At 70.4% G+C, this 349,331-nt stretch carries 310 protein-coding genes, 6 tRNA genes, 1 other RNA gene, 2 pseudogenes and 1 riboswitch (1 of these 320 only partly in view); of the genes and pseudogenes, 188 read left to right on the forward strand and 131 right to left on the reverse strand.

Annotated features, from left to right (window positions below):
* The 7 genes from CQ044_RS00570 to CQ044_RS00600 form a co-directional block, all read right to left on the reverse strand.
* Positions 1–865, reverse strand: the 5' portion of a protein-coding gene (locus CQ044_RS00570; RefSeq protein ID WP_181158133.1) for a DUF4082 domain-containing protein. 722 nt of this gene lie to the left of the window's left edge; only the first 865 of its 1,587 coding nucleotides appear in the window; its start codon is at positions 863–865; its stop codon lies beyond the left edge, outside the window.
* 375 nt (positions 866–1,240) lie between these two features.
* Complete coding sequence (locus CQ044_RS00575; protein WP_105686125.1) at positions 1,241–1,894, reverse strand: polysaccharide deacetylase family protein; 654 nt, start codon at positions 1,892–1,894, stop codon at positions 1,241–1,243.
* On the reverse strand, positions 1,891–2,775 hold the full coding sequence (locus CQ044_RS00580) for a glycosyltransferase family 2 protein (protein ID WP_105686126.1): 885 nt from the start codon (positions 2,773–2,775) through the stop codon (positions 1,891–1,893). Before CQ044_RS00580 ends, CQ044_RS00575 begins: the two co-directional genes overlap by 4 nt.
* Positions 2,772–3,797, reverse strand: coding sequence for a PD40 domain-containing protein (locus CQ044_RS00585; protein ID WP_105686128.1), 1,026 nt, complete (start codon positions 3,795–3,797; stop codon positions 2,772–2,774). The genes CQ044_RS00580 and CQ044_RS00585 overlap by 4 nt, the downstream gene beginning before the upstream one ends.
* Positions 3,794–5,167, reverse strand: coding sequence for an MFS transporter (locus CQ044_RS00590; RefSeq protein ID WP_308736916.1), 1,374 nt, complete (start codon positions 5,165–5,167; stop codon positions 3,794–3,796). The genes CQ044_RS00585 and CQ044_RS00590 overlap by 4 nt, the downstream gene beginning before the upstream one ends.
* A 7-nt stretch (positions 5,168–5,174) precedes the next feature.
* Positions 5,175–5,762: a hypothetical protein gene (locus tag CQ044_RS00595; protein ID WP_105686129.1), complete on the reverse strand. Its 588-nt coding sequence runs from the start codon at positions 5,760–5,762 to the stop codon at positions 5,175–5,177.
* A 243-nt stretch (positions 5,763–6,005) separates the two neighbouring features.
* The gene (locus tag CQ044_RS00600) at positions 6,006–7,541 is read right to left on the reverse strand and encodes a sugar transferase (protein WP_105686131.1); all 1,536 of its coding nucleotides are present in this window, start codon (positions 7,539–7,541) and stop codon (positions 6,006–6,008) included.
* A 407-nt stretch (positions 7,542–7,948) separates the two neighbouring features.
* Here CQ044_RS00600 and CQ044_RS00605 point away from each other — a divergent pair, with 407 nt between their 5' ends.
* The 3 genes from CQ044_RS00605 (at position 7,949) to CQ044_RS00615 (ending at position 11,057) form a co-directional block, all read left to right on the forward strand.
* Positions 7,949–9,445, forward strand: a complete 1,497-nt coding sequence (locus CQ044_RS00605) for a LuxR family transcriptional regulator (RefSeq protein WP_105686132.1) — start codon at positions 7,949–7,951, stop codon at positions 9,443–9,445.
* A gap of 207 nt (positions 9,446–9,652) precedes the next feature.
* Complete coding sequence (locus CQ044_RS00610) at positions 9,653–9,967, forward strand: hypothetical protein (protein ID WP_105686133.1); 315 nt, start codon at positions 9,653–9,655, stop codon at positions 9,965–9,967.
* A 37-nt stretch (positions 9,968–10,004) separates the two neighbouring features.
* Entirely contained in the window at positions 10,005–11,057 is a 1,053-nt protein-coding gene (locus CQ044_RS00615; protein ID WP_105686135.1) for a DUF418 domain-containing protein, read from the forward strand.
* Here CQ044_RS00615 and lepB read toward each other — a convergent pair.
* On the reverse strand, positions 11,035–11,748 hold the full coding sequence (gene lepB / locus CQ044_RS00620) for a signal peptidase I (protein ID WP_181158134.1): 714 nt from the start codon (positions 11,746–11,748) through the stop codon (positions 11,035–11,037). The two genes, CQ044_RS00615 and lepB, sit on opposite strands and share 23 nt — an antisense overlap.
* Positions 11,749–11,902: 154 nt before the next feature.
* Between lepB and CQ044_RS00625 the strand changes: the two genes are divergently transcribed.
* Entirely contained in the window at positions 11,903–13,381 is a 1,479-nt protein-coding gene (locus CQ044_RS00625) for a polysaccharide biosynthesis tyrosine autokinase (RefSeq protein ID WP_105686136.1), read from the forward strand.
* Complete coding sequence (locus CQ044_RS00630; RefSeq protein ID WP_105686138.1) at positions 13,378–14,466, forward strand: PqqD family protein; 1,089 nt, start codon at positions 13,378–13,380, stop codon at positions 14,464–14,466. Before CQ044_RS00625 ends, CQ044_RS00630 begins: the two co-directional genes overlap by 4 nt.
* Positions 14,467–14,484: 18 nt before the next feature.
* On the opposite strand, the gene CQ044_RS00635 is transcribed toward CQ044_RS00630, so the two are convergent.
* The 4 genes from CQ044_RS00635 to CQ044_RS00650 form a co-directional block, all read right to left on the reverse strand.
* Positions 14,485–15,321 (reverse strand): AraC family transcriptional regulator, encoded by an 837-nt coding sequence (locus CQ044_RS00635; protein WP_105686139.1) that lies wholly within the window; start codon positions 15,319–15,321, stop codon positions 14,485–14,487.
* A gap of 138 nt (positions 15,322–15,459) precedes the next feature.
* Entirely contained in the window at positions 15,460–16,320 is an 861-nt protein-coding gene (locus CQ044_RS00640; RefSeq protein WP_105686141.1) for a hypothetical protein, read from the reverse strand.
* A 44-nt stretch (positions 16,321–16,364) separates the two neighbouring features.
* Positions 16,365–17,306 carry a Ppx/GppA phosphatase family protein gene (locus tag CQ044_RS00645; protein ID WP_105686143.1) on the reverse strand — a complete coding sequence of 314 codons (942 nt, stop codon included), beginning with the start codon at positions 17,304–17,306 and terminating at the stop codon, positions 16,365–16,367.
* 117 nt (positions 17,307–17,423) lie between these two features.
* A complete protein-coding gene (locus CQ044_RS00650; RefSeq protein WP_146116715.1) occupies positions 17,424–17,933 on the reverse strand; it encodes a hypothetical protein in 510 nt (169 codons plus the stop codon).
* Between the two features lie 243 nt (positions 17,934–18,176).
* On the opposite strand from CQ044_RS00650, the gene coaA reads away from it, so the two are divergent.
* The 8 genes and pseudogenes from coaA to CQ044_RS00690 all read left to right on the forward strand — a co-directional run bounded on the left by coaA (position 18,177) and on the right by CQ044_RS00690 (position 26,575).
* Positions 18,177–19,127: a type I pantothenate kinase gene (gene coaA, locus CQ044_RS00655; protein WP_045273352.1), complete on the forward strand. Its 951-nt coding sequence runs from the start codon at positions 18,177–18,179 to the stop codon at positions 19,125–19,127.
* Positions 19,128–19,174: 47 nt separating this feature from the next.
* Positions 19,175–20,212: a MauE/DoxX family redox-associated membrane protein gene (locus CQ044_RS00660; RefSeq protein ID WP_105686145.1), complete on the forward strand. Its 1,038-nt coding sequence runs from the start codon at positions 19,175–19,177 to the stop codon at positions 20,210–20,212.
* Between the two features lie 196 nt (positions 20,213–20,408).
* On the forward strand, positions 20,409–21,233 hold the full coding sequence (locus tag CQ044_RS00665; RefSeq protein ID WP_181158136.1) for a helix-turn-helix domain-containing protein: 825 nt from the start codon (positions 20,409–20,411) through the stop codon (positions 21,231–21,233).
* 95 nt (positions 21,234–21,328) lie between these two features.
* Entirely contained in the window at positions 21,329–23,179 is a 1,851-nt protein-coding gene (gene glmS / locus CQ044_RS00670; RefSeq protein WP_105686148.1) for a glutamine--fructose-6-phosphate transaminase (isomerizing), read from the forward strand.
* A gap of 232 nt (positions 23,180–23,411) precedes the next feature.
* A pseudogene (locus CQ044_RS00675) lies at positions 23,412–23,759 on the forward strand (holo-ACP synthase); the annotation flags it as partial.
* Positions 23,760–23,950: 191 nt separating this feature from the next.
* Entirely contained in the window at positions 23,951–25,060 is a 1,110-nt protein-coding gene (gene alr, locus CQ044_RS00680) for an alanine racemase (RefSeq protein ID WP_105686150.1), read from the forward strand.
* Positions 25,057–25,545 carry a tRNA (adenosine(37)-N6)-threonylcarbamoyltransferase complex ATPase subunit type 1 TsaE gene (gene tsaE, locus CQ044_RS00685; protein WP_105686151.1) on the forward strand — a complete coding sequence of 163 codons (489 nt, stop codon included), beginning with the start codon at positions 25,057–25,059 and terminating at the stop codon, positions 25,543–25,545. The genes alr and tsaE overlap by 4 nt, the downstream gene beginning before the upstream one ends.
* 118 nt (positions 25,546–25,663) lie before the next feature.
* A complete protein-coding gene (locus tag CQ044_RS00690; RefSeq protein WP_105686153.1) occupies positions 25,664–26,575 on the forward strand; it encodes a response regulator transcription factor in 912 nt (303 codons plus the stop codon).
* 252 nt (positions 26,576–26,827) lie between these two features.
* Here CQ044_RS00690 and CQ044_RS00695 read toward each other — a convergent pair whose 3' ends face one another.
* Positions 26,828–28,045 (reverse strand): chitinase, encoded by a 1,218-nt coding sequence (locus tag CQ044_RS00695; protein ID WP_105686155.1) that lies wholly within the window; start codon positions 28,043–28,045, stop codon positions 26,828–26,830.
* A 235-nt stretch (positions 28,046–28,280) separates the two neighbouring features.
* Between CQ044_RS00695 and CQ044_RS00700 the strand changes: the two genes are divergently transcribed.
* The 7 genes from CQ044_RS00700 (at position 28,281) to CQ044_RS00730 (ending at position 35,116) form a co-directional block, all read left to right on the forward strand.
* Positions 28,281–29,876, forward strand: coding sequence for an ATP-binding protein (locus tag CQ044_RS00700; RefSeq protein ID WP_105686156.1), 1,596 nt, complete (start codon positions 28,281–28,283; stop codon positions 29,874–29,876).
* Positions 29,873–31,027 carry a hypothetical protein gene (locus CQ044_RS00705; RefSeq protein WP_105686158.1) on the forward strand — a complete coding sequence of 385 codons (1,155 nt, stop codon included), beginning with the start codon at positions 29,873–29,875 and terminating at the stop codon, positions 31,025–31,027. The genes CQ044_RS00700 and CQ044_RS00705 overlap by 4 nt, the downstream gene beginning before the upstream one ends.
* Before the next feature lie 66 nt (positions 31,028–31,093).
* Positions 31,094–31,765, forward strand: a complete 672-nt coding sequence (gene tsaB / locus CQ044_RS00710) for a tRNA (adenosine(37)-N6)-threonylcarbamoyltransferase complex dimerization subunit type 1 TsaB (RefSeq protein WP_105686159.1) — start codon at positions 31,094–31,096, stop codon at positions 31,763–31,765.
* On the forward strand, positions 31,762–32,373 hold the full coding sequence (gene rimI, locus CQ044_RS00715) for a ribosomal protein S18-alanine N-acetyltransferase (protein WP_258133077.1): 612 nt from the start codon (positions 31,762–31,764) through the stop codon (positions 32,371–32,373). Before tsaB ends, rimI begins: the two co-directional genes overlap by 4 nt.
* Entirely contained in the window at positions 32,366–33,475 is a 1,110-nt protein-coding gene (gene tsaD, locus CQ044_RS00720) for a tRNA (adenosine(37)-N6)-threonylcarbamoyltransferase complex transferase subunit TsaD (protein WP_105686160.1), read from the forward strand. Before rimI ends, tsaD begins: the two co-directional genes overlap by 8 nt.
* On the forward strand, positions 33,475–33,915 hold the full coding sequence (locus CQ044_RS00725; RefSeq protein WP_105686162.1) for a hypothetical protein: 441 nt from the start codon (positions 33,475–33,477) through the stop codon (positions 33,913–33,915). Before tsaD ends, CQ044_RS00725 begins: the two co-directional genes overlap by 1 nt.
* A gap of 4 nt (positions 33,916–33,919) precedes the next feature.
* Positions 33,920–35,116 (forward strand): hypothetical protein, encoded by a 1,197-nt coding sequence (locus tag CQ044_RS00730; protein ID WP_105686163.1) that lies wholly within the window; start codon positions 33,920–33,922, stop codon positions 35,114–35,116.
* Between the two features lie 6 nt (positions 35,117–35,122).
* Here the strand turns inward: CQ044_RS00730 and CQ044_RS00735 are convergent, their stop codons facing one another.
* Positions 35,123–36,331 (reverse strand): class I SAM-dependent methyltransferase, encoded by a 1,209-nt coding sequence (locus tag CQ044_RS00735; RefSeq protein ID WP_105686511.1) that lies wholly within the window; start codon positions 36,329–36,331, stop codon positions 35,123–35,125.
* Positions 36,332–36,638: 307 nt separating this feature from the next.
* On the opposite strand from CQ044_RS00735, the gene groES reads away from it, so the two are divergent.
* The 5 genes from groES to guaB all read left to right on the forward strand — a co-directional run bounded on the left by groES (position 36,639) and on the right by guaB (position 41,551).
* Complete coding sequence (gene groES, locus CQ044_RS00740; protein ID WP_045273364.1) at positions 36,639–36,935, forward strand: co-chaperone GroES; 297 nt, start codon at positions 36,639–36,641, stop codon at positions 36,933–36,935.
* A gap of 205 nt (positions 36,936–37,140) precedes the next feature.
* A complete protein-coding gene (gene rarD / locus CQ044_RS00745) occupies positions 37,141–38,100 on the forward strand; it encodes an EamA family transporter RarD (RefSeq protein ID WP_105686165.1) in 960 nt (319 codons plus the stop codon).
* Between the two features lie 232 nt (positions 38,101–38,332).
* Positions 38,333–39,250 (forward strand): AraC family transcriptional regulator, encoded by a 918-nt coding sequence (locus CQ044_RS00750; protein ID WP_105686167.1) that lies wholly within the window; start codon positions 38,333–38,335, stop codon positions 39,248–39,250.
* A gap of 154 nt (positions 39,251–39,404) precedes the next feature.
* Positions 39,405–39,884, forward strand: a complete 480-nt coding sequence (locus CQ044_RS00755) for a hypothetical protein (RefSeq protein WP_105686168.1) — start codon at positions 39,405–39,407, stop codon at positions 39,882–39,884.
* Between the two features lie 164 nt (positions 39,885–40,048).
* The gene (gene guaB, locus CQ044_RS00760; RefSeq protein ID WP_105686170.1) at positions 40,049–41,551 is read left to right on the forward strand and encodes an IMP dehydrogenase; all 1,503 of its coding nucleotides are present in this window, start codon (positions 40,049–40,051) and stop codon (positions 41,549–41,551) included.
* A 171-nt stretch (positions 41,552–41,722) separates the two neighbouring features.
* On the opposite strand, the gene CQ044_RS00765 is transcribed toward guaB, so the two are convergent.
* Positions 41,723–43,207, reverse strand: coding sequence for a DHA2 family efflux MFS transporter permease subunit (locus CQ044_RS00765; protein WP_258133079.1), 1,485 nt, complete (start codon positions 43,205–43,207; stop codon positions 41,723–41,725).
* 97 nt (positions 43,208–43,304) lie between these two features.
* Between CQ044_RS00765 and CQ044_RS00770 the strand changes: the two genes are divergently transcribed.
* From CQ044_RS00770 to guaA, 7 genes are all read left to right on the forward strand, one after another.
* The gene (locus CQ044_RS00770; RefSeq protein ID WP_105686173.1) at positions 43,305–43,949 is read left to right on the forward strand and encodes a TetR/AcrR family transcriptional regulator; all 645 of its coding nucleotides are present in this window, start codon (positions 43,305–43,307) and stop codon (positions 43,947–43,949) included.
* A 194-nt stretch (positions 43,950–44,143) separates the two neighbouring features.
* The gene (locus CQ044_RS00775) at positions 44,144–45,832 is read left to right on the forward strand and encodes an ABC-F family ATP-binding cassette domain-containing protein (protein ID WP_105686175.1); all 1,689 of its coding nucleotides are present in this window, start codon (positions 44,144–44,146) and stop codon (positions 45,830–45,832) included.
* A gap of 200 nt (positions 45,833–46,032) precedes the next feature.
* A complete protein-coding gene (locus CQ044_RS00780; RefSeq protein ID WP_105686176.1) occupies positions 46,033–47,154 on the forward strand; it encodes a GuaB3 family IMP dehydrogenase-related protein in 1,122 nt (373 codons plus the stop codon).
* An 88-nt stretch (positions 47,155–47,242) separates the two neighbouring features.
* Positions 47,243–48,007, forward strand: a complete 765-nt coding sequence (locus CQ044_RS00785; RefSeq protein ID WP_105686513.1) for an SURF1 family protein — start codon at positions 47,243–47,245, stop codon at positions 48,005–48,007.
* Between the two features lie 276 nt (positions 48,008–48,283).
* Entirely contained in the window at positions 48,284–53,305 is a 5,022-nt protein-coding gene (locus tag CQ044_RS00790; protein WP_105686178.1) for an ExeM/NucH family extracellular endonuclease, read from the forward strand.
* Between the two features lie 128 nt (positions 53,306–53,433).
* Positions 53,434–53,934, forward strand: coding sequence for a DUF3817 domain-containing protein (locus CQ044_RS00795; protein WP_105686179.1), 501 nt, complete (start codon positions 53,434–53,436; stop codon positions 53,932–53,934).
* Entirely contained in the window at positions 53,931–55,517 is a 1,587-nt protein-coding gene (gene guaA, locus CQ044_RS00800) for a glutamine-hydrolyzing GMP synthase (RefSeq protein ID WP_045273374.1), read from the forward strand. The genes CQ044_RS00795 and guaA overlap by 4 nt, the downstream gene beginning before the upstream one ends.
* A 115-nt stretch (positions 55,518–55,632) precedes the next feature.
* Here the strand turns inward: guaA and CQ044_RS00805 are convergent, their stop codons facing one another.
* A complete protein-coding gene (locus CQ044_RS00805) occupies positions 55,633–56,307 on the reverse strand; it encodes a DNA alkylation repair protein (RefSeq protein ID WP_105686181.1) in 675 nt (224 codons plus the stop codon).
* Positions 56,308–56,424: 117 nt separating this feature from the next.
* On the opposite strand from CQ044_RS00805, the gene CQ044_RS00810 reads away from it, so the two are divergent.
* Both CQ044_RS00810 and CQ044_RS00815 read left to right on the forward strand, forming a co-directional pair.
* Positions 56,425–56,850 (forward strand): YciI family protein, encoded by a 426-nt coding sequence (locus CQ044_RS00810; protein WP_045273376.1) that lies wholly within the window; start codon positions 56,425–56,427, stop codon positions 56,848–56,850.
* A 5-nt stretch (positions 56,851–56,855) separates the two neighbouring features.
* Positions 56,856–58,130, forward strand: a complete 1,275-nt coding sequence (locus CQ044_RS00815; protein ID WP_105686182.1) for an RNA polymerase sigma factor — start codon at positions 56,856–56,858, stop codon at positions 58,128–58,130.
* A 69-nt stretch (positions 58,131–58,199) separates the two neighbouring features.
* Here CQ044_RS00815 and CQ044_RS00820 read toward each other — a convergent pair whose 3' ends face one another.
* On the reverse strand, positions 58,200–59,153 hold the full coding sequence (locus CQ044_RS00820; protein WP_105686184.1) for a Bax inhibitor-1/YccA family protein: 954 nt from the start codon (positions 59,151–59,153) through the stop codon (positions 58,200–58,202).
* Between the two features lie 87 nt (positions 59,154–59,240).
* Between CQ044_RS00820 and CQ044_RS00825 the strand changes: the two genes are divergently transcribed.
* The 8 genes from CQ044_RS00825 (at position 59,241) to CQ044_RS00860 (ending at position 67,263) form a co-directional block, all read left to right on the forward strand.
* Entirely contained in the window at positions 59,241–60,239 is a 999-nt protein-coding gene (locus tag CQ044_RS00825) for a glycerophosphodiester phosphodiesterase family protein (RefSeq protein ID WP_258133085.1), read from the forward strand.
* A 55-nt stretch (positions 60,240–60,294) separates the two neighbouring features.
* Positions 60,295–62,796 (forward strand): ATP-dependent helicase, encoded by a 2,502-nt coding sequence (locus CQ044_RS00830; RefSeq protein ID WP_105686186.1) that lies wholly within the window; start codon positions 60,295–60,297, stop codon positions 62,794–62,796.
* A 66-nt stretch (positions 62,797–62,862) separates the two neighbouring features.
* Positions 62,863–64,014, forward strand: a complete 1,152-nt coding sequence (locus CQ044_RS00835) for an SseB family protein (protein ID WP_105686187.1) — start codon at positions 62,863–62,865, stop codon at positions 64,012–64,014.
* A gap of 136 nt (positions 64,015–64,150) precedes the next feature.
* Positions 64,151–64,774, forward strand: a complete 624-nt coding sequence (locus CQ044_RS00840) for a SipW-dependent-type signal peptide-containing protein (RefSeq protein WP_105686188.1) — start codon at positions 64,151–64,153, stop codon at positions 64,772–64,774.
* 3 nt (positions 64,775–64,777) lie between these two features.
* Entirely contained in the window at positions 64,778–65,440 is a 663-nt protein-coding gene (locus tag CQ044_RS00845) for a SipW-dependent-type signal peptide-containing protein (protein ID WP_258133086.1), read from the forward strand.
* A gap of 31 nt (positions 65,441–65,471) precedes the next feature.
* A complete protein-coding gene (locus tag CQ044_RS00850; protein WP_105686190.1) occupies positions 65,472–66,083 on the forward strand; it encodes a signal peptidase I in 612 nt (203 codons plus the stop codon).
* Entirely contained in the window at positions 66,080–66,724 is a 645-nt protein-coding gene (locus CQ044_RS00855; RefSeq protein ID WP_146116716.1) for an LPXTG cell wall anchor domain-containing protein, read from the forward strand. Before CQ044_RS00850 ends, CQ044_RS00855 begins: the two co-directional genes overlap by 4 nt.
* The gene (locus tag CQ044_RS00860) at positions 66,721–67,263 is read left to right on the forward strand and encodes a hypothetical protein (RefSeq protein WP_105686192.1); all 543 of its coding nucleotides are present in this window, start codon (positions 66,721–66,723) and stop codon (positions 67,261–67,263) included. Before CQ044_RS00855 ends, CQ044_RS00860 begins: the two co-directional genes overlap by 4 nt.
* A 16-nt stretch (positions 67,264–67,279) precedes the next feature.
* On the opposite strand, the gene CQ044_RS00865 is transcribed toward CQ044_RS00860, so the two are convergent.
* Complete coding sequence (locus CQ044_RS00865) at positions 67,280–67,957, reverse strand: YqaJ viral recombinase family protein (protein ID WP_105686194.1); 678 nt, start codon at positions 67,955–67,957, stop codon at positions 67,280–67,282.
* Between the two features lie 304 nt (positions 67,958–68,261).
* Here CQ044_RS00865 and CQ044_RS00870 point away from each other — a divergent pair, with 304 nt between their 5' ends.
* From CQ044_RS00870 to rplL, 3 genes are all read left to right on the forward strand, one after another.
* On the forward strand, positions 68,262–69,260 hold the full coding sequence (locus CQ044_RS00870; RefSeq protein WP_105686196.1) for a hypothetical protein: 999 nt from the start codon (positions 68,262–68,264) through the stop codon (positions 69,258–69,260).
* A 447-nt stretch (positions 69,261–69,707) separates the two neighbouring features.
* The gene (gene rplJ, locus CQ044_RS00875; protein WP_105686198.1) at positions 69,708–70,196 is read left to right on the forward strand and encodes a 50S ribosomal protein L10; all 489 of its coding nucleotides are present in this window, start codon (positions 69,708–69,710) and stop codon (positions 70,194–70,196) included.
* A gap of 48 nt (positions 70,197–70,244) precedes the next feature.
* Positions 70,245–70,628, forward strand: a complete 384-nt coding sequence (rplL, locus tag CQ044_RS00880; protein WP_045250549.1) for a 50S ribosomal protein L7/L12 — start codon at positions 70,245–70,247, stop codon at positions 70,626–70,628.
* A 68-nt stretch (positions 70,629–70,696) separates the two neighbouring features.
* Here rplL and CQ044_RS00885 read toward each other — a convergent pair whose 3' ends face one another.
* Complete coding sequence (locus CQ044_RS00885; RefSeq protein WP_105686199.1) at positions 70,697–71,716, reverse strand: LacI family DNA-binding transcriptional regulator; 1,020 nt, start codon at positions 71,714–71,716, stop codon at positions 70,697–70,699.
* 236 nt (positions 71,717–71,952) lie between these two features.
* On the opposite strand from CQ044_RS00885, the gene CQ044_RS00890 reads away from it, so the two are divergent.
* The 5 genes from CQ044_RS00890 (at position 71,953) to CQ044_RS00910 (ending at position 77,136) form a co-directional block, all read left to right on the forward strand.
* Positions 71,953–73,284, forward strand: coding sequence for an ABC transporter substrate-binding protein (locus tag CQ044_RS00890; RefSeq protein WP_105686200.1), 1,332 nt, complete (start codon positions 71,953–71,955; stop codon positions 73,282–73,284).
* A gap of 114 nt (positions 73,285–73,398) precedes the next feature.
* Positions 73,399–74,730 carry a carbohydrate ABC transporter permease gene (locus CQ044_RS00895; protein ID WP_105686201.1) on the forward strand — a complete coding sequence of 444 codons (1,332 nt, stop codon included), beginning with the start codon at positions 73,399–73,401 and terminating at the stop codon, positions 74,728–74,730.
* Positions 74,730–75,698 carry a carbohydrate ABC transporter permease gene (locus CQ044_RS00900; protein WP_105686203.1) on the forward strand — a complete coding sequence of 323 codons (969 nt, stop codon included), beginning with the start codon at positions 74,730–74,732 and terminating at the stop codon, positions 75,696–75,698. Before CQ044_RS00895 ends, CQ044_RS00900 begins: the two co-directional genes overlap by 1 nt.
* Before the next feature lie 109 nt (positions 75,699–75,807).
* Positions 75,808–76,461, forward strand: coding sequence for a phosphatase PAP2 family protein (locus CQ044_RS00905; RefSeq protein ID WP_105686204.1), 654 nt, complete (start codon positions 75,808–75,810; stop codon positions 76,459–76,461).
* Positions 76,462–76,527: 66 nt separating this feature from the next.
* Positions 76,528–77,136, forward strand: a complete 609-nt coding sequence (locus tag CQ044_RS00910) for a GNAT family N-acetyltransferase (protein ID WP_045273393.1) — start codon at positions 76,528–76,530, stop codon at positions 77,134–77,136.
* Between the two features lie 144 nt (positions 77,137–77,280).
* Here the strand turns inward: CQ044_RS00910 and CQ044_RS00915 are convergent, their stop codons facing one another.
* Together CQ044_RS00915 and CQ044_RS00920 are read right to left on the reverse strand one after the other, a co-directional pair.
* Positions 77,281–78,081 (reverse strand): tyrosine-protein phosphatase, encoded by an 801-nt coding sequence (locus CQ044_RS00915; protein ID WP_105686205.1) that lies wholly within the window; start codon positions 78,079–78,081, stop codon positions 77,281–77,283.
* Entirely contained in the window at positions 78,078–79,433 is a 1,356-nt protein-coding gene (locus CQ044_RS00920) for an MFS transporter (protein WP_105686207.1), read from the reverse strand. Before CQ044_RS00920 ends, CQ044_RS00915 begins: the two co-directional genes overlap by 4 nt.
* A 215-nt stretch (positions 79,434–79,648) precedes the next feature.
* On the opposite strand from CQ044_RS00920, the gene CQ044_RS00925 reads away from it, so the two are divergent.
* Together CQ044_RS00925 and CQ044_RS00930 are read left to right on the forward strand one after the other, a co-directional pair.
* A complete protein-coding gene (locus CQ044_RS00925; protein ID WP_181158137.1) occupies positions 79,649–81,400 on the forward strand; it encodes a glycoside hydrolase family 3 protein in 1,752 nt (583 codons plus the stop codon).
* Positions 81,397–82,077, forward strand: a complete 681-nt coding sequence (locus CQ044_RS00930) for a TetR/AcrR family transcriptional regulator (RefSeq protein WP_219844894.1) — start codon at positions 81,397–81,399, stop codon at positions 82,075–82,077. Before CQ044_RS00925 ends, CQ044_RS00930 begins: the two co-directional genes overlap by 4 nt.
* 156 nt (positions 82,078–82,233) lie before the next feature.
* On the opposite strand, the gene CQ044_RS00935 is transcribed toward CQ044_RS00930, so the two are convergent.
* Positions 82,234–82,321: transfer RNA gene (locus CQ044_RS00935), tRNA-Ser, on the reverse strand.
* Between the two features lie 128 nt (positions 82,322–82,449).
* Here CQ044_RS00935 and CQ044_RS00940 point away from each other — a divergent pair.
* The 3 genes from CQ044_RS00940 (at position 82,450) to CQ044_RS00950 (ending at position 85,557) form a co-directional block, all read left to right on the forward strand.
* Positions 82,450–83,832, forward strand: a complete 1,383-nt coding sequence (locus CQ044_RS00940) for an LssY C-terminal domain-containing protein (protein ID WP_258133089.1) — start codon at positions 82,450–82,452, stop codon at positions 83,830–83,832.
* 9 nt (positions 83,833–83,841) lie between these two features.
* On the forward strand, positions 83,842–84,738 hold the full coding sequence (locus tag CQ044_RS00945; RefSeq protein ID WP_105686212.1) for a rhodanese-related sulfurtransferase: 897 nt from the start codon (positions 83,842–83,844) through the stop codon (positions 84,736–84,738).
* 108 nt (positions 84,739–84,846) lie between these two features.
* The gene (locus tag CQ044_RS00950; RefSeq protein WP_105686214.1) at positions 84,847–85,557 is read left to right on the forward strand and encodes a DedA family protein; all 711 of its coding nucleotides are present in this window, start codon (positions 84,847–84,849) and stop codon (positions 85,555–85,557) included.
* 26 nt (positions 85,558–85,583) lie between these two features.
* Here the strand turns inward: CQ044_RS00950 and CQ044_RS00955 are convergent, their stop codons facing one another.
* The 4 genes from CQ044_RS00955 to CQ044_RS00970 form a co-directional block, all read right to left on the reverse strand.
* A complete protein-coding gene (locus CQ044_RS00955; RefSeq protein ID WP_105686215.1) occupies positions 85,584–88,553 on the reverse strand; it encodes a DEAD/DEAH box helicase family protein in 2,970 nt (989 codons plus the stop codon).
* A 168-nt stretch (positions 88,554–88,721) separates the two neighbouring features.
* Positions 88,722–91,037, reverse strand: coding sequence for a DUF3488 and transglutaminase-like domain-containing protein (locus tag CQ044_RS00960; RefSeq protein ID WP_181158138.1), 2,316 nt, complete (start codon positions 91,035–91,037; stop codon positions 88,722–88,724).
* Positions 91,027–92,262 (reverse strand): DUF58 domain-containing protein, encoded by a 1,236-nt coding sequence (locus CQ044_RS00965; protein WP_258133090.1) that lies wholly within the window; start codon positions 92,260–92,262, stop codon positions 91,027–91,029. Before CQ044_RS00965 ends, CQ044_RS00960 begins: the two co-directional genes overlap by 11 nt.
* A 62-nt stretch (positions 92,263–92,324) precedes the next feature.
* Complete coding sequence (locus CQ044_RS00970; protein ID WP_105686220.1) at positions 92,325–93,353, reverse strand: MoxR family ATPase; 1,029 nt, start codon at positions 93,351–93,353, stop codon at positions 92,325–92,327.
* Between the two features lie 161 nt (positions 93,354–93,514).
* Here CQ044_RS00970 and CQ044_RS00975 point away from each other — a divergent pair, with 161 nt between their 5' ends.
* The 7 genes from CQ044_RS00975 to CQ044_RS01005 all read left to right on the forward strand — a co-directional run bounded on the left by CQ044_RS00975 (position 93,515) and on the right by CQ044_RS01005 (position 100,063).
* Positions 93,515–93,781: a type II toxin-antitoxin system Phd/YefM family antitoxin gene (locus CQ044_RS00975; protein WP_105686221.1), complete on the forward strand. Its 267-nt coding sequence runs from the start codon at positions 93,515–93,517 to the stop codon at positions 93,779–93,781.
* Positions 93,778–94,041, forward strand: coding sequence for a type II toxin-antitoxin system RelE/ParE family toxin (locus tag CQ044_RS00980; protein ID WP_105686223.1), 264 nt, complete (start codon positions 93,778–93,780; stop codon positions 94,039–94,041). The genes CQ044_RS00975 and CQ044_RS00980 overlap by 4 nt, the downstream gene beginning before the upstream one ends.
* Positions 94,042–94,093: 52 nt before the next feature.
* Positions 94,094–94,190: signal recognition particle sRNA small type (gene ffs, locus CQ044_RS00985), an RNA gene on the forward strand.
* A gap of 155 nt (positions 94,191–94,345) precedes the next feature.
* Complete coding sequence (locus tag CQ044_RS00990; protein ID WP_105686225.1) at positions 94,346–95,914, forward strand: HNH endonuclease signature motif containing protein; 1,569 nt, start codon at positions 94,346–94,348, stop codon at positions 95,912–95,914.
* A 55-nt stretch (positions 95,915–95,969) separates the two neighbouring features.
* Entirely contained in the window at positions 95,970–96,680 is a 711-nt protein-coding gene (locus tag CQ044_RS00995) for a hypothetical protein (RefSeq protein WP_105686226.1), read from the forward strand.
* 114 nt (positions 96,681–96,794) lie between these two features.
* A complete protein-coding gene (locus CQ044_RS01000) occupies positions 96,795–97,532 on the forward strand; it encodes a beta-phosphoglucomutase family hydrolase (RefSeq protein ID WP_105686227.1) in 738 nt (245 codons plus the stop codon).
* A gap of 26 nt (positions 97,533–97,558) precedes the next feature.
* Positions 97,559–100,063: a glycoside hydrolase family 65 protein gene (locus tag CQ044_RS01005; protein ID WP_105686229.1), complete on the forward strand. Its 2,505-nt coding sequence runs from the start codon at positions 97,559–97,561 to the stop codon at positions 100,061–100,063.
* A gap of 79 nt (positions 100,064–100,142) precedes the next feature.
* On the opposite strand, the gene CQ044_RS01010 is transcribed toward CQ044_RS01005, so the two are convergent.
* The gene (locus tag CQ044_RS01010) at positions 100,143–100,322 is read right to left on the reverse strand and encodes a DUF1918 domain-containing protein (RefSeq protein WP_045273406.1); all 180 of its coding nucleotides are present in this window, start codon (positions 100,320–100,322) and stop codon (positions 100,143–100,145) included.
* 164 nt (positions 100,323–100,486) lie between these two features.
* Here CQ044_RS01010 and CQ044_RS01015 point away from each other — a divergent pair, with 164 nt between their 5' ends.
* Genes CQ044_RS01015 through CQ044_RS01025 form a run of 3 tightly spaced genes read left to right on the forward strand, consistent with a single transcriptional unit; the run spans position 100,487 to position 104,564 of the window.
* Positions 100,487–102,907 (forward strand): DNA polymerase III subunit gamma and tau, encoded by a 2,421-nt coding sequence (locus CQ044_RS01015; RefSeq protein ID WP_105686231.1) that lies wholly within the window; start codon positions 100,487–100,489, stop codon positions 102,905–102,907.
* A gap of 56 nt (positions 102,908–102,963) precedes the next feature.
* Positions 102,964–103,557 (forward strand): recombination mediator RecR, encoded by a 594-nt coding sequence (gene recR / locus CQ044_RS01020; RefSeq protein WP_105686233.1) that lies wholly within the window; start codon positions 102,964–102,966, stop codon positions 103,555–103,557.
* Complete coding sequence (locus CQ044_RS01025; protein WP_258133092.1) at positions 103,554–104,564, forward strand: DMT family transporter; 1,011 nt, start codon at positions 103,554–103,556, stop codon at positions 104,562–104,564. The genes recR and CQ044_RS01025 overlap by 4 nt, the downstream gene beginning before the upstream one ends.
* On the opposite strand, the gene CQ044_RS01030 is transcribed toward CQ044_RS01025, so the two are convergent.
* Entirely contained in the window at positions 104,530–105,003 is a 474-nt protein-coding gene (locus tag CQ044_RS01030) for a DUF2871 domain-containing protein (RefSeq protein ID WP_308736917.1), read from the reverse strand. The two genes, CQ044_RS01025 and CQ044_RS01030, sit on opposite strands and share 35 nt — an antisense overlap.
* Before the next feature lie 96 nt (positions 105,004–105,099).
* On the opposite strand from CQ044_RS01030, the gene CQ044_RS01035 reads away from it, so the two are divergent.
* The 8 genes from CQ044_RS01035 to CQ044_RS01070 all read left to right on the forward strand — a co-directional run bounded on the left by CQ044_RS01035 (position 105,100) and on the right by CQ044_RS01070 (position 114,379).
* Positions 105,100–106,392 (forward strand): sensor histidine kinase, encoded by a 1,293-nt coding sequence (locus tag CQ044_RS01035; RefSeq protein ID WP_105686235.1) that lies wholly within the window; start codon positions 105,100–105,102, stop codon positions 106,390–106,392.
* Entirely contained in the window at positions 106,389–107,006 is a 618-nt protein-coding gene (locus CQ044_RS01040; protein ID WP_105686237.1) for a response regulator transcription factor, read from the forward strand. The genes CQ044_RS01035 and CQ044_RS01040 overlap by 4 nt, the downstream gene beginning before the upstream one ends.
* A gap of 544 nt (positions 107,007–107,550) precedes the next feature.
* A complete protein-coding gene (locus CQ044_RS01045; protein WP_105686238.1) occupies positions 107,551–108,837 on the forward strand; it encodes an aspartate kinase in 1,287 nt (428 codons plus the stop codon).
* 170 nt (positions 108,838–109,007) lie between these two features.
* A complete protein-coding gene (locus CQ044_RS01050; protein ID WP_105686240.1) occupies positions 109,008–110,072 on the forward strand; it encodes an aspartate-semialdehyde dehydrogenase in 1,065 nt (354 codons plus the stop codon).
* Between the two features lie 80 nt (positions 110,073–110,152).
* The gene (gene mqo, locus CQ044_RS01055) at positions 110,153–111,613 is read left to right on the forward strand and encodes a malate dehydrogenase (quinone) (protein WP_105686241.1); all 1,461 of its coding nucleotides are present in this window, start codon (positions 110,153–110,155) and stop codon (positions 111,611–111,613) included.
* 9 nt (positions 111,614–111,622) lie between these two features.
* Positions 111,623–112,243 carry a thymidine kinase gene (locus CQ044_RS01060; protein ID WP_105686243.1) on the forward strand — a complete coding sequence of 207 codons (621 nt, stop codon included), beginning with the start codon at positions 111,623–111,625 and terminating at the stop codon, positions 112,241–112,243.
* A gap of 131 nt (positions 112,244–112,374) precedes the next feature.
* The gene (locus CQ044_RS01065; RefSeq protein ID WP_105686244.1) at positions 112,375–113,100 is read left to right on the forward strand and encodes a FadR/GntR family transcriptional regulator; all 726 of its coding nucleotides are present in this window, start codon (positions 112,375–112,377) and stop codon (positions 113,098–113,100) included.
* Positions 113,101–113,116: 16 nt separating this feature from the next.
* Positions 113,117–114,379, forward strand: coding sequence for an alpha-hydroxy acid oxidase (locus CQ044_RS01070; protein WP_105686246.1), 1,263 nt, complete (start codon positions 113,117–113,119; stop codon positions 114,377–114,379).
* A gap of 101 nt (positions 114,380–114,480) precedes the next feature.
* On the opposite strand, the gene CQ044_RS01075 is transcribed toward CQ044_RS01070, so the two are convergent.
* The 4 genes from CQ044_RS01075 to CQ044_RS01090 all read right to left on the reverse strand — a co-directional run bounded on the left by CQ044_RS01075 (position 114,481) and on the right by CQ044_RS01090 (position 119,065).
* Positions 114,481–115,266, reverse strand: a complete 786-nt coding sequence (locus CQ044_RS01075) for an HAD-IIB family hydrolase (RefSeq protein ID WP_105686248.1) — start codon at positions 115,264–115,266, stop codon at positions 114,481–114,483.
* Between the two features lie 108 nt (positions 115,267–115,374).
* Positions 115,375–115,451 (reverse strand) — tRNA-Pro (locus CQ044_RS01080).
* A gap of 84 nt (positions 115,452–115,535) precedes the next feature.
* Entirely contained in the window at positions 115,536–116,471 is a 936-nt protein-coding gene (locus CQ044_RS01085; RefSeq protein WP_105686249.1) for a metallophosphoesterase, read from the reverse strand.
* Complete coding sequence (locus tag CQ044_RS01090; protein WP_105686251.1) at positions 116,468–119,065, reverse strand: transglycosylase domain-containing protein; 2,598 nt, start codon at positions 119,063–119,065, stop codon at positions 116,468–116,470. Before CQ044_RS01090 ends, CQ044_RS01085 begins: the two co-directional genes overlap by 4 nt.
* A gap of 74 nt (positions 119,066–119,139) precedes the next feature.
* On the opposite strand from CQ044_RS01090, the gene CQ044_RS01095 reads away from it, so the two are divergent.
* Positions 119,140–119,364 carry a hypothetical protein gene (locus tag CQ044_RS01095; protein ID WP_045273420.1) on the forward strand — a complete coding sequence of 75 codons (225 nt, stop codon included), beginning with the start codon at positions 119,140–119,142 and terminating at the stop codon, positions 119,362–119,364.
* Complete coding sequence (locus tag CQ044_RS01100; RefSeq protein ID WP_105686253.1) at positions 119,361–119,819, forward strand: RidA family protein; 459 nt, start codon at positions 119,361–119,363, stop codon at positions 119,817–119,819. Before CQ044_RS01095 ends, CQ044_RS01100 begins: the two co-directional genes overlap by 4 nt.
* Positions 119,820–119,902: 83 nt before the next feature.
* On the opposite strand, the gene acs is transcribed toward CQ044_RS01100, so the two are convergent.
* A complete protein-coding gene (gene acs, locus CQ044_RS01105) occupies positions 119,903–121,867 on the reverse strand; it encodes an acetate--CoA ligase (RefSeq protein ID WP_105686254.1) in 1,965 nt (654 codons plus the stop codon).
* A gap of 520 nt (positions 121,868–122,387) precedes the next feature.
* On the opposite strand from acs, the gene CQ044_RS01110 reads away from it, so the two are divergent.
* The 12 genes from CQ044_RS01110 to CQ044_RS01165 all read left to right on the forward strand — a co-directional run bounded on the left by CQ044_RS01110 (position 122,388) and on the right by CQ044_RS01165 (position 133,124).
* Positions 122,388–123,377, forward strand: coding sequence for a TadA family conjugal transfer-associated ATPase (locus tag CQ044_RS01110; protein ID WP_105686256.1), 990 nt, complete (start codon positions 122,388–122,390; stop codon positions 123,375–123,377).
* The gene (locus tag CQ044_RS01115; protein ID WP_105686258.1) at positions 123,371–124,324 is read left to right on the forward strand and encodes a type II secretion system F family protein; all 954 of its coding nucleotides are present in this window, start codon (positions 123,371–123,373) and stop codon (positions 124,322–124,324) included. Before CQ044_RS01110 ends, CQ044_RS01115 begins: the two co-directional genes overlap by 7 nt.
* Before the next feature lie 131 nt (positions 124,325–124,455).
* The gene (locus tag CQ044_RS01120; RefSeq protein ID WP_045273627.1) at positions 124,456–124,665 is read left to right on the forward strand and encodes a DUF4244 domain-containing protein; all 210 of its coding nucleotides are present in this window, start codon (positions 124,456–124,458) and stop codon (positions 124,663–124,665) included.
* Positions 124,662–125,060, forward strand: coding sequence for a hypothetical protein (locus tag CQ044_RS01125; RefSeq protein ID WP_258133093.1), 399 nt, complete (start codon positions 124,662–124,664; stop codon positions 125,058–125,060). Before CQ044_RS01120 ends, CQ044_RS01125 begins: the two co-directional genes overlap by 4 nt.
* A complete protein-coding gene (locus CQ044_RS01130) occupies positions 125,060–125,401 on the forward strand; it encodes an Rv3654c family TadE-like protein (RefSeq protein ID WP_105686259.1) in 342 nt (113 codons plus the stop codon). Before CQ044_RS01125 ends, CQ044_RS01130 begins: the two co-directional genes overlap by 1 nt.
* A 62-nt stretch (positions 125,402–125,463) precedes the next feature.
* A complete protein-coding gene (topA, locus tag CQ044_RS01135; protein ID WP_105686261.1) occupies positions 125,464–128,301 on the forward strand; it encodes a type I DNA topoisomerase in 2,838 nt (945 codons plus the stop codon).
* A complete protein-coding gene (gene tmk / locus CQ044_RS01140) occupies positions 128,298–128,927 on the forward strand; it encodes a dTMP kinase (RefSeq protein WP_105686262.1) in 630 nt (209 codons plus the stop codon). Before topA ends, tmk begins: the two co-directional genes overlap by 4 nt.
* 68 nt (positions 128,928–128,995) lie before the next feature.
* Positions 128,996–130,153 (forward strand): DNA polymerase III subunit delta', encoded by a 1,158-nt coding sequence (locus tag CQ044_RS01145; protein WP_105686264.1) that lies wholly within the window; start codon positions 128,996–128,998, stop codon positions 130,151–130,153.
* On the forward strand, positions 130,150–131,706 hold the full coding sequence (locus CQ044_RS01150; protein ID WP_105686265.1) for an alpha/beta hydrolase: 1,557 nt from the start codon (positions 130,150–130,152) through the stop codon (positions 131,704–131,706). The genes CQ044_RS01145 and CQ044_RS01150 overlap by 4 nt, the downstream gene beginning before the upstream one ends.
* Positions 131,707–131,841: 135 nt before the next feature.
* A tRNA-Thr gene (locus CQ044_RS01155) sits at positions 131,842–131,914 on the forward strand.
* A gap of 56 nt (positions 131,915–131,970) precedes the next feature.
* Complete coding sequence (locus CQ044_RS01160; protein WP_105686266.1) at positions 131,971–132,582, forward strand: isochorismatase family protein; 612 nt, start codon at positions 131,971–131,973, stop codon at positions 132,580–132,582.
* Positions 132,579–133,124: a DUF1697 domain-containing protein gene (locus CQ044_RS01165; protein ID WP_105686268.1), complete on the forward strand. Its 546-nt coding sequence runs from the start codon at positions 132,579–132,581 to the stop codon at positions 133,122–133,124. The genes CQ044_RS01160 and CQ044_RS01165 overlap by 4 nt, the downstream gene beginning before the upstream one ends.
* Here CQ044_RS01165 and CQ044_RS19495 read toward each other — a convergent pair.
* On the reverse strand, positions 133,111–133,287 hold the full coding sequence (locus CQ044_RS19495; RefSeq protein WP_181158152.1) for a hypothetical protein: 177 nt from the start codon (positions 133,285–133,287) through the stop codon (positions 133,111–133,113). The genes CQ044_RS01165 and CQ044_RS19495 overlap by 14 nt on opposite strands.
* A gap of 115 nt (positions 133,288–133,402) precedes the next feature.
* Between CQ044_RS19495 and CQ044_RS01175 the strand changes: the two genes are divergently transcribed.
* Positions 133,403–133,921, forward strand: a complete 519-nt coding sequence (locus CQ044_RS01175) for a CGNR zinc finger domain-containing protein (RefSeq protein WP_105686271.1) — start codon at positions 133,403–133,405, stop codon at positions 133,919–133,921.
* A gap of 88 nt (positions 133,922–134,009) precedes the next feature.
* On the opposite strand, the gene CQ044_RS01180 is transcribed toward CQ044_RS01175, so the two are convergent.
* The 5 genes from CQ044_RS01180 to CQ044_RS01200 form a co-directional block, all read right to left on the reverse strand.
* Positions 134,010–134,957: a histidine phosphatase family protein gene (locus tag CQ044_RS01180; RefSeq protein WP_105686273.1), complete on the reverse strand. Its 948-nt coding sequence runs from the start codon at positions 134,955–134,957 to the stop codon at positions 134,010–134,012.
* A 256-nt stretch (positions 134,958–135,213) separates the two neighbouring features.
* Complete coding sequence (locus tag CQ044_RS01185; protein ID WP_105686275.1) at positions 135,214–135,804, reverse strand: TetR/AcrR family transcriptional regulator; 591 nt, start codon at positions 135,802–135,804, stop codon at positions 135,214–135,216.
* Between the two features lie 154 nt (positions 135,805–135,958).
* Complete coding sequence (locus CQ044_RS01190) at positions 135,959–137,299, reverse strand: MFS transporter (protein ID WP_105686277.1); 1,341 nt, start codon at positions 137,297–137,299, stop codon at positions 135,959–135,961.
* 170 nt (positions 137,300–137,469) lie between these two features.
* Positions 137,470–138,882, reverse strand: a complete 1,413-nt coding sequence (locus tag CQ044_RS01195) for an APC family permease (RefSeq protein WP_105686278.1) — start codon at positions 138,880–138,882, stop codon at positions 137,470–137,472.
* A gap of 14 nt (positions 138,883–138,896) precedes the next feature.
* Complete coding sequence (locus CQ044_RS01200; protein WP_105686280.1) at positions 138,897–140,618, reverse strand: amidohydrolase; 1,722 nt, start codon at positions 140,616–140,618, stop codon at positions 138,897–138,899.
* 142 nt (positions 140,619–140,760) lie between these two features.
* On the opposite strand from CQ044_RS01200, the gene CQ044_RS01205 reads away from it, so the two are divergent.
* The gene (locus tag CQ044_RS01205; RefSeq protein ID WP_105686282.1) at positions 140,761–141,375 is read left to right on the forward strand and encodes a TetR/AcrR family transcriptional regulator; all 615 of its coding nucleotides are present in this window, start codon (positions 140,761–140,763) and stop codon (positions 141,373–141,375) included.
* Positions 141,376–141,378: 3 nt separating this feature from the next.
* On the opposite strand, the gene CQ044_RS01210 is transcribed toward CQ044_RS01205, so the two are convergent.
* The gene (locus CQ044_RS01210; RefSeq protein WP_105686283.1) at positions 141,379–141,645 is read right to left on the reverse strand and encodes a Txe/YoeB family addiction module toxin; all 267 of its coding nucleotides are present in this window, start codon (positions 141,643–141,645) and stop codon (positions 141,379–141,381) included.
* Positions 141,642–141,884 carry a type II toxin-antitoxin system Phd/YefM family antitoxin gene (locus CQ044_RS01215; RefSeq protein ID WP_105686284.1) on the reverse strand — a complete coding sequence of 81 codons (243 nt, stop codon included), beginning with the start codon at positions 141,882–141,884 and terminating at the stop codon, positions 141,642–141,644. Before CQ044_RS01215 ends, CQ044_RS01210 begins: the two co-directional genes overlap by 4 nt.
* A 464-nt stretch (positions 141,885–142,348) precedes the next feature.
* Between CQ044_RS01215 and CQ044_RS01220 the strand changes: the two genes are divergently transcribed.
* The 5 genes from CQ044_RS01220 (at position 142,349) to CQ044_RS01240 (ending at position 146,330) form a co-directional block, all read left to right on the forward strand.
* Positions 142,349–142,978, forward strand: coding sequence for a DNA-directed RNA polymerase subunit beta (locus CQ044_RS01220; protein ID WP_105686286.1), 630 nt, complete (start codon positions 142,349–142,351; stop codon positions 142,976–142,978).
* A 157-nt stretch (positions 142,979–143,135) separates the two neighbouring features.
* Positions 143,136–143,510, forward strand: a complete 375-nt coding sequence (locus CQ044_RS01225) for a VOC family protein (protein ID WP_105686287.1) — start codon at positions 143,136–143,138, stop codon at positions 143,508–143,510.
* A gap of 194 nt (positions 143,511–143,704) precedes the next feature.
* Entirely contained in the window at positions 143,705–144,595 is an 891-nt protein-coding gene (locus tag CQ044_RS01230) for an aminodeoxychorismate lyase (RefSeq protein WP_105686289.1), read from the forward strand.
* A 70-nt stretch (positions 144,596–144,665) separates the two neighbouring features.
* Positions 144,666–145,457, forward strand: coding sequence for a DUF6612 family protein (locus CQ044_RS01235; protein WP_105686290.1), 792 nt, complete (start codon positions 144,666–144,668; stop codon positions 145,455–145,457).
* Positions 145,458–145,598: 141 nt separating this feature from the next.
* The gene (locus tag CQ044_RS01240; RefSeq protein WP_105686292.1) at positions 145,599–146,330 is read left to right on the forward strand and encodes a flavodoxin family protein; all 732 of its coding nucleotides are present in this window, start codon (positions 145,599–145,601) and stop codon (positions 146,328–146,330) included.
* 72 nt (positions 146,331–146,402) lie between these two features.
* On the opposite strand, the gene pstB is transcribed toward CQ044_RS01240, so the two are convergent.
* The 7 genes from pstB to CQ044_RS01275 all read right to left on the reverse strand — a co-directional run bounded on the left by pstB (position 146,403) and on the right by CQ044_RS01275 (position 154,685).
* Positions 146,403–147,182, reverse strand: a complete 780-nt coding sequence (gene pstB / locus CQ044_RS01245; protein ID WP_105686293.1) for a phosphate ABC transporter ATP-binding protein PstB — start codon at positions 147,180–147,182, stop codon at positions 146,403–146,405.
* Positions 147,183–147,200: 18 nt separating this feature from the next.
* Positions 147,201–148,295 carry a phosphate ABC transporter permease PstA gene (gene pstA / locus CQ044_RS01250; RefSeq protein ID WP_105686294.1) on the reverse strand — a complete coding sequence of 365 codons (1,095 nt, stop codon included), beginning with the start codon at positions 148,293–148,295 and terminating at the stop codon, positions 147,201–147,203.
* Positions 148,292–149,305: a phosphate ABC transporter permease subunit PstC gene (pstC, locus tag CQ044_RS01255; RefSeq protein WP_105686296.1), complete on the reverse strand. Its 1,014-nt coding sequence runs from the start codon at positions 149,303–149,305 to the stop codon at positions 148,292–148,294. Before pstC ends, pstA begins: the two co-directional genes overlap by 4 nt.
* Positions 149,306–149,472: 167 nt before the next feature.
* A complete protein-coding gene (locus CQ044_RS01260; RefSeq protein ID WP_105686297.1) occupies positions 149,473–150,600 on the reverse strand; it encodes a PstS family phosphate ABC transporter substrate-binding protein in 1,128 nt (375 codons plus the stop codon).
* Between the two features lie 122 nt (positions 150,601–150,722).
* Positions 150,723–151,730, reverse strand: a complete 1,008-nt coding sequence (locus CQ044_RS01265; RefSeq protein WP_082076858.1) for an NUDIX domain-containing protein — start codon at positions 151,728–151,730, stop codon at positions 150,723–150,725.
* Positions 151,727–153,892, reverse strand: a complete 2,166-nt coding sequence (locus CQ044_RS01270; RefSeq protein ID WP_045273448.1) for an RNA degradosome polyphosphate kinase — start codon at positions 153,890–153,892, stop codon at positions 151,727–151,729. Before CQ044_RS01270 ends, CQ044_RS01265 begins: the two co-directional genes overlap by 4 nt.
* 100 nt (positions 153,893–153,992) lie before the next feature.
* A complete protein-coding gene (locus tag CQ044_RS01275) occupies positions 153,993–154,685 on the reverse strand; it encodes a response regulator transcription factor (protein ID WP_105686299.1) in 693 nt (230 codons plus the stop codon).
* Between the two features lie 68 nt (positions 154,686–154,753).
* Between CQ044_RS01275 and CQ044_RS01280 the strand changes: the two genes are divergently transcribed.
* From CQ044_RS01280 to pabB, 4 genes are all read left to right on the forward strand, one after another.
* On the forward strand, positions 154,754–155,044 hold the full coding sequence (locus tag CQ044_RS01280; protein WP_105686301.1) for a hypothetical protein: 291 nt from the start codon (positions 154,754–154,756) through the stop codon (positions 155,042–155,044).
* Between the two features lie 259 nt (positions 155,045–155,303).
* A complete protein-coding gene (locus tag CQ044_RS01285) occupies positions 155,304–155,927 on the forward strand; it encodes an FABP family protein (RefSeq protein WP_105686302.1) in 624 nt (207 codons plus the stop codon).
* Positions 155,928–155,929: 2 nt separating this feature from the next.
* Positions 155,930–157,060, forward strand: a complete 1,131-nt coding sequence (locus CQ044_RS01290; RefSeq protein WP_105686304.1) for a folate-binding protein YgfZ — start codon at positions 155,930–155,932, stop codon at positions 157,058–157,060.
* 13 nt (positions 157,061–157,073) lie between these two features.
* Positions 157,074–159,194, forward strand: coding sequence for an aminodeoxychorismate synthase component I (gene pabB / locus CQ044_RS01295; protein ID WP_219844895.1), 2,121 nt, complete (start codon positions 157,074–157,076; stop codon positions 159,192–159,194).
* 12 nt (positions 159,195–159,206) lie between these two features.
* On the opposite strand, the gene CQ044_RS01300 is transcribed toward pabB, so the two are convergent.
* Both CQ044_RS01300 and CQ044_RS01305 read right to left on the reverse strand, forming a co-directional pair.
* Positions 159,207–159,500: a hypothetical protein gene (locus CQ044_RS01300; protein WP_258133094.1), complete on the reverse strand. Its 294-nt coding sequence runs from the start codon at positions 159,498–159,500 to the stop codon at positions 159,207–159,209.
* Positions 159,501–159,617: 117 nt separating this feature from the next.
* Positions 159,618–160,439 (reverse strand): class I SAM-dependent methyltransferase, encoded by an 822-nt coding sequence (locus CQ044_RS01305; protein ID WP_105686305.1) that lies wholly within the window; start codon positions 160,437–160,439, stop codon positions 159,618–159,620.
* A 59-nt stretch (positions 160,440–160,498) separates the two neighbouring features.
* Between CQ044_RS01305 and CQ044_RS01310 the strand changes: the two genes are divergently transcribed.
* On the forward strand, positions 160,499–161,002 hold the full coding sequence (locus CQ044_RS01310) for a GNAT family N-acetyltransferase (RefSeq protein WP_105686307.1): 504 nt from the start codon (positions 160,499–160,501) through the stop codon (positions 161,000–161,002).
* A gap of 9 nt (positions 161,003–161,011) precedes the next feature.
* Here CQ044_RS01310 and CQ044_RS01315 read toward each other — a convergent pair whose 3' ends face one another.
* Positions 161,012–161,977: an intradiol ring-cleavage dioxygenase gene (locus tag CQ044_RS01315; protein ID WP_105686308.1), complete on the reverse strand. Its 966-nt coding sequence runs from the start codon at positions 161,975–161,977 to the stop codon at positions 161,012–161,014.
* A gap of 147 nt (positions 161,978–162,124) precedes the next feature.
* On the opposite strand from CQ044_RS01315, the gene CQ044_RS01320 reads away from it, so the two are divergent.
* Complete coding sequence (locus tag CQ044_RS01320; RefSeq protein ID WP_045273457.1) at positions 162,125–162,868, forward strand: phosphoglyceromutase; 744 nt, start codon at positions 162,125–162,127, stop codon at positions 162,866–162,868.
* A gap of 167 nt (positions 162,869–163,035) precedes the next feature.
* Here CQ044_RS01320 and phoU read toward each other — a convergent pair whose 3' ends face one another.
* Positions 163,036–163,746 (reverse strand): phosphate signaling complex protein PhoU, encoded by a 711-nt coding sequence (gene phoU / locus CQ044_RS01325; protein ID WP_105686310.1) that lies wholly within the window; start codon positions 163,744–163,746, stop codon positions 163,036–163,038.
* Positions 163,747–163,975: 229 nt separating this feature from the next.
* Between phoU and CQ044_RS01330 the strand changes: the two genes are divergently transcribed.
* On the forward strand, positions 163,976–165,244 hold the full coding sequence (locus CQ044_RS01330; RefSeq protein WP_105686311.1) for a cell wall metabolism sensor histidine kinase WalK: 1,269 nt from the start codon (positions 163,976–163,978) through the stop codon (positions 165,242–165,244).
* Entirely contained in the window at positions 165,241–165,924 is a 684-nt protein-coding gene (locus CQ044_RS01335) for a response regulator transcription factor (RefSeq protein WP_045273460.1), read from the forward strand. The genes CQ044_RS01330 and CQ044_RS01335 overlap by 4 nt, the downstream gene beginning before the upstream one ends.
* A gap of 90 nt (positions 165,925–166,014) precedes the next feature.
* On the opposite strand, the gene CQ044_RS01340 is transcribed toward CQ044_RS01335, so the two are convergent.
* Positions 166,015–166,560: a DNA modification methylase gene (locus CQ044_RS01340; protein ID WP_105686313.1), complete on the reverse strand. Its 546-nt coding sequence runs from the start codon at positions 166,558–166,560 to the stop codon at positions 166,015–166,017.
* 167 nt (positions 166,561–166,727) lie between these two features.
* Between CQ044_RS01340 and CQ044_RS01345 the strand changes: the two genes are divergently transcribed.
* A complete protein-coding gene (locus CQ044_RS01345; protein WP_045273462.1) occupies positions 166,728–167,210 on the forward strand; it encodes a CarD family transcriptional regulator in 483 nt (160 codons plus the stop codon).
* Between the two features lie 71 nt (positions 167,211–167,281).
* On the opposite strand, the gene CQ044_RS01350 is transcribed toward CQ044_RS01345, so the two are convergent.
* The 4 genes from CQ044_RS01350 to CQ044_RS01365 form a co-directional block, all read right to left on the reverse strand.
* Complete coding sequence (locus tag CQ044_RS01350; RefSeq protein ID WP_105686314.1) at positions 167,282–168,100, reverse strand: ABC transporter permease; 819 nt, start codon at positions 168,098–168,100, stop codon at positions 167,282–167,284.
* Entirely contained in the window at positions 168,097–169,125 is a 1,029-nt protein-coding gene (locus CQ044_RS01355) for an ABC transporter ATP-binding protein (protein WP_105686527.1), read from the reverse strand. The genes CQ044_RS01350 and CQ044_RS01355 overlap by 4 nt, the downstream gene beginning before the upstream one ends.
* A 94-nt stretch (positions 169,126–169,219) precedes the next feature.
* Positions 169,220–170,113: a permease prefix domain 1-containing protein gene (locus CQ044_RS01360; protein WP_105686316.1), complete on the reverse strand. Its 894-nt coding sequence runs from the start codon at positions 170,111–170,113 to the stop codon at positions 169,220–169,222.
* A gap of 4 nt (positions 170,114–170,117) precedes the next feature.
* Positions 170,118–170,459 carry a PadR family transcriptional regulator gene (locus tag CQ044_RS01365; RefSeq protein ID WP_045273464.1) on the reverse strand — a complete coding sequence of 114 codons (342 nt, stop codon included), beginning with the start codon at positions 170,457–170,459 and terminating at the stop codon, positions 170,118–170,120.
* Positions 170,460–170,558: 99 nt separating this feature from the next.
* Here CQ044_RS01365 and ispD point away from each other — a divergent pair, with 99 nt between their 5' ends.
* The 5 genes from ispD (at position 170,559) to CQ044_RS01390 (ending at position 176,258) form a co-directional block, all read left to right on the forward strand.
* The gene (gene ispD / locus CQ044_RS01370) at positions 170,559–171,752 is read left to right on the forward strand and encodes a 2-C-methyl-D-erythritol 4-phosphate cytidylyltransferase (RefSeq protein ID WP_105686317.1); all 1,194 of its coding nucleotides are present in this window, start codon (positions 170,559–170,561) and stop codon (positions 171,750–171,752) included.
* 113 nt (positions 171,753–171,865) lie between these two features.
* A complete protein-coding gene (locus CQ044_RS01375; RefSeq protein ID WP_105686318.1) occupies positions 171,866–172,843 on the forward strand; it encodes a zinc-binding dehydrogenase in 978 nt (325 codons plus the stop codon).
* Positions 172,844–172,940: 97 nt separating this feature from the next.
* Positions 172,941–174,368 carry a cysteine--tRNA ligase gene (cysS, locus tag CQ044_RS01380; RefSeq protein ID WP_105686320.1) on the forward strand — a complete coding sequence of 476 codons (1,428 nt, stop codon included), beginning with the start codon at positions 172,941–172,943 and terminating at the stop codon, positions 174,366–174,368.
* Positions 174,361–175,386, forward strand: coding sequence for a 23S rRNA (guanosine(2251)-2'-O)-methyltransferase RlmB (gene rlmB / locus CQ044_RS01385; protein ID WP_105686321.1), 1,026 nt, complete (start codon positions 174,361–174,363; stop codon positions 175,384–175,386). Before cysS ends, rlmB begins: the two co-directional genes overlap by 8 nt.
* Positions 175,387–175,616: 230 nt before the next feature.
* A complete protein-coding gene (locus CQ044_RS01390; RefSeq protein WP_105686323.1) occupies positions 175,617–176,258 on the forward strand; it encodes an NAD(P)-dependent oxidoreductase in 642 nt (213 codons plus the stop codon).
* Positions 176,259–176,383: 125 nt separating this feature from the next.
* Here the strand turns inward: CQ044_RS01390 and CQ044_RS01395 are convergent, their stop codons facing one another.
* A complete protein-coding gene (locus CQ044_RS01395) occupies positions 176,384–177,685 on the reverse strand; it encodes a DUF4032 domain-containing protein (protein ID WP_105686325.1) in 1,302 nt (433 codons plus the stop codon).
* Between the two features lie 82 nt (positions 177,686–177,767).
* Positions 177,768–178,871 (reverse strand): ABC transporter ATP-binding protein, encoded by a 1,104-nt coding sequence (locus CQ044_RS01400; RefSeq protein WP_105686326.1) that lies wholly within the window; start codon positions 178,869–178,871, stop codon positions 177,768–177,770.
* Between the two features lie 284 nt (positions 178,872–179,155).
* On the opposite strand from CQ044_RS01400, the gene CQ044_RS01405 reads away from it, so the two are divergent.
* Together CQ044_RS01405 and CQ044_RS01410 are read left to right on the forward strand one after the other, a co-directional pair.
* Positions 179,156–180,124 carry a thioredoxin domain-containing protein gene (locus CQ044_RS01405; RefSeq protein WP_105686328.1) on the forward strand — a complete coding sequence of 323 codons (969 nt, stop codon included), beginning with the start codon at positions 179,156–179,158 and terminating at the stop codon, positions 180,122–180,124.
* Between the two features lie 77 nt (positions 180,125–180,201).
* Positions 180,202–180,274, forward strand: a tRNA-Thr gene (locus CQ044_RS01410).
* Positions 180,275–180,284: 10 nt separating this feature from the next.
* Here CQ044_RS01410 and CQ044_RS01415 read toward each other — a convergent pair.
* Positions 180,285–180,920 carry an SOS response-associated peptidase family protein gene (locus CQ044_RS01415; RefSeq protein WP_105686329.1) on the reverse strand — a complete coding sequence of 212 codons (636 nt, stop codon included), beginning with the start codon at positions 180,918–180,920 and terminating at the stop codon, positions 180,285–180,287.
* A 72-nt stretch (positions 180,921–180,992) separates the two neighbouring features.
* On the opposite strand from CQ044_RS01415, the gene CQ044_RS01420 reads away from it, so the two are divergent.
* Entirely contained in the window at positions 180,993–181,985 is a 993-nt protein-coding gene (locus CQ044_RS01420) for a DMT family transporter (protein ID WP_258133095.1), read from the forward strand.
* Here the strand turns inward: CQ044_RS01420 and CQ044_RS01425 are convergent.
* A complete protein-coding gene (locus CQ044_RS01425) occupies positions 181,960–182,667 on the reverse strand; it encodes a nitroreductase family protein (protein WP_105686330.1) in 708 nt (235 codons plus the stop codon). The two genes, CQ044_RS01420 and CQ044_RS01425, sit on opposite strands and share 26 nt — an antisense overlap.
* Positions 182,664–183,080 carry a peptide-methionine (R)-S-oxide reductase MsrB gene (gene msrB / locus CQ044_RS01430; protein WP_045273474.1) on the reverse strand — a complete coding sequence of 139 codons (417 nt, stop codon included), beginning with the start codon at positions 183,078–183,080 and terminating at the stop codon, positions 182,664–182,666. Before msrB ends, CQ044_RS01425 begins: the two co-directional genes overlap by 4 nt.
* A 105-nt stretch (positions 183,081–183,185) precedes the next feature.
* Between msrB and CQ044_RS01435 the strand changes: the two genes are divergently transcribed.
* The 3 genes from CQ044_RS01435 to groL all read left to right on the forward strand — a co-directional run bounded on the left by CQ044_RS01435 (position 183,186) and on the right by groL (position 185,860).
* A complete protein-coding gene (locus CQ044_RS01435; protein WP_105686332.1) occupies positions 183,186–183,443 on the forward strand; it encodes a DUF3263 domain-containing protein in 258 nt (85 codons plus the stop codon).
* Between the two features lie 73 nt (positions 183,444–183,516).
* Positions 183,517–184,122: a LytR C-terminal domain-containing protein gene (locus CQ044_RS01440; RefSeq protein WP_105686334.1), complete on the forward strand. Its 606-nt coding sequence runs from the start codon at positions 183,517–183,519 to the stop codon at positions 184,120–184,122.
* Between the two features lie 118 nt (positions 184,123–184,240).
* A complete protein-coding gene (groL, locus tag CQ044_RS01445; RefSeq protein WP_105686336.1) occupies positions 184,241–185,860 on the forward strand; it encodes a chaperonin GroEL in 1,620 nt (539 codons plus the stop codon).
* Between the two features lie 133 nt (positions 185,861–185,993).
* Here the strand turns inward: groL and CQ044_RS01450 are convergent, their stop codons facing one another.
* From CQ044_RS01450 to CQ044_RS01460, 3 genes are all read right to left on the reverse strand, one after another.
* Complete coding sequence (locus CQ044_RS01450; protein ID WP_105686338.1) at positions 185,994–186,281, reverse strand: WXG100 family type VII secretion target; 288 nt, start codon at positions 186,279–186,281, stop codon at positions 185,994–185,996.
* Between the two features lie 145 nt (positions 186,282–186,426).
* Positions 186,427–188,133 carry a cell wall metabolism sensor histidine kinase WalK gene (locus CQ044_RS01455; RefSeq protein WP_045273478.1) on the reverse strand — a complete coding sequence of 569 codons (1,707 nt, stop codon included), beginning with the start codon at positions 188,131–188,133 and terminating at the stop codon, positions 186,427–186,429.
* Positions 188,134–188,136: 3 nt separating this feature from the next.
* Complete coding sequence (locus CQ044_RS01460; protein ID WP_045273479.1) at positions 188,137–188,829, reverse strand: response regulator transcription factor; 693 nt, start codon at positions 188,827–188,829, stop codon at positions 188,137–188,139.
* A gap of 123 nt (positions 188,830–188,952) precedes the next feature.
* Between CQ044_RS01460 and CQ044_RS01465 the strand changes: the two genes are divergently transcribed.
* On the forward strand, positions 188,953–189,546 hold the full coding sequence (locus tag CQ044_RS01465; RefSeq protein ID WP_105686339.1) for an NADPH-dependent FMN reductase: 594 nt from the start codon (positions 188,953–188,955) through the stop codon (positions 189,544–189,546).
* A 307-nt stretch (positions 189,547–189,853) separates the two neighbouring features.
* On the opposite strand, the gene CQ044_RS01470 is transcribed toward CQ044_RS01465, so the two are convergent.
* Complete coding sequence (locus tag CQ044_RS01470; RefSeq protein ID WP_105686341.1) at positions 189,854–190,390, reverse strand: TetR/AcrR family transcriptional regulator; 537 nt, start codon at positions 190,388–190,390, stop codon at positions 189,854–189,856.
* A gap of 109 nt (positions 190,391–190,499) precedes the next feature.
* Between CQ044_RS01470 and CQ044_RS01475 the strand changes: the two genes are divergently transcribed.
* Complete coding sequence (locus CQ044_RS01475) at positions 190,500–191,402, forward strand: alpha/beta fold hydrolase (RefSeq protein WP_105686342.1); 903 nt, start codon at positions 190,500–190,502, stop codon at positions 191,400–191,402.
* A gap of 127 nt (positions 191,403–191,529) precedes the next feature.
* Here the strand turns inward: CQ044_RS01475 and CQ044_RS01480 are convergent, their stop codons facing one another.
* The 3 genes from CQ044_RS01480 to CQ044_RS01490 form a co-directional block, all read right to left on the reverse strand.
* Positions 191,530–193,173: a DNA repair helicase XPB gene (locus CQ044_RS01480; protein WP_105686344.1), complete on the reverse strand. Its 1,644-nt coding sequence runs from the start codon at positions 193,171–193,173 to the stop codon at positions 191,530–191,532.
* Positions 193,174–193,272: 99 nt separating this feature from the next.
* Positions 193,273–195,048 carry a helicase-associated domain-containing protein gene (locus tag CQ044_RS01485; RefSeq protein WP_105686346.1) on the reverse strand — a complete coding sequence of 592 codons (1,776 nt, stop codon included), beginning with the start codon at positions 195,046–195,048 and terminating at the stop codon, positions 193,273–193,275.
* A gap of 23 nt (positions 195,049–195,071) precedes the next feature.
* Positions 195,072–195,347 (reverse strand): multidrug ABC transporter ATPase, encoded by a 276-nt coding sequence (locus CQ044_RS01490; protein ID WP_105686348.1) that lies wholly within the window; start codon positions 195,345–195,347, stop codon positions 195,072–195,074.
* 115 nt (positions 195,348–195,462) lie between these two features.
* Between CQ044_RS01490 and CQ044_RS01495 the strand changes: the two genes are divergently transcribed.
* Entirely contained in the window at positions 195,463–195,843 is a 381-nt protein-coding gene (locus CQ044_RS01495) for a cold-shock protein (RefSeq protein ID WP_045273485.1), read from the forward strand.
* Positions 195,836–196,579 (forward strand): DUF3027 domain-containing protein, encoded by a 744-nt coding sequence (locus CQ044_RS01500; RefSeq protein WP_105686349.1) that lies wholly within the window; start codon positions 195,836–195,838, stop codon positions 196,577–196,579. Before CQ044_RS01495 ends, CQ044_RS01500 begins: the two co-directional genes overlap by 8 nt.
* Before the next feature lie 93 nt (positions 196,580–196,672).
* Here CQ044_RS01500 and serC read toward each other — a convergent pair whose 3' ends face one another.
* The gene (serC, locus tag CQ044_RS01505) at positions 196,673–197,785 is read right to left on the reverse strand and encodes a phosphoserine transaminase (RefSeq protein ID WP_105686351.1); all 1,113 of its coding nucleotides are present in this window, start codon (positions 197,783–197,785) and stop codon (positions 196,673–196,675) included.
* Between the two features lie 195 nt (positions 197,786–197,980).
* Here serC and CQ044_RS01510 point away from each other — a divergent pair, with 195 nt between their 5' ends.
* The 5 genes from CQ044_RS01510 to CQ044_RS01530 all read left to right on the forward strand — a co-directional run bounded on the left by CQ044_RS01510 (position 197,981) and on the right by CQ044_RS01530 (position 201,757).
* Positions 197,981–198,673 carry a metal-dependent transcriptional regulator gene (locus CQ044_RS01510; RefSeq protein ID WP_045273487.1) on the forward strand — a complete coding sequence of 231 codons (693 nt, stop codon included), beginning with the start codon at positions 197,981–197,983 and terminating at the stop codon, positions 198,671–198,673.
* Between the two features lie 284 nt (positions 198,674–198,957).
* Positions 198,958–199,791 carry a M23 family metallopeptidase gene (locus tag CQ044_RS01515; protein ID WP_258133096.1) on the forward strand — a complete coding sequence of 278 codons (834 nt, stop codon included), beginning with the start codon at positions 198,958–198,960 and terminating at the stop codon, positions 199,789–199,791.
* Between the two features lie 236 nt (positions 199,792–200,027).
* A complete protein-coding gene (locus CQ044_RS01520) occupies positions 200,028–200,864 on the forward strand; it encodes a M23 family metallopeptidase (RefSeq protein ID WP_105686352.1) in 837 nt (278 codons plus the stop codon).
* 291 nt (positions 200,865–201,155) lie between these two features.
* Complete coding sequence (locus CQ044_RS01525) at positions 201,156–201,653, forward strand: HNH endonuclease (protein WP_105686354.1); 498 nt, start codon at positions 201,156–201,158, stop codon at positions 201,651–201,653.
* A 30-nt stretch (positions 201,654–201,683) separates the two neighbouring features.
* Positions 201,684–201,757: transfer RNA gene (locus CQ044_RS01530), tRNA-Arg, on the forward strand.
* Positions 201,758–201,892: 135 nt separating this feature from the next.
* Here the strand turns inward: CQ044_RS01530 and CQ044_RS01535 are convergent.
* From CQ044_RS01535 to CQ044_RS01550, 4 genes are all read right to left on the reverse strand, one after another.
* Positions 201,893–202,237, reverse strand: coding sequence for an Lsr2 family protein (locus tag CQ044_RS01535; RefSeq protein WP_105686356.1), 345 nt, complete (start codon positions 202,235–202,237; stop codon positions 201,893–201,895).
* Between the two features lie 54 nt (positions 202,238–202,291).
* Entirely contained in the window at positions 202,292–202,618 is a 327-nt protein-coding gene (locus tag CQ044_RS01540) for a multidrug efflux SMR transporter (protein WP_045273490.1), read from the reverse strand.
* Between the two features lie 11 nt (positions 202,619–202,629).
* Positions 202,630–202,694, reverse strand: a riboswitch (guanidine-III (ykkC-III) riboswitch).
* A 43-nt stretch (positions 202,695–202,737) separates the two neighbouring features.
* A complete protein-coding gene (locus CQ044_RS01545) occupies positions 202,738–203,592 on the reverse strand; it encodes a LuxR C-terminal-related transcriptional regulator (protein ID WP_258133098.1) in 855 nt (284 codons plus the stop codon).
* Between the two features lie 214 nt (positions 203,593–203,806).
* Positions 203,807–204,364, reverse strand: coding sequence for a methylated-DNA--[protein]-cysteine S-methyltransferase (locus tag CQ044_RS01550; RefSeq protein WP_105686359.1), 558 nt, complete (start codon positions 204,362–204,364; stop codon positions 203,807–203,809).
* 160 nt (positions 204,365–204,524) lie between these two features.
* On the opposite strand from CQ044_RS01550, the gene CQ044_RS01555 reads away from it, so the two are divergent.
* Together CQ044_RS01555 and CQ044_RS01560 are read left to right on the forward strand one after the other, a co-directional pair.
* Entirely contained in the window at positions 204,525–208,223 is a 3,699-nt protein-coding gene (locus tag CQ044_RS01555; RefSeq protein ID WP_105686361.1) for an ATP-binding protein, read from the forward strand.
* Positions 208,216–208,449, forward strand: coding sequence for a hypothetical protein (locus tag CQ044_RS01560; RefSeq protein WP_258133101.1), 234 nt, complete (start codon positions 208,216–208,218; stop codon positions 208,447–208,449). The genes CQ044_RS01555 and CQ044_RS01560 overlap by 8 nt, the downstream gene beginning before the upstream one ends.
* 103 nt (positions 208,450–208,552) lie before the next feature.
* Here the strand turns inward: CQ044_RS01560 and mscL are convergent, their stop codons facing one another.
* Genes mscL through CQ044_RS01575 form a run of 3 tightly spaced genes read right to left on the reverse strand, consistent with a single transcriptional unit; the run spans position 208,553 to position 209,889 of the window.
* Entirely contained in the window at positions 208,553–208,966 is a 414-nt protein-coding gene (gene mscL, locus CQ044_RS01565; RefSeq protein ID WP_105686362.1) for a large conductance mechanosensitive channel protein MscL, read from the reverse strand.
* 28 nt (positions 208,967–208,994) lie between these two features.
* Entirely contained in the window at positions 208,995–209,270 is a 276-nt protein-coding gene (locus CQ044_RS01570; protein ID WP_105686364.1) for an FmdB family zinc ribbon protein, read from the reverse strand.
* 28 nt (positions 209,271–209,298) lie between these two features.
* Positions 209,299–209,889 carry a 5-formyltetrahydrofolate cyclo-ligase gene (locus CQ044_RS01575; protein WP_105686365.1) on the reverse strand — a complete coding sequence of 197 codons (591 nt, stop codon included), beginning with the start codon at positions 209,887–209,889 and terminating at the stop codon, positions 209,299–209,301.
* Between the two features lie 72 nt (positions 209,890–209,961).
* On the opposite strand from CQ044_RS01575, the gene galU reads away from it, so the two are divergent.
* Together galU and CQ044_RS01585 are read left to right on the forward strand one after the other, a co-directional pair.
* Positions 209,962–210,858: a UTP--glucose-1-phosphate uridylyltransferase GalU gene (gene galU, locus CQ044_RS01580; RefSeq protein WP_105686367.1), complete on the forward strand. Its 897-nt coding sequence runs from the start codon at positions 209,962–209,964 to the stop codon at positions 210,856–210,858.
* Between the two features lie 25 nt (positions 210,859–210,883).
* A pseudogene (locus tag CQ044_RS01585) lies at positions 210,884–211,480 on the forward strand (GNAT family N-acetyltransferase); the annotation flags it as partial.
* Positions 211,481–211,931: 451 nt separating this feature from the next.
* Here CQ044_RS01585 and CQ044_RS01590 read toward each other — a convergent pair.
* Positions 211,932–213,308 (reverse strand): MFS transporter, encoded by a 1,377-nt coding sequence (locus CQ044_RS01590; protein WP_105686368.1) that lies wholly within the window; start codon positions 213,306–213,308, stop codon positions 211,932–211,934.
* A 135-nt stretch (positions 213,309–213,443) separates the two neighbouring features.
* Between CQ044_RS01590 and CQ044_RS01595 the strand changes: the two genes are divergently transcribed.
* From CQ044_RS01595 to CQ044_RS01615, 5 genes are all read left to right on the forward strand, one after another.
* Positions 213,444–214,313 (forward strand): hypothetical protein, encoded by an 870-nt coding sequence (locus tag CQ044_RS01595; RefSeq protein ID WP_045273499.1) that lies wholly within the window; start codon positions 213,444–213,446, stop codon positions 214,311–214,313.
* 85 nt (positions 214,314–214,398) lie between these two features.
* Positions 214,399–214,471: transfer RNA gene (locus CQ044_RS01600), tRNA-Ala, on the forward strand.
* A gap of 165 nt (positions 214,472–214,636) precedes the next feature.
* On the forward strand, positions 214,637–215,620 hold the full coding sequence (locus tag CQ044_RS01605) for a biliverdin-producing heme oxygenase (protein WP_181158140.1): 984 nt from the start codon (positions 214,637–214,639) through the stop codon (positions 215,618–215,620).
* Positions 215,621–215,787: 167 nt separating this feature from the next.
* Positions 215,788–218,223, forward strand: a complete 2,436-nt coding sequence (locus CQ044_RS01610) for an HtaA domain-containing protein (protein WP_105686370.1) — start codon at positions 215,788–215,790, stop codon at positions 218,221–218,223.
* A gap of 64 nt (positions 218,224–218,287) precedes the next feature.
* The gene (locus tag CQ044_RS01615; RefSeq protein WP_105686371.1) at positions 218,288–219,088 is read left to right on the forward strand and encodes an HtaA domain-containing protein; all 801 of its coding nucleotides are present in this window, start codon (positions 218,288–218,290) and stop codon (positions 219,086–219,088) included.
* A gap of 38 nt (positions 219,089–219,126) precedes the next feature.
* Here CQ044_RS01615 and CQ044_RS01620 read toward each other — a convergent pair whose 3' ends face one another.
* Entirely contained in the window at positions 219,127–219,909 is a 783-nt protein-coding gene (locus tag CQ044_RS01620; RefSeq protein WP_105686372.1) for a heme ABC transporter ATP-binding protein, read from the reverse strand.
* On the reverse strand, positions 219,906–221,000 hold the full coding sequence (locus CQ044_RS01625; RefSeq protein ID WP_105686374.1) for an iron ABC transporter permease: 1,095 nt from the start codon (positions 220,998–221,000) through the stop codon (positions 219,906–219,908). The genes CQ044_RS01620 and CQ044_RS01625 overlap by 4 nt, the downstream gene beginning before the upstream one ends.
* A gap of 50 nt (positions 221,001–221,050) precedes the next feature.
* Between CQ044_RS01625 and CQ044_RS01630 the strand changes: the two genes are divergently transcribed.
* From CQ044_RS01630 to CQ044_RS01680, 11 genes are all read left to right on the forward strand, one after another.
* Positions 221,051–222,166, forward strand: coding sequence for a hemin ABC transporter substrate-binding protein (locus CQ044_RS01630; RefSeq protein ID WP_258133103.1), 1,116 nt, complete (start codon positions 221,051–221,053; stop codon positions 222,164–222,166).
* Positions 222,167–222,221: 55 nt separating this feature from the next.
* A complete protein-coding gene (locus tag CQ044_RS01635) occupies positions 222,222–223,304 on the forward strand; it encodes an ATP-binding protein (protein WP_105686535.1) in 1,083 nt (360 codons plus the stop codon).
* Between the two features lie 21 nt (positions 223,305–223,325).
* Positions 223,326–223,913, forward strand: a complete 588-nt coding sequence (locus tag CQ044_RS01640; RefSeq protein WP_105686377.1) for a histidine phosphatase family protein — start codon at positions 223,326–223,328, stop codon at positions 223,911–223,913.
* A 53-nt stretch (positions 223,914–223,966) separates the two neighbouring features.
* Positions 223,967–224,797 carry a CPBP family intramembrane glutamic endopeptidase gene (locus CQ044_RS01645; protein ID WP_105686378.1) on the forward strand — a complete coding sequence of 277 codons (831 nt, stop codon included), beginning with the start codon at positions 223,967–223,969 and terminating at the stop codon, positions 224,795–224,797.
* Between the two features lie 54 nt (positions 224,798–224,851).
* Positions 224,852–225,850, forward strand: coding sequence for a formylglycine-generating enzyme family protein (locus tag CQ044_RS01650; RefSeq protein WP_258133104.1), 999 nt, complete (start codon positions 224,852–224,854; stop codon positions 225,848–225,850).
* Positions 225,847–226,209, forward strand: a complete 363-nt coding sequence (locus tag CQ044_RS01655; RefSeq protein ID WP_045273506.1) for a YidH family protein — start codon at positions 225,847–225,849, stop codon at positions 226,207–226,209. Before CQ044_RS01650 ends, CQ044_RS01655 begins: the two co-directional genes overlap by 4 nt.
* Complete coding sequence (locus CQ044_RS01660) at positions 226,206–226,547, forward strand: YidH family protein (RefSeq protein ID WP_105686380.1); 342 nt, start codon at positions 226,206–226,208, stop codon at positions 226,545–226,547. Before CQ044_RS01655 ends, CQ044_RS01660 begins: the two co-directional genes overlap by 4 nt.
* Positions 226,548–226,681: 134 nt before the next feature.
* A complete protein-coding gene (locus CQ044_RS01665) occupies positions 226,682–227,815 on the forward strand; it encodes an ROK family transcriptional regulator (RefSeq protein WP_105686381.1) in 1,134 nt (377 codons plus the stop codon).
* A 105-nt stretch (positions 227,816–227,920) separates the two neighbouring features.
* On the forward strand, positions 227,921–229,336 hold the full coding sequence (locus CQ044_RS01670) for an MFS transporter (RefSeq protein WP_181158141.1): 1,416 nt from the start codon (positions 227,921–227,923) through the stop codon (positions 229,334–229,336).
* A gap of 33 nt (positions 229,337–229,369) precedes the next feature.
* Complete coding sequence (locus CQ044_RS01675) at positions 229,370–231,958, forward strand: beta-glucosidase (protein WP_105686384.1); 2,589 nt, start codon at positions 229,370–229,372, stop codon at positions 231,956–231,958.
* Positions 231,955–233,427, forward strand: a complete 1,473-nt coding sequence (locus tag CQ044_RS01680) for a sulfatase (protein ID WP_105686385.1) — start codon at positions 231,955–231,957, stop codon at positions 233,425–233,427. Before CQ044_RS01675 ends, CQ044_RS01680 begins: the two co-directional genes overlap by 4 nt.
* A gap of 64 nt (positions 233,428–233,491) precedes the next feature.
* Here CQ044_RS01680 and CQ044_RS01685 read toward each other — a convergent pair whose 3' ends face one another.
* Genes CQ044_RS01685 through CQ044_RS01700 form a run of 4 tightly spaced genes read right to left on the reverse strand, consistent with a single transcriptional unit; the run spans position 233,492 to position 240,346 of the window.
* On the reverse strand, positions 233,492–234,931 hold the full coding sequence (locus tag CQ044_RS01685; protein WP_105686387.1) for a glycoside hydrolase family 1 protein: 1,440 nt from the start codon (positions 234,929–234,931) through the stop codon (positions 233,492–233,494).
* A gap of 19 nt (positions 234,932–234,950) precedes the next feature.
* Complete coding sequence (locus CQ044_RS01690; protein WP_105686389.1) at positions 234,951–237,377, reverse strand: glycoside hydrolase family 3 protein; 2,427 nt, start codon at positions 237,375–237,377, stop codon at positions 234,951–234,953.
* A 37-nt stretch (positions 237,378–237,414) separates the two neighbouring features.
* On the reverse strand, positions 237,415–239,046 hold the full coding sequence (locus CQ044_RS01695) for a family 20 glycosylhydrolase (RefSeq protein ID WP_105686390.1): 1,632 nt from the start codon (positions 239,044–239,046) through the stop codon (positions 237,415–237,417).
* A gap of 25 nt (positions 239,047–239,071) precedes the next feature.
* Entirely contained in the window at positions 239,072–240,346 is a 1,275-nt protein-coding gene (locus CQ044_RS01700; protein ID WP_105686395.1) for an MFS transporter, read from the reverse strand.
* A gap of 114 nt (positions 240,347–240,460) precedes the next feature.
* Between CQ044_RS01700 and CQ044_RS01705 the strand changes: the two genes are divergently transcribed.
* Entirely contained in the window at positions 240,461–241,582 is a 1,122-nt protein-coding gene (locus CQ044_RS01705; RefSeq protein ID WP_105686396.1) for a TetR/AcrR family transcriptional regulator, read from the forward strand.
* Positions 241,583–241,610: 28 nt separating this feature from the next.
* Here the strand turns inward: CQ044_RS01705 and CQ044_RS01710 are convergent, their stop codons facing one another.
* Positions 241,611–243,461 carry a sulfatase-like hydrolase/transferase gene (locus tag CQ044_RS01710; RefSeq protein WP_105686398.1) on the reverse strand — a complete coding sequence of 617 codons (1,851 nt, stop codon included), beginning with the start codon at positions 243,459–243,461 and terminating at the stop codon, positions 241,611–241,613.
* Positions 243,462–243,552: 91 nt separating this feature from the next.
* Positions 243,553–244,158, reverse strand: coding sequence for a TetR/AcrR family transcriptional regulator (locus CQ044_RS01715; RefSeq protein WP_105686400.1), 606 nt, complete (start codon positions 244,156–244,158; stop codon positions 243,553–243,555).
* Positions 244,159–244,217: 59 nt separating this feature from the next.
* On the opposite strand from CQ044_RS01715, the gene CQ044_RS01720 reads away from it, so the two are divergent.
* Entirely contained in the window at positions 244,218–245,564 is a 1,347-nt protein-coding gene (locus tag CQ044_RS01720; protein WP_105686401.1) for an MFS transporter, read from the forward strand.
* Between the two features lie 69 nt (positions 245,565–245,633).
* On the opposite strand, the gene CQ044_RS01725 is transcribed toward CQ044_RS01720, so the two are convergent.
* The 3 genes from CQ044_RS01725 to CQ044_RS01735 form a co-directional block, all read right to left on the reverse strand.
* Positions 245,634–247,001, reverse strand: coding sequence for an MFS transporter (locus CQ044_RS01725; protein WP_105686539.1), 1,368 nt, complete (start codon positions 246,999–247,001; stop codon positions 245,634–245,636).
* Between the two features lie 64 nt (positions 247,002–247,065).
* Positions 247,066–248,823, reverse strand: a complete 1,758-nt coding sequence (locus CQ044_RS01730) for a sulfatase (protein WP_258133107.1) — start codon at positions 248,821–248,823, stop codon at positions 247,066–247,068.
* A gap of 11 nt (positions 248,824–248,834) precedes the next feature.
* Positions 248,835–249,491 carry a PadR family transcriptional regulator gene (locus CQ044_RS01735; protein WP_105686404.1) on the reverse strand — a complete coding sequence of 219 codons (657 nt, stop codon included), beginning with the start codon at positions 249,489–249,491 and terminating at the stop codon, positions 248,835–248,837.
* Between the two features lie 124 nt (positions 249,492–249,615).
* Here CQ044_RS01735 and CQ044_RS01740 point away from each other — a divergent pair, with 124 nt between their 5' ends.
* Positions 249,616–250,272, forward strand: a complete 657-nt coding sequence (locus CQ044_RS01740) for a histidine phosphatase family protein (protein WP_052680355.1) — start codon at positions 249,616–249,618, stop codon at positions 250,270–250,272.
* 234 nt (positions 250,273–250,506) lie between these two features.
* On the opposite strand, the gene CQ044_RS01745 is transcribed toward CQ044_RS01740, so the two are convergent.
* The 12 genes from CQ044_RS01745 to CQ044_RS01800 form a co-directional block, all read right to left on the reverse strand.
* Positions 250,507–252,147: an MFS transporter gene (locus CQ044_RS01745; protein ID WP_105686405.1), complete on the reverse strand. Its 1,641-nt coding sequence runs from the start codon at positions 252,145–252,147 to the stop codon at positions 250,507–250,509.
* Positions 252,144–253,190 carry a glutaminase A gene (glsA, locus tag CQ044_RS01750; protein WP_105686407.1) on the reverse strand — a complete coding sequence of 349 codons (1,047 nt, stop codon included), beginning with the start codon at positions 253,188–253,190 and terminating at the stop codon, positions 252,144–252,146. Before glsA ends, CQ044_RS01745 begins: the two co-directional genes overlap by 4 nt.
* Positions 253,191–253,305: 115 nt before the next feature.
* Positions 253,306–253,815 (reverse strand): FHA domain-containing protein, encoded by a 510-nt coding sequence (locus CQ044_RS01755; RefSeq protein ID WP_181158142.1) that lies wholly within the window; start codon positions 253,813–253,815, stop codon positions 253,306–253,308.
* Between the two features lie 218 nt (positions 253,816–254,033).
* Positions 254,034–256,052: a primary-amine oxidase gene (locus CQ044_RS01760; RefSeq protein WP_105686408.1), complete on the reverse strand. Its 2,019-nt coding sequence runs from the start codon at positions 256,050–256,052 to the stop codon at positions 254,034–254,036.
* 94 nt (positions 256,053–256,146) lie between these two features.
* Entirely contained in the window at positions 256,147–257,346 is a 1,200-nt protein-coding gene (locus CQ044_RS01765) for a hypothetical protein (RefSeq protein ID WP_146116717.1), read from the reverse strand.
* An 82-nt stretch (positions 257,347–257,428) separates the two neighbouring features.
* Positions 257,429–257,884, reverse strand: coding sequence for a hypothetical protein (locus CQ044_RS01770; protein WP_105686411.1), 456 nt, complete (start codon positions 257,882–257,884; stop codon positions 257,429–257,431).
* Positions 257,885–257,891: 7 nt separating this feature from the next.
* Positions 257,892–258,353 (reverse strand): hypothetical protein, encoded by a 462-nt coding sequence (locus CQ044_RS01775; RefSeq protein ID WP_105686412.1) that lies wholly within the window; start codon positions 258,351–258,353, stop codon positions 257,892–257,894.
* Positions 258,354–258,433: 80 nt separating this feature from the next.
* Complete coding sequence (locus CQ044_RS01780; RefSeq protein ID WP_105686413.1) at positions 258,434–259,690, reverse strand: CHAT domain-containing protein; 1,257 nt, start codon at positions 259,688–259,690, stop codon at positions 258,434–258,436.
* Complete coding sequence (locus CQ044_RS01785) at positions 259,680–261,314, reverse strand: lipopolysaccharide assembly protein LapB (RefSeq protein WP_105686415.1); 1,635 nt, start codon at positions 261,312–261,314, stop codon at positions 259,680–259,682. The genes CQ044_RS01780 and CQ044_RS01785 overlap by 11 nt, the downstream gene beginning before the upstream one ends.
* A complete protein-coding gene (locus tag CQ044_RS01790) occupies positions 261,311–262,393 on the reverse strand; it encodes a hypothetical protein (RefSeq protein WP_105686416.1) in 1,083 nt (360 codons plus the stop codon). The genes CQ044_RS01785 and CQ044_RS01790 overlap by 4 nt, the downstream gene beginning before the upstream one ends.
* Positions 262,390–263,688, reverse strand: coding sequence for a hypothetical protein (locus CQ044_RS01795; RefSeq protein WP_105686418.1), 1,299 nt, complete (start codon positions 263,686–263,688; stop codon positions 262,390–262,392). The genes CQ044_RS01790 and CQ044_RS01795 overlap by 4 nt, the downstream gene beginning before the upstream one ends.
* A gap of 25 nt (positions 263,689–263,713) precedes the next feature.
* Positions 263,714–266,266 (reverse strand): glycosyltransferase, encoded by a 2,553-nt coding sequence (locus CQ044_RS01800; protein ID WP_258133110.1) that lies wholly within the window; start codon positions 266,264–266,266, stop codon positions 263,714–263,716.
* A gap of 150 nt (positions 266,267–266,416) precedes the next feature.
* Here CQ044_RS01800 and CQ044_RS01805 point away from each other — a divergent pair, with 150 nt between their 5' ends.
* Positions 266,417–267,967, forward strand: coding sequence for a glycosyltransferase family 39 protein (locus CQ044_RS01805; protein ID WP_146116718.1), 1,551 nt, complete (start codon positions 266,417–266,419; stop codon positions 267,965–267,967).
* A gap of 112 nt (positions 267,968–268,079) precedes the next feature.
* Here CQ044_RS01805 and CQ044_RS01810 read toward each other — a convergent pair whose 3' ends face one another.
* Together CQ044_RS01810 and CQ044_RS01815 are read right to left on the reverse strand one after the other, a co-directional pair.
* Entirely contained in the window at positions 268,080–269,732 is a 1,653-nt protein-coding gene (locus CQ044_RS01810; protein ID WP_105686420.1) for an amidohydrolase, read from the reverse strand.
* 31 nt (positions 269,733–269,763) lie between these two features.
* On the reverse strand, positions 269,764–271,209 hold the full coding sequence (locus tag CQ044_RS01815; protein ID WP_105686422.1) for a cytosine permease: 1,446 nt from the start codon (positions 271,207–271,209) through the stop codon (positions 269,764–269,766).
* A gap of 112 nt (positions 271,210–271,321) precedes the next feature.
* Here CQ044_RS01815 and CQ044_RS01820 point away from each other — a divergent pair, with 112 nt between their 5' ends.
* The gene (locus CQ044_RS01820; RefSeq protein ID WP_105686423.1) at positions 271,322–272,332 is read left to right on the forward strand and encodes a LacI family DNA-binding transcriptional regulator; all 1,011 of its coding nucleotides are present in this window, start codon (positions 271,322–271,324) and stop codon (positions 272,330–272,332) included.
* Between the two features lie 167 nt (positions 272,333–272,499).
* Here the strand turns inward: CQ044_RS01820 and pepE are convergent, their stop codons facing one another.
* The gene (gene pepE / locus CQ044_RS01825) at positions 272,500–273,213 is read right to left on the reverse strand and encodes a dipeptidase PepE (RefSeq protein WP_045273527.1); all 714 of its coding nucleotides are present in this window, start codon (positions 273,211–273,213) and stop codon (positions 272,500–272,502) included.
* On the reverse strand, positions 273,210–274,025 hold the full coding sequence (locus tag CQ044_RS01830) for an IclR family transcriptional regulator (RefSeq protein ID WP_105686425.1): 816 nt from the start codon (positions 274,023–274,025) through the stop codon (positions 273,210–273,212). The genes pepE and CQ044_RS01830 overlap by 4 nt, the downstream gene beginning before the upstream one ends.
* A gap of 186 nt (positions 274,026–274,211) precedes the next feature.
* Between CQ044_RS01830 and CQ044_RS01835 the strand changes: the two genes are divergently transcribed.
* The 8 genes from CQ044_RS01835 (at position 274,212) to CQ044_RS01870 (ending at position 282,515) form a co-directional block, all read left to right on the forward strand.
* Positions 274,212–275,219: an ABC transporter permease gene (locus CQ044_RS01835; protein WP_105686427.1), complete on the forward strand. Its 1,008-nt coding sequence runs from the start codon at positions 274,212–274,214 to the stop codon at positions 275,217–275,219.
* Entirely contained in the window at positions 275,212–276,087 is an 876-nt protein-coding gene (locus tag CQ044_RS01840) for an ABC transporter permease (RefSeq protein ID WP_105686428.1), read from the forward strand. Before CQ044_RS01835 ends, CQ044_RS01840 begins: the two co-directional genes overlap by 8 nt.
* Positions 276,088–276,169: 82 nt before the next feature.
* Positions 276,170–277,759 (forward strand): ABC transporter substrate-binding protein, encoded by a 1,590-nt coding sequence (locus CQ044_RS01845; protein ID WP_105686430.1) that lies wholly within the window; start codon positions 276,170–276,172, stop codon positions 277,757–277,759.
* A gap of 39 nt (positions 277,760–277,798) precedes the next feature.
* The gene (locus tag CQ044_RS01850; RefSeq protein WP_219844896.1) at positions 277,799–279,097 is read left to right on the forward strand and encodes a M20 family metallopeptidase; all 1,299 of its coding nucleotides are present in this window, start codon (positions 277,799–277,801) and stop codon (positions 279,095–279,097) included.
* A 14-nt stretch (positions 279,098–279,111) separates the two neighbouring features.
* Positions 279,112–280,056, forward strand: a complete 945-nt coding sequence (locus tag CQ044_RS01855) for a DUF1177 domain-containing protein (RefSeq protein WP_045273532.1) — start codon at positions 279,112–279,114, stop codon at positions 280,054–280,056.
* Position 280,057: 1 nt separating this feature from the next.
* The gene (locus CQ044_RS01860) at positions 280,058–280,894 is read left to right on the forward strand and encodes an ABC transporter ATP-binding protein (RefSeq protein WP_105686431.1); all 837 of its coding nucleotides are present in this window, start codon (positions 280,058–280,060) and stop codon (positions 280,892–280,894) included.
* Positions 280,891–281,760 carry an ABC transporter ATP-binding protein gene (locus CQ044_RS01865; protein ID WP_105686433.1) on the forward strand — a complete coding sequence of 290 codons (870 nt, stop codon included), beginning with the start codon at positions 280,891–280,893 and terminating at the stop codon, positions 281,758–281,760. Before CQ044_RS01860 ends, CQ044_RS01865 begins: the two co-directional genes overlap by 4 nt.
* Complete coding sequence (locus tag CQ044_RS01870; protein WP_105686435.1) at positions 281,757–282,515, forward strand: AroM family protein; 759 nt, start codon at positions 281,757–281,759, stop codon at positions 282,513–282,515. The genes CQ044_RS01865 and CQ044_RS01870 overlap by 4 nt, the downstream gene beginning before the upstream one ends.
* 137 nt (positions 282,516–282,652) lie before the next feature.
* Here the strand turns inward: CQ044_RS01870 and CQ044_RS01875 are convergent, their stop codons facing one another.
* A complete protein-coding gene (locus tag CQ044_RS01875) occupies positions 282,653–284,437 on the reverse strand; it encodes a 2-isopropylmalate synthase (RefSeq protein WP_105686436.1) in 1,785 nt (594 codons plus the stop codon).
* A 165-nt stretch (positions 284,438–284,602) separates the two neighbouring features.
* Between CQ044_RS01875 and CQ044_RS01880 the strand changes: the two genes are divergently transcribed.
* On the forward strand, positions 284,603–285,280 hold the full coding sequence (locus CQ044_RS01880) for a FadR/GntR family transcriptional regulator (RefSeq protein WP_219844897.1): 678 nt from the start codon (positions 284,603–284,605) through the stop codon (positions 285,278–285,280).
* Positions 285,277–286,086: an ABC transporter ATP-binding protein gene (locus CQ044_RS01885; RefSeq protein ID WP_105686438.1), complete on the forward strand. Its 810-nt coding sequence runs from the start codon at positions 285,277–285,279 to the stop codon at positions 286,084–286,086. Before CQ044_RS01880 ends, CQ044_RS01885 begins: the two co-directional genes overlap by 4 nt.
* Before the next feature lie 90 nt (positions 286,087–286,176).
* Here the strand turns inward: CQ044_RS01885 and ilvD are convergent, their stop codons facing one another.
* The gene (gene ilvD, locus CQ044_RS01890; protein ID WP_105686544.1) at positions 286,177–288,033 is read right to left on the reverse strand and encodes a dihydroxy-acid dehydratase; all 1,857 of its coding nucleotides are present in this window, start codon (positions 288,031–288,033) and stop codon (positions 286,177–286,179) included.
* A 234-nt stretch (positions 288,034–288,267) separates the two neighbouring features.
* Here ilvD and CQ044_RS01895 point away from each other — a divergent pair, with 234 nt between their 5' ends.
* Positions 288,268–289,053: a helix-turn-helix transcriptional regulator gene (locus CQ044_RS01895; protein WP_181158143.1), complete on the forward strand. Its 786-nt coding sequence runs from the start codon at positions 288,268–288,270 to the stop codon at positions 289,051–289,053.
* A 40-nt stretch (positions 289,054–289,093) separates the two neighbouring features.
* Here the strand turns inward: CQ044_RS01895 and CQ044_RS01900 are convergent, their stop codons facing one another.
* From CQ044_RS01900 to CQ044_RS01935, 8 genes are all read right to left on the reverse strand, one after another.
* A complete protein-coding gene (locus CQ044_RS01900) occupies positions 289,094–290,566 on the reverse strand; it encodes a glycosyltransferase family 39 protein (protein WP_181158144.1) in 1,473 nt (490 codons plus the stop codon).
* A 417-nt stretch (positions 290,567–290,983) separates the two neighbouring features.
* A complete protein-coding gene (locus tag CQ044_RS01905; protein ID WP_045273668.1) occupies positions 290,984–291,742 on the reverse strand; it encodes an IclR family transcriptional regulator in 759 nt (252 codons plus the stop codon).
* A gap of 68 nt (positions 291,743–291,810) precedes the next feature.
* Positions 291,811–293,376 (reverse strand): CdaR family transcriptional regulator, encoded by a 1,566-nt coding sequence (locus tag CQ044_RS01910; protein ID WP_105686442.1) that lies wholly within the window; start codon positions 293,374–293,376, stop codon positions 291,811–291,813.
* Positions 293,373–294,407, reverse strand: coding sequence for a DUF917 domain-containing protein (locus tag CQ044_RS01915; RefSeq protein WP_105686443.1), 1,035 nt, complete (start codon positions 294,405–294,407; stop codon positions 293,373–293,375). Before CQ044_RS01915 ends, CQ044_RS01910 begins: the two co-directional genes overlap by 4 nt.
* 136 nt (positions 294,408–294,543) lie before the next feature.
* Positions 294,544–295,638, reverse strand: a complete 1,095-nt coding sequence (locus tag CQ044_RS01920; RefSeq protein WP_105686444.1) for a DUF917 domain-containing protein — start codon at positions 295,636–295,638, stop codon at positions 294,544–294,546.
* A complete protein-coding gene (locus tag CQ044_RS01925; protein ID WP_105686445.1) occupies positions 295,635–296,771 on the reverse strand; it encodes a DUF917 domain-containing protein in 1,137 nt (378 codons plus the stop codon). Before CQ044_RS01925 ends, CQ044_RS01920 begins: the two co-directional genes overlap by 4 nt.
* 1 nt (position 296,772) lies before the next feature.
* The gene (locus CQ044_RS01930; protein WP_105686446.1) at positions 296,773–298,320 is read right to left on the reverse strand and encodes a hydantoinase/oxoprolinase N-terminal domain-containing protein; all 1,548 of its coding nucleotides are present in this window, start codon (positions 298,318–298,320) and stop codon (positions 296,773–296,775) included.
* Positions 298,321–298,405: 85 nt separating this feature from the next.
* The gene (locus tag CQ044_RS01935) at positions 298,406–299,740 is read right to left on the reverse strand and encodes a cytosine permease (RefSeq protein ID WP_105686447.1); all 1,335 of its coding nucleotides are present in this window, start codon (positions 299,738–299,740) and stop codon (positions 298,406–298,408) included.
* A gap of 360 nt (positions 299,741–300,100) precedes the next feature.
* Here CQ044_RS01935 and hutH point away from each other — a divergent pair, with 360 nt between their 5' ends.
* The 3 genes from hutH (at position 300,101) to hutI (ending at position 304,717) form a co-directional block, all read left to right on the forward strand.
* A complete protein-coding gene (gene hutH, locus CQ044_RS01940) occupies positions 300,101–301,642 on the forward strand; it encodes a histidine ammonia-lyase (protein WP_105686449.1) in 1,542 nt (513 codons plus the stop codon).
* Positions 301,635–303,341 (forward strand): urocanate hydratase, encoded by a 1,707-nt coding sequence (hutU, locus tag CQ044_RS01945; RefSeq protein ID WP_374954842.1) that lies wholly within the window; start codon positions 301,635–301,637, stop codon positions 303,339–303,341. Before hutH ends, hutU begins: the two co-directional genes overlap by 8 nt.
* 194 nt (positions 303,342–303,535) lie before the next feature.
* The gene (gene hutI / locus CQ044_RS01950; RefSeq protein ID WP_105686451.1) at positions 303,536–304,717 is read left to right on the forward strand and encodes an imidazolonepropionase; all 1,182 of its coding nucleotides are present in this window, start codon (positions 303,536–303,538) and stop codon (positions 304,715–304,717) included.
* A 34-nt stretch (positions 304,718–304,751) separates the two neighbouring features.
* Here hutI and CQ044_RS01955 read toward each other — a convergent pair whose 3' ends face one another.
* Genes CQ044_RS01955 through CQ044_RS01975 form a run of 5 tightly spaced genes read right to left on the reverse strand, consistent with a single transcriptional unit; the run spans position 304,752 to position 310,689 of the window.
* On the reverse strand, positions 304,752–306,614 hold the full coding sequence (locus CQ044_RS01955) for a glycogen debranching N-terminal domain-containing protein (RefSeq protein ID WP_105686452.1): 1,863 nt from the start codon (positions 306,612–306,614) through the stop codon (positions 304,752–304,754).
* A 52-nt stretch (positions 306,615–306,666) separates the two neighbouring features.
* A complete protein-coding gene (locus CQ044_RS01960; protein ID WP_105686454.1) occupies positions 306,667–307,416 on the reverse strand; it encodes a peptidase E in 750 nt (249 codons plus the stop codon).
* A complete protein-coding gene (locus CQ044_RS01965; RefSeq protein ID WP_105686455.1) occupies positions 307,413–308,291 on the reverse strand; it encodes a carbohydrate ABC transporter permease in 879 nt (292 codons plus the stop codon). Before CQ044_RS01965 ends, CQ044_RS01960 begins: the two co-directional genes overlap by 4 nt.
* Positions 308,288–309,427 carry a carbohydrate ABC transporter permease gene (locus CQ044_RS01970; RefSeq protein ID WP_105686457.1) on the reverse strand — a complete coding sequence of 380 codons (1,140 nt, stop codon included), beginning with the start codon at positions 309,425–309,427 and terminating at the stop codon, positions 308,288–308,290. Before CQ044_RS01970 ends, CQ044_RS01965 begins: the two co-directional genes overlap by 4 nt.
* A gap of 2 nt (positions 309,428–309,429) precedes the next feature.
* On the reverse strand, positions 309,430–310,689 hold the full coding sequence (locus CQ044_RS01975) for an ABC transporter substrate-binding protein (RefSeq protein WP_045273550.1): 1,260 nt from the start codon (positions 310,687–310,689) through the stop codon (positions 309,430–309,432).
* A 176-nt stretch (positions 310,690–310,865) separates the two neighbouring features.
* Between CQ044_RS01975 and CQ044_RS01980 the strand changes: the two genes are divergently transcribed.
* Both CQ044_RS01980 and CQ044_RS01985 read left to right on the forward strand, forming a co-directional pair.
* Positions 310,866–311,861, forward strand: coding sequence for a LacI family DNA-binding transcriptional regulator (locus tag CQ044_RS01980; protein ID WP_105686458.1), 996 nt, complete (start codon positions 310,866–310,868; stop codon positions 311,859–311,861).
* Positions 311,862–311,945: 84 nt separating this feature from the next.
* A complete protein-coding gene (locus tag CQ044_RS01985) occupies positions 311,946–312,593 on the forward strand; it encodes an SDR family oxidoreductase (protein ID WP_105686460.1) in 648 nt (215 codons plus the stop codon).
* Between the two features lie 13 nt (positions 312,594–312,606).
* Here the strand turns inward: CQ044_RS01985 and CQ044_RS01990 are convergent, their stop codons facing one another.
* The 4 genes from CQ044_RS01990 to CQ044_RS02005 form a co-directional block, all read right to left on the reverse strand.
* Complete coding sequence (locus CQ044_RS01990; RefSeq protein ID WP_105686462.1) at positions 312,607–312,981, reverse strand: DUF2568 domain-containing protein; 375 nt, start codon at positions 312,979–312,981, stop codon at positions 312,607–312,609.
* A 7-nt stretch (positions 312,982–312,988) separates the two neighbouring features.
* Entirely contained in the window at positions 312,989–313,891 is a 903-nt protein-coding gene (locus CQ044_RS01995) for an agmatinase family protein (protein ID WP_105686463.1), read from the reverse strand.
* A 225-nt stretch (positions 313,892–314,116) separates the two neighbouring features.
* Positions 314,117–314,938 carry a type IV toxin-antitoxin system AbiEi family antitoxin domain-containing protein gene (locus tag CQ044_RS02000; protein WP_105686465.1) on the reverse strand — a complete coding sequence of 274 codons (822 nt, stop codon included), beginning with the start codon at positions 314,936–314,938 and terminating at the stop codon, positions 314,117–314,119.
* Between the two features lie 211 nt (positions 314,939–315,149).
* Positions 315,150–316,424 carry a DUF445 domain-containing protein gene (locus CQ044_RS02005; protein ID WP_105686466.1) on the reverse strand — a complete coding sequence of 425 codons (1,275 nt, stop codon included), beginning with the start codon at positions 316,422–316,424 and terminating at the stop codon, positions 315,150–315,152.
* A gap of 53 nt (positions 316,425–316,477) precedes the next feature.
* Between CQ044_RS02005 and CQ044_RS02010 the strand changes: the two genes are divergently transcribed.
* A complete protein-coding gene (locus CQ044_RS02010; RefSeq protein WP_045273555.1) occupies positions 316,478–316,750 on the forward strand; it encodes a metal-sensitive transcriptional regulator in 273 nt (90 codons plus the stop codon).
* Positions 316,751–316,798: 48 nt separating this feature from the next.
* Here the strand turns inward: CQ044_RS02010 and CQ044_RS02015 are convergent, their stop codons facing one another.
* On the reverse strand, positions 316,799–318,136 hold the full coding sequence (locus CQ044_RS02015; RefSeq protein WP_105686468.1) for an MFS transporter: 1,338 nt from the start codon (positions 318,134–318,136) through the stop codon (positions 316,799–316,801).
* Between the two features lie 58 nt (positions 318,137–318,194).
* A complete protein-coding gene (locus CQ044_RS02020; RefSeq protein ID WP_105686469.1) occupies positions 318,195–319,214 on the reverse strand; it encodes an MBL fold metallo-hydrolase in 1,020 nt (339 codons plus the stop codon).
* 100 nt (positions 319,215–319,314) lie between these two features.
* Here CQ044_RS02020 and CQ044_RS02025 point away from each other — a divergent pair, with 100 nt between their 5' ends.
* From CQ044_RS02025 to CQ044_RS02055, 7 genes are all read left to right on the forward strand, one after another.
* Positions 319,315–320,226 carry a LysR family transcriptional regulator gene (locus CQ044_RS02025; protein WP_105686471.1) on the forward strand — a complete coding sequence of 304 codons (912 nt, stop codon included), beginning with the start codon at positions 319,315–319,317 and terminating at the stop codon, positions 320,224–320,226.
* 145 nt (positions 320,227–320,371) lie between these two features.
* On the forward strand, positions 320,372–321,532 hold the full coding sequence (locus CQ044_RS02030) for an ABC transporter ATP-binding protein (RefSeq protein ID WP_105686472.1): 1,161 nt from the start codon (positions 320,372–320,374) through the stop codon (positions 321,530–321,532).
* Entirely contained in the window at positions 321,532–322,725 is a 1,194-nt protein-coding gene (locus tag CQ044_RS02035; protein ID WP_105686473.1) for a spermidine/putrescine ABC transporter substrate-binding protein, read from the forward strand. The genes CQ044_RS02030 and CQ044_RS02035 overlap by 1 nt, the downstream gene beginning before the upstream one ends.
* On the forward strand, positions 322,718–323,608 hold the full coding sequence (locus CQ044_RS02040) for an ABC transporter permease (protein WP_105686475.1): 891 nt from the start codon (positions 322,718–322,720) through the stop codon (positions 323,606–323,608). The genes CQ044_RS02035 and CQ044_RS02040 overlap by 8 nt, the downstream gene beginning before the upstream one ends.
* Complete coding sequence (locus CQ044_RS02045) at positions 323,605–324,528, forward strand: ABC transporter permease (protein ID WP_082076872.1); 924 nt, start codon at positions 323,605–323,607, stop codon at positions 324,526–324,528. The genes CQ044_RS02040 and CQ044_RS02045 overlap by 4 nt, the downstream gene beginning before the upstream one ends.
* A 212-nt stretch (positions 324,529–324,740) precedes the next feature.
* Positions 324,741–325,673, forward strand: coding sequence for an RNA polymerase subunit sigma-70 (locus CQ044_RS02050; RefSeq protein WP_105686476.1), 933 nt, complete (start codon positions 324,741–324,743; stop codon positions 325,671–325,673).
* Positions 325,674–325,785: 112 nt separating this feature from the next.
* Entirely contained in the window at positions 325,786–326,355 is a 570-nt protein-coding gene (locus CQ044_RS02055) for a dihydrofolate reductase family protein (RefSeq protein WP_105686478.1), read from the forward strand.
* A gap of 122 nt (positions 326,356–326,477) precedes the next feature.
* Here the strand turns inward: CQ044_RS02055 and CQ044_RS02060 are convergent, their stop codons facing one another.
* The 3 genes from CQ044_RS02060 to CQ044_RS02070 all read right to left on the reverse strand — a co-directional run bounded on the left by CQ044_RS02060 (position 326,478) and on the right by CQ044_RS02070 (position 328,575).
* Positions 326,478–327,845, reverse strand: a complete 1,368-nt coding sequence (locus CQ044_RS02060) for an aspartate aminotransferase family protein (RefSeq protein WP_105686480.1) — start codon at positions 327,843–327,845, stop codon at positions 326,478–326,480.
* Between the two features lie 89 nt (positions 327,846–327,934).
* A complete protein-coding gene (locus CQ044_RS02065; protein ID WP_181158145.1) occupies positions 327,935–328,324 on the reverse strand; it encodes a type II toxin-antitoxin system VapC family toxin in 390 nt (129 codons plus the stop codon).
* Positions 328,321–328,575 (reverse strand): type II toxin-antitoxin system Phd/YefM family antitoxin, encoded by a 255-nt coding sequence (locus CQ044_RS02070; protein ID WP_105686547.1) that lies wholly within the window; start codon positions 328,573–328,575, stop codon positions 328,321–328,323. The genes CQ044_RS02065 and CQ044_RS02070 overlap by 4 nt, the downstream gene beginning before the upstream one ends.
* Before the next feature lie 89 nt (positions 328,576–328,664).
* On the opposite strand from CQ044_RS02070, the gene CQ044_RS02075 reads away from it, so the two are divergent.
* Positions 328,665–328,898, forward strand: coding sequence for a hypothetical protein (locus CQ044_RS02075; RefSeq protein ID WP_105686483.1), 234 nt, complete (start codon positions 328,665–328,667; stop codon positions 328,896–328,898).
* Complete coding sequence (locus CQ044_RS02080; protein WP_105686485.1) at positions 328,885–329,307, forward strand: type II toxin-antitoxin system VapC family toxin; 423 nt, start codon at positions 328,885–328,887, stop codon at positions 329,305–329,307. Before CQ044_RS02075 ends, CQ044_RS02080 begins: the two co-directional genes overlap by 14 nt.
* 3 nt (positions 329,308–329,310) lie before the next feature.
* Here CQ044_RS02080 and CQ044_RS02085 read toward each other — a convergent pair whose 3' ends face one another.
* The gene (locus tag CQ044_RS02085) at positions 329,311–330,525 is read right to left on the reverse strand and encodes an MFS transporter (RefSeq protein ID WP_258133112.1); all 1,215 of its coding nucleotides are present in this window, start codon (positions 330,523–330,525) and stop codon (positions 329,311–329,313) included.
* 406 nt (positions 330,526–330,931) lie between these two features.
* Between CQ044_RS02085 and nrdH the strand changes: the two genes are divergently transcribed.
* The 5 genes from nrdH to CQ044_RS02110 all read left to right on the forward strand — a co-directional run bounded on the left by nrdH (position 330,932) and on the right by CQ044_RS02110 (position 335,786).
* Entirely contained in the window at positions 330,932–331,165 is a 234-nt protein-coding gene (gene nrdH, locus CQ044_RS02090; RefSeq protein ID WP_045273567.1) for a glutaredoxin-like protein NrdH, read from the forward strand.
* A 34-nt stretch (positions 331,166–331,199) separates the two neighbouring features.
* On the forward strand, positions 331,200–331,637 hold the full coding sequence (nrdI, locus tag CQ044_RS02095) for a class Ib ribonucleoside-diphosphate reductase assembly flavoprotein NrdI (RefSeq protein ID WP_105686486.1): 438 nt from the start codon (positions 331,200–331,202) through the stop codon (positions 331,635–331,637).
* Positions 331,619–333,796: a class 1b ribonucleoside-diphosphate reductase subunit alpha gene (gene nrdE, locus CQ044_RS02100; RefSeq protein ID WP_105686488.1), complete on the forward strand. Its 2,178-nt coding sequence runs from the start codon at positions 331,619–331,621 to the stop codon at positions 333,794–333,796. The genes nrdI and nrdE overlap by 19 nt, the downstream gene beginning before the upstream one ends.
* 43 nt (positions 333,797–333,839) lie before the next feature.
* Positions 333,840–334,817: a class 1b ribonucleoside-diphosphate reductase subunit beta gene (nrdF, locus tag CQ044_RS02105; protein ID WP_105686489.1), complete on the forward strand. Its 978-nt coding sequence runs from the start codon at positions 333,840–333,842 to the stop codon at positions 334,815–334,817.
* A gap of 135 nt (positions 334,818–334,952) precedes the next feature.
* Positions 334,953–335,786: a S9 family peptidase gene (locus tag CQ044_RS02110; RefSeq protein ID WP_258133114.1), complete on the forward strand. Its 834-nt coding sequence runs from the start codon at positions 334,953–334,955 to the stop codon at positions 335,784–335,786.
* A 165-nt stretch (positions 335,787–335,951) separates the two neighbouring features.
* Here CQ044_RS02110 and CQ044_RS02120 read toward each other — a convergent pair whose 3' ends face one another.
* Positions 335,952–337,742 carry a cellulase family glycosylhydrolase gene (locus CQ044_RS02120; RefSeq protein WP_105686492.1) on the reverse strand — a complete coding sequence of 597 codons (1,791 nt, stop codon included), beginning with the start codon at positions 337,740–337,742 and terminating at the stop codon, positions 335,952–335,954.
* A 347-nt stretch (positions 337,743–338,089) separates the two neighbouring features.
* Here CQ044_RS02120 and CQ044_RS02125 point away from each other — a divergent pair, with 347 nt between their 5' ends.
* The 9 genes from CQ044_RS02125 to CQ044_RS02165 form a co-directional block, all read left to right on the forward strand.
* A complete protein-coding gene (locus CQ044_RS02125) occupies positions 338,090–339,628 on the forward strand; it encodes an amidohydrolase family protein (RefSeq protein WP_105686493.1) in 1,539 nt (512 codons plus the stop codon).
* Positions 339,629–339,721: 93 nt separating this feature from the next.
* Positions 339,722–341,221, forward strand: coding sequence for a CdaR family transcriptional regulator (locus CQ044_RS02130; RefSeq protein WP_181158146.1), 1,500 nt, complete (start codon positions 339,722–339,724; stop codon positions 341,219–341,221).
* A gap of 253 nt (positions 341,222–341,474) precedes the next feature.
* Positions 341,475–343,403: an ABC transporter substrate-binding protein gene (locus CQ044_RS02135; protein ID WP_105686496.1), complete on the forward strand. Its 1,929-nt coding sequence runs from the start codon at positions 341,475–341,477 to the stop codon at positions 343,401–343,403.
* Positions 343,400–344,464, forward strand: coding sequence for an ABC transporter permease (locus CQ044_RS02140; protein ID WP_219844898.1), 1,065 nt, complete (start codon positions 343,400–343,402; stop codon positions 344,462–344,464). The genes CQ044_RS02135 and CQ044_RS02140 overlap by 4 nt, the downstream gene beginning before the upstream one ends.
* Complete coding sequence (locus tag CQ044_RS02145) at positions 344,461–345,375, forward strand: ABC transporter permease (protein WP_105686497.1); 915 nt, start codon at positions 344,461–344,463, stop codon at positions 345,373–345,375. Before CQ044_RS02140 ends, CQ044_RS02145 begins: the two co-directional genes overlap by 4 nt.
* Entirely contained in the window at positions 345,372–346,373 is a 1,002-nt protein-coding gene (locus CQ044_RS02150) for an ABC transporter ATP-binding protein (protein ID WP_105686498.1), read from the forward strand. Before CQ044_RS02145 ends, CQ044_RS02150 begins: the two co-directional genes overlap by 4 nt.
* Entirely contained in the window at positions 346,370–347,332 is a 963-nt protein-coding gene (locus CQ044_RS02155) for an ABC transporter ATP-binding protein (RefSeq protein ID WP_105686500.1), read from the forward strand. The genes CQ044_RS02150 and CQ044_RS02155 overlap by 4 nt, the downstream gene beginning before the upstream one ends.
* Before the next feature lie 20 nt (positions 347,333–347,352).
* Positions 347,353–348,909 (forward strand): serine hydrolase, encoded by a 1,557-nt coding sequence (locus tag CQ044_RS02160; protein WP_105686501.1) that lies wholly within the window; start codon positions 347,353–347,355, stop codon positions 348,907–348,909.
* Between the two features lie 75 nt (positions 348,910–348,984).
* Positions 348,985–349,331: DUF6421 family protein (locus CQ044_RS02165; protein ID WP_258133117.1), on the forward strand; the 347-nt coding region annotated here is incomplete at its 3' end.

The following is a 349,331-nucleotide window of genomic DNA, read 5'->3' on the forward strand; positions in this document are numbered from 1 at the left end:
GCACGATGATCGTCTCGTTCACGATCTTCGAGTCGATCACCACGCCGCAGCTGGTGATCGTCGTGGGCCCGGTGTACGGCGTCAGAGTGACAGGCGTGCGGGTGTCGCCCGGCAGACCGTGCGGATAGCCCGTGTTCTGGGGCCCGGGCCAGCAGCCGCCCCACGGGTCTGCGCCGCCCGGAGTGTTCGGGGCGCCGACACAGCTCCCGTTCGGCACCGGTGGAGTCGTCGGAGGCGTCGTGACCGGAGGCGTGGTGGGAGTGGAGGTCGGCTTCGGGGTAGGCGTCGTGGTCGGCTTCGGTGTCGTCGTGGGCTTCGGTGTCGTCGTGGGCTTCGGTGTCGGCGACGTCGTGGGCTTCGGAGTCGTGCTCGGCGTCGGTGCGGGGGTCGTCGAGGGCGAGCCGCCGGTGCGGGTGAAGACGACATCGACGAGGTAGTTGGATCCGCGGTACGTCGACTTCGGAACCGTCGTCGTGTGGCCGTAGCGATACACGCCGGCGCCCTCGCCGAGCGAGAAGCCGTTCACCTGCGTCGCCGAGGAGAGTGCGTTCTCGGTGACGGCGTAGCCGCCGTTCGGGGCGTTGTAGGAGGCCACGTAGGTGCGACCGCCGATGAGCTGGACGGGGGAGTCCAGCGGAACAGTGCGCCAGCCCACGGTTGAGGACGCCGGGAACGACTGGTGTGCGAGGGCGGTGCCATCCGATGACCAGAGCGTCGCGTCGGTGACGCCACGGGTCTGACGGCCCTGGTAATACTGCAGAGCGGTGACTTGCCCGGTGCTGCTCGGCGTGAACCGGATCCCGAGCTCGACCGGGACCCGGTCGGCGTCGGCGGCGATCGCTGGAGCGAGGGAATCGGAGAACATGCCCACGGTCGTGCCGACCGGAGGGGCTGACGGTGCAGCGGTGGCGCTGGCGACGGTCGCGACAGTGCCGGCGGCTGTGAGCAGGGCGGCGGCTGCGGCGATGAAGGCGAAACGTGTACGACGGGATCGGTTGCGACGAAGGGATGTGCGGGTGGGGGAGGGGAACATAACCGGCATTTCGGGGGAAAGGTCATGCAGATGGGGGATCTGCAACATAACGAACGGGTTAAGACAGTATCTGTTCGGTTCCGCGGAATCCCGCGGAATTATCAGGACTCTCCCGGTATCCCGGTATGCATTCTTCGCAGTATTTCGATATTTCCTGGATGCATCTCGAGTGCGCATCGTGGCGCCTTTCGGCATTCTCCCCGGTCCTCAGCGCAGGCGTTTGAGCAGGCTTCTTCCGAGCCGCACGGCATCGCCGAGATCCGGTCTGCGGGCGAGGAGCTGCTGCACTGAGGCTGCGGTGTCCCGTTCCGTGACGCTGTAGCGCGGGCTCAGCCAGGCGCGGTCGCGAGCGGGCAAGCGGTCGCTCGTGAACACCGTGTCATAGCCTGAGGCGCGCAGCCGGTGCAGCAGCCGGCGGTCGTAGCGTCCGAGCGGAAGAGCGACCTGACGAATCATCGTCCCGCCGGCCTCTTCGAGGGCGGTGCGCGCGTCGACGAGTTCGCGGCGGGCCTCGGCATCGGTGAGATCGCGCCAGGGGACGTGCGCCCATCCGTGGGAGCCGATGCGCATCCCGGCCGTCCGCAACCGCACCAGTGCTTCGGGATCCAGGCTGTCCGGGTCCTGAAGGCGTCCGGCGAGGGCGAAGAACGTCGCTGTGAGCCTGCGTTCGGTGAGCGCCGGCAGGGCGATCTCGACATCGGAGCGGTTGCCGTCGTCGAAGCTCAGGTCGACGTCGTCCCGGTCGGTCAGCAGATCGAGGATGTCCAGGAACGGCTTCTCGGCGACCCAGTAGCGCGCCTCGCCGGGTTCGCGCTCGAGGCGCGGTGCGCCGATTCCGTGGAAGCAGAGATGGATCCTCATGACGAACTCACCTCCTCGGGATGCGGCGGCGCCGGTGTCCGGGTGCTCTCGTCGCGGCCCCAGCCGCCCGAGCCGCGGCGGGCGCGGACGCCGGCCAGCATCGTGATCGCGAGGTACGCGATCGCGTCCGGCGCCAGGCGGAGATCGTGCCGCACGACGTCGCGGAACCAGGACCAGCGGTCGGCGGACCGCACCGCCACGCCCGCCGCCGCGCGCCGCATCTCGGTGTTTCCGCGTCGCACCCGGACAAGACGGCGGACAAGGGCGGCCGTGGTGCGCGGGGACTCGACCTCGACCACGATCTCCGTGACCTCGCTCTTCTCCGCATCGGCGAACTGCGCGTCCAGGAAGAGGTCGTCCGCCGTGAGCGCGGGGAACTCGCCGAAACGAGCGCGCCCCGTCTCCGAGACGGCGATGAGGCCGCGGCCGAACAATCCGCGGCGGAACACGGGAAGACGCTGGTTGATGCGGAAGTAGGCGCGCACCGGCCAGGGGCGTCCCGTGATGACGACACGGCGTGCGGGCATGGCAGCGAGCACGCCCTGGCGCGTCAGAAGAGCGTCCGCGAGCGCGAGGATCGCTCGCGGCGGGGCCACGATGTCCGCATCGAGGTAGACGCGAGGGAAGCCCGTTGCGATGCGCTCCGCGGCGTTGAGGGCGCCGGGCTTGCCGGGCTCGGCGCGCTCCACGACTGTGGCCCCGCGTGCGCGGGCGATCTCGGCCGTCGCGTCGGTGCAGCCGTTGGCGCTGACGATCACCTGCAACGGCACCCCTTGCACCGCGGGCGACAGCGCGTCGAGGCAGCGGCCGATGACCGCCGCCTCGTCGTGCGCGGCGATGATCACGCTGATGAGCGGGAGACCCTCGACGCCGGTGGTCACGGAGCCACCACCGTCGGAGACCAGGCATGCGGGATCAGCACGGCCGGCGCGCCGTCGCCGGCGGCCGCCAGCTTCCAGACGTCGGTGTCGCCCGGGGTCGTGTTCGGCATGCCGTAGATCAGGGTGCCGTCGTCGAGCCAGACGATCTGGTCGTCGACGCTGCGTTTCTCGGCGGTCAGCACGGTCACCGAGCCAGACGCGATGTCATAGACCGCCGGCGTCCAGTGCACGGTCGGCCCCGACCCGCTGGTCACCCGCTTGAACGCGATACGGGTGCCGTCGGGGGAGAGGGAGGGGCACTCGACCGTTTCCAGCACCGTTGTCATGGTCCGGGTCGCGATGTCTCCCTTGACCAGGTACGTGCGCCCGATGGTCGTCATGCCGACGGTCGCGTAGAAGGTGTTGTCGTCGACGAAGGTCACGCCCCAGTAGTTGCGGTCCACGGGTGCACTCGGCTGACCGTCGATGAGCAGCGTCCAGGTCTCGAGCGCGGGCGCCGCGGCCGCGTCGGACACCCGGCGGATCTCCGTGTCGGTGGAGAAGCCGATCGCAGCATAGGCGTGCCCGCTCACGAATGAGGTGGTGGCGACGGTCGTGCCGTCCGGGGAGAAGCGCGTACGGCTGGGGATGCCCGGCAGCGACCACTGAGCGCGCTGCGCGGTTCCTGAGGCGTTGTAGATGCGCGCCGAGTACGTGGGAGTGATGCTGCGCTCGGAGGAGAGGCAGGACAGGGCGTCCGCGGTGGCCGCGACCCGATCGCAGGTCGGGTCCAGGATGCTGCGAGCCCCCGAGGGATCCGAAAGCGGCACGACCGCGACATGGCCGTATCCCTGTCCGCTCGCGGTGTTGCGGAAGACGATCCTGGCAGCGGCCGGGTCGACGCCTGGCGCGGTGTCGACAGTGGAGGGCGCGTCCTGCTGCCGGTGGTATTCGGACCAGGCCGACACTCCCACCGCTGTGGTGGCCCCCAGGGCGAGCACCGAGATGACGATGATGAGCAGCCACTTGGCTCGCGTGCTCATGACGAATCTCTTCCGCGCTCTGCCGCCTGCCCCGATGCCGAGGCGGGCACGGGGCCGGGATCCGCGTTCTTCCCGCGTGGCGCGGAGAGGTAGGGCCGCAGCAGCAGCGCGATCGCGGGGATCGCCACGATCAGCGCACCGGCGACGAGGAGCAGCGAGGCCTCCCTGCCGAGGGCGTACCAGAGCAGGCCGAAGCCCGATGCCGAGAGGAAGCGGCTGATCGCGACGACCGTCTGCGCTGCCGCGATGCCCGTGCCATGGGTCTCCGGTGTCGTCAGCTGGGCCGCGAGTGCGGCGAGCACGCCGTCGGTCGCCGCGTAGAACGCGCCGAGGAAGAGCAGGCACAGCACCGTCGCAGCGACGTCCTGCATCGGCAGGACCGCGACGACGTAGGCGGCGAGCAGCCCCGCATGGCCGAACACGAAGACGCGGGCGCGGCCGACCCGATCCGAAAGCCGGCCGAGCGGGATCGCCAAAGCGAAGAATGCGACGTTCGTGCCGACGTACATCAACGGGAACCACTGGGCCGCGAAGTCGCTGCGTGCCTGCAGCACGAGGTACACGAAGCCGTCCCCGATGGTGAGCATCCCGAGGATCCCCGCGGCGGCGAGCACACGCCGCATCGGTCCCGACGTGACCGTCGGCCAATCGAACCTCGGGCGCGGAGCGGCACGATCCGCCCCTCCGGTCGCCGTGTCAACCGCCGCCGTGCCGCGGTGGGAAGCCGTTGCCGTGCGCACGTTCGGAACGAACAGCCCGAGGACCATCACGCCGATCACGGCGAAGGCCAGGGAAGCGAGGAAGATCGTGCCGTACCCGTTCGGGATCAGCAGCAGGATGAGGAATGCCAGCAGCGGCCCGACGGCCGCGCCGATGTTGTCCAGGGTACGGTGCACGCCGAACGACGTGCCGAGACTGTCGGGGTGCGATGAGGCCGTGATGACCGCGTCGCGCGGTGCGGTGCGGATGCCCTTGCCGATGCGGTCGGCCGAGATCACCACCGTCAGCGCGGCGAAGCCGGACGCGAACAGCAACCCCACCCGGGCGATGGCGGCGACCGCATAGCCGGTGAACGCCACCCATTTGGGTCTGCCGACCCGGTCGGAGGTGTATCCGCCGGCGATGCGCACCAGCGCGCTGACGCCCTGGTAGAGCCCATCGAGGAAGCCGAACGCGATGGTCGACAGGCCCAGATACGCCGTCACATAGAGCGGCAGGACCGCGGCGACCGACTCCGAGGAGATGTCGGTGAGCATCGAGACGATGCCGAACGCGACAACCGTCGACGAGACGGTGCGCATGCCGTGCCTGGTCGGCGCGGTGCCCTCGTCGGTGGCCGGCTTGGGCCTGTTCGTGAACGAGATGTACACGGCGACCTCACTGCGTCCGGAAGACGCCGAAGACGGTGTACAGCGTGCCGGTTCCTGAGGAGCCGAAAGTCAGGGAGAGTGACTCGTAGGCGCCTGCGAAGGTCATCGTGCCGTCCGCGGTCTGCTGTTCCCGCAGGCCCGCCGCAGCCCAGCGCGTGCGGTACTCGGCGCGGACATCGTCCTGCGAGGCCGAGGACAGCGCGGAGAGGGCGGTCTGCATGACCGTGTCCTGGGTGGCGATCGAGCTCGAGCGCACGGTCGACTCCGCGGCCGGCCCGGCGATCTCGGCGGGGAACCCTTCGACCAGGCCGCCGTCCTGCGATCCTGATGCGGGGAGGGGAGCGCTGACCAGGGGCTCCGCTGCACCCGCGCTCGCCGGGGGCATCGCGCTCAGCGGGGTTGCCGGCGGCGCCGGCACTTCGGAGCCGGAGGCTGGTGTCGCACCGGGCAGCGGGCCCGACGTGCTCGGCGGAGTGGCCGTCGCCGTGGTCTGCACCGCGTCATCGGATCCGGCGCCACCCATGCCCGTCAGCGCGATCGCCGCCACGACACCCGCCACGACCAGCACCCCGGCCACGCCGATCGTGATCCTCATCGCCGGCGTGATCCCTGATCCCCGCCCCTCATCTGACATCGCGTCGCCTCCCAAAGGCCGCTGCGGACGTTCTCCCCTCGCCCCGCGAGCTCCCGAATCGCGGGCTGCTGCTCAGATGCTCTCATGCCCAAGGACCCGCGACCAGGGGTGCGCCGTGCTCTGGGGGAGGAAGAGCACTCGACAGCGACGGGAGGCCCTGGCCGCGGGCCCGCTCAGGCGGGCGCCGGCGGTGCCCGCAGCTCCTCAGTACGCTCCATGCGGCTGAACCATCACTTTCGCCGTGCGCCACATGATGTGCAGATCATCGGTGACGGACCAGTTCTCCACGTAGCGCAGATCGAGGCGCACGCTCTCCTCCCACGACAGGTCGCTCCGGCCCGAGACCTGCCACAGGCCGGTGATACCGGGCTTGACGTACAGGCGCCGGAACACGTGATCCGCGTAGTCGATCACCTCACGGGGCAGCGAAGGCCGCGGCCCCACGACGCTCATGTCGCCCGCGAGGACGTTCCAGAACTGCGGCAGTTCGTCGAGCGAGAGCTTGCGCAGGATCCGGCCGACCCGGGTGACTCGAGGATCGTCCTTCATCTTGAAGAGCGGTCCGGATCCCTCATTCTGATCCTGCAGCGCGACGAGCTGCCGCTCGGCGTCCGTGCGCATGGACCGGAACTTGATCATCCGAAAAGTGCGCCCGTCCCGACCGACCCGCTCTTGGAAGAAGAGCACGGGGCCGGGCGAGTCGAGCTTGACCAAGAGCGCGATCACGGGTGCGATCAGCAGCATCGGGATGAGTGCCAGCGACGCCGCGCTGATGTCCACGATCCGCTTGAGAGCTCGATATCGCCGGTCGTACTGCGTGATCCGAACGCGGATGAGCGGAAGACCCTCGACGCTGGAGAAGGCCAGGCGGCCGACCGCGACGTCAGGGAGAGGATTGGAGAGCACGAGCTCCGCAGCCGTGCCCTCCAATCCCCAGATCAGTCGCTTGACGAAGTCCGGATCCCCAGCCGGACGGGTCGCCAGGACGACTGTGTCGGTGTTCAGCTGCGCGGCCACGGTCCCCACCGTGATCGCGTTTCCGAACACCGGGATCCGCGCATCTCCGACGAGGAGATCCCGAGCGTTGCCATCCAGCAGGGTCGCCCCAACGACCGTGAAGCCGGATCTCTCCGCCGGGAGAAGCGCGCGGATCGCACACTCGACGTCGACCCGGTTTCCGACGACGAGCGTGCGAGACGCGAACCTGCCGGTCCGGCGGAGTGCCTGCAGGCGACCGCGCCACGCGATCCGACCGAGCAGGAGTCCGGCCAGACCGATGGGCAGCCCCGCAAGGATGGTGGGCCGCATGGCCGCCTGCCCTCCGAGAGCAACGGCTGCCATGGCGACGATGCCGAACGACATTCCGGTGGCGATCGCCAGTGCCCTCACCTCTTCGGCGCCCTTGCGGAACAGTGCGGCGTCCCGCGTGCGCAGCATGCCCAGCAGCACCGCCCAGACCACCGCCAACAAGATGCCGCGAAGGACGGCGTCGGATGCCGCCGCGCCTCCGCTCACCTCTATGACGGCGCTCACGGCGACGGCGCTGAGCACCGTCACGGTATCGCTGAGCAGCAGATGCTCGCGGAAGCGGCGCTCCCATTCCCGCCGACGCGTGAGCGTGGCGGACGTGCGTGGAGCTGTCGCTGCGTCGGCCATGACGGTGTGACCCGTCTGTGGCGTCGGCAGCGGCATGAACATGCCAGGGCTTGCGAGGCCCAGTGCCCCCTTCACGGAGGTCATGCCGTGGCTCCATGCGCCACGGCAATACGCAGTCCCCAGTGCGCCATTGTCCTTCCCCAGTGCTTCCCCAGTGCCGTTCGTGGACAACGAACGGAGCATTCGCGCGCCCGACCCCTCGGTGCCGTCTTCTCCCGGAATCCCACATCCCGACGTCCCCCGCTGTTCCCAGCAACGGAGGTGCGCAGACGACCTGCGTGAATGATGCGACTCTAGCTGATCACCCCGGGCGAGGAAAGATCATTCTGCGCCATCCATCGGCGGTTTTCCGTCGACCGGAGAGCGACGATGACGAATGAACGGCAGGTGCAATGACCGGCGCCACAGCCGTGGCCTTGGGCGACAGATCAGGAAGCGCTGGGTATGCTCGGCGTCACGGCCCCCGCGGGCCGTGAACGGGGTGAGGGGCAGTGCGAGACATCGCCGGGCGAGCCACGGCGGCCTGGCTCGCCGGGGATGCGGATGAGCTGATCCGCCTCATGGCCACGCGCTCGATCGAGCTGTGGTTCACCGTGCCGCCCGAGGATCTCTCGCGGATGATCTCGGATCTTCCGCCCGATCGCCTGCGGCTCAGCCCTGAGGCCGCCCTCGCCTCGCGACTGCTCGCGCCGGGACTGCTGCAGGACCCGTCCGGCTTCTCGGTCGGGCGGCGGGACGACCTGCCTCCGCACCTGCGCCGGTGGATGGCCCTGGTGGAGGGGTGGCAGGCGCGGCTCGGCGGAGATCTCGAGACCGCGTACGAGGTGCTGATCGGGCTGCCCGAGATCACCGAGGCGGATCCGACGCTCGTGGATCCCACTCGCGGCGTGCGCAGCCTGTTCCTGAACCAGGCCGCGCTCACCGCCGCCCTGTCCGGGCGCTTCCGCGAGGCGCTCGCGCTGTACCAGCGCGCGCTCTGCGTGCAGCCGGTCACGGATCTGGCGTTCCTCTCCCGCGAGGCCCACCTCCGCTCCGCCCTGATCCACGGAATCTACGGAACGCCGGACGCCGCCGTCGCGCACCTCACCGAGGCGCGGCGCCTCGTGCGATCGCCGAGCTGGGTCGAGCCGCAGCTCGACGCGGAGCAGCGCTTCGTCGAGGCCTTCCTCCGGGAAGGGGAGCCGGAGCGCTCCTTCGCCGAGATCCTTCAGCTCACCTACGGGCGGATGGGCGAGATCTGGCCTCTTCAGCTGCTCGCCCTGCACCGGGCCGGGGTGCTCGCGGAGCGTCGTGTCGACAGTCGGGAGCGCATCGAGGCCCTGCTCTTCGCGGGCCTCGGCGCGGGATCATCCGGTCTGCCCGGATCCGTCCCGCAGTCGCTGCTCGCCCTCGATTCGCTGCTGAGCGGCAACATCCCGAGGGCGAGGGAGGAGGCGCGTGCGGTCACGGACGGCAGCTGGCCGTCCCGCGTCGTCCTCGACCTCATCCGCATCGCCTCTGGCGCGACCAAGACCGCGATCGCCGACCTGAACGCCGCTGCCCCGCAGACGGCGGGCCTCCGGCAGGCCGATCGTCAGCGCACGATGCTCCTCGCCCTGGCGCAGCACCTCAGCGGGAACGCGCTCGCCGCCTCGGCGGCGGTCGAGCGCATGAGCCTGCTCAACCTCGAGTCGGGGCAGCACGAGGTCGCGGTGCTCCGCATGCTCTCCCCGCGTCTGCTCGGCACGCTCGGCGAGTTCGTCCCCGGTCTGCTCGCCCACGGCGCGGTGGGCCCGCATCCCGGAGTTCTGGACGATCCCCGTCTCACGACGCACGAGCTCGACGTGCTGGCCGGGCTCGCCCGCGGGGAGACCAGGGGACAGATCGCGTCGTCGTTGTTCCGCTCCGTGAACACGGTGAAGACGCACCAGCGATCCCTGTACCGCAAGCTCGGGGTCGCGTCGGGGCGCGAGGCCGTGCTGCGCGCGACGGCGCTCGGCTACCTCTGACCGCGCCGCCCTCTCGTGCAGGCCGTGCCGAGGGGTGACGCCGGGGGTGATTTCGACGCGGGTGAAGACGGTTCCCAGCTTTTCACCGTTGAATGAGGATGCCGCGGCCACCCGAAGCCGTCGGCGATCATGATCCGTCGCGGGCTCCCGAGCCCTGCGACGGAGCCCCTGGGGAGGGGATCTGCAGAGGGGAAGTGCGCGTTGCTGATGAACGCGAAGGGCGGTGGTCGACGTGCGATCCTGCCGGGCGGCGGTGTCGAAGGCGGGGGGACGCCGGAGGACCCGGGAGCCGAGGCCGCGGCTCCGGCATCCGACGCCGAGGACGAGCCGGGGCCTGTCGCGCCGGAAGGACCCGAGTCCGGATGGCCGTCCGATGACGAGGCCCTCGAAAGTGTAAGGCCCGTCATGCTGGGCGCCGCATGGCGGCTGCCCGTCGTCCTCCTGGCGATGGACGATCACGACGAGACGGGCCTCGACCTGCGGTTCGATCCCGAGACGGGAGAGGCGCTCACCGAGGAGTAAGAGGATGCGATAGCTTTCTGGCGACGAGAGGAACGGGATGGCTGTCGCGCGCACGGAGAGGCTGATCGTCCCTGATGTGCTGAGGGGCATCGCGATCCTCGCGATGCTGATCGCGCATGCGAACCCCCTCCTTCCGCAGCTGCCGGGAGCGGTGCGGTTCGTGATCGCCAACGTCAACGACCTCGCCTCCCCGCTGTTCGCTCTGGTCATGGGCATCTCGGCGCAGCTCGTGTGGAACACGTCCCGGCGGGTGAGCGCGACGCTGCTGCAGCAGTCGCTCCGGGGGATCGTGCTCATCGCCCTGGGGCTGTGGATGCTGACCTGGGGATCGTGGGTCGTGATCGTCCTGCCCGCCCTCGGAGTGCTCCTGATCGTCGGAGCGCCGTTGCTCCTGCTCGGATCGCGCGCGCTCGCGGTGGTGCTCGCGATCGTCGTCGTGGTCGGCGCCCCGCTCAACGAGCTGGCCCGCGGGCAGATCGCGCAGATCCTCTCCTCGAACATTGTCGTGCAGCAGCTGGCCGACTGGACCGTGCTGGGACATTCCTACCGGCTCACGAACCTGCTGCCGTTCTTCCTGCTCGGCGCACTCCTGCTGCGGAGCGGACTGCGCCGCGATCGCACGATGTGGATCATGCTCGCCGTCGCCCCGTTCGCCTACGCGGTGCGTCCGGTGCTCGAGAAGGGCCTGCATCAGCCCGCTGCCGTCTCGGGCAGCTACCCCGACACGCTGCACGACGTCGGTCTCGTCTTCGTCGCCTACGCGGCGATCGTGCTTCTCGCGGAGCTTCCCCGCCGGGGGGCTGTGCTGGACGGGGTGTTCGCGCCCCTGCGCATCTGGGGGCAGCTGGCGCTCAGTCTCTATCTGCTCCACGTCTGGATCGTGTCGCTCTGGGCCAGGTCGATCGGCTGGCCCGCCGTGAACATGCCCCTCGCCTGGGCGAGCGTGGTGCTCCTGCCCCTCGTGGTCGCCTGGCTCTGGTGGCGTTTCGTCGGCACCGGTCCGGTCGAGTGGCTGATGGGCGCGGTCTCGGGTCGCCCCAAGCCGCTGATCGTGCGCCGTCAGCTGGTTACAGCCCGGACCACCGGTTGACCGGCCACAGGATCACCACGGCCTTCCCGACGATCTCCCCGGAGTGCGCCCATCGCCAGCAGCCCGGATCGGGGTCGGTGCGCCCTCGGCATTGCGCCGCGCCGTCCGAGGAGTTCGAGCGGTGGTCGCCCATCACCAGGTAGGAGTCCGCGGGCACGGTCACCTCGGGCAGGCAGCGCGGCGACACCGGCGTCGTGGTGCAGTCGAGCGTCCCCGGCTGGAACGCGAAGTCCTGGAACACGTAGGGCTCGTCGAGCGGCTTGCCGTCGACGATGAGCCTGCCGTCCGCCGAGCAGCATCTCACCGTCTGCCCAGGGCCGGCGATCACGCGCTTGATGAGGGTGTGCGGTCCGGACGGCCCGAAGCCGGTGACCTCTCCGATCCAGCGCAGCGCGGCGGTGAGCGGATTCGAGGGCGTGCGCGCTCCGCCGTCCCACGCCTCGTCCGCGTCGAAGACCACGATGTCGCCGGTGTGCGGCGTCGCGCCGCCCGCAAAGGCGAGGCGGTTCACCAGCACGCGGTCGCCCACCTGCAGCGTCTGCTCCATGGATCCGGACGGCACCCAGTAGGGCTTGGCGACGAAGGACAGGATGAGCCCGAACACCACGAAGGCCGCGCACAGCTGGAACAGGAAGCTGCCCGTGATCCGGCGCCAGAGCGGGCGGCGGGAGACGGGAGCGTCATCGGTCATGGGTCCATCATGCCCGGTCGCGGCCAGCGAGTCGCACGCGCGCCCAGAGGGTCGTTCGATGCCCTGTCGCGGCCGGGATCGCGCGTCCGGTAGCATCGAGACGCCGTTGACTGTCGCCCTCGCAGGGTGAGCCGAGCGAGGGGGAACCAGCCGTATGGATCTGCGTGAGTATCTTCGGGTGTTCCGTGCGCACTGGCTCGGGATGGTCCTCATCACGCTCCTCGGCGTCGCGGTCGCCTTCGGGTGGACCCTTCTGCAGCCGAAGGTCTACACCGCCGACGCCTCCGCGATCGTGCAGGCGAACACCGCGGGAGACGCGGGGGACAGCAACCTCAGCTCCGCGATGCTCGGGAATTCGCTGACCTCGGGTCGCGTCAAGACCTACGTCGCGCTGGGTCAGTCGCGCGCCGTGGCGGACGGCGTGATCAAGGATCTCGGTCTCGACGTCTCCGCCGACCAGCTCGTCAAGCAGGTCACGGTCACCAACACCGTCGACACCACGACGCTCAAGGTCACGGCCGACGCGGCGACGCCCGAGAAGGCGCGCGATGTCGCCGAGGCATGGGTCCGCTCCATGGGCGCGGAGGTCAACCGCCTCGAGACGAGCGATCCGGCGAAGAAGGGTGCGGTCTTCCTCAGCCCGATCGACTCCGCACGGCTTCCGGACTCCCCGTCGTCGCCGAACACGCGGCTCGCGCTCGCTCTCGGCGGCCTTGTCGGCCTCGCGATCGCCGTCGGTTACGGACTGTTGCGCTACACGCTCGACCGCCGGATCCGCTCGGTCGAGCAGGTCGAGCGCGAGACCGGCAAGCCGGTCGTCGGCACGATCCCCGAAGAGAAGACGTTCACCGCGGACAACCGGCTGCTGCCCTTCGACGGCGGCACCAGCAGCTCGAGCGAGAGCGCCCATCTGTTCGGCATCGGCGAGGCCATGCGCGAGCTGCGCACGAACCTGCAGTACATGGACGTCGACAACCCGCCGCGCATCATCGTGGTCACGAGCCCGTTGCCCGGTGACGGCAAGTCGACGATCTCCTCGAACCTCGCCGTCACGCTCGCCTCCAGCGGCCAGCCGGTCGTGCTCATCGACGGCGACCTGCGCCGTCCGATGATCGACACGGTCTTCGGCCTGCCCCGCGGGGCCGGCATCTCCGACGTGCTGGCCGGCCGTGCCACGATCGCGGAGGTGGCGCAGCGCTTCGGGAACGGGCAGCTGCTCGTCGTCACCGCCGGCAAAGTTCCGCCGAACCCGAGCGAGGTCCTCGGATCCGCCCGCATGCGCGAGCTGCTGAAGTCGATCGCGCGCGAGGCCATCGTCATCATCGACGCACCCCCGCTCATCCCGGTCACCGACGCCGCCGTGCTGGCGCACAGCGCCGACGGCGCGGTCATCGTGGGCACGATCGGCAAGACCACGTTCGAGGTGCTGGGGAAGGCCATCGGCAACCTGGAGCGCGCCGGAGCGCGTGCGCTCGGCCTTGTGCTGAACCGCGTGCCGAAGCGCGGCAGCGGCGCCGCGTACTACGGCTACCAGTACCACGGCGAGTACTACCGCGGCGACGACCAGGAGCTGCCGACGGGCGCTGTGCGCGGCGACAAGCCCCGGCGTCGAGGAGACGCGGAGGCGGCGTGACCGCCCCCGAAGAGGATGCGCCGTCCGCAGACAGGCGCACGCCTCTGGATGTGAGCGCCCTCGGCGCCCGTATCCGGCTGACCTTCGCCGACGACCTGGACGACACGACTGTCGAGGCCATCCGCGCATCCTGGGAGGGCGCGGAGCTGCCGTACGAGGAGACGGCGGAGCCGGACGACCAGGTGCGCGTCGACGCGGACCTCGAGCCCGAGGCGCTCGCGGAGTCCCTCACGGTGCGGGTCACCCTTGCCGCGCTGGAGCAGCGCAGCGGCGACCTGCTCATGTTCCATGCCTGCGGCGTCGCGGACCCGGCCGGACGGGTCGCGGCGTTCGTCGGACCGTCGGGACGCGGCAAGACGACGCTCAGCCGCGCTCTCGGAGCGCAGCACGGCTACATCTCGGATGAGACGATCGCCGTGGAGCCAGGGCTCGCCGTGCACCCGTACCGCAAGCCGCTCTCGGTGGTGCGGACGGGCAGGCCGAAGCAGCAGGTCTCCCCGGACTCCGCAGGTCTGAAGCCGGCGCCGGAAGCGCCCCCGTGGCTCGCCGCCTTGGTGCTCATCTCCCGCGATGCGGAGCACCCGGCGCCGAGCATCGAGCAGGTGGCCTTCCCGGAGGCGATCGCGGAGCTCGCGCCGCAGATGAGCTATCTCGCCGAGCTGCCTCGCCCGTTGCAGACGCTCGCCGCGGTGTGCGACCGCATCGGCGGTGTCGTGCGGCTGACGTATCCGGACGCGTCCACCGTGCCGCCGATCGTGCCGGAGTTGCTCGATCACGCCCGCGTGCATGAGGACTGGGAGCCCGCGACCGTCCACGGCGACCACCCCGAGTTCGACCTCTCGCCCGTCTCCGACGCGATCCGATGCGACGACCGCGTGGTCGTGCTCGCCCACCGGTGGGTGCACGTGCTCGACGGCATCGCGCCCGTGATCTGGGACGCGCTGCGCGAGGGCCGCGGCCTCGAGCAGATCGTGGACGACGTCGTGGCCGCGTTCGGACGGCCTGCGTCGGGCGATCCGCGGGAACTCGTCGTGGCCGCCATCGACCAGCTGGTCGAGTCCGGGATCATGACCCGGAAGTCCTGAGTCCGCCTCCGCCGGACCTCAGTGCGCGGGGCGGATCATGGTCGGCGACGGCAGACCCTCGGCGCGCAGGGCGCGACGCAGCTGCAGCGCACTGGAGAAGCCGGAGTGCGCCGCGATCTCCTCGATCGTGAGCACCGCGTAGTCGGGATTGCGCAGCAGCGACTCGGCGAACTCGACGCGCAGATGACGCAGGGCGTCGCCGGGCGTGGTGCCGATCTTGGCGAACGCGCGCTGCAGGTGCCGCAGCGACACGTGCAGCTCGGTCGCGAGCTCCGCGATCGTGAACCGGGGGTCCTCCCGGTGCACCAGCATCGCCGAGCGCGCGCGGTCCACGAGCGGCGCGTGTCCGCGTTCGGGCAGATCGGAGGAGTAGAGCTCGAGCAGCGCTCCGAACACCATCTCGGCGAGCAACCGCTCGATCGCGTAGCGCGAGATCGACGAGGTGTCCTCCACGTTGCGGGCGAGGGCGAGCGTGAACGCCCGGAAGGCCAGGACCATCGGCGTCGGATCGAGCGCGAGGGGTCGCAACGGCGCATCGTGGACGAAGTCCCGGAGCGTCTCGACGGGCACCCAGACGCCGACCACCTCGTTCGCAAGGCCCCATTCGATGCTCGTGCCCGTCTGCGGGGGCATGAACTGCCCGATCGGCAGCGGGGATCCGTCCGGTCCTTCGCCGCTGGGGAAGAGCACCACGGCATAGGGCTCGCCGATCTCGGTGTCGTCCCACGTCCAGTGCCGGCGGTGCGGGCGATGGACCGTGACGAAGATCGATCGGAAGGTGCGCGCGCTGATCAGGCCGGCATGATGCGAGGTGAGACCCAGGTGGGACTCGAGCAGACGTGTTGGGGATGACACTGGCGAGATATGCCCTTTCGGACGTGCGGATGCCGACAAGAAAGTCCCGCCCCCGCAAACAGTATGACGCTTAGGTATACACCAGGTCGAATGTTGACGCTTCGTGTCGCGCAGCGCCGTGATGCAGAGGGAGCCGTACTACGCGAGGGCGGCGCGGATCACGCGCTCCACCTCGGCGAGGGCCGGCACCAGCTGGGCGGCCGACTGCTCGTAGACCTCGTCCGATCGCCGGTAGGGGTCGATGACGTCCTCGCCCTTCGGCGCGGAGCCTCCCCGGCGTTCCGCGACGGTCTCGACGACCGCCACGAGGCGTCGGCGCGGATCGGATCCGGCGCCGTCGGCGATCGCGCGCACCTGTGCGTCGGTGACCCCCTGGACGAGCCGGGCGAACTCCCGGACCGGGAAGATCCGGTGCAGGCGCCGTGGCAGCATCTGCACGGCGTAGTCGCGCTGCTCGGCGGTCATGGTCAGGATCAGGTCGGCATCGTCGAGCAGCGGCTCGGTGAGAAGCCGTGCCCGGTGCGCGGCCGTGACGGCCTCGGCCGCCCCGCGCTGCGCGGCGATCCTCTGGGCGGGCTCGGTCATCCCGTGGCCCACGAGCGCCTGCGTGCCGGCGCTGTGCACGCGCAGGTCGAGCTCCGCGAGACGGGATCGCAGCAGCGACTCCGCGAGCGGCGATCGGCAGATGTTCCCTGTGCACACGGTCAGCACGGTGGGACGCGGGGAGGTCTCCTCCGCGGGCGCCGCGAACATGCCCGCGAGCGAGCCGAACGAGACGCCGCCGGGCGGTCGCACGGACTCCTCGGAGGCCGGCGCTGCCGGATGCCGCTCCGCGGACGGATCCCGCGTCGGCGTCGGCGCCGTCTCCGATCGCGGATCGATCCGCTCTCCTGACACCTCGGCGATCGCCGCCGCCTCGCGGCGCTGTCTCAGTTCTCGTCGGGTGAGTCCCTTCGGCGCTTCGCCGCGCGGCGTCCCCCGGTCCCTCGCGTCGTTCATGACACCAGGGTAGGGGATCCGGATCCGCTCGCGAGCGCCGTCTGTCAGGCGTCGTCGTCGCGCGCGCGATCCTCGATGTAGCGCAGCAGCACGCCCTCGCGGAGGGCCCAGGGGGAGACCTCGAGCTCGTCCACCCCCATCGCGGTCATGGCGGTGTGCAGCACGACCGCGGCCGCCACGATCTGGAACGTGCGATCCGGGGTGATGCCGGGCAGCTCCTGCCGGGCGGAGGCGGGCAGGCGCGCGAGACGCGGGATCCAGGATCCGAGCGATGCGCGCGGGAGCAGCATCCGCTCCGATCCCGACCAGCCCGGCGCCTGATAGCCGACGAGCCGGGCGAGCGATCGGATCGCCTTGGACGAGCCGACCACATGTTCGGGGCGGGGAAGCGTCGAGAACCGCGCCGCGACAGGTGCGAACACGTCGGCCGCATGCTCCCGAAGGCGCTCCACGGCCTCCTCGCCCGGTGGATCGTCGGGAAGGAACATCAGGGTCGAGCGCCCGGCGCCGAGCGGCACGGAGGCGGCGATGTCCGGGAGCTCCTCGGATCCCGCCGCCATCTCGAAGGATCCGCCGCCGATGTCGAACAGCAGGATCTGCCCCGCGGCCCAGCCGAACCAGCGGCGCACCGCGAGGAAGGTCAGCCGCGCCTCGGTCTCGCCGTCGAGCACCTGCAGCGGCTGTCCGAGCGCGGCCTCGACGCGGGCGATCACCTCGGCGCCGTTCGCCGCCTCGCGCACGGCGCTCGTCGCCGTCGCGAGCAGGGCGTCGACGCGCTGCTGGGCCGCCACCGCGCGCGCCTGCCGCACCGAGGCCTCGAGCGCCTGCACGCCCTCTTCGCTGATCGCGCCGGACGGCGTGAGGAAGCGCATGAGACGCAGTACGGTGCGGTCGCTCGTGGTCGCGAGCGGCCTGCCGCCGGGATGCACGTCGGCGGCGAGCAGATGGACGGTGTTGGATCCGATGTCGAGCACTCCGAGACGCACGGAGGAAGACTACTCGCTGCGCGTGAACCGGCCGTGGAACGATGTCACGGAACCACGAAGGGGCCGGGTACGAGACCCGGCCCCCTTCGCCGGCCGAAGCCGACAGCATGGATCCGCTCAGCTGGCGCTGCAGAGGATGAGCGTGGCGTTGACGCCACCGCTCTGCTTGGCGCCGCCGCCGGCGACGAAGCCGGTGGGGAGCGTCGTGGAGGCGGTCAGCTGGAACGCGACCGAGATCGACAGCGTGGTGCGGAAGTCCATCGTGGCGCCCGCGGCGAGGGGAGCGGTCAGGGTGATCTGACGCGCGGTGCCGGAGAGGACGTTGACGGTCGCGGTGCCACCGGTGACCGAGAAGACGCCGACGTTCGCGACGCCCGAGCCGGTGATGTTGATGATCGTGCCCGAGGGGAGCGGCGCGGAACCGGCCGTCAGCGTGAAGCCGGGGCCGAGGACGCCGAGGACACCACAGGTGCCGTTGATCGCGAAGTCGCCGACGTTGGTGGCGGTCGAGGCCGCGGCGAGCGGGGTCGCGGCGGCGACGGCGATCACGGGGACCGACCAGGCGGCGCCCTTCACGAGTGCGCGGCGGCTGACGCTACGGGCGGGGGACGAGGTGATGTCTTCCATGCATAACTCCGGTGTCTTGTTGCGGAACTTCTCCGGGGAGAGGGCCCCTCCCCAGGGAGCAGACCGAACGCGCCTGGGGATGGCGCGTCAGGTCGGTCGTTGCTAGCGTCAGACTGGCCGCGCGCAGGCGTACGGATGACGCCGGAGTCGCCAAATGATCCACGGCGGTCGTGATCCGATCAGCGGCTCGTCCCGGCCCGGGAATCGCGGGCGTCGCCGACTGCCGGGCGGCACGCCGATACGATGGAGCGCGTGAGCTCCGACACTCTCGCGCCGCTGTCGCCGTACCGTCGCATCGACCGTGCGGACTGGGCGCGCCTCGCCGCCGACCTCGACCAGCCGCTCAGCGAGACCGAGGTCGTCGAGATCCGCGGCATCGGCGACCGGCTGGACCCCACAGAGGTCAAGGAGGTCTACCTGCCGCTGAGCCGGCTGCTCAGTCTGTACGCGACCTCGACCAAGCGCCTCGGCGAGGCCACCAACCAGTTCCTCGGCGAGGCCGATGACACCACGCCGTTCGTCGTCGGCGTGGCCGGATCCGTCGCGGTCGGCAAGTCGACCATCGCCCGCCTGCTGCGCGAGCTCATGAGCCGCTGGCCGGGCACCCCGCGCGTCGAGCTGGTCACCACGGACGGCTTCCTGTATCCCAACGCCGAGCTCGAGCGGCGCGGGATCATGGACCGCAAGGGCTTCCCCGAGTCGTACGACCGCCGTGCGCTGATCGAGTTCCTCACGAAGGTGAAGAGCGGCGCCGCCGAGGTGCGCGCCCCGTTCTACTCGCACATCCGCTACGACATCGTGCCCGATGCGCATGTCGTGGTGCGCCGCCCGGACGTCGTGATCGTCGAGGGGCTGAACGTGCTGCAGCCGCCGCCCGCCCCGAACGACGTCGCCGTGAGCGACCTCTTCGACTTCTCGATCTTCGTCGACGCCGAGCTCGACCACATCGCCCAGTGGTACGTGGACCGCTTCCTCGCCCTGCGGCAGGGCGCGTTCACGAACCCGTCCTCCTACTTCAACGTGTTCGCGCACCTCACCGACGAGGAGGCGGTCACGACGGCGATGGGGTACTGGAACGAGATCAACCTGCCGAACCTCATCGAGAACGTGATGCCGACGAAGCACCGCGCGACGCTCGTGCTGAACAAGGGCGCCTCGCACGCCGTGGAGTCCGTGCTGCTGCGCAAGCTCTGACACTCCGAACGCGCCCCGGCGTCGCGCTCGGCTGGGATACTGACTCCATGGGGACCGCTCCTTTCGCCTTCCTGCTCCCGGCCGCGGCCGGGACATCGACCCTCATCCTCGTCGGCGTGCTCGTCGTCAGCGGCGTGGCAAAGCTCCGCACCCCGGATGACGCCGCGGGCTGGGAGGCGATGGGCGTTCCCGCCGGGCTGCGCCGGGAGTGGCTGATCCGCTTCCACCCGATCGGTGAGCTCGCCCTCGCGGCGGCACTGCTGCTGCTCGGCGGAGCGCTCGGGATCGCCGCGGCCGTCGTGGCGGTGCTCCTCTTCGCGGCCTACCTGGCGATGGTGTGGCGCGCGCGGCGGCAGATGCCCGACGCCTCGTGCGCGTGCTTCGGCGAGCGGCGCCCGATCACCGGACGCACCCTGCTGCGCAACGCCTGGCTCGTGCTGCTGGCCCTCGTCTCGGCGGTCACGATCGGCGCGCAGCCGCTGTGGGGCGGCGTCGCCCTGCTCGCCGTCGCGCTGTGGCCGTGGACGCTCGCGCTCGCCGCGGTCGCCGTGACGTTCCTGCTCGTGCAGGAGAAGGGATCCGAATCCGCCGAGACGGTGAGCGGTCCCGGCGCCCTGGCGCCGACGGCGAGCGGATCCGACGACGAACCGGAGGACTACCTCCGCAGCCGAACCCCGGCCGTCCCGGTGCAGCTCGGCGACGGCACGACCGTGACGCTCAGGGAGCTCTCCGCGCGCGAGCCCGTCCTGCTCCTCGCGGTCTCGGAGGGCTGCGGATCCTGCACGCCCGTGATCGAGAGCGTCGAACGCTATAGGGAGCTGCTGCCGGAGGTCTCCGTGCGGTTCCTGCTGCGCAGCGATCCCGAGGGCAGCACGCTCACCTCGGCGGAGGAGCCGCAGACGCTTCACGACGCGAGCAGATACGTGAGTGCGACCTTCGCCGATGCCTGGATGACGCCGAGCGCGATCCTGCTCGGGGCCGACGGCCTGCTGGCGGGCGGCCCCGTGTCCGGCGCACCGCAGGTCGCCGAGTTCGTCGAGGACATCTACGAGAGCCTGCACGGGGAGCGGCCGCCTGCGCCGTGAGCAGCACCCGGGACGCCTCTGTGGGTTCGCGGAAAACAGTCCGCGTCCGCAATCTTGATTTCCCGAGAAGCACGACAGGCGTAGAGTAACGGTCACGCGGGTTCCTGCGGCTGGGGAGCCGCACCCGCGGGACCTTGTGGGGAGGTCTCAGATGGAGATCGTCTTGGATACTCGAGCGACGATGTTGCCGCGGGGCGTGACGCAGGAGCAGCTCGACGTCGCTCGACGCTTTCACGGTGTGCTGGCGACCGGGCACACCCTGCAGGCGGGGGCGGAATGGTGGTGGCCGGTGCGCCCGGCCGACGGCGAGGAGAGCGCCGTGATCCTGATCGCCGAGATTCCGCTCACGATCTCGAGCGATGAGAGCCCGCGGCAGCAGGCCCCGCCGGGATCCCTGTGCTTCCTCCGCCCGCACCATGACACGAGGGTGATCGCGGTCGGCTCTGGCACCGTGATGTGCCTGTGGGTGCCGTGGTCCGCGCTGTCCGAGATCGAGCAGGTGCTGCCGAGCAGGGGGGAGGTGATCGCGCCGAGCCCTCTGGGGAGGGGACTGGAGGCGTTCCTGTCCTCGCTGCTCACGCAGGACGCCGAGTCGACCGCGGTCACGGATCGCCTCGTGGAACGCCTGCTCGCTGAGATGGTGTTCGGAGTGCTGGTCGAGGCCGCTCCGCATGTGCTTCACGACGGCGAGGCGGCGCGCCTCGAGCGTGCGCGCTCGCTCATGCTGACGCGGCGAGCGGAGCGGGACTTCGGCGTTGTGGCGCTCGCGCGCGACATGCACATGTCGGTGCGGCAGCTGCAGCGGTTGTTCGCGGCCGAGGGCAGCGCGCCCGCGGAGGAGCTGCGCCGGATCCGCGTGGAGCTGGCCCGTGAGCTCATGAGCGACGCCGACTGCGCGCCGCTCGGCATCGCCGAGATCGCGTCGCACTCGGGCTTCCCGGACGCGGCAGGACTGCGCCGAGCCTTCGCCCGGTCGGGGCTGCCGTCTCCGCGCGTCGTGCGCCGGGCCGGACGCGCCTGAGTTCGGGCCGATCGACTCCGGATCCGATCCTGTGATCGCGCGCGACCTCGATTCGTACGGAACCCGCGCAAAATCACGGCCGTACCCTGGAATCCATGTGTGGAATCGTCGGATACGTGGGGCCGCGCCCCAGCCAGGACATCCTGCTCGCGGGCCTCGCCCGCCTCGAGTACCGCGGGTACGACTCGGCCGGCATCGCCGTCATCGATGACGCCGGATCCCTCAGCATGCGCAAGAAGGCCGGCAAACTGCAGATGCTGCGCGACTCGCTCGCCGACGCCGCGCTCGCCGACGGCAGCACCGGGATCGGGCACACCCGCTGGGCAACGCACGGCGGCCCGACCGATGCGAACGCGCACCCGCATCTCGCCGACGACGACAAGCTCGCGCTCATCCACAACGGCATCATCGAGAACTTCGCCGCTCTCCGCGCCGAGCTCGAGGCCGAGGGCGTGACGTTCCGCAGCGAGACCGACACCGAGGTCGCCGCGGCCCTCGTCGGCCGCGAGTACCGCCGCACGGGCGACCTCAAGGAGGCGTTCCGCGCCGTCGTGAACCGCCTCGAGGGCGCCTTCACCCTGCTCGCCGTGCACCAGGACGAGCCGGGTCTCGTCGTCGCCGCACGTCGCAACTCGCCGCTCGTGATCGGCCTCGGCGACGGGGAGAACTTCCTCGGATCGGACGTCGCCGCCTTCGTCGAGCACACCCGCCGTGCGCTCGCGATCGGCCAGGACCAGATCGTCGCCATCACGCCCTCCGAGGTCACCGTCACGGACTTCGCCGGCGCGGCCGTCACGCCGGAGCCGTTCGAGGTCTCGTGGGACGCCACATCCGCCGAGAAGGGCGGCTGGCCGAGCTTCATGGCCAAGGAGGTCGCCGAGGAGCCCGACGCCGTCGCGAACACGATCCGCGGCCGCGTGCGGGACGGCGCCGTCGTCATCCCGGAGCTGGACGGATCCGACGATCTGTTCCGCGGTGTGGACCGCATCATCATCACCGCCTGCGGAACCGCCTCGTACGCGGGCATGGTCGGCAAGTACGCGCTCGAGCAGTGGGCGCGCGTGCCGGTGGACGTCGAGCTCGCGCACGAGTTCCGCTACCGCGACCCGGTGATCGGCGAGAACACCCTCGTCGTGTCGATCAGCCAGTCCGGCGAGACCATGGACACGCTCATGGCGGTCAAGTACGCCCGCGAGCGCGGCGCGCGCACCCTGTCGATCTGCAACACCCAGGGCGCCACGATCCCGCGCGAGTCCGACGCGGTGGTCTACACGCACGCCGGCCCCGAGGTCGCGGTCGCGTCGACCAAGGCGTTCGTCGCGCAGATCACGGCGCTGCTGCTGCTCGGCCTGCACGCGGGCCGGGTGCGCGAGACGCTCTCCGCCGCCGACGGCGCGGCCGCCGTGGCCGAGCTCGACGCGCTGCCCGCGAAGATCGCCGAGGTGCTCTCGGAGGAGCAGGCGCACGTCACGCAGCTCGCGGGCTGGATGGCGGACACCCGCTCCGTGCTGTTCCTCGGACGCCACGTGGGCTACCCGATCGCGCTCGAGGGCGCGCTCAAGCTCAAGGAGATCTCCTACATCCACGCGGAGGGCTTCGCCGCCGGCGAGCTCAAGCACGGCCCGATCGCCCTGATCGAGCCCGGCCAGCCGGTGTTCGTGCTCGTTCCCTCGCCGCGGCACTCCGCACTGCTGCACGCGAAGGTCGTCTCCAACATCCAGGAGATCCGTGCGCGCGGCGCCCGTGTGATCGTGATCGCCGAGGAGGGCGACGCGGCCGTGCTGCCGTTCGCCGACGAGGTCATCCGCATCCCGCTCGCCGGCGCCCTGTTCGAGCCGCTCCTCGCGGTCGTGCCGCTGCAGATCTTCGCCATGGCGCTCGCCACCGCGAAGGGCCTCGACGTGGACCAGCCCCGCAACCTGGCCAAGTCCGTCACGGTGGAGTGACGCCGGGTTCCCGGGTTTCGCTTCGGCTCGGTCCCTCCGCGCCGGGTGCACGGGTACTTGTCGAGCGCACGGATCGTTGACGTGGAGAGGCGGTGCACTCGGCAGGATCCGGTGAGTTCGCGGATCCTGCCGGTGGGTGCATCGGGGTGTGACGGGCGGACCGGTCCACGCGCGCCGGGGTGGACCGCCGCTGGATCCAGGTGGCGCGGATCCTGCCCGGTAGGCTGAATCGGTGATCATCGGCACCGGCATCGACCTCGTGGACATCCCGCGATTCGAGCGGACCGTCGCCCGTACGCCGCGGCTCATGCAGCGGCTGTTCGCGCCGTCGGAGCAGGGGCTGAGGCTCCCGTCGCTCGCCGCGCGGTACGCGGCGAAGGAGGCGCTGATCAAGGCGCTGGGCGGATCCGACGGGGTGCACTGGACCGAGATCGAGATCGCGTCCGAGCCTTCGGGCCGGCCGTACTTCGTGCTGAGCGGCAGCACAGCCGCCGCCGTCGCCGAGCGCGGCATCACCACGCTGCACCTCTCCCTCACCCACGACGCGGGCCTCGCCTCCGCGTACGTCGTGGCGGAGTCCCGCGAGTCGGAGGTCGCGCCCGGCGGGGCCGGATCCGTCGGGGCCGGATCCGTCGGGGCCGGATCCGTCGGCGCCCCCTCTGAGCACCGGGACCCCCTCGCAAGTGCGCACCTCAGCGGGGGCGCGGACGCTGCAGGGGGGCCTCGACAGGATCCGGCGAGCCGGGACCGCGTCGCGGGGGAGGGGCAGGCATGACCGCGCCCTTCCGCGAGGCGACGATCGACCTCGACGCGATCAGCGACAACACCCGGCACCTGCGCCGGCTCACCGGCGTCGACGTGATCGGCGTCGTGAAGGCGAACGCGTACGGGCACGGCGCCGCCGCGGCGGCCGTCGCCGCGCTCGCGGGCGGGGCGACCAGCCTCGGCGTGGCCACGGTGGAGGAGGGTCTCGACCTGCGCCGCGCGGGCATCAACGCGCGGATCCTGGCCTGGCTGCACGCCCCCGGCCGCCGTTTCGACGACGCTGCCGAGGCCGGCATCGATCTCGGGATCTCGAGCTTCGAGCAGCTTCTCGCCGCGTCCGAGGCGAGCCGCGGGTCGGATCCGGTCCGGGTGCACCTCAAGTTCGAGACGGGACTGAGCCGCAACGGCATCGCCCCGGACGACCGCTCCCGGTTGCTGGCGGAGGCGGCGCGCCTGGAAAGGATCGGGCGCCTGCGCATCGCGGGCCTGTTCAGTCACGTGTCCAACACGTCGCCCGAGGACGACCTGGCCGCGCTCGCCGCCTTCGAGACGGCGTGCGCCGAGGCGGCCGCGCTCGGCATCGTCCCGGAGGTGCGCCACATCGCCGCGACCGCCGCGGCCATCGACCTGCCGCAGACCCGGCTCGATGCGGTCCGGATCGGGATCGGGCTGTACGGGCTCAGCCCGTTCGAGGACCGCAGCTCGGCCGATCTCGGGCTGCGCCCCGCGATGACCCTGCGCGGCGCCGTCGCTGCGGTGCGGCGGGTGCCCGCCGGCACCGGCGTGTCCTACGGCTACACGCACCGCACGGAGGCCGAGACCACGCTCGCGCTCATCCCGCTCGGCTACGCCGACGGCGTGCCTCGCAGCGCATCGGGCCGCGGTCCGGTGCAGATCGGCGGGCGCCGCTACACGGTCGCCGGGCGCATCGCGATGGACCAGTTCCTCGTCGACGTCGGCGACGACCCCGTCTCCGTGGGCGATGAGGCCGTGCTGTTCGGCGATCCGACGCTCGGGCCGCCCTCCGCGGCGGACTGGGGCGACGCCGCCGGCACCATCAACTACGAGATCGTGACGAGGATCGGTCAGCGCGTGCCGCGCCGGAGCGTGTCGTGACCGCGCTCGACGACCTGGCGGGGCGGCACGAGATCCGCACCTCCGAAGCCATGGAGGAGCTCGGCCGCAGGATCGGATCCGACCTGGTCGCCGGTGACGTCCTGATCCTCACCGGCCCGCTCGGCGCGGGGAAGACGACGTTCACGCGCGGACTCGCCGAAGGCCTCGGCGTGCGCGGACCCGTGCAGAGCCCGACGTTCGTGATCGCCCGCACGCACCCGTCGCTGGGCGGGGGAGCCCCCCTCGTGCACATGGACGCGTACCGGCTCGGATCCGCCGCGGAGCTGGACGACCTCGACGTCGACGTGCCGGGATCCGTCGTCGTGATCGAGTGGGGGCGAGGCATGGCCGAGGAGCTCGCCGACGCCTGGTGGGACATCGAGCTCGAGCGCCCGGTCGGCGCGGGTGCCGACGACCTCTCACCCGAGGAGCTCGACGCCGACGCCCCGCGCATGGTCACGATCACCCGCGCGACCGCCCGCTGAAGCGACTGCCGCGGAGACGCCCGCTGCCGCCGGGGTGACCCCGCGGCCGAGGGATCCGCGTGGCACCGCGTCGCGGGCATATCGGTATGATGCAGACGACCGAAGCGCAGGGAAGAGTATGAGCGAAGACGACACGAAGACCGCGGTCATCATCGAGGACGATCCGGATGTCCGCTCACTGCTCGACGAGGTGTTCCGTGCCGCCGGCTTCCGCACCGTGCTCGCCGGAACGGGCCTCGAGGGCGTGGCGGCGGTCGCGGCGCACGCGCCGATCATCACGACCCTCGACATCAACCTGCCCGGGATCGACGGTTTCGAAGCCGCCCGGCGGATCCGCGCCGTGAGCGCGACCTTCATCATCATGCTGTCCGCCCTGGGCGAGGAGTCCGACGTCGTGCTGGGCCTCACGTCCGGCGCCGACGAGTACCTGGTCAAGCCGTTCCGCCCCCGCGAGCTCCGCGCCCGCATCGAGGCGCTGCTGCGCCGCCCGCGCAATGCCGATCCCGTCGGCACGGGGCCGGTCGGCAACGGGCCTGCGGCCACAAGCGCGGCCGCAGGCGCGGCCGAGCCGCCGCGCGCCGCGAGCACCGCCCCGGAGTCCGGCGCCCCTGTCGATGGACAGCCGGCGCCCGCCCGCAACCCGTCCGCCACGGCCGCGGTCCCGACGACCGGCGGCGCGGGGCACTGGCATTCGCACCGCGACATCAGCCTGGATCCGGTCACGCACACCGTGCTCGTGGCGCAGCGGGAGGTCGAGCTGACCCCGACCGAGTTCGACCTGCTCGCGACCCTGCTCGAATCGAAGCGCCGCGTGCGCAGCAAGGCGGATCTGGCGCTCGTGCTGCGCGGGGAGGCCTTCGGATCCGCGTCGTACGTGGGCGAGCCCGACAAGCGCGCGATCGAGGCGCACATGGCGAACCTCCGTCGCAAGATCGGCGACAGCACCGCCGAGCCACGGTACATCGAGACCGTGCGCGGCGTGGGCTACCGCCTCACCGCGCATTCGGACGGCGCGCCGGCGCTGAGCTGATCGGCCCTTCGCCGCGGCGCACGGGCAGGGCGCCGAACCCCCGCTCGGCGCCCCGTCGGCGATCCGTTTCATCGCCCCGTGTGCACGGGCCGTCCCCGTGCATCCCGCGGGAGTTCCGGGCGCCGATCCCGATCGGCACCCGGCCTCCGCATACCGGCATCGATTCCCCAATCGGTGTCCGGTCCCGCTCCCGGGCAGGGTCCCGGGAGCGGGGTGGCGCCTTGTCCCGAGGCGCCGCCCGCTCCGTCCCGGTTACGGGTCCCTGGTCGGAGCGGGGGTCGATGCCGGCGGCGGCGCCGGCGAGCCTGTGAACGGCGCGGTCGCCTCGCCCGCCGCGGACGCGGTCGGTGCGGGGTTCCGGGCGAGCGCCGGGTCGACCGCGAACCCGCGGCCCAGCACGGCGGCGAAGTCCGCCTCGCCCTGTGCGATGCCGCTGCAGGAATCGGAGGCGGTGCGCGCGTCGGGGTGGTCGGCGCCGCAGGCGCGGTCGCGGTTGAGCGACCACATCGAGACGCGGGCGAGGCGCTGCTTCTGGGCGAAGGCGTTCAGCGTCGCCGCATCGTCGAGGGCGAACACCTCGTCGTGCACGTCGTTCTGCCCGATCATCGGCGTCGCGCCCATGATCGCCCACGCGCCGCCCGCGGGCAGGGCGAGATGCAGATCGTCGTAGAGCCGGCCGAGCTGATCGTGCACCGCCGTGAGCGCCGTGATCGCGGCCCCTGCCATCGACCGGTCTGCGAGCGGTGCGCCGTAGTCCATCGTCATCGCGTTGATGCCGGCGAGACGCACGCCCGCCTGCAGCAATTGGCGGATCGCCCGCAGCCCGTCGGTGCCGAGCCCCTCCTGGTCCGAGGGGAGCGTGAGCCAGACGGAGAGATCCGAGCCTTTCGCGTGCGCTCGCCCCTGCAGTCCCGCGATGGCCGCCGCGCGACGGTCCCCGGCCACGACATCGCCGAGCGCCGCGTTCTCCAGGTCGAGGTCGATCGTCGTGATCGTGTAGCGCTCGAGCACGTTCGCGTAGGCGCCGATCAGGTCGCCGACCGTTCCGCAGGCGCTGGCGAGCTCGGTGCCCCTCGCACCGCCGAACGACACCGTGACGGCGGCGCCCGCCTCGCGCTTCTGGGCGATCCGGCGATCCATGTCGAGTGCCCGGCTCGCCTCGGCGAGCGAGTAGACGCCGCCCCAGGTCGGGCTGCACGCACCGCCGGGCCCGGCGGTGACGAACGCGAGCACCACCGCATCGGAGCCGGCGCCGGGCAGGGAGGCCGTGTCGGGGTGCGCCGCCGTGACGTCGTAGTAGCCGCCGAACCATCGGGGGCCCGCGGTGGCGCCGGGAGCCCCCTCGTCGCGGAGGAGGAACCACGGGACCACGATGATGCCGGTCGCGACGGTGAGGGCGACGAGCAGACCCACCAGCACGCGCCACACGGACGAGCGCCCGCCGGACGAGGGTGCAGAGGGGCCGGTCATCGCAGCACGCTCGCTTTCTGCCCGTCGTGGCGTCGAGGGATCCGCCGTGGAAAGTGGGGATCCGGTCTGGTGGGGGACCTTCGTTGCTGCGATGCTAGGCGGCGCGATATATCCGTTGAAGGGCCTTCGGCGCTTCTTTGGATAACCTTGCGGAAGCGTTGAGCGACCCGGTCGGGCCCGGCGCCGCCGATGCATCCCGCATCAGGCTCCGCGTCGCGCAGGAGAGAGGATCGGCATGTCCCGCAGGGCGTCGATCTGGCGTTGGCAGTTCATCTTCGTCAGCACCACGGTCGCGATCGCGGTGCTCGTGGCAGCCCTCAAGCCGACCATCTTCGCCACGCCGCTCTTCACCGCCGGGCTCGCGCTGTCGGTGCTGACCACGGCCGTGGTGCTGGTGCTGCCGTGGGACCGCATCCCGCCCGCGGGAATCCTCGCGGTCCCGATGATCGACATCTGCGCGATCGGCCTCACGACGCAGGCTCCCGACATCCGCCTCGGGTTCCTCTGGGTGATCCCCATCACGTGGATCGCCACCTACTACTCGATGATCGCCGTGTTCGGCGGCATCGCCCTCATCACGGCGTTCCTGTTCACCGTCGCGAACCAGACCGGACTGATCTCGGACGTGGTGCTGCGGGTGCTCATCACGGCCTTCGCGCTGGGGTTCCTCGGCACCACGATCCGGATCGGGATGCGGCGCTCGCGCGCCTCCCGCCGCCTGCTGCGGCGCCGATCCGAGCAGATCGACCGCGTGGCGCGGCGGGCCGAGACGCACGAGCGCAGGGTCACCCAGATCATCGACGCGCTGGACACGGCGCTCGCCGCGGTCGGCGAGGACGGCGCGATCCTGAAGGCGAACGACGCCTACCGGCGGTTGTACGGCCTGGACGCCGACGGTCTCGCGCTGCCCGCGCTCGCGGTGGAGTACGACGACCGGGAGGGGGAGCCGATCCCGGTCGAGGGGACCGTGCTGGCCCGGGCCGCGCGCGGCGAGCACCTCGCGGGCGAGCGGGTGTGGCTCTACGGCGCCGACGGCGAGTGGCGGGCGCTCGAGGTCGACACGCAGCCGATCGCGAGCGACGCCGATCAGGGCGCGGTCGTGCTGGTCAAGATCGACGACGTCACGGCCCGGCTCGCCGCGGCCGAGGAGCGCCGGCTGATGTCGGCGATCCTCACGCACGAGCTGCGCAACCCGCTCACCGCGATCGTCGGGCACGTCGACCTGCTGCTCGAGCGCGACGATCTGCCGGCCCGCGCCGCCGACCAGCTGGGCGTCGTCGCGGGCGCCGCCGAACGCATGCAGGATCTGGTCACGACGGCCCTGGACGTGTCCCGGCCCCGCCCGCGCGTGCTGTCCGAGCCGGTCGATCTGCACGCCCTGGTGCAGGCGTCGGTGTCGTCGTTCCTGCCCACGGCGACGGCGAACCGGCTGCGGGTCGACCTGGCGGGGGAGACGACGCTGCTCATCTACGGGGACGCGTTCCGCCTGCGGCAGGTGATCGACAACCTGCTCAGCAACGCCGTCAAGTACACCGCCGCCGGCGGATCCATCCTCATCTCGCTCGGCGTCGCCGACGACGCCAGGGCGGAGGTCGTCGTGGAGGACACCGGATCCGGCATGGCGCCCGCCGACGTGGAGCAGCTCTTCCAGCCGTACTTCCGCGGCGAGCGGGCCGAGCGCAGCGGCGTGCCGGGAACCGGCCTCGGCCTCGTGGCGGTGCGGGACATCGTGACCGCCCATCACGGCGACATCGACGTCAGCAGCAGGCTCGGCGAGGGCACGCGCATGCGCGTCCTCCTGCCGCGGCGCCCGGAGAGGAACGACGCATGACCCCGCTCACCGCCCCCGTGGGCATCACCGTGAACACGTCCGTGACGCTCGTCGCGCTGGTGACCCTGTCCGCCGCGCTGGTGTTCGGTCTGGCGCTCATGCCGCGACCCAGCAGGGCGACCATCACATGGTCGGTCGGGTTCGGCGTCGCGATGCTCGCGACCTACGTGTGGGTGGCCGCGAACCAGTTCGACAGTGCCCCGCTGCGCGCGCTGTCGTCGGGCCTGATCGTGAGCTTCGAACCGCTGCTGTGGCTCGGCATCCGCTACTACGCCGGGAAGCGCCCGCTCTGGCCCGCCGCGGTGGCGTTCGTCGTGATCGGCCCCGCGCTGCTCACGGCGTCCAGCACCTCCGACGCGTATCCGACCGTGTTCCGCATCGTGTTCTCCGCCGCGGCCGTGTTCGCAGGGCTCTCCGCGTGGGAGCTGTTCCGGCTCCGGATCAGCGCCCGGGACGTCGTGCTGCCGCTGGCGCTGATCTCGTCCGCGTTCGTCGTGGTGGCTGCGTTCGGCATCGTCGCCGGCCTCACGGGCGTCGGATCCGCTCCCGGCGATGAGCTGCGCATGCTCCGCGACATCAACGGCGTCGGCATCCTGCTGACCAGTCAGTGCGCCGCCATCACGATCGTGCTGCTCGCCCGCGGCGAGGTGCTGCTGCGCGGCGGAGGCAGGGGAGGCCGCGCCGAGGGCGACGGCACGACGCTGCGGGCGCGTCTCGCCCGCGCACAGCGCGCGCAGGATCCGTCCTGGTCGCTGCTGGACATCCGGCTGGACGATCCCACCGACCTGCAGGAGGCCTCCGGCACCGCTGCGTTCGCCAGCATCGTCGACGCGTTCCACGCGCACGTGCTCGACGCGCTGCCCGCGACGGCCGACGTCGAGCGGGTCTCCGACGTGCAGGCGCTGGCGCTTCTGCCCGGGTCCGAGGAGGCCGTGCGCCGCGAGCTCCGGGTGCTACTGCAGCAGGTCTCCACGATCGAGGACTCCGGGCCCCGCGCCTCGGTGCGCGTGTCGGCGAGCGTCGGCTGGGCAGGAGCTGCGGCCGCCGACTACGACCTCGACGCGCTGTCGGCCGCCGCCGCCGACGCCGCGACCCTCGCCCAGGACCGCGGCGGCGATCGCTGGGAGCGGGCAGGGGCGTTGGCCCGCTGACGCACGGGATCCGCGGCGGGCCGCGCGCAGGGACCGGTCGAGGACGGCGGCGGCTAACCTGGAGGGGTGATTCTCGGCGTGGACACCTCACTCGGCTCGGCCGTCGGCTTGATCGGCCGGGACGGACGCACCCTCGCCGACGTGTCGCAGACGGGTCGCCTCGGACACGCGGAGGCGATCGGCTCCCTGCTGGAGCAGGTCCTGGCCGCCGCGCCGTCCGCCGAGTCCGATGACGAGCCGGATCCGGATCCGCTCACGCATGTCGCGGCCGGCATGGGACCAGGCCCGTTCACGGGACTGCGGATCGGGATCGCCGCCGCGCGCGCTTTCGCCCTCGGCCGCGGGGTCCCCGTCGTCGCCGTTCCCAGCCACCACGCCGCGGCACTCGAGGTCATCGAGACCGATGCTCCCGCCGAGCCGTTCGCGATCCTCACCGACGCCCGCCGCCGCGAGACCGCGGTGACGGTATACGAGGGGATCGATGTCGACGGCATCCCGCACGCGGTGGTCGACACCGTGCTCGTGCCGCAGGCCGACGTCGACCGCAAGCTCGGCGCGCTGCGCCGCATCGAGGTCACTGCGATCTCTGGCGCCGCTGTCGCGCGCATCGCCCGCCGCGCCGTCGCAGCCGGTCGCACCCTCACCGGATCCGAGCCGCTCTACCTGCGCCCTCCGGACGCGCGCGTCCCGGAGGCCGTGAAGCCCCGGTTCCTGAGCCCGTCGAAGGACGGCTCGTGATCCGCGCGGCGACCGCCGCCGACCTCGACGCGATCATGCTCATCGAACGGCGCTCGTTCCCGACCGACGCGTGGAGCGCGGAGCTGATGGCGGCCGAGCTCTCGAGTCCGCACGGCCGCTACCTCGTCGACGTGGAGCCGGCGACAGGTTCCTCGGTGCACGGTGCGGGCGAGGTCGTCGTCGGCTACGGGGGCGTGCGCGCGCTGCGCGGATCCGCCGACAGCGACATCCAGACCATCGCGCTCGATGCCGCGCATCGCGGATCCGGCCGGGGCAGGGCGCTGCTGCGCGCGCTGCTCGCCGAGGCCGCAGAGCGCGGCGCTCACGAGGTGTTCCTCGAGGTGCGCGCGGACAACCCGGTGGCCCAGGGGCTGTACCTCTCGGAGGGGTTCGCCGAGATCGGCCGCCGCGCCGGCTACTACCAGCCCGATGACGTGGACGCCGTGATCATGAAGCTCGACCTCCGCGCGTGGACGCCCCAGCGCCCTGCGCCGGCGGACGCGAACGTGCAAGACGGCAGGACGGATGCCGGTTCTGAGGACGATCCGGCCGGATCCGTCCTGCAGAATGACAGGAATCCTGCAGACGTGAAGGGATCCGATGACTGACCAGCCTCTCGTGCTCGGGATCGAGACGAGCTGCGACGAGACCGGGATCGGGATCGTCCGCGGGCGCACCCTGCTGTCCAACACGATCGCGTCGAGCATGGACGAGCACGCGCGCTACGGCGGCGTGGTGCCGGAGGTCGCCGCCCGTGCGCACCTGGAGGAGATGCAGCCGGCCATCGAGCGGGCGCTCGCCGAAGCGCAGGTGCGGCTCGAGGATCTCGACGCCGTCGCCGTGACGAGCGGGCCCGGCCTCGCGGGGGCGCTCATGGTCGGCATCGGCGCCGCGAAGGGGCTGGCGGTGTCGCTCGGCAAGCCGCTGTACGCCGTGAACCACCTCGTCGGGCACATCGCGGCCGACATCCTCACGCCCGATTCCGTGCCCCTGGAATACCCCACGATCGCGCTGCTCGTCTCCGGCGGGCACACCTCGCTGCTGCACGTGCGCGACCTCACGACCGATGTCGAGCTGCTCGGCGAGACGGTCGACGACGCCGCCGGCGAGGCCTTCGACAAGGTCGCCCGGATCCTCGGCCTGCCCTATCCCGGCGGGCCGGAGATCGACAGGGCCGCCGCGGGCGGCGATCCGGCGGCGATCCGCTTCCCGCGCGGGCTGTCCCGTGCATCTGATCTGGAGAAGCACCGCTACGACTTCTCGTTCTCCGGGCTGAAGACCGCCGTCGCGCGCTGGATCGAGCGCGAGCAGGCCGCGGGTTCCGAGATCCCCGTGGCGGATGTCGCGGCGAGCTTCCGCGAGGCCGTGGTCGATGTGCTCGTGACCAAGGCGCTCGCCGCCTGCGCCGACCGGGGAGTTCCCCGGCTGCTGCTCGGCGGCGGCGTGATCGCGAACCGCCGACTGCGCGAGGTCGCGCTCGCCCGTGCGGCCGAGGCGGGGGTCACGGTGCGGATCCCGCCGCTGTCGCTGTGCACCGACAACGGCGCGATGATCGCGGGGCTCGCGGCCGAGCTCATCGCTTCCGGTCGACAGCCCTCGACGCTCGCGTTCAGCGCCGACTCGACGCTGCCGGTCACCGAGATCCAGGTCGCCGAGGACCGGGCCTCCGCCGAGGACGCCCCCGTCCGCGCCGGCCTCGAGGTCGGATGATGTCGACCGAGGACGGGAAGGACCCGAAACGCTACACGCGGCTGCCGACGGCGCCCGTGCCTGTGGGCATGGAGAGCGGCCCGCAGCTGGACGGCGGGGTGGAGCCCGAGGATCTGGAACTCGACCGCGACGGCGCGGCGGTGGTGCATGAGGAGTGGCACCCCACGGACGGCACCGAGACCCCGGCGCGCTCCTCCGCCGAGCCCAGGCTCGCGCCATGGGCGCTGCTGTCGGCGATCGTCGCCCTGTTCGCCTCACTGTTCGTCGGCTGGGGGATTCCGGTCGCGATCGTCTCGGTGATCGCCGCGATCATGTCGCTGCGCCGGCCGGGGGAGAGTCGCGCGGTCGCCGTCTGGGCGCTCGCGCTCGGGATCGTGGCGACGCTCTACAGTGCAGGGTGGCTCGTCTGGGCCGGATACCGGTTCGGCTGGTTCGGGTAGCGGCATGACGGATCCGGGTCACGGTGAGGAGCGGCGCGAACTGGAGCGCCGTGCCTTCGGGAAGGACGGATCCGGACTGAGCGAGGCCGAGGCCGCGCGTCTGGCGGAGCTGCGCCGCGAGGACGCCGCCCGCCGCGATCCGATCCCCGAGACGGGCCTGATCCCTGAGCCCGCCCTGATCCCTGAGCCCGCCCTGATCACCGGAGCTCTCGACGGGACCCGGCCCATGACGCCCGCCGTCGCCGTCGCGGCCTCGACGCCCGGACTCGCCCCGTCCGCCGTCGCCGACTCGGCATCCGAGGGACCGGCGGCTCCCGAGAAGACACCGCGCACGCCGATCGGCCGCCTCCGTGCCGAGGTCTCGGCCTGGCTCGCGACCGGTCGCTGGAAGCGCCCGCGCTACCTCATCGGCGGCCTGATCGCTCTGCTCCTGGTCGGAGTCCTGATCGGCGTCGCGATCCCGCGACCGCCGGATGTCGGACTCGCGCTGCGGGCGGGCGAAGGCGAACGACGGGACAAGGTCGCGGAGCGCGCCGACTTCGACCCCGGATCCCTCGCCCTGCTGGCCCGCTCCGACCACGCGCTGCTCTGGTACGCGACGCAGTCCCGCGGCGATCTCCTCTGCGCGATCATCGACGTCAAGGGGTCCCCGCCGCAGCACAACTGCCTGCCGCGACGCGCGATTCGCGAGCAACCGCTCGACGTGACGAGCCAGAGCAAGCCCGGTGCGGACGGCAACGTGGCCGGCGACCAGGGCGCCGTCACGCTGAGCGGGACGGGGGCGCCCATGGGGTCTCTCCAGCACTGGTCCTTCGCGGCGAATCCCGACCCGGGGCTGAGCCCCGAGGAGACCGCGATCTGGAAGCGCGTCACGTCCGAGAACGGATTCAAGGCGACGATGATCGCCGGGCGCATGAGCGGGATCCCCATCTGGGTCGGCTATCGGGACCAGGGCGATCTCTGCCTCATCGTCGAGGACGGGCAGACCTACAAGGACTGCGGACAGCGGTCCGGAGTCGCTTCACCGTCCCGCTTCGGGACGGATGAGGCTCCGCCCACCCTCGTCCTGGATCTGCCGGCGACCGACCAGCACGTCGCCTACCGGATCGAGTACTGGACCGGATTCTCGTCGTACCTGGTGGTCACCGCGAACCCGGATCCGCAGCCGACGCCGCCGTTCGGCCTCAAGCCCGTGGCCTGAACGCTCTCAGACCCGGTCCGCCAGGATCGCGTGCCGCTTGTCGCCCACGCGCACGAGGATCAGGGTTGCCTCGGCCGACCCGCGCAGGGTCAGCTTCTTGCGGAATGCGGCCGGATCCACGTCCACGCCGCGCTTCTTGATCTCAAGGCGGCCGACCCCGGCCTTCTTCAGCGCCGCCGAGATCGCCTTCTGGTTCATCGGCAGCACCTCGCGCACACGGAACGAGGCTGCGAACGGACTGTCGGCGGGGGAATCCGACGTCAGGTAGGCGATGTGCGGATCCAGCATGCCGGCGTCGAGTCGCCGGGCCAGGTCGCCGATCAACCGGGCGCGGATCACGGCGCCGTCGGGCTCGTGCACGTAGGCGCCGAGCTCGCGCACCTCCGCGTCGTCGGTGTCGGCGGCGGCGGTGAGCTCGTGCGCCCTGTCGCCGCGGATCACGAGCGCCGCGCGCCGCACGCCCTCGCGCGCGAGGGCTCCCGACCACAGCACGAGTTCGACCACGTCGCCGTCGGCGCTCACCCACTGCGCCTCGACGTCGGCGGGGATCGCGTCGCGGTCGTGCGCGGGGCCGAGCTTGATGCCGGTGGGGATCCGCTCCGCGAGCGCGAATGCCCAGTCCAGCGAGGGGGAGTAGTCGTCGGCGGCGACGCGGCGGGTCTCGGAATGCCCCGCCGTGCGCCGGGCCGGATCCAGCCACACGGCCGCGGTCCCGGGGTGCGAGGCCGTCGACGGGGCGGGAGCGTGGTCCTCCGCGAACCCGTGCCGCACCTCCGCGTCGGATCCGAACGGGGCGAGGTTGTACGCGGCCAGTGCCGCTGTCACCTCGTCGGCGTCGACCGCCGTCACCCCGAGGCCCGCGCCGGCGAAGGCGAGCGCGTCGCCGCCGATCCCGCAGCCGAGGTCCGACACGTGCGCGATCCCTGCCGCGCGCATCCGGCCGGCATGCCGTGCGGCGACGCCGAGCCGCGTGGCCTGCTCGAGGCCGGCGCGGGTGAAGAGCATCCGGTCCGCGAACTCCCCGAACTTCGCGGTCGCCCTGGTGCGCAGCCGCGCCTGGCCGACCACGGCCGAGACGAACTCGGGCGAGTGCCCCTCGGCGCGCAGCCGCATGACCGCGCGGGCGGCGGCATCCGTGGACGCGATGGGCCCGAGGGCGTCGAGCATCCGCAGCGCCTCGGGCGTCAGCAGCGTTCGCAGTTCGCTCATTTCCACGCGGTCCAGGCTATCGACGTCGTGGCTCGCCCCGGCACCTGCCGCGAGTGCGGGGGATCCTGCCGAATGCACGGGATCCCCGCGAATGCACGGGATCCTGCCGAGTACACGGGATCTTCGCGCGAACAACCCGTGCGCTCGGTGACAACCCATACGCACGCAGGGCGGGACGGCGACAACCCGTGCGATCGGCGGCGCACGGGCTGGCACTCTGATTGCGGGAGTGCCAGCGATGTGCCTAGACTGTGGTTAGCACTCTCAGGCTGAGGGTGCTAATCAGTCTTGAACCGTCAGAAAGAGGTAGACCGTGTCGGTTTCCATCAAGCCGCTCGAGGACCGCATCGTCATCAAGCAGGTCGAGGCCGAGCAGACCACCGCGAGTGGCCTGGTCATCCCCGACACCGCCAAGGAGAAGCCCCAGGAGGGCGAGGTCGTGGCCGTGGGCCCCGGCCGCATCGATGACAACGGCAACCGCGTCCCGCTCGACGTCACCGTCGGCGACCGCGTGCTCTACAGCAAGTACGGCGGCACCGAGGTGAAGTTCGGCGCCGAGGAGTTCCTCGTGCTGTCGGCGCGCGACGTGCTCGCCGTCGTGGTGCGCTGAGCACCCTTCGAGTTCTCCAGGGAGTACCCCGCCGCGTGCGGGCCGGTTCCTGACGAAGGCCCGGATGCCTCGCATCCGGGCCTTCGTCGTCCCTCCACCTCCGAGTCGTCCCCCTGAGCGGACGCCAGGGCCTCCGCTCGCGGGGACGACTCGGAGATAGCCGGCGGCAGGCCGACATGGCCTTGCGCGGCAATAAGGTTGACCGGTGACCACCACACCGCGCAGCGCCCAGACCGTGGGCGTCGCCTCCGCGATCGGGGCGTACCTGCTGTGGGGCGTGCTGCCGCTGTACTTCCTGCTGCTCCGGCCCACCGAGGGGTGGGAGCTGGTCGCTTGGCGGGTCGGGCTCTCGTTCGTGTTCTGCCTCGTCCTGCTGGCGATCACCCGCGGGTGGAAGCCGCTGATGGCGATCGTGCGGCAGCCTCGGCTGCTCGCCCTCACCGCGCTCGCCGGAGTGCTGATCTACATCAACTGGCAGGTTTTCGTCCTCGCGACCCTGAACGGCGAGATCGTCGAGACCAGCCTCGGCTACTTCATCAACCCGATCGGCACGATGCTGCTCGGCGTGTTCGTGCTGAAGGAGAAGCTGCGCCGGCTGCAGTGGGTCGCGATCGGGATCGCGACCATCGCGGTGCTGGTGATCGTCTTCGCCCACGGCACCTTCCCGTGGATCGCGCTGTCGCTGACCGCATCCTTCGGCATCTACGGACTGGTGAAGAAGAAGATCGGCCCCTCGGTCGACGCCCTGAGCGGCCTCACCCTCGAGTCGTTCTGGCTGCTGCCGGTCGCCGTCGTGCAGCTGATCGCCGTCGGGCTCACCACCGGCATCACGATGGGAGCCAACGGTCCGCTGCACGCGGGTCTGCTCGCCTTCGCCGGCGTGGCCACGGCCGTGCCGCTGCTGCTGTTCGCCGCGGGCACCCGCCGGATCGGGCTGACCGTGATCGGCATGATCCAGTTCATCACCCCGATCATGCAGTTCCTCGTGGGCGTGCTCGTGATGCACGAGCCGATGCCGGTCGAGCGCTGGATCGGGTTCGGGATCGTCTGGATCGCGATCGCCGTGTTCCTGATCGACCTCGCGCTCGCCACCCGCCGGATGCGCGCGAACCGCGGTGCGATCGCGGAGCCGAACCCCGGCACCGACACGATCCCCGTCCCCTGATCCCCGACCCGCGCTGCGTCCGCCGACGGCCCCCGTCCGAGACGCACGTCACTTCTCCGTGATCGGCTGCTCCTTCTAGAAGGGAGTGCGTCGACCTGCCTTCAGCAGTCGTCCACGGAAGAGGGCCTGTCCGCGTCGCTGCGCGTGATGCGACGGGAAACGGCTCTGATCCCGAACCGGAGGGGCGCGGACGCGACGTCCGCACCGGTTCGGGCTGGATGCGGGGGAAGCCATGGGGACGCGCGGAGAGCTGGTTCAGCGACTGCCGCCCGCCGACGAGACCCTTCGGCGCCGGGACGCCGGTGAGGGCGGGGAGCGCCCGGGTCCCGCCGCCCCCTCGACGCGCATGATCCTCGGCGCCAACACGATCGCGGTGCACGGCCTCCGCGCCGGCGGCGATCGCACGTCGGGGGTCGCCTCCGGCCGGATCAAGCTGCTCATGGTGCGCGGAGGATCCGTGCGGATCCCGTCCGGGGGAGGATTCGTCGACCTCCATGACGGTCAGGGCCTCCTGGTGATCGGCACCGCTTCGGTCCGGATGATGCCGTCGAGCGATGGTGAGATCATCGCGGTCGGCATGCCCGTCGATGCGCTTCCCGGGCTGTCGCTGACGAGGAACTCCGCGATCGCCATCGAGGATGCGGCGCTGATGCGTCCGATCGGTGCGTTCGCGCATACTGTCCACGGGGGAGATCCGCTCGATGCGCTCTCGCGCGAGCGTTTCGCGGGGATCCTCCGCGACCTGGTCCTGGTCGCCGTCCGGCGAGCGATCACCGGCATCGCGTCCCCTGCCCCCTCGCTCCGTCAGCGCGCCACCGCGATCCTGCAGCGGCGCTTCGCGGATACCGGTCTCACTCCTGCGCGCGTGGCCGCGGAGCTGCACGTGTCGCTGCGCCAGCTCGAGCGCGAGTTCCAGCCGTCGGGCAGGACCATCCGCCAGGAGATCCGCAGGATCCGGGTCCTGGCCGCGGTCGCCCTGCTGCAAGGCGACCGGAGCGCGGAGCTCACGATCGATGCGATCGCGGTGCGGGTCGGTCTCAGCAACGGTTCGAGCCTCGCCAGGGCGACCGCGGCGGAGGGCCTGCCCTCACCGTCGCGCGTGCGCGCCCGCGGCTCGGGCGGCGGTGTTCCGAGCCGCGCTCACACCTGACACGACCGGCTCGGCACACGGAGCGACCAGGTCCGAAGACCCGGGACGAGACGGGCGGATCGCCGGATTGGATACCGGAGGGCCACCGCTCCAGCACCCGAGGGGCGGTAACAGCGCCGCCGTACGCGGACGCCGACAGAACTGGAGCAGAAACATGACCGAGAACCTTCCTGCACGCGACGTGTCGCGCCGTGCGATCGTCAAAGGCGCCGCGTGGTCGGTGCCGGTGATCGCCGTCGCGGCGGCGACGCCGCTCGCGGCCGCCAGCGAGACGGCGCCGGAGGCGAACTACGCGGAGGTGACCGCCACCGCGAACCCGAAGGTCGGCACCAACCCGAACTTCAAGATCCAGGGGCAGTACACCGATGGCGCGAACTACGTGGACGGCGCCCTCAAGGCGGGCACTCTCGTCACCTTCACGTTCGCGAACGGTGCGACAGCGGCCTCCTACTCGGGGCTGTCCGGGCTGTCGTTCGTGAGCGGCGATCCTGCGACCGGCGGTCCGGTGATCTTCCAGGTCACGTCCACCACGACCAGCCAGGTCAAGGTCACGTTCAACAATGTGGCGCCCGTGGGCGGCGCCATCATCGCCGAGGTGCTCGGCGGCACGGGCACGGCCACCATCACCGCGTGAGGTCGCCGAGGGCTGCGGTCCTCCCACCCGGCCGCCGTTCTCAGGGACGGCGGCCGCGTCGGTTTCCCGGGGGTCCGCTCCGCGAGCTCCATTCCTGGGAATACCGCACCTCTGGCGGCGCTTAGAATCGATACACGCGCGCGAGAAGAGGAGCCCCGCAACCCATGGAGCAGCACGACCCGTTCGGTTTTGTCGGATTGACCTACGATGACGTTCTGCTTCTGCCGGGGCATACGGATGTGATCCCGAGCGAGGCGGACACCTCGTCGCGCGTGACGCGCCGCATCTCCGTCGCGACGCCCCTGCTCTCCAGCGCCATGGACACCGTGACCGAGGCGCGCATGGCCATCGCCATGGCGCGCGAGGGCGGCCTGGGCATCCTGCACCGCAACCTGTCGATCGCCGATCAGGCCGCGCAGGTGGACCGTGTCAAGCGCAGCGAGTCCGGCATGATCACGGATCCGATCACGACGACCCCTGACGCGACGATCGCCGAGGTCGACGCGATGTGCGCGAAGTACCGCATCTCCGGCCTGCCGGTGGTGGATCCCGACGGGCGCCTGCTCGGCATCGTGACGAACCGCGACATGCGGTTCGTCTCCGGGTCCGCGAAGCAGACCACGCTCGCCCGCGACGTGATGACGAGCGAGAACCTCGTGACCGCGCCCGTCGGCGTGGCCGCAGAGCAGGTCATCGCGCTCTTCGCGAAGCACCGCGTGGAGAAGCTCCCGCTCATCGACGACGGCGGCAAGCTCGCAGGCCTCATCACCATCAAGGACTTCGACAAGAGCGAGAAGTACCCGCTCGCCACGAAGGACGACCAGGGCCGCCTTCGGGTGGGCGCCGCGATCGGCTTCTTCGGCGATGCCTGGGAGCGCGCCGAGGCTCTGCGCGACAAGGGCGTGGACGTGCTCGTCGTCGACACCGCCAACGGTCAGTCCCAGGGCGTGATCGACCTCGTCAAGCGGCTCAAGGCGGATCCGTCCTTCGCGCACATCGACATCATCGGCGGCAACGTCGCGACCCGCGAGGGCGCTCAGGCGCTCGTGGACGCCGGCGTGGACGCCGTCAAGGTCGGGGTCGGCCCCGGTTCCATCTGCACCACGCGCATCGTCGCGGGTGTCGGCGTTCCTCAGGTCACGGCCGTGTACGAGGCGTCGCTCGCCGCTCGCCCCGCCGGCATCCCGGTCATCGCGGACGGCGGCCTGCAGTACTCGGGCGACATCGCCAAGGCGCTCGTCGCCGGTGCCGACGCCGTGATGCTCGGCTCCCTGCTCGCCGGCACCGAGGAGTCCCCGGGCGAGATCGTCTTCCAGGGCGGCAAGCAGTTCAAGCTGTACCGCGGGATGGGCTCGCTCGGCGCGATGCAGACCCGCGGCAAGCAGACGTCCTACTCGAAGGACCGCTACTTCCAGGCGGACGTGCCCAGCGACGACAAGCTCATTCCCGAGGGCATCGAGGGCCAGGTGCCCTACCGCGGCCCGCTGGCCGCTGTCGCGTACCAGCTCGTCGGCGGTCTTCGCCAGTCGATGTTCTACGTCGGTGCGCGCACGATCGAGGAGCTCAAGACCCGGGGCAAGTTCGTCCGCATCACCGCGGCCGGGCTCAAGGAGTCGCACCCGCACGACGTGCAGATCGTGGTCGAGGCGCCGAACTACAAGCGTTGAGTCCAGATCGGGTCGATGCCGCGCAGCGGCGTTGACGCGGCTGGACTCAAGGTGGAGCGCCCTTCGTCTCGCTCCGCTCGCTCAGGAACCGGACGCGCGAAGCGCGACCGCGCCGAAACCTCCGATGACGAAGGCCCCGGATCCTCACGGATCCGGGGCCTTCGTCGTCCCTCAGGCAGAGACGGGCTCCGCCTCGGCAGACTCCGTCTCGGCCACGACCTCTCCGTCCGTGTGGCCGCCCTTCCCGGCAGGCAGCCAGAACGCGATGACGGCGGCGACGAGCAGCACCGCGGCTCCCGTGAACACGGCAGGGCGGGCGGCGTCGACGTAGTGATCGGGCAGCAGCTGTCCGCCGGCGCCGACGAAGATCGCCGTCATCACGGCGGTGCCGAGGGCGACGCCCAGCTCGCGGAGCGTGGAGTTCACGCCGGAGGCCTTGGCGTGGTCGACGAGGCCGAGCGTGGCGAGCAATGCCGTCGCGGAGGGGGCGAACACGAGCCCCATGCCGATGCCGGCGAGGATGAAGGGTGCGACGAGGTCGGCGTAGGGCACGTCCGTGGCGAGGAGCGCGGCCAGCCAGCCCAGCGCGACGCCCTGCAGCAGCAGGCCCGTGACGAGCAGCACCCGTGTGCCGACGCGAGGGGCGATCAGGCCCGCGAGCGGCGCCACGAACATCGGTGCGAGCGTCCAGGGCGTGGTCTGCACGGCGGCCTCGAGCGGGGTGGCCCCCTGCACCACCTGCAGGAACTGGATGAGGATGAAGACGGATCCGAACGTTCCGAAGCTGAACGCGAAGCCGACGACGTTCGTGATCGAGAACGACCGGTCCCGGAAGAGCCGCAACGGCATCAGCGGCGCGGCCGAGCGCAGCTGCCAGATGAGGAAGGCGATCATGAGCGCGCCGCCCAGGGCGAGCTCGGCGATCACGCCGACCGTGTCCCAGCCGTCGTCGTTGCCGCGCACGATCGCGTGCACCAGCGCGAGCACGCCGCCGGCCGCGAGCACCGCGCCCGGCACGTCGATGCGCACCCGCGCGCCGAAGTCGTTGCTGAGCACGATCAGGGCGAGGGGGATCGCGATCACGGCGATGGGCACGTTGATCCAGAAGATCGCCTGCCAGTTCCAGCCCTCCATGATCGCGCCGCCGATGAGCGGTCCGACGGCGACGCCGAGTCCGGAGACGCCGCCCCAGATGCCGATCGCGAGCGGGCGTCGTGGGGCCGGCACTGCTCCGGTGAGCAGGGCGAGGGAGAGCGGCATGACGGCGGCCGCGCCCAGTCCCTGCACGGCGCGGGCGGCGATGAGCTGGCCCGGATCTGAGCTGAGTGCGGCGAACAGCGAACCCGCCCCGAACAGGGCGATGCCGAGTGCAAAAACGGTGCGGCGGCCGAACCGGTCGCCGAGTGCGGAGGCGATGAGGATCGCCCCGGCGAACGCCAGCGTGTAGGCGTTCACGAACCACTGCAGCTGCTCGATCGTGGCGCCCATCTCGCGGTGCAGCACCGGGAGGGCGTTGGTCATGACGAGGTTGTCGAGGGTCGCCATGAACATCGGCAGAGAGGCTGCGGCGATGATGAGCGCGACCGGGCGCGAACGCCGTGGCATCAGGGCGGACCGGCTCCGGCGAGCGGCCGGTGCGGGCGAGGGAACGGTCATGGGAAGCTCCAGTTGTAATTGGATGATTACTAGCGCTGGAGTCAATGTAGTAATCGAATGATTACAAAGTCAAGTCATTCGCTGATAACCTTTCGCCATGACCTCAGCAGCCTCCACGGATCCCGACGTCGGCGAGGAGCCCGGCCGCCGCCTCTCCTCCCAGGAGCGCCGCGCGCAGATCATCCTCGCCGCGCTCACGGTCTTCGGTTCGCGCGGCTACGAGGGCGCCACGACCGATCAGGTGGCCAAGGCCGCCGGCGTCAGCCAGCCGTATGTGGTGCGTCTGTTCGGATCCAAGGAGAACCTCTTCCTGGCGACGATCGAGTTCTCCCTCGACCGCCTGCTCTCGGTCTTCCGGGAGGCCCTCGCGGCGTCGGACGAAGAAGGGGAGCGTCCGGTCGGCAAGCGCATCGGAGAGGCCTATGTCGATCTCATCGAGGTGCGCGGGCTCCACCAGACCCTCGCGCACGCCTACCTGCTCGGCAGCAACCCGGCCATCGGCGCCGCCGCGCGTCAGGGATTCGTCCGGGTCTGGCGCTTCTTCCGCGACGAGGTCGGCCTCGACGCCGACGAGGCCCGCACCTTCCTCGCCGAGGGCATGCTGATCAGCACCATGATCGGCCTGCGGATCGTCGACGACTACGGATCCGATCCGCAGATCACCGAGTTGTTCCGCGCGTGCTTCCCGAACAAGCTGCCGCATGTGCTCGAGGTGCTGCCGCGCAACGAGCACCGTCTCTAGCCGGCGGAGCAGCGACCCCGCGGGGCTGCGACGGATGCACGATGCTGCGACACATGCCGGACGGATCCGGTGATTCAGCCCTGCAGGCGTCGAGCGATCCTGCAGGTGTCGCGCATACCGCGCGACGCCGTCGATCCTGATAGCCTGGTCGGCTCGCTATCGCGCACACGCGCGCGGGCGGAAGGACCACCACCGTGGGATACATCGATGTCGCCGGCGTCTCGCTCACCCTGCCCGACGGCCGCCCCCTGCTCGACGAGGCCTCGTTCCGCGTCGGCGCCGGATCCACAAGCGCCCTGATCGGCCCGAACGGTGCCGGAAAGTCCACGATCCTGCGGATCATCCGCGGCGAACAGGCGACCGACGCCGGTGTCGTGACGATCGACGGATCCCTCGGCGTGATGGACCAGTTCGTCGGCCACGGCAGCGAAGGGCAGACCGTGCACGAGCTGCTCATCGCCGTCTCGCCCGCACGCATCCGGGCGACTGCGGAGGCGCTCGAGGCTGCGGAGAACGCCCTCATCGAGGACGACACCGAGCCCACGCAGATGCGGTACGCGACGGCGATCGCCGAATACGCGGATGCCGGCGGATACGAGCACGAGACGGTCTGGGACCAGTGCACGGTCGCCGCCCTCGGCATCCCGTTCGAGCGGGCGCGGTTCCGCGATCTCGCGACGCTCTCCGGCGGTGAGCAGAAGCGGCTCGCGCTCGAGGCGCTGCTGCTCGGCCCCGATGACGTGCTGCTGCTCGACGAGCCGGACAACTATCTCGATGTGCCGGGCAAGCGCTGGCTCGAGGAGCGACTGCGCGAGACGCCGAAGACCGTGCTGCTCGTGTCGCACGACCGCGAGCTGCTCGCCAGGGCGGCCGACCGCATCGTCACGCTCGAGCCGGGCGGTGCGGGGGCGACCGCGTGGGTGCACGGCGGCGGGTTCGCCACTTATCATCAGGCACGGATCGACCGGATGGACCGGCTCGACGAGCTGCGCCGGCGCTGGGACGAGCAGCACGAGAAGCTGAAGACCCTGGTCGCGAACCTCAAGGTCAAGGCGTCCGCGAACGACGGCTTCGCCTCGCGCTACCAGGCGGCGCAGACGAGGCTGCGGAAGTTCGAAGAGGCGGGTCCGCCTGAGGAGCGCCCGCCCGCGCAGGACTTCGACATGCGGCTGCGGGGTGCCCGCACGGGCAAGCGCGCGATCGTCTGCACCGATCTCGAGCTGACCGGACTCATGCGGCCGTTCGACGCCGAGCTCTGGTTCGGCGACCGTGTGGCCGTGCTGGGCTCGAACGGATCCGGCAAGTCGCACTTCCTGCGGCTGCTGGCCCGCGGCGGCAGCGACCCCGATCCGACTCTCGGACATCTCACGGGTGAGGGCGAGCGGCTCGACGAGGTCGCCCACGCCGGCACGGCGGTGCTGGGCGCGCGCGTCGTGCCGGGGCTGTTCGCGCAGACGCACGCGCACCCGGAGTTCGCCGGACGCACGCTGCTCGAGATCCTGCACCGCGGCGACGACCGCAGGGCGGGGATGCCCCGGGAGGCCGCCAGCTCGGCGCTCGACCGCTATGGGCTGGTGCGCCAGGCGCAGCAGGAGTTCTCGCAGCTCTCCGGCGGGCAGCAGGCCCGGTTCCAGGTGCTGCTGCTCGAGCTGTCCGGCGCGACCCTGCTCCTCCTCGACGAGCCGACCGACAACCTCGACCTCGAGTCGGCCGAGGCGCTCGAGGACGCGATCGCGAGGTTCGAGGGCACGGTCGTGGCGGTCACTCACGATCGCTGGTTCGCGCGTTCGTTCGACCGTTTCCTCGTGTTCGGCGAGGACGGCGGCGTCTACGAGTCGGACGCCCCGGTGTGGGACGAGCGCCGCGTCGCCCGCGCCCGCTGAGACCCGTGCCGCGCGCCCGCTCTCGAACGCGGCGACGGATGCACGACGATGCGACGGATGCACGACGGATCCGCGCATCCGGTCGTGCATCCGTCGCGCGATCCTGCATCCGTCGCACCGGCGCTGGCGCAGGCGCGGGCCCGCACCGGCGGGAGCTCCGGCCCGCTGAGCCACAGGGGCAACCCGGGTAGGCTGGGTTCGTGACCCAGGAGATCGAGCTCGGCCGAGGCAAGCGCGCGCGCCGCGCATACACGTTCGACGACATCGCGGTGGTGCCGTCGCGGCGCACCCGCAACCCGGAGGACGTGTCCACCGCGTGGACGATCGACGCGTTCCCGTTCGAGATCCCCGTGCTCGGCGCCCCGATGGACTCGGTGATCAGCCCCCGCACGGCGATCATGCTGGGTCAGCTCGGCGGCTTGGGTGTGCTCGACCTCGAGGGCCTGTGGACCCGGTACGAGGATCCGGAACCGCTGCTCGCAGAGATCGCGGGCCTCGACGAGGCCAGCGCGACCTCGCGCATGCAGGAGCTCTACGCCGAGCCGATCAAGCCCGAGCTGATCAAGGCGCGGTTGGCGGAGATCCGCGACGCCGGTGTCACGGTCGCCGGATCCCTCACGCCGCAGCGCACCCAGGAGCTGTACCAGACCGTGGTCGAGGCGGGCGTCGACCTCTTCGTCATCCGCGGCACGACCGTCTCGGCCGAGCACGTGTCGAGCGTCGCCGAGCCCCTGAACCTGAAGAAGTTCATCTACGACCTCGACGTCCCCGTGATCGTCGGCGGCGCCGCCACCTACACCGCGGCCCTGCACCTCATGCGCACGGGCGCTGCGGGCGTGCTCGTCGGCTTCGGCGGGGGAGCGGCCTCCACCACGCGCGCCACGCTGGGCATCCACGCTCCGATGGCCACCGCGGTCTCCGACGTCGCCGCGGCGCGCCGCGACTACCTCGACGAGTCGGGCGGACGCTACGTGCACGTGATCGCCGACGGGGGTGTGGGCACCTCGGGCGACATCGTCAAGGCGCTCGCGATGGGCGCCGACGCGGTCATGCTCGGCGTCGCCCTCGCCCGTGCCACGGACGCGCCGGGTCAGGGCTTCCACTGGGGTCCCGAAGCGCACCACCCGAAGCTGCCGCGCGGCCGTCGTGTGGCGGTCGACGGCGTCGCGACGCTCGAGGAGATCCTGTACGGCCCGGCCCCCGTGGCCGACGGCACCGCCAACCTCATCGGCGCCCTCCGCAAGTCGATGGCGACCACGGGCTACTCCGATCTCAAGGAGTTCCAGCGCGTCGAGGTCGTGCTGTCTCCCTACGAGTCCTGAACGCCCGCCGTTCTTGAACCCTCCCGTGTCATCTCCGCAGCGCCCCGTCGCCTCAGCAGCCGAGTTCCCGCCGACCCTGCGCGAGGTGATGCTGCGCGGCCGCTGGATCGGCATGCTGCTGCTGTGCCTGGTGGTCGCCGGGGTGTTCGCCTGGCTCGGCCAGTGGCAGCTCGGCCGCGCGATCGACACGAACCCGCCCGCGCCCGGAGCCACCGAGAAGGTGCTGCCGATCGACCAGGTGGTGAAGCCGGGAGCCTACCTCGACGGGCCCCTTGTCGGGCAGCGCGCCGAGACCAGCGGATCCTGGGTCCCTGGCGACTTCCTCGTCGTCTCGTCGCGCTTCAACGACGGGGCTGAGGGGTACTGGGTGACCGGTCAGCTGCGGATCGCCGGCACGGCGAAGCCCACCTCTCTCGCCGTGGCGATCGGATGGGCCCCCGACGAGAAGGCCGCTGAGGCCGCGGTGCAGCGACTGGAGAAGACGGCGGACGGATCCGTCCTCACGGTCACTGGGCGTCTCATCTCGGACGAGGGCCCCGTCGCGCCGCCGCAGGACCAGCCCGCGCGCATGGACCGGATGTCTCCCGCGGCGCTGCTCGGCTTCTGGCACGACACCGCCGAACTGGACGTCTACCGGCCGTACCTGGCCTCGGGCACCCCGCTCGGCGGTCTCGACACGATCTCCTCGCCGGCGCCCGAGGAGCATTCCTCGGTCAACTGGCTGAACATCTTCTACGCCGTGGAGTGGGCGATCTTCGCCGGCTTCGCGTTCTACCTCTGGTACCGCCTGGCCAAGGACGCCTGGGAGCGCGAGGTCGAGGAGTTCGAAGAGCGCAACAGCGCCGCGGACTGAGGCGGACCGAGTCCTTTCTGCGCTCTTCTGCGCACTCCAGAGGTGCACTTCTGAGCGCGGAAATCGGCACGGGTGCGCGTTCGCGCGGACGCCCTGCCGCGACCCCAGTCCCCCGTTGGTGACGAGCCGGTGAACAGCTTTCAGCCAGTGCATATCTTCCTTGAAGAGGGTCCATAGCCTCGCCTATCGTCGGTGGGGTGTGCGGCCGCCCGAATGCGCTGCGCACCGACGATCCCGACCGGGAGCCGTCGCATCCGTTCCGTGGAGGCAGCGCTGATGAAGTCCGTCCCCGATGGAGAGAACCGCATGGTTCCCTCGTCGTTCCGCAGAAGAGGGGCGCGACTCGGCGCCCTCGCCGCGACCACCGTCGCGGCGCTGAGCTTCGGCTGCCTCGCGGCCGTTCCGGCGTTCGCCGACACGACCGGTACCGGTGTCGTGATCAACGAGGCCTACCTCTCCGGCGGCAGCGCCGGCGCGGCCTACAAGAACAAGTTCGTCGAGCTCTACAACCCGACGCACGACGCGGTCGCGCTCGACGGGCTGTCCCTGCAGTACCGGTCTGCGGGCGGCACCGGCAGCTCGACCGGCGCCTTCGCGCTCTCCGGCACGATCGCCGCGGGCGGCTACTACCTCATCCAGGGCGGCACCAACGGAACGAACGGCGAGGCCCTGCCGACGCCCGACCTGACCAGCGGCCTGAACCCGAGCGGCAGCGCCGGCACGATCGCGCTGGTCAAGGGCGCCTCGGCCATCACACTCCCGACCGGATCCGTCACCGGCAACGGCGATGTGATCGACCTGCTCGGCTACGGCACGTCCAACACCTTCGAGGGCGCAGCCGCCACGGCCCCCGCAGGCAACACCGACGTCAAGTCCCTCAACCGGACGAACGGGGCCGATACCGACTCGAACAGCGCCGACTTCACGCTGTCCGCCACGCTCACCCCGAAGAACACGTCCGCGGCGGCCGAGTTCCCGACCGACCCCGGTACCGGTCCGGAGCCGACCCCGACCCCGACGCCGACCGACACCCAGGCTCCCGGCGAGACCAAGACCATCGCCGAGGTGCAGGGCACCACCGACACGTCGCCGCTCGTCGACCAGACCGTCACCGTGCAGGGCATCGTGACCGGCGACTACCGCACCGGTGGATACAAGGGCATCACGATCCAGACCGAGGGCACCGGCGGGGACGTCAAGACCGACGGCGCCTCGGACGGCATCTTCGTCTATCTGAACGCACTCGCCCCGTCCGTGGCGCGCGGCGACCTCGTCACCGTGACCGGCAAGGTCTCGGAGTACTTCGGTCAGACCCAGATCAACCCGGCCGCGGTCGGGGACGTCTCGGTCGTGACGGCCGGCGCAGGCGTGCCGCAGCCGGTCGCACTGCCCGACAGCGTGCGCGGCGCCGACCGCGAGGCGTACGAGAACATGCTCGTCGCGCCCACCGGCACCTACAAGCTCGCCTCCAGCCACCAGCTCTACAACTACGGCGCGCTGTGGCTCAACGCGGGCGACAAGCTCAACGTCAAGGCCACAGAGCTCGCGCGCCCCGGCGCCGACGCCGACGCGATCACAGCCGCGAACCGCGCGAACCGGATCCTGCTCGACGACGGCTGGTCCTCGCAGATCGGCAAGGGCGGCCACACCGGCGGCCAGCCGTACTTCACGAAGGACACGGTCGTCCGCAACGGTGACACCGTGAACTTCCCCGCCGAGGGCGAGGTCCTGCAGTACGGCTTCGACGACTGGCGCCTGCAGCCGGTGGTGCCGATCTCCGGCACCAGCGATGCGTCGCACAAGCCGACCTTCGGCAGCGAGAACCCGCGCCCGGCCGCACCTCCGGCCGTCGGGGGAGACGTGAAGGTGGCGTCGTTCAACGTCTACAACTTCTTCACGACGCTCTCGAGCCAGGACGCGAACGCCCGCGGCGCCAAGACCGACGCGCAGTTCCAGATCCAGCGCTCCAAGATCGTTTCGGCGATCAACGGCCTGGGCGCCGACGTCGTCGGTCTCATGGAGGTCGAGAACGGACCGAAGTTCGGCCTCGCGCTCGACGCTCCGCTGCAGAACCTCGTGCAGGGGCTCAACGACGCGGCCGGATCCGAGGTGTGGGACTACGTCCGCACGCCCGCGGCGCTGAACGACCCGTCGATCACCGACGCGATCACGACCGCGATCATCTACAAGAAGGCGTCCGTCACGCTCAAGGGCGACGCGTCGACCATCGTCGACGAGACCGTCTTCGGCAACGCCCGCGAGCCGATCGCGCAGTCGTTCCAGACCGCCCAGGGGCGCGTGCTGTCCGTCGTCACGACGCACCTCAAGTCGAAGTCCCCGCCGCAGAACGCGGGCCCGGAGCCGGCCGACGGCCAGGGCTTCTTCAACGCCGACCGCGTCGCGCAGGCCAAGGCCGAGCTCGCGTTCGCGCAGCAGGTGCAGAAGGACTCCGGCAGCGATGACGTCTTCCTCGTCGGAGACTTCAACGCCTACGGCAAGGAGGACCCGATCGACGTCTTCACCCAGGCCGGGTGGACCGACGTCGAGCCGACGCACGCCGCAGGACAGTACACCTACTCGTTCGACGGCGAGCTCGGATCCCTCGACCACGTGATCGCTTCGCCGTCCGCGGCGAAGGCCATCACCGGCGCCGGGGTCTGGAACATCAACTCCCCGGAGTGGAGCGACCGCGGTTACGCGTTCGCCGCCACCGAGTCCGGTACGCCGTACCGCTCCAGCGACCATGACCCGATCCTGGTCGGCGTCAAGGGCGCGGCGGATCCGATCGACATCAACGTCGCGACGATCAACGACTTCCACGGTCGCATCGAGGCCGACGGCGCCGCCGCCGGAGCCGCGGTGCTGGCCGGCGCGGTCGAGCAGATCCGGGCGCAGAACCCGAACACGATCTTCGCGGCCGCGGGCGACCTCATCGGCGCCTCCACGTTCACGTCCTTCATCCAGCAGGACAACCCGACGATCGACGCGCTCAACGCGGCCGGTCTCGATGTGAGCGCGGCGGGCAACCACGAGTTCGACCAGGGCTACGCCGACCTCCGCGATCGTGTGGAGAAGCGCGCGGACTGGACCTACCTCAGCTCGAACGTGTTCCTCACCGCCACCGGCGAGCCCGCGCTCACCCCGGCCTGGGTCAAGGACATCAAGGGCGTCAAGGTGGGCTTCATCGGAGCCGTCACCGAGGATCTGCCGACCCTCGTCTCGCCGGACGGGATGAAGGGCCTCGAGGTCCGCAGCATCCCCGAGTCGGTGAACAAGGTCGCGAAGCAGCTGCGCGACGGCGACGCTTCCAACGGCGAGGCCGACGTGATCATCCTGCTCGTGCACGAGGGCGCGACCACGACCGACGTGGCCAGCATCACCCCCGAGTCGCGTCTGGGCGAGATCGTGAACGGCGTCGACAAGAGTGTGAACGCGATCGTCTCGGCGCACACTCACCTCGCGTACAACCACGTGATCGACGGACGTCCGGTGGTCTCCGCCGGCCAGTACGGCGAGAACCTGGGCCTGATGGACATCAAGGTCGACCCGACCACGAAGAAGCTGCTCTCGATCACCAACGAGATCAAGCCGCTCACGGTGGGCGGCAAGCCCGCCTTCCCGGCCGATCCCGAGGTTCAGGCGATCGTGGACGCGGCGAAGGCGAAGGCCGCCGAGCTGGGCTCCGTCAAGCTCGGCGACATCACCGCCGACTTCAACCGGGCTCGACAGAGCGACGGCAAGACGGAGAACCGCGGTGGCGAGTCCACCCTGGGCAACTTCGTCGCCGACGTGCAGAAGTGGTCCACGGGTGCGGACTTCGCGGTCATGAACCCGGGTGGTCTGCGCGCCAACCTCACCTACGCGTCGAGCGGCGCGGGGGATGCGGACGGCAGCGTGAGCTACAAGGAGGCCGCGACCGTGCAGCCCTTCGCCAATACGCTCATGACGGTGAAGCTCACCGGAGCGCAGGTGAAGCAGGTGCTCGAGCAGCAGTGGCAGCCCACGGGTTCGGCACGTCCGTTCCTCAAGCTCGGCGTCTCCAAGGAGCTGACCTACACGTACGACCCGGCCGCCGCGGCGGGGTCGCACATCACGGGCATCTTCGTGAACGGCGCACCGATCGATGCGGCCGCGACCTACACGGTGGGGGCGAACGCCTTCCTCGCAGCGGGCGGCGACGCGTTCACCGCGTTCCAGCAGGGCACCGACAAGAAGGACACCGGCAAGGTGGACCTGCAGTCGATGGTCGACTGGTTCGCGGCGAACAAGACGGCGTCCCCGGACCTCGCCCAGCGCGCGGTCGGCACGGTGCTCTCGGCTCCCGCCGATGCGGCCGGCTACAAGGCAGGGGAGAGCGTCACGCTGAACCTCAGCTCGCTCGCGTTCACCGCGGGGGAGAAGGCCCCCGGTGACGTGACGGTCTCGCTCGGCGGCAAGGATCTGGTCACGGCTCCGGTGAACCCGGCCATGACGGTGGACGCCTTCGACGAGGCCGGCACGGCCACGCTCACGTTCACGATCCCCGAGGGCGTGACCGGCGCGCAGGCTCTGCACGTCTCGGTCGCCGGCACCGGAACCTCGGTGCAGCTGCCGATCACGGTCGCCGGATCCGACACCGGATCCTTCAACGGCACCGTCTCGGTCGGGGCGGCTAAGGTCCTCGCGGGCGAGAAGCTGACGCTGACCGGCCAGGCCTTCGAGCCCGGCGAGACGCTGACGCTGCAGCTGCGCGAGCAGGGCAAGAAGGGCACGGTCATCGACCTCGGCACCGTCAAGGTCGGCGATGACGGCAGGTTCTCCGTGTCGCCGGTGGTGCCGCGCTCGACCAAGGGCGGCGACTACCTCGTCGCCGCGACCCAGGCCGACGGCGACGAGGCGACCGCTGCCGTCACCGTCGTCCGAGGCAAGGGCCAGCTCAAGCTCGGCTCCTCCACGGTCGCCGCGGGCGGCAGTGTCACGATCGCGGGAGCAGGTCTCGATGAGAACCAGGCCATCGCGCTCGAGCTGCACTCCACTCCGGTCTCGCTGGGTTCCGTGACGACCGACGGGGACGGCGCGTTCTCGGCGACCATCACGATCCCCGCTGGCACCACCCCCGGTGAGCACCACGTGGTCGCGATCCTGGCGGACGGCTCCCAGATCACCGCGGCGATCACGGTCGCCGCGGCGGGATCCGCCGGCGGAGGCGGTCTTGCACTGACCGGTGCGGACTCGGGCTCGTTCCTGCTCCTCGCCGCGGTGCTGCTCGCACTCGGCCTGGGCCTGATCGTCGCCCGCCGTCGCCTGCGCGCGGAGTGATCCTCCCGCGCTGACCTGCGAAGGCCGTCGGATCCTCGGATCCGGCGGCCCTCGTCGTTCTCCCTGCCCCCGGCCGTCGTTCCAGGGGCCCGGGAATCGTGCACAGGTCCGGCGTTTAGACTGGAACCATGCCCGAACCGAAAGCCGCGAGCTTCCCGGCCATCCGCGGGGCGCTGAAGTTCTACCAGATCGCTTCTGTGATCACCGGCGTCATGCTCCTGCTCCTGGTCACGGAGATGGTCCTCAAGTACACCCCGATCCACCTCGAGCTCTTCGCGGGCGGATCCGGCGGCTTCCTCTGGTTCGCCCCGGTCGTCGAGGGCCTGCACGGCGGCCTCGAATCCACGGGCAACGGCCTGAACCTCTCGATGGGGATCCTGGTCGCGCACGGCTGGTTCTACGTCGTCTACCTCTTCGCCTGCTTCCGGGTGTGGAGCCTGATGCGCTGGCCGTTCCTCCGCTTCATCATGCTCGCCCTCGGCGGCGTCGTGCCGTTCCTCTCCTTCATCATGGAGACCCGCGTCGCTCGTGAGGTGAAGGCGTATCTCGCCGCCCGCGACCCTTCGACAGGCTCAGGGACCGAGCCTGAGCAGACCTCGACCACTCCCGCCACGGAAGGTGCCCGTTGACCGACAACACTCCCGACACCGAGCAGCGCCCCGCCCTCGTCGTCGACTTCGGTGCGCAGTACGCGCAGCTGATCGCCCGCCGCGTCCGCGAGGCCGGCGTCTACAGCGAGATCGTGCCGCACACCGCGACCGCCGCCGACATCGCGGCGAAGAACCCGGTCGCCCTGATCCTCTCCGGCGGTCCGTCCTCGGTCTACGAGGAGGGCGCGCCGCAGCTGGACCCGGCCGTGTTCGAGCTCGGGGTCCCGACCCTGGGCATCTGCTACGGCTTCCAGTACATGGCTCGCACGCTCGGCGGCGAGGTCGCGAACACGGGCCTGCGCGAGTACGGCGCCACCGACGCGATGATCCCGGTCAACGACTCCACCCTGCTGGGCGGCCAGCCCGCCGAGCAGAACGTGTGGATGAGCCACGGCGACCAGGTCGCCCGCGCCCCCGAGGGCTTCGAGGTGCTCGCCTCGACCGGCTCGACGAAGGTCGCCGCGTTCGCGGACGAGGAGCGCAAGCTCTACGGCGTGCAGTGGCACCCCGAGGTCAAGCACTCCGACCACGGTCAGGAGATCATCGAGAACTTCCTGCACAAGGGTGCGGGACTCCCTGCCGACTGGAACAGCGGCAACGTCATCGCCGAGCAGGTCGAGCGCATCCGCGCCCAGGTCGGCGACGCCCGCGTGATCTCCGCGATGTCCGGCGGCGTCGACTCCGCCGTCTCCACGGCGCTCGTGCACAAGGCGATCGGCGACCAGCTCACCGCGGTCTTCGTCGACCACGGCCTGCTCCGCAAGGGCGAGCGCGAGCAGGTCGAGCGCGACTACGTCGCCTCGACCGGCGTGCGCCTGATCACGGTCGACGCGGAGGACACGTTCCTCGGGCACCTCGCCGGTGTCACGGATCCGGAGACCAAGCGCAAGATCATCGGCCGCGAGTTCATCCGCGCCTTCGAGCAGGTGCAGCGCGACCTCGTCGAGGAGGCCAGGGCCTCCGGGGAGAAGGTCAAGTTCCTCGTGCAGGGCACGCTGTACCCGGACGTCGTCGAGTCCGGCGGCGGCGCGGGCACCGCGAACATCAAGTCGCACCACAACGTGGGCGGCCTGCCCGATGACCTCGACTTCGACCTCATCGAGCCGCTGCGCACCCTGTTCAAGGACGAGGTGCGCGCGATCGGCCGCGAGCTCGGGATCCCCGACGCGATCGTCGGACGACAGCCGTTCCCCGGGCCGGGCCTCGGGATCCGCATCATCGGCGAGGTCACGCGAGAGCGCCTCGAGATCCTGCGCGAGGCCGACGCGATCGCCCGTGAAGAGCTGACGCTCGCCGGTCTCGACCAGACCATCTGGCAGTGCCCTGTCGTGCTGCTCGCCGACGTGCGCTCCGTGGGCGTGCAGGGCGACGGCCGCACTTATGGCCACCCTGTCGTGCTGCGCCCCGTCTCCTCCGAGGACGCGATGACCGCCGACTGGACCCGCCTGCCGTACGACGTGCTCGCGAAGATCTCGAACCGCATCACGAACGAGGTGCGCGAGGTCAACCGCGTCGTGCTCGACGTGACCTCGAAGCCGCCGGCAACCATCGAGTGGGAGTGACCCCGAAGCCCCCTCTCCGCTGACGGCGAGACTCCAACTGGGCGACGAGAATGCGGTTCGCAAGCGCATTCTCGTCGCCCAGTTGCAGTCTCGCGGACAAGAAGGGTGCTCCGGGTCAGGCGAGGTGCTTGAGCGCCTCGCGTCGGCTCAACGGGGAGAGGGCGGGGTGGGCGTCGACGAACGCGCGCACCCACTCGGGATCCGTGCGAGCGAAGTCCCGCAGCGCCCAGCCGATCGCCTTGCGGATGAAGAACTCCGGATCCGCGATGTTCGGCTCGATCGCGTCGGTGAGCAGCGCGCGGTCGGTCGCGTCCTTGCGCTGCAGCTGCGCGATGATCGCGACCCGGCGGATCCAGAAGTCCTCGTCGTCGGCCCAGACCCGCAGCTCCACGGCCAGCTCGGCGGGATGCGCGTCGAGGAGATCGGCGAGGCGGTGCGCGACCTCGTCGACGTGGTCCCACCAGGCGCCGGTGCGGACCATCTCCTCGTGCACGTCCAGCATGTCCAGCCGCCCGCGCAGCGGCCGCAGGGCCATCAGCGCCTGCGCGGCATAGCGCTCCTCGCGGTGGCCGGCGCTGCGCCACAGCTCGAGCGCGGCATCGCGCAGCTCGTCCGCATCCGCGATGCCGCGCGCGGCCTCCCTGGTGAGCCGCCTGGCCTCGGGCACCCGCACGCCGAGGAACGGCATGGCCGACTTCATGTAGGCCTGCTGGCCGGGGGCGAGGGCAGGATCCGCGGCGTTGCGCAGGGCCTCTCGGACGGTGGCGGCGAGGGGCGAGGAGGAGGTCACATCAGCAGTGTAGAAATCTTTCGGAGAATCTTCGACGGACTGTCGATCCGGCGTCTTCTCGTTCGACGTCTTCAGTGAGAGGGTCGAGACACGACCTGAGACGAGGAGACAGAGACCATGAAGTTCATGCTGATCATGCGCGCGGACGAGCAGGGTGTGCGGGCGTACGAGGACATGCCGTTCGAAGAGGTCATCGCGGCGATGGGTCGTTACAACGAGTCGATGATCAAGGCGGGCGTGCTGATCGCCGGCGAGGGACTCACCGACGCGGCCGAGGGCTTCGTCGTCGACTTCTCCGCCGAGGCGCCGCTGGTCACCGACGGCCCCTACGGCGAGACCAAGGAGCTGTTCAACGGCTTCTGGATCATCGAGGTGTCCACGCGCGAGGAGGCGGCGGAGTGGGCCAAGCGCGCTCCGCTCAGCGCCGGCGCCTACCTCGAGGTGCGTCGCGTCACCGAGATGGAGGACTTCCCGGCCGATAACGAGTGGATCCAGAAGGAGGCCGGCTGGCGCGAGGAGGCGGCCGCCCGCGCGGCCGAGTGAGGACCATGCCGGGATCCGATTCCACGGCGACGGCGGGCTCCCCGGTGGAGCGCGCCGTCGCCGCGGTGTGGCGCATCGAGTCGGCGCGCATCGTCGCGACCCTGACCCGCTACACCGGCGACTTCGGGCTCGCGGAGGACCTCGCCCAGGATGCGCTTCTGGAAGCGCTCGCGCAGTGGCCGCAGGATGGCATCCCCGCGAACCCCGCCGCGTGGCTGACGGCGGTCGCCAAGCGCCGCGCGATCGACGGCTGGCGGCGCAGAGAGCGCTACGACGACCGGCTCGCGGTGATCGCGCATGATCTCGCGCGGGAGCAGGACGACGCCCTCGATGCGCCGCCGTGGGATCCGGACGCGATCGACGACGACGTCCTGAGGCTCGTCTTCATCGCCTGTCACCCCGTGCTGTCGCGTGAGGCCCGTGTGGCGCTCACGCTGCGCGTGGTCGGCGGTCTCAGCACCGAGCAGATCGCCCGCGCCTTCCTCGTGCCGACCGCGACCGTGCAGCAGCGGATCGTGCGCGCCAAGAAGACGCTCGCCGCGGCGAAGGCCCCGTTCGAGGTGCCGTCGAGGGAGGATCTCCCGGCGCGGCTCGGCGCCGTGCTCGGCGTGCTGTACCTGGTGTTCAACGAGGCGCACGCGGCGACTGCCGGGGAGGACCTGCTGCGTCCGGATCTGGGCCGCGAGGCGATCCGGCTCGCCAGGGTGCTCGCCGCGCTCCTGCCCGGAGAGCCCGATGCGCACGCGCTGCTGGCGCTCATGGAGCTCACCGCCGCCCGCTTCCCGGCGCGGGTCGATGCGCACGGGGATCCGGTGCTCCTCGCGGATCAGGACCGCCGGCTGTGGGATCGGGGCAGAATCGCGCGCGGACGCGCCGCCCTGGCCCGTGCGGACGCGTTCGGCCGTGGGCGCGGCGCCTATGCGCTGCAGGCCGCGATCGCGGAATGCCATGCGGTGGCGCCCACAGTCGAGGAGACCGACTGGGCAACGATCGTGCTGCTGTACGAGGCGCTCGGCCGGATCGCGCCGTCGCCGGTCGTGGAGCTCAACCGCGCCGCCGCGGTCGCGATGGCCACGGGACCCGCCTCGGCGCTGCGCATCATCGACGCCCTCGCCGAAGGCGGTGCACTGCGCGGGTACCACCTGCTGCCCGCCACCCGCGGCGAGCTGCTGCTGCGGCTCGGGCGCGAGGAGGAGGCGCGGTCGGAGTTCGCGGTCGCCGCAGCGCTCGCGGGTAACGACCGCGAGCGCGCGCTGCTCGAGCAGAAGGCGCGCGGCTGAGCAAGGCCATCCGCACCCACGACGAAGGCCGCCCTCCGAGGAGAGCGGCCTTCGTCGTGGAACCGTGCGCTAGTTGGATCTGGCGATCGCGATCATGCGCAGGATCTCGACGTACAGCCAGACCACGGTGACCATGATGCCGAAGCCGCCGAGCCAGCCGTACACGCGCGGGGCGCCGTTGCGGACGCCCTGCTGGATCTGGTCGAAGTCCATCACGAGAGAGTAGGCGGCCATGAAGACCACGAGCACGCCGATGATGAGGCCGAGCGGGACCGGTCCGATCTTGACCTGGCTGAGGAGGCCGAACATCTGGTTCTGCGGCAGCACGCCGAAGAGCATCAGTCCGACGTTCAGCAGCGAGAAGACGAGGTAGCCGAGCATCGCGATCATCACGATCTTGGTCATCTTCGCCGAAGCGCGCACCTTGCCGCTGGCGAACAGCGCGAGGGTCACCGCGACGACCGCGACGGTCGCGAGGCTGGCCTGCAGCACGATTCCGGGGTACAGCACCTCGAAGTACGCGGAGATGCCACCGATGAACAGGCCCTGGAACGCCGCGTAGGCGACGATCAGTGCAGGGCGCACCTTCTTGCGCGAGGTGAAGCTCACGATCATCGCGAGTGCGAAGCCGCCGATCGCGCCGACGATCCACGGCCACATCTGGATCGTGGCCAGCACCGCTTTCTTGACGTCCGCATTGTTGGTATCGGGAACGACCCCGCCCGGGAGCGTGAAGAACCAGCCGATCACGGCGAAGACCAGCAGGATGGCGAACAGGCCCGCGGTCTTCCACACGGTGTCCTCGACGGTCATCCGGTTGGTCTCGATCGCGCCCGCCGGGGGAGAGGCGTACATCCCCTCGAGGTTGGCGTTCACGGCGGCCTGCTGCGCCGCGAACTGCCCGGCGGGCGGCGGCGCGTACTGCCCGTTCTGGGCACCCGCCTGCGGGCCTCCCGGATAGGTCGCGACGGCGCGCGGATCCTTCTCCTTGAACGCCGGGTTGTTGAAGGCGAAGTTGCTCATGGTCGGCCTCACTCCTCAGAAGTGGTGGTCATCTTCCTTCTACGATAGCGGCGGATCCTCTGAGCGGCACTGACGTACGCTGAGAGCGTGACCCGACGGATCCCGCTCGACGTCCCCCTGATCATCGGCCATCGCGGCGCTCCCGGCTATCGTCCGGAGCACACCGCCTCCTCGTACCGCCTCGCGTTCGCGATGGGCGCGGATGCCGTCGAACCCGACGTCGTGGCGACGAGCGACGGCGTGCTGGTGATCCGGCACGAGAACGAGATCTCCGGGACGACCGATGTCGCCGATCACCCCGAGTTCGCCGATCGGCGCACGACGAAGCGCATCGACGGGGTGGCACTCACCGGCTGGTTCACCGAGGACTTCACCTGGGCCGAGCTGGCCACGCTGCGCTGCCGTGAGCGCGTGCCGGCACTGAGGCCAGGATCCGCGGGGTTCGACGACACCGAGCCGATCCTGCGCCTGTCCGATCTGCTGGCGCTCGTTGCGGAGGCCTCGATCGAGCACGGCAGGGAACTCGGCGTCGTGCTGGAGATCAAGCACGCCACGTTCTTCGCCGGGATCGGGCACGACCTCGCGGCACTGGTCGAGCGCGACCTGCGAGCCGCGGACTGGGCCTCGGGGGAGCACCCGCTGTGGATCGAGTCCTTCGAGCTGACCGTGCTGGGCGATCTGCGCGCGCGCGGAGTGCCGGCCGTCTACGTCTACCTACTCGAGGCCGAGGGGGCTCCCGCGGATCTCGTCGCCCGCGAAGGCACCGCTGCGCCGGACTACGCCCAGACCCTGACCCCGGCGGGGCTGGACGCCCTGAACGGCGGCGTCGACGGCATCAGCGTGGACAAGCAGATCCTGCTGCGGCGTTCGGGACGCGAGCTGGTCGCCGAGGCGCATGCACGCGGCCTCGTCGTGTTCACGTGGACCTGCCGCCCGGAGAACGCCTTCCTCGACCGCAGGTTCCGCCGCGGCGCCCAGGGCGCCTTCGGGGACTACCGGGCGGAATGGGCGGCGATCGCCGGCACCGGCGTCGACGGCGTCTTCGTGGATCATCCCGATCTCGGACAGGTCGCGTTCCGGGGCTGAGTGGCCGCGCCCGGCAGGGTTCGATGTCGGCGGGCGGACCTAGACTTGTGAGGTCATGAGCGAAGCCCCTTCCCCCGTCATCCTCCCGCCCGGATCCTCCCACCGAGGGCCGGCGGGGCCGGCCTCCGGCGCCTCCGCCGACGACCTGCTCACGGGGCTCAACCCGCAGCAGCTCGACGCGGTCACCTACCGCGGGCAGGCGCTGCTGATCGTCGCCGGCGCGGGGTCGGGCAAGACCAGCGTGCTCACGCGCCGCATCGCCCTGCTGCTGCGTCAGCGGGAGGCCTGGCCCAGCCAGATCCTGGCGATCACGTTCACCAACAAGGCCGCAGGAGAGATGCGCGAGCGCGTGGAGCAGCTCGTGGGCGATTCCGCGCGCGGCATGTGGATCTCGACGTTCCACTCCGCGTGCGTGCGGATCCTGCGTCGCGAGGCCGAGCAATTCGGCTTCACGAAGTCGTTCACGATCTACGATTCCGGCGACTCGCGTGCACTCATCAAGCGCCTCGTGAAGGACCACGAGGCCGATGCGTTCGGCTTCACCCCCGCGGCGATGCAGTCGCGGATCTCGAAGCTCAAGAACGAGCTGCAGGACGCCGAGTCATACGCCCGGCAGGCGAACATGTCGGATCCGGCGGAGCGCGTCTTCGTCGAGGTCTTCGCCGACTACCAGCGCCAGCTGCAGAAGGCCAACGCCTTCGACTTCGACGATCTCATCGGGCAGACCGTGTACCTCTTCCGCGCGTTCCCGCAGGTCGCCGACGTCTATCGCCGTCGCTTCCGGCACATCCTCGTGGACGAGTACCAGGACACCAACGCCGCCCAGTACGCCCTGATCCACGAGCTCACCCGTCCGGTTCAAGGTGATGCGCCCGAGCCGCATGCCTCCAACGGAATGATGATCTTCGAGCCTGACCCGCACGAGTCGGCCGGGGCCGAGCCCGGAGCCTCGCTCACGGTCGTCGGCGACTCCGATCAGTCGATCTACGCCTTCCGCGGCGCGGACATCCGCAACATCAGCGAGTTCGAACGCGACTTCCCCGGCGCCAAGGTCGTGCTGCTGGAGCAGAACTACCGCTCCACGCAGAACATCCTGTCGGCGGCGAACGCCGTGATCAGCAACAACTTCGATCGCAAGGACAAGAAGCTCTGGAGCGACAAGGGCTCCGGCCACGCGATCGTCGGATTCACCGGCTACTCGCAGCACGACGAGGCGCAGTTCGTCGCCGATGAGGTCGAGTCGCTGCGCCGTGCCGGCATGCCCTACGGCGAGATGGCGGTCTTCTACCGCACCAACTCGCAGTCCCGCGCGCTGGAGGAGATCTTCATCCGCTCCGCCGTGCCGTACAAGATCATGGGCGGCACCAAGTTCTACGAGCGCGCCGAGATCAAGGACGCGCTCGCCTATCTCGTCGCGATCGCGAACCCGGCCGATGAGATGGCGGTGCGCCGGATCCTGAACAAGCCGCGCCGCGGCATCGGCGACGTCACGGAGACGTCGATCGCGCGCTTCGCGGAAGAGCACGGACTGAGCTTCCGCGACGCGCTCGCGCACCCGACCCAGCTCGGCGTCGGCCCCAAGATCCAGGCCGCGATCGCGCTGCTGGACGCGGTGCTGCGCGAGGCGACGGAGATCATGCTGCCGGCCTCCGGCGAGGTGGCGCCGCCCACCGCGGTCGCCGAGGGGCTCACCCTGCTGCTGCAGAAGAGCGGCTACATGGACGCGCTGCGCGCGAGCCGTGACCCGCAGGACGAGGCGCGGCTGGAGAACCTCGACGAGCTCATCGCGGTGACCCGCGACTTCGCGCGGAACAACCCGGAGGGCACGATCGCCGACTTCCTCACCGAGGTCGCGCTCGTCTCCGACGCCGACGACCTCGACGACGAGTCCGGGGTGGTCTCCCTCATGACGATGCATACGGCGAAGGGCCTCGAATTCGACGCCGTGTTCGTGACCGGCGTGGAGGAGGACCTCATCCCGCACCGGATCTCGGCGAACGAGCCCGGTGGTCCGCAGGAGGAGCGGCGCCTCTTCTACGTGGGGATCACGCGCGCCCGCAAGCGTCTGCACATCTCGCTCGCGATGACCCGTGCGCAGTTCGGCGAGGTCTCGGTCGCGATGCCGAGCCGGTTCCTGCAGGAGATCCCGGCCGAGCTCATCGACTGGCGGCAGTCCCCGGGGGATGTGAACTCGCGCGGCGGCATGCAGTCCCGTGCCTTGAACGCCCGTCGGCCCGGCGGATCCGGAGGATACGGATCGGGCGGTTCGGGCGGCGGATCCGGCGACAGGTTCGCTCCGCGGGCGCTGCCGAAGCGGGACGGGCTCAAGCCGCTGTCGACCGCGATGGACAAGTTCCCGAACCGGGTCACGGCGAAGGTGCGCGACAACGGCGACCTCGAGCTCGCCGCGGGCGATCGCATCAGGCACGACGACTTCGGTGAGGGCACCGTCGACGCGATCACCGGCGAGGGGGCGAAGCGGATCGCGCACGTGCGCTTCGACGCCGCAGGTCAGAAGAAGCTGCTCGTCAAGATCGCGCCGATCGAGAAGCTCTGACCGCCGCTCGACGATCGTGGACACGCGGGGGCGTGGCGGAGGGCGGTCCCGGTTTAGGCTGGGGCAATGGGCCTTTTCTCGCGCCGTAAGAAGCAGGACGACGACGTCACGCCGGAGTCCGCTCCCGCCGCCGCAGAGGTCGGTTCGGACGCCGAGACGGTCGTGAGCACGCCCGGCATCGCGTCGGCATCCGAGCCCTCGGGCGACGCCGCCGCGCCCGTGGTCAACGTCTCCGTGCAGGCCTTCCGCGGCCTGGGGTCTCCCTCCGGCCCTGCGGTCGCCCCTCCCGCCGAAACCCCGGAGGCGGGGCACGACCTGATCGACCCCGTCGAGGACGAGACGCCGATCGCGCCCGGGCAGGCGCAGGCGCCGTCGGGCCGTCCTCCTCTTCCTCTCGCCCCGGTGGATCCGCCAGAGCAGACCGAGTCGATCCCCGGCATGCCCGACAACGCGCTGCTGCGCGATGCGCTGGCGCAGCTCGGCGACGACGCGAGCCAGGCCGAGCTGCTGGGCGTGCTGCGTCAGTCGTTGCAGGGACACCTCTTCCTGCGCGTGAGCGGCGATGCCGGAGAGCAGATCAAGGAGGGCAAGCCTCTGGCCATCGCGGTCGTCAACGACGGCGAGAGCTCCTTCATGCTGGCGTTCAGCTCCGCCGCTGCGGTGCGCGACTCCGTGCAGCAGGGCGATGAAGACCCGGCGGAGACCTCGGCCGTGGTGCAGCCCGTGCAAGCGGTCTATCAGAACGTCATCGACGGACCGTTCGCGGGCCTCATCATCGACAACGCCTCCGAGCCGCATCGCGTGGTGTTCCCCTCGGAGATCCTGCAGAAGGCGCTCGAGGAGGCGGATCCGACGTTCGCCGTCAAGACCCTGCTCGCTGCCCCCCGGGAGGCGGACTCCGAGGCGCGCGTCGCCGAGGCGCTCACCACAGCCCGGCTCTGGGTCGCGGTCAGCGACGTGGAGGGCGACGGCCAGTACGGCGTGGCGGAGGCGCACACCGCCGACGGCTCGCGCTACCTGCAGCTGTTCAGCCACCCTCTCGAGGTCATCGCGCTCGGCCGCGGCGATCAGCCGCTGCCCTTCACGGCCGAGCAGATCGGCGGCGTGCTGGTGCAGCAGCCCGGGATGAGCGGCGTGCTCGTCGACGCCGCGGGGCCCGCGATCGCCGTGAGCCGCGAGGCTCTCGCACCCGTGATCGCGCTCGCGCCGGCGGAATAGGAGGGCGTTTCAGGGCCGCGTTCCACTGCTCCTCAAGGTTCCCTGAAGGAAGCCTGAAGAACGCGTCCAGTTCCTTGCATACCAGTATTACGGCTCTCAGGATGGGGTTCATCAGCCCCTGACCGCAAGGAACAACATGAACGCCGAGGCATCCTCCACACGCAACCGTCGCAAGATCCTCGCCGTGCTCGCCGGAGGCCTCGTCCTCGGCGTGGGTGCGGCCATCACGCTCGCCGCGTGGAACGACTCCGAGTTCGCGACCGGCACCTTCACCGCCGGCTCCTTCAACCTCGAGGGATCCACGACCTCCGCGACGGCCGGGTTCAGCAACCACAACGTGACCAAGGGCGACACGGCCGCCGCTCTGAGCATCAGCGCGCCGTTCAGCAACCTCACTCCCGGTGACGTCGTCTACGCGCCGTTCTGGGTGCGCCTGGACAGCACGACGACCAACAACGCGACTCTCGTGGCGTCGACGGGCACGGGCACGGGCGCCAACGCGAGCAACATCTCCTACTCCGTGTACTCGATCGCGCCCGCCGCGACGTGCGACGCGACCGCCACCACCGGGACGCTCGTCGCTTCCGGCACCGACCTCACGACCTTCACGGCCGGATCCAGCGTCGCCCTCAGCAAGGGCGCGACCGCGGGAACGGCGGGCACCGCCACGCAGCTGTGCTTCGTCGCGACCGCGAAGTCGTCCCTCGCCCAGGGAGGGGCTGCGACCGGGACCTGGTCGTTCACGGCCACCTCGAGCTGACCCATGCCTTCCGGGGAGACCACGACCGTCGTGCCGACGCGTCGCCGCCTCCGCACGCGCCGGCGCGGGCTCGCCCTGAAACGGATCAGGGCGGTGCTCGCCGGCGGGCTCGTGCTCGGCGTCGGCGCCACCGTGACGCTCGCGAGCTGGAACGACGGCGAATACGCCACCGGCACGTTCACCGCCGGGAGGTTCGATGTCGTCGGCAGCATCAACGGCACGACCTTCGCGAGCCACGCGACCGCGGGCACGGCGATCGCGATGACCTTCGCCGCGGCAGCGGACGCGGCGGCGCTGGCGCCGGGCAAGACGGTCTACGCGCTGTTCAGTGTGAAGACCGCCAACCCGTCCGTCGCAGGAACGGTCAAACTCACCGCGGGCACCTATGCGCCGGGCACGCTCGCCGACTACCTCACGTACGGGGTGAAGACCGTCACGGCCGCGCAATGCGCGTCGGCCGCCGACTACGCGGCGGCGGGATCCGCGGTCGTCATCGCCGACGGGGCGGCGCTGAGCACGACGGCGGCCGGATCCCAGACCCTCGCCGCGAACGGCGGGAACCAGGTGAACTACTGCTTCGCGATCACCATGCCGTCCACGGCCGGCAATGGTGCACAGGGCCTGGCACTGACGCAGACATGGCAGTTCGTCGCGACGTCGAGCTGACATCGCACACCGCACGAGAAGGAGAAGGAACGTGACCCAGGCGACGACCCCGGCACCGCTGACCCGCCGTGCCCAGCGCGAGTCCGACTCGACCGCCCCACGACGTCGGTCGACGGCGCGTGGGGTGCTGAGCGAGGTGCTGCTGTGGGTCGCGGCACTCGCCGGTCTGATCTGCATCGTGCTGGTGGTGCTGGCCTTCACGGCGCACATCACCCTGATCATGTTCCGCACCGGATCCATGTCCCCGACGATCCCCGCGGGATCCGTCGCGATCGTGCAGCAGATCCAGGCCGGCCAGGTGCACGTCGGCGATGTGGTGACCGTGGATCGTCCCGGCCAGCTGCCCGTCACCCACCGGGTGCGCGCGGTGGAGGACGGTGCGTCGTCGGCCCAGCGCCTCATCACGCTGCGTGGAGACGCCAACGCGCAGGACGACCCCGCGCCCTATCCGGTGAGCACGGTGCGCATCGTGCGCTTCGCGATCCCCGGTCTCGCGCCCGTCATCGTCGCGTTCGGGAACCCTTTCGTGCTCGGCGGGCTCACGCTCGGCGCGACGGCGCTGGTGATCTGGGCGTTCTGGCCCCGGACGGGCGGTCACGACCGAAAGGTCGACGAGGTGACCGAGGGCGCGCCGGGTTCATGATGAGACGGATCCGGTGTGCGGCGGCCGTCCTACTGGCAGGGCTGGTCGTGGCGCTGACCGCGGCGCCGGCGCAGGCCGCAGTCGTGACCGAGACCGTGCAGGGGCGGTATGTGCGGATCGTGTCGAGCGCGGACTGGTCCGCTGCGGCGGCGATGACGGACGGCATGAGCGTGCGCTGGGACCTGACGGTCAGCGCGCATGCCCCGGATCCCGGATCCGTGCGGGTCAGCGTCAGCGCTAACGGCGCCGTGCCGCTCGCGGTCGACGTCCGCACGTGTGCGGAGCCGTGGCGGGGCTCGGACTGCTCGTCGGGGGAGCGCATGTTGCGCGCGGACTGGGCGGTGCCGCGCGGCGGGCAGCCGGTCGAGATCGAGGCGATGCCCGCGGACGCCGTCGCATACCTGCGCCTCGACGTGCGGGTCGGTGACGACGCGCAGCGCGGCGCGTCAACGCAGATCAGGGTGCACGCCGACGGACTCGGGGACGCCGTGCAGATCGGGCCGGGACCGGAGCATGCCCTTCCCGCGACGGGTGGTGGCATACCGGTGCCCGTGATCGTCGTGGGTGGCGTGCTCGTCGTCGCCGCCGCGGTGATCCTCGTCGTCGCGGCACGACGGCGGCGTGACGGCGGTGAGCGATGAGCCGCCGCGCCGCGGCACGGAGGACGTTCACCGGGGTCCTCGCGCTCTTCAGCGTCCTGTTCCTCGGGCTGATGCTGTGGGCTCCGCCCCTGCAGAAGACCGACGCGTCCTACACCGACGCCGAGTTCGCGGGAGGGAGCGGGGTCAATGCGGTTCGACTGGTGCCGCCGCAGATCACCGGGGTCTCGACGTGCCGCAGTGCGCTGCTGGGCGGCAACATCATGGTGGTCACGTGGAAGTGGACGGCGCAGACCGCGCCCTACTCCGGTTTCACCGCGGCCGCCGATACGGAGTGGCAGATCGCGGGAACGGCCTGGCAGGCGGTGCCCACCACCGGTCCGGACGCGAACGGAACCTACACCACGACCTTCACCAGCAGTCTGCTGTCGGGGCTGCTGGGCGGGCTGCTCGGCGAGACGTTCAGCTCCAATGTGCGCACCAAGGCATGGACCGGCTGGGTCTCCCCGACCGTCTCGACGCTCACCTATACCAAGCCGATCCTGAGCACTCCCACCTGCACGTTCGCGAACGGGAGCTGATCGCGCTCGCGTCCGGTCACTCCGCCAGGGCGAGCGCGCGGAACATGTCGCGCTCGCGCAGCGCGTCCCGGCTGCTGGACGCGGCGGGCGCAGGTCGGGGAGGTGTCTGGCCCGTCGTGCGGTGATAGAGCTCGTCGATCAGGCGGGTGGCGAGGCCGACCAGCTGGCCGATCTCGCGATCGTCGCGATCGATCCACACCGACTTGGGCTCGTCGTGGATGGGCTGGAAGTCGTCGTGCTCCTCCCATACGAACAGGGTGCGCTCGGCGCCGAGCACATGCTGCTGCCACCACACCTGACGCAGGTAGGTGCGGGGGATGGATCGCCACGACTTGTTGGTGGTCTTGATCTCCGCCAGGAGGACGCGCCCGTCGGCCTCCTGCACGATGCCGTCAGGGGTGGCCAGGTGCCGCTTCTCGACCTCGGCGCAGAACAGCGCGGACGAGGGCAGGATGCCGTGCGTGGCCGCGACCCAGGCGGCGATCTCCGGCTCGCGCCGCCGGCCGTGGTCCGTGTAGGCGTTGCCGCCGAAGCGGGGTCCGGCGCCGAGTTTCGCGTCCGCCGCGCGGGCGATGGACCCGGCGCTGGTGAGCCCTGCGACGTCGGTCGCGGTGATGCCGCGCGCCCTGGCTCGTAGCCACGCCACCCGATCGCGGGAATCCGCGATGATGCGCGCTTCGAGCTCCGGGGTCACCTGTCGAGGCTACCTCCGCCCGCCGACGCTCACGACCTGGCGCGCCGCGCTCCGCGGGTTGCCGAGTGCGCGGGACGTTGACTGCGGACGTGGGTGCTGTTGCCGAGTGCACGGGATGTTGTCGGGTGCGCGGGTTGTTGGCGTCGAGTTCCGGTGCGTTCGGTGGGATCCGGTGTTCTCGGCGGGATCCGATATCGAGCCAGACTGCGGCGCGATCGTCCTGCACGGAAGGCCGCGCGGGGGAGCTCCGCACCGGTTCTGTGATCGCTGCTCGGCCGCCCTGCGCGGGTGTTCAGGATGAGGCATGGCACTGATCTCCGAGGCGGTCGTCCCGCACCATGAGCCGATCCTTGAGCATCTCGTGCGCTCGCGGGAGGACCTGATCCTGAACGGCTGGACCGACCGGCGGATCGCCGCAGCCGTGCGGGCAGGCGTGCTGTTCCACATCCGTCGCGGCTGGTACATCGACGCGGACGAACGCTCCGGTCTCTGGCCGGAGGAGCAGCACAGGGCGCACGTGATCGCCGTGGCGCGGGACGGTCGGGGCGGCGCTATCGCGTCTCACACGTCGGCGGCGGTGCTGTGGCGACTTCCGCTGTATCGCATCCGATGCGCCCGCGTGCATCTCACGACGAGTCTGGCGCGACGGATCTCGAGCGCCCCGGACGTCATGAGGCACGCGACGCCCATCGACGCCGAGGACGTGGTCGACATCGACGGGATCCGGTGCACATCGCTTGCTCGGACGGTCTTCGACCTCATCGGCACCCTGCCGCTCGAGGCCGCGGTGGCGCTCGCCGACGCCGCGGAACGACAGATGGCGCTGCGGCTGAGGGAGTGGGACGTCGAAGCCGTGACTTCCTGGCGACTCGGTCTGTCTCGACGGTTCGGCGAGGCCGGCGGGATGCGCGGGATCCGGCAGGCGCGATGGGTCTTCGCATTCGCCGATGGGCGGGCGGAGTCGCCGGGGGAGAGCGTCAGCAGACTGCAGCTGCGACGGCTGGGATATGCGCCCCCTGCACTGCAGGTCCCGATCCCCGGTCCGGATGGCCGCATGTACTACGTCGATTTCGGGATGGATGACGTCGGCTCGCTCGGTGAGTTCGACGGGAAGGGCAAGTATCTCGATGAGGCGATGCGCTCCGGCCGCTCGATCGAACAGGTGATCCACGACGAGAAGCGGCGCGAGGACTGGATCCGTGGCAGGACGCAGAAGCGATTCGCCCGATGGGGGTCGGAGCACATCAGCACGCCGCATGCGCTCGGGAGGCGGCTCGAATCCTTCGGGATCAGCCCACCGTGATGAGATGCGCGGGGAGTCGCGGATCCGTTGACTGCACGGGTCGTTGCCGAGCGCACCGGTTGTTGACGCGAAGTTCCCGTGCGCTCGGCAGGATCCCGTGCGCTCGGGAAACTCGGCGTGCCAGGATCCGATGACCTCGGCGAGATCCTGCGAGCCAGGCGCGAAGCCCGGACCGCGCCGATTTGGGGGAGCAGTCGGGATGCCGTAGTCTTGTCGTAACCGAAGACCGCTGGTCATCGTCGTGTGCGCGAGCATGAGGCGATCGAAGCACTGCCGGATCATGGATCCGCATGGCAGAGGCCCGCGCAGGTGTCACGAACGATCTCCAGGATTCTGGATCACGCTCCGTGCGCTTGCGCCGGAGCGTTTTTGTTTGCCTGCAGAGCGCGGCGGTCCAGGTCGGTGCTCCACTGCCGTGGAGCATCCCGTACCCATCAAGGAGTGACCATGGCGCAGAAGGATGCATCGGTCGCCGAGCTCACGAAGAATTTCGAGGACTCGAACGCCGTCCTGCTGACCGAGTACCGCGGTCTGACGGTTGCCCAGCTCAAGCAGCTGCGCAACAGCATCCGTCAGGACGCGAGCTACGCCGTGGTGAAGAACACGCTGACCAAGATCGCCGCGAACAACGCGGGGATCACGGCGCTGGACGACGACCTCAAGGGTCCGTCGGCCGTCGCTTTCGTGCACGGTGACTTCGTCGCCACCGCCAAGGCTCTGCGTGACTTCGCCAAGGCGAACCCGCTTCTCGTGATCAAGGGCGGCATCTTCGAGGGCAACGCCCTGAGTGCCGACGAGGTCAACAAGTACGCCTCGCTGGAGAGCCGTGAGGTTCTGCTGGCCAAGGCCGCGGGCATGATGAAGGCGACGATGGGCAAGGCTGCGGCCACCATCGATGCTCTTCGCGAGAAGCTGGAGACCGCTGAGGCTGCCTGAGCCTCCCCGGTCTTTTCCCCACAAACCCCATCTATTAGGAGAAACATCATGGCGAAGCTCACCACTGAGGAGCTGCTCGACCAGTTCGCTGGTCTGACCCTTGTCGAGCTCAGCGAGTTCGTGAAGGCGTTCGAGGAGAAGTTCGACGTCACCGCTGCTGCTCCCGTCGCCGTCGCCGGCGCTGCGGGTGGCGCTGGTGCCGCTGAGGCCGAGGAGGAGAAGGACTCGTTCGACGTCATCCTCGAGGCTGCCGGCGACAAGAAGATCCAGGTCATCAAGGTCGTCCGCGAGCTCACCTCGCTCGGCCTCGGCGAGGCCAAGGCTGTCGTCGACGGTGCTCCGAAGGCCGTCCTCGAGGGCGCCAACAAGGAGGCCGCCGAGAAGGCCAAGGCTTCCCTGGAGGAGGCCGGCGCTACGGTCACCCTCAAGTAATCTCGCGTTTCGACGCTGCGAAGGCCCCGGGTTCTCCCGGGGCCTTCGTGCGTCTCCGGGTGGATCCGTCAGCGTGCGGCGTCGAGACGGGGGACGGCTGTCGACTGGCGGGCCACCAGCGTCGCCGGGGAGATCACATGCTCGAGCGGCGCCTCGGCGTCCTGCATCCGTGCCTGCAGCAGGCGGACAGCCTCGACGCCCTGCTCCCGCGGATTCTGCCGGATCGTGGTGAGGCTGAACATCTCGGCGTAGCGATGGTCGTCGATCCCGATCACGCTCAGCTCGCTGGGCACGCCGATGCCGAGGCGCTGCGCGGCGATGATCGCCCCCACGGCCGCCTCATCGCAGACCGCCGCGATCGCCGTGGGGCGCTTCCGCCGGTCCGCGAGCAATGCCGCCGCGGTCGCGAACGCCTCGGGGATCGTGGACTGCGTGGGAACCGCGCGGATGCGATCCTCCAGCCCGGCGGCGATCATCGCCTGGCGGTAGCCGTCCAGACGCTTGCGCTCGCCGAAGCTGAACCGGTCGGCGTCCTCCGCGTCGCCGAGGAACGCGATGTCCTCATGGCCGAGGTCGATCAGATGCTCCGTGGCGACGCGTGCGGCCACGACGTCATCGATCGTGACGGTGTCCGCATGCTCGGCGAACGGGCCCACCGAGACGAGGGGCAGGCCGGTGCCGGCCAGACGCTCGAGCTCGTGCGCCCCCGGCTGCAGGCAGACGGCGATGATCCCGTCGAACCGCCGCCCGGCCAGGGCGTGGTCCAGCATGCGGGCGCGCTCGTCGCTGCCCTCCGCGGCGCCGTACAGGGCGAGGTCGAGGCCGTCGTCGATGAGGGCCTGCTGGAGTCCTGCGAGCAGTTCGGCGAAGTACCAGCGGTCCGCCATCGGCATGATGACGCCGATCGTGGAGGTGCGCCCCGTCGCGAGGCTGGATGCGCTCGAGTGCGCCGAGTAGGCGAGCTCCCGCGCGGCGCGTTCGACGCGCTCCCTGGTCTCGGCCGAGACGTAGCCGTTCCCGCTGAGGGCGCGACTGGCCGTCGACTTCGCCACGCCGGCACGCAGCGCCACATCGATGATCCCGGTCACGGCGACCCCTCCTCGAAAAACGGATTCCCTCACCATAGCGATATCTCAGAAAGGATGGAACCGGTTCCCTGAGAGCGGTCCCATATATTCCGCGGCTCGACGCGCCCGGTTATGCAGTTGTGATCCAAAGCCGTTGCGCAATGGGCAGGAGGGTCACTAGTGTCGCCTGGAAGCGGTTCCTGAAGGAGCCCCCAGCGCTGGGGAAATCGCCCCCGCGAATTCGAAGGAGAAAACGTATGGGAATGTCTCAGCGACGTCGCCTGATCGCGCCTCTGGCACTGCTCGCGGTGTCCGGCCTCGCTCTCGCGGGCTGCGCCGAGGGCGGCAGCTCGAGCGGCGGAGACTCGTCCGGCAAGGGGGAGACCGTCAAGATCTCCGGCGGCATCACGGGGTCCGAGGCGGACCTGCTGAACAAGTCCTTCGACCAGTTCACCAAGGACACCGGCATCAAGGTCGTCTACACCGGCGACAAGAGCTTCGAGGGCAACATCGTCACCAAGGTGCAGGGCGGCAGCGCCCCCGACATCGCGATCGTGCCGCAGCCGGGTCTGCTCAAGAGCCTCGTGGACACGGGCGATGTCAAGACCGCCCCCAAGGAGGTCGAGGCCAACGTCGACAAGAACTGGTCCAAGGACTGGAAGAAGTACGGCACGTTCGACAGCAAGTTCTACGCCGCCCCGATGCTGGCCAACGTCAAGGGCTACGTCTGGTACTCGCCGGCGAAGTTCAAGGAGCTCGGCGTCGAGGTTCCCAAGACCTGGGACGAGCTGCTGACCCTCACCAAGACGCTTCAGGAGAAGTCGGGCGCCGCCCCGTGGTGCGCGGGCTTCGCCTCGGGTGACGCCTCCGGCTGGCCGGGCACCGACTGGATCGAGGACCTCGTGCTGCGTCAGAGCGGGCCGGACGTCTACGACCAGTGGGTCGACAACAAGGTGAAGTTCACCGACCCGCAGATCAAGCAGGCCTTCGACGCCGTGGGCACGATCCTGCTCGACCCGAAGTACGTCAACGCAGGCTTCGGCGACGTGAAGAGCATCAACTCGACCGCCTTCGCCGACGTCGCGGCCAAGGTCGCCGACGGCACCTGCCTGATGACGCACCAGGCCTCGTTCCTCTCGTCGAACTTCCTCGACGTGAAGACCAAGGCCGGCGCGGCGCCGAAGGTCGCCCCCGACGGCGACGTGTACGCCTTCGTCCTTCCCGGTATGAAGGAGGGCGAGAACGCCATCGAGGGCGGTGGCGAGTTCGTCGCCGGCTTCAGCGACACCGCCGCCACCAAGAAGGTGCTCGAGTTCATGTCCTCCGCGGACTTCGCGAACGCCCGTGTCAAGCTCGGCGGCGTGATCTCGGCGAACAAGAACGCCGACGCGTCGCTGGCCTCCAGCCCGTTCCTGCAGGACGCCATGAAGACGCTGCAGGACGACAAGACGGTTCTGCGTTTCGACGCCTCCGACCTGATGCCGGCGACGGTGGGATCGGGCTCGTTCTGGAAGGGCATGGTCAGCTGGATCGACGGAAAGCCGACCGACCAGGTGCTGAGCGACATCCAGGCGGGCTACAAGAACTAGTCTGAGCATCACCTGCGAGGGCTGCGGGGCTCGTCCGCATCGGCGGGCGGCCCCGCAGTCGTCAGCAGGTCAGATCCTGACAGAGTTCGACGGCGAACCCAGAAGGGGGTCCACATGTCGCAAACCACGATGTCGCCACCCACGTCGACCGCGTCTCCGCGATCCGGTCGCACGACCGCCTCCCGATCCGTCACGATCGGCGCCATGATCGTCGGCGCGATCGCGATCATCGGAGTCTTCCTCGCCCTGCTGGTGAGCCCGGAGCCCGAGACCCCGGTGCCGACCAGCCTCGGCTTCTCACTGAAGAGCTTCTTCGTCTGGATCGGCGGACTCAACCCGCTGCTGCAGATCCCGATCGTGCTCGTCGTCTTCGCGGTCGTGGCGGCGATCCTGCTGCTGCTGATCGAGTACGCGCCGCGGCACGGCAAGGGCTACTTCTGGCTGCGCCTGGTCGCCTGCTTCGTGATCCCGGTGCTGGCCTTCATGCTGCTGCGCCCGTACCAGAACTCGCTGATCTACGTCATGATCATCGCGCTGCTCGCCGGCGGCATGCTGTTCTTCGCCGACTACCGCGCGCGGGAGGGGGCCGGATACACCCTGCAGCTTCTGCTGTTCATGGCGCCGGCGGGACTCCTGTTGATCATCGGCCTGATCTACCCGGCTGTGAGCACCGTGATCCAGTCCTTCTTCGACAAGACGGGCAAGGACTTCGTCGCGCTGGAGAACTACCAGTGGGTGTTCACCAACCCGGAGGGCTTCTGGTCGGTGATCAACACGCTGATCTGGGCGCTCATCGCGCCGATCGTGTCGACCGTCTTCGGTCTGGCCTACGCCGTGTTCATCGACCGGGCGCGCGGCGAGAAGCTCCTCAAGGTGTTCGTCTTCATGCCGTTCGCGATCTCGTTCGTCGGCGCCGGCATCATCTGGAAGTTCATCTACGACTACCGTCAGGGCGACCAGATCGGTCTGCTCAACGCGATCGTGACGATGTTCGGCGGCAAGCCGATCGGCTGGCTGGACACGACGCCGCTCGTGAACACGATCTGCCTGCTCATCGTGTTCATCTGGACGCAGACCGGATTCGCCATGGTGATCCTCTCCGCGGCGATCAAGGCGGTGCCGACCGAGCAGATCGAGGCGGCGTCGCTCGATGGCGCCAACGCGTGGGAGAGGTTCCGCAACGTGACGGTGCCGGGGATCCGCTCCTCGCTCATCGTCGTGCTGACGACGATCACGATCGCCTCGCTGAAGGTCTACGACATCGTTGCCGTGATGACCGGTGGTCGTGCCAACAGCACCGTGCTGGGCTTCGAGATGGTCAACCAGCAGCAGCGCTTCCAGAGCTACGGTCACTCCTCGGCGCTGGCCGTGGTGCTGTTCCTGTTCGTGCTGCCGCTGATCATCTACAACGCCCGGCAGATCCGCAAGCAGAGGGAGATCCGCTGATGAGCGCGACGCAGGCAGTCGTCACCGACAACCGCACGAAGCGCCAGGTCGAGCGCGACACCCGCCGCCACGAGGCGACGGCGCAGAAGCGGCTCACCTCGAGGGGCGCCACGATCGCGGCAGTGATCATCGCGATCTTCTGGACGATCCCGACCTTCGGCCTGTTCGTCACGTCGTTCCGCCCCGGTGCCGACTCGAACAGCACCGGCTGGTGGACCGTGTTCGTGAATCCGGGTTTCACGCTCAGCAACTACGCGGATGCACTGACCTCCGGAGGCACGGCGCTGACGCTGGGCGCGTCGTTCCTGAACTCGCTGGCGATCGCGATCCCAGCAACCGTGGTGCCGATCTTCATCGCGTCGCTCGCGGCGTACGGGTTCGCCTGGATGAACTTCAAGGGCAAGAACATCGTGTTCGTGTTCGTGTTCGCCCTGCAGATCGTGCCGATCCAGATGGCCCTCGTGCCGCTGCTCTCGCTGTTCTCGCGGGGACTCACGCTGTTCGGCACGCAGATCTTCCCCGGCCTCGAGTTGCGCGATGTGGATCACAGCTTCGCGACGGTGTGGATCGCGCACGCGATCTTCGCCATGCCGCTGGCGATCTTCATGCTGCACAACTTCATCGCGGAGATCCCGAGCGAGGTCGTCGAGGCGGCACGCGTGGACGGGGCGAGCCATGGACAGATGTTCTTCCGGATCATCCTTCCGCTGGCGATGCCGGCCATCGCCTCGTTCGCGATCTTCCAGTTCATCTGGGTCTGGAACGATCTGCTCGTGGCGACGATCTTCGCCCCGGAGTCCTCGCTGCCGTTGACGCAGACGTTGAACTCGCTGTCAGGGACCTGGGGCAACCAGTGGTTCCTGCAGTCGGCGGGAGCGTTCATCTCGATCATCGTTCCGCTGATCGTGTTCTTCGCCCTGCAGCGGTTCTTCGTGCGCGGCCTGCTGGCCGGCGCGACGAAGGGCTGATCCGCTCGGCGCCCCGGAGGCCGGGACCCGCTCCTCGCGGGCCCCGGCCTCCGTCGGGCCACCGGCCCGGCTCCAGGGCGAGGCGCCGCGCGCAGGGGAGAATGGCCGGATGACACGTCGGCTCGCTCTCGTCCTCGGGATCGTCGGGGTGGCGATCGCGGTCGCCACGGCGGTGGTGCTGGCGACCTCTCCCGCGGTGATCGTGTCGCTCGACGACGCGTGGAACCTGGAGATGCTGGAATGGCGCGGGACGGTGCTCGTCGGCTGGGCGCTGGTCATGAACGTGCTCGGCGGGGGATGGGTTGCGACCATCCTCACCCCGCTCCTGATCGCGGCCCTCGCCTGGCTCGTGCGGGGCTGGCGCGGCGCCCTGTTCGCGTTGATCGCCTTCGCGGTGAGCGCGGGGATCGTGCAGCTCGTGAAGAAGGCCCTGGGTCGTGCCCGTCCGCAGGACCTGCTGATCGCCTCAGATTTCGGATCCTTCCCATCCGGGCACACGGCGAACGCCGCAACTCTCGCGGTGGTGCTGTGGTTCCTGTTCCCGACACTGTGGGTCGCGATCGGGGGAGCCGTGTGGACGGTGGCGATGGGATTCTCCCGCACCGTGCTCAGCGTGCACTGGTTCAGCGACACGGTCGGCGGCGCGCTGATCGGCGCCGGCGCCGCGTTCCTCGCGGCCGCCGTGCTGTGGCGCTGGGTGCGGCTGCCTCAGGTCCTCGACGGCGTCGAGGTGCGGGATCCCCGCGCGGATCCGCCTCGCTAGGCTGAGAGGATCCGCAGGTCCCTGAGCGAGCGTAGCGAGACGAAGGGCGCGATCGAAAGGCACCCCGTGGCACGCATCCGACCGTTCCGCTCCGAAGACGTCGACGCGCTCTCCGACGTGTGCGTGAAGACCGCCGACGTCGGCAAGGACGCCACGGGGATGCTCGAGGACGACGCGCTGTGGGGCGACCTGTTCGCGGTGCCCTATGCGCTGCGCGACCCGGCGCTCTGCTGGGTCGTCGAGGCGGACGACGCGCGGGTGATCGGCTACATCGTCGCCACGGATGACACGAATGCGTTCGCCACCTGGTTCCGCGACGAGTGGTGGCCCTCGCGCCGCGATCGCTACCGTGCGTCCGGTGCGGCCGTGCCGACCCCGCAGGACCGCTTCATCGCCTACGGCGACCGCCAGGCGCCGGGTGACGACCCGATCGTGCAGGAGTACCCGGCGCACCTGCACATCGACCTGCTGCCCGAGACGCAGGGCCAGGGACTCGGGCGCCGCCTCATCGACACGCTGCTGGCCGAGCTCGGACGGCGCGGCGTGCCGGCGCTGCACCTCGGGATGAACGCCGACAACCTCTCCGCGGGTGCGTTCTACGAGCGCCTCGGCTTCACCGAGCTCGCCTCGGGCGAGGGCAGCACCACCTACGGGATCCGGATCCCCGCGGCCTGACGCGCCTCTGGCCGGCAGGGGCTCCGCTCTGACATCGCAACTCCGCAGGACGCCTGCAACTCCGCAGGAGGATCCGGGCGGATCCGTCCTGCAGAGTTGCAGATGTCCTCGAAAACGGCGGCCGGCGCGCGGGCGGCTCAGACCTCAGCCGGCGATGCGCTCGCGCAGACGGTCCAGCTCGGCCGGCGCCAGGCCCCCGTCGAGGAGATAGGACGCGGATCCGCCGCGGTCATCGATCCAGGAGAGTGCGGTCTCCATCGCGGACGGCGGGGTCGCGGTGACCAGATCGGTGATCGCGGGAACCAGCGGAACCCCCCAGGTCCGGGCGCGTGCGAGCATCCGCTCGGCCCATTCGCCGGCGAGATTGCGCTCGCTGGCGGCGTAGTCGGCGACGATCGCAGCCCGGTCCGCTCCGGCGGCGTCGAGCAGCAGAGCAGTCGCCACGCCGGTGCGGTCCTTGCCCGCCGTGCAGTGCACGAGCACTCCTGGACGGTCCGGATCCTCGGGGGAGACGAGCACGCGCGCCACCTCCGCGAAGGCGGTCGCCGCGCTCTCCAGCATCGCCGTGTACAGGACAGGGAGCGTCGGGATCCGCGCGAGCATCGCCCGCATCGTCTCCTCGTCGGGCGCACCCGTGCCGCCGGCGGTGCTCGACGGTCCGGCCGCCGGAGCGCCGGTCATCGCACCTTCGAGAAGAGAGAGCTCGCGCACCCGGAACGAGTGCTGCGAGGGCAGGCGGTTGGGGGCTTCTGCCCTCTCGCTCTCCGTGCGGAAGTCGACGATCGTGCCGATCGGGCTGGCGGCGATCGCGTCCAACCCGGCGTCCGTCGTGGTGCTGAGCGCGTCAGAGCGGTAGAGCACGCCGTGCCGCGTGAACCCGCCGCCGGTGAGCGGCATCCCTCCCGTGTCTCGCGAGTTGTACGTGCCGTCGATGAGGGTGGTCATACGATCTCCTGTCGGTTGGCCGGCATTGCGGCGGCCTGGATGCGGACGAGTTCGGTGCGCGTGCGCTCATATGCGTCGCGGCGCAGCACACCGCGCAGCCCTGGCAGGGTCAGCAGCGATGCGAGCACGACCGCCGTCCCCACGAGATAGAGAGCAGCGTAGTTCTTGTCGCCTCCCGAGATCGGGTCCGCGCCTCCGATCAGCACGATGAGAGGGGCCAGGGCGGGGGCGATGGACTGGGGCAGCGTCTTGGCGATGTTGAAGATGCCGAGGTACTTGCCCTCCTCGCCGAGCGGCAGCGTGCGCATCGCCAGGGCGAGGTCGACCGCGTAGTACGCGCCGAGCGCGAGCCCGGCGAGCAGGGAGCTGATCCAGAACACCGCGGTGCTGTCGGTGAACGCCTTGAGCAGCAGCGATACGGCCATGAGCGTGACCGAGGCGACCACGAACGGGGTGTAGTTGCCGCGCCGGGACGCGAAGTAGCCGCACGCGAAGGCCGCGATGAAGTTGAGTGCGGCACCGGCCAGCGTGGCGACCGAGGTGAGCGATGCGGCCGAGGTCTGCTCCAGGTTCAAACGCACCATCAGATAGAACAGCCCGAACGTGGACACGACGGAGTATCCGAACTGCATGGTGGCGCGCTGGATCCACACGAGGGTGAAGGCCCGCGTCCGGAACGGATTGAACACGAACGCAGCGAAGACCTGCCGGATCGAACGCTGCTCACCTGCGGTGTGCGAGGCGGGGGGATCGGGAAGCCGGAGGCACACGATCACGATGATGATCACGGCGACCAGGGGCATCGCCAGGATGACCACGGGCAGGTTGGATGCGAACAGGGTCGCCACCAGCATCGCCGGCACCAGGCCGAGGAATCCGAAGGCGCCGAAGATCCCCGAGGCCTTGGCGCGCTGCTCCTCCGGGATCTGATCGGCCAGCAGTGCCGACAGCGAGGCCAGGGTGGCGTTGTAGGCGACCTGGGAGAGCACCCATCCGAGGACCAGGACGGGCACGTTCGGGGCGACCGTGAGGATCACCGCCGAGAGGAGTCCGCCGACGGCGCCGGCCAGGAGCCAGGGGCGCCGTCGGCCGAAGCGGGAGCGGGTGCGGTCGGAGAGATGGCCGAAGACCGGATTCGCCAGCAGCGCCGCCAGCGCGCCGAGAGCCGTGACGAGGCCCAGCGCTCCCTCCTTCTGCGTGGCGGGAACGATCTGCAGCACCTTCAGCGACAGGGAGACCACGAGCGGCGTGACGAGGGCGCCGAGCGTGACCAGTTCGATGAGGGCGAGCAGATAGACGCGGGACATCGGCACGCGCAGCGGTGCGGATGCGTCGGTGACGGGCGTGGTCATGGTGATCCTTCCTCGGAATCGTGCGGGTCCCTCATTGGACCAGCGCCTCACGTCCGGACCGTAAAGCCTTAGTGACGACTAGGTTAACTCGTTCAGGAGCGTAGCTCGCCGGATCCGAGAGGCGCAATCGCTTCTGACAGACTCGCCTAGTAGCCACTAGGTTTATGGTCCTGACGCGGGGAGCGGTTCCCCGCGCGAGAGCTGAGGGAGCGGTCATGCACGCAGAGCCCACGACGATCGACGACCAGCGAGTGGACGATCTGCTGCGTCTGATGACCCTTGAGGAGAAGGTGGGGAGCCTGCTCGTCGCCCGCGTCGTGTGCGGGGCCGACGGAACGCTGTGGGAGGGCGCCGATGGTGAATCCCCGTTCGGCTTCCACCCGACGACCGAGCTGGTGCGCGATCGGCACGTGACCCACCTCACCCTGATGAACCCGGCGCCGGTCGCTGACCTCGCCCGCTGGGGTTCCGCCGTCCGCGCGCTCGCCGCGGACACCCGCCTCGGCATCCCGGTGTCGGTCGCGGCCGACCCCGTGCACGGTCGCGTCCGTAACGCGCAGGTCGCGATGAGCGGCGGCGGATTCACGGTGCTGCCGGAGCCGATCGGCCTCGCCGCCACTCGCGATCCGGAGCTCGTGCGCGAGATCGCCGGGATGATCGGATCCGAGCTGCGCGCCGCGGGACTGCACATCGCCCTGCATCCCATGGCCGATCTCGCCACGGAGCCGCGCTGGGCGCGCGTCGCCGGCACGTTCGGGGAGGATCCGCAGCTCGCCGGCGAGCTCGTCGCGGCCTACGTCGCGGGGCTTCAGGATTCCGGCGTCGCCGCCACCGTCAAGCACTTCCCCGGGGGCGGACCGCAGCGCGGCGGCGAGGACGCCCACTTCGAGCGAGGGGCGCACACCGTGTATCCCGGAGGACGGTTCGAAGACCACCTCGCCCCCTTCGCCGCAGCGGTGCACGCCGGCGTCGTCCGCGTGATGCCGGGCTATGCGGCGCCGCTCGGACTCGACTACGCGGAGGTCGGCTTCGCCTTCGAACGGCGGATCATCACGGGGCTCCTGCGCGAGCGCCTCGGCTTCGACGGGGTCGTCGTGACCGACTTCAACATCGTGCACGGCATGCGCCTGCCCCGGCTCGGCCTGGAGCTGCCGGTGCGCGCCTGGGGCATGCTCGACGCGGATCCGGTCGAGCGCGTCGCCCGGCTCTTCGACGCCGGCGTGGACCAGCTGGGCGGCGAGGACGATCCCGAGCCCGTGCTCGCCGCGATCGAGCGAGGGCTCGTGCCGGTCGAGAGGATCGACGAGTCGGTGCGACGTGTGCTGCGGGAGAAGGAGCGCCTCGGGCTGCTCGCGGACGCAGCAGACCGGGTCGCGGCTGTCGGGGATGTGGCCGAGCGCATCGCGGTGCCCGCCCATCGCGCCCTCGCCCGGAGGGCTCAGAGTGCGTCCATCGTCGCGCTGCAGGGCGCGGCGATGGAGATCACGCCGACGACCAGGGTGTACGTCGAGGGCATCGACGCGCGGGTGCTCGAAGGTCGCGCCCTCGTGGTCGACGCCCCGGAGGAAGCCGATGTCGCGGTCCTGCGGATCGCGGCGCCGTACGAGGCGGCGGAGGGACTTCTCGAGCAGGGCTTCCACGGCGGGAGCCTGGAGTTCCCCTCCGCGGAAGTCGCGCGCATCGCGGCGATCGCCGAGACGGTGCCGACCGTGGTGGACGTCTTCCTCGAACGCGCGGCGGTGCTCACCCCGCTCGCCGCGCTGCCGATCGTGCTCGTGGGAACTTTCGGGGTGGACGACGACGTCCTCTGGGACGCCGTCTCCGGGGGCGCCGCCGTCACGGGGCGCCTGCCCTTCGACCTGCCGCGTTCGATGTCGGCCGTGATCGACTCCAGGGAGGACGTGCCGTTCGACACCGCCGACCCGTTGTTCCGGTGCGGTGCGGGTCTCGTATGGTCGTCAGTGTGACCCGTGCCACCACGCCCGAGACCGACAAGTCCGCCGAGACCGACAAGCGCATCGCCCGCGGTGAGACCCGCCGTGCGGCGATCCTCGCCGCCGCGACCCGCGAGTTCGGGCGCAAGGGATACGAGTCCGCGCGGGTGGCGGACATCGCCCGCGAGGCGGGCGTGACCGATGCCGGCCTCCTGCACCATTTCGCGACCAAGACCGATCTCTTCATGGCCGTCGTGGAGCGCCGCGAGGAGGCCTACCAGTCGATCAGGGTGCCCGCGCCGTCGGTGCGCGCGCTCTTCGACGACTTCATCTCCGCGGTCGCCACCGCGGCGGAGGAACCGGATCTGCTGCGCTTCCGGGTCATGCTCACCGGCGCCTCCCGGATCGCGGGGCATCCCGTCGAGGGGCGCGCGCAGCGGACCCTCGAGGCGGCTCTGGACACGCTCGTGCCGTTCGTGACCGATCGGATCGCCGCCGGCGAGATCAGGGCGGATCAGGATCCTCAGCAGCTCGTCCTCGAGCTTCTGGCGCTGAACGAGGGGATCCGCGACCAGTGGTCGACGCTGCCGGACAGGATCGACTACGCCGCGACGTTCCGAACGGCGGCGGACGCGCTCTATGACCGTGCGTGCGCGCTGAACTCGGCCGGCGAAGCCCAGCCGGGGGCGCCCATGGAGCCGCAACTCTGAAGGACTTCTGCAACTCCGCGGGACGGATCCGAACGGATCCGTCCTGCGGAGTTGCATTCGTCCTTGAAACGGCGAGGCCGAACGCCCCGGCGAGGCCCCACGGGCCGGGAGACGAGTGAAGCGCCACCCCGTGGATCTCGGGGCGGCGCTTCAATCTGGCGGTGACGGCGGGATTCGAACCCGCGGTTGCTTGCACAACACACGCTTTCCAAGCGTGCTCCTTCGGCCGCTCGGACACGTCACCAGGAATACAACCTGACCATCCTATCCGATGCGACGGGATGGTCCTGACCGGTCCGGATGCACGTGCCCGCCGGACGCGTGCCCGGCCCTCGTGCCAGGATTGAGGACGACCGCGAAGGAGAGGCAGCCGTGAGCGACGCAGAGCATCCGTCGAGGCGCCGCTGGGCGCTGCAGATGCAGCAGCCGCTGCCCTCGTCGACGGTGTTCGACCGGATCGCGTTCCTCATCGGCACCGTCGCCGCGGTCTGGCTGGCGGCGATCATCTCTATCGAGGGCGTCCGCTCGCCGTGGGCGCTGCTGCTGTTCATCCCGGTGTGGGCGATCATGGCGTATCTCGTGCTGCCGCGCCTGCACCGGCTGCTGAGCGACCTCTACGTGCCCGACTACTTCTTCGGGCGCACGCGCACGGGCGACGGCCTGCTGGGGGATCCGGTCAATCTCGGGGTCGACGGCACGGCGGCGCAGCTCGACGACGTCATGACGCGGGCGGGCTGGCATCGGGCCGACGAGATCACCGCCGCCTCGACCTGGGGGATCATCGTCTCGACGCTCACCCGGCGCAGCTATCCGACGGCGCCGGTGTCGCCGCTCATGCTGTTCGGACGCCGGCACGACGTGGCCTACCAGCAGGAGGTCGCCGGCAACCCCAAGCAGCGCCACCACGTGCGCTTCTGGCACTGCCCTCCCGGCTGGCTGCTGCCCGGCGGCGCGAAGGCGGACTGGCTCGGCGCGGGCACCTACGACACCGACGTGGGCCTCAGCCTGTTCACGCTGCAGGTCACCCACCGGATCGACGAGAACACCGACGTCGAGCGCGACTTCGTGGTGCAGAGCGCGCGCGAGGCCGACCCCGCGGTGCGCGTGCGGGACCTCCGCGACTTCACCACCGGCTACCACTCCCGCAACGGAGGGGGCGACCGGTTCATCACCGACGGCCACCTGCCGATCATCGACGTGACCGGAGTGCGCACCGCCCCGCACGAGGAGACGGACGGATCCGACGACGAGTTTGATGCGGATCCCGCCGTGGACCGCCCAGGAGAAGGGCACGGCGAATCGCTGCGGGTCACGGCCGAGCGGTCGATGCGGCGCGCGCCGCTGTCGACCTTCTTCGCCGCATGCGTGGCCGTCCTCGGCGCCCTGAGCGACATCCTCGGCCTGACCCTCGGCGCCGCCGCCGATCCCGGCGTGCAATCGGTCTTCGTGTCCGCACCGCCCGAGGTGGTGGCGGTGATGCTCGGGGTGCTCGGCTTCGGGGTGCTCATCGCGGTCGCGCAGCTCGTCGTGGTCTGGTTCGTGCTGCGTCGCGGACGGCGATCCAGGGCGATCCTGATGGTGCTGCTCACGATCGGCGTGCTCTCGACCGCGATCGACTACCTCGACGGCACCGCGACGCTCGGACTCAACGGGACGCTGCTGTCCGCCTCGCTGCAGTGCCTGGCGCTGCTCGCCCTGTCGAGCGAGTCGGCAGGCGCCTGGGCCCGGCGAAGGGCGCAGCCGGCGCGCGACTAGGATCGCTGGGTGCCCACCCCGAAGATCGTGCTGTTCTACGCCTTCGCGCCCCTGCCGGATCCGGAGGCGATCCGCCTCTGGCAGCGGGACCTCGGCGAGGCGCTGCACCTGCGGGGACGGATCCTGATCTCGCCGCACGGCATCAACGGAACCCTCGGCGGAGACCTGCCGGCCGTGAAGAAGTGGCTGCGCTCGTTCCGCGCCTATGCGCCGTTCCGCGACGCCGACGTCAAGTGGAGCGAGGGAACGGCGGTCGACGCCGACGGATACAGCGCCGACTTCCCCAAGCTCAGCGTGAAGGTGCGCGACGAGATCGTCTCGTTCGGCGCCCCGGGGGAGCTGCAGGTCGACGAGCGCGGGGTGGTCGGCGGCGGCACCCGGCTGAGCCCCGACGCGCTGCATGAGCTCGTCGCCGAACGCGGGGACGACGTCGTGTTCTTCGACGGGCGCAACGCCCTGGAAGCCGGGATCGGCCGGTTCCGCGGAGCGATCGTGCCGGACGTCGAGACGACGCGCGACTTCGTCGGACTGCTCGACTCCGGCGCGTACGACAACCTCAAAGGCCGCCCCGTCGTCACCTACTGCACCGGCGGGATCCGCTGCGAGGTGCTGTCGAGTCTCATGGCGGCGCGCGGGTTCGGCGAGGTCTACCAGCTCGAGGGCGGGATCGTCCGCTACGGCGAGCGGTTCGGCGACGACGGACTGTGGGATGGATCCCTGTACGTGTTCGACGGGCGCGGATCCGTCGACTTCTCCGATCACGCGGCCGTCGTCGGCGTGTGCGCGGGCTGCGGCGCAGCCACGAACCGCACCGCGAACTGCCCGGACCCCTCGTGCCGGCATCAGGCGGTGGTCTGCGCGACGTGCGTGGCGGTGCCGTGCGCGGAGCACGCGACCACGGTCTGAGGCGCGGGCGCGCAGCGGCGTCCCGGGGCATCCGCCTACGGTGAACAGTACGGAACATCACTCTCAGGTATGACGACGGGCGTTCCCGTGCGCCGTAGCGTGGATGGCATGGACCTGCTGAACGCCTGGCTGCTGCATGCTGCGGGGCAGCTCTGGCTGTTCCCCGTGCTGCTGGTGTTCTTCTTCATCGACGGCTTCGCGACCATCCTGCCCAGCGAGACGGCGCTCGTCGCGCTGGCCGCGCTGTCGCTGCACAACGGCCAGCCGAACCTCGTGGTGCTCGGGCTGGTCGCCCTGGTCGGCGCGGTCGCGGGGGACAACATGGCGTACCTGCTCGGCCGCACGATCGGCACCGAACGCTGGGCGTGGATGCGGCGGCCGCGGGTGCACAAGATGTTCGAATGGGCCCGCTACGAGCTCGACAAGCGCGGCGCAGCGCTGATCTTCACCGCGCGGTACATCCCGTGGGGACGGGTCGCCGTGAACTACATGGCGGGCCAGACGGGCTTCCCGCACCGCAAGTTCTTCCTCTACGACCTCTTCGCGTGCATCACGTGGGTCGCCTACGCCCTGGGCATCGGACTGCTGGCCGGCCAGTGGGTGCACGAGAACCCGCTGCTCGGGGTCGGCATCGCCGTGGTGTTCGCCGTCATCCTGGGGTTCGGCATCGACCATCTGCTGCGCTGGTGGCACGGACGCCGCGGGGATGCGGAGCCGGCGCGACCAAGTTCTCCCGCCGCCGCGTCGACGGCCGGGGCCGGGCCGGAGCCGGCCTCCGCGGCCGGACTCCCGGCGAGCGGGTCCTCCGAAGGATCCTGAGCCGCCCCGGCGGCGACAGGGGACGGTCAGCCCCAGAGCGTCGTGCGCGGTTCCGCGGCGTCGAGCACCCGCGGGGTGCGACGGGCGAGCGCGAGCAGCGCGAGGCCCTGTTCGCCCTGGAGCTCGATGAGCTCCGCCGCGCCGACGTTCTCGCGCCAGTGCCGCGCGAACGCCTCGGCGTCGGCGCGACGCCGGGCGAGCACTCGGGGGACCGCCAGGAACGCCGCCCCGCGCAGATCCTCGCGGCGCATCGCGGCGACCATGCCGACGAGCGAGGTCCCGCCGCCGACGTCGTCGCGGTCGGTCCGCAGCAGGAAGCGCGGGGCGGACGGCGGGGCGAAGAGCTCCTGCACCGCATCCGCGACGATGCGCTGGTCGGGGCCGGAGAGCTCGATCCTCATCCGGTCGCCCTCGTCGCGGACGACGATCGCGGCCTCATCCGTCGGGCGGATCCGTCCGGTCTCGGCCAGGGTGCGTGTGAGCGCCACCGCCGCACCCCTGATGGACGCCGCGGGGTCGCGCCGCCGGCGGCGCTCGCGCACCAGCGGTCCGACCGCGCCGCTCAGCGAAAGTGCCGCCCCGATCGCGACGGCGATGCCGACCCCCGCGGCCGGCGTGATCGGGACGGCGCTCGCGACGAGGGCGGTGACGCCCGCGCTCCCCGTCATGCCGAGCAGCACGGCCCAGGGGAGCGCCGAGCGGACCGCACGCGTCGCGGGGACGAGCGCGGAGACCGAGGCCCTCCGCACCGTGAGCGCCTCGCGCTCCTCCGCCACGTAGGCTTCCCCGATCCGCCAGGCGGTGCGGGTCTCGGTGCGCGGGATCACCTCGGTGCGCACCAGCTCGCCGAGCGCGCTCACGGACGTCTCGGGATCCTTGCCGAGCACGCGGTTCAGCGCCTCGCGCGCGCCGTGCGACAGCGCGTTGCCGAGACCGCGGACGATCCGCCCGTCGTCGTCCGCGCTGAGTCCGAGCAGATGGCCGTGTCGCCGGGCGAGCCGGCGATGCTCCGTGGCGTCGTCCAGGGCCACGTCGGCCGGGATCAGGCAGGTCACCGACCAGTTGTGCGCGACCTTCTCCGGCCAGGCCGGATCCAGCCTCAGGGTGCGGCCGCGCAGCTGCGGGGCTCCCGTCGAGGTGGTCACGGTGGTGAGGTCGATCAGCGTGTTCACGGCGGGGCAGTCCCAGCCCTCGCCGAGCAGCCCGCGGGTGCCGACGAGGAGGCGCACGGATCCCGCCGACATCAGGGCCGAGACCGCGGCGACGATGCGCCCTGCGCCGGCACCGGGGGCGTCGAGGTCGCGCCACGGTCCGACGCCGCCCGGACGCACTTGGACGGCCGATCCCACGTGTGCGGTGAGCGCGGCCGCGAGCTCGTCTGCGCGGGCCGCCGGCACGCGGATGCGGTCCGCGGTCAGCAGCACGGGGTTCAGGGCCGCGGTCAGCGGATCGTTCACGACGAAGTCGTAGGCGCGCAGCGCCCCGGCCGCGGTCTCGCCGACGAGGCCGCGGCTGTTGCCGTGCTCCACGAAGTCGGTCACGATGACGGCTTTGACCCTCGCGCCGTCCGCTCCGCTCAGCTCGAGGCGGAGGATGTCCACAGCCGCGCGGTCCTTGGCCTCCGAGAAGGCGAGGGTGGTCTCCACCGGATCCCTGCCGCGGCGGAGTCCGCGATCGGTGAGCAGCAGGCCGAAGTCGGCGAGGGCCTTCTTGACGTAGCGCCACTGCTGCTTCGCGCGCGGATCCGGCAGCAGCCGGGTGAGTGCGAAGCGCGCCAGGACGGCGAGCAGATCGTCGGTCGTGCAGCGCTCGAACAGCACGGGCGGCAGGATCGCGCAGAGCGGATGCTGCGGGGCGAGCGTGCGCAGCACCACGCCGCAGGAGCGCGTGAGGGGGAGGTCGTCCGCGAGCGCGCGCTCGAGCGCCGCGGGGGAGGGCGGCACGATGACGGTCGCGTCGAGGGGCCCGGCGGCCGGGGCGCGCTCGGGCACCGGTGGTTCCGGCGGATCCGGATCCGCGGGCTGCAGACGCTCCTCGAGGTAGCGCATGCCATCGGGGGTGGACAGCACCTGAGCGAGCAGGGCGTCCAGGTGCTCGCCGTGCCGGCGGATGAAGGCGGCCTCGGCCGGCACCGGCTCGGTGAACCACACATGGTCGCGGTAGGGCGCGAGATGGCCCTCCTTCACCACCGCCGGGGTCGGCACCTCGAAGTCGACCTCGCCGAGCAGCTGCGTGTAGTTGTCGAACTCGGTGCCGTCTGCGACGTCCGGCAGGGTGGCCGTGAGCCCGATCACGAGGCCGCGCCCGCCGCGCTCGCGGATCGCGCCGACGAGGTAGGCGACGACGAGCGCCCAATGATCCAGTAGATGATGGCACTCGTCGAGGACGATGGTGTCGACCCCGGCGTCCACGATCCGCTCCAGGAGCGAGACCGCGTTCGGATGCAGCACGCGGGCGATCGCCTGTGGCCGCTCCCGCGTGAACCGGCGCCGGATCCGTTTCACCCGCCCGCGCAGGCCGGTGCGGTACTGCGCCGGGTTGTCGACCGCGAGCTCCGCGAGCCACGTCTCCGCCGCGGCCTGCGTGCGGCCGCTGTCCACGAGTTCGTCCGCCCACCTCGCGCGGGCGAGCGCCTCGAACGGAGACCCGTCGCCCGTGACGCTGAGCGCCTGGTAGGTCAGCGCGGTCAGGTCGCCGATGCGCAGCGGATCCGTCGACACCGCCGCGGTATCGGGAGCGAGCGCGGACGCGGTGCGCGCCCACTGCTCGCGGATCGTCGTGTTCGGGGCGAGCACGAGCGTGCGTCCGCCCTCGCGAGCGGCGAGCAGCAGTCCGAGCAGCGTCTTGCCGGAGCCGGGCGGCGCGACGATGTGCAGCTCGGATTGGGATCCGGGGGCCAACTGCGCCAGCACCTGCGCCTGGTACGTGCGCAGGGTGCCCGTGAAGCGCCAGTCCCCGAGGGGCGGATCTCCGAGGGGCGCGGTCGACTCCGCCATGCGTCCCCCTCCGTGCCGGCGCCGTCCCCGCCGTGCGGCGCCGCCGGATCGGCACCGGACTCCGAGCGTAGCCGCCGCGGGGGCGGGGTCAGGCGCGTCGGAGGCTCCGGCGTCGACTCCGCGCGTCCCCGGCGTCGAACCGGCGCGTCGCTGACGTGCGTCCGGGAATCAGGACGTCGAGGTCGCCAATAGCCGGGAGCCGAGCAGCGAGCGCGGGGTCAGCGCCGCGGCGATCCTGTCGCGACGGGAGACGTGCGCGCGCAGTCGCGCCCGGATGGCGTCGAGCGGCGGGCGCAGATCGGAGCCCTCCGGCGGGGAGCCAGATGCCAGCCGCGCATAGCTGGCGTGCTCGATCGCGCGCACGAGCGCTTCCATGGCAGCGGGATCCACCCCGCGCTCCTGCACCAGGCGCGCGCCGCGTGCGCGCGGCGACTCCGCGGACGAGGCCGGCAGGCCCAGATCCTGCAGCGTCGCGCGCAGCTCGGTCCACGCAGCCACGGCATCCCCATGGCCCGCGGCGGCGCGTCGGCGCATCGTCTGCAGACGCCGGATCAGGGCGGGGATCAGCAGCACCGCGAGCACGCCCAGGACCGTCCAGACCACCGGCATCGCCTGCAGCGCGGTCGGCGTCGACGCGCCGGCAGCACCCGCATTCGGAACATCGAGATTCTTCGGATCCTTGGCGGCGCCGGTCGACGTGGGCGCGGGCGTCGCGCCGGCGGAGGGCGCTGTGCTGCCGCCGGCGCCGGAGCTGTCCTCGGTGAACGCGGTCGGGACGCCGCGCGTCGCGGTCGGCTCGAACGGCACCCAGCCGATGCCGGCGAAGTACACCTCGGGCCAGGAGTGCAGCTGGTCCGTGGAGACCTCGTAAACGACCTTGCCGTCGTCGGAGCGGCGGTCGGTGGCCGTGCCGGGCAGGTAGCCGACGACGATCCGCGTCGGCATGCCCAGCGAACGGGCCATGAGGGCGAACGCCCCGGCGAAGTGCACGCAGTACCCTTCGCGCACGGTGAGGAACCTCGCGACCGCATCGACGTTGGTGCCGTCGAAGCCGTCGTCGACCGGCGTCTGCAGCGAATAGCGGAACCCGGCGCGGAACCACGTCTGCAGGGCGATCAGCTTGTCGTAGTCGGTGGTGGCGCCGCCGACGACCTCGCGTGCGCTGTCGGTGATGATCGCCGGCATCTTCGCGGGCAGGGCGCGCAGGTCGGCGGGGACGTCGGCCCCGGACGAGGTGGATGCGCGGATCTGATCGAGCGTCGGCTGGAGCGCAGCCGTGTCGATCGAGTAGTTCTGGTCGGCCGCGTCGGCGTTCGCCGCGATCACGGTGCGGTTGTCTGCGGCCGCGTTCCAGCTGCCGTTCTCTCCGCGCACGGCCGTGGCCTGGTACGGCACGGGCAGCCAGGATCCGGAGATCCCGGCCGTGCGGATCGTGGTCTTGGTCTTGTGCACCGCGACGCCCTCCGGAGCCGCGACGTCCCCGAACCCTTGCGACAACGGCACCGTGCTGGGCCGGTCCGGCTGCCAGGTGGATCCGTCGAATCGGGTGAGCGTCGCGATGCGCAGGTACGGCGGAGTGCCGTCCTGGGTGATCAGCGTGAGCGCGGTCACGGGGGTGGGGCGGCGCAGATCCTGCCCCAGGTTGAGGGTCGCGCTCAGTGTGGTGCTGCCGCCGCCGACGTTGAGCCCCGAGGCGGACAAGGGCAGCAACGGCGACACGATCAGCGCCGCGAGCACGGCGAGGAAGCCCAGGACGACGGCCGGCAGGCGTCGCGTGCGCAGGGGCGCGTCCGGGGCTTCTCGGCGGACCGCTGCCGTCTCCTCGCGCGCCGCCGCCCGGCGCTCGGATCCGGGGGGTGCGAACCGCACGTGCAGGAAGAACAGGATCGCGAGGGCGAGCCCGATGAACCACACCGGATTCGCGCCCTGGTGGACGACGACCCCCGGCGCCGCACCGAGCGCGGTGATCAGCACGGCGGCGATGAGCGGTGCGCGCAGTGTCACGAGCACGAGGTCGAGCACGACGGCGATGAGGCCCGCCACGGTCGCGACGCTCACGGCGATCGCGGAGGAGGACGCGAGGGGGGCGACGCCGCCGCGGATCTCGCCGAGCGCGGCGGTGAAGAACGCATCGATCGCGCGCCACACCTCGGGCGACGGCAGCAGCCACCCACGACCGGCCTGCTGCGCCGTGAAGACCGTGAGGGCGATGACGCCCGCGCCGAGCTGCACGACCGGGACGGCCGGGATCGCGAGCCACATCGGAGCCCGGCGGGTGAGGAAGCGCACGAGGGCGCCCGCGACGACCACCGTGCCCGCGGTCGCCATGGCGCCCGCGCCCCAGGCGCCGGGCTGGACGACGGCACTGAGGGGCCACACCGCCACGACCAGACCCAGCGCGGTCAGCAGCGCGGCTGCCACGGGCCCGCCGTCCATCCGGCGCTGCCGCGGGGGACCCCCGTATGCGCTGATGTCAGCGGACATGCGCCGCCTCCTGCGCACCGTGCGCGGAGCCGGCGTCCGCCGTCGCGGATCCGGGCTCGCCCGCGCCGGTGTCGGCCCAGGCATCAGCGGGATCGTCGCCGAGCTCCGCGGTCCGCCAGCCCTGCGTCTCGGCGGCGGACAGCGCGTCCGGCCCGGGGGCGGTGGCGATCAGGATCGGGGTTCCCGCCCCGCCGTGCGGGAGCGCGCCGGCGTCGGCCGCGTCGATCGCGCCCGTGATCACGACGAGCGGACCGACCGTGTGCCCTTCGCTCGCCGCCGGGAGCCCGTGGTCGCGCTCGCCGGAGCGCGGCGCCGTGCCGGCGAGGCTCACCAGCAGGCCGTCGCGCTCGTCCTCCGCGCCGCGCAGCCGGCCGATCAGCACGCCGGTCGCGTCGACCACGTCGACCGCGAAGCCGTTGTCCACGAGATGCACGGCGATCGAGGCGCAGGCCGTGACGGCGCGGTCGAAGGCTTCGAAGTCCGTGTCCCCGCCCGCCGTGACCCAGCGTGCACCGGCGCGGTCGAGCACCACCAGGGCGTCGGGGCTCGACTCCTGCTCCTCCTGGCGCACCATCAGATCGCCGCGGTGCGCCGTCGCGCGCCAGTGGATGCGCCGCATCGAGTCCCCGGGGACGTACCGGCGGGGGGAGAGGTTGTCCGCGCCCTGACCGAGCCGGTGCGACGAGGTCTGCGCCGTGCCTCCGGCGCGCCCCGTGCGGTCGGTCAGCCGCGGAAGCGGCACGACCTGCGGCACGATCGTGATCGGCGTCACATCGCCGAGCTCATCGGTGCGGACGAACAGTCCGAACGGATCCGCGGTGCTGAGCCGCAGCGGGCCGAGGGAGGCGAGTCCGCGGCGCACCCCCGAGATCGGGTAGCTCATCGTCATGGTGGCCCCGCCGGGGATCCGCTCGACGTCATCGGGAGGGAAGGGGCCGGTGGCGGAGCCGTGCACGGCGGCGGGCAGCCCATCGCGCCAGCGCCCCGTCGGCTCCCTCATGACCGTGCGGAGATCCACGCGCACCCGCACCGAGGTGTCGTCGCCGACCGTGAGCAGGTCCGCGGCGACCGTCCGGCCGACCTGGGCACGGCGGCGCGGGACGAACACGAACAGCGCCGCCAGGACCAGCAGTGCGAACAACAGTGCGGCCACGTACAGCAGCACAGGCGTGGCGAGCACGTTCGCGCCGATCACGAGGAGTATTCCGGTAAGGAGCGCGCTCACGCCGCGCCCGGTCATCCTCCGGCCGGGCGGATCCGCTTCGCGGTGTGCGCGCTCTCGCCGGTTCACCGCGGAAGGCCCACCGGCACCGGGATCCGCCTCACGATGCCCTCGAGCGCGGCCTCGATCGGGCGTGCGCCGGCCCGGTGCAGCCCGCGAGCGGGGATCAGCCGGTGTGCGAACACGGCGGGGAGCAGCGAGGTGAGATCGTCCGGGACGACGTAGTCGCGCCCGTCGAGCGCGGCCTGCACCTTCGCCGCGCGCACGAGCTGCAGCGTCGCCCGGGGGCTCGCCCCGAGATGCAGGTTCGGGTCGCTCCGGGTGGCCTGCGACAGGGCCACGGCGTACTCCTCGAGCGTCGGCGCGACGTGCACTGACCGCGCCCAGGTGATGAGCGCGCGGACGTCGGTCGCGGTCAGCACGGGGCGGATGCCGTCGAGCGGGTTGGCCGTGTCGCGCTGGCGCAGCATGAGCGTCTCGGCCGCCGCATCCGGGTAGCCCATCGAGATCCGCATCATGAACCGGTCGCGCTGCGCCTCCGGCAGGGCGTAGGTGCCCTCCATCTCGAGGGGGTTCTGGGTGGCGACCACGAGGAACGGATCCGGGAGCGGCCGGGAGTTCCCGTCCACGGTGACCTGGTGCTCCTCCATCGCCTCCAGCAGCGCGGACTGGGTCTTGGGCGAGGAGCGGTTGATCTCGTCGGCGATGACGATGTGCGCGAACACGGCGCCCGGCTTGAACTCGAACTCCTGCGCGACCGGGTTGTAGACGCTCACGCCGGTGACGTCGCCGGGCAGCAGATCCGGGGTGAACTGGATGCGGCGCACGGTCGCATCGATGCTCGCCGCGAGAGCGCGCGCGAGCATGGTCTTCCCGACGCCCGGCACGTCTTCCACGAGCAGATGCCCCTCCGCGAGCAGGCAGATCAGCGCGCTGCGGACGGCGTCGGCCTTGCCGTCGATCACCTCGGTGATGGAGGACAGGATCGCGGCGGTCTGGCGGGCGAAGCCGGTCGCGTCGATCCCGGCGGCGTCGCGAGAGGTCGCGTCCAGGGCGGTGCTCGTGGTGACGTCGGCGGTGTTCGTGGCGTGCATGCGTCCCTCTCACCGGGCGCCGCGGTGCGCCCGCGTCTTGATCGTAACCCGGGGCGGGGACGATGAGACGGGATGCAGGATCCCGATCGATGCGGACCCTTTCCTCATCGAGAGGGAAAAGGGTCTATTGGCACTATTGGGGACTTTGGTATCATTGGGTCATGTCCGATGTGATGCTGTCCGACGCCAAGCGTCAGCTGGGTGCGCTCGTGGAGCGTGCGCATGTGGCGCATGAGCCCGTTTTCCTGTCTCGTCGGGGCCGTCGTGTCGTGGCGATCGTCGACGCCGCCGACTTCGAGCGGATGCGGGAGCTCGCGGAGGACGCGGAGGATGCGGCTGCCGCCGTCGCCGCGCGACGCGAGATGGCGGAGACCTCCGAGCTGCCTGTGCCATGGGATGAGGTCAAGGCCGAGCTCGGGCTCGCATGAGCTTCGCGATCGAGTTCGCGCCGTCCGCCCTCCGGCAATTGAGGAAGCTGGATCCCGTCGCACGGCGGCGTATCCAGGCCGCGGTGGAGTTGCTGGCGGACGAGCCGCGCCCGCCGGCCGCGAAACCACTCGTGAACAGCGATGGGGCCTGGCGCGTGCGCATCGGCGACTATCGCGTGATCTACGACATCCAGGACGGCCGGCTGATCGTGCTGGTACTCGCGGTCGGGCACCGCAGGGAGATCTACCGCGAGAAGTGAGGCAGGTCCTCCGCCCGGTCGTCGGCCGCCCGCGAGCTCGGGTAGACTGGACGACGGCTCTCCGCGTGGCGGCACCCAGGCCAATTCCCCCAGGGCGGAAACGCAGCAAGGGTAACCAGGCTCTGCCGGGTGCGCGGAGGGTCTTTTCTTTTGCCCTGCGGCGTGCGCCGTGCGTATCGCCTGTGCCGCTGGCATGCGCGAAATCCGTCCTGCACAGCAGGCGGATCCGGGAAGTTCTGCACAGATCGGAAATATCCCCTGATCTGGGCGTTCGAATGTCTGTGGCCCTGGGTTGAATAGGGGTATGACATCGACGACGCGCGAGGCTCTGGAACAGGTCGAGCACCTGCTCCAGCAGGTGTGCGCGTCGGCTGAGGTGACGACGCAGTTCGAGGGCGTCGCGGATCCGGAGACGATTCGCATCCTGCAGTCGCTCGGGCGCGTGCAGCGGCTGCTCGACGCGGGCATCACAGCCGCGGCCGCACATGCGAAGGAGCGGGAGGCCGGGGCCGCGTCATCGACGATCAGCGCTACCGCTGGGTGCGCTGACCTGACCGAGCTGCTGCGCCGTGCACTGCGGGCGGATGTGGGCACGGCCCGCAAGTACGTGCGCGCTGCGGACGCGGTCGGGTGCGACTTCCTGCTGTCTGCGGGAGAGCACGCGCCGGCGCGGTTCGAGGCGCTCGGGCAGGCCCTGCGTGACGGGGAGATCTCCGTGACGGGGTTGCTCGCCGCGATCGGTCCCGTCGAGCGGGCCCGCGCGCGGATCACCGACGATGAGCGTGAGGCTCTCGACGCTCTGCTCGCGAACACGGCCCGAGGACTGGATCTGCCCGACGAGCACGGCAACCCCGGCCCCGCGCCGTCCACCGACGAACTCGCCGACTTCGCCCGCGCCCTGATGCTCCGGATCGACCCTGATGGCGCCGAGCCCGACGACCGGCGAGCAGAGCACAACCGGGGGTTCACGATCGGCCGCCTTCGCGACGGCGTGCGTCCGGTGCAGGGCGGACTGCTGCCGGAGGTCGCCGGGGTGCTGGAGCGCCTGTTCGACGCGCTCAACAACCCCGCCGCCGCCGGCTCTCCCGACCTGAGCAGGCGCGCCGGAAGCGATTCGGATCCTGCTTCCGGAGGATCCGGCGCGTCGGCCGGGTCCGATGATTCTGGTGGCGGACGCGGGGACGTGCGCTTCTGCGAGCCCGTCGACGACCCGCTCGATCCGGCCCTCGAAGGCGGCCCGGCCGCCCCGGTCGACACCCGCGCGCGGGCGCAGCGCAACCACGACAACCTCGCCGCGATCCTGAACGTCGCCGCCGCCCACGCGGACATGCCCACGCTCGGCGGCGCGGCCCCGACACTGGTCGTCTCCGTGTCCGCGGCGGACTACGCCCGCGGCACCGGACGAGCGTTCATCGAGGGCATGAACGACGACGTTCCCCTGTCGGTCGCCCACCACACCGCCTGCGCCGGCGGGATCCAGCGGGTGCTGTACGACGAACACGGCCAGATCGTCTCCCTCGGCACCTCGGCGCGGATCTTCAACGCCCTGCAACGCCGCGCGATCCTGCATCGCGATCGGGAGTGCGTGATCCCCGGCTGCCATGTGCCCGCGACGTGGTGCGAGATCCATCACGTCCGAGAGCATGCCGACGGCGGCCCGACCCACACCAGCAACGGCGTCGCCCTCTGCTGGCATCACCACCGCACCCTCGACACCTCGGGATGGCGGATCCGCATGAGCCACGGCGCCCCCGAGATCCGCGGACCGCACTGGTGGGACCCGCACGGCGCCTGGCGCCGCCCACGCAACCGCGGCGGCAGCCCCAGCTCCGTCCGTCGGCCCCTCGCCGATGCCTTCGGCCCATCCGGGTGAACCAGCCCAGAACCAGGTTCGAAGGATCGGCCCGCAGACGCGCTAGTGTCCGAGCATGGGACGCGACGAGCGCAGGCCCACCGTGTACTCCGCGGTGCCAAAGAACCTCACGGCCCCGTACGTGATCCCGCCGCTCGAACACGATCGGGACGGCCGCCCTCGTCCCGCCGGCGCCCCGGCGCCCGAGACGCCTCCGCAGCGACGGTCGTGGACGCCCCTCATCTTCATCGGCATCGCGGCGCTCATCCTGATCCCCGCCGCGCTCGGGCTCGTCGCCGGACTGTCGGAGCAGTCCTCGTCCGAGGGGTCCGCGCCCGACGGCGTCCATCCGGTCGTCGAGACAGGCGCGCCCGCGTCACCCGCCCCACCCGTCCCGGCCGCCCCGGTCGTCGACCCGGCGTATCCCGCGCTGGATCCCGCACAGCTGGAGGCCCTTCTCCGCGACCCGGCCGGCCATGAGGGGGAGCAGCACACGGCCTATGTCGAGATCCAGGTCGGCACCGAGACCATTCCGCAGAGCCTGCGCGACACCACGGGGCTCATCGGGTTCATCGGCGTGGCCCCGCCGGAGGACACGCTGCAGGACGCCGCGAATCCGATCGCCCTGACGGCGGATCCGGGGGTGCTCGATGCCGCGGTGAGCGGCGACGTGCTGCGGATCGAGTTCGTGGTGCCCTCGGCGGCGGGTCGGACCACGGTGTACAACGGCTCCGGGATCCCCGAGCTGCGGGTCGTCACCGCCGAGAAGGTCGCGACCCTGCCCTGAGTTTCGACGTCCGCACGCCTTCCCGCGGCACCCCGTGCGCACTACCCTGGACAGGGTGGCACCCAGACGTGCCGATCCGAAAGATCCCGTTCTCAGCCACCCGGAGGCTCCGCCGTGCCCGACACCCCCGCAGCGCTTCCCGATCTGCATCGCTCGGCCGCCGTGCTGTTCGATCTCGACGGCGTGCTGACGCCGACCGCCGAGGTGCACATGCGCGCCTGGCAGGCGGTGTTCGACGAGGTGTTCCTGCTCTGGGACATCGCGCCCGCGTACACCGACGAGGACTACTTCGCGTACGTCGACGGGAAGAAGCGCTACGACGGCGTCGCGAGCCTGCTCCGCAGCCGCAACGTGGAGATCCCGTGGGGATCCGTCGACGACGACCCGGAGGCCGACACCATCTGCGGGATCGGCAACCGCAAGAACGTCGCCTTCTCCGAGGCGCTGCGCCGTGACGGCATCGCGCCGTATCCCGGATCCCTCGCCCTGCTGCAGGAGCTGCGCGCCGCGGAGGTTCCGATGGCAGTGGTGTCCAGCTCCAAGAACGCGGAGGAGGTGCTGGCCACGGCCGGCATCCGCGACTTCTTCACGGTGATCGTCGACGGCGTCGTCGCCGAGCGCGAGCACCTCGCGTCCAAGCCCGCGCCCGACGTGTTCCGCGTCGGCGCCGAGCGCATCGGCGTCGACCCGGCATCCGCGGTCGCCGTCGAGGACGCGACCAGCGGCGTCGCCTCGGCTGCCGCGGCCGGCTACGGCACGGTCGTCGGCGTCGACCGCGGAGCCGGATCCGACACCCTCCTCGCCCATGGCGCGACCGTCGTCGTGGACGACCTCGACCGCTTCCTGTCCTGAACCGATCCCCTCACGGAGAGCACTGCATGATCGATCGCGACCTCTTCCCCGTCGACCCGTGGCGTCTGGTCGAGACGTCCTATCCGCACGTAAACCCTGGCGTCTCGGAGACGCTCATGGGTCTCGGCAACGGATATCTCGGCCTGCGCGGCAATCACATCGAGGGCCGCAACGCGCTCGAGCACGGCACCTTCATCAACGGGCTGCATGAGACCTGGAAGATCCGCCATGCCGAACAGGCGTTCGGCTTCGCCGAGGTCGGCCAGACGATCGTGAACGCCCCGGACGCCAAGGTCATGCGGGTGTACGTCGACGACGAGCCGCTGAGCTTCGACGAGGCGGATGTGCGCGAGTACCGCCGTGAGCTCGACTTCCGCACGGGTGTCCTCAGCCGAGAGGTGCTGTGGGAGACGCCCTCGGGCAAGCGGGTGCGCATCCGCGACGAGCGCATCGTGTCCTTCGTCGAGCGCCACCTCGCGGTGCTGCGCCTCGAGGTCACGGTCGAGAACTCCGACGCCCCCGTGACGATCTCGTGCCAGCTGCTGAACCGGCAGGACGGCGAGGACGTGTACGGCGGCGTGCCGTCGATGGCGGCGGGATCCCCGGGGGAGAAGGCCGGCTTCGATCCGCGCAAGGCGGAGCGGATCGGCGACCGCGTGCTGCAGCCCGCCGAGTACTGGCAGGACGGCGGGCGTTCCGCCCTCGCCTATCGCGTCGCGGACTCCGGCATGACCCTCGCCGTGGTCGCCGACCACCTGGTCGAGACCGAGAACGAGTACACCGCACGGCAGCTCGTCGAGCCCGACATCGCGAAGAACGTGTTCCGGGTGCAGGCGAAGGCCGGCGTCCCCACGCGCGTGACGAAGCTCGTGAGCTACCACACGTCCCGCGGGGTGCCGGCGCGCGAGCTCATCGACCGCTGCCGGCGCACGCTCGACCGTGCCGCGGTGGAGGGCGTCGAGGCGCAGTTCGCCAAGCAGGCCGAGTGGCTGACCGCGTTCTGGGAGCGCAGCGACGTGCGCATCGCGGGACACGACGACCTGCAGCAGGCGACCCGCTGGTGCCTGTTCCAGATTGCGCAGGCCTCCGCGCGCGCCGACGGCGCCGGCGTCTCGGCGAAGGGCGTGAGCGGATCCGGCTACGGCGGGCACTACTTCTGGGACACCGAGGTGTACGTGCTGCCGTTCCTCACCTACACGTCCCCGCAGTTCGCGCGCAACGCGCTGCGCTGCCGCGTGCACATGCTGCCCGCCGCGCGCCGCCGTGCAGGCCAGCTGAACGAGGGCGGGGCGCTCTTCCCCTGGCGCACGATCAACGGCGAGGAGGCCAGCGCGTACTACGCCGCGGGCACCGCGCAGTATCACATCAACGCCGACGTCAGCTATGCGCTCGGGAAGTACGTGCGCGCGACCGGCGACGACGACTTCCTCTACCGACAGGGCGTGGACATCGCCGTCGAGACCGCGCGGATGTGGGCGACGCTGGGCTTCTGGCGCTCCGCCGCGGGGGTCGACACGTTCCACATCCACGGTGTCACCGGCCCGGACGAGTACACCACCGTCGTCAACGACAACCTCTTCACGAACGTCATGGCCCGGTACAACCTGCGCTTCGCGGCGCGCGTGGTGCGGGAGATGGCCGCGGACGCGCCGGAGGCGTACGACGCGGCGGTGGAGCGGCTCGGCATCGAGCCCGCCGAGGTCGAGCGCTGGGAGCGCGCGGCCGACGCGATGCACATCCCGTTCAGCCCCGCGCTGGGGATCCACCCGCAGGATTCGCTGTTCCTCGAGCGCGAGGTGTGGGATCTGCCGGCCACCCCGCCCGAGCAGCGCCCCCTGCTGCTGCACTTCCACCCGCTCGTGATCTACCGGTTCCAGGTGCTGAAGCAGGCGGACGTGGTGCTCGCGCTGTTCCTGCAGGGCAACCACTTCACCGAGGCGGAGAAACTCGCCGACTTCGAGTACTACGACCCGCTCACCACGGGCGACTCGACCCTGTCGGCGGTCGTGCAGTCGATCCTCGCCGCGGAGGTCGGGTACCAGGATCTCGCGCACGAGTACTTCGAGCATGCGATCTACGTCGACCTGGGCGACCTGCACCGCAACGCCTCGGACGGCGTGCACGTGGCGTCCGCGGGTGGCGTGTGGACGGCGCTCGTGTGCGGATTCGGCGGCATGCGCGACCACGACGGCGAGCTCAGCTTCGATCCCCGTCTGCCGACCGACTGGCCGGAGCTGTCGTATCCGCTGCAGTGGCACGGCTCCCAGCTGCAGATCACGCTGACCGCGGACCAGTTGCTGGTCGAGGTCCGCTCGGGAGATCCGGTCTCGTTCTCGGTGCGCGGAGCCGCGCACACGGCGTCGATCGACGCTCCTGCCGCCGTGCATCTCGCGGACCAGGGCCCTGTCCTGCGCGGGCGTCCGGAGTTCGGTTCGCAGGCACGCCGCGAGGACGGCACGATCCTGTCGCCGACCGTTCCGACGACCTCGGCCATCCCGATCGTCGGTTACGCCGGAGAATCGGGGGAGTAGTCCCGTCCGTGGCGCCGGTCCCCGAGACTCTCGAGGGGATCGGCGCCCGCCGCAGGGGCCGGTGCTTCGCGGCCCCTGCCTATTCGCCGTGCCTGATCTCGCAGTCACTGCCCGGTGAGAGCACCGCCTCGTGCCCGTCGTCGTAGCGCACGACGAGGAGTTCGCCGCGCACCTCGAGGACCACGCCGGATCGCTCCGCGCCGCCCACCACCCGGCCGTGGATGCGGATCCGGTCGCCTGCTGCCACCTGCGTCATCATCCACCTCCTCCTTCAGGGTACGTCCGTTCGAGGGGCTGCGGCAGGGGTTCGCCGTGGCTTCTCCCGCACCGTCCGGCGGGGCATCGGCGCCGACGCCGCAGACGCCCAGGCGCCGGCGCCGGATGGCCCGCGCCGATGTCCGACGCACACCGTAGTCTTGTCGGGTGAGCACAGCCCTGTACCGCCGTTACCGGCCCGAGAACTTCGGGGAGATGATCGGGCAGTCGCAGGTGACCGATCCGCTCATGACCGCGCTGCGCGGCGACAGGGTGGGCCACGCCTATCTGTTCTCCGGCCCGCGAGGCTGCGGGAAGACCACGTCCGCACGGATCCTGGCGCGCTGTCTGAACTGCGCCGAAGGCCCCACCGACACCCCGTGCGGCGTGTGCCCGAGCTGTGTCGAGCTGTCGCGCAACGGCGGCGGATCCCTCGACGTCGTCGAGATCGACGCGGCCAGCCACAACGGCGTCGACGACGCCAGGGATCTGCGCGAGCGCGCGACGTTCGCGCCCAGCCGGGACCGGTTCAAGATCTTCATCCTCGACGAGGCGCACATGGTGACGCCGCAGGGCTTCAACGCGCTGCTGAAGCTCGTCGAGGAGCCGCCGCCGCACATCAAGTTCATCTTCGCGACGACCGAGCCCGAGAAGGTGCTCGGCACGATCCGCTCCCGGACGCACCACTACCCGTTCCGGCTGGTGCCGCCGGCGGCGATGCTCGAGTACGTCGAGAAGCTCTGCGCCGAAGAAGGCGTGACCGTCGCCCAGGGCGTGCTGCCGCTCGTCGTGCGCGCCGGCGGCGGATCCCCGCGCGACACGCTGTCGTTGCTCGACCAGCTCATCGCGGGCTCCGAGAACGGCGACGTCGGCTACGAGCGTGCGGTCGCGCTGCTCGGCTACACGCACTCCGCGCTGCTCGACGAGATCGTCGACGCCCTCGCCGCGGGCGACGCGGCCGCCGCCTTCCCCGCGATCGACCGGGTGGTGCAGACAGGACAGGATCCGCGCCGCTTCGTCGACGACCTGCTGGAGCGGCTGCGCGACCTCATCGTGATCGCCGCGGTCGGGGATGCGGCCTCTGCCGTGCTGCGCGGGGTTCCGGAGGACGAACTGACCCGCATGCGCGGCCAGGCCGTGGCGTTCGGCGGTCCGCGCCTTTCGCGCGCGGCCGACCTGGTCAGCTCGGCGCTCGACGACATGTCGGGCGCGACGTCGCCGCGTCTGCATCTCGAGCTGCTCGTCGCCCGCGTGCTCACCGCTCTCGCCGGCGGCGGGGAGACGGCGCCCGTGGCGAATCCCGCCTCGGCACCGGCTGCGAAGCCCGTTTCGGCACTCCCGGTCGTTGAGCAAGGACGCGAAGCGACCGAGACGAAACGCGGCGATTCCGTTGCCGCCGCCGTCGCCCCGGCTGCATCACCGACTCCGGCAGCTGAGCCCAGCCCGGTCCCTGAGCGAGCGCAGCGAGACGAAGGGCGCCAGTCCGCCGCATCTCCTGTCGGCGAGCCGGATCCAGTCGCCGAAACCGCTGCTTCCGCGCCGTCCGGTCCCGTCGATTTCGACCGGGTCCGGGCTTCCTGGACCGCGGTGCTCGGACGACTCGAGAAGATCAGCCGCGGGTCCTGGCTCGTGGTCACCGCGGTGCAGCCGCTCGCCTACGACACCGAGACCGAGGTGCTCACACTCGGGTTCCCCGGACCGAACGACGTCGCGCGGTTCAAGGGCACGAAGCCCGGTGACGGTCCGTCCGACCACCTGCGCACGGCGATCGAGGGCGAACTCGCCGTCAAGGTCAAATATCTGCCGGCCCCGCTGCCCGCGGCGGCGCCCGAACGGAAGTTAGCAGAGGGCGGGAAGGCCCCGCGCCCCTCCGACCAGACCTCGTCCGAGTCCGCGGAGCGGGGCCCCGACTCGGCATCGCCCGCGACGCCCCCGTCGCCGTCGTCGAGCACGGCCCGGGCGCCGCAGCGCCCGGTTGCGACGGCCTCCGCCCCCGTCACCGAGTGGGCGGTCGCCTCGATTCCGCAGGGCGAGTCGGAGTCCGCTCCGCCGGCGGACGCAGCCGCTTCCCTGCCCGCTGCGACAGAACCTCCCGCGCCTGAAGCCGAACCCGCCGCGTCCGCACCGCGGGTGGCGCAGTTCCCGGTCGACGAGGAACCCGCCGACATCGAAGCGATGCCGGCGTCCGGCTGGTACGAGCCCGGGCACGACGGGGACGTCCTCGACGACGAACCTCCGTTCCCCGACGACGCCGACGATCCGGGCCCGGATGCCGGCCCCGGTCGCTACAGCGCCGCCCCAGAGCCCGCTTTGGCTCCGGTCGGACAGGCCATGTCCGAGGTCGGCGGAGCGGATCCGAGTCCTGCACCCGCCGCCGCACGACCGGATCCGAGTCCTGCACCCGCAGCCGCCGCTGCACGACCGGATCCGGCGCCGCGCGTTGCGCCTCCCGCGCCTGCGGTCATCGACCGTGCTCCGCGCTCCGGCGCTCCCGGCGTGCAGCGCTACGGCGAGGCGGTGGTGCGCCAGGTGCTCGGCGCGAGGTTCCTCCGCGAGGAGCCGTACGAGCCGCAGACCCGGTTCCAGTGAGGAACCGCGACAGCGGCGACCAGGTGAAGTGAACGAGCGATCATGAGGATCACGAGATGTACGACGGCATCGTCCAGGAACTGATCGACGAGTTCGGTCGTCTGCCGGGTATCGGCCCGAAATCCGCGCAGCGCATCACGTTCCACATCCTGCAGACGCCCTCCTTCGACGTGAAGCGGCTCTCCGAGCTTCTCTCCGAGGTGCGCGAGCGGGTGCGGTTCTGCGAGATCTGCGGCAACGTCGCGGAGCAGGAGCGCTGCGCGATCTGCCGCGACCCGCGCCGCAACCCCGAGTTCATCTGCGTGGTCGAGGATGCCAAGGACGTCGCGGCGATCGAGCGCACGCGTGAATTCCGGGGGCTCTACCACGTGCTGGGCGGCGCGATCAGCCCGATCGCCGGCGTCGGGCCGGATGACCTGCGCATCACCCAGCTGATGACGCGGCTCGCCGACGGCACGGTGCAGGAGGTCATCCTCGCGACGAACCCGAACCTCGAGGGCGAGGCGACGGCGAGCTATCTCAGCAGGCTGCTCACCACCATGCAGATCACCGTCTCGCGTCTCGCCTCCGGGCTGCCGGTGGGCGGCGACCTGGAGTATGCGGACGAGGTCACTCTCGGACGCGCCTTCGAGGGGCGGCGCGTGCTGTGACCGGTACGGGCTTCAGCCGTCGCGGCTGGCTGCTCTTCGGCGCGATGTGCCTGCTCTGGGGCGTGCCCTACCTGCTCATCAGCGTGGTCGTGGAGTCGTTCTCCCCGGCGGCGATGGTCGCGGGACGAACCCTCATCGCCGCGCTCCTGCTGCTCCCGTTCGCGATCCGCAGCGGTGCGATCAAAGCCGCGTGGAAGCACTGGCCCTGGGTGCTCGCGTTCGGCCTCGTCGAGATGGCGGGTCCGTTCTTCCTCCTCGGCCACGCCGAGCAGTCCCTGCCTTCGGGGCTGACGGGTCTGCTCGTCGCGACGGTTCCCCTGTTCGCGGCGCTCATCGCACTGGGTGGCGGAGACCGCGGCGTGCTGGGCCCGGCGCGACTGATCGGTCTTCTGGTCGGGTTCGTCGGCGTCGGCGTCGTGGTCGCGGGCCCCGGTCTCGCGGGCGGCAAGGTCGACTTCCTCGCGGCGGGGGAGGTGCTGCTCGTCGCCGTGCTCTATGCGACCGCGCCGTTCATCGTCGCCCGCAAGCTCGGCCATGTGCCGTCGATCGGCACGATCACACTCGCGCTGCTCTTCATCGGGATCCTCTACCTGCCGATCGCGCTGCTCACCCAGCACACGGTGCCGACCATGCCGTCGATCGCCGCGCTGATCGCCCTCGGCGTCATCTGCACGGCGATCGCGTTCCTTGCCTTCTTCGCCCTCATCAAGGAGGTCGGCCCGGTCCGCGCGCCGCTGTTCACCTACGTCAACCCGGTGATCGCGATCGTCCTGGGGGCGATCGTGCTCGCTGAGCCGTTCACACCTGGCCTCATCATCGGCTTCCCGCTGGTGCTCGTCGGGTGCTGGTTCGCGGGTACCGGCGGTCGGCTGCGACCCAGGGGCGCCGTCGACGAGACCGCGGTGGAGCTGACGGCCGAGCCGGTGCCGCCGGCGGCGCCGATCCCGCGGGACCCGGCCGTCCGCTCGGAGGTCAGAACGCGCGACGGATCCCCTTCCACAGAGTGATCAGCAGCAGCACGAAGGCCGCTCCGATCAGGATGTGACCGGCACCGGCGATCCCAGAGATCGCCTTCGACGCCTCGACCTTCAGCACGTCGAGAGTCCCGTGCCAGGCCATCATCGCGCCCGTCACGAGCACGCCGGCGTTGTAGATCCAGAAGAACCAGGAGAACAGGCGGCTCGCGGACAGCGTGAACGTCTTCTCGAGGGCGAGCACGATGAGCGTCACGAGTGCGCCGAGCGCGAGCAGGTGGGTGTGCACCAGCGCGAGCTGCCCGCTCACGCCGTTCGGAAAGCCCTGCGCCTTCGTGAACTCTCGGTAGAACAGCCCCGCAAGGAGGCCGAGCGCGATCCAGACGACGGCGGCGACGAAGAGCTGGGTCAGAGCGCGTCGCTGCGCGGGCGCGGAGGAGGACGGTGCGGTGATGTCGGCAGAAGAGGTCATGATGCCAGCCTGCGCGCATCCCTTCCCCGGCGCATCCATCGAACGAACGAGGCTCCGCGCTGGGCAGAAGCCCCGCCCGCGCGGGAGAATCGGAGCATGAGCAGCGCATCCGGATCCGCCCGTCAGCGGATGCTGCGCGGTGCGCGGTTCGCCCTGCACCTCATCACGGTGGTTCTGGTCGTCGTTACCACGGCGCGCGCGGGCATCGAGGGCGAGCTGCTCCCGGTTCTGCTCGCCGCCGCCGTGTACCTCGCCTGGTACGGCGCCGGTGCCGGGTTCGCGCACAAGCGCGCCGCCGTCTGGTGGATGCTGGGGCTGCTCGCGATCTGGATCGGGATGCTCGCCCTGTCCGCGGAGTTCGTCTGGCTCGCGTTCCCGCTGCTGCTGCTCGCCGGGCACGTGCTGCGCCTGCCGTGGTCCTTCGCGTTCATGGTCGTGGTGCTCGCGGCCTCGATCGTCGCACCGATGCTGCATCCTGGCGCGGTGCAGCCGGGGACGCTGCTCGCGCACCTGATCGGACCCCTCGTCGGTGGTGGCTTCGCCTTCGCGGTGTCGCTGGGATACGACGCGATGCTGCGCGACGCGGCCGAGCGGGAGCGCCTCATCGACTCGATGCTGCGTGCCCAGCATGAAGCGGAGCGCCTGCACGACGAACTCGCCGCGAGCCAGCGCGAGGCCGGCGCGACACGTGAGCGCACCCGGCTCGCCCGGGACCTGCACGACACGATCGCCCAGGAGCTCAGCACGATCGTCATGCTCGCCCGCCTGGAGCCGCCGGCCGGCGCGGACGGCGTCGCGGCGGCTCCGGCGGCGCCTGTGGCTGGGGTGCGCCAGGATCGCACCGCGCAGATCGAGCAGCTCGCCCAGCACTCGCTCACCGAGCTGCGCCGCATCGTCGCGGCCCTCGCTCCCGCCGACCTCGACGAGTCCGCCCTCGCGGCGGCTCTCGCCCGCATGCTCGACGCCCTGCGCGACGAGTCCGGCATCACCGGCACGCTGCAGGTGGATCCGGACCTCCCCGCCCTGTCGACGCCGGTGGAGGTCGCCCTGCTGCGGGTCGCACAGTCCGCTCTCGCCAATGTGCGCCAGCACGCGAAGGCGCAGACGGTCCAGGTCGCGCTGACGTCCGGCGCCGGATCCGTGCGCCTGCGGCTCGAGGACGACGGCGTCGGGTTCGACCAGGCCGTGCGCCCCTCCGATGCGTCCTATGGCCTCGCTGCGATGCGCTCGCGATTGCGGGAGGGCGGCGGTGAGCTTACGATCCGATCCGCGCCGGGCGCCGGGACCACGATCGAGGCGACACTGCCGCTCGGGGCGGGCGCCGGTGCGGGAGCGGGTGCGGGGCTTGGCGCGGGCGGCGGCACCGACGCGGATGGGGGAGCGGCATGAGCATCCGGCTGATCATCGTCGACGACCACCCGATCGTGCGCGCAGGGATCCGTGCGGTCGTCGAGGCGCGTGGCTTCGACGTCCTCGCCGAGGTCGGCACCGGCGAGGAGGCCGTCGAGGCGGCCCGCGAGCTGCGCCCGGACGTGGTGCTCTGCGACCTGCGTCTCGGGGAGGGCATGGACGGCGTCGCCACGACCGCGGCGCTGCGAGCGCTTCCTGCGCCGCCCGCGGTGCTGATCCTCACCACCTTCGACCACGATGCGCAGATCGTCCGCGCCGTGGAGGCGGGCGCCGCCGGATACCTGCTCAAGGAGGTCGGCGTCGAGGTCATCTCCCGCGCGATCGTCGACGCGGCCGCGGGATCCGCCGTTCCCACCCCGGGCGGGGACGAACGCCTCGTGGCCGCGCTGCGCGCGCCAAGGGTCGATCTCACCGCGCGTGAGCAGGAGGTGCTGACACTCGTGGCGGAGGGGCTCAGCAACCGCGAGATCGCGGTGCGCCTTTTCGTCACGGAGGCCACGGTCAAGACGCACATCGTGCACCTGCTCGACAAGCTCGGAGCAGAGAGTCGCACGGGCGCCGTCTCCGAGGCCCGCCGCCGCGGCCTGCTCTGACCGCGCGAGGCGGCCCACCCGGCCCACTCCGGGGATCCACCCCCCCCGTTTGGGGCGCACCGCGCCGTTTAGGGGCGCGCTACCCCCAGTCACAGTGTCGTGGCGCGCCCCAAACGGCAGGGCTGCGCCCCAAACCGGCCCCAACCTCTGGACCGAGGATCCGCGCCCCTCCGAACAGGGTCCGACACCCCACTCCGGATCAACTCCCACGCCGGATCCGTTTCCCGCACCGGATCCGCTTCCCGCACCGGGTCCGACTCCCCGCACTGGATCCGGCCTCCGCCGCGGGCCTGGCCCGCGCCGCCCCAGGTTTGGGGCGCACTGCGCCGTTTTGGGGCGCACCATCCCCGGTCGTGGTGTCGTGGCGCGCCCCAAACGGCCAAGACGCGCCCCAAAACGGCCCGGTCGTGCCCAAGCCCGGCGAGCCGCGAACGGCGTCAGCACCCTGCCGCCGCCGTCACATACCGGATCCGGCATGGAGTGCGCTCGTAGAATGTGCGGTGGTGCGCCGCCTCCGGCGCCCGGCATCCCCCAGGAGTGATCCGTGGCCCTCATCGTGCAGAAGTACGGCGGCTCGTCCGTCGCCGACGCAGAGAGCATCAAGCGCGTCGCGAAGCGCATCGTCGACACGCGCCGCGCCGGGCACGACGTCGTCGTGGCCGTGAGCGCGATGGGCGACACCACGGACGAGCTGCTCGACCTCGCGGCCCAGGTCGCGCCGATCCCCGCGCCGCGCGAGCTCGACATGCTGCTCTCCAGCGGAGAGCGGATCTCGATGGCGCTGCTCGCGATGGCGATCCACTCCATGGGCTTCGACGCGCGTTCCTTCACCGGTCCGCAGGCCGGGATGCGCACCGACAGCCGGCACGGATCCGCGCGCATCGTCGAGGTCACCCCGACGCGGCTGCGCGAGGCGCTCGACGAGGGCGCGATCGTCATCGTCGCCGGCTTCCAGGGCATCAACGACGACACGCAGGACATCACGACCCTCGGCCGCGGCGGATCCGACACCACCGCGGTGGCCCTCGCCGCCGCCCTCGACGCCGACGTCTGCGAGATCTACAGTGACGTCGACGGCATCTTCACGGCGGATCCGCGCGTCGTCCCGCTCGCGCACAAGCTCTCGCATGTGTCGAGCGAGGAGATGCTCGAACTCGCCGCGAACGGTGCCAAGGTGCTGTACATCCGCGCCGTCGAATACGCGCGCCGGCACGGCGTCCTGATCCACGCCCGGTCGAGCTTCACGTCGACCGAGGGCACCTACGTTCTGGGCGAGGGCATGAAGAACCCCCGCGAATCCGAGGGAGCAGTCATGGAAGAGCCGATCGTCGCCGGTGTCGCCACCGACCTCAGCCAGGCCAAGGTCACCGTCGCGGGCGTTCCTGACGTGCCGGGGAAGGCCGCGGAGATCTTCAAGATCGTCGCCAAGTCCGGCGCGAACGTCGACATGATCGTGCAGAACGTCTCGGCCGCGTCCACCGGGCGCACCGACATCTCCTTCACGCTGCCGAAGTCCGACGCCTCCGCCGCGCTCAAGGCGCTCGCCGCAGAGCAGGCCGATGTGGGCTTCGAGAGCCTCCTGCACGACGACCAGATCGGGAAGCTCTCGGTCGTGGGCGCCGGCATGCGCACGCATTCGGGCGTCTCCGCGATCCTCTTCGAGGCGCTGTCGACCTCGGGCGTGAACCTGGAGATGATCTCGACCTCCGAGATCCGGATCTCCGTCGTCGTGCGCGGCGACGAGCTCGCCGAGGCCGCGCGCGTCGTGCACGCCGCGTACGGCCTGGACGGCGAGGTCGAGGCCGTCGTCGCCGCCGGCACCGGTCGCTGACCCGTCCCGCGCGATCGCCTCTGCGCCGGGCTCCCCTCCGAACCCGGTAGAATCGCCCAAACCCTGACACCGGCGCCAGGCGCGGACTGATCCGCCACACCCGGCGACCGCGCCTCCGCCTCGTCCGCCGTCCGGCACCCGCCACGGCACGAAGCCAAGGAAGCATCCCCATGACCCGCATCTCCGACTCAGGATTCTCCGTCGCGATCGTCGGCGCCACCGGCCAGGTCGGCACCGTCATGCGCGACATCCTCGCGGAGCGCTCGTTCCCGATCCGCGAGCTGCGCCTGTTCGCCTCGGCCCGCTCGGCCGGCACGGCGATCGACTTCGGCGGCACGCCGGTGATCGTGGAGGACGTCGAGACCGCGGATCCCGCCGGCGTCGAGATCGCACTCTTCTCCGCGGGCGCCACCGCGAGCCGCGCCTACGCGCCCCGCTTCGCCGCGGCCGGCGCTGTCGTGGTCGACAACTCCAGCGCCTGGCGGATGGACCCCGAGGTGCCCCTCGTGGTGAGCGAGGTCAACCCCGAGGCGATCGCGGACACACCCAAGGGCATCATCGCGAACCCCAACTGCACCACGATGGCCGCGATGCCCGTGCTCAAGGCGCTGCACGCCGAAGCAGGGCTCGAGCGCCTGATCGTGAGCACGTACCAGGCCGTGAGCGGATCCGGTCTCGCCGGCGCGCAGGAGCTGCTCGGTCAGGTCGAGGGCGTGCTGGCACAGGGCGACACACTGCAGCTCGTGCACGACGGATCCGCGCTCGACTTCCCCCAGCCGGAGAAGTACGTGGCGCCGATCGCCTTCGACGTCATCCCGCTCGCCGGGTCCCTGGTCGACGACGGTCTCAACGAGACCGACGAGGAGAAGAAGCTCCGCAACGAGAGCCGCAAGATCCTCGGCCTGCCGGACCTCCGCGTCGCGGGGACGTGCGTGCGCGTGCCGGTCTTCACCGGGCACTCGCTGTCGATCAACGTCGAGTTCGCGAACGACATCACCCCTGCGCGCGCGTACGACGTGCTCGCCGCCGCACCCGGCGTCGTGGTCGAAGAGGTGCCGACGCCGCTGTACGCCGCGGGCAAGGACCCGAGCTACGTCGGGCGGATCCGTGCCGATCAGTCCGCGCCGGAGGGCAAGGGGCTCGTGCTGTTCATCAGCAACGACAACCTGCGCAAGGGCGCCGCGCTGAACGCGGTCCAGGTCGCGGAGCTCGTCGCCGCACGCCTCGGCGACTGACCTCCGTCCGGGCGAATTCCGGTCGCCGGATGGCCGCCACGGCGAATATCGGCGGCCTCGCGGCGAACTAGACTGATCGGGTGACTGAATCCGTCGACGTCGTCCTCATCGGCGGTGGCATCATGAGCGCCACCCTCGGAACCCTGCTCCGCGAACTCCAGCCCGACTGGAAGGTCGTGGCCTTCGAGCGACTCGGAGACGTCGCGGAGGAGAGCTCCAACGCGTGGAACAACGCGGGCACGGGGCACGCCGCCCTGTGCGAGCTGAACTACATGCCAGAGGGCAAGGACGGCGTGCTCGATCCGGCGAAGGCGATCGGCATCAACGAGCAGTTCCAGCTCAGCCGCCAGCTGTGGTCGACGCTCGTCGACCGCGGGGTGCTCGACGCCCCCACGACGTTCATCAACTCCACCCCGCACATGACGTTCGTGCGTGGGCAGAAGGACGTGGACTACCTGCGCCACCGCTACGAAGTGCTCAAGAAGCAGCCGCTGTTCGCGGGGATCGAGTTCAGCGAGGACTCCCGCGTCATCAACACCTGGGCGCCGCTGCTCATGGAGCAGCGCCGCAAGGGCGAGCCCTTCGCCGCCACCCGGGTGCCGAGCGGCACGGACGTGGACTTCGGATCCCTCACCCGTCAGCTGTTCGACCACCTCACCGAGGACGACCGCTTCAGCCTGCGGCGCAACCACGAGGTCCGCAAGCTCTCGCAGCGCAAGGACGGCACCTGGGACGTCAAGTACCGCAACGTGATCGGGCGGACTCCGGGAGAGATCAACGCGCGCTTCGTGTTCGTCGGCGCGGGCGGCTGGGCGCTCAAGCTGCTGCAGGGCTCCGGCATCTCCGAGATCAAGGGCTACGGCTGCTTCCCAATCGGCGGGCAGTGGCTGAGGACCTCGAACCCGGCGATCGTCGCCAAGCACCAGGCCAAGGTCTACTCGCAGGCCCCTGTCGGCGCTCCGCCGATGTCGGTGCCGCACCTGGACACCCGCGTCGTGGACGGTGAGACCAGCCTGCTGTTCGGCCCGTTCGCGACCTTCAGCCCGAAGTTCCTCAAGCAGGGCGGGATGCTCGACATCGTGACCCAGGTGCGCCCGCACAACCTGGGCAGCATGCTCAAGGTCGCGTTCACGAACTTCGACCTGATCAAGTACCTGGTCAGCGAGCTGCTGAAGACGCACCACAAGAAGGTGTCGACGCTGCGCGAGTTCATGCCCACTGCGGCGGACGGCGACTGGGAGCTGCTGCAGGCCGGTCAGCGCGCGCAGGTCATGAAGGGCGGCAAGCTTCAGTTCGGCACCGAGGTGGTCGCGGCCGCCGACGGCACGATCGCGGGCCTGCTGGGCGCCTCTCCTGGCGCATCCACGGCCGTGCCCGTCATGCTCGACGTGCTGCAGCGCTGCTTCCCTGAGCAGTACGGGGAGTGGGAGCCGAAGCTGCAGAAGCTGATCCCGACTCTCGGCGAGAAGCTCAACGATTCCGCCGCCGATGCGCGCGCGTCGATGGGCGCCACGGCGAAGACGCTCGATCTGACGGCCTGATCCCGCGCCGTGGCCAAGCTGTACTTCCGCTACGGGGCGATGAACTCCGGCAAGTCCACGGCGCTGCTGCAGGCCGCCTACAACTATGAGGAGCGCGGCCAGCAGGTGCTGCTCGCGAAGCCCGCGATCGACACCAAGGGCGCCTCGCAGATCGAGAGCCGCCTCGGCATGACCCGCGAGGTGGACTTCCTCATCGCCGCGGGGGAGAGCGCGAGGGAGCTGTTCCGGAGCGAGCGCTCCCGGGCGCAGCAGGGCGGATCCGACGTCGCCTGCCTCCTCGTGGACGAGGCGCAGTTCCTGGAGCCGGACCAGGTCGACGACCTGTTCCGGATCGCGGTGGAGGACGACATCCCCGTGCTCGCCTACGGGATCCGCAACGACTTCCTCACGCATGCCTTCCCGGGATCCGGTCGGCTGCTCGCGATCGCGCACACGCTCGAGGAGCTCAAGACGATCTGCCGCTGCGGGCGCAAGGCGGTCTTCAACGGCCGTCGGATCGGCGACCGCTTCGTGTTCGATGGCGACCAGGTCGCGATCGACGGCGCCCTGAGGCAGGCCCAGGGGCCGGTCGCCTACGAGTCCCTCTGCGGCCACTGCTACCTCGAGGAGTCCCACGGCCGCCTGGGCTGACCCCTATCTTCCGAGTCGTCCCCCTCAGCGCACCCCATGGCGTGCGCTGAGGGGGACGACTCTGTTGTGGAGGGGGTGTTGCGTGGTCTGACCACAGGGGAGTATCGTGTGGTCTGACCACAGGAGGACGGATGGCTGAACGTGCGGATGCGCCGGCGCGCACCTGGCGCACGGTGCTGCAGCACCTCGAGCAGCGTCTGCTCGACGGCGAGCTCGGCCCGGGGGACCGGCTGCCGAGCGAACGCGACCTCGCGGCGGAACTGGGCGTGGGGCGCTCCAGCGTGCGCGAGGCGATCCGCGTGCTCGAGGTGATGGGGCTCATCCGCACCTCGACCGGTTCCGGCCCGCAGGCGGGCGCGATCGTCATCGCGGCGCCCGGAGGGGGCCTGTCCGCGCTCCTGCGACTGCAGGTCGCCGCGCAGGGCTTCCCGATCGCGGATGTCGTCGGCACCCGGCTCATCCTCGAGCAGGCCGTCGTCACGGCGCTCGCACGGGGAGACGGCGACACCGCCGAGGTGCACTTTCTCCTCGACGCGATGGACGCCGATCTCAGCGCCGCGGACTTCCTCGCGCTCGACGCGCAGCTGCACCTCGCGCTGGCCGAGGCCAGCGGCAACGCCGTCGTCGCCGCGATGATGACGGGGCTGCGGGACAGCATCGAATCCTACGTGCGGACCGGATCCGCGGGGATCGAGGACTGGGCCGGCATGGCGGCGCGGCTCCGCGCCGAGCACCGCGACATCGTCCGCGCGATCGACGAGGGCCGCGCCGACGTGGCCGCTGCGCTCGTCCACGACCACATCACCGGCTATTACGCCGCGACCGGCCTGGCCGGCGCCGGCGGCACGACTCCCTGATCGGAAGGACCCACCCATGGTGCAGCGACAGCTCCCCAACCCCGCCGAGATCTTCGACCTGATGAAGTTCAAGGCCCCTGAGCTCGACGGCACGAAGCGCCGCCTCGAAGGCGCACTGACGATCTCGGATCTGCGCACGATCGCGAAGCGTCGCACGCCCAAGGCCGCCTTCGACTACACCGACGGCGCGGCTGAGGGCGAGCTGTCGCTGGCGCGCGCCCGCCAGGCGTTCGAGGACGTCGAGTTCCACCCCGGGATCCTCGCGCCGGCTCCCGAGCTCGACACCTCCACCACGATCCTCGGCGGACAGAGTGCGCTGCCGTTCGGGATCGCGCCGACGGGATTCACGCGTCTCATGCAGACCGAGGGCGAGTTCGCCGGCGCCGGCGCCGCAGCCGCCGCGGGGATCCCCTTCACGCTGTCCACGCTCGGCACGACCTCGATCGAGGACGTGAAGAAGACCAACCCCGCGGGGCGCAACTGGTTCCAGCTGTACGTCATGCGCGACCGGGAGATCTCCTACGGCCTCACCCGCCGTGCGGCCGAGGCCGGCTTCGACACGCTCATGTTCACGGTCGACACCCCGGTCGCCGGCGCCCGCCTGCGCGACAAGCGCAACGGCTTCTCGATCCCGCCGCAGCTCACGCTCGGCACGATCATCAACGCGATTCCGCGGCCGTGGTGGTGGATCGACTTCCTGACCACCCCGAAGCTCGAGTTCGCGTCGCTGTCGACGACGGGCGGCACGGTCGGGGAGCTGCTCGACGCGGCGATGGATCCCACGATCAGCTACGACGACCTCGAGGTGATCCGGGGCATCTGGCCGGGCAAGCTGCTTGTCAAGGGCGTGCAGACGGTCGAGGACGCGCTGCGGCTGAAGGACACGCACGGCGTGGACGGCGTGGTGCTCTCCAACCACGGCGGCCGTCAGCTCGACCGCGCGCCCATCCCGTTCCACCTGCTCCCGCAGGTGCGCAAGGCCGTGGGCGACGACTTCACCGTCATGGTCGACACGGGCATCATGAACGGGGCCGACATCGTGGCCGCTGTCGCCCTCGGCGCCGACTTCACCCTCATCGGCCGCGCCTACCTCTACGGGCTCATGGCCGGCGGGCGTCGCGGCGTCGACCGCACGATCGCGATCCTGCGCAGCGAGATCGAGCGCACCATGCGCCTGCTCGGCGTCTCCTCGCTCGCCGAACTGGAGCCCCGCCACGTCACCCAGCTCACCCGCATGGTGCCCGTGGCGCCTGGAGCGGCGGCGGTCGCGGCGCGATGACTCCTGGCGCCTCGGGCGCGCTCCTGTCGCCGTCCTGAGGCGCCAGGGGCGTCCGAGGCGTCGGAGGTCAGGCGGAGCGCGTCAGTGCGCTTGCGGCGGGCTCAGAGCGCGTGCGGGGTCGCCGGAGCGGCCGCCAGCGCCGGGAGCAGGGCGTCCAGGTGGTCCGCGGTGTCCTCCCAGCCCGCCACGGCGACGCAGGGTACGCCGAGGGCCTTGACGGGGTAGTCGTTGCCGCCCTCGTCCAGGCGGTCGCCGTAGAAGAGCATCTCCTCGAAGGGGATGCCCGTGCGCTCGGCGAGCTCGGTCATGCCGTAGGCCTTGTCGATGCCGGCGCGCGTGATGTCGATCGAGGTGGATCCGCCGGAGCGGACCTCCAGATCGGGCACGCGCGGAACTACCGCGTCACGGAGAGCGGCGCGTCGGGATCCGTCGGGGTCCCAGGCCTTCTTCGCGTCGTGGGGCGCCTTCTGGCCGAGGGCGGAGAAGGTGATCTGCGAGCCGCGGTCCTCGAGGATCGGTCCCCAGGTCTCGCTCTCCCAGAGTCCGAGGCGGCGTGCCTCCTCTTCGAGGGCGCTGAGGGCGGCGGTCTTCTGCCGATCGCTGAGGTCGCGGGCGTAGACGAGGGAGAAGCCGGATCCGTCGTGTCGCAGGTAGCGCGTGCCGCAGGTCGGCAGCAGGTGGATGCGCTGGAGGAGCTCCGCATCGGCGTCGCCGAGCCGGGCGATGACCTGTGTGCGGAACTGCTCTTCGTTGCCGCCGGAGATGATGGCGACCTCGACGCGGCGCGCGAGGGAGAGGAGGAGCTCGGCGATGCGGGGATCGATCGCGGCCTTGGAGGGGGCGAGGGTGTCGTCGAGGTCGAAGGCGACCAGGCGGGGCGTCGTCATAGCGATTCCAGCGTAGAGGATCGGGGTGTGAAGGGTCCTGGAGACGCATCGGCAGTACCGCGGCAACGTGAAAGGGACCGACCTGATTGGTCGGTCCCTTTCACGTGCTGGTCGGGGTGACAGGATTTGAACCTGCGGCCTCTTCGTCCCGAACGAAGCGCGCTACCAAGCTGCGCCACACCCCGTGGCAACCGTTCAAGTCTATACGGAGACGAGCCGAGGGGCGAATCGAGGCGGAACCCGCGCGTGGCGCGCAGGCGGCGAGACCGTCACGCCCGGGGCAGCAGCGTCAGCAGGGTCGCCTCGGGGCGGCACGCGAAGCGGACCGGCGCGTAGATCGAGTGGCCGCAGCCGGCGCTCACGTTGAGGGGCACCGTGCGGCCGGCGTGGGACCAGGTGCTGAGACCCTTCGCCTGCTTCAGGGGGATGTCGCAGTTGGCGACGATCGCGCCGAAGCCCGGGATGCACACCTGGCCGCCGTGCGTGTGGCCGCCCAGGATCGCGTCCGCGCCCAGATCGGTGAACGAGTTCAGCACGCGCTGGTACGGCGCGTGCGTGACCCCCAGGACGGGCACGTCGGCGGGGCGTGCTCCCAGAGCATCGATCGCGGCGGGCAGCTCGTCGAGTCGATCCCAGTGGCGATGCGCATCGTCGACGCCGAACAGATCCACCCGGGATCCGGCGATCTGAAGCGTGGCCGCGGTGTTGTCCAGATCGACCCAGCCGAGGTCGTCGGTGAAGAAGCCGTCCAGCGCCTCGGTATCGAGCTTCGGGGCTGTGATGGAGCGCGCCGAAGGGCCCATGAAGTAGCGGAACGGATTGCGGGGCGATGGCCCGAACTTGTCGTTGGACCCGTGCACGAAGACGCCCGGCGTTCCGGCGAACGGAGCGAACGCCGCACGGACGCCCTCGAGGCCGTCCTCATGGCCGAGGTTGTCACCCGTGTTCACGACGAGGTCGGGGCGCAGCTCCGCCAGGGATGCAAGCCAGCGCTGCTTGCGATGCTGCCAGGGTGCCATGTGCGCGTCGGAGACGTGCAGGATCCGCAGGGGACGGGATCCCGCGGGCAGCGACCGCGCCGTGGCATGCCGCAATGTGAAGAGGTAGCGCTCGATGCCGATGCCCCAGGTGGCGGCCGCGACACCGGCGGCCCCCACCGCACCGAGTGCGATGAGGGCCGAACGGGCGGTGCGAGAGGACGTCATCCCTGGCAGTTCTTCTTCACGTAGTTGAGCGTGACGGAGGAGCCCTTCGGTGCGGCCGTTCCAGCAGCGGGGGACGTGGCCGACACGGTGCCGGAGTCATCGCCGTTGCCGGGCGTACAGGTTCCCTTCACTGCCTGGAAACCCGCCTGCTGGAGCGCGGTCGCAGCATCGCCCATGGTCTTGCCGACCACGTTCGGCACCGAAACGCCCTGCCCGTTGCTCGGCGAGATCGTGATCGTGCTGCCTGTGACGGCCTGACCGGGGCCTGGATCCTGCTGGGCGACCTGGTCGGCCGGCAGGTTGCTCTGCACGGGGGCGCCCACGGAGACCGAGAAGCCTGCGCCCTCGAGCGTCTGCGTGGCCTGGTCGACGGTCATGCCGACCACGCTCGGCAGGTTGGTGTACGACTGCTTGAGCAGGCTCTGCGACGGGTCGGGGAAGGCGCCGCCCGGGAAGAACGTATTCGCCGCAGCGGTGATCTGGCGGCTGAGCCCGTAGCGGATGTCGGGGACGTTGACATCGTGCGAGTAGTAGTTGTAGATGTCGGCGTCGCCGTTGGCCTGGCCGACCCACACGGCGGTGGTCGCCGCGGTCGACGAATCCACCAGCATCGTCTGCGCGCTCTCGTGCGTACCCGTCTTGCCGATCAGCGGGGTGCCGTCGTCGGGGTTCGCGCGCGATCCGGTGCCGCCCGAGTTCATGACGCCCTGCAGTGCGTACGCCGCAGTGGCCGCGATCTCGGGCTTGATGACCTCGGTGCAGGCCGGCGGCGGAAGCGGGATGTCGGTGCCGTCGGGGCCGGTGATCTTGTCGATCGCATACGGCGCGCAGCGGGTGCCGTTGTTGGCGACCGCGGCGTAGGCGGAGGCCATGTCGAGTGCGGCGATGTTCTTAGAGCCGAGCACGTCGAACGGCACGTTCTGATCCGTGACGCTGCCGCCGTCGCCCAGATGCACGCCCATGCGCTGCGCGACCTGGTTGATCTCGCAGAGATCCAGCTTGGAAGCCATCGAGAGGAAGCCCGAGTTCAGCGAGTCGCGGGTGAACTGCATCGGCGTTCCGGTGTAGCCGCTCTGGTTGTTGAAGTTCTTGATCGGCGTGTCCGTTGTCATCGTGGAGTTGCCGCACTTCATGGTGTAGTTCTTCACCGGAGCTGCCAGGGTCTCACGGACCGAATGGCCCTTCTCCAGCCAGTCGATGAGCGTGAAGATCTTGTACGTCGAACCCACGGAGAAGCCGATTCCTCCGCCATGAGCGGAGTCCGCGGCGTACACGTACTGAGTCAGCCCGCTTGTGGCTGTATCCGACTGTTCCTCGGTGAAGCCGGTGTTCTGCGCGATGGCAAGGATCCGGCCCGTCTTGGGGTCGATGGTGGTGGCAGCCGCACCGAAGTCCATCCCCTCGATGGTCGGGGTGGTGTGGTCGGCCATCGCCTGCAGCGCGGCGCTCTGCATCGGAGCGGAGAGCGTGGTGTAGACGTTGAGGCCGCCGCGCAGAAGCTTGTCGGAGCGGTCCTTCACCGGGCCCAGCACCGAGTCGAGCGACGTGTCGTTCTCGAGAGTCGCCTTGACGTACTGGCAGAAGAAAGCGTTGCCGCCCGCGTCCCCGCAGCCCGAGGAGGGGGTCTTGATCGCCGGGGTGATCGGCTGCACCTTGTCGGCCTCGTATTCGGCCTTGGTGATCTTGCCGAGCACCTCCATGCGGCTCAGTACGTAGTTCCGGCGCGTGAGGGTGTCCTTGTAGCCGTCGGCCTGCGAGTTCTTGCAGTTGTTGCCGTCCTTGTCGCAGTCGTACGTGCCACCGGGCATGTCGATACGGAAGGCGTTGGGGTTCTGCACCATGCCGACCAGGGTCGCGGCCTGCACGGCGTTGAGCTGCGAGGCGGAGACACTGAAGTAGCGCTGCGCCGCGGCCTCGATGCCGTAGGTGGTGCCACCGAAGTTCACCAGGTTCAGATACCCGATGAGGATGTCGTTCTTGGAGTACTGCTTCTCGATCGCCGTGGCGTAGCGGATCTCCTGCAGCTTGCGGGCGATGCCCTTGGAGCCGACGGCCGAGGCGGCGTCGACCCAGCACTGGTTCAGTTTGTCGTCGCGCTTCGCATCGTTGAGCGGAACGCCCTTCTCGCATTCCTGCAGCAGCACGTTCTTGACGTACTGCTGGCTGATCGAGGATCCGCCGTTGGTCGAGGACCCACTGACGTTGCCCACGACCGCCTTGATCGTTCCGGCGATGTCGATGCCGCCGTGCGTGTAGAAGTTCTTGTCCTCGCTCGCCAGCAGGGCGTCGATCAGCACGGGGGCGACCTGGTCGTACTTCACAGGGATGCGGTTCTGATCGTAGAAGCGCGCCATGACCTGATCGGCGCCGTTGGCGTCCTTGGAGTAGATCGTGGTCGGCTGCATCGGCCGGTCGACCTTCAGATTCGAGGGAAGGCCCTCGAACAGGTCGATCGACTGAGCGGCGGCAGCACCGGTGACGGCGAACACCGGAGTGACGGTGGCCGTGACGAGCACACCGGCGACGACGCTGAGACCGACAAGGCCGGCCAGGCCGCTGAGCACACCGGTGAGCGTGCGTTTGGTCTGAGGCATACGCTTGATCGTAGGGGAGTTCCCTGAACGCAAACTTTGACGCGCCAGAGCGCGTCCGTCCCTCCAGGAGAGCCATGACCACGTGGGAATACCTCACCACACCGCTACTGATCCACAACACCGCCGCCATCCTGAACAACTGGGGAAAGCAGGGCTGGGAGCTGGTGCAGGTGGTGACGGGGCCCGAGGGCGGGCTCGTCGCGTACCTCAAGCGTCCGGTCGGCGGCGAAGCGGCCGCCAACACCGGTCTTTCCGCGGCGGCAGAGGCCGCGCGTCAGTTCGAAGGAGAATCCGCATGACCATCAGCGCCCGTCTCGCCGAGCTCGGCATCGAGCTCCCGTCCGTCGCCGCCCCGGTCGCCGCCTACGTGCCGGCCCGTGTGCACGCGGGACTCGTGCACACCTCCGGCCAGCTGCCGTTCGTGGCAGGGTCCCTGCCCGCGACCGGCAAGGTCGGTGCGGAGATCCCCGCGGAGGACGCCAAGGGCCTCGCCCGCCTGTGCGCGCTCAACGCGATCGCCGCGGCGGCCGATGCGGCCGGTGGCGTGGATCGTCTCGGCGGCGTGCTCCGGGTCGGCGGCTTCGTCGCCTCCGACCCGTCGTTCTCCGGCCAGCCCGGCGTGATCAACGGGGCGAGCGAGGTGCTCGGAGAGATCTTCGGCGACGCCGGCAAGCACGCCCGCGCAGCGGTGGGCGTGGCCGTGCTGCCGCTGGACAGCCCGGTCGAGGTCGAGGTCGTCTTCACCCTCGCCTGAGTCCTCATGACAGAAGGGGCGCTCTCCGCGGAGAGCGCCCCTTCTGTCGTCCGGGGATCCGGATCCTCGACGGGTTCGGAGGCCTACTTCACCTGCGCCGAGATCGTCGACATCACCATCGTGTCCGCGAGCGTCGTGGTGTCGCCGACCTCACGGCCTTCGGCGACATCGCGCAGCAGGCGGCGCATGATCTTGCCGGAGCGGGTCTTGGGCAGCTCGGCGACGATGTAGACGTCGCGCGGGCGGGCGATCGGGCCGATCTGCTCGCCGACCCAGCCGCGCAGCAGCTGCGCGAGGCCCTCGGGTGCATGCGCCTTGAGGTAGCTCTCCTTGATGATCACGAAGGCGACGACCGCCTGGCCCGTGGTCTCGTCGGAGGCTCCGACCACGGCGGCCTCGGCAGTGGCCTCGTGCGCGACGAGCGCCGATTCGATCTCGGCGGTGGAGAGGCGGTGCCCGGAGACGTTCATCACGTCATCGACCCGGCCGAGCAGCCACAGGTCCCCGTCCTCGTCGAAGCGCGCGCCGTCGCCGGCGAAGTAGTAGCCCTGCTTCTCGAACTTCTCCCAGTACGTCTCCTTGAACCGCTCGGGGTCGCCCCAGATGCCGCGGAGCATGCTCGGCCACGGCTCGGTGATCGCCAGGAGTCCGCCGCCGCCCGCGCCCTGAGGCCTGCCGTCGTCGTCGACCACATCGATCGACACCCCCGGCAGCGCCACCTGTGCCGAACCCGGCTTGGTCGCGGTGATGCCGGGAAGCGGGGAGACCATGATCGCCCCGGTCTCCGTCTGCCACCAGGTGTCCACGATCGGCGTGCGGCTGCCGCCGATGACGTCGCGGTACCAGATCCAGGCTTCGGGGTTGATCGGCTCGCCGACCGAGCCGAGCAGGCGCAGGGAGGTCAGGTCGTACTGGTTCGGGATCTCGCGGCCGAGCTTCATGAACGAGCGGATCGCGGTGGGGGCGGTGTAGAGCGTGGTCACGCCGTACTTCTGGATGATGTCCCACCAGCGTCCCTGCTGCGGAGTCTCGGGCGTTCCCTCGTACATGACCTGGGTGGCGCCGTTCGCGAGCGGTCCGTACGTCACGTACGAGTGTCCGGTGACCCAGCCGATGTCGGCGGTGCACCAGTAGACATCCGTCTCAGGCTTCAGGTCGAAGACGACACGGTGCGTGTAGGACGCCTGGGTGAGGTACCCGCCGGAGGTGTGCAGGATGCCCTTGGGCTTTCCGGTGGTCCCGGAGGTGTAGAGGATGAACAGCGGGTTCTCGGCCGGGAACGCCTGCGCCTCATGCGCGTTCGATGCCGCACCGACGACGTCGCCGTACCAGAGGTCGCGCTCGTCGTTCCAGTCGATCTCGTTCTCGCAGCGCTTGACCACGATCACGTGCTCGACCGTGTTCTGCTCGCCCTCGCCACGATCGGCGAGCGCCTGGTCGACCGTGGGCTTGAGGGCGGACGCCTTGCCCTTGCGGTAGCCGCCGTCGGCGGTGATGACGAGCTTCGCGCCGGCGTCATCGATCCGCGAGCGCAGGCTGTCGGCGCTGAACCCGCCGAACACGACCGAATGGATCGCGCCGATGCGCGCGACGGCGAGCATCGAGGCCACCGCTTCGGGGATCATCGGCAGGTAGATGGCGACGCGGTCGCCGTGACCGACGCCGAGGCCCTCGAGCACGTTCGCGAGGCGCTTGACCTCGTCGGTGAGCTCGGCGTAGGTGATGCGCCGCTCGTCGCCGGGCTCGCCCTCCCAGAGCAGGGCGACGCGGTCGCCGTTACCGGCCTCCACGTGGCGGTCGAGGCAGTTGTAGGCCACGTTGATCTCGCCGTCGGCGAACCACTTCGCGAACGGCGGGGTCGACCAGTCCAGCACCTCGGTGAACGGCGTGTGCCAGTTCAGCTCGCGGGCCTGCTTCGCCCAGAACGCCTCGCGATCGGTGGCCGCCTCGGTGTAGATCTCCGGCTGAGCGACGGCCGCCGCGGCGAATTCGGGGGAGGGCGGGAACACCCGGGTCTCGTCGAAGACGTGATCGATCTGGCTGCTCATGGTGAGAGGGCGCTCCTTTGCGGCGGGGGGATCGCGGCGTGAGCCGGGACATCGGCGAATCTAGCTGTGCCCATCGTCTCCCACTACCGACGGAAGTCGGTAGTGGGATCCGTTTTGTACGGTGCCCTTTCGGACGTACACTGTCCGACGGCCGATCAATCGAATCCGGCTTTCCTGCGGCTCCGACGGTCCCCCTCCGTCGGCCGCAGACGGGCGGCATCCCATTCCCCCCGTGGGGTGCCGCCCACTCCTCTTCCTCCGTCGCGTCTGGTCGCGTCCACGCCGGATCCGGTCCGCGGGCCTGCAGATCTGCAGGACGTTGGCATGTCTGCAGGAGGATTCGGCCGGAACCGTCCTTCGGACTGGCAATTCTCCTGTGGAGTCGCTGCCCGGAGTCGCTGCCACGGCTGCACGCTCCGCACGCGCGTGCTCGTTCTGCACAGGCTCGCGGCGCAGCGGGTTGTGCACGGATTGCGCGGACCGCGTCCCGAGCCGCAACGCGGGTGCCTAGCGTCGGGACATGGCCTCGCCCTTCGTGATCGTCCCGCGTGGATCCGCAGCCGCCGCCGAGCGGCTGGCGTTGGATCCGGCCTTCGGCGACCTCGCGGTGCATGCTGCCGATCCGCAGGTGACCGATCTGTTCCTGAACGGCGCCGCCGGGCTCTTCCTCGATCGCGGTGCCGGCGCCGAGGCGGTGCCCGGATGGACGGCTTCCGAGCGCGAGGTGCGGGAGCTCGCCGTGCGCCTGGTGGCCCTCGGGGGCAGGCATCTCGACGACCAGGCGCCCTGCGTGGACGTGCGGCTCGCGTCGGGGGTGCGCGTGCATGCCGTGCTCGCCCCGGTCTCGACCGGCGGCACGGCCGTGTCGGTGCGGATCCCCCGGGTGCATGCGGCGGATCTGGATGACCTCGTCCGGCTCGGGGCCATCGACCTGGCGCAGCGGGCCTGGCTCGAGCAGACGGTGCGCGGTCGGAAGAACGTCCTGATCACGGGCGGCACCGGCACCGGCAAGACCACGATGCTGGCGGCTCTGCTCGCGCACGTCCCGCCGCACGAGCGGATCGTGACCATCGAGGACGTCGCAGAACTGCGTCCCCGGCACCCGCACCATGTCTCGCTCGAGGCGCGGCAGCCGAACCTGGAAGGCGTCGGCGCGATCAGCGTCGCGCGGCTCGTGCGCGAGTCGCTGCGGATGCGGCCCGACCGGCTGATCGTGGGGGAGTGCCGGGGCGAGGAGATCCGCGAGCTGCTGACCGCCCTGAACACGGGCCACGACGGCGGCGCGGGCACGCTGCACGCGAGCGGGCTCGCCGACGTGCCGGCACGGCTGGAGGCGCTCGGCGCGCTGGCGGGGATGGATCCGCCGGCGCTCGCGCGCCAGGCCGTGAGCGCGTTCGCATACGTGCTGCATCTCGTGCGCGCCGCGGGCGGCCTGCGCCGGCTCACCCAGGTGGGCGTGCTGCGACGGGATGGCGAGCATCTCGGCATCGAGGAGGTCCGGCCATGGTGAAGGGCGGGCGGGGGCCTGTCGCGCTCCGAAGCTGCCGCGAGCAGCGTGTGCGTCGGCGCGGAGCGGAGCCCTCCGAGGCCGAGGTCGCCGAGGTGGTGCGGACGCTGGCGGTCCTGCTGCAGGCCGGTGCCGCCCCGCTGACGGTCTGGCGGCACCTGGCGGAGAGCGGTTCGCCCGAGGCCGTCGAGGTGCTCGCCGACGTGGAGCGGGGGCGTGCTCTGGCCGACGCCATCCGCACCAGGGGCGGGACGTGGCGCATGGTCGGCGCGGCGTGGGGGATCGCCTCGACCGTCGGCGCGCCCCTGGGCGAGGTGCTGCGAGCGATCGCGGCGGCCCTCGAGGGCGCCGGTGAGATCAGAGCCGAGATCTCGGTCGCGCTCGCCGAACCCGCTGGTACCGCGCGTCTCATGCTGTGGTTGCCGCTCGTGGGGCTGCTGCTCGGAACCGCGCTCGGATTCGACACCGTGACGATGCTGCTCACGCAGCCCGCAGGGTGGATCTGCCTGGCCACGGGACTCGGGCTGCTGCTGGGCGCGCGGGCGTGGACGAGGTCGCTCGTGCGCCGTGCAGCGCCCGCAGCCGGCATCCCCGGATTCCGCGCGGAACTGCTCGTCGTCGCACTCACCGGCGGAACCGCGATTCCCCGTGCCCGTGCCCTCGTCGAGCAGGAGACCGGCGTGGGCGATGACTCCGCGGCAGCGGAGGAGGCGATCGAGCGCGTGCTGCGCCTCTCCGCCGCCGCCGGGGTGCCCGCCGTCGAGCTCCTTCGGGCGGAGGCCGATCGCGCGCGCCGCGACGCCCGCACCGTCGGCCGCACCGGGGCTGCACGGCTGAGCTCGCGCCTGCTCCTCCCGCTCGGGGCATGCACGCTGCCTGCGTTCATGCTGCTCGGCGTCGCGCCCCTGATCCTCAGCGTGCTGTCCACGACCCCGCTGCCGTTCGCCTGAGTCCGATGGCGCTCGATCGGGCGCCGTCATTCCGGAAGAAGAAGAAAGAAAGAAGGAACATCATGAACGATCAGATCCGTCCCGCCGCGACCGCGACGCGGTCATCGGCACCGCAGAAGCCCGTCGCCCCGATGACGCCGGTCGCGCGGGCGCTGCCGCCGCTCACACGAGGGCGCGCAGCTCTGCTGTTCGGCGACGACACCGGCGCCGCGACCGCGGAGTACGCCATCGCGACGATGGCCGCGGTGGCCTTCGCGGGCCTGCTCGTCGTCATCATGCGCTCGGATGAGGTGCGCGGGATCCTGACGGACCTGGTGCGCCGGGCGCTGACGGTGGCATGAGCCGGCCGACGCGCCCGGCGCCGCCGATCCGCGCCGGTGGCGACCGGGTGATCCCGGCACGCGCCGACCGGGAGCGCGGCTCCGTGACGGCGGAGATCGCGGTGGCACTGCCGATCGTCGTGCTGACGCTGCTTCTCGGCGTCGGCGGGCTCGGGGCTGGCATGCGCATGGTGGTGCTGCAGGATGCGGTGGCCGACGCGGCGCGCATCCTCGGGCGCGGCGACGATGCGGGCGGTGCAGGAGCTGCGGTGGCGCGCGCGGATCGGGTCGCGGGGATTGCGGTGGCCAGGTCCGAGTCGCTCGTCTGCGTGACGGCGTCGGCCGAGGCCCGCCTCCTCGGCGGCATCGTCGTGCCGATCCGGGCGACCGGCTGCGCGCTGGACGGAGGCCGGTGATGGCGGGTTCCGTCCTCGCGGTCGGCGGGATCGCCGTGTTCGCGGCCTTCGGGCTCGGCGCGGTCATGGTCGGTGGAGCCGGAGCGACGTCGCAGCGCTTGGCGGCCGGGGCCGATGCCGCAGCGCTCGCGGGCGCCGATGCTCTCTCCGGTGCGATCCCCGTCTCGGAGGAGCCGTGCGCCCTTGCAGCCAGGGTCGCCGAGGCGAACGCCGTGACCCTGCAGGACTGCCGCATCGACGGCGCCGTGGTCATCGTGCATGTCTCGGCGGCGTACGCTGGATTCCCGGCTGTCGCCGGATCCCGTGCAGGACCACCCGAACTTCCTGCCGGCGACGGATGACCGCGCTGAGTCCCCGGCTCCGGTGCGGTGTGTATGGTGTGCTTCGACGAAAGGACGCACCCGTGGCGCAAGGCAAGAAGCTTGTCATCGTCGAGTCTCCGACCAAGATGAGGTCCATTCAGGGCTATCTCGGCGACGGCTTCGAGGTGCTCAGCTCGGTGGGTCACATCCGTGACCTCGCCGACAAGAAGGACATCCCCGCCGCTGACAAGCAGGCATACGGCAAGTACTCGATCGACGTCGACAACGACTTCGACCCCTACTACGTCGTCTCCGATCGCAAGACCAAGACCGTCGCCGAGCTCAAGCGCGCGCTCAAGACCGCCGACGAACTCCTGCTCGCCACCGATGAGGACCGCGAAGGCGAGGCCATCGCGTGGCACCTGCTGGAGACGCTGAAGCCGAAGGTCCCGGTCAAGCGGATGGTGTTCCACGAGATCACCAAGGACGCGATCCAGGCCGCTGTCGGCAACACCCGCGAGCTCGACCTCGCGCTCGTCGACGCGCAGGAGACCCGCCGGATCCTGGACCGCCTGTACGGCTGGGACGTCTCGCCGGTCCTCTGGTACAAGGTGAAGTCCGGGCTCTCCGCCGGTCGCGTGCAGTCCGCCGCGACCCGCATGATCGTGGACCGGGAGCGCGAGCGCATGGCGTTCGTGTCCGCCGAGTACTGGGACGTCGACGCCAAGGCCGCGGCCTCTGGCACCTCGTTCAGCGTGCGCCTGGTGCGCCTCGACGGCGGCGCGATCGCCCGCGGCACCGACTTCGACGACAACGGCGCACTGAAGAAGGCCGTCGTCGTCCTCGATGAGAAGGCCGCCGCCGCGCTCGCCGCGGCCGTCGAGGCGGTCGGATCCGGCACCGTCTCCAAGGTCGAGGCGAAGCCCGGAACGCGCAGCCCCTACGCGCCGTTCACCACCTCCACGCTGCAGCAGGAGGCGGGACGCAAGCTCTCGATGAGCGCGAAGCAGGCGATGAGCGTCGCCCAGCGCCTCTACGAGAAGGGCTTCATCACTTATATGCGCACCGACTCGACCGCGCTCAGCACCCAGGCGGTGCAGGCGGCCCGGTCGCAGGCGGTCGCGCTCTACGGCGACGCCGCCGTGCCGCTCAAGCCCCGCGTCTACAAGTCCAAGAGCAAGAACGCGCAGGAGGCGCACGAGGCGATCCGTCCGTCGGGCGAGCAGTTCCGCACGCCCTCGTCGGTGTCCTCGCAGCTGGACCGCGAGGAGCAGCGCCTCTACGACCTCATCTGGAAGCGCACGGTCGCGAGCCAGATGTCCGACGCGAAGTACGAGACCACCACCGTCACGATCGCCGTGGAAGCGGAAGGCCGCACCGCGGAGTTCACCGCATCCGGCACCGTGTACACCTTCAAGGGCTTCCTGGAGGCGTACGAGGAGGGCAAGGACGAGCGCCGCAACGCCGCCGATGCCGCCGAGAACCAGTCGCTGCCCGCGGTCGCCGTGGGTGACGTGCTCGGGGTCGCGGATGCCGAGGCCAAGCCGCACCGCACCACGCCGAAGCCCCGCTACACGGAGGCGTCGCTGGTCAAGGCGCTCGAGGAGCACGGGATCGGCCGCCCGTCGACGTTCGCGAGCACGATCGGCACGATCATCGACCGCGGCTACGCGACCAAGCGCGGTCAGGCGCTCGTGCCGACGTGGATGGCGTTCAGCGTCGTGCGGCTGCTCGAGCAGCACTTCGCCGACCTCATCGACTACGACTTCACCGCGGCGCTCGAGGACGACCTCGACGCGATCGCCCGTGGCGAGCAGAAGCGCATCGAGTGGCTGCACTCCTTCTACTTCGGATCCGACGCGCACGTGGGCCTGCGTCAGGTGGTCGAAAACCTCGGTGAGATCGATGCGCGGGCACTGAACGCGACGCGGATCACCGAGAACGCGACCCTCCGCTTCGGCAAGTACGGCCCCTACCTCGAGGTCGCCGATCCCGCGCAGCCCGACGCGAAGCCGCGCATCGTCAACGTGCCGGAGGATCTCGCCCCTGATGAGCTGACGGCGGTCAAGGCGCAGGAGCTCATCGACGCGCCCGTCGCCGGCGACCGCGTGCTCGGCGAGAACCCGGACAATGGCAAGGTCATCGTCGTCAAGGACGGCCGCTTCGGTCCGTATATCCAGGAGAACGATCCGGTCTCGGACGATGACCAGGTCGATGAGGCCACCGGCGAGGTCGTCGAGGCTCCCAAGCCGAAGCGCGGCGCCAAGAAGGAGGCGGCCCCCAAGCCGCGTACCGCGTCGCTGTTCCGCTCGATGTCGGTCGACACCATCGACCTGGACACGGCGCTCAAGCTCCTCGAACTCCCGCGCGTCGTGGGCGTCGACCCGGCGACCGAGGAGGAGATCACCGCGCAGAACGGCCGCTTCGGGCCGTACCTGAAGAAGGGTGCGGACTCGCGCTCGCTCGAAAGCGAGCAGCAGATCTTCGACATCGATCTCGAGCAGGCGCTGGCGGTCTACGCCCAGCCCAAGTACGGTGCCCGGCGTGCGTCGAGCGCGCTCGCCGAGTTCGAGGCGGATCCCGTGAGCGGCAAGCCGATCCGGATCCGCGACGGCCGATTCGGCGCGTACGTCACCGACGGCGAGACCAACGTGACGATCCCGCGCGGACAGCAGGTGCAGGACGTCACGTTCGAGATCGCCGTGCAGATGCTGGCGGACAAGCGCGCGAAGGGACCGGCGCCCAAGCGCGGATCCCGTGCGACCGCCGCGAAGAAGGCGCCCGCAAAGAAGGCGCCGGCCAAGACCGCGGTGAAGAAGGCGCCGGCCAAGAAGGCGGCGACGACCGACGCCGAGAAGGCTGCTGCCCGCTCCGCCGCGGCGAAGAAGGCCGCAGCCACGAGGGCCGCCAACGCGGCGAAGAAGCAGGCCGGCGCGTGAGCGCGGGCCGCGGCCTCTGGATCACGCTCGAGGGCGGCGACGGGACGGGAAAGACCACCCAGGCCGCGCTGCTGGAGGAGTGGCTGCGCGGCCAGGGCTGGAAGGCCCTGCGCACGCGCGAGCCCGGCGGATCCGAGGTCGGCGTGCTCATCCGCGACATCGTGCTGCATCACCGCGGCGACATCGCGCCCCGTGCCGAGGCACTGCTGTACGCCGCCGATCGCGCGCACCACGTCGCGACGGTCGTGCGTCCCGCGCTCGATCGCGGCGAGGTCGTGATCCAGGACCGCTACCTCGACTCCTCGGTCGCCTACCAGGGCGCGGGCCGGGTGCTGGATGCGGACGAGGTGCGCGGACTGTCGCTGTGGGGCGCCGAAGGCGCTCTGCCCGATCTGACCGTGCTGCTCGACCTGGATCCCGTCATCGCGCGCCGTCGCCTGGACTCGGCGGAGAAGCCGTTCGACCGGCTCGAGGCCGAGCGCGAGGAGTTCCACCGGCGCGTGCGCGAGTCGTTCCTCGCGCTGGCGGCGGCCGAACCGGAGCGCTTCCTGGTCGTCGACGCCGCCCAGGATCCTGACGAGATCGCCGCAGCGGTGCGCGCCAGGGTGGCGACGCTGCTGGCCTGAGGCCGGTCCGAGCCGCTCGCTCCTGGACGGAGCGTGCGATGTCGCTCTCCCCGGTTAGGCTTGACCGCATGCCGGCCACCGTTCTCGCTCCCTTTCCGTGGACGGACGTGTGGGGGCAGGACGCCGCCGTCGAGACGCTGCGCACCGCCGTCGCCGATCCCGCCGCGATGTCGCACGCGTGGCTCATCACCGGCCCGCCCGGATCCGGTCGTTCGACGCTCGCCACCGCATTCGCCGCGTCGTTGATCGCCGAGCACCCCGATGACGAGCAGACCATGCGCCAGGTGCTCGCCGGCACCCACCCCGACGTGACGGTGCTGCGCACGGAGAAGGTGATCATCTCGATCGCCGAGGCGCGCGCGCTCGTCGAGCGGTCTTACTTCGGCCCGTCCAGCGGGCGGTATCGCGTCATCGTCGTCGAGGATGCCGATCGCATGACCGAGCGCACCTCGAACGTCCTGCTGAAGGCGCTCGAGGAGCCGCCCGAGCAGACGGTGTGGATCCTGTGCGCACCGAGCGAGGCTGATCTGCTTCCCACGATCCGGTCCCGCGTGCGGTCGCTGCGGCTGCGCGAGCCCGACGTGTCCGCGGTGGCGGAGCTCATCGTGCGCCGTACCGGCGCCGATCCCGTCGTCGCCGAGCAGGCCTCGCGGCATGCACAGCGGCACATCGGCATGGCGCAGCGGCTCGCGACCGACCCCGCCGCCCGCGCGCGCCGCGAGCAGACGTTGCGTGCGGTGCTGGGCGCCCGCGGCGTCAACGACGCCGTCGAGGTCGCCGGGCAGATCGTGCAGGCGGCGACGGACGATGCGAAGGCGCTCACCGCGGAGCGGGACGAGTCAGAACGGCGCGCGCTGCTGCACACGGTGGGGATCGCCGAGGGGCAGGCCGTGCCGCCCGCCGTGCGCTCGCAGATCAACGCGCTCGAGGACGAGCAGAAGCAGCGCGCCAAGCGCAGCGTGCGCGACGGTCTCGACCGCGTGCTCACCGATCTGCAGTCGCTGTTCCGGGATGTGGTGATGCTGCAGTTCGGCCGCGACGACGTGCTGATCAACGCCGAGCTCGCGCCAGAGCTCGCCGCCCTCGCGGCCGCCTGGCGGCCGGAGCGCACGCTCGTCGTGCTCGACCATCTCGCCGAGACCAGGGAAGCACTGGAGCGCAACGTCGCCCCCGCGCTCGCCCTCGAGAGCTTGCTCGTGACCGTCACGAGCGGGAGGAGACCATGAACACGCGTTCCCCCTCGCGCCTGCGCCGTATCTCGGTGGTGGTGGCGGGTCTCGTCGTCGCCGCGATCGCGCTGTCGGGCTGCCTGTATTCGATGATCCCCGCGCAGTCCACGTCGGCGGGGCCGACGGCGAGCCCCGACACGTCGGGCATCGCCGAAGACCTCAAGCCCTTCTACGGGCAGAAGCTGAACTGGTCGGCCTGCGGCAGCGGCATGGACTGCACCACCGTGAAGACGCCGCTGGACTGGGAGGACCCGGGGAAGGGATCCCTCGACCTCGCCGTCGTGCGCCACAGGGCCACCGGCGCCGCCAAGGGCTCGCTCCTGACGAATCCGGGCGGTCCCGGCGCGAGCGGCCTCGACCTGATCAAGTCGAGCCTCGACTACGCGGTCAGCCCCACGCTCATCAAGAACTACGACGTGATCGGCTTCGACCCGCGCGGCGTCGGATCCTCCACTGCCGTGAAGTGCCTCGATGCCTCGCAGATGGACGACTACCTGTACGGGATCCGCCCCGGCTCTCGCGGCGGCGATGAGTGGACGGCCGCGCAGAAGACCGCCAACAAGGGCTTCGCCGACGCCTGCGTGCAGAACAGCGACGGCATTCTGCCGTACATCACGACGGTGAACTCCGCACGCGACATGGACCTGTTGCGCGGCGTCCTCGGCGACAAGAAGCTGAACTACCTCGGCTATTCCTACGGCACCTTCCTCGGCGCGACCTACGCCCAGCTGTACCCCGAGCGGGTCGGGCACCTGGTGCTGGACGGCGCCCTGGATCCCGCCGTCTCCAGCCTCGACGTCAGCACCACGCAGGCGGTCGGATTCGAATCCGCTCTGCGTGCGTACATGGCCGATTGCCTGAAAGACAAGAAGTGCCCGTTCCAGGGCACCGTCGATGAGGCCATGAAGGACCTCAGCGCCCTCCTGGCCAGTGTCGACCGCTCGCCGCAGAAGAACGCAGACGGTCGCATGCTCGGCGCGGACACCCTGATGACCTCGATCGTCGCGGCGCTCTACTCGCAGGACAGCTGGCCGTACCTGACGCAGTCGCTGACCGCGGTGCTGAAGGGCGACCCGTCGGTGGCCTTCCAGCTCGCGGATTTCTACAACAACCGTGAGAACGGCAAGTACACCGACAACTCGACAGAGGCGTTCCGTGCCTACAACTGCATGGACTACCCGCTGGAGGACGACGCGGCGGCCAAGGCCGCGTCCGACGCCAAGATCAAGGCCGAAGCGCCGACCATCGCCCCGTACTGGGACGGCCCCGACCCCTGCGAGCAGTGGCCGTACCCGCCCACCGGCAAGCGCGGGGAGATCACGGCGGCGGGCTCCGGTCCCATCCTCGTGGTCGGCACGACCAACGATCCCGCGACCCCGTACGCCTGGGCCGAGTCGCTCGCGAAGCAGCTCGAGGGCGGGATCCTCATCACCCGCGTCGGTGAGGGCCACACCGGATACAACAAGGGCAACTCGTGCGTGGACGACGCCGTTGACGCGTACTTCGTCGACGGCACCGTGCCGGACAAGGCGGGGATCCGCTGCGAGTAGTGCCCTCTGCGGCCCGGAAGCGGTCATCGCCGTGACCGGGCCGCGCCCGGGGTGCGCGTGGTTCGCAGCACACCCGCGGACAGGGTAAGATCGTTGATCGTGCGGTTCACCGCATGCGCACCTCTCGGGGTGTGCGCCGCCCTAGCTCAGTCGGCAGAGCATTTCACTCGTAATGAAAAGGTCAAGGGTTCGATTCCCTTGGGCGGCTCGACCGGAAACCCCCTCCTCGGAGGGGGTTTCGTCGTTTCGGCGTACGCTCGGAGCATGTCCCGCGCGCTGCTGATCGTCGACGTCCAGAACGACTTCACCGAGGGCGGCGCCCTCGCGGTGGCCGGAGGCGACGACGTCGCCCGCGGTATCACCGCGCTGCTCCGCGACCACGCGTCCGACTACGACGTCATCGTCGCCTCCCGGGACTGGCACGACGCGACGGGGGACAACGGAGGGCACTTCTCCGACGCGCCGGACTATGTCGACAGCTGGCCCGCGCACTGCGTCGCCGGCACAGAGGGCGCCGATTACGACCCGCTGCTGGAGACGGCGGCCGTCACGCACCACGTGCGCAAGGGGCAGGGACGCCCCGCCTACTCGATGTTCGAGGGGGTGACAGAGGCGGATGAGACGGTCGCGGGGATCCTCTCCGCGCACAGCGTGCTCACTGCCGACGTGGTCGGCATCGCGACCGACCACTGCGTGCGCGCCTCGGCATCCGACGCGATCGCGCACGGCGTGCACGTGCGGATCCTGACGCGCCTCGTCGCCGGTGTCGGCGCGGAGTCGAGCGCGGCTGCACTGGCCGAGCTCGCGCACGCCGGGGCGGAGCTCGTGCCTCCTGCCGATGGCCCGACCGCGCCGGCGGATGGCCCCGCGGAGTGACCGTCGAACGCTGCGCCCTGCTCCTGCGCGCCGTGAACGTGAGCGGCGCGAACAGGGTGCCGATGGCCGAGCTGCGCACGCTCATGAACGACCGCGGGGGATTCGGCGCGGTGACCACCTACATCGCGAGTGGCAACGTCATCTGCGATGCTCCCGCGGATCCGGCGGCGGTGTGCGCGGAGGTGCGGGCGCTGATCCACGACGCGTTCGGCGTGGACACCCCGGTGATCCTGCGCACGCATGACGATCTGGTCTTCGCGATCGAGGAGAACCCGTTCCCCGACGCCGCCGCCGACAAGATGCTGCACGCGATGTTCCTCGAGGGGGAGCCGCGGGCCGACGCGGTCGAGGCGCTCACCGCACGACTGCAGCCCGGCGAGCGGATCGCCCTGCGCGGAAACGACCTCTGGATCGACTTCGGCGCCGGGGGAGTGCACTCCAGCAAGCTCACGCGCCCGGTTCTGGATCGCGCCCTGGGCGTGGCCGGCACGGCGCGCAATCTGCGGACGGTGCGGAAGCTCGTCGAGCTCACGGCCGGCTGACGGCCTCGGCGGACCCGGTGGTCTCGCCGGCTCCGAGCGCGCGGCTGAGCGCGGTCGGGGCTGCGGCGCCGGCGGCATGCAGGTCCACGCGCTGCGCGCCGCACCCGACGCAGTGCACGTACAGCAGCGTGCCGTCGATCGTGCGGTGACGGGATCGCGTCACCCAGGCGTGCTCATGTGGCGGGGCGGGGCGAGACGCATCCGGAGGCGCGAGCGGAATCGATGCGGTGTCGGCAGAGAATGTGGCGGTCATGTCTCCACGATGATGTAATGCCATTATGCATCTCAACCCTTACGGCGAGTACGCGGTGCTGATGGCGGCATCGCTCGCCAACGACTGGCCGTCCGATCGTGCCGGGATCGAGGAGCGCACTCGCGATTTCGGGATGACGATGGTCTTCCCCGCGGGCCCCGGGGACCACGCCGACACGCGAAGGGTGATCGACGACTGGCTCCGCGTCGTCGATGCATCGTCGCCGGATGAGCGCACGGTGCTGCTGAATGCGGAGATGGCGGCCGCGGCGGCGTATCCGCGGCTCACGGATCACGACGGCGAGGGCTGGCACCTGCACTACCGCGGCGAGGAGGATTCGCTGCCGCGCGTGCTGCGCGCCGTGATCATGGTCGGCACATCCTTGCACCTGGTCACGCGGGGGATGTCCCGGCTCGGGCGCTGCGCGGCAGCGCCGTGCACGAACGTCGTGGCCGATGTGACCCGCAACGGGCGGCAGCGCTACTGCTCCGTGCGCTGCGCCAATCGCGACGCCGTGCGGAGGCACCGCGCTCGACGGGCGTAGAGCTCGAACTCCGGCGCGCCGCCGAAAGCGGGGGTCAGGAAGGAGGACGGAGTCCTGACCCCCGCTCATGACGATCAGGGTGCGCTGGTCACGGCTGCGGGTAGTAGTCCTTGCTTCCGACGGCCCCGTCGATCCTGAAGCCGCCGTCCTTGAAGATGACCTTCGTCACGCCGAGGTTCGGGACGCCTGCCGGGGGCATTCCTGGTGTTCCGCCATCGACCGTGCGCATGTCGGGTCCGTTCGCGAAGCACATGATCGAGATGCCGCTGGAGACCACGAGGACCGCACTGTCCTTCTTCTTGGCCTTCGTGGCGATCTCGGTCAACGCCGCGGTCATCCGGGAGTTCACGTCTGCGCAGTCCTCGGCCGGAAGGCCCAGCTGCGGTGCATCGGCCACGGCCTTGATCGCTGCCATCATGCCGTACAGGCCCTGCTGCGTGATCGCGATTCCCTGCATCGTCTGCCAGCCGCCGTTCTGTCCCGTCGCGTCGGCGGGGGCCGTCGGTGCGGCGTCGTGATCGATCGTGTAGCCGAGGTGCTCGACCGCGGCCGACCACATCTCCTTGTTCTCCTTGCCCTCGTACCGGCCGAAGTTCATCTCGCGCAGGCGCCAGTCCTGGGTGACCGCGAGCCGGGTCTGGTCTGCGCCCTGCAGGAGGTAGGTCGCGGTCTCGAAATGACGCTTCCCGTCTCCGGAGTACGCCGCGTCGAATTTGCCCACCGTCGCCTTGAGGCGCGCGCCGACCGCAGCCGCCAGCGGGCGGCCCTCATCGAGCTTCGCGACAGGTGCGGTCGCCACAGGTCGGGTGCCGACGAGCAGCGGCGAGTCCGCCCAGCCCTGCACGGTGTCGGTCTGATTCAGGATGGTGCGTCCATGACGGGTCAGATAGATGACGACCGCCTTCTTGTCGGACTTGTCGTTGCCCGCGCGGACAGCGTCGCTCGTCGGGGCCGCGGTGGCCGACAGTCCGGTGAGCGTGGTCGCCGCGACGATGGCCGCGGTGGCCACGGCGACGCGGATGAGGCTTCTTCTCATGAATGCTTCTCTCAATCTGCGGGGATCTTGTCACGGCTCTGTGACGAGATCGGGGTCCGCATCTCAAAACCTGCCATGCTCAGGTATTCGGTGGCAAGCGTGTTTCGGAAACGACGAGTCGTCTCGCTCCGGCTGCCGCGGCGGAGCCTGGAGCGGCGTTGTTATCGTCGCGCCTACTTCCGAGTCGTCCCCGTCAGCGCACCCTATGGCGTGCGCTGACGGGGACGACTCGGAAGTGGAGGGGGAATCGAGGGGGCTAGTTCTCGCCGGGGAGCTTCGACAGGATGGCGATCCCGTTCCACAGCGTCTGGAGCCTCGCCACCATGTCGATCGAGCGGTCCAGCAGCCACTGCTGCTGGAGGCCGTCGGCGGTGGCGACGACGAGGTCGGCGACGATGTCGGCATCGACGTTCGGCCCGAACTCACCGCTGTCCTGTGCGACCCGCACCGCTTGCTTCGTCGACTGCCGGACCCACTCGTAGCGCTCGACGAAGAACTCGTGCGCCGGGTGTTTGCCGATGCTCGCCTCCGCGGAGAACTCGACGTACAACTGCACCAGTCCCGGAACCGTCGTGTTGTGCTCGATCACGCGGAGGAAGCCGGCGAAGTTCGGCTCGTTGATCCAATGGGCCTCGGTGTCCCGCTCGTCGCGAGCACGGAGCACAGCCATGTACAGCTCCTCGCGGGATCCGAAGTGGTGCATGAGCCCCGCCTGGGTCAGCCCGACCCGACGAGCGATCTCGACGTTGGGTGCGTTGCGGCACCCCATCTCCGCGACCACATCGAGCGCGACCTCGAGGATCTCCGCCCGCTTGGCGATGCCCTTGGCATATGAGCCGCGAACCATTGGCCCTCCACAACAACCGTCATCCGTGCGGCAGCGCACCTGATGCAGAACTGCCTCGGTCGGAGTCTAGGCGATGTGCATCCCGGGCCGACGGCGAGTGGGGTGGCGGGCCCCGACGCTGGCGACCGCCACCCCCGAATACCTGATCCTGCGCCTACCGGACCTTCTTGATGGGGAAGATCACCAGCGCGCCGATCAACGCGGCCACGCCCAGCACCGAGAACCACAGGGTGTAGTTGTTACCCGTCGGGTCGCCGACGTACACGAGGATGCCGCCCACCATCGGGGCGATCGTCTGAGGGAGCGCGTTCGCGATGTTGAACACGCCCAGGTCCTTCCCGGAGTCGTCGGGGTTGGGGAGCACGTCGACGACCAGCGCCAGGTCGACTCCGACGTAGATGCCGTACGCGATGCCCATCAGCGCCTCGAGGATGTAGAACGACGGCACGTCCTTGATCAGGATCAACGACACCGTGCCGATCGCGAACAGGGCCGTGGAACTCCACACGAAGATCTTGCGGCGATTGAGTCTGTCGGACAGCTTTCCCGCCGCGTAGGCGGCGACGACGAGGGTGCCGGTGAAGATCAGCGTGCTGAGCGAGATGACTCCCACGATGTCCGCGGGATTCTTGATGCCGATGTGATTCTGCAGGTAGAAGAAGCGGAACGCGGTGAAGCCGAAGCTGGCGAACGTGATGAGGAATCGCGACCACCAGGCCAGCGCATAGTCGGGGTACTTCCGCGGGCTCACCCAGAAGGTCTCCCACCAGTCCCGGAACGTCGCGGCCGGCGGCTTGACGGGAAGCACCTTGTCGGGGAGGACGAAGGCGAAGAGCGCCATGGCGACGATCGCAAGCAGCGCCGGACCGACGAACATGATCACGAGATTGTTCAGGAACCACTGCGCGACATAGACGCCGCCGACGACACCGGCGTTCTGAGCGATGCCCAGCCAGGCGGCCACCGACCCGCGCTGCACGCGGGGAACCTGGTCGGCGAGGGTCGCGATGAAGGGGGCCAGTGTCATGTTCGCACCGAGCTGCGCGATGGACCAGCCGACAGTCGCCCACAGCAAGTCCGGTCCGACCGCCATCACGCCGAGGCCCACCGTCATGATGAGCGTCCCGCCCACGATCCAGATGCGCCGGCGACCCCAGCGGCTCGTCGTGCGGTCGGACAATCGTCCGAAGATCACGTTCGCGGCCGTGGCGAACAGCGCGCCGAATCCGCCGAGGACGGCGGCAGCGCCGGTGGCGCCGTTCTCGGGGATGGCGCCGGACGCCACGAGTGACGAGATCTTGATGCCGACACCCACGATCGCCGGCCCCAGCAGCGCGACGAAGAACACGAACTGCGCGATGAACAACCACGCGACGTACTTCTTCGGGGCCGGTTCTGTGGGCTCCTTGAACCAGTGATGTTCGTGCGAAACGACCGTGCTCGCCGCCGTCATCCCTGAGGGATTGCCTGCGGCTGATCCGCTGACTGAACTCATCGCTCTGCCTCCTTCGGCTGGAACGGTGTCCGCTCGTGCTCACCGTTGAGCACAAGTCGGGCGACACCAGTTCGCCTGAAAACCTAGATGACTCAGGTTTTCCATGCAAGAGGTGTTACAGAGGCTTCAGCCGCCGGCCGGAGCAGGCCGGCGGCCTTTCAGTCCAGCCGTCAGTCGTACATGCCGACGTTGATCGGACCCGTCAGGTCGGGCGGAGCAGCCCGGAAGCCGCGCGTCTTGACGAGCAGGTAGACGACCCCGATCGCGGTCCAGGCGCCGCCGATGATCATCGAGATCCCGTCCAGGCTCAGCCACAGCGCCACGTTGATCACGACGCCGATCGCGGGGATGACGACGAAGCCGATCCAGGATCCGATCGTGCGCTTCGAGATGAACCGGAAGAACACGAAGATGACCGAGAGGTTCACGAACGTGAAGGCGATGAACGCGCCGAAGTTGATCATCGACGACGCCTGCGCGAGGTTCACGAACAGCGCGGTCAGGGCGATCGCGGCGACGATGAGGACGTTCGCGACCGGGACTCCGGTGCGCGGGTTCACACGGCTGAACAGGCGCTTGGGCAAAGCGCCGTCGCGGCCCATCGCATACAGCAGGCGCGCCGCGCTCATCTGCTGCGTGATGCCGCAGCCCAGCACCGCCATCATGTAGCCGCCGACGAAGATCGCCTGGAACGCGGCGCCGCCGATGTACTTGGCGATCTCGGGGGAGGCCCCGACGATGTTCTCCAGCTTCGTGACGTCGGGGAACAGGGTCTGCATCACGTAGGTCACGGTGAGGAAGAACGCCCCGGCTGCGGCGACGATGATGAAGATGGCCCGGGGGATGTCCTTGGTGGGACGCTTCGCCTCTTCCGCGAGGGTGGAGACGGCGTCGAAGCCGAGGAACGACAGGGCGAGGATGGCGGCGCCGCCGGCGAGGGCCGCGGCCTGGACGTCGTCGGAGAAGAACGGTCGCATCGTGAACGCCGCGCCGTTGGCACCGTTCGAGATGTTCACGACCGCGAGCACCACGAAGAGCACGGCGACGACGAGCTGGATCCCGACGAGGATGACGTTCATGCTGGCCGCGAGTCGCACGCCGACGAGGTTGAGCGCCGTGCAGATGCCGACGGTGAGCAGCACCCATACCCAGAACGGCACACCGGGGGCGATCGCGCCCATGTAGATCCCGGAGAGGATCGCGTTGATCATGGGCAGCAGCAGGTAGTCGAGAGTCGCTGCCCAGCCCACCAGGAAGCCCACGGACGGATGGATGCTCTCCTTGGCATAGGTGTACGCGGATCCGGCGATCGGGAAGAAGCGGACCATGCGCGAGTAGCTGAACGCGGTGAAGAGGACCGCGACCAGTACCACCAGATAGGCGAGCGGCACGTGGCCGCTGGTCTGGTCGGCCACGATCCCGAACATGTCGAACACCGCGAGCGGCGCCATGTACGCGAGGCCGATGAAGACGAGGTGGCGCAGTTTCAGGGTGCGCTTGAGCGGTCCCTGCTCGTGCGTGACGACGTGGGCGAGCTGATCGTCGCCGGCGGCGACAGCGGAATGGGATGGCAGCGTTGACATCGTGGGGATCGTCCTCAGTGAGTGTGCGAGTGGCAGTGGTGGTCGGCGGAGGGCTCGGTGCAGCTCTGCCCTGCTCCGCCCGGGTCCTGGACAGGCGTCGCGGCCGCGGCGCCGCCGAGCTCGCCGCGGGCGTCATGCACCGCGGTGCCGCCGACGACGGTGAGGTCGGCGCGCTGGGCGAGGATCTCCGCGGGCTCCATGGCGTAGAGATCGCCTGACCACACGACGAGGTCGGCGAGGTATCCGGTGCGGAGCATCCCGAGGCTGTTCTCATGGTGGAACGCCCCTGCCCCGCCCTTCGTGTAGGCCTCGAGCGTGCGGTCGAGATCGAGGCGCTCATCGGCGGTCCAGGCGTCGCCGCCGTCGAGACGCGCGCGGGTCATCGCGCTGTAGACGCCGACGAGCGGATCCATCTCGCCCACCTGCCAGTCGCTCGAGAACGTGACGCGCGCGCCGGAGTCGACCATGGAGCGGAACCGCCAGGCACGATCCCAGCGTGCTTCGCCGACGTTCTCCATCCAGGTGCCTGCGACGAGGTCGGGGGAGGCGTGGCGGGGCTGCATCGCCGCGACGACGCCCAGGTCGCGGAAGCGGGGGAGGTCCTCCGGGGCCAGGCACTCCACGTGCACGATGCCGTGCCGGGCGTCTCGCGTGCCGTTGGCACGCTGGGCGGCCTCGATCGCGTCGAGGGTGAGCCTGATTCCCCAGTCCCCGGTCGCGTGGGTGTGGACCTGGTAGCCCAGGCGGTCGAGCTCGACGAACAGCTGGGTGAACTCGAGCGGCTCGAGGCTCGTGTGCCCGCGATGACCGGGACGGTTCGCGTAGTCCTCCAGCATCGCCGCGGTGTGCGGCTCGATCACATCGTCGGCGTACAGCTTCACCATGCCCAGACGGAAGCGGTCGTGCTGCGGGGTCTCCTTGATCGCCTCGGTGATGCGGGAGCGGAAGTCGCCGTCGGATCCCACCGGGTGGTAGATCGCCGCGATCGTCCGCGAGGTGAGCTTGCCCTCGCGCTCGGCCCGGTCGAACAGCGGCAGCTCGGCGAGCGGAACCTGCGGCTCGACCACGGTCGTGATGCCGAAGCGCCGGGCGATGTCGAGGCTGTTCACGATCTTGCGGTAGCGCCGGTCGGGGGAGTACATCGGGATGTCCCGCTGCAGCTCGGCGAGGCCGTCGGTCGTCATGGCGCTCGTGTAGAAGTCGGTGACCCAGCCCGTCGGCTCGCCCGTGCGGTGGTCGATCTCGGGGTTGCCCCAGGCGATGTCGCCGCCGCCCAGGATGCCGAGTTTCGCGAGCGCCGGCCGGTTCAGCCACACCGAATGCTGGTCGTAGGTGGTGATGAAGACAGGCCGGTCGGTGACGCCGGCGAGGTCATCGGCGCGCGGACGGCGCCCTTCGACGACCGAGTAGAGGGCGTTCTCGGCGCAGATCCACTCCAGGTCGGGGTGCGCCTCGGCGAACTTCGCGATGCGCGAGCGCACGACGTCGAGGCTCTGGACCTGGTCGAGGCTCACCGCGAGGTCGTCGTAGCCGAGCAGCAGGTGGTTGTGGGTGTCGGCGACGCCGGGGGTGACCAGGCGGCCCTCGAGGGCGACCGTGCGAAGGCTCGCCGGTGCCTCCGCAGCGGAGCCCACGTAGGTGATCCGGTCGCCTGTGATGCCGATGGCCTCGGCCCACGGCTGCTCGGGATCGAAGGTGCGGACGCGTCCGCCGGTGTAGAGGGTGTCGACCGCCATGTCGGTGCTCCAACGTCTCGGGGCGGCGCTGCTCAGGGAGCCGCCGCAGTTCTTTGACTCAAGAGTAAATTAATTCACTTAGATGTCAAGAAACTCTTCCGATCGGATCCGGATCCCTCGACGGGACTGCGATACTGGCTTCATGGCACGCCCGAGCACCCAGGAGCAGCGCCGTCGCGAAGTGGTCGACGCGGCGCTCGACGCCGCCGCCGAGCACGGGCTGCGCAACCTCTCGCTGACGGATGTCGCGAATCAGGCCGGGGTCACCCGGGGCGCGCTGCTGTATTACTACGAGGATCTCGACGCGATCCTCGTCGAGGCCCACGCCGCGGGCATGCGCCGGGTCGGCGAGGAGCGCGAGGCTCTCGTGGTCCAGGCGGAGCGTCCGGCCGAGCAGCTCGCGATCGCGATCCGCGCCGGCCTGCCGAGCGGTCCGGACGACGCGCTCATGCGGCTGCTCTACGAGTTCGACGTGCTCGCGGGCAAGTCGCCGCTGCACGACGAGCTCGTGCAGCGCCTCTACGGGGAGCAGCTCGGGCTGTACCGGCGGATCCTGCAGGCCGGTGCGGACAATGGGGACTTCGCGCTGACCGGCCCGATCGAGGACATCGCGATGAACTTCGTCGCCCTGGAGGACGCCTACGGCCTGCACATCGTGGCCGGCGGCAGCATCTCGGTCGCCGACGCGGAGCGGGCCATCGCCCTGTTCGCGCGGCAAGCGGGTGCGCCGCTGCCCGGAGGCACGACGCAGGAGTAGCCGTCAGTAGTGGTAGCGCGCCTGCAGGATGACCACGTACGCGTCGTCGACCAGGTACACGAGCCTGTTTGCTTCGTCGATGCGTCGCGACCATGCCCCCGCCAGCGCGTGCTTCAGCGGCTCCGGCTTGCCGATGCCCTCGAACGGATCGTCGCGCAGGATGTCATCGATCAGGAGGTTGATCCGCTTGAGCGTGCGTCGGTCCTGGCCCTGCCAGTAGAGGTAGTCCTCCCAGCCGCCGGCGGTCCAGGCGAGATTGCGGTCACTCACTGCAGTTCGTGCTCGGTGATGTCTCCCGAGCGGGCGCTCTCGATGGCGTCGATCAGGCGGCGCGCATTCTTGGGCGAGCGCAGCAGGTAAGTGGTCTCGAGAAGCGAGTCGTACTCGTCCTTCGACATCAGTACAGCGGAACCGCGTTTGGACGTGATCTCGACTTCGGTCTGGTCGAGGTTGACGCGTTCGATGAGGCCGAACAAGTCGCTGCGAGCCTCGCTTGCGGTGATGGCCATGATTCCTCCAAGTGGTACAGGATATCGTACCACTCTCCTGTTGGGGGCAGCCAGCAGTTGAGTGACAAGAGGGGCCCGGTCATTCGATGACCGGGCCCCTCTTCACGGTGGGCCCCGTGGGGCTCGAACCCACGACCCGCGGATTAACCTGCCACTTCGGCTTTCGCCGCCGCCCGGTGGGCGTTCGTGGTCTGGACTGTCCCTTCACCCTGGCTTTCGCTGTAGGTGCCACCCGTCCAGTCTCTACACCTTCCGGACTCGCGTCCGGCTTGGCTCGGGATTGCCAACTGGTCTCCCAGGAAGGGTTCCCCGACTTTGAGTGGTGTCATCCCCGGGGTTTCCCCCGAGGCGCTCCTATTGTGTTGAAGTCCGATGCTCTGCCAACTGAGCTAGAGGCCCGTACTCCCGAGTCTATCGGTCGCGACTGGGTGCCCTGCGTCGGGCAGCGCGCGTAGCCTGGGTCGGTGCCCGCACCCTTCCACCGCCCCGTCCGCCTCTCGCCGGAGACGTTCGACTACCTGCTCGGATCCCACGATCCGGCGGAGCAGACGCGGATGGCGCACGCCACGGCGTCGGCGCTCCTGGCGCGGGTGAGGGCGGACGACAGCGGAGTCAGTGCGGAGCGTCTCGTCGCGTACGCGACCGAGCACGGCATCGACGAGGTCGCCGAGCTCTGGGCCAAGAGCCCCGCCGTATCCCTGCCCGGGGCGCTCTGGCGGCTGTACCTGCTGCAGGCGTCGATCCACGCCGACGCCTCCCTGGCGGCGCTCCTGCACGAGCGGGGGCGCATCGAGCTGCCCTCGGTCGACGCGCTGGTCGCGGGGGCGCCGGTGCCGGCCGGCCCGGAGGAGCTCGTCGGGCTGATCGACACGATCCTGCACGGCGCGTTCTCCGGCGACTTCGCGATCGCGCTCGAGCGGGCGGCCGCGTTCTGCCGGGTGCAGGCCTCGGGTGCGACCCACGTCGCCGACGACTACGAGCACACCGAACCGGCCCGCGCGAGTGAGCTCACCACCCGCGCGTCGCGCCTCAGCGTCTATGCGCAGGACCTCACCGCCTCCGCCGCAGCCTGGCGCGACGGATCGCTGAACTGAGCGGATCCCGGCCGGCTCCCGGGTTAGGCTGGAACCGATGATGACCAGTCAGGCCCGCGCGGGCCGTTCCCGGATCGGCGATCTGGTCGTCGACTGAGCCGCGCCCCTCCTCGCTCTGCCCGTCCCCGACAGCGCAGAACAGACACAGAGGAGAGACATGACAGCGCATTTCAACCACACGATCATCGCGTCCACCGACGCCGCGGAGATGGCGGAGTTCTACCGCGACCTGCTCGAAGCCGATGAGGCCCCGTCCTGGGGCCCGTTCACGAACGTGCAGATCGGAGGCGGGATCCTGCTGCAGTTCGCGGCCCCGCCGATCGAGTTCCCGCCGCAGCACTACGCCTATCTCGTCGACGACGAGCACTTCGATCGCGCCTACGCGACGATCACCGAGCGGGGGATCGCGCACTGGGCGGATCCGCAGCGCGCCAGGCCGGGCGAGATCAATCACGAGCACGACGGCCGAGGGGTGTACCTGCTGGATCCGTCAGGGCACTATCTCGAGCTGATCACGCGCCCGTACCTGTGAGATCCGGGGCCGCAGCGGCCGGGGCATGAAGAAGCCGGGCCGCAAGAACGCCTCTCGGCGGAAGGCCGCTCGCAGCGGCGAAAAATGGAGCCCGGGGTTATGCGGCCCGGCCGATCAAGTGTAACGCGTCGGGGGCGGCGGTATTCCCGTCGTCCCCGACGCCGGGCGGGTCGTCCACGCCCTAGGCTCGGACCATGGCCGCAGCCCGATTCGCCCTGCTGATCACTCCCGCCGAGTCCACGGACGAGGAGCGGGCGGATTTCAGCGACAGCTTCCGCCGGATCGATCCGAGCGCTCCGGCGCTCAGCGTGGGCGAGCTGAGCACTCAGCGCGGCGACGGCATCTTCGAGTCGATCGGCGTCGTCGACGGCCACGCCCAGGAGATCGAGCCGCACGTGCAGAGGCTGGCTCATTCGGCCGCTCTGTGCGACCTGCCTGAGCCGCACCGTGAGCAATGGCGGCAGGCTGTGGCGCTCGCGGCCGCGGAGTGCGGCCCCGGCGAATGGGTGATCAAGCTCATCCTCAGCCGCGGCGTCGATCACGGACCGGCGCCCACCGCCTGGGTCACCGCCGCGCCCGCCGCAGACTTCGCCGCCGCGCGCACGGAGGGCATCCGCGTCGTCACGCTCGACCGCGGCTACGACAGCGGCGCCGCCGAGCGCTCGCCGTGGCTGCTGCTCGGCGCGAAGACGCTCTCGTACGCGGTGAACATGGCGGCTCTCCGCGAGGCGCACCTGCGCGGAGCCGACGACGCGATTTTCGTCACCACGGACGGCATCGTGCTCGAGGCGCCCACCGCATCGCTCATCCTGCGCTTCGGCGACCGCTTCGTCACTCCTGCCCCTCACGGCGGGATCCTTCAGGGCACCACCCAGATCAGCCTGTTCGCGCATCTGGAGGCGCAGGGGTATGCCACGGAATACGCGACCGTGCCCACCGCCGACCTCGCGACCGCCGATCAGGCCTGGCTCCTCTCCAGCGTGCGCCTCGCCGCACCGATCACAGCGATCGACGGCGTGGGCCTCGCGCTCGACCACGCCTTCACCGACGGCTTGAACGCCTACCTCCTCTCCGCACGCGACTGAGCTGCTTCGTCGCGCGGGTCGGGCGCGTCGCTGGCCGGGAGCGGTCTCAGCGCACCCATAGAATTCCCCCATGAGCTCACTCTGGAAACGCGCCGTCGCGACGACGACCATCGCTCTTGTCGCAGGATTCGGCATCACCGCCTGCAGTTCCGGGGGAGGCACCGCGACCGAGAGCACCAAGAGCTCCGTCGAACAGCAGCAGACCGGCAAGAAGTCGATGACGGCAGGCGATTTCGCTCAGCGGGTGAGTGACGCCATGTCGGCGGCGAAGACCGCGCACATCACCCAGACCATGTCGACGCAGGGGAAGGACGTGTCCTCCACCGGCGAGTTGATGATGGACCCGGATCCGCAGAAGCTGCGCATGCATCTGAACATGTCCGTCGGTGGGCAGGAGGTCAAGGTGTTCCTGGTCGACGGCACCTTCTACATGAACATGGGGGCGATGACCCAGGACAAGTACGTCAAGATCTCGACCGATGGCAGCAACCCCCTCGCCGCTCAGATGCAGGCCATGCTCGGGCAGAGCAACGCGGCGAATCAGATGAAGAACGCCGCTGCGGCAGTGAAGGAATTCACGGTCGCAGGCACCGAGAAGGTCGATGGGGCCGAAACCACGCACTACGCCCTGACTCTCGACACCAAGAAGCTGCTTGCCGCACAGGGGGTGCAGGCCGCTCAGGCAGCCCAGATCGGCGACACGCTCACTTACGATCTGTACATCGACGGCAAGGATCTGATCCGTCGCGCGGTGATGAACATGGGCGCTGCGAAGACGACGATCGAGTACTCCCAGTGGGGTGAGCCGGTGACGATCGAGGCCCCGGCAGCCGATCAGCTCATCGAGATGCCCGGTATCTGACCCGACATACGAGAAAGAAGGCCTCCGGACGAGGGAAGGTCCGGAGGCCTTCGGCGTCGCTCGCACGGATCCTCGCCCCCGGTGCCGGAGGGCTTCGCGAGGGGGCTGGTCCGCCGAGGGGGATGGTCGTAGTCTGCCCCCATGGCAGAGCAACCGTCCGCTCCGGCGGCCTACGACGATCTCCGCGCCGTGTTCGTCAACTGCACGCTGAAACGCAGCCCCGAACTCAGCCACACTCAGGGCCTGATGGATCGCAGCATCGCGCTCATGCGGTCACAGGGCGTCACCGTCGACAACATCCGCTTCATCGATCACGATGTCACCACCGGCGTCTATCCCGACATGCGCGAGCACGGCTGGGCGAGCGATGAGTGGCCGGACGGGATCTGGCCGCTGATCGACGCCGCGGACATCCTCGTGGTGGGCGGACCGCTGTGGCTCGGGGACAACGCCTCGATCACCCGCAAGCTCATAGAGCGGCTCTACGCGATGAGCGGGCTGTTCAACGACAAGGGCCAGTACGTCTACTACGGCAAGACCGGCGGCGCGATCATCACCGGCAACGAGGACGGCGTGAAGCATGCCGCGATGTCGATCCTGTACAGCCTGCAGCACATCGGATTCACGATCCCGCCCGCGGCGGATGCGGGCTGGATCGGCGCCATCGGACCCGGCCCGAGCTATCTGGACCCGGGTTCGGGCGGCCCGGAGAACGACTTCACGAACCGCAACACCACGTTCATGACCTGGAACCTGCTGCACACCGCGCGCCGGCTCAAGGACGCCGGGGGCATCCCCGCCTACGGGAACCTCCGCAAAGCCTGGAACGAGGGGGAACGCTGGGGTTACGAGGCCAATCCCGAGTACCGCTGATCGCGGCGTCCCGCGACGCACGAGGGGCCCGGCGCCGCAGCGCCGAGCCCCTCGTGACGGATCAGGCCGGAATCATCCGAAGCGGCCGGAGACGTAGTCCTCGGTCGCCTGCTCCTTCGGTGACGTGAAGATCGTCGCGGTGTCGGAGAACTCGATGAGCTTGCCGGGCTTGCCCGTGCCGGCGATGTTGAAGAAGGCCGTCTTGTCGCTCACGCGCGAGGCCTGCTGCATGTTGTGCGTCACGATCACGATCGTGAACTCGTTCTTGAGCTCGGTGATGAGCTCCTCGATCGCGAAGGTCGAGATCGGGTCGAGGGCCGAGCAGGGCTCGTCCATCAGCACGACCTGCGGGGAGACGGCGATGGTGCGCGCGATGCAGAGGCGCTGCTGCTGACCACCGGAGAGGCCCGCTCCCGGCCTGTCGAGACGGTCCTTGACCTCGTTCCACAGGTTGGCGCCGCGCAGCGACTTCTCCACGAGGTCGTTCGCGTCGGAGGTGGAGATCCGCTTGTTGTTGAGGCGGACCCCGGCCAGCACGTTCTCCTTGATCGACATCGTCGGGAACGGGTTCGGCCGCTGGAACACCATGCCCACCTGGCGGCGCACGAGCACCGGGTCAACACCGGGCGCGTACAGGTCCTCGCCGTCGATGTACACGTTCCCCTTGACGGTCGCGCCGGGGATGACCTCGTGCATCCGGTTGAGGGTGCGCAGGAACGTCGACTTCCCGCAGCCCGACGGGCCGATGAAAGCGGTCACCGTGCGGGGCTCGATGTTCATGGACACACCCTCGACGGCGAGGAAGTCGCTGTAGAAGACGTTCAGATCGTTGACTTCGATGCTCTTGGACACGCTGCGTGCCTTCCTGAGTTAGCGGCTCTTCGGCGCGAATGCCTTCGCGACGATCCGAGCGATGAGGTTGAAGATGACGACGACGATGACCAGCAGCAGGGCAGCGCCCCAGGCCTGCGCCTGAGAGGCCGCGATGTCCTTGCCCGGGAAGCTGTAGGCCGTGTAGGCCATCACCGGAAGGGTCTGCATGGGCCCGCTGAAGGGATTCGCGTTGAAGTTGTCGGTGAAGCTCGCGGCGATGAAGATCGGGGCGGTCTCGCCGATGACACGGGCCACCGCGAGGACGACGCCCGTCACGATGCCGCTCGCGGCCGTGCGGAGCACCACCTTGATGATGGTCGTCGCTCGCGGCACGCCGAGCGCCAGCGAGGCCTCCCGCAGCTCGTTCGGCACCAGCCGGATCATCTCCTCGGTGGAGCGGATCACGATCGGGATCATCAGCACGCAGAGGGCGATCGAGGCGGAGAAGCCGCTGAATGCCTTCGGCCCGACGATGAGCGCGAACAGCGAGAACGCGAACAGACCGGCCACGATCGAGGGGATGCCCGTCATGACGTCGACGAGGAACGTGATCGTCCGGCGCAGCGGGTTGCTCGGCTGCGCGTATTCGGTCAGGTACACGGCGGCGAGGATGCCGATCGGCACCGAGATCAGTGCGGCGATCCCGGTGATGATCAGCGTTCCGACGACCGCCTGCAGCGCGCCGGGGGTGTTCGTCACGGCGAGCGTGTTCGGATCGAACACGCTTCCGCCGACCTTGGTCACGAAGTCCCAGGTCAGCACCTTGAGGCCCTGCGCCACCACGGTCCAGAGCGTGGAGATCAGCGGAGCCACGGCGAGGACGAAGGCGCACACCACGAGGCCGCGGACGATGCGGTCGACGGCCTTGCGGCGGCCCTCGACGATGCCGGATCCGATGCCGACGGCGATGAGGTAGATCACGGCGGTGAGCACGAGCCACACCGCCGGGTTGAACAGCTGGATCACCAGGAGCACGGCTGCCACGACGACGGCGGTGCCGATCGCGAGCACGGGTTCGATCCAGCGGGGCAGCTGCCCGCTGGTGAGGCTCAGCGGCTGCGCCGCGGCCGGCGCAGGACTGACGGCGGTCATACGCGCTTTCCAATCTTCGGCGACGTGCGTGCCTTGCGGTCGGATCGGCCGAGGATGCCGCGAGCGATCATGTTGACGGCGAGCGACACCACGAAGAGCATGAGGCCGGTGCCGATCAGCGCGGAGCGCTGCAGGTCGGTGGCGATCGGGAAGTTGTTCGCGATGTTCGCGGCGATCGTCTGCGAGTTGTATCCGTCGGTGAGCACGGCGACCGAGAACAGCAGCGACGGCGAGATGATCAGCGCGATCGCCATCGTCTCGCCGAGCGCCCGCCCGAGTCCCAGAAGGATGGCGGAGACCATGCCGCTGCGCGCATAGGGGAAGACGGCCAGCCGGATCATCTCCCAGCGCGTCGCGCCGAGCGCGAGGGCGGCCTCCTCGTTCAGCCGCGGCGTCTGCAGGAAGATTTCGCGGGTCAGCGCGGTGACGATCGGCAGGATCATCACCGCGAGGACGACGCCTCCGGCGAGCATGGTCGAGCCCGTGCTCGACACCGGCCCCTGGAAGAGCGGGATCCAGCCGAAGTACTGGTTGAGGAACTCCGCGAGCGGCAGCAGGAAGGGGCGCATCACGATGACGCCCCACAGGCCGAACACGATGGACGGCACGGCGGCGAGCAGGTCGACCACATACGCGAGGCCGCTGGCGAGCCGGCGGGGCGCATAGTGCGAGATGAACAACGCGATGCCGATCGCGACGGGGGCGCCCAGGACGAGAGCGATCAGCGCCGACCAGATGCTGCCCCAGAGCAGCGGGGCGACGTAGTTCCAGAAGCTGCCCCAGTTCTTGTTCTGGTAGCCGGCGAGGTCGGAGTTCGTCTCCCAGTTCGCCGTGATGGCGGGCAGTCCCTTGAGGATCAGGAAGATCGCGACACCGGCGAGGATCACCATGATGGACACGGCGGCCGTCGTCGACAGACCGAGGAAGAACCTGTCGCCGGCGCGACGCTTGCCGATGAGCTTCTCGGAGGCGACCGGGGTCGCCTGTTCACGCTGCGCGACGTCAGTCACGGTGCCACTCTAGATCTCGCATGTGTGTGCGCGTCTTTCTTTGTGCTCCGGCCAAGGGCAGGAGAGGGATCGGGCCAGCACGAAAACTTGGCAGGGCCTCCGAGCGGGTCGGCTGCCCTGCCCAGCCCGGGTCGGCTCCGAAGAGCCGACCCGGGCCGGCCTGATGCTTACTTGATGGTCGCGAGCGACTCCTGGGCCGCCTTCAGGACGGAGTCCGGGAGGGGCGCGGCGCCGGCGTTCTTCACGGCGACCTGCTGGCCGATCGTGCTGTCGATGAAGCCGATGTAGCTCTTCACGAGCGCGGCCTGGGCCGGGGTCTTGAACGTGGTGCACGCGATCGCGTAGGAGACCAGCGGGATCGGGTAGGTCTCGGCGGTCAGCTTCGAGTAGTCGAACTTCTTCGACAGGTCACCCTTGACGCCGTTGGAGGCGTCGACCGCGGCGACGTCGAACGTCTTCGAGACGGCCTCGGGGCTGAACGCGATGGCCTTGCCGTCCTGCAGGATCGACGCGCTGGAGAGCTTGCCGATCGCGGAGTGGTCGGCGTAGCCGATGGTGCCGGTGCCGGCCTCGACGGCCTGAACGACGCCCGAGCCGCCCTTCTGCTTGGAGACGTCGCCCTCGACCGGCCAGTCCTTGCCCGCGGGGAAGGTCCAGACGGAGGACTGGGTGCCGGCGAGGTAGTTGGTGAAGTTCGCCGTGGTGCCAGAGCCGTCCGAGCGCGCCACCGTGGTGATCTTGCCGGCGGGGAGCGCCGTGCCGTTGTCCTTGGTGATCGCCGCGTCGGACCAGTCGGTGATCTTCAGGGAGAAGATCTTCGCGATGGTCTCGCCGCTGAGCTTGAGGTCCGTCACGCCCGGGATGTTGAAGACGATGGCGACGCCGTCGAGGTAGACGGGGATGTTGATGCCGCCCTCGGTGCACAGGGCCTTCGACTGCGTGGTCTGGTCCGCGTTCAGAGGCGAGTCGGAACCGGCGAAGTCGTACGCGCCGCTGAGGAAGTTGGTGACGCCGCCGCCCGAGCCCTGGGACTTGTCGTAGTTGATGGTGACGCCCTTGACCTGAGCGTTGTACGCAGCGGTCCACGCAGCCTGCGCGTTCGCCTGAGCGCTCGAGCCACCCGAGGTGATCGTGCCGGTCAGCGATGCGTCGACCTTCGAGGTGACGGCGCTCGAGGACGGCGCGGCAGAGGGGGAGTCGCTGCTCGTGCTGCTGGGCGTCGAGGAGCAGCCCGCGAGCGCGATCGCGGCGAGCACGCCGGCTGCGCCGATCGTGGTGATGCGGTTGAGCTTCACTATGTAAGTCCTTCGCTGTGTCGAGTGTGCCCTGGTGCAGGGCCACGCCAGACGATATGCGTCGTCTGTTACGCGATCAAAGATCGAAGGTAAACGGGGGGTGAACGACGATCTGCGCCCGTTCAGATCTTGGGCAGGTGCGTCTCGATCGAGATGATGCCGGATCCGGGGTTGGTCGCGCTGAGATGCACGACGCTGAACGCCCCGACCTCGAGGGCGGAGGCGCTGCCGAGATAGGAGCCGTGCATGGTGCCCGTGGCCAGCGCGATCTCGCGCATGATGTCGGGCAGCACCGGTCCGTGGCTGCACAGGACCGCGGGCTTGCCCGAGCGCACGCGCTTCCCGATCACGGTGCGCGGATCCGACAGGCCCTCCTCCCAGAGGTCCTGGCTGAGCAGATCGGTCTTGCGGACCTTGTGCCCGATGGCCTTGGACAAGGGCATCACGGTCTCCACGCAGCGACGGGCGTCGCTGGACACGATCCGTTCGACGCCGAACGCCCGCAGGGGCCCCACGATCGCCTTCGACTGGGCATGGCCGCGCGGGGTCAGCGGGCGCGACGCGTCGGATCCGAGCCACACCCCGCGGTTGGCGGCCTTCGCATGCCGCAGCACGACGAGCGGGAAGGTGCGCAGGGCGCCGTCGTCGACGAGCTTGGCGAACGCGTCCAGGATCTCGACGTCGACCGGGTAGCTGAGCCGCGCCCGCGCCTTCTTCAGGCTCACCCATTCGAGGGCGGCGATCTCGCGGTTGGGTACGAACGCGGACGCCCGCACGGCCTCGTCGGTGGCCTCCGCAGCCCAGTAGTGCACGACCTTCTGCTTGCGATTGGCCATCGTGTACCGGGAGACGCCCACCGGAGCACCGAGCGAGACCCGGATCCCGGTCTCCTCGAAGATCTCGCGCACCGCGGTCTCCGCGAGCATCTCGCCCGGGTCGACCTTTCCCTTGGGCAGGGTCACGTCCCGGTACTTCGTGCGATGGATCAGCAGGATCCGCAGCTTGTCCTCCACGACACGCCACACCAGGCCGCCGGCCGCGTACACGGCGCGGTCGGGGCGGTCTGCGACGACGGTGACACCCGTGGTGTCCGCGGTGGCGGCGGAGGGTCCGAGGGGGCTGGGGGTCATCGCACCGCCCTGGCCCTGCGACGCTGCTGGATCTGTGACATGGTCCTATCCTGCAGGTCGACGAGCGGAGCGCCAACCTCGGAGAACGCGCGCCGGGTCCATACCCCGTCTGCTCCCAGGTGCCAGGATGACGTCTCGGGGGAGAGGGCGAGGTCGAAGAACCCCAGCAGCTCGTCGATGTGGGCCGGATCGGTGACCCGCACGAGCGCTTCCACCCGGCGGTCGAGGTTGCGGTGCATCATGTCGGCGCTGCCGATGAAGACCTGCGGATCGCCGTCGTTGTGGAACGCGAAGATGCGCGAGTGCTCGAGGTAGCGCCCGAGGATCGAGCGGACGGTGATGTTGTCCGTGATGCCGGGCAGATCCGTGCGCAGGCTGCAGATGCCCCGCACCCACACGTCCACGGGCACGCCCGCCGCGCTCGCCCGGTACAGGGCGTCGATGATCTGCTCGTCCACCATCGAGTTCACCTTGATCCGGATGTGCGCCGGCTTGCCGTCGAGAGCGTTCTCGCGCTCCTTCTCGATGTGCCGGAGCAGACCCTTCCTCAGGTGCAGCGGGGCGACGAGGAGACGCTTGAACTTCTTCTCGATGGCATAGCCGCTGAGCTCGTTGAACAGGCGGGTGAGGTCCTTGCCGACCTGAGGGTCAGCCGTGAACAGCCCGAAGTCCTCGTAGATGCGGCTGGTCTTCGGGTTGTAGTTGCCCGTCCCGATGTGGCTGTAACTGCGCAGCACGCCGTCCTCCTCGCGGATGACGTTGACGAGCTTGCAGTGCGTCTTCAGCCCGACCAGGCCGTACACGACGTGCACGCCGGCCTTCTCGAGCTTGCGCGCCCAGACGATGTTGTTCGCCTCGTCGAAGCGGGCCTTCACCTCGACGAGCGCGAGCACCTGCTTGCCGGACTCTGCGGCGTCGATGAGCGCCTGCACGATCGGGCTGTCTCCCGAGGTGCGGTACAGCGTCTGCTTGATCGCGAGCACGTGCGGATCCCGCGCCGCCTGCTCGAGGAACGCCACGACGCTCGTCGTGAACGACTCGTAGGGGTGGTGCACGAGCACGTCCGCCTTGCGGATCGCCTTGAAGATGTCGATGCGCTCGTTCGCGCCCGGCTTGAACGCGAGCGCGGTCGTGGGCACGTGCGGCGTGTACCGCAGGTCGGGGCGATCGATGCGGCCCAGGCCGAACAGGCCGCGCAGGTCGAGGGGCCCGGGGAGCCGGTAGACCTCCTGGTCGGTGATGTCGAGCTCGTTGATGAGCAGATCGAGCGTCACGTCGTCCATGTCGTCGGTGATCTCGAGGCGGATCGGGGGGCCGAAGCGGCGGCGCAGCAGCTCGGCCTCGAGCGCCTGGATGAGGTTCTCCGACTCGTCCTCCTCGATCTCCACGTCCTCGTTGCGCGTGAGCCGGAACGCGTGGTGGTCGAGCACCTCCATCCCGGGGAAGAGGTCGTCGAGGTGGTTCGCGATGAGCTCCTCCAGGCGGATGAAACGCAGCTCGCCGTCCACCGAGGGCACCTCGACGAAGCGCGGCAGCATGGGCGGCACCTTGAGACGCGCGAACTCCTGGCGGCCGGTGCGGGCGTTGCGGATCCGGATCGCGAGGTTCAGCGACAGGCCCGAGATGTACGGGAACGGATGCGCGGGGTCGACGGCGAGCGGCATCAGCACCGGGAAGACATTGGCCTGGAAGTAGTCGGTGAGCTCGGCCTTGGCCTCGCCGTCCAGGTCGTCCCAGTCCACGATCGTGATGCCCTCGGCCGCCAGCGCCGGGCGGATCATCCCGGTCCACGCGGCGGCATGGCGCCGCTGCAGCGTGTGCGCGTCCGCGGAGATGTCGGCCAGCACGTCGGCGGGGGCGCGGCCGACGTTGGTGGGCACCGCGAGGCCCGTGACGATGCGGCGCTTGAGGCCGGCGACGCGCACCATGAAGAACTCGTCCAGGTTGCTCGCGAAGATCGCGAGGAAGTTCGCCCGCTCGAGCACGGGGAGCGTCTCGTCCTCGGCGAGCTCCAGCACGCGCTGATTGAACGCCAGCCAGCTCAGCTCGCGGTCGAGGTAGCGGGACTCCGGGAGGAGTGAGTCGTCCGGCGCGATGAGCTCGTCGAAGTCATCGTCCTCGGCGTCGCCGAGTCCGGAGTCTGCCAGTGCGGGATCGATCATGCGCCCATCATTGCAGGATGACGTTGCCTGGAGGTGAACGGGTCCGAATCCGGATCCGAGATCCGTGCCCAGGGCGGGATCGTGCCGTCGCGGGGCCCGCTCAGCGGGTGCCGGGGGCGACGGGGCGGACCTCGTCCTCGTCGACGTTGAAGCGGTAGCCGACGTTGCGCACCGTGCCGATGATGTGCTCCTGGTCGCCGAGCTTGGCCCGCAGTCGCCGCACGTGCACGTCGACCGTGCGGGTGCCGCCGAAGTAGTCGTAGCCCCAGACCTCGCTGAGCAGCTGCTCGCGCGTGAACACGCGGGAGGGGTGGGTGGCGAGGAAATGCAGCAGCTGGAATTCCTTGTACGTGAGATCCAGCGGGGTGCCGCGCAGCTTGGCGGAGTAGGACTGCTCGTCGATCGTCAGCCCCGATGTCTGCACCTTGACGGGCTCGGCGGACGGCGCCTCCCTGGACAGGGCGAGCCGGATGCGGGCGTCGATCTCGGCGGGACCCGCATCGGTGAGCAGCACGTCGTCGATGCGCCATTCGCCGTTCACCGCGGTCATCCCGCCCTCGGTCACGACCAGCAGCAGAGGTCCGCGCAGTCCCGTGGTGCGGATCAGCGTGCACAGCGACTTGGCCGCCACGAGGTCGGTGCGCGCATCCACGATCACGGCATCCGCGTCGGGCGCGGTCACGAGCTCCGCGGGCTGCGCCGGGATCGTGCGGACACGATGTCCGAGCAGCTCCAGGGCGGGCAGAACCGGCGCCTCGGCAGGAGACGACGTCAGAACCAGCAGTTGCGCCACGCGGATCCTTTCCTGCTGACACCTTACTCAGGACCGCATGCACAGCGCGGATGGGTGACAATGGGCGCATGGCCGATCCCGTCCTCGCTCCGCGCAGTCCCTTCGTCGGGCTCGTCGTCACCTGGGCCTTCGCCGCGGTGGGGGCGATCCTGATCGGGGTCGTCGCACCCGACGACCGCCTGATGACCTGGTACGCGATCGGGTTCGGCATCTGCGTGCTGCTGTCCTTCGCCGTCCAGCTCTTCCGCGGCGAGACCCGCGGGTTCATCCTGCGCGTCTCCGCCGGGAGCCTCGGCGCGCTCCTGGTGATGGGGATCGTCTCCGCGGGCTTCGGCATCGCGGCGCTGTTCGGCGCCTGAACCCTGGTGCGTCACAGGAGGCCCCGCCCGGCGCCTGAACCTTCGTACGTCATAGGAGGCCCTGCCCGGCGCGGCATGGGCTTCGGACGGCATAGAGTAGTCGCATGGACATCGTCGCGCTCGAACTCTTCTTCGTCGGCCTGCTGGTCCTCGCGGGGCTCGCGATCGCCTTCTGCGCAGGGGCCGTTCTGGTCAACCTGTTCCGCGGTCAGCGCTGATCAGCGCCCGCCTCGCGACAACTGCTGAGAGAAGGCTCCTCGTGCTCGATCTCCCCTCCGACCTGCCCGCCGACATCGTGCCGCTGTCCTGGCTGCTCGGAGTCTGGGAGGGCAGCGGCGTCATCGACTACGAGGTCCCAGGACCCGACGGCGACGATGACGCGCACCGCTATCAGGGCGAGTTCGCGCACCGCGTGAGCTTCAGCCACGACGGCGGGCCGTTCTTGAACTACGCGGCGACCGCGACCTTCACTCCGGAGGACGGCGAGCCGGTGGCGCTCGTCGCCGAATCAGGGTTCTGGCGCCTGGCGCGCCCCGCGGAGGCGCAGGACTCGGGACCGGGGCTGCTCCCGCCGCGCGAGGTCCGGACCGCCGAGCGCACCGTGGACGACGTGGAAGCGCTGCGACGGCCCGAGGGCGGCTTCGCGATCGAGGTGTCGATCGCCCACTCGGACGGCATGCTCGAGCTCTATCTCGGCCGCATCGACGGGCCGCGCATCGACATCGCCACCGATGCCGTCGTCCGTGCGGAAGGCGCCAAGGAGTACGGTGCCGCGACCCGGATGTACGGCCTGGTCGACGGCCACCTGCTCTGGGCCTGGGACATCGCCGCGCTCGGAGCGGGGCTGCGCTCGCACGCATCCGCCCGGCTGGCGAAGGTCTGATCGTGGCCGGCTTCCCGCCCCTCTCCGGGGCGATCGCGGAGGGCGGGATCGTCCTGCACTTCGGTGATCCCTCCCGTGAACAGCGCGCACTCGAGCGCGGTGAGGCGCTGGTGCCGCTCGGCGACCGCACCGTGATCGAGCTCACCGGATCCGAGCGGCTCACCTGGCTCGACTCGATCACCACGCAGGCCGTCGCCCGCTTGCGGGCCGGGCAGAGCACCGAGCTGCTCGTGCTGGATCCGCAGGGGCGCGTCGAGCACGTCGCCGCGGTCTTCGACGACGGCTCCTCGACCTGGCTCATCGCCGACACCGCCGACGCCGCGCCGTTGGCGACCTGGCTGCAGCGCATGGTGTTCCGTGCCGACGTGAAGGTCGCGGTGCGACCGGAACTTCTCGTCGTCGGCTTCTTCGCGGGCGGGAGTGCGGAGCAGCGCGCGGAGAGCGTCGCGCTCGCCCTCCAGCGGCAGGCCGTCGTCTGGACGGATCCGTGGCCGACCGTGCAGCCCGGCGGGCATCAGTACCACGTCGGCGAGCACCCCGGCTCCGGCTACCACTGGCGTACCGCGGTGCTCGACGAAGCCGCGGCGGCCGTGCTCGCCGCGGATTCCGAGACGATCTGGGCCGGCGCGCTCGCCGCGGAGGCCCTGCGGATCGCCGCCTGGCGCCCCCGCTGGGCCGCCGAAGTGGACGAGCGCTCGCTCCCGCACGAGACGGACTGGATCCGCAGCGCCGTGCATCTGAACAAGGGCTGCTACCGGGGCCAGGAGACCGTGGCGAAGGTGCACAACCTCGGGCACCCGCCCCGCCGCATCGCGGCACTGCACCTGGACGGCAGCGAGAGCCTGCTCCCGGATGCGGGCGCTCCGGTGCTGGTCGTCGGGGCGGATGGCGCCGAGGACGAGGTCGGGCGCATCACCTCGGCCGCCCGGCACCACGAGCTCGGCCCGATCGCACTGGCGATCCTGTCGCGTCGCGCGCCGGCCGGAGACCTCGTGGTGCGCACGCCGGACGGCGACATCGCGGCCGCGCAGGAGGTCATCGTTCCCGGCGACGCCGGAGCGACGGCCGAGATCCCGCGGCTGACGCGGCTGTCGCGCCGCCCGTCGGCGCCGGATCCGCGCGACGCGCACTGACGCGGTGCGACCGGTGGGCTCGGAGATCGAGAGCGCGGGGACCGACGCCGCCCGGGGGACGGAGCGCGAGGAGCCCCGGCCGCTGCGCATCCTGTTGATCGACAACTACGACTCGTTCACGTACAACCTCGTGCACCAGATCGCGGCGACCGCGGGCCGGGCGCCCGATGTCGTGCACAACGACTGGGCCGAGTGGGATCCGTCCGTCCTGGACCGGTACGACGCGGTCGTGCTCTCGCCGGGACCGGGGGATCCCCGCGTGCCCGAGGACTTCGGAATCTGCGCCGATGCGATCCGGATCGCGGCCGAGCGGCGCATCCCGTTGCTCGGGGTGTGCCTCGGACATCAGGGGATCGGACACGCCTTCGGCGCCACGGTGCGGCGCGCCCCCGAACCGCGGCACGGCAGGCCGTCCCCGGTCGCGCACAACGGCACCGGTCCGTTCGAAGGCCTCCCGTCGCCCGTCGAGGTGGTGCGCTATCACTCGCTCATGATCGACGACGCCCCGGACGAGCTGGTCGTCACCGCGCGCGCGGACGACGGCGTGATCATGGGGATCCGGCACCGCGAGCTGCCGTTGTGGGGCGTGCAGTTCCACCCCGAGTCGATCGGGACGCTCGACGGCACCCGCATGATGGCGAACTTCGTCGCGTTCGCGCGGGCGACGGCGGCGCCGCGGACCCGGCCTGCTCCCATGGATGCGTCCTCGGCGCCCGTATCTCACGCTCCGGTCGCGCGACGCGCCCTGCGGCGGCGTGCGCTGCCCCTGCGCGTCACGACCGAGAGGATGTTCACCGGTCTGTTCGACGAGGCGGCGCAGGCCGTGTGGTTGGACGGGAACCGCCCAGGGGATCCCCGGGCGCGGTACTCGATCCTCGGCGGCGGGGAGGACCTGCCGACCGCGATCGCGGACGTGCAGGCGGGCACGGTGACCGTGCGCGACGGCGCGCAGGAGCGCGAGCTGCGAACCGGATTCTTCGACTGGCTCGACGCCGAACTCGCGGCCACCGCGACCGAGCAGGGCGACCTGCCCTTCGCGCTGGGCTGGGTCGGAGCGCTCGGCTACGAGCTCCGCGCGGAGTGCGGATCCCCGCATCAGCGTCGCGCGGCCACGCCCGATGCGGTGCTGGTCCGCCTCGATCGCGCGGTCGTCGTCGACCACGAGGAGGAGCGGATCCATCTGCTCTCCCTCGACGACGAGGCCTGGCTCATCAGCACCGCGGCCAGGATCGCCGCGCTCGAGACGGCGCCGACCGACGGTGCAGGACCGGATCAGGATCCCTTCGACGCACCGCCGCTCGCTCTCACCGCCCGGCACTCCCGCGCCGAGTATCTGCGACTGATCGCCGAGGCGCAGGAGGAGATCGCGGCGGGCGAGACCTACGAGGCCTGCCTGACCAACCTGCTGCACGCCGCAGCGCCCGGCGCGGGGGATCCGCTCGCCGCCTACCTCGCGCTGCGCGCGCAGAACCCGGCGCCGTTCGGTGCGTTCCTGCGCATCGGCGGGGTGAGCGTGCTGAGCACGTCGCCCGAGCGGTTCCTGCGGATCACGGCGGACGGCGCCGTCGAGTCCCGTCCGATCAAGGGCACCCGTCCGCGCGGCGGCAACCCGGAGGAGGACGAGCGGATCCGTGCGGAGCTCGCCGCGTCGGAGAAGGACCGCGCGGAGAACCTCATGATCGTGGATCTCGTCCGCCACGACCTCGGGCGCACGGCGGAGCTCGGATCCGTGCACGTCGACGGCCTGTTCCGGGTGGAGAGCTATGCCACGGTGCATCAGCTCGTCAGCACCGTGCGCTCCCGGCTCGCCGACAGCCCTGTGGCGTGCGTGCGCGCCGCGTTCCCTCCCGGTTCCATGACCGGCGCGCCGAAGCTGCGCACGATGACGATCCTGGACCGCCTCGAGGGCGGCGCGCGTGGACTGTACAGCGGTGCCCTCGGCTACTTCTCGTTCGATGGCTCGGTGGACCTCAGCGTCGTGATCCGCACCCTGGTCGCGCACGACGGCGGCTTCGACTACGGCGTCGGCGGGGCGATCGTTTCGCTCTCGGACCCCGACGAGGAGTACGCCGAGACCGTTGTCAAGGCCCGGCCGCTCCTGCGGCTGACCGGCGCGGCGTTCCCCGAGGTCTGAGGAGGCCCGGCGCTAACGCCCGACGATGAGGCGGGGGCGGGGGCCCTCGATGCGCGCGATCGCGACCTTGACCTCGGTGAACTCGTGCTCGACGGTCGTCCGGAAATCGGACAGGTTCCGCTCGACTGCGTCGATCCTCGCGTCGAGTTTCTGCTCGACCGTCTCGATCTTCTTGTCGAGTTTCTGCTCGACCGTGTCGATCCGGCGGATCACCCAGGCGAAGCCCGCGAACATCGCGACGCCGAGGGTCAGCAGGCCGCCGAGGCCGCTGCCGATCAGCGCGAGAGTGTCCGTGGACATGTACATGCCTCCATTCTGTGCATCCGCCGCGATGAGGGCCAGCATAGACGGGCACTTGTACCCACGGGGGTGTCGTGCGAGATCTGTGCAGAGACGGCTCTTCCGCCTCGCTGTGCAGGACGATCAGGCGGGTGCGACCGCGCTCCACGGCACCGTCAGCTCGCCGAGGCGCCAGCGGGAGCGCGTGCCGAGCACCGGGTGCCCGGCGTCGCGGAGGGCTCCGATGGCGGCGAGGAAGCGCTGGGTGGCCCCGAACGTGGACAGGGGAGCGGCGCGCTCCCACTCCCGGTCCAGATCCGTGAGCAGGGTGTGGATCCGCTCACCAGGGATGTTGTGGTGGATGAGGGCCTTGGGCAGGCGCTCGGCGACGATCGACGGCCGCTCCAGATCCGCGAGCCGGAGCGACAGCGTGAAGCGCTGCGCGACGCCGTCGGGATCCACGTCGATGAAGCTCGCGATGCGGCCGATCTCGTCGCACGTGCCCTCCACGAGCAGCCCGCCCGGTGCGAGGCGCGACGCCATCCGCGCCCACGCGTCCGGCACGTCGGCCTCGTCGTACTGCCGCAGCACGTTCATGGCGCGGATCATCGCGGGGCGTCGTCCGTCGGGCAGCGGCACCTCGAAGCCGCCGCGTGCGAAGGACACCGGCAGGTCGGCGGCGAAGTGCCCCGCGCCGCCGCGGAGCTCGGCGAGCTGCGCCCGTGCGGTGGCGACACGTGCCGGATCCAGCTCGAGCCCGAGCACCTCGGCGTCCGCGCGCACCCGGACGAGCCGGGCGGCGAGTTCGAACGCGGTCACCCCGCTCGCCCCGAAGCCGAGATCGATCACGAGCGGATCCGCCGCGCGGCGGAAGGCGGGCGACGCGGCGATCCAGCGGTCGTTGCGCCGCAGCCTGTTGGTGCCGGTCGTGCCGCGGGTGGGCCGGCCGAGCGGAGAGGACGCCATGCATCCATCCTGCCCGGTCCCGGTGTCCGGCACGGTGCCGTCGTCCTAGGCTTGTCCCCGTGCAGACGATCGAGATCGGGGTCCCCGGGACGGCGGATGCGGACGGGATCGTGCGCACCTACCTGACCGAGGTGGTCTCGAGGTACCACGGCAGGCCCGCCACGGACGGCGAACTCGCCGTGGCACTCGCGGACGAGCCGTACGACGACCTCCAGGGCGACACCGGGATCCTGCTCCTGGCCCGGGACGGCGGAGCGGCGGTCGCGTGCGCCGGGGCGCGTTTCGTGGAGGGCGACGCCGAGCTCACCAAGGTCTTCACCCTGCCGTCGGCGCGGGGGAGGGGGATCGCGCGTCGCCTGATCCTCGCGCTCGAGGAAGCGGCTCGCGACCGCGGCGCGCGCTCGCTGCGGCTGAACACCCGCTCCGATCTCGTCGAGGCGTGTGCGATGTACGAGGGCCTCGGCTTCCGCTCGGTCGAGGCGTTCAACGCCGAGCCGTACGCCGATCGCTGGTACCGGAAGGACCTGACATCGGCGGCAGAGCAGACGCCGACGGGGCCGTAGCCCGGAGAGTCAGCGCGGGGCGCCGCCCATCGATCCGCCGGTCGGGGCCGTCCTGGTGTCCACGCGCACCGTGAGCGTGGCCGTGTACCCGCTCGTGGCATCGCCGGTCATCGCGGCGATCTGCAGTGCGCCGCCGTCGTCTCCGAAGACGTTGTCGGACGAGAGCGAGGTCTGTGCGAGGTTCTGCGCCGATCCGTCGTAGCCCCCGGTCGCGTACACGGTCTCGCAGGCGGACTGCGGCAGGGCGATCTGGGAGGTCGCGATCGCGTTCGCCGCGTCCGTCACGGCGGCCGCGTTCGGATACACCTCGAAGTGGATGTGCGGCCACCGGCCCGAGTAGCAGCCGGGGAAGATCGAGGTGAACGACACCCGCCCGTCCGCGTCGGCGACCTGCGCCCCGCGCAGATACGTCTCGTCCTGGATGCCCGACGAGTACATCGAGTAGCCGCCTGCGGCGTTGCAGTGCCAGGCGTAGACGGCCACGCCCGCGAACGGCGCATCCCCGTTCGCCATGTCGAGGACGTTCAGCGAGAACGTCAGCGGCACACCGGGTGCGGTGGCGCCGCCGCCGATCGACGAGCGGATGTCCTGACGCACGATGCCGGAGTCGGCGAGGGCATCCGGACCGTTCGAGCCGTCGCCGGGGTATGGACCTGCCGTCTCGTCGGGGACCTCCGCGGCCGGCACCGCCGTGGTCGCGGTCGATGTCGCGGAAGGGATGGGCGTGCTGGTGACCGTGGGGACCGCCGTCGAGGACGCCGTCGATGCGGCGCCCGACGCGAGCGGCGCGCACGCCGCCAGCACGGCGCCGCCTGCGCCGAGCCCGACGAGGCTCAGCACCACGCGGCGGGACATCAGGGTGCGGATGTCGAACGGCGCGCCCTGATCCACGACCTCCTCGTCCGGGCGGTCGAGCAGACGGCCCTCGTACGCGGGGCCATCCGGGGTGCGGGTCGGGTCGGGGAAGGTGCTCATGTCCGGATCCTCTCGTGGCTGACAGAAGGATCCTCTCGGGGCGACCGGGTCCCGGCCTGTGCGCCTGCTATGCGCCGCCTAAGCGATCTCCGTCATGCGGGGACCCCCGGCTTCGGAGCGGCGCGGTGCACGCCGTAGGCTGGAACCATGACGCGCACCCTCATCCTGCTCCGTCATGGGCAGAGCGAATGGAACGAACTGAACCTGTTCACCGGCTGGGTGGACGTCCGCCTGACCGAGCAGGGCAAGAACGAGGCCCGCCGCGGCGGAGAGCTGCTGGCCGAGTCGGGAATTCTGCCCGATGTGCTGCACACCTCGCTGCTCAGCCGTGCGATCCAGACCGCGGACATCGCGCTCGACGCCGCCGACCGGCTGTGGATCCCCGTGACCCGCTCCTGGCGGCTCAACGAGCGCCACTACGGCGCTCTGCAGGGCAAGGACAAGGCGCAGACGCTCGAGGAGTTCGGTCCCGAGCAGTTCCAGCTGTGGCGTCGCTCCTTCGACGTGCCGCCGCCCCCGCTCGACGACGCGAGCGAGTACAGCCAGGTGAACGACCCGCGCTACGCGGGCATCGACGGCGAGGTCCCGCGCACCGAGTCTCTCAAGCTCGTCATCGACCGGCTGCTGCCGTACTGGTCCTCCGCGATCGTGCCCGATCTCGAGGCGGGCAAGACCGTGCTCGTGACGGCTCACGGCAACTCGCTGCGCGGACTCGTGAAGCACCTCGAGGGCATCAGCGACGACGACATCGCCGAGCTGAACATCCCCACCGGTATCCCGCTGGTCTACGAGCTCGACGAGAACAACGTCCCCACCGGGCCCGGCCGCTACCTCGACCCGGAGGCCGCCGCCGCCGGAGCCGCCGCCGTGGCGAACCAGGGCAAGAAGTAACCACGCAGACGTCGATCCCGTCCCGACCGGTTCTCTGAGCCGGTTCGGGGCGGGATCCGTCGTTTCGGGGCGCGCCCTCCCGGAATTCCCGGCCGTGGTGCGCCCCGAAACGAGAAGATCCGCCCCGAACCGAAGGGAACGGCGGGGCGGATCTTCGAAGCCGGGGATCAGGCGTGGCCGGATCCGGACTCCGCCTCGTGCTGCGCCTCGACGGCGAGGGCGATGTCCTCCTCGTCGACGGCCCAGTCGCCGGTGGCCAGGTAGACGACCTTCTTCGCGACGGCGACCGCGTGGTCGGCGAAGCGCTCGTGGTAGCGGCTGGCCAGGGTGGCGTCGACCGTCGCACCCGCCTCGCCCTTCCAGTTGTCGCTGAGCACCTTCTCGAAGACGCTCGCGTGCAGCTCGTCCACGTCGTCGTCGGCGTTGCGGATGGTGTCCGCGAAGCGCAGGTCCTGCGTGCGGAGCAGGGAGGCGAGCGTGCGCGCGATCTCCACGTCCAGCTCGCCCATGCGGGTGAAGGTGCCCTTCAGCCCCTTCGGGATGGCTCGCTCGGGGAAGCGCAGCCGCGCGAGCTGGGCGATGTGCTCCGACATGTCGCCCATGCGCTCGAGCGAGGCGCTCACGCGCAGCGCGGTGACGACGATGCGCAGATCGCGGGCGACCGGCTGCTGGCGGGCGAGGATCTCGATGGCCTGCTCGTCGAGCGCGACCGCGAGCTCGTCGATCCGGGCGTCGTCGGCGATGACCTCTTCGGCCAGGGCGACATCGCTGGTCGCGAACGAGCGGGTGGCCTTCTCGATCGACACGGCCACGAGGTCGGCGATCTCGACGAGCTGCGACTGCAGGTCCTCGAGGGACTGGTGGAAGACTTCGCGCATGGCTGCGCACCTTTCGTTCTGTGACCCGGGGCACCGGATGGTCTGAGTCGCACGGCGGCCCGCAGAGCGGGCACGGGACGGTGCCCGTCACGGGTCGTGACACGCACGTGGCGATTCTCTTCGGCGAAGGTTAACGATTGGTGCCGTCCTCGTGAACACTAGCGCGCCAGGGGGTGCGAGAGGCGGGAACTCGCAGATCCGGGGGGTGAACGACCTCTACGCTGGACCCATGGACAGCACTCTGCTCGCCCTCCTCGCCCTCGGGCTGGGAGTGGCGATCGGCGCAGGCATCACCGCGATGATCGTGGCCGCGATGCGGGCGCGGACCGCCGCCGAGCAGCAGGCGTCCAGCGAGCTTCCGGACGGCCTCACCGACGTGCTGGCGGCCATGGACGACGCGGCCTGCGCGGTCGACCCCTCGGGTCTCGTCACGGCCGCGAGCACGGCGGCCGCCCGCTTCGGCATCGGTGTCGGGGCCACGCTGGAGAATCCGGAGCTGCGCCAGCTCGTGCGCTCCGTGCGCGAGGGCGGATCCCAGACGAGCACGCTGCGCCTGACGCGCGGCGGACGCAACCTGGATCCGCGCCTGGTCGCGGCGCGGGCGAGCCGCATCGGACCCCGGCTGAGCCTGCTCATCATCCGCGACGTCACGGAGCAGGAGCGTCTCGAGCAGATGCGCACCGACTTCGTGGCCAACACGAGTCACGAGCTGAAGACCCCGGTCGGAGCGGTGAGCCTGCTGGCCGAGGCGATCGAGTCGGCCGCGGAGGATCCCGCCCAGGTGCGCGCGTTCGCCACCAGGATCCAGGCCGAAGCGGGGCGACTCGGACAGCTCACCGGGCGGATCATGAGCCTCTCCCGGCTGCAGTCCTCCGACGGGCTCGGCGCGTTCGGCCCTGTCGCGATCGACGAGGTCATCGCCACGAGCGTCGAGGGCCATGCGGTGCAGGCGGCCTCCGCCGGCGTCGAACTCACCCGAGGCGGCGACCGCGGCGCGTGGGTGCAGGGCGACGTGCAGATCCTCATCGAGGCCGTCGGCAACCTCATCGCCAACGCGATCGTCTACTCGCCGCGCGGATCGCGCGTGGGCGTCGGCGTGCGCGTCGACGACGGCGTGGTCGAGATCTCGGTCTCGGACCAGGGGATCGGCATCGACGAGGCCGACCGCGACCGCATCTTCGAGCGGTTCTACCGCGCCGACGAAGCCCGCTCGCGGCGCACCGGAGGCACCGGTCTCGGGCTGTCGATCGTGAAGCACGCCACGCAGCGCCACGGCGGCGAGGTGCGGCTGTGGTCGCGCCCCGGCCGCGGATCCACCTTCACCATGCGCCTGCCGCAGATCGCGGCGCCCGATGTCGATGACGACGGGGGCAAGCGCAAGAAGCCGCCCAAGGACAAGAGCAAGAAGAAGCGCCAGGCGCGCAAGGCCGCGCGCCTCGCCGCGTCGCCCGCGACGACCACGGACCCGATCCGCACCGATACCGGAGAACTCGTATGACCCGCATCCTCCTCGTCGAAGACGAACCCGATCTCGCCGACCCGCTCGCGTACCTGCTGCGCCGCGAGGGCTACGAGGTCGAGATCGCCGAGGACGGTCCCACCGCTCTCGCCCTGTTCCGCGAGAGCGGGGCCGACATCGTCCTGCTCGACCTGATGCTGCCGGGGATGCCCGGCACCGAGGTGTGCCGGCAGATCCGCACCGGATCCGCCGTGCCGATCATCATGCTCACCGCGAAGGACTCCGAGGTGGACATCGTCGTGGGGCTCGAGCTCGGCGCCGACGACTACATCACGAAGCCCTACTCCTCGCGCGAGCTGCTCGCCCGTATGCGCGCCGTGCTGCGGCGGGTCGTGCAGGCCGAGGAGGATGTCGATGAGCGGATCCTCGAGGGCGGTCGCGTCACCGTCGATCTCGATCGGCACACCGTCGCCGTCGACGGCGAGGTGATCAACATGCCCCTGAAGGAGTTCGAGCTGCTCGAGGTGCTCATGCGCAACTCCGGCAGGGTGCTCACCCGTGGCCAGCTGATCGACCGGGTATGGGGCAGCGACTACTTCGGCGACACCAAGACGCTCGACGTGCACATCAAGCGGATCCGCTCGCGCATCGAGCAGAACCCGTCCGAGCCGGTGATGCTCGTCACCGTGCGCGGGCTCGGCTACCGCTTCGAAGGCTGAATCCGCCGCTCGCGGCGGATCGCCGACACGCACGAGAGAGCCCCCGCATCCTCACGGATGCGGGGGCTCTCTGCGGGGAACGGGAAGGGCTCAGCCGACCGGGGTCTCGCTGGCCGTCGGGGTCGGCTCGACCGCCGGCGCGACCGGCTTCGTGGTCGGGCTCGGCTGCGCGGTCGGCACCAGCTGCGCGTAGTACGGGAGGGTGCCGTCGAGCACGGGGATCGCGTACTTGATCCCCTCGGCGTCGCCGGACTGGAAGTAGACGTCGATGGTCTCCCCGGCCTTGGTCTCGAGGTTCTCGAAGGTCATCGGCTTCGCGTCGTCGCCTCCGAGGCTGACCGACTTCTGGCCCGCGATGCGCACGCTCTGGCTCGGGCCGTCGCCGATCGAGATGTGGATCGTCTGGGCGTCCGAGGTGGTGTTGACCAGGCCGGCGACGAGGTTGCCGAGCGTGCCGGCCTCATCCGCGACGACGAAGGCGTTGCGGACCTCGATCGGGCCGCTCTTCGGCACGTTCGCGCCGTCGGAGGCGGAGTACTCGATGGTGGTCGCCTGCGGAGTGATCCCGGCGCACCCGGTGGCGCCGACGATGACGAGGGCGCTGAGGGCGATGGACGCAGCAAGGCGCGATTTCACGGGTCCTCCAGAAAATTCACGTGATGATCCAGCACCATTCTAGGGGCACGCGCTCGCGCCGCACGGCTCGCCCCGCTCGCGCGCGGGACGGTCGGCCGGTGCGGGGGCGCGAACCTTAGCGCATTCCCGCTGTGGTATCCTGGAGGTTGCCGAAAGGACACGACTTTATGCTTTTTGAGGTTGGTGAGACCGTGGTCTATCCGCACCACGGCGCCGCGACGATCATCGAGGTCAAGGACCGTGTGATCAAGGGGGAGACCAAGAAGTACCTGAAGCTGAACGTCACGCAGGGAGACCTCATCATCGAGGTGCCTGCGGAGAACGTCGACCTGGTCGGCGTTCGCGACGTGATCGGACAAGAGGGGCTGGATCGGGTGTTCGAGGTGCTGCGCGCCCCGTTCACCGAGGAGCCGACCAACTGGTCGCGCCGCTACAAGGCGAACCTCGAGAAACTCGCCTCGGGCGATGTGATCAAGGTCAGCGAGGTCGTCCGCGACCTGTGGCGCCGTGACCAGGACCGCGGGCTGTCCGCGGGTGAGAAGCGCATGCTTGCCAAGGCCCGTCAGATCCTCACCTCCGAGCTCGCGCTCGCGGAGAAGACCGACGAGGAGAAGGCCGGTGCGCTGCTCGACGAGGTCCTCGCCTCCTGAGTTCTGCGTGAGAAGGGGTGGATGCGATGGCATCCACCCCTTCTTCGCGCCCGCGGCAGGACCGGCGGGCGTCAGATCGAACGCTGGTAGCTGCGGATCGCGCTCAGCGCCCAGGTGAACGCGAGCACGGCCAGCAGGACGAGGCCGCCGGCCTGCCACCAGCCCTGGGCCGGATACGAGCCGGTGAGGCCGCCGCGACCGAGTTCGACCGCCCAGGTCATCGGGTTCCACCGGGACACGTTCTGCACCCATTCCGGCATGGCCGTCGCGGGCATCATCGTCGTCGACAGGAACGTCGCAGGCAGCACGATCAGCTGCGACAGGCTGATGAGCGCGATCTGACTGCGCGAGATGAGCGCGACCGCCGTGGAGGCGCAGCAGAAGATCGTCGCGAGCAGCGTCGCGACGCCCAGCGCGACGAGCATGCCGCCGATGCCGCCGGGGTAGCGGGCGCCGCCGAGCCAGCCGATGCCGAGGACCACGAGCGACTGCAGGACGTTGATCACGAGCTGCTGCAGGAGCTGGCCCGCGATGATCGACGAGCGCCGCAGCGGCGAGGTCAGGTACTGGTCCATGACTCCGGAGTCGATGTCGTCGATGTAGCCGGTGCCGGCCCATGCGCCCGAGTACAGCACCGTCATCATCAGGATCCCTGGAACCAGGTAGTCGATGTAGCCGTGTCCGCCGAACTGCGGCAGGGCGCCCAGCGTCCGGAACACCTGCCCGAACAGCAGGATCCAGATGACCGGCTGGATGAGGCTCATGACGGGGCCCCAAGCCTGACGGATCGAGACGATCGACCAGCGGCGCAGCACCTGACCTGTCTGCGTGAACCAGTCGGGCCGCGCAGGGGCGCCGACGAAGGCGGGGGAGAGGGTGATCGCGCTCATGCGGCGACTTCTTCCGTGAGGGCGGACGCGGGAGCGTCGCCGAAGGTGTGGCCGACGAAGTGCAGGTACACGTCGTCGAGGGTGGGGTGGGATGCCGCGACCTGGCCGTAGCGGATCCCGGCGCCGTCGAGGGCGGCGATGACCGCGCCGACCGCGGAGGCGGCGTCGTCGGTGCGGGCGACGAGCAGGCCGTCCACACCGGCTGCTTCCACGAGCACGTCGCGCAGCCCGGGGACGCGTGAGACCGCGGCGCGGACGGCGACCGGATCCGGTTCGATGAGCGTCACGCGGACCGCGTCGCCGTGCAGCGCGGCCTTGAGCTCGTCCGGTGTGCCCTGGGCGACGGCGCGCCCGCGGTTCACCAGCAGCAGCTCGTCGGCGAGCCGGTCCGCCTCTTCCATGTAGTGCGTGGTGAGCACCACGGTGAGGGCCTCCTCGCCGGACAGGCGCCGGATCTCGGCCCACATGGCCGCACGGGCCTCGGGGTCGAGGCCCGTGGTGGGCTCGTCGAGGAAGAGCACCTGCGGGCGGTGCACGAGGGCCGCAGCGACGTCGAGGCGCCGCCGCATCCCGCCCGAGAACGTGCGCACGGGCCGGCGGGTCGCGTCGTCGAGTCCGAACTCGGTCAGCAGTCGCGCGGTGCGCGCCCTGGCGTCGGAGCCGCCCAGGCCGCGCATGCGTCCGGCGATCTCGAGGTTCTCCGTCGCCGTGAGATTCGGATCCGTTCCGGTCCCCTGCGAGACGTAGCCGATCGCCGCACGCACGTCGCCGGGGGTGTCGGTCACGTCGTGGCCGGCCACGCGGGCGCGGCCGGCGGTCGCCCGCGACAGGGTGGTGAGGATCTTGGTGGTGGTGGATTTGCCCGCGCCGTTCGGGCCGAGCAGTCCGAAGACGCGTCCGGCCGGAACCGCGAAGCTCAGGCCGTCCAGGGCGCGGACGGCGGGGCGGCGACCGCGGCCGCGGTACTCCTTGACGAGGTCTTCGGCGACGATCGCGTCGCCGTCGATGCGCTGGTGTGCGGGCATGACGAACATCCCTTCCGTGCTGAGGGTTTCTCTGTGTTGTGGGGAGGGCGGATCCGGTCTCACCGCAGTGAGGGGACCGGATCCGCCGGACCGGTCAGCGGCGGTCGCCGCTGCGCGGTGCGAAGAGCATGCGTGCCAGGAGCAGCATCATGGCGGCGAGGCCTCCGATGAAGGCGACGGGCGCCCACCACCAGCCGACGGTGAAGACGAGCACGACGATCGCGGCGAGGGTGAGGAACCAGATCACCGCCGTGTAGATCCCGAAGCGGGCGGCGGACTCCGGGTCCGTCTCGAAGCGGTTCGGCGGCATCTGCCTCATGGCGCCGCGGGTCCAGGCCTTGTGCCGATTGGTCTGCGTCGCCCCGAGGTAGGAGAACAGCGCGATGGATCCGACCAGGAGCACGGCCGCGAGGATCACGAGCCAGAGCTGGTCGAGGGCCAGCGCGAAGCCGCCGCCGAGGCCGAGCGCGAGCAGGGTGCCGCCGGTGGACAGGCCGAAGCCGACCGCCCGGGAAGCCGGCAGCGGGTGGTTCGTCGTGGTCTCCTGCAGCAGCGCGTCCGCCGTGACGATGCCGAGCGCGACCGCGACGATGGCGCCGAGCCCGGCGACGGCGAGCGGTGCGGCAGGCTGCACGAGCAGCACCACGAGGAGGATCCCGACGAGGGCGGCCGCCGCGATGAGGCTCAGCAGCACGGTGCGCACCACGAACCCTGGCTTCGGCCGCACCCTGTTGCGGGCGGTGAGCGCCTCCCAGCCCGGCGCCTCGGATGCGCCCGCGGAAGGCTCGTCCTCGAGCAGCGCGCGCACGTCGCCGAGCTCGGCGATCGCGCTCTGCGCGGCTTCGGCGGGCGAGGCGCCTGCGGCGACCCGCTCGTCGACCTGTGCTGCGAGGTTCGCGCGGATCTCCTCCTTCAGGTCCTGTGCGGCCGGAGTCATCTCGATCCCGGCGAAGGCCTCGTCCAGGAGGCGGTGGATGTCGGTGTTCATGTGCTCAGTCCTTCGCGTCCAGAAGCGTGTCGATCACGCGGCGGGTGGCGACCCAGGCCGCGACGTTGCGTCGGTACACCGCGCGGCCCGCGTCGGTGATCCGGTAGTACTTGCGACGGCCGCCCTGCGTCTCGTCGCCCCAGTAGGACTCGACCAGCCCGTCCTTCTCCAGACGGCGGTAGGTCGCGTACAGGGTGGCCTCCTTGATCTCGTGGTCCCCTCCAGTGGCGTCCCGGATGGTCTTGTAGATCTCGAAGCCGTAGCGGTCGCCGCCGCGGAGCATGCCGAGCACGATCGTGTCGGTGTGCCCGCGCAGAAGGTCCGCGGAGAAGGCGTCATCGTTCATGTCAAGTACTGTATCAGATCAAGTATTCGTTCACGCAAGGTTTTCTTGCGAATGGATCCGGACGCGGGGGAGCGGAGGATCCGGCGCTAACGTGAGAGCGTGAACGACCTCCCTTCGCCGCTCGCACGCGCCGCCGTGATCATCGTGGCCGCCGGCTCCGGCACCCGGCTCGCGGCGGGCGCGCCCAAGGCGTTCGTGCCGCTCGGCGCCCGCACGATCCTGGAGCACGCGCTCGACGGCGTCCTCGCCGCGGCGCCGTCCCAGGTGATCCTCGTCGTGCCCGCAGGGCGCGAGGCCGAGGTCTCGGCGATGGCGGGCGGCCGGCCCGTTCGGATCGTCCCCGGCGGCGACACCCGGCAGCACTCGGTGGCCGCGGGGCTCGCCGTACTCGCCGACGGCATCGACGCGGTGCTCGTGCACGACGCCGCCCGCGCGCTCACCCCGCCCGCGCAGTTCGGCGCGGTGGCGACGGCTGTCCGTCCCGGCGTCGGCGTGATCCCCGCGCTGCCGGTCGTCGACACGCTCAAGCGCGTGCATGGCGAGGACGCGGTCGCCCCGGTCGACCGTGCAGAGCTCGCCGCGGCGCAGACGCCGCAGGGCTTCCCTCGGGCGGAGCTCGTGGCCGCGTACGCGCGGGCCGCGGACGAGGGCGTCGAGTACACCGACGATGCGGCGCTCTTCGCGGCCGCCGGGGGAGCGGTGCGTCACGTCCTCGGATCCGAGGAGGCCTTCAAGATCACCACCCCGCACGACCTGGAGCGCGCCCGCATGATCCTCTCGTCCTCGGCACAGCACCCGGTCTCGGGGCCCGTGGTCCCTCGGATCGGCATCGGCACCGATGTGCACGCCTTCGCCTCGGAGGGCACCCTGCGCCTCGCCGGCCTGGACTGGCCGGGCGAGCCCGCACTCGAAGGGCACTCGGACGGCGATGCGGTCGCCCACGCGATCGTGGATGCACTGCTGGGTGCGGCAGGGCTCGGCGACATCGGGCAGCACTTCGGCACGGCGCACCCCGAATATGCGGGCGCGCACGGCGATGTGTTCCTCGCCCGCACCGCCGAGATCCTCGCCGAGGCGGGTTTTGCGATCGGCAACGTCTCCGTGCAGTTCCAGGGCAATCGGCCGCGGTTCAGCGCGCGTCGCGCCGAGGCGGAGCAGGCCCTGTCGGCGGCGCTCGGCGGGGTGCCCGTCGCGGTCTCCGCCACGACCACGGACGGGCTCGGCTTCCCGGGGCGCGGCGAAGGCATCGCGGTCACGGCTGTGGCTCTCGTGCATCCGATCGCCCAGAGCTGAATCCATAACCGTAGGGATCCTCCGGATTCGGATCCGATCCGGTGCGCACGTGCTTACGCTGGATGCCGCGGCCACCCGCCGCATTCAGCAGACGTCGCAGAGAGGTCATCGTCATGCGCGCACTCGTCCACTCCTCCTTCGGGGATCCCGCCGAAGTCCTGTCCGTGCAGGACGTGCCGTCACCCGAGCCCGGGCCGGGGCAGGTGCGACTGCGGGTGCTGCTGGCCACCGTGCACAACCACGACCTGCTGACCGTGCGCGGCCTCTACGGCTACAAGCCCGAGCTGCCGGCCCGCTCCGGCACGGAGGCGGTCGGGGTCGTCGACGCGGTCGGCGAGGGCGTCGACGCCGCGCTTCTCGGTCGCAGGGTCACCGTCGGCGGCGCCTTCGGCGCCTGGGCGGAATTCGTGCTGGCCCCCGCCGCAGGGGTCATCCCGGTGCCGGACGACATCCCGGACGAGCAGGCCGCGCAGCTCGGATCCATGCCGTTCAGCGCGATCAGCGTGCTGGACTCGCTGGGCCTCGCGGCAGGCGACTGGATGATCCAGAATGCGGCCAACGGCGCCGTCGGGCGCATGGTCGCCCAGCTGGGCGCCGCCCGCGGCGTGCACGTGGTCAGCCTGGTCCGCCGCGCGGAGGGGATCGTCGAGCTCGAGGCGCAGGGAGTGCAGAACGTCGTCGCGACGGACGCGGAGGACTGGCAGGACCGGGTGCGCGCGCTCACCGCCGGCGCGGCGATCCGCGCCGGCATCGACTCCGTCGGCGGCGAAGCGAGCGGTCAGGTCGCCGCGATGCTGGGCGAGGGCGGTCTGCTCGTCGTGTTCGGCGCGATGGCGTCGCCGACCATGCGGATCTCCTCGGGCGACGTGATCTTCAAGCAACTGACCGTGCGCGGCTTCTGGGGCTCGAAGGTCGCCGCGGCGATGCCCGCGGACCAGCGCGGCGCGCTCTTCGGCGAGCTGCTGCAGCGCATCCGCGAGGGCGTGCTCACCCTCCCGGTCTCCGCCGTGCTCCCGTTCGACCGGGTCGCGGAGGCCTCGGAGGACAACCTCCGCGCCGGGCGCGAGGGCAAGATCCTGCTGCGTCCCTGATCGCGGACGGAGCCCCGGGGTGATCGCGCGAGCCGCTCGCGCGATCGCCCCGGAAACCCGCCGCGGTCTCGCAGGGGCGCCCCGGTAGGCTTGTGCGGTGACGATCCGCCTCCATGACACGCGCGCGCAGGAACTGCGCGACTTCGTTCCGCTCGATCCCTCGAACGTGACGATGTACGTGTGCGGACCCACGGTGCAGTCCGGCCCGCACATCGGGCACGTGCGCGCGGCGCTGAGCTTCGACCTGCTGCGGCGCTGGCTGCAGCTGCGCTACGGACGCGTCACGTTCGTCCGCAACGTCACCGACATCGACGACAAGGTGCTCGCGAACGCGACCGACGCCGAGCCGTGGTGGGGCCTGGCCTACCGGATGGAGCAGGAGTTCTCGGCGGCGTACGCGGCCGTCGGGATCCAGCCGCCCACGTACGAGCCGCGGGCGACGGCCTCGATCCCGCAGATGCAGGAGCTCATCGAGCGCCTCATCGAGCGCGGTCACGCCTACCCGGCCGCCGACGGATCGGGCGACGTCTACTTCGACGTGCGCAGCTGGTCCGCCTACGGCGAGCTCACGCATCAGTCCGTCGACGCGATGGAGGTCCAGGAACCGGTCCCTGAGCCCGTCGAAGGGCCTCGCGGCAAGCGCAACCCGCAGGACTTCGCCCTCTGGAAGGGCACGAAGCCCGGCGAGCCGGCCGATGCGACCTGGGCGTCCCCCTGGGGCGCCGGGCGTCCCGGCTGGCACATCGAGTGCTCCGCCATGGCGCGGCGCTACCTCGGCGACGAGTTCGACATCCACGGCGGCGGTCTCGACCTCCGCTTCCCGCACCACGAGAACGAGCTGGCGCAGTCGACCGCGGCGGGCGACGCGTTCGCCCGGTACTGGGTGCACAACGGCCTCGTGACCGTCGACGGGCAGAAGATGTCGAAGTCGCTCGGCAACTTCACCCTCGCCGCCGATGTGCTCGGGCAGCACGATCCGCTCGTCGTGCGCTACGCGCTGGCCGCGGCGCACTACCGCTCGAGCCTCGATCTCTCCGACTCGTCGTGGAGCGAGGCCGAGGCGGCGCTGGGGCGGATCCGCACCTTCCTGGAGCGGGCGCAGCGGATCGTCGGCGGAGACGGCGGGATGGCGACGGGATCGCTTCCTGCCTCGTTCGCGTCCGCGATGGACGATGATCTCGGCGTGCCGCAGGCGCTCGCCGTGCTGCACGAGACCGTGCGCGCGGGCAACGCAGCGCTGGACCGCGGCGACGCCGACGAGGTTCGTGCTTCGCTGAGCGCCGTGCGGGCGATGACCGGCGCGCTCGGCATCGATCCGTTCTCGCCCGAATGGCGGGCGTCCGGATCCGACACGAAGACCACCACCGCGCTGGACGCGCTCGTGCAGGCGATGATCGCCCAGCGCGCGCAGGCCCGTGCGGACAAGGACTGGCCCGCCGCCGACCGCATCCGCGATGCGATCGGTGCGGCGGGCATCACCCTGGAGGACACTCCAGACGGAACTCATTGGAGTATCGATGGCTAAGCCGAGCAGGCCCGGAGCGGGCAACAGCAAGAAGAAGGGCGCCACCAAGGGCAGCGGCGGCAACGGCCGCAAGGCTCTCGAGGGCCGCGGCAACACCCCGAAGGCCGAAGACCGCGCCTGGCACGTCGCCGGCAAGCGCAAGGCGGCGCAGGAGCGCTACGCCGCCGCGGGCGGCAAGGGTCGCCCCGGCGCACGATCGGGCGCAGGCCAGAAGCCGCAGGGCGGATCCAACCCGAACCGCCGCGTGTCCTCGTCGTCGGCCTCGAACGACACCGAGACCGTCACCGGGCGCAACTCGGTGCTCGAGGCGCTGCGCACCAAGATCCCCGCGACCACGATGTACATCGCGCAGCGCGTGGAGATGGACGACCGCGTCAAGGAGATGCTCGCGATCGCCCGGCACCGCGAGATCCCCGTGCTCGAGGTCACCCGTCAGGAGCTGGACCGCATGGCGGGCTTCGACGGCGTGCACCAGGGCGTCGCGCTCAAGGTCCCGCCGTACGAGTACGCGCACCCGCAGGACCTGCTCGAGGAGATCATCGACCGCGGCCAGACGCCGCTGTTCGTGGCGCTGGACGGGATCACCGACCCCCGCAACCTCGGCGCGATCATCCGCTCGACGGCCGCGTTCGGCGGACACGGCGTGATCCTGCCGCAGCGCCGCTCGGCGAGCGTGAACTCCGCCGCGTGGAAGACCAGCGCCGGAGCCGCGGCCCGCATCCCCGTCGCGCTCGCCGCGAACCTCACGTCCATGCTCAAGGAGTTCAAGAAGCAGGGCGTGTTCGTGCTGGGCCTCGACGGCGGCGGCGACGTCTCGCTGCCGGCGATCGAGCTCGCGGATCGACCCGTCGTGATCGTGGTCGGATCCGAGGGCAAGGGCCTCTCGCGCCTCGTCACGGAGACCTGCGACCAGATCGTCTCGATCCCGATCTCGGCGGCCACCGAGTCGCTCAACGCCGGCATCGCCGCCTCGGTCGCGCTGTACCAGGTCTCGACCGTCCGCGCCGCGAAGGGCTGACCTCCGCGAGCCCGCACGGCGCCGTGGGTGCGCCGTGCGGGGCTCGGGCACGCCGCGCGGCCGCGGCCCAGGGTGCGCGCCGCGGGACGCATGACCGACAGCGCATCGCGTTGACCGCACGTGCACATCCGTGCAGGATCCGCGCGACCCGGAATAGCGCGCGGCCGCGGATCCTTGCATCTCCCGAACCCGGTGCAGAAACAACCGGGACGGGAACGGAAGGAACGCGCATGGCTCGCATCGTCGTCATCGGAGGAACCGGCTACGCCGGTCGTCACATCGTCCAGGAAGCCGCGTCGCGCGGGCACGAAGTCGTCTCGATCTCGCGCTCCGAGCCGTCCGCTCCCGTCGACGGCGTCACGAACGTGCAGGGCTCGGTGACCGACCTCGACACCCTCGGCGACGTGTTCGAGAACGCCGACGTCGTGGTGTCGGCGCTGTCCCCGCGCGGCGACATGGAGCAGGCCGTCATCCCCGCCCTGTCCGCGCTGGTCGACAAGCTCAGCGGCACGGGGACGCGCGTGAGCGTCGTCGGCGGCGCCGGCGGCAGCCTCTCGGCGCCCGGCGGCCCGCGCCTGATCGACCTCGACTTCCCCGACGAGTACAGGCACGAGGCGCAGGTCGGCGTCGACTCCCTCGCGCTGCTGCAGAACGCCGACGCGTCGCTGGACTGGTTCTTCGTGCACCCCGCCGAGGTCTTCGGACCCTGGGCCGAGGGCGAGCGCACCGGCTCCTACCGCGACGGCGGCGACGTGGTTGTGCGCGACGCCGACGGCAACTCGACCATCTCCGGCGCCGACTTCGCACTCGCCGTCGTGGACGAGATCGAGAACGGCAAGCACAGCCGCGAGCGCTTCACCGTCGGCTACTGACCCCGCCCGACACCGCCGATCTGACCGCGAGACTCCATCTCCGCGACGAGAATGCGCTCCAGCAGCGCAGTCTCGTCGCCCAGATGGAGTCTCGCGGTCGATAGGGGCGGGGGAGACCCGGGGGCTCAGACGAGGTCGCGCCAGTCGATGTCGGGGTCGTCGTCGACGGGGACGGATCCGGTGATGACCGGGAGCGACATCGTCTCGGTCGGCGGGCCCATGATCGTCGCCTCGTCGCGGCGATGCCGCAGTACATCGTTGATGTAGGAGGTCAGCACCTCGGCCAGGGGCACCGACCGCCCCCGCGCCTGCGACATGTACCAGCGGTGCTCGAGCACCTGGTGGAACACCTCGGCAGGCTCGAGCTTGGCGCGCAGGTCGTAGGGGATCGCGCGCACCACCGGCTCGAACACGCGCGTGAGCCATTCGTGCGCGTACATCTCCTCGTCCGCCCACTGCTTGGTGGAGCGGGCACGGAACTCGTCCAGATCGTTCAGCAGTCGCCGGGCCTGGTTCTCCTCGACATCGAGGCCGGTCAGGCGGATGAGGCGGCGCTGATGGTGGCCGGCATCCACGACCTTCGGCTCGATCTCCACCCTGGTGCCGTCCGCGGTGGTCTGGATCGACATCTCGCCGATGTCGAAGCCGAGCGCGTTCAGCCGTTCCACGCGCTCGGTGATCCGCCACGCCTCGCCCGCGGCGAAAGACTCGTGCGCGGTCAGCGCGGCCCATAGCGAGCGGTACGACGACACGATGCCGTCCGCGATCGCGACCGCGTCCACGCCCCGCTCGAGCCGTCCGCCGGCGGCGAGATCCAGGATTTCCCCGGCGATGTTGGTGCGGGCCAGATCCAGGTCATAGGCGCGCTGGCCGTCGGTCAGCCCCTCCTCGTGCAGCTCGCCGGTCTCTGCATCGACGAGGTAGGCGGCGAACGCCCCGGCGTCGCGGCGGAACAGCGCGTTCGAGAGCGACACGTCGCCCCAGTAGAAGCCGACGTTGTGCAGACGCACGAGCAGCAGTGCGAGCGCGTCGACGAGGCGCGTGGCGGTGTCCGGCCGCAGCACCCGGGTGAACAGCGCCCGGTACGGCATCGAGAAGCGCAGGTGCGAGGTCACCAGGGCCGCCGGCAGAGCTTCGCCCTTACTGTCCGTGCGACCGGCGATCACCGCGACGCGGGACACGCAGGGCACGTCGAGGCGGGCGAGGTTGCCCAGCATCTCGTACTCGCGGCGCGCCATCTCCTCCGTGGTCTCCTTCACCGCGACGACGGATCCGGACAGATCCGCGAAGCGCACCAGGTGACGGGAGAGACCCTTCGGGAGCGAGACGATCACCTCGGACGGCCATTTCGACAGCGGCTGCGACCAGGGCAGTGACAGCAGGCCGGGATCCACGGCGCTCGCGGTGATGGTCAGCGCGTCCTTCAACGGTGCTCCTCGGGGGGATCGGCGGGGGAGACGACGACGCGGCGCGGGGGATATCCCCCGCGCCGCGTCGATCAGACGGTGATCAGGAAGCGGCGATCGGCTTCTTGTTCAGGCGCTCGCCCGACTCGAGGTCGAAGGCGTGCGCGTGGCCCGGGTTGGCCGCGAGCGTGACGGTCTCGCCCGCGTTCGGGTGGTTGCGACCGTCGACGCGCGCGACCAGGTCGGTGCGCTTGCCGTTGATCTCGGTGTGGCCGTAGAGGTAGCCGTCCGCGCCGAGCTCCTCGACGAGGTCGACGACGACCGAGAGGCCCTTGCCGTCGGCAGGTCCCACGGTGATGTCCTCGGGGCGCACGCCGATCGTGACCTGCGAACCCGTGGCGCCGCTGACCGTCTCACGGTCGAGCGGGACGACCTCGGAGCCGAACTGCACGCCGCCGTCGGCGAGGTCGGAGGTGAACAGGTTCATCGCGGGGGAGCCGATGAAGCCGGCGACGAAGACGTTGCTCGGGTTCTCGTACAGATCGCGCGGCGAGCCGACCTGCTGCAGCAGACCGTCCTTGAGCACGGCGATCCGGTCGCCCATGGTGAGCGCCTCGGTCTGGTCGTGCGTGACGTAGACCGTGGTGACGCCGAGGCGGCGCTGCAGCGAGGCGATCTGGGTGCGGGTCTGCACGCGGAGCTTGGCGTCGAGGTTGGACAGCGGCTCGTCCATGAGGAACACCTGGGGCTGGCGCACGATCGCACGGCCCATCGCGACGCGCTGACGCTGGCCACCGGAGAGGGCCTTCGGCTTGCGGGTCAGGTAGGGCTCGAGGTCGAGCAGCTTGGCGGCCTCGAGGACGCGGGCGGCGCGCTCCTCCTTGCCGACGCCGGCGATCTTGAGCGCGAAGCCCATGTTCTCGGCGACGGTCATGTGCGGGTACAGCGCGTAGTTCTGGAACACCATCGCGATGTCGCGGTCCTTCGGCGGGACGTCGGTCACGTCGCGGTCGCCGATGAGGATGCGGCCCGCGTTGACCTCTTCGAGGCCGGCGAGCATACGCAGGGAGGTGGACTTTCCGCAGCCGGAGGGGCCGACCAGAACCAGGAACTCGCCGTCGGCGATCTCGATGTTCAGCTTGTCGACCGCGGGGCGGGTGCCGCCGGGGTAGAGCCGGGTGGCCTCGTCGAAGGTCACAGTTGCCATTGTCTTCTCCTTCACCGGCAGGTACGTGCCGGACGATCCGTAGTGAAAAAGCGACGAGGGTGAACCCGCCGTGGCCCGCCATCGGACCGGGATCAGTATGACATGAGAGCTCCCGACCGGTCCAGCGTCACCGGCGAAGCGCTTTCCGAACGGAATCTCGCAGGGTCCGACCAGGGGCCGTCTGGTCATTTCTCAGCCTCCCTGGCTAGCATCGAACCCGTGCCGTGCCGCTCCCGTCGGCGCTGGCGAACGGGGATGCCCATCCCGAGGAATCAAGAGGAACGATGTCGAGCGACGAAACGCCGAACGTCCCCACGCCCTCGCACTCTCGTGCGGCCGTGCGGGAGAAGGCCCAGCAGGTGAACGCCAAGCAGTCCCGCGCCCGGATCATGCGACGAGTGATCATCGCCGTGGTCGCGATCGTCGTGGTCGGCGCCGCGGGCGGCGCCGTGGCCTGGGCCGTGGGCTCCGCCGTGTCGAAGCCGTCGCTCACCCCGTCGAACCTCCAGGACGACGGCGTCGTCGTGACCAAGGAGGATCTCGCCGCGGCGCGTGCCGGGTCCGCGAGCACGCCCACTCCCTCTCCGACCACCGCCGGCACGCCTGCGGCGACCGAAACCGCTTCGCCGACGCCCGATCCGACGGCCACCGCGGGCACGGTCGACATCCACGTCTACGTCGACTACCTCTCGCCGGGCGCCAGCGACTTCGAGCGCGCGAACGCGAAGCAGCTCGCCACCTGGGTCGATCAGGATGCGGCCACCGTGACCTACCACCCCGTCGCGCTGCTGACCGCGAACTCCAACGGCACCAAGTACTCGCTGCGCGCCGCGTCCGCCGCGGCCTGCGTCGCCTCGATGCAGCCCGACGTCTTCTACGCGTTCAACCACGCGCTCCTCATCGATCAGCCGAAGCAGGACACCGACGGCAAGAGCGACAAGGAGCTCATCGACCTCGCCGTCTCGAGCGGCGTCAAGGACGCCAAGGGCCTGCAGAACTGCGTCGACGAGAGCACCTACGACTCCTGGGTGAAGGACGTCACGCAGCGGGCCGTGGACGGCCCGCTGCCCGGGTCGAAGAAGGGCGCCCTGAGCGGCGCGCCGACGATCGTCGTGAACGGCCAGGTCTACGCCGGATCCCTCACGGACGCCGCCGAGTTCAGCCAGTTCGTGCTGTCCGTCGCGAGCGACTCGTACTACGGCACGAGCGCCCCGACGGTCTCGCCCACGCCGTCGCCCTCGACCGCGAAGTAGCGCGCGGATCCGCCCCGGTGCGTGCGTGCCGGGGCGTCGCGCATTGCTACGCTGGGAGCGGCTCTCGGGCCACTCTCGCCTCCTTAGCTCATCTGGTAGAGCAGCGGCCTTGTAAACCGCAGGTGGCCGGTTCGAGTCCGGCAGGAGGCTCCCATCCCGCTCAGGGCGACGCGGTCATGGATGCGGTCTGCACCCGCTGCGTCGCGTCTGCCGAGGCCAGCAGTGCGTCGTCCATGAGCTCGCGCGTGGGTGCGCCGTCCAGCCAGTCCTGTGCGAACGCCGCCGGCAGCAGAACGGGCATGCGGTCGTGGATCCCGGCCAGGCGCGCCGGCGCGGGCTGCATCACGATCGAGTAGCACGTGAACCAGGATCCGTCTTCGGCGCGCCCGCGCTGCGTCACCGCCGCCATGCCGAACAGGGCGCCGTCCAGGCCGAATTCGTGCCAGGACTTCGACGGCTTCTGCATCTCGAACCACCGCGTGGCGGGCACGATCGCCCGACCGCGCAGGCTTCCCGGACGCTCCTGCAGGCGTTCGGAGCGCGTGTTGATGGACGGGAAGCGCGAGGGTCTGCCATCGACGAGGAAGCCCCACCATGCCTCCTCGAGCTGCGGCGTCCGCGACTCCGAGGGCACGAGGATCGGGTTGAGGTTGCGCAGCAGCCGTCCGGTGGGGCGCAGGGTCTCATCCGCGTTGCGCCGCGCCCAGGCGCGGATGCCCTCCATGAGTTCGTCGTCGGCCTCCTCGATCAGCTGCTGATAGCTGAACCGGGGATCCAGACCGTAGCTCGCGCACATGGAGGGAGCGTACCTCCGCCCTCGGACATCGGCGAGGGCAGAGCACCGATGCGCGGCGGTAGGCTCGGGACAGTGACAGTGCACACCCCGACGCCGAGGCGCGGCCGCACCGCGCTGGCGCTCGGCGGAGCAGTCGCGATCGGCGCGATGACGGCGATCCAGGCGCGCGTGAACGGGCAGCTCGGAGTGCACCTCGACAACGGGATCCTCGCCGGCTGGGTGTCCTTCGCCGTGGGCCTGGTGCTGCTGAGCTTCCCCGTGCTGCTCACGCGCTCCGGACGCCTGGCGCTCGGGCGCCTGTGGCGAGGGATCCGCACCGGAGACGTGCCATGGTGGATGCTGCTCGGCGGCGCCTGCGGCGCGCTGACCGTGTCGACGCAGGGACTCGTCGCGGGCGTGCTCGGGGTCGCCCTGTTCAGCGTCGGCGTGGTGGCTGGTCAGACGCTGCACGGCCTGCTGCTGGACCGGTTCGGCTTCGGACCCGCCGGCGTGGTGGCCATCACCCCCGGAAGGCTCATCGGCGGCGCGTGCGCCCTCATCGCGGTCGGCGTCTCCCTCGGCGGAGACGTGCTCGGCCGGGCGCCGTGGTGGATGCTGGTGCTGCCGTTCCTCACCGGTGCGGGCATCGCGTTCCAGTCCGCCGTGAACGGCAGACTCGGACAGCGCATCGCCTCGCCCCTCGGCGCGACGTACATGAGCTTCGTCGGGGGAGTGCTCGTGCTCTCCGTGTCGGCGGGCGCGAGCCTGCTCGTCACGGGAGCGCCAGAGCCGTTGCCGGCGGCCTTTCCCGGCGATCTGTGGCTCTACCTGGGCGGGCTGCTCGGCGCGTCCTACATCCTGCTGGGCGTGGTCATCGTGGCCCGCACGGGAGTGCTGCTGATGGGGCTCGGCGCCGTGCTCGGTCAGCTCGCGGTGTCGGTGCTGATCGATCTGATCTGGCCGCCTGCTGCGGGACCCGCCGCATGGCAGGTCGTCGTCATGGTGCTCGCCGCGGTGCTGTCGGTGCTGGCCGCGCTGCCGTGGCGGAGCCGCCGGCGGCTCAGCTCCGCTTCTCGGCCTTCCTGAGCTTTCGCTCCGCCTTCTCGGCCTTCTTCCGCTTCTCGGCCTTCTTGGCGGCCTTCTTCGCCCTCTTCTTCGCCTTCTTCTTCGCCTTCTTCCCGCAGGCGTCGGGCTTTCCGGGATCCTGCGCCGGCACGCCGTCGTGGTCCGCGCGCTCGGCCGGCATGCGGGAGAGCACGGCCTCGGCGTCGACGGGTGAGCGCCGGCCCGGTTCCTTCCCCGGCTTGCCGCCCACGTAGAGCCATCCGAGCAGCTCCTCGTCGGGTCCGAGCCCGTGCGTGCGCGCCACGGCCGCGGCGCGGGTGTAACCGCCTGTGCGCCAGATGACGCCCCAGCCGGCCTCGTCGAGCAGCAGGCTGAGCACGTGCGCGACGCCCGAGGCGACCGCCTCCTGCTCCCAGCGCGGCACCTTGTCGCTGCGCCGGTAGCTGGCGACGACGGCGATCAGGAGGGAGGCGCGCAACGGCTTGGACGACGGAGAGGAGTCGCCCGTCGCCTCCGCGATCGCGGATCCCAGCCGCTCCCGGTCCTCCCCGCGCAGCTCGATCAGGCGCCACGGCCGGAGCGAGGAGTGATCGGCGACCCGGCCGGCGGCGGCGATCAGCGGCAGCAATTGTTCGCGCGTCGGCGCCTCGGGCGTGACCTTGGACCAGGACTGCCGGCGTCGGACGGCCTCGAGCGCGCTCATGCCTCGGTGGCGGATTCGTCGGGCTGGAAGGACAGCGCGATCGAGTTCATGCAGTAGCGGTCGCCGGTCGGCGTGCCGAACCCGTCCGGGAAGACGTGGCCAAGGTGCGAACCGCAGTTCGCGCAGCGCACCTCGGTGCGGGTCATCCCGAGGCTGGTGTCCTCGATGAGCTGCACGGCCTCGGGGCGGACGGATTCGTAGAAGCTCGGCCAGCCGCAGCCGGAGTCGAACTTCGTGCCGCTGCGGAACAGCTCGGAACCGCACGCGCCGCAGGTGTAGAGGCCTGCGCGGTGCTCGTCGAGCAGCTCGCCGGTCCACGCCCGTTCGGTCGCGGCCTCGCGCAGCACGGCGTACTGCTGCGGGTCGAGCTCGGCCCGCCATTCGGCGTCGGTCTTGGTCACGCGATGCGACATGGATCCTCCCAGGGTCGGATCCATTCTCCCGCGTTCCGCGCGCCGAGGGGCCACGGGCAGGCGCGCCGTCCTCGAACGGCACCCCTCGGGACGTAGCCTGGAACGGTGACCGACCTCCTGAGCGACCGCGAGCGCGTCATCCTCGCGTTCGAGGCGCGGCGCCCCGGGCACTCCAGTGCCAAAGAAGAGGCGATCCGGGCCGAGCTGGAGCTCACTCCGGCGCGGTACTACCAGCTTCTGGACCGGGTCATCGATTCCGAGCAGGCGCTGGTCGAGGATCCGATGCTGGTGCGTCGTCTTCGCCGGATCCGCGAGGATGCGGCCGCGCGTCGGGCCGGTCGCACCGCGCTCTCCGCCCGCTGAGCCGAGGACTCGCCTCGTACTCCCGGCCTGTCGTTCACGGAAACCGCAGGAGCACCCCGGATAACATCATGGAATGCCTGAATCCGCCCGCGACCGATTCGACGTGATCCCGCACGCCCAGGGCCGGGTCGGCGCCCACCGCGCCGAGAACCCCGGGATGCGCGGCTGGTTCGTGCTGCTCTGGGCCGCCGTGGCGACCGCGGTGCTCATCGCCATCGGCATCTTCGCCGCGATGCTCGCGATGGGCAGGATCAGCTTCGACACCAGCACGCCGATGCCCAGCGTGTCACGGACGGCGACCGCCTCCGCTCCGGCGCTGGACACGTCGTACGCCGTGCTGGTGCTGAATGCGACCACGGCGAACGGCCTCGCCGCGAGCACACGCGACACGATCGTCGCCGCCGGGTTCGCCGGGAACGCGGTGGCCGCGAGCGACGCCAGCACGCAGGACTTCCCGGCGACGACGGTCTACTACAAGACCGAGGCGGACAAGTCCGCGGCGCAGGCGCTCGCGAACCTCATCGGGGCGACGAAGATCGCCCTGAGCGATCAGTACGGCGACGACGTCGTGGCCGGTCAGAAGCAGCTGACGGTGGTGCTCGGGCAGGATCTCGCGAAGAACGCTCCGACGACCGAGCCGACCCCCGCCGACACCTCGGGCGACGGTTCGACGGGCTGAGTTCGGACGCTCCCTCCGCGGCTTGCACTCACAGGGGTCGAGTGCCAGACTGGGTTTAGCACTCGACTGATCTGAGTGCTAAACCCAATGTCTACGTCCAGGAGGGACGACAGAACTCATGGCAAAGATCATCGCTTTCGATGAGGAGGCCCGTCGCGGTCTCGAGCGCGGCCTGAACATCCTGGCCGACGCGGTCAAGGTGACCCTCGGCCCGCGTGGCCGCAACGTCGTGCTCGAGAAGAAGTGGGGCGCCCCCACGATCACGAACGACGGCGTCTCCATCGCCAAGGAGATCGAGCTCGACGACCCGTACGAGAAGATCGGCGCGGAGCTCGTCAAGGAGGTCGCGAAGAAGACCGACGACGTCGCCGGAGACGGCACCACGACCGCCACCGTGCTCGCACAGGCGCTCGTCCGCGAGGGCCTGCGCAACGTGGCCGCCGGTGCCGACCCGATCAGCCTGAAGAAGGGCATCGAGAAGGCCGTCGCCGCCATCACCGCCGAGCTGCTCGCCTCCGCCAAGGAGATCGAGTCGAAGGAGCAGATCGCCGCCACCGCGTCGATCTCGGCCGCCGACCCGGAGATCGGCGAGCTCATCGCCGAGGCCATCGACAAGGTCGGCAAGGAGGGCGTGGTCACGGTCGAGGAGTCCCAGACCTTCGGCACCGAGCTCGAGCTCACCGAGGGCATGCGCTTCGACAAGGGCTACCTGAACCCGTACTTCGTCACGGACCCGGACCGCCAGGAGGCCGTCTTCGAGGACGCGTACATCCTCATCGCGAACCAGAAGATCTCGAACATCAAGGACCTTCTGCCCGTCGTCGACAAGGTGATCCAGGACGGCAAGGAGCTCGTCATCATCGCCGAGGACGTCGAGGGCGAAGCCCTCGCGACCCTGGTGCTGAACAAGATCCGCGGCATCTTCAAGTCCGTCGCCGTCAAGGCTCCGGGCTTCGGCGACCGTCGCAAGGCGCAGCTGCAGGACATCGCCATCCTCACCGGTGGCACCGTGATCACCGAGGAGGTCGGTCTCAAGCTCGAGAACGCGACCCTCGACCTGCTGGGCCGTGCGCGCAAGGTCATCGTCACCAAGGACGAGACCACGATCGTCGAGGGTGCCGGCGACGCCGAGCAGATCGCCGGTCGCGTGACCCAGATCCGTCGCGAGATCGAGAACACCGACAGCGACTACGACCGCGAGAAGCTGCAGGAGCGCCTCGCCAAGCTCGCCGGCGGCGTGGCCGTCATCAAGGCGGGCGCGGCCACCGAGGTCGAGCTCAAGGAGCGCAAGCACCGCATCGAGGACGCCGTCCGCAACGCGAAGGCCGCCGTCGAGGAGGGCATCGTCGCCGGTGGTGGCGTCGCGCTGATCCAGTCCGGCACGAAGGCCCTCAACGGCCTCGAGCTCGCGGGCGACGAGGCGACCGGCGCGAACATCGTTCGCGTCGCGATCGAGGCGCCGCTCAAGCAGATCGCCCTCAACGCCGGTCTCGAGCCGGGTGTCGTCGCGCACAAGGTCTCCGAGCTCTCCACGGGTCACGGCCTCAACGCCGCGACCGGCGAGTACGGCGACATGTTCGCACAGGGCATCATCGACCCGGCCAAGGTCACCCGCTCGGCGCTGCAGAACGCCGCGTCGATCGCCGGCCTGTTCCTCACCACCGAGGCCGTCGTCGCCGACAAGCCGGAGAAGGCGCCGGCCATGCCGGCCGACCCGTCCGGCGGCATGGACTTCTGAGTCCATCCCCCTTTCGAGAAGGCCCCCGGGATCCGTCCCGGGGGCCTTCTCCGTGTTCGGAGCGAGCGCGCGCGGCGGCGCGGCGGCGCGGGCCCGTGGTGCCCCGTGGCCGGTCGGCGCGCCCGGCGCCTGGTCAGCGGAACAGCGCGGCGGTCTCGATCTCTGCCTGCGCATAGAACTGCTCGGCGGATCCGAGGGCCTGCGCGATCGCGGCGAGGGCCTGCTCCACGTGGGCCTGCGCGCCGCGCCACTGCTCCGTGGCGTTCTGGCAGGCGAGGGCGGCGGGTCCGCGCCAGGACGACTGCAGCAGGGTCATCTGCGAGAGCATGGTCGCCGAGTCGCTCTGCAGCCGGTCGGCGGTGGCCTGGGCGGAGAGCCTGGTGGCGGAGACCGCGTCGGTGTCGACGCTGAAGACGGTCATGGGGGGATCCTTTCGTCGAGGTGCATCGGATGCGTTCGACGATAAGGATCGGGGTGGCACCGTTTCGGGCTCATCGCGCAATCCGTGCGGAGCCCCGTGGGAGCCCGAGATGTGCGGACCTATCCGGGCGCGGCGAGGAGCGCGCTCAGCGCGAGAGATCGAGCGGCTCGATGGGCTGCGTGTCCTGCAGCAGGTGCTCGGGTGTCGCCCGCGGCGGAGCGAGCGGCAGCGACACCGTGAACGTCGCGCCGCCGCCCGGCGTCTCGGTCACCTGCACCGAACCGTTCAGCGCCCGCACGATGGACGCCACGATCGCGAGGCCGAGGCCCGCGCCGCCGGTGTCCCTGGTGCGCGAGGAGTCGGCGCGCCAGAAGCGCTGGAAGATCTGATCCCTGATCTGCTCAGGCACGCCCTCGCCGTGATCCACGATCGAGAACCAGCCCACGTCCCTGCGCCGATCCGCGCCGACGACGACCTCGATCGGGGAATCGCCGGGGGAGAAGCGGCGGGCGTTGCCCAGCAGGTTCGCGATCACCTGGCGCACCTTGTTCTCCTCGCCGAGCACGATCGGCGGGGTGGAGACGGGGGCGACGATCGCTTCGGAGAAGTCGATCTCGGGAACCGGGTCGCCGTCCCTCGGACGACGGCGCAGGATCGCCGGTATGCGGCCGCGCGTGGGCGTGCTGCGGGTCACGGGAGCGGGTCGCGTGATCGCGGTGGCGGAACGAACGGGCGGATCCGTGGGATGCGCCTCGGCGGTCATGTCGACGACCGTGACGGGGCGCTCCGGTGCGGCGGCGCGAAGGTCGAGCGCGGCGTCCTGCGCGAGCGGACGCAGGTCGAGCGGTTCGATGGTCAGCTCGCGCTGCTCGTCCAGGCGGGCGAGGGCGAGCAGATCCTCGACGAGCACGCCCATCCGCAGCGCCTCCTTCTCGATCCGGTCCATCGCGCGCGCGGTGTCCTCACCGGGCTTGATCGCGCCCATCCGGTAGAGCTCGGCATAGCCGCGAACGCTCACGAGCGGCGTGCGTAGCTCATGGCTGGCGTCGCCGACGAAGCGGCGCATCTGCTGCACGGAGCGGTCGCGCTGGGAGATCGCCGCGTCGAGGCGGTCGAGCATGGTGTTGATGGCGCCGTTCAGCCGTCCCACCTCGGTGGTCGGTTCGAGGTCCGTGAGCCGCTGGCTGAAGTCGCCCGCGGCGATTGCCATCGCGGTGGACTCCACGCGCCCCAATCGGCGGAACGCCAGTGTCACCAGTCCTCGGGTCGCCAGCGCGGCGATGATGATCGTCACGAGCGCCACGGTGGTGAACACGCCGAAGAACGTCGCGAGGATGCGGTCCGGCTCGTCCAGCGAGACCGCGACCATCTGCGTGTACGTGATGTTGGTGCTGGGATCCTCGCGCACCGCGACCGCCGCGCGGAACTCGGATCCGTCCGCGCCGCGCAGGACCATCGGCTCCGTGCGTCCGGCGTCGAGCGTCGCGCGGGCCAGGGGATAGGAGGTCGGGAACTCGGGCTTGACGGCCTTCGGCGCGCCGCCGCCCGCGTACACGAGCGCACCCCCCGTGTCGTAGACGGCGACGAAGTAGTCGGCGAGGCCGAGGGTCTCGTCCTTGAGGGTGACGCTGAACGCGCCGTATCCGTCAGGGGTGATCGTGGCGAGGTCGCTCGTCACGAGGGTCGGCAGCTGGGACTCGACGTTGTCGATGAGCAGGTTGCGCAGGATCGGCATGGTGCCGATCCCGGTGACGACCAGGCCGAGCGCGAGCACGCCGACGGTGACGCCGGTCACCTTCGCGCGAAGGCTGATCCGGCGCCACCATCGCGTGATCGCGTCGGGCTCTGCCATCCGTTACGCGGACTTCCCCACCTTGAGCATGTAGCCGAAGCCGCGCTTGGTCTGGATGACCGGCTCCTCGGTGTGCGGATCGATCTTGCGGCGGAGGTACGAGATGTAGCTCTCCACGATGCCCGCGTCGCCGTTGAAGTCGTACTCCCAGACATGGTCGAGGATCTGCGCCTTCGACAGCACGCGGTTGGGGTTGAGCATGAGGTACCGGAGGAGCTTGAACTCCGTCGGACTGAGCTCGATCGGGCTGGATCCGACGAACACGTCGTGCGTGTCCTGATCCATCGACAGCTCGCCGGCGCGGATCACGGACTCCTCATCCGCCTGCATCGTGCGACGCAGGATCGCCTGTGCGCGAGCGACGATCTCGTCGAGCGCGAAGGGCTTGGTGACGTAGTCGTCGCCCCCGGCGTTCAGGCCCTCGATCTTGTCCTCGGTGTCGTCCTTCGCCGTGAGGAACAGGATCGGCGCCGTGAATCCGGCGCCCCGCAGTCGCTTGGTGACGCTGAACCCGTTCATGTCGGGGAGCATCACGTCGAGGATGATGAGGTCGGGCTCCTCCTCCAGCACGGCCGAGATCGTGGCGGCGCCGTTGGCGACCGTCTTCACCGAGAAACCGGCGAAGCTCAGGCCCGTGGAGAGGACATCGCGGATGTTGGGTTCGTCGTCGACGACCAGGATGCGCGCTTCAGTCATGCCCCCATTATGGTGACCCGATCCGTGTTCGCGCTGATTGCGGGCGGAACTTCCCTAGGGAATGGCTATGCGACGGCTCAGGATGCGTGACGATCCGGCCCCTCCGGGTGCAGAGTGAGACCCATGAAGATCGACATCATCGAGCACGAAGGTCCGTACCGTGTCGGCGTCGTCATCGGCAGCCTCTCCCGGGAATCCATCAACCGCCGACTCGCGAACGCGCTGACGCATCTGGCTCCAGAGGGCTTCGAGTTCTTCGAGATCTCCTACGCCGACCTGCCGCTGTACAACCGCGACTTCGACGCCGACTATCCGCAGGTCGCCCTCGACTTCAAGGCAGCGGTGGCGAGCGCGGACGCGGTGCTGTTCGTCACGCCGGAGTACAACCGTTCGCTGCCGGGGCCCCTGAAGAACGCGATCGACTGGGGCAGTAGGCCGTGGGGGCAGAACGTGTGGGCGCACAAGCCGACCGGCGTCGTCGGCGCGTCCATGGGCGCGATCGGCACCGCGGTCGGTCAGCAGTCGCTGCGTGCGACGCTGGGCTTCCTCAACGCCCGGCAGATGACCGCGCCCGAGGCCTACATCCACTACTCGCCGGGCCTCATCGACGACGACGGCCGTGTCACGACGCCCGGGACCGAGGAGTTCCTGCGCCAGTTCATGGCCGCCTTCGCGGAGTTCACCGCCCGCGTGCTGACGGTCATCCCGCAGACCTGACCCCGCGGCCGACCCCGCCGTGCCCCCACCGTGACCGCGAGACTCCAAATGGGCGACGAGACTGCGCCTGTGGACCGCAGTCTCGTCGCGGAGTTGCAGTCTCGCGGTCATGGCGCGGTCATGGCCGGGGGAGGAAGGAAGGAGCGCAGGGACCGTGGATGACGAGCGCGGAGGGGACGCGGCGTGCTGGCTCTCGAAGGTGTGCCCGGAGTGCGGCGCGCTGTTGGACGACCCGGCCGCACCCTGCTGGCGCTGCGGGCTGGGGCCGGGAGAGGATCCGTCCGGCTGAGCCGGTGCGTGACGGGGCTCAGCTCCGCAGCGCCGCGTCCACCGCGCGAGCGATCACGTCGTCGATCGGCACCTCAGGGTCCACCGTGAGGCGGTGCAGGAGAAGGCCGTCGCACGCGGCCATCAGGAACGTCGTGTTGGGTGCCGCGCTCTTGCCTCCGAGCTCCGTCAGCACGCCGCGGATCCACTCCTCCATGCCCCGGCGCTGATCCCGCAGCGGCCGGATCGCGTCGTCATCAGCTTCGAGGAACAGCGCGTATCTCGCGCGGGTGCGCGCGGCCAGCGGGCCAGTCTGCGCGGCGCCCATGCGCGAGAGCAGGGTCACGAGCTCATCCCGGCTATGGACCTCGGGAAGACCCCCGTCCTGGCGCTCCTGCTGGGCGAGCCACTCGACCACGCCCGCGACGAGGGCGGCCCTGGTGCGGAAGTGATTCGACGTGGAGCCTGCGGGCAGCGCGGCCGCGGCGTCCACCTTCCCGTGCGTGAGCGACCGGATGCCCTCGGTCCCGATCAGGGTCACGGCGGCTTCGAGGGCACGACGGCGGGTACTGCTCATGGGACGAGCGTAGCTACTACGTCCCTAGTGACACGACACTATAAACGTAGTAACATTCAGGAACGCGGGTCGGTGGATCCGCGTCGTGCGATGACAGGGAGGTCTCGCCATGGATACGCAGGCGTCTTCGACGGGAGCCGTGGGACGCGCGTGGTCGCCGCCGCTTCCCGAAGTGCAGGGCTTCGAGCACCTCATGATCGAGACTCCGGGCCTCCGCACGCACGTCGCGGTCATCGGTGAGGGCGATCCGGTCCTCGCTCTGCACGGGTTCCCGATGCACTGGTGGCAGTGGCGTCTCATCGCGCCTGCGATCGCCGCGCAGGGATACCGGGTGGTCTGCCCCGACCTGCGAGGATCCGGCTGGACCGAGAGCGAGGATCCGAGCTTCCATGCCGAATCGCAGGTGGATGACGTCGAGGCAGTGCTCGACGCGCTGGGCATCGAGCGCGCGTTCCTCCTGTGCCACGACATGGGGGCGATCTCCGGGATGCAGCTCGCCTACCGGAGTCCGGAGCGTGTGCGCGCGATCGTCCAGGTCTCCGTGCCCCCTGGCTTCATGGAGTTCACTCCCCGGGTCATGCCGGCGTTCGCGCACATGCCGGCTCTGCTCACCCACCGTCCCGGGCGTTCGCTGCGGTACCTGTTCGGGCCGCGCTACGCCGCGCAGCCGATGACCGACAGCACGATCGACACGTACCTGAGCGTCCACGGGGGGCCCGAGATCGAGCGCGCCGTCACCGCGCTGTACCGAGGCATGGTGATTCCGGTCTCGATGCGGCTCATGCGCGGGGTCTACAAGCGAATGCGGCTGCATCCGCCGATGCTGTGCGTGTTCGGTCAGCAGGACGGACCGTTCGCCGAGCCGACCGCGCGCCGCATCTGCCGCAATCACGCCGATCATGCCGACCGGTTCGAGCTGGCGTTCGTCGAGGGCGGCGCGCATTTCCTCACCGACGACCGGCCCGACGATGTCGCGCGGTTGACCCTGGACTGGTTCGCGCGCGCTGCGTGAGGCGTCACCAAGACCGCGAGACTCCCACTCCGCGACGAGACTGCGCCTGAGGCCTGCAGTCTCGTCGCGGAGTTGGAGTCTCGCGGAAGAGGGAAGCGCGGAAGAGGGAAGGGCAAGAAGCGAGAGGTCAGGCGGCCTCGAGCTCGTGGGCATCCAGGATCGTGTAGCTGTAGCCCTGCTCCGCGAGGAAGCGCTGGCGGTTCTGCGCGTAGTCCTGATCGACCGTGTCGCGGGCGATCAGCGTGTAGAAGCTCGCCGTGTGCCCGGACTGCTTGGGGCGCAGCAGGCGCCCGAGCCGCTGCGCCTCCTCCTGTCGGGAGCCGAAGGACCCGGAGACCTGGATCGCGACCGAGGCCTCCGGCAGGTCGATCGAGAAGTTCGCGACCTTCGACACCACGAGCAGCTCGATCTCGCCCTCGCGGAACTGGCGGTACAGCTCCTCGCGCTCGTCGACGGGGGTGGCCCCGGTGATCGACGGCGCGTTGAGCGCCTGGGACAGCTCCTCGAGCTGGTCGAGGTACTGCCCGATCACGAGGATGCGCTCCCCGGGGTGCTTCGCGATGAGCTCGCGCACGGCGGTGATCTTGGCCGGCGCCGAGGCGGCGAGGCGGTAGCGCTCGTCGTCCGTTGCGGCGGCGTACTCCAGCCGGTCGTCCGGCGGCAGGTCCACGCGCACCTCGTAACAGGCGGCGGGGGAGATGAAGCCCTGCGCCTCGATCTGCTTCCACGGCGCGTCGAAGCGCTTCGGACCGATGAGGCTGAACACGTCGCCCTCACGGCCGTCCTCGCGCACGAGCGTGGCGGTGAGGCCGATCCGACGCCGTGCCTGCAGGTCGGCGGTGAGCTTGAACACCGGCGCGGGCAGCAGGTGCACCTCGTCGTAGACCACGAGGCCCCAGTCCATCTCGTCCAGCAGCGACAGGTGCGCGTACTGGCCTTTCCGCTTCGCGGTGAGGATCTGGTAGGTCGCGATCGTGACCGGCTTGACCTCCTTCACCTGCCCGGAGTACTCGCCGATCTCCTCGGCGGTCAGGCTGGTGCGCTTGATGAGCTCGTCGCGCCACTGCCGCGCCGAGACGGCGTTCGTGACGAGGATGAGCGTGGTGGTCTTGGTCGCGGCCATCGCGCCGGCACCCACGATCGTCTTGCCGGCGCCGCAGGGGAGCACGACGACGCCGGATCCGTCCTTCGCGAACGCGTCGACCGCATCCTGCTGATAGGGGCGCATCGTCCAGCCGTCCTCGGCCAGGGTGATCTCGTGCGGGGTGCCCGGTGTGTAGCCGGCGAGGTCCTCGGCGGGCCAGCCGATCTTCAGCAGCTCCTGCTTGATCTGCCCGCGGGCCCAGGCGTCGATGACGTAGGTGTCGGGGGAGGGGTGCCCCACGAGCAGCGGCTGGATCCGCTTGTTCCCGGCGACCTGGGTGAGCACGGCGGGGTCGGTGGAGCGCAGGATGAGGAGGCCCTCGTCGTCCCGCTCGATCACGAGCCTGCCGTAGCGGTTCACGGTCTCGCGGATGTCGACCGACACGGACGGCGGCACCGGGAACCGCGACCAGCGGTCCAGGGTCTCCAGCATGTCCTCGGCCGTGTGCCCGGCCGCGCGCGCGTTCCACAGTCCCAGCCGGGTCACCCGGTAGGTGTGGATGTGCTCGGGCGCGCGCTCCAACTCGGCGAAGATCGCGAGCTCGTGCCGGGCGCTCTCGGCGTCGGGGTGCGCGACCTCGAGCAGTACGGTGCGGTCGCTCTGGACGATCAGCGGGCCATCAGACATAGCGGATCAGTCTACCGGTCGTCCCGGGGAGCGGGCGCCCGCCACCGGGCGCGGCCGTCGTGGGGCGCCCCCTCGGACCGTGCGGCCGACGGGGCCGCATCAGGATCCGGTGTCCTCGATCGCGCGGGTGGAGAGGATCGAGCGGATGGGCAAGGTGCGCTCGACGTCGCTCGCGCGATCGCGGCCGCGCAGGCGTCCGCCGCCGAAACCGGTCACCTCGAGCACGAGCTCCCGCGCCGTGCCATCGGGCATCGCCACCTCGACGGCGAGCACGGCGCGCTGCTTCGCGGCGTGCTCGAGCTCGCGCTCCAGCCAGGCGGCGTCCGCGTCGTCTTCACGGGCCTCGCGCAGATGCGCGATGAGCGCCTCGTAGCGCTGCGTGTCGGAGGGCGGCGCGGGTGCGCTCTCCGCGGTGGTGCGCACCGGACGCTCGACGGCCCCTTCCGCATCCACGAGGGCGGCGGGGTAGTGCTCGTCGGTGAGCGCCCAGAACACGGTGTCGCGGTTGACGCGCGTGGTCAGCACCATGCCGTCCTCCGCGCTGTCCTCGGGGACGAGGCCGAGCGGGCGCAGGGCCTGATCCACGCCGATCGCCTGCAGCAGGTGCGGGTCGCGGCTGCGCACGCGGGTGCGCCCGGTCTCCGCGTCTGTGCCCACCTGCACCTGGCCGTGCCTGCTCGCGCTCTGCGCCAGCAGGTAGCGCAGCGGCTGGGGCACGCCGGTGAGCGAGATCTCCTCGAGGAACGCCAGGACGCCGCCCTCCGTCTCGCCGGCGGACAGCGCCGTGCTGAGCGAGTCGGCCGTGAAACGGTAGGAGGAGGCCTGGCTGGCCGACTCCCGCGCGGCCATGCCACGGAGCCGCAGGTCGAGTGCGGGCAGCAGGGGCCCCGGTGCGATCGCGGTGAGGTCGTTCTGCAGGAAGATCCGGTCGACCTCTGCGGGAACGTAGGCGGCGAGGGCGGCCGGATCCGGATCCGCTCCGCGCCGCGGCGCCTCGGCCCACGGGGTCTCGAGAGGCTCGGGGCTCGCGCGCTCGTCCATCACGAGGCCGAGCAGCCGTGCCTGCCGGAGCAGGGCGCCGGTACGAGCGGGCCAGGCGGAGTCCCAGGGGTGCTCGTCCGCCCATTCCCGCAGCGGGATCCAGCCGCCGTCCGCGGTCCGCAGCACATCGGGGAGCGCGTCGCGGAAGCCGGAGACCAGCTGCGACCACCGCTCCGGGCCGGGGAGCCGGAGCCATGCCGCGCCGGCGGCGGAGAGGAGCAGGGTGCGATCGATCGGCCGGAGCAGACCGGCGGCCGTGCCCACCGCCAGCACGTCGTCGAGGAGCGCCGGGTCGTCGGGGAGACCGCGTTCGCTCAGCCGGCGCTTCTCGGAGAGGCCGACCGTGCCTCCGGCGAGCAGCGCGAGCGGCCCCTCTTCGGCGAGGAGCAGAGCGTCGGCGAGGGTGGCGACCGTCGTGAACGCTCGTTCGGCCGCCCGCGCCGCCGAGGGCTCCTCGGTGCTCCCGGCGAGGACGCCGGATGCCGGAGCGGCCTCGACCGCGGCGGCCGGTGCATCGCGTCCGGCGACCGCGGCCGCCACCGATGGCGGCAGCGTCGCACCCGAGGGCGAGAGGAGCGCGAGCGAGCGAAGGGCCTCCGCGACGGGACCGGGATCCGTGCCGGTTGCCGCTGCCACGAGTCCGCGGGCCTCGGCTCGGGTCAGCCTCGGGAGGATGCGCATCAGCGATGACGGATCGAGCAGCGCCTCCGCGGCGTCGAAGAAGTCGTTCCAGCCGGCTTCGGGGCGCACCTCTCGACGACCGAAGAGCGCGGCGAGTTCCTCGTCGGTGCGCGCGGACAGCGCCTCGGCGAGAAGGCGCGCATGGGTGCTCATGGGGAGAACAGCTCGCGGCGGCGTCAGGAGCGCCGCGCCGCGCGGCCTCTCCGCACGAAGCTCATGATGAGCAGCACGACGATCATCACGAAGGCGATCGGCAGACCCCAGAACGGGAACACTCCGACGACCGGCCACGCGCCGTGCGTGAAGTCGGCCTGCTTCATCCCCACCGCGGTCGCGATGATGATCACGAAGAAGCAGATCACGGAGAGTGCGGCCAGCGTCAGCGCGCCGAACGTCAGGAACCGATCGATCCGGCGGATCTCGGGCTCGGGGGCAGGCTGCCGAGTGCTCATCCGTCCCAGCCTACCCGCTCCGTGACCGGTAGGCTGGTGGGGTGCGGGGCTTCCGCACGCGTCCCGATCGGATCCGCACGGATCCGGCGCCCGAGTAATGCAGCGAGGTTCTCCCATGCCCACCGGCAAGGTCAGGTTCTACGACGACGAGAAGGGGTTCGGCTTCATCACCACCGATGACGGCCAGGACGTCTTCCTGCACGCCACGTCCCTCCCCGCCGGGTCCGCGGTCAAGGCCGGCACCCGAGTCGAATTCGGTGTCGCCGACGGCAAGCGCGGGCTGCAGGCGCTGTCCGTACGCGTGCTCGAGGCTCCCGTGAGCCTCGCGAAGACCAAGCGCAAGTCCGCGGACGACATGGCCGTGATCGTCGAAGACCTCGTGAAGCTGCTCGACGGCATCGGCGGGGACCTCCGCCGGGGCCGCTATCCGTCGTCCAGTCACGGCCGCAAGATCGCCGCCGTGCTGCGAAACGTGGCCGAGGACTTCGATGCCTGAGAGCGACGGCACCGGCGCCCAGCCGGTCGAGCCGGGGCAGACCGCGGCCGAGACGATCGCGCCCGCGGTCGAGGAGCGCTTCTCGATCGATGAGCCCGTCGCCGCCCCGTTCGTGAGCGAGCGCCTGCTGGGCGCGCGCGATCTCGCGCTCGCCGCGCTGCACGAGATCACCCCCGCGGCGTCTGTGGGGCCGGCCGCCGGCTACCTCCCCGAGGTCGACGGCGTGGTCTCGCTGCGCTTCGAGAACAGGCTCGGCGGCTATCCGGGCTGGTACTGGACCGTGTCCGTCGCCCAGGTCGGCGACGAGGAGCCGACCGTGCTGGAGGCCGAACTGCTGCCGGGAGACGGCGCCCTGCTCGCGCCGGAGTGGGTGCCGTGGGCCGAGCGTCTCGCCGACTACCGCGCGCACCAGGCCGAGCTCGCCGCTTCGGCCCAGCACGACGCGGACGCGAGCGGATCCGATGAGCTTCCCGGCGATGACCTCGAGGAGGGATCCGACGTCGATGACATCGACGACGACGATCTCGACGAGGATGAGCTCGACGAGGACGAGCTGGACGACGACGAGGACGAGGCGGCGCCGCGTCTGCACGCCGGCGACCTCGACGGCGTGGACATCGATGAGCTCGACGACTCGTCGGACGACGACGATGACTCGGACGACGACGAGGACGACTCGGACGACGAGGCTGACGACTCCGACGACGATGAGGACGACGACTCCGAAGAGGAGTGAGCATCCGTCCCCTCGGGCAGCGCCCGGGTGAGACGCGATACGAGAGAAGGCGCCCCCTGCCGGGGGCGCCTTCTCTCGTATCTCAGCCGGGGCTCAGGAGCCCTGGTGCTCCAGCACGTAGTCGATCGAGCGGATGAGCTGGCGCACATCGTCCGGCTCGATCGAGACGAACGTCGCGATGCGCAGCTGGTTGCGGCCGAGCTTGCGGTACGGCTCGGTGTCGACGATGCCGTTCGCGCGCAGCGTCTTGGCGACGGCCGCCGCGTCGACCGCATCGTCGAAGTCGATCGTGGCGACGACGGGGGAGCGGTCCGCGGGGTCCGCGACGAACGGCGTCGCCACGGCGCTCTCCTCCGCCCAGCGGTACAGCTCCTGGGAGGACTCGTTCGTGCGTGCGGCGGCCCAGGCGAGTCCGCCGTTGCCGTTGATCCACTGCAGCTGCGAGTCGAGAAGGTGCAGGGTGGTCAGGGCAGGGGTGTTGAGCGTCTGCTCGAGACGGGAGTTGTCGACCGCGTTCTTCAGGCTGAGGAACTCGGGGATGTAGCGTCCGGACGCGGCGATCCGCTCGATCCGCTCGACGGCGGCGGGCGACACCGCGGCGAACCAGAGGCCCCCGTCGGATCCGAGGTTCTTCTGCGGGGCGAAGTAGTAGACGTCGGTCTCGGTCACGTCGAAGTCGATCCCGCCCGCGGCGCTGGTCGCGTCGATCACGGTGAGCGCGCCGTCCGCGGCGACCCGGCGGATCGGGGAGGCGACACCGGTCGACGTCTCGTTGTGCGGCCAGGCGTAGACGTCGACGCCCTCGACGATCTCGGCCGCCGCGCGTGATCCGGGCTCGGCATTGCGCACATCGGGCGCCTGCAGCCACGGTGCCGCCGCCGCTTTCGCGAACTTTCCGCCGAACTCGCCCGAGACGAGGTTCTGCGCGCGGTTCTCGATGAGACCGAACGCGGCCGCATCCCAGAACGCGGTGGATCCGCCGTTGCCGACGATGATCTCGTAGCCCTCGGGGAGGCGGAACAGAGCGGAGAGCTGCTCGCGGACGCTGCGGACGAGGTTCTTCACCGGCGCCTGGCGGTGCGAGGTGCCCAGCAGGCTCGACCCGACGGCGGCGAGTGCGCTCACCTGCTCGGGACGGATCTTGGACGGGCCGCATCCGAAGCGGCCGTCGACGGGCAGAAGTTCGCGGGGAATCTCGATCGCCATGCACAGATTCTAGGTGCCGTCGAGAGGGCGACCCTGCCCGTGTGACACCGTACGACGGGCTCTGCGTCGTCGCACGGCGATCCTGCGCTGCCGGGCATGCGATGCCGCGTCGCGGTGCAGAGCCGGAGCATATCCGCAGAAGGTAGGCTTGCCTAACAGCAGGCGACCGCATCCGCGGCACGACAAGGGGGATCGATGGCAGATCTGATCGACACCACGGAGATGTACCTCCGCACCATCCTCGAACTCGAGGAGGAGAACATCGTCCCCCTGCGCGCGCGGATCTCCGAGCGCCTCGGGCACTCCGGTCCCACGGTGTCGCAGACGGTCGGCCGGATGGAGCGCGACGGCCTCGTCGTCGTCTCCGAGGATCGTCGCCTCGAGCTGACCGAGGCCGGGCGTCGCAAGGCGGTGGACGTGATGCGCAAGCACCGTCTCGCCGAGCGCCTGCTCTCCGACGTGATCGGCCTCGACTGGGCCTACGTGCACGAGGAGGCCTGCCGCTGGGAGCACGTCATGAGCGAGCAGGTGGAGCGCCGTCTGGTCGAGCTGCTGGGGCACCCCACCGAGTCGCCGTACGGCAACCCGATCCCCGGTCTGGACCAGCTCGGCGGCGCCCCGGCGCGCACCTTCGACGAGGGCGTGATCGGCCTCGTCGAGCACATGAACACCGTCGGCACGCCCACGGAGGGCACGGTGCGCCGTCTCGCCGAGCCGGCGCAGGTGGATCCCGAACTGCTGGAGCAGCTGCGCGATGCGGGCGTCGTCCCGGGTGCGCGTGGCCGGTTCCGCTTCAACGAGGGCTACGTGCTCATCGAGGTGGACGGGCAGGACGAGGGTCTCGAGCTCCCGGTCGAGCTCGCCTCGCACATCTTCCTGGTCGCCTGAGGGGCTCTGCGGCCGTCTAAGGGGCTCGCCGGCTGGACATCGCCTGTGTACGCACCGCGGGACCCGCAGGAAACAGGCGTTCAGCGGATCCTTGGGGCAGCGTGACACGTTCGTGACTTTCCGGTAGCGTCGAGAGGGCCGTCGGCAGAAGCCCGTCGACGGACTCCACGGCGCTCGCCTCATCGGCCCGTCGCCGCCGTGGGAGACATGCGTCCGAACCCTGTGCGGACCGACCCGATCGACGACGGACCGGCGCCCGATGCGCAGAGGCCGGAGGACAGACTTTGCCTGAGACCACGATCGAGACCACGAGCCAGACGAGCGCCGACGCCACCACGCGCCAGAAGGCCGCGACCCGGTCCAGTGCATTCGTGCGCCCGGTGCGGACCGTCGCCATCCTCGGTGCGGTCGGCGCCCTGGTCGCCGCGATCGCCCTCCCGGCGTTCGTCTCGACGAGCGGTGCGGCGGATGCCGCTCCGGTGACCACCGAGCAGCTGGCAGCCGGCAACGCGCAGTCGATCGTGGTCGCGTCCGAGGCCACACAGGCCCCGAGCACGCGCGGGCAGTTCACCGCGACCACTCCTGACGAGATCGAGAAGCGCAAGGCCGAAGAAGCCGCTGCAGCGCGGGCCGCCGCGGCGGCTGCCGCCGCCGCCGCATCGACCGCGTCGACCAGCAGCTCCCGTCCGTCCCTCGCCGGCATGGCACTTGTCGCCCCGGGTTCCGGTGCGGTGCGCTACCCGGTCACCAGCTTCACCCCCGGCGAAGGCCCCGGCTCCGGTCGCGGCCACGAGGGCTGGGACATGATCGCCCCCGAGGGCACGCCGATCTATGCCGCCGCCGCCGGTACGGTGACGGCCTCGGCCGAGAGCATCGGCGGATACGGCGTCTCGATGATGATCATGAGCAACCTCAACGGCACCATGGTGGAGACCCGCTACGGTCACATGGTCTACGGCAGCCGCATGGTGGAGGCAGGCGACCAGGTCTCCGCCGGCCAGCTCATCGGTCTCGTCGGCAATACCGGCAACTCCTACGGATCCCACCTGCACTTCGAGGTGCGCATCGGCGGCTCGGTCATCGACCCCGAGCCCTGGCTCGCCGCGAACGCGGGCTGACCGGCTTCCGCCGTCTCCGCCGGTCGCTCGGATCGGTCATCCCGGATCAGGGGGTGACAGATTCATCACGATCGGGTAACGTCGGGGAGGTCGTCGACGAGAAGCCCGTCGGCGATAACCTCGGCGGCCGCCTCCCGGCTCGTCACCGCCGTGGTCATCCTGATGTGCGTCGAAATCCCGACGTGCACGCGAATACGGACGAGCCGACGCACGGCGCCGAGGCCTGGAGGAAGCCCTTGGCTGCAGAAATCGAACAGACCGAAACGTCCGTCGACACGCGAACCCCGAAGCGTGCGAAGAACCCGGTCTCCCGATCCGTCGTGCGCCCGATCCGCACCTTCGCGGTCCTCGCCGCGGTGGGAGCGCTGGTGACTGCGATCGCCCTGCCCGCCCTCGCGACCGGCGCCGCACCTGCGACCGCCTCACCGGCGACCGCTCAGCAGATCGCCGCCGGCCACGCGCAGTCGATCGTTGTCGCATCCGAGGCGACGGCCGTCGCCGGCACGCGCGGTTCCTTCACCGCGACGACTCCGCAGGAGATCGAGCAGAAGAAGGCGGAAGCGGCCGCTGTCGCCGCCGCCAAGGCCGCGGCGGAAGCCGCCGCCGCCAAGCCGACCGTCGCGTCGGTCCGCAGCAGCATGGCGCCGATCGCGAACCCCGGGCAGGTCATCTACCCGATGGCGGCCGGCTCCTACACGCTGAGCGACGGCTTCGGCGCGGCCCGCAGCGGTCGCAGCCACATGGGCCAGGACTTCGCCGCGCCGATCGGCACTCCGATCTACGCCGCCGCCGACGGCTGCGTCACGATCTCCGAGAGCAGCTACGGCGGCTACGGCGAGACGATCGAGCTCGCTCACCCGGCGCTGAGCGGATCCGCCGCGATCTCCACGCTGTACGGGCACATGAACTACGGCAGCCGGGCCGTCGGGGTCGGTCAGTGCGTGACCGCCGGTCAGTACCTGGGCGAGGTCGGCAACACGGGCTGGGTGTCCGGATCCTGCCTGCACTTCGAGGTGCTCGTGAACAACACCGAGATCGACCCGCTCGCGTGGCTCGAGGTCAACGTCCGCTGATCCGACACGGCGTTCACCGGAAGTTCTCCGCGTCGTCGTCGGGGCATGGGTTAGCCTGATTCCGTCGTCGCAAGGGCGGAGGAACACGATGGGACGAATACCGAGCATCCGAACCACGGATGCACTCGGTCGACTCGTTCTTCGGCATTGCCCGCAGGATCTGCACGGATCACCCGTGCGTTCACGGCGCTGTCTCTCGTAGACAGCGCCGTTTTCGTATCCTGCGGACCCTCCGTCTGCGCACGGTCGAGAGACCGGGAAGCCGTCCCGGTCGGATCGAAGGGATGCAGGATGCGCACACTGGTGCTCAACGCTGGGTACGAACCGCTCGCGGTCGTGTCGTTCAGACGCGCGATCGTGCTGGTCATGAACAAGAAGGCCTCCGTCGTCGAGTGCGCCGTCGACGATCCCGTCTGGGCGGCGAGCGGACGTTTCGACCGGCCCGCCGTGATCGTGCTGAGCCGGTACGTGCGGATGCCGAGAGCCCGGTACACGCCCGTCACGAGACGCGGAGTGCTGCGTCGTGACGGCAATCGCTGCGGCTACTGCGGGAAGTCGGCCTCCACCATCGATCACGTGCTGCCTCGCTCGCGCGGCGGCAAGAACTCCTGGGAGAACCTCGTCGCCTGCTGCCTGCGCTGCAACAACGTCAAGAGCGACCGCACCCCGCAAGAGATGGGCTGGGAGCTGCGGTTGACGCCCGCCCCGCCGCGGGGGACCGGTTGGACGGTGCGCGGATCCGAACGGGGCGACCCCCGCTGGGAGCCTTACCTGGCGATGGCGGCATAGAGCCGCGTGCGCTCGTTAGACTGGGAGGGCGCCTTCGTAGCTCAGTCGGATAGAGCGGCCCTCTCCTAAAGGGCAGGTCGCAGGTTCGAATCCTGTCGGGGGCACAAGCAGAAGAAGACCGCCCCGGAGGGGTGGTCTTCTTCTGCTTTGTCGACCGCGCCAGGCGAATGGAGATGCGGGGCGCCGGCAAACGAGAAGGGACCGTCCCGCAGGACGGTCCCTTCTGTCGTGCTTCGCGATCAGTGCGCGGCGCGGTACGCCTCGATCACATCGGCCGGAATGCGGCCGCGCTCGGAGAGCTTGTAGCCGTTGTCTCCGGCCCAGGAGCGGATCGCCGCGGTCTCCGGGTTGCGGTTCGGGCGCTTGGCCGCCGCGGACGGACGGCCGGCCGCCGCGCGCTGTGTGCGCCGACCCGAAGCGACGAACGGAGCGAGCGCAGCACGCAGGTCTGCGGCGTGCGCGCTGGTCAGGTCGATTTCATAGGCGGAGCCGTCGAGCGAGAAATGCACGGTCTCGCCCTCGCCCACCTCAAGAACGGAACCGTCGATATCGTCGACGAGCTGATGAACGATTTTGCGTGCCATGGCGACAAATCTACGTGCAGGAATTGTCTATGGCAATGATTGGAATGCGGAATGTCATGAATGTCCCGGATCGATCAACTTCAATCCGACAATGCATCCCACCAGACCGAGGATCAACAGGATCCGGATCCAGGACACATCGGAATCGCCGGTGATCATGGCCCAGATGACGGTGAGGGAGGCTCCGATGCCGACCCACACCGCATAGGCGGTGGCGGTCGGGATCTCCCGCATCGCCCAGGCCAGCCCGAACATCGATGCGGCCAGGCCGATCACGAAGACGATGCTGGGCCAGAGTCGGGTGAACCCCTCGGCCTTGCCGAGGGCCGTCGCCCAGACGGCCTCGAGGACTCCGGAGATGATGAGCACGATCCACGCCATGGCGGGCCTCCTGAGAGCCAGTCTTTTCGCTGTCCGGGTACTGGCCCGCCTCGTCCGGGTGCGCAGTGCGCTGTGTAGAGACTACCGCGGCCGCCTGGGCAGGAGCAGGGCATCCCGGCTCACGGGATCAGCCCGTCCCTCCGCGCCCGCGCAACGGCGGCATGCCGGGTCGGGGCATCGAGCTTCGCCATCGCCGTGCCCAGATACGCCTTCACCGTCGATTCGCGCAGCCCCAGCTCGGCGGCGACCTGTGCGTTGGTCTGTCCGAGGGCCGCGCAGCTCAGCACGTCCAGCTCTCGCGGGGACAGGCGCACCTCGGAAAGGCGAGGGAGCGGTGATGGCGTCGACAGGGCCAGCAGGCGGCGCTCGAGGTCTCCGAGGCGTTCGCGTACGGTCTCATCCGGCACGAGAGCGGCGATCGATCGCAGCTCGGCGAAACTCTCCCGCAGCTCCTCGCGGTGCGCGGGACTCAGCGCCGGCGGGGGAGTGGGTGCGCTCGCCGAGCGCAGGCGTCTCTCCACCTCCTCGCGGACGCGCAGTTCACCGGCGAGCGCGTCGGCGATCTGCATCGCCGGGGCGGTGGTGATCCCACCCGCCGGAGGCTCCTCCCACGCTCCCGCGTACAGCACACCGCGCGGCCGCCCCGACACGATCACCGGGATCGCGAGCAGGGTGCGCAGCCCCTCACCCAGGACGAAGCCGTCGTAGTCGTGCGTGATCTGCTGCGAGGCGCCGTAGTCGTGCGTCATGCGCGGGCGCAGTTCGATCATCGCGCGCCCGCCGAGCCCGCGCTGCGGCTGTACGCGGAGCCCCTCGAGGCTCCGCGTACGGGAGCCGACGATCGCGGTGACGGGTACCTCGCCGCTGTCGAGCAGCCCGCCGAATGCGACAGGGAAACGGGTGCGGCGGATGAGCTCGCGCACCGCCTGCGCGACCAGATCCGCGTCGGATCCGACGGTCTCGAACGAGTTCACCCGACTACCAGCTTCCGGGGTGTCCGCCCCGTCGTTTTGTAGCGTCGACGCTATCACTCCGGCGCGTGCGAGAGGCTGTCGGAGAATGCCGATGGGGCTGAGGGAGCCCGTGCCGGATCCGTCATTTCCTCTGCGTCCGGAACGCGCGAGTGTCGGCGCAATACCGGCACAGCGACCGTGCTTCTCCGGAAAGGGGCGCGTCCGCCCCAGCGGCCTACACGCCGGGGCGGACGTCGTGCACGGGACGGGCTCGGGCAGCCGCATCCGCCTCCAGGTCGAGGAGGTATCGCTTGCGTTCGGGATGCGCGCCGTACTCGCCGGGCGAGCCGTCCGCGCGCACCACGCGGTGCACGGGCACCACGATCGAGAAGGGCGTGTTCCTGCACGCGGTCCCCACCGCCCTGGCGGCACCCGGACTGCCCGCCATCGCCGCGATCTCGCCGTAGCTCGCGCTCTCGCCCCAGGGGATCTCGCATACGGACTGCAGCGCGGCGCGGGTGAACCCGTTCGCGAGCCGCCAGTCCAGGGCGAACTCCCGATCGAAGCGGATCGGCTCTCCGGAGAAGTACGCGTGCAGAAGCTCGTCGATCTCCGCGCTCGCGCCGGGATCGGGTTCCGGCACGGCCCGCAGCATCCGCGCGGTCGCCTCGAGCGCCCAGGGGGAGCCGCGGTGCATCCCCTCCGGCAGGTCGAACGCCACCAGCCCCTCGTCGGAGAACACGCACAGCGCGTCCCCGAACGGAGTGTCGGCGAAGTCGTAGCGGTAGGTCATGCACCCATCCTCGGTCACCGCGTGCACACACGACGGCCGGAGCCGCAATCGGTGCGAATAATCCGGAAAAGGCCCGCTGTGGAGGGGGAAAGCACCTGAATCCGGCGAAACCCAGTGGATCTGACGGTTCTGCCCATCCACCACGCCTAGTCTTTGTCGTGTGTGGCGACGTGACGGGAAGAACGCGGAGGAGAAGTCCGTGACGCCCGGCGACGTCGATGTGGCAGAGCCGGGCGTGCAGGCGGTGCACGCGGCGACGGCGGAACGGGCCCGTCTCAGGGCGGAAGCAGCAGAGCTCGGGGGCCCCTCGCCGCTGACCGCCTATCGCGACGTCGTCGCGGGCGGGATCGACATCTCGCGGGCTCACCCCGGCAGCCTGCCGCAGTTCATCACGGGCCGTTCCACGCTGCTGTCCAACCTGTTCCGCGACGAGGTGGGACTCCGCGGTGCTCGCCTTGCCGCCGACCGGATCACGGCGAAGAACACCGAGCTGCGCACCGTGCGCGGCATCGATGCCGTGCACCTCGCGGTCGGGCTGTGCACCTGGCGGATCGGCGGCGTCGACTACGCCGCCCCGATGCTGCTGCGTCCGCTCGCGATCCGCCGGCACTATGCGGACTACGAGCTGAAGCTGCACGGGCAGTTCTTCCTCAACCCCGAGCTCGTGCGCATCGCGCGCGATCACTTCGGGATCACGATCGACGACACCCGCCTCGCAGCCCTCGCGTATCAGAACGGCGTGTTCGCGCCGCAGCCGGCGATCGACATGCTGCGCGCGGCCACCTCATCCGTCGACACGTTCTCGGTGCAGCCGCGCATGATGGTGTCCACGTTCGCCGACGTCGGCACCGCGATGGCCCGCGACGCGCACGACCTCGACCACCCGATGCTCAACGCCCTGGCCGGCCACGCGGCCGACCGCGAGCGCGTCTCCGCGCCGGGACCGCAGCCGTCCACGGCCGGACCCGATGACCGTGCCCCGGCCTCGGACAACCTCCTGCTGGATGCCGATAACGAGCAGGAGCAGGTGCTCGCCCGGATCGCAGCAGGGCATTCCCTCACGGTCTCGACGCTCCCCGGAACCGGCGGGACGCAGACCGTGATCAACGCGATCGGCGAACTGGTGCGCGCAGGCAAGCGCGTGCTCGTCGTCTCTCCCCGCCGCTCGACGCTCGACGGCGTGCGGCACCGCCTGAGCGGGATCGGGCTGGACGGGTTCGCCGTCTCTCCGGCCTCTGTGCGCCGGGATCTGGTGCGCGCGATCGGGCGCAACGAGAAGGCCGCGGCGCCCAAGCTCGCCGAGATCGACGACGCCCTGCTGCGGCTGCGCACGGTGCTGCGCGACTACCGCCGCGCGCTGACCGAGACGGATCCTGCGCTGGGTGCGAGCGTGCTCGACGCGACCCGCATGCTCACCCGGCTGGCTCTGCTCCCGACGCCGCCGACCACGACGGCGCGGCTCGGACGCCCCGCGCTGCAGAACCTCGCCGAGGACCGCACGCACGCCGCCGAGGCGCTGGCGCAGGCCGCGCGGCTGGGGGAGTTCCGGTTCGGGCCCGACGACTCGCCCTGGTACGGGGTCGTCTTCTCCTCGTCGGACGAGGCGCACCGCGTGCACGCGCTCGCCGAGACCCTGCACGCGCGCACCGTGCCGGAGCTGCTCGAGCTGGGCTACGAACTCGTGGCCCAGACGCACATGCGCCCGTTCGCGACGATCACGGAGCTCGGCGAGTACCTGCGCCTGCTCCGGGGGATCCGGGACTCGCTCGACCACTTCACCCCTGCCGTGTTCGAGCGGCCGCTCGGAGAGCTCATCAAGGCGCATGGCAGCCGCCGGGACAGCGCGACGATGACCGGCGCGAATCGTCGCCGGCTGCGCCAGCTCGCCAAGGAGTACGTGCGCCCCGGTGCGCACGTGGGGGACATGCACGACGCGCTCACGCGCATCCAGTCCCAGCGCACCGAATGGCAGCGCTACGTCGATGCCGGCGTCGCACCAGAGGTGCCGCTCGGACTCGCCGACGTGTCCGTCGCCTGGCGCGACGTCGATGCGCAGCTCGCCGAGCTCGACACGGCTCTGGGACGCCGCGAGCCGCTCGCGACGCTGCCGGTCGCGCGCCTGCTGCGCACGCTCGCGGGACTCGCGGCCAAGTCGGACGTCTTCGACAACCTCATCGAGCGCGCCCGCATCCGTGACGAGCTGGCTGGGCTCGGGCTCGAGCCGCTCCTCATCGACCTGTCCACCCGGCACCTCTCCGAGGACCGGGTGGGCGCGGAGCTGGAGTACGCCTGGTGGCAGTCCCTGCTTGAGCAGGCGCTGAGGCAGAACCGCTCCCTGCTGGGGGCCAACACCTCGGTCGTCGACCAGCTCGAGCGCGACTTCCGCCTCGTGGACGAGGCGCACGCGGGGGCTGCCGGCCCGCTGCTCGCCTGGCAGCTGAGCGGCCAGTGGCGGATCTCGATCGTGGACGAGGCCGCGGAGGCGCAGAACCTCCGGCACGGGCTCACGCAGCACCGCACCACGGTCGCCGAGCTCGTGGCCGCGGCTCCCACGCTCATGCGCGTGCTCGCGCCGGTGTGGATCGCCTCGCCGTATCAGGTGCCGGACCTGCCGGACTCCGTGGAGTTCGACGCCGTGATCCTCGTCGACGCCGCGGCGATCAACCTCGCGGAGGCGACGCCGGCGATCCGCCGCGCCCGTCAGATCGTCGCATTCGGCGACCCCGTGCTGCAGAAGCCGACCGCGTTCCAGGTCGCCACGATGCCCGCGGAGGACCGCGACGAGGAGGAGCCGTTCGACGAGGTCTCGGTGTTCGAGCGCCTCTCCGAACTGCTGCCCGTGGTCACGCTGACGCGCAGCTACCGCGCCGGCGGCGAGGATCTGGCCTCGCTCATCAACGACGCCTTCTACGGCGGCGAGATCGTCTCGCTGCCGTGGGCGGGGTCCTACCTCGGCCGCGGATCGCTGACGGTGGACTACGTCGAGGGCGGAGTGGGCATCCCGCACCCCGAGACGGGGGCCATGGAGAGCCCAGAGGCCGAGGTCGCGCGCATCGTGACGCTCGTGGTCGAGCATGCGGTGCACCGCCCCACGGAGTCGCTCATGGTCGTCACGGCCAGCCGCACGCACGCCGAGCGGGTCTTCGCCGCGGTGTCGATCGCTTTCGCGGGCCGCAGCGACGTGGCAGAGTTCGTCGGCAGGGACACGCAGGAGCCCTTCATCGTGCTGACGCTCGAGGAGGCCGCGGCCGAGAGCCGCGACCGCGTCATCTTCTCGCTCGGCTACGGCGTCACCAAGCACGGCCGCGTGCTCAGCGATTTCGGCGACCTGTCTTCTCCCGACGGCGATCGCCTGCTCACGATCGGCATGACCAGGGCGCGTCGGTCGATGGTGATCGTGTCGTCGATCCGCCCGTCCTCGTTCGACGAGGGACGCCTGGATCACGGTGCGGCCACGCTCATGTCGATCCTCGGCGATCTCGCCGGGCACGCCCGCGAGGAGCGCGCCGAGGACCAGGCGGATCCGCTGACCCTCGCGCTCGCCCGTGAGCTGCGCCGTATCGGGGTCTCGGTCGACGTGGACTACCGCGGTCTGCTGCCTCTCGTGGCGCAGCACGCCGGCAAGGCGGTCGTGATCGAGCCGGATCCGGAGTCGCGCGCCGAATCGCTCCGCGAGACCCTGCGGCTGCGCCCCCAGGTGCTGCGGCGGCTGGGGTGGCACTACATCCGCGTGCACGCCTTCGATCTGTACAGCGATCCCGCCGGGGTCGCGCGCCGGATCGGCGAGGTGCTCGGGGTGCCCCTCGACGCACCGCGCGTGGACGGCGACACCCAGCCGCTCGATGTGGACGATGCCTGACGACGAACCGTCCGTGTCGCCGGAGCAGGCTGAGACGGATTCCGCCGACTCCGGATCCCGGCAGCGCGTCGTGCGCGTGCGAGGGTCGCGTCGTGCGCGCCTGACACCCGCCCCTGGGACGCACGCCGAACCCGACGAGCGCGACCGCGAGTCCGGCGCGGAGGCCAAGGGCACCTCCGGCCCGAACGACGCGGCGCTGCGCCGCGAGGTCCCGCCGCACTACTGAGGCGCCGGACGGGCGCAGACGACGACGCCCCGGTCGCCACGAGGGCGCCGGGGCGTCGGTGCTTCGTCCTGTCGCTGCGCTCCGCGCTCAGCAACCAGTCGGATCAGACCGACTTCTGCTTCTCGAGCAGGTCGCGGATCTGGATCAGGAGCTCCTGCTCGGAGGGCAGGGCCTCGGGCTCATCGGTGACCCCGGCCTTCGCGGCACGGCGCTGGTTGAAGTGGTTCATCGGCATCACGAACGCGAAGTAGACGACGAGCGCGACGGCCAGGAAGTTGATGATGGCGCCGATGATCGCGCCGAACGCGAAGGTGCCGGTTCCGCCGAAGGGGCCGTGGACGGTCCACTTCAACGCCTCATTCAGACTGTCCGCCTTGAAGAACACGCTGATGAGCGGGTTGACGAGCGACTCGACAACCACGTTGACGATCGCCGAGAACGCCGCGCCGATGACGACCGCGACGGCCAGGTCGATGACATTGCCGCGGAGGATGAACTCCCTGAAGCCCTTGATCATGCTTTTTCTCTCCCCTGAATGGTCGGCCTCAGGATCCAGAGGCCGGTGCGGAGGCGGGCGCAGGTTTGGCGCTCGCCGTCGATTCCGACTTCGATGATGCCCCCACGGAGGAGGAAACCCCAGATCCCGCACGCGAGTCGGTGCGATAGAAGCCCGAGCCGTTGAAGGTCACGCCGATCGATCCGTACTCCTTGCGCAGCCGGCCCTGGCATTCGGGGCACTCGGTGAGGGCGCTGTCGGAGAAGGACTGCACGGCGTCGAAGCGGTGCCCGCAGGCGGTGCAGGCGTAGGAGTAGGTGGGCATGGGGCCTCGCAGGTCTCGGTTCGGAAGGTCAGGTCAGGGGGAAGACGACGGTGCGCAGAGGCGTGACGGCGCCGGTGACCGGCTGGTCGTGCACGTCGTGGGGAACATCGTCGAGGATCTCGGAGTCGAAGACGACGGCGTACACGGGAGGGCACTTCTGCATCGAGCCGAGCGTGCGGTCGAAGTAGCCGCGTCCCCAGCCCATCCGCATCCCGGTGCGGTCGACGGCGGCTGCGGGGATCAGCAGCAGATCCACCTCGTCCAGCGCCATCGGGTTGAGGATCTCGCCGGTGGGCTCCGCCAGCCCGTGCAGACCCGTCGTGATCTCCTCGTCGGATCCGGCCACCGCCCAGTCGAGCAGGCCGTCCTCGCGGGTGATCGGAAGCAGCACCCGGATGCCCCGGGCGAGAGCCGCGCGGATGAAGGCGCGTGTCCCGGGCTCGGTCGTGGTGGAGAGGAAGCAGGAGATCGAACGAGCGCCGGTCGCGGCGATCAGCTCGTCGAGTCGCGCCGTGAGGGCGGTCTCGGCGGCGGCGCGCTGTTGGTCCGACAGCAGGTTGCGGCGCTCGCGCAGGTCGGCGCGCAGCGCGCGCTTCGCATGGTCGATATCGCCCGGCATGGCCTCGATTCTACCGGGGAGCCGCTGAGCCCGCTCCAGCCCGAAGCCGCCCCGCGCCCGTAAGCTGAGCAGATGACGAAGGCACGCATCAAGGCGGTCATCCCCGCGGCCGGCCTGGGCACGCGCTTCCTGCCCGCGACGAAGGCGATGCCCAAGGAGATGCTCCCCGTCGTCGATAAGCCCGCGATCCAGTACGTGGTCGAGGAGGCCGTGGCGGCGGGCATCGACGACATCCTCGTCATCATCGGCCGCAACAAGAACGCGATCTCCGATCACTTCGACCAGATGCCGGAGCTCGAGGGCAAGCTGACCCAGAAGGGCGATCACCGCCGGCTCGCCCGCGTCGTCGCGTCCAGCGACATGGCCGACATCCACTACCTGCGCCAGGGCGAGCCCAAGGGTCTCGGGCATGCGGTGCTCCGCGCCCGCACGCATGTCGGAGACAGCTCCTTCGTCGTCCTGCTCGGCGACGACCTCATGGATGAGCGCGACCCGCTGCTGACCGCGATGATCGCCGAGCATGAGCGGAGCGGAGCCGCGGTGATCGCGCTCATGGAGGTGGATCCCGACCAGATCCACCTGTACGGCACGGCTGATCCCGACGGCATCCCGGAGGGGGCTTCGGACGACGTCCGCCGCGTCACCGGGCTGGTCGAGAAGCCCACACGCGAGGAGGCGCCGTCGAACCTCGCGGTCATCGGCCGCTATGTGCTGCCGCCCTCGATCTTCGAGATCCTCGAGCGCACGCCGCCGGGCAAGGGTGGGGAGATCCAGCTCACCGACGCGCTGCAGGAGTTCGCGGCGGATCCCGACGGTCCCGGCGTGCACGGCGTGATCTTCCGCGGACGGCGGTATGACACCGGCGACCGGCTGGAGTACATCAAGGCGATCGTGCAGCTCGCTGCGGACCGCGACGACCTCGGGCCGGACCTGCGGGTCTGGCTCAAGGAGTACGCGGAGAGGATCTGAGCGGAACGTGGACGTCTCGGCACCGATGCGGCACGGACCGGTCGAGCTGCGGCTCATCCGGGCCAAGGACGCGCGCTCGCTGCAGCACGAGCTGATCACCAACCGGCGCTGGCTGCAGCCGTGGGAGGCCACGCTGCCCGGTCTGCAGACGGGCATCGACATGCGGGTGAGCATCCGGCGCCTGCTGCAGCAGTACCGTGACGGCACCGGCTATCCGTTCGTGATGGAGTACGACGGCAAGATCGCGGGTCAGCTCAACATCTGGGGCGTCATGCGCGGATCCCTGTGCTCCGCGACGATCGGCTACTGGGTGAGCGAGCGCTTCGCGGGGCACGGGATCACTCCCGCCGCCGTCGCGATGGCGACCGACCTCGCGTTCAACGAGCTGGGGTTGCACCGGATCGAGATCTGCCTGCGGCCGGAGAACCGGCCGAGCCTGCGGGTCGTGCAGAAGCTCGGCTTCCGCTACGAGGGGATGCGCCGTCGGTTCATCCACATCGACGGCGACTGGCGCGACCACCTCGCGTTCTCGCTCGTGCGCGAGGACGTGCCGGAGGGCGTGCTGAGCCGCTGGGCGTCGGGGCGCGTCCCCGCGGACTGGGGAGCGGTGCCGGCGTCGGATCTGCCCTCGACCGCAGCGCCGGGCGATGCCGGCCTGCCGGGCGATGCCGCAGCACCGGGCGATGCGGGGCTGCCCGGCGATGCCGGGCTGCATCGCGAGCACGGGATGCAGGGCTGACCTCGGCCCGCACGATCCTGGGATGCGTCGACGCCCCCTCGGAGAGTCGGCGCCCCTCCGTAGGTACGTGCATGCGAGGGGGCGTGGGTGCTGCGTGGGGGCGTCGGCGACAGTAGGCGCGCATGCGCGCCACGCGCGGCGCACGCCGGGCTCGCCACCGGGTCCAGGCTGACGGCGGTCCGTGGTCCACTGCCCGCACGAGCCTGGGATGCGTCGACGCCCCCTCGGAGCGTCGGTGCCCCTCCGTAGGTACGTGCGTGCGAGGGGGCGTGGGTGGTGCGAGGGGGCGTCGACGACAGTAGGCGTCAGTGGGCGCGGCGTGCCGGGCGGGCGCTCAGCCCTCGGCGGGCTCGGGCACGGCCTCGGGGACGGGGCGGCGGATCCCGATCCACGACACGATCCCGCCGATCGTGAACAGGGCGGCGGTGACCCAGGTGGCGCTGTGGAAGCCGGCGAGGTTCAGGGTTCCGCCGACGATCGTGGAGAGCATCGCGACCACGAGCAGTCCGGCCACGCGGGAGACGGCGTTGTTGACGGCGGAAGCGATGCCGGACCGGCTCTCCTCGATGGATCCGAGGATCGCCGACGTGAGAGGTGCGACGGTTAGCGACAGGCCGATGCCGAGGACGATCATCGCCGGCAGCACCTGCCACCAGTAGTCGAAGTGCTCCGAGACGAGGAGCAGCAGGAGCGCACCCGCCGCCATGACCAGGGGGCCGGCCGCCATGAACAGCCGTGGGCCCAGCTTGCCCGCCAGCCGGCCGACGCGCGAGCTGAGCAGGATCATCAGGATCGTGATCGGCAGGCTCGCGAGGCCCGCCTCCGTGGCCTTGAGCCCGGCGCCCTGCTGCAGGTACACGCCGATCACGAAGCCGTTCAGCGACAGTGCGGCGTAGACGAAGAGCGTCGACAGGTTGCCCCACGCGAAGTTGCGCACGCGGAACAGCGACAACGGCATGAGCGGGTGCGGGCGGCGCTGGCGCAGCAGGAAGAAGATCAGCAGCACGGCGCCGCCGATCGCGGTGATGAGGATCACGGGGGAGCCCCAGCCCTGGTGCGGCTGCTCGATGAGCGCGTAAACGACACCGCCGAGGCCGATGGCGCAGAGCGCTCCGCTGAGCCAGTCCACCTGCGTGGTGCGCTCGTGCTCCGGCAGGCGGAGTCGGCCGAGGAGCACGAGGGTGACGCCGATCGGGAGCACGTTGATCAGGAACACGAAGCGCCAGGAGAGCAGATCCACGAACAGCCCGCCGAGCAGTGGCCCGACCAGCTGCGCGGCCGTGGTGAAGGCCGTCCACACCCCGATCGCCCTCGACTGCACCTCGCCGCGCATGACGGCGGTGATCAGCGCGAGCGAGCTCGGCACGAGCAGCGCACCCGCGGCCCCCTGCGCGGCGCGCGCGATGATCAGCACCAGGGGAGTGGGGGCGACCGCGACGGCGACCGATGCGATCCCGAACGCGATGAGCCCGATCCGCATCACCAGCACCCGTCCGTAGGCGTCGGAGACGGATCCGGCGAGCAGGATCAGGGCGCTGAGGGTGATGAGATAGGCGTCGACCGCCCACTGCTGCGTGGTGATGCCACCGCCCAGCTCGCGGCTGATCGCCGGCAGGGCGACCGTGACCACGGTGCCGTCGAGGAACGTGACGAACGATGCGAGCACGGCGACCGAGATGACGAGCCGCTGCAGAGGGGTGAACGAGGCCACGAGCCCGACCCTACTCGCCGGTGGGGACATCTGGGCCGATGCAGGGGTTGGCGGGAGGCCTGCATCCGGCCTGCGTGGGGTCGGCGTGCGCGTGTCGACACGGTCGCGGGCGGCCTGTCGCATACCGTGGAGGGCATGAACGGGCCGGTGCTGAGCGGGGGCGTGATCGTCCTGGTCGCGGCGCTGCTGTGGCTGCTCTATTTCCTGCCTTCGTGGCGGGGGCAGCACCAGTACGACGCCGCCGAGCGCAATGCGTTGCGCCTGAACCGCGCCCTGCGCGTGCTCGCGGAGACCAGCGAGGCGCCCCGCGAGGTGGAGCTCGAGCTGAACGCCCGCACCGCGCTCGCGCAGCAGAAGCTGGCCAGGCGACTGCAGACGGACCGCGAGCAGGCGGATCTTCAGCGGTTGCGCGAGCAGCTCGCCGCCACGCACGCCGATCCTGCCTTCCGTCGCGCGCGCGCCCGTCGTCGGACCCGGCTCACCGCCACGGTGCTCTTCGTCCTCGCGCTGGGTGCGGTGGGCGTCGGCGTCTGGCAGCTGATGGCCGCCGGATCCTCCTTCCTGCTCTGGGCCGGTGGCGCGGTCGCGCTGCTCGCCCTGCTCATGCTGCAGCGGATGGCGGCGGTCGCCCGTCGCACCGCTCGCCGTGCGGCGCGCCTGGTGGCGCAGCCCGAGGCGAAGGACATGCCGGCCCGGGAGGCGGAGCTGCACGACCAGGGGCCGCGCACCTGGACGCCGCGCACGCTGCCGGAACCCCTCGTCTCGGTCGCCGGTTCCCGCGCGCACGCGGCCCGCGCCACGATCGACGCCCAGACCCTCGCCCGCGAGGCGGCCCGTGCCGCGGAGCTGCAGCGCAAGGCCGATGAGCTCGCTCCGCCGGCGCCCGCAGAGCTGCCCGCTCCGGCCGTCGCGCAGGACTCGCCGTATGCGCGGATGGGCTACGTCGACGACGCCGAGATCGAGGCGCACGTGCGCCAGCTGCTCGCCCAGCGCGCCGCGGGCTGAGCGGATCCGACACGCCCGGCGGGCGCCGTGACGGCCGCCGATGCCGAGTGCGCCCGCATGCCCGTGCTAGGCTGATCTGGTTCACGGGCCCATGGCGCAGTTGGTAGCGCGCTTCGTTCGCAATGAAGAGGTCGGGGGTTCGAATCCCCCTGGGTCCACCGGAACAGAAGGCCCCGAGCAGTCGCTCGGGGCCTTCGTCGTGTGGTCTGCACCTCCGCCGGCGTCGAGGTGAGGCGAGCGGATGGCGATCCGAGATCCTGCGCTGTGCTCGACTCTCGTCTCGTGATTGAATTGGTTAGCCTTACCTAACCAAGGAGATCGCCATGTCTTTCGATGATGCCGTCGTCACCGCGGTGACCGCCCACATGAACGGCGACCACGCCGACGACAACGTTCTGATCGCGCGCGCCTTCGGGCACCCCGCCGCCGCATCGGCGTCGATGATCGGGCTCGACGCCGATGCGGGGCGCTGGCGGGTCGCGGATTCCGACGGCGAGCATGAGCTGGTCGTGCCATGGCCGGGTGCTCCGCTCACCGAGCGATCCCAGATCCGCCGTGCCGCGGTGATGCTCTATCGCGCGGCCTGCGAGCGACTCGGCGTACCCGCGCGCGAAGAGCATGCGCCGGCGCCGCACGGGCACGGCGGCGCGGAGGGTGCTCCGGACGGTTTCGCCCGCCGGCTCCGCGAGGCGACGTGGAGCGATCATGGGGACAGCGAGGGTGCCACGTTCATGAGCGACATCATGCGCGGCCGGAGCGGCCTGCGCGAGTATGCGGAGCTGGCCGCTCAGCACTGGTTCCTCTACGAGGCGCTCGACGACGCCGCGCGCCTGCTCGCCGCCGATCCGCTCCTCGCGGCGCTGCACCCGGAGGGGCTCGGGCGCGTGGCCGCGCTCGAGCGCGACCTCGCCCACCTGTTCGGATCGGACTGGCGCGCCGGCATCAGGCCGGTTCCGGCGACCGCGGCCTACGCCGGGCGGATCCGCGAGCTTGCGAGCGAAGGCTGGCTTGCGGGCGTCGTCGCCCATCACTACACCCGCTATCTCGGAGACCTGTCCGGCGGTCAGGCGATCGCGCGTCGCGTGGCCGGACGGTTCGATCTCGACGGCGACGGGATCGCGTTCTACGACTTCACCGCGGTGGGGGATCCTGCCGTGTTCAAGGACTCGTACCGGCGCGTGCTGGACGAGCTGGGGGAGTGCCTCGACGCCGACGAGCAGGGGCGGATGCTCGACGAGGTGCGGGCGGCGTACCGATTCAACACGGACGTGTTCCTCGATCTCGGAGCGGCGCAGCTGTCCGCTTGACGAGGATCCGACGCGCACGACTCTCCGAAGCCCCCGGCCCTGCGGTCGGGGGCTTCGTGGTTTGCGCGGCGTGATTAGGTGAGGCTAACCTAAGTAAAGGTTGAGAATCTGCTGAACCTCCATCCGTCCACTCTGAGATCGACCTCCTGTGAGGAGAACAGTCCGTCGTGAACACCATCAGTCCCGTGCGAAGGCCGAGAGCCTTGCTCACCCTCGTCACCTCTGCGGCTCTTGCCGTCGGTGCGCTGCTGGCCCCCGTGGCCGCCGTTGCGGCGCCCACCGACAGCACCGTGTCCGAAGCCACTCTGGACTGGGGGGTGAAGTCCTCGTTCGTCGGCTACGTGAAGAGCCCGATCGCTCACGGCCAGGTGCAGACCGTCGGGTCCACCGGCGCCGGTTTCCACTGGTCGGGCGGCAGCGGCAGCGCGTCCGCCGACCTGGCCGATGCCTCCGTCGAGTTCGGCGCGGGGGACGGCGTGCACTTCACCGGGCACGCGATGAACGGCGTGAACGCGCTGGATCTGACCTTCACGCACCCGCAGATCGTCGTGTCCGGCGGTGGGGCCACGCTGCTGCTCGACGTGACCGGACGCGAGTTCAAGAGCACCACCGAGCCCGGCGAGCTGTTCACCCGCAACGCCGTCGAGTTCGCCACGGTCGCCCTGGGATCCCCGCAGGTCTCGGGGGCGACCTACACCTGGGCGAACGCGGCGGTCACGCTCACCGCGGACGGCGCCGCGGCCTTCGGCGGCTTCTACGCGGCCGGAACGGCGCTGGATCCGCTCACCCTGACCGCGACCGTGAGTGCGCCGGCCGCGCCGACCGCCACCGTGCTCACCGCCGCGCCCGATACGTTCGACGAGGGCGGCAGCACCCTGCTGACCGCCGCCGTGTCGCCGGCTGCCGCGGGGACGGTGACCTTCCGCGACGGCGACGGCATCATCGGAACCGCGGCGGTCGCGAGCGGATCCGCGTCGATCACCGCGTCCGGCCTGACGGCGGGCGCGCACGCCGTCAGCGCGAGCTTCGCTCCGGACGACCGGGCAGCGTTCCAGTCCTCCGCCTCGAACGCCGTCACGGTGACGGTGAAGGGGCGCACGACCGAGCCTGAGCCCGGCACATTCACCCCTGCCGTCCAGGTCTTCCTCGCCGACGGCGTCACGCCTGCGGGTGGGACGCCGCTCTACACGGGTGACGAGATCGTGGTGAAGGGCGTCGGCTTCGATCCGGCGGCCAACGTCGGCGGGCGCGGTGTGCCCGTGCCCGCGACCCTTCCGCAGGGCGACTACGTCGTGTTCGGCAGCTTCGGCGCCGACTGGCGCCCCTCGCAGGGAGCGGCGTCCAGCACGCGCAAGGTCGCCACCCAGGGGTGGGCGCTGACCGCCGCGACGCTGGACGCGATCCCGGCGCAGTACCGCGAGACGGTGCGCGCGCAGTGGGTGGAGCTCGCCTCCGACGGATCCTTCACCTGGCGGACGACGCTCAAGCCCGCCGACGGCGCGGCCGGCACCTACGGCGTCTACACCTACGCGGCGGGCGGACAGAAGAACGCCGCCCAGGAGATCGGCGTGACGCTCGACTTCCGCGGCGATCGTCCGGTGCAGCCCGAGCCTCAGCCCACGGTCGAGATCATCCTCCCCGTCGGTGTGCAGGCGCGCCCCGGCGACACCGTCACGTTCCGGGTCTCGGACCTGAAGCAGGGCGACGCGGTGCGCTTCGAGGTGCACTCCGACCCGATCGACGCCGGCCGTGCCGTCGCGGACGCCTCCGGCGTCGCGCGCACGACGTGGACGGTCCCGGCCGACTTCCCCGCCGGCGCGCACGAGCTGCAGGTGTTCCGCGATGTCCAGCCCGCACCGGAGGCCGCGTTCGTGACCCGGGCCTTCACCGTCGGCGAGGCGCCGAGTCCGAAGCCTCCGGTGGTCACGCCCTCGACTCCCGCGGAGACCGGCCCGACGATCCCCGCCTGCGTCGCACGGGTCGTCGACGGCGGCAGCCTCGACTGGGGCCTCAAGCAGAGCTTCCGCTCGTACGTCGAGGGCCCCATCGCGAAGGGCGCCTTCTCCGGGGGCTCCTTCTCCGCGAGCAGCGGCGCGCTGAACACGGACTCGGGCGTGCGAGGACGGATCGTCTTCTCCGGCGCGATCACCGCGACAGGGCACAACGGCCTGCTGGACTTCCGGCTCGCCTCGCCGACGATCGTGCTCAACGGGTCCGGATCCGCGGCGCTCTACGCGCAGGTGACCTCGACCGACACCACCGGCAAGCCGGCGACGAGCGGCACTGTGCACTTCGCCGACCTGTCGTTCGGGTCCGCCGCGATCTCCGGATCGAGCGTGTCGGTGCAGGGCGCTCGCGCCACCCTCACCAGCGCGGGTGCGACGGCGTTCGCCGGGTTCTACGGCGCCGGCACGGCGCTCGACCCGGTCTCGTTCCGTGTCGAGCTCGGCGCGCAGACGCCCTGCGACGAGACGACGGATGCGGCGAGCGGATCGCTCGCGATGACCGGCGGCGACTCGCCGGCCTTCCCGATCGCGATGAGCGTCCTGATGCTTCTCGCCGGTCTGACCCTGGTCGCCATCCGCCGCCGTCGCGCGGCCTGATCGAACCGATGACGGATGCCCGCCCGACGGATGACGGGCGGGCATCCTCGCGCATGGAGGCTTCATGAACATCACACGCCTGTCCGCCCTCGCCGCCGTTCTTCTCGGCGGCGCATTCATCGCCGCGCCCACGGCGACCGCCGCGACGCCGGAGCCGACCACGGCCTCGTCGGCGCCCGCCTGCACAGTCCAGGGCGGCGTGCTCACCTGGGGTGTCAAGGAGTCCTTCCGCTCCTACATCTCGGGCAGCATCGCCAAGGGGAGCTGGGAGACGAGCGCCGGCGCGACCTACGCCACGCCCTCGTTCGCCTTCACCGGGGCGACCGGTGAGATCGATCCCGCCGGCGGATCGGGACACGTGACCTTCCCCGGCTCCGTGCATTTCACGGGGCACGGAGGGATCCTCGATCTCACCATCTCGTCGCCGACGCTGCAGATAAGCAGCGACGGACGAGCGGTGCTGCTGCTCGACGTCCGCGGCACCGACACCTCCGGCGCCCCCGCCGTGGATCAGAAGCAGGCCGAGATCGGGATGCTGGCTGCTGCCCCCGCGGTCGACGCGACCGCGGGAACGCTGACTCTCACCGCGGCGCCGGTGACGCTCAGCGCCGCGGGGGCGCCCGCCTTCGGCGGCTTCTACGCCGAGGGGGAGGAGCTGGATCCGGTCACCGCGACCGTCCAGCTCTCGTGCGCCGCCCCGGAGCCGACTCCGGCGTCGACCCCGTCGCCGTCGCACGCGGGGGCGCACGCGGCCACGGTCGAGGCCGAGCCGGCCACCGTGCCGTGGATCCCGATCGCGCTCGGCGCCGTCGTCGTCGCCGGAGGTGCCGTCGCCACCGCGGTCGCGATCCGCCGGCGTCGCTGAGGGCGCGACTCGACCGCAGTCTCCTGCCGCGGCGCCCCTCAGGCCGGGCGTCGCGGCAGGATGATGCCGTGGCCGGTGACCGGGTGCGTGATCACCTCGACCGGCGTGCGATAGACGGCGGACACCGTCGCCTCGGTCAGCACCTCGGCGGGCGTCCCACAGGCGGCGACCCGGCCCTCCTGCAGCAGCAGGATCCGGTCCGCGAACGCGGCGGCCAGATTCAGGTCATGCAGGATGATCAGCACGGCGTCCCCGGCCTGCGCGTGCGCTCGAGCGAGCGAGAGCAGCGCCTCCTGGTGCCCGAGGTCGAGGGCGGCCGTCGGCTCGTCGAGCAGCAGCATGCCCGTGCGCCCGGCGATCACCCGCGCGAACGCGGTGCGCGCCCTCTCGCCGCCCGACAGGGTCGGCACGGCGCGTTCTGCGAGATGGGCGATGTCCGCGGCGGAGATCGCCTCGGCGACGGCCTCGTCGTCCTCCGCGGATCTCGGGGTGCGACGCCACGGAGCTCGTCCCATCCGCACCACCTCGTGCACCGCGAACGGGAACGCCGTGCCGTTCTCCTGCAGCAGCACTCCGCGTCGCCGAGACAGATCGCCCAGGCTCCACGCCGTCAGCGGTCGATCGTCGACGAGCACATCCCCGGCGTCGGGGCGCATGTCTCCGGCGAGCACGCCCAGCAGGGTCGATTTGCCGGCCCCGTTGGGTCCGAGCACGGCCAGCACCTCCCCGGCGTGCAGGGCGAGATCCACGCCGTCGAGCAGCGCCCTCCCGCCGCGCACGACCTGCACCGCGCGCAGTTCGCAGACGGTCGTCGCGCTCATGCCCAGCCTCCCGCGGATCGCCGGGTGCGGCGCAGCAGCCAGAAGAAGAACGGACCGCCGATCAGCGAAGTCAGGATGCCCAGGGGCAGATCGGCCATCGGCACGATCGTGCGCGCTCCGAGGTCCGCAAGAGTGAGCAGAAGCGCACCGCCCAGAGCGCTCGCCACGATCAGCGAACGGTGCGAGGGCCCGAGGAGCATCCGCATGAGGTGCGGCACGACCAGGCCCACGAACGCGATGATCCCGGCGAAGGCGACCGCCGCGCCCACCAGCAGCGCGACGAGCACGATCGTTCCGAGGCGAAGACGCTCCACGTGCACGCCGAGATGCCCGGCGGTGCGCTCCCCGAGCGAGAGCAGATCGAGCCGGTGCGCGATGAGCAGTGCGATCAGGATGCCGACGAGAAGGAGCGGCAGGATCACGGCCGCCTGCGGCCATCGGCTGCCCGCGAGGCTGCCGAGCTGCCAGAACACGATCTGCTCCCGCGACTGGGTGTCGCCGAGGAAGGTGAGCAGCGCGATCGCCGCGCCGGCGACGGCGTTGACGGCGATGCCGGTCAGGATCAGCGTGACCACCTCGGTGCGTCCGCCGGCGCGGCTGAGCGCGTAGACGGCGAGGCTGACGCCGAGACCGGCGACGAAGGCGAAGACCGGCACGGTCCACGGGCCCAGTGCGTTCAGCCCGAAGACGATGCAGACCCCTGCGCCGACCGCGGCCCCCGAGGACACGCCGACGACTCCCGGCTCGGCGAGAGGGTTGCCGAAGACCGCCTGCATCAGCAGGCCCGCGACGGCCAGCGCCGCACCGACCAGCATCGCCATCGCGACGCGCGGGAACCGGATCGACCACAGCGTCGCCGTCGCGATCTCGTCCGGCTGCCGCAACGCGGTCGCGCCGAGCGGGCGCAGCAGCGCGCCGAGCACCTCGTCCGGAGGCACGGGGAGCTGGCCGATCCCTGCGGACACGACCACCGCGACGACGAGCGCGAGGCCGAGACCGCCGGGGACGAGAACCCGTGCGCTCCGGGTGCGCGGCTTCGACGGGCGCGGCGGGGAGACCGCCTCCGGAGGCGCCGGGGGAGAGGAGGGCATGGAGCTATCTTAGGATAGGCTTACTTAACTTGATGCCGGAGGGTGGACGCGTGGGACGAAGAGTCACGAGGATCGCCGCGGCGATCGGATCAGCCCTCCTCGTGCTCGCCCTGGCGGCCTGCGATGCCGGAGCCGCGCAGGTCGCGGCCCCGGCGTCGACCTCGCCCGCTCTGCCGGCCCTCAGCTCACTGACCCCGGTCGATGATCCGCGCGCGGTCGAAGGCCCGTCCACGGTCGTGATCGGCGGACCGGCACTGCCGCCGATCGTCGCCCCTGCGCCGCAGCTGCCCGTCACCGTGCGTTCCGCCGATGGCGGAGGGCGCGAGGTGACCGTGCGCGACACCTCCCGCATCGTGGCGCTCTCGCTCAGCGGTACCGTCGCCGAACTCGTGCACGCACTGGGGCTCGGCGACCATCTGGTCGGACGCGACGTCTCCACGAATCTGCCGGAGACGGCGACGCTTCCGGTGGTCACCAAGAAAGGCCACACGATCGATGCCGAGGCCGTTCTCGCGCTGAAGCCCACGCTGATCCTCACCGACGGCTCGATCGGCCCGACCGACGTCGTGCTCCAGCTCGGCGACGCCGGGATCCCCGTCGTCACGATCGATCGAGCGACCGACGCCGAGAGCACCTACCGCGCGATCGGCCAGGTGGCGGCGGCGCTCGGCATCGCCCCGGCCGCGGAGACGGTGAACACCGCCCTGCGCGCGGCGATGGAGAGCAAGACCGCAGAGATCGCGCGGCTGCTGCCCGCCGACCCGTCCAGAAGGCCGCGCGTGGTCTTCCTCTACGTGCGCGGCGCGGCCGGCGTGTACTACCTGTTCGGCAAGGGCAGCGGAGCGGACAGCCTCATCTCGTCGGTCGGCGCCGTCGACGCGGCATCCGAAGCCGGGTGGGTCGGAGAACGGCCGCTGACACCGGAAGCCCTCGTGAAGATCGACCCCGATGTGATCCTCGTCATGACGAAGGGACTGGAGAGCGCGGGCGGCATCGACGGTCTGCTCGCCGCGCAGCCCAGCATCGCGCTGACCACCGCGGGCGAGCACCGACGGATCATCGATGCGGAGGACACCCGGATCTTCGCGGCGGGCACCCTTCTCCCCGACATCATGGACGGCCTCGCCCGAGCGCTCTACGCACCCGACCCCGGCGCTCAGGGCTGAACCTGAGGGACAGCCGGGGCCGCGGCCGCACGGCGGCTTCCCTAAGATGTCGAGCATGCCCGCTGAACTGCCCATCGGCACGCTCCTGGACTCCGACGCCCCCGCCTTCCTGCAGGCGTCGCGGCTCAACCGCCACACTTTCTGGTGCGGGCAGAGCGGGTCGGGGAAGACCTACGCGCTCGGCGTGCTGCTCGAGCAGCTGCTGCTGCACACCCGGCTGCCACTGGTCGTGTTCGATCCGAACTCGGACTTCGTCTCGCTCGGGACGGTGCGCGACGACGCGCCCGCTGCGGAGGCGGACCTCCTGCGGGACCGCGACGTGCGCGTGCTGCACTCCGCTCCGGGCCACGCGCAGCGGCTGCTCGTGCGCTTCGTCGACATGGACGTCCGCTCACGCGCGACGATGCTCCAGCTGGATCCGATCCGCGACGCCGAGGACTACAACCTCATGCTGCGGATCGACACCCAGTACCTCATCGACGAGGACCAGCCCGTCGTCGAGTGGCTGCGCTCGACCGGGGACCCCGGCTACGCCCGCATCGCGACGCGGATCGAGAACCTCGGCCTCCCGGAATGGGACATGTGGGCATGGGACCGCAGGGACGTCACCGACATCGTGGGGGACCGCGCCGACGCCACGGTGGTCGACCTCGGCCATTTCGCGACCCCGGCGCAGATGCAGACCGCAGCGCTCGCCGTGCTCGATGAGCTCTGGGCGCGGCGGCACGAGCGCGTCGGCCGGCTCATCGTGATCGATGAGGCGCACAACCTCTGCGGACCTGAGGCGTCGACGCCGCTGCAGCGGATGCTCACCGAGCGCATCGTGCAGATCGCGGCGGAGGGCCGCAAGTACGGACTCTGGCTGCTGCTGTCGACGCAGCGCCCCTCGAAGGTGCACCCGAACGTGATCTCCCAGTGCGACAACCTCGCGCTCATGAGGATGAGCGCCGAGCGCGACCTCGCCGAGCTCGGCCAGGTGTTCGGCTTCGCCCCGCGTGAGATCCTGGAGCGCTCGCCGCGGTTCGCCCAGGGTCAGGCGCTCTTCGCGGGAGGCTTCGCAGCCGAGCCGCAGCTCGTGCAGATGGGATCCCGGCTCACGCACGAGGGCGGATCCGACGTGCCGATCGCACTGCGCTGAGACGAGAGAACCCCCGGACCCATGAGCACGACCACCCTCTACCTCATCCGGCACGCGGAGGCGGCGCACGCGGACGAGGGTGCCGATCCTGGCCTGTCCGAGCGCGGCGAGCAACAGGCGGCCCTCGTCGCGACGCGGCTGCGCGCCGCGCTCCCTGGCGGCGAGGCGGGGGAGATCCTGCACGGATCACGGCGTCGCGCGAGGCAGACCGCGCAGATCCTCGCCGACGCTCTCCCGGGGTGGCGGGCGCGACACAGCGCGGACGCGGAGGACAGGACCCCGGTCCCGAGCGACCTGTCCACCATGCCGGCGCGGTATCACGCGCTGCTCCGCGGGGTGCCGTCGGCGGAGAGGGATCCCGAGGGGCGACGCCTGGACGCCGCCCTCGAATCCCTGGGAGAGGTGGCGGACCATGACCGAGCGCTCATCATGGTCACCCATGCGTTCGTCGTGGCATGGTTCGTCCGCGCGGTTCTCGAGGCCCCCACCTGGCGGTGGGTGAGCCTGCCGATCAGCAACGCGTCCTTGACCGTGCTGCGCTGGGAGACCGGGGTGGAGCCTCGGGTGCTCGGGCTCAACGACACCGGGCATCTGCGCGCGCCGTCCTGAGGCCGCTGCGCTGAGCCAGTACGGATACCCACCCAGGATCGGACAGGAGCGAGATGAACGACGTGGTGGCCCTCGGCACCAACGGCTGGCAGCGATTCTGGAACCGCGGCGGGTGGTGGAAGGCGTTGATCGCCGTGGTCGCCTACTACCTGCTCTATCAGTACGTGCCCCTCTGGACCCTCGGGCCGTTCGTCGGCGGTCTCACGGATCCTGCGGCGAAGATCCTGGTCACGACAGGCGTGCCGATCGCGTTCGGCTGCGTGGTGCTGATCGTGTTCGCGTGGTCGATCGGCTGGCTGCGCGAACTGTTCGGCCGGCAGCCGATCCGGGGCCGCGGATGGATGTGGATCGCCGTCGCGATCACGCTGCTGTTCAACGTGCTGCACTTCGCGACGATCGACTACGCGACCGCCGGGGCGGGGATCGTCCTCGCCTGGATCATCACCGGCCTGTTCATCGGGTTCGCCGAGGAGGTGCTCACACGGGGCCTGGTGGTGAACCTCATGCGCAAGGCGGGGCATCGCGAGCTCACCGTCGCACTCGTCTCCGCGGCGCTGTTCGCGGCGATGCATGCCGGCAACATGTTCAGCGGGCAGGCGCTCCTGCCCACGCTGGTGCAGCTCGTCTACACCTTCGCCTTCGGCATCTGCATGTATCTGGCCCTGCGGGTCACCGGCGCCCTGATCTGGCCGATCCTGCTGCATGCGACCACCGACCCTTCGATCTTCCTGCAGTCGGCCTACCCCGCCGCGGGTCCGCTCACGGGCTTCGCGGCGTCGGGCAACATCGTGGTGATCATTGCCGGTCTCGTCCTCCTGATCTTCATCCGCGGTCGGGTCGCCGTCCCGGAAGCCCCGCGGGACGGCGCCCTTCCTCGATCCTGAGGCCGAGCCGCGCCGGTTTCGTCCGCGGGCGTGACAGCGAGGAAGATGGAACCCATGGGTGAAACGACCTCCTGCGGGCCGGACTGCGCGTGCGGCGCTCCGCCGCGCGACGTGCTGTCCGGCGGGCGCATGGCGCTTCCGCTGCTCGGCGCGCGTGAGACAGGCGGGGGAGACGCGGTCGGACGACACGCGATCGCGCAGGTGCGGGTCCCCGCCGGATCCTTCGTCATGGGCGATTCCTCGGGCGATGAGAACCGGGGCGACGGCGAGACGCCCCGGCATCGGGTCGCGCTCGAGGGCTTCGAGATCGACGCGACCACCGTCACGAACGCCGACTTCGCCCGCTTCGTCGAGGCCACCGGCTACCGTACGGAGGCGGAGACCTTCGGCTTCTCCGCCGTGTTCCACCTGGCCGTGAGTGCACCAGACGCCGACGTCATGGGCCCGGCCGCCGGCACCCCGTGGTGGTACGGCGTGCGCGGCGCGGACTGGGCGCACCCCGGCGGATCCCGCTCGGATGTGGACGGACTCGCCGACCACCCCGTCGTGCATGTGAGCTGGAACGACGCCGCGGCCTACAGTGCATGGGCGGGCCGCCGGCTGCCCACCGAAGCCGAGTGGGAGTACGCCGCCCGCGGCGGGCTGGACGGGGCGAAGTACCCGTGGGGCGACGAGGAGCCGGACGACGGCGGGTGGCGCACGAACATCTGGCAGGGCGCCTTCCCGCGCGAGAACACCCTCGACGACGGCTGGCTGACGACGGCTCCGGTGCGCGCCTTCGCCGCCAACGGCTACGGACTGTTCCAGCCCGTCGGCAACGTGTGGGAGTGGTGCGCGGACTGGTTCGATCCGCGCGCCTACGAGCGCTCGGCCGAGGCGGATCCGCGTGGCCCCTCGCTGGGCATGGCGCGCGTGCTGCGCGGCGGCAGCTACCTGTGCCACATCTCCTACTGCAATCGCTACCGGAACTCCGCGCGCAGCTCGAACACGCCCGACTCGTCGATGGGCAACGCCGGATTCCGCACCGTCTCGCTCCGAACGGAGAACGTATGAGCACCAGCCGCTTCCCCCGGCGCGTCTACGACCGCGGCGAGGAGCCGGACGCCCGGTTCACGCTCGCGAACGAGCGCACGTTCCTGGCGTGGATCCGTACCTCCCTCGCGCTGCTCGCGGGTGGTGTCGCGCTCGAGGCGCTGGGCCTGGGCATGCACCCCGGATTCCGGCACGCGGCGTCGATCCTGCTCATCGTGGCGGGTCTGCTGACCCCCGTGCAGGCGTGGCTGGGCTGGATGCGCACCGAGCGCTCGCTGCGGGAGTCGACCCCGCTGGGCCCGCCGTGGATCGCGATCCCGCTCGCCGTCGTGGTCGTGGCGACCGGGATCCTGGTGCTGCTCGGGGTGCTGCTGGCGTGACCGGCGAACCGGAGCGGGTCTTCGACCCCGGCCTGCAGCCCGAGCGCACCGCCCTGGCGTGGCGGCGGACCGCGCTCGCGCTCGCCGGAGGATCCGTGGTCATCATGCGTATCCTGCCGTCCGTGATCGGCGGGGCGGCGCTCGCGCTCGGGTTCGCCGGCCTCGCTCTCGCACTGATCGTGCTGGTCGGCTCGCACCGGCGCTACCGGCGCCAGCACAGGGCGCTCACCTCGACCGAACCGGTCGTGCTGCGCTCGGGCTGGCCGGTCGCCGCGCTGACCGGCGCGACGCTGCTCGTCGGCGTGCTCTGCCTGCTGTTCGTGCTCGGCCGGGCGTGAGCCCCTGTCGGGAGGGCCGCCGGTGGCGATGCCGCGGCAAGGTATGTTTCGAGGGACGAGAAGACCATGATCGGTGAGATCGTCCTCAGGCCGGGACGGCGACGAGCTCCGACATCGAGGTGATCAGAGGCAGGATGAGCGACGCACGCGTACCTTCGGGCGGGAGTCCACTGCGCAGATTCCGGATCGCACACGAACGAGAGCTGATCCGGGTGCTCCGGGTCAGGGGACCGCTCACGCGTCAGGAGCTGATCGATGAGACGGGGCTCTCCCGCACCACGCTCTACGCGATCATCGGCGAGCTTCTGGAAGCGGGGGCGATCGTCGAGTCGCCGTCGCGCGAAGCTCCCCGCCGTGGCAGACCCGTCTCCGTGATCTCGCTGGATCCGCGGTCCTCCTCGGTCGTCGGTGTGGAGATCGGGCGGACGCACATCGGGGTCGTCGTCGCGAATCTCGCGCACGAGGTCATCGCCAGCGTCTCCCAGGCCTTCGAGCTGGAGAGGACCGCCGACGAGATAGCGAGAGGCGCCATCGACGCCGTTCATGACGCCTTCACGGAGAACGGACTGTCCTTCGGCCGCCTCGATGCGATCGTGATCGGCATTCCCCTCTTCTTCGGGGGGACATCCGAGGGAGGGGAAGAGCTGCAAGCCGACCTCGGCGAGCGCATAGGGCAGGCATTCGGGGTGCAGCCCGTGTTCGAGAACAACGCACGCCTGGTAGCTCTTGCGGAGATGCAGTTCGGATCGGCCGCGGGCGTGGACGATCTCCTCTACGTGCATCTGGACGAGGGCGTCGGGGGAGGAATCGTCCTCGGGCGACGCCTGATCGTCGGGCCGCACGGACGCGCCGGAGAGCTCGGCCATGTCAGCGTGAGTGCGGAGGGCCCCGTGTGCTGGTGCGGGGGAAGGGGGTGCCTTGAACGGTACCTGGCACTTTCCGAGCTCTCCGAGAGGACCGGATTCCCCATCGCGGACCTTCTCGGCGCGCCGGACCTCGCTGATCGGATCGATGAACAGATCGGACTTCTCGCGCGCGTGGTCGCGGGCCAGCTGAGTGCGCTCGATCTGAGGGTCGTCATCCTCGGAGGCGTGCTCGGGAACGTCGATGGCGTGGCCGCTCGGGTGGCCGACCATCTCGCGTCGATCGTGCCCGCGTACATCCGCGAATCCGTCGAGGTGCGGGCAGCTTCTCTGGGCGCTTTGGGCTCGGCGCGCGGCGGAATCGTCCTGAGCCTCGCGGGGGGAGCATCGGCCGTCACGGATTAATTCCGAAAACTTGACATTAATCACTGCGCGTTCGTATCCTCGGGTGACGGCGCGGGATTTCCGGCCGGATCCCGCGCAACGACAACGATGTCAGGAGCACCTGCGATGCGTGAACGACCCCTGCGACCGGCCAGAGCCGATCGTCCCTTCGGATGGCGAGACAAGGTCGGATACCTGCTCGGCGATTTCGGCAACGACTTCGTCTTCATCTTCGCCTCGTCATTCTTGATGGTGTTCTACACCAACGTCGCAGGATTGGATCCGGCTGCGGTGGGACTCATCTTCCTGATCGTTCGGGTGATCGACGCGTTCGTCGATGTCGCATGGGGGCGGTTCCTCGACACGCATCGGGCCTCCCCGCGCGGACGGTTCCGTGTGTGGATCGGCCGGATGGCGCTGCCGCTCGCGGTGGTGAGCGCATTGCTCTACGTGCCGATGATCGGAGACTGGGCGTACGGCGTCCGTCTCGCCTATGCGGGCATCACGTATCTGCTGTGGGGCTCGTGCTTCTACATGATGGTCAACATCTCGTACGGCTCGATGGCCTCGGTCATGACCGAGGACCCGGCGCAACGCTCGGCTCTGTCCGTCTGGCGGTCGACGGGCGCTTCCGCCGCAGGACTCTTCGTCGGAGTGGTGCCTCCGCTTTTCATCTACGCGACGGTGGACGGCGTGTCACAGGTCCATCCCATGAACCTCTTCCTCACGGCGACCGCGTTCGCGGGCGGGGCGCTGGTCTTCCTGCTTCTTTGCTACAGGATGACCAACGAGCGGGTCGTCGTCGCGCCGTCTGCGCAGAGAAGGGGACTCGGCACCGTACTGGGGGCTCTCTCCAGGGACAAGGCGCTGCTGACCCTGGTCCTCGCCAACCTCGTGATGATGATCGGCCAATTCCTCTCGCAGTCGATGGCGCCGTACCTCTGGCTCAACTACTTCAACAACGGCCAGCTGTCATCGATCGCGGCCGTTCTCGGCATCGCGCCAGTGCTGCTCATCGCCCCCTTCGCCACCCGGCTCGGGCGCAGGTTCGGGAAGAAGGAGATCGCCATCGTCGCGGGTGCCGTCGCGACAGGAATGCATCTGCTGACCTTTCTCCTGCACGTCACGAACCCGTGGGCGTTTCTCGGGCTCACCTTCCTCGGAAACCTCGGCATGTCCTTGTTCATGCTTCTGGTGTGGGCGTTCATCACGGACGTCATCGACGCCATCGACGTCAAGACCGGCAGCCGCGAGGACGGCACGGTCTACGCGATCGTCGTCTGGGCGCGCAAGCTCGGGCTCGCCGCGGTCGGCGGCCTCAGCGGCTTCGCCTTGGCAGCGATCGGCTTCCATGCGGGGCAGGCGACGCAGAGCCACGAGACGGTCGCCGGGATCTACGCCATCGCGACGCTGGGGCCGGCGATCCTGTTCGCGCTCTTCACGCTGGTCATGTGGTTGCTCTATCCGCTCACGCGTGCCCGAGTCGAAGCCAATGCCGCAGCGCTCGCTTCCCGCCGCGCCGCGCCGGTCGTCGTCGACTGACCACTTCCTTCAGATACAGAAAGCAGCACACTCATGGATGAAATCCTCGCCGCCCTGTTCGCCACCAGTGAGACGCGGTCGGCGTCGCCTGCCCCCGTACCGACCGGCGCTCGTTGGGGAGACCGGTCTCTGCCGCACGCCGAGCGCGCATCCGCGCTTCTGGAGGCGCTGACGCTCGAGGAGAAGTCCGCGCTGCTCTACGGGCGGGGCCTCAAACTGTCACCGGAGCGCAACGTCTGGCAGGCATGGGTGAAGGGCAACGACCGGCTGGGCATCCCCGACGTCACCCAGGGGGACAGCCCCGCGAGCGCGCTGGTCGGACCGCCTCATGTCACGCAGATCCCGTCCGAGCACTCTCTCGGTGCCTCGTTCGACCAGGGCAGCACCCGGAGGGCCGCGCGCGTGCTCGCAGCGCAGGTCCGGCGCCTCGGATACGGGGTGTGGCACGCTCCGACTCTGGACATCACCCGGGATCCTCGCCACGGGCGCGTACACGAGAATTTCGGAGAGGACGGTTATCTCGTGTCGCTTGCGGGTGAGGCGTACGCTCGCGGATTCGATGATGAGCGTGTCGTACCCGACCTGAAGCACTTCGGAATGAATGCGGTGGAGACAGATCGCCTCACGACCGACTACGTCATCGACACGGACAGGCTGATCGGCCACTACCTGGCACCCTTCCGATCGGTGCTGGCCAACACGCGGATCTCGATGATCATGACCGCCTACGCGAAGGTCAACGGCGTGCATGTGAATGATCTCCCCGACTACTTCGACCTCCTGCGCAAGGACTGGGGGTTCGAGGGCATCGTCCGCAACGACGCGATGGCGGTGCACTCCCTCGCGTCGCTGAGTCACGGGATGGACCAGGAGTTCCGCGACGAGGAGTTCTTCGGCTCGGTACTGCTGTCGGAGATCGCCGCGGGCCGATTCGACGAGGCGGACGTCGACGCTGCGGTTCTCCGCATCCTCACCACGATGCTCCGGACCGGTCTCTTCGACGACGCGCCTGTCCCGACCGAGTGGACAGGGCCGACAGAGGAGGAGACCGCTGCCGTCCGCGATGCCGCGGCACGCGGAGTCGTCCTGCTGGAGAATCGCGGGGCCCTTCTTCCCCTCGACCCCTCGGCCGCACCACGGATCGCGGTCTTCGGCCCGGCCGCCATCGACGATGCGATCGCGGGCGGACCCACCCGGCCGATCCTCGACCGGGACACGTTCCTCGATGCATTGCGCTCGGGAATGCCGGGCGCCGTGATCGAGCATGCGCCGGCTCTGGGACCCGTCGCGCTCACCGACGCGTTCCCCGGATTCGCCGAGCTCCCCATCGGCGCTTTCACGCACGACGGCGTGGAAGGCCTCCGCGTGACGTTCTTCGACGACGCCGGTGAAGAGCTCGAGACACGGGGAGGGGCAGGCCTGTCCCTTCAGACCGCGAACTGGGCCTTCGGCGGCGTGAGTCCTGGCATCTCGCCCGTCCGGGGAACGGTGCGGGCGCGCTGGGTCGGCACGTGGGCCTCCGAGGCGGGCGACCACGTGTTCGACGTCGTCACCGGCGGAACGCTCACGTTGCGGATCGATGGCGATGTCGTGCTCCAGCACGACGGGCGCGGCTACCAGTCGGAGCGGTCAGAGGCCGCCGTGACGATGGCGGCGGGGGAGCACCTCGTCGAGGCAGAGTACCTTTTGCCGGATCCGCGTCAGGGCGCATTCGTCGAAAGCTCCGCGGGGGCTGTGAAGATCGGCGTGATGGACCCGTCGGGGGCGATTCCGACAGCGCTCCGCGAGGTCGCTTCGCGGGCCGCGGCGGCGGACCTCGCGATCGTCGTCGTCCGCGACATCGCGAGTGAGGGATTCGATCGGCTGACGCTGCGTTTGCCCGGTCGCCAGGACGAGCTCATCAGCGCCGTCGCGGCAGCCAACCCGCGTACCGTCGTGGTGCTCGAGACGGCGAGCGCCGTGCTCACCCCGTGGCGGGAGAGCATCGGTGCTCTCGTGCAGGGCTGGTATGGCGGAAGCCGTGGCAATGCCGCGATCGTCGACGTGCTCACGGGCGAGAAGGATGCCTCGGGACGACTCCCGGTGACCTTCCCCGCCCGGGATGAGGACCTTCCGACCTTCGCCGCGATCCGTTTCCCCGGTGTCGACAAGGTGATCCGCATGGATGAGGACGAGACCGGGTACCGCTTCTTCTCGCGCTCCGCATCACCTGATGTCGCCTACCCGTTCGGATACGGCTTGTCCTACGCATCCGTCGAGATCGGGGATCTGTCGGCGCCGGCCAGCGTCATCATCCCTGTTGGTGCTGCGGACAGCGGCGCACGAACAGATCGAGTCCCCGTCACCGTGACCGTCCGCAACACCGGCGGCAGAGCGGGCACCGTCGTTCCGCAGCTGTACGTGACATCGCCCGGGTCGGAGACGGCTCAGCTCAAGGCGTTCGCTTCCGTGGATCTGGAGCCCGGTGAACAGCGGGTCGTCGACCTGTCCATCGCCTGGGCCGACCTCGCGGTCTTCCGCGGCGGCGCATGGAGCATCCCGGAGGGGACTCACCTGTTCCGCGTCGGAGCGCACGCCGAGGACGATCTGATGCGCGCCGAGGTGGAGGTGGTCGTCCGATGAGCGCGGAGCGTCGTCCCAACGTCGTCATGATCCTCACCGATGACCATGCCTCGCGCACGATCGGGGCCTACGGATCCGAGATCAACGCGACGCCGCGGATCGATGAGATCGGCAAGGCGGGCTGGCGGTTCGACCACTGCATGGTGGGCAACGCGCTCTGCTCACCGAGCCGGGCGTCCATTCTGACGGGCACGCACAGCCATGTGAACGGCGTCACCACCCTGGTCACGCCGATCGACGCCAGTCAGCCCACGTTCGTCTCCCAGCTGAAGGCCGCCGGCTATCGGACTGCGATGATCGGCAAATGGCACATGGGCCACGGCGAAGGCCATGACCCCCAGGGATTCGACTACTGGGACGTGCTCATCGGAGCCGACGGGCAGGGCGAGTACTGGAATCCACTGTTCCTCTCCGCCGAGGGGGAGCACGTGGTCGAGGGCTATGCGACGGATGTCATCACCGACATGGCCCTGAACTGGGTGGACTCGCTCCAGGGCGATGACCCCTGGTGCGTGCTGATCTACCACAAGGCCCCCCATCGACCTTGGCAGCCGAAGCCCGAGCACGCGGCGCTGTACCGCAACGCGATCCCGCTCCCGGACACCTTCGATGACGACTACGAGTCGCGATCGAGCTCGGTACGTCGTGCGCTGATGCGCGTCGCCGACAGCCTCAACGTGGATGACCTCAAGCAGGACGTGCCAGAGGGACTCGACTACGACGCGGCTGCGCGCTGGAAGTATCAGCGACTCATGGAGGACTACCTGGCGTGCGTGCACAGCGTCGACGAGAACGTCGGCCGCGTCATCGACTGGCTGCGCGCGCGCGGCGACTTCGATGACACCCTGTTGATGTACGCCTCGGACCAGGGCTTCTTCCTCGGCGAACACGGGTGGTTCGACAAGCGGCTGATGTTCGAGGACTCGCTGCGCATGCCGATGCTGATGAGCTATCCGAGGAAGGCGCCGGGCGGCGGGGTGCACGAGGGGCTCGTCATGAACGTCGACTTCGCGCAGTCGATCCTCGAAGCTGCGAACGTTCCTTCGCATCCGCGTATGCACGGGCGCAGTTTCTGGCGGGATCTCACCGGGGAAGACCCGGAACCGGCGGCGGAAGGCGTGTACTACCGCTACTGGGAGCATGACGATGTCTTCCACCATGCGCCCGCCCACTACGGCTACCGCACGGACCGCTACAAACTCATCTACTACTACAACGACGGACTCGGCATTCCCGGAACGGGGCCCTTCGCCTACCCGCCCGAGTGGGAGCTCTACGACCTTCGTGAGGATCCGGAGGAAGTGCACAACGTCGCCGCGGATCCGGCGTACCGAGAGGTGCGCGAGATGCTGGAAGCAGCGATGTGGAGAGAGCAGGAGCGCCTCGGCGATGCCCCGCACCCGAGTCAGCCCCTTCCCCGCCTTCTCGTGCAGCGGGACGACCTCGTCCAAGGGGCAGCGGGACGCTGACGGCGAAACACCCCGTGCCGCCCTCGGTGAGAGGGCGGCACGGGGTTCCTGCGGGCGGAGCGGATCAGACGATCGCGCGGAGGCGCTCGTCGAGGGCGTCGAGCGCCTCCGCCGAGAGCACATCCTTCGCCATGCCGGCGACGGCGGCGAGCGGGAAGGCCCTCGCCATGCCGATCATCGGGTGCGCGCCGATTCCGGGTGCCGCAGCCTCGAGCAGCGTCCTGCTGCGCTCGTCGTCCAGGAGGTCTCCCAAGGGGGAGTCCCGGGAGAACAGCGCCGAGGATCCGGGGGCCGCGGCGGGATCCGGTGCGAACGTCGCGGTCCCGGCGGGGATCCCGGCGGCCCCCGTGCGGGCGACCTCGCCCAACCAGGCGAGACTCGGCTTGGGCGTGCGGACGAAGGTCTCCCGATCGACGGCGATCAGCCCGAACGTCGGCGCCCAGTGCCCCCACTCGTAGTTGTCCAGCGCCGACCAGTGCAGATAGCCGCGGACGTCGATCCCGTCCTCGATCGCCGCGGCGAGATGCCGGAGCGCCTCGGTCGTGTAGTCGATGCGGCGGGCGTCGTCGCCGGTCGCGATGCCGTTCTCCGTCACGAGCAGGGGGAGGCCGGTCACCTCGCGCGCGTGCCGCAGGGCAAGGCCGACGGCATCGGGACGGTACGCCCATCCACTGAGCGTGTTGTCCGGGTGCGCCGGATGCGGCACGGGGCCGTGCTCGTTCACCGGCTGGGTCGTGTACGACTGCACACCGACGAAGTCGTCGTCGCGCGAGGCCTCCAGATAGAGGTCCTCCCACGCCCAGGTGACGTCGCGGAACATCTCCTCGTTGCCCGGCGTCGGAGTGAATGCCTGCTGCGCGATGGTCCAGCCGACCTTCGCCGTGGTGCGCTCGCGCAGCACGGCGGTCGCGATCCGATGCGCGTCGACCATCCGCTCCCCGAGCGCGGGATCCGGGCTCAGCGGGCCGTCGTGAGCGAGGGTGAACCCCTCGCCCTGCTCCACGCCGGCGAGGAACTTCTGCATGAGGGCGACCATGTTGGGCTCGTTGATCGTGCACACCCAGTCGACGCCGTCGAGGATCGTCGACACCTTCTCGACGTAGCGGCGCCAGCGATCGAGCGCTTCGTCGCCCATCCAGCCGCCGGCCTCGGCGAACCAGTACGGCGAGGTGAAGTGGTGGAGGGTGACGACCGGCTCGAGTCCGAGCTCGTGCGCGGTGTCGATCATGCGGCGGTAGTGGGCGAGCTCGGCGAGGGACCAGCGGTCCCGCTCCGGCTCGATCCGCGCCCACTCGATGCTGAACCGGTAGGCGTTCAGGCCCGCATCCGCCAGGAGGCGCATGTCCTCGGGGTAGCGGTGGTAGCTGTCGTCGGCATCGCCGGAGTATTCGGCCAGGAAGCCGCCGCCCTCCCAGCGCCAGATATCGCTCGAGGTGTTGTTGCCCTCCACCTGGTGCGCGGCGGTGGAGGCACCCCAGAGGAATCCTTCGGGTACTCGTGACATCGTCCTTCTCCTCGTCTCGTCAGTCGATCGTGATGATGTGCTCGTCGCCGAGGGCGTCGATGCCGGCGCCGATCCGCACGGCGTAGCGCCCGGGCTCCGCGATCCAGGCGTGCTCCTGGACCGACCAGTGCTGGAACGCGCGTCGCGGGATCTCGATGGCGATCGGGGTCGCGGCCCCCGCCTCGGCGCGGACCGTGGCGAATCCGGCGAGCCAGAGCGCGGGGCGCTCGACGGCCGACTCGTCCACCCGGGACACGAAGGCCTGGACGACCTGCTTGCCGCTGCGGCCTCCGACGTTGGTCACGGTCGCGGAGATCTGTGCGCCGCCGTCGTCGGACGGAACCGCCTTCACGTCGGCGATGCGCCACTGCGTGTAGCCGAGACCCGCACCGAAGGCGGCGACCGGTCCCGGACCGTCCTGGCGCGCCGTCCAGGCGCGGTAGCCGATGTTCAGGCCCTCGTCGTAGGCCAGCGTGCCGTCCTGCGGCGTCGTGTTCCACACGGGCACGTCTTCCTGGTGACGCGCCCACGTCGTGGTCATCCGGCCACCGGGCTCGACAGCTCCGCTGAGCACGTCGGCGAGGGCCGTGCCGAACTCCTGCCCGGGGAACCAGCTCAGCAGCACCGCCGCCACGTCGTCGGCCCACGGCATGAGCACGGGCGCTCCGGAGTTCACGACCACGATGGTGCGATCGTTGACGGCGGCGATCCGGCGCACCAGATCGTCCTGCCCCTCGGGGAGAGCGAGGGACGGGCGGTCGAAGCCCTCGGATTCGATGCTCTCGCTGGTGCCGACCACGACGATGGCGACGTCTGCATCCCTGGCGGCGTCGATCGCGCGCTGCAGCTCGACCTCCGGATCGCCGAACACGCTCTCCGTGCCGAGGAGGATCATCGCGAACGGGAAGCCCCCGGGGAGGAACGGCACGAGGTCGAGCTCGATCCGCACCTGCTGCCCGGCCTCGAGGTCGACCTCGGCGGAGCGGACGGGAGGGTGAAGGACACCGGAGACCAGTTCGGCACTGGCCGGGGCGATCTCCTCGTCGACCACGGTCACGCCGTCGACCCGGAGCGTCACCTGACCCAGCCCGGCGAAGCCGATCCGCTGCGGACCGGACTGCTCCGCGGTGTAGACGGTGCGGAACTCCAGCCGCTTCGACCGCGCCAGCTCCGGGGCGAAGAGCCAGCCGAAGCGGCCGGACGGGAACGTCTCGGCACCGAACTCCGCACCGGATTCGTCGATGTAGTGCACCCGGGTCCCTGCCGCGCCATCGGGTGCGGTGAGCGCGCCCCGGGGGAACGGGCGCAGCTCGGAGACCGGAGGCAGCCCCGGCGCCGACACCGCGCCGGGGAAGGCAGCGGCGATGCCGTCCCAGGGGGAGTGCTCGACCGCGGGGAACACCATGGCGGATCCACCTCCCTGACCGCGCCCGTGCAGCGCGTGCTGACCGATCACCGCGACCTTCGGTGCGCCGTGGAGCGGCAGCACGCCGTCGTTGCGGACGAGCACCATGCCGTCCGCGGCCGCTTCGCGCAGCAGCTCTGCGATCTCGGGCGCGGTCCACGCCGGGACGTGCTTCGCCGCGGGCGCCCCTTCCAAGGCGCCGATCCTCGCCGCCAGGCGGAGCAGGCGCTCGACCTTCTCGTCCACCGCGGATTCGGGCACCTCGCCCGCCTGCACGGCGGCAACGAGCGCGGCGCCCCAGGGGCCGTCAGGACCGGGCATCACCAGGTCCTGGGCGGCGTTGGCGCTCGGCACGGTGTCCTTCACGCCGTGCCAGTCGGAGACCACGACGCCGTCGAAGCCCCACTCGCTCTTCAGCGGGGTGCGCAGCAGATCGTTCGACGCGGCGTACGCGCCGTTGACCTTGTTGTAGGAGGACATGACCATCCAGGCGCCGGCCTGCACGGCCCGCTCGAACGGGGCGAGATAGAGCTCCCGCAGCGTGCGCTCGTCGACGATCACGTCGACGCTCTCCCGGTCGGTCTCGCTGTCGTTCGCGATGTAGTGCTTGGGCGTCGCCGCGACGCCCTCCGCCTGCAGCGACTCGATGTAGGCCGCGGCGATCTCGCCGGTCAGCCACGGGTCCTCGCTGTACGCCTCGAAGTGCCTGCCGCCGCGCGGCGAGCGGTGCAGGTTGATCGTCGGGCCCAGCACGACGCCGACGCCCTTCGCGCGGGCCTCGGCTGCGATGAGCTTCCCGAGCTTTCGCACGCGGTCGAGATCCCAGCTCGCCGCGATCGACGTGGCGGAGGGGAGGCTCGCAGACGGATCCCGGTCGTCCAGCGCGGGCCCGCGGACTCCGGTGGGTCCATCGGAGACCATGATCGACGACAGGCCGACGGCCGGTTCGGCGGCGAGCGTCCACGTCGACGCCCCGGTCAGGAGGGTCACCTTCTGCTCCAGGGAGAGCCGGGATACGAGTGCGGGCAGATCGGGGGTCATGCGGTCATCCTTTGCGGGGTGGGTGCGGTCGGGGTCGTCATCGTCCGCCGACGGAGGGGGCGGCGAAGAAGGTGAGGCCGCCTCGGCGCCACAACGGCTCCTGTGCGGCGAGGCGAGGACGGAGGTCCTCCCAGGTGCGGGCGGGGCCCGCGTCCCAGGCGCGCTGGGCGAGCAAGGGCAGGCGCGGGAGGAGCAGGAAGGTGAGGTCGTCGAAGCTCTGCACCGTCTCGCACCAGATGGCAGCTTCGAAGCCGACGACGTCGAGCTGGTCGTCGGTGTCGAATCCGGGGATCGGTGCGGTCGCCGCATGCTCGATCGTCACCGCCGGATAGGTGGGCAGGCCGAGCCGGGATCGCCTGGCCTCGACCTCCGGATCCGTGGAGGCTTCGGCGTAGGGCGCGTCGAGGTAGGCGACGTCCGAGCGGGACATGATGACCCTCGCGTGCTGCGCGATCATGCGCCGGGGGTCGCTCGCCGCCGCCGCGAACGTGGTCGTGAGCATCTCGATGAGCCGGGGCGGAAGCATGCGGAAGAAGGGGTTCTCGTCGGCGTCGGGCAGAGGATCCTCGCCGATCCAGAGCTGCACCAGCTCGCCGGGTTCGGCGTCCGCGCGGGCCGTCTCCTGCCAGCCGACGGGCTCCTTGCCGTGGGCCCGGACGATCTCCCTGGCGCGGACGACGAACGCATCGTGCAGATCCTGAGGCATCCCGAACGCCTCGTCGCCGCCGATGTGCAGGTACGGGCCCGGCGTGCGGGCGGCGACGGCGCCGATCACCTCGTCCACGAATGTCCAGACCTCGTCCTTGCGGGGGTCGAGGAACTGCGGGGCGAAGTCCTCGGAGGCCATCCGTGCGATCGCCTCCACGGGATCCACGATCACGGGCTGGGCGGTGCCGGTGGGCGACAGCTCGGGGTAGGCGGCGATCGCGGCCCCGCTGTGACCCGGCATGTCGATCTCGGGGACGACGGTGATGTGCCGGGCGGCCGCATGCGCGACGATCGCGGCGAAGTCCTCCTCCGTGAAGCACGAGGATCCCGGCGGCGTGAGCGCGGGCCGCGACGGGATCTCGAGGCGCCAGCCCTGCTCGTCGGTCAGGTGCAGGTGCAGCACGTTCATCCGGTACCGCTCGAGCAGGTCGATCACCCGCAGCACCTCCGCGCGCGAGAACGTGTGCCGGACGACATCGAAGGAGAGTCCTCGCCAGGCGAGCGCGGGGCCGTCGAGGATCCGCACGGCGGGGAGCGCGAGCGCGCCTTCCGAGCGTCGCGCCTGCTCCGCGAGCGCACGGAGCACGGTCGTCGCGTGGTGCAGTCCGGCCGCTGCGCTGCCGACGAGACGTACGCCCTCCGGGGCGACCAGGAGCGAGAACCGTTCGGTGTCGAGGGAGCACCCGCTCGGCGTCACGCCGCGCGCCGGTGCGATCGCGGTGAGCGCGTCGTCCGAGGGATCGACGAGGAGGTGGATCCCTCCCGGCGCCGCCGCTCCTGTGCGCGGCGCGCTCAGCCGCACGCCGGTCTCCGCGAACAGACGGTCCACAAGGAGCTCCGCGACCGGAATCAGCTCGGGAGAGGCGACCGTCACGGTGGCGCCGTGGTGCAGGGCGAGGGTCCCCTCGCGCTCCTCGGCGAGGCGCGGTGCGGGCAGGAGCAGGGCAGCGGGGCGGTTCATGGCGGCGTCCTCTGGTCTGGCGGGTTCAGCGCACGGTGCGGATGGGGAGGACGGCGAGAGCTCCGGCGAGGCCGATCGCGCCGACCACCAGGAACAGCGGGCCGTAGCCGAGCGACATGACGATGAAGCCGGCCGCGGCAGGGGCGATCGTGCCGGGGAGGGTCGCCGCGAGGTTCAACACGCCCAGATCCTTGCCATAGGCCTCGGGGTCGGGCAGCACGGTCGCCATGAGGGCCTGGTCGACGGCGACGAAGGCGCCGAAGCCGATCGTCACGACGACGGACTGCAGGATCAGGCCGGTGACGGTCGGGACGAGGAACGGGATCGCGGCGCCGAGGGCGATGAGCAGGCCCGCGGCCAGGACGATGGGCTTCCGGCGTCCGATGCGGTCCGAGAGGGGGCCGGAGACGGCGGTCGCGATGAGCAGACCGGGAAGGGCGATCAGGCTCAGCAGTGGGACGAGGGACGTCGCCTCCTTCAGGGTGAGACCGATGTAGTCCTGCGCGATGTAGAGCGAGTAGGTCGAGGTCATGTAGTAGCCGCCGAAGAGCAGGATCCTGCCCATGAAGCCCCAGAAGAAGTCCGGGTGGCGGACCGGGTTGACCCAGAAGGCCGACAGGAACGCGCCGACGGAGAACGGGCGGCGCGGTTCGCCCCGGTTGTCGCGGCCGCGCACCAGGAGAGTGAACAGCAGGATGAGCACGACGACGAGTCCGGTGACGGCGGCATATCCGAGCGGGATCCGGTCGACGAAGAACGAGCCGAGGATCGGTCCGAGGACGGCGCCGAGCAGCACCCCGAGCCCGACGAACGTCGAGTAGCGGCCGCGGAAGCGCTCCGGCACCCGGTCGGGCAGCAGGGCGGAGAACGGGCCCTGCCACGCGTTGAACCCGAACTGCACGATGAGCATGCAGACGGTGAGGGCCGCCATGTTCGGCGCGAGGCCCGCGGTGAGCAGGCCGACCGTGCCGATCGCCGCTCCGGTCAGCATCCAGGGGTGCCGGGATCCCCACCGTGAACGGGTGCGATCGGACAGCACTCCGAAGATGGGCTGCGCGAGCATCGCCGCGATCGCGGACAGGGAGTGGATCAGGGCGAGGTGCTGGACCTTGGCGGCGGGGTCGAACTCCTGCACCTGGATCGCCATGAAGAAGCCGGCGGCGCCGTAGGCGATCGGGGCGGCCGCTGCGGCGAAAGGCGCGAGTCGGAACAGTCGGCGCAGGTCGACGGGCAGCCGGCTCGACGGCATGCCGGGGTCGCGCTCGAGCGTGGGGAAGGGGGCGTCAGCGTTGGTGGACATCGATGTCTCCAGGGCGAGAGGACTCGGGGGATCCTGATTCCGGGAGCATCTTCACTCTCGGACAGTGTCACCACCGTAGTGGTAAGTATTCGGATCTGCAAGACTCGATCGATCATGGAGAACGAGACGAAGGCGCGCGGCAGCTACCGCACGGGGCGCGAGCGGGTCGAGCGGATCCTCGATGCGGCGCACGAGCTGTTCATCGCGCAGGGCTACCGGGCGACCTCGCTGCGGGACATCGCGCGCTCGGCCGGAGTCTCGCACCCCGCCGTGCTGCGCTACTTCTCGTCCCGCGGCGAGATCCTCACCGCCCTGATCGCCCGTCTGGACGCCGAGAGCGCCGCGCGCTGGGAGCGTCGCGGCGAAGAGGGCGGGGAGCCCGTCTCGGCCTCGGCGATCGCGCGGGCGGGGCGGGCCGTGCCCGGGTGGATCGAGCTCTTCACCGCGCTGCTCGGAGAGGGCACGAGTCCCGAGCACCCCGGTCACGCGCTGATGCTGGAGCGCCGTCGCGCCGGCATCGCGCTCGCCATCGACTCCTACATGCGTCTGGGATCGACGGCGGCTCAGCGCGAGCGCGAGCTGCGGCTGCTCGTGGCGGGGTGGGAGGGGCTGCAGATCCTGTGGCTCTACTTCCCCGGCGAGATCGATCTCGTGGGTCAGCTCGCGCGGCACGAGAGCGATCTCGCCGGCGGATCCGCCCCGGAGCCCGCCGTCGCCGCGGAGGTCGCCCCGGAGTCCGCGGACTACGGCGTGGTGATCGCCGCGGCCGCGCGCCAGTACGCCGCGCACGGCTACTACGAGACGTCGATGCAGGCCGTCGCCGACGATGCGGGGATCACCCGCGCAGCGCTCATCCACACGGCGCCGACGAAGCGCGCCCTCCTCGACGCCGTGCTCTCCGGACTCTTCGGGGCGCCCGCGGATCACGCCGAGGTGCTCGGACTCACCGCGCGGCCGCGGTGGGTCACCGCGGCCGAGGTGGTCCTGATCTGCGAGGCGACCGTGCCGTCGCACCCGGCGCACGTGTTCTTCCGCGAGCGCCTCGCAGATGCCAGGACGTCGGTCGAGGGCATGCTCGCGGACGAGGGCGTGAAGGATCCCGCGATCGAGGCGGACTGGGTCGTCGGATCCTGTCTCGGGATCCTCATCGCCTGGCTCTACGAGCCGGAGCTCGTGGATCCGTCGGCGCTGCTGCAGGGGATCCTCAGCCGTGTGCGCTCGCGCGCGCAGCGCTGATCCGCTCTCGCCCCGATGCGCCTGCGGGTCAGCGCGCCGAGAGGATCGCCCTCGCGTCGAACACCACGGATTCCGGCGTGTAGGTCCCGTCGAGCTGGAAGAGCAGGTAGCGGGCGGCGCTCCCCAGGTACTCGTGTCCGCACCCGGCCGCGGTCTCGACGGCGTCGCGGTAGGGGCGGACGCGGTCGAGCTCGAGGAAGGTCAGGGCGTTCGCCGCCTCGAGCCGTGACCACACGCTGTCGTGGTCGCGGAGGATCCCGGAGAGCGCGCGATAGGCCGCCTCGTCGCCCGTGATCCGGGCGAGCGCCTCGGCGGCGGGGGTCGCGACCGAGGCGTCCTGATCCTCGATCGCGCGTCGCAGGCCCTCGGCGGCGGGCGCGACGACGTGGTTCGGGGAGAGCGCGAGCAGGCCGATCGCGCCCCATCTGCGCACCGTCGGGTCCGGATCCTGCAGGGCGGCGAGGAAGTCCTCGACGGCCGAGGCATCCCGATCGGCACCGCGGTCCGCGAGGGCGAGCACGCGCTCGAGCGGATAGGCGCCTGGCGCGCGGCTCTCGTCCCAGCCCTGCGCGGGGGAGTCCTCGGCGAGGAAGCCGTTGTCGTGCACGGCGAGGATGTGCGTGCGCAGAGCGGAGCTCAGCTCCGACTCGATGTCCGCGTGCGCTGTGGATCCGGCGAGGTTGACGACCTCGTGGGGATCGCTCTCGAGGTCGTACAGCTCGGCCCCGGGGGCCGGCTGCCACCAGCGCTCCTGGGCGGCGTCGAGCCGACCGTCGAGATGAGCCCGCTCCCACGCGCGGTAGCCCGCGGCGTTCCACGCGAACGCCTGATGCTGCAGATGCGGGCGGTGCGGCGTGTAGTTGCGGATGTAGCGGTAGCGCCCGCTGCGCACCGTGCGCGCCAGCTGATAGCGCTCGTCCATGCGGTTGCGCGCGCTGTAGGCATGAGCGGGCAGAGCGCGCGTCAACGGCTCCGCCCCCATGCGGGCGGGGACGTCGAGACCGGCGAGGTCCAGCAGGGTGGGGGCGATCGCAAGCGTCGAGACCGGCGAGGCGATGCGCGCGCCGGGGGCGCCCAGCGGCGAGCCGAGTCGTTCGGGGGTGGCGATGACGAGGGGGACATGCACGCCCTCCTCGTAGAGGAAACGCTTGCTGCGCGGCATCACCCCGCCGTGGTCGGAGGTCAGCAGGACGATCGTGTCGTCGGCGAGGCCGTCCTCCGCGAGCTGGGCCAGGAGGTCGGCGACGAAAGCGTCGTACGCGGCGACGGCGGAGTAGTAGACGGAGAAGTCACGGCGCACGGCGGGGTCGTCGGGCAGATAGGGCGGGACCTCGATGGCGTCGAGAGGGACCGCGGGCGGGAACGGCTTCCGGTCCATCTGGGCGAGGAACGGCGCGAGCGCCGTCATGAACGGCGAGTCCTCGTCGAACACCGAGGACTCGTGCGAGGCGTCGAAGTTGAACACCGCGACGAACGGTGCACCGTCGGGACGATTGCGCCAGTGCGCGGTCGCCGAGCTCTCCGCCCAGATCTCATCGGGATCGAAGGCCGCGTTGTAGTCGGTCTTGGCGTTGTTGGTGCAGTAGTAGCCGGCGTCCCGGAAGAGCTCCGGATAGGTGGTCATCCAGTCCGGCACGGGTGCCGCCGCCCTCATCCGATCGGCGGGGGAGTGGCTCTCCGGAGCGATGCCGGTGAGCAGGCCGAACCGCGAAGGGGCGCACACCGGTGCGGGCGAGCTCGCCGCCGTGAACACGACCCCGCGATCCGCGAGGGCGTCGATCGCGGGTGTGACGGCGAGGCGGTCGCCGTAGCAGCCGAACCACGGCGGGCAGTCCTCCGAGACGATCCAGAGCACATTGGGGCGCTTATCCGAGTCCACGTCGACCTCTTTCTAACTACCGAGTATTCAGTAGTTATAACAGAGCGGGTGAGATCGGCCAACCGCGGTCTCCGGGTCGTGTCGTCGAAGGTCAGGCGCGGGCGAGGGGAGCGACGGCCGCATCGAACGCGGCGATGAGGTCGAAGCCGGGCCGCAGCAGGTACTGGAGCTGCAGCCCGTCCATGAGCGCGATGATCTGCGATGCGGCGTCGTCTGCATCGAGGTCGGGGGCGAGTCGCCCGGCGCGGACGTCGCGGCGCAGGTAGTCCCTGAATTGCACTACCGCTCCGCGGTACCGACGCAGGAAGTAGTCGTGGGCGGGGTGCTCCGGATCCGTCGCCTCCGCGGCGAGCGTCACGAACAGCCGCATGAATCCGGGGCGCTCCAAGTTTCGACGCAGGATGTGGCGGCAGGACTCCAGGGTGCCGCCGCTCGCGTATGCGGCGTCCAGCGCCTCCTGATCCGCCTCGTTGCGGCGCTCGAGCGCCGCCAGCAGCAGGTCCTCCTTGGTGGGGAAGTAGTGCAGCAGGCCCTGGATGGTGAGCCCGATCTCATCGGCGACGGTCTTCAGGGATCCCTGCCGGTAGCCCTGGCGCCCGAACACGGCGACGGCGGCGTCCAGGATCTGCGCGCGGCGCTCCTCGGGGTTGAGCCGGGCTGCCCTGGTGCGCCGGGTCGGCGTCGACTGATCCGTCATGCCCTGATCGTATCGATTTCGGCGGAGGTCTTGCGTTATCTACTGAGTACTCGGTAAATATGGATCACCCGCCAGAGAAAGGCCACACCGCCGTGGACGAATACCGCACCGATGCAGCACCCCTCGATCCGATGGCCGCGACGGCCTCCGTGACGGCGGAGGAGTCCGTGCCGCCTGCCGCGCCCGAACGGCTCGTCACGGCCGGCTTCCAGACCTCCCTGTTCTTCGCCTTCCTCGGCACCTGGACCGCTCTGCTGCCCGCGACGGGGATCACCCTGGCGCTCAAGGTGAATCAGATCGATCCGTCCGGCAAGGCGACGAGCCTCTCCCTCGTGCTGGGGGTCGGCGCCTTCGTGGCCCTCGTCGCGCAGAACATCTTCGGAGCGCTGAGCGATCGCACGTCGAGCCGGTTCGGCATGCGCCGCCCCTGGATCCTGGGCGGGATGGTGACCGGAGCCGCAAGCCTCCTCGGCCTCGCGTTCGCCTCGAACATCCCGATGCTGGTCGGCACGTGGGCGCTCACCCAGCTGACCTTCAACATCCTGCTCGCCGGGCTCAACCCCGTCATCCCCGATCAGGTGCCGCGGCGCCAGCTCGGCAGGGTGTCCGGCCTGATCGGGATCACCCAGGTCATCGCCGGCGTCGCGGGCGCCTTCCTCGCGCAGGCGTTCCTGCCCGATCTGACCGCCGCGATCCTGATCCCCGGCGTCGCGCTGCTCGTGCTCGTGACCGTGTTCCTGTTCGTGCTCAAGGATCGCCGGCTCCGCCGCGAGGACGTCGCGCCCTTCGACCTGCTGCTGTTCCTGAAGGCGTTCTGGACCAGCCCGCGCAAGGCCCCCGACTTCGCCCTCGCCTGGGTCTCCCGTCTGCTCGTCACGTTCGGCAACATGACGCTCGCGAACTACCAGCTCTACTTCCTGCTCGATCGCTTCGGCTTCACGCAGGCGAACGTCGGGCAGGCGGTGCTCCTGCTCACGCTCATCGGCGCCGCGACGACCATCCCCACGAGCATCCTGCTCGGGCGGCTGTCCGATCGGCTCGGGCGGCGCAAGATGTTCGTGCTGCTCTCGGCGATCATCGTCGCGGTGGCGCATATCGTCGCGGCGATGGCCCCCTCGTTCGCGGTGTTCGTGATCGCGGCCGTCGTCGCCGGACTCGCGCTCGGCGCCTATCTCGCGGTGGATCAGGCGCTCATCGCCGAGGTGCTCCCCTCCCGCGGCGATGTCGCGAAGGACATGGGCGTGCTGCACCTCGCGAACGTGCTGCCGCAGACGCTCGTCCCGGTCACGGCGCCGCTGTTCCTGATGATCGGCGGCGGCGACAACTACGCGGCGCTCTTCATCGGCGGCGCGATCGTCGCGATCATCGGCGCGATCGTCAACCAGTTCATCCGCTCCGTGCGCTGACGACCGCGACGAAGCGGCCCGCCTCCGAGGAGACGGGCCGCTTCGTCGTGCGGGCGAGGCGATGCAGAGTCAGGAGGTGAGTTCGAGTCGACGCGTCTCGAGCTCGTCGGCGACCCTCCTCACGTCGCGCGGGTAGGTGCGGTAGAGGATCCCGAGCACGGCCGCGTTCACGAGCATGAGGATCACGAGCACCCAGAGGAACACGGTCTGCAGGCCGAGCGCGTTGGCGAGGAAGCCGGCGCCGATCGAGAACAGGGCCCAGCCGATCGCCTCGAAGATCGTGATCATGATCGCGAAGGCCTGGCCGCGCAGCTCGGGCAGGGTGATCGCCATGATGATCGGCCGGTTCACGCCCGGGTTCATGCCCTGCGCGATGCCCATGAGTCCCCAGATCAGCGCGTAGGCGCCGATGCCGGCATAGGCGAACTGGGTGCCGAAGAACGCGACGACCGCGAAGAGCACCTGCGCGGCCTGGATGTAGGCGACGCGACCGCGCTGCGGGGCGCGACGGTCGAGGACGCCGACGAGGAAACCTCCGCCGAGCGTGCCGAGGAAGTAGCCGATGCCGAAGGGGAGCGCGGCGATCGCGGCGGTGGCGTTGTCGAAGCCGCGCACCGTGACGAGGAACTGGATGCCGAACACGCCGATCAGCAGGTGCCCGGAGAGCAGGCGGGAGACCATCATCACGACGTAGGAGGGGATCCGGAACAGCGACATCACGCTGCGGAAGGTGGGTTTCACCTCGGCGCGCTTCGCGGCGTCGAGGCCGGCCAGCTGCTTCTCCGCGGCGCCGACGCCCGGATCTTTGAAGAGCGCGAGGATCGCGACGCCGGCGAGGATGCAGACGCCGCCGAGCGCCCACATGCCCCAGCGCCAGCCGTCGGCGAAGTGCGAGAGCTGCGCGATGAGCGGACTGAGGACCGCTCCGATGCCCGCGGCGGCGCCGTAGAAGATGCCGACGGCGCGGGCGCGGTTCTTGTCGTCGAAGAGATCCGACACCACGGCGTTGGCGATCGGCTGCGCGCCGATGAGCGCGGCGGCCATCAGGGTGTTGAAGATCAGGAGGGCCAGGAAGTCGCCCGAGAAGCCTGCGGCGATGCCGAAGACCCCGGCCAGGGCCGTGCTGAGCGCGAGCGCCGTGCGACGCGACGTCCTGCTCGAGATCCAGACCCAGGCGGGCCCGAACGGCACCGAGATGATCTTCCCCGCGGCCGCGAGCAGGCCCAGATGGCCGTTGTCGAGGCCGAGGGCCTTCGCGATCGTCGGGAACAGCGTCGTGGTCAGGCCGCCCTCCGTGCCGTCGACCACGAGCATGCCGGTCAGGGTGAAGAGGTTGCGCCACCGGTGCGGCACGTGCGCCGCCTTCTCGGCACGGATCACCGACGTGGGCGTGCCCGCCGGCGGTGCGAGGGGAGGGGCGGATTCGGGTGCGGACATGGGGGTCTCCTGGATCATCGTCGATCGTCGAGCGGGGTGGGTGAGGGGTGGAGCGGGATGGAGGTCAGAGAGCGGCGAGGTCCTCGGCGACGCCGCGCAGCAGCGCCGGGGGCAGGGCGATCATCGCCGCGAGCTGGTAGAGCGACGTGCTGCCGAGCATGCCGAGGGTCTCGGTGTGCACGAGCTGCGGCACCGCGCCCCGCAGCACCTCGAGCGCGAGCGGATGAGACAGCAGCTCGGGCAGCGGCGTGCCGAGGCCGAACCGTCCGGCCGGGAAGTCGTCGAGCGGGGGGAGCGGCTGTGCGGCGGCCGTCGCGAGCGCGGCCTGCGCGGCGACGAGCAGGTGCTCCTCGCCGGGCTCCGCGTCCGCGGGGATCCCGAGCCGCGCGTACTGGCTCTCGGGGGCGTCGTTCTCGTGCAGGAGCCGGGCGAGGAGGCGCAGCATCCGCAGCTCGAGCGCGGGATCGTCGAGAGGGTGCAGCTGCTGCGGATCCTCTTCCAGATCGAACAGCAGTGTGCCGTGCAGGTACGGGCTCACCATCGCAGAGCCGCGCAGGCGCAGCGGGCGCACGCCCTTCATGAACGGGAACGGCTCGGCGAGCTCGGCGCCGGCGAACTCCGCCGGCGCGAACCGTCCGCGCATGTGCGTGGGCATGAGGGTGTACTCCTCGAGCGGCGCGTTCTGCGGCGTCGCGCACGCGCGCATGTAGACGTGGCGCCCGTCGGTGACGTTGACGTGCCCTCCGTGGATGCCGAACAGCGCGCCCTCGTGGACCGGCGCGTCCGCTCCGTCTCGGGGCTCGGATCCGCCGGGGCGGAGCGCGATCCCGAGCATGTCGTCGGTGGGTGCGACGTCGAAGAGGTCGAGCAGGGTCGGGGCGATGTCGATGGTCTGCACCAGATCGTCGTTGCGGGTGCCGGCCTGGCCCGTGCGCGGGTCCCAGAGGAAGGCGGGCAGGTGCACGAGCTCCTCGAACCAGGGCTGCACGCTCTTCGCCCACCAGCCGTGCTCACCGAGGAGGAACCCGTGATCGGTGTTCACCAGCAGCAGGGTGTCGTCCCACATGTCGTGCTCGTCCATGAAGTCCAGCACCCGTCCCAGCGACCGGTCGCACATCGAGACGAGCGCCTTGTACTCGTAGCGGGCGTGCTCGACCTGGTCCTCGGGCTCGGTGACCTTCGCGTAGGGCGGCCAGTCGAACTCGGGGCCCTCGTAGCGATGCGGGTAGAGCCGGCGGTACTCCTCGTACGTGAAGAACGGCTCGTGCGGGTCGAAGCACTCGATCTGCAGGAACCACTTGTCCGCGTCCGCGTTCGTGGCGAGGAATTCCAGCCCGGCGTCGAACGTGCGGGTCTGCGGATGCTCGGTCTCGCGCGTGAGGTATCCGCGGTTGATGGCGTCCTGCCGATGCAGGCGATCCTTGAAGCCGGTCAGCGGTCCCGTCGCCGCGACGTCGGCCTTCCACGCGTCGCCCTCCTGACCGCGGAAGAACTCCCAGGTCGTGTACCGCGTGTGGTACGTCGCGCCGCCGTCCTCCCAGTAGTGCGGGTGGTCGCTCGCGAGGTGCGTGTGCACGCCGGCCTTGCCGAGCATCTCCGGCATCGAGTCGTCCCAGGGCTCGAGCGGGCCCCAGGAGCGGTGCAGGAAGTTGTGCCGTCCGGTGTGCAGCTCGCGACGGGCGGGCATGCACGGCATGGATCCGGCGTAGAACCGGTCGAAGGTCACGGTCCGCTCGGCGAGACGGCGGAAGTTCGGGGCGTGGATCTCGTCCGAGCCGTACGGCGGCAGCAGATGCCGGTTCAGGCTGTCGAACATGACCATGATCGCGCGCATCAGCGGGTCGCTCCGCTCTCGGACGCCTCGGCGGCGCCGGGTCGGTCCGAAGCAGCCCTGGTCGATGCGGCGGGGTTCGAGGCCGCCGGAGCCGATCTGATCACGCCGTCGAGCAGATCGCGGCGCAGCTCGCGCAGCATGTCCATGTAGCCGTCGATCGCGGCCATGCCGTAGATGTGGCCGCGCTCGTTGAGCGCCGCAGCGAGCTCGTAGTCGAACTCGACGTCCGGATCGACCTGCAGGGTGCGGTCGCGGAGGCGGAAGCGCACGACCTGGTCCTCGCGCGCGGTGAGCTCGGTCTCGATGAGGTCGATGAGCTGTTCCCGGGTCATGAACCCCGCGAAGCTGAGGCGCGCGCCGAACTCCGGATCCTGGAACCGGCTCGGCGGGCTGTAGGGGCCGGTCAGCCAGTCGAGCAGGACGGTCATGCCCTCGGGGGTGACCCGGTAGATCTTCGCGTCCTGGGCCCCTGGGCGGTCGTCGACCGTGAAGAGGACCCAGCCGCGCTCGACCATGCCGGCGAGCGAGCGGTACACCTGGCTCATCGTCGTGTTCGAGCGCAGGAAGCGCCCGTGCGTGTCGAGGTAGCGCTTGATCTCGTAGCCGGTGGACGGCTTCTCGCCGATCAGGCCGAGGAGGAGGTGCTCGAGCTTCATTGATCCAACCTATGACTCTTGTGTCATCCTCACGATGACAGACCGAGGATGACACAAGAGTCATGGGTGCGTCAAGGGGCGGCATCTGCGATGGGCGCCGAGGTCCAGGGCGTACGGTGGCGAGGTGGAGACTCTCGACCCGCTGCCCGACCATCCCGCCCCCGACAACCCGCAGGGCAAGCTCGTGCTGCTGCGGCACGGCGAGACCGAGTGGTCGCGGAGCGGCCGGCACACGGGGCGCACCGACATCCCGCTCACTCCGCGCGGCGAGGAGCTGGCCCGGCTGGCCGGGGCGCTCGTGACCGGATACGACTTCCGCCTCGTGCTGTCCTCTCCGCTGCAGCGCGCCCGCCGCACGGCGGAGCTCGCGGGGCTGGACGCCGATGTCGATCCGCTGCTCGTGGAGTGGGACTACGGCGGGTTCGAGGGGCGCACGACCAAGGACATCCGCGCCGAGCTCGGCTACAACTGGAGCGCGTTCACGCACGGCGTGATCCGCGGCGAGACCCCGGGGGAGACCGTCGAGGAGGTCGCCGCGCGCGCGTCGCGCGTGCTCACCAGGGTGCTGCCGGCGATGGTCGACGGCGACGTCGCGCTCATCGCGCACGGTCACTACCTGCGGATCCTGACCGCGGTCTTCCTGCGTCAGGCGCCGCGGTTCGGGGCCGCGATCACCCTGGACGCCGGATCCGTCTCGGTGCTCGGCTTCACCCGCGAGCAGCCCGCGATCCTGGCCTGGAACCACGGCCCGCAGCTGCCTCTGGTGCCGTCCGAGTCCTGACCACGCGCCGCAGGCGGGGACCCCCCGGCGCGATCTGCGCCGAATGCAGGAGCCCGTCCCCGAATGCAGGAGCACGGGCGCCCGTGGTCGTGCGTGTCCTGTGATCACGCGGGCTTCGACGCGTGTTCGGCCGCAGCGGAGGTCTCGCTCCTGCAGATGGAGTCGCCATCCTGCAATCGGCGGTCGACGGCGCACGCACCGCGCCCGCCGGGAGGGGCTACCGGGCGCGGCGGGTCAGGATCCTTCCGGCAGGTTCTCCGGCGCGGGGATCTCCTCGGGACGGTAGCGCGGCAGGCGCGAGGCGGGGAGGGCCGCGATCGCGCTGATGCCGGCGAGCACGAGGAAGCCGAGTCTCAGCGTGCGCAGGCGCTGCTCCTCGTTGATCGCCACGGCCGCGTCGATCTGCGCGGGGGTCGCGTCGGTCTCCTCGAACTTCGCCTTCAGGGCGTCGTTGCTGAGGAAGTTCACCTGATCCAGGTCGACCTGCGTCATGATCTCCGGCGGCAGATCCTTGTGCGCGGTGACAGCCTGCGTGAAGCCCATGCTGAGCAGGGTCACCAGGAGCGCCCCCATCACGGCCGTGCCGACGGCGCTCGCCAGGTTCTGCGTCGTGCCGCGGATGGATCCGACATCGCCGGCGAGCGTCTTCGGCGCGGCCGTGACGAGCACGTTGAAAACGAGCGTGACGAGCGATCCCTGGCCGATGCCGAAGACCACGAGGCCGAGGATCGTCGGGAACGTCTCCCAGTTGTTCGTGACGACGATGGACAACCAGATCAGGGCGAGGGTGGTCAGGATGAACGAGAACAGCGCGATGGTCCGCGGCGCGAAGCGTTTGTAGAACCGCACGATGAGGGTCGCGGTCACGAACACGGTGAGGTTGAACGGCATCATCGCGAGGGACGTGTCGAACGGCGTCCGTCCCTGCACGACCTGGATGTAGGTCGGCACGGTGAAGTTCACCGCGGCCTCCATCGCGACGATGATGAACATCGCGTAGACCGCGGCGCGCTCCGAGCGCTTGCCGAGAACGCTCAGATCCACGAGCGGCACCTTGCCGAGACGCATGCGTCGTCGGGTCCACAGGAAGAAGGCCTGGCCGAACACCACCCCGACCACGACGAACAGCGGCGCGGGGGAGAGGCCGAGCACGGAGAACGGCGCTCCGGGCTCGGCGAGCAGGATGCCCCACGCGTTGAGGTTGTTGAAGCCCAGGGTGAGCAGCACGACCGCGGCGCCGATCAGCGCCGATGCCACGAGGTCGATCCGGATCGCGGGGTTGCCGCGATCGCCGCGCAGCCCGAAGCTCAGCGCGAACACCGCGATCGCGAGCGCGAGCGTGATGAAGAAGACCGGCCGCCAGCCGACGAGGGTGCCCAGGGTGCCGCCGATGAGGAACGCGCTGATGCCGGAGAACGCGCGGGCGGAGCCGAGCGAGCCGACCGCCGTCGCCTGCTGTGCGCCGCGGTAGTTCTCCGCGATGAGCGCGACGAGCGAGGGCACGATGATCGCGGCGGACGCGCCCGCGAGCACCTGGCCGCCGATCGCCCAGCCGATCGAGGTCGCCGTGATCATCAGGACGCTGCTGAGGGCGAACACGGCCACCACGATGCGGAAGATGAGCACCCAGCCGATCCTCTGGCCGAGCTTGGCGCCGGTCATCACCAGCGCGGCCACGGCCAGCCCGTACACGACGATGGTCGAACTGGCCGTGGTAGGCGGCACGCCGAAGTCCTCGACCATCCCGCCCAGCGAGATCGGCAACGCCGCGACGTTGAACGACATCAGCACCTGGGCGAGGAAGAGCCCGATCATGGGCGCCCAGGAGCGTCGCTCCTCGACGGGCGGGGTGACGGGGGAGGTGACATCGGTCATGAGGACTCCTTCACAGCGGTCGGATCCGTTCCGGCGCCGGGGGCGCGGTTGCCACGGGGTGCGGAGGCGAAGAGGTTGAGGCCGAGGGCGCGGGAGAGGAAGGCGCACGCGCGCTGTCCCCGCACGCTGTTGCCCGCCTCGTCAAGGCGGGGGGAGAAGGTGCCGATGGCACCCTTGCCGGGGGCGATCGCGACGATGCCTCCGGAGACGCCGGACTTCGCCGGGAGGCCGATCTCGAACAGCCACTCGCCGCTGCGCTCGTACATGCCGCACGAGGCGAGCAGGGCGAGCGTGTCGCGCGCGGTCTGCGCGGAGACGACGCGCTCGCCGGTGAGCGGGTTCACGCCGCCGTCGGCGAGGGTCGCGCCCATCGTCGCGAGATCCTGGGCGGTCACGGCGAGCGAGCACTGCCGCGTGTAGATGTCGACGGCCTCGTCCGGCGCGATCGCGAGGCGGTCGTAGCTCTGCAGCAGACGAGCGAGGGCATGGTTGCGGTGATTCGTGAACGACTCCGACCGGTACACCTCGCCGTCGAGGGCGAGCGGGCGCCCGGCGAAGCGGCTGAGCCCGTCGCGGATCCGCTGCCAGCGCTCGTCGGCATGGGCGCCGGGGACGAGCGCGGTCGTCGCGATCGCGCCGGCGTTCACCATCGGGTTCATCGGGCTGCCGTCGTTGAGCTCGACCGCCACCACGGAGTTGAACGCGAGCCCCGTGTTGTTCACGCCGACGGTCTCGCGGATCGTGTCGTGCCCGATCCCGTCCGCGGCCAGCGCGAACACGAACGCCTTCGAGATCGACTGGATCGAGAAGGCGACGCCGACATCGCCCACGGCATGCGCGCCACCGTCGACGTCGACCACCGAGAGTCCGAACCAGGCCGGATCCGCTTCCGCGAGGATCGGGATGTAGTCGGCCACGACGCCGTCGTCGTGGCCGGCGTAGCGCGCGTGCGCCTCGGCGACCAGCTGATCGATCCGCGCGTCCTGCGGCAGCGCGCCGGTGAAGCTGAGTTGCGGGACATCGTTCACATCGGCCTGGAACACGGCGTCTCCTCTGACGGCACCAGTATTCCGCAGAGTGCCCTCCGGCGACAGGGGGTCTCATCTCCCGGCCGATGCGTGGGAAACGCCCGGTGGGAGGGCCCTTCGGTATCGCGGCTCAGTCGCCGAACGCGTCAGGGGCGGTCTGCGGCGGTGACGGCGGCAACGGGATGGCGCCGGTGTGCCCCTCGCCCTCGTAGTCGGGGCGCGGCGGCTGCCGGCGCTGGTGCGCGCCCTCGCCGCCGAGGCGCCCGCCGTAGGGACGGCCATGGTCGGCGAACTCGTCGCGCACGAACACGAAGCGCCAGTCGCCCGCGGTGAAACGCGCGCCGGTGTGCAGGGTCTCGACGGGACGTCCCTCCTCCTCGGCCGCCTTCGCGATGTTCGCGCTGGTCTGCCCAGGGCCGACCATCTCGAGGTCGTAGTCGTCGTGGCCGTCGTGGCGGATGATCGCATGCACCGGGTCGATGCCCTCGAGGCGGATCTGGCAGTCCGAGCCGGATCCGATCCGTGTCTCGTCCTCGGTGATCTCGTGCACCAGGTGGGTGTCTTCGAGGGTGATCAGCAGATGAGGATGCCCCGCGCCCCAGTCGGCGTGAGTGGTGGTGCCGCGCCCCTGCGTGTTCATGTCGGACCTCCTTCGTGGAGGCCGGGCGGCGCGGATCATCCGTCCAGGACGCTCAGCGGGGTGTCGCCCTGGTCTCTCGCATACCGCGATCGTAACCCCGCCCGCGACCACGGGCGCCGGATCGGGCGAAGCCGTGCGGATACTCGTTTCCGGGGTCGTCGAGCGAGCTCGGGCGAAGCCGTGCTCGCTCAACGACCCCGAGGGGCCTTTGCCGCCCCTCAGCCGTGGTGGTCGTGCTCGTGCCCCTCGTCGTGGGCGTGCGCACCGCCGTGCCCGTGACCCTCGCCGTGGTCGCAGCGGCATTCGCCGCCGCCGCACGCGCAGGCCGCGCCCTTGATCGTGCGGGGGGCGTCGAGCGAGGGGTTGCGGTCGAAGAACCCGAACGGCTTGAGCCAGAACGAGATGGTGTCGGCCGGCATGATCGGCCAGTCCTCGGCACGCGTGATGTGGTGGATCCCGAAGTTGTACCAGAGCACGACGTCCTCGTCGACGAGGTTCTCGTCGTCCGCGATCCACGCCGTCATGCCGTTGCCGAGGTCGTCGACGGCCTGGGTCGGGTAGTCGCCCGCGGGCCAGAACTGGTCGTCGTGGTGCCGTGTCACCCAGAGTGTCTTCCCGATGACGGGGTTGCGCTTGAGGATCGGCGAGGACTCGTCGAACATCGCAGGGAAGGACGCCGAGGGGACGAGCTTGTACGCCACCGGGGCGCCCCACGCGTTGAGGCGGTTCGGGTTCTGCACCTTCCAGCCGCGCTGACGCTCCCAGTCGTAGCGGCGCCCCGCCTCCGCCTCGGAGCGGATGACGGTGGCCTGCGTGTGCAGGTCGAGCCCGAACGGATTGGCCTCCGAGATCGGCGCCGGCATCGAATCGGACTCGACGACGGTGTTGCCGTCCCCGTCGACGTCGAGGTCGAGCCGGGCGATGAGGAAGTGCTGGTGGAAGGGCGCATAGGTGCGCTCGTCGATCGTGGTCCCTGTCGCCTTGCCCTGCTCGCCCTCCGCCATGGGCGTCGTCACCATGATGCCGGTGGCGCGCACCTCGCACTCGATGTTGCCGTCCTGGTAGAAGCGCCAGTACACGAGGTACTCGTAGTTGGCGACCGTGGCGTGCACCGACACCACGAACCGGCGCTGGCGGCGCACCTCGGTGCCGGAGTCGGGGTCGACGTGCTTCCACAGCACGGCGTTGTCCTCCTCGTGCAGGCAGATCGCGTTCGTGATCGTCCAGGGCTGACCGGCAGTGTCCGGCAGCACGGCATCGAGGTAGGTGATCTCGCCGAGGCAGTCGCAGCCGAGCTCGAGCGAGGTGCACATGTACCCCAGACCCCACTCGCCGATGTCGAACGCGGTGCGCCGGTAGTGGTCGAAGCTGGAGTCCCGGTAGGGCACGATCATCTCGGCGAACGAGAGCCGGTAGGCGACCTCGCGCCTGGTGCCCTGGTCGTCGAAGCCGACCTGGTAGATGACCGGTCCCTCCCTGTAATTGAACCCGAGCCGGAAGTCCCAGTTCTGCCAGCGGATCCGAGAGCCCTCGACGGTGAACGAGACGCCCTCCGGCTGCACGATCTGCAGCGGCTTCAGATCCTCCCGCGGAGTGATGCCGGCGAGTTCCGGCACGTACTCGCCGTGCACCTCGGGGAAGCCGAAGTCGTGGTGATCCTCGATCTCGAGCACCTCGAGAGTGTTCATGTCGACGATGATCTTCAGCCCGCTCACCGGGTGCGCGTAGGGGTTGCCGTCGGGCGTCGCGCGCATCCACAGGTCCACCCAGCCGAGGCGGCGGTCGCGCCACTTCTCGGGGATCACGGCCCCGCCGTAGGTCCAGACGTCGAACAGCACGAGGTCGAGGTCCTCGATCCCGCGGCCCGCGAGCGCCGCGCGGACCTCGGGGTTCTCCTTCATCGCGTGGTCGCAGTCGTGGTACTCGTCGATCGTGAAGTTCGGGGTGACGCCCGGCACGTGCGTCCACGACTCCACGGCGTCGTCGGTGAGGTTCACGACCGCCTCGTAGACCTCGTTGGTGTGCTTGCGCCACAGCACCGAGAGCGAGCGGCGCACGACCGGATCCCCGTCCCGCCACGCCTTGACCTCGGCTTTCGGCGGCTCCTTGAGGATGATCGAGGCGTAGCGCCAGCCGGCGTCGATGCCGTGCTCGCGGGTGAGCACGGCGGCGGTGGCGGAGAACTCCTCGCCCGTGAGCGAGTCCAGGGGGTGCGATGGCGTGGGCTGCGACGACATGTGAGTCCCGTTCGTTCGATCCCGGGTGCGCCACGATGCGCGCCCCGGCGGACTTCGAGTCTGCCAGTCCGGCGCGGAGTTCGCACCGCCGGGATCAGCCGACCGGGATCTCCGCGCCGGTCCCTGCGTCGAAGCGCCGGGTCGTCGTCTTGTACACGCCTTCGCTGTCGACGTCGATGACGAGCGGACCCTGCAGCCGCCGGATCATCACGTTCGAGATCACGATGCCGGGAGCGTCCGCGTGGACGGTCGCGACCGCGCGGCGCACCACGTCGGGGTCCACCTCGGCGATCGAGAATCCGCCCTGGGTCGAGGTGAGCTCGCTGGTCCAGGACAGGCTGAGGGATCCGTTCCGGTAGGCGTAGCTGTCCTCGCCCTCCGGATCCGTCGCGCTCATGGCGTCGATCGACCAGTACGTGTCGAAGATCACCACCGACTCCAGACTGCGGCCATGCAGTTGATGGCGAAGGTCGGTGAGATCGAGATCGAGGACGGCGGAGTCCCAGATCCCCTGGACCTGTCCGCCGAGGCGCTGCGGCATCTCCCCGATGAGTGCGGCCGCGCGCTCAGGCGTGGAGAACACCCAGACCGTGCCGAGCGCGAATCCGCTGAGGACGCAGACGACGATGATCACGGTGTTCGCCAGGATCCGTCCGACGCGGCCCGCGCCCGACCCTGGCTCGGCGGACGACGGTTCCGCGACTCCGGCACGGGGAGCGGTCTTCGCCGCGCCGGTCGCAGGGGCCACCGCGTCGTAGCGCGACGGCGCGGCGCGCAGCTCGGCCGCCCAGTGCGCGTCGGGTGCCGGGTCCAGCACGGGGCGCGCCTCCGGGGCCGGCGTCGCCACGACGACATAGCGTCCGGTGAAGAAGCCCGGCAGCTCGCCCATCGTGATGAACTGCGAGAACACCTCCTGCCGCGGAGAACCGGCCCGCGGGAACACCGTGACCGTGAACTCGTACAGGTGGTGGAAGTTGCGCACGGTCAGGCCCGCCTCGCGCAGGGACTCGATGCGGGCGATCTCGCGGGGCGCCGTGGGCGCGAGCACGGGGGGAGCGCCGAGTCGTGCGCCGCGTCGCGCCCCCGAACCCGAACCCGAACTCGCGCCGAGCTTCGACACGATGCCGAAGACCAGCACCGCCGGCACGACGGTCGTGGCGACGATGAGGGCGATGACGAACGCGATCGTCGCGGTCTCGGTGCTGCCGAGCGTGAACCCGAGGACCGAGGCGAGGATGGTGCCGATCGCCATCCAGAAGAGGACGAGGATCCCTCGTCGCACCCAGCGGTTCATGTCGTTCTCCTCGTTCTCGGGTCTCTGGACCATAGCGGTTCGGGAAAGGCGGCGGGGGGTCGGGAAGGGGGCGTGCCCGGCGTCATCCGAGCAGAAGGGCCTGCGGATCGTCCGGCGAGACCCGGAACGGCAGCACCGCGCCCTGGCGCCAGTTGTGCCGAGCGGCCTCGGCGATGACCGTGCGGTAGGTCGCCCGATAGGGCTCGCGTCCCTCGATCCGCACCTCGAGGAGTACGGCGTACACCGCGAGGCCGTCGGCGGATTGCGCTTCGGGCGTGCACGCGATCACCGTGCCCGATGCGGGCAGGCCGTTCTGGTGGAACGCGAGATTCGCGAAGGGATCCGCCGTCGCCGCGCCGTACGGCCCGCCGGGCCCCGACGGGGCCGCCGCGGTCGTCTGGTACGCGAAAGCATCGGCGACGCGGCCCCACTGCTCTGCGATGTCGGCGGACTGGCGGATCGCCTCCCGCGCGGTCGGATGCGGCGGCAGCTCGCGCGTCGCGCGCATCAGACGCCGCAGATCTCGGATCAGGCCCATGCTGCGCTCAGCTCGTCAGGGCGATGTTCTGCGGGTCGGCCGGGTCGACGGCGATGCCGTGCGCGGATCCGATCGCGTAATTGCCGATGAACTGCGCGGCGACCATCTCGCGCTTGGCGACCGTGTACGGCGCGCCGCCCGGGATCGTCACCTCGATGTCGATCAGGTACCAGGCGTTGCCCGCGGTGCGCTCTCCCGTGTCGACGGCACCCGTGATGATGCCGGTCGCCGGCGTCCCGACCGCGATCACCCGGTTGAGCTCCTGGCCGTAGGCGTTCAGCACATCGTGATCGGCCTGCATCCGCTCCCGCAGATCAGCGCCTTCCGCGGCCGTGGGCAGGGCGCCGTCGGAGTACCCCGCCTGGGCGAGCTGCTGCGCGGCCAGTTGCTGCGCGGCCTGCGCCTGCGCCGCCATCGACTGCGGGTCCATGCCCGCGAATGCGTTCTTCGCGCGATCGAAGAGTCCCATGATCCGTACCTCCTGTGTGTCCGTGTGGATGCACTCAGGCTGGCGGAGGGCGAGCGCTCCCGATCACAGGTTTCCGGCGATCAGGGTTCGTGACGCGGCGGCGGAGACCAGGTCGTGGAGATCGCCGCCCACATCAGCGGCGAGTGCTCGACGGCGCCGGAGCGCGCCCAGGTCTCGGCACAGGCGCGCTGCCAGGCGTTGAGCGCCGCGACCGGATCCGCGCTCTCCTGGGCCGCGTCCACTGCGTCGATGGCCGCACTGAAAGCCGGGGCGTGCTCACCGGCGGCTCGTGCGAACCCCGCATCGGTGGGCAGAGTCCACCGTGCGGCGGTGACGTGCTCCGCGCCGCCGCGGACCAGCGCCGCGACGAGCGCCGTGGGCTCCGCGAAACCGGCGTCTCCACCGGACTCGCAGGCCATCAGCGCGACGCGGGCCGGAATCAGCCAGCCGCCGTCGGTGTCGTCCTCCGACGCTCCGAAGGCGATGTCGGCGGCGGTGAGCGGGCGATGGGCGCCGAGCAGTGCGGCACGGCCGGGTTGGGCCGGGCCGTCCGAGAGATGCATGCGCACGTCCAGACCGTGGTCGGACGACGACACGTGCCCGACGTAGAGGAGGCGGGACGCATCGGCGAGCAGCGCGCGAAGGCGCACCCGGTCGATCGCGCCGCCGAGGAGGGGCTCGGCGCCGCGGGCCCGGGATCCGAGCCGCTCCCGCAGCGCGTCGAGTCCCGCCCCGGCGCCCGCCGGCCCGAGCACCGGGGCGAGCATCCCTCCCGGCACGGGAGGATCCAGCACCGCGACGACCGGACCGCGCGGATCCCACCCTGAGACGCGACGCGACGGGGCGTTGCGCACGCCGGCCGGCACGAGCAGGGACACCTCGGCCTCGTGCACCATCCGCCGGTCCGCGTCGACGAGCAGCGCTTCCCAGGGGACCCGGCCGAGCGAGGGGGAGCCCTGGATGCGCAGATGCGGGCGCCGGCCGCGCTCGAGCAGTGCGTTCAGCTCCGCGGCGAGCGGGGCGGGCAGCAGCGCCCCTGCCAGCTCCGCGGACAGTCCACGTTCGCGGTCCGGATCGGAGAGTAGTCCGCGGAAGGCTCGGTCGAGAGCGGCGGTGACGCTCTCGCCGGGCAGGGGCGAGGGCACCGACTCGTCCAGCCGGTCGAGCACGGGCTGCACAGCGGCACGGGGGATCGCGTAGGCGCGCGGCCGCTCCGGCGCATGCTCCCACCGCCACGTGACGTAGAGATCGCCGACGTCGGCGTACTTGAGCTGCACGCGCGGGCGGTCCGGCGCGCCCTCGGCGACATCTCCCGCGCTCCCGCGTTCACCAGGCATCGACGGCCTCCGCGGAGCGGATGGCGACCCCGTAGCGACGTTCGGATTCGGCGATCCAGACCCGGAACGACTCGTCGCCGGGCATCGCCCGCACGAACGGCGGCGGTGCTCCTCCGCCCGTGGCGGTCGGGGAAGCGCGACCGGCCTCCCCGGATGCGGCCAGGGCGTACGGCGCTTCGAGGACGGCGAAGCGGACGCGGTCGTTCTCCGGTGCGCGATCCGAGGCCGACGAGGAGGGCGCGAAGGCGTCGAGAGAAGGCGAGGAGCAGAGGAACTCGATCACCTCCACGGCGAGGCGGGTCTCGGCGAGCGCGCTGATGCTCTGCAGAGCGACCTCGAAGGCGACCGTCGAGACCGTGCGGATCCACCGCTCCCGCATCGGTCCTGCCGCGAATCGCCCGCGCAGCGCGTCCGTCGCGAGCGCGGCGGGCAGCGCGAGATCGAGTGCGGCGCGCCGCATGCGCCGCTTCTCCGCGGGGAACAGCGAGCGCTCGGCGGCTGTGAGCGCGGCGACAGCCCGGCGCACGTCGACCCGTGCGGCCTCGTGCAGGGCGCCGGTCGACGCGCAGACCGCGCGCGCCCTCCGGTAGGCGGCATCGGCGGCGGGGAAGCGCCATTGCGCGACGAGGGTGTCGCCGAGCAGCAGTTCCGCCTGGAACTGCGCCCACACGTCACCCTGCGCGAGGACCTCCGCACGCACCTGCTCGACGAGCCGGCGTGCGGCGGCGAGCTTGCCCCGGGCGAGCAGCACGGCGGCGCGCCCGAGCCGGGACACCGCGGCGGAACGAGGGTCGCCGCCGTGCCGGTAGCCCTCCTCCGCCGCGAGGAAGCGCTCCTCGGCGGCATCGACCTCGCCGCGGTCGAGCAGCAGCCGCGCGAGGTTCTCCTCCGTGCGCGCCGCGGCGATCGGACCGGTCGCCTGGAGCTGCCGCGAGATCTGCAGCTGCTCGGCGGCGAGACGCGGGTCCCCGGTCCGGTGGGCGAGCGCGGCGAGGCCGGAGTACGCGTACGAGGCGAGACGCGGTTCGTGCGTCAGCGCCGCGCTCAGGGCAGCCCGGAAGGCGACCTCGGCGTCGGCGAAGCGCTCCCGATCGAGCAGGATCCCTCCGAGCGTGTTGTGACGTCCGAAGACCAGCAGCGGCGGCGTCGCGTGGTCGAACTCCGCGCCGAGCGCCTCGAGGTCCTGCAGCGCCTCGGTCGAGCGGCCGACCAGTGCGAGCGTCTGCGCGCGGTTGATCACGGCCCCGAAACGCACCTCAGGGGTGCGACGGGCGGATCCGATCGCCGCCTCGGCGGCCGTGCAGGCGGCGATCGCCCTCGTGGCGAAGTCGATCGCCGCAGGGGCATCCCCGCGTGCTTCCGCGATCGCGGACAGATTGGACAGGGCCCGGCCGCGCAGGTCGAGGCCGACCCCGTCGACGTCCTCGACCTCCGTGGCCGCGAGGAGGCGGCGGGTGGCCGACTCGGCCGCGATCGGGCCGCCGGACGCGTACGCGGTGCTCAGCTCGGCGAAGAGCGGCTCGACGTGCTGCCATCGGGCCGGAAGGTTCCCGGATCCGGGCAGGCCGAGGACCAGGGCGTCGAAGGACCCGCCTTCTCCTCCTGTCGGCTCGGTCCCCGTCATCGCCTCGCGGCCTCCTGCTCGGCGAGCAGCACGGCCTGATCCGGGATCCCCGTCTCGCCGATCTCGGCCTCCCGTGCGCGGTCGAGGCGCTCGCGGGCGAGGGCGAGGAGCGCTCCCGCGTCCACGTCGCGGCGGCCGCGATATCCGCGCGAGGCGAGAGCGAGCGTGCGCGCGGCGGGAGGCGTGAGCAGGATCGTCGCGGGAGCGGCGACGCTGCCCGCGAATCGTCCGGGCTCTGGTCTGAGGGCCAGCGCGACGCCCGCGAACACGGCGTCGAGCGGTGCCGGATCCGCGGCGGAGATCGACGGCGCACGCGGGACGGAGATCTCCAGCACGACGTCGGATTCCGCGGAGCGCACCTGCCAGTGCGCCGATCCCGCGGCGTCGACCGTGCCGGGCGCGAACGCCGAGAGATCCAGCGGCTCCGTGCCCTCCGCGAGCACGTCCGCGGGGGAGCGCGCGGTCGCGGAGGCGGCGAGAGCGAGGTCCTCGCGTGCCGGCATCGCCGCGGCGCTGCCCGCGGTGATTCCGCGGTCCGCAGCCGCCTCCTCGACCCGGGCCTCGAGCGCGGCCAGCGCGGGAAGCACTGCGGCGTCGATCTCCGGCGCGAGCCGGAGCGCACGCGCGGCGGCCAGGCCGTCGGCGAGTGCCACGAGCAGCAGCTCATCGCCGTCGAGCACGTGCTCCACCGCGATGAGCGCATCCGCCCGCTCCACGGCGAGGATCCGCGGATCGAGCGGCGGGATGCCCGCGAGCGACGAGGCCGGCCACCACGTCGCCGCCCAGGTCGCCAGCGCCGCGCGCCGAGCGTGGTCGAGCGCAGGAGCGGGAGCGGGAGCGGGCGCGAAGGATCCCGTCCGTTCCAGGAGCACCGGAACCGCGCCGGGGCCGTAGATCTGCCAGGCGACGTCGAGGGCGAGGGCGGGATCCCACACGGTCGCCGTCGGCGGTCCGGCGGGATCGGCCGCGTCCCAGACCAGGAGCGCGCCCGCCGTCTCGAGCAGCGCCGCATGCGCGTGCGCGGGCGGCACAGGGCCGATCCGCAGACCCTCCGAGGTGCGGGTCGTGTGCAGGATCATGCCGCCTCCTCGAGCGCGTCGCGGCCGATCGACGCCTTCACGATCCCGCGCCGGTCCAGGATCACGGAACGCAGCGCGCCGTCGAGCAGCGCCCAGACATCCTCCGCCTGCACTGCGTCGCCGCGCAGCTCGCGTCCGTGCAGCCGCACCCAGAGGCGACGCAGCACGGCCTCGCGCACACCGCGCGCCGCGGCCGGGTCCTCCTTGAGGCGCAGCGCATGGTGCACGAACGGCTCGCGACGCCATCGTCCGTGCAGTCGCCGGGCGGCATCGGTCGTCGCGCCCGCCCCAGGGTCGGCGAGTGCGGCGGGGGAGGGCGCGGATCCCGTCTCCGACGCGGGATCCGCGAGCGCGGCGGATGCTTCGGCCGCGGCGAGCAGCACGACTCTGCTCCGCTCCTCGGCGAGCTGCCACGCGCCCGCGGTACGACGGATCTCGTCGTGCACGACGTCGTCGAGGACCTCGCCGCTGTCCGCGACGGCCGCGAACGACGCGAACAGCCGCTCGAACAGCGATCTGTCGAACGGCGGCGGCATCGCGGTCTTCGTGGCGCTCGTCCCCGGCTCTGGGGGCACCGGGATTTCCTTGGCTGTCAGCCCCAGCGCCCTGGCGGCTCCCGGACGATCCGCCGGCGGTGCGCCGGCGGATCCGCTGCGGGACGCGACGAGGGCGGCGAAATCCCCGGCCCCGGAACCGTTCGCGCAGGAGTCCAGCAGCCGGCGCAGGGCGTCGTGCGCGACGTCGTCCTCCGGCACCGTCCTGCGCGCCCATGCTTCCGCGATCTCCTGCCCCGCTCGTGCGGCGACCGCGGGATCGTTCAGATGCGCGCGCAGGTCTGCGATGCCGGGGCGGATGTCGTCGTGCACCTCAGCCAGCGTGGCGGCGGCGATGACGTCGGCGTCGTGCGCCGGGGAACCATGGCGGCGGGCCAGTTCGAACGCGCGCTGGAAGTAGAGGTCCTGGGGGTTGCCACGGGTGATCCCGGCACGGCGGCGCGCGCGCTTCAGAGCGGTGAACCAGGCGGCCGTCGCCGCGAGATCCGACCGCGCGGCGAGGAGAAGCGCCTCCAGCTCGCCGGCGGACTCGTCCGAGAGCAGGGCATGCGCGAGATGCGGGCGTGCGGACGGCCGGATCACCAGCGGGTCGATCAGGAGCTTGGTCGTGCGGGCCAGCGGAACGCCGGTGGGACCCGTGAGAGGACCGACTCCGGCGAGCCGTCCCCACGCACGCGCGATCACGAGACTGCGCGGCAGACCGCGCACCGGCGGACCGGGCGGTCGGGCGTCGGCGGTCATGCGGGGATCCTATCGAGCGCGCTGCTCAGTCGGTCAGCAGCGCCTCGAACTCGGCCTTCACGTCGGCGCGATAGGCATCCGTGTCGAGGGAGGCCGGAGGCACCTCGCCGTCGAGGACCGCCCTCATCCCCGCCGCGAGCGCATCGTCGTCCTGCTCCACGATGCGGATCGCGCCCTGGGGCAGCGCGCCGTAGACGGATCCGAACGAGGTGGACACGATCGGCAGTCCGCAGATCGCCGCCTCGATGAGCACCATCGGCTGCCCCTCGTAGAGGCTGGACAGCACGAAGCAGTCGGAGGCGGCGAGCAGCGCATAGGGGTTCCGCTGCGCGCCGGTGAGGAAGGCCGCGTCGTCCAGGCCCGCGTCGTCGATCTGCCGCTGCAGCTCGTCCTGCAGCGGACCTCCGCCGACGATGAGCAGCCGCGCCTCGGGATGCGCGCGGTGCACGGCGAGGAACGACCGGATCAGGCGCGCGTGGTTCTTCTCGGGGGAGAGGCGGCCCACCGTGACGAACCAGCGCAGCTCGCCCTCATCGGCCTGGAGCGCCTCGTACCACGCCGGGCGGGGCGGGATCTCCCTGTCGGCGGCCTCGTACTGGGCGTCGGACTCGGAGAAGAACTCGCTCAGCGGTCGGCGGGCGCCGCGCACGACGTGCTCGACGTCGGGGAAATTGCGCACCGTGCGGAAGCGGTCGGCGGGCGCGTACTCGGCGAGCTCGATGCGGTTCAGCTCGGTGAGCTGGTGCGACACGGAGACCAGCTGGTCGTACTCGGAGTACATCGAGAAGACGGCGCCGAGACCGCGCTTCATGCTGGCCTTGCCGTTCACCGTGCGCTCGCGGTCGGACGCCATCTCGTTGTGCATCCAGATCGCGCGCACGGGATCCGGCCCGCCCTCGCTCACGGCGGGGGCGTGCAGCAGCAGCGTGGTCCAGACGGGACCATAACCGCTGAAGTCGGCGACCCAGTCGAAGCGGGCGTCGCCGAAGACGCGCATCCATTCCGCCGTCCACAGCTCCTCGTGCCAGGGCTCCGCGCCCGGAGTGCGCGGGGCACCGCGCCATTCGTCGATGCGACGGCGCAGGTGCACGGCCTTCGACCCGTTCATCCCCCCGATCCGGAACACCTGCCGCACCTCGGCGGGGATCCGCGCCTGCGTGAGCGGATCGGTGCTGAGCCGCCTCCTCGGCAGCAGCGCGGTGACGTCGTAGCGGGTGTGATCGATCGCGCCGAGGAGGTTGAGCGCGCTCGTGGTGATGCCGTTCGGCTTCATGCCGCCGAGGTAGACGAGCAGGCGCTTGCGGCCGTCGTGCACGGTCGGGCGGGCGCGGTAGCCCTCCCTGGCGCCGCCGAAGACGATGTCGACGACACGGGCGGTCGCGCCGCCGTCCTCGAACGGGGCGAAACGCTCGGCCCAGGAGGCGTACTGCGGATGCGGATCCGCACCGTCCAGGAGCGCCCCGAGGGCGCGGCCGGTCTCTGCGGCGTCGTCCGCCACCGGCCCCGGCAGCGTGTCGAGCGGCATATAGGTGCCGCGGCCCGAGGAGTACAGGTCGGCGTCGGGCGTGAAGAACGCGATGGGGCGGCCCGTCGCCAGGTAGTCGAAGAAGATCGACGAGTAGTCGGTGACGAGCCCCGCCGAGGCGCCCAGCAGCACGTTCGAGGGGATCGAGTTCGGTGCGAGCGAGCGCGCGAGCTCCGGCCGCGCCGAGGCGTGCGCGTGCACGATCTGGTGGGTCTTCAGCACGACGACGCGGTCGTCCCCGACGCCGGCCTGCAGCGCCGCGAGCTGGGCGGCCAGCTCGTCGATGTTGTCCTCAGGGTCGTCGAACGAGGTGCCGCGCCAGGTGGGGGCGAACAGCACGATCGGCTTGTCGCCGAGCACGACGCCGCTGCCCTCCAGCTCCGCTCGCACGGCCGCTTCGGCGGTGGCGTCGAGGCGCTGCCGGTCGATGCGGGGGTAGCCCTCCTCGATGAGCGTGCCGGGGTAGACGTTGGTGAGCCGGTAGGCGCCCTCGTACATGGTCTCGGCCATGAACGGGTTCGCCGCGAGGAGGTAGTCCGACATCAGGAAGTTGCGCAGCGTGTTGGCCGACTGCACGGCGCCCGACGGCATGTCGAAGCCCATGAGCTTGAGCGGCGTGCCGTGCCAGGTGTTCAGGTACACCTGGCCCTCCCGCTTGCTGAACCAGGTCGGGAACGTCGCGTTGTTGATCAGCCAGCCGCTCACCGCGAGCGCCTGGCGGTAGGAGGCGGATCCGCGGCGCACGAATGAGACCCGCCGGTCTCCGGCGAACTCGGCCCGGAAGCGCTCGATCGCGTCGTCGTCGGCGAGTGCCCAGACGTGCGTCAGACGGGCGTACGCGGGGTCGGTCAGCAGGTGGCGGAAGATCGCCTCCGGGTTGCACAGCATGCCGTTTCCGGCGAAGGACTCGTAGAGCACCTGATCGGGCCGCACGGGTCGGGAGCGCCAGAAGGCGATGCGCTCCGCGTCGACGGCGCGCTTCAGGCGTCGGGCGGTGGAGCGGAGGCGCCGCGCGGAGGATCCGAGGCGCCGCGCGGAGGAGGAGAGAGACACGCTTCAAGGATATTGGGCGCATGCCGGGCGAACACTCGGAGAACGGTGGGTGACGGCCCGGTGACGGGCGCGACCGTCGCAGGGAGGCGCGGCTCGCCCGGCGATGGCCTCGGAGGGGATGCCAAGACGCACACGCTACGCTCGGGCGTCGTGACCAGTCAGGCCCTGCACCGTGCGGCGGCCCAGGAGACCCCTGACGCGGAGGAGCGGCTCGCCGATCCTCGCCGTCTCGGGCTGTGGGCGGCTCTCGTCGGGTTGTTCGCGGTCGCCGCGAGCGCGGCCGGATCCTGGATCCCTTCGCTGTGGGGGGATGAGGCGGCGACGCTCATGTCCGCGACGCGGCCGCTGCCGTCGCTCGTGCACATGCTGAGCTACGTCGACGCGGTGCACGGGCTGTACTACTTCGGGCTGCACGCGTGGATCGACGTGTTCGGGCCCAGCGCCTTCTCCATCCGCTTCCCCTCTGCCCTCGCGATGGGCGTGTGCGCCGCCGCGGTCGTGTGGATGTGCGGCCGCTTCGGGTCGCTGCGCTTCGCGGTGCTCGCCGGCGTCTTCGCTGCGATCCTGCCGCGGCTGATCTTCGCGGGCGAGGAGGCCCGCTCCTACGCGATGACGGCGGCGCTCGCCGCGGTGCTGTGCGCGATCCTCATGGAGATCGCCCGCCGCGAATCCCGTGCTCTCGGCGGCTGGGTCGCGTACACGGCTGTGCTCGCGGTCGGGATCTGGCTCTTCCTCTACGTCGCCCTCATGGTGCCGGCCATCGTCGTGATCGTGCTGTGCTGCCCGCCCCTGCGGAGGCGCTGGCGGGCGGCAGCGGTGAGCACGGCCGTGGCGCTCGTGCTCGCCTCTCCGCTGGCCTGGTTCGGGTACATGCAGCGGCGGCAGATCGCGTTCCTCGCCGTGCGCGAGTCGATCACGCCCGAGGTCCTGCTGCGCAACATGTGGTTCCAGGAGTGGTGGTTCGCCGTCATCGCCTGGGCGCTGATCCTCGTCGCCGTGGTCTTCTTCGCCGTGGAAGCGGCGCGTGTCCGCCGCTCCGGCACCCGACTGGGCCTGCGGCTGGAGACCGTCGCGCTGAGCTGGATGCTCGTGCCGATGGGGATCCTGATCGCCGCGAGCCCGTTCGTGTCCGGCTACACCGCCCGCTACGGCACGTTCTCGGCCCCTGCGGTGGCGATCGTGATGGCGCTCGGCGTGCGCCGGCTCGCCCGTCTCCCGCGCCGGCGGCTGGGCAAGGCACTCGCGATCGTCTCGGTCGCCGCGGTCCTGATCGCGGCGGTACCCGTGGCGGCGCTGCAGCGCGGGCCGTACGCGAAGAACCAGTCGGACTGGAACGACATCGCCGCCTTCATCAGTGCGAACGCCGTCCCGGGTGACGGCATCGTCTTCGACGACGGTGCCAGGCCGTCCCAGCGCACCAGGCTCGCCAAGGCGACGGATCCGACGGCGTTCCGCAACGTCACGGACCTGCTGCTGAAGACCCCGTTCCAGAAGTCCTACACCTGGTACGACCAGACCTACGGGATCCCGCGTGCGTCCGGGATGGGGCGCTTCGAGGGCGTCGACCGCGTCTGGGTCGTCGAGCTGAAGTTCGACGGCGTCGAGGACACCTGGGGCCTCGGGCAGCTGCAGTCGCTCGGCTACCACGAGACCCACCGTGTCGACGGCGCGGGGAGCGTGATCCTGCTCTACGAGCGGTGATCGGCGGGTCCGCCCCTGGTGGTCGAGCGCCCTTCGTCTCGTCGCTGCGCTCCTCGCTCAGGGACCGATCCGTGGAGCGGTCCCTGAGCGAGCGAAGCGAGACGAAGGGCGCTCAACGACCCCGGGGGAGGGAGGCGAGGGCCGTGGCGTGGTCGACCCCTCGGACGACCGTCGTGCGCACCCGCGCGGTGAGGAACGCCTCCGGCCCGTCGCGGAACGGATCCCCGTCCAGGACCACGAAGTCGGCCGCCGCCCCTGCGCGGAGCACGCCGAGCTCGCCCTCCCAGCCGCACGCGTAGGCGGCGTCGCGGGTGGCGCGGCGCACCGCGTCGGCGATCGCCATCGCGTTGCCGGGGACGTTCGCCGTCAGCGCAGGATCGAACGCCGAGCGCCGGGTCGTGGCGATGAACAGGTTCGGCAGCGGGTCGAACGGCGCGGTCGGGGCGTCCGTTCCGAGCGCGAGCGTCGCGCCCGCCTCGGCGAACTCGGCCCAGGGGTAGCCGCGCTCGACGCGGTCGTCGCCGAGCATCGCCCGCCAGTTGTCCTGGATCGCGGGATCGGAGTGCACGGGCTGCATCGACGCGATGACCCCGAGCCGCGCCAGGCGCAGCGGGGTCGCGTGGTCCACCGTCTCCAGGTGCTCGATGCGGTGGCGGCGCTCGGCGCGCGGGCCGTTCGCGGCGACCGCGGCCTCGAGCGCGTCCAGGGCGAGCGCGGAGGCGGCATCGCCGATCGCGTGCATGGCGATCTGCAGCCCCGCCGCGTCGGCGCGGGTGACCACGGCCGTGAGCGAGGGCAGATCCCAGAGCGCCTCCGGCTGGGATCCGTCGGCGAAGGGGGCGTGCATCGCGGCCGTGCAGCTGTCGATCACGCCGTCGACGAAGAGCTTGATGCCGGAGATCCGCAACCCGGGTCCGGTGTGCGCGCGGTGCAGCGCGATCGCCCGGTCCACGGCGGTGGCATCGCCCTCCGCGGTCCCGGTGCGGTACACCGCCCAGTGCGCGGCCACGTGCATCGGCAGTCTGCCGCCGTGCCGCTCCTGCACGGCGAGCATCGCGCGCAGGTCGGGTTCGGTGAGGGCCATGTCGACTGCGGCGGTGACGCCCGCGTCGAGGTAGGTGCGCAGCGCGGCCTCGAAGTGCGCCTCCCTGTCGTCGTCGCTCGTGAGGGCGTCGAGCCGCTCGCGCAAGAAGGCGAACACCGCGTTCTCGAGCAGCATGCCGGTGGCGTGCCCGTCGGCGTCGCGCTGGATCGTGCCGCCGAGGGGATCCGGCGTCCCGTCGTCGATGCCGAGCTCGGCGAGGGCGGCGGAGTTCACCCATGCGGAGTGGTTGTCGTTCGCGTGCAGGTACACGGGCCGGTCGGCGACCGCGGCATCGATCATCTCGCGGTGCGGGGCCTTCCCGCCGAGACTCGAGAACAGCCAGCTGCGGCCCTGGATGCGCGGGGCGGCGGGATCGGCCGCGGCCGCGGCGGAGACCCGATTCTGGATCTCGGCGAGATCGGGTGCGTCGTGCAGATCCACCTGCTCGAGCGATTCGCCGAGACCGACCAGGTGCGTGTGGGCATCCACGATGCCGGGGATCACGAGAGCGCCGTCGAGCTCGATCACGGCGTCCGCCGCGAGGGCGTCGGCGGTGGCCGTGTCCCCGACGAAGACGAGACGTCCGTCCTGGACGAGGAGCGACTGCGCCCACGGATCCGTGTCGGAGGTGAAGATCGCGCCGCCGCGGTAGTGGGTGGTGTGCGTGTCAGGGGAGGTCATGCGTTCTGGTCCTTCTTTCCGGATCCGTGGGTCACAGCGAGGCCTGGGAGCGGGCGGAGCTCCGCACCAGGGCGAGGTAGAGGACGAACGGCACGATCAGTCCGACGGGGACCGACAGGTCGATCCCGCCGAGGAGCGCGGCGACCGGGCCGACGTAGACGAGCGTCGCGCTGCAGAGCAACGCCGCGCCGATGCCGGCGAGCACCGCGACCGCGCCGGCGACGTGCACGCCCCCGGTGAACCAGAACCGGCTGCCCCGGCTGTCGTCCGCCAGCGCGGATCCGTCGTAGCGGTTGCGCCGCCACAGCATGTCGGCGAGGTAGACGCCCATGACGGGCGCGAGGACCGTGACCGCGAGCTGCAGGGCGCTCGAGACGCTGTCGAGGAAGTTCCACACCAGGAGCGCGAACAGGGTCATCAGCACGCCGACCGTGCCGTCCAGCAGCACGGTGCGCGAGCGCGGAAGGCGGATCCCGACGGCCTGCAGGGCGAGGCCGGAGCTGTACGCGGTCATGGCGTTGTTGGCGATGGTGCCGACGATCACCGAGATGAGGAAGATCGGCGCGAACCAGCCGGGCAGGAACTTCTCGAGGCCGGCCTCCGGATCCGACATGTCCACCGCGCTCGCGGCCAGGGCGCCGACGAACGTGGCGAGCACGCCGGGGATGACCATGCCGAGCGTGGTCCACAGGGCGACGTCGCGCACGCGCGTGCTCGCCGGGAGGTACCGCGCGAAGTCGGCGCTGTTCGTGTAGGACAGCGGCCCCGACGCGACCAGCGCGACGCCCGCGGCCATCATCGCGACGAGTCCCAGGCCGTGCAGCGGTTCGGCCGGCGTGTAGCTCCAGCGCGCGCCGCCCACGACGAACACGGCCATCACGGCGAAGATCACCGCGAGCAGGATCGCGAGCGGCTGGTACAGGCGCATGATCAGGCCGTGCCCGTAGACGCTGATCACCATGGTGGCGGCGGCGATCACGATCGCGCTGATCGCGATCGTCCAGCCGTTCGAGGGGACGCCGAGCCGGCCGAGCAGCCCGACCGCGACGGTCGTGGCCGCGGCCCAGTTGATCGCGAGGTAGCAGACGCTGATCAGCCAGCCCGCGATCGCGACGTTGAACCGGTTCCCGGTGATGCCGTACATGGCGCGCGTGATCACCTCGCTGGGCGTGCCGGCGGCGGGGCCGGATGCGGCCACGATCCCCGTGATGATCGAGAACAGGTTGCCGATCACGATCACGATCAGCGCCTGCCACAGGGTGAGTCCCAGCAGCATGAGGGTGACGCCGATGACGACGGCGAGGAAGTTCACATTGGGCGCCGCCCACACCGCGAACAGGTCGCGGGCGCGGCCGTGGCGCTCGGCATCGGGGATGTAGTCGATGCCGTGGGTCTCCACGCGCACGGCGCTGTCGGTGGGCACGGGGTGGGTCAGGGCGGGAGCGGAATCGGTCACGGGGGGTGTCGTCTGCGACATGGATCCTCCAGGGCGAAAGGTCGGGTGCGCGACGTCCTTGTTCGCGCTCGACACGCAACGCTAAAGATCCAAAACGATTTGGACAAGCGGATTCCACGATTATCATCGCGGCATGCGCAGACAGCGATCCACGATCCGCGATGTGGCCCGACGGGCGGGCGTGTCGGTGACCACCGTGTCGCACACGTTCTCCGGGAACGGCGTGGTCAACCCGGCGACCCAGGCGCGTGTGCGCGCGGCGGCGACCGCGCTGGGGTACCACCCCGACGTCGTCGCGAGCGGGCTGCGCCGCAGCCGGCTCGGAGTGATCGGGCTGGTGCTGCGTCCCGCCGTCGGAGTGGAGCCGCAGCACATCCAGGACGTGGACTACTTCCCCCGCTTCGCCGGCGCCGCGGCGCTCACCTCGCTCGGCCAGGGGTACGCGCTCATGCTCGTCGCGGATCCGGCCGTGCCGCACGCCCCGACCACGGCCTGGGCGTGCGACGGCATCATCGTGACCGATCCGGTCGAGCGGGACCCGCTCATCGCCGCGCTGCGCGCAGGAGGCATGCCGTACACGCTGGTCGGCGCGGATCCGGCGGATCCGGACGACCCGCACGTCATCGACATCGCCACCGCGCTCATCACGGATCGGGTGCTCGACCACCTCGCGGCGTCGGGGGCGACGCGCATCGCGCTGGTCGTGGGTACGGATGCGATCGAGTGGAACGAGGCGACGGTGCGGCGCTATCGGGAGCGGACGCCGCCCGCCGCCCAGCACGTGCGGCACGTGCCGGAGCGCTCGGAGCACGAGGAGGGGGCGGTCGCCGCCGATGAGCTGCTCGCCCTTCCCGAGCCGCCCGACGGGGTGTATTGCCTGACCAGCGATCACGCCAGGGCGCTCGTGGACCGGCTCGTCGAGCGCGGGGTGCGGGTGCCGGAGGACGTGCGCGTGGTGTGCGGATCCGATGCCGACAGTCTGCGGAGCGTCGCACCGGCGATCACCGCGGTCGACCTGCAGCCGCAGGCGCTGGGGCGCCAGGCCGCGGCCGCCCTGCTGACCCAGCTCGAACCGGACCTCGCGCTCGCCGTGCCTCCGCCCGAGCACGGCGCCCTGATCGTGCGGACGTCGACCGGGGGCTGAGGCCCCTCAGGCCGGCGAGCGCCCCTGATTCCGGGTCACGACCTGAGGACGTTTGCCGATCTGCAGGACATTCCCGGCGGATCCGTCCTGCAAGATGGCAACCGTCCTGCAGACTTCCCGCGCTCGTCGGCATCTCGATGCGTCGGACGGGGAGGCCCGCCGTCGGCTCAGCCCGCGAGGAGCGCCGTGACGTCGCCCTCGACCTCGACCGGGGCGGCTCCCCGGCGGAACAGCAGCGCGGGGCCCCGCCCGGGCGTCACGGCCTGGCCGCCGATCGTCCGGCGTTCCCCGAGCACCCGCAGCCAGGCGCCTTCGCGCAGCGCGAGCACCGGGGTGTCGTTCTCCTCGTGGAACTCGGCGAGGCGCTGGGCACGGGTCTCGCCGGCGTGCGTCGAGCTCGGGTCGGCGTCGAGATAGTGCGCATTGATCTGGAACGGCACGAGGCCGAGCGCGTCGAAGCCCCCGGGCTCGACGATGGGCATGTCGTTCGTGGTGCGGATCGTGAGGGCGGCGAGATTCGTCCCCGCACTCGCGCCGAGATACGGCCGACCTGCCGCCGCGTGGGCGCGCAGCGGCTCGCTCAGGCCGAGGTCGCGCACCCGCTTCAGGAGGCGGAAGGTGTTGCCGCCGCCGACGAAGACCGCCTCGGCGCCGCGGATCGTCGCCGCGGGGTCGCCCTCCTCGTGCGCACCGGCGACCGCGATTCCTTGAGCGGCGAACGCCTCGCGGGCCTTCGCCGTGTAGGCGTCGAGATCGGCCAGCGCATACGGCACGAAGACGAGGCGCGCAGCCTCGCCGAGCGCCTCCCGGACGGCGTCCCACGCATGGGCGAGGTAGCCGGATCCGGCGTTGGAGGAGTTCGACATCAGCAACAGGTTCATCGGGTCCTTTCGGGGGCGGGGCTCGACAGGGCGGCCGGGGCGCGGGGGGACAGGAGCTGGGCGATCGCGTTCGCCGTGCGCAGCACCGCGTCCTTGTGCGCGCGGATGTCGCCGAGCCGCTCGCTCTTGTGCTCGCCGATGCTGACGGATCCGATCGGTCGGCCCGCGACGAACACGGGCGCGGCGACCGCGCGGGTGTCGAAGTCGTACTCGCCGTCCGAGTAGGCCCAGCCGGCCGTGGCCGCCTCCGACATCGCCTGCTCGATGAGCGTGGCGTCGTGGATCGTGAGGTCGTTGAAGCGGGCGAGCGGCAGCGAGTACATCAGCGCCTGGCGCTGCCCCGCGGAGAGGAACGCGAAGTAGGCGCGGGAGGTCGCCCCGGCGTGCGCCGGGTACAGCTCGCCGACCAGGGGATGGTTGCGCATCGGCACCCCGCCGCCCTCGACCGCGGCCACGGCGCGCACATGGGCGCCGTCCGCGATCGCGAAAACGGCTGTGCGCGAGGCCTCCTCCGCGAGCTCCGCGAGCACCGGCTCGACGAGTGCGGCCATCCCGCCCTGTCGTTCCCAGGCGGAGGCGATCCGCCACAGGGCAGGACCCAGCCGGTATCGGCGGGTGTAGGCGTCGGTCGACAGGAAGCCGCGCGCGGCGAGCGTCGCGAGCAGGCGCTGCGCGGTGGACTTGTCGAGGTCGAACTCCTCGGCCAGCTCCATCACGCCCCACTCGGCGCGCCGCCCGGTGAACGACAGCAGCACCGACAGTGCGCGATCCACTGTCTGCAGCGGGGGGCGGGAGCCCGAGCCCTTGTCCATGGAGTGCTCCTTCTGAGCCGTTCTGCGCGAGGTTTCCTCGGCATTCTGCCTGACGAGTTCCCCCGCGTGCACCTGCCGGATCAAATAGTGAGATCGAGTTGCACAACCATCTCACATCGCAGATAGTTGTCGCTACGCGCCGCTCGGACGCGGAACATCCCCCCAAACAGCGAAGTGAGGAGAGCCATGTCGACTGTCGTCCGCCGTGTGCTCGCGATGATTCCCACGCTGCTCGGCGTCGTCGTCTGCATCTTCCTGATCACCCGGGTGCTGCCCGGGGATCCGGCACGGACCCTGGCCGGCGAGAACGCCGATCAGAGCGTGGTCGACAAGCTCCGGGAGCAGATGGGCCTGGACCAGCCGATCTGGCAGCAGTTCGGCGACTACGTCGTCGGCCTGCTGCACGGCAACCTCGGCTACGCCTGGCACACCGGACATCCGGTGGCCCAGGACTTCGCCACGCGGTTCCCGGCGACCGTGGAACTGGCCCTTGCCGCACTGATCATCGGCGTTCTGATCGGGGTGCCGCTCGGCATCCTCAGCGCGATGCAGCGCGGACGCCTCGCCGATCACCTCACCCGTGTGGTCTCGCTGCTCGGTGTCTCCATGCCGCTGTTCTGGCTGGGCCTGCTCGTCATCTCCTTCTTCTACGGGACGCTCGGCTGGGCGCCCGCCCCGATCGGACGCATCGCCGACGACGTCAACCCGCCCACGCACGTGACAGGGCTGTATCTCGTCGACAGCCTCCTCACCGGCGACGGCGTCGCGTTCGCCAGCTCGTTCTCGCACCTCATCTGGCCGGCCATGGTCCTGTCGGTCGGCGGGATCGCGATCATCTCCCGGATGACCCGCTCGGCGATGCTCGAGGTGATGGGCCAGGACTACATCCGCACGGCCGAGGCGAAGGGCATGGGCCCGGCGCGCGTCATCGGCGGGCACGCGCTGAAGAACGCGGCTCCGTCGATCGTCACCATCATCGGCCTCGAGCTCGGGCAGCTCCTCGGCGGGGCGGTCATCACCGAGACGATCTTCAGCTGGCCAGGCGTCGGCGGCTACGTGACCGAGTCGATCAAGGCCAACGACTACGCCCCCGTGCAGGCGATGACCTTGATCGCCGCGATCATCTACCTCGTCGTGAACCTGATCGTCGACCTTTCGCAGGCGATCTTCGACCCGAAGGTGCGCAATGCTTGAGACTCGGATCCGCCCGCGCCGCACGGCCACCGGCACGCTCTCGCTCCTGCTGCGGAACCCGTCCGCGATGGTCGGGGCGGCGATCATCCTGTTCTGGACGCTCGGCGGCCTGGTCGCGCTGTTCGCGTCGCCCTACGACCCCAACCAGACCGGCGTCGGTCCGCTGCTGTCGCCGCCGTCGGGAGCGCATCTGTTCGGCACCGACAACTTCGGCCGCGACATCTTCTCCCGGGTGCTCGCCGGGGCCAGGGTCTCGCTGTGGACCGGCCTGATCGCCGTCGCGGTGTCGCTGGTCGTCGGTCTTCCGATCGGCGCCATCGCAGGATACGTGCGCGGCACCACGGGGATGGTGCTCATGCGCATCATGGACATGCTGCTCGCCTTCCCGTCGCTGCTGCTCGCGATGGCGCTCGCCGTCGCACTCGGACCAGGGCTGGGATCCGCCATGATCGCCGTCGGCGTCGTCGGCATCCCCGAGTTCGCCCGCATCATGTACGGACAGACCGTGGCGCTGCGCGAGCGCGAATTCGTGGAGGCGTCCAGGGCGATCGGCCTCGGCGACGGCGTCATCCTGTTCCGCCACATCCTGCCCAACGGCATGGCGCCGATCATGGTGCGCTCCGCCCTGGGCATGGGATACGCGATCCTCACCGCCGCGGCGCTGAGCTTCATCGGCCTCGGCGCCCAGCCGCCGCTCGCCGAATGGGGCGTCATGATCTCCGACGGGCGCGGCTACATCATCTCCGGCGAGTGGTGGATGACGTTCTTCCCCGGCCTGGCGATCGCGACGTCGATCCTGGCCTTCAACCTCCTCGGCGACGGACTGCGCGACACCCTCGACCCCCGGCTGCGCACCTCCGCCCGATGACGGCGGCCGGCGCCCACGAGGCGACCGCTCCGTCGTCCGGTCCCGCACCGAATACCCGCACAGCAAGAAGAAAGGCCCCACGATGAAGAGAACGAGGTTGATCGGCGCGCTCGCCCTGACGACCGCCGTCATGCTCGGCACCGCCGGCTGCGTCGCGAATGCGAATGCGAACAAGGGCGATGGCGCCTCCGGTTCGTCCGCGAACCAGTCGCTGACCGTCGCCTACTCCGAGGGAGGGACGACCCTCGACCCCGCAGAGGCCAACGACGGCACGAGCGACACCCTGGTCCTGGCCTCCTACGACCAGCTCGTCACATACGGAACCAAGACCGTGGACGGCAAGCAGGTCTCCGACACCGCGACCATCAAGCCGATGATCGCGGAGAAGTGGGAGGCGGACGCCGCCCACACGACGTACACCTTCACCCTGCGCAAGGACGTCACGTTCCAGGACGGCAAGAAGCTGACCGCGAGCGACGTCGTGCGCAGCTACGAGCACATCAAGGCCTCCGCCTCGGCGAGCTTCCTCTACAAGATGGCCGGGATCGACACGGTCACCGCGAAGGACGACCACACCGTCGTCATCACGCTCACCGCGCCGAACCACCTGTTCCTGCAGATCATCCCGATGTACTCCTTCTCGATCATCGACATGGACCAGGTGGACAAGAACGGCGGCGCGAAGTGGCTCGCCACGAACACCGCCGGATCCGGACCGTACAAGATCGACAGCTACGACCCGGCCACCGCCGCCAAGCTGACCTCCTCGCCGTCGTACTGGGGCGCCAAGCCCGCGATCGGCACCGTGAACATCAAGTTCATCGGCGACGCCTCCAACCGCCTGCAGCTGGTCCAGAAGGGCTCGGTCGACATGGCGCTGGAGATCGCACCGAAGGATCTCAAGGGCCTGAACGGCAAGGACGGGCTCGTCGTCGACTCCCGCCCGAGCAACAAGATCCTGTTCTTCGCGATGAACAACAAGATCGCGCCCTTCGACAACCCGAAGGTCCGTGAGGCGATCACCTATGCGATCCCCTACGACAAGCTCATCTCCGACGTCATGCAGGGGCAGGCGAGCCCGATGCGCTCGGCCGTGGCGAGCTCGACGCCCGGATTCACCGACAAGGGCTACGACGCGAAGCACGACCTGGACAAGGCCAAGCAGCTGCTGGCGGACGCGGGCTACCCGAACGGGTTCTCGTTCGACTTCACGCTCGGATCCGGCTTCCCGGACTGGAACGACGACGCCGTGCTGATCCAGGCGGAGCTCGCCAAGATCGGCGTGACCATGAACATCCACAACATGGCACGCGCCCAGTTCCTCGAAGCGCTGGCCGGCAAGAACGTGCAGTCGTACATCAGCCGCTGGACCTCGTTCGTGAACGACCCCGGCTACCACCTGGGCCTGCTCATGACGACGTCGGGGTCGAGCAACTACATGAACTACGACAACCCGACCGTCGACAGCCTGTGGAAGCAGGCCTCGACCGAGTCGGACGCGGCCCAGCGGAATGAGCTCTACGGGCAGATGCAGCAGCAGATCGACGCCGACGCGCCCTGGGGCTACCTGTACGAGTACAACATCGCGGTCACCGAGCGCAAGGAAGTCAAGGGCTACACCTCCTACCCGGACGGCCTGATCCGGTTCTTCCAGCTCAGCAAGACGTCCTGACCGCAGCCCGAACCGGCATCGAAGAGAGAGAAGTCATCCATGTCCACGATCGCAGAGTGGGAGCAGCGGCTCCTCGCCGCCGTCGACGAGTCGCAGGAGGAGCTGCTGGCGCTTGCCGGGCTGCTCATCCGGACGCCGAGCGAGAACCCTCCCGGTGACTGCACCGAGATCGCCGAGGTGATCGCGGGGCGCCTGCGCGACGAGGGCATGGATCCCGAGCTCTTCGATGCCGGAGAGGGCCGGGTGAGCGTCGTCGCCCACCGCGGCGAGAAGGGCGAGGACCGGCATCTGGTCTTCGCCGGCCACAGCGATGTCGTCCCGATCGGGGACGTCTCCCGGTGGACCTTCCCGCCCCTGGCCGGAGACGTCGTCGACGGCTGGCTCCGCGGGCGCGGCGCGAGCGACATGAAGGCGGGCCTGGCCGGACTCCTGCACGTCTACACGCTGCTGCACCGCCTCGACGTGCCCCTGCGCGGGCGGATCTCGCTCGCCGCGGTGCCCGACGAGGAGACCGGCGGCCGCCTGGGAGCCGACTGGCTGCTCGGCCAGGGCGTGCTGGACGGCGCGACGGGCGGTGTGATCGCCGAGCCCGCAGAGCGCGACCATCCCACGATCGGGCAGAAGGGCAGCAACTGGTTCCGCCTCACCGTCCGCGGCATCCCAGGACACGGCAGCCTCCAGCCCGTGCACGGAGTGAGCGCGAACCTGCTCGGTGCCAGGGCGATCCTGGCCCTGCAGCGGCTCTGGGACATGGTGCCGGAGGCGCCGGAGGAGCTGCGTCAGCTCATCGCCGACTCGCAGCACTTCGCCGTGCAGCGCGAGGGATACGAACCGGAGGTCGCGCAGGTCTTCGAGCGCGTGACGATCAACGTCGGCACGATCCGCGGCGGCACCTCGACGAACGTCGTGGCCGACACCTGCGTGATCGAGTTCGACACCCGGGTGCCGATCGGTCTCAGCCGCGCCGAGGTGCTCGACCGCGCGCGGGAGATCCTCGCCGAGGAGGGCATCGACGCCGAGATCGATCCCATCGGCTTCATGAGCGAGCCGAACTGGACCGCGCCGACCGATCCGATCGTCGAGACCCTCGTGGGTGCGCTGCGGGAGCTCTCCGACCCCGAGGCGCAGGGCGTGCTGCAGTGGGCGTCGTCCGACGCCCGCACCTTCCGCAGCCACGGCATCCCCGTGCTGCAGTACGGCCCTGCCGACCTCAAGACCATCCACAGCTTCGACGAGCGCGCCCGCGCCGACGACGTGGTGCTCGCCGCCAAGGTGTACGCGCTCACGGCCCTGCGCTACCTCGGTGTGCGCGACGCCGACGACCTTCCCGCCCTCTGAGAGAGACCGAACCCATGCTGAACCATGTCCTGACCGTCGTCGACCTGCTCGATTCCCCCGGAACCTCCGGCGAGGCCCTCGCCGAGCACCTGCGCTCCTACCGTGCGCCGGGCGCCGAGATCACCGTCACCGTCGTGGAGGGCGACAAGGGCAGCACCGATTTCGTGCGGGTGTTCCTGCCCGGAACCGCGGGCCGCGCCTCCGGCGGATCCGCGCGCACCCTCGGCATCATCGGCCGGCTCGGCGGGGTAGGCGCCCGTCCGGAGCTGATCGGCTACGTCTCGGACGGCGACGGCGCGGCCGCGGCCCTCTCCGCCGCTGCGAAGCTGCTGCAGATGGCGGCGCGCGGCGATGTGCTGCCCGGCGATGTCGTGATCACGACCCACGTCACGGGGTGGGCCCCCACCCAGCCCCACGACCCGGTGCCCTTCATGGACTCGCCCGTCGACATCCTCACCATGAACCTGCACGAGGTGGACGAGGCGATGGAGGCGGTGCTGTCGATCGACACCACGAAGGGCAACCGCACGATCAACCACCGCGGCATCGCGATCTCCCCGACGGTCAAGTCCGGCTACATCCTGCGCCCGAGCGAGGACCTCGTGGGCGTCGCGGAGACCGTGACCGGACGCAGCGCGGTGATCTTCCCGCTCGCGACGCAGGACATCACCCCCTACGGCAACGACCTGCACCACCTGAACTCGATCCTGCAGCCCGCGGTCGCCACCGAGGCTCCTGTCGTGGGCGTCGCGATCACGACGGCCGTGCCTGTCGCCGGCTGCGCCACCGGAGCCAGCCATGAGGTCGACATCGAGCTCGCCGCGCGGTTCGCGGTCGAGACGGCGAAGTACTTCGGAGCGGGCAGTCTGTCGTTCTTCGACGAGGACCAGTTCGCCCACCTGACCTCGCTGTACGGCAGCGCCGCGCACCTGCAGACCCTCGGGAACGTCGAGGTCTGACATGTCCGTCCTCCTTCGCGTCGAAGACCTCCGTGTGCGGGTGGACGCCCGCCGCGGCACCTCGTTCCCGGTCGACGGCATCAGCTTCGAGATCAGCCGGGGCGAGACGCTCGGCCTCGTCGGCGAGTCCGGATCCGGCAAGAGCCTGACCGCGATGTCGATCATCCGCCTCCTGCCCACGCGCGCCGTGCGCATGGCCGGTGGCCGGATCCTGTTCGGCGATCAGGACATGTCCGGCATCGGCGCGAAGGGGATGCGCGGCATCCGGGGGAACCGGATCGGCACGATCTTCCAGGAGCCCATGACCGCCCTGAACCCCGCGTTCACGGTCGGGTTCCAGCTCCGCGAGCCGCTGCGGCGGCATCGCGGACTGGGACGCAAGGCCGCCGACGACCGGGCGAGAGAGCTCCTCGAGATGGTCGGCATCGAGCGCTCTGCGCAGGTCGCGGCGTCCTACCCGCACCACCTCTCCGGAGGCATGCGTCAGCGCGTGATGATCGCGATGGCCATGTCGTGCGAACCGGACCTGCTCATCGCGGACGAGCCGACCACGGCGCTCGACGTGACCACCCAGGCGCAGATCCTCGATCTGATCCTGCAGCTGCAGCAGACCCACGGCACCGCGGTGCTGCTCGTGACGCACGACCTGGGGGTCGTGGCCGAGTCGTGCGAGCGGGTCGTCGTCATGCGGCACGGCAAGGTCCTGGAGACCGGGAGAGTGCGCGAGATCTTCCACGCGCCACAGCACGCGTACACGCGGGCACTTCTCGACTCGATGCCGTCGCGCAACATCGGGAAGCGCCGGCTTCCCACGCTTCCCGAGGAGGTGTTCGGATGAGTGCACTGCTGAGTGTGCGCGGTCTGGTCAAGGAGTACCCGCAGCGCGGGGGGAAGCGCGGCGAGGTCTTCCGCGCGATCGACGGCATCGACTTCGATCTGCGCGAGGGATCGACGCTCGCGATCGTCGGCGAATCCGGATCCGGCAAGTCCACGACAGGGCGCTGCGTGCTGCGTCTCACCGAGCCGACGTCGGGCAGCATCACATACGACGGCGTGGATCTGCTCGGACTCGACGCCGAGCGGATGCGGGCGCAGCGGGCGCACATGCAGATCGTGTTCCAGGACACCTATGCCTCCCTCGACCCGCGGTGGACCGTCGGCCGGCTGCTCGCCGAGCCCCTCCGGCTGCGCGAGCGCCTCACGCCGGGGCAGCAGCGCACGAGGGTCGGCGAGATGCTCGAACTGGTCGGACTCGAGGCGGAGCACGCCGACCGGTATCCGCACGAGTTCTCCGGCGGGCAGCGGCAGCGCATCGGGATCGCCAGAGCGCTCATGCTCAAGCCCCGTCTGGTGGTGTGCGACGAACCGGTCTCGGCCCTCGACGTCTCGGTGCAGGCGCAGGTGCTCAACCTCATGAAGGACCTCCAGGACGAGCTCGGCCTCAGCTACCTCTTCATCTCGCACGACATCGCCGTGGTCGAGTTCATGGCCGACGACGTCATCGTCATGAACAAGGGCCGTGTCGTGGAGTCCGGCGTCTGCGCGCAGGTGCTCGCGGACCCGAAGGATCCCTACACGCGCGCACTGCTGGCGGCCGTCCCCGTCCCCGATCCCGATGCGCTCGAGGACCGCGCGATGCGTCGCGCCGTGATCGAGGCGGGGCTCGCCGCACCCGTCGGCGGCGACGCCGAGCGCGCGCGATGAGCGCGCTCGGGCTGGTGACGATCGGCCAGGCGCCGCGGATCGATGTGACGCCCGACATCGCGCCGCTGCTCGCCGACGTCACGCTCATGGAGCGTGGGGCGCTGGACGAGCTCGACGCCGCGGGCATCGCCGCGCTCGCGCCGGTCGAGGGCGAGCGCGTCCTCGTGTCGCGCCTGCGGGACGGCGGGATGGCCAGGCTCAGCGAGCCGCGGATGCTTCCGCTCGTCCAGGCCGCGATCGAGCGCGTCGTCGCGGACGGCGCGGGGGCGGTGCTGCTGCTGTGCACGGGGAACCTGCCAGGCCTCACCGCGGCCGTGCCGCTCTACACCGCCGAGCAGCTCGGCCGCGGCGCCGCCGCGGCGCTCATCGGCGACGGGCGCCTCGGCGTCGTGGTGCCGGAGCCCGAGCAGGCGGCTCCCATCGCGGAGCGCTGGCGGGCGGACCACGGCCTCCGCGCCGTGGTCGCCGTGGCTGATCCGTACACCGCGCCGGACGCGGCCTTCGTCGCGGCCGGCGAGCAGCTGCGCGCCGAGGGCGTCGAGTGGATCTTCCTGGACTGCATCGGCTACTCCGAGCGCATGCGCGCCCTCGTCGCCGGATCCGGATCCGGCACCGTGGCCACCGCCGGACCCGGATCCACCGGACCCGGATCCACCGGACCCGGATCCGCCGGACCCGGATCCGCGAAGCCCGGATCCGCGAAGGTGCTGCTGGCCCGCACGCTCGCCGCCCGTCTGGTGGCCGAGACGGTCTGAGACGGCTCCTGCGGGCTCGGCCGAGGCCGATCCTGCCCGCCCATATCCGAGTCGTCCCCCTCAGCGGAGCCCATGGGGTGCGCTGAGGGGGACGACCCACGGGTAGGGGGAGCGCAAGAGCGGCGGATCCGGTCCCGTCAGGACGCGCGCAGGGCGGCGTCGGCGGCCGCGAGGACCGCGTTCAGGGTCGCGGTGAGCACCGAGCGGTCGCGCCCGGCGACCCACCCCGTGCCGTGTGCGCTCCTGTGCTCGAGGAGGGTCAGCGCCTCGACGGCGTTGCCGGATCCGATGCTCGTCTGGTGCAGGTCCAGGACCTCGATGGCCAGGCCGCGCCGCGCGAACTCGGCCGTGACCGCCTCGACCGGGCCGACGCCGATCCGCTCCGCGCGGGTCTCGACGTCGTCGATGCGGAGCCGGAATGCGACGCGCGACTCCGCGGCGGTCTCCTCGATGCGGACCTCGGAGAGCGCGATGCGAGGGTCGTCCCCGGCTCCGAGGTAGGTCTCGTCGAAGATGCGCCAGAGCGCCTGCGCGTCGAGTTCTGCCCCGCTCTCGTCGGCACGCCGCTGCACGTGACCGGCGAGATCGATCTGGAGCCGGCGCGGCAGCTGCACCCCGAACCCGGTCTCGAGCAGGTAGGCGATCCCGCCCTTGCCGGACTGCGAGTTCACCCGGATCACCGCGTCGTACGAGCGGCCGAGATCCGCCGGATCCACCGGGAGGTAGGGGACCCGCCAGGCGATCTCGCGCTCGGTCCTGCCCTCGCGCGCCGCGCGCGCCCTGTGCTCGGCGAATCCCTTGCGGATCGCGTCCTGATGCGTGCCGCTGAACGCGGTGTGCACGAGGTCGCCGACATAGGGGTGGCGCGGGTGCACCTCGATCCTGTTGCTGTGCTCGACCGTGCGCCGGATCTCGTCGATGTCGGAGAAGTCGATCATCGGGTCGATGCCCTGGGCGTGCAGGTTCAGGGCGAGCGTCACGAGGTCGACGTTGCCGGTGCGCTCGCCGTTGCCGAAGAGGCACCCCTCGATGCGCTCGGCGCCGGCGAGCAGCGCCAGCTCCGCGCAGGCGATCCCCGTGCCGCGGTCGTTGTGCGGATGCACGGAGAGGATCACCCCCTCGCGGCGCTCCAGGTTGCGATGCATGTACTCGATCTGATCGGCGTAGACGTTGGGCGTCGCGATCTCCACCGTGGCGGGCAGGTTCAGGATCACCGGGCGCTCCGGCGTCGCCTCCCAGAGCGCGGTCATCGCATTGCAGACCTCGAGCGCGTAGTCGGGCTCGGTGAGCATGAACACCTCGGGCGAGAACTCGAAGCGCACGCGCGGCAGATCTCCGGCGAGGGCGCGCACATCGCGTCCCGCGTCCAGGATCAGTGCGCGCAGCTCGTCGCGGTCGCGGCCGAGCACGGTCTCCCGCCAGATCGGCGCCGTCGCGGTGTACAGGTGGATCACGACGGGGTTGCGGATGCCGCGGACCGCCTCGACCGTCCTGGCGATGAGATCGCGCCGTGCGGCGGTGAACACGACGACCGTCACGTCCTCGGGGGCGATGCCCTGCTCGGCGATCAGCCGGACGAAGTCGAAGTCGGTCTGCGAGGCGGAGGGATAGCCGACCTCGATCTCCTTGTAGCCCATCGCGACCATGAGGTCGAAGAAGCGCCGCTTGCGCGCGGGATCCATGGGCTCCGCGAGTGCCTGGTTGCCGTCGCGGAGATCGACGGGGACCCACAGCGGTGCGGCCGTGAGGCGTCGTGTCGGCCAGGTCCGCTCGGCGTCGGAGAGGGGGATCGAGACCCGGTCGTAGGGGTCGGCGTAGCGGTGGGACGGCATCTGCGAGTGCCGCTGGCGATTCCACCCCGGGGCGTTGACGGGGAGGGGTCCGGCCGGCGTGGAGATGCCGGGGAAGGCGGTGCTGGTCATGGTTCTCTGTTCCTTCGACTGTGGTTCGGCGACCGGCGCGGCGCATCAGCCACGACGGGGGAGCCGGTCCGGTCAGGCCCCGTCGTGGCGGCGAAGAAGAAGGAGGGCGCGCACGAGCATGGAGGCAGTGTAGCGTTAACTCCTCAGACAAGTTGAGGAGTTGAGATGTCGGGAAGCAGTGCAGTGCAGCGCACGTCGATGGCGGATCAGGCGGCGGACGTGCTCCTCGGCCGGATCCGGGCCGAGGAATGGGGGCTGGGTGCGCGACTGCCGGGCGAGACGACGCTCGCCGCCCAGCTCGGCGTGGGCCGCTCGACCGTGCGCGAGGCGATCCGGCAGCTCTCCGGGCGCGGGGTCCTCTCCGCGCGGCAGGGCGCCGGCGTGTTCGTCGCGGCGCTCGACGTGCGCGACGACTGGGACGCCGTGCTGCAGCGCGCCGACATCGTGAGCGTGATCGAAGCGCGGACCGCGATCGAGAGCGAGGCCGCCGCGCTCGCCGCGGAGCGGCGCACCGCGAACGACCTCCGGGCGATCCGGCGCGCCCTGACGGTCAGGGAGCAGCGTCGCTCGGATCTCGAGGAGCACGTCGACGCCGATCTCACGTTCCACCGGGCGATCGTGGTCGCCGCGGCGAACCCGATCCTCACCGAGCTGTTCGACGGGTTCACCCCGCGGCTTCGGCAGACGATGATCGCGATGCTGCGGATCCGCTCCGCCTTCGGCGGCGCCGAGGACCATGCCGCGCATGAGCGTCTCGCCGACGCAGTGCGCGCGGGCGATGCCGCGCTGGCCGCAGGGCTCAGCCGCGAGCACCTCGCGTCGCTCAAGGACGGCCTGCGATGAACGCCGAGGTCGTGCGCCTCGACGCCGTGACGCTGCGCCGCGAGGGCAAGGACATCCTGCACGAGGTCGGACTGGTCGTGCGGGCGGGGGAGCACTGGGCGCTGCTGGGACCGAACGGCGCGGGCAAGAGCACGATCCTCGGGATCTGCGGCGCACGCACGCATCCCTCGAGCGGCACCGCCGAGGTCCTCGGCCACCGGATCGGCCGGGTCGACCTGCAGGAGCTGCGCCGGCTGATCGGGCACGTGGATCCGCGGCACCCGCTGCGCTCGCCCCTGACGGTGACCGAGGTGGTGCTGACCGGCCTCACCGGCACGATCGAGACGCCGATGCGCTGGACGCCGGAACCCGAGCAGATCGCCCTCGCGCATGAGCTGATCGCGGATGTCGGCCTGTCGCACCGGCGGGAGGCGCTGTGGCCGACGCTCTCGCAGGGGGAGCGCGGCAGGGCACTCATCGCGCGGGCGCTCGCGTGCCGGCCGCGACTCCTCCTGCTCGACGAGCCGATGACCGGGCTCGACGTCGCCGCGCGGGAGCAGCTGCTGGAGACGATCGACGCGCTCGCGCACCGGGATGCGCAGCTCGCGTCGATCCTGGTCACGCATCACCTGGAGGATCTGCCGGAGACGACCACGCACGCGCTCGTGATCTCGCAGGGAGAGATCGCCGCGCAGGGCGCGGTCGAGAGTGCGGTCACGACCGAGACGATCTCCCGGGCGTTCGCGCACCCGATCGAGGTCACCAGGACAGGCGCCCGCTGGGCGGCGCGGACCCGCCGCTCCCGGAGGGCGGCGGTCCCCGCCTGACCCTCCCGGTGGCGCAGAAACCGAGTCGTCCCCGTCAGTGCACCCTATGGGCGCCGCTGACGGGGACGACTCGGAGAGATCGGGCCGGGCTCAGAGCTCCGGGACGATGCGGATCGCGCCCTTGTCGGCCGACTGGGCGAAATGCGCGTAGGCGCGCAGCGCGGGGCTGACCTCGCGCACGCGGTTCTTCGGGCGGTAGCCTCCGTTGGCCTCGAGGTGCTCGCGGCGGCGCTCCAGGACCTCCCAGGGCACCTCGAGCTCGAGCTTGCGGGTCGGGATGTCGATCGAGACGATATCGCCGTCCTCGACGAGAGCGATCATGCCGCCCGCGGCCGCCTCGGGCGAGACGTGCCCGATGGACAGGCCGGAGGTGCCGCCGGAGAAGCGCCCGTCGGTGATCAGCGCGCAGGCCTTGCCGAGGCCGCGGCCCTTGAGGAACGACGTCGGGTACAGCATCTCCTGCATGCCGGGGCCGCCCTTGGGGCCCTCGTAGCGGATGACGACGACGTCGCCCTCCTTGACCTGCTTGTTCAGGATCTTCTCGACCGCCTCGTCCTGCGACTCGCAGACCACGGCGGGACCGGAGAACGTCCAGATCGACTCGTCCACGCCCGCGGTCTTCACCACGGCGCCGTTCTCGGCGATGTTGCCGTGCAGCACGCCGAGGCCGCCGTCCTTCGAGTAGGCGTGCGCGACGTCGCGGATGCAGCCTCCCTCGGCGTCGGTGTCGAGCGAGGCCCAGCGCTCGGACTGCGAGAACGCGGTCGACGAGCGGCGGCCGCCCGGGGCGGCGTGCCACAGGTCCTGCGACACCTCCGACGCGGATCCGCCGCGGATGTCCCACTCGTCCAGCCACTCGCCGAGCGTCGCCGCGTGCACGGTGTGCACCTGGTCGTCGAGCAGGCCTCCGCGGCGCAGCTCGCCGAGGAGGGCGGGGATGCCGCCGGCGCGGTGCACGTCCTCCATGTAGTAGATCCGCCCGCCGGCCGAGTTCGGCGCGACCTTCGCGAGGCACGGCACGCGGCGCGAGATCGCGTCGATCTCGGCGAGGCCGAAGTCGACCCCTGCCTCGTGCGCCGCGGCGAGCAGGTGCAGGATCGTGTTGGTGGATCCGCCCATCGCGATGTCGAGCGCCATCGCGTTGCCGAACGCGGCGGGTGTGGCGATGCTCTTCGGCAGCACGCTCTCGTCGTCGCCCTCGTAGTAGCGCTGGGCGATGTCGACGACGAGGGATCCGGCCTTCTCGTACAGTGCGCGGCGGGCCGTGTGGGTCGCGAGCACCGAGCCGTTGCCCGGGAGGGAGAGTCCGATCGCCTCGGTGAGGCAGTTCATCGAGTTCGCGGTGAACATGCCGGAGCAGGATCCGCAGGTCGGGCAGGCCGACTCCTCGATGCGCAGGATGTCGGCGTCCGAGATGTTCTCGTTCACCGCGTCGCTGATCGCGTCCACGAGGTCCAGGGAGCGCACGGTGCCGTCGACGAGCGTCGCACGTCCCGCCTCCATCGGGCCGCCGGAGACGAACACGGTGGGGATATTCAGGCGGAGGGCAGCGAGCAGCATGCCGGGGGTGATCTTGTCGCAGTTCGAGATGCAGACGAGGGCGTCGGCGCAGTGCGCGTTGACCATGTACTCGACGGAGTCGGCGATGAGGTCGCGCGACGGGAGCGAGTAGAGCATGCCGCCGTGGCCCATCGCAATGCCGTCGTCGACGGCGATCGTGTTGAACTCGCGCGGGATCCCGCCGGCCTCCGAGATCGCGTCCGACACGATGCGCCCGACCGGGGCGAGGTGCGTGTGGCCGGGGACGAACTCGGTGAAGGAGTTCGCGACGGCGATGATGGGCTTGCGGCCGAGATCCTTGCCGTCGACGCCGGCGGCGCGGAAGAGGGCGCGGGCGCCGGCCATGTTGCGTCCGTGGGTGACCGTGCGAGAGCGATAAGCGACCATGGTGACCATTGTGGACCTGTCGCGTGCTTCTGCCGAGCCCGGCCGCGAGGAGGGTTTGTACTAGTACTCGGAGTACTGTTTCGACATGGACTGTCGCGCGAAGCGGAAAGGCGATCCGGATCCGATGGGGTCTGGATCCTTCCCGTCGCAAAGGATGCCGCCATGCGGTGTTCAGAGCGGCAACTTCTGCGACGGGAATGACAGACCGGCAGCGCTTGCATGGGGGTGCCGGCCATGATCCGTCCGCGCACGCCCCGCCGCGAGCAGCTGGGGGAGTTCCTCGCCTCGCGCCGCCGGGCGGCGAGCCGGTCCGCGCTGGGCCTGCCGCGGGCATCGCGCCGCGGTGACACCGGCCTCAGCCGCGAGGAGGTCGCGGCGCTCGCCGGGGTCAGCGCGAGCTGGTTCACCTGGCTCGAGCAGGGGCGGGACATCGGCGTCTCCCGCCAGGTGCTCGGCGCGGTCGCGCGCGTGCTGCAGCTGAGCCCTGCCGAGTTCGACTACGTGGTGCGGCTCGCGGGGCCCGCGGAGGACGCCCCGGCCGAGGAGACGGAGCGGATCCCGGATCATTTGCAGCGGCTCGTCGACGCGCTCGCCTTCCCTGCATTCGTCGTGGCGAGCGACTGGGCGATCCTGGGCTGGAACGCCCCCTACGCGCGCCTCTACGAGCCGATCGGAACCGTGGACCCCGGGGATCGCAACCTGCTCTGGCTGATCTACACGGATCCGCGGCTGCGCCGCATGCTGCCGGACTGGGATCAGGAGAGCAGGCGCTTCCTGGCCGAGTTCCGGGCGGAATCGGGGGTGCGGCTCAGCTCGTATCGGCACCGGGCGCTGATCGAGCGTCTGCTCGAGGTCAGCGACGACTTCCGGATCCAGTGGGCCGAGCACGCGGTGGAGCGCTTCGCCTCCCGGCAGCGGGTGTTCGAGCATCCGAAGGACGGCCGGCGCGTGTTCGAGCACCACAGTCTCGTGCCTGCGGATGCACCGGGGCTGACGGTCGTCATGTACGTGCCGGCCTGAGAGTCGGCGGGGGTCCTGGCACGCAGTCGCCGAGGAGCGTTCACCGTTCCAGGTGCAGCACGGTCGTGACGTTGATCCGGTGCGACGAGAGGATCCGGTAGCCGAGCGATTCCAGATGCCGGACATCGGGGGAGTGCTCCGGATCGGGGCCGCGTTCGAGCGCCCAGACCTCGGGGGTGAGGTCGGCGGCCGTGAGCGCGTCGTTGGGACGGGTCCGGTCCCACAGACCCGGCTGGGTGCGGAACGAGGCGAGCAGGGCGGGGTCGCCCAGTCCCGCGACGTCGGCGCGGTGGATCGCCGTGATGAGGCGCGGCTTCTCCGAGTCCTTCGGGCGGTCGTCGTACACGACGGCGTCGCCCCGCTTGGCGTGGGCGTGCAGGTAGCCGGCGGCCGCGCGCCAGTCGCTGCCGTCCTTCGCATAGGGACCGCGCAGCACGAGCAGGTTCGGGACGAACGCGGCGAGGACGACGGCGAGCAGGATCCCGGTCGCCGTCGCGGCGGCCAGCGGCGTGCAGCGGGCGATCCATCCGGCCGCGGTCAGCATCCCCATCGCCACGAGGATCGCGGCCGCCGGAGTGCAGAACGACAGATAGCGCACGGTGTACATGGGGGCGATGAGCGTGCTCTCGATGAGCACGGCGGCGGTAGGGAGCACGAGCCAGAGCAGCGCCAGCGCGCTCAGCCGGAATCCGCCGGGGTCCCGTCTGCGAGCGCGGAGCGCGGCGATAGCGCCCAGCGCGATGAGCGCGAGACACGGCCAGGCGGTCGCGGGGTCGAACCACTGCAGCGCGAGCACGTTCAGCGGAGTGATGTAGTCGCGGTAGGCGAGGAAGCCGATCTGGTTCCGCTCAGCGGCCGCGACCAGCACGATCGGCAGCGCCAGCAGCACGCCGGCCGCGGCCCCCGCCAGCCACCGCCAGAGGACCCGGCGGTGGAAGACCAGCACGAAGACCCCGTGCACCACGAGCAGCAGCGCGAGGTACAGGAAGACGTAGATCGCAGCGGCCGTGCCCGCCGCGTAAGCCGCCCAGAGCCACCACGGGCGTCGGCGCTGCAGCAGCGCGAGCAGGAGCACCGTGAGCCAGACGGCGATCGCGGATCCGATCGCGTACGAGCGCGCCTCCGCCGCCATCACCGCGGTCCGCGGGAGCAGCGCCGCGACGAGTCCCGAGGCCAGGGCGAGCCGGGGCCCGCCGAACCGGCCGGCGAGCACGGCCGTTCCCGCGGCCAGGAACCCGGCCGCGATCGCGCTCGGCAGGCGCACCGAGAACTCGCTCGCGCCGAACAGCCCGATCCAGACGTGCAGGAACGCGTAGTACGCGCCGTGCACGCCGTCGACCGTCTGCAGCATGCGCCAGAGCTCCGGCCACGTGCGGGAGGCGGACATGATGCTCGCCGCCTCGTCGCCCCAGAACGACGGGATCCAGGATCCGGCGATGCCGGCGAGCATGCCGACGACGCCCGCGATCACGGCGACGCGTCGCAGCCGCGCAGGATCCGCCGATGTGCGCACGGATCGATCCTCCCGCCCAGGCCTGTGCGGGAGCCGTGCACCCGTGGACCCCGCTCCTGTCGCACCCCGCTCCCGTCGCAAGAACCGTCGCTGAGCCGACGGGAAAGCGGCGGTTTCCGCGACGGGAGCGATCGGATCCGGCAATCCGTGCGACGGGAGCCCGCGGATACGCCGGGCCGGCGCCGGGCCGTGCGCCGGCCCCGAGCCGGGCCATTCGCCGGGCCCTGTGCCGGCGTATCCGTCGGGGCTGATCCGGGCACGCCCGGCACGGAGCACACCGTCCCCCCCCCGTTCCCGTCGCATGAACTGCCGCTGAGAAGACGGGAAAGCGGCAGTTTCCGCGACGGGAGCGATCAGGATCCGGCGTTCCCCGCGACGGGAGCGATCAGGATCCGGCAGTTTCCGCGACGGGAGCGATCAGGAACCGGCGCGTGCTCCGTAGCCCAGCCGACGCTGCAGCTGCCGGGCCGTCTCCGTCACCGCGTCGACGATCGCGGACTCGTCGACCGACGCCTCCTCGCCCCAGGTCACGGCCACAGCGGCGACGGGCCAGTCGACGTGGTCGCGCACCGCGACGCCCACCGACCGGAAACCCGCGGTGACCTCGCCGTCCTCCCGGGCGATGCCGTCGCGGCGCACTTCGCGCAGCAGCTCGTTCAGCTCGCGCGGCCGGGCAGGGCCGCCGCCGCTGCGCTGTGCGAACGCGGCGGCGTCGGGGTACAGGGCGCGCACCTGCTCGCGGGGGAGCGCGGCGAGCATGGCCCGGCCGGTCGCGGTGAGGTGCGCAGGGAGGCGCACGCCGACATCGGTGATGAGGGCCGGGCGCCGCAGGGCGCGCTCCTCGACGATGTAGAGCACGTCGCGGCCGGTCATCACGGCGAGGTGCGCGCTCTCGCCCAGCCGGTCGGCGAGCCCGGCCAGCAGTGGTCGTCCGAGCCGGGCCAGCGGCTCCTGCCGCGCGTATCCGCCGGCGAGCTCGAAGGCGCTCGTGCCGAGCCCCCAGCGGCGCTCCTGCGGAAGGTGCACGACGAAGCCGTGGGCCTCGAGGGTCGCGAGCAGGTGGTAGACGGTGGAACGCGGGATGTCGAGCTCGCGGGCCAGGGCGGACGCCGCGACCGGGCCCGCACGCCGGGCCAGGAACCGCAGGATCCGCAGGGTGTGCTCGGCGGCGGGCACCTGAGGCCGGTCGTCGGGGGCGTTCGCGGGCGAGCCCGTCCCGGCGCCGTTGTCCGTGCGATCGGCGTTCACGCTCCCAGGATCCCATGCTCGCGTCGTGCCGTGACGCCGTCGCCGGACGCGGGGGCCAGCACGGCGCGACAGGCGAGGTGCATCGCGAGACGCGTCTCGGGATCCGTCAGATCGACGCCGAGGAGCTCCTGCACCCGCCGGATCCGCACCGCGACCGTGTTGCGATGCAGGTTCAGCGCTTCGGCGGTGGCGACCAGGCTCGACTCCTGGTCGAGATAGGCGGAAAGCGTGCGCAGCAGATCCCCGGTCGCGCCCCGCAGCGGCGCGAGGAGCGATTCGGCCGCCGGCACGAACGTGTCGTTGCCGGTCCAGGCCAGCAGCAACTGCTCGAGCCCGAGGCTGTCGACGCGGACGAACCAGCCCGTTGCCGAGCGCGACGCCGCGATCCGGGCCGCGTCCGCGGCTTCGTCCAGCGTCGCGGCGAGACCCGCGGGGCCGCGCTGCAGCGAGCCGACGCCCGTCGCGACCGCGAAGGAGCGGCCCACTTCGCGGTGCAGGGCGCGCAGCCCGCGCGCGAGCCGTTCGACGGTCGCGGGATCCGGCGCCTCCGAGAACGCGAGCCACCCGCTCAGCCCGCGCCCGGCCGTGGTGACGTGCGCCTCCGCCGCGATCCCGCCGAGGGCCGCGCGCACGGCGCGGAGCAGCGGCAGCGGATCCAGCCGGCCCCGCCCGACCATCCGGAAGCCGAGATGATGTCCGCTCGTGCGCCAGCCGCGCTCGCCCATGCGGCGCTCGATGTCGTCGTCGGCGAGGCCCCGGGCGTCGACGAAGTCGCGGAGCAGCGCGGACGAGGCGGAGACGTCGTTCACCTCGGCGACCTCGTCGATGAGGATCCGCGCCGCGACGGCCGGCATCGCGACCTCGGCGGCGACCGAGAGCGCGGCGAGCTGGTTCTCGCTCAGACCCTCTCCGAAGACGACCAGGCGCAGACCGGGCCGGCTCGGGCTGTCCACGCGGACGGAGGCCGCAGCATGGCTCCCCGCGTGGGCGATGTCGATCCAGGGACGGAAGTCGATCGCGGCGTGCAGCGCGGGATCGAGCTCGCCGCCCGAGGAATGCAGCACGTCGGTGCCGTCCACGAGGGCGAGCGGATGGCCGAGCGTCGCGGAGACCTGGCGCAGCAGATCCGGCAGATCCCGGGCCGGATATTCGAAGGAGCGCGCCACTTTGCGCACGTGCGAGAGGGTGAGCGCGTCCTGCGCCTGCACGAGCATCCAACAGGCCTGGGCGAGCACGATGGGCCGCTCCACGTCGAGCAGGCAGATCCCCAGCCGATCCGCGAGGCGCTGCGCACCCTGGTCGAACCCGGCGGCGCCCGGCAGCGCGACGCCGCGGAAGCCGCGCTCGCGGATCCGGCGCAGCATCGCGTCCTGCTGCCAGGGCGTCTCTGGTGCGGGGTCGAGCAGCACCGCGAGGCCGCCGTCGGGCAGAACCGGCAGATCCGCCTCCGCCGACTCCACGGCGACCGCGTCCCACGCGGCGTCCTCTGGTCCTGCGATCCGGCGCAGGCCCCCGTTCTCGGGGTGCGCGCGGAGGCCCGCGAGGGACAGCCGGGCGGTCATGCGGCGTCCAGTTCGGCGAGACCGTACGTCGACGGCAGCACACGGCGCAGGCGCTCGGGACGCTCCAGCCACCAGTCGGGCGCCGGCAGCGAGAGCACGACCACGCGCCGTCCCGGAACGAGGTCGGTGACCTGCAGGATCTCGCGCGACGCGGCGTCGAGGACCACGATGATCGCCGGCGCGGAGGCGAGCAGTGCGCCGTCGCTGAGCACGGCGAGGGACTCCGATCGGGTCACCACGCGGTCGACCGCGCCGCCGGGGCCGGCGATCTCGACGGACTGCACGTGCGGATCGGCGTGGTGGGGGGAGATCCGGTCGATCCGTCCCTCGGTCAGCAGGCGTGCCCCGAGCCCCGCGGCGAGCTCGGCCGGGGACGTGAAGCGCGCCGCGAGGAAGGCGCGCCCCAGCGCGAGCGCGCGCCGCTGGTGTCCTGGCATCGCGTGCTCGCGGAGATCGCCGACCGTGAACCCGGCGAGCACGGCCGCGCCGCTCCCTCCCGCCTGGATGATGGCCGAGCGGACGATGCGCTCCGCGTCCACGGCACGATCCGTCTCGACGAGAGCGACTCCGCCGGCGCCGCTCTCGCAGGTGAACACGAGGCCCGGCACCCGGTCGACGAAGAGCGACATCTGATCGAGCTCCGGCACGGCGCGGCCGGTGCAGTCGGCGTCCACGATCGTGCGCTCGCCGGAGAACAGGAACGGGACGAGGCTGTTCAGGCCGCCGCCCTCGATCGAGCAGACAGCGGGGATCCGCGTGCCCAGCCAGCGCTCCGCCGCGGCCACCAGGCGCCCGAACGGCGCGAGGCCCGGCATGCGCTCGCCGAGCAGGATCGTGGAGCCCACGAACGCGGCGCCGAAGCAGGGCGTCGAGGGATCCAGCTCGTCCACGTCCACGAGCGGACGCGGACCGGAGTCGACGCCGGCGAGCATGAGCTCGAGCATGGTGGTCGTGCCGCCGCCGCCCGAGCCGAGCAGCGCGCAGCCCAGCGCGAGCGCGGTCACGTCCTCGGGTCGCAGTCGCCACGCCATCGTCCCAGAGTAGCTTTCCGGTCTTGTTCGCCGAGACCCCCTCAGGCGACCCAGACCCCCCGTCAGTTGCGTCCCTGCGGAGGGGTTCGGATGCGCAGAGGGGGCCTCGGCGTGTCGGCTGCGGAGAGGGCCGGTCTCAGGCGCCGAGCCGCTCGACAGGGAGGAACGGCTCGGCGAGTCGGAAGGCGGAGGGTCCGAAGGCTGCGAGTGCGCCCTCGGTGCGCATCATGTCCGGCGTCGAGATGCCGAGCACGCGCACGCGCTGGCCGTAGCGCAGCCCCTCGGTCGTGATCGGCTCGGCCATCTCGTGATCCACGACGCAGATGAGATCGGGCACGATCGCGACGACCTCGCCGTCGCGTCGCGCGATGAGGTTCTCGTTCTGGAAGAGGATCTCGAACGTGCCTTCGCCCTCGAGCGGCGCGATCACGGCGCGTCCCTTCGCGAACCCCTCGGTGGTGCGCCGCTCGACGTCGACGACCTTGCCCACGGTGAGCTCGCGCAGGTGGGAGTACAGGGTGCGGGAGAGCGTGTCGGCGATCGCCTCGAAGGGGGAGCGGTGCTGCTCGCGGGCCTCGCGGATCGCACGCCCGAGGGCGAGCGCCATCGAGATCGTGCGGGGGACAGCGGTGCGGCGCACGTCCGCGCCGGTCATCGCGTACTCGGCGATGTGGCCCACGCCGCCGAGCCGGATGGTGATCGCCCGGGCGAGCCACTCCATCTGGCGGTCGTCGTCGCCGGTGTCGATGATGACCGTCTCCCCGCGCTCGCCGGCGAGGGCGAGGGGCGAGCCGTGCACGCCGTACACCGCGAACGTCTCCATGGACAGCTCGGGGAACGCGCGGCCCATGCCGTCCGCGTCGACCACCGGAAGCCCGGTCTCGGCGGCGACGACGAGCGGGATCATCGAGTTGATCCCGCCGCACTCGATCGGCATGGTGGCGTCGGCGGTGCGGCCAAGGTGCGCCTCGAGCGCCCGCAGCGCGAGCGTGGGCTCGGTGCCCGCCGGGATCTTCTCGATCATCACGGTCGGTGCGCCCATCTGCGCCGTCGGGATCACGAACAGGTCGTCCGCGAGCTCCTCCGGATCCAGGATCGTGATCGCGCCGTCGCCGAGCACCCGTTCGACGAGCTTGCTGCCGATGTAGGGATCGCCGCCGCCGCCCGTGCCGAGCAGCGTGGCGCCGCGGGCGAGGTCGGGGAGGTCCGCCGCGGTGAGCAGCCAGCTCATCGCGCCTCGATCCGCTCGCGCGACGCCTCGTGAGCCGGCTCCGCCCCGCTCGATCCGGCGCCGTGCGAGACGGTCCCGTCGAAGCGGTGCGCGGGCATGTCGTAGCCGAAGTAGCCGGGACCCACCATCGCGAGCGCCTCGGCGGAGTGCCAGCGCTCGTCGGCCGGGGCCGCGAGCACGCGCACGCGCTGGCCGTAGCGGAGGGACTCGGTCGTGATCGGCTCCCCGGACTCGCCCTCGACGACCATGATGAGGTCGGGGGTGGTCGCGAGGATCCGCCCGTCGGCCTCGGCGACGAGGTGCTCGTTCTGGAACTGCAGGGTGAGCGCGGCGCCGCCCTCGCCCTCGATCCGGGCGCGGCCACGGGCGAATCCGGTCGTCGTGGCGCGCTGCACGTCGACGACCTTCCCGTCGAAGAGCTCGCGGCCGGAGAGCTCGCGGACCGCGGCCTCGACGGGATCCGTCTTCGCCGCGCGGGCCTCCGCGATCGCCCGCCCCACCGTGATGCACCGCGAGAGCGAGCCGCCGACGAGACCTGCACGGGCCTGCGCGCCGGTCATCGAGAATCCGGCGATCATCGTGGAGCAGCCCATCTCGACCGTCGCGACGCGCGCGATCCGCTCGGTCCAGGTGTTGTCGACGGTCTGCAGCACCGCGATATTGCCCTTCTCATCGCTGAGAGCGAGCGGAGAGGCCGTGACGCCGAGCAGCGTGGGCAGCACCATCTGGAGCTCGGGGAAGGCGCGGCCCATGCCGTCGGCGTCCACGAGCGGCAGCCCGAGCGCCGCGGCGGCCGCGACCGGGATCGTCGAGTTCACGCCGCCGACCTCGGCGCACGCGATGTGGGTGACCGGCCGGCCGAGGTGCGAGCCGAGCGCGCGCACGGGTTCGACGACCTCGTCCAGGCTCGGGAGCTTCTCGACCATGACGGTCGGGGCGCCCATCATCGCGACGAACAGCACGTGCGCGTCGTCCGGGACCTCCGCGAGGTCGAGGACGGGGACGGGCCCGCCCGAGAGCGCCTGCCGGGCGAGGAGGGATCCGATGTAGGGATCGCCGCCGCCTCCGGTGCCGAACACGGCGGCACCGCGGGCGAGGTCCTCGATCTGCGCGGTGTCGATCTGCCAGCCCACCTCAGGCCCCCATGTCCAGGTCGCCGACGGCCTTGGCGCGGATGCGCGTCGCGTTGCCGGGCAGGTACGGGATCGGGACCTCGTCGAAGTCGATGATCGCCACCGTGGACGGCTTCGCTCCGGCCGCGATCGCCTTGTCGACGGCCTCGGCGCGGACCGCGGCGATGGTCTCGTCGCGCGCGCCGGGGGCGATCGCGTAGACCTTGTCGATCTCGCCGCCGACCTGGGCGATCGAGGCGCCGATCGCGTTCGCGACCGCGTAGTTCTCCGGGCGGTGCACGGGGCCGAACGGCTCCAGCACGTCCGGCAGCAGGATGGATCCGCCGCCGACCGCCACGACCGCGATGGGGTCGGGGGAGGTGCGCATGCGGTCGACCGCCTCCGCGACGCGCTCGGCGATGCGCGCGAGCACGCGTGCCACGAAGGCGGGATCGAGGTGCGCGACCTTCGCCGGGTCGCCGACCTCGGCGCGTCCCGCCGCGACCGCGATGTCGGTCGCGGTGAGCGTCGAGCCGCCGAAGACGAGCGCCTCGGTGCCCAGGCGGTAGCCGACCGAGGAGGGGCCGACCTCGGCCGTCTCCGTGTCGACGATGCTTCCGCCGCCGATCCCGAGCGAGAGCACGTCGGGCATCCGGAAGTTGGTGCGGATGCCGGCGACCTTGACCTCGTTCGCGGTCTCGCGGGGGAAGCCGTTCACGAGCAGGCCGATGTCCGCGGTCGTGCCGCCCACGTCGATCACGGCGCAGTCCTGCAGGCCGCTCGTGGCGGCGGCTCCGCGCATCGAGTTCGTCGGGCCGGAGGCGAAGGTCGCCACCGGATAGCGGCGCACGTACTCGTCGTCCATGAGCGTGCCGTCGTTCTGGCTGAGGAAGATCGGCGCCTCGATGCCGTGGGCGCGGACGGCGGCGGTGAGGCCGTCGACGATCTCCGAGGCGAGCTCGCGCAGCGCGGCGTTGATGATCGTGGCGTTCTCCCGCTCGAGGATGCCGATCCGGCCGATCTCGTGCGAGAGCGAGATCGCGACGTCGGCGCCGAGGACCTCGCCGAGGATCTCCGCGGCGCGCACCTCGAGGTCGTGGTTGACCGGGCTGAACACGGCGGAGATCGCGACAGAGCGGATCCCGTGGGTCTTCATGTCCTCCGCGATCCCGCGCAGCTCCTCCGGGTCGAGCGGCGAGATCGGGCGGCCGTCGAACTCGTAGCCGCCGTGCGCGAGGTAGCTGCGCGCCTGGGCGGCCTCGACCAGCTCGCCGGGCCAGTCGATGAGCGGGGGCAGGGCGCGGGTCGCGGGCAGGCCGAGCCGCAGGGCGGCGGTCGGCGCGAGGCGGCTGGCCTGCACGAGCGCGTTGATGAAGTGCGTCGTGCCGATCATGACGGCCTCGATGTCGGAGCCCTCGAACGGGTGGTGCGCGCGCAGATCCTCGATCGCCTGCACGATCCCGTCGGTCACGTCGGGGGTGGTCGAGTGCTTCACCCCGGCGAGGGTCTGGGCGCCGTCCATGAGGACGGCATCCGTGTTGGTGCCGCCGACGTCGATGCCGATGTGCATGGTTCTCGCTTTCTCGGTGGTTCTGGAACGAATGGTCCCGTCGCGGGGCGTCGGAAGGCGCCGCACCCCGCGACGGAGTCTGAGGTCAGGCGGCCGCAGCCTCGGCGGGATCGGCCTGACGGGTGGGGACGGCGCCGACGCCGCGGACGAGGCCCAGCTTGCCCGCTGCGATGTACAGGACCATCGAGAGGAACAGGCTGATGAGGGATGGGATCCCCCAGGTCACGAAGTAGCCGACGAGCGAGGAGATCAGCCAGACCACGATCGTGGCCGGCACGATGCGCGGCGCGGAGGCGGGCAGCACGCCCTCCTCGCGACTGGCGTCGAGCTCGCCGCGCCAGCGGCGGACGACGAAGTACTCGGCGACCATGATGCCCGCGATCGGCGGGAACGCGACGCTCAGCACGATGAGGAACTGGGTGAACTGCCCGAGGATCCCCGCGGCCGCGAGGACGGATCCGACGACGCCGAGGACGATCGTCGTCGTCACGCGGTGCAGGTTCTTGCCGAAGGTCGTGGAGACGAAGTTCACGAGGCCCAGGGCCGAGGAGTAGAGGTTCCAGTCGTTGATCTTGAGTGTTCCGGTGATGACGATGATGAGGCCGACCAGCCCCACCGAGCTCGTGACGATCGCGACGATGTCGCCCGACCGTGCGGCGTGGGCGAGCAGCACGCCGGCGAGGCCGATGACGAACTCGCCGAGGGTCACGCCCACGACCGTCTGCTTGACCACGTCGGCGCGGGAGCGGTTGAAGCGCGTCATGTCGCCCGTGATGATGGCGCCCACGATGAGGCCGCCCGCGACGATGCCGGTGCCTGCCCAGACGCTGATGTGCGGGCCCGGCGCGGGGCTGGTAAGCAGCGTGCCGAGGTCGTGCCGGCTGAGCTCGGAGATCACGGACCAGCCCACGAGCACGAGGAACAGGGGCACGGTGATGTTCGCGAGCCACTGCATGCCGAGGAAGCCGAAGGCGACGATGGCCGTGACGGCGAGGCCGAACAGCAGGCTCCACAGCCAGGTCGGCAGCACGCCGGGCATGAGCGCGTCGAGCGACTGCGCGGAGATCGCGGACTGGATGCCGAACCAGCCGATGAGGCTGATGCCGATCGCGAGGCCCACGAGCGCGGCGCCGATCTCGCCGAAGCCGGTCCACCGGGCGAGGAGGGCCGTGTTCAGGCCCTCGCGCTGCCCGATGAAGCCGACGATGCACATGATGACCTCGAGGATGACGGATCCGAGCAGGAACGCGAGGGCGGCGTCGCCGAAGGTCATCCCGTAGCCGAGAGTGGCGCCGAGCAGGAACTGCGACAGTGCGGAGACCTGGCCGAAGCGCTGCACGGCGATGCCGAACCAGGGCTTTCGCGCTTCGGGAGTCACGCGGGAGAGGGCGAAGTCGTCGTGCGGCGCGATGCGGGCCATGGTGGTTTCCTTCGGGCGGAAGAGGATGGTTCCGCTCACGCTAGTGACGCACCGCTCCACCCACCATGTGCGATCTGCACTGATCTCGCCATCCGTTCGACAGTGCGCACATTGGATCCCGTCTGCGTCATGTGCCGTTGGGGGCCGCGCTCGTGCGGCTCCCGCGCCCGCCGAATGAACGGGTTGCTGCCGGGGGCACGGGTCGTTGACGCGAGGCTCCCGTGCAATCGGCAGGGTCCGGTGCACTCGAGCTGCGCCCCGATTCGAGCGATGCGCGGCTCCGGGTAGTTGTCTGGAATACCAGACAGGACGTCGTTCTACGCCCTGTCCGAGCGGTAGACGAGGGTGTGGAATCGTCTCATGCCCCACACTTCCCCCGTCACCATCGGTGCGGCGCCGCTGCGCCCCGAGGATGTCGTCGCCGTCGCCCGCCACCACGCCCCCGTCGCGATCGACGCCGGAGCGCTGGACCGCGTCGCGGCCGCCCGCGGCGTGATCGACGGCCTGGCCGCGGATCCGCACCCGCACTACGGCGTCTCGACTGGCTTCGGCGCCCTCGCCACCACGTTCATCGCGCCCGAGCGCCGTCGTCAGCTGCAGCAGAGCCTCATCCGCTCGCACGCCGCCGGCACCGGCGCCGAGGTCGAGACCGAGGTCATCCGCGCGCTGCAGCTGCTGCGCCTGCAGACCCTCGCCTCCGGCCACACGGGCGTGCGCCCCCAGGTCGTCGAGACCTACGCAGCGATGCTCAACGCCGGCATCACCCCCATCGTCCGCGAGTACGGCTCGCTGGGCTGCTCTGGCGACCTCGCCCCGCTCGCGCACATCGCGCTCGCCAGCATGGGCGAGGGCGACGTGCGCAACGCCGCGGGCGACCTCGTCCCCGCCGCCGATGCGCTCGCCATGGCGGGCATCGCCCCGCTCGAGCTCGTGGAGAAGGAGGGCCTCGCCCTCATCAACGGCACCGACGGCATGCTCGGCATGCTCGTGCTCGCCCTGCACGACCTCGAGGACCTCCTCATCACGGCCGACATCTCCGCCGCGATGTCGATCGAGTCGCAGCTCGGCACCGACGCGGTCTTCGCCGCGGATCTCATGGCGCTGCGCCCGCAGATCGGCCAGGCCGTCTCCGCCTCGCACCTGCGCGCGTTCCTCGGATCCTCCCCGATGGTCGCGAGCCACAAGGGCCCCGACGACGGCCGCGTGCAGGACGCCTACTCGCTGCGCTGCTCGCCGCAGGTGCACGGCGCCGCCCGCGACACCGCCTCCTACGCGACCACGATCGCCGAGCGCGAGCTCTCGAGCGTCGTGGACAACCCCGTGGTGACCAGCGACGGCCGCATCGAGTCGAACGGCAACTTCCACGGCGCCCCCGTGGCCGCCGTGCTGGACTTCCTCGCGATCTCCGTCGCCGACGTGGCCTCGGTCGCCGAGCGCCGCACCGACCGCGCCCTCGACCCCGCCCGCAGCCACGGCCTCCCGCCGTTCCTCGCGGACGAGGTGGGCGTCGACTCCGGCCTCATGATCGCGCAGTACGCCGCGGCCGGCATCGTCTCCGAGCTCAAGCGCCTCGCGGTGCCCGCGTCGGTCGACTCCATCCCGTCCTCCGCGATGCAGGAGGATCACGTCTCGATGGGCTGGGCCGCGGCCCGCAAGCTCCGCCGCGCGATCGACGGCCTCGGCCGCGTCCTCGCGATCGAGATCCTCACCGGCGCCCGCGCACTCGACCTGCGCGCGCCGCTCGAGGCCGGCCCCGCCACCGGCGCGGTCCGCGACCTCGTCCGCACCGTGGCCGGAGGCCCCGGCCCCGACCGATTCCTCAGCCCTGACATGGAGGCCGTCGCTGCGCTCGTGCAGTCCGGCCGCATCGCTGCGATTGCGAAGGAGCACGCCAATGACTGACACCACCACCACCTCGGTCCCTGAGCCTGTCGAAGGGCCGACCATGTCGGACCCGACCCGCTCGATCCGTGCGATTCGCGGCAACGAGCGCACTGCGAAGAGCTGGGGCGCCGAGGCGGCCAAGCGGATGCTCATGAACAACCTCGACCCCGAGGTCGCCGAGCATCCTGAGGACCTCGTCGTCTACGGCGGTACCGGCCGCGCGGCGCGCAGCTGGGAGGCGTACGACGCGATCGTGCGCACCCTCGACGAACTCGAGCCCGATGAGACCCTGCTCGTGCAGTCCGGCAAGCCGGTCGGCGTGTTCCGCACGCACGAGTGGGCGCCGCGCGTGCTCATCGCCAACTCCAACCTCGTCGGCGACTGGGCGACGTGGCCGGAGTTCCGCAAGCTCGAGGCCGAGGGCCTGATGATGTACGGCCAGATGACGGCCGGATCCTGGATCTACATCGGATCCCAGGGCATCCTGCAGGGCACCTACGAGACGTTCGCCGCCGTGGCCCGCTCGCTCGGCAAGGACTCCCTCAAGGGCACGCTGTCGCTCACCGGTGGCGCGGGCGGCATGGGTGGCGCGCAGCCGCTCGCCGTCACCCTCAACGACGGCGCCTGCCTCATCGTGGACGTCGACGAGTCGCGCCTCGCGCGCCGGGTGGACCACGGTTACCTGGACGTCTACTACACCGACCTCGACGAGGCCATCACGCGCGCCGTCGCCGCGAAGGAGGCAGGCGAGGCCCTGTCCGTCGGCATCGTCGGCAACGCGGCCGAGGTCTTCCCGGAGCTGTTCCGCCGCGGTGTCCCGATCGATATCGTGACGGACCAGACCAGCGCGCACGACCCGCTGGCGTACCTCCCGCTCGGCATCTCGGTGGCGGACTGGAAGGCCGAGGCCGAGCGCGACCCCGAGGAGTTCACCCGCCGCTCCCGTGAGTCCATGGCCGCGCACGTCGCCGCCATGGTCGCGTTCCAGGACGCGGGCGCCGCGGTGTTCGACTACGGCAACTCGATCCGCGCAGAGGCGGTCCTGGGCGGCTTCGACCGCGCGTTCGAGTTCCCCGGCTTCGTCCCGGCGTACATCCGCCCGCAGTTCGAAGAGGGCCGCGGCCCGTTCCGCTGGGCAGCGCTCTCGGGCGACCCCGAGGACATCTACAAGACCGACCGCGCGATCGCGGAGCTCTTCCCGGAGGACGCCGCCCTGCACCGCTGGCTGGAGAAGGCCGGTGAGAAGGTCCACTTCGAAGGCTTGCCCGCCCGCATCTGCTGGCTGGGTTACAAGGAGCGCCACCTCGCTGGCCTCAAGTTCAACGAGATGGTCGCCTCCGGCGAGCTCTCCGCCCCCATCGTGATCGGCCGTGATCACCTCGACTCCGGCTCGGTCGCCAGCCCGTACCGCGAGACCGAGGCCATGAAGGACGGATCCGACGCGATCGCCGACTGGCCGCTGCTCAACGCGCTGCTGAACACGGCCTCCGGTGCGAGCTGGGTCTCGCTGCACCACGGCGGCGGCGTCGGCATCGGCCGCTCGATCCACGCCGGACAGGTGACCGTGGCGGACGGATCCGCGCTGGCCGCCGAGAAGCTCGAGCGCGTGCTCACGAACGACCCCGGCACCGGCGTCATGCGTCACGTCGACGCGGGCTACGACCACGCGAAGGACATCGCGCGCGAGCGCGGCCTCAAGGTCCCGATGGGGCTCTGAGCCGGGCTCGGACACAGACGGCGTCCCGCTCTGCGCACCTCGTCGGGGGATGGGGGAGCGCAGGGCGGGACGCGACCACCCACCGTGTCCCACTTTGGGTCGGCCCATGGCCCGGTGCTGGCTCCTCAGAAGCCGGGTCCGGAGCCGAAAGTGGGACATGATCGAGCAGTGGCGACACCAATCGCGGAGGACACATGCGGACCCTGATCACGAACATCGGCGAGCTCACGACGAACGCCCCGGTCCCGGAGCATGTCGCAGCGGGCGACGACCTCTGCGGCACCCTGCACGACGCCGCGGTGCTCATCGACGGGGACCGGATCGCGTGGGTCGGCCCGGCAGCGGACGCGCCGGACGCCGAGGAGACGATCGACGCCGAGGGGCGTGCGGTGATCCCCGGCTTCGTGGACAGCCACAGCCACCTCGTCTTCGGCGGCGACCGCGCCGCGGAGTTCGAGGCGCGGATGCAGGGGCAGAAGTATGCCGCCGGCGGCATCCGTTCCACGGTCGCCGCGACCAGGGCCGCGACCGACGACGAACTGCGGATCCGCCTGCGCGGATTCCTCGACGAGATGCTCGCGCAGGGCACCACGACCGTGGAGATCAAGAGCGGTTACGGTCTCGACGTCGCGACCGAGGAGCGCCTGGTGCGCCTCGCCGCCGAGGTCACCCCCGAGGTCACCTTCCTGGGCGCGCACGTCGTGCCGGCCGAGTACGCCGATCGCGGTGACGACTACGTCGCGCTCGTGACAGGCGAGATGCTCGACGCCTGCGCTCCGCATGCCAAGTGGATCGACGTGTTCTGCGAGACCGGCGCGTTCACCGTGCCCCAGTCGCGCCGCGTGCTCGAGGCCGGCATCGCCCGCGGGCTGCAGCCCCGCGTGCACGCGAGCCAGCTCGGCCCCGGCGAGGGCGTGCAGCTGGCCGTCGAACTCGGTGCCGCCTCGATCGATCACGGCACCTACCTCACCGACGACGACGTGACCGCGCTCGCCGGATCCGAGACTGTGCTCACGCTGCTGCCCGGCGTCGAGTTCTCCACCCGGCAGCCCTATCCCGACGCCCGCCGGCTCATCGACGCCGGCGTGACCGTGGCGATCGCGTGCGACACGAACCCGGGTTCGAGCTTCACCTCGTCGATGCCGTTCTGCATCGCGGTCGCCGTGCGCGACATGCGGATGACGGTCGCCGAGGCGATCCACGCGGCGACGGCCGGGGGAGCGGCGGCCCTGCGCCGCACCGACATCGGCCGCATCGCCCCCGGCCTGCGCGCCGACGTGGTGCTGCTGAAGAGCCCGAGCCGCGTGCACCTGGCCTACCGCCCCGGCGTGCCGCTCGTGGACGCCGTGTGGAAGGACGGCGTGCGCGCGGTCTGAGGAGGGCCGCCGGAGACGCGCCCTGCCCCGGGACTCAGCCCAGCGCGTCAGCGCAGACCACGGCGGCCGCCGCCGACCAGGCCTGCGGGCGGCACGAGGCCGGATACGGCACGGGGGCGACGCCGGGGATGCGGGCGTCGCCGGCGTGCAGCTCCGGCATCCGGTAGTCGAAGCCCTCGGCGGCGTCCACGAGCTGACGGGCGACCGCGGCCGCCTCGTCGCGGAGACCGGCGCGGAGCATCCCGTGCACGGCGACCGCGGTGTCGTGCGCCCAGACGCTGCCGCCGTGGTAGCTGAGCGGCCAGAACCCCGCCGCCCCCGACGACATCGTGCGGATCCCGAAGCCGCTCGACATCGAGTCACCGAGCAGGAGCTCCGCGCACGCGCGCTCCTCCTCGGGATCCAGCAGCCCCGTGCCGATCAGGTGGCCGATGTTGCTCGTGAGGGTGTCGACCGCGGCACCGTGTGCGTCCAGTGCGATCGCCGGGTAGCGGCCCTCGGGCGTCGTCACCCAGTAGGAGGCGCGGAACCGGGCGCGCAGGTCCGCGGCCCAGGTGCGCAGCGCGTCGCCGCCGTCCTCGCCCAGGGCGTCGAGCAGATCGGCGCCCCGCACCGCGGCCTCGTAGGCGTAGGCCTGCACCTCGCTGAGCGCGATCGGGCCCTCGGCGAGCCGGCCGTTGCGCCACTGGATCGAGTCGCCGGAGTCCTTCCAGCCCTGGTTCGCGAGGCCGTGTCCGGTCTCGTCGACGTAGTCGATGAATCCGGATCCGCTCGCGTCGCCGTGCTCGGTCATCCAGCCCAGCGCCGCGCGCAGGCTCGGCAGCAGTTCGCGCACCGCGGCCTCGGGCATGCCCGCGTCGCGCGCGTCGGCGAGCAGGCACACCCAGAGCGGGGTGGCATCGACCGTGCCAAAGTACAGCGGGGGGAGGTGCACGCCCTCGTTCGGCAGCGACAGCGCGCCGCTGCGCAGCTCGTGCGGGATCTTGCCGGGGGCCTCGGCGGTGGCCGGATCCTTCTTCGTGCCCTGCAGACGGGCGAGGACCCGCAGTGTGGACGCGGCGATCGCCGGATCCTGGCGCAGCGCGAGACGCGCGGCCCAGATCGAGTCGCGTCCGAACAGAGTGAAGAACCAGGGTGCACCCGCGGCGTAGAACGCGTCGTCCGGGTGCGCCGGCAGGGCGAGGCGCAGCGCGGCGAGGTCGCCGGCGGCGCGGTCCAGCCAGCGGTGCAGGCGCGGATCGCTCGTCGAGGGAACCGCGGCCCTGGCCTCCGCCGCCGGCGCCGTCACCACGAGGGTGGCGTCCTCGAGCGACAGAGCGAAGGAGAACTCGACCGCCGTACGCGGCGCGAGCACGGTCGTCCAGCGGATCGCGATCGCCGCCCCCTCGACCCCGATCGCTGCGTCCGGAGCGGTCAGCGCGAACGATGCCGAGCCCGAAGACGCACGTTCCCCGTCCCAGCTCCAGGCCCCGTCGTCGGGGAGCCCCGCCTTCACGCGCTGCAGCGGCTCGAAGTCGGGCACGAGCGTCACGGTCAGCGTGACGGGAACGGGCACCTCGCGGTGCGACGAGACCACGATCCGCTCGACGACCTCGCCGGCGCGCACCGTGCGCGTGCGGTCGAGCCGCACCTTCGGGTCGGGCTGGTCGTCGTCGATGCCGCGCAGCACGGCCGCGAAGACGGCCTGCTGAGGGGCGGGGGAGGAGCCGGCGATCGTCTCGATCGCCGTGCCCTCGACGGCGACGGTCAGCGCGCGCACGTGCCGCACGTCGCCGTGATAGACGCCGTGGATCGGCGCTGACCCCATGTCTCCGGTCTCGTCCGACCACACCTGGGTCGGCGCCTGGAGGGCGATCACGGCGTCGTTCAGGAGGGGCTGCAGCGGGGTGTCGGTCATGGGGCTCCTTCGTGAGGGGCGATGCGCGGGCGGTCGGCCCGACGGGCGGTGTTCAGGACAGTGAGAGGGAGGGAAGGGCGCGGGAGGGAAGGACACGGGCGGGCAGGCGCTCCTCGATGCCGTCGGCCGAGACGGACCACGCGACCGCGCCGGGGCGCTCGGCCACGACCTCGACGAGCTCACTGCCGCGGTAGAGCAGACCGACGCCTTCCTCGACCCCGTACCCGGGCGGGATCCGACCCGCCGCGATGGCGTCGCGGAAGGCCGGCCGCCGGGTCGGCTGCGAGTCGTGGTGCGGGCTGAAGGATCCGGGCAGGAGGCCCAGGCCGTCGGCGACCACCTGCGCGTCGGGGCCGAACGACGTGGTCGTGCCGCCGCTGTGCCAGCACAGTCCGCCGGCGGATCCGCCCGCGAGCACGACGCCGGCCTCCCACGCCTGCCGCAGCAGATCGTCGAGCCCGTGCGCGCGCCAGAGGGCGAGCAGGTTCACGACGCTGCCGCCGCTCACCCAGATCACGTCGCGGCTGAGCACATGCTCGGCGAGGCGCTCATGGTTCGGGTGCGGGAACAGCCGGATGTGGCTGCCCTCGACGCCGGCCGCGCGGGCCGCCTCGAGCTCCGCGCCCTCGACGAACCGCGGATCGCCTCCGGCGGTGTTCACGTGCGCGACCCGGGGTGCGCGCCCGTCGACGTCGGCGAGCTCGATCGCGAAGTGCAGCAGGGGCCCGTAGGCGGTGTCCTGCCACCCTCCGTCGACCATGCCTCCGCAGGTGGCGAGGATCGTGGGCTCCTGGGCCGTCATTCCTTCACGGCCCCGTCGCTCGAGTTCATGATCCGCTTCTGGAAGAGGAAGAACATCACGGCCACCGGGATCGTCATGATGATCGCCGCGGCGAGCTTGAGCGGGTACTGACGGCCCTGACTGAGCTGTCCGTTCGCGAGCTGCGCGACGCCCTTCGTGAGGGTCGTGAGCTCGGGCGACTGCGTCGACACGATGAAGTGGGCCAGCTCGTTCCAGGATCCCTGGAACGACAGGATCACGATCGTGATCAGCGCCGGCCGCGCCATCGGCAGCACGACGGACCAGAACACCCGGAAGGTGCCGGCTCCGTCGATCCGCGCCTGCTCCTCGACCGATGCCGGGATCGATTCGAAGAAGTTCTTCATGATGAACACCCCGGCGGCGTCGACGAGGAGCGGCAGGATCATCCCCGCGTAGGAGTCGTACATGCCGAGGGTGTTGATCACCAGGAACTTCGGGATCAGCAGCACGACGGCAGGAACGCTCATCACGGCGATGAGTCCGGCGAACACGACGTTGCGTCCGCGGAAGCGGAGACGCGCGAGCGCGTAGCCCGCGAGCGAGTTGAAGAACACCCGGCCCGCCGTGACCACGATCGTCACGATCACCGAGTTCTTGAACCAGGTGGGGAAGTCGCTGCGCAGGAACAGCTGCGTGTACGCCTCCGTCGTGAACGTCTGCGGCACCAACGTGAGCGGGCTCGCCGCCGCGTCCGGATCCGTCTTGAAGCTCGTGGCGACCTGGATCAGGAACGGGTAGATGTACACGAGCGCGAGAGCGATGAGCAGCGCGTACAGGATGGAGGTGGAGGCGATCCGCACCGTGCTGCGGCGCTTGCGGCGCGCGACGAACGGGGCGGGAGCGGTGGCGGTCATCGCGGGGCTCCTTCGCTCGTGGCGGGCGCCCTGTCGGCGGACGCCGCGCGGGCGGCGGCGCGCTCGGCCGCCTCCACGTAGGGCCGGTTGCGCCGGCGCGAGACGGGGCGCTCGCGCAGCACCCAGCGCTGCACCAGCGTGAACACCATGATGATCACGAACAGGATGAACGCGATCGCGGCGCCCTGGCCCCATTCCTGGTTGAGGAACGAGGACTGGTACGACTGGTACGCGGGCGTGATGGTGGTCTTGGCGGGCTGGCCCCTCGTGCCGGTGTAGATCTGGTCGAAGATCTGCCAGCAGCCGATGAGGCCCAGCGTGAGCACGGTGAACAGGGTCGGCCGCAGCTGCGGCAGGGTGACCCGCCAGAACCGCTGCCAGCCGTTCGCGCCGTCCATCATCGCCGCCTCCTGCACCTCGCCCGAGATGTTCTGCAGCGCGGCGAGGAAGAGCAGCATGAACGTGCCGCTCGTGGTGAAGATCGCCATGATGATGTAGACGCACATCGCGACGCTGGGACCGCCGATCCAGTCCCAGAACGAGACGCCGAGGAAGCTGCCCTGCGTGAGCGCCGCAGGCCCGCTCGTGACACCGAAGTGCAGGATCCCGGACGGATCGTTGAGCCAGTTCGGCCCGTTGATCCCGAGCCATCCGAGCGCCGCGTTGACCGCGCCGGTCGTGGAGAACAGGAACAGGAACAGGACGGTGATCGCGACGGAGCTGGTCACCGAGGGGAAGTAGAAGGCCGTGCGGAAGAAGCCGCGGCCCTTGAGGATCTGCCGGTTCACGAGCACCGCGAGGAACAGGCTCAGCGCGGTCTGGCTGGGGACCACGAGGATCACGTACCAGGCGTTGTTCTTCAGGCTCATGCCGAAGTCGGCCTCGGCGAGTCCGCCGCCGAGCAGCAGTGCGGCGTAGTTCTTCAGGCCGACGAACGAGACGCCGCCGGAGAAGGGCGAGCCCCGCCCGCCCCAGTCGCTCACGCTCACCCAGAGCGCCATGAGGACCGGGACGACCAGGAACAGGCCGAGCAGGATCAGCATCGGGGCGGTGAAGAGCCACCCCGACGCGGTCTCACCGCGCCGCAGACCCTGGTGGCCTGCGGGACGGCGAGACCGCACGGTGGAGGAGGCCATGATTACTTGGTCAGGGCTTCCAGGTTCTTCTGCGCGGCGTCGAGGATCGCCTTCGGGTCGCCGGTCGCGAGCGAGCCGAGCTTTCCGTTGAAGTCGGTCACGACGTCGCTCGCGCCCTTGGCCGTGGGCACGCCCTGGGCGTAGTCCGCGCCGTTCAGGAACGGGACGAGCGGGGCGTTGTCCTTCTTCCACTGGTCCGCGGCCGACTTGATCGACGGCATCGGGCCGAACGCCTTCGAGAAGGCGAGCTGGCTGTCGGCGCTGGTCAGGTGCTCGACGAGGTCGAGAGCGGCCTTCTGGTTCTTGCTGTCGGCGGAGATGCCCCAGCAGTTCGTGAACTGCAGCGTGCCCTTCTTGCCGTCGGGTCCGGCGGGCAGTTCGACCGCCTTGTACTTCACGGTCGGGTAGTCGCTGGTCATGGCGCCGGTGATCCAGTTGCCCTCCACGACCATCGCGGCCTTCTGGGTGCCGAGGGCCTCGCCGCCCCAGCCGGATCCGAGATCGGCCGCGAACTTCATCGAGCCGTCGTTGAGCAGGCCCTTGAGGTAGTCGAGTGCCTTCACATTGCCCTCGGCGTCGGCGGTGGCCTTGGTCGAGTCGGCGTTCATGAGGCCGCCGCCGGCGGCGACCATGAAGGCGCCGACACGGGCGTACTCGCCGCTCATCGAGAGGCCGACGTGTCCATCCGCGGTGAGCTTCTTCGAGACGGCCGCGAGCTCGTCCCAGGTCTTGGGGATGTCGGCGTCGGTGAGTCCGGCCTGCGTCCACATGTCGGTGTTGATGACCAGCTGCAGCGTGGAGAAGTCCTTCGGCGCGCAGTAGAGCTTGCCGTCGTAGGTGAAGGACTTGAGCAGGCTCGGGTAGAAGTCGTCCTTGTTCTTGAGCTGGTCGCCGTAGGCGAGCAGGGATCCGTTCGACGCGTACCCGGCGAGGGCGTCGGTGGACTGGTAGAACACGTCAGCGGGGGAGCCGGAGGCGAATCCCTGCGAGAGCTGCTGGTTGAGGTCGCTCGCCGCGGTCACGGTCGCCTTGACGCCCGAGGTCTTCGACCACGCGGAGACCGCGTCGTTGACGGCCTTGGTCTCGGCGTCGCCGGACGATCCGATGAGGATGCTCAGCGGCTTGTCGGACGAGGTGAGCGTCGAGTCTCCGGTGGCGCTCCCGCCGCCGGAGAACCCGGAACCGCATCCGGTGAGGGCGATCGCGCCCGCGAGGACGAGCGCCCCGGCCCCGATCGCGGCGCGTGTGCTGTGCCGTGTCATGTCTCTTCTCCCTTGATGAGCATCGGTGAGGATGTGTGCTTCTGGTGACGACAGGACGTCGCCGTAGAAATTTGAACGATCAAACTCTGTGTCGAATACGCTAGGCGGCAGGAGCCCGGGGTGTCAAGGTGGGAAGGTGGTCCCGGGTCCGGGACCGGATCCGCGGAGGGAGAGACATGGTCAGGACGCCGACCGTCGAAGACGTGGCGCTGCGCGCCGGTGTGTCGCGGCAGACCGTGTCGAACGTGCTGAACACGCCGACCATCGTGAAGCCCGCCACGCGCGAGCGCGTGCAGCAGGCCATCGTCGAGCTCGGCTACCGGCGTCATGCCGCAGCCCGTCAGCTGCGCACCCGTCGCAGTTCCACGATAGGGATCCATCTGGATCCCTATGTCGGCGGCGTCTCCGGCGTCGTGCTGGACCGCTTCGTGCACGCTCTCACGGAACGCGCGAGCGAGCGCGGCATGCGCATGCTCGTGTACGCCGCGCGCACGGCCGGCGACGAGATCGCGCGGCTCGCCGAGCTCTGGGAGGGCTCCGAGATCGACGCCGCGATCATCACCGGCACGTTCCATGGCGACCCGCGCACGCGCTGGCTGGGCGAGTCCCGGCTGCCCTTCGTCGCGTTCGGTCGTCCCTGGGGGGAGGACGACCTCGCGGCCCCCGAGCATCTGTGGGTCGACGTCGACGGCGCCGCCGGCACGCGCGCCGCCACGGAGCATGCGCTGGGCTTCGGACCGAGGGTCGCGTTCCTCGGCTGGCCGACGGGGTCGGGCACCGGCGACGATCGCGAACGCGGCTGGCGCGAGGCGATGGCCGCGGCCGGAGTCATGGGCCCGCGGTGGACCACCGAGGAGGACGTCGCGAGGGCGCGGGCCGTGGTGGCGGGAGCGGACCCGGACGTCGATGCGGTGGTCTGCGCGAGCGACTCCCTCGCGATCGGTGCGCTCCTCGCGCAGGCGGGGGGATCCGCAAGGGTGCCCGTGATCGGCTTCGACAACACTCCGACCGCGGAGGCGCTCGGCTTCTCGAGCGTGGAGCAGCGCCCCGAGGATGTCGCGGCGGCGACGCTGGAGCTGCTCATGGGGCCGACCGGCGAGGCGGTGACCCCGCGGGACGTGCGGGCGGGCACAGCGCACGCGCTGATCGAGCCGCGCCTCGTCGTCCGCTGATCGGGCGGTGGGACGGCACGCGGCGGGCGGGAGCGGATCAGGATCCGTCGCCCGCGACCGCAGGATCGGGCATAGCGTGGAGGCATGGCACGGATCCTGATCTTCGGCGGCCACGGCAAGGTGGCCCTCCTGCTCGAACCCCTCCTCACGGCGCGCGGCGACCAGGTCACCGCGGTGATCCGCGACGCCGGTCAGATCGACGATGTGCGGGCGACAGGGGCGGATCCCGTCGTCTTCGACGCCGAATCCGCATCGCGGGAGGCGATGGCGACGCTGATCGCCGGCCACGACGCGGTCGTCTGGTCTGCCGGCGCGGGAGGCGGATCCGCGGAGCGCACCAGGGCCGTCGACCTCGACGCCGCCGTCCGGTCCATGGAGGCCGCGGCCGATGCCGGTGTCGGCCGGTACGTGATGGTGTCGTACTTCGGGTCGTCGCCTGCGCACGGGATCCCCGCGTCCGACTCCTTCCACGCCTACGCCGAGGCGAAGGCCGCGGCCGATGAGGCTCTGCGTGCGACGGCGCTCGACTGGACCGTGCTCGGACCGAGCCGGCTGACGCTCGAGGCGCCGACGGGCCGGATCGACGCGACGTCGGAAACCTCGGGCAGCGTCTCCCGGGCCGACGTCGCTCAGGTGATCGCGCTGACGCTCGTCGAGCCGGCGACCATCCACCGCACGATCCGGTTCAACGAAGGGGATCGGCCGATCGACCAGGCGCTGCGGGAGCTCTGAGGGCGCGCCGCGCTCAGCCGCGGTCGAGGAGAGCCAGGGCGATCCTGTCCAGGGCCCACACGGCGAACAGGACAGCGCCCGCGAGGCCGAGTCCGCTCGCCCAGAGCGCGGTGCCGACCGCGCCGAAGAGCAGCGCCTCCAGGCACAGCCTTCCCGCGGTGCGGATGTCGAAGCGCGCCTTCGGCGACAGCAGCAGGCCCCAGACGAGCGCGATCAGGGCGACCGCCACGACGGCCACCACCCCACCCGGCCAGCCGGGCAGGAGCCGCACCGCGGCGATCGCGGCGCCGGCCAGCAGTGCGAGCTCGATCAGGAACCGCAGCCCCAGGGCGACGCGCAGGGCAGCGCCGCCCTCGAGGAATGGATCGCGTGCGGGTCGGTCGCTCATGGCCGGATCAGCCTCGGCCCGCCAGCGCGGCGAGCAGCTCCAGCACGCAGAGCGCGGCGAGGCGCACGGTGCGTGCATCCTCGTCGTCGGCCGTCGCGTCCACCTCGGCGATGTCGGCGCTGACCACGCGGGGGTCGCCGGCGATCCCGCGTACGAGCGCGCGCAGCTCCCACGCCGCGAATCCGCCGGGCACGCTCGCGGGGCATCCCGGGGTCGCGGCGCGGTCGCACGCGTCCACGTCGATGTCGAGGTGGACCCGGGAGGCATTGCCGGCCCCGGCGATCTCGACCGCCTCCGCGACCACGTCCTCGATGCCGCGGCGGCGCACCTCGTCCAGGGTGATGACGCGGATGCCCCAGTCCGCGGCGCGCTGCGCGTAGGCGGCGGAGTTCGCGAAGTCCGCGATGCCGATCTGCACGATCCGGCGCGGATCGATCGCGGATCCCGCAGGGGCGTCCTCGACGAGCCGCCGCACCGGGGAGCCGTTCGAGACCCCGTCGCGCAGGTCGAAGTGCGCGTCGATCGTGATGAGGCCGTCCGCGCCGGCTCCGAGAGCGACGGGGTAGGTGAGCGAGTTGTCCCCGCCGAGCGCGATCACGAGCCGGGACGCCGCGGCGAGCTCGGAGACGCGGGCGATGGTGCGGGCGATCCCCTCGTCGCCGTCGGGTTCGTGCACGTCGCCCGCATCGGCGATCCGCAGCGCCTCGTTCAGGTCGACGATGGGCGGGCCCATCAGCGTCGGACTGTATCGGCGCAGGGCGTCGCGGATCGCCGCCGGCGTCGCGTGCGCGCCCGTGGGGGACAGCGAGGTGCGCCACGTCGGCACGCCGAGCAGGACCGCATCGGCGGGCGTGCCGAAGGCGGGCCAGTCGCCGCCGCGGGGCCAGAGGGGATCGTGCGAGAGTGCCATGAGGAGTCCCTTCCCGGAGCGCGATCGGCATCCGTTGAACAGCGTGCCACGGCGCGGGGCCTGCGGCGGGACGCCACCGCGGGCGGTGTCTGGTGTGCGAGACAATGCCCGATCTTCGGCACGTGCCGCGCGCGGCTCGGAGACCGCGACGATCTGACACGCTGCGACGATCAGCACACGGAATCGCCGGATCTGTGTGCCGATCGTGACGTCGTGTGCACATCGTCACATCCCGCGGAGCGCGGCGAGGATGGCCGCCTGCACGGACGGCCAATCGTGCACGACCTGTGCGTAGTCGAAGCGGAGGGTGCGGTACCCGAGGCGAGCAGCGGCGGCGTCGCGCAGGAGATCCTTGTGCCGCTTGGCGGGGCTCGCGTGATTCTTCTTGCCGTCGACCTCGATGATGAGCCGCCCGATGGTGAAGTCGACCTTGCCCACCCCGTCGACGCGGACCTGGCACTCGAGCTGCAGCCCGATCGCGTGCAATCTCAGTCGCAGCAGCGACTCCAGCCCGCTGTCCGCATCGCGCCGCGCAAGGTCCAGGAGCCAGCGCGCCGAGGCGGGCAAGGCTTCACGGATCCGTCGACGCATGGCCGGTGGTAGCAGTCCCTTTCGCCAGGCCGACTCGTACGCGGCGAAGAACGCCTCGTCGCCCGCGCAGAGCCGAAGATGCAGGAGCGCCGTTCCGAGACCGGTCCGACCGAGAGGCGGAGTCCCGCGGTAGTAGTGGGGCACGCAGGCGCAGTGCGGATGCGTCAGACCATGCCGCCCGGCGCCCAGCCAGACATGCGGCGCCGTGACCTCGGGCAGCACCCAGATCCCTCGCGCCTTCAGCACGCTCGCGCAGGCGAGGGCGCCGCCGTGGGCGACGGCCGCACGCACGTCCGCATCGACCGGGCCCGCGGCGAACACGCCGTCGCGCAGGCGGTCGATCGCGCCTCGCCCTGCGGCGCGAGCGAGCGTCGAGCGCGTGAAGCCGAGCCGCTGCAGGTCCGCGCCGCGCGCGATCCCGCCGCGACGTCGGATGGTGTCGACGAGGGAGAGCATGCCGACAGCGTGCCGGATCCCGAAGCGCGGCCCATCGGTGATCCCGGGATCCGTGCACTGTTCGCATCCGCGCCGCCCTGTGGAGGACGGTTGCCGGTGCGGCGATCTGCACACGCCGCGACGATCAGCACACAGATTGGCCGGATCCGTGTGCCGATCGTGACGTCGTGTGCGGATCGTCGCAGCCCGAATGGGGCAGCGGCGCCCCGAGCTACACCGGGATCACGGCATGCGCGACCGCGAAGATCGCGAGCCCCGCGAGCGCTCCGACGACTGTGCCGTTGAGGCGGATGTACTGCAGGTCGCGGCCGACCATGAGCTCGATCTTCTCCGTGGTCTCGGCCGGATCCCACCGCTCGACGGTGTCGGTGATGATCGAGGCGATGTCGTGCCGGTAGCGGTCGACGAGGAACACGGCGGCGTCGGTGAGCCAGCCGTCCACGCGCTGCTGCAGCGGATCCTCCGTGGCCAGGCGATCCCCGAGTTCGCCGATCGCCACTGCGGCGCGGCGACGCAGGCCGCTCTCCGGATCCGCGAGCGCAGCAAGCAGTCCGGTCTTCGCCGCGTTCCACGCCTCGGCGGCCAGCGCGCCGACGCGGGGGCTGTCGAACACGGCCGCCTTGGCGTTCTCCAGGCGTGCGCGTGTGCCGGGATCGTGCTGCAGGTTGTCCGCGAGACGCGCGAGATAGCCGTCCAGGGCGAGACGGGCGGGGTGGCGCGGATCCGCCTGCACGGCCCGCACGAAGCGCACCGCCTCGTTGTAGGCGGCCTCGTCCACGAAACGGTGCGCGAGCCGCGGAACCCACCCGGGCAGGCGGCGCGAGAGCAGCCCTTTGAATGCGGCGGCGTTGCCGTCCAGCCAGGTCGCGATGCTGTCGACGGCGAGGTCCACCGCGCCGCGATGGGCGTCGGCCTCGACGATGCGCTGCAGCCACGTGCCCGCGGGCGTTCCCCACTCCGGTTCCACCAGGTGCTCGCGCGCGAGCTCCGCGATCACGCTCTGCACGTCGTCATCGCTCAGGGCGCGCAGCACAGCGGCGGCGATCGTCGATCCCTCGGTGGCGACCCGCTCCGCATGCGCGGGTGCGCGCAGCCAGGATCCGAGCCGGGCGGCGATCGAGGTCTCGGACAGCTTCGTGCGCACGACCTCGGCGGAGAGGAAGTTCGTCTCGACGAACTCGCCGAGCGAGCGTCCGATCTCGTCCTTGCGGTTGGGGATGATCGCGGTGTGCGGGATCGGCAGCCCGAGCGGACGGCGGAACAGGGCCGTCACGGCGAACCAGTCGGCCAGGGCGCCCACCATGCCGCCTTCCGCGGCGGCGCGCACGTACGCGAGCCACGGATAGCGGGCCTGCAGCCAGAACGCCACCACGAAGGCGACGGCCATGAGCCCGAGCGCGGCGAGCGCGACGGCCTTCATCCGCCGGAGCGCGCGCAGGCGTTCCAGATCCGCGAGGGACAGCAGTGCTTCACGGGCGCGAGCCATGCGCCCATCCTTGCAGAGCCCCATCCCACGAGGCGGGCGGTACTCTCTACCTCGTGATCGAAGACATCAAGAAGCGCGCCCTGCACCGCACCAGCATCCTCGAGGGACAGCTCCGCGGCGTCGCGAAGATGATCGAGAACGAGGAGTACTGCATGGACATCATCGCGCAGTCCCGGGCCATCCAGAAGGCGCTCGCGTCGCTCGACAAGCTCCTTCTGGAGAACCACCTGCGCACTCATGTGACCCACATGTTCGAGCAGGGCGGCGATGAGCGCGAGCAGGCCGTCGCCGAGGTCCTCAAGGTCTACGACGTCGGCAGCCGCTGACGCGAGAAGCGCGCGCCGGCCGATGCCGACGCGCGCCTCGGAGGACCGTCAGGACGCGACGTGGATGTCGACGTCCTTGCCCTCGGGGGCGATCAGCATGGCGACCCCGGCCGCGATCAGCACGACGATCCAGAAGAGCGCGACGGGCCACACCGCGCCGACGGCGACGACGAGACCCGTCGCGATCAGCGGGGAGAAGCCGGCGCCGATCGTGGAGGCCGTCTGGTAGGCGGCCGACGCACCGGAGAACCTCAGCGAGGTCGGGAACTGCTCGGCGACGAACGCGCCGACCGGGCCGTACACGAGCCCCTGCACGAGGCCGTTGCCGAGGGCCATCGCGATCGCGAAGCCCCATACGGTGCCGGTCCCCAGGAGCATCACGATCGGGAAGGCGAGCACCACGCCCAGGGCGCAGCCCGCGACGATGACCGTGCGGCGTCCGACGCGGTCGCTCACCTTGGCGGCGACAATGCCGATCACGACGGTGAGCAGCGCGGCCACCGCCTTCCAGTTCAGGACGCCCGTGCGGTCGGCGCCGTGGTCCACGGCCTCGGCCACTCCCCACACCGTCATCAGGCCCTGCGTCGAGGTGAAGGCGAGCACCGCGAGCAGCGAGAGCACGACGGCCTTCCCGTGGTGCCGGAGAACCTCGAGGATCGGCATCCGCACCCGAGAGGCGTCGGCGCGGTCGGCGAGCCGCTGGAAGTTCGGCGTCTCGGCGACCTTGAGGCGGATGATCAGGCCGATGCCGACGAGGACGATGCTGAACAGGAACGGCACCCGCCAGCCCCAGCTCAGGAACTGCTCGTCGGGGAGCACCGAGAACAGGCCGAGCATCAGCGTGCCCACCACGGCGCCGACCGGACCGCCTGCGCTGGAGAACGCCGTGGCGAGACCGCGGCTGCGGGCGGGGGAGTGCTCGAGTGCCACGAGTGTCGCACCGCCCCATTCACCGCCCACGGAGACGCCCTGAACGACGCGGAGCACCACCAGGGCGATCGGGGCGAGGATGCCGATCTGCGCCGTGGTCGGCAGCAGTCCCATCAGGGTCGAGGCCGATCCCATGAGCAGGAGCGAGAGCACCAGCACCGCCTTGCGCCCACGGGTGTCGCCGAAGTGGCCGAAGACGATGCCGCCCAGCGGGCGGGCCACGTAGCCGACGGTGAAGGTCGCGATCGATGCGAACAGGCCGAACTGCGGGCCCAGGCCGACGAAGAACACCTTGCTGAACACGATGCTCGCGGCGGTGGCGTAGAGCACGAAGTCGTAGAACTCGATCATGCTGCCCATGAAGCTGGACGCGATGACGCGCCGCATCTCGCGCGTCGTCAGCGACGGCTGGGTGCCGTCGTCGTCGACGTGAGCGACGGGGTCTCGGGGGGACATCTTCTCAACCGTATTGCGGGTCATCATCGACCTCTCTGTGGTGGGGATTCGGGGTGGATCAGGCGATCGCGCGGCGCCGTGCGCCTTCGAAGGCGAGGGTCTGCAGGTCGTCCGGCACGAGCACGTCGTCGTCGCGGCTCTCGGCCAGCCACTGCCGGGTCGTGAGGTGCCCCGGGACGAGGTGATGCAGGGCGAGGCGTGCCGCGCCCGCCTCGCGGGCGAGCTCGATCGCCTCGACCGCGCTCGTGTGGGAACGACGATGGTGATCGGCGGAGGCGCGTGCCGTGGGGTCCGTCGCATCGCCGTAGGTCCGGTCGACCCAGTCGAAGCTGATCGCCTCGTGCAGCAGCAGGTCGACGCCGGCCGCGAGGCGCGCCATGTTGGCGGTCCTGCGGGTGTCGCCGGAGATCGCGATCGTCGCGTCGTCGGTCGTGAAGCGGAACCCGAAGGCCGGGGCGATCGGCGGGTGCTCCACGAGGATCGCGTCGACGCGCACCCTGTCGTCCTCGAAGACGGTGAACGGCTCCATGTCGGGGGTCATGGCGTCGTTCGGGTGATATCCGATGCCCGCGGGCAGTGCGATGTCCTGAGCCTCGAACAGATCCAACGGGGAGGGGCGGAGCGCGTCCAGCACGCGGTCGTTGAGGTCGGTGGCGTGCGCCTCCATCAGGAGCCGGAACAGGTCGGCGGTGCCGGGGGTGGGCAGATGCGGTGCGACCGGTCGCGGAGCGACGAGCGCCCGCGGGGACACCGGCGGTGTCATGCCGCGGTCGCCCGGGCCGATGATCGGGACGCGGGGGCCGGAGCCGGAGAGGCCGAACATCCCGAAAAGGGCGATGTTGACCAGGTCAGTCGTGTGATCGGAGTGCAGGTGGGTGAGGAAGATCCCGCCGAGCTGCTCCATCGTGAAGCCGGCGCGGGCGAACTGGCGTCCGGCGCCGATCCCGGCGTCGACGAGATAGACCCGTTCGCCGACCACCACGGCGGTGGAGATGCCGAATCGAGAGTGCGCGTCGATCGGGGTCCACCAGCGGGGGCCGCCCGCGGTGCCGAGCGTGACGACGGATGTCCTGGTCATGGATCTTCGTTTCCCCTCTGTCCTGGTGATGGATCCATGCTCCGCGGGATGCAATCATTTGAAAAACAAGAAGTTTGAAATGAATACATAAGGAGAACCGATGATTGCGGGAACTCTCCGTCAGTTCGAATACTTCGTCGCCGCCGTCGACACCGGCACGGTGAGCGCCGCCGCCGCGCACTGCCGCGCTTCCCAGGCCGCGGTCTCGACGGCGCTGAACGACCTCGAGCGCGCCCTCGGCATGCAGCTCCTCGTGCGGCGCCCCGCCAAGGGCGTCACGCTCACCGGTGGCGGGCGCCGTGTCCTGCCGATCGCACGGCGCATGCTCGCGGACGCCGCGGAGCTCTCCGAGGTCGCCGCCTCCGAGCACGGCGAGATCGCGGGAGCGCTGCGCATCGTCAGCACCAACGCCCTCTCGCCACGGGTGCTCCCCGTGCTCGCTGCGCTGTTCGCCGCACGGCACCCGAGGGTCGCCCTGGACGTCAGCGATGGTCTGGCCACCGACGTGCAGGAGCAGATGCGAGCGGGCAAGGCCGATGCCTGCCTGCTCTATCGCCGGCAACTGGGCGAGGACATGGACGCCAGGACCGTTCGGGTGGTGCAGCCGTACGCCGTGCTCGCAGCGGATCATCCGCTCGCCGCCCGCGACGAGCTCTCTCTCGCCGAGCTCTCCGGTGAACCCCTCATCATCGTGCGCGCGGCGGAGTCCAGCCGCGTGATCGAGGCGCTGATGGAGGAGGCGGGTGTCTCGCCGCATCCGCGGTGGTCGTTCTCCAACCCGGAGACCGTGCGCGCCATGGTGGCGAACGGTCTCGGCTACTCGGTGTTCAGCGGCCGGCCGAACAGCACCGAGGCGTTCGACGGCAGGCGCGTCGCTTACGTCCGGGTGCGCGACGAGGTGGTCCCGAACGAGGTGGTCCTCGCTGCACCGCGGGGTCAGCGCTCGAACGCACGGCTCGACGCCCTCTGGTCGATGCTGGGCGAGCCCGAGGTGCAGGCGGCTTTCGGGTGACCCAAGGTGCCCTCAAATTCGTTGTGTTTCGAGCGCTCAACAACGAATATCGTCGTAGGAATCCGATCCACCTACGCTTTCCTCTGTACTGAGGGCTGATCCTGTGTCAGAATCTCCGCAGCGAAGAACTCACTGTGGAGGTTTCATGAGCGGTCCAATGTCCGTGCCTGCTCAGAGCACGATCGACACGCCTAGCGGCGGTGTCGAGATCTCTGGCGTCACCAAGTACTACGGTGAGGCGACTGCCGTCGACCGCCTGTCGTTGTCGATCCGGCCGGGGGAGTTCCTCTCCCTCCTCGGCCCCTCCGGGTGCGGCAAGACCACGACCCTGCGCATGATCGCGGGCTTCGAGCACCCCGACGAGGGAGACATCCGGCTGAGCGGCCGGAGCGTGCTGGGCCTGCCGCCGCACAAGCGCGAGGTCAACACGGTGTTCCAGGCCTATGCGCTGTTCCCGCACATGACCGTCGCGGAGAACGTCGCCTACGGTCTGCAGCAGCGCAGGGTGCCCAAGGCGGAGCAGCGGGAGCGCGTCGCCGAGGCGCTCGACATGGTGCAGCTGCGCCGCTTCGCGGACCGCAAACCGACCCAGCTGAGCGGCGGCCAGCAGCAGCGCATCGCGCTGTCCCGCGCCCTGATCAACCGCCCGTCCGTCCTGCTGCTGGACGAGCCGCTGGCGGCCCTGGATCGGCAGCTGCGCGAGGAGATGCAGCTCGAACTGAAGCTGCTGCAGGCGCGGCTCGGGACGACGTTCGTATTCGTCACGCACGATCAGGCGGAGGCGCTGTCGATGAGCGACCGGATCGCGGTCATGCGCGCCGGGCGGATCGAGCAGCTCGCCGCGCCCGCCGACATCTACGCCGAGCCGGCCTCGGCCTACGTCGCCTCGTTCATCGGTCAGCAGAACTTCCTGCACGGGACGGCGCTCGGCGGCGACGCGGTCGACACGTACGCGGGGACCGTGCACGGCCGCTGGGGCGGCGAGCAGACCGCTCCGGGATCCGCGGTCGTCGCGGCCATCCGGCCCGAGTTCGTGCGGCTCGCCCCGGCGGGCACCGCGGATGGGCCGGGGATCGACGGCACCGTGCTCGGCGTCTCGCACCTCGGCGAGACGCTGCAGGTCGCGGTCGAGGTCGGACGCGAGCAGGCGTTCCTGGTGCGGATCCCCGCACCCGGCGCCCCCGCCGTCGCGGCCGGCGACGCCGTGCGCTGCACCTGGAGCCCCTCGGATGTGCGCATCTTCGCCGGCGACGGGATCCCCGAGACGGCCACGCACGTGATCGCCCTGCCCAGGGAAGCGGCCTGATGGCGCCTCGGGACGCACTCGAGGCGCCTCCCGTCCGGGTGCTCGCGAACGGCGCATCCGCCCGGAAGATCCGCTCCGAGCTCACCCGGCGCGGCTTCCTCGCCACGGCGCTCGCCGCATCCGGTGCGGTGCTGTTCACGGCGTGCGCGCCGCAGAAGGCGTCCGCCGCCTCCGAGGCGCACGGCGGCCCGCTCGAGGACAGGCTTTCCATCTACACCTGGAGCGACTACGACGATCCCAAGATCCTGAGCGCCTTCACGAAGAAGTCGGGGCCGAAGGTCGTCGTCGACGCGTTCAACTCGAACGAGGAGCTCATCGCCAAGCTCGTGGCGGCGCGCGGAACCTCGGGCTATGACATCGTCGTGCCGAGCGGGCTGTTCATCCTGCCCATGGCCGAGAACGGGCTGCTCGAGAAGATCAACCTCGACCTCATCCCGAACTTCGCGACGATGAACCCGAACTTCATCCACCGCTCCTTCGACCCGAAGAACGAGTACTCGATCTGCAAGGCCTGGGGGACCACCGGCTTCGTCTACGACAAGACCGTGATCACGCGCGAGCTGACCAGCTGGGCCGACTTCGTCGATGCGGCGCAGAAGGAGGCGTCGGGCAGGACCGCGGTGCTCGACGACCCCGCGCCGCTGTGCGGCATCTACTTCTGGTCGCACGACATCGACTGGAACACCACCGAGAAGAAGCACCTGGACGCCTGCGAGAGCTTCCTCACGAAGCAGCTGGCCCCGCACATCACCACCTTCGACTCGGCGCCCGGCGGCCAGATCATCCCGCAGGCCTCGGCCGCGCTCGTGCAGTCCTACAGCGGAGACGCGCGCACCGGCATGGCGGCATCGAAGGATCCGGAACGCTGGCAGTGGGTGCTCGGCGCTCCCGCCACCGAGCTCTGGATGGACAACTGGGCGATCGCGAAGGGCGCGCCGCACCCCGAGGCCGCGCACGCCTTCATCGACTACATCATCGCCCCCGACGTGCAGCTGGCCCAGGTCGACTACATCGGCTACGACACGGGCGTGCAGGGCACCCAGCAGAAGGCCGACGAGGCCGGATTGGAGCGTCTGGACATGGTGTACTTCGACGACGCGCAGGTGAAGACCATGCACGAGCAGAAGTTCACGAGCGCGCAGGAGCGGATCGTGTCGATCTGGAACGCGACGAAGGCGGCCGCCGGTGCGTAGGCTCAGGATCCGCTTCGGCCTCGCCCTGCCCGCCTGGGTCTGGCTGCTCATCTTCTTCGTCGTCCCGATCGGCGTCGTCGTCTGGTACAGCTTCGGCTACAAGCCGAGCATCTTCGCGACCAATGCGAACGACAAGCTGTCCTTCGACCGCTACATCGAGGCGCTCTCGCCGACGTTCTTCGCGACGTTCCAGAACACCCTCTGGGTGGGCATCGCCGGCACCGCACTGTGCCTGGTGATCGGGGCGCCGGTGGCGTACTGGATCGCCGTGAAGTGCGCGCCGAGCCGGCGCGGGATGTTCCTCGCGCTCGTCATGGTGCCGTTCTGGACCAACTTCCTGGTGCGCACGATCGGCTGGCAGATCATCCTCGCCCCCGAGGGCTGGCTGTCCCACGCACTGCAGTTCCTCGGGGTGATCCCGGGGCCGCTCGGCATCCTGAACACCCGCGGCGCCGTGCTGCTCGGCGTCGTCTACAACTATCTGCCGCTCATGATCCTCCCGCTCTTCGTGGCGTTCGACCGCGTGAGCGGACCGCTGCGCGAGGCGAGCAAGGACCTGGGCGCCGGCAGCTGGAGGACGTTCTTCCGCGTGACGATCCCGCTCGCGCAGCCCGGCATCATCGCCGGGGTGCTGCTGGTCTACATCCCCCTCATGGGCGATTACATCACCGCGACCGTGCTCGGCGGCGCCAAGGGCAACATGGTCGGCCAGATCGTGGCCAGCCAGTTCCAGACCGCGCAGAACTGGGCGCTGGGATCGGCGATGGCGGTGCTGCTGATCCTCACCATCGCATTGTCGATCGGCATCGCGGGCGCGATCGGCTGGATCGTCACGATCCCCATCCGCCGCAGCTACCGGCTCACGCTCGAGGAGGCACGATGACCGTCGTCGCAGAACGACCCGCCGAGCAGGCGGATCCGTCGCCGTCCACGACCAGGGCCGGATCCGGTCAGCGCACCAGGGCGCCGCGCAATGTCAGCCGCTGGCTGCTGCCGCTGTGGGCGACCCTCGTGTTCGTCTTCCTGTTCCTGCCGATCGCCGTCGTGATCGTGTACTCGTTCAACGTCGGCCGGCTGCTGATCTCGTGGGACCACTTCGGCTTCGACTCGTTCGCGGCGATCGTCACCAAGCCCGCCGTGCGCGACGCGGTGCTGGTCTCGCTGCGCACCGGCCTGATCGCCGCCGTGCTCGCGACGGCGCTCGGCACTCTCGCCGGCATCGCGATGGCGCGCACGCCCGGCAAGTGGGTGCCGTGGTTCCTCGGCCTGCTGCTGCTGATCTCGGTCACGCCCGAGATCGTGGACGCGGTCGCGCTGCTGCCGTGGGTCGTGTTCCTCGGCCAGGATCTGGGGCTGTCGATCTTCAACGACGGCACCGTGCGCCTCGTGATCGGGCAGTCGCTCTTCTCGATCGCGATCGTGTCGTACATCGTGCGGGCGCGCCTGGTGGGCCTCGACGCCCGGCTCGAGGAGGCCTCGGCCGATCTCTACGCCAAGCCGCTCACGACGTTCTTCAAGGTCACGCTGCCGCTCGCGATGCCCGCGGTGCTCGCGGGCTTCCTGCTCTCGTTCACCCTCGGCCTGGACAACACGATCGTCTCCGCCTTCGTGCAGGTCTCCGGCACCACGCCGTGGCCGGTCTACGTGCTGAGCGCCCTCCGCAGCGGCCTGCGTCCGGAGATCGCCGCGGTGTCGACCATCATGCTCGTGCTGACGCTCGGAGCGCTCGCGCTCGTGGCGCTGGTCCTGAAGAAGGCGGGCGACTCGGCCGCCGACATCGCCAGGACGATGGCGGGAGGCTGAGCCGGGCATCCCCGAGCCCGTGGCGCGCCCCCGGTCGCGATGCCCCGGTCCGCGATGCCCCGGCCGCAAAAGGTGCCGCGTTCACCCGCTCCCATCGCAAATGATGCCGCTCTGATCCGATCAGAGCGGCATCATTCGCGACGGGAGCGGGCCGTGGGCCAACGGGGGCGGATCCCTGGCGACGCCGACGTCCAGGCAATAGCCTCGGCTGCGTGGACGCCTCCGACCTCGCCGCGCTCCGCGGCGGCCTGCTCGCCTTCTGCTATCAGATGCTGGGCTCGCCGTTCGATGCGGAGGACGCCGTGCAGGACGCGCTCGAGCGGGCCTGGAGGGGCCGGGCATCGTACGACCCGGCCAAGGCGGCCCTGTCGACCTGGGTGTACCGCATCGCGCGCAACGTGTGCGTGGACCGGCTCCGCGAGACCCCGCGGCGCCCCTTGCCGCGGGATCTGACGGATCCGGGGATCGACGTCGGCGCGCCCCTGGTGCCGGCCCTGGACGTGCCCTGGCTGGTGCCGGCGCCGACCCGCTGGTGGGCGGACTCGGAGCCCGAGCGCGCCGTCGCCGAAGCATCAGGGGTGCGGCTCGCGGTGACCCTCGTGCTGCAGGCGCTGCCGCCGAAGCAGCGAGGGGTGTTCATCCTGCGCGAGGTGCTCGGGCACACCGCGGCGGAGACGGCCGAGATCCTCGAGATCAGCGTGCCGTCGGTGAACTCCGCGCTGCAGCGGGCGAAGGCTGCTGTCGCGGAGCGCTCCTCGCGTCCTGCTCCGCTGCGCCGGGAGACCGTGGAGCGGTACGCGAGGGCGATCGAGCGGGCCGACGCCGCGGCGCTGGCCGAACTCGTCGCCGACGACGTGCTGTTCGAGATGCCGCCCGTGCCGTTCTGGTCGATCGGGCGCGAGACGTACGCCGCGTTCATGGCGCACCTGTTCGAGTGGCAGGGCACTCGCTGGCGGACCAGGCCGATCTCAGCCAACGGGCAGCACGGGTTCCTGCTCCTGCGCGTCGACGACGACGGCGCGCATCCGCATACCGTGCAGCTGTTCGAGGCCGACGCGACCGGCGAGAGGATCGGCCACGTGCTGGTGTACCGGGACGAGGCGCTGTTCACGCTCTTCGAGAGGGACGGCGTCGCCGACGTGTGACGTGTCCGAACGGATTCCGCCCGCACCGATGAGTTCGGAGCCTCTCGTCCGTACACCCCTATGAAGCCCTCCGCGGAGGATCCGCATCGGGGCACGACGCAAGGAGCACGACATGGCACGCATCATCGTGGCGCAGTTCATCACCCTGGACGGGGTCGTGGAGGATCCCGACGGATCCGACGGCACGCCCTTCGGCGGATGGTGCTTCCGGCACGGCCCCGAGGCGATCTCGGGGGACAAGTTCCACTACGGATCGATCCTGCAGACCGGGATCTTCCTGTTCGGGCGCCGCACCTGGGAGGCGTTCTCAGCCTTGTGGCCGCCGCGCGACGCGACGGATCCGTTCGCCCGCGCGCTGAACGCCGCGGACAAGGCCGTCGTGACGGCCGGCGACGTCGACCTGGCCCGGTGGCAGAACTCCCGGCGGGTCGAGGCGGATCCGGTGGGCTGGGCGCGGGAGACGGCCGCGACGCGCGATGTCATCGTCATCGGCAGCGGATCGCTCGTCGAGGGCTTCGTCGCGGCGGAGGCGGTCGACGAGTACCGGCTGCGCGTGTTCCCGACGGCGACCGGCGCCGGGCGTCGCCTGTTCCCCGACGGTGCCGCGCTCGATCTCGTGAGCGTCGAGCAGATGGGGCCGACGAGCCTGATGATCGCGACGCCGTCCGTCCGGAGTCGTTGAGCGCCCTTCGTCTCGCCTTCGGCTCGCTCAGGAACCGCACCCGACGGAGTGAGGCGAACGCGGCGCAGAGGAAAGGGGAGGGCGGATCCCCATCCGCCCTCCCCGTGTCGCGTCCCCAGCGACTACAGAACCGACTCGGCTTCCTTCAGCACCCCGCGCAGGATGCCGGTGATCTCGCGGAACTCCGCCGGGCCGATGGTGAGCGGCGGGGCGAGCTGGATCACGGGGTCGCCGCGGTCATCCGCGCGGCAGTAGAGACCCGCGTCGTAGAGCGCACCGGAGAGGAAGCCGCGCAGCAGGCGCTCCGACTCGTCGTCGTCGAACGTCTCCCGCGTGGCCTTGTCCTTGACCAGCTCGATCCCGAAGAAGTAGCCGTCGCCGCGCACGTCGCCGACGAGCGGCAGGTCGAGCAGGGTCTCCAGCTCTGCGCGGAACAGCGGTGAGTTCTCGCGCACGCGCTCGTTGAGCTTCTCCTCCTCGAAGATGTTCAGGTTCTCCAGGGCGACCGCGGTCGAGACCGGGTGACCGCCGAAGGTGTAGCCGTGCGGGAAAGAAAGATCGCCGTGCGCGAAGGGCTCGTAGATGCGATCGCTCACGATCGCCGCGCCGAGGGGGGAGTAGCCGCTCGTGATGCCCTTGGCGCATGTGATGATGTCGGGCACGTAACCGTAGGCGTCGCACGCGAACATGTGCCCGATCCGGCCGAACGCGCAGATCACCTCGTCGGAGACGAGCAGCACGTCGTAGCGGTCGCAGATCTCGCGCACGCGCTGGAAGTAGCCGGGAGGCGGGGGGAAGCACCCGCCGGAGTTCTGCACCGGCTCGAGGAAGACCGCAGCGACGGTGTCGGGGCCCTCGAACTGGATCATCTCCTCGATCCGGTCGGCGGCCCAGACGCCGAACGCCTCGGGATCCGTCGGCGCGCCCATCTCGGCGGCGCGGTAGATGTTGGTGTTCGGAACACGGAAGCCACCGGGGGTGACCGGCTCGAACATCGCCTTCATCGCGGGGATGCCGGTGATCGCGAGCGCCCCCTGAGTCGTGCCGTGATAGGCGATCGCGCGGGAGATGACCTTGTGCTTGGTGGGCTTGCCCTGCAGCTTCCAGTAGTGCTTGGCGAGCTTGAAGGCGGTCTCGACGGCCTCGCCGCCGCCACTCGTGAAGAAGACGCGGTTCAGATCGCCGGGGGCGTAGCCGGCGAGGCGGTCGGCGAGCTCGATCGCCCCGGGGTGCGCGTACGACCACAGCGGGAAGAACGCCAGCTGCTCCGCCTGCTTCGCCGCGGCCTGGGCGAGGCGGGCGCGGCCGTGGCCCGCGTTGACCACGAAGAGGCCGGAGAGACCGTCGATGTACTGCTTGCCGGTGTCGTCCCAGATGTGGTGTCCCTCACCCCGGACGATGATCGGCACTCCGCTGCGGTCCATCGTGGACTGACGCGTGAAGTGCATCCAGAGGTGATCGTGTGCTTTCCGTTGCAGATCGGCGCTCATGTTCCGATCTTGTCACTCAAAATCCGAAATGACAACAGATATCGAAGGTTGAGCTCCTCGAATCCTGCGGATTCCGAGGTTGACGAGTTTCACGCCCTCGCGTCTTGGATCCAGGTCTCGCCGAGCGCCAGCAGGGTCGCGTCCGCGGTGAGCAGCGTCAGTCGCTCTGCATCCGCTTGAGCGAGGATCATGCGATCGAACGGATCGTGGCGTGTCAGAGCGGGGAAGCGCAGCATGGCCGTGGCGTGCGCCGACGTGAACGGCAGCTCGCGCAGGCCGGCGTCGGAGAACGCGGCGGGGAAGCGGTCGCCGCCGGGAAGGGCGAGCCGACCGAGCATGTGCTTGATCATGAGTTCGGAACTCGACACGGAGGAGTGATAGACGACCGCTGCCGCGTCGATGGCCTTGCGCGCCCGATCGCCGAGCCGCCCGTCCGCATGCAGCAACCACAGCAGCGCGTTCGTGTCGAGCAGGATCACTGTGTGGGCTCCTCGGCCCAGTCCGGTCCGTAGAACATCTCCTGGATCTCGGGATCGATGCCGTCGAAGAGCGCGGGATCGGGCAGGGGCTCATCCTTCAACAGCCCGTAGACGATCGTCGTGCGCTCATGGGGGATGAGGTCGACGACCGGCTTCCCGGCGCGAGCGATCGTGATCTGCTCGCCATCCAGCACCCGCGCGATCAGCGCGGAGAGCTGCGTCTTCGCCTCGTGCACGTTCACCTGGGTCATGACCACAGCTTAGTCCAGTGGACTAAGACGTAGGCCGGGTGCGGATCGATGCGCAGCCGTTCTGACGGTGGTGCAGCTAGAATGCATGCATGACGGTTACGATCACGGTCCGCAACGTTCCCGACGGGGTGCGGGATGAGCTCGCGGCGCGGGCGGCGAAGTCGGGGAGGTCGCTTCAGGAGTATCTGAGCGCCGAGCTCCTGCGTCTCGCCTCGACGCCGAGCGCTCTCGAGGCTGTCGCACAGGCGCGATTGAACACGCAGACCTATCCGTCGTTGAGCATGCGCGACATCGTGGAGGCCGTCGGCGATGGCCGGCGCTGAGCGAGAACTGCTCGTCATCGATGCCTCGGCCGTCGTGGCGCTCGTCGCGGCCAACGCGGGGGAGACGCGGTGGCTGTCGGAACGGATCGGTGACGCGATGCTCTTCGCGCCGTCCCTCCTGCTCACCGAGGTCGACAGCGCGTTGCGGGGGCTCGAGCTCGGCCGCAAGCTCTCGACACCGCAGGCGGCGGCGTCGCGATGGCACGCCCGCCGGTTGCCGATCGAGTTCTGGCCGGGCGAGGCGATCGCGGAGCGCGCGTGGGAGCTGCGCACCAACCTGACGATCTACGACGCGAGCTATGTCGCGCTCGGCGAACGTCTCGGCGCCGTTCTGCTCACCGGTGACCGACGGATCGCCAGCGCGGGTGTCGCCCGGTGTCCGGTCGAGGTCGTCGACCTGGGGCGGTGACGCTCAGGGCAGCGGGACGACTTCGGTGTCCGGCATCGGCGCGGCATCGCGTCCGCGCAGATCGGGGAAGTGCCGCACGAACACCACCGAGACGATCAGGGCGACGGCGGCGAAGCACGTGGCCGCGAGGTAGGCGCCGGTGGGGCTGTGCATGCTGTCGATGAGGAAGCCGGCGATCGCGGATCCGGCGGCCGCGCCGATCAGCTGTCCGGTGCCCGCCCACCCGAAGGCCTCGGCCGTCTCCGAGAACTTCACACTCGCCGACGTGATCGCGAACAGCACCGCGAGCGCGGGGGCGATCCCGATGCCGGCGGCGAGCAGCGTGCCGCCGAGCCAGAACACGTTGAGCGACAGCATCGTGAGGGCGAGGCCGACGGTCACGATCGTCAGGCGCCGGGCCATCGCCCACGGCCCCATCGGCACGCGGCCCGAAGCCAGGCCGCCCACCAGGCTTCCCACGGAGAAGACGGCGAGCACGAGCCCGGCCTCCAGGCCGCCGTGGTCGAAAGTCTTCACCACGCCCACCTCGACGGCCGCGCAGGCGCCGATGAGCAGGAAGCCGGTGACCGTGGCGAGCATCACCGGAGGCTTCAGCACGACCGCGCCGAACCCGCGGCGGCTGCGGGGGATGCGCACCCGGCCGACCTCGGGGGAGAGGATGAACCACGCGCCGCCGCCCACGAGCAGCGCGGCGACGAGCAGCAGGCCCTGCACGGTGCCGACCTGCGTCGAGACGATCGTGATGACCACCGGCGCCACGATCCAGATGATCTCCTGCAGGGACGCGTCCAGCGAGAACAGCGGCGTGAGCTGCGAGGAGTTGACGAGCTTGGGGTAGATGGTGCGCGCGGCCGACTGGATCGGAGGGGTGGAGAGCCCAGCGATCAGTCCGAGCACCACGTAGCCGGCGAGTGGCAGGAAAGAGAAGAAGGCCAGGCCGAGGAACGACAGCACGCAGATCGAGAGGGTCAGCGTCAGCACGGGGCGCATGCCCCAGCGGCCCATCCAGCGGCTGGTGACGGGCCCTGACACGGCCTGCCCGATCGAGGACGCGGCCAGCACGAGACCCGCCGCGCCATAGGAGCCCGTTGCGTGCTGCACATGCAGGAGGATCGCGAGACTCGCCATGCCGTTCGGGAAGCGCGCCGTCAGCTGCGCGGCGATGATCCGTCCGACGCCCGGTACGCGCAGAAGCTCCTTGTATCCCGATCCGGCCACAGATCAACGCTACAGGTCGCGCGGTGTCGGCAGCAGAGTCTCGCGCGCTCCGGGAGCGGCGTCGCGAGGGCGCGCACGCGACACGCCGACGACACGCCGGAGGGCGATTTCCACAGGCTGAGGAATGTCCGTGGCCCCTCCTAGCGTCGGATCTGTGGAGGGATCCGGACGGGGTCTCCGGGAACCGCGGGAAATCGCGGTTCGGGGGTGCTTGAGGACGGCCGCCGGCTGTGGACAAAGCCGTGGAGAACCTGTGGCGAATCGGTGGAATACGGTGGAAAACTACACAGTTGTAACTACTAGCCCTAGTGGTCGACCCGAATGTCCGCACCTATATGTAGTATTGAACTCCCGGCAGGGCCACCTGCCCGAAGCCGGGTTCTGAGGGGAAGAAGAGGCGCAATACATGTCCATCACGGTCTACACCAAGCCCTCCTGCGTGCAGTGCAACGCGACCTACCGCGCACTCGACGCGAAGGGCATCGAGTACGAGATCCACGACGTCTCCGAGGACGCTGCGGCGCTCGAGCACGTGAAGTCGCTCGGCTACCTGCAGGCTCCCGTCGTCGTCACCGACGAGGACCACTGGTCGGGCTTCCGTCCCGACAAGATCGACGAGCTCGCCGCTCGCCTGGCTTAACTCGGTCCCTGAGCCTGTCGAAGGGGGCGATCTCATGAACGCCGCCACCGCGACCGCCGCGCCGCTGCTGGTCTACTTCTCGAGCATCTCGGGCAACACAGCCCGGTTCATCGAGAAGCTGGGCCTTCCGGCACGGCGGATCCCGCTGCACAGCACGGAGGAGCCGCTCGTCGTCGATGAGCCGTTCGTCCTGGTCACGCCGACCTATGGCGGCGGGCAGGGTCGAGGCGTCGAGAAGGGCGCCGTACCCAAGCAGGTCATCCGGTTCCTCAACGACGAGCGCAACCGGCGTCACATCCGCGGAGTGATCTCCGCAGGCAATACCAACTTCGGCGACGCGTTCTGCGCCGCCGGTGACATCATCAGCCGCAAGTGCCACGTGCCCCACTTGTACCGGCTCGAGATCTACGGCACACAGGACGACGTCGATCGGGTGACCGACGGATTGGATCAATGGTGGAAGCAGCACTGAAGGACACAGCGCCGGTGAAGAGCGAGATCGCGTTCAAGGTCAACGCGGCGTACGAGGGGCTCGACTATCACGCCCTCAACGCGATGCTGAACCTGTACGACGCGGACGGCAAGATCCAGTTCGATGCGGACAAGCGCGCGGCGCGGGAGTACTTCCTGCAGCACGTGAACCAGAACACGGTGTTCTTCCACTCGCTCAAGGAGCGCCTGGACTACCTCGTGGAGAAGGAGTACTACGAGGGCGCCGTGCTGGACGCGTACTCGTTCGAGTTCATCCAGAAGCTCAACGACCTCGCCTACTCGATGAAGTTCCGCTTCGAGACGTTCCTCGGCGCGTTCAAGTACTACACGAGCTACACGCTGAAGACCTTCGACGGCAAGCGCTACCTGGAGCGCTTCGAGGACCGCGTCGTGATGACCGCCCTCGCCCTGGCCGACGGCGATGAGGACCTCGCCGTGAACCTGGTCGAGGAGATCATCTCGGGCCGCTTCCAGCCCGCCACCCCGACCTTCCTCAACGCCGGCAAGGCGCAGCGCGGCGAACTCGTCAGCTGCTTCCTGTTGCGCATCGAGGACAACATGGAGTCGATCGCCCGTGGCATCAACTCCGCCCTGCAGCTTTCCAAGCGCGGCGGCGGCGTGGCGCTGCTGCTCTCGAACATCCGCGAGTCGGGCGCCCCGATCAAGCAGATCGAGAACCAGTCCTCCGGCATCATCCCCGTGATGAAGCTCCTCGAAGACTCCTTCTCGTACGCGAACCAGCTGGGCGCACGTCAGGGCGCCGGCGCGGTGTACCTGAACGCGCACCACCCCGACATCATGCGGTTCCTCGACACCAAGCGTGAGAACGCCGACGAGAAGATCCGCATCAAGACGCTGTCGCTGGGCGTCGTCGTGCCGGACATCACTTTCGAGCTGGCGAAGAACGGCGAGGACATGTACCTGTTCTCCCCGTACGACGTCGAGCGCGTCTACGGCGTGCCGTTCGGCGACATCTCGGTCACCGAGAAGTACCGCGAGATGGTCGACGACCCGCGCATCAAGAAGACCAAGATCAACGCGCGCGAGTTCTTCCAGACCCTCGCCGAGATCCAGTTCGAGTCGGGCTACCCGTACATCATGTTCGAGGACACGGTGAACAAGGCCAACCCGATCAAGGGCCGGATCAACATGTCCAACCTGTGCAGCGAGATCCTGCAGGTGAACACGCCGACGACCTACAACGAGGACCTCTCGTACGGCCAGATCGGCAAGGACATCTCCTGCAACCTCGGCTCGATGAACATCGCGCTGTCGATGGACGCCGACGACCTCGGGCAGACCGTCGAGACGGCGATCCGCGCGCTCACCGCGGTGAGCAACCAGAGCCACATCGGCTCGGTGCGCTCGATCGAGGACGGCAACGACCGCTCGCACGCGATCGGCCTTGGACAGATGAACCTGCACGGCTACCTCGCTCGTGAGCGGGTGTTCTACGGCTCCGAAGAGGGCATCGACTTCACGAACATCTACTTCTACACGGTGCTGTTCCACGCGCTGCGTGCGTCGAACAAGCTGGCGATCGAGCGCGGTGTGGCCTTCGACGGCTTCGCCGACTCGACCTACGCGTCTGGCGCGTTCTTCGACAAGTACATCGACCAGGAGTGGGTGCCCGCGACGGAGAAGGTGGTCGAGCTGTTCGCCGGCCAGCGCATCCCGACGCAGGACGACTGGCGCGAGCTGAAGGCCTCCATCCAGGAGCACGGCATCTACAACCAGAACCTGCAGGCCGTGCCGCCGACCGGATCCATCTCGTACATCAACAACTCGACGAGCTCGATCCACCCGATCGCGTCGAAGATCGAGATCCGCAAGGAAGGCAAGCTCGGTCGCGTCTACTACCCGGCTGCGTTCATGACGAACGACAACCTGGAGTACTACCAGGACGCGTACGAGATCGGCTACGAGAAGGTCATCGACACGTACGCCGCCGCGACGCAGCACGTGGACCAGGGCCTGTCGCTCACGCTGTTTTTCAAGGACACCGCCACCACGCGCGACATCAACAAGGCCCAGATCTACGCCTGGCGCAAGGGCATCAAGACGATCTACTACATCCGTCTGCGTCAGATGGCCCTCGAGGGGACCGACATGACCGAGTGCGTCAGCTGCATGCTGTGAGAACCCGCGTTTCGTCTCGCTCAACGACCGAAGTAGGAAAGAAATGACTCCCGAACCTCTCAAGCTGGTCGACCGCGTGCAGGCGATCAACTGGAACCGCATCCAGGACGACAAGGACCTCGAGGTCTGGAACCGTCTGGTGAACAACTTCTGGCTGCCCGAGAAGGTGCCGCTGTCGAACGACATCCAGTCGTGGAACACGCTCACCGCCGAGGAGCAGACGCTCACCATGCGCGTGTTCACCGGCCTGACGCTCCTGGACACGATCCAGGGCACCGTCGGCGCGGTGTCGCTCATCCCCGATGCGATCACCCCGCACGAGGAGGCCGTCTACACGAACATCGCGTTCATGGAGTCGGTGCACGCGAAGAGCTACTCCTCGATCTTCTCGACGCTGTGCTCGACGAAGGAGATCGACGAGGCGTTCCGCTGGTCCGTGGAGAACCCGAACCTTCAGAAGAAGGCTCAGATCGTCATGGACTACTACCGCGGGGACGAGCCGCTCAAGCGCAAGGTCGCATCGACCCTGCTGGAGAGCTTCCTGTTCTACTCCGGTTTCTACCTGCCGATGCACTGGTCGTCGCGGGCGAAACTCACCAACACGGCCGACCTCATCCGCCTCATCATCCGTGATGAGGCGGTGCACGGGTACTACATCGGCTACAAGTTCCAGCGCGGCCTCGAGACGCTCGACCAGGCCAAGAAGGACGAGCTGAAGGACTACACGTTCTCGCTGCTCTACGAGCTCTACGACAACGAGGTGCAGTACACGCAGGATCTGTACGACGGGGTCGGTCTCACCGAGGACGTCAAGCGCTTCCTGCACTACAACGCGAACAAGGCGCTCATGAACCTCGGCTACGAGGCGATGTTCCCCGCGACCGTGACGAACGTGAACCCGGCGATCCTCTCGGCGCTCTCGCCGAACGCCGACGAGAACCACGACTTCTTCTCGGGATCCGGATCCTCCTACGTCATCGGCAAGGCCGAGGCCACCGAGGACGAGGACTGGGAGTTCTGAGTCGCAGGTAGGTTCGCCCGGCATCGTGCACAAGCGATGTTCTGACGAGAAGGGCCGTGGGATCATTCGATCCCGCGGCCCTTCTCGTCGTACGGGCGCCTTCTGACGGTCCCGACCGGAGTCGAACCGCGGGGCGTGGTCGTCATGGTGCACGGTGATGGCGCGGTCGAGGCATCTCAGGGCGGCCTCTACGCCCCCTGGTTCGAAGGCGCGGCGGATGCCGGCTTCGCCACCCTGTCGTGGAGCAAGCCGGGTGTCGGCGAGTCGGAAGGGAACTGGCTGTCGCAGTCGATGGACGATCGGGCTGCCGAGGTCTCCGCAGCGATCGACTGGGCGATCGGGGCGGGTGACGTTCCGACGGACGCGATCGTGCTCTGGGGTGCGAGTCAAGCCGGATGGGTCGTGCCGAAGGTCGTCCGCGACCGCGACGACATCGATGCGGTCGTGGCGGTGGGGCCCGCCATCAACTGGCTTCGACAGGGACGCTTCAACCTCCTCACCGAGCTCGAGCGGGACGGCGCCAGTCCGGAAGAGCGAAGGGCCGCCGTCGAGGAGAGCGACAAGACGCGCGAGCTGCTCGAGCGCGGCGCCTCCTTCAGCGACTACCGCGCGACCGCAGCGGGTCCGGACGCGATGTCGAAGGATCGCTGGGACTTCGTCCTGCGAAATCATCGCGCAGATGCGACCGCGGACCTCGCCGCGTCCGCCTCTCTGAAGCTTCCGGTGCTCCTCATGGTGGGAAACGCGGATCGGAACGTCGACGTGGCCGAGACGGAACGCGTCTACGACTCGATCTTCGGGTCCTTCCTCAGCGTCCGGCATGTCGACGGGGCGCATTCGCTCGCGCGATCGATCGTCGAGGACAACGAGGTCATCGGCACGATCACTGCGGTCGTCTGGCCGCGGGCGCTGCTCGGGGCAGGAGTCATCGACGACTACACGTCGTTCCTCTCCGCTGTCGCGCGCTGATCCCTCGTCGCGATCCTCCTCGTTTCGATGGCGATGAGCATCCGGGCGAGGGTCAGCAGGATGTGGCGCCGGTCGTCGTCGAAGTCGTGGGACGTCGCGATGGGCGGGGCGGGGCTTCGTCGCGGTGCGAAGCGACCGGGTTCCGAGCCCCGCCCATCGCCGCCGTCAGGCGCTTCGACCGGCTCGCCGCCGTGCGCGCGCATGTGCGAGCAGGAGGCCGCCGATCCCGGCTGCGATGACGCCGCTCACGGCTCCTGCCAGCAACAGGGCGCCGTCGAGGCCGGTCATCGCGAGGGGGATCGATCCCGCGCCCTGGGCCGCTCCGCCGGCCTGCGGTCCGCTCGGTGCGCCCGGCACGCCGGCTCCGGCATCGCCGGGGCCGTCCACCGCGCAGTCGTTCTTCGCGCAGTAGTCGCTCGGCGGCAGGACCATCGAGTCCGACGCAGGGGAGATCGTCACCTCGACGCGCTCGGCGTTCCCGGCGTTCTCCAGCACGAGCCACGGCGAGGTCGGCGCCGAGACGACCTTCGCCCCGTCTGCCTTCACGGTGTACCCCGTGCGGTACACGCGCTGGGGGATGAACACGACGGTTCGATCGCTCGATCGCGCGGCGCCGACGGGCGCCGTCGCGTAGTCGAACGTCAGAGTGCGTGCGGATCGGTCGTAGACGTGGCTCCCGGGCGTCCCGGCGATGGCCTGAGGGTACGGAGTGATCAGCGCATCGGCGACGTCGGTCTTCGCGTTCGTGTCCGATGCGGGGAGGCTCTGGTCGACGAGGAAGCCGGATGCGGCGCAGCAGATGTCCGGCTCTGCGTAATAAGACCACATCATCCACGATTGGTCGTGCGCGCCGGCCAGGTCGACATCGATCGCTGCCTTGCTCGCGGGGCCGAAACCGGCGAAGAACTCGTTGACCACGAAGGGCGTGGCCAGCTCATCCGCGAGCTCGTCGTCGTGGACGTACTGCTTCACCTGATCGGCCCCGAACGCGTAGTTGTGCCGCTCGATCGCGATCGCGGGATCGTCGATCCCGGTGAGGATCGTCCGCACATTCGTGTCGGGATCCTGGCCGTATGTGCCGGCGAACCACAGGTCGCTCGCGAGGTATGCCGTGCGGTCCGCGTCCACCGAGCGAACCGCTGCGAGCCATTTCTCGTAGAACGGGAGACGCTGGTCGGGGATGTGGTCGCAGAGCGGCTGGACGCAGTTGCCGTTGAGCGGCTCGTTGAGGGGCGAGTAGCCCAGAAGTCCGTTCTGATCGCCGCGGAACGCCTCGGCGACGTGCTTCCACGCCGCGACGAACTGGTCCTGCAGCCCGACCCCGTTCGGGAGCGGGGCGTTGGTCCAGAAGTGATCCCAGGCGTGCCGTTCGAGCGGGTTGTACTGCGCTTGCCAGGAGTACTTGTCGTCGGCCTCCTGGAACGCCGGCGTGTCCGCGACCCGTTTCCAGCTGGCTTCCATGGTCGAATCGGACGGCACCGCCCAGTGGGGGAATCCATCGCCGTTGAACTGCCGGGCGAACACGTCGTTGTGGAAGTCGATGGTGTTGAAGAAGCCGTGCTCGGAGAGCATGCGGTTGGTCCCGACCATGCTCGCGATGTAGGCGTCGTCATAGGTGTCGAGTTCCGGCTCGACGGCCTCGTACATAACGCCCAGCCGCATGCTGTTGAAACCCTGGTCGGCGAGCCATTGCGCGTCCTGCGCGCCGAACGGCTCCGGTGTGTACGGCGGGAGCCGGTGCATCAGATCGAAGCCGTGGAACTGCACGACTCGCCCGGTCCCGTCGACCAGCCAGCGCCCCTCCTTCGAGATCGGGCCGCGGATCGCCGAGGGAATGCCGAAGGGATCGGGGGCCGGCTTCGCCTCCGCGGCCGCACCAGCGGATGCGGTCCCTGCCCCGGTCAGTATTCCGGCGAGAACCGCCGCCACGCCGAAACGCCATCTCCTGCTCCTCATGATCGCTCCTCATTGAGATCAGATGAAAGGCCGTGCGACGCCCTCTCATCGTCGAGAGCTTGCGTCGAACGGATCGCAGCCGACGCCGCGATAGGTTGCAACGTATACGCTAGATGCTATGGCAAACAAGTGGTGAGTCTGCGGACGCTGTCGGAGGCCCCGTTGGCGTCCCGGCCAGCGTTTCCTGCCGACCTTCGTGCGGCAGGTCAGTCCACGACCGATGCGGAGCGGATGGACTGTATTCGCGCGCGTGGACGGTCCCGTGCGCCGGCCGGGCGACAGCTGCCGCGGGGCGCGCATCCCGACGGGCGGTTGCGGGGACCACGACACGACGAGCGAGGAACGACGTGCACGATCTGATCATCACCGGGGGAACGGTTCACGACGGCTTCGGAGGCCAGGGTCGCACCGCGGACGTGGCGATCTCCGACGGTCGCGTGGTGGGAATCGGCACCGGATTCGGCCCGGCGCGGGAGCGCATCGACGCCGACGGCCTCGTCGTCGCGCCCGGCTTCGTGGATCCGCATAGTCATTCGGACACGGTGCCGTTCTTGAGCGAGGCGCAGCCGTTCAAGCTGTGGCAAGGAGTCACGACCGAGATCGTCGGCAATTGCGGATACAGCTGCGGACCTTCCGGGCCTGGGGGCCTGTCGCCGATCATCCAGGAGATGGGCCATGCCTTCGCAGGATTCGGCGACTATCTCGATGCCGTCGATGCCGCGGGGACCACGAATCATCTCGCACCGCTCGTCGGACACAACACGATGCGGATCGCTGCGGCAGGATTCGCGGCAGAGCTGCCGGCCGATGGCCTGGAGCGGATGTGCGCGTTCGCGGACGAGGCGTTCTCGGCGGGGGCCGTCGGCTGGTCGAGCGGGCTCGAGTACGCGCCAGGGGCATTCGCGGGGATCGGTGAGCTCACCGCTCTGGCCCGTGTCGCCCGACGCTGGGGCCGTACGTACGCCACGCATATGCGCAGTGAGAGCGAGGGGCTGCTCGAGGCGGTCGACGAGGCCATCGCCGTGGCACGCGCCACGGGTGTGCGGCTCCAGATCTCGCATTGCAAAGCATCCGGCCACGCGGCGCACGGCTCGGCGACGGCACTCCTGACCCGTATCGAGCAGGCTCGACTGTCGGGCGTCGACGTTCTCGGAGATCTCTATCCGTATGAGGCGTGCAGCACCGGTCTCATCGCCGTGCTTCCGACGATCGCCTCGGAAGGCGGAGAGACCCGCCTGCGAGAACGGCTCTCCGATGCGGGGGAGCGCGCGCGTCTTCGCCGCATCGCCGAAGATCCGGTCGACTACGCGGGGGCGGGGCTCTGGCGAGAGGTGCGTCCCGCCGGTGTCACGATCACCCGGCACAGCGATCCCGCGGTCGCAGGCCGGACGCTGGCGCAGGTCGCGGGTGAGCGAGCGCCGTGGGATGTCCTGTGCGACCTCCTGCTCGCAGATCCAGGAGCCGACACCGTTCTGCACACCATGGATGCCGCCGACGTCGAGACGTTCATGCGCCATCCGCTCGTTTCGATCGGATCCGACAACGACGTGCCGGCAGGGCTGGTGCACCCGCGCACGTACGGCACGTTTCCGACGTTCCTCGGCGAGTACGTGCGCGAGAGGAAGGTCACCTCGCTCGGAGAGGCCGTGCGAAAGATGACATCGGCTGCGGCTGCGCAGTTCGGGCTCTCGGAGCGCGGATGGCTCGGGCGAGGCGCCGCGGCGGACGTGTGCATCTTCGACCCCGAGACGATCGGGCATTCCGGGACGTACGAAACACCGGACGTGCGGCCGAACGGGGTGCGGTGGGTGCTTCTCGAAGGAGTGCCGGTGATCCGTGACGGCGAGTTCACCGGCGAGCGGCGAGGGCGGATGCTCCGTGCGTGAGATCGTGGAAGGAACGACGAGCTGATGCACCCTCGAGTCAGTGTCGGGGCACTTCTGGATGCCGTCGGCCCCGCTGTCCTCACCGCCCTCTGGATGCCTGACGGCAGGGCACAGCAGCTCGGCTCGCCGGTGCTCGATGACGGGAACCTGTCGAACCCCCTCGTCGGATCGACGGTGATACTCATCGGGCGCCCGAGTCCGACCGAGATCGAGCGCGCGGCGCGCGCGAGCGCCTCGGCGGTGATCGTCCGCGCGACCGAGACGAGTGCGAAGGTGCTGGCCGCCGCGGGCGAGCGTGCCGGGATCACCGTTCTCGCGGCGAACGAGAAGCTGTCCTGGGGAGAGGTCTACTCCCTGGTGCGGACGATGTTCACGATGTACGAGACGCGGGACGAGGGACGCCTGGATCTCTTCGAGCTGGCGGACTCCGTCGCGAGGGACGCGGGTGGCGCAGTGGCCATCGAGGACATGGGGATGCGCGTCGTCGCGTATTCATCGATCCCCGGGCAGGACATCGACGAGCTCAGGGCCGATGGGATCCTCGGCAGGCGTGTTCCGGAGCATGCGGTGCAGGCGGAGGAATACCTCGCCGTACTGCGCGCCGAACGTGCCGTGTGGTGTCACGAGCCACGGGACAACGCTCCTCGTCTCGCTATCGGGGTGCAGGCTCACGGCCAGTCGTACGGGACGATCTGGGTGATCCAGGGCGACACTCCGCTGAACGCCCGCGCTCCGGAGATCCTTGCGGACGCCGCCCGCCGGGCTGTTCCGCAGCTCGCGAAGATCTCTTTCGCGGGTGACGCCCGACGCCATCTGCGCAACGACCTGCTGGGCAGGCTTCTGCGCGGGATCGGCCCCATGGAGAAACTCGCGGCCGAGGTCGGATTGCCGGTGCGCGGACCGTTCGATGTCGTCGCGTTCGGCGCATTCGGCGCGCTCGGGTCTCCCGCCGACGAGCTCGACACGGGCCTGGTCGCCGACATGGTGCGCAACGTCCTCGACTCCTACCGGATCCGGGCTGCGGTGGGCGTGCACGACGGCCACGGCTACGCGGTCGTGGCAGGGGAGCCCGACAGCTCGCTGTGGGAGGATCTCATCCGGGAGACGCTGTCGCGGGCGAGCGAACGGCATGGCGAGACCTGGCGAGCGGGTGCCAGCCGCGTGCTCACCGATATCAGACGGCTTCCTGAGGGCGCGGAGCAGGCCCACGACGTCCTCCTCGCACTGTCCAGCGGAAGCGATGAGAGCCTCGCCTTCGCTCGGCACCGAGAGATGTCGGCGGCGCTGGTGCTGCATGCGGTGGGCACGTGTTCGAGGCTGTCGGTGCTGCTGCGCGACGAGCCGCTGGCGACGGTGCTCCGTCACGACGACGAGTACGGATCCGAGTATGCGAAGACGCTGCGGGAGTGGATCAAGCGGCACTACGACGTGCCGACGGCGGCCGCGGCGCTGTTCGTGCATCCGAACACCCTGCGCCATCGCCTGAACCGGATGCGCGACCTCTTCGACCTGGATGATCCCGATCTGAGGCTCGTCCTCGCGCTGCAGCTCCGCATGCACGCGTCTGAGGTCGCTGGTGCTGCGACAGCGTGACGGCCGCGTCGACGCCGAACGCTTCCGCAGGGCAGGCGGATCGACCCGCAGGTCGCTTGTCGCCGGGGCGCCGCAGACATTGTCGGGATTGCCAACGTCGGGCCTCGACACGTGTTCGCGGGGGCCATCCGCGAGCGAGGCGCCGCTTGATCTACTGGTGCTCGGCGCACGGGCAATGCCGTGCGCAGGGGCCACACGGTGCCGTCCGGTGCCGTGAGGTTTCCATCGCGTTCTTGAGCGAGGAGGCTCAGCAATGCCGCCACCTATCATCCGCAGACTCGCCCGTCGAGCCCTCGCGCGCCGGGGTCGGCGGCCTGCTCGGGCCGAGAAGCGGGCGTCTCACCCGGCCACCGCGGTCGCACTGCTGCTGGCCGTCTGCGCGGGACTGATCCTCGTGGCGCCGCCGCAGAAGGCGTCGGCCGATTCGTCTCCCGCCGCGTCCACGGCACGAGGCGAAGGCAAGCACGATCCGGTGGTCTTCACCGTCGGCTCGATCGAGGAGATCGATTCGCTGAACCCCATGCTGACCGTGATGTCGGTCCCGCTGCTCTTCGACACCTTCATCTACGACAGTCTGACCAGTCCGTCCTCCGAAGACCTGTCGCCGGTTCCTGGTCTGGCCGAGTCCTGGGAGCATTCCGACGACGGGCTGACCTGGACCTATCATCTGCGGGCCGGTCTCACGTGGTCGGACGGGAAGCCGCTCACCGCGGTCGACGCGGAATACACGCTGGGCCGGATTCTCGCCGGCGGACCGGGGCAGGGAACCTGGGGCCCGTATCTGGAGTCGGTCCTGAGCGTCAGAGCCACGGACGCCGAGACCCTCGTCCTGAACCTGAAGGCGCCCAACGCCATCCTTCCGAGCATGCCGATTCCGATCATGCCGAAGCACATGCTCGAGCACTACCCCGACGATGAACTCGCCGACTATCCGATGGATCCGGAGCATCTCGTCTCCTCCGGACCCTTCCGGCTCATCGAGGGCGAGGCCGGCGGTGCGCTCTACCGCTTCGCGGCGAACCCGGACAACTGGCGCGGACCGTCCCACATCGACCTCCTGACGTGGCGGTTCTTCAAGGCCGAGGACACGGTCATGCAGGCGCTGATCAAGGGGGACATCGACTACACGAACGGGATCAGCGCCCTCCAGGCCCAGGTGCTCGCGCGACATCAGGGCGTGGTCGCCGGTCGTTTCGATCAGCTAGGGACCTTCCGGGAGATCGGCTTCAACACCGGCTCCGTCGATCTCGACACGGGCGAGCCCCTGGGGGATCCGAACCCCGCGGTGCGCGATCCTGCGTTCCGCGCAGCGCTTGCGAACGCGATCGATCGTGACGCGATCGTCGAGAAGGCGTTCAAGGGTGCGGCGACCCCGCTCACGTCGGTGATGGCGGCGGGATTCGAGAGATTCCGTTGGACCACGCCCGCCGACGCGGTCTACGACCCGGAAGTCGCGCGAAAGAAACTCGATGACGCCGGCTACCGGGTGGGGAAGGACGGCAGGCGCACTCTGCCGGACGGCAGGCCGATCGGCGAGCTGCGGTTCGCCGTCGACTCCGGTGATACCCGATCGATCCTGATCGGTCAGCTCGTCAGAGAGTGGATGGATGACATCGGGCTCACGGTCCGCGTCGAGGCGATGAGAGCGGCGAAGCTCAGCGACGTGATCCTGAGCGGCAACTACGACATGTTCGAGTGGGGATGGGGCATCGATGACGACCCGGACTCAGTGCTCGTCTATTTCACCTGCGAGCAGCGAGGGCTGTGGTCCGACTCCTGGTACTGCAGTGACGAGTACGAGCGTCTGTACGACGAGCAGAAGCGTGCGATCGACCCGCAGCGGCGCATCGAGACGATCAAGGAGATCCAGGCGCTGCTGTATCGGGACGCCCCGTACATCGTGACCGTCGGCACGCAGGCCCAGCAGGCGTACCGCGTCGACCGGTTCCACGGCTATCGCCCGGCGTTCGGAGAGGGGGGCGATGTGCTGTTCGACGTCGATTCCTACTTCGCCCTGCGCCCTGGTCCGGCTCCGGGGCTCGCCGGTGACGGCGGATCGAGCGCAACGGGCGCCAACCCGGCTGTGATCTACGGATCGATCGCGACCGCGCTGCTCGGGGGCGCGATCGTCCGGTTCCTGTGGGTTCGGCGTCGGCGCCAGACAGCGGAGGGACGCGAATGACTTCCAAGATGATGCCCACGACGACGCGAGTGATCGCGGTCGTACCCGACGCGCGGCGTCGAGGGTCTCGGCTGCGCGCACGGTTCACCGGGAGGTTCGTCCGCAGACAGCTGATCGGGGCGGCCGCCTCGTTGCTGTTCGTGCTGGTCGTGAACTTCTTCCTCTTCCGCGTCATCAACCCGCACCCGGAACGCACGCTGGGCCGCGGACGGGCCCGCACCGCGGAGCAGCTGGCCGAGATCTCGCACCGCCTCGGCCTCGATCAGCCGCTGCCGATGCAGTTCCTGACCTACCTCCAGCAGGTGTTCACGGGCGACCTCGGAGTGTCCTTCCAATACTCCAGACCCGTGGTCGAGCTGATTCTGGAGCGACTCGGGCCGACCCTGCTGCTCGTGGGGTCGGCCACCGTCCTCTCCGTGCTCATCGGCGTATGGCTCGGAAGCAGGCAGGCATGGCGGCACCGGAGCCGGTTCGACAAGAACACGTCGATCTTCACCATCGTCGTGTACTCGATGCCCGAATGGTGGCTCGGCCTGCTGCTCTTCATGATCTTCGCGGTCGGCATCGGACCATTCGCCGGCGTCTTCCCGATCGGCGGACTGCACTCGCAGGGGGTTGATCCGTGGACCTGGGAGGGGGTCGCCGACACGATCTGGCACCTGGTGCTCCCCGTCGTGACACTGACGGTCGCCTATCTCGCGGAGTACTCGATCGTCATGCGGTCCTCGATGCTCGACGTGAGGGGACAGGACTACCTGCAGACCGCGCGTGCGAAAGGGCTGACGGATGACCAGGTGCTCCGGCGTCACGCGATGCCCAACGCCATGCTTCCCATGACGACCCTGATCGCGCTCGACCTCGCATTCGCGGTGGGCGGCGCGATCACCGTGGAGACCGTGTTCTCGATTCCCGGGCTCGGGCTCCTCACCACGGAGGCGCTGCGGATCCCCGACCTGCCGCTCCTGCAGGGCTCGTTCCTCGTCTTCTCCGTGGCCGTCGTGCTCGCGAACCTCGCGGCCAACTTCATCTATGCACTCCAGGATCCGAGAGTGAGATCATGACCGCCGCCCTCCCCGCCAAGATCAGTCCCCGGGCGCTTCGACGGCAAGTCCGCCGCGCCGCCGCCGCACGGACATGGAAGAGATTCCGCGCCAATCGCCTGGGCATGACGGGATTGGTCATCCTCCTGGGATTCGCCGTCGTCGCCATCCTCGCCCCGATCCTCGTCGACGCGGGACAACTGCGCACGACCGAGGCGACAGGACCACTGCTCGCCCCGCCCAGCCTCGAGTACCCTCTCGGCACCGACGACAATGGGCGTTCCGTCCTCGCGCTGCTCATCTTCGGCTCCCGCGTGCCGCTGCTGGTGGGGCTCACCGCGACGATCATCTCCATGGTGATCGGCACGATCGTCGGCATCGCGTCCGGCATCTCCGACGGCTGGCCCGGCGGGATCCTGTTCCGCATCACCGAGTGGTTCCTGGTGATCCCCTTCCTTCCGCTCGCCCTGGTCCTGGCGACACTGCTCGGAGGTTCCCTCGCGTCGGTCATCCTGGTGATCGGGATCACAGGCTGGCCGAGCACCGCGCTGCTGATCCGCGCGCAGACCCTGTCCGTGCGGGAGCGTCCGTTCATCGAACGCGCGCAGATCCTCGGCGCCGGACGGTGGCACCTGATGACCAAGCACGTGCTGCCCAATGTCCTCCCGCTCGTGTTCGCGAACACGACGCTGACCGTCGCCGGCGCCGTGCTGGCCGAGACCACCCTGACCTTCCTCGGATTCGGCGACCCCACCAACGTCTCGTGGGGCACGATGCTGAACTCCGCCTTCGCCACGGGGGCCGTTTCTCTCGGAGCATGGTGGTTCCTCATGCCGCCGGGGATCTGCGTGATCGTCGTCGTGCTCGCCTTCACGCTCGTGGGCCAGGCGCTCGAGGACATCGTCAACCCGAGACTGAGAGAAGGACGATGAGCATGCTGCTCGAGATCGAGGACCTCCGGGTCACCTACCGTTCGTCCCGGGGGGACGTTCCCGCCGTCCGTGGTGTGTCGCTCTCGCTCGCGGCGGGCGAGATCGTGGGGATCGCCGGGGAATCGGGCTGCGGCAAGTCGACGATGGCGGGTGCGGTGCTGCGCCTTCATCCGCGGAGTGCGCGTATCGCCGGGCGGGTGAGCGTGGCGGGGCAGGATGTCAACACACTCAGCTGGGGAGCGCTGCGGCGGATGAGATGGGCGGATGCGGCGATGGTCTTCCAGGGGGCGATGCACTCGCTCAACCCCGTGCAGACGATCGGGGCGCAGATCGAGGAGCCGATGCACGTGCATCAGCCCGCGATGACTCGGAGAGCGATGCGGGGCAGGGTCGCCGAGCTGCTCGACATGGTCGGGCTGGTCCCTGCGCACGCGCTCAGCTACCCGCACCAGCTGTCCGGAGGGCAGAAGCAGAGGGTGATGATCGCGATGGCGCTCGCGTGCGGCCCGAAGCTGCTCGTCGCCGACGAGCCGACCACCGCGTTGGATGTCAAGGTGCAGGCGCAGATCATGTCGGTGCTCACCTCTCTCGTGCGGGATCTCGATCTCGGCCTCATGCTGATCAGCCACGATCTCTCACTGCTGTCCGGCGTCTGCGACCGGGTCGCGGTGATGTACGCCGGTCGGCTGGTAGAGCAAGCGCCCGGGGCCGAGATCTTCGAGAGCGCGCAGCATCCGTACACCAGGGCACTGGCCGGCGCGTTTCCCGCGATCGGCGACCGGTCGGCGCGCTATCGGCCGCGGGGGCTCGCGGGCGACCCGCCCGATCCCGCCGATGTGCACGCGGGGTGCGCGTTCGCGCCGAGATGCGAGAGGGCGGATGACCGCTGCCGGTCCCGGCGCCCTGAGCTCCTCCCGCTCTCACGACACCGGGACGTCGCTTGTCTGCGCGTCGAGGAGCGCCGGGACGCAGATGCCGAGCGGGAGCCGGTCCGATGACGCGTGACGTCCTGGGTGCGAAAGACCTGAACGTCGTATTCCGCGCTCTTCAGGGGCGCGGTGAGGTGCGGGCGGTCGACGGAGTCACCTTCGGTCTGCAGGAACGGGAGATCCTCGCGCTCGTAGGCGCATCCGGTTCGGGGAAGACGACCCTCAGCAGGACCCTGCTCGGTCTCGAACAGCCGACGTCCGGGAGCGCAACGGCCTTCGGTTCGGCGCTGCCGAGGTCGGGGAGGCCGCTGCGGGATTTCCGCCGGAGAACCCAGCTGGTCATGCAGGACCCGTCCGCAGCTCTGAACCCCCAGCACTCGGTCTACGAATCGGTCGCGGAAGGGATCCGCCTGCACGACCTGGTCCGACGAGCCACGATGCGAGGCGAGGACGTCACCGAGATCGAGCTCGTCTCCCGCGCGCTCTCGCACGCCGGAGTCCGTCCGCCCGAGCGCTTCTTCCTGTCATACCCGCATGAGCTGTCCGGTGGGCAGCGGCAGCGCGTCCTCATCGCGGGAGCGCTGGCCGTCGAGCCGGAGATCATTATCGCCGACGAGCCGGTGGCGAGCCTCGACGCCTCCATCAGGGGCGAGATCCTCGCGCTGTTCCTCAAGCTCAGGGACGAACTCGGTCTCAGTCTGCTGGTCGTCACACATGATCTGGGGCTCGCATGGAACATCGCCGACCGCGTCGCCGTGATGCAGGAGGGGCGGATCGTGGAGATCGGTCCGACCGAGCAGGTGCTGCTCGAGCCGCAGCACGAGTACACCAGGGAGCTCTTCGCCGCGCTGCCGAGCCCGCAGCAGCGCGGCGCCCTGTCCGACCGGGAACAGATCGATATCCCGGCACGGGACGGTGCCGAAGGGGCGTCGTTGTCTGGGAAGTCAACATCGCGTGCGGAAGAACTGGACGACCCGACAAGGCGCTCCGGTCCGGAGTCCGCTGGACTCGATGACACACCACTCTGACCCGAAGAACAGGATCCTCCATGTCGTCCATCGACCGTCCTCTCAGCGAACGCCTGCGTCGTGAACTGCTCGCCGGCCGGGTCGGCGCCGCCGAGCCTGGCGCGGTGATCGCGGTCTACCGGGACGGCGAGCTGGTGGCCGCGGCCAGTGCCGGAGTCGCCGACACCGAAACGGGCGAGCTGCTCACGCCGCAGTCCCTCATGAACATCGCGTCTGTGAGCAAGCAGATCGTCGCGACCGCCTTGCTCCTTGCGGCGGAGCGCGGCGAGATCGATCTCGATGCGGACATCCGCGGCCTCGTGCCGGAGATCCGGATCCCGGGTGTCACGCTGCGGCATTGCCTCCAGCACACGTCGGGGCTGCCCGACTACTTCGCCGCGGCGACGCTCATGGACGCGACCGAGCTCGAGATGTCCCGCCTCGACGCGTTCCTCACCTGGCTCGCCACGGTCGAGCAGCCCGATTTCGCGCCGGGCACGGGCCAGTCCTACTCCAACACCGGGTACGTTGCGGCCGCCTTGGCCACGGAGCGGGCGACCGGACGGATCTTCCCCGAGCTGATCGCCGAGACGGTGTTCCGCCCGCTCGGGATGAGCAGCACCTTCGTCGCGACGATGCTGGGGGCGTTCGTCCCGGGGATGGCGATGAGCTTCACCCCCGAGAATGAGGGCTTCACGCGCCACGGGATGGGGATCGGCGAGCTGCACGAGGTTCGTGCGGTGAACGGCGACGGCGAGGTGATCACGTCGATCGAGGACTTCGCGCGATGGCACGGATTCCTTCTCGATGGACGTGTGCTGGGCGCCGGGATCCGTTCCCGTCTGCTGGAGCGCGCGGTCCTCTCGGATGGACGCCGGTCGACGTACGCTCTCGGAATCGAGCACGAGACGCGAGGGGACACGGCCTCGTACGGCCACAGCGGCGGGATGTGGGGATACAGCGCGTACTCCCTCACCGACCCGTCGACCGGGATCGGCGTCGCGGTCTTCGCGAATCGCGATGACATCGATGCGACGGATCTCGCGTGGCGGGGTCTGCGGATGGCGACCGGCGCCGCGGGGATCTCCGGTCGATGGTTCTCCGCCACAGGATTCGCGGGCGTGCACCTGAGCGTCGACGCGAACGATGACCTCGAGGCCCAGCTCGGTACCGGTGCCGAACCCGACGCGGTGAAGACGCATCTCGCGAAGACCGGCCAGTCGCGCTGGACACGCCATGACGATCTCAGCGTGATCGAAGTCGTCGACGGGGAACTTTTCATCGCCACCGGGTTCGGTCTGCGCGAGCGCTTCGTGCGCATGGGGGAGCCCGGTGCCTACCCGCCCCAGGCCGTCGGGGACTTCACCGAGCCGTTCCGCGACGCGACGTACGCGCTCGAGGATCGCGAGGACGAGCTCTGGATCGTGAAGCCGAACGGGGAACCGGAGCGGGTCGAACCGTTCGGATCGTACGACGACGAGTGGATCGGCGGCACGAGCGTGGGCTGGATCGTGATCGATTCCGGCCCCGGTGCCCGGGTACGGCTCGGGAATGAGTCGTTGATCGTCGAACTCACCCGCCTCGCCGCCGCCCGCTGAGGGCGGCCCCGAGGCTTCATCCGCGACAACTGCCGCAACAACCGTGCGCCCTCGGCGCCCCGATCGGAGGTCCCGATGTCCCTCATCACCAGTCCCAGCAACGCTTTCATCGGCGAGCCCGAGGTCGTGGAGGACGTGTCCGTGGCCGAGAGCAGTGCCGCGTGGGCTCTTCTCAAGGATGCGGCGGTCGCGTTGCGTCCGTTGCAGGTCAAGGACGGTTCCGTCCCGAACGCGGCCGACCATGATGCGGCCCGCGCGCATGTCGCGGCGATCGTCGCGGGGATCCGCGCGCTCGCGCCGGCGTTTCCGCATGATGCGGAGTATCTTGCGGCGTCGGTGAGGGATTTCGAGCGGTGGGTTGCGGAGGGGTTCGGGGTGCCGGACTTCCTCGATTCGCTGGTCGCGTTCCAGCCGCAGCAGCA

Origin of the sequence: Microbacterium sp. MYb64 (genome assembly GCF_002979495.1) — a bacterium.
Taxonomy (GTDB): Bacteria; Actinomycetota; Actinomycetes; order Actinomycetales; family Microbacteriaceae; genus Microbacterium; species Microbacterium azadirachtae_A.

Bases quoted from the DNA above. Each gene is read 5' to 3' on its own strand.
- CQ044_RS00575 (WP_105686125.1), bottom strand. From the start codon at position 1,894: ATGAGGATCCATCTCTGCTTCCACGGAATCGGCGCACCGCGCCTCGAG.
- CQ044_RS00585 (WP_105686128.1), bottom strand. From the start codon at position 3,797: ATGAGCACGCGAGCCAAGTGGCTGCTCATCATCGTCATCTCGGTGCTC.
- CQ044_RS00595 (WP_105686129.1), bottom strand. From the start codon at position 5,762: ATGAGGATCACGATCGGCGTGGCCGGGGTGCTGGTCGTGGCGGGTGTC.
- CQ044_RS00600 (WP_105686131.1), bottom strand. From the start codon at position 7,541: ATGACCTCCGTGAAGGGGGCACTGGGCCTCGCAAGCCCTGGCATGTTC.
- CQ044_RS00610 (WP_105686133.1), top strand. From the start codon at position 9,653: ATGAACGCGAAGGGCGGTGGTCGACGTGCGATCCTGCCGGGCGGCGGT.
- CQ044_RS00615 (WP_105686135.1), top strand. From the start codon at position 10,005: ATGGCTGTCGCGCGCACGGAGAGGCTGATCGTCCCTGATGTGCTGAGG.
- lepB (WP_181158134.1), bottom strand. From the start codon at position 11,748: ATGACCGATGACGCTCCCGTCTCCCGCCGCCCGCTCTGGCGCCGGATC.
- CQ044_RS00625 (WP_105686136.1), top strand. From the start codon at position 11,903: ATGGATCTGCGTGAGTATCTTCGGGTGTTCCGTGCGCACTGGCTCGGG.
- CQ044_RS00640 (WP_105686141.1), bottom strand. From the start codon at position 16,320: ATGAACGACGCGAGGGACCGGGGGACGCCGCGCGGCGAAGCGCCGAAG.
- CQ044_RS00650 (WP_146116715.1), bottom strand. From the start codon at position 17,933: ATGGAAGACATCACCTCGTCCCCCGCCCGTAGCGTCAGCCGCCGCGCA.
- coaA (WP_045273352.1), top strand. From the start codon at position 18,177: ATGGAGCGCGTGAGCTCCGACACTCTCGCGCCGCTGTCGCCGTACCGT.
- CQ044_RS00660 (WP_105686145.1), top strand. From the start codon at position 19,175: ATGGGGACCGCTCCTTTCGCCTTCCTGCTCCCGGCCGCGGCCGGGACA.
- glmS (WP_105686148.1), top strand. From the start codon at position 21,329: ATGTGTGGAATCGTCGGATACGTGGGGCCGCGCCCCAGCCAGGACATC.
- alr (WP_105686150.1), top strand. From the start codon at position 23,951: ATGACCGCGCCCTTCCGCGAGGCGACGATCGACCTCGACGCGATCAGC.
- CQ044_RS00690 (WP_105686153.1), top strand. From the start codon at position 25,664: ATGAGCGAAGACGACACGAAGACCGCGGTCATCATCGAGGACGATCCG.
- CQ044_RS00695 (WP_105686155.1), bottom strand. From the start codon at position 28,045: ATGACCGGCCCCTCTGCACCCTCGTCCGGCGGGCGCTCGTCCGTGTGG.
- CQ044_RS00700 (WP_105686156.1), top strand. From the start codon at position 28,281: ATGTCCCGCAGGGCGTCGATCTGGCGTTGGCAGTTCATCTTCGTCAGC.
- CQ044_RS00705 (WP_105686158.1), top strand. From the start codon at position 29,873: ATGACCCCGCTCACCGCCCCCGTGGGCATCACCGTGAACACGTCCGTG.
- tsaD (WP_105686160.1), top strand. From the start codon at position 32,366: ATGACTGACCAGCCTCTCGTGCTCGGGATCGAGACGAGCTGCGACGAG.
- CQ044_RS00725 (WP_105686162.1), top strand. From the start codon at position 33,475: ATGTCGACCGAGGACGGGAAGGACCCGAAACGCTACACGCGGCTGCCG.
- CQ044_RS00730 (WP_105686163.1), top strand. From the start codon at position 33,920: ATGACGGATCCGGGTCACGGTGAGGAGCGGCGCGAACTGGAGCGCCGT.
- CQ044_RS00750 (WP_105686167.1), top strand. From the start codon at position 38,333: ATGGGGACGCGCGGAGAGCTGGTTCAGCGACTGCCGCCCGCCGACGAG.
- CQ044_RS00755 (WP_105686168.1), top strand. From the start codon at position 39,405: ATGACCGAGAACCTTCCTGCACGCGACGTGTCGCGCCGTGCGATCGTC.
- guaB (WP_105686170.1), top strand. From the start codon at position 40,049: ATGGAGCAGCACGACCCGTTCGGTTTTGTCGGATTGACCTACGATGAC.
- CQ044_RS00765 (WP_258133079.1), bottom strand. From the start codon at position 43,207: ATGACCGTTCCCTCGCCCGCACCGGCCGCTCGCCGGAGCCGGTCCGCC.
- CQ044_RS00770 (WP_105686173.1), top strand. From the start codon at position 43,305: ATGACCTCAGCAGCCTCCACGGATCCCGACGTCGGCGAGGAGCCCGGC.
- CQ044_RS00785 (WP_105686513.1), top strand. From the start codon at position 47,243: ATGCTGCGCGGCCGCTGGATCGGCATGCTGCTGCTGTGCCTGGTGGTC.
- CQ044_RS00790 (WP_105686178.1), top strand. From the start codon at position 48,284: ATGAAGTCCGTCCCCGATGGAGAGAACCGCATGGTTCCCTCGTCGTTC.
- CQ044_RS00795 (WP_105686179.1), top strand. From the start codon at position 53,434: ATGCCCGAACCGAAAGCCGCGAGCTTCCCGGCCATCCGCGGGGCGCTG.
- CQ044_RS00810 (WP_045273376.1), top strand. From the start codon at position 56,425: ATGAAGTTCATGCTGATCATGCGCGCGGACGAGCAGGGTGTGCGGGCG.
- CQ044_RS00815 (WP_105686182.1), top strand. From the start codon at position 56,856: ATGCCGGGATCCGATTCCACGGCGACGGCGGGCTCCCCGGTGGAGCGC.
- CQ044_RS00820 (WP_105686184.1), bottom strand. From the start codon at position 59,153: ATGAGCAACTTCGCCTTCAACAACCCGGCGTTCAAGGAGAAGGATCCG.
- CQ044_RS00830 (WP_105686186.1), top strand. From the start codon at position 60,295: ATGAGCGAAGCCCCTTCCCCCGTCATCCTCCCGCCCGGATCCTCCCAC.
- CQ044_RS00835 (WP_105686187.1), top strand. From the start codon at position 62,863: ATGGGCCTTTTCTCGCGCCGTAAGAAGCAGGACGACGACGTCACGCCG.
- CQ044_RS00840 (WP_105686188.1), top strand. From the start codon at position 64,151: ATGAACGCCGAGGCATCCTCCACACGCAACCGTCGCAAGATCCTCGCC.
- CQ044_RS00845 (WP_258133086.1), top strand. From the start codon at position 64,778: ATGCCTTCCGGGGAGACCACGACCGTCGTGCCGACGCGTCGCCGCCTC.
- CQ044_RS00855 (WP_146116716.1), top strand. From the start codon at position 66,080: ATGATGAGACGGATCCGGTGTGCGGCGGCCGTCCTACTGGCAGGGCTG.
- CQ044_RS00860 (WP_105686192.1), top strand. From the start codon at position 66,721: ATGAGCCGCCGCGCCGCGGCACGGAGGACGTTCACCGGGGTCCTCGCG.
- CQ044_RS00870 (WP_105686196.1), top strand. From the start codon at position 68,262: ATGGCACTGATCTCCGAGGCGGTCGTCCCGCACCATGAGCCGATCCTT.
- rplJ (WP_105686198.1), top strand. From the start codon at position 69,708: ATGGCGCAGAAGGATGCATCGGTCGCCGAGCTCACGAAGAATTTCGAG.
- rplL (WP_045250549.1), top strand. From the start codon at position 70,245: ATGGCGAAGCTCACCACTGAGGAGCTGCTCGACCAGTTCGCTGGTCTG.
- CQ044_RS00890 (WP_105686200.1), top strand. From the start codon at position 71,953: ATGGGAATGTCTCAGCGACGTCGCCTGATCGCGCCTCTGGCACTGCTC.
- CQ044_RS00895 (WP_105686201.1), top strand. From the start codon at position 73,399: ATGTCGCAAACCACGATGTCGCCACCCACGTCGACCGCGTCTCCGCGA.
- CQ044_RS00900 (WP_105686203.1), top strand. From the start codon at position 74,730: ATGAGCGCGACGCAGGCAGTCGTCACCGACAACCGCACGAAGCGCCAG.
- CQ044_RS00905 (WP_105686204.1), top strand. From the start codon at position 75,808: ATGACACGTCGGCTCGCTCTCGTCCTCGGGATCGTCGGGGTGGCGATC.
- CQ044_RS00915 (WP_105686205.1), bottom strand. From the start codon at position 78,081: ATGACCACCCTCATCGACGGCACGTACAACTCGCGAGACACGGGAGGG.
- CQ044_RS00920 (WP_105686207.1), bottom strand. From the start codon at position 79,433: ATGACCACGCCCGTCACCGACGCATCCGCACCGCTGCGCGTGCCGATG.
- CQ044_RS00925 (WP_181158137.1), top strand. From the start codon at position 79,649: ATGCACGCAGAGCCCACGACGATCGACGACCAGCGAGTGGACGATCTG.
- CQ044_RS00950 (WP_105686214.1), top strand. From the start codon at position 84,847: ATGGACCTGCTGAACGCCTGGCTGCTGCATGCTGCGGGGCAGCTCTGG.
- CQ044_RS00955 (WP_105686215.1), bottom strand. From the start codon at position 88,553: ATGGCGGAGTCGACCGCGCCCCTCGGAGATCCGCCCCTCGGGGACTGG.
- CQ044_RS00960 (WP_181158138.1), bottom strand. From the start codon at position 91,037: ATGTCCGCTGACATCAGCGCATACGGGGGTCCCCCGCGGCAGCGCCGG.
- CQ044_RS00970 (WP_105686220.1), bottom strand. From the start codon at position 93,353: ATGCACGCCACGAACACCGCCGACGTCACCACGAGCACCGCCCTGGAC.
- CQ044_RS00975 (WP_105686221.1), top strand. From the start codon at position 93,515: ATGTCCGATGTGATGCTGTCCGACGCCAAGCGTCAGCTGGGTGCGCTC.
- CQ044_RS00980 (WP_105686223.1), top strand. From the start codon at position 93,778: ATGAGCTTCGCGATCGAGTTCGCGCCGTCCGCCCTCCGGCAATTGAGG.
- CQ044_RS00990 (WP_105686225.1), top strand. From the start codon at position 94,346: ATGACATCGACGACGCGCGAGGCTCTGGAACAGGTCGAGCACCTGCTC.
- CQ044_RS00995 (WP_105686226.1), top strand. From the start codon at position 95,970: ATGGGACGCGACGAGCGCAGGCCCACCGTGTACTCCGCGGTGCCAAAG.
- CQ044_RS01005 (WP_105686229.1), top strand. From the start codon at position 97,559: ATGATCGATCGCGACCTCTTCCCCGTCGACCCGTGGCGTCTGGTCGAG.
- CQ044_RS01010 (WP_045273406.1), bottom strand. From the start codon at position 100,322: ATGATGACGCAGGTGGCAGCAGGCGACCGGATCCGCATCCACGGCCGG.
- recR (WP_105686233.1), top strand. From the start codon at position 102,964: ATGTACGACGGCATCGTCCAGGAACTGATCGACGAGTTCGGTCGTCTG.
- CQ044_RS01030 (WP_308736917.1), bottom strand. From the start codon at position 105,003: ATGACCTCTTCTGCCGACATCACCGCACCGTCCTCCTCCGCGCCCGCG.
- CQ044_RS01035 (WP_105686235.1), top strand. From the start codon at position 105,100: ATGAGCAGCGCATCCGGATCCGCCCGTCAGCGGATGCTGCGCGGTGCG.
- CQ044_RS01040 (WP_105686237.1), top strand. From the start codon at position 106,389: ATGAGCATCCGGCTGATCATCGTCGACGACCACCCGATCGTGCGCGCA.
- CQ044_RS01050 (WP_105686240.1), top strand. From the start codon at position 109,008: ATGACCCGCATCTCCGACTCAGGATTCTCCGTCGCGATCGTCGGCGCC.
- CQ044_RS01065 (WP_105686244.1), top strand. From the start codon at position 112,375: ATGGCTGAACGTGCGGATGCGCCGGCGCGCACCTGGCGCACGGTGCTG.
- CQ044_RS01070 (WP_105686246.1), top strand. From the start codon at position 113,117: ATGGTGCAGCGACAGCTCCCCAACCCCGCCGAGATCTTCGACCTGATG.
- CQ044_RS01075 (WP_105686248.1), bottom strand. From the start codon at position 115,266: ATGACGACGCCCCGCCTGGTCGCCTTCGACCTCGACGACACCCTCGCC.
- CQ044_RS01085 (WP_105686249.1), bottom strand. From the start codon at position 116,471: ATGACGTCCTCTCGCACCGCCCGTTCGGCCCTCATCGCACTCGGTGCG.
- CQ044_RS01090 (WP_105686251.1), bottom strand. From the start codon at position 119,065: ATGCCTCAGACCAAACGCACGCTCACCGGTGTGCTCAGCGGCCTGGCC.
- CQ044_RS01095 (WP_045273420.1), top strand. From the start codon at position 119,140: ATGACCACGTGGGAATACCTCACCACACCGCTACTGATCCACAACACC.
- CQ044_RS01100 (WP_105686253.1), top strand. From the start codon at position 119,361: ATGACCATCAGCGCCCGTCTCGCCGAGCTCGGCATCGAGCTCCCGTCC.
- acs (WP_105686254.1), bottom strand. From the start codon at position 121,867: ATGAGCAGCCAGATCGATCACGTCTTCGACGAGACCCGGGTGTTCCCG.
- CQ044_RS01110 (WP_105686256.1), top strand. From the start codon at position 122,388: ATGGCCTCGCCCTTCGTGATCGTCCCGCGTGGATCCGCAGCCGCCGCC.
- CQ044_RS01115 (WP_105686258.1), top strand. From the start codon at position 123,371: ATGGTGAAGGGCGGGCGGGGGCCTGTCGCGCTCCGAAGCTGCCGCGAG.
- CQ044_RS01120 (WP_045273627.1), top strand. From the start codon at position 124,456: ATGACGCCGGTCGCGCGGGCGCTGCCGCCGCTCACACGAGGGCGCGCA.
- CQ044_RS01125 (WP_258133093.1), top strand. From the start codon at position 124,662: ATGAGCCGGCCGACGCGCCCGGCGCCGCCGATCCGCGCCGGTGGCGAC.
- CQ044_RS01130 (WP_105686259.1), top strand. From the start codon at position 125,060: ATGGCGGGTTCCGTCCTCGCGGTCGGCGGGATCGCCGTGTTCGCGGCC.
- CQ044_RS01145 (WP_105686264.1), top strand. From the start codon at position 128,996: ATGCCGGCCACCGTTCTCGCTCCCTTTCCGTGGACGGACGTGTGGGGG.
- CQ044_RS01150 (WP_105686265.1), top strand. From the start codon at position 130,150: ATGAACACGCGTTCCCCCTCGCGCCTGCGCCGTATCTCGGTGGTGGTG.
- CQ044_RS01160 (WP_105686266.1), top strand. From the start codon at position 131,971: ATGTCCCGCGCGCTGCTGATCGTCGACGTCCAGAACGACTTCACCGAG.
- CQ044_RS01175 (WP_105686271.1), top strand. From the start codon at position 133,403: ATGCATCTCAACCCTTACGGCGAGTACGCGGTGCTGATGGCGGCATCG.
- CQ044_RS01180 (WP_105686273.1), bottom strand. From the start codon at position 134,957: ATGAGAAGAAGCCTCATCCGCGTCGCCGTGGCCACCGCGGCCATCGTC.
- CQ044_RS01185 (WP_105686275.1), bottom strand. From the start codon at position 135,804: ATGGTTCGCGGCTCATATGCCAAGGGCATCGCCAAGCGGGCGGAGATC.
- CQ044_RS01190 (WP_105686277.1), bottom strand. From the start codon at position 137,299: ATGAGTTCAGTCAGCGGATCAGCCGCAGGCAATCCCTCAGGGATGACG.
- CQ044_RS01195 (WP_105686278.1), bottom strand. From the start codon at position 138,882: ATGTCAACGCTGCCATCCCATTCCGCTGTCGCCGCCGGCGACGATCAG.
- CQ044_RS01200 (WP_105686280.1), bottom strand. From the start codon at position 140,618: ATGGCGGTCGACACCCTCTACACCGGCGGACGCGTCCGCACCTTCGAT.
- CQ044_RS01205 (WP_105686282.1), top strand. From the start codon at position 140,761: ATGGCACGCCCGAGCACCCAGGAGCAGCGCCGTCGCGAAGTGGTCGAC.
- CQ044_RS01215 (WP_105686284.1), bottom strand. From the start codon at position 141,884: ATGGCCATCACCGCAAGCGAGGCTCGCAGCGACTTGTTCGGCCTCATC.
- CQ044_RS01225 (WP_105686287.1), top strand. From the start codon at position 143,136: ATGACAGCGCATTTCAACCACACGATCATCGCGTCCACCGACGCCGCG.
- CQ044_RS01230 (WP_105686289.1), top strand. From the start codon at position 143,705: ATGGCCGCAGCCCGATTCGCCCTGCTGATCACTCCCGCCGAGTCCACG.
- CQ044_RS01235 (WP_105686290.1), top strand. From the start codon at position 144,666: ATGAGCTCACTCTGGAAACGCGCCGTCGCGACGACGACCATCGCTCTT.
- CQ044_RS01240 (WP_105686292.1), top strand. From the start codon at position 145,599: ATGGCAGAGCAACCGTCCGCTCCGGCGGCCTACGACGATCTCCGCGCC.
- pstA (WP_105686294.1), bottom strand. From the start codon at position 148,295: ATGACCGCCGTCAGTCCTGCGCCGGCCGCGGCGCAGCCGCTGAGCCTC.
- CQ044_RS01265 (WP_082076858.1), bottom strand. From the start codon at position 151,730: ATGACCCCCAGCCCCCTCGGACCCTCCGCCGCCACCGCGGACACCACG.
- CQ044_RS01270 (WP_045273448.1), bottom strand. From the start codon at position 153,892: ATGATCGATCCCGCACTGGCAGACTCCGGACTCGGCGACGCCGAGGAC.
- CQ044_RS01280 (WP_105686301.1), top strand. From the start codon at position 154,754: ATGGCCGATCCCGTCCTCGCTCCGCGCAGTCCCTTCGTCGGGCTCGTC.
- CQ044_RS01300 (WP_258133094.1), bottom strand. From the start codon at position 159,500: ATGTACATGTCCACGGACACTCTCGCGCTGATCGGCAGCGGCCTCGGC.
- CQ044_RS01305 (WP_105686305.1), bottom strand. From the start codon at position 160,439: ATGGCGTCCTCTCCGCTCGGCCGGCCCACCCGCGGCACGACCGGCACC.
- CQ044_RS01315 (WP_105686308.1), bottom strand. From the start codon at position 161,977: ATGAGCACCTTCCCCGACCCGACCCGCACCCCGGATGGCCCCGCGTAC.
- CQ044_RS01320 (WP_045273457.1), top strand. From the start codon at position 162,125: ATGACGCGCACCCTCATCCTGCTCCGTCATGGGCAGAGCGAATGGAAC.
- phoU (WP_105686310.1), bottom strand. From the start codon at position 163,746: ATGCGCGAAGTCTTCCACCAGTCCCTCGAGGACCTGCAGTCGCAGCTC.
- CQ044_RS01330 (WP_105686311.1), top strand. From the start codon at position 163,976: ATGGACAGCACTCTGCTCGCCCTCCTCGCCCTCGGGCTGGGAGTGGCG.
- CQ044_RS01335 (WP_045273460.1), top strand. From the start codon at position 165,241: ATGACCCGCATCCTCCTCGTCGAAGACGAACCCGATCTCGCCGACCCG.
- CQ044_RS01345 (WP_045273462.1), top strand. From the start codon at position 166,728: ATGCTTTTTGAGGTTGGTGAGACCGTGGTCTATCCGCACCACGGCGCC.
- CQ044_RS01350 (WP_105686314.1), bottom strand. From the start codon at position 168,100: ATGAGCGCGATCACCCTCTCCCCCGCCTTCGTCGGCGCCCCTGCGCGG.
- CQ044_RS01355 (WP_105686527.1), bottom strand. From the start codon at position 169,125: ATGCCCGCACACCAGCGCATCGACGGCGACGCGATCGTCGCCGAAGAC.
- CQ044_RS01360 (WP_105686316.1), bottom strand. From the start codon at position 170,113: ATGAACACCGACATCCACCGCCTCCTGGACGAGGCCTTCGCCGGGATC.
- CQ044_RS01365 (WP_045273464.1), bottom strand. From the start codon at position 170,459: ATGAACGATGACGCCTTCTCCGCGGACCTTCTGCGCGGGCACACCGAC.
- CQ044_RS01375 (WP_105686318.1), top strand. From the start codon at position 171,866: ATGCGCGCACTCGTCCACTCCTCCTTCGGGGATCCCGCCGAAGTCCTG.
- rlmB (WP_105686321.1), top strand. From the start codon at position 174,361: ATGGCTAAGCCGAGCAGGCCCGGAGCGGGCAACAGCAAGAAGAAGGGC.
- CQ044_RS01390 (WP_105686323.1), top strand. From the start codon at position 175,617: ATGGCTCGCATCGTCGTCATCGGAGGAACCGGCTACGCCGGTCGTCAC.
- CQ044_RS01400 (WP_105686326.1), bottom strand. From the start codon at position 178,871: ATGGCAACTGTGACCTTCGACGAGGCCACCCGGCTCTACCCCGGCGGC.
- CQ044_RS01405 (WP_105686328.1), top strand. From the start codon at position 179,156: ATGTCGAGCGACGAAACGCCGAACGTCCCCACGCCCTCGCACTCTCGT.
- CQ044_RS01415 (WP_105686329.1), bottom strand. From the start codon at position 180,920: ATGTGCGCGAGCTACGGTCTGGATCCCCGGTTCAGCTATCAGCAGCTG.
- CQ044_RS01425 (WP_105686330.1), bottom strand. From the start codon at position 182,667: ATGAGCGCGCTCGAGGCCGTCCGACGCCGGCAGTCCTGGTCCAAGGTC.
- msrB (WP_045273474.1), bottom strand. From the start codon at position 183,080: ATGTCGCATCGCGTGACCAAGACCGACGCCGAATGGCGGGCCGAGCTC.
- CQ044_RS01440 (WP_105686334.1), top strand. From the start codon at position 183,517: ATGCCTGAATCCGCCCGCGACCGATTCGACGTGATCCCGCACGCCCAG.
- groL (WP_105686336.1), top strand. From the start codon at position 184,241: ATGGCAAAGATCATCGCTTTCGATGAGGAGGCCCGTCGCGGTCTCGAG.
- CQ044_RS01450 (WP_105686338.1), bottom strand. From the start codon at position 186,281: ATGACCGTCTTCAGCGTCGACACCGACGCGGTCTCCGCCACCAGGCTC.
- CQ044_RS01455 (WP_045273478.1), bottom strand. From the start codon at position 188,133: ATGGCAGAGCCCGACGCGATCACGCGATGGTGGCGCCGGATCAGCCTT.
- CQ044_RS01460 (WP_045273479.1), bottom strand. From the start codon at position 188,829: ATGACTGAAGCGCGCATCCTGGTCGTCGACGACGAACCCAACATCCGC.
- CQ044_RS01465 (WP_105686339.1), top strand. From the start codon at position 188,953: ATGAAGATCGACATCATCGAGCACGAAGGTCCGTACCGTGTCGGCGTC.
- CQ044_RS01470 (WP_105686341.1), bottom strand. From the start codon at position 190,390: ATGAGCAGTACCCGCCGTCGTGCCCTCGAAGCCGCCGTGACCCTGATC.
- CQ044_RS01475 (WP_105686342.1), top strand. From the start codon at position 190,500: ATGGATACGCAGGCGTCTTCGACGGGAGCCGTGGGACGCGCGTGGTCG.
- CQ044_RS01480 (WP_105686344.1), bottom strand. From the start codon at position 193,173: ATGTCTGATGGCCCGCTGATCGTCCAGAGCGACCGCACCGTACTGCTC.
- CQ044_RS01485 (WP_105686346.1), bottom strand. From the start codon at position 195,048: ATGAGCACCCATGCGCGCCTTCTCGCCGAGGCGCTGTCCGCGCGCACC.
- CQ044_RS01490 (WP_105686348.1), bottom strand. From the start codon at position 195,347: ATGAGCACTCGGCAGCCTGCCCCCGAGCCCGAGATCCGCCGGATCGAT.
- CQ044_RS01495 (WP_045273485.1), top strand. From the start codon at position 195,463: ATGCCCACCGGCAAGGTCAGGTTCTACGACGACGAGAAGGGGTTCGGC.
- CQ044_RS01500 (WP_105686349.1), top strand. From the start codon at position 195,836: ATGCCTGAGAGCGACGGCACCGGCGCCCAGCCGGTCGAGCCGGGGCAG.
- serC (WP_105686351.1), bottom strand. From the start codon at position 197,785: ATGGCGATCGAGATTCCCCGCGAACTTCTGCCCGTCGACGGCCGCTTC.
- CQ044_RS01510 (WP_045273487.1), top strand. From the start codon at position 197,981: ATGGCAGATCTGATCGACACCACGGAGATGTACCTCCGCACCATCCTC.
- CQ044_RS01525 (WP_105686354.1), top strand. From the start codon at position 201,156: ATGCGCACACTGGTGCTCAACGCTGGGTACGAACCGCTCGCGGTCGTG.
- CQ044_RS01535 (WP_105686356.1), bottom strand. From the start codon at position 202,237: ATGGCACGCAAAATCGTTCATCAGCTCGTCGACGATATCGACGGTTCC.
- CQ044_RS01540 (WP_045273490.1), bottom strand. From the start codon at position 202,618: ATGGCGTGGATCGTGCTCATCATCTCCGGAGTCCTCGAGGCCGTCTGG.
- CQ044_RS01550 (WP_105686359.1), bottom strand. From the start codon at position 204,364: ATGACCTACCGCTACGACTTCGCCGACACTCCGTTCGGGGACGCGCTG.
- CQ044_RS01560 (WP_258133101.1), top strand. From the start codon at position 208,216: ATGCCTGACGACGAACCGTCCGTGTCGCCGGAGCAGGCTGAGACGGAT.
- mscL (WP_105686362.1), bottom strand. From the start codon at position 208,966: ATGATCAAGGGCTTCAGGGAGTTCATCCTCCGCGGCAATGTCATCGAC.
- CQ044_RS01570 (WP_105686364.1), bottom strand. From the start codon at position 209,270: ATGCCCACCTACTCCTACGCCTGCACCGCCTGCGGGCACCGCTTCGAC.
- CQ044_RS01575 (WP_105686365.1), bottom strand. From the start codon at position 209,889: ATGCCGGGCGATATCGACCATGCGAAGCGCGCGCTGCGCGCCGACCTG.
- galU (WP_105686367.1), top strand. From the start codon at position 209,962: ATGACGAAGGCACGCATCAAGGCGGTCATCCCCGCGGCCGGCCTGGGC.
- CQ044_RS01595 (WP_045273499.1), top strand. From the start codon at position 213,444: ATGAACGGGCCGGTGCTGAGCGGGGGCGTGATCGTCCTGGTCGCGGCG.
- CQ044_RS01605 (WP_181158140.1), top strand. From the start codon at position 214,637: ATGTCTTTCGATGATGCCGTCGTCACCGCGGTGACCGCCCACATGAAC.
- CQ044_RS01615 (WP_105686371.1), top strand. From the start codon at position 218,288: ATGAACATCACACGCCTGTCCGCCCTCGCCGCCGTTCTTCTCGGCGGC.
- CQ044_RS01620 (WP_105686372.1), bottom strand. From the start codon at position 219,909: ATGAGCGCGACGACCGTCTGCGAACTGCGCGCGGTGCAGGTCGTGCGC.
- CQ044_RS01625 (WP_105686374.1), bottom strand. From the start codon at position 221,000: ATGCCCTCCTCTCCCCCGGCGCCTCCGGAGGCGGTCTCCCCGCCGCGC.
- CQ044_RS01635 (WP_105686535.1), top strand. From the start codon at position 222,222: ATGCCCGCTGAACTGCCCATCGGCACGCTCCTGGACTCCGACGCCCCC.
- CQ044_RS01640 (WP_105686377.1), top strand. From the start codon at position 223,326: ATGAGCACGACCACCCTCTACCTCATCCGGCACGCGGAGGCGGCGCAC.
- CQ044_RS01645 (WP_105686378.1), top strand. From the start codon at position 223,967: ATGAACGACGTGGTGGCCCTCGGCACCAACGGCTGGCAGCGATTCTGG.
- CQ044_RS01650 (WP_258133104.1), top strand. From the start codon at position 224,852: ATGGGTGAAACGACCTCCTGCGGGCCGGACTGCGCGTGCGGCGCTCCG.
- CQ044_RS01655 (WP_045273506.1), top strand. From the start codon at position 225,847: ATGAGCACCAGCCGCTTCCCCCGGCGCGTCTACGACCGCGGCGAGGAG.
- CQ044_RS01665 (WP_105686381.1), top strand. From the start codon at position 226,682: ATGAGCGACGCACGCGTACCTTCGGGCGGGAGTCCACTGCGCAGATTC.
- CQ044_RS01670 (WP_181158141.1), top strand. From the start codon at position 227,921: ATGCGTGAACGACCCCTGCGACCGGCCAGAGCCGATCGTCCCTTCGGA.
- CQ044_RS01675 (WP_105686384.1), top strand. From the start codon at position 229,370: ATGGATGAAATCCTCGCCGCCCTGTTCGCCACCAGTGAGACGCGGTCG.
- CQ044_RS01680 (WP_105686385.1), top strand. From the start codon at position 231,955: ATGAGCGCGGAGCGTCGTCCCAACGTCGTCATGATCCTCACCGATGAC.
- CQ044_RS01685 (WP_105686387.1), bottom strand. From the start codon at position 234,931: ATGTCACGAGTACCCGAAGGATTCCTCTGGGGTGCCTCCACCGCCGCG.
- CQ044_RS01690 (WP_105686389.1), bottom strand. From the start codon at position 237,377: ATGACCCCCGATCTGCCCGCACTCGTATCCCGGCTCTCCCTGGAGCAG.
- CQ044_RS01695 (WP_105686390.1), bottom strand. From the start codon at position 239,046: ATGAACCGCCCCGCTGCCCTGCTCCTGCCCGCACCGCGCCTCGCCGAG.
- CQ044_RS01700 (WP_105686395.1), bottom strand. From the start codon at position 240,346: ATGTCCACCAACGCTGACGCCCCCTTCCCCACGCTCGAGCGCGACCCC.
- CQ044_RS01705 (WP_105686396.1), top strand. From the start codon at position 240,461: ATGGAGAACGAGACGAAGGCGCGCGGCAGCTACCGCACGGGGCGCGAG.
- CQ044_RS01715 (WP_105686400.1), bottom strand. From the start codon at position 244,158: ATGACGGATCAGTCGACGCCGACCCGGCGCACCAGGGCAGCCCGGCTC.
- CQ044_RS01720 (WP_105686401.1), top strand. From the start codon at position 244,218: ATGGATCACCCGCCAGAGAAAGGCCACACCGCCGTGGACGAATACCGC.
- CQ044_RS01725 (WP_105686539.1), bottom strand. From the start codon at position 247,001: ATGTCCGCACCCGAATCCGCCCCTCCCCTCGCACCGCCGGCGGGCACG.
- CQ044_RS01730 (WP_258133107.1), bottom strand. From the start codon at position 248,823: ATGGTCATGTTCGACAGCCTGAACCGGCATCTGCTGCCGCCGTACGGC.
- CQ044_RS01735 (WP_105686404.1), bottom strand. From the start codon at position 249,491: ATGAAGCTCGAGCACCTCCTCCTCGGCCTGATCGGCGAGAAGCCGTCC.
- CQ044_RS01745 (WP_105686405.1), bottom strand. From the start codon at position 252,147: ATGACCGATGTCACCTCCCCCGTCACCCCGCCCGTCGAGGAGCGACGC.
- CQ044_RS01755 (WP_181158142.1), bottom strand. From the start codon at position 253,815: ATGAACACGCAGGGGCGCGGCACCACCACTCACGCCGACTGGGGCGCG.
- CQ044_RS01760 (WP_105686408.1), bottom strand. From the start codon at position 256,052: ATGTCGTCGCAGCCCACGCCATCGCACCCCCTGGACTCGCTCACGGGC.
- CQ044_RS01765 (WP_146116717.1), bottom strand. From the start codon at position 257,346: ATGAACCGCTGGGTGCGACGAGGGATCCTCGTCCTCTTCTGGATGGCG.
- CQ044_RS01770 (WP_105686411.1), bottom strand. From the start codon at position 257,884: ATGGGCCTGATCCGAGATCTGCGGCGTCTGATGCGCGCGACGCGCGAG.
- CQ044_RS01775 (WP_105686412.1), bottom strand. From the start codon at position 258,353: ATGGGACTCTTCGATCGCGCGAAGAACGCATTCGCGGGCATGGACCCG.
- CQ044_RS01780 (WP_105686413.1), bottom strand. From the start codon at position 259,690: ATGCCTGGTGAACGCGGGAGCGCGGGAGATGTCGCCGAGGGCGCGCCG.
- CQ044_RS01785 (WP_105686415.1), bottom strand. From the start codon at position 261,314: ATGACGGGGACCGAGCCGACAGGAGGAGAAGGCGGGTCCTTCGACGCC.
- CQ044_RS01790 (WP_105686416.1), bottom strand. From the start codon at position 262,393: ATGATCCTGCACACGACCCGCACCTCGGAGGGTCTGCGGATCGGCCCT.
- CQ044_RS01795 (WP_105686418.1), bottom strand. From the start codon at position 263,688: ATGACCGCCGACGCCCGACCGCCCGGTCCGCCGGTGCGCGGTCTGCCG.
- CQ044_RS01810 (WP_105686420.1), bottom strand. From the start codon at position 269,732: ATGACCTCCCCTGACACGCACACCACCCACTACCGCGGCGGCGCGATC.
- CQ044_RS01815 (WP_105686422.1), bottom strand. From the start codon at position 271,209: ATGTCGCAGACGACACCCCCCGTGACCGATTCCGCTCCCGCCCTGACC.
- CQ044_RS01820 (WP_105686423.1), top strand. From the start codon at position 271,322: ATGCGCAGACAGCGATCCACGATCCGCGATGTGGCCCGACGGGCGGGC.
- pepE (WP_045273527.1), bottom strand. From the start codon at position 273,213: ATGAACCTGTTGCTGATGTCGAACTCCTCCAACGCCGGATCCGGCTAC.
- CQ044_RS01830 (WP_105686425.1), bottom strand. From the start codon at position 274,025: ATGGACAAGGGCTCGGGCTCCCGCCCCCCGCTGCAGACAGTGGATCGC.
- CQ044_RS01835 (WP_105686427.1), top strand. From the start codon at position 274,212: ATGTCGACTGTCGTCCGCCGTGTGCTCGCGATGATTCCCACGCTGCTC.
- CQ044_RS01840 (WP_105686428.1), top strand. From the start codon at position 275,212: ATGCTTGAGACTCGGATCCGCCCGCGCCGCACGGCCACCGGCACGCTC.
- CQ044_RS01845 (WP_105686430.1), top strand. From the start codon at position 276,170: ATGAAGAGAACGAGGTTGATCGGCGCGCTCGCCCTGACGACCGCCGTC.
- CQ044_RS01850 (WP_219844896.1), top strand. From the start codon at position 277,799: ATGTCCACGATCGCAGAGTGGGAGCAGCGGCTCCTCGCCGCCGTCGAC.
- CQ044_RS01855 (WP_045273532.1), top strand. From the start codon at position 279,112: ATGCTGAACCATGTCCTGACCGTCGTCGACCTGCTCGATTCCCCCGGA.
- CQ044_RS01860 (WP_105686431.1), top strand. From the start codon at position 280,058: ATGTCCGTCCTCCTTCGCGTCGAAGACCTCCGTGTGCGGGTGGACGCC.
- CQ044_RS01865 (WP_105686433.1), top strand. From the start codon at position 280,891: ATGAGTGCACTGCTGAGTGTGCGCGGTCTGGTCAAGGAGTACCCGCAG.
- CQ044_RS01870 (WP_105686435.1), top strand. From the start codon at position 281,757: ATGAGCGCGCTCGGGCTGGTGACGATCGGCCAGGCGCCGCGGATCGAT.
- CQ044_RS01875 (WP_105686436.1), bottom strand. From the start codon at position 284,437: ATGACCAGCACCGCCTTCCCCGGCATCTCCACGCCGGCCGGACCCCTC.
- CQ044_RS01880 (WP_219844897.1), top strand. From the start codon at position 284,603: ATGTCGGGAAGCAGTGCAGTGCAGCGCACGTCGATGGCGGATCAGGCG.
- CQ044_RS01885 (WP_105686438.1), top strand. From the start codon at position 285,277: ATGAACGCCGAGGTCGTGCGCCTCGACGCCGTGACGCTGCGCCGCGAG.
- ilvD (WP_105686544.1), bottom strand. From the start codon at position 288,033: ATGGTCGCTTATCGCTCTCGCACGGTCACCCACGGACGCAACATGGCC.
- CQ044_RS01895 (WP_181158143.1), top strand. From the start codon at position 288,268: ATGATCCGTCCGCGCACGCCCCGCCGCGAGCAGCTGGGGGAGTTCCTC.
- CQ044_RS01910 (WP_105686442.1), bottom strand. From the start codon at position 293,376: ATGACCGCCCGGCTGTCCCTCGCGGGCCTCCGCGCGCACCCCGAGAAC.
- CQ044_RS01915 (WP_105686443.1), bottom strand. From the start codon at position 294,407: ATGGCGTGGCGACTGCGACCCGAGGACGTGACCGCGCTCGCGCTGGGC.
- CQ044_RS01920 (WP_105686444.1), bottom strand. From the start codon at position 295,638: ATGAGCTGGCTGCTCACCGCGGCGGACCTCCCCGACCTCGCCCGCGGC.
- CQ044_RS01930 (WP_105686446.1), bottom strand. From the start codon at position 298,320: ATGCACATCGGCATCGACGTCGGCGGCACCAACACGGATGCCGTCCTC.
- CQ044_RS01935 (WP_105686447.1), bottom strand. From the start codon at position 299,740: ATGGCCCGCATCGCGCCGCACGACGACTTCGCCCTCTCCCGCGTGACT.
- hutH (WP_105686449.1), top strand. From the start codon at position 300,101: ATGCCCCACACTTCCCCCGTCACCATCGGTGCGGCGCCGCTGCGCCCC.
- hutU (WP_374954842.1), top strand. From the start codon at position 301,635: ATGACTGACACCACCACCACCTCGGTCCCTGAGCCTGTCGAAGGGCCG.
- hutI (WP_105686451.1), top strand. From the start codon at position 303,536: ATGCGGACCCTGATCACGAACATCGGCGAGCTCACGACGAACGCCCCG.
- CQ044_RS01955 (WP_105686452.1), bottom strand. From the start codon at position 306,614: ATGACCGACACCCCGCTGCAGCCCCTCCTGAACGACGCCGTGATCGCC.
- CQ044_RS01960 (WP_105686454.1), bottom strand. From the start codon at position 307,416: ATGACGGCCCAGGAGCCCACGATCCTCGCCACCTGCGGAGGCATGGTC.
- CQ044_RS01965 (WP_105686455.1), bottom strand. From the start codon at position 308,291: ATGACCGCCACCGCTCCCGCCCCGTTCGTCGCGCGCCGCAAGCGCCGC.
- CQ044_RS01970 (WP_105686457.1), bottom strand. From the start codon at position 309,427: ATGGCCTCCTCCACCGTGCGGTCTCGCCGTCCCGCAGGCCACCAGGGT.
- CQ044_RS01975 (WP_045273550.1), bottom strand. From the start codon at position 310,689: ATGACACGGCACAGCACACGCGCCGCGATCGGGGCCGGGGCGCTCGTC.
- CQ044_RS01980 (WP_105686458.1), top strand. From the start codon at position 310,866: ATGGTCAGGACGCCGACCGTCGAAGACGTGGCGCTGCGCGCCGGTGTG.
- CQ044_RS01985 (WP_105686460.1), top strand. From the start codon at position 311,946: ATGGCACGGATCCTGATCTTCGGCGGCCACGGCAAGGTGGCCCTCCTG.
- CQ044_RS01990 (WP_105686462.1), bottom strand. From the start codon at position 312,981: ATGAGCGACCGACCCGCACGCGATCCATTCCTCGAGGGCGGCGCTGCC.
- CQ044_RS01995 (WP_105686463.1), bottom strand. From the start codon at position 313,891: ATGGCACTCTCGCACGATCCCCTCTGGCCCCGCGGCGGCGACTGGCCC.
- CQ044_RS02000 (WP_105686465.1), bottom strand. From the start codon at position 314,938: ATGCTCTCCCTCGTCGACACCATCCGACGTCGCGGCGGGATCGCGCGC.
- CQ044_RS02005 (WP_105686466.1), bottom strand. From the start codon at position 316,424: ATGGCTCGCGCCCGTGAAGCACTGCTGTCCCTCGCGGATCTGGAACGC.
- CQ044_RS02015 (WP_105686468.1), bottom strand. From the start codon at position 318,136: ATGTCCCCCCGAGACCCCGTCGCTCACGTCGACGACGACGGCACCCAG.
- CQ044_RS02020 (WP_105686469.1), bottom strand. From the start codon at position 319,214: ATGACCAGGACATCCGTCGTCACGCTCGGCACCGCGGGCGGCCCCCGC.
- CQ044_RS02025 (WP_105686471.1), top strand. From the start codon at position 319,315: ATGATTGCGGGAACTCTCCGTCAGTTCGAATACTTCGTCGCCGCCGTC.
- CQ044_RS02030 (WP_105686472.1), top strand. From the start codon at position 320,372: ATGAGCGGTCCAATGTCCGTGCCTGCTCAGAGCACGATCGACACGCCT.
- CQ044_RS02035 (WP_105686473.1), top strand. From the start codon at position 321,532: ATGGCGCCTCGGGACGCACTCGAGGCGCCTCCCGTCCGGGTGCTCGCG.
- CQ044_RS02045 (WP_082076872.1), top strand. From the start codon at position 323,605: ATGACCGTCGTCGCAGAACGACCCGCCGAGCAGGCGGATCCGTCGCCG.
- CQ044_RS02055 (WP_105686478.1), top strand. From the start codon at position 325,786: ATGGCACGCATCATCGTGGCGCAGTTCATCACCCTGGACGGGGTCGTG.
- CQ044_RS02060 (WP_105686480.1), bottom strand. From the start codon at position 327,845: ATGAGCGCCGATCTGCAACGGAAAGCACACGATCACCTCTGGATGCAC.
- CQ044_RS02070 (WP_105686547.1), bottom strand. From the start codon at position 328,575: ATGACCCAGGTGAACGTGCACGAGGCGAAGACGCAGCTCTCCGCGCTG.
- CQ044_RS02075 (WP_105686483.1), top strand. From the start codon at position 328,665: ATGACGGTTACGATCACGGTCCGCAACGTTCCCGACGGGGTGCGGGAT.
- CQ044_RS02080 (WP_105686485.1), top strand. From the start codon at position 328,885: ATGGCCGGCGCTGAGCGAGAACTGCTCGTCATCGATGCCTCGGCCGTC.
- nrdH (WP_045273567.1), top strand. From the start codon at position 330,932: ATGTCCATCACGGTCTACACCAAGCCCTCCTGCGTGCAGTGCAACGCG.
- nrdI (WP_105686486.1), top strand. From the start codon at position 331,200: ATGAACGCCGCCACCGCGACCGCCGCGCCGCTGCTGGTCTACTTCTCG.
- nrdE (WP_105686488.1), top strand. From the start codon at position 331,619: ATGGTGGAAGCAGCACTGAAGGACACAGCGCCGGTGAAGAGCGAGATC.
- nrdF (WP_105686489.1), top strand. From the start codon at position 333,840: ATGACTCCCGAACCTCTCAAGCTGGTCGACCGCGTGCAGGCGATCAAC.
- CQ044_RS02120 (WP_105686492.1), bottom strand. From the start codon at position 337,742: ATGAGGAGCAGGAGATGGCGTTTCGGCGTGGCGGCGGTTCTCGCCGGA.
- CQ044_RS02130 (WP_181158146.1), top strand. From the start codon at position 339,722: ATGCCTGACGGCAGGGCACAGCAGCTCGGCTCGCCGGTGCTCGATGAC.
- CQ044_RS02135 (WP_105686496.1), top strand. From the start codon at position 341,475: ATGCCGCCACCTATCATCCGCAGACTCGCCCGTCGAGCCCTCGCGCGC.
- CQ044_RS02140 (WP_219844898.1), top strand. From the start codon at position 343,400: ATGACTTCCAAGATGATGCCCACGACGACGCGAGTGATCGCGGTCGTA.
- CQ044_RS02145 (WP_105686497.1), top strand. From the start codon at position 344,461: ATGACCGCCGCCCTCCCCGCCAAGATCAGTCCCCGGGCGCTTCGACGG.
- CQ044_RS02150 (WP_105686498.1), top strand. From the start codon at position 345,372: ATGAGCATGCTGCTCGAGATCGAGGACCTCCGGGTCACCTACCGTTCG.
- CQ044_RS02155 (WP_105686500.1), top strand. From the start codon at position 346,370: ATGACGCGTGACGTCCTGGGTGCGAAAGACCTGAACGTCGTATTCCGC.
- CQ044_RS02160 (WP_105686501.1), top strand. From the start codon at position 347,353: ATGTCGTCCATCGACCGTCCTCTCAGCGAACGCCTGCGTCGTGAACTG.